Here is a 461373-nt window from a genome sequence, read left to right as displayed (position 1 = left end):
GCCGACCGGTCAAGCTGGTGCTCACCCGCGAGCAGATGTTCGATACCGCCGGTTACCGCCCCCGCACTGAGCAGGAGGTCACCTTGTTGGCCGATGCCGACGGGGCAATCTGCAGCACCGCACACCACACGGTCACCGAAACCTCCCTGGTCGCGGATTTCTGTGAACCGGCCGGATTGTCGAGCAGGCTTCTCTATCACTCGCCACGGCTGGAGGTCTCCCACCGCGTTGAGCGCGTCAACGTCCCTACACCCTCGTTCATGCGCGCACCCGGTGAGGCAAGTGGATTGTTCGCCTTGGAGGTGGCCATGGACGAATTGGCCGAACAGGTGGGGGTGGACCCGCTGGAACTGCGGATCCGCAATCACACCGAGATCGACGAAAGCAGCGGCAGACCGTGGTTGGACAAGCACCTGCTGGACTGCTACCGGTCGGCGGCGGATCGGTTCGGCTGGGCGAACCGGCCGCCCGGGGTTCGTAGCCTTCGCCGAAGTCACGTTCAGGTGGGCTGGGGAATGGCCACCGCAACATTTCCCGCCCGCCGGATGACGGCGGGGTGCCGGGTCACCACCGGAGCCGACGGATGCGTGCGGTTCGCTTCGGCCACGCACGAGATCGGCACCGGGGTGCGCACCGTGATGACCCAACTCGCCGCCGACATCACCGGGCTGCCGTTGTCGGCGGTAATCTTCGACTCCGGCGACTCGTCCTACCCTGCGACGCCGCGCAGCGGCGCATCGCAGACCACCGCCACCGTCGGCGCCGCAGTCGCCGAGGCCGCGACCCAATGGCGGCGCCGCCTGAGCGAAGTCGCCCCGAGCGCAGCACCGGCGGTCCATTCGCTGGTGGGGCTGTCTCCAGAACAGATTGCAGCACTGACCTTTTCGGTGACGACATCGGCAAAAATCGACGACGACGTCAGCATCCGATCGTTCGGGGCGCATTTTTGCGAGGTCGAGGTCGACGAGTACCTCGGCCGTGCCGCCGTCACCCGATGGACGGCCGCCTTCGCCTGCGGACCGGTACTCAACCCGAAGTTGGCCCGCAGCCAACTGATGGGCGGCATCACCTTCGGTATCGGAATGGCTCTGCTCGAACAGATATCGGAGGATCGCGCCTCGTTGCGGCGCGGCGGTGAGTACTACCTTCCCACGCACGCCGACCGGCCAGACTTCGACATCGAATTCACCGAGAAGCCTGTCGACTATTTCCCCGGGCCGACCCTGCGCGGTATCGGTGAGATCGGTATTGCGGGCGCGCCCGCCGCGATCGCGAACGCGATTCATCACGCCACCGGCAAGCGGTTGCGCAAGCTGCCTATCACCGTCGAAGACCTGATGATGCCCGTCGGACCCCGCCGATGACCGAGACCACCCTGAGCGTGCGGGTCAACACCGTGCCGTACACGCTGGTGATCGACGTCCGAACCACCTTGCTGGACCTGCTGCGAGATTGGTTGCACCTGACCGGAACCAAGAAGGGTTGCGACCATGGGCTCTGCGGTGCCTGCACGGTGACGGTCGACGGGGAACGGGTGCTGAGCTGTCTGGTGCTGGCAGCCTCGATCGACGGCGCCGAGATCGTCACGATCGAGGGGATAACGCCCGAGTCCGGACTGCACCCTCTGCAGCGGGCGTTCCTCGACCACGACGGTCTGCAATGTGGCTTCTGCACACCCGGTCAGATCTGTTCGGCGCGCGCCATGCTCGATGAACACGCCCGAGGGGACCTCTCGGCGGTGTCTTTCGATGAGCACCGCGGCGCCCTTGTCGACGGGCCAATCTCGCTCACAGACAAAGAGATCCGAGAGCGGATGGCCGGCAACATCTGCCGCTGCGGCGCCTACGCCAACATTGTGGCAGCAATCGTGGCCGTGGCCGAGGACCGACGTCGGTGAAGGCTTTCGAGTTCTACCGCGCATCCTCGGTCGAGGATGCGCTGCGTTGCGCGGCTCAGCAGGGTGCGCAGTATCTTGCCGGGGGCACCAACCTCGTCGACCTGATGAAGTGCAATGTCGAGCAGCCGAGCGTGGTGGTCGACATAACCCGACTCGACTTGTCGGAGATCGAACCGACACCCACGGGCGGAGTGATGATCGGTGCCCTGGCCACCAACACCGCCGTCGCCAACCACCCCCTGATCCGCCGGAATTATCCGCTGCTGTCGCAGGCCATCCTGAGCGGCGCGACGAACCAGATACGGAATCGCGCCACGGCGGCGGGCAACCTGATGCAACGGACCCGGTGTCGCTATTTCATGGACCCCGCCCTCGGCGCGTGCAACAAACGCCGCCCGGGCAGCGGATGCGCGGCGCTGGCCGAGCACCACCGCGAGCACGCGGTCTTCGGCGCGAGCCGGTCCTGCGTGGCGGTCCACCCCTCCGACATGGCGGTGGCCCTGACGAGTCTGGACGCAACCGTCCACCTTCGAGGCAACGGCGGTGCGCGGACGCTCGGCATCGACGAGTTCTTCCGCCTGCCCGGCGACCGGCCGGACATCGACAACGCGGTGCGCGCCGGCGAGCTCATCACCGGTATCGAACTGCCCGCGTCGAGCGCATCCCGCAGCGGTTGGTATCTCAAGGTTCGCGACCGTCACAGCTACGCGTTCGCCCTGGTCTCGGTGGCGGCCGCGGTCGAGATCCGCGACGGTGCGATCGCCGGCGCGGCGATTGCGCTTGGTGCGGTTGCTGCGACGCCGTGGCGGGTGCCCGCGGCCGAGGACCTGTTGCGCGGCAATCCGCCGGGCAGGTCGGTCTTCGAGGCGGCCGCCAGCGCAGCACTCGCCGGGGCACAGCCGCTGCCGCACAACGGCTTCAAGGTGGATCTCGGTGTGCACGGCGTGGTCCGAGCGCTGACCCTAGCGGTCGAGGGGCCGTAGCGGGGGTGCATCACATCCGAGCCTGATGTGGAAAGGGCCCGGACCGGATGAGCGGCACTGGCGCGAGCCAGGGTTGTGCCATCGGGGCGGCTCAGTTCGGCGCTGAGAAAGGCTTTGCGGCCGTCGACGGAGTCGACGCGTGCTGTGGATTGCAGTGAGGTGTCGGTCAGGACGTAGCCGGTGTAGTCGACGGTGAGATAGGCTTGCTAACTGTTCCAGAAATCGTGGTTCTGTTCTTTGGTTTGACGGTGACGCGCTGGCGTACGGCGCGGGTCGCCGGCGGGCCGCGCCGCGCGAGGACTCCGGCTATCGCTCGGGCCGCGAATGTCACGAACGCTTAAAATGGGGCAGCTAAGCAGCCTGCATCACCGGGCCGCTTTGGTCAAATAGCGAAACCTTGCAGCGCACTGGCTATTTCGTCGATCGATCCCTGCGCACCTGTCGCCACATCAAGCATGAGCCGCTCCGCGGCGTCGACGTCATACGTTGGCGACAACTCGAGACCGTTGATCGTGAGGAACGTCCACGCCGCAGCCCACGCTGTCCGCTTATTACCGTCGACAAGGGCATGATTTCGAGCCAAAGAGTGCAATAGCGCCGCCGCCTTGGTGGGCAGCGACGGATAAGCATCAAGTCCGAACACCGTCGCGCTGGGCCGTGCCACCGCAGCATCGAGCAGGCCGTAGTCAGCCACCTCGGGCACATCGCCGAGCGCCGCCGCCGCGGCGCACAAGACGTCGTCTCGGTCCAGGAAGACCGTCACTCGTCACGCAGCCTGCGGTTCAACTCCGCCGAACGCTGCGCAACGAGCTTGGCCGCCGCCGCGACCTGTTCCTTGTGCCGGTCAGCCCGCTGCAGCGCTGCGTCGTGAACGTAGTCCTTCAACGACTGGTCCGACTGCTGGGCAGCGACGCGCAGAGCTTCCATCTCGGTCTCGTCAAAGGGGACATTCAAGGCGGGCATAAAACCATGGTACCGGATTTGGTACCTAGCAAGGTACCTTTATCGCTATGGCATCAACCGCCGACAGGCCACCGGGAGCGACGAGCACCTTGCTCATCGGGATGGCTGCGACCTTCACGAGTGGCTGGGCATAGGGGAGTAGCAGCCGGCGACGCGGTAGTGGAGCGATTCGCTGTCGCCGGACAGGAGCTCGCGAATCCTCTCAAGTCGCTGGTCTTGTGTGAGCACCCGGACCGTCTTGGGCCCGCGGGTTGGAACCCCAGAAAGTGCTATGTCGTTGATTCACCTGAGGTGGCGCCAGGAAGCGAATTGCCTTATTGGCGTGGCAATCTCGGGGTCTGGGACTGGGTGGAGCTCGTCGTCGATCACCGCTCGAGGTAGGCAGGACATTGACGTGACGCGTGGGGTTTAGCTGCAGTTCCTCCGGCCTCGCAGGATTCCTGGCGGGCTATTCCGGCGAATCATTGGCCAACAGGGTTTCGAGGGCTGCCAGCAGGTTGGCGGCATCGGCGCCGGGAAGGGTGTCTAGACGACGCTGCAGCGAGGGTCGAATCTCACGAGCGATCCGTTCGACAGCCGCGGCTCCGGTGGGCGTCAGCGTCAGGATGATCTTGCGGGAATCGACAGGGTCGGTGACGCGCGAGACCAGTCCAGCCTTCGCGAGGCCAGTGATCGTCCTGCTGGTTGCGGCTGGATGCGAGTGGAGGTGTCGTGACAAGTCGCCCGGCGAGAGCTTTCCTGAAGCAATTGCTCGAAGGGCAATGAAATCTCCGAGATCGAGCGTCGCGACTTCCTGCACCCGACGAGCGTCGTCCGCGATCGACCGACTTAGGCGGTGTAGGAGATCGACCAGTCGCAGGGCTTGCGCGTCCGGATCCACGGTACAAATATAACAGACGTAAATAGTTAACATATGTTATATGAATGAGGGAGTGGCGTCATATGCCCACGATCGATGTCCACGCCCATCTCATACCGGGTGCGCTGAGTCGGGAGGCCGTGGCCCGCATCGTCGCGCGCGAAGGGTTCAACAAGGTGACACCTCCAATGGAGTGGTCGCCTGAGATTGCCATTGAGTTCATGGACCGGTACGACATCCGGATGCAGCTCTTGTCAGCACTGGGCGAGATGACCGCGCCTGCCGCCACTGCGATGAATGACGTCGGGGCAAAGGTGGTGACAGTGCATCCGGGGCGTTTTGGGCTACTCGCCTCACTGCCGATGGCTGAACCCGAAGCTGCATTACGTGAGGTCCATCGAGCGTTCGACGAACTGGGCGCAGACGGAATCGTTCTGGTCACGAACTATGAAGGTGCATATTTCGGCGATCCCCGCTTTGAGCCGGTGTTTGCGGAGCTGGATCGACGCACCGCCTCCGTGTTTGTGCACCCGGTTGCGCCTCCCGGATTTCCTGAGCTATGCCTCGGTCGTCCCGGGCCATTGATCGAGTTCCCCATGGATACCGCCCGGACTGTAGTTGACGCGGTCTTCGCGGGACTTTTCCTGCGTCATCCCGGAATCCGGATGATCCTTGCTCATGCGGGGGGTGTGCTGCCCTCGCTCGCGGACCGCATCGTGAACCTGGGCGTCCAGCCGTGGGTGGCAAATCCGCTCGGTCTCACGTCGGGGCAACTTCGCGACCAGCTGTCGTCGCTCTACTTCGATACGGCCCTCGCCACCACTGCGGCAACGATGGTGCCGGTCGTCGAACTCGCTGGCGTTGACCATATTGTTTTCGGCACCGACTTCCCGCCGGGCGGAGACGATGTTGCCGGGAAATACCTTGCCACTCTGTTAAGCGGACGGCCGCTGTCCGCGCAGGATATCGAGACCCTCGACGAAACAGTCGAGCGACTGTTTCCCCGCGCAGCCGCGCGGGTCGTCGCATAGCGCCAGCGTGGCTACGCCACAAGCACTCGGGGAACTAGCTGTTCAACGCGTTGCCACGGACGGACCGGCTGATTCATCCAATGAGGACGGCGACGTTAGTGGTAACCCGCCATATTCGACCCTGTCGTATTCCTCGCACGTGAATCGCGAATGTTCCGAGGTTGGCAGGGGAGAGGTCGCGACCGTTCGGAATGTAGGTTCATCGAAATACGTTGTGTCACAGCCAATACAGCACACCGAATTCCGGGCGCCGTCGTGCGTATCAACGGCACCGGCCGCCCGGAATCCCACCACGGGCTGCGCGGGGCGAGTTCTTTCTATGTGTTAGAAGTCGTCTTCGTCATCGGCATCCTGCTCATCGCCGAACGAGCCCAAAGCATGCGGTTGTCCGGTTTCGCCGCCGTCGAATGCACTGCTGAGCCCCTGCATCACGAGTGCTCCGCCCGCGACGCCGGCGGCCGCAGCGGCCGCGGTCTTGAGGAATCCGCCGCCCGCGGTCGGCTGCCGCTGCGTGAGAGGTGACCCGGCGGCGACGGCCGCCCGTCCAAACGGCGGCGCGTCGGGCTGCGGCGCGGCCTTGCCCCGCCCAAACAAATTCGACATGAAGCCGCCTGATGGCGCGCTGGCGGAAGGTTCTTCTAGCCGCTTCAGCTGTTGGGTCAGCTCGGCGATTCTCGCCTGGGCAGCGTTGAGAGCGTCCTCCTGAACGAGCACGGCCTGGCTCAACAGATACAACGCGTCGGGCTGAGTGGCGATCTGTCGCTGGATGAGATCTGCTGCCTCGGGATCAGTAACAATCGGCTGAGCCTCGCGGATGCGCCCGGCAAGGCCCATGATGAGCTGCTGTTCGGTGAGTTCCATTGCGTTCATCGCTCCAAGCTGTCAATGATGATCGAACCTCGATCGAGCACGTGTGGCGAGATCGTCGGCACGCCCCTACGATTTTGGCTGCGCCGACTCACACCTCGCCATCCGCCGTACGACCGGATTTGTCCCGCCGACTAGGGGAATGGCTGGAGCTGAAGCGGGTGAAACAGTCACCATGCAGTCGCAGATACCCCTACTGGTTCGTGCGATCCAGCCACCTGGCGGGTTCCACTCCGCCATCCTTGACGAAATCCTTGAGCCATGACCGAACCATCTGAACAACCAACGGAATCCACGACCGGCAGAGCCGGCACCGGGACCGGGTCCAACGCTCGACCCAACAGGATCTATCGGATCGCCGCGGGCGTCTGGATCGTGGTCGGTGGCGTGATCATCACGGGTGCGGTCTTCGCCTTCGGATTGCTGATTGGCTCGCTATCAAGCGAGGGCGGGGATGCCCCTGGCTACTGGACGGACGCAGATGCCGGACACAGTGACTCAAGCCAGTACGACGAAGAGGGCTGGTACGGAGATGACCAGGACTGGGGCAATTCCTCGTTCGGCCCCGGGGGCGAGCTGCCGACTGCGCCAGGTGCCTCGCAGACCAACCCACCCGCGGTGACACCACGCTAGCCGTAAAACGCGGCGTGCGTGTCGAAGCGTTGTGATACGCAATCCTCTTGGGCGAACAGCGTACTTTATTGGTAACGCAGCATATTCGATTGCTGCATATTCGCGCGGGTGGGCAGCTACGCATCTCATACCACCGTCTCACCGGTGATACACTTGCTCGCATGGACACGGTGACGGTGCGCGATCTTCGGAACAACGGGGGAGAAGTCCTGCGTCGCGTCGAGCACGGCGAACGCATCGTCGTTACTCGCGACGGCGCGCCGGTGGCTGAGCTCCGCCCGCTGCCCCGACCTAGCGCCGGCCCGGCCGAACTCATTCGTCGCCGCAAGAATCTTCCGCAGGTGAGCCCAGATGCGCTCCGGCGCGACATCGACAATCTGATCGACCCGTCGCTGTGACAGAAGCTCCGAGCCAGGGGATGCTGGACACCTCGACGGTGATCCTCCTCGGCCAGATATCCGACCCCTCCGAGCTTCCCGATGAATCGGCGATTAGCGCAATAACGCTCGCCGAGCTTTCCGTCGGTCCGCACGTAGCGCGCGACGATACCGAGCGCAGCGCCCGTCAGCAGCACCTGCAGCAGGCCGAGGCGGACTTCGATGTTCTTCCGTTCGATGGTGATTGCGCACGGGCATTTGGCGCCGTCGCGGCGGCACTGCGCGCATCGGGGCGTAAGCCCGCGGCACGCGCGTATGACGCGCTCATCGCAGCGAGCGCGATCGCGCATGCGTTGCCGCTCTACACATGCAACCCATCCGACTTCGCAGGAATCCCGCGACTTGAGCTCCGGTCGGTCACCCATCCTCATCACCAGTAGAGGCGACGCTAGTCGACGGAGAGTGCGACGACGGCTGACTGTGCGGCCGAAACAAGCAAAGCCATAACAAAACTCGACAATATCCTGCTGTATCTCATGATCTTCGCCCTGTGCACTCTGATTGAACGGGAAACTGCCGTCGGCCTGTGGTTAGTCGCCCGTCGGCGGCCACTCGACCTGACAGCCACGCGGTGATGCCGTTTTCAGGAGACACGGCGTGTTCTCGGGCTGTTGACGGGTCAGCCGAGCGGGCGCTCGAGCCGGACGGTCTTCGTATTGCGCGCCGAGTGTTCGCTCAGCGTGACGACGGCACTCGAAAACCTTCCTGCCGTCGACGTATCCCACAACACCTTCATCGTGTTGACGGGTACGTTCCGCCGTGAGAAGTGAGCGGGAATGGGCGGTGGTGGTGATCGTGCACCGCTTGCCGGGCTCACCGACGGAAGCGTGACCAACCGTGTGATCCTCATCGCCCGCCCCCGCGATATCGAAGTTGGCCCAATCCACTAAACCTGTTGGCGTCGAGGCGCTTTGGACAACCCGACCTAATGCGGTGGGTGAGGGACGCTCGAAGCGTCCCTGATTCATCCAATGAAAATGGCGACGTTTAATGGCAACCCGCCATATTCAGTTTCGTCGCATTCCTTCAGACACTGATTTTAGGATGGGTGTCACGGCATTGAAGCTGAATCAACGACCGGTCTGGCCGTCGATCTGCTCGCGAATGATGTCAGCGTGTCCGGCGTGGCGCGCAGTTTCCTTGATCGCCGTGAGCAGCACCCAACGGAGGTCGCGCGACTTGCCGTTGTGAATTACAAGTGCATCAGCGTCGCCGATCCCGGCGATAATGGCGTTGCTAGACGTACATGCGGCGCGGTAGTCCGACCGTAGCTCCCGCAACGACGTCGCCGGATCCACGTGCATCGTTCGGCTCCCGCGGGATGCTTTGGCTCCGCCAACAATCTCCTCAAACCACAACGACTCGACGAAAGTGAGGTGCTGGACCAGCCCGGCGAGGTTGGTACCAGAACCAACCGTGCTTCTGCGGGCGTCCTCATCGCCGAGCCCAGCGAGCTTCTTCAGGACGCTTCCGCGCAGCTCCTCGAGTGCAGCAAGGAGCTGTGTAACCTCGGGACTCATCTTTGGAGCGTAACCACCGCGTCGTGATTCAGCACTGAATACGAACGCTGCATATTCGATCGCTGCATATTCTCCCAGCTGGTCTGGCCGGGCCGTCTGCGGCGGTCGATGCTCGATCGAACTAGCTCCGCCCGAGGCGGGCACGATCATGGATACCGTCCTGCGTCTATCCACGCCGATGTCCATCCTGTGGGGGCGTGAGGTTCACGCCCCCGCGCTGGACTAAGTAGTGTTGTCCGTCGCAATGATCGGAGGTTGCGGCACGCTCCTGACGTTCAACGATCCCTCGGCGATCCCGTGATGAAAGCTCGCTGCGCGTGGGTTAGGTGGCACCGTGAAATCCTCGCTCGGCGGCGCAGTGCTCACCATCAAAGTGTCGAGGTGATCTAGGTCCGGCCACGCAAAGACAATTGGCTTCCAACTCGTGACGGGAAATCCCTTACGCATGAAATAGAGGCCGTGGGGGCGGTAGATCCGCCTGACAGGCGGTGTCTCGAAACTTATCAGGAACTCGATGCCAGCGATTTGAACGTACCCGCCGAGAATTTCGCTGCCCATATTCGCGAGGCGCAGGCGCGCGGAATTGGTGATGATCGGTTGGTCGTTGTCGCGATCAAGCAGCATGTACATGCCCCAAGTGGGAGGCCAGTCGGCTCCACGCCACAGGATCTCGGCCAATTGTTCGGTCGTCACCCCTAGTCGAAACCGGTATGCAAGCGAGCCGTCGATTTCCATCGTTCCTGACTCGATGGCACCCCATATGACTTTGAGGAGCCATAGGGTCCGCTGGCCATAACGAACCCGCGCGAGAATTCGCTCCTGCGGTCATTGCCGAGGTACTTGAAAATGTCGAGCTGGTCCTTCACAAGGTACCGGAAGAACTCAGCGGCCATCTTGTCCAACGGCCAGAGTGCGCTGTTGTGTCGGTGGCACAGCATCCGCGTCGAAAGACCCTGCCGACCAACAGTCTTCGACCGTTGAGCCTTGCCCTGCCAGGACGCGCCTTCGACGATGACGACCTTGCCGTTGTGAGAAATGGCTTCGAGCACATCATCGGTGATGAAGTGCTCACGGGTGAGCTTGTCGTCGCAGTCGTTGCTTCTGCGTGCGTAACAGCCGGGGTTGGCGTACCCGGTCCGCGGTCCGGTCAGTAGGGGCGCGGGGCGTGTCGCCAGCCAACGCTGCCCCTTTCCGAGATGACATTTCCGCGACTGACGGCCGGATCCGCAAGGGGGCCAGGCCATGATTCATCTGATGCAATATGCAGTGCTTTACTTGACATAATGTGGCTTATCGGCTCAAGCTCGATGGAGCAGCGTGAGCACGGCCCGCGCGAGTTCTTATGTCCGTTGTCCGATCCGGAACTAGTTGAGAGTAATCCGGGAAAACCTCAGAGCTATCCGACTTCTCATCCTCCGTTCCAGAACTATCTGACAGTGCCACCCCGCCCAGGTCACTGCACATGCGCGTGCGCATTTTCGGCCGGCGCTGAGCCTGAATCCGCGACTACCTGACGGCGGCGGATCGCGCCCAAATGCTCAATTCGTCACCGTGACGTAACCCCCGTTGCCGGACCCACGACTACCCGGCAACGCCGGACCGGGGCGATCGACGGTCCGCCGATGTCAGGTAGGACGCCCGCGCCCTCGAACCCTGTGCGGCAGCCCTCTGGCTCAATTCGTCACTGTGACGTTACTGTGGCGAATTGAGCCCCCGTCCTTTGTTGTACCGGTTCGCGGATGACGTGCCCGGTCGACGAGTCGAGGTGTCGCAGCGGCGTCCACTGATGACCCGGCGTGGCCGCCCCGGAGTCAGGCGCTGCAGTTCGGATCGTCGAGGCATCGCCGCGTCTGTCCTGTATCGTGTGCTAGTAATGAAGTCGCATTAATTTGTCACGATGAGCTGATGGGTTGGAAATGGGCACAGACAAGGTGAAAGCGCGTCCAGAGGCGCCCAATGTGGTCATGATCGTGTTGGACGACCTCGGCTATGCGCAGTTCGGCTGCTACGGATCGAACATCCGAACCCCGGCCATTGATCGTCTGGCCCGTAACGGACTCAGGTACAGCCGATTTCATGTCACCGGGCTGTGTTCGCCGTCGCGAGCCGCATTGCTCACTGGCCGGAACCACCACTCGGTGGGGATGGGCTTCCTGGCCGACATCCCGACGGTCCACCCGGGCTACACCGGGAAGATCCCGGATTCGGCGCAGACGCTGCCACGCCTGCTGCGGGATTCCGGTTGGAGCACGATGGCCGTCGGCAAATGGCATCTCGCGCCTCGCGGTGAACGGACGAGCGCCGGTCCGTTCACGCGCTGGCCGTTGGGACTCGGGTTCGAGCGCTATTACGGCTTTCTGCTCGGCGACGCCAATCACTGGGACCCGCAACTGGTTCGGGACAACACCTACCTCGATGGACCTGAGGTACGCCCGGATGGCTACCACCTGACCGAGGACCTCACCGACGAGGCGATCAGGATGGTGGTCAGCCAGCAGCAGTCAGCACCCGGCAAGCCGTTCTTTCTCTACTTCGCCACGGGGGCCATGCACTCACCGCACCATGTACACAAGGACTGGGCCGACGCGTACGCGGGACAGTTCGACATCGGTTGGGACGCGTGGCGCGACGAGGTATTCGCCCGGCAGCTCGCCGAGGGTGTGGTGCCCGCAGGCACGACACTCACCCCGCGGCCCGATTGGGTCCCGGCCTGGGCCACCCTCACCGCGGACGAACGCGCGGTGTACGCGCGGATGCACGAGGTATATGCCGGCTTTCTCAGTCATACCGACAGCCAGATCGATCGCTTGACCCGCACCCTCGAAGAACTCGGCGTCATGGACAACACGCTCATCCTCGTCATGTCTGACAATGGGGCCAGCGCAGAAGGGGGCGTTTCGGGAACCAGCAACGAACATCGGTTCACCCATCGGGTGCCAGAGTCCCTGGCCGACAACCTCGACCTACTACCGGACTGGGGTGGCACGGCGGGTTATCCGCACTATGCCTGGGGCTGGGCCTGGGCTGGCAATACCCCGTTCCGGCTGTGGAAACGCTATGCCTGGCTGGGCGGTACGCGCGTTCCGCTGATCGTGCACTGGCCGTGTGGTATCGACGACGGCGGCGCCGTGCGCTCACAATTTGGCCACGCTATCGACGTCATGCCAACGGTTCTGCAGGCCTGCGGAATTGAGCTGCAATCGGCCCCTTCCGAAACCTCAGACAGCGCCGTGCACGGGGCGAGTCTGTTGCCCACTTTCCGCGACGCGGCGGCGCCCGCCCCCCGATCCACCCAGTACTTCGAAGTCGTGGGGTCCCGGTCGATCATCGATGATGGCTGGAAGGCCACAACCGATCACGTGGGCCAAGGTGTGATGGACGAGGAGGCACTGCTGGACGGCAGCCGGGACTTCGCCCTCGACCGGTGGTCGTTGTTTCGCGCCGACGATTTCTCCGAGGCTCACGACGTGTCGGCGGATCACCCCGACGTGGTGGCGCGATTGACCGCCGTGTGGGCAGCCGAGGCCGCCTGCTATGACGTGCTCCCCCTGACTGATTCGTTGGTGGCACGAGCGGCGGACATGGTGTGGCCCGAATTTCCGCCCGGGCAGCGCGTGGTGTTGCGGCCCTCCGGGGGGCCGGTCGTCGACGAGGCGCTCCCCTTGCTGTACAGCCGGTTGTCTGCTGACGTCGAGGTCTTGCCTGAGGGTGCCAACGGTGTGCTGTTCGCGATCGGCAACTGGACCGGAGGGTTGGCGGCGTTCGTGATCGAGTCCAGACTCCACATTGCCATCGCCGCGCCGGGCGGCAGTATCCGGGTACGAGCCGATCGGCTGCTGATGGAGGGCCGCCACAGCGCAGGATGTCGCATACACCGCCTCGACGGCGAGACCCGGGTCGAGGCGGTGATCGACAACACCGTCGTCGGCTCTGCGGTGGCCCCGGTGACCCTGCCCCACGTCTGGCAGCACGGCGGGACATCGTTGCGCTTGGGTCGAGATCGCGGGCTGCCGGTCTGTGACAGTTATCAACCACCGTTCGCATGGAACGGCACAGTGCACTCGGTGACCGTCGAATCCGATCTGGACTCGCTGCCGAGTCAGGAACTACTCAGGGCCGCGCTCAAGTCCGACTAAAGTGAGCTTTCACGGGCCCAGCGCCTCAAGGGTTTCCGCCGACGCCGGCGCGCGGATGATCGCCGTCAAAGAATCGATGAGGTCCGATACGAACAAGGCAGTCGGGGGCGGGTCGGCAGCGGTTGCCCGCTGCCGCTGGTGGTCGGCCACCGAATTCAGGCAACTTATATAGACGAGACGAATCCGCTGCGCGGATACGGCCTGCGGAAGTTGCGAAAGCTGCTGCCAGAGAAGCTGATTGAGCCGTTGACCGTGCTCGGTCAACAAGGGGTCGGCCAGAATCCACGCATGTCCGCCCGGTTCGCCGTATCCGCGGAACAGCAGCTGAGCCACCAGCTCGACGTGTCGCTCCCCACGCTCGATGCTGCTCACCTGAGGGAGCACCAAGGCCTCGAGGAGGCGCCTGAGTTCGACCGGCTGGTTCTCCGGCATCGCCTCGAGAATCCGTCCACGGTCTCCGTCGATGCGTTCAAGGCGATGTTCAAGGATGGCCTTGATCAGGTCCTCCTTGGATCCGAAGTAGTAGTTCACCACCGCGGCGTTGCTCTGTCCGGCGGCGAGTCTGATTTCGTTGAGGCTGACGGCAGCGATTCCGCGATCGGCGAACATCGTCTCCGCGATCGTCATGAGCTTGATGCGCGTCGCTTCTCCGCTGCTGTTCCGGCCGCGTTTGCGGTCCGTTTCCCGAATGCGGTTCGACTCCGAGGGCATCGCTTGATCGTACGCAGTTCCCACCGTCAGCATATAATGAAGTCTCATTATTAAGGTGGCGGGCAACGAGAGAACTTGGGTGCGATATGTGGGTGGAACTGGCGTCCTTGGCACTGGTCGTCGCCGTGTCGCCGGCCTCGGTGGTTCCCGCGATCCTGATGCTGCACACGCCCCGTCCGCTGGCTGCGGGCTGGGCGTTCGCGACGGGGTGGACGCTGTCATTGATGCTTGCCACCGGGGTGTTCGTCGGAATCTCCGGGAAGATGAGTGGTGCCGGCGGTCCCCCGCCGCAATGGATGCGACCCGCGACGTTGATATTGGCGGCGCTGTTGATCCTTGTCGGCGTCGTCACCTGGATGCGTCAGGGGCGGCGAGAACGTGCGCCGGCATGGCTACGGGCGCTGGGCTCTGTCACTCCGGGGCGGGCGCTGGCAGCCGCACCGGTTCTCGTGTCGCTGAATCCCAAAGTGCTAGCCGCCTGCGCCGCAGCAGGTGTCAGTGTCGCGGCCGGCGCGCAGACGAGCCTGAGCCAGTGGGCAGATGTCACCGGTTTCGCCTTGGCCGCGAGTATGACAGTGATACTGCCGGTGCTGAGCTATGCCCTCTGGCGCGAGCGCATGAACGAACCCCTGCGACGGCTCAAGGTCGTACTGGAGCGGCACGATGCCGCGATCCTCGCGGTGATTCTCGTTGCCGTAGGTCTGACGTTGTTGCTGCAAGTAGCGTGATGACGCTGCTCCACGTGAAGGAGAAAGCCTGTGCCTGTACCGAAGTCAGACCGCGCGAGCCGCCGGTTAATCGTTCTACAGAAGCTCATGCTGTTGGCGACAGCGAAACCAGGCAGCGCGCTCGATGTGGGCAGAACACGCAAGATCACCCAATCGATGGAGTCGTTCCAGCGGCGGGCGCGCGGAGTTCAGGAGACCACCGCCACGGTGGCTGGGGTGCCGGTTCGGTGGTTCCGCCCCGCCCGGGCGGAATCGGGGTTGATCTTCCACGTGCACGGCGGGGCGTTTGTCGCCGGTAGTTCGCTGGCGGCCCGTGCCCACAGCCGGATGGCCCGGTGCCTCGGCGCGGAACTGGTGAGTGTCGATTACCGACTTGCGCCGGAGCATCCGTTTCCCGCGGGACTGGATGACGTGTGGGCGGTCTACTCGGAGGTGGCGCGTGACCGGCCTACCGTCATTATCGGGGAGTCCGCCGGAGGCGGACTGGCGATGTCGCTGGTACGACGAGTGATCGACCGAGGCGGTGACGCGCCGAAAGGTCTAGTGGCAATGTTTCCGTGGGCTGACCTGACCAATAGCTCCGACAGCTTCGTGCGGAATGAACACCTGGATATGCTGTCCCGCAAAGGTCTTTCGCGTAGCGCTATGGCCTATGCCGGTGGCCAAGATTTGCGAGATCCGCTGGTGTCGCCGCTCTACGGCTCCTTTGTCGACTTTCCCCGCACATTGATCGTCGTCGGCACCCACGACTGTTTGCTCGACGACTCCCGTTACGTCTCGACACGCATGTGCGCCGCCGGGGTAGACGCCACACTCGTCGAGATAGCCGGCGGGTTCCACGGTTTCATCCTGATGCCTGCGCCTGAATCCAAGGAGGCTCGGCGGCAGATCTCATCCTTCGTCGGTGCAGCCCTCCACGATCGATGAAGGCTACGAGCGCCGTGTGACAGTGCTGGACGGACCTCGATTCGGACGTCCGGAACCATCTGAAAGCGTCGGATTTCTCGTGACGACCGCCGCGCTACACAGGGCCATACGTCATGTGACGTTATATGCTTGGTGCGGCAACGATGCTCCACACTCGCCGATTACCCTCTCCGTCATAGGTTTTGACGACCAAGTGGAAATGTAACCCTTCCGCCGGCGCGGCAGTTCGGTCAAGAACCCTTACGTGCTGTGGCCAGGGCGATGACGCCGCCTTCGGCGAAGCGCAGCAGCGCGTGGTGGCGTTCGTCGATATCGTCAGTGTGCAAACGGCCGGCGGTGAGGCTGTCTAGGCGCAGGTTGTTGGAGTATGTGTGCATGGTGGCCGCGACCAGGTGCAGGTAGGCGTCGTGGATGGCGGCATCGTCGGCGGCCGGAAACAGAGCCCGCAAGGCGGCGATGAAGTCGGCGGCGATGGCGTTGAAATCCTCGGCGACCAAGCGCTGGATGGGGTGTCCGGAGTTGGCAAGTTGAGCGATGAACCGGAAGTAGTTGTCCCACCCCGGATCTCCAGCTCGTTGGCGCATCGGTTCGGTGAACGCGTCGATCAGTGCACGCAGGCGCCGCACTCCGCTCCCGCGGACCGGTAACGCTGCCAGACGGGTGCGGCGATCGTCATTGAGCGGTTGGATGCGGCGCAGCAAGACCGCGCGGAACAGGCCTTCCTTGCCGCCGAATTGGTCACTGACCGCAGCCAAGCGGGTGCTGGCATGGTCGGTGATATCGCGGACGCTGACGCCGAAGTAGCCGCGGGCGGCAAAGAGTTCTTCGGCGCTGTCAAGCAGCCGGTCCCGCAAATTCTCCCGGTTGACTTCGCGCGCAGTACGTGGCCGCTGGTCGGCTGATGCGGGGCTGGTCATGACTCGATGACGGTGTGTTCGATGCGCCCGATGCCGTCGATGGCCAGCTCCACGGAGTCGCCCAGGTTCAGCCAGCGCCCGGTCTCCATGCCGCTGCCGCCGGAAAGTGTTCCGGTGCCGAAGAGTTCACCGGCGCGCAAGTGTTCGCTTCGGGAGGCGTGAGCGAGAACCTCGCCCAGACCGTGTTGCATGCCGGCGCTGGTCACCGTCGACACGACCGAACCGTTGATCGACACCGTGCCGCGAAGCGCGTCGATGCGAGGAAGGATCTCGTCGGCGGTGACGGCGACCTCCGACAGTGAACTGGCGAAGTGCTTGGCCTTCTGCGGGCCGAATCCGCTGTCCATTTCGGCGCGCTGTACGTCGCGGGCGCTCCAATCGTTGAGTACGACGAACGCCCCGATCGCGTCGAGCGCCTCGGCGGGGGTTGCGTTGAACAGCCCGCGCGCGAGCACGAATCCGATCTCCAACTCGTAATCCAGAGCCTGGCTGTACGACGGTGCGGCGATCGGAGTACCTGACGGGACGAACGTCATCGCGTTGGACATGTAGTACATGGGCTGGGCGTAGAACAGTGGCTTGGGTTTGAGAAGCGGGAACGTGCGCCGTGTAAGGGTTTCGACGGTTTTGACGAGTCGATACTGCCCGGGATGGAATCGCCGGACCAGACCACGGCTGGCGTTGAGCACGTGCTGCTCGTAGAGCATGAAGTCGCGGAACGATAGCGGCTGAAAAGGCAACAACATCGCACTGTGCTGCAGGTGCTCGTCGGCTCGGGCGAGTTCCCAGTCCCTGTCGAAGACCCGACCCCCCAACGGGGTGTCGTCAGCGGTCGCCTGCCAGGAACCGTTGGCGTCCTGGCTTTGCAGCTCCACGCCATCGGCGGTGCGTACACGTCTGAGCTTCACCGAGAATCGATCCTCACGCCGGAACGGAACACTCGTTCCACCGTACCGCAAACCGATGCTACTGTCGGAACAATCGTTCCGCGTTGGTGAGGGGTCACGGGTGCAGGAAGTTGCCGACAACGTGTTCTGCGTCGAGGGCACCGCGGTCAACTGGGTCGTCCGCGCAGGACACACCGCCGGTCACCGCACCACCAACGCACTCTGACCCACCGCGGAAGGGACATCGCATGGCAGAGGCCACCCTGCTGCAGAAGCTCGCCGTCACGATGTGTGCGGTCACCCGCACCACGGATCTGGCTGCCCGCTGGACCGGGGCGGCGCCGTTTCTGCCCGCCCTGTTCGTGCTGCGCTACGCCAACATGGGTGGGCTCGACCACACCCTGTTCGCCGCGCAGATCCGCGGGGCGCGGTCCTTCCGCGACGACCGCTGGTGCAGTTACTGGAACCGCATCGCCGATGCCCACGCCCGGCGAGCCACCGACCTGTTACGTAGACTGGCCGGCACCGACTCCCCCGCCGTGCCCGACCTCACCGACCCGAGCGCCGCGACCACTGCCGAGAACCTCGACGGGCTGACCGCGTGGATAGCCCCCGCCGCGGTGCTGTTCGCCGATCACGGGCCACAACCGGACCCACGCGCGCTCGCCGCGGTCGTCGACGACCACTCCCCCACCGGTGATCGTGAACGAATCACGCTGGCCTTTAAGGCGATCGATGCATGGGTGAAGGCGATCACGTACTACCAGGTCAGCGCCTTTCCCGGACACGACCCTCATCGGATGCGGGCGTACTGGCGTTCACGGCACCTCTTCGACGCGTTGATCGGGGCGATGGTGCCCACGCTTGGCCTCGGCGTCGAACACGTCGATATCCCCGTCGGCGGCGGGGACACCGTCCGCGGCTACCTCGTCGTGCCGCCCGGAGTCGGACCGCACCCGGTGGTGTTGACCACCAATGGTCTGGAAGGCACCGTCCAGGAGTTGGCGATCCCTCAACTTCGCTACCGTGATTCGGGCATGGCGATGTTCCTGATGGAGATGCCCGGCAGCTACGCTTACACCGACCCGATGCGCCCGGCATCGGAGGCGGCCTACCACCGGGTGATCGATCATCTCGCCATCGACGCGCGCCTCGACGGCGACCGCATCGCCATGGTGGGGGTCAGCTTCGGCGGGTACTGGACCGCACGCCTGGCTGCCACCAATGACCGGCTCGCCTGTGCGATCGCGTGCGGGGCCCCCACACACCGGTCCTTTCACGGCGGCGCGCTGGGCACGCCGCAGATCATCCTGCACGCCCTGGCCAAGACCGTTGGTGCGGCCCACCCCATCGACCTGGTCGGCAAGCTCAGAGCGCTGTCCATCCGAGATCTCTACCTCGACATCACTATTCCGCTGCTGGTGATCAACGGAGATCACGACACCCTGATGAGCACCCAGGACAGCAGCGATCTCGCCCGCGCCGCCGCGAACGCCACCCTGCTGCTGTATCCCGACGACGATCACTGCGCGATGGGCCACTACCGCCAATGGCTGGACTACTCCCAGCATTGGCTGCTGGAGCAACTCGCGGTCACCGCGAACTAGCACAGCACGCGACACCGAGGAACGGCGTCGGCCCACGGGGTGACCGTCATGGCCGCCACCAGGCTGCCTAGCTCGACAGTCGTGGAGACCGAAGTGGTTGGTCGTCGGATCTGGGCCGGCTGCTGACGGCCGCCGGCCGCTCACCCATGCGGGCTTCGCACCTGCACTTCATGGTCAGCCCACCCCACCTGCGCACGCTGGTCACGCACATCTCCGCCCCAGCCACTGACTCCGAGCCGACGCAAGATTTCTTTCACCAGTAATGCCCTCAGCGGCAAAAAGCTCATCCGCCCGGCCGGCCGATGAGCAGCTGGCGACCGGCCGGAGCGGCGGTCAGGTTACCCCGCGCCGCGGGCAGCAGGGCGGTGACGTCGGCGCCGACCAACGGCGCCAATCCGGCACTCATGGTCGCGGTGAGATGAGAACCGTCCCGGTACACCAGCGTGTCACCGATGATCGCCGGGCACACGCTGTCGTTGCACAGATAGTCGGCGTAGTCCAGATAGGTGACCGATCGACCGGCCGCCAGCTCACGCTCGGTCGCGCGGATGTTTTGATCGAGCGCGACGGTGCGCGGTAATGCGCAGCGCAGCGCGTCGTCGACGAAACGCCCGAGGCAGATCGCCGGCGTGACGCCGATCGACGGCGTATCCGCGAACACGCCAACGCGCGACGCCCTGGGTAACTGATCGAGGAGGGTGGTCAGTGCGCTCCCCCAATCCCTTGCCGGGGCATCCGATCGGCTCAGGTAGTTGCGCGGGTAGCCGGCAAGCAGGATCAGGTCGGGTTTCGACTCGACGAGCTTGTCGATCACCGCGCTGCGCCAGGCAGCACATGCCGCATAGTGCGCAATGCGGATCGGTACGGCCGGGCACGCACTCTTGGTATGGCTGTCGAGCCGTATCACCCCACGCTCGGCCAGCGCCGACAGCGCCGGATACCACTGCGTGGCATGGGAATCCCCGAACAATGCCACCAGAGGTGCCCCCGGGTTGGTCCCGGTCAGACAGCCGGTGGCGTCGGTGGACCATTGCGACTGATGGCAGCCGTTGGCGTAGACGACGGGCTGGTCGCTCTCGGCCGCCTCGAGGGCAGGGCTGAGGTTGTCCGGGACGTACGGCGTGCCTGCGGGTTTTAGGGTCAACGGCGTATGTGCCACGGGTTTGGCGGTACTCAGTGGCCGGTTGAGGGTCACCACGGCCGTCGCCGCGACCACGACGATGGCGGCCATCCCGGCCGCGGCCACTGCGAAGGTTCGGCGCGGACGCGCGGCGGTCAGCCACGCCGCTCGCTGACCCGGTCGTTCTACATACCGATAGAGCAGCCAGGCCAGCGGAACGCATGCCGTCGCGGCAATGACCCGCAGCCAAAGCGGCAGGGTTTCCATATATCCCGTCGCGGCGACGGGCAGCATCAGGACAGGCCAGTGCACCAGGTACAGCGAGTAGGAGATGTCACCGAGCCAGGTGACGGGGCGAAGACTCAGGATGACGGCGGGCCCGCGGGCGACGGGTCCGGCTGCGATCAGCAGCGCCGCCCCGATGACGGGGACGGCCACCGCGTACCCCGGGTACTCGGTGACCGTGGAGAACAGGACTCCACCGGCGGTAATGGCGCCCAACCCGACCCATCCCGCCAACGGGGCGATCGAAGACGGCAGAACACGGCCACGCCGGAGCAGACCAAGGGCCACGAGGGCGCCGAGCCCGAACTCCCACATGCGGGCGGGCAACAGGAAGAATGCATTCGCCTGGCTGAATCCGGTCAGCCACACACACAGCAGGAACGAAGCCCCGGTCAAACCGGCGAGCGTGAACCCGAATCGCCACCGCAACGCGAACCGCCCGAACACAAACGCCAGCAGCACGGGCCACACCAGGTAGAACTGCTCCTCCACGCCGAGCGACCAGTAATGCAGAAACAGCGAAGGTGTCTTTTCCGCGAGGTAGTCGGTCGCGTTGTACGCGAACAACAGGTTGGGAACGTAGAGCGCGGCCGCGACGGCGTCTTTGACGACATAACCGAACTGCACGGGCGAAACCACGATCGTCGCCGCAATCAACGTGGCGACGATCACGAGGAACGCCGCGGGCAGCAGGCGCCGTGCCCGCCGCGCGTAGAACCCGGCGTAACCGATACGGCCGCCATTCTGCAGACTCTCCAGCAAGTGGGTGCTGATAAGGAAGCCTGAGATCACAAAGAACACGTCGACGCCGACGTAACCACCGCCAAAACCGGGGATCCCCGCATGGAACAGGACGACCAGCGCCACAGCTACTGCGCGCATTCCCTGAATGTCGAGGCGCTTGGATCGCCCGCCCTGCTGGGGCGAAAGGGTCGGCAACGTCACGCGTTATTGCTTCCGCAAAGGCGTGATAGGCATGGGCGAAGAATAAGCGACCACCGAGCCGACCGTCGAATGGGGCGGCGAACTCGCATTACACGGCGGTGAGCACTTCATGGCTGCTGCGCCCGCACCGCGTCCGGACCATTCGCCTCATGTTTGCTATCTCATCGCCCAATGTTCTGGGCTTGTGTCCTTTCATTTCGTCACTGTGGTGAATGCAGCGCGAATCGGCGAAAGTACGGGAATCCATGGCTAACGAAGAGCGAGAGTTCACGGGCGATGGGCAGGGCCCTGTCCGGCTCGACGGGTCCCCTGTCGACTGAGATCGCCCAAGCTCGGTACGAGACGGTTGGGGATCGATCGCCGCAGTTTGCTCAGCCAGCACTCGCGTCGTTCGGCCGTCGATTGGAGCGGCTGGCCAGCCTCGGGATCAGGTCCAGTGACTCCTCGAGGTTGCTTTCGGCGGGGCCCGTCAATCCCTCCTGAAGTTCCCACTCATAGCCGCGGATCGCCAACAGATAAGCGTCAGGGATCTGCCCGAAACACTGCAGTGTGGTAGCCAGGATCGCCCGCACCGAAATCGCATGGGAGGTAAAGCTGAGATCCAGTTCGGGCTCGGGCCGGCTGAGTGTGAATGATTCGACCGCTGGATCTTTGGTGGCGTCGATGAACAGCACCCGCGCATATCGACTGATCAAATCCGCGTCTTCGAAGCCGAGCTGATAGGTGCGGCGCAGGTGCGCGGGTAGTGCAGGAATGCACTGTTCGAGCCTGTCGACAAAGGCCCAGCCCAGTCCGTCGTCCTGTCGTCCCACGTTTCCGATGCCGTAGATCAACGAGGTCGAATTGGCGAAGATATCGCCCGACAAGCAAGGCGGCTCAGCGTTGACGTTCATCCAGCACGTGGCCCTTCGCGTCCACCACCGTGACCGTCAACGGCATCTGACCCAGCGCGTGGGTGGCGCAGCTCAGGCACGGATCATAGGCCCGGATCCCCACCTCGATAGCGTTCATCATGCCCTCCGTTATCTCCGGCTGGCCGTCGAGATAGTCCTCGGCCACGCTGCGCACCGTCAGGTTGATCACCTGGTTGTTCTGTGTGGTGGCGACGATCAGGTTGGCGAAGGTGACGCTCCCTTCGCGATCGGCACGGTAGTGGTGCAGTAGGGTGCCCCGAGGTGCTTCCACGACACCGACCCCCTCCCCGACCCAGGCATCTGCACCCGGCGCGACCACTAGCTGGTCCTTCTGCAGATCTGGGTCGTTCAAAAGGTCCCTGACCACTTCGGCTGCGTGGATGATCTCGATGGTTCGCGCCCAATTCGTATGCAGCGTCATGTTGTTGGCGCGTCCGCGGGTGTAGGCGTGGAACTTGTCCAGCGCCTCCGCGGCAATCGGGGTCGACAAGGATCGTGTGACGTTGAGCCGCGCCAGCGGACCTACCCGCACCGACCCGGCATCGCGGCCGAGGTCGGTGAGGTAGGGGAACTTCATGTAGCTCCACTTTTCCACCCCCTCGGAGATGTGTTCGAGATAGTCGCGGTAATCAAATTCACGTACGAGCTTCTTCTGCTCGTCGACCACCTTGAGCCTGCCGTCGTAATAGTCGACGTTCCCGTCGTCATCCACCAGGCACATGTTCAGCGCAGACACCGTTGCGAAGCCGTCCACCTCGACACGGTGCTGCTCGTGGAAGTCGTAGAACATCTGCAGGCCCAGCTGGGCGTCCTCGATGACCTCGTCGACAGACGACAGTCCGTCCTCGCCCCGCAGGAATCGATCCACGTCGGAGGCGGAGAGGTTCTTGTTCACGCCGCCGGGCACTGCGGAGATACCGTGCATGCGCTTACCGAAAACGGCCTCGATGACTTCCTGGCCCCATTTGCGTAGCCGGACAACACGTTTCATCAGATCAGGATTGGCCTCGATCAGCCCAATGAAATTGCGTTGCTCGGGTGCGGCATCCATGCCGAACAACATCTCCGGCACGACCAGATAGAAGTAGGCCGTGACATGCGACTGCAGCATCTGCGCGTAGTGACCAAGGCGGCGCATCTTGACTGCGGTGGAGGTGAGACGAGTCCCGGACGCCGGGCCCACTCCGATCATGTCGTCGAGCACCTTGGCCCCGGCCAGATGATGGCTGACACAGCAGATACCGCAGATTCGCTGCATGAGGACCGGCGCCTCCCAGTAAGGGTGACCCTGGATGAACCTCTCGTAGCCGCGGAACTCGACCACGTGCAGCTTGGCATCGGTGACGTGGTGGTGGTCATCGAGTTCGATGACCACCTTCCCATGTCCCTCGATGCGGGTGATCGGATCGATCACGATCGTCTTCGCCATGCGCGCTGTCCCCTGATCAGTCGAACTGGTTCAGTGTCTTGGGCAGATTCACCGGGCGCCCGTTGATCAGATCCTCGAGCACGTCGAGGATCGCGTCGGCACTCGGCGGGCAACCAGGCAGGAAATAGTCCATGTGCACGACCTCGTGGCACGGGTACACGTTATTTGTGAGGACCGGGATCCGCCGGTCGAAGGGCACCACCGGACGTGAGCCGGGCGGCCTCGTCAGAGAGTCCGTGTAGGCCTCGGCAAGACAATCCTTGAGCCCGACCAGGTTACGCAGGGACGGTACGCCACCCCAGATCGCGCAGGCGCCGACCGAGATCAGCACATCGCAGTTTTCCCTGAAGTGCCGCAGCGTCTCGATGTTCTCCTCGTTGGCGACCCCACCTTCGATGAATCCGATCGCGCACCGCTCCGGAATGCGCTTGATATCGGTGAACGACGATCGCAATATCGTGATCTTGTCCAACAGGGTGATCATCCGCTCGTCGATGTCGAGCAACGACAAGCTGCATCCCCAGCAGCCGCAGAGGCTGATCATCGAGATCTTGATCTTGGCCGCGCGCGTGGCGGCGAGTTCAGGGTCAAGCGGTGTGGCTGGAAGTTCGTGCGAAGCAAACTCATTGGTGTCCGATGTGGTCACTCTCACCCCTCCGCGACGGTTCCAGCGCCTGGTCTCTCACCGATTCGAGGTCGTAGCTCCGCTCGCCGATGGGCTGGTCATAGCCCACACCTTTCTGGAGGATCGTTCCGACCGGACAGATGTCGACAGCCTCTCGGATCTGCTCGGCGGGCATGGCGTTGGCCAGTTCGATGTCGATCTCGATACGAGCATCTCCCCCACGGCCACTGATGCTGAAGATCTTTTTGCCAGTGTCGAGATCCCGAACGAACTCCACGCATCGTTGGCAGAAAATGCAGCGGTCGCGCTCCAGCCAGATCCTCTCCGAGGCATGGTCGGCGACCCGCTCGGGGAACTGGTACGGAAAGCGCGAGACCACCATGTCCACCTCGTAGCCCACCGCCTGCAGTGTGCATCGACCGGATTTCTCACAGCTGGGACAGTTGTGATTGCCCTCGGAGAACAACATCTCCACCAAAGCCTTGCGGACGTCGGCGAGTTCGGGGTCGTTGACCTCAACGCGCATCCCCTCGCTGACCTTGACCGCACAGGCCGCCGTGACCGTGCCGTTGACCCTGACCGAACACACCCGGCACGTCCCCAGTGCGGGGTGTTCGGGCAGGTAGCACAACGTCGGGATGTAGACGCCCGCCTCCGCGGCCACGTCGACGAGTGTCCTGCCTTTCTCGGTGGTCACGGCATCACCGTCGATCTCGATCCGGATGGTCACGTTGACTCTTGCGGTGCGAGTTCGGCAACGGCCCGCGCATAGCCGGAAAGCTCGGCCACCACGTCGAAGGACGGCAGTACACCGTCGTTGGGCTCACGAAGTCCGGCCCGGTAGATCTCCGGGAACTTGTTCAGCGTTGTCAGGATCGGATTGGATGAGGTGACGCCCAATCCGCATCGGCTGGTACGCGAAACGATCTCACCCCAGGCAACCATGTCGTCGAGATCGGACGGCATCGCCTCCCCGGCGGCCACCAAGCCAACCTTCTGACGTAGCAGCACGTTACCGGCCCGGCACGGCACGCAGATGCCACAGGATTCGTCGACGAAAAACTGCGTGAAGTCCGCGACGACGTCGATCAGGTCACGGTCGTGGTTGAACACCATGAACGAGCCGTTGCAGGACAGATCGTCGTAGGCCAGCCTGCGGTCGCCGTCGGCCGCCACCGAGAGCATCTCGCCAGACGGTCCACTGATTTGGACCGCCCGGGCGTCGTCTGCGCCGATCATGTCGAGTACCTCAAGCAACCTCACTCCCCACTCCACCTCGTATATCCCTGGCGCGGCGCAGTCACCGGAGACGCTGAGCAGCCGAGTACCCGATGACCCTGGCACGCCCATCGACGTGAACCATCCGGCGCCCTCCTGCATGACTCGGCTCGCCGCGGCGAATGTTTCGACATTGTTCACCACCGTCGGCTGGCCCAGGAAACCGTGCTCGACCGGGAAGGGCGGCTTGAGCCGCGGCGTACCCCGCCTTCCCTCGCAGGATTCGATCAGCGCGGTTTCGTCACCACAGATGTAGGCGCCGGCGCCGAGCTGGATGCGGATGTCGAAGCCGCCGCCGAGTACCCCGTCGTCGCGTAACTCGGCCAATTGCCTGGCGAGGTAGGCCTGCAGATACACGTATTCGCCGCGAAGGTAAAAGATGCCGCGACGGGCGCCGACGGCGTGGGCCGCGATCGCCATACCCGCGAACACCTGCTTGGGTGACTTCGTCAGCAAAGCCCGGTCCTTGAACGTCCCCGGTTCGCCCTCATCTGCGTTGCAGATGATGTACTTCTCGGCGCCGGCGGCCGCGCGGCACAACTTCCACTTATTGCCTGTAGGGAATCCCGCACCACCCAGTCCCCGCAGCCCGGATTCCGAGATGGTCGCGATCACGGCTTCCGGCGTCATGCCGAGGCAGCGGTCCAGTAGCGCTCGGTAATCGGTGTCGAGACCGAAGAACACCGGCCCCGTCGTATGCACGGCGCTGGGGACCAGCGCTTCGACATACGCCACCTCGTCGCACGACAGGCCGGCCGGATTCGCGATGTTCGCCGCGGACTCACCGTTTTGCATGCGCTCGATGACCTTGGCGACAGTGGCAGGTGTCAGATCGGTGAATACGACATCGTCGACCAGCATCGCCGGTTCATGGTCGCTCAATCCGATGCACGCGGTTTCGAACAATCCGAAATCAGCCGAGCCTGGCGCGCCGAACCGTGTTCCGGTCGTGTCTTCCAAGGCGGCATACACCTCGCGGTAGCCGCGCGTCTTGGCGATGACGTTGTTGCTCAGATAGATGCGATGGCGGCCCGCCGGTGTGGTGTGGAAGAAATGGTAAAACGTCACCGTCTCCAGAACGTCTCCGACTGTCAGCCCGAGCCATTCGGCTATCCGGGCAGCGGCTTCAGCAGAAACGTAGCCGTCCTCGCGGTGTACATCCCAGAGGATGTCGATGAGCCTGGTGCGGTCTCGCGCGTACCGGTCGAGAATCGTCGCGATATCGGTCGTCATGCGCCGCCCTACTCGAGCAGTAAGCCAGGCGGCAAAGTTACCATGGCTGAACTGCTCTTGCGTTGTCGAATAGTCGTTTTCGCTGCCAATCGCGGCGACATAGTGATCTCCTCGTCGGATCTTCGGTCTGGTCAGGGCATCGACTTCAACTCCACGCAACCCAGATTCTGACGACGATCGCGGTCGTGCACCAGAGGACAAGGGCCTCGGTTCTCCGAGATCAACGTCCGGAGTGTCGAAATCCATGCTGGCCCCACCGAAGCGCGCACCGATCCCGTCGCTGCGACCCATTCCAGTGACCTTCGGCCCTGTCATCGCCCGAGCCGGAGTGAGAGGTTGGCATTTGCGACGTGGCGTGACGTGCCACGAGAGGGGCAGGTTATGGGTACATCGGAGTACGTCCGCTTCTTTGAGGAAATCGGCATCGGCGACGTCCCGCTGGTCGGCGGCAAGAACGCCTCGCTGGGCGAGATGTTCCAGAAGCTGTCCAGCCGCGGCGTCCGTGTCCCACACGGCTTCGCCATCACGGCTGCGGCTTACCGCTACATGCTGGACCAAGCCGGCGCGTGGGAACGCCTACACGCCGAACTCGACGGTCTGGACCCCGCCGACGTCGAGGCGCTGGCGCGAAAAGCCAAGCGCGCCCGCGAGATCGTATACGGCGCAGGACTTCCCGAGGATCTGGCCGCCCAGATTCGGGATGGCTACCGTGCACTTCAGCAGGAGTACGGCGAAGAGGTCAGTCTCGCCGTCCGCAGTTCGGCGACCGCCGAGGACCTGCCGACCGCCAGCTTCGCCGGCCAGCAGGACTCCTATCTCAACATCAAAGGTGAAGCGAGTCTGCTCGACACCTGCCGCCGCTGTTTCGCCAGCTTGTTCACCGATCGCGCCATTCACTACCGAGTCGACCAGGGCTTTGACCACTTCAAGGTCTCGCTGTCGATCGGCGTGATGAAGATGGTGCGCTCCGACATCTCTTCGTCGGGGGTGATGTTCTCCATCGATACCGAGTCGGGCTTTCGCGACGCCGTCTTCATCACCGGCGCCTACGGTCTCGGTGAGAACGTGGTCCAGGGCGCGGTCGACCCCGACGAATTCTACGTCCACAAGCCGACCTACCTCGCCGGCCACCGCGCCGTATTGCGCCGCCTCCTTGGCGACAAAGCGGTGAAGATGATCCTCGTCGACGGGGAGACGAAGAACACCACGCGCAACATCCCGACGCCCAGGGCCGACCGTACCCGGTTCTGCCTCACCGATGCCGACGTCCTGGAGCTCGCCGGCTACGCGTGCACGATCGAAGCGCACTACGGGCGGCCCATGGACATGGAGTGGGCCAAGGACGGTATCGACGGAAAGCTCTACATCGTGCAGGCCCGTCCCGAGACGGTTGCCTCCCAGCACAGCGTGACGGCCCTGGAGGCTTACGTACTGGATGGGAGAGGCGAGATACTCGTCGAGGGTCGCTCAGTCGGCGAGAGAATCGCCTCGGGTCCGGTCCGTCGAATCGAGAACCTCACGCAGCTGAACGAATTCAAGCCGGGCGAGGTGCTGGTTGCAGACACCACAACGCCGGACTGGGAGCCGGTGATGAAGACCGCCGCTGCGATCGTCACCAACCGCGGTGGCCGCACCTGCCACGCGTCGATAATCGCCAGGGAACTCGGCATCCCCGCCGTGGTGGGCACCGGGAACGCGACCACCCGCTTACCTGACGGTCAGGTGGTGACGGTGTCCTGCGCCGAGGGCGACTCGGGTCGTGTGTACCAGGGCGAACTGCCCTTCCATGTGGACGGCACCGAGGTGGCGGACCTGGCACGCCCGCGAACCCAGATCATGATCAACCTCGGCAACCCCGACCTCGCCTTCAAGACCTCGTTCCTGCCGAACGACGGTGTCGGTCTCGCTCGGATGGAGTTCGTCATCAGCGAGTACATCCGGGTTCACCCCCTTGCCCTGCTGCACCCCGAAAAAGTCGACGATCCCGAGGCGCGTCGGACGATAGATCAGCTCACGCAGGGCTACCCAGACCGCGGCGCCTTCTTCGTGGAACGCCTTTCCGAAGGAATCGGCACCATCGCCGCCGCCTTCTGGCCCAAGCCGGTCGTGGTGCGGATGTCGGACTTCAAGACCAATGAGTACGCCAGCCTCTTGGGCGGCGCAGGTTTCGAGCCGTCCGAAAGCAACCCGATGCTCGGGTTCCGGGGCGCCTCCCGTTACGCACACCCCGCCTACGCCGAGGGCTTCGCGCTCGAGTGCCGCGCGATGCGACGGGTGCGCGAAGAGATGGGCTTGACGAACGTGATCCTGATGCTTCCGTTCGTGCGTCGCGTCGCCGAGGCGGACCTAGTCCTGGCCACAATGGCCGACCTCGGGCTGCGGCGTGGTGAGAACGGGCTCAAGGTGTACGCGATGTGCGAGATCCCGAACAATGTGATCCTCATCGACGAATTCGCCAAGCGCTTCGACGGCTTCTCCATCGGCTCCAACGACCTGACTCAGCTCACCCTCGGCGTCGATCGGGACAGTGAGATCGTGGCCTTCGACTACGACGAACGCGACGAGGGCGTCAAGGAGATGATTCGCCTGGCTGTTGAAGGCTGTCGACGCAACGGGATTCACTCGGGCCTGTGTGGGCAGGCACCCTCGGACTACCCGGACATGGCCGAGTTCCTGGTCCGGATCGGTATCGAGTCGATGAGTCTGAATCCCGACACGGTGGTGAAGACCACCCGCCAGGTCCTGCAGTTGGAGGCACAACCCGTGCCGGTTCGATGACACCGCCGGTCACCATCGACCCGCGCTACCACGGCGCGGTGTTGCTCAACCTCGACAGTGCACTGACCAGCGACGCACCGCTCTTCGAGGCGGCCGTCGACCTGGCCAGGAGACTACGCGGCATCGGCGTCGCCACCGCGGCCCATTCGTCGAGCCCGAACTGTCAGCACGCCTTGAAGGACGCCGGGGTGGATGTCCTGTTCGACGTGTGCATCGACGGAATCGGCGGCTCGCGCGGGACTGCCGTGCTGGCCGATGCGGCGCAGCGACTGGGTGTGCGGCCGCAACGGTGCGTTGTCGTCGAGGACACCTGCGCCGGGGTGACGGCGGGCCGCGAAGGCGGGTTCGCGGTCGTCATCGGCGTCGATCGCGCCGGACAAGGGGACTTGTTGCGTTGCGGTGCCGACGCCGTCGTCGCCGACTTGGCGGAAGTCGCCGTCCGGAGCGGCGACAGGCTCATCTCCACACTGCCGAATGCGCTGACGTCCTACGGTCAGCTGATCGGGATCACCAGTGCCCGAGAGTCGATGGTGTTCCTCGACTACGACGGGACATTGGCGCCCATCGTGTCCGATCCCGATGCGGCCGCGCTTGTCGACGGCGCAGCCGAGGCACTGGGACTCGTTGCGGCAGTGTGCCCCGTTGCCATCCTCAGCGGCCGGGACCTTGCGGACGTTCGCTCCCGGGTCGGCACACCCGGCATCTGGTACGCCGGCAGCCACGGCTTCGAGCTGACCGGACCGGACGGCACGTACCACTGCAACGAAGCGGCAGCGACGTCGGTCCCCCTGCTGGAGCACGCCGCAGCCGAATTGACCATTACCCTGGCGAAGATCGCGGGTGTTCGCGTCGAGCACAAGCGCTTTGCCGTCGCGGTGCACTACCGCGAGGTCGCACCGGAACACGTCGATGAGATCGTGGCACTGACCCACCACATCGGCCATCGTGACGGCCTGCGGGTGACCAGCGGACGCAAGATCGTCGAGTTACGGCCGGATATCGACTGGGACAAGGGCACCACGCTGGCCTGGATCCGTGATCGCATCGACCCGGCCGTTGCCCTGCTGCCGATCTACATCGGCGACGACCTGACCGACGAAGACGCCTTTGACGCGGTGCACTTCGACGGAGTCGGGATCGTCGTCAGACATGACGAAGACGGAGATCGTAAGACTGCCGCACGTTTCAGCCTGCAGAGTCCCGAGGAGGTACGTGAGTTCTTGGAGCGTGGATCAAAATGGTTGGCCTACAAGCACCAGGCCTCGGGCACGTCGTGGGAGTACACCTTCGACGGATACGATCCGCAGACCGAGAAACTTCGGGAAGCGTTGTGCACGCTGGGAAACGGCTACTTCGCCACCCGGGGCGCCGCGCCGGAGTCGACGGCGGGCCAGGTGCACTACCCCGGCACCTACGCTGCCGGCGTGTACAACCGCCTCGTCGATGACGTCTCCGGCACCGAGATCGACAACGAAAGCCTGGTGAACCTGCCCAACTGGCTTGCGCTGACGTTCCGGTGCGACGGTGGCAGCTGGTTCGACCTCGACGAGGTCACGATCCTGTCCTACCAACAGACACTCGACCTTCGCGGCGCCGTGCTGACCCGGGATGTCCGGTTCCGCGATGATGCCGGCCGGACGACCACGCTCAAGCAACAACGCTTCGTCGCCATGCACCTACCTCACGTCGGCGCGCTGCAGACCACGATCCTGGCCGAGGACTGGTCGGGAAGCGTCGAGATACGCTCCGCACTGGACGGCGGCGTGACGAACTCACTGGTCGAACGGTACCGAGATCTGGCCAACCAACACCTCGGCCCGGCAGACAACCGCGAGATCTCTCATGATTCGGTGCTGCACTGCACCGAGACGACGCAATCTCGGATCCCCATCGCGATGGCGGCGCGAACCTCCGTGTGGCGCGACGGCGAACCCGTCCCTGCCTCCTATCGGCTCTTCGACGAGGCTGCCAGGATTGGTCACGACATCACGGTCCGGTTGTCGGTCGGAGAAGCCGTCACGGTCGAGAAGATCGTGACCGTCTACACGGGCCGGGATGTCGCCACATCCGAGCCTGCCGTCGACGCCCAACGCCTGCTCGCTCGACTCGGCCGGTTCGCCGAGATTCTGGACGGGCATCTGACCGACTGGGCGCATCTATGGGAGCGGCTCTCCATCGAATTCGAGGACTTTACCGACGAATTGCGGATCCTACGGTTACATATTCTGCACTTGTTGCAGACGGTTTCGCTCAACACGTCCGACCTGGATGCCGGGGTGCCGGCCCGCGGATTGCATGGTGAGGCATACCGCGGTCACATCTTCTGGGACGAACTGTTCATCTTCCCGGTGCTGAATCTTCGGCTGCCGATGATCACCCGCTCGCTGCTCAGCTATCGGTACCGGCGGCTGCCGGAAGCCCGGCATGCCGCCGCGGCCGCCGGCTACGCGGGTGCGATGTTCCCATGGCAGTCCGGCAGTGACGGACGCGAGGAGAGTCAACGGCTACATCTCAACCCGCGCAGCGGCCGCTGGAATCCCGACGCAAGCGCCCGTGCGCACCACATCGGCATCGCCGTCGCCTACAGTGCCTGGAAGTTCTACCAGGTCACCGGAGACCTGGCCTACCTGATCGATTACGGCGCAGAGTTGTTGGCCGAGGTGGCACGTTTCTTCGTCAGCCTGGCGACCTACGACGACGAGCTTGCCCGATACGCCATCCGCGGCGTCATCGGGCCCGACGAGTTCCACTCGGGTTATCCCGATGCGCCGTACGACGGTATCGACAACAACGCCTACACCAACGTGATGGCGGTGTGGGTGATCATGCGGGCCATCGATGCACTGGACCTGTTGCCGCTGCCGAACAGGCTGGACCTGCTGGAAAAGCTCGGACTCAACAGTGCCGAACTGGCGCACTGGGCCGACGTCAGCCGCCGGATGTTCGTCCCGTTCCACGACGGCGTCATCAGTCAGTTCCAGGGATACGGCGAGCTCGCGGAACTGGATTGGGACCGTCTCCGTCGGCAGTACGGCAACATCCAACGACTGGACCGTATCCTGGAGGCGGAGCACGACGACGTCAACCGCTACAAGGCATCGAAGCAGGCCGACGCGCTGATGCTGCTCTACCTCCTGTCGGCGACGGAGCTACGGGAGCTCCTCGCACGGCTCGGCTATCGTCTTTCGCCCGAACAGGTTCCGGAGATGGTGGACTACTACCTGGCCCGCACCTCGCACGGTTCGACCCTCAGCGGTGTCGTGCATACCTGGGTGCTGGCCAGGGCCAATCGCGACCGCGCCATGGAGTTCTTCACCGAGGCGCTGAAGTCCGATGTGTCCGACATCCAGGGTGGAACCACATCCGAGGGTATTCATCTGGCCGCTATGGCCGGAACCGTCGACCTCATGCAGCGGTGCTTCACCGGGCTGGAGACCCGATCCGACCGTCTGATTCTCTCGCCGCACTGGCCGAAATCACTTGGTGTGCTTGCTATACCGATCCACTACCGTGGACTGCACCTGCATCTGCGAGTCAGCGGAAAGGGCGTCATCATCAGTGTGGATCCACGCGACGCCGCCGGGATCGACGTGGAATGCCACGGCCGTGTCGTTCGCCTGATGCCCGGAACTACCGTTCGGTTTCCCGGCTGATGACTGATTCCCATGACGTCACGCCGCTCGCGGACCTCAGCCAGGGGCATTCCTTTGGCGGCCCGGTGCGCCAACATCGGCCCGTCTACGTCGATCTGTTGCCACCCTGCAATGCGGGCTGCCCGGCCGGGGAGAACATTCAGGCCTGGCTGGCGCACGCCACCGCGGGCCGACACGAAGCCGCATGGCGACAGCTCGTCGCCGACAATCCATTCGCCGCAATCCATGGACGGGTGTGCTATCACCCTTGCGAAACCGTATGCAACCGAACAAATCTCGACAGCGCTGTGTCGATTCATTCGGTGGAACGGTTCCTCGGTGACCTCGCTCGGGAACGCGGCTGGCGTTTCGATCCACCGCCGAGCCGCAGCGGCAAGCGAGTCCTGGTGATCGGTGCGGGACCGAGTGGACTGTCCGCCGCCTATCATCTGGCGCGACTCGGCCACGAGGTCGAGGTCCGCGATGCGGGCGCCACGCCCGGTGGCATGATGCGCTACGGCATTCCGAATTATCGACTTCCCCGCGATGTGCTGGATGCCGAGCTTGACCGGATCGCCGCAATGGGCGTTCAGCTGACCAGCAATCATCGAGTCGATGACCTGGCGGCCGAGCGAGACGAAGGCGGGTTTGACGCGGTGTTCGTCGCGGTCGGCGCACACCTGGCCAAACGTGTCGACATACCGGCCGGCGACGCGGCCGCCGTGCTGGACGCGGTGTCGTTTCTGCACAGCGTCGCCGCGGGTGACAAGCCGGCGATCGGGCGACATGTCGCCGTCTACGGCGGCGGAAACACCGCGATGGACGCGGCCCGGGTGGCGCGGCGCCTCGGTGCCGACGACGCCGTCATCGTCTACCGTCGCACCCGTGAGCAGATGCCTGCGCACGAGCAGGAATCTCAGGACGCCGAACGCGAGGGTGTGCGGATCAACTGGCTTCGGACCATCACCGCCTTCGAAGGCCCCGAATTGCAGGTCGAAGTCATGGAACTCGACGAGTCGGGTTACCCACAACCGACCGGACGCTTCGAGACGCTGGCTGCCGACACCCTGATCATGGCCCTTGGTCAGGAAACAGAATCGGCGTTCATGCGGACGCTGCAGGGAGTCGAGTTCGATGCAGACGGCAGCGTGCGAGTCTCGGAATCACTGATGACCGGCTGTCCCGGCGTGTTCGCCGGCGGCGATATGGTGCCCAGCGAACGAACCGTGACCGTGGCTGTCGGGCACGGGAAGAAGGCGGCGCACCGGATCGACGCGTGGCTGCATCACGCGCCGCCCGTCCGCCTGGCGAAACACCCTACGGCGACGTACGATTCGCTGCATCTGTGGTACTTCGGCGACGCCGCACAGCGCCGGCAACCCGAACTCGAACCGGCGGAGCGCGTCGCAAGTTTCGAGGAGGTCGTCGGCGGCTTGTCCGGCGACGAGGCGGTCTACGAAGCAGGGCGTTGCCTGTCATGCGGTAACTGCTTCGAATGCGATGGCTGCCTGGGCGCGTGCCCGGAGAACGCTGTCATCAAACTCGGGGTCGGGCACCGCTACCAGTTCGACTACGCCATGTGCACGGGCTGCGGTATCTGCGCCGACCAGTGCCCCGTCCACGCCATCGACATGTTTCCGGAGCCGACATGACACGAACGACGGTGGACGGCAACGAGGCTGCCGTTTCGGTCGCCTACCGGCTCAACGAGGTGTGCTGCATCTACCCGATCACCCCGTCGTCGCCGATGGCCGAGTTGGCCGATGTCTGGTCCAGCGCTGGCCGGCCCAACGTGTGGGGCACCGTCCCGACCGTGGTCGAGATGCAGAGCGAGGGCGGGGCGGCAGGTGCTTTGCACGGCGCCCTGCAAAGCGGCGCGTTGGCTACGACCTTCACTTCGTCGCAGGGCCTGCTGCTGATGATCCCGAACATGTACAAGATCGCCGGCGAACTGACTTCGGCCGTCATCAACGTCGCAGCCAGATCTGTTGCTGCGCAGGCGCTGTCGATCTTCGGCGATCACTCCGACGTGATGGCGGCGCGGCAGACGGGGTTCGCGATGCTTGCCTCCGCCTCGGTTCAGGAAGCACAAGACCTGGCGCTTATCGCGCAGGCGGCCACCTTGGCGACCCGGGTACCGTTCGTGCACTTCTTCGACGGGTTCCGAACCTCGCACGAAATCAACACAATTGACACGCTCACCGATGACGACCTGCGTGCGCTGGTACCCGAGGAGTTGGTGCGTGCGCATCGCGGACGCGCACTGTCGCCAGAGCGGCCGTTCATCCGTGGGACCGCACAGAACCCTGACGTGTACTTCCAGGCGCGGGAGACGGTGAACCCCTTCTACGCCAGGGTGCCCGGCGTCGTCGCGGAGTTGATGGCGCGGCTGGGCGAGCGCACCGGCCGCACGATGGACATCGTCGACTACGCCGGACATCCAGAGGCGGACCGGGTGCTGGTGCTGATGGGCTCGGGTGCCGAGACTGTGGTGCAAACGGTCGCCGCGCTCGTCGACCGGGGCGAGCGAGTCGGCGTCTTGCAGATACGGCTCTACCGGCCGTTTCCCACCGCGGCGCTGCTGACTGCGCTGCCGGCCACGGTACGCACGGTCGGCGTCTTGGACCGCACCAAGGAACCCGGTTCGATCGGCGAGCCGCTCTATCTGGACGTGGTCGCTGCGCTCGCGGAGTCCGTCGCCGACGGGGCACGCGCGGTCATGCCGCGAGTCAGCGGTGGGCGCTATGGGCTGTCCTCGAAGGAGTTCACCCCCGCCATGGTCGCCGGCGTGTTCGCCGAACTGGCCCGCGACGCGCCGCGGCGGCGATTCACCATCGGCATCGACGACGATGTGTCGGGCACCAGCATCGACTACGACCCGTCCTTCGACATCGAGTCACCGAATACGTTCCGGACGGTCTTCTTCGGGCTCGGTTCGGACGGTACCGTCAGCGCCAACAAGAACACGATCAAGATCATGGGGTCGGAGGAAGGACTCTATGCCCAGGCGTACTTCGTCTATGACTCAAAGAAATCGGGTTCGCAGACCGAGTCGCATCTGCGTTTCGGCCCAGATCCCATCCGTGCGCCTTATCTCGTCAACGGCGCCAATTTCGTCGGTTGCCATCAGTTCCGGTTCCTCGACAAGGTCGACGTACTCGCTCGGGCCGCTCCCGACGCGACGCTGCTTCTGAATTGCCGACTTACCCCGGCGAAGGTGTGGGACGCGCTGCCCCGGCGAGTTCAGGAGCAGATCCTGGAGAAGCGGATCATCCTCTACACCGTGGACGCCGACCGGATCGCGCGCGAGTCCGGACTGCCCGGCCGGATCAACATCGTGCTGCAGACCTGCTTCTTCGCGATCTCAGATGTACTGCCGCGCGAACGGGCTGTCGCCCGGATCAAGGAATCGGTGGAGAAGATGTACGGCAACCGTGGCGCCGACGTGCTGGCCAAGGAATTGGCCGCGGTGGACGGCGCCGTGGCGGGGTTGCAGCGGATCGAAGTGCCGGCCGACAATCCCGGGGCCACTTCCGGCCACTCTTCGGTACCGACCGTGCCCGAGTCGGCACCGGAGTTCGTCCGTACCGTGACCGCGGAGATGATGGCAGGACGCGGAAACCTGCTGCCGGTCAGCGCACTTCCGGTGGACGGCACCTACCCGAGCGGTACGACTGCTTACGAGAAGCGCAACATCTCCGGGTCGGTCGCGGTATGGGATTCCGAGAGCTGCATCCAGTGCGGCAACTGCAGCTTCGTCTGCCCGCACAGCGTGATTCGTTCCAAGTTCTACGATGAATCCCAACTTGCCGGGGCACCAGCAGAATTCGCCTCCGCGCAGCTGGACGCCGTCGGCCTGCCGAACGCCCGATACTCGTTGCAGGTATACGTGGAAGACTGCACCGGATGCGGCCTGTGTGTCGAGGCCTGCCCAGTCGTCATACCCGGCGCAGGTGTGACCAAGGCGATCAATCTTGCTCCTGCTGAGCCGCGGTTGGTCACCGAGCGCGAGAACATCGGTTTCTTCGAGACACTGCCGACCAATGACAGGTCCCGAGTGGATTTCGGCACCGTACGTGGCACCCAGTTTCTGCAGCCGCTGTTCGAGTTCTCCGGCGCCTGCGCTGGTTGCGGTGAAACGCCGTACCTCAAGCTCCTCTCGCAGCTGTTCGGCGACCGGCTGATGATCGCCAATGCGACGGGTTGCTCGTCGATCTACGGCGGTAACCTGCCCACCACTCCGTGGGCCACCAATGCCGACGGGCGAGGCCCGGCCTGGTCGAATTCACTGTTCGAGGACAATGCTGAGTTCGGGCTCGGCCTGCGGTTGGCCAACGACGGGCACGTCACGCTGGCTCGGCGACGCCTCGCCGAGTTGCGCGACACGTTGGGTAGCGGACTTGTCGACGACATTCTGTCGGCGCCGCAGCTGCGCGAATCGGAGTTGGCGGCCCAGCGTCAGCGGGTCGCCGAGCTCAGGACCCGTCTCGACGGGCTCGATCCCACCTTGACCGCTGACCTGCTCAGCGTGGTGGACAACCTGGTCCGGCGCAGCGTGTGGATCGTCGGAGGTGACGGCTGGGCGTACGACATCGGCTCCGGCGGCCTCGACCATGTCCTTGCCACCGGGCGTAACGTCAACGTACTGGTGCTCGACACCGAGGTCTATTCCAACACCGGCGGCCAGATGTCCAAGTCGACCCCGCTGGGCGCAGTCGCGAAGTTCGCCGCCGCCGGGAAGACGGTGCCGAAGAAAGACCTTGCGCTCCAGGCCATCGCCTACGGAAACGTCTACGTCGCAAAGGTTGCCATGGGTGCCGATTCACAGCAGACGCTGCAGGCGTTCCGTGAGGCGGAGGCCTACGACGGGCCATCGCTGATAATCGGATACAGCCAGTGCATTGCGCACGGCATCGACATGCGTCTGGGGATGGACCAGCAGTACCGGGCCGTCGCCAGCGGACACTGGCCGCTTCTTCGGTATGACCCGGCACTGCGGGCCGCGGGGAAGAACCCGTTCCTGCTCGATTCGCACCGACCGCGGATTCCACTGTCCGACTATGTCTACCGCGAGCTGCGGTACCGCACCCTGGCGAGCTCGGATCCGGTCGAAGCCGAGCGGCTGCTCGGACTTGCCGAACAGGCGATCGAACAACGCTGGAATACATACGAGGAGATGGCTTCCCGCGGTCCCGAACACTTCCACCCTGACGCCCGGAGGGAGCCCTGATGGACCTGTCGACTCGCTACCTCGGCCTGGACTTGCGCAATCCGCTGGTCGCATCCGCGTCCCCGCTGTCGAAGACAGTCGACGGAGTCCGGCGTCTCGCCGACGCGGGTGTAGGCGCGGTGGTGCTGTATTCGCTGTTCGAAGAGCAATTGAACCGCACAGCCGAGCGCAACGCGCGGCTGGCCGAGGCGGGGTCCGACAGCTTCGCCGAAGCGCTGTCCTACTTTCCGGCTGGAGCCGCCGAGGACCACGGCCCACGCCAGTACCTGAGCCTGCTCGAACGTACGGCACAGGCAGTGTCGGTTCCGGTGATCGGCAGCCTCAACGCGTGTACGCCAGGCAGCTGGGCACGCTACGCGCGCTCGATGCAGGACTGCGGCGCCGCCGCAATCGAATTGAACATCTACTATCTGCCAGGTGATTCGCACATCGACGGCCGCGGCGTCGAGCAGCGCCACGTCGACATTCTCGCGGGCGTCAAGGACGTGGTGGGCGTGCCGGTGGCGGTGAAGCTCAGCCCCTACTTCAGCGCGACCGCTGAGATGGCCCGGCGCCTGGACCTGGCCGGTGCCGACGGGCTGGTGCTGTTCAACCGATTCCTGCAACCTGACATCGACCCCGAGACCTTGGCGGTGGTGTCTGGGATGTCGTTGTCTACCGCAACGGAAGCTCGCCTGCCTCTGACTTGGATCACGTTGCTGCACGGTCGGATTGGCGCTTCGCTGGGCGCAACTACAGGTGTCGAGAGCTCGACGGAGCTGATCAAGTACCTGCTTGCCGGCGCCGACGTGGTGATGACCGCATCAGCATTGCTGCGCCACGGCCCGGAATATGCGGCCAAACTGCTCGAGGGGTTGCGTGATTGGATGACACGCAAGGGATACAGTGCTGTCGGCGATTTTCGTGGGCTGCTCGCCGTCCCCATCGGCGTCGACGAGGCCAGTCGTGAACGCGGGGACTACGTCAGCGCGCTGCGGAGGGCCAACAGCAGTGACTTCGAGCCGTGGTGATGTGTCAGTCGCCGCAGGCAAGGACCTCGTCGAAGCCCTGGACCAGGCATTCGTGGAAGACGTCGAAATCGGGGATCGCGCCGGTATCGACGTCGATGCCGAGTGCACAGGTGTCGACGTAGGTCAGCAGTGTGACATTGACCGCCGAGCCGATAGTTGGACCGAACGCATACTGCCGTAGCACGCTGGCCCCACCGAGGAACACCGGAACCGGGATACCCGGAACATCGCTGGCCAGGAAGTCGACGTGGCGCAGGATCGAGCCGATGTACCAGCGGGGCATCAGGTTGAGCACGCCCGCGATCCACTCGGTGTAGGGCAAGGACCTCTCACCTCGAATTCTGGCGGTCTGCTCTTTGATGGCGCTGATTCGCTCTGCCGGGTCGACGGTGCCGACCGGTACGTCGAACCGCATCAACGTGATCCGGTTGCCGCCCATCTCGTCACCCTCGGCGCGCAGGTTGATGGGCATGGTCAGGTGGAGGTCGCCGACTACGACACCGTGCCTTTCGTGGTACAGCCGCAACCCGCCGGCCAGGCCTGCCACAAAGGCGTCGTTCAACGCCCCGCCGCACCTGTGCGCCGCGCGCCGCAACCGAGTCTTCGGCACGTCATAGACGCCGAGACGACGGGCCAGGGTCCGGTTCTTCATCAGCGGGGACCCGGTGCGGTTCACCGGCCGGACGGTCCGGTAGATCGAAGCCGTTGTGGCCGTTATTGACTCGATGGTCCCCAGCGGCTGCCGGATGCTGTTGACGAAGAGTTTCGGGGCCGAGGTGATTGTTCTCGACAGCGCAGTCGCAACCAGTCCCGCGTCGTAGCCCAGCACATCGCGGTATCCGCGCAACCAGGGCTGCGGGGCCACCGCCGGCGGAGCGAGTAACCGGTCGCGCTGTTCCGGCAGCTCCGAGAGGTCGAATAAGGTCATGGCGATCTGTACCCCTCCGACACCGTCGGTGAGGCTGTGGTGGAACTTGCACAGCATCGCCGCTCCCCCGTCGTCGAGGCCGTCGATCAGCGTGACGCTCCACAACGGACGAGCCCGGTCGAAATCCTCCATCGCGGCCAGGCGGGCCATCTCGAGCACCCCGTCGAGGTCACCAGGACTGGGTGCTGATGCTCGCCGGATATGGAAGCGCAGATCGAAATCCGGGGCGTTCTCCCACCGCGGCGGGGCGGGAGCGAGCGACTCCACCACTCGTTGCCGGAACATCGGCAGTTTGCGGGTGATGCGGTCGAACCGCTCGCACACGTCATCCCAGTCGGGCGTCTTGTCCAGTGTCAACACCGTCACAACAGTGGAACGAAGTCGTGGATCGCTCTCCATTGCCCAGGTGAACGCGTCGCTATTGCGCATGAATTCAGCCATATGTGCTCCCACGCCCAGCTTATGGTCAGCGACACCGCACGTCAGCTGACTTGGCGCGACTGAGGACTTTGTGCCTTCGTGTCCGGATCGAACGCGATCCGCGGCACCGCCGCGGTCGGGCTTATGGTGCGTGGGTCGCGATGACGAGGATGCAAACGAGGCACACAACCCCGACTACGACGACTCGTAGACCGCTACGGCCGCGTCGGTGTCGAGGTTGACCCGGACATCCGGATGCCGCTGAAGGATGCTGGCCGGGCATTGCTCGGTGACCGGGCCGCGCACAGCCGCGGCCACGGCATCGGCCTTGTGGCTGCCGGAGGCGACGAGTTCGATGCGGCCGGCACGCATGATCGTCGCGAGGCCCTGGGTCAGACATTCAACGGGAACGGCGTTTGTGGAGGGAAAGAACCGTGCGTTGGCTCGGCGGGTGGACTCGGTGAGTGTCGCGCGATGCGTGGTGGCGGAGAACGGCGTGCCCGGCTCGTTGAAGCCGATGTGTCCGTTTTCTCCGATGCCCAAGATCTGCAGATCCACCCCCGCAACGGCAATGGCCGCTTCGTAGGCCTCGGCGGCCTCATCGGGATCCGCGGCGCCACCGTCGGGAACGTGCAGCGACGTCGGGTGCAGGCCCAGCGGTCGGATGAGGACACGTTCGAGGACTGCCCGATACGACTGCGGATGGCCAGGTGGCAGACCGATGTACTCATCGAGGGCGAACCAGCGCACCCCAGACGCGTCGAGGCCGTCGTCGGTATACCGTGCCAGGGCACGGTATACCGGCTCGGGCGACGACCCGGTGGCCACGCCGATCACCGCGTCCGGTTTGTCGCGAATCAGCGCCGCGATGCGCGCCGCAACCTGTTGCCCCGCCGCCTCGGTACCGGAGCAGATCTCGATGTCCAGTGTCACGCCGCCTTCGACCGCTTGGCCAGCACCCGCGCGATGTCGGGATTGGAATCGACGTAGCGCGACAACAGTTCGCGCGCCACGCTCACCGAATCGACCAGTGGGTGCAGTGCGAACGCTTTGAGGGCGTCGGTACTCGATCCGGTCAACGCTGCGCTGATCGTCTGCCGCTCGACGGCTTTCACCTGCTGCATCAAACCGAGCTGATGCAGATCGGGCTGGGTCTCCAACGTCAGCGGATGCACACCGTTGGCGTCCACCATCGTCGATACCTCGACCACCGCATCGGCGGGCAATCCTTGGATCGTGCCACGGTTGCGCACGTTGAGGATCATCGTGCGGCGCTCGTTGCGGCTGATTGCCGCCATCACCCCGAGAGCCACACCGGCGTAGCCCAGATGCGCCGGGTCGGTCTCGCGATCCCGTTCGACAGCCGGGGCTCCCTGGACACCGCCCTTGGCCTCGGCCATATAGCTGGCGCCACGCTCATCGACCGCGGCGGTCCACAACTTGGCCGCATGCTCAGGCTGCGCGGCGGCTTCGGTGAAGAACCGGCCCTGGGTCTCCAGGAGGAAATCGCCACGGGTCTGCGGGGATTCGAGGATGTGCCGGACGGCGTCACGGTGAAAGTAGTAGTAGTAGAGATACTCGTTGGGAATGACTTGTAGCGCGCGGATCCAATCGAGCCCGAAGACCTGCGCCTCCTCCAACCGGTTCAGCCTCTGCTCGTCGGCGAGCAGGTCCGGCAGCACGTCGCGGCCGTCGACGAGCACCCGGCGCATCCAGCCGAGGTGGTTGAGACCGACGTAGTCCATGTCTATGCGGGTGTGGTCGTAGCCCAGCGCTGCGGCGACCCTGCGGCCCAAACCGGACGGGGTATCGCAGATGCCGAGGGCCCGGTCCCCCAGCACGCTCTGCAGTGCCTCGGTGATGATGCCGGCCGGATTGGTGAAGTTCAGGAAGTAGGCGTCAGGGGCCACCCTGCGGATCGTGTGGGCGATATCAAGCATCACCGGCACGGTGCGCAACGCATAGGCGATACCGCCGGGGCCTGTCGTCTCTTGCCCAATCACGTTGAGGTCCAACGCAACATGTTCGTCACAGCAGCGTTGCTCGACGCCACCGACGCGGATGGCGGCGAAGACGAAGTCCGCACCTTCCAGCGCGGGCTCCAGTTGGGTGTAGGTCCGCACGGTCGGCACGTCGGTGAACCCGACGGCGAGTTGCTCGAGGATGGTGGTGATCGTGGCCAGCCGACCCTGGTCGACGTCGTAGAGGGCGACCTCGGTAACCCGCGGCGACCCCTCGTCGCGGATCAGGGCTTGCCACACATACGGGGTGCGGAATCCGCCTCCACCGAGGATCGTGAGTTTCATGCAACGATGACCTTTCTGCCGGTCTCCCGGCGGTGAACAAGTTCGTCTTGGGGCGTGCCCGCCGTCGTGATGAGCACATCGACGTCGTCGAGCGAGCACAGGCGCAGGGCGCCCGAGCCCGGAAATTTCAGTTCGCTGGCCAGCAGGACGATCGCCTGGGAGGCGGCGATGAGGGCTTGTTTGATCGGCGCCTCGACAGCCATGTTGTCCAACACCCGGCCACCGCGAACGCCGGTGCAGCTCAAGAACATCATGTCGGCGCTGAGCTGGCCGATGACCTGCTCGGCCAGTGGGCCGACGAGTGACTGCTGATTGCGTCGCAGCACGCCACCGAGAAGTACGAGTTCGACGGCGTCGTCGTCGCGAACTTCGTCGAGGACTGCCAGGTTCGACGTGATGATGGTGACGGGGCGTCCCCGCAATTCCCGAGCAACCAGCTGGGTCGTCGACCCGATGTCGAGCACCACGACGTCCCCGTCGGCAACCAACCGAGCGGCCTCGGCCGCCATCTTCTGGCGCAGCTCGAGATCGCCCCGGCTGTCAGAGGTGAAGGGGTCCTCCACAGCGCCCGAGTCGGTGATGGTGGCCCGGCTCCCCTGCGTCAGCATGGCTCCGCCATAGAGCCGCTCGAGCCGTCCCCCCTTGGCCAGGATGTCCAGATCGCGACGGATGGTGGACTCGCTGACCCCCAAGGACTCGGCGAGCTGGACCACGGACTGGCCACCACCGGCCAGCGCGGCGAGGATGCGCTCATGGCGTCGGGCAAGGAACATGTCCGGAATCGTACCCACTGAATGACAGACTTTGCGCGACTTTGAACGATTTTCGACAAATTTCAGCGAAATTACCCGCGAGAGACATCCAAGCAACATAATCGTCACGCAAGACAGCCACGCTAAGCGCGCAAACAACGTCAAACTCAGTCAAAACTGTGGAGGTGCCCACGAGTGACCGATCGTGAAATCGACGTGCTGATCGCGGGTCAGGTGTACAGCGACCTGGTTTTCACCGGGGTTCAGGCACCGGCCCCCGGAGCCGAGGTGTACGCCCACGGCTTCGCGATCTCGCCCGGCGGGGCCGCCAACCGCGCGGTCGCGGCCGCCCGACTCGGCGCACACACCGCACTGGTCACCGAGTTGGGTGATGACCCCATCGGCTGCATCATCGCGCGCACCCTGCGCGATGAGCCGAATATGGATCTGCGCTTCGCCGTTCAGCACCAGGGATATCAGAACCCCATCTCGGTGGCGATCACCGACGGGCACGACCGATCGTTCGTGACCTACGAACAGCAGCCCCCGCACCTTCCGTCCTGGCCGGACTCCACGCCGGTCCGCGTCGCCCATGTCGGTCTGGGCCGCGGTCCCGTCCACACCGAGGCCACTCGGCTGCGCGCACGGGGCACCACACTGGTGAGCGGCGTCGGCTGGGACCCGTCGGGCCAGTGGTCGGAGGCCATGCTCGAGCAACTCGACAATGTGGACGTCCTCATCGTCAACGAGATCGAGGCGCTCGGCTACACCCGCACGCAGACCGCCGATGCGGCATTGGACATCCTTGCCGAGCGCGTCGATCTGGCGGTCATCACGCTGGGGCCGGGCGGGGCGATGGCGGCGCAGGGACCGAGCCGGCTGCGCGTACCCGCCATCGCAGTCCGCGCGGTGGACCCCACCGGGGCCGGAGATGCCTTCACCGCCGCGTTCATGGCCGCCACCGCATGGGACTGGGAAATCCCCCAGCGGCTGCGGCTGGCCAGCATCAGCGCCACCTGTTCGGTGCGCGGCGCCGGTGGCGCCCGCAGCGCGCCCCGTCCCGCCGATATCGCCGATCTGCTCGACGAGCACCGCCATGACCCGCAGTGGGAACCGGTCCGGCATTGGGCCGAACAACACCGCCAGTCCGCCATCCCTGCAACCCGAGGAGCCCTGACCTCATGACAAGAACCCGACTTTTTCGATTCGGCGGCGCCCTGGCCGCGACCATCACCCTGCTGACAGCGACCGCGTGTGCCCCGGGCCCCTCCGGTGGCGGTGCACCGGCCGCGCCCACCAGCCCGGTGTCCAAAGACATCTCGTCGGCCGGCCCCGTTACCTTGACCGTGTGGGACCAGAACACCGATGGCGGCATCTCCAAGGCGCAGGAGGAGCTCAACGCCGAGTTTCACCAGAAGTACCCCAACGTCACGATCAACCGGACCGTCGAGTCGTTCAGTGATCTCAAGACGACCCTGAAGCTGGCACTCTCCAGTAACACTCCCCCGGACGTCGTCCAGGCCAACCAGGGCTACCCCGACATGGGCGCGTTTGTCTCCGCAGGGATGCTGCGCCCGATGAACGACTACGCCAAGCTCTACGGCTGGGACGGCTACTACCCCCACGGCCTGCTCAAGCAGAACAGCTTCAGCAGCGACGGCAAGACCTGGCAGGGCGACACGCTGTTCGGCGTCTCGCAGACCGGCGAGGTCGTGGGCATCTACTACAACCGCAAGAAGCTGGCGTCGCTCGGGCTGTCCGCGCCCACCACACTGGGCGAGCTGGATTCGGCGATGGGCGCCGCGAAAGCCAAGGGGATGCTGCCGATGTCGTTCGGCAATCTCGACAAATCGCCCGGCATCCACCTGTTCGGAGTCGTCCAGGCTGCACTGGCGGGCGCACCGGCGGTCAAGAATCTCGTGAGCGGCCAGAGCGGTGCATGGACCGATCCGGCCTCGCTGAAGGCCGCCCAGCAGATCGCCGAATGGTCCACCAAGGGCTATCTGACTCCGGGCACCAACGGGGTCTCCCGCGACGACGCCGTTGCCGCATTCGGAAAGGGCGGCGCGCTGTTCACCCTCACCGGGACCTGGATGCAGCAGCCCCTGCACGACGCCCTGGGTGACGACGTCGGCTTCACCACGCTGACCTCCACGGACGGCAAGCCGGCCACCACCGGCGGGCAGGGACTGGCCTGGGCCATCACATCGAAGTCCGCCCATCCCGATGTCGCCGCGGCTTATATCGATTTCATCACCAACGCCAAAGCCGCACAGCTGCTCCTGGATTCCGGCAACCTGCCGACGGTACTGCCGTCGGGCTACGAGCCCAAGGCGGGCACGTTGGCCGGCGATATCGCGACGCAATACCGGGATGTCCAGGCGGCCGACGGCGTGGTCCCCTATCTCGACTACACCACGCCGACCTTCTATGACACCCTCACCGCGGGAATGCAGGAACTCCTTGGTGGGCAGTCTGATCCGCAGCAGTTCGTGGATGCCCTGCAAACCGACTACGCCGCCTTCCTCAAGAACCAGAAATGACCGTGACGCTGCGCCCACCACGACGAACGACCACGTCGGACAGTCCCGGCGCCGACCCCGGTGACCGGCTCAGCCGGTCACCGCGGCCGCGGCGTCGTCGGGCTCGCGGAGCGCTACGCGGCTATCTCTATGTGCTGCCGGCATTCGTGGTCTTCGCGGCATTCCTCGGCGCCCCGCTGGTTCAGACCGTCCAGTACTCGTTCTACAACTGGAATGGCATCGGCACGGCCACCGTCGCCGGAATCTCCAACTACCTCAACGTGTTCGAAGACAAGCAGTTGCGAGGATCATTCCTGCACGCCGGGGTCCTGATGGTGTTCTACGCGGTGGTACCCGTCACCATCGCATTGTTGCTCAGCGCGGTGATCTCACGGGCGCACGCGATGAAGTCGATGTCATTCTTCCGCACGGTGCTGTTCCTGCCGCAGGTGATCACCACCGTCGTCATCGGCACGATCTGGATCTCCGTCTACTCGCAGAACGGCCTGCTCAACCAGACACTGCGCGCCATCGGACTGGGATCGCTGGCGCGGGTGTGGCTGGGCGACCACACCTTCGCCCTGATCGCCATCGGGCTGATCGGCACATGGCTCAACATCGGATTGTGCCTGGTGCTGTTCTTGTCCGGGATCGGCAACATCGCGCCGGAACTGTTCGAAGCCGCCCGCCTCGACGGCGCGGGGCGGGTCCGGGAGTTCTTCGCCATCACGCTGCCGTCGCTGCGCGGCCAGATCGCGGTGGCGCTGACCCTGACCGTGGTGTCGGCGTTGAAAACCTTTGACCTGGTTTACATCACCACCCGCGGCGGCCCCGGAACCGCCACCACCGTCCCGGCCTTCGAGGCCTACAACCGGGCCTTCAACACCGGGCAGGTGGGTTTGGCCTCCGCCATCGCGGTGGTGCTGACCGTGGCGATCGTCGCACTGACCTTCCTGATCAGCCGGATCACCCCGAGGGAGGCCGAATGAACCTGAGCCGGACCGAGAAGACGGTCAACCAGATCATTCTCGTGCTTTTCGCCGTGTTCGCCGTTGTCCCGTTGCTCGGTGTCGTGCTGTCCTCGATCACCCCCGCCAAGCAGAACTCGGGTGGCTTCAACATCCCGACGAGTATCGACCTGCACAACTACGGTGCGGCGTGGAATCGCGGGAACTTCAGTAGCTACCTACTGTCCAGCGTCGTGGTGACCGCCGCCGTTGTGCTGCTCACCGTGACGCTGGCGACGTTGGCCGGCTACGCGTTCGCCCGGATGCGGTTTCCCGGCTCCTCGATCCTGTTCTACACCTTGCTCCTCGGCCTCACCCTGCCGGCCGAAGCCTTCATCATCCCGCTGTATTTCAACCTGCGCACCATCGGACTCACCGACACCTATTGGGCACTGATCCTGCCGCAAACCGCCCAGTCCCTGGGATTCGCAGTGTTCTGGATGCGCAACCAGTTTCGTGCCTTCCCCGGCGAGATCATCGAGGCCGCCCGGTTGGACGGATCGAGTGACTTCCGGCTGCTCTGGCGCATTGTCGTGCCGCCGAGCCTGGCGCCGATGATGACCATGGCCGTCATCGTCACGATGTGGACATGGAATGAGTTCCTGCTGCCGCTGGTCCTCGTCGTCTCTGACAGCCGACGTACCGCCCCTCTTGGCTTGGCACTGTTCCAGGGGCAACACCTCACCGACTATTCGCTGCTGGCCGCCGCCGGCGTGATGGTCGCCCTACCGATCGCAGTGCTCTTCTTCGCACTGCAGAAGCGATTCATCAACGGAATGGTCGGTGGCATCTCGTCCCGTTGACACCGGCTCCCCGTCCGCGCACCCCTCGATCACAGGAGTACATCCCATGGCCGCCATTCGATTCGACAAGGCCCAGCGCTGGTACCCGAAAGCTCCCGCGCCGGCAGTGGCCGGCATCGACCTGGAGATCGCCGACGGTGAGTTCATGGTGCTCGTCGGACCTTCGGGTTGTGGCAAGTCGACCACTCTGCGCATGCTGGCGGGCCTGGAGGAAGTGACCGCCGGCTCGATACATCTGGGCGGACGCGATGTCACCACGGCCGCCCCCAAGGACCGGGACATCGCCATGGTGTTCCAGAACTACGCGCTGTACCCGCACATGACCGTCGCCGGGAACATGGGATTCTGTCTCAAGAACGCGGGCCTGCCCAAACACGAGCGCGAACGTCGGATCGCCGAGGCCGCCAAGACCCTCGGCCTCACCGACTATCTCGACCGCAAACCCAAGGCGCTCTCGGGTGGGCAGCGCCAACGGGTCGCGATGGGCCGTGCGATCGTCCGCAATCCCCAGGTGTTCTGCATGGATGAGCCGCTGTCCAACCTCGACGCGAAGATGCGCGTGCAGACCCGCACCGATATCGCCAAGCTGCAGCGTGACCTCGGTGTCACCACCGTCTACGTGACCCATGACCAGACCGAGGCCATGACCATGGGTGACCGCGTCGCGGTCATGAAAGACGGTGAACTGCAACAGGTCGGCGCCCCGATGGAGCTCTACGCCCGGCCGGTCAACGTGTTCGTCGCGGGATTCATCGGATCACCGGCGATGAAGTTCCTCGATGGCGATCTCGACGAGGCAGGAATCACCGCGGCGGGACACACCATGGCCGTGGAACGCAACGGGGCCATCAACGGGCCGGTCATCGTCGGTGTCCGGCCCGAAGGATGGCGCCTGACGCAGGCGGGTAACGGTATCCCCGTCACCGTCGCGATGGTCGAGATCCTGGGGGCGGATGCCTACCTGTACGGCACCGCCAGCCCCGTCGGCGCCGACGTCATCGTCCGAACCAGCGGTCGCGACCAGATCCGGATGGGCGATACCGTGCACGTCACCGCGGATCCCCACGCCATCCACCTCTTCGACAAGGCCACCGGCGCTCGGGTCGGTTAGGTGTGGGCGGCCACGACGTTGCTGACCAGTGCTACACGTGATCCGACGGCTGTGGTCAGTCGCAGGCCAACACGATGCTGCCGAGGTGGCCGAGGGCAATCGTGATGGTGTCCCCCGTAGCAATCGGGACAGCAGAGGTCAGTCCCCCGGAGAAGATGACTTCGCCCCGGCGCAAACCGCTTTCGCCGTCCATGTGCAGACGTCGCACCAACCATGCGACCGCAGCGGCGGGATGGCCCATGACTGCTGCGCCTGCGGCCGTGTCGATGACCTCGCCGTTCTTCGTCAAGACGGCGCCGATGAGATCGAGTGCCACTCCTCGCGGCGAGTGTGGTGGTCCCACGACATAACGTCCGGCAGAGACATTGTCTGCGGCGAGATCTGCGGCGGTGAAACGGTAGTCCTGGTATCGGGAGTCGAGTACTTCGATACCTGCCGCCACCGCTGCGGTGGCGGCAAGGACGTCAGCGGAGGTGACACAGGGGCCGGCGAGATCCTCACCGAGGGTGAAGACGATCTCGGGCTCGGCACGCGGCGCTATCAGGGAGCGGGTCGGAACGGGTTGCCCCAGGTTGAGCCCGTCAGCGGCATCGAGAAATCCGTAGAGCGGTGTGTCTACACCGACCTGTCGTTGCTTGGCCCGTGAAGTCAGTGCCAGCTTCCATCCCGCGACGGGTCGTCCGCGCCGACGATGGCGTTGAACGCGATACCCGAGCTCAAGGTCAAGATCGATGGGTGGGTGGCCGTCGCTGAACGAGGCAATGGCACAACGGGTGCGGCGCGCGGTGTCCAGTCTTGCGGCGATCTCATCCATGTTTTCTGCTTCGTTGAGTGGCATGTTCAACCCAGTCGAGGGATGTAGGCCAGCCCATGCGCGCCCGGTTCACCGCGCTTGGCGATGGTCAGGCTGTTGAGCACCTCCCAGGTCTGCAGGTCGACGATGTCGACCGTCGACGACGTCACCGCTGCCACGTAGCCGAGGTGTCCATCCGGCGAGGCGGTGATCGTCAAAGGGAACTTGCCGGTCAGTTCCACACGCGCGACGCGCTGCCGAGTCGCAGTCGAGAAGGCGCTGAGTCGCCCCCGGGCGTGACGCCCCAGTGCGGAGGACTCGTCCGCCGACATGCGTAATTCACCGACCAGCAGAATGCTGGCGCTGGTCAAGCACACCGGAAAGACGATGTTCTCGGTGGATAGCACATCGAGCACCGATCCGTTGGTGGTGTCGATGACACGTATGCCGGTGAGCGGAGAAGACTCGGCGGTACAGGATGTGAATGAGCCGTAGGGCGCGGCGACATAGAGTTCACTGCCGTCTGCAGAGACGGCCAGGCCCTCGCTGCCCGGCACCTCGACCGTGCTGAATGTGCCTGCCTGCAAGTCGACGAACGACACGAATGGAGCTTCCTTGTTGCTGGCGTAGCCCTTCTCGCCGGCGGAATCGATCACGAACCAATGCGGGCCAGGTGCGCCGGTATCGATGCGGCCCAGCGCCTTTCGGGTCGAGGTGTCGATCACCACGACACCACCAGGCCGGTCCGGACTCCCCTCGACACTCACATACAGGCGTCCCCGAACCGGATCGAGAGCCAATCCGTGCGGCCCGTGTTCGGGAGCGAGGTCGACGACGTCGACAACGCGTCGAGCGTCGGGATCGATTACCGTCAGTTGGGTACCCCGGCCCGCGTTGGCATGGTAGTAGCCCGAGACATAGGTGTTGGTGCACCACAACAGTCGCTGTGTCGGGTCGAAACACAATTCGTGGGGCTCGGGCGGCACCTCCACTTCTGCCAGCATGGTGTCGGAGACGGCATCGAAGAACGTCACCGTGGGTCCGCTCTGGCTGACCACGGCCAAGACGTCGCCGGCGCGGTCGTCGCGATCAGAGTTCGAGATCATGATGCTCCTGTGTGAAATGAGTGATAACTGCTGCGATATCCAGGCTGAGCCACCAATCCTTAACGCACAATGCAATAGTTGTTATCTGATCCTTATCGCAAAAGTTAATGATTCAAGGAGGGACGACCCACCGATGGATCTCAATCTGCTGCGCGTTCTCGACACACTCCTGCAGGAGAGCAGCGTGACCGCGGCAGCAGAGAGATTGGGGACCTCCCCGCCGGCCGTGAGCCGATCACTGTCGCGGCTGCGCCGGATCACCGGCGACCAGCTGCTGGTGCGTGCCGGCCAAGCCTTGGTGCCCACCCCACGCGCTCTGGCCATTCGCGACACACTGCATACGCTGCTCGGCCAGGCCGATCAGCTGTTACGTCCAGGAGGAGAATTCGACCCCACCACCATCAGCGAGACGTTCACCGTCCAGGTATCCGACCTGTTTCTCACCAGCGTGGCGGACCCGCTCCTGGAGACTCTGCAACGAGAAGCACCCGGCGTCAACGTCATCTTCTTGCCAGAGACGTTGGAAGGAACCACCGCCCTACGCCGCGGTGACGTCGATGTCGAACTCGGAGTCCTCTCACACCTGGATCCCGAGACGCGCCACCAAACCCTCGCAGAGACAACGCTGCTGGGAGTGGCCAGGGCTACCAACCCGCTGTTCGACGGCCCCATTGGCGCCGCGCGGTTCGCCGGCGCCGCTCATATCGGCATCTCTCGCCTTGGCAAACGACGCGGCCCCATAGACGACGCGCTGACCCGCCTAGGACTACACCGTCGGGTGGCCGTCGTTGTCCCCAGCCACACCAGCGCAATGCTGCTCGCACGATCCACAGACCTGGTCGCCCTGACGGCACCCGTATGGTCCGACACCATCGTTGCCGAACTGGGGCTCGCCACGTTCCCGATCCCACTCGACCTGCTGCCCATGACCATCGGCGTGGCCTGGCACCCCCGCAACGACATCGATCCCGCACACCGGTGGTTCCGCACGCAACTGTCACGAGCCTTCATCCAGGCGCAACAAACAAGCCCCGAGGAGGAGCAGCGCGAACCCGCCCACGCCCAAGGTGTCGGCGTCGCGACCCGCAACGGCTAGGTCGCCGGCATCAGAGTGCGTCCCAGCCCGACCTTCGTCGAGGCTCCCCCGGGCGTCACAGTGACGAATTCAGGGGGGTCGCCGGGCCGGTTCGTTCTCTGGATATACCTGCATGAGTACTCTGTTTCTGCGGACTCCGGCTGTGTCACACTGTCCGGATGATTTCTCCCGACCCGCGGACCGAGGACTCGCTGCCTGCAAAGGCGGTGGATCAGGACGCGGACGAAGCCGCCGACGTGGTGATCGCGGCGGCTTCCGGTGAGCGGCAGATCAGTGCCACCGAACTCGCCAGGATGTTGCTCTCGGTCAGTCATACCGTGGCCGACGAGGACGAACTCCTCAGCCTGCTGCAGAACCTCGCTCAGATCGCGCAGAAGGCGATCACCGGAGCCGACAGCACGGGCGTCACGATCGATCTGGCCGGACGGACCTACACCGCGGTGCACACCGACGAGCGCACGCTGCGCGTCGATACCGAACAGTACGACGCCGGAGACGGGCCCTGCCTGCAGGCTGCCCGCCTCGGTGAGATCGTGCTCGTGGATTCCGAAGAAGCGGTGTCCACCTGGCCGGAGTTCGCGGCCGCGGCACGTGCCGAAGGCATCCTCAGCTTTCTGGCGGCACCTTTGGTCACCGTCGACCAGTCGCTCGGGTCGTTGAATCTCTACGGTCGAGCGCGTTCGGCGTTCGACAGTTTCGATGCCGAGATCCTGGAGCTGCTCACCACGGCGGTCTCGCGAGCGATAGGTGATTTCGCCCGGTTCCGTTCGGTGCGTGACGTCGCAGTCGGACTGCAGCGCGCACTGGAGACGCGTGCGCCCATCGAACAGGCCAAAGGCATGTTGATGGCCATTCACGGCATTGATGCCGGTGAGGCTTTCGATCGGCTCCGTCGTGAAAGCCAGAACTCGAATGTCCCGCTGCGTACCGTAGCCGCCGATCTGGTCCAGCGTTTCACCGCGTTGCCCGGATCGGCGACTGACGGAAAAGCCGGCTGAGCGTCACATACTCCCCCGTGTTGCTTCGTGGCGACGAAATGCCCTGGGGTGCAGACATCTTCATTCGCGGATCAGCGCCGGTCCCGGTGGTCTGTGGTTCCGCCCTCTGATTCCCAGCGTTCTTGAGCGCTGAGAGCCTGTGCGCGCCGATCCCGTTCGCGCGCGCTGCCGATGGGCGGGCTCGTCTCCTGCGGGGTCATCGTGACGCTCCCCTCTCTTCCGGGGGCAGGTCCTGGTCTCGTCATCGGTCTTGATGCTCCTTGCGCGCACCGCTGGATTTCTCGGGTGTGTGGACGGCCGGATCAACGCTATCCGCGCGCTCCCATTGCTGATTGAGCTTCTCGCGTGAGTCCACCGCTTCGCTCCGGTGCGTTTCGGCCTGCTGTTGCAGACCGGCGGCTTGTGCGGCCTTGACATCGGATTCGGCCTGAGCCGCGCGGGCGCGGGCGGCGGTCTCGTCCGCCCATGCTTCGCGCTGCCGCACGTCGCGCGCCTCGTCCTTCGCTGACTCACGAATCTCTTCGGCGGCGATATGACGATGGGCGTTGCGTCTGTCGCGCGCCACCCAGGCAATGGCGACGATGAGAAGGATCGCCACGCACACCACGAGGACGATCAAGAGGATGCTGGGGGTGGCCATATCGGCTCCTTAGGTTGGTCAATCGGTGAATCAGGTCGTGGCGGAGCCGCCCGCACCCGCCGCGAGCCAATGGATGCCATTGCGCGAGTGGTTATTTGAGCGTCGAACTCCTCGACTACGCGGGTGTACCCGTGCGTCTGCTCGCCCCGGTGTCGGGTCTAGTAGTAGTGGCGACGGCCGCCGACCGCATGCCCCATCCGCCCCATGAGCATCAGCAGTAGGCCGACGACCAGCAGGATGACCCCGATCACCAAAACGATGTGGGCGAAAGCGAAGGTGGGAACAAGGCTGGGCAGCAGCAGGCCCAGGACGATGAGGATGATGCCGAGAACGATCATGGTGTTTACCTGGTTTCGATGTGAACAGACGGAGAGCGGCGGAAGACCTTCTTCGCGTTGCTCGTGGCAGCTTCGACCTTGTGGGCGATCCTTTTACCGACCCTCATTGCGGACTCCTTGCCTGTCGTTGTCCGTCGCCCGCGACTGAGCGACGGTGGCCACGGTGGACGTCCTGCCAGAGGCGTCGACCTCGGTGGCGCTCCCCTGGTGCCGACCGGCGGGCCTGCGCCCGAACAGGGTCGGTCGCCTCCGGGTGACAATTGGTCCGGTGGCATCCGCATCCGCGTCGTTCTGGTCATGTGCGAGGCGTTGGTCGCGTTCCTGATTCAAGAACGCCGTCTCACGACGGGATGTCTCGAGTTTGTGCCGAGCGTCGCGCCCGCGAGTCGCGGTGTGCCGCGTGCCGGCCAACAACACGCTCAACCCCAACATGGCGATCGCGCCGACCATCATCCCGAACAGGAAGAGCGTGCCGGTCGACCCGGTGACGTGGTAGCCGAGCGCATTGAAGTGGTCGGGTAGGGGGTGGTCCGGCCCTGAATTCGTCAGTACGCCGGTGAAACCCACGATCACCGCGGCGAGCAGAACGACCAATCCAACGATGACGATCATGGCAACGCCTCTATCCGCACTAGAAGTCCAGTCAACGCTTCATGGGAGACGTTGTCAACGTCGTATGTCTACAACGTAGACTCAGCTGTACTGATCGAATATTCCCTGTTCAGCACCCATCTACCCGTGAGGTCTGTGGTCCCAGCGTGCCTGTGAGTCAGATATCGGAGGGGGCGTGTCATCCATGATGCAAACACCGATGGGTCCGCCCGGTCCGGGCCGGTCCGAGGACGGCGCGGGTGGGCCGATCACCCGCGTCGCAGTTCTGGCCAAGGCCCTGGAGATCATCGACCGGGAAGGTGTCGACGCGCTGTCGATGCGCCGACTCGGTGAGGCGGTCGGGCGCGACCCGATGGCGCTCTACCGCCACGTCCCGAACAAGGCTGCCGTACTGGACGGGGTCGTCGAGCTGGTCTTCGAGCAGCTATCGCTGGACACGTCGGCATCGGATTGGGTTGCGGCACTTCGCCGTCTCGGCCACGACTTTCGCGATCTGGCGCACCGCCATCCCCACGTGGTGCCCCTGCTGGTGACGCGCCCACTTGCGACACCATTGGGGATGCGGCCACCGGGGATTTTGCGTCACCTCGAAGAGGTCCTGGCGTTGTTGACCGCGGCAGGGTTCACCGGAGCCGACGCTTTGCACATCTACCGGGCGTTGTTCGGCTTCCTCTACGGCCATGTACTGACCGAATTGCAGGAGATCGTGGAACGGCCCGAGGAAACCGATCACGTCCTGCGGCTCGGGCTGCACCGGCTGCCGATCGGCGAGTTCCCCAACATCCGTGACCTCGCGCCCGCGTGGGCCTCCTACGACGGACTGGCCGAACTGAACCGCGGACTCGACATTCTGCTCAGCGGACTGGCCAGCCGGCTCGCGTGACGCGCTACCGTGGCGGTTCCGCAGCGGACTGACGGGTGGCCAGCACCGAGCCGACGAGGACCAGTGCCAGGCCGGCGACGTTGAACACCGTCAGTGGCTCGGCAAGGACGATCACACCGGCGGCCAGGGCCACAGCGGGATTCACATAGGTGAACACCACTGCGCGGGTCGGTCCCACTTCACGAATCAACGCGAAGAACACGACGAAGGCCAGTGCGGTGCACACCACGGCGAGCAGGGCGGTGGCCACCAGCACACGCGTGCCGGGGACTTCGGTGGGCCACGACAGGGCCGCGGGCACGGCATACACCAGTGCCGCGAGTGCAAGGCAACTTGCGGTCAGTGGAAGCGCTGGGACATCGGCGAGATAGCGGGCGGCGATGAGCGGGGCAATGGCATAGCAGGTGGCCACCAGCAGTACCTGGGCGACCGGCCAGGCACCCCCGCCGGAAAGACCGGGGCCTGCCAGCACCGCCACACCGGTGAGCCCGACTGCCAGGCCGGTTGACCGGATGGCGCTGAGGCGGTGGGTGCCACCACTGAACCGGTCCAGCACCGCCGCGATGATCGGCGACGCCGCGATGAGCAGGCCGGTCGTGGAGCTGCTGAGGTGTCGTTCGGCATTCGACAACAACAACCACGCGGCGATGATCTCGAAGAACGCGAAAGCCAGCACTGGTTTCCCATGGGCAAGCACACAGCGAATGTTGGCCCGCGACAGCGCCAGTGGCAGCAGCACGACGGCGCCGATCAAGGTGCGGGCCAACACGAGTACGGGAACCGAAAGCCCCTCGAGTGCAATCTTGATCAGCAGGTAGGGAATCCCCCAGATCACGCTCATGGCAGCGAACAGCAGCCAACCACGTGCACTCACGGTTTGCCCGCGTCACGAGAACCATCCGCAGTCACTCGGTCACTACATCACGCCGCACCGAATCGGTCAGTGCCGGTGATGCCATGAACGTCGCGGTGTGTGGCGCGTTGGCGCGCTTCGGCGTGGGCGGGTCGCTATAGTCGACCCACCTGAAGTGCACCGCCATGTCACTCCGGCCGGGGGTGGCAGATGAGAGAGAACAGAAAAGGGCAGGTGCACTTCCGCCGCTCGTCGAAGTAAGAAGCGCTTCGAGGACGGCCGAGCCCCACGGCTCTGAATCTATTAACGCCCGGTGACACGGGCGTGGCGATCCCTCCGATGAAGGCACACCGCACCTTGCCGGTGGGCCGAAAAGGACTGCCGTGAGCCGATTCACCGAAACCATGTTCCACAACGCCCGCACCAGCCCACACGGGATGGTGACCGGGGAACCGGACGCACCCGTGCGGCACAGCTGGGCCGACGTGCATGAGCGGGCCTGTCGGGTCGCCGGCGGCCTCGCCGCGGCGGGTATCGGGCACGCCGACGCCGTGGCGGTACTGGCGGGCGCTCCGGTCGAGATCGCTCCCACCGCGCAAGCGGTGTGGATGCGCGGCGCCAGCCTGACCATGCTGCACCAGCCCACGCCGCGCACCGATCTGCTGCGCTGGGCCGAGGAGACCATCGGTGTGATCGACATGATCTCGGCGAAAGCAGTCATCGTCTCCGATCCGTTCATGGCGGCCGCGCCGGTCCTGGCGGAGCGCGGTCTGACGGTGCTGACCGTCGAGGCGCTGCTGGCGCATGCCCCGACCGGGCCCACCGCGACGGGTGAGGACGATATTGCGCTGATGCAGCTGACTTCGGGCTCGACGGGGTCCCCCAAGGCCGTTCAGATCAGCCACGCCAATATCGTCGCCAATGCCGAGGCGATGATGATCGGCTGCCGGTTCGATCTCGACACCGACGTCATCGTCAGTTGGCTGCCGTGTTTCCACGACATGGGCATGACGGGCTACCTGACCGTGCCGATGTACGTCGGTGCCGAATTGGTCAAGGTCACGCCGGTGGACTTCCTGCGCGACACGTTGCTGTGGGCCAGGCTCATCGACAAGTACAAGGGCACGATGACGGCGGCCCCGAACTTCGCCTACAAGGTGTTCGCCAAGCGGCTGCGCGGGCAGGCCACTCCCGGTGATTTCGACCTGTCCTCGTTGCGCTGGGCCCTCTCGGGTGCCGAACAGGTCGATCCGTTCGACGTCGAGGACCTCTGCGATGCGGGGGCTCCGTTCGGATTGCGGCCGGAGGCGATCATTCCCGCCTACGGAATGGCCGAGACAACGGTGGCGGTGTCATTCTCGCCGTGCGGTGGCGGCATGCTCGTCGATGAGGTCGACGCGGATCTGTTGACCCTGCTGCACCGAGCAGTTCCCGCCACACACGGGCGCACCCGACGACTGGTCAACCTGGGCCGGCCGCTGAGTGGCCTGGAACTGCGCGTCGTCGATGAGGACGGCGGTGTGCTCGGGCCTCGCGGAGTCGGGGTCATCGAGGTGCGCGGCGGGCCGGTGACCAAGGGTTACCTCACCGAAGCGGGTTTCCTGGCGGCACAGGACGCCCGGGGCTGGTACGACACCGGCGATCTGGGTTACCTCACCGAGTGCGGCGACGTCGTGGTGTGCGGCCGGCTCAAGGACGTCATCATCATGGCCGGGCGCAACATCTACCCCACCGATATCGAACGTGCCGCCTGTCGGGTGCCGGGGGTTCGGCCGGGATGTTCGGTTGCCGTGCGCCTCGACGCCGGGCTGTCCCGTGAGACATTCGCGGTCGCAGTGGAATCCACGAAACATGACCAGCCGGACGACGTACGCCGTATCGAGCGTCTGGTGGCGCACGAGGTGGTCGCAGAGGTGGATGTCCGGCCGCGCAACGTGGTGGTGCTCGAGCCCGGCACGATCCCGAAGACTCCGTCGGGCAAGTTGCGGCGTGCTCATGCGTTGAGCCTCGTGAGCTGAGCCGCCGGTCTATACCGGTCCGCTCGGCGGAGGCGCCAACACCTCGATGACCCCGTCCCGCTCGCGAACATCGAAGTGCGGGAGAGGCTTCGGTGCCGTCGGCAAGGCATGGATGAGCACCTGCCCGGCCGGCGAGAACGAGGTCAGATGGCATGGGCAGCGCAACTGATCGGCGGGCCGGTCGAACCACAGTTTGCAACCCTGATGCGTGCACACCCCGGACACGGCTTCCACCCGGCCTTGTGTCCGCCGCACGAATCCACTGACCGAGCCCAGGTCGAACGGGTACACGGCACCGTCGGCGACGTCGGCACTCGCCGCGACCTGCCGCCACTGCCCGTCGGTGGGAACCACCTCGCCCCCATCGGGGTTGGGCGGCGCGTCGGGCTGGAGCAGCAACCGGTCCACCGACACCGCGGCGACCGCGGCCGTCGCCGCAGCGGTGGTGCCGACGATGACTTGCCGACGGGTCGCTGCGTGAGCTTTCGCGGCGTTGGTTCCCGCGACCGGCACGGATCCCGACATCTCGGCTGCCAACTTCGCCTTCAGACCGTCGAGGAACTCCGGGCGTGGGGCGTCTGCGCCCGGCCGGCCGGCGCTCAATTCGATCGCGGTGCGGATCTGGTCGGCTTCGAAATCGTCGGGGTTGAACGGTCTCGGACGACGTCCGGCGAGTAGATCGTCGATGTACTTGCGGGTACCTCGCCGGTTCATCGGGCCCCTCCCTCGTTGAGTTGAGCCGCCAACCGCAGCGCGCGGTGTTGCAACACCTTGGCATTGGCCAGGCTGATCCCCATCTCGGTGGCCACCTCTCGCACGGCGCGGCCGTGCAGGAATCGCAACTCCAGGACCTTCCGGTACGTGTCCGGCAGCGCCTCGAGCACCGCGGCCACCCGTTGCGGGGCCGTGCTGATCGCCGCTTCGCTCTCCGGCGGCGCTGCCACGTCTTCGATGGAGGTGATCTCCCGGCCCAAGGTGGCTCGCCAGTGCGCGGCCAGGACGGTCCGGGCGGTGGTGCGCAGGTATGCGCGCACCTCGGCGATGCTGGCCGTCAGCCGCAGCGGTCGCATGACAGCCAGAAACACCTCCGAGGTGAGGTCCTCGGCGTCGGCCTGGTTGCCCACCTTGGCGAAGATGGTGCGGTAGACCCACGTGGCATTGTCTTCGTAGAGGGCTTCCCAATTCGGGTAGCACGACTCGGATACCAGCCGCAGGTTCGGTTGCTGCCGCCCACGCTCAGGTCGCGTCACCGAGGGTCTCCACCCGCATCGCTTCCACCTTCCGTCATGCCCGGTCGGTGAGACCGCGCATAGATAGATAGGGGTCCGGGTTACACGGGCCCGGTGTAACCGCGTGGTCTATCTACCGGTGACCGCTCCGCACCGCGGAAATCCGTCAGCCCGGAGGTACCGACCCATGTTTACACCCCGACGCCATATCGGCGTCATGATCACCGCGATCACGCTGGCCGGGTGTGCCGCCCCGGCGGCGCCCTCAGATCCCACCGTCGACTTCGCCCCCAACGGCGGGACGTCGGTGGGTATGCCCGGCATGCCGGGCATGAGCGCCGCGGCCCCACTACCGCAGGCCGGCACGGCGACGTCGGCCCCGCCCGTGGCCGGCACCAAGGTCACCATCACCAATTTCGCGTTCACACCCGCCACCCTGAAGGTCATGCCGGGTGAGACGGTGGTCTGGACGAACCAGGACGAGGAGCCGCATACCGTTGTTGCCCAAGACAACTCGTTTCATTCTCCCGGTCTGGACGCCAACGGGACCTACACGTTCACGTTCACCAACGCCGGCACGTTCGACTACATCTGCAGCATCCACCCGTTCATGCACGGCACCGTGGTGGTGGCACCGTGACCGACGTTGATCCACGCAATATGACCCGCCGCCAGCTGATGAGGCACAGTGCCTGGTTCGGTGCGGCCGTCGGCCTGGCCGTCGTCGGTGGCGAAGTGCTCTCCCACGTGGCCGGCGCCCCCGCGGATGCCAAGGCCACCCGGCCCGGCCTGCGGTTCGCGCAGATCAGCGACAGTCACCTCGGCTTCAACGGGACGGCCAACCCCGATGTCGTCGGTTCGTTTGGCCGTGCGATCACCCAGATCAACAACCTGGGCTACACCCCCGATTTCGTCATCCACACCGGAGACCTCACGCATCTGGCCACACCGGCGCAGTTCGATCAGGTGAAGCAGATGATGACGGGGATCGACACCCCGCACATCTTCACCGTGCCCGGGGAACACGATTCGGTCGACGACGCCGGCCAGAAGTACCGGGCCGCGTTCGGTGCTGGCGGCCGGGGCGACGGCTGGTACAGCTTCGACATCGCGGGCGTACACGTGCTGGGTCTGGTGAACACGCTCAATCTCAAGAAGCTCGGCCATCTCGGGACCGATCAACTGGAGTTCATCGAGAAAGACCTTGCGCCGCTGTCCTCGGACACCCCGATCATCGTGTTCAGCCATATCCCGCTGTTCGCGATGTACCCCGACTGGGGTTGGGGCACCGATGATTCCGCGCAAGCGCTGAGCTATATGAGCCGCTTCGCCTCGGTGACGTGCCTGAACGGTCATGTGCACCAGCTGTTTTCCAAGACCGAAGGCAACGTGACCTTCTACAGCGGTACCACCACCGCCTATCCGCTACCCCACCCCGGCGATGGCCCCGCGCCCAAGCCACTCACCCTGCCGGCCGGTCGACTCCAGGATGCGCTGGGTATCCGCGAAGTCACCTACACCCCGGGCGACCGGGCGCTGGCACTCAAAGAGGAGAAGCTGCTGTGAAGGGACCCCGGCTCATCGATCTCGGTCTGGTGGCGGCCATGGCCGCCAGTGCGATCGCGCATGCCCGGCTGTACCTGCACGGCTACCGGTTCATACCCGTCGTCGGTCCCGGCTTCCTGGTGTTGACCGCGGTTCTCGGCGCCCTGGCGATCCTCATCCTGGCAGGCGGGCCGGCCTGGACGCGGGTCGTGGCGGCGATGGTGTCGGCGGGAGCGCTCGTGGCATTCGTGCTGTCCCGGACCATCGGCTTCTTCGGCTTCGCCGAACACGGCTGGGAGCCCCAGCCGTATGCGGTGGTCAGCGTTGTTGCGGAAGTCGTGGTGATGGCACTCGGTTTCATGACGCTGAGGCGGCCGGTGCGCGGTCTTTCCCCGTCGCTTCGCTCGCCCCGGTAGCCTCTCCCGTCGCTTCGCTCGCCCCGGTAACCTGCCCCCATGGCAGACCCGCCTCCCTTCAGCCCGACGATCGGTCTCCTCACCGTCAGCAGGGTCTGGGAGGCCGCACTGACCGAAGCACTGAAGCCGCTCGGACTCACCACCCGCAAGTACGGACTCCTGGGCCACATCCGGGGGATGCCGGGCATCTCGTTCAGCGAGCTCGCCCGGCGCTCACGGATTACCGTGCAGAGCGCACATACCGCGGTCGCAGCCTTCGTCGAAGCGGGGTTGGTCGACGACGGCACGGCGCATGCGGGTGCCGCCTCGACGCTGCACACGACCGCAGCGGGTGACGCACTGTTGGCCCGGGCCGCCGAGGTGGTGGCCCGGCTCGACACGGACTTCGCCACGCAGCACCCCGGGCTGACCGACGCGTTGCGGGCGTACGTGGCGGGACTGTTCCCACCGTCTCCATAACCTTCAGCTAAGCTGAAGGTTATGGAATCCGTCTTGCTGTCCGCGCACGTCGTGGCGGGTATCTTGTTCGTGGGCCCGATCGCCGTGTCCACCAGCTTGTTTCCCCGCTACGCAGCCGTCGTTGGCGACCCCGAGCGCGGCAGTCTCGAGGTGGCCGGGGCGCTCTACCGCATCACCCGCGTCTATGGCGCACTGGCTCTCGCGGTGCCGATCCTCGGATTCATCCTCGCCGTCGTGCAAGGTCGCGCCACCGAAGTATGGATCATCGTCGCGATGGTGCTGACGGTCATCGCGGGTGGACTGCTGGCTGTGCAGATTGCACCGCGCCAACGAGAAGCGCTGGACTCCCCCGTCGACGGCGTCGCCCTGCGCCAACTCGGCATGCTGGCCGGTATCTTCAATCTGCTGTGGACGGTGGTCGTCGTCCTGATGATCGTGCGCCCCGGATCGCACCTCGCATGAGCTTTCGGCACTTCCTGCATCGGCCGCCATCTGTCACCGCGGTGGACGCGGTCCGGCTGGTCGCCGAGGGCGCACTCGTGGTCGACGTCAGGCGGTATTTCGAATGGAACCGCGTCCACATTCCCGATGCGGTGCACATTCCACTGGAAGCCCTGTCGGACCGATGCCTCGAACTGCCCGAGGACCGGTTGATCATCGCGTTCTGCACTGGCGGGCTTCGGTCTGCGGGTGCGGCGAACCTGTTGGTGGAGAACGGTTTCGACGCGGTGAACATGAGCGGTGGCCTGGTGCACTGGCGTGCCGCAGGTGGTGCACTGACCCCTGGCCGATAGATATGAGGTCGCTTAGAGAAAGCGGCCGGCCCGGGAAATCTGCGGCATCGTGGAGGACATGATCGAGATATTGACCGCCGGAGCGGCGAAAGTCCTTGTGGGAGTGGGCACGTTCATGGGTGCAGACATGGTGCCGCTCAATGATCCGAGCAATCCACCTACCCATGTCGCGGCCTCCGAGACCGCCGGCCCCGGTGGCGCCGTGGTGCTACCACCCCACGTGCCGGCCGAACTCGGGCCGCGGCCCGCAGTCGGCAGCACCAACCAGCACGTGCCGACCATCGTGATCCCACGGGAGCAGGCGACCGGTGGCGCGAATCCGCATATCCCGTACGGGACCAATCCACTCGTCCCGTACGGCACCTGGACCCCGTAGGGTTGCTGAGGTCAGAGGCCCATGTTCTTCGCGATGATCATCTTCATGACCTCGCTGGTGCCGCCATAGATACGGCTGACACGGTTGTCGGCGTACAGGCGGGCGATCGGATATTCGTTGATATACCCGTAGCCGCCGTGCAGCTGCAGGCAACGATCGATGACGCGGGCTGCGACGTCGGTGCAGAACAATTTGGCGGAGGCTGCGTCGGCCGGGGTCAGTTCATCGAGATCGTGCGCCTCCATCGCCCGGTCGACCACCGCCTCGAGGGCGTCGACGTCCGCCTGGCAGGCCGCCAGTTCGAACTTGGTGTTCTGGAACGCGGCGACCGGCTTGCCGAAGACGGTGCGGTCTTTGGTGTACTGGGTGGCGAACCGCACCGCGGCCTTGGCCTGAGCGTAGGCGCCGACGGCGATGCCGAGGCGTTCGCGCGGCAGGTTCTGGCCCAGGTAGGAGAAGCCCATGTCGACCTCGCCGAGCACGTCTTCGGCGGGGACGATCACGTCGGTGAAGTTGAGTTCGGCCGTATCGGACACCCGAAGACCGAGCTTGTCGAGCTTGCGTCCGACCTGATAGCCGGCGGACTTGGTGTCCACGACGAGCAGGGTGATGCCGAAGCGGCGGTCGTCCTCGCGCGGCGGCGCGGTGCGCGCGCAGACGATCACGCGGTCGGCATGGACGCCACCGGTGATGAACGTCTTCGACCCGTTCAGTACATAGTGGGTGCCGTCATCAGAAGGTTTTGCGGTGGTGCGCATTCCGGCCAGGTCTGATCCGGTACCGGGTTCGGTCATCGCGATGGCGAACATGGTCTCGCCGCTCAGCATGCCCGGGTACCAGCGCTGCTTCTGCTCTTCGGTCGCCAGGGCCTTCAGGTAGGGCAGGCAGAGGCCGATGTGCACACTGGAGCCGCCGAAGGACACCCCGGCGCGGGCACATTCCTCGGTGATGATGGCCTGGAACTTGTACGAGTCGAGCCCGGCACCGCCGTACTCGGCCGGGATCTCGATACCGAAGATCCCCAGCTCGCCGAGCTTGTAGTAGAAGTCGCGTGGCGCGATGCCCTCTTCGAACCATTTGTCGTAGACCGGCGTGACCTCGGACTCGATGAACGCCCGGATCATGGCGCGGAAGTCCTCGTGTTCAGAGCTGAAAACGGTCCTGCGCATCGGTATCTCCTCGGGGTGTGACGCCCAGTAGCGAACAGTGTTAGCTTATGTGAGCCACTATAAGCTAACATTGTTAGCTTAGGCAAGTTTCCGGGAAGCGAGGTGCGCCATGGGCCGGCCCCGCGTGCCCCTGCTCAGCCGCGATCGCATCCGCGACGCCGCTCTGGAGATGATCGATCTGGACGGCCTGGACGGCTTGTCGATGCGAAAGCTGGCCACTGTCCTCGGGGTGCAGGCCGCGTCGCTGTACAAGCACTACCCCACCAAGGACGACGTACTCGACGACGTCGCCAGCCGAGTGGTCGGCGAGGTTCGGACCAGCGCATTCGACGAGGGCGCCGACTGGGCCGTGGGGCTGGCGGACTGGGCGCGTTCCTACCGGGCCGCCCTGGCCGCGCACCCCAATCTGGTGCCCTATCTCGCCGGCGGTATCGGCCAACGCGACGCAAGCCTCCGGATCGCCGACGTCGTACATGGTGGATTGGTGCGTGCCGGCTGGCCTCCGCGGGATGCGACCCTGATCGGTGCGGCGACCCGTTCACTGGTACTGGGCTCCACGGTCGGCTCGTTCTCCCGCGGATTCGCCGACGATGTGCAGGTTTACCGCGATCGCTACCCGCATATGAACCAGGCCCACCTGCTGCGCGGCAAGGCCGATGAAATCGACACGGCCAGCTTCGAATTGGCGCTCACGTCCTTCATCGATGGCCTCGGAGCGCGCTTCGAGGCCATCGGGGAGCGCAGGCGCCGGCGGCGCATGGCACCATGGGCGCCATGACGACGTTGACCGGTCACAGCGCCAGTGAGCATGGGAAGGTGTTGGCCGATCCGTCGGCCTACGCCGATGACGAAAGGCTGCACGCCAATCTGGCCTGGTTGCGCGCCAACGAGCCGGTGGCGTGGGTGGACAACCCGCCCTACCGTCCGTTCTGGGCGATCACCAAGCACACCGACATCATGGCGATCGAGCGCGACAACACTCTGTTCGTCAGCGGGCCCCGGCCGCTGCTGATGCCGGCGGGCAGTGACGACGCGCTCAGGGCCCAGCAGGAGGCGGGCATCGGACTGCGCACCCTGGTGCACATGGACGACCCGCACCACCGCGACATCCGCAAGATCGGTGCGGATTGGTTCCGGCCGAAAGCCATGCGCGACCTGAAGATTCGCGTCGACGAGCTCGCCAAACGGTACGTCGACCTGATGCGCGACAACGGGCCGGAATGCGATTTCGTCACCGAGGTCGCGGTCAACTACCCGCTGTATGTGATCCTGTCCTTGCTCGGACTTCCCGAAGCGGACTTTCCGCGCATGCTCAAACTCACGCAGGAACTGTTCGGCGGCGACGATGCCGAGCACAAGCGCGGCGCCGGCGGAAGTGAAGACATCCTCGCGGTGCTCATGGATTTCTTCACCTACTTCGCGGCACTGACCGCCTCGCGGCGGGAGAACCCCACCGGCGATCTGGCCTCGGCCATCGCCAACGGCACCATCGACGGCCAGCCGCTGTCGGACATGGACACCGTCTCGTATTACGTGATCGTGGCCAGCGCCGGCCACGACACCACCAAGGACGCCATCTCCGGCGGCCTGCGCGCGTTGATCGACCATCCCGCCGAACTGGCCCGGCTGAAGGCAGACCCCGGCCTCCTGCCTACCGCGATCGAGGAGATGATCCGCTGGACCACCCCGGTGAAGGAGTTCATGCGGACCGCCACGGCCGACACCGAGGTCCGCGGCGTCCCGATCGCCGCCGGCGAATCGGTATACCTGGCCTACGCGTCGGGCAATCGCGATGAGGAGGTCTTCGCCGACCCGTTCCGGTTCGACATCGGTCGCGAACCGAACAAGCACGTGTCCTTCGGCTACGGAGTGCACTACTGTCTGGGCGCTGCGCTGGCCCGGATGGAGATGACCAGCTTGTTCGGCGAGCTACTCCCCCGGCTGGAGTCGATCGAGTTGGCCGGCGCGCCCGAGCTGTCGGCCACCACCTTCGTCGGTGGCCTCAAGCACCTGCCCATCCGGTACTCGTTGCGCTGAGCGCGCGGTCAGCGCCGATCCTCGGAAGACCGGCCGGTGAACTTGCCGAGCCGGGACACCCCGGGGATGTTGGACAACATCCGGAAGACCTCGTTACCCGTGGTGACCAGGGCCTCCAACTGCGGAAGTAGACGATCGAGGGTCCGGAACATCGGATCGGCCATCGCCAGATAGCGCTCGGTGCGGTCGATCGTGGTGTTCAGCCGCTCGGTCGCGACGGCCAGATTCTCGATGAGATCGGGAAGTTGTGCGGCCAGCTGGACCGAAGCGGGCGGGATGCGCATCGCCCCGCCGGCCACCGCTTGCGCCGCCTCGACCGCGGATTGCGCGGAGTCGACCGCAGCCTGTGCCGCGGCCCGCAGATCGCCCGGTGTCGGTATCTTCTGACTGCTCATGGGCCAACTGTGCCGCAGGTCGGGCGCACTGTCAGCGGTATCACCCCTTATCGCCCGGCGCTGCTCACGCCGAGTCGCTAAGCTGGCGCCTTTCCCAGCCGTGCGCACCGAGGCGAGCAAAGGAGCGAGGATGGCCGACACCGTCACACCCAAGCCCGGTCACATCCGCCTGACCTCGCACAGTGGCGGTTCCGGTGCGCTGCCGATCCGCTGGGGCGCACCCACCGCCGCGCTACGCGGACCCGTCGTGGGCACCACCAGCACCCGAGCACACCGCAATGTCGTCGGTACACACAGCGGCTCCTACAGCGTCTACCGTGCCCTGGCCGTGGCCGCCGGTGCACTCTCGCGGGCCCATCGCGCCGACCTGACCAACACGTCGCCCACCGATGCGATCGGCCCGTATCCGCAGTGGGGTGACCCGGACAAGATCGTCAGCCTCGACCCGTGGGGCGCCACCGTGGCTGATGCCTTCGCGACCGAGCTGGCCGCGGGCGTCGACATCCGGCCGACCATCGCCGTGACCAAGGCGCACGTGATCCTGCCGGAGATCGCGGAGGCCATCGCCAAGGGCAGGTTGCGCCCGGACGGCCGGTACCTCCTGGACGGCGGAGCGGCCTTGGTGACCAAGGCGGCCCTGGAACCGGTGTGGTACCTGCCGGGCGTGGCAGCACGATTCGGGTGCAGCGAAACCGATCTGCGGCGAGTGCTCTTCGAGGAGACCGGCGGGATGTATCCCGAGTTGGTCACCCGCAGCGATCTCGAGGTCTTCCTGCCGCCCATCGGCGGGCAGACGGTGTACATCTTCGGCGCTGCACGGGATCTGGCCGATCCCTCGGTGGAACTGACCGCCCGGGTGCACGATGAGTGCAACGGTTCCGATGTGTTCGGTTCCGATATCTGCACCTGTCGGCCCTATCTCACGCATGCGATCGAGGAGTGCATCCTGGGCGCACAGCGCGGGGGCGTCGGACTGGTCGCCTATTCGCGCAAGGAGGGCCGCGCACTCGGCGAGGTCACCAAGTTCCTCGTCTACAACGCACGCAAACGTCAGGAGGGCGGTGACACCGCCGACCAGTACTTCGCCCGCACCGAATGCGTTGCCGGCGTGCAGGACATGCGCTTTCAGGAACTGATGCCCGATGTGCTGCACTGGTTGGGTGTCCGCAAGATCCACCGTCTGGTGTCCATGAGCAATATGAAGTACGACGCGATCACCGGCTCCGGTATCGAGGTCGGCGAACGCGTCAACATCCCCGACGAACTGGTGCCCGCGGACGCCAGGGTGGAGATCGACGCGAAGATGGCGGCCGGGTACTTCACCCCGGGCGAGGTTCCCGATGCCGACGCGCTGAAGAACGTCAAGGGCCGGGGCCTCGAGGCGTGAGCGAGGCTTGCGAGCGAACCATCGTGAGTAGCACCGATCCCGTTGCCGAACTGCGCACCACCGCGGCGATCCGGGCTCGAGCGCGTTTCCTGCTGGAGCGCGCACGTGCCGGCGACTCGGCGTGGTTCGGCGTCGACGACGATGCGTTGCCCGCCACCGCCACCGAGGTCGCAGCGGTGACCCGCAGCCGTTACCCCGAACTGGATGTGCCCTTCCACAGCCGGTGGCGCCATTTCGAGGCCGGCGGAGTGGACCGCCGCGCCGATCTGGATGTGCGCGCGATGATCGATCTGACGGTGGTCAGTGTGCTGCTCGATGCCGGAGCCGGACCGCGGTGGCGCTATGCCGAAGATGCCAGCGGGCTGTCGTTCGCCCGGTCCGAGGGCTTGGGTGTGGCCAGCTGGCACGCGTTCACCGACGGCCTGTTCTCCACGGACCCCGAGCAGCCGTTGCGCGTCGACGCCGCCGGACTGCGTGCGGTGACACCCGAATTGCTCGCGGATGCCTTCCAGGTCACCAGCGCCAACCCGCTGGTCGGGCTCGAGGGCAGGGCCCAGCTGCTGCGTCGGCTCGGTGACACACTGGCCGCCGATCCGGCGGTGTTCGGCCCCGAGGGCCGTCCGGGCGGCATGTTCGATGTACTCGTCGGTCCGGATGATGTGGTGTCCGCACACGCCATCTTGTCCCAGTTGTTGTCGTCCCTCTCGGGTATCTGGTTGACCGGCAACGTGATCGGCGGGCAGCCACTCGGCGACGTGTGGCCGCACCCCGCGGTGCCCGGTACCGGACCCAGTGCCGGGTGGATGCCGTTTCACAAGTTGTCGCAATGGCTGACCTACTCGCTGTTGGAGCCGTTCGGATGGGCCGGCGTCACCGTCACCGGGATCGACGAGCTGACCGGTCTGCCCGAATATCGCAACGGCGGTCTGCTGCTGGACACCGGAGTGCTCCGACTGCGTGATCCGGATGCGGCGCAACGTGAATGGGTGGTCGATGACGAACTGGTGGTGGAATGGCGTGCGCTGACCGTCGCCCTGCTGGACGAACTGGCGCCGCTGGTGCGCACGGAACTGGGTGCGGATGTTCCGCTGGCCTGCGTGCTGGAAGGCGGTACCTGGCAAGCGGGTCGCGCCACCGCGGGTCGGCTACGAAACGGCCTGCCACCACTGACCATCACCAGCGACGGGACGGTGTTCTGAAGAGATGACCAATGTACACGTGGTCGACCACCCCCTGGTGCAGCACAAGCTGACGCTGCTGCGGAGAAAAGACGCGTCCACCAACAGCTTCCGCACTCTGTTGCACGAGATCTCGATGCTCATGACCTACGACGTGCTGCGTGACATCCCGACTCAGGAGGTCGACGTCGAGACACCACTGGAGATGACGACCGGGCGGGTCATCGACGGTAAGAAGCTGGTGTTCGTGTCGATCCTGCGTGCAGGCAGCGGCATTCTGGACGGCATGCTGGAGGTGGTGCCCGGCGCCCGCGTGGGTCACATCGGTCTGTACCGCGATCCGAAAACGCATATCGCCGTCGAGTATTACTTCAAGATGCCCAGCGACCTCCACGAACGCGACGTGGTGTTGGTCGATCCGATGCTGGCCACCGGCAACTCAGCAGTGGCGGCGGTGGAGCGACTCAAGGAGCACTCCCCCAAGTCCATCAAGTTCGTCTGCCTGCTCACCTGCCCGGAGGGCATCGCCGCCCTGCACGAAGCGCATCCCGATGTGCAGATCTTCACCGCCGCCGTCGACCGCGCACTCGATGAGCACGGCTACATCGTGCCGGGCATCGGTGATGCCGGGGACCGCATCTTCGGCACCAAGTGAGCGCCGGCGGAAGCATGACCACCCGGCTGATGTGCCTCGGCGACAGCAACACCACCGGTGACTACGGGGTGAGCTACGTGGGGATGCTGGCACGACGTCTGGCGGGCGCCGATGTCACGGTGACCGGATCGGGAGTGAACGGTGAGGTGTCCTACGGGCTGGTGCAACGCCTCGATCCGGTGATCGACCAACAGCCCACGGCGATCACGGTGCTGATCGGTACCAATGACGCCTGGGGAACCCTGAGCGACGCCAACGCCCGTCAGGTCGTGAAGCGGTGTGAGTTGCCGTATGCGCCCAGCGCGCCGCGCTTTCGGGAGCATCTCGCGTCGATCGTGGCGCGTCTGCAGTCGGCCACCGATGCGCGCATCGCGGTGCTCTCACCACCTGTCCTCGCCCAGCAACTGGACTCCGCCGCGGCCCGCACCGGCCGTGAGTTCGCCGAGATCGTGGCGGACACCGCCCGAGAGTACGGTGTCGCGTATCTCCCGTTGTTCGAGCGCCAGTGTGAGCAGCTGCGGAACAGCGACGCCGACCCGGTGCCGCTGCGGACAGGCGAGCGTGAGTGGTATTCAGCTGTGCTGCAGCATGTTCTGCTGCGCCGATCCTACGACCGCATCTCCGAACGGCGTGGTCTGCTGCTGACCACCGACCACGTGCACCAGAACAGCCGCGGCGCCGGGATGATCGCCGACCTCATCGAACAGTTCGTCAAGGACGGGGTCACAGACCGCTAGCTTGGCGGGTCGGCGTGGCGCGGCGTTCAGGCACCCGTTCCAGCCCGAGATGGGGTTTGCTGGGCTCACCGTGAGTGCAAAGGTGTCCCAGCGTATTCCGCTCTGACAGGGTCGACGCTCATGATCGAACTCACCGACGTCACCAAGGTCTACGGCCGCGGTGAGCAGCGCACGGTGGTGCTGGATCGGATCAACTTCCGTGTGGACGCCGGCGAGATCCTCGCCGTGGTGGGTCCCAGCGGGGCCGGTAAAAGCACCCTGGCGCAATGTATCAACCTGCTGACATCGCCGACTTCGGGTGCGGTGGTGGTCAACGGCGAAGATCTCACCACCCTGTCGGATCGTAAGCTGCGCGTCGCCCGCCGCCGGATCGGTACCGTCTTCCAGTCCTCGGGCCTCTTGGAACGGCGCACCGCAGCGGAGAACGTCGCCCTGCCCTTGGAGTATCTCGGGGTCACCGCGGCCGAGGCGCAGAAGCGCGTCGCCGAACTACTCGACCGGGTGGGCCTGTCGCAGCGCGCTCAGCACTATCCGTTCCAGCTGTCCGGCGGTCAGCGTCAACGGGTGGGCATCGCGCGCGCCCTGGCGCTACGACCCTCGGTGCTGCTCTCCGATGAGGCCACCGCCGGCCTGGACCCCACCACCACGACGTCAGTGGTCGAGCTGCTGCGGGAACTGCGCGACGACCTGAATCTGTCGATCGTGTTCATCACCCACGAGATGGACACAGTGCTCAAGATCGCCGATTCGGTGGCCCGGCTGGACCACGGCACCATCGCCGAATCAGGTCGGTTGATCGATCTGCTCACCGACCCGGAATCTGCGTTGGGAGCCGAACTTCGGCCACACCGCGTCGACGCCACACCGGCTGCCGGACAACAGGTGTGGCACGTCGTGTACGACGCACCCGATGTGCCCGCGGACTGGATCGCGCGTGCCTCGGGCGAACTGGGCGTGCCGGTGGCGGTGCTCGGCGCGTCGGTCCAGGTGGTCGCCGGCGTCACCATCGGCGGCGCCACGCTCGGCATCCCGGCCGACCTCGGCGCGCGGGTACCCGGCGTGCTGGCCCGTTTTGGACTGGCGGTCAGCACCGATGCCGGTACCGATCGCGAGCTGGAGGTGGTGGCGTGACCGAGACCCTGCTGGCCACTACCAAAGTCCCGTTCGACGAGCTGCCCGGCCTGCTCTTCCCCGCCCTGCTGGACACCCTCATCATGGTCGGGATCGTGATGTCGATCGTGGTGCTGGTCGGAGTCCCGCTGGGCGCGCTGATCCACAATCTGGCGCCGGGCGGATTGTTCGAGAACCCGGCGCTGCACACCACGTTGAGCTGGGTCATCAGTATCGGACGGTCACTGCCGTTCCTCATCCTGATGGCGGCCATCATGCCGTTCACGCGCTTTGTCACCGGGACGAACATCGGCATCGCCGCCGCGGTGGTGCCGATGTCGCTTGCCGGTATCGCCTTTTTCACCAGGATCGTGGAGAACTCGCTTCGTTCGGTGCCGCCCGCCGTGGTGCAGGTCGCAAGAGCCTCGGGCGGGTCCCGGCTGCAGATCATCCGCACCGCGCAGCTCAGCGAGGCGGTACCGTCCATCATCGGCGGACTCACCATCAACGTGATCGCGATGATCGAATACTCGGCCATCGCCGGCACCATCGGTGCGGGCGGAATCGGCTATGTCGCAGTCACATACGGCTATCAGCGCTTCGACCAGGGCGTGATGCTGGCCACCATCGTCGTCCTCGTACTCAACGTCGCGCTGGTTCAGCTGACCGGCGACGCACTGGTCCGTTTCACCACCCCACACCGGCGGGCGCACAGCGCTGCGCCCCTGCGCCGAAAGGTCCCCGTATGACCACCACTCCCACCTCCGACACCGCGCCGGACCAGGACGACCACGGATTCGAGCTCAAACGCGACTCGAAGTGGGTCTGGATCGCGCTCACCCTGGCGATCGTCATCGTCGGCGCCGTCATCGTGCGCTATGCGTTCTTCAACGAGACGAAGTCCGCCAACGAGATTCCCGGTGCGACCCTGGTGGTCGCCACCAACGAGGGCAACGCGGCTGAGCAGGCGCTGATCGAATACATCGGTAAGGAGGTCGCGCCACGGCACGGGATCAAGGTCGCGTTCCGTGGACTGTCCGACAGCAACACCATCAACCGGGCGGTCAACGACGGCGAGGTGGCGGGCACCGTGTATCAGCACAAGCTCTGGCTGGGTCAGGTGCTCGAAGCCAATCCCGACTTCCGTGAAACCGCGGCCACCCCGGTGTTCCGGTGGGGTTTCGGCATCTGGTCGGACAAGTACTCCGACGTGTCCCAGCTGCCCGACGGAGCCAACGTCTCGCTGTACTCCGATCCGGCCAACGAAGCCCAGGGCCTGTGGCTGCTGGAACGGGCCGGGCTGATCACGCTGAAACCCGGTGTGGACAAATGGCAGGCGACGCAGAAGGACATCGAGGGCAACCCGAAGCACCTGACGTTCACCCTCCTCGACTTCGCCGCACAGTCTCGCTCGCTGCCCGACCTGGACGCCGCGGTCGGCTACACCGAGTACTACCTGGCCGCGAAGGTGCCGCTCACACAGCAGATCTTCGCTCCCCCGGCGCCGGACGAATTCGCCGGACAGCTCACCATCGGTACCGAGTGGGCTGACACCGAGAACATCAAGAAGCTGGTCGAAACGTTCAAAGATCCGGCGGTGCAACAGTTCCTGGCCACCGATCCGAGCGTCAAGAACATCCTGCTGCCGCTGTAGGCGCACCGAACCAGGCCGACAACCGGTCTGCGAGGCCCTGCTGGTCGTCACCAGACCACACGATGTGGCCGTCCGGTCGGAGCAGCACGGCTGCGGTGTCCAACTGCGGGCAACCGGCACTGACGTGGTCGACGCGGTCAGCCCATCCGGCCACCGACAGTCGGCCGGTCTGGTCCACCAGCAGTCCGCGACCGGCGTGCATCAAGGCGTACAGGCGGGAGTGGCCCACCGGCATATCGCGCAGCCGGCGACCCCAGCGACCGTCCCCGACGTCGTACCGGATGCCGATGGCGGTGATCTTCTCGACAAGGTGGCGATTCACCTGGTCGAAGTCCATCAGCTCCGAGATCAGCCGGCGCACCGCCCGCGGCCCGGGTGCGGTGGCCATCAGCTCCATCTGGGCGCGAGAGTTGTTCAGCACATCGTCGGCCACCGGGTGCCGTTCGTCGTGGTAACTGTCGAGCAACCCGGCCGGCGCCCACCCGTTGATCTCTGCGGCGAGCTTCCAGCCCAGGTTGAAGGCATCCTGCAGGCCGAGGTTGAGGCCCTGACCGCCGGCCGGCGGGTGGATGTGGGCGGCATCGCCGGCGAGGAAGACACGCGCCGACCGGTAACGTTCGGCCAGCCGGGTGGCGTCACCGAAGCGCGACAGCCAACGAGGTGAATTCGCACCGAAATCGGTTCCGGCGGTGACCCGTAACTGCTGGCGGAACTCGTCGAGCGTGGGCGGGACGGCGCGGTCGTCGGTCAGACCGTCGGCGGGCACCACCACCCGGTAGAAACCGTCTCCCAGCGGGCCGGCGCCGAAACGCTTCTGGGTCTGCCGGATCCGGTCGACCGTGGCGACGATGCTCTCCGGGTCGGTCGACAGCCGCATCTCGCCCAACAGTGTTTCGGCGGTGGCAGGGTCGCCGGGAAAATCGATCCCTGTCAGCGTGCGCACCGTGCTGCGACCGCCGTCGCATCCGATCAGGAACCGGGCGCGCAGTTGCTCACCACCGGTCAGATCGACCGTCACCCCGTCGGGATCCTGGCACAGGCCGACGAGTTCGGTACCTCGGCGCAAGTCCGCGCCGAGGTGCAGCGCGTGCGCGGTCAGCAGCCGTTCGACGAGCGGCTGCGGTATGCCCAGGGTGTAGGGGTGCGCGGTGTCCAACCCGCTGGGTGCCGGCTTGTCCATGGCGGCGAAGAAGCCGCCCACCGGGTGTGTGCGCCCGTGCTCCAGAAAGGGCTCCAGCATGCCCCGTTGATCCAGGATCTCGCTGCTGCGCACGTGCAGACCCAAGGCACGCACCACCGAGGTGGGTTCGGTCGCCTTGTCCAGCATGAGAACCTGCACACCGTGTCGGCGCAGCTCGGCGGCCAACATCAGTCCGGTCGGCCCGGCACCGGCGATGATCACGTCAAACATCCAATCCCCCAATCCAATCGGTCTGCTCACAGCCTTGGATGGACGATTGTGCGGCATATCCCGGGCCTTGCGGCAAGCCCCGGGGTGAGCTATATCTTGAAAGGGGCGGGGGAAATCTTCTTGCGGAAGTAGACGCGGCGATAGCCGTCCTCGGTTCGGCGCCCCGTTTCCTGATAGCCCCGCCGGGGGTAGTACGTCAGGTTCTCCGACATGGCCTCATTGGTATAGAGCCGCACCTCGGTGAGCCCGAGTTCGCGCGCATCCGACTCGGCCCGCTCGAGCAACCGGGCACCGTGACCACGGCCCCGCGCGGTGGGGTCCACAACGAATCATTCAGTGGCGCAGTGAAATCCGCATTCATCGGCGCGGGGCGGCGGCCCATCCGGTCGACGTACGGGGCGAACGCCACCGCGATCAGGCGGTGTACCGCGGCATGATCGGCGCCGGTGGCCCGGCGGAGGCGTGCTGCGTCCACCGGGCCAGCCTACGACGCCGCGGTGCGACTAGCGGCCGCGAGTCGGTTGCGAGGCCACCGATGCCGACGACGACGGCACGGTCGACGGCCGCTCGATGATCGTCGAATTCTCCCCGCCGACCCGGTAACTGGCGCCGCGATGCTCCTGCGGCAGCCGGTCTCCCCTGCCGAGCAGCTTGTGGCGCAGGGTTCCCGGCGCGTATTCGGCCTGATACGCGCCGCGCGCGGTGAGCTCGGGGATCACGTGATCGACGATGTCGGCGAACGACCCCGGCGTGATCGCGTAGGCGAAGTTGAAACCGTCCACGTCGGTCTCATCGACCCACTCCTGCAACGAATCCGCCACGTGCGCACCGGATCCCACGAACCGTGGGCCCAGTCCGCCGATCTTGCCCCATTCGGCGATATCTTTGATCTGCCATTCCCGGCCGTCGGGATCGGCGGACTGGAACGCCGCCACCGCCGACAGGATGGCGTTCGAGTCGACGTTGCCCACCGGCTCGTCGAATCCGTAACGTGCCAGGTCGACCCCCATCCAGCCGGACATGAAGACACATGCGCCCTCCGGGTCGCCGTAGGAGAGGTACTCGGCGTGTTTGGCGTGTGCCTCCTCGTCGGTGGCCGCGGTGACCACGGTCGACAGGTTGAAGATCTTCACCGCGTACGGATCGCGGCCGGCGATCTCGAGCTCGCGTCGGATGGTCGTCACGGTCTCGCGCAGGATGGCCTTCGTCGGCGCCGCGGTGAAGATGGCCTCGGCGTTCTCGGCGGCGAACCGGACCCCGCGTGGTGACGAGCCGGCCTGATAGATGACCGGCGTGCGCTGCGGCGAGGGTTCCGAGAGGTGCACACCGGGAACACTGAAATGTGTTCCCTCATGGCCGATATGGTGCACCTTGCTCGGATCGGTGAACACGCCGCGGTCCTTGTCTCGGACGACGGCGTCGTCCTCCCACGATCCCTCCCACAACTTGTAGAGCACCTCGAGGTATTCGTCGGCGTGATCGTAACGGGCATCGTGCGCGGGCTGATCGGTCTGTCCCATGTTGCGGGCGGCCGCAGGCAGGTAGCCGGTGACGACATTCCAGCCGATACGGCCCTTGGTGAGGTGATCCAGTGTCGACAGCCGGCGGGCGAACGGGTACGGATGCTCGAAGCCGGTGCCGGTGGTGATACCGAAGCCCAGGTCTCGGGTCACCAGGGCCATGGCCGACACCAGCAGCAGAGGGTCGTTCACCGGGATCTGCGCGGCCTGACGGATGGCCGCCTCGTCGCTGGCACCGTAGATGTCATAGGTGCCCAGCACGTCGGCGATGAACAATCCGTCGAACCTTCCGCGCTCCAGCAGCTTGGCGAGTTCGGTCCAGTATTCGAGGTCCTTGTACCGCGCGGACTGGTCGTCGGGATGTTTCCACAGGCCAGGCGACTGGTGGGCGACACAGTTCATGTCGAAGGCGTTGAAGCGGATTACGCGGGTCACCCGAGCAGCGTTCCCGGCGCCGGCGGCCGCGTCACCGGTTGCGTTCAGCGTGCGTTAATGGCCACGATCGCCGATCCCCTACGCTGGGCGCATGGCACGCCGCAAAGACGCCACACGTCGGCCCTGGCTGTTGCCGGTGGGCGCAGTGCTCGCGGTATCGGCGTGCAGTGGGCCCACCGTCATCAACACCGGCGAACCCCACACCCCCATCGCCACGTCGGCGCCGCGGCCCACTCTGCCCTCGTACACCACCAACGCCCACCTGGCCACCGCCGATGAGTTCTATGCCACCTCCGGCGACCAACAGGCGTACTACTTCACCACCCCCAGCGGCCGGTGGCGCTGCGCGATCATCCCGCACGCCCAGGCCGGCTGCCAGGCAGCCGGCGCCGCGACCCTACCGATCACCGGCGCCCCGACGGCGGTGACCCGCGCCGACGGCAGCCAGGTCACGCCGAAGGCGCTGGTGATCGACCGCGATGACGATGCGCAATTCGTTGCCGCAGAGGATGATCCGTTCGTGCTGCAACCGGGCCCGGCGGCCACGCTGCCCTTCGGGACGGTCCTGGCCGCGGCCGGCTTCCGCTGCAACGTGCAGGAAGCCAGCGGTGTGTCGTGCGGCAGCGAGGCCAGCGGTAAGGGTTTCACGTTCTCGACGGACGGCTACGCAGCGATCTACACAGATGTCCCTCAATAGGGCGGTCCGGTTCGTCTCGGGCCTGGTCTTCGCTCACCTGCTGACCTCCGCCGAGGTCGTGATCGTCCTGCTGTCCCTGGGCCACCAGAATTCCGGTGATGCACAGTCGTTGGTTCCGAAGGCCAACCTGATGCCCCTGCTGGCCGTGGTGGTGCTCGGCACGGTCCTGGCGGCCGCGGGCGGCTACCGGATCATCGCACCGGCGCTGCGTTGGTTCGACGCCGGCCTTGACCCCGATCCGGATCAGCGTCGTGCGGCGATCAACATCATCCGGAACCAATCCGTGCTGCTGATGTTGATCTGGTTGCTCAGCGGCGTCGTCTTCGTCATCGTCAACGGAGTCACCGGTTGGTTGCCGATCCTGCTGATCGAGGTGTCGGTGCTGTTTGGCGGCATCTCCACCGCGAGCAGCAGTCTGCTGTTCACCCAACGCGTCACGAGGCCCGTGGTAGCCGCGGCGACAAGGGATTTCGAGAGCCGCGCCACCGCTCCCGGCGTCCAGGCGCGGCTGGTGTTGATGTGGACGCTGAGCACCGCCCTACCGAGCGCGACCATTGCGATCATGGTGGTCTGTCGGGCCAACGGATGGCTGATCCCCGACACCGCCTCGGTGGATGTCCCGGTGGTGCTGCTGTCGATGGTGTCGGTGTTCCTCGGGCTGCGCACCCTGATGCTGGTTTCCCTCTCCATTTCCGATCCGCTCCGCGAGATCATCGATGCGATGGCCGAGGTGGAGCAGGGCCACATCGGCATGCAGGTCGCCGTCTACGAGCAGTCCGAGATCGGGCGGCTGCAGCGTGGTTTCAACCGCATGATGACAGGGCTGCAGGAACGTGACCGGTTGCGCGACCTGTTCGGCCGCCACGTCGGACCCGATGTGGCGCGTCTGGCCGTCGAAATGACGGGCCATGCAGGCGTGGTGGGCGATGACGTGCTCTCCGGCGATGTCCGCGAGGTGGCCGTGCTGTTCGTCGACGTGACGGGCTCCACGACGCTGGCGATGACCCGCACCCCGGCCGAGGTCGCTGCTGTCTTCAATGATTTCTTCCAGATCGTGGTGGCGGCCGTCGACGCCCATCACGGACTGATCAACAAGTTTCAGGGTGATGCCGCGCTGGCTGTCTTCGGCGCGCCGATCGCCTCGGAGACGGCGGCCACCTCGGCGCTGGCGGCCGCCCGCACACTGGCCGCCGCTCTCGGACGCCAGGAACTCGACTACGGCATCGGGGTCTCGGCGGGGCCCGCTTTCGCCGGCAATATCGGGGCGGAGAACCGTTACGAGTACACCGTCATCGGCGATCCGGTGAACGAGGCCGCGCGACTGGCGGATGCGGCGAAGACCACCCCGGGGCGCATCGTGTGCTCGGGTGCGGCCGTCGACCGCGCCGACGGAGCGGAACGCCCCAAGTGGTGCGCGCATCGTGAGGAAGTTCTGCGCGGGCGGTCCGAACCGACGAAGTTGTTCGTGCCACGATGGCGTGATGAGTGAGATTGCGCCCTTCCACATCTCGGTGACCGACGACGACTTGGCCGATCTCACGCGAAGGCTGTCCGGTACCCGCTGGCCCGAGGCGGAATGCGTCGAGGACTGGAGCCAGGGCATGCCGCTGGACTACACCCGCGAGCTGGCCCGGTACTGGGCACAGGACTACGACTGGCGGGCGCGCGAAGCCGCGCTGAACGGCTTCTCGCAGTTCACCACTGCGGTTGACGGCTTGGACATCCACTTCATCCATCAACGCTCACCGCATGAGGATGCGCTGCCGTTGCTGATCACGCACGGTTGGCCCGGCTCCGTTGTCGAGTTCGCGAAGGTGATCGGTCCGCTCACCGATCCCACCGCGCACGGCGGCCGGCCCGAGGATGCGTTTCACGTGGTGTGCCCGTCCCTGCCCGGGTATGGCTTCTCCGGTAAGCCGGCGTCCACCGGCTGGGGGGTGCAGCGCATCGCGCGGGCGTGGGACACGTTGATGGGCCGGCTTGGCTATACGCGCTACGGAGCGCAGGGCGGGGACTGGGGTGCGGCCGTGACGACGCAGATCGGCCGCAATGCCGGTGGCCGGATCCGTTCCGGCGGCGACATCAGTGGATGCGCGGCCATCCACACCAATATGCCGATCGGCCGGCCGCCCGCGGCCAGCCTGGAATCCCCCACCGCCGAGGACATCGAGGCGTTCGCGGCCATGAAAGACCACCGCAAGTGGGGTACCGGCTATTCCAAGCAACAGTCCACCCGGCCCCAGACGCTGGGCTACGGATTGGTGGATTCGCCTGTGGCGCAGCTGGCCTGGATCGTGGAGAAGTTCTGGGCGTGGTCCGACTGTGACGGCCACCCGGAGAACGTACTGACGCGCGACGAACTGCTCGACAACGTGATGCTGTACTGGATCACGCGCACGGGCGCGTCAGCGGCGCGGCTGTACTGGGAAAGCTTCACCAGTTTCGGCGCGGGTGAACGGGTCGAGCTTCCCACGGGTGTCGCAGCGTTCCCGAAGGAGATTCTGCGCACCCCGCGCAGCTGGTGCGAGAACGCCTACAACATCACGCACTGGACGAACATGCCGCGCGGCGGGCATTTCGCCGCGTTCGAACAACCTGAGTTGTTCGTCGACGATGTCAGGACGTTCTTCTCGACGGTGCGCTGATCCGGCGGGCACTCCCGGAGCTGACGAGGCGGTACCCGCCGTAGAGCACCGCAGCGACCACGAAGTTGACGAAGTAGGCGATATCGGCGCCGTGCCAGGCCACCGCGACCGGACCCTGGATCAACGTGGTGTTCATGAACGGGATCGCCGCGGCGTAGGACGCGACGAACACCAACAGTGCGGCGATCCCGTCGGCGCGGCGGGTGGGCTCTGAGGTGACGTCCACGGCGGGATCGAGCCGGCCCCTGGTCCGCAGCACCCAGTCGATGGCCACCAGCGCGACGAATGCCGGGATCCAGTAACCGACGAGCAGTAGGACGTCCTGGAAGCGGGTGGCGGTATCGGCGCCGTGCAGCCACAGGATCAGGAGAAAAGCCACCGCACTGACCAGGGCCGCCGAGAAGGGCCGGCGGACCCGCACCCCCATGGTCTGTAAGGCCAGTGAGCCGCTGTAGTCGTTCATCACGCCCGACCCGATCGAGGCCAGCGCGATGACCAGCAGGGCCACCGCGCCCAGGATCCCGCCGCCCATCACGTCGCGCACTCCGGCCGCGGTGTGATCCCCGATCACCCCGGCGGCCGCGATCCCGATGGCTTGGACGAAGACGTAAGCGAGCACCATTCCGCCAAAGGTGTAGCCGAAGACCTTCACACCTGACGACCGAGCGGGTAGGTAACGGCTGAAATCGGCGGCATAACTGGCCCATGAGATGGACAGGCTCAGGGCGATGGTCACCTCCAGTACGAACGCCCCGACCAGGTCGGGGCCGGCCACGGTGGCGGGCGTGATCACGGCGTCGGTGGGGTGGCCGCTGACCAGCTTCACCGCGAACACGACGAACGTCACGAACAACACCACCGTGAGCACGGCCTGCAGTCGGTGGATCAGCTCATAGCCGAAGAACCCGACCGCACCCTGCACGGCGAGCACGATCAGCACCGCCGCCCAGAACGGGATGCCCAGCAGCACCGACAGCGCCTCGCCGCCGAACAACCCGACAAGTGCGTCCCAGGCTATCGAGGACAGCCACTGCAGCGCGGCGGGCAGCACGACACTCGGCCCGAATGCGAGCCGCGCCGCCGGCAACTGTGCGGTGCCGGTGCGCGGGCCCCAGGTCGACAGATAGCCGACCGCCAACCCGCCGAGCACCGTGCCGATGACCATGGCGGCCAGGCCCAGCCAGAATCCCAGCCCCAGCGTGATGGCCAGCGTTCCGGTGAATACGCCAGTCATGTTGACCTGAGGAGCGAACCACACGGTGAACAGCCGCGCGGGCGTGCCGTAGCGCTGCGCCGCGGTGACCGGGGCGATGCCGTGCGTCTCGACCGACAGATCGCCGGCTCCTCGGGGCGTACGCCCCGAGAACGGTTCTGCATTGAGTCCCCGGAACGTGCCCACTGCCCCACCAGTCATGCGACCATTCGATCACGATCGACTCGATCGGCGTCGTCCTGACCGCCGATGGCGGGACACGCACCGTCGGCGCACCGGATTCTGCCTATATTTCCGATCTTTCCTATGGATTCCATTGTCAAAATGTAAATTCGTTGCGGAATCGCTTGCGAAGGTCCTTCCGATGGGCAATGGTTAAACGCGCACGCCCACAATGTCGAGGAGGTCTGGTTCTGACCGGCACAAACACCACCGCCGCCGATCACACGACGGGCGAGGACGGGACCACCATCAAGACGGCGGCCCCGGTCATCGAGATCGACCACGTGACGAAACGCTTCGATGACTACGTCGCAGTGGCGGAAGCGGACTTCACCATCGCCTCCGGTGAGTTCTTCTCCATGCTCGGCCCGTCGGGCTGCGGTAAGACCACCACGCTGCGCATGATCGCGGGCTTCGAGACACCGACCTCCGGGGCGATCCGCCTCGAGGGTGTCGACGTCTCCCGGGTTCCCCCGCACAAGCGCAACGTGAACACTGTCTTCCAGCACTACGCGCTGTTCCCGCACATGACGGTGTGGGACAACGTCGCGTACGGACCGCGCAGCGCCAAGAAGGACAAAACCGAAGTCAAGCGTGCCGTCGATGAGATCCTCGAGATCGTCCGACTCACGGATTTCGCCAAACGCAAGCCCGGCCAGCTCTCCGGCGGCCAGCAGCAGCGGGTGGCTTTGGCGCGCGCCCTGGTCAACTACCCCAGCGCCCTGCTGCTCGACGAACCCCTTGGCGCGCTGGATCTCAAACTGCGCCATGCCATGCAGTTCGAACTCAAGCGCATCCAGCGCGAGGTCGGGATCACGTTCATCTACGTGACCCACGACCAGGAGGAGGCGCTGACGATGAGCGATCGCATCGCGGTCATGAATGTCGGCAACGTCGAGCAGATCGGCACACCCACCGATATCTACGACCGGCCGGCCACGGTGTTCGTCGCCGGCTTCATCGGGCAGGCCAACCTGTGGGCCGGCAAGCAGACCGGGCGAGCCAACCGAGATTACGTGGAGATCGAGGTGCTGGGCTCGACGCTGAAATCCCGGCCGGGCGATACCGCCATCGAGGCCGGCGGGCAGGCGACCCTGATGATCCGCCCGGAGCGTGTCCGGGTGAGCGTGGAAGCACCCACCGGAGACGTGGTCGCGGTGCGCACGACGGTGCGCGACCTGACCTTCCAGGGTCCGGTGGTGCGGTTGTCGTTGGTGGCGCCCGACGAGTCCATCGTGGTTGCCCACGTCGGCGCGGAACAGGATCTGCCGCTGCTGCGCCCCGGTGACGAGGTGTACGTCAACTGGACCCCGGATGCCTCCCTCGTGCTGCCCGCCGCCGATATCCCCACCACCGAGGACCTCGAGGAGATGCTCGACGACTCCTAGCTGTCGCCGGCTCCTCCCCAACCACAACGGTTCAAGAATTCACGAAAGGTCCCGCATGTCCAACGAGATCGATCCCCGCCTGCTCACCCGCCTGGCATCCAACCGGACCAGCCGGCGGCGCTTCATCGGCGGCGGTGCTGCGGCGGCCGCAGCGGCGATCCTGGGTCCCTCCTTCCTGGCGGCCTGCGGGTCGAACGGCGGGAGCTCGTCGTCGAGCAGCAGCACGCAGGACAGTGGCCCCGCATCGGGCACTCTGCGGATCTCGAACTGGCCGCTGTATATGGCCGACGGATTCGTCGCCGCCTTCCAGAAGGCCAGCGGTATCACCGTCGACTACAAGGAAGACTTCAACGACAACGAGCAGTGGTTCGCCAAGGTCAAGGAGCCGCTGTCGCGTAAACAGGACATCGGCGCCGACCTGGTGGTGCCCACCCAGTTCATGGCCGCCCGGATCAAGGGACTCGGTTGGCTCAATGAGATCAGCGAGGCCGGTGTGCCCAATCGCAAGAACCTGCGGCCCGATCTGCTGAACTCGTCGGTCGATCCCGGACGCAAGTACACCGCCCCGTACATGACCGGCATGGTCGGTCTGGCCTACAACAGGGCGGCCACCGGCCGTGATATCACCAAGATCGACGATCTCTGGGATCCCGCGTTCAAGGGCAAAGTCAGCCTGTTCTCCGATGTCCAGGATGGGCTGGGCATGATCATGCAGTCCCAAGGTAATTCACCGGAGAATCCCACCACCGAGTCCATCACCAAAGCCGTCGACCTGGTGCGTGAGCAGAAGGACAAGGGCCAGATCCGCCGGTTCACCGGCAACGACTATTCCGATGACCTTGCCGCCGGCAATGTCGCGATCGCCCAGGCGTATTCGGGTGACGTGGTGCAGTTGCAGGCAGACAATCCCGACCTGAAGTTCGTCGTGCCCGAGTCCGGTGGCGACTGGTTCATCGACACCCAGGTGATCCCCTACACCACCCAGAACCAAAAAGCCGCCGAGGCCTGGATCAACTACGTGTACGACCGTCCGAACTATGCCAAGTTGGTCGCCCACACCCAGTACGTGCCGGTGCTGTCCGATATGGCAGAAGAGTTGGACAAGATCGATCCGAAGTTGTCCAAGAACCCGTTGATCAACCCGACTCCCGAGACCATCGGCCGGCTGAAGAACTGGGCTGCCTTGACCGACGAGCAGACCCAGCAGTTCAACAACCTGTACGCCGCGGTCACCGGCGGCTGATCGCATGGCAGGAGTCGCCTCCAGCAGCAGGCAGCGCAGCAAGATCGCGCCCTACCTGATGATCTTGCCCGCGCTGGCCTATCTCACGATTTTCTTTGTGGTGCCGCTGTTTTCACTGGCCCGCACGTCGCTGTCCACCGCGGGCGGGTCGGTGTACCTGCCGACCCTGACCTTCGACTGGAACGTCGGCAACTTCACCACGGCGTTCCACCAATATCAGGATCAGATCCTGCGGTCGTTCGGCTACGCGGCCGTGGCGACGGTGGCGTGCCTGCTGTTGGCTTTCCCGCTGGCCTACATGATCGCGTTCAAGGCGGGCAGGTTCAAGAATCTGATCCTGGGCCTGGTGATCCTGCCGTTCTTCGTGACGTTCCTCATCCGCACCCTGGCGTGGAAGACCATCCTGGCCGATGACGGCTGGGTGGTCAGCGTCCTCAACACCATCGGCCTGATCCCCAGCGAGGGACGGCTGCTGTCGACCGGCTGGGCGGTGATCGGCGGCCTGATCTACAACTGGATCATCTTCATGATCCTGCCGCTGTACGTCAGTCTGGAGAAGATCGATCCGCGTCTGTTGGAGGCTTCCCGCGATCTGTACTCGTCGAGTCCGCGCACTTTCGGCAAGGTCATCCTGCCGCTGTCGCTGCCCGGCGTGCTCGCCGGCAGCATGCTGGTGTTCATCCCGGCGGTGGGTGATTTCATCAACGCGGACTACCTGGGCAGTACCCAGACGACGATGATCGGCAATGTCATCCAGAAACAGTTCCTGGTGGTCAAGGACTACCCCGTCGCCGCGGCGCTGAGCCTGGGACTGATGGTCCTGATCGTCATCGGCGTGTTGCTCTACACCCGCGCGCTGGGTACCGAGGACCTGGTATGACCGCCACCGTGGAGCAGTCTGTGGTGAAAAAGGTTCGGGCCAGGCCCAAATGGGGTGATCTGGTCCTGCGGGTCGTGGGCGGCCTGGTACTGCTGTACCTCTTCCTGCCGATCTTCGTGATCGTCCTCTTCTCGTTCAACCACCCGGCGGGCAAGTTCAACTACAGCTGGCAGGGCTTCACCCTGGACAACTGGCTGCACCCGTTCAAGTACCCCGCACTGGTGGACGCACTCAAGCTCAGTCTCAATGTCGCGCTGGTGTCCACGCTGATCGCGCTGGTGCTCGGCACTCTGCTGGCGATCGCCTTGGTGCGTCAACGCTTCCGCGGCAGCAAGGCCGTCGACACCTTCATGGTGCTGCCGCTCACCGCTCCCGAAGTGGTGATGGGTGCCTCGTTGCTGACCCTGTTTCTGGATCTGCACTGGGCGGCGGGCTACACCACCATCGTGATCGCGCATGTCGCGTTCGAGGTGAGCTTCATCGCGATGACGGTGCGGGCCCGGGTGCGCGGTTTCGACTGGACGCTGGAAGATGCTTCGATGGATCTGGGCGCCAGTCCGACCCGCACCTTCTTCCGCGTGACCCTGCCCCTCATCGTGCCGGGCATCATCGCGGCGGGCATGTTGTCCTTCGCGCTGTCCCTGGACGATTTCATCATCACCTACTTCGTCAGCGGATCCACCGTCACCTACCCGCTGTATGTGAATGCGGCGGTGAAAGCGGCTGTGCCACCCCAGATCAACGTGCTGGCCACGGCGATCCTGGTGATCAGCCTGATCCTGCTCGGAGTCGGAACGCTGTACCGACGCAAGCGCGTCGACATCTAGTCGAGCCGAACACGCACCTTGACCCGGCCCTTGTCGTCGCGGGTGGCGACGGCATGGCCGGTGCGGTCGGCGCCACGGAAGTTCAGCAAGGTGATGGGCCCGCCGTCGCCGAGGAAGTTGCGCCACCAACTCTTGGCATCGGGCGCCATGACGGCGATGGTGACCTGGTCACCGGTCAGTCGGTAGTTGACCGGCGTCTGGAAGATCCGCCCGGACTTGCGGCCGGTGTAGCGGATTTCAACCAGGCTGCGACCGATCAGTTCACCGATGGCGGGGACCGCGGTGAGAGCCACGGCCAGTTTGTTGACCGCACGCGTCACTGGGTGGGCGAAGATTCCGTTCGACATGTACCGAGGCTAGCCTCCGGCGGCGCACCGTGCGTCTCGCTGCGGGCCGCCCCGATCCCGGCACTCACCACCGCGACGATGCCGACGACGGCGAGCGGTGCCGAGTTCCAGTTGAAGTTGCCTGCGGTCGTCGCAAGCGCGGGCCCCAAGGCCCCACGATTGGTGACTGGAGACCCTGGTCTCAAGGGCTGGGTAGTCGTAGCGTGGATGGAGCGGTCACGATGCTGTGCCGCTTCGAGTTCAGTGGTGTCGGCACCAGGGGCAGCACGGTTCGGAGCCGGTGTTGAACACCGGGCTTCTCCACGACATCGATGCGTACTGGCGGGCGGTGAATCATCTCTCGGTGGGCCAACCGTACTTATATGACAATCCGCTGCTCAGGCGCCCGTTGATGTCGTCGGACGTGAAACAACCGGTGGTCGTGGACCACCGGCTGGCGAGCGGCCACAATACGCCGCTGTGCCCGCCAGAATCTGCCCGAGAACGAATTGCAGGCGATCGAAATGTCCATCAAGACCACGCATTCACCGTCCAACCCGCAAGGCGCAGGCGGCGACGAGCTCAAGACGCTACCTCTCGCTGAGGTCGAGAAGGCGCTGCACAGCTCGGTGGACGGGCTGAGCCAGACCGAGGCGCACGACCGACTATCGCACTACGGGCCCAACGAGATCGCCGAGCACAGACCCAACCCCGTGTTGAAGTTCCTCTCCTATTTCTGGGGTCCTATTCCGTGGATGATCGAGGTGGCCGTCATCCTGTCCGGGGTGGTCGGGCACTGGCCGGACTTCTTCATCATCCTGGTGTTGCTGATCGCCAACGCGGTGGTCGGCTTCTGGGAGGAATACCAGGCGGGCAACGCGATTGACGCGCTGAAGGCCAGGTTGGCGATCACCGCCCGCGTGCGCCGCGATGGCACCTGGCTCACCGCACCGGCGCGGGAACTGGTGCCCGGCGATGTGATCCGGCTGCGCCTGGGCGACATCGTCCCGGCCGACGCACGGCTGCTGGACGGCGATGCCGTCGAGATAGATCAGTCCGCGCTGACCGGCGAGTCACTGCCGGTCAGCGCGCAAGCCGGTGCAGCCGTGTTCTCCGGCTCCGTCATCCGCCGCGGCGAGATCGGCGCTTTGGTGTATGCCACCGGAACTCGCACCTATTTCGGTAAGACCGCCGAGCTGGTCCAAGATGCGCACACCGTCAGCCACTTCCAGCGCGCAGTCCTCAAGATCGGCAACTACCTGATCCTTCTTGCGGTCGCCCTCGTCGCGGTGATCGTGTCCGCCTCCTTGATGCGCGGCAACGCCGTGCTCACCACCCTGCAGTTCGCGCTGGTGCTGACCGTGGCGGCCATTCCGGTAGCGATGCCCACGGTGCTGTCGGTGACGATGGCTGTCGGGGCTCGACTGCTCGCCAAGAAGCAGGCGATCGTCAGCAAGCTGGTCGCCATCGAGGAACTCGCCGGTGTGGACGTGCTGTGCGCCGACAAGACGGGCACCCTGACCCAGAACGCGCTCACCCTGGGCGTACCGTTCAGCGTCGACGGCGTCCGCGCCGAGGACGTGATCCTCGCTGCCGCGCTGGCGTCGCGCGCCGACAACAACGACCCGATCGACCTGGCCGTCCTCGGTGCCCTTCCTGACGATTGCTCTCTGACCGGCTACCAGGTGACTCACTTTCAGCCGTTCGACCCAGTGCACAAGCGCACCGAAGCCAGTGTGCGCGATGCGGAGGATTCGACGTTCACCGTCAGCAAGGGCGCCCCGCAAGTGATCCTGGCGCTGTGCGCCGTTGGAGCACAGGTTGGCTCCGAGATCGAGACCGCAGTCAATGGCTTTGCTGCTCAGGGCTTCCGGGCACTGGGTGTGGCTCGGTCCGATGCCGGCGGCCCGTGGCGGTTCTTGGGTGTGCTGCCGCTGTTCGACCCTCCGCGCCCCGACGCTGCAGCTACCGTCGCCGCGGCACGCCAGATGGGCGTCGCCATCAAGATGGTGACCGGGGATGCGTTGGCTATCGCCAAGGAGACCGCGACGAAGGTGGGGCTCGGTGCCCACATCCTCGATGCCGCCGGCCTGGGAGATGTGCACAAGTCCGAATCGCCCGCCGTGATCGAATCGATCGAAACCGCTGACGGCTTCGCTCAGGTGTTCCCCGAGCACAAATTCCACATCGTCGATGTCCTGCAGAAATGCGGCCACATCGTCGGCATGACCGGCGACGGCGTGAACGACGCCCCCGCGCTGAAAGAAGCCGACTGCGGCATCGCGGTGTCCGGGGCTACCGATGCGGCCCGTGCGGCCGCCGACATCGTGCTGCTGACCCCGGGTTTGTCGGTGATCATCGACGCGATCCAGGAGAGCCGCAGGATCTTTCAACGGATGAACAGCTATGCGATGTACCGCATCGCCGAGACGCTGAGAGTGCTGCTGTTCATGACCGTTGCGATTCTCGTCTTCAATTTCTACCCGGTCACCGCGATCATGATCGTGATGCTTGCGCTGCTCAATGACGGCGCGATCCTGTCCATCGCCTACGACAACGTCCGCTACCGCAACGAGCCCGAAGCCTGGAACATGCGCACAGTCCTCGGCATCGCAACCGTCCTGGGGATCGTCGGCCCGATCGCAGCGTTCGGCCTGTTCTATCTGGGCGACCGCATCTTCCATCTCGGTCACCCCCGGTTGCAGACGATGATGTACCTACTGCTGTCGGTCGCCGGACACCTGACCATCTTCCTGACCCGTACCCGCGGCCCGTTCTGGTCGATCCGCCCCGCCCGCGTGCTATTGATCGCGGTCCTGGGCACCCAGGGAGTCGCCACCCTCATTGCCGTCTACGGGCTGTACATGACACCGCTGGGCTGGGGTTGGGCATTGTTCGTCTGGGGCTATGCCCTGGTGTGGGCATTGCTCACCGACCAGGTCAAACTGTTCGCTTACTGGATTCTCGATGGCGGCCGTACCCGAAAGAGCCCGACCCCCCAGCGCAGTTCAGGCGTCGCCAGATTGACGGCCGGCGCCGGGGACAGGCTGCGGCGATGACCCGACCGGCGCCCACAGCCGGCCACCCCGTGGGCTATTGGGGCGTGGTAGCGATCGGCCTCGGCGGGATGGTCGGCGGCGGGATCTTCGCGGTGCTCGGGCTGTCGGTGCAGATCACCAAGGGCGCGGCTCCGGTGGCCTTCGCTCTGGCCGGGGTGGTGGCGCTACTGACAGCGCGGTCGTATGCCCTGTTGTCGAGGAGGTATCCCAGCCGTGGTGGCACGGTGACCTTCGTGAACCGCGCGTTCGGCACCGGTGTGTTCTCCGGCGGGATCAACGTGCTGCTGTGGCTGAGCTATATCGTCATGCTCGCCCTGTACTCACATGCGTTCGGCAGCTACGCAGCGAGTTTCACACCCGAGCGATTCCACGGTGCCCTCGAGCACGTGTTTCTGACCGCAGCCATCGTGGCGATCACGGTGGTCAACATTGCCGGCGCCGCCACGGTGGCTCGTGCCGAGCGGGTCGTCGTCGCCATCAAGATCGCCATCCTGGTGTTGTTCGTGGTGGTCGGGCTGGCGGGCGTCTCGACGGCCCGGCTGGAACCGGCACAGTGGAGTTCACCCGTGTCCGTCGTGGCGGGCGGCATGATCATCTTCCTGGCCTACGAAGGGTTCGAACTGATCGCCAATGCCGCCGAGGACGTCCCCGATCCGGGCCGGACGCTCACCCGGGCCTACTACACCTCGGTGATTTTCGTGATCGGGCTCTATGTGCTCGTTGCCGTCGTCGCGGTCGGCTCGGTGCCCATCGCAGACCTGGTGAATGCCCGCGACTATGCACTCGCCGAGGCCGCCCGCCCGGAACTTGGGGCCTTGGGGTTCACGATGATCGGGATCGCCGCGATGCTGTCAACGGCCTCGGCTATCAACGCCACCCTCTACGGGACGGCCCGCATGACCTACGTCATTGCGACCTCACGCGAACTGCCTGCCCGTCTGGAACGCCCGATCTGGAATCAGCCGTTGGAGGGACTGCTGATCACTGCCGTCACGACCGCAGTGATCGCCAATGTGCTCGATCTGCAGAGTATTTCCACGATGGGCAGCGCCGGATTTCTTATCATTTTCGCCGCCGTGAATATCGCTGCGGCGCGCACCGCTCGCGCACACGGCGCCGCCCCATGGATCTCGCTGGTGGCGGCTGCCGCGTGCGTGGGGGCACTGGCCGCGTTGGTGGCCAACAGCAGGGTCGGACCCTGTCTGGTGCTGGCCGCGATGGTGGCATTGTCCTTCGCGATCGAAGCAGTATTCCAGCGCACCAGCGGCTCTGGCGCGCGTACCTGACAACCTCACCGGCGCCCCGGTGCGCCGGCCGACAATGAAACTGGGAGGCGCTGGTGTCGACACAATGGACGAGTCTGGCCGGGGCGTGCCGCGTGCAACCGGGCTCCGTCGTGGATCTACCCCGGGACTTCGATCCGGGCCGCCACGACGACAAGCTCCGAGACGACCATGGCGCAGCGGCTCTGGCCGACGCGAAAGCCGCCCTGCTGGATTTGCAGGACCGCTTCTTCGCCTCCGCCGAGCGGGCGCTGCTGATCGTCTTGCAGGCCATCGACGCCGCCGGCAAAGACGGCACCATCAAACATGTGATGAGCGGTCTGAACCCCGAAGGGGTCGACGTGTACAGCTTCAAAGCGCCGTCGGTGACCGAGCGGGCACACGATTACCTATGGCGTCATCAACAGGTGCTGCCGGAGCTGGGGCGCATGGCCGTATTCAACCGATCCCACTACGAGAACGTGTTGATCACCCGCGTGCACCCGGAGACACTGTGGCCGCGCACGCCGGCGCTGAACCATCCCGACGTCTGGACACGGCGATATCGCGATATCAACGGTTGGGAGCGTTACCTGACCGACAACGGAACCGTGATCGTGAAGCTGTTCCTCAATGTCTCCAAGCAGGAACAGGAACGCCGCTTCCTGGCCCGTATCGACGAACCTGAGAAGAACTGGAAATTCTCGGTGGACGATCTCCGGGAGCGCGCGTTCTGGGACGACTACCAGCACGCGTTCCAGGACATGCTGACCCACACCAGCACCGAATGGGCACCCTGGTATGTCATTCCCGCGGACCACAAGTGGTTCAGCCACCTATCGACCTCAGCGGTGCTGCTGGAGACACTGCGGAGTCTGAATCCGCACTATCCGACAGTCGACGCAACAACCAAAGCTGAACTGGCACAGGCGAAAATGCAAATCCTCCACGCCGACACCGTTCCCCCGGAGCAGACGTAGAGCGCGTTTTCTGCGACACAAGCGACCATGCCTCTTATCGCCATACGGATGAGCTATTCGTACTGACCTGTATGAATAGAGTCATCGCGTCCCGCTACAGATAAGCGGTCCGAAAGTTGCGCCACCGGCATCGGACGCCATGACGGTCAGGTGACCTGAGCACCGGACAGTCGGTGGCGGCGAGGACCTCCGTGCGTCTCGCTGCGGACGCCGGTGCGGGCCGCCCCGATCCCGGCACCCACCACCGCGACGATGCCGACGACGGCGAGCGGTGCCGGCACCTGACGCAGGACGAGAAGCCCCATCAGCATCGCGAAGCCCGGCTCCAGACTCATCAGAGTCCCGAACGCTGCGGCGGTGAGCCGGCGGAGCGCCAGCAATTCCAGCGCGAACGGGATGATGGGCAGCAGGATCGCCAGCCCCGCCCCGATCAACAGAATCTCCGGCGTCAGACGGCCGAACACCGCGGGCCCGGCCACCACCGTCGCGACGAGGCCGGCGACGGGCATCGATACGGCCAGGCCGGCGATCCCGGCGACCTCATCCCCCACCCGTTGGGTCAGCAGGATGTACATCCCCCAGCACACCGCCGACCCCAACGCGTAGAGCACCCCGACGGGGTCGACGGATCCGGCCCACGGTTCGGTCAGCAGCAGCACGCCCACCGTCGCCAACCCCGGCCACAGCAGCCGATAGCGGCCGGAACCCTTGGCCACCGCAACACCGAGGGGCCCGAGGAATTCCAGCGCACTGGCGGTGCCCAACGGGATCCGCGCCACCGCCATCATGAACAGCAGGGTGATTCCGGCAGTCACCACACCGAGCACCACACATGTGCGGAACGCCGACCGGGTGAACGCCGCACGGCGCGGACGCACGAGCGCCAGCATCAGCAGGCCGGCCCAGGCCAACCGCAGCCACGCGGTGCCCGCGGCGCCGATATCGTCGATCAGCTGTACCGCGATCGCGGCGCCGAGCTGCACCGCGCACATCGCGGCGATCGCCATGAATGCACCGTTGCGTGCGGTCGCGGAAGTCACCTCTGCATTGAACGGCAGCCAGAACGTTCATGTCCACGTGATTTTGACTGACATATTGTTCGCATTCATCAAACAATCTGGCGTCGGTTGTGACCCTCATCCCAAAGGCGGGTCGGGCGGCGGTGACCGGTTTACCCGCCGCGTCAGCGCGGGAAGGCACGTGAAAGTCGACGGCGTCGTCGAATGCACGTCGTCGCATACACACTGCCCCCGATCCAGGAGCGCGTCGTCACATGACCGATAACACCGAGTTCGATTCCGCCACCGGCTTCGCCGTCACGGCGGCCTGGGTGGCCGGGGCGGTCGTCATCGCTTACGGGCTGAGTTTTGCGTTGTCCCGCTTACTCGTCCGGCTGGGCAGGCGCAGCCGCCTGATCCGCGACGTCGGTCAGCTGACCCGCAACGCGGTGCGCGCGGCCCTGGTGGTGATCGCGGCCTCCGTGGCGGTGCGCCGCACCTCAGACGCGCAGGCGAGCTGGCGTGGCGAGGTGGACCACGCACTGCTGATCGCGCTCATCGCCACCTTCACCTGGGTGTTGGCGAGTTTGGTGACGGTGGCCGAGCGGCAGGTCATCGAACGATTCGCCGGGGGTGACGAGGGGCTGACGGACGCTGATCGGCACCGTCGCAAGATCCGTACCCAGGTGACTGTCCTGCGGCGCCTCGTCATCGCGATCGTCGTCGTGCTGGGTTCGGCCGCCGCCCTGATGACGTTCCCGTCCTTCAGCGATATCGGCAAGACGCTGTTCGCCTCTGCTGGAGTGCTTTCCGTGGTCGCCGGCCTGGCGGCGCAGACCTCGCTGGGCGCGGCGTTCGCGGGGATCCAGATCGCCTTCTCCAATGCCATCCGGGTGGGCGATGTCGTGGTGCTGGAGGACGAATGGGGTCGCATCGAGGAGATCACCCTGACCTACGTGGTGATCCATCTCTGGGATGAACGCCGTCTGGTGCTCCCGTCCACGTACTTCACCACCAAGCCTTTTCAGAACTGGACCCGCAACGCCACCGAACTGCTCGGCACCGCCGAAGTCGATGTCGATTTCACCGTCGGCTTCGAGACGATGCGGGCCGAACTCGACCGGCTCTTGCGGGAGAACCCGCTCTGGGACGGCCGCGTCGGTGTCCTGCAGGTGACCGATGCCGTCGACGGGCGGGTACGGGTGCGCATGCTGGTGAGCGCGGCCAACGCCGGTGCGTTGTTCGATCTGCGATGTGATGTGCGCGAAGGCATGGTCAAGTGGCTGCAGACCAATCCCGGTGCGCTGCCGCGCGGCCGCATCGACGGCGTCGGCGACGATCAGGTGCGCAGCCAGGCCGTGGTTGCCGGCCCGACGCAGCAGGCCGATTCCGCACTGTTCAGCGGCAGCCCGCAGGCCGAACGCAGGGGTAGAGCATTCGATGATTCCGAGCGCACGGATGACTCGAGCTTGGTCCGCGGCCGCTCCCCTGCGTAGATTCAGGTGATGAGCAGCGGTGACCACGTGTCGCAACCATGGCAGTCCCAAGCGCCCAAGTCCGCGGTGCCCGGCAATCTCGGTCCCCGGTTCTTCGCTCGGGTGATCGACGGCGTCATTGTCAACGCCGCAAGCCTCTTTGCGGTCGTGTCCCTTGATTCCTTCTCGAATATTCTTGTCACCGGCCTGTTTTCAGGCCTGCTGACGTTCATCTACTTCGTGGCGTTCGAAGTGTCCGTCGGATGGACACCGGGCAAGAAGCTGTTGGGGCTGCACGTGCGGGGACCCCACGGCCGTCCGCACCCAGATCTGAAACAGTCGGCGATCCGCAACTCGTTCACACTCCTGGCGGCCGTGCCCTACGTCGGCGGCCTGCTCGCCTTCGTCGCCTACGTGGTGATCGCCGTGTCGATCAGGAACAGCCCGTGGCGACAGGGCACCCATGACGACCTGGCCGGTGGGACGCAGGTCGTCAAGGGTTGAGCGTCGGGAGTCGAACCCCGTCAGCCGGCCATGAACTCGCTGTACGCCGAGGCCATTTCGGGTGAGAGGGCCGTCGTGTTGCAGGCGCGTTGCTTGTCGCCGATCGGCGCCAAGATGCTCCTCAATTCCAGGTACTCCTGCGGGTTGGCAGTGAAGTATGTCCGGATGCTCGCCGACGCGACATCCCGCGGCTGGGTGTAGATGACGGACACGGCCTGCTTCGCGCCCGGGTGGGCGCCCAGGTAATCCTGGGCCGCACCGGTGGTCTGTTGCACGGTGGCGTCGATCGACTGCCGGCTGCAGTCCACCGGATCAGCGGAGGCGATCGGAGCCAGCACGACGGCGCTGAGCGCACCGCCCGCCGCCAGCACGGAGAGAGCGATTCGATTGCAGAACTTCAGTTTCATGATGAGCGGAGATTCCTTCGAGTCGTCAATTGTTCGGGACCCGACCCGATTTCCACCATACGGAAACTCCTAAACACCGCGAACCGCGTCGTCGAGCGTGCATTTCGGCCGTTACAGCAAACTCCGGTGAGTTCGGTCTCAGTTTTGCGTTCCGTGGCGCGACGGTGCGCAGGATGGCCGATCTTCCTTATGTTCGAGGCCTTTTCCTTAGCCGATCGTGATGTCCGGTGTGACCCGATCGTCGTGCGACGTATATCAACGGGTGCGCTCGGGGAACGGGTCGTTGGCGAAATCGATCTGTGCGGCCGGGTTGGCCACCGCCGTCACCATTCCGGTCCCGAAGGCGCCTGCACTGTCGAACAACGTCGAGGCGCCCACCGAGATCCCGTCGGCAGCCCAGTGCGAGTCGGCCTGCACCCCGATCCACTCGTCACCGGGTAGCCGGGACAGTGCCACGGTCAGATCCCCGTTGATGTAGCCGACGCCCGCTGTGCCGAGATTGGTGACCAGGCTGGTTCCTTCGGCGGCCATGGCCGCCCGCACGAACGGCGAGTTCGCGTCGCCCTCGACCACATCGATGGTGCGGTTGACGAACCGCTTACGTGAGGTGTTCTGATGATCGGCGATGGCGCCCGTCCAGCCGGCGTCATCGCTGCCGATCCCGATACCGCGGGCGTCATCGCGATCGACGGGACCGGTGAAAGTCATCGGTGCCACCCATTCCCGGCCACGCGGTGGTTCCGAGAGCCGGTATTGCACCAACGTGGCGCGGACCACCGTCACCCCGTCCTGGACCAGCTCGCACTCGGCATTGCGCACCCGGCGCCCGTCGCGCACCAGCGCGAGTTTGGCCGTGGTCGGCACACCACGGGCGGCCTTGAAAAGATCGACCGTCAGCCGGGCCGGCAGGAATTCGGGACGTCCGAACGCGGTTTCCAGCGTGCGCGCCACCAGGCCGACGAGCGCCGGACCGTTGAGGTGGTCCGGGCCCCAGTGGCTCTGCGCGTACGCGGTGGGCAGGAAGGTGTCCTGCTCGGTCTGGACGAAATGAAACGGACGTGCCATTGCCGCATCGTCGCACAGGGCCGTTTCCGCGTAGGAGCGCCGTGCCGGTTCCGGGCAGGAGCGCAGCCCGTCACAGGGGTGTCACGATGCCGTGGTCGTAGGCGTACACGATGGCCGCGGCGCGATCGCGCAGGCCCAGCTTGTCGAAGATCCGGCCGATATGGCTCTTGACGGTCACCCCGGAAATGAACAGCTCATCGGCGATCTCGCCGTTGGACCGTCCTTTGCCGATCAAGGTCAGCACATCGAACTCACGCCCGGTGGGCTCCGTGGCGACCTGCTTCGGTGGATCTGGGAGGAGTCACGGCAGAACGCGATCCGCACCGGCGTGATCCGGGCCTTTGGAGCCACCGGCGCCGTGGTGACCACCGCCGGGTTGGTCTTCGGTGTCACACCATGCTGGCCCTGCTGGCCAGCACCGTCACCAGTGTTGCGCAGATCGGTCTCACCGTCGGTATGGGGCTGTTGATCGACACGCTCATCGTGCGGACCTTCGTGCTGCCGTCGATGGTGGTGTTGCTGGGCCGGTGGTTCTGGTGGCCGTCAGTCCCCCTCGAGCACCGAATCGGCCGGCGTGCCCCAGTGGTCGAGGTAGACCGCGTCGCGCAGGATGGTCTCGCAGTGGCAGTTCGGATGCCGTCGGGAACTTCTTCTGGGTGAACAGCGCGGACTCATCCCATGGTTGCCGCGCTGGCCGCCGTGATCAGGGCGACGGCCTCATTGCGGCTCAACGACGCCAGCATTGGCGCGGCCGCCTTCATCTGCTCGCCGACCAGCACGGTGGGGCCGTCGGGGAGGCCGGCGAAGGCCTCCGCCACGACGTCGGCGGCGGGCGTGGCATCCGGGGGTGCGGTATTGGCGTCGGGCAGTATTCCTCGACTGTGTTCGAGGCTGCGCAATGCCGGGGTGTCGGTCTTGCCGAGGATCAGGCCGACCACGTCGACGCCCTTGCCGTGCAGTTCGGCCCACAGCGCTTCGGCGAACACCATGTCGAAGGCTTTGCTCGCGCCGTAGGCGACCATGTTCGGCCCGCCGGCGAAGCCGGCACCGGATCCGAAGAGCACGATGCCACCGCGGCCGCGGGCCACCATCGGTGCGGCGAAGTGATGGCATAGGCGAAGTGGTGCCAGGCAGTTGCGTTGCACCATCGATTCGGCGGCCGCGACGGGCTGGTCGAGGAAAGGCCGGAAGTTCGGATCGGCGCCCGCGCAGTACACCAGGAAGCCGATCTCCAAGTCGGCGGTGGCAGCGGCGATCGCCGCGGTGGCCCCATCGTCACTGAGATCGACTGCCAACGTGCGGGTTCGGGCGCCGGTCCGGGCCTCGATCCCTTCGGCGACCTGTTCGAGGATGTGCTGCCTGCGCGCCACCAGCACCACGTTGACGCCCCGCTCGGCCAGCCCTTCGGCGAACAATGCGCCGACCCCGTCGGATGCGCCGGCCACCACCGCCCACGGTCCGTACTTGTCGGCGAACTTCATGAACCGATCACCGCGATCCGCACGGAGGTGAATCGACGCCGCGCAATACGCCAGCCATCGCCCGTGCGGACGAGTTCATCATCGTAGAACCCGATGGCGCTCACCCCGGAAGCGTTGTCGGCGGCCAGGATCAGTGCGTCGAGGTACGTCCGGGCGATGGCGGTGTCGCCGGTGACCGTGATGGCCATATTGCTCAGCCGGTGCATGGTATGGCCGGCGCCAGCATGCGCGAGCACCATGAATTCGGTGACGGCGTCGACTCCGTTCCAGGCGCCGATCTCGCCATAGTCCAGTGCGCAGTCCGCGGTGAAGACGGTGCGGAACAGCGGCCAGTCGCGGCGGTCGATACCGGTGGCGTACCGAATCAGGACCTCGGTTATCTGGGCATGATCGGTCACTGCACATCTCCGTTCGGGTGTACCAGGATTCGGGGTGGGCCCTCCGAGCGGCGGGCGAGATCCAGGGCGTGCGGAATCTCGTCGAGGCCGATGATCTTCCCGACAGCGGGCAGCGGATCGAGCCGTCCCCCGGCGATGGCGTCAAGCGTGCCGTACCAGTCCTGCGGCATGGGTCCACCGCCGAACTGAATGGTGACACCCTGGCGGGTGGCGTTGGTGATGCTGAGGGTGTCGCCGGTGTACCAGCCCCCGGCACAGTAGATGCGGGTGCACATCTCCACCGATTCCACGATGTGTTGGATCAGCCCGCCGGCGCCGACGCACTCGAAAACGATTGCCGGACCCGGCAGATGGCGCTCAGCTCGAAGCTGCCGGAAGACCTCGAACGGCGACTGCACGACAGGGTCGACGGTGACGTGTGCACCGAAAGCCTCGGCGAGGGCACGGCGATCGGCTTGAAAGTCGGATACCACGATGGGTTCGATACCCCTGGCATGTAAGGCCGCCACTGCGGACAGGCCGACGGCGCCCGCCCCGAGGACGATGGCGATCTCGCCGGGTTGTATCGCCGCCGAGCGCACGTAGAACTCGCCGACGGCGAACGCGTCGGTCAAGGCGGCGGCGTCGTCGGACACGTCGCCGGGCACCGGTTTCGCGAGCATCTCGTTGACGATCAGTTTCTCGGCGAAGCTGCCCTGCGCGTCGGGATGCTGACCGATGATGTGGGCCCCGTCGGCGCCGCGGGGTTCTTCCCCGTCGCTCCGCTTGTTCCGGGCGACCAGCCTGATCGGAATCGACGTGACGCGGGTGCCGACCGGGAACTGGTCGGTGCAGCCCGGTCCGTGCCCGATGACCTCACCGACGAATTCATGACCGAGCACGATATCGCGCTCGGCATCGTACAGAGTCCGGCCGGTGGGGTCGTCAGCGAGCGCCGGGTGATCCATGAAGTGCACGTCGGAGGCACAGATCGCGGTACTGAGGGTGCGAAGCAGCAGCTCGCCCGGGCCGGGAACCGGATCCGGTGTGTCACCGACGGTGAGTTCACCGTGACGCAGTAGCACCGCACGCATGGCAACCTCTTGTCAGTCTCGATTATTCGAGACATACTCTCGAATATATGACCACACGCTAAACGTGCCGGAAGTGAGGAGTCAAGACATTCGTGGATCCAGCTCAGCCCCGACCGGTCGGGCGCTCGACGTGATCGAACTGCTGGCCAGGCCAGGCAATGAGACGCTGCGGTTCTCCGATATCGTCCGCGAACTCGAACTGACCCAAGCCACCGCCCACGCGATCCTCAAGACGTTGTGGGATCGGGGCTGGGTCAGCCGAGATCCCGTCGACAAGACGTTCGCACTGGGACCCGCTCTAGCGCTGGTGGCGGCCCGGCTGGACGCGGCCCGCCCCGTCGTAGTGGCTGCGCGACTCGCAATACAGCGGATATCGTCCGATAGTGGTTATCCAGCAACAGTATTAGAGCGGGTAGGCGACGATTTGGTCGTCACGGCCTTCGAAGGGGGCACGGCCAGTGCGCCCGGTGACCGCATCCCTTACGCACCACCGTTCGGGGTGGCGTTCGCGGCGTGGGACACCCCACAAGGTCGGCAGGACTGGATCGCGCGGGCGGCATCTTCGAATACCGAACTGGCCCAGCGACTGGAGCAGGTGCTGGCCCACACGCGTGAGCGCGGATTCGATATCGACTGGACGACCCCGGCGCTGGCGCAGGCCGCACAACTGATGGGCACCGCCACCGATCTGCCCGACTCAGTGCGGCAGCTGATGGAGCGATTGCTGGTCGAGTTCACCGCGATCGGCCTGCTGGAGAGCAGCGAGACCCGGCCGGTGGCCACCATCGCCGCTCCGGTGTTCGACCAGCACGGCCGCGTCGCGTTGATCGTGGCCGCACATCCGTTGCGCACCTTGCCGATCGGCGAGATCAACGAGATCGGCGCGCGGCTGATGGCCGAGGCCGCGAAACTGTAGTGACGACACTGCGGATCAGCGGAGTTCCCAGACGCGACCTTCCACCCAACCATGATTCGCGGGCGCCGACGCAGAATGGGTGAATGGATCCCCGCCGACTGCAGCTGCTGCTGACCCTGTCACGGCTCGGCTCGATGCGGGCGGTCGCCGATGCTCATCACCTCACGACATCGACGGTCTCCCAGCAGCTGGCCGCACTTGCCCGAGAAGCCAAGGTGACGCTGATCGAACCGGACGGCCGCCGGGTACGCCTCACCCCTGCCGGCCGCCGGCTCGCCGATCACGCCGTGACCATCCTGGCCGCCCTCGACTCGGCCCGACTCGACCTGGATCCGCACGCCGAACCCGCCGGGACGCTTCGAGTCGGCGGCTTCGCGACCGGCATCCGAGTGTCGCTGCTACCGGTCGTGCCCGAGCTCACCGCGCGGTATCCCGGTATCGACGTCGTGGTGAGCGAGTACGAACCGGTCGAGGCGTTCCGGCTGCTCGTCGATGACGATCTGGACCTCGCCCTGACCTACGACTACAACCTGGCGCCTGCGGCGCTGAGCCCTGTCCTGGAAGCCGTCCCGCTGTGGAAGATCCCATGGGGACTCGGGGTACCGCAACAGGGCGCACCCGAGGTCGGTGGGCAGGCAGATATCTCCGCGTATGCCGGCCAGCCGTGGATTGTGAACTCGCGCAACAGCGCCGACGAGGTGGCATTGCGGACCCTGGCTGCACTGGCGGGCTTCACCCCGCGCATCTCACACCAGATCGACAGTCTGGACCTCGTCGAGGATCTCATCGTCGGCGGCTACGGCGTGGGCCTGCTTCCGCTGGGCCGGCCCACCATGGCGGGCGTCACGGTGCTGGATCTCGCCGATCCCAGCGTCGTCCTGACCACCTACGCGGTCACCCGACGCGGGCGGGCGGACTGGCCCCCGCTGCGGGCAGTACTGGAGCGGCTGCGACCACCGTCGGGGCCACTGCCCACACGTGACTGGCTGCGCCCGTTTCCGGGCTCGTACCCAGGCTGACGTTCGCAGCGTATTCTCAGCAACATGGGCACGCTGACCCGGTGGATCACCGCGAGCGCCTTCGCCGGCGCCGTGGGTGCGTCGCTGCTTGCGCCGGCCGCGACACATCAACCGGACGTGATGGCGACCTGCCCCAACCAAGGGATTCTGGTCGGCAAGCAACAGGTGGGCGCGTACACCGACAATTGCGATCTGGTCGTGACCCCGCCACCTGCCATCGGTGCGGCACCGAGCGCGGGCGCGATCATCGCCTGCCGCGGTATCACGGGCTGCTTGTCGGATTTCGTCAACAACCCCGGCTGGGTGAAGGTGCCCCAGGTCGACACGCGGCCGCGGCAGAGCCCGTAACAGCCCCCCCTGGAATCCCCACGGATTCAAGGGGTTTCGCGGGTGTGCGCAGCTAGACGAAGATGTCCAGGATGAGCACCACGGCGAGGCCGCTGACCGACAGCACCGTCTCCATGATCGACCAGGTCTTGATGGTCTGCCCGACGCTGAGCCGGAAGTACTGATTGACCAGCCAGAACCCCGCGTCGTTGACATGGGAGAAGAACAGCGAGCCGGCGCCGACTGCCAGCACCACCAGCGAGACCTGGCCGGTGCTCATCCCCTCCACCAAGCCGAGGATCAGCGATGAAGCGGTGATGGTGGCGACCGTGGCCGAGCCGGTGGCCAGCCGGATGAGCACCGCGAGCACCCAGGCCAGCACCAGTACCGAGATGTGCACACCTTCGGCCCACCGCGCGAGCATGGTGCCGATACCGCTGTCCACCAGAACCTGTTTGAAGCCACCACCGGCGGCGACGATCAAAATGATGCCGGCGATCGGCGGCAGACCCGATTCGATGCACTTGGTGAGCGTGGCCCGGTCCATGCCCGCCCCCCGGCCCAGGGTGAACATGCCCACGATCACCGCGAGCAGAAGCGCGACGAGCGGGGTGCCCAGCGCATCGAAGATGGCTCGGAACCATTGCTTTTCGTTGTCGATGAAGATATCGGCAAGGGCCTTGCCGAGCATCAGCGCGACCGGCAGCAGCACCGAGAACAGCGTGATCCCGAATGACGGTCGCTTGTCCTGTGTCCTGGTCTCGTCGGCATCGAAGGTGTCGGGGGCATCCACCACCACCCACTTGCCGGCGAGCTTGCCGAACAACGGCCCGGCCAGGATGATCGTCGGGATCGCCACCAGCACCCCGAGACCCAACGTCACACCGAGATCGGCGTTGAGCAGGCCGACCGCCGTCAGCGGTCCGGGATGCGGGGGCACGAACCCGTGCATGGCCGACAGGCCCGCCAGCGCCGGGATACCGATGGTGATCAGGGACTGCTGCGACCGGCGGGACACGAGATAGATGACCGGCATCAGCAGGACGAGACCGATCTCGAAGAACATCGGGAGGCCGATGATGGCGCCGACCAATGCCATCGCCCACGGCAGCATGCGCGGCGAGGCTGCACCGACGATCGTGTCCACGATTTCGTCGGCGCCGCCGGAATCGGCGAGCAGTTTGGCGAACATCGCGCCGAGTGCGATGAGGATGCCCACGCTGGCGGCCGTCGATCCGAACCCGTCGGTGAACGACTTGAGCACCTTGGTCAGGTTCTCCCCCGCGACCAGGCCGACGGTGAGGCCACCGAAGATGAGCGCCAGGAACGGGTGCAGTTTCACCACGGTGATCAGGACGACGATGACGGCGATGCCGGCCAGGAACGACAGAATCAGCTGCGGGGCTGAGGCCACCGGCTCGACGAGTTTGGGCGCGTCGGCCAACAGGGTGACGGCGGCGTTCATCGGTGTTCCCCTCCGGTGAGTGAGATGTAGGTGTCGACGATGGCGTCGATGCTCTGACCGACGTCGATGACGACGCCCGCCTCGTCCTCCTCGAGTGGTTCGAGGGTGTCGAACTGAGATGCCAGCAGCGAGGCCGGCATGAAGTGGCCGGGCCTGCTGGCCTGGCGCGCCCCGATGATCTCGGGTGTCCCGCTCAGGTGCAGGAACTGGATACCGGGGCAGTGTGCACGCAGCTGGTCGCGGTAGCGCCGTTTGAGCGCCGAGCAGCTCATCACGCCACCGTCACCACAACGCTCCCCCAGCCAGTCGCCCAGGGTCGCCAGCCACGGCTTGCGATCCTCGTCGTCGAGCGGGTGGCCGGCCTTCATCTTCTCGATGTTGGCGGGCGGATGGAAGTCATCGGCGTCCGCGAACGGGACGCGCAGCCGCTGTGCCAGCGCGGCGCCGACGGTGGACTTCCCGCTCCCCGAGACGCCCATCACGACGATCGGTGACGGCATCGCTACACCTCCCTGACTGTGGTTGACCTCACACAGGATGACTCAAACGTCATACTATTGCAAGAGGATCACAAATACGTCTGCTTTAAGTCCAATCCAAGCCCGCTATGACACGATGTACGCGTGGGTCCGTCGTCAAACGTCAGCGCACTGCACGACAACGTGCTGACCGCCCTGGGCGCCGCCGTGGTGTCCGGCAGATACCCACCCGGCGAGGTGATCACCCTGGAAGGGGTCAGCGCCGAACACGGGGTGTCACGCAGCGTTGCCCGCGAGGCGATCCGGGTACTCGAGTCGATGGGCCTGGTGTCCTCGCGCCGCCGCGTCGGTATCACCATTCAGCCCGCAGCCAACTGGAATGTGTTCGACCCCAGCGTGATTCGGTGGCGTCTGGAATCCGGGGACCGGGCCGCCCAGCTGATCTCGCTGTCGGAGTTACGTCGCGGATTCGAGCCGGCCGCTGCCGCACTGGCCGCCCGGCGGGCGAATCCACACCATTGCCGGATCATGGCCGCCGCGGTGTCCGACATGGTGATGCACGGCCGCTCCGGTGACCTGGACGCATATCTGCAGGCCGACAAGATCTTTCACCAAACGCTGCTGGATGCCAGCGGTAACGAGATGTTCCGTGCGCTCAATGCGGTGGTCGCCGAGGTACTGACCGGACGCACTCACCACGGGATGATGCCGGAACTGCCCAACCCCGCCGCCATCGAACTGCACGACGAGGTGGCCCGGGCGATACGGCTGCGCGACGAATCGGGTGCCGAACGGGCCATGCGGGCCATCATCGACGAGGCCGCCAGAGCGGTGGCCGAGGACGCCTGATGGTGGGCCGTCACGCTCAGGGCTGGGACGTGTCCTGCCCGCCGGATCCGTCGCGTGCGGCTTCCCGGAGCTGACCGTGCCGGATGAGGTTGGTGGTGGCCTCGTCCCATCGCAGTGTCTGTTCCCGGGTGTATAGGGGTCCGGGGATGTGCCGTTCGATATGTCTGCGGAACACGCTGGCCGCAACGCGCACCAGCACCGGGTTCAGCACGGACCACACCGGATCGAGGTCGGGCCTGGCCAGACCGCGCGCGATGAAGGTCTCGCCCTGCGTTTCGCTGATCTTGACCAGACCGTCGAAGATCGCCGCACCGGTCGCTCCGCCTTCGGTCAGCACACGAGCGACGTAGTCCATCACGTCCGGATGCTCGATGAACAGCTGCGCGGTGCCGCCGCGATAGACGTCAGGGGTGTTCCCCACCTCTGGCGAGGCTGGACTGTCATCGAGAATCTGGCCGCACACCCGCAGCACGTGCTCGTCGATCGCCTCGATCAAAGCCGCTTTGCTGCCGAAGTAGTGCTGGATGAGACCCACGCTCACCTCGGCCGCGTCGGCGATGGTCCGCAGGGACGTGCCCGACACGCCGCGCTCGGCAAAGCAGACCATCGCGATATCGCGTATCCGCTGCGGGTTCGTCGCTTCGGCCGGTGCGGAAGAACCGCCTCCCGCCGCGTCGCTCATGGACGAAACCATACCGGGGCGGTGCTCGCACGCGGCCGACCCCATGATGCTTGACTGTCTCGGTGAGACAGCCCAGGGTTGCCCGTCGCCTGTTCGACCGGCTGGAGCCGGTACACGCCGTCACCTACTTCGCCCCGGAATCCCGCGCCGCACTCGGCGAACTCGGCTACCGCGGATTCTGGTCGGGCTATTTCGCGGCCCGGTCGGCGCCGCTGGGGCCGGTGCCACCCGAGGTGGTCGCGGCGCTGTTCTACAACTTCTCCCTGCGTCAGGTGCACAAGGCGCTGCCCGCGGCGTGGGAGATCGCCACCCCGGCCGCTGTACTGGCCGCCCGCCAGGATGCGGCGGTGGCCACGTTGCGGCGCTACGGGATGACCGACGATGAGACGGTGCGGACCGCAGCCGATCTGGCCGAGATCGCCGCCCGCTCGGCCCCGATGCACGGGCGAGCGCTGTTCGCCGCCAATGCGGCGCTACCGTGGCCCGAGGAGCCGGTGGCCAAGCTGTGGCACGCCACCACCTTGCTGCGGGAGCAGCGCGGCGACGGCCATGTCGCCGTGCTCGCCGCGCACGGTATCGGCGGGCGCGAATCCAACGTGCTGCACGCCGTGGCCGGCCGGGTGCCACGCGAGATGATCGCCCCCAGCCGTGACTACGACGAGGACGATTGGCAGGAACAGTTGGACGGGCTGGCCGCGCGCGGACTGGTCGACGCCGGCGGGTCGTTGACCTCGGCCGGTGCCGACCTCAAGGCGCAGATCGAGGACAGCACCGACCGGCTGGCGCTGCGCGCCTTCGACGCCCTCGACGACCGGCAGTTGGGCACCCTGTTCGCGGCGCTGACACCCCTGACCCGCCTGGTGGTGGCCGGCGGTGATGTCCCCGCCGCCACGCCGATGGGCCTGAACCGAGACGAGCTCGACGACGACGCCCTGTAGTCGGCCTAGCGCGGGGCGTACATGATGAGCCCGACCCCGGCCAGACAGACCAGCGCCCCGGCGACATCCCACCGGTCCGGCCGGAAGCCGTCGGCCACCATGCCCCACAGCAGCGAGCCGGCCACGAACACTCCGCCGTAGGCGGCCAGTACCCGGCCGAAATGCGCATCGGGCTGGAACGCCGCAACGAATCCGTAAGCGCCCAAGGCGATCACACCGGCACCCACCAGCCACGCTGCGCGGTGCTCGCGCACGCCCTGCCACACCAGCCACGCTCCGCCGATCTCGAGTACCGCCGCAAGCACGAACAAGGCCACCGATTTCAGCGCGAGCATGAGACCAGCTTGCCCTCCTCAGAGGTTGCGGTTCCACTCCACCCAGCCGACGCCGTGGCGGCCGTCACGGGCGGTGACAGTCACCCAGGCCCGCGGGAATTGGCTGATCCGCCCGTCGGGCGAGGTGAGCAGAACGGGCGCATGGCCCTGCACATCGACACTGACCTCGATATCGCCGGGACTCAGGCTGATGGTCGTCGATACCGGTAATCCGTTGTCGCCGAACGTCTTCTCCGTGGTCACCGACTGCAATTCGACGAGTTGGCCGCCCTTCTGGACGTAACCGATACCGACGGGAGGGAGACCGGGAATCCTGATGTCGACGCCGTGCAGATGAGTGCCGTCATCCAGGTGAAGGGCGCTCCACACCCAGTCCATGCTCCACCAGTCCCGCACACCCCACGAGTGGTCACGCTGGCCGGGGACGGCCGCGAGCGCGTACGTCGTGCCGGCCACTGTGGTGGTGCCGGTGACCGTGCACGGAATCTCGTAACGCGGCGTGATCCGGTATTGGTACGGCGTTCCCGCGGTGGCGAATTCCAGATCCAGCGCCACATCCACGGTCCGGCCCGTCGCACCGCGCAGCAGTCCGGCGGGATCGTCGTAGGCCTGGCCGTGTCCCCGTACGGTGACGCGGTAGGAGCGCAGCGGGTCGGTCGCCGCCAGCGACAGCTCGAGGTCATCGGTGCGGATGTGCGCGGAATCGGCGGGCAGGGCGACCTCGAAGTCGTTGATCGCCACCGTCGGCAAGCCCGGTCCGCACACCAGAGCGTTGACCCATGCCTTCTGCTGGTTGGGGTACAGACCCAGCCGCACCCAGCCGCCGATGCCCTGGGCGGCGTCGGCGAAATCGAAGTACCAGCTCTCATTCCACAACGGCTCATCGCCCGCCGGGTGCGGGGCCTCATCCGCTACCTCCGGGGCGAGGGGTGCCGGCACCGCAGCGTCCGGCAGCACCGCGAGGGCATCGGTGTCCAGCACGTGTTCGCAGTGCCGTTGCAGCATCGTCATGAACATCAGGTCACCGCGTTCGGTCCGCTCGACGAGCATCGAGGACACGATGGCCATCATCACCCCGAAAAAGCTCTGCCTGCGCACCCCGTCGCGCACGGCGTCCAGGGACAGCCCGTCCCCCACGGCGCCCTGATAGGCCGCCAGCAGCTCGTCGTAGTGAGACCGGCGTACCTCGGGCTCGAGGGCGCAGCCGAGGAAGTAGGCGACGTCGGTCAGGGCCGGACCCCAGGTCACGGTCTGCCAGTCCACCACCGTCAGCGGCCGGTCGGCGTCGGCCGTCCCGAACAGCATGTTGTCCAGGCGGTAGTCGCCGTGCACCAATCCCTTTGCGGCCCCGGCTTCCTGAGCCAGGTAGGCGTCGAATGCCCCGACCAGGCGCTCGCACACCTCGCGGTGTCGTGGCTCGATCCGATCGGCGTAGCGTTCGGAGAACGCGGCGTACAGGGCGGCGATCAGCGCCTGGTTGATCGGCGCGTCCCGGTTCAGCCAGGCCGCACCGGCCAGATCGGGGTTGCCGAGCAGCGGGCCGTGCACCAGTCCCAGCTGATGCAACGCCAGCGCCGCCTGCTGCGGTGTGGCGCCGCGGATCTCGTCCCCGACGATCGCGGGCGTGGCATCTGCGAGCAGGAGGTCGAAGGCGCCGGTCTCCGGGTCGTAGGCATGATGCAGGCACGGGGCGAACGGGCTCGCCGTTCCCCCGTCGCCCAGGGCCGGTGCGATCTCGGCGTAGAACCGCACCTCGCGTTCGTAGAGCCCCATGGCGAGGCCGGTCGTCCGGCTGTTCGGATCGGCGGCGGCCACCTTGAGGACGACGCTGGCGGGGCCGCTGTCGCCGTCTGCGTAGCGCAGCGTGACCCGGTAGCACTCACTCATCTGACCTGTGCCGATGCGCTCGACATCGTGCCCCTCGACCCGACCGGCGCCGAGCGTCGCGGTGAGCCAGTCGTCGGTCAGGTCGGTGGGGCGCTCGATGAGTTCACGGTGCACGCCAGTGAACTTAGCAGTGGCGCCGATCACATGTGACAGGTGTCAAGTTTTTCCTCCCGGGGGACGTCCAGGGCCGGATTACGGTCGAAGAAGCCGAACGGTTTCAACCAGAACGACACCACGTCGACGGGCATGACCGGCCAGTCCTCGGGCCGGGTGATGTGGTGCAGACCGAAGACGTACCAGAGCACCACATCGGTGTCCAGGATGGGGCGGTCTGCCTTGGTCCACTCCCCCAGACCGGTGTCGGAGACCGACTGGTTGACGAATTCGCCTGCCGGCCAGCGCTCATCGGCTCGGTTCGGGGTGACCCAGAGGGTGTGCCCGATGACGTTGGCACGTTGCAGGACCGGGGCGGCGGGATCGAACATCGCCGGCAGCGCCCCGGTGGGTACCAGCTTGTACGACGGATGGGTGCCCAGGCCGTTGACGACGTTGGTGTTGATCACCTTCCAGGTGCGCTGGGTGGCGAAGTTGAGGTCCTGTTTGCCCTCGCTCTCGGTGCGCAGCGGGACGTTTCGGGTCACCACCGACAGACCGTGCGGGTTCTCCTCCGAGATCGGTTCGGCAAAGGATTCCGACATGTAGACGGTGTTGTCCGGGCCGTCGATATCGAGGTCCAGGCGAGCCACCAGGAAGTGCTGATGAAACGGTGCGTAGGTGCGCTCGTCGACCAGGGTGCCGTTGGGATTCGGAGCGCCCGGCGGTAGCGGTGTGGTGACCATGATGCCCGTGGCCCGGACCTCGCACTCGATGTTGCCGTCCTGATACAGCCGCCAGTAGACCAGGTACTCGTAGTTGGCGACGGTGACATGGAAGCTCAACGTGAGTCTGCGCATCCGGCGCACCTCGGCGCCGGCGTCGTGATCCACATGCTTCCACAGCACCGCATTGTCTTCCTCGTGGATGCAGATGGCGTTGGCGATGGTGTAGGGCTCGCCTTTGCTGTTGTGCAGCACCGCACCCAGGTAACGGATCTCCCCCAGGCAGTCGCATCCCAGGGTCAGCGAGGTCGTCATGAAACCCAGGCCCCACTCGCCGATGTCGAAGGCGGTCCGACGGTAGTGGTCCACCGAGGCGTCCCGATACGGCACCACCATCTCGGCAAACGACATCCGGTGCGCGACGGAACGGATCCGGTCGCCGTCTCGATAGGTCAGCGCGTGCAGCGTCATCCCTTCCCGGTAGTTGAAACCGACTCGCAGTGACCAGTTCTGCCACGTCAACAGGTGACCTTCCAGGGTGAACGACGGCCCTTCGGGCTGGATGATATGAAGCGGTGTGAGCGGATCACGCTGGGACACAGCCGATATCCGATCCGGGATGTGGCGGGGAACGTACTCGCCCATCACCACCGGGGGTTCGGCTCCCTCGGCGAACGGACCCGAGTCCTCCACGCGGAGTACCTCCATGGTGTTCAGGTCGACCACACAGTGCAGACCGCTGACGAGGTGGGCGTACGGGTTCGCCCCTGGTGCGTCCCGACGCCACGTGTCCGACCAGCCCAGACGCCGGTCCCGGAACTCGGGCGGTGCGACGGCATCCCCGTAGGTCCAGGTATCCATGAACACGCTGTCCAGGTCGGTGATGCCGCGGCGCGCCAGCGCCGCGATCACCTCGGGGTGCGCGCGCAGCACCTGGTCGCATTCGACGAACTCGTCGACGGTGAAGTTGGCCTGCACGCCGGGAACATGGTCGAAGGACTCCACCGTCTGAGCCTGCAGCGATACCAGCGCCTTGTAGGTCGCGTTGTGCGCACGATCCAGGCAGACCGCCAGCGCCCGGCGGGGCGGGGCCGCGCCCCCGCCGGCGAAGGCGCGCAACTCGTCCTTGGTCGGCTCGGCGAGTTCGATGGAGGCGAAGCGCCATCCGGGGGCGAGCACTCCGTGCCGGGCACCGAGGATCGCGGCGACAGCGGTGAATTCGTCGGCATCGAGAGGATCAAGAGGGTGCGCCATCGCTCTACGCAAGCACACCGTGCGGTGGTGCGCAGGCCATTGGGAACGCGCGCGGGAAAGTGAGCCGTCAACCCACGGCCAGCGTGAAGCCTTCCCAGGCTCGGCGACGCGCGGCCGCCGGGTCGTACTCCAGGTGGGTGTTGCGGTCGAATACCAGCACCGCACGCATGTCCTGGTCATAGCGTGGCCAACCCTCGCCGGGGTTACCGGTCCTGCCGAAGGTGCCCCAACGCGTCTGTACCTCCCGGCTGACCCGGCGAGCCGAGGAACCGTCGGCGGCCGCCGTGAGCAATCCGCCGAGGCGGGTGCGGTAGACACCGAATACCGCCAGCAGTTCGGTCGCGTGGGTGGCGCCCATCCCCGACCAGTGCAGGATCCGTGGCGCATAGTCGTAGCGGTAGACGTAGGTGGGCCGGTGGCGGCTGTGCGCCTCCGCCATATCCCAACTGGCGGTGCCGAACGCGAAGTCACCACCCAGCCGGATACACGCGGCTCGGGCGGGATAGTCCGGATAGGCGGCGATGACGCGATCGCGGGTTTCGGTCCCGGTGGTCGAGAGCAGCATCTCGATGCTCTGCTCGGTGGTCGGCAGCAGCTGCATGAAACGGGTGAACAGCCTGCCTTCCTCGGCATTACTGCCGACGATCAGCGGGATCCGGTGGGCGCGGCCGCTGCGCATCGCGACGACCGGGTCCTCCGGCAACAGCTCGGTACCGGAGGTGGGACCGACCGGGAACGCGCCGGGCATCTCCTTGCCCGCGCGGGCGATCAGGGTGTCCAGCGCGGCCAGCAGATCAGCCGGTCGCGCGGACATCGCCGCGCGCGCCCCATCCTTGCCGGACGCGCCGAGTAGACCGGCGAACTGCGCGGCGAACATGGCGGCCTGATCCGGGTTGCGCACCATACCGCTGGCAGCACTCTGCGAAATCGCTTGTGCGAAAAGACCTTCTGCCTCGGGTACCGCCATCAGGGTGGCGACGGCATGCGCGCCGGCGCTCTCCCCGAAGATCGTCACGTTGTCCGGGTCACCGCCGAACACCGCGATGTTCTCCCGCACCCAGCGCAGTGCCATGATCAGGTCGCGCAGGTAGAGGTTGTCGTCGATCTCGTGCTCGGGTGTGGACAACGCGGACAGATCGAAACAACCCAGCGCGCCCAGGCGGTAGTTGGCCGAGACGTATACACAGCCACCTCTGGCCAGGGCGACGCCGTCGTAGATCGGTGTCGCCGAGCTGCCCATCAGATAGCCGCCGCCGTGGATGAAGAACATCACCGGAAGGGGCCCGTCATCCGGCGGGTCCTGCGGAGCCACCACATTGAGCGTCAGACAGTCCTCGCTCATCGGCTGATATTTGCCGACACCGAGCAGTGTGTACATCCGCTGCTGTGGGGCGCAGTTGGTGAATCCGTGGCAGTAACGCACCCCCGGCCAGGGCGTCGCGGGGCGGGGCGCACGGTATCGAAGGGCACCGACCGGCGGTTTCGCATACGGGATCGAGCGCCAGCGGTGTACCCCGTCGCGGGTGAAACCCTCGATCGTCCCGGTGCTGATCTTCACGCGGACGGTGTGTTCGTGCATGGCCTGACGGTAGCGAACCGCTACCCTTGCCGCATGCGGATGGCAGTGGTGCTCATGGCGTCCGCGCTGGTGGCAGGGTGTTCGCAGGATATGAAGGGCGCCGCCGTGCCTGCGCCGCCACCCCTGACCGCGATCACGCCGGGCACATCCCGGCCCGCACCCAGCCCCACCGCGCCGACCTCCGCGTCACCGCGACCGCCGGCGCCCGGTGCACCGATCGCCGAGGTGATGCGGTGGGTGAACGCCGGCAAGGCGGTACCCGCGGAGAAGTTCGGTTCGGTCAGCCGCGACGGCACCACCACCGACATACAGGGGGCCGCATTCAGCACCGACACCGTCAGCTGCATCAGCAGCGCGCGGTACAACGACGGTGCGCTGGCCTGTCTGGTCAAACTCACCAATCCGCCGCCCAAGCCGCCCGACGCTTTCATCATGTGGAAGGGCAACTGGGTGGACTTCGACGGGACGAGCGTCAACATCGGCTCGCTGCACGGCGACCCCGGGCCGTTCGTGGATGGCAATGGCCGTGGCCTGTCATCCGGCGAGACCCTGGCGTTCGGTGACTTCGCCTGCCGGGCAGACGGTGACGCGGTGATCTGCGTCAACCATGCCCATCAGACGGCGACCCGGATGCGGCCCGCCGGGGTGGACGGGTTCGGCTGCCTCGCCCCGGTCCAGGCACCACCCGATATCGGGATCAGGCTGTCCTGCTGAGGCCGCCGAGATCGACGAAATGCCAGGGCCCCCTCGCACAAAGCCGCCCAAATGTGCATTTGGGCGGCTTTGTGCCGGGTGATTTGTGCCGGGTATCAGCCGAACCGGGTGGTACCGGTGACCAGGTGCCCGGTGACCTCGCTCCCGTTGATCCTGGAGGTGAGGGTGTTGCCCGACAGTTTGACGGTCTGGTCGGCCTGCTGCAATTTGCGCTTGTTGCGGACCTGGGCCTGGAACTGTGCAGCGTTGAGCTGCTGCAGCTCGGCCTGCTCGAAGTCGCGGCCACTGATGCCGCCGTTGAACTGCACGCCGGTCACCGAGCCGTCGGGCCGAATGATCCAGGAGGCCCGTGCACCGTCGAGTGCGGCGGTGTACATGCCTGCCGGGGCCGAGACCGGAGCGGCGGTGAAGTCGTAGGTGACGCCGTTCATGGTGAGCGCCCCGGTGACATCGGAGCCGGTGAAACTGGCGGCCAGGGTGTCGCGGAACTTCGAGGTGATGTCGATGCTGCCGGCGGATTGATTGCCGAAGAACCAGGCTTCGTCGTCGGTGCCGTTGCAGGCGTAGGCGGTGACGGAGTCACCGTCGACCGAGATACCGATCGCCATCTTCTTGCCGTCCTTCTCGGCGTCGGCCATATAGCGCGCCGACTGGGGGAAGGGAGTGGCGGTGCTGGTGGACGGGGCGGCAGTGGCCGATGGGGACCCCGCCTGGGTGGAGGTGCCACCGGAGCAGGCCACGGTGCCCAGGGCGAGCATCGCGGCGGCGCCGGCGAGGAGGGTGCGGGTGAACTTTCTCATGCCCACCAGCATGGTCGGCGCCGGCCGGGAGTACATGGAGATTGTGTGGAGATTGCATGGAGAACCCACGCCGTCTCAGCAACCCAGGAAGTCCGTCAGTTCAGACAGGAAGACCTGCCACGCGGGTTCGGCTTCGGTGAGTAGGTGATTGTTGCTCTGCAACGCCACCAGCCGGGAGCTCGGGATCAGGGCGGCCAACTCCTCGCCGTAACGCATGGGAACACGGTGGTCGTCGGCGGAGTGCATGATCAGCGTGGGGCACGCCACGTCGCGGGCCAGGTCGCGAACGTCGATGCGGCCGAACTCGTCGAGGAAGCGCACCGCGTTCTCCGGTGAGGTGGTGCGACGCTGCAGATGGTCGAAGGCCTCCCAGTCGGCGCGGGCGCCGTCGGGCAGGAATTGGGCTGCGAAGACCTGTCGGAAGGCCGGGTCGTCGCGACCCCAGCCCACTCGGGCCAGATCCAAATCCAGTGCGGCGGCGCGTCTTTCATCATCGCTCATCGCGCGGACGGCGCGGCCGCGAGCGTACGCCCCGCACAGGATCAGGTGGGTGACCTGGTCCGGATGCCGGGCGGCGTAGGCCACCGCCACCGCACCGCCCTGCGACACGCCCAGCAGCGGAAAACGTTCCAGCCCAAGCGCTTCCACCACAGTCTCCAGGTCGGCGACCCAGTCATCGAAGGTGAAGTCGACAGCCTCCCAGTCCGATAGTCCACAACCACGCTCGTCGTAGCGGATGAAGGTGTGCCGGGCCGCGAGGTCGCGAACCCAGTGCCGCCACACCGGGCTTTCGATGTCGTAGCCCAGGTGGGTCATCCAGTTGGCGGCCCGCACCAGCGGCGGGCCCTCCCCGGCCACGGCGTACGCCAGCCGCACGCCGTCGGCGGCGCGGCAGAACGCGATGTGTTGGCGCGGAGGCGGTGTGCTGACCGGGGCTGCGAGTGTCTCGGGGACGGTGAGGGTGCCGACGAACTGGTAGCCGCGGCCGCGGACGGTACGGATATAGCGCTGGGATTCGCCGTCGTCGCCGAGTGCCCGGCGAGCCGCTTTGATCCGGCTGGTCAGCGCCGCTTCTCCGACGAACCGGCCGCCCCAGACCGTGTCGAACAGTTCTTCTTTGGTGAGGAACCTGTCGTGGTTGCTCACCAGCTGGGTCATCACATCGAAGACCTGCGGCTCGACCCGCACCACCTCGCCGTCACGGCGCAACTCGTAACGCTGGGTGTCCAGCACGAACTCATCGAATCGCCACACGCCGGCAGGGCCATCAGGTGCGGGGGCGGACACCGCGCCATCGTAGCTGTGAGACTGCTGCGAGGGTGTCCCCGCGGAGCCGGGGTCTCAGCGCCAGCCGTCGGCGGCCTTGGCGGCCTGGATCAGTACCTCGCACAGGTCCCGGAGTTCGGACCCGTCTGCGCCCTCTTGCAAGGCGGTGGCGATGTCCTCGGCCGCGCACCGCACCTGGTAGACCCGGTCAGACAGGTCGGCGGCCTCGTCGGCGGTCAGCACCACGGCGTCTGGTGCGAACGAGGTGCCCTTGACCTGTGCCCGCTGCTCGTAGGCACGCTGCCGGCAGGACTGGCGGCAGTACTGGCGGCGGCGCCCCATCCCGGCGTCGGCGACCTCACGGCCGCACCACCGGCACGGCTGCGCACGGGTGCGGCGACGCGGCTGGCTGGATGCCGGAGAAGGCGCTGCTGCGGTCACGAATCCCGACTGTAGACCCGTGGGCCGGTGGATCCGGGAATTGGCACGGCGGGCAGGAGCGAAGCGACCCGGGAATTGGCACGGCGGGCAGGAGCGAAGCGACCCGGGAATTGGCACGGCGGGCAGGAGCGAAGCGACCCGGGGAACAAGCACGGCGGGCTGGTAACACAGACACGAGACAGGCAACTTTGAGCGTCGGCACGCTATCCTCTTTGGCTGAGTCAGGAACTTCGCGGGCACCGTCTGCGTTGAAACTGCGGACGAAATACAGCCGGCAAGAGGAGTGTTGACGATGGCCGATCGCGTTCTGAGAGGCAGCCGCCTCGGAGCTGTGAGCTACGAGACCGACCGCAACCATGATCTGGCGCCGCGTCAGGTGGCGCGCTACCGCACCGACAACGGCGAGGAATTCGATGTGCCGTTCGCCGACGACGCGGAGATTCCTGGCACCTGGACGTGCCGTAACGGGCTGGAAGGCACCCTCATCGAAGGTGACGTTCCGGAGCCCAAGAAGGTGAAGCCGCCCCGCACGCATTGGGACATGCTGTTGGAGCGTCGCTCCGTCGAAGAGCTCGACGAACTTCTCAAGGAGCGTCTGGAGATCATCAAGACCCGCCGCCGCGGGTCCTGACCTGCGGTGTGGCGTGCACATCCGGTACGGATGGGCACGCCACTTCCGAGGTGGTCAGCGGGCGATGCCACGGGCCCGATCGAGTCGGCCCCGGATCCCCCACTCGGCGACCTTGGACATCGCCTCGCGGATGTTCGACCCGCTCATCTTCGAAACGCCGAGTTCACGTTCGGTGAACGTGATGGGCACCTCCACGACGGTGAACCCGGCATTGATGGCCCGCCAGGTCAGATCGATCTGGAAGCAGTAGCCCTTCGAGTCGACCGCGCCGAGATCGATCTTCTCCAGCACCTCGCGCCGGTAGGCGCGGTAGCCAGCGGTGATGTCGTTGATATCGACCCCGAGCAGCACACGCGAATACGTGTTGGCGGTCCGCGACAACGCAAGCCGGCGCCACGGCCAGTTGCGCACCGTTCCGCCCGGCACGTAGCGCGAGCCGATCACCAGATCCGCACCGGCGTCGACCGCCTCGAGCAGCCGGCTCAGCTCTTCGGGGGCATGGCTGCCGTCGGCGTCCATCTCCACCAGCACCGTGTACTCGCGGCCCAGTCCCCAGGCGAACCCGGCGAGGTACGCGGCACCGAGGCCGTCTTTGCTGATCCGGTGCATGACGTGCACGCGGTCGGGGTCGGCCAGGGCGAGTTCGTCGGCCAGCTGGCCGGTACCGTCCGGGCTTCCGTCATCGACGATCAGCACATGTACGTCGGGCCGGGCGGCGTGCACGCGGCCCACGATGAGCGGGAGGTTCTCCCGCTCGTTATAGGTCGGAATGATCACCAGCGTGCGCCGGCTCGGCGACGCCGGGTTGCCCGGTCGCTCCGCTCCTGTCCCAGGAGTGGTCATGTGCTTCCTGTGTCCTTACTGCCCGGATCGGGCTCGTCTGCGTTGCCCCCGTCGGGCTGCAAATCTGTTTCACCGGATCCTGCGGCCCGGCGCCTTGGCACGAAGCTCCCATTGTGCAGCATGGCCGCGATCACAGCGGCAACGCCGATCGCCAGAAGCGCGATCTGGACGGCCGGGGCCCACCGCGTCGCGAAGGTGAGATTGGATTTGAGCCGCACCGCGGCGTCGAGATAACCCGGTTCGAAGAACTCGGTGCTGGCCAGTTCGCGGCCGTCCGGGGCGATGATCGCGCTGATCCCGACGGTGCCGGCCACCACCACGTAGCGATCGTGTTCGACGGCGCGCAGCCGGGCGAAGGCCAGCTGCTGGGCACTCATAGCGGCGTTGAACGTCGCGTTGTTGGCGGGAACGGCGAGCAGTTGGGCACCGTTGAGCACGGATTCGCGGGCGGCGCGGTCGAAGATCACTTCCCAGCAGGTGGTGATGCCGATCGGGATGCCCGCGGCCGTCACCACACCGTTGCCCGCACCGGGGACGAAGTAGCCGGCGCGATCGGCGTAGGACGAGATGTGCCGGAAGAGACTGCGCCAGGGCAGATATTCGCCGAAGGGTTGGACGATCTTCTTGTCGTGGCGTTCTCCAGGCCCGGTGAGCCCATCCCAGACCAGCACCGTATTGGTCGCGACGGGGGTTTCCGGCGTGAAGCCGGGGGCGCGCAGGACGGTGCCGACCAGGATCGGCGCATGGATGGCCCGGGCTGCCTCGGAGATCTCCGCGCCGGCGTCGGCATTGATCAGCGGGTCGATATCCGACGAGTTCTCCGGCCAGATCACGACCATGGGCTGCGGCGCGCGGCCGGCCTGGACATCCTCGGCCAGTCGCAGGGTCTCGTTGACGTGGTTGTCCAGCACCGCCCGCCGCTGGGCGTTGAAATCGAGCCCGAGACGCGGGACGTTGCCCTGGATCGCCGCGACGGTCACCGACGGGTGCTCACCGGAACCGGCGCCGGCCTTGTGGACGCCGGGCCACACCAGCGCAGTGCCCAGGAGTACGACGGACAGGCACACTCCGGGCAACACGACCTCGGGACGGGCGGCGTCGGAGGACGCCGCGGCATGATCGGGGTGACTGCGCCGCCACCACAGCACGATCTCCAGTGCGATCGCGGTGAGACTGAACCCGACCAGCGCCACGGCGGCCGACACCAGCGGTGCGCCGCCGACCTGCGCCAGCGGCAGCAGCGGCCCACCGGCCTGACCGAAGCCGACGACACCCCACGGAAAACCACCGAACGGCACCACGGATTTGAGCCACTCCCCGACCGCCCACTCGGCGGCGAACCACACCGGCCAGCCGGGTAGCTCGCGCACCACCACTGCCAGCAGCCCGAACAGTGCGGGGAACAGCGCCTGCAGCAACGCCAGCGCCAGCCACGGCAGGGTGCCGACCAGATTGCCGATCCATGGCAGCAGCGGGACGTAGAACGCCAGACCGAACACCAGCCCGTAGCCGAACCCGCCGGCGCGGGTGGTCTGAGTCCGGGTCAGCACCCAGCCCAGCAGCGCGAGCGACAGAAATGCGCAGTACCACCAGCCCCACGGCGGGAAACTCGCACACATCAGCAGGCCGGCCACCAGCGACACCGCAAACCTGGGCAGCCGCGGCAGCGTGATCTGGCGCAACCGAGCGCCGAGCCGGGCCAGCCGTCCAGGGCCGCTGCGTTCCGGCTGGGTTTCTGGCTCGGTTTCGGCTGCCGTCTCGGCTTCGGTTTCCGGTTCCGTCTCGACTTCGGGCTCGGTGTCAGCCATACAGGACCACACCCCGATGCACGGTCCGCAGGCAGCGCGGCGACCGTTCCGGTGTCAGCCTCGGCAACGCGGGCACCCGGGATCGCGGATCGGTGGACCACCGCTGCACGACCTCGGTGGCCGGGATGCTCACCTCCAGATCGCCGGCATCCCAGACCGCGTAGGACGCGGGCGCACCCGGCACCAGCGTGCCGGTGACTCCGTCGCGCACACCCGACGCCCGCCACGCACCGCGTGTTGCCGCGGAGAACGCCGCGCGCGCGGACACCGCGCTGCCCGGGGTGCGATGTTCGGAGGCGGCGCGCACGGATTGCCACGGGTCAAGCCCGGTGACCGGACTGTCGGAGCCGAAGGCGAGTGGCACGCCTTGGGATGCTAACAGCGCGAAGGGGTTGAGTTTGCCGGCTCGGTCAACCCCGAGGCGTTGGGCGTACATGCCGTCCGGCCCGCCCCAGAGGGCGTCGAAGTTGGGTTGCATGCTCGCGATGACGCCCACCGCACCCAGCCGCTCGGCCTGCTCAGGATCGACCATCTCCAGGTGTTCCAGTCGGTGCCCGCAACGGGCGACGGCAGGCCCCCCGAACCGGTCGGCCACGACCTGCAGGGCATTGACCACCGTGGTGACGGCGGCGTCGCCGATCACGTGGAATCCGGCCGTGACCCCGGCTTCGGTGCACGCCATCAGGTGGGCAGTGACCGCCGCGGCGTCCAGGTAGCTGTTGCCGCAGGTGTGCGGGGCATCCGCGTAGGGCTCGTGCAGCCAGGCGGTTCGCGACCCGAGGGCACCGTCGACGAACAGGTCGCCGGCCAGCCCGCGCGCGCCGGTGCGTTCGACCAGGGCTCGGGCCGCTTCGGCGCTTTCCACCGCCTCACCCCAATAGCCGATGACCTCGACACCGTGATCGAGGGACCGCAGCGCATCCCAGTCGTCGAGTCCGCCGATATCCGGGCCGGCGCATTCGTGCACGGCGGCGATGCCCAGGGCGGCGGCGGCATCCAGTGCGGCATGCTGGGCACCTTTGCGCTGCTCGGGTGACAGCAGGTCCCGGGCGGCGGCCCGCGCGGCGTGGTGCGCGGCGGCGGTCAGCGGCAGCTGCGGGTGATACCCGGGTACGGCCGTCAGTTCGGCGACCGTGCTGCGCAGACCCGTCGATGCCACAGCGGAGTGCACGTCGACCCGGCTCAGATAGGCGGGCCGCCCACCCAGCACGGCGTCGAGATCGGCGGTGGTCGGCGGTGCTGCGTCGGGCCAGGCCGTCTCATCCCAGCCGTGTCCCCAGACGATGCCGTGGGGATGGGCGGCTGCATACTCGGCGACCAGGCGCAGACAGTCCGCGCCCGACCGCGCGGTGCGCAGATCCAACCCGGTCAGCGCCAACCCAGTAGCTGTCGCGTGAACATGACTGTCCACGAACGCCGGAGCGACGAAGGCACCCGCGAGATCGACCACCTCGGCGAGTGGAAACTCGCTGCGGGCGGCGTCATCGGAGCCCAGCCATACGACCAGGCCGTCGCGCACCGCCATGGCGGTGGCATCGGGGGCGACCGGGCTGTGCACGCGCCCGTTGAGTAGCAGAGTGGTCACGAGGGTGACAGGGTACTCAGTCGACGCGGCGGTCCAGCGGGGTCGGGGTGATCACCTCGTCGACCACGTCGATGACCTCGCCGTCGACGTAATCACCGTGTGCAGTGGTCGCGGTGGTGCTGCTGTAGACCATGACCGGCACCGCGCGGCTGAGCTGGCGATTGATCAGGCGGTTGGCCAGCGGTCGGGCGGCGACCCTGGTCGGCGGGAGCAGTAGCAGCGCCCCCACCAGCGAGCTGGCCAGACCGGGGATGGCCACCAGCACCGTGCCGAGCGCGATCAGCACGCTGTCGGTGGCCAGCGAGGGGTCGTTCGCGCCGGGGCGAACGAAGCGGGAATCAGAACGGCTTCGCAGTGCCCCCTGCAGGCGAGCGAGCTGACGGGTCAGCTGCGCACCGGCCAGCGCCAGCCCCAGTCCGAACGCGGCCAGCAGGGCCAGCACTGTCCACCCGAACCCGATGGTCGACACCAAGCCCACGACGACCGCCAGTTCGACGAGGACGTAGACGAGGAACAGTCGCATTGCCATATCCGGTCAACGCACGAGAGCGCGAACTGGTTCCTAAGCCTCGACGGCCTGAACCTCGATCGCGGCATGCACCTTGTCGACACCGCCGCGCAGGACGGCCTGCGGGATCCACCACCACGCGTGCCACCAGTAGCGCCTGGTGACCATGTCGAACACCCGACGGGTCTCGGTCTTCGGCAGATTGCGGGCGACGGCCTCGACCGGTTCACCTTTGACCTTGCCCAGCACGCCGCACTTCTGGATGGTGACCCGCGGGGTGTTGTTGATCCGCTTGGTCTTCCAGGAACCGTCGTCGGTGGCGATCAGCAACTTGCCCTCGTGGGGCACGCCCCAGACGGTCGTGGGCTTGGGACGGCCGTCCTTGGTGAACGTGGTGAGGAGCAGGTACTTCTCGCGGTGGACGTCGTCGAAGGTCGGGGCCATGTGCTCATTCTGCGCCCTGCGCGCGGACGAGCCATGCGGTCAGAAGATCACCGTCTCGTTGTCATGGCGCAGGATGCGGTCCTGGCAATGCCACAGCACCGCGCGGGACAGCACGGCCCGCTCGACGTCGGCGCCGAGGCGCACCAGATCCTCGACGGCGTGGGTGTGGTCCACGCGCACCACGTCCTGTTCGATGATCGGGCCCTCGTCGAGGTCGGCCGTGACGTAGTGCGCGGTCGCACCGATCAGCTTCACCCCGCGTTCCCGGGCGCGACGGTAGGTGTTGGCGCCGATGAACGCCGGCAGGAACGAATGATGGATGTTGATCAGCGGGCACCCGATCTGGTCTAGGAACTCCGGCGTGACGATCTGCATGTAGCGCGCGAGTATCACCAGATCCACGTTGCCCCGCAGCAGTTCCAGCTGCCGCTGCTCGGCTTCGGCGCGGGTGTCGCGGGTGGCCGGGATGTAGACGAAGGGCACGTTGAACGCCCGCACCTGCTCGGCCAATTCGGGATGATTGGCGATCACCATCACCACCGTCATATCGAGCTCACCCCTGCGGTTGCGCCACAGCAGATCGAGCAGGCAGTGATCGGCGGTGGAGGCGAAGATGGCGACCCGTTTGGGCTTGGCGGCCTCGGTGAACCGGTAGTCGATATCGAACCGGGCGGCGAGCTCGGCGAATTCCCGATCCAGTTCAGGGCTCGCGGCGGTGAGTCCGGGCAGATGAAACACCGTGCGCTGCAGGAACGTTCCACCCTCAGGCTGGGTGGAGTGCTGGTCCAGCGAGATGATGTTGGCGCCCGCACGGGTCAGGAAGGTCGATACCGCGGCGACGATGCCGGCCCGGTCGGGACAGGTCAGCACCAACCTGCCGATATCTGCGTGCCGCGCGGCGCCTCGACTAGACGGCTGCACGGAGTTCGAGGCCGACATTGTTCTTCATGCCGCCGCGCAGCTTGGAGAACAGGTTGAACGTCTTTCCGAGCAGTCCGTACCGCGCCCCGATCGCGTCGTAGACCTTGCCGATCTCGGACTGGTCCAGGATGGCGGCGGTCGCCTCGACCGCCTCACTCTTGGCGTTGCCGCGGCGATCACAGATCGCGACCGTGACCCGCGGGGTGTTGCGGATCCGCTTGACCTTCCAGGACTTGCCCTGGGTGATGACCAACAGCCGGTCCCCATCCGGTGCCGCCCAGATGGCCGTCGGTTTGGCCCGGCCGTCCTTCGTGAAGGTGGTCAGCAGGATGTATTCGGCCTTGGCGACATCGGCGAAGGTGAGAGCCATGACTGTGAATCTAGTGGGCACCCGGGAGCACCGGGAAACTCAGCCTTCCAGATCGCCTTCGGTCTCCAACAGCACCTGCCGCAACCCGTCGAGAGTGTCCGCTTCCGGCTGCGCCCACATCCCCCGGCCGGCCGCCTCCAGCAACCGCTCCGCCATCCCGTGCAGGGCCCACGGATTGGACTCGGACATGAACTTGCGGTTCTCCGGGTCCAGCACGTAGGAGGCGCTCAACTGCTCGTACATCCAGTCCGACATCACGTGGGCGGTCGCGTCGTAGCCGAACAGATAGTCGACGGTGGCGGCCATCTCGAAGGCACCCTTGTAGCCGTGGCGACGCATCGCGTTGATCCAGCGCGGGTTCACCACGCGGGCCCGGAACACCCGGGTGGTCTCCTCGCTGAGGGTGCGGGTGCGCACGGCGTCGGGCCGGGTGTTGTCGCCGATATAGGCCGCCGGGTCCGCACCTGTGAGCGCCCGCACCGTCGCGATCATGCCGCCGTGGTACTGGAAATAGTCGTCCGAGTCGGCGATGTCGTGCTCACGGGTGTCGGTGTTCTTGGCCGCCACCGCGATCCGCCGATAAGCCTTGTTCATATCGTCGGCGGCAGGTGCGCCGTCCAGGTCCCGGCCGTAGGCGAAACCACCCCAGGCGGTGTAGACCTGTGCCAGATCGTTGTCGTCGCGCCAGTTGCGGCTGTCGATGAGTTGCAGCAGCCCGGCCCCGTAGGTGCCCGGTTTGGACCCGAAAATTCTTGTGGTGGCCCGGCGTTCGTCACGATGTTCGGCGATGTCGGCCTGGCTGTGCGCCCGGACGTAGTTGTCCTCGGGCGCCTCATCCAGGCCGGCGACCAGCCGAACCGCGTCGTCGAGCATGGTGACCACGTGCGGGAAGGCATCCCGGAAGAAGCCGGAGATGCGGACGGTGACGTCGATCCGGGGACGGCCCAGCTCGGCGAGCGTGATCGCCTCCAGGCTCACCACCCGCCGCGAGGCGTCATCCCACACCGGCCGGACACCCAGCAGCGCAAGCACTTCGGCGATATCGTCGCCAGCCGTGCGCATCGCCGACGTACCCCACACCGACAGGCCGACCGAGGCCGGCCACCGTCCGTGATCGGTGCGATAGCGCTCCAGCAGGGACTCCGCCATGGCCACCCCGGTGTCCCACGCAAGCCGGGACGGCACCGCCTTGGGGTCCACGGAGTAGAAGTTGCGCCCGGTGGGCAAGACGTTGACCAGCCCGCGCAGCGGCGACCCGGACGGGCCGGCCGGGATGTAGTGCCCGTCGAGTGCCCGCAGCACCGCGTCGATCTCACCGTCGGTGCCACGCAGCCGGGGCACCACTTCGTCGGCGGCGAACCGCAGGATGGCGGCCACCGTCGGATCCTCGGTCAGCCCGTCGACCGCCGCACGGTCCCAGCCACCGGCCTGGAGCGCCGCGACGAGTGCACGCGCGCGGGCCTCGGCGGCGTCCACGCTCGCCTTGTCGGCAGTGCCGTCCTCGGCCAGCCCGAGCGCCTGCCGCAGCCCCGGCACGGTCTGCTCTCCGCCGAACAGCTGGCGGGCGCGCAGGATGGCCAGGACCAGATCGAGTTCGGCCTCCCCCACCGGCGCCTGGCCGAGGATGTGCAGACCGTCGCGGATCTGGACATCCTTGATCTCGCAGAGCCACCCGTCGACGTGCAGCAGCATGTCGTCGAAGGAGTCCTCGTCCGGACGGTCTTCCAGGCCCAGATCGTGGTCCATCTTGGCCGCGCGCATCAGGGTCCAGATCTGCTGACGGATGGCCGGCAGCTTGGCCGGGTCCAGCGCGGACACATTGGAGTGCTCGTCGAGTAACTGCTCAAGACGCGCGATATCGCCATACGTTTCAGCGCGTGCCATCGGCGGGATCAGGTGGTCGACCAGCGTGGCGTGGGCGCGCCGCTTCGCCTGGGTGCCCTCGCCCGGATCGTTGACCAGGAACGGATAGATCAGCGGCAGGTCACCGAGCGCGGCATCGGGTCCGCACCCCGCCGACAGCCCGAGGGTCTTGCCGGGCAGCCATTCCAGGTTGCCGTGCTTACCCAGGTGCACGACGGCATCCGCGTTGAAGGAGTTGCCGAAGCCGTCATCCACCCAGCGATAGGCCGCCAGGTAGTGGTGACTGGGCGGCAGATCGGGGTCGTGATAGATCGCCACCGGGTTCTCGCCGAACCCGCGCGGCGGCTGCACCAGCAGCACGGTATTGCCCGACTGCATTGCGGCGATGACGATCTCACCGTCCGGATCGCGACTGCGGTCGACGAACAGCTCACCCGGCGGTGGGCCCCAGTGCTTCACGATCGCTTCGGCGAAATCTTGCGGCAGAGTGGCGAACCAGGCCCGGTAGTCCTTGGCCGAGACGCGGATCGGGTTGGCCTCCAGGGCATCCAGGGTCAACCAGTCGGGGTCCTGGCCACCGCGTTCGATGAGTGCGTGCACCAACGCGTCACCATCCCCGGCATCGACACCGGGCACCTCGCCGATGTCGTAGCCTGCCTGGCGCATGGCGCGCAGCAGCGCGACGGCGCTGGCCGGCGTGTCCAGCCCGACGGCGTTGCCGATGCGGGCGTGCTTGGTCGGATATGCCGAAAACACCAGGGCGACCCGCTTGTCGGCGGGCGCGATGTGACGCAGTCTCGCGTGCCGGACGGCCAGGCCGGCGACACGTGCACAGCGTTCCTGGTCTGCGGCATAGGTGATCAGGCCCTCGTCGTCGATCTCCTTGAAGGAGAACGGGACGGTGATGATGCGGCCGTCGAACTCCGGGACCGCGACCTGGGTGGCGACGTCCAGCGGGGACATACCGTCGTCGTTGTCCGCCCACCGGGCCCGTGAACTGGTCAGGCACAGTCCCTGCAGGATCGGAATATCAAGGGCCGCAAGATGCGCGACGTTCCAGCTGTCGTCGGAACCACCGGCGGTGGCCATGGCCGGTGTGGCGCCACCGGCCGCCAGCACGGTGGTGACGAGCGCATCGGCGGTGCCGAGCAACTGCAGGAGTTCGGGTTCGGCGGTGCGCAGCGACGCGCAGTAGACCGGCAGCGCCCTGCCTCCGGCCGCGTCGATGGCATCACACAGGGCCTCGACATAGCCGGTGTTGCCGGCCAGATGCTGCGCGCGGTAGTACAGCACTGCCACGGTCGGGCCGACTGCGGCACCGTCCCGTTCCAGCACACCCCAAGTGGGAATGCTGACCGGCGGTTCGAAACCGATACCCGTCATCAGCAGGGTGTCGGACAGGAACGCGTGCAGACCGCGCAGGTTCTCGGTGCCGCCCTGGGCCAGATAGATGTGCGCCTGCAGCGCCACCCCCGCGGGCACAGTGGAATGCCGCATCAATTCGGCGTCGGGCGACTGCTCCCCCGACAGCACGATGGTCGGGACACCGCTGCCGATGATGGCGTCGATACCCTGCTGCCAGCTGCGGTATCCGCCGAGAATGCGCACGATCGCGACGTCGACACCGTCGAGCAGGGTGGCGAGCTCGGCGTCGAGCTCATCCTCAAGCAGCCGCGACGGGTTGGCCCACCGATACTCCGCGCCCGAGGCGCGGGCGGTGATCAGGTCGGTATCGGACGTGGACAGCAGCAGGACAGACGGCACCGTCTATTCGTACCGCACGACCTGCGCTGCCCGGTCGGCGCCGTCAGCGCTCCGAGCGGCTCCAGCGGCCGTACCACGAATCCTGATACGGCGTCGCGAGGGCACCGAACACGAGGGCCACACCGATTCCGATGGCGATGAGTGAAACCATTGGTCACTCCTTTCTTCTGGCTGAAATCTACTTCCCGGGACCGCAGGTACCGGCTTTCTGTGCCGGAGGAGACAGCCGCCGCCGGACGTGAGCCACCTCACAGCGATACCCGTGGGATGCCTGTTGACCTGGCACTTGCCGGCACCGTTCGGCTTTCTGATCGGCCCTGGCCAAACCATTTACGGGATGCGCGCCGACTGGCGCAATGGACGGATGAGTCCTCGCCATTCGATCAACGTCACGAAACTCGGTGCGAATATCGGCGCCCGAATCGACGGGGTGCGCCTGTCCGCCGATCTGGACGGTCCCACCGTCGGGGCCATCAACGACGCCCTGCTCACGCACAAGGTCATCTTCTTCGGGAACCAGGAGCATCTCGACGACGCCGGCCAGCTCGCGTTCGCCGGCCTGCTGGGCACCCCGACCGGGGCCCATCCCACGGTGACCTCCCGGGGCGCGCACATCCTGCCCATCGATTCGCGCTACGACAAGGCCAACAGCTGGCATACCGATGTCACCTTCGTCGACCGGATTCCCAAGGCGTCGCTACTGCGCGCGGTGACCCTGCCCGACTACGGCGGCACCACCGTCTGGGCCAACACCCAGGCGGCCTACGAGCAGCTGCCGCCTCCGCTGCGGGCGCTGGTGGACAACCTGTGGGCGGTACACACCAATCAGTACGACTACGCCTCGGATGCCGCCGCCGACCTGGAGAAACTGTCCGACCACACCCGTGAGTACCGCGAAGAGTTCGTATCCGAGTACTTCGAGACCGAACACCCGGTGGTGCGGGTGCACCCGGAGACGGGACGGCGAGTGCTGTTGCTCGGACACTTCATCACACGCTTCATCGGCTTGAGGACCACCGAATCGGCAACCGTGTTCAACCTGCTGCAGGCCCGAGTCATCAAGCTGGAGAACACCGTTCGGTGGACCTGGTCGCCCGGTGACCTGGCGATCTGGGACAACCGAGCCACCCAGCACTACGCGGTGGCCGACTACGACGACCAGTTCCGCTACCTGAGCCGGGTGACGCTGGCCGGTGATATCCCGGTCGATGTCCGCGGGCAGCCCAGCCGGGCGGTGGCCGGTGACGCGTCGCGGTACTCGGAGGTGGTCAGCCCGGTACGGCTGGCCAGTTGAGTGGCTAGAGCCGGCCCATCTCCCGCGCCAGCAGCGCGTCTTCCAGGAATTCGTAGCGTGTGCATTCGTGGTGCTCGTGCGGTTCCACCGCGGCATGGATTTTTGCTCCCGCGGCATGTGCCGCATCGGCGAGCCTGCGCACATCCGGGTGCGGCAGATGGAGAGGTAGGTGACTGGTCAAGCTGGTCATGTCGATCACTTCCCGTGCTTCTTCGCCCACATCGCGGGCATGGTCCAAAACTACGAGCGCGGCAGTATTGACGATTGCGTAGACCGGTACTCGAGTTGTGGCCGCATACCGGTGCCGGTACGCAGGTCGTACGGTAGAGACGTGGCCCGGGTCCGTGACGACGATGCGTGCCCCGGCGCCCTCCAGGTACACCGGGCCGCCGATGGTGCACTGATCAGGATTCGCCTGGCCGGTGGCGCGATCACCCCGGCGCAACTCGCCGCGCTCGCGCACACCGCCGAGCAATTCGGCTCACCGGCAATGGAACTCACCTCGCGCGGCAATATCCAGATCAGGGCGATCACGGATACCGCCGCGGTGGCCTCGGCGATTGCCGGTGCCGGGCTGCTGCCGTCGCCCACGCATGAGCGGGTACGCAACATCGTCGCCTCCCCGCTGTCCGGGCGCAGCGGCGGCCTTCTCGACGTCCGGCCGCTGGTGACCGAACTCGACGCCGAGCTGTGCGCCTACCCCGAACTGGCCGGCCTGCCCGGACGGTTTCAGTTCGCCCTCGACGACGGCACCGGCGACGTATCCGGACTGCGGCCTGATGTCGGGGTGCACGCGGTCGACGCGGACACCTTCGCCGTGATCCTGGCCGGCCGGGACAGCGGCGTGCGCATCCCGGTCGGCGCGGCGGTACCGACCCTGATCTCGGTCGCGCAGCGCTTCGTCCAGGTCAAAGGTACCGCGTGGCGCGTCGCCGAACTCGCCGACGCGACCGTCCTGCTCGACTGCGCACGGCCGGGACCGCACTACCCGGCCATCCCCCACCCGCCGGTGGGCTGGATCACCCAGCGTGACGGGTTGGTCAGCCTCGGCGCCGCCGTGCCGCTGGGAGTGCTGCAGGCCCGGGTGGCCGAATTCCTGGCCGCCGTCGAGGCACCACTGATCATCACGCCGTGGCGCTCGGTGGTCATCAGCGATCTCGACGAAGGTGTCGCCGACACGGCGCTGAGGGTGCTCGCCCCCCTGGGGCTGGTGTTCGACGAGTCGTCCCCCTGGCTGAGCCTGAGTGCCTGCACGGGACGGCCCGGATGTGACAAATCTCTCTCTGATGTGCGTGCTGACGCACAGGCTGCGCTGAACGACGGCGCGCCGGGGGTTCACCGTCATTTCGTTGGCTGCCCACGGGCCTGCGGCAGTCCCTCGGGGGCAGAGGTACTGATCGCCACCGGACACGGCTACCAGGGCCGTCACCCGTAGGGTGATCTCGTGCTCGATTACGTCCGCGACGCCGCGGAGATCTACCGGCAATCGTTCGCGACCATCCGCGCCGAGGCCGACCTGACCCGCTTCCCCGATGACGTGTCGCGCGTCGTCGTCCGCCTCATCCACACCTGCGGACAGGTGGACCTCGGCGAGCACGTCGCCTTCAGCGACGACGTCGTCGCCCGGGCGCATACCGCGCTGGCCGCGGGCGCACCGATACTCTGCGACTCGTCCATGGTGGCCGCGGGTATCACCCGGTCCCGGCTGCCCGCCGACAACGAGGTGGTGTCGCTGGTCGCCGATCCGCGGGCACCCGAGTTGGCGGCCACGCTGGGCAGCACCCGCTCGGCCGCCGCGGTCGACCTGTGGGCCGACCGGCTCGACGGCGCGGTGCTGGCGATCGGCAATGCGCCGACCGCGCTGTTCCGGCTGCTCGAGCTGATCGACGAGGGCGCACCGGTGCCCGCCGCGGTGCTGGGTGGTCCGGTCGGCTTCGTCGGTTCGGCGCAGTCCAAGGACGAACTGATCGCCCGCCCGCGCGGGATGTCCTATCTGGTGGTGACCGGCCGGCGGGGCGGCAGCGCGATGGCGGCCGCCGCGGTGAATGCGATTGCGAGTGAACACGAATGACGACCAAAGGCACCCTCTACGGCGTCGGTCTGGGCCCCGGCGACCCCGAACTGGTCACGGTCAAGGCGGCCCGGCTGATCGGGTCGGCCGACGTGGTGGCGTATCACAGCGCCCGGCACGGCCGCAGCATCGCCCGCCGGATCGCCGAGCCGTATCTGCGCGACGGCCAGCTCGAGGAGCACCTGGTGTACCCGGTGACCACCGAGACCACCGAACACCCCGGCGGTTATGCCGGGGCGATGGAGGACTTCTACGCCGAGGCCGCCGAGCGGATCGCCACCCATCTGGATGCCGGGCGTGATGTCGCGCTGCTCGCCGAGGGCGATCCGCTGTTCTACAGCTCGTATATGCACATGCACACCCGGCTGACCGAGCGCTTCGACGCCGTCATCGTGCCGGGTGTGACGTCGGTGAGTGCGGCGTCGGCCGCCACCGGTACGCCACTGGTCCAGGGCGACGAGGTGCTGACCATCCTGCCCGGCACGCTCCCGGCCGCCGAGCTGACGCGACGGCTGGCCGATACCGACGCCGCCGTCATCATGAAGCTGGGAAAGTCCTATCCCGAGGTGCGCGAAGCGCTTTCGGCCACCAAACGGCTGGACCGCGCCTTCTATGTGGAACGTGCGAGCACTGACCAGCAGCGCGTACTGAACGCCGGCGAGGTCGACGAGGCATCGGTCCCCTATTTCTCCATCGTGATGGTGCCCGGCGAGGCGGCCCATCCGCGGAACGGTCGGTCCCCCGTCGCTTCGCTCGCCCCGGGTCATTCCCCCGTCGCTTCGCTCGCCCCGAAAAAAGGCAGCGTCGCGGTGGTCGGGCTGGGCCCCGGCGATCTGGACTGGATCACTCCGCAAACCCGCCGTGAGCTGGCCCGGGCCACCGATCTCATCGGCTATTTCCCCTATCTGGATCGGGTCGGCGTCCGTACCGGCCAGACCCGGCATCCCAGCGACAACACCGATGAACCGGCCCGCGCCCGGCTGGCCTGCGAGCTGGCTCAGCAGGGCAAGGCGGTGGTGGTGGTGTCCTCCGGCGACCCCGGTGTCTTCGCCATGGCCACCGCCGTCTTGGAAGAGGCCAAGGCGTGGCCGGACGTGCCGGTACGGGTGATCCCGGCAATGACTGCGGCGCAGGCGGTGGCCAGCCGGGTCGGCGCCCCGCTCGGGCATGACTACGCCGTCATCTCGCTGTCCGACCGGCTCAAGCCGTGGGACATCATCGCCAAGCGGGTCAGTGCGGCGGCCGCGGCCGATATGGCCATCGCGGTCTACAACCCGGCGTCCAAGACCCGGACCTGGCAGGTCGGTGCGATGAAAGAGCTGCTGCTTGCCCATCGCGACCCTGCCACCCCGGTCGTCATCGGCCGGGATGTCGCCGGTCCGCGCGAACAGGTGCGGGTGGTGACCCTGGGTGAGCTGAACCCCGCTGAAGTGGATATGCGCTGCATGTTGATCATCGGGTCCTCGCAAACACAGTGGCACGGAGACCGGGTGTTCACGCCCCGCTACTACCCGCGCTGACGCTTGTCAAAGATCGTTGACATGCGTCAGTAGCCGGTTTACTGTCCGCTCGTGATCCCGCGCAATCCCGATGACGTGACGGCGGACTGGCTCAGTGGTGTCCTCGGCACCGAGGTCCGCACCCTCGAGCTCAACCCGATCGGGACAGGCCAGACCGGAGCGACCTACCGACTGTCGGTCGGTTACACCGATGAGGTGGGGTTGCCCGCCAGCTTCGCGATCAAGCTGCCCTCCCAGGACGACGGGGTGCGGGATCGCGTCGCGATCGGCTACCGCTCCGAACACGCCTTCTACCGCGACGTCGCCGACCTGGTGTCGATACCCGTCCCGCACAGCTACTACTGCGAAATCGAAGACGAGGGTGCGGAATTCGCCCTGCTGCTCGCCGACTTGGCGCCCGCGGAGCAGGGTGACCAGATCGCCGGTTGCTCGTCCGGCGACGCCCTGCTGGCGGTGCGGGCGCTGGCCGGGCTGCACGCGCCGAGCTGGTGTGATCCGAAGTGGACGGACTTCCCCGGTATCGCCATGCCCCGACCCGATGAGGACATGGCCTTCGGGATGGGTGAGGTGGCCAAGATGGCCAGCGCAATCACCTTGGAAAAGCTCGGCGCCCGGATGACCGCGGCCGACCGCGACACGATGGAGGCCGCGCTGTCGGTGGTGACGCCGTGGCTGCTGGCCGAACCCGACCGGTTCGCGCTGCTGCACGGCGACTACCGGCTGGACAACATGCTCTTCGATCCAGGCCACACCGAGATCACCATCGTGGACTGGCAGACGCTGGGGTCCGGGCTTCCTGCTCGAGACCTGTCCTACTTCACCGCGACCAGCCTGGATCCGGATATCCGCGCGCAGGCGGAGGACCAGCTGGTCGACGCCTACCACGGGCAGCTCCTGGCCCTGGGCGTCACCGGCTACAGTCGCGAAACCTGTTGGCGCGACTATCGTCTGGGTATGTTGCAGGCTCCGCTGATCATCGCCTTCGGCACCGCGTTCGCCAGCTCCACCGACCGCGGCGACGAGATGATGCTCGCCATGGCCACGCGGTCCTGCGCAGCGATCCGCGAGCTCGACACGCTGGCGCTCATTTAGGTGACAGCCCGGACAGCCACGCCACCGCCGACGCCACCGTGCTCACCGTGCGGACACCGGGCGGCAACGCCGGGCGGTCCACCATGACGATGGGGACATCTGCCGTCTCGGCGGCCTTGATCTTGGCCTCGGTCATCGCGCCGCCGCTGTTCTTGGTGACCAGCGCATCGATCTTGAATTCGCGCAGCAATGCCAGCTCGGCCTCGTACTCGTAGGGGCCGCGGGACAGCAGCAGCTGGTGGTTGACCGGCAGCGTGCCCGGGTCCGGTGCGGTGACCGCGCGGATCAGGAACCAGGCGTCGACATCACGGAATGCTGCTGTGCCGGACCGCCCGGTGGTCAGGAATATCCGCGAAAACCCCTGAGCAGCAACGATCTTGGCCGCCTCGGTATCGGATCTCACCACGACGGCACGCCCGGCCGGCCACGCGGGGCGCGCCAGCACCAGATGCGGCAGCCCGGTCTCGGCGCAGGCCGCGGCGGCGTGGGCGGTGATGATCGCGGCGAACGGATGGGTGGCGTCGACCACCGCGGTTATCCCGTGCTCCCGCAGCCAGCCGGTCAAGCCGGCCACCCCGCCGAAGCCGCCGATCCGCACCTGCCCGACCGGCAGTGCCGGGTCCGGCACCCGCCCGGCCAGTGAACTGATCACCTCCACGTCCGGATGCAGGGCCGCGGCCAGCGCCCGGGCTTCACCGGTACCCCCCAGCAGCAGGACGCGCACTAGTGCCTGCTCCCGCGCCGGCGGCCCGACGAATACAGGTAGCTGTCGGTGAAACCCTCGGCCGCCAGAACATCGCCGACGAAGATGACCGCGGTCTTGGTGATATCCGCCTCTTTCATCTGGTCGGCCACGTCGCCGAGGGTGCCGCGCAGCACCTGTTGTGTCGGCCAGCTGGCAAAAGCCACCACAGCGCAGGGTGTTTCGTTCGTGTAGCCGCCCGCGGTCAAGTCCTCGACGATCGAATCGATCTGCGCCGCGGCCAGATGCAGCACCAGCGTCGCACCGGGCATCGACAATGCCGTCAGGTTCTCCTTCTCGGGCATCGCCGTCGACAACGTGGCCACCCGGGTCAAGGTGACCGTCTGCGCGACACCCGGGACCGTCAGTTCCCGCCCGAGGGCCGCCGCGGCCGCGGCGAAAGCCGGAACCCCCGGCACGATCTCGTAGTGCACGCCCTGGTCGTCGAGATGCCGGCACTGCTCGGCCAGCGCGCTGTAGATCGACGGATCCCCCGAATGCAGTCGCGCGACATCCAATCCGGCCCGGTCGGCCGCCACGAGCTCGTCGATGATCTGGGCCAGGGTCAGTGGGCCGGTGTCGATGATCTTCGCCTCGGGCGGACACAGCGAGAGAAGGTCTCTGGGCATGATCGAGCCGGCGTACAGGCAGACCTGGCAGCGCTGCAGCAGATTCTGGCCCCGCACGGTGATGAGGTCCGCGGCCCCCGGCCCGGCGCCGATGAAATACACCGTCACGGCTTGCTCACCGACCACTGGGTGACCGGGTACGCCGGGCGGAACCCGGTAAATCCACCCACGGGTTCGCCGCGGTAGTGCTGGAATCGGTGCAACTGCCCACCTATCGTCGAATACCTCTGGATGACAACGGCTTCTGATTCTGCCGTGACCACATTGGCCACCAGCCGGCCGCCGGAGACCAGGTGCGCCAAACAGCCGTCGAGCAGCCCCGGTGTGGTGATCCCGCCGCCCACGAAGATCGCCGACGGCGCCGGTGCGCCCGCGAAATCCTCGGGTGCCGCGCCGCGGACGTCGACGGCGACGCCGAAGGCACGCGCGTTGGCGGCTATGCGGTCGCGGCGCTGCGGGTCTCGTTCGAAGGCCACCGCCCGCAGGCCCGGCGCACTGCGGCACCATTCGACCGCGATACTGCCCGACCCGGATCCGACGTCCCACAACAGTTCCCCGGGTCGCGGACCGAGCGCGGCCAGGGTGACCGCCCGGATGCCCTGTTTGGTGATCTGTCCGTCGTGCGCGAACTCCGCATCGGGCAGCGTGTGGAACCGTCGGTCGTCGGGCAGGTAGCGCACGCCGATCACATTGAGGTCATCGACGACGCCGTCGAAGTGCTCGGCGGCCACCGTGTGGTGCACCCGTTCCCCCGGGCCGCCGAGCTGTTCGAGCACGGTGAATTCCGATGCGCCGCGCCCGGTTTCGGTGAGCACCTGAGCCAGCGTGGCGGGCGTGCCACCATCGCGGCTGAGCACCACCGCCTGCCCGCCCCGGCGCACCGCGGTGCGGGGATCTGCCGTCACGAGGCTGATCACCTCGGTGTCCTGAACCGACCAGCCCAGCCGGGAACACGCGAGCGTCACCGACGACACATGTGGCAGCACCCGGACCGCGGCAGCACCGAACACCCGGATCAGGGTGGCGCCGATCCCGTGCAGCATCGGGTCCCCCGAGGCCACCACGTGCACGGTGTCGAGCCCGTCGAACAGGGTCGGCAGCGCGGGCAGCATCGGCGAAGGCCACGCCCGCCGGGGCGCGGTGATGCTGTCGTCGAGCAGCTCGAGCTGCCGGGGTGCACCGTAAATTACGGCAGCCAAACGTAATTCATGTACAGAGCGGGGTGCCAGCCCGTGCATCCCGTCGGCGCCGATGCCCACCACCACGATCATCGCGGCATCTTCCGCCAGATCGACTGCGGCACCAACCGTGTCGCGACGATGAGCGGCCGGATCGCCCACGGCACCCACACCGCCGGTTTGCCGCGGGCCAGCGCCCGGGCGGCCGCCTCAGCCACCTGCTCGGGCGTGCTGGACAACGGTGCAGGCTGCATGCCTTCGGTCATGTGGCCGATGACGAAGCCCGGCCGCACGATCAGCACGCGCACTCCGGTGCCGTGCAACGCATCGGACAGCCCGCAGGCGAAACCGTCCAGACCGGCCTTGGCCGAACCGTAGACGTAGTTGGCGCGGCGCACCCGGGCGCCGGCGATCGAGGAGAACACCACCAACTGCCCGCGGCCGCGGGCCCGCATCCCCGCCGCAAGCACCGTCAGCAGGCTGACCTGGGCCACGTAATCGGTGTGCACGACGGCCACGGCATGCGCCGGGTCGGTTTCGGCGCGCTCCTGGTCGCCGAGAATCCCGAAGGCCAGCACCGCCGTCCCGATGGGACCGACCTCCGACTCGATCGCGGCCACCACCGCCGGATGCGCGGCGATGTCATCGGCGTCGAACTCGCGGACGTGCACACCGACGGCGCCCGCGCCCTGCAGCGCGGTGATCTGTTCGGTGAGCGCATCGGCGCGCCGGGCCGCGAGCACCACGGTGTTCCCAGGTGCCAGCCTGGTGGCCAATTCGAGGCCGATCTCGCTTCGCCCACCGAAAATCACCACGGGGCCGGGTGTGTCCTCCATGGCTGCGATTATGGCCTGCGCTAGCGTGGACCCCGATGGCTACACCTGGTCGCAAGACCACCACCCGGCTGACCAACGATGCCTTGGCATTCCTGACCGAGCGGCATCTGGCCATGCTGACCACCCTGCGCAGCGACAACTCGCCGCACGTGGTGGCCGTCGGCTTCACGTTCGACCCCAAGACCCACATCGCCCGGGTGATCACCACCGGCGGGTCGCAGAAGGCGGTCAACGCCGCCGAGCGCGGGGTCGCGGTGCTCAGCCAGGTTGACGGGGCACGTTGGCTCTCGCTGGAAGGTGCCGCCACCGTCAGCTCGGAACCTGACGATGTGCGCGACGCCGAACTGCGGTATGCCCAGCGTTACCGCACCCCGCGGGTCAACCCGCGCCGAGTGGTCATCGAGGTCCGCGTCCAGCGTGTGCTGGGTTCCTCGAGCCTGCTGGATCGCGGAGAGTCGACCTAGACCTTCGGTCAGTTTCGCGCGCCGATGCGGCCGACGGGCGTGTCGTGGCTCAAACCGGCACCACGATCAGGTCGTGTGGACGGTTGTTGACCGACTCGGCCCCGTCCTCGGTGACGATCACGATGTCCTCGATCCGGGCCCCCCACTGGCCCGGAAAATAGATCCCCGGCTCCACCGAGAAGGCCATGCCCGGTTCCAGCGTCAAGTCGTTGCCGGCGACGATGTAGGGCTCCTCGTGCACCGACAGCCCGATCCCGTGCCCGGTGCGGTGCACGAACACCTCGGCCAGGCCCTGGGCTGCCAGCACATCGCGCGCCACCGCGTCCACGGCCCCCGCGCTCATTCCCGGACGCACCGCCGCCACGGCGTCGGCCTGGGCCTGCTGCAGCACGGCGTATTGCCGCGCCACCTCGGGGCGGGGTTCGCCGATGCTGTAGGTGCGGGTGGAATCGGAGTTGTAGCCCGGCTCGTACGGGCCACCGATGTCGACGACGACGATATCCCCGGCGCGCAGCACCCGATCCGAGCATTCGTGGTGGGGGTCCGCACCGTTGGGCCCGGAGCCGACGATGATGAACGCCACCTCGGAATGTCCTTCGGCGACAATCGCTTCGGCGATATCGGCGGAAACCTCGGCCTCGGTGCGGCCGGGCACCAGGAACTCCGGCACGCGTGCGTGCACCCGGTCGATGGCCGCGCCGGCCTTGCGCAACGCATCGATCTCGGCGGGGTCCTTGATCATCCGTAGCCGGCGCAGCACGTCGGTGGCCAGCACCGGCACGGTGCCGAGAAGATCCGCCAGCGGGAGCAGATGCAGAGCCGGCATCGAGTCGGTGACGGCGACCGCACTTCCGGTCAACGCGTCGGCCACCAGCTGGTACGGGTTCTCCCCGTCCACCCAATCACGCACCGTCACACCGAGATCCGGCACAGCGGACTCTTTCAGCGCGGCCAGTTCCAGGCGCGGCACGACGACGGTCGGCGCCGACCCGTCGGCCGGCAGCACCAACGCGGTCAGCCGCTCGAAGGTCTGCGCCCGTGATCCCACCAGATAGCGCAGGTCGTATCCCGGTGTGATGACCAGTCCGGCCAGCCCGGCCTCGGCGGCGCTGGCCGCGGCCACCCGAAGCCGTTGTGCGTATACGTCGGTACTGAAGCGGCCCGTCATGGTGGCCAGGTTATAGGGGTGTCCGATAGGTGGCGACTTCGACCAGGTTTCCTTCCGGGTCCCGGCAGTAGTGCGAGGACATCGGACCCAACGCACCGGTCTTGGTCACCGGACCCTCGGTGATCTCGATCCCGCAGGCCCGCAGGTGGTCGCCGACCTCGTCGGCGCCGGCGTCGACGATGAAGCAAAGATCCTGCGATCCGGGCACATCGGCCGCCGCGGTGACCCAGTTCGGTGCACCGGTGGGACGCACGTTGAGCTTCTGTCGGCCGAAGGCGAGGGCGATCCGTCCGGGAGCGAACTCCTCCCGGCGCATCCCGAGCACGCCGACGTACCACTCGATGGTGGTTTCGGGGTCACGGCAGTTCAGCACGACGTGGTCGATGCGATCGACGGTGAAGGTCATACCTCGCGATACTGTCAGGCCATGCTGAGGGACATCCGTGAACTGGCTGACCAGCGCGACATCTACGCCGAGGCCGGTCATGAGTGAGCCGGTGCTGCTCCTCGACGGGGCCAGCATGTGGTTCCGGTCGTACTTCGGTGTGCCGTCCTCGATCACGGCCCCCGACGGACGGCCGGTCAATGCGCTGCGCGGTTTCCTGGACAACATCGCCGCCCTGGTCACCACCCACCGGCCCGGACGGTTGGTGGTGTGCCTCGACCTGGACTGGCGGCCGCAGTGGCGGGTGGACCTCATCCCGACCTACAAGGCGCACCGGGTTGCGGTCGAAGAACCGGCCGGACAGCCGGATATCGAGGAGGTGCCCGACGATCTGACCCCGCAGGTCGACATGATCATGGCGATGCTGGACGCCTTCGGGATCGCCACCGCGGGCGCGCCGAGTTACGAGGCCGACGATGTGCTGGGCACGCTCGCCGCGCGGGAGCAGGGCGACCCGGTGATCGTGGTCAGCGGTGACCGGGATCTGCTCCAACTCGTCGGCGACGGGCCGCCGAGCGTCCGCGTCTTCTATATCGGCCGGGGTCTGGCCAAGGCCACGCTGTTCGGCCCCGCCGAGGTGGCCGATACGTACGGCGTGCCGATCGAGCGGGCCGGACCGGCCTACGCCGAGCTGGCCCTGCTGCGTGGTGACGCCTCCGACGGGCTACCCGGCGTCGCGGGTATCGGCGAGAAGACCGCCGCCACCCTGCTGGGCCAATACGGTTCGCTGGAAGCGATCGTCGCGGCCGCCGCGGACCCGTCGTCGAAACTGCCTGGTGCTCAGCGCAAGAAACTGCTCGCCGCCACGGAGTACATCACCGCAGCCGAGCCGGTGGTGCGCGTCGCCACCGATGCCGCCGTGACGATGTCGACAGCGACCGACACCTTGCCGCTGGTGGCCGCGGACCCGGGCCGAGTGGCCGAGCTGGCCGGGGAATTGGGTGTGACGTCCTCGATCGCCCGGCTGCAGAAGGCGCTCGACAGACTGTGAACACAGAACGGCCCCGAAAACTCGAGGTTTTCGGGGCCGTTCGGAACAGCGGAGCTACTTGGGTCGACCGACCTCGTAGGTGCCCTTGTCGTCCTGGAAGGTCACGGTCACCTGACGTTTGGTGCCGTCGATGCTGACCACGCACTCGAAGCTGTCACCCTTTTTCACCGTCGGGCTGTTGCCGTCGTTGCAGGTGACATCCTTGACGTTCTTGGCGCCGTAACCGTTGGCCTCGTCGGTGAGAATCTGCTGCACACCGGTCTGCGCCGCGCCGACGTCGAGCTTGGTGGTGACGAACCAGCCCGGCTTCCAGAAGCCGAGCACGAGCACCACGGCCACGATGACCGCGGCGAGCAGGCCGACGACACCGCCGATCACGGCGAGCGACTTCTTCGAGCCCTCCTCGGCCGGGCCGGGCGCGCCGTACGGCGAATACTGCTGGTCGCACTGGCCCGGCTGGCCGTACGGCTGAGGCTGCCCGTACTGCTGGGCCGACGGGTCGTACGGCTGGGGCTGCCCGTACTGCTGCGGGTATCCCTGCGGTGCGTATGCGGTGGGCTGCTGGCCGTACTGATCCGGCTGCGGCGCGTACTGCTGCGGGTTGTACGGCGGCGGCGCGGGCGGCTGGTACTGCGGGTACTGCGGCGTCTGATATGCCGGCGGCTGCCAGGCCGGTGCCTCCGTGGTGGGCTGTTCGGGCGTGGACGGCGGCTGCCAAGCGGTCTGCTCACTCGGCGGCTGCGCTCCGCCGGACTGCGGCGGCTGACCCGGCCACGGCTGCGTCGGGTCAGGTCCCTGCGGTCCGCTCATGTCTCTCCTTGGTTGAGGTCCGTTGGCAACACAGTACCGTTGTTGGCTGCTGAGCAGGCGTAACCGCCAGCCAGCGCGGCCCGCCCGATTCTGGCCGGAGCCGGCTCGGAGCTAGGCAGAATCCACGGCCACCACGCCGCGTCGGATATCGGCAATGGCACGTTTGGCGGTGGTGCGCAGCGCCGCGTCGGGCGCCGCGTTGCGCACCTGGTCGAGCAGGTCGAGAACCTGACGGCACCAGCGCACGAAATCGCCTGCCGACAACGGCGAGCCATTGCCGTTCACATCCGAGGCCAGCAACGCGGCGGTCAGGTTGCCGGTGGTGGCCCACCGGTGGATCGCGGCGACGAACCCGAAGTCGGTTTCGCGGCTGGGCGCGATACGGTGCCGGGTCTCATCGGCGCGCAGGTCCGAGGACACCCGCCGGGTGGCGGTCAGCGCCCGGCGCAGGGCGGCCGTCGGCAGGTCGACGCCGTGCGACGGCGGCCCGTCACCCCGGGATTCGAAGAGCACCGCCGAGAGCACGCCGGCGAGTTCGGCGGCGTCCAGACCCGACCACGTTCCGCTGCGCAGACATTCGGCGACCAGGAGATCGCTCTCGCTGTAGATCCGGGCCAGCAGCCGGCCGTCCTCGGTGACGGTGGTGTCCTCGTCCCGTCCTTTGATGAAGCCGCGCTCGGTGAGCAGGACCAAGATGCGGTCGAAGGTGCGGGCCAGCGAGTTCGTTGCGGCCGAGACCTTCTGCCGCAGCGCGTCGTTGTCCCGCTCGATGCGCAGATAGCGCTCGGCGACCCGGACCCGCTCCTCACGGTCGGGGGCCGAGTGCATGGGGTGGCGGCGCAGTTGGTCGCGCAGTCCGGCCAATTCGGGATCGACATCCCGCTCACCGGGAGGTGTTCTTTTTCCGGACGGCACCCGCAGCCCGGCAGCGGCCGAACGCAGCGCCGACGCGAGGTCCCGACGGACCCTGGGCTGCCGGTGTTCGACGAACTTGGGCAGGCTCATCGAGCCCAGCGGCTCCGAGGCACCCGAGTAGTCCGATGACGAGATCCGGCCGGCCCAGCGATGTTCGGTGAGGACGAGCGGCCTCGGGTCGTCGCGCTCGCGCGCGGGTTCGAGCACCACGGCAAGCCCGCCGCGGCGGCCCTGGCTGATGGTGATGATGTCACCGCGGCGCAAGTCGGCCAGCGCTTCGTCCGCGGCGCGCCGCCGCTGCAGCCGCGAGGCCCGCGTCTGCGCCCGCTCCCGCGCGGAGATGTCCGCACGCAACCGTGCGTACTCGAGGATGGGTGGGTTGTCCCCACCGCCGAGCTCCTTGGCGATCTCTTCCATCATCTTCTCGCCCCGGCTGATCCCGCGCACCAACCCGACCACCGAACGGTCGGCCTGGTACTGCGCGAAGGACCGTTCCAGCAGCTTGCGGGCCTGATTCGGGCCCAGCTGGCCCACCAGGTTGATCGTCATGTTGTAGGACGGCGCGAACGAGCTCTTCAACGGGAAGGTTCTGGTGGAGGCCAGCCCGGCCACCTCGGCGGGTTCGGCCGCGCTGTCGCGGGGATCCCACAGCACCACCGCGTGGCCCTCGACATCGATCCCGCGGCGCCCCGCCCGGCCGGTCAGCTGGGTGTACTCCCCCGGTGTCAGTGGCGCGTGCTGTTCGCCGTTGTACTTGACCAGCCGTTCCAGCACCACGGTGCGGGCCGGCATGTTGATCCCCAGAGCCAGTGTCTCCGTGGCGAATACCGCCTTCACCAGACCCGCGGTGAACAGCTCCTCCACGGTGTGCCGGAACACCGGCAGCATGCCGGCGTGGTGGGCGGCCAGTCCGCGCAGCAGTCCCTCACGCCACTCGTGATAGCCCAGCACCACCAGATCCGACTCCGCGAGATCCACGCAACGTCGGTCGATGACCTCGGCGATGCGGGCGCGCTGTTCGTCATCGGTCAGGCGCAGCGACGAGCGCAGGCACTGTTTCACCGCGGCGTCACAGCCCGCCCGGGAGAACACGAAAGTGATTGCGGGCAGCAACCCTTCGGCATCGAGGGTGCTGATCACCTCGGGTCGGGTAGGCATCCGGTTGAGGCTGGTCCGGTTCTGCTGGCGGCCACGACCGCGGGGCTGCCAGTCAGCCTGCCGGTCCGCTTCGCGGCGATGTGCGATGTGCCGCAGCAGTTCGGGTGCCACGAGGGTGTGATCGGTGCCCTCGAACAGGTCGAACAACCGCTTGCCGACCATCATGTGCTGGGACAGGGGCACCGGGCGGTGCTCGTCGACGACGACCGTGGTGTCACCGCGCACCGTCTTGATCCAGCCGCCGAACTCCTCGGCGTTGCTCACCGTCGCCGACAGACTGACCAACCGGACCTCTTCCGGCAGATGCAGGATGACCTCTTCCCACACCGCGCCGCGCATCCGGTCGGCCAGGAAGTGCACCTCGTCCATCACGACGTGGGAAAGTCCGCGCAGTGCCGGGGAATCGGCGTAGAGCATGTTGCGCAGCACTTCGGTGGTCATCACCACCACCGGTGCGTCGCTGTTGATCGACTGATCTCCGGTCAGCAGCCCAATCTTGTCGGCCCCGTAGCGGTGCACCAGATCGGCGTGCTTCTGATTGCTCAGCGCCTTGATCGGCGTGGTGTAGAAGCACTTGTGGCCCGATGCGAGTGCGAGGTGCACCGCGAACTCACCCACCACGGTCTTGCCGGCGCCGGTCGGCGCACACACCAGCACCCCGTGCCCGGCCTCCAGCGCGGTACAGGCCTTGATCTGGAAACCGTCCAGCGGGAACGGCAACTGCGCGGTGAACGCCGTCAGTTCAGGTGGCACGGTCAGCTCAGGTGGCGTCGTCATCGACCTGCACGGGCGAGCGAAGCGTCGGGGACTGCGATGTGCCCGAGGATACGGCCGTCGGCGGTTCGATCGGCTCGGCCGTGCCGATCGGTGCGGCCTGGTCGTCAGGCACATCCTCCAGGGCGCTGCGCTTGGCCTTTCGGCTGTCGTGCAGACGGGCGATCTGGATGGAGAACTCCAGCAGCAACGACAGGGCGCAGGACAGTGCCAGCATCGAGAAGGGGTCGGAGCCGGGGGTGGCGAACGCCGCGAAGACGAACACCCCGAAGATCAGCCCCCGCCGCCACGCCTTGAGCCGCTCATAAGTGAGCACCCCGATCATGTTCAGCATGATGATCAGCAGCGGGAACTCGAAGCTGATGCCGAAGACCAGCAGCAGGTTGATCAGGAAGCTGAAGTACTGGTCACCGGACAGCGCCGTCACCTGAACGTCGCTGCCGACGGTCAGCAGGAAACTCAGCGCCTTGGCCAAGACCACATAGGCCAGCACCGACCCGGTGATGAACAACGCGGCGCCGAACCCCACGAACAACATCGCGAAGCGGCGTTCCTTCTTGTACAGACCCGGGGTGATGAATGCCCACATCTGGTACAGCCAGACCGGGCAGGCCAATACGACGCCGGCGGTCAGCGCGACCTTGAGTCGGAGCATGAACTGGTCGAACGGTGCCGTTGCCAGCAGTCGGCAGGCGCCGTCGGCCGAGATGGACGCCCGTGCCGACGGCGGCAGTGCGCAATAAGGTCCGCGCAGCCACTCACCGAGGCTGTGGAAGCCGAAGAAACCGTCGGTGTACCAGAAGAACCCCACCGTGGTGGTGAGCACGACCGCGGCCATCGCGATGAGCAGACGGTTGCGCAGTTCGGCCAGGTGGTCGACGAGCGACATCGTGCCGTCGGGATTGACCCGGGCACGGCGCTTCCGCGGATCGAGCTTCTTGAAGATTCCGGACATGGGTCAGGACACGCCTGCGCACCGCGGCATCAGGCCGCGAGAGACGGGCGCGATGGTGTCAGGCCGGCCGTTTATCGGAGGTCTGCTCGGGCGCGGGAGTATCGACACGCTCCGAGGTGATCGGCTTGGCCGGCTCGGTCGAGTCGGTGTGTGACTCGGCCTGCATCTCCTTGATCTCCGACTTGAAGATCCGCATCGACTTGCCCAGCGAACGCGCTGCGTCCGGGAGCTTCTTGGCGCCGAACAGCAGGACGAACACCGCGATGACGATCAACCAATGCCAGGGTTGAAGACCGCCCATTCAGTCACCTCCAAAAGATTGAACCCGAGTCTACCCGTCTTCGTAGGCATGCAGTGCGGCCACGGCCGACTCCCGTACCCGCGCCGCCAGTGCCGCCGGTTCCAGTACCCGCACCGCCGAGCCGAAGCCCAGCACGAACCGCGACATCCACGCGTCGGAGGCGTAGGTCATGGCGGCCTCGAACGCGCCGCCGGGCAGTTCCCGCACCACCCGCAACGGGTAGTAGTCGAACATCCAGGACGCCGAGCGGTCGATGAGCAGTGTCGCCGACGGCAGGGCCGGATCGGCGTCGAACAGTGAGGTGTCGGGTTCGGCCGCCACCGCGGGTTCGGGCGGGTTGGACGGCTCGTCGAGCACCTGAGCGCTGACGATCCGGTCGAACCGGAACAGCCGCACCCCCTCGGCGGCCCGGCACCAGGCCTCCAGATAACTGTTGTCGCCCACCAGCACCACCCGGATCGGGTCCACGGTGCGGGTGGACACCGCATCGTGGGAGGCCGAGTGGTATTCGAGGGAGAGTGCCTTGGCGGTGCGGGTCGCGGCCCGCACCGCGGCGGCCGACGCGCTCTCGGCCGGCGTGGGGTCGTCGACCGCGAGTGTCGAGCCGGCCGCCGATTCGATCTTGGCGATCGCGCTGCGCGCGGCCTCGGGGTCCACCATCCCAGGCACGTCGAGCAGTGCGCGCAGGGCGACCAGGATGCCGGTGGCCTCCGGTGAGGTGAGCCGCAGCGCCCGGTCCATACCGGCAGAGAAGATCACCTCGATGTTGTCCCCATCGAAGTCGAGGTCGATGAGATCACCCGGGCCGCCGCCCGGCAGCCCACACATCCACAGCTGGTTGAGGTCGGCGAGCAGCTGTTTGCGGGTGACGCCGAGCTCGGCCGCCGCCTCCTCATGGCTGATCTGGGGATGCGCCTGGAAATACGGGACCATGTTGAGCAGCCGGACCAGCCGCTCGGAAACCTGAGTCATGCGCGATCCGCCTTCGGCTCCTCGCTGGGTGTCACCGCGATCCACCCCCGGCCTGCGCCCGCAACCGGCTCACCACATCCTCGCGCAACGCCGCCGGTTCCAGTGCCACCGCGTCCACGCCGTAACTGGCGATCTCCCGGGCCAGCCGATCGGACATGCCGATGTCGACGGTGATCACCTCACCGGGACGGCCGCCGAAGCTGTGCGGCTCGGTGTCGGTGGCCTGGCGGCGCAGCGCCGTGGCCCGGCCGTCGGCGATCCAGACGCGCGCCCGCTCGCCGGTGGGGATCTCGGCGACCACCCGGGCCACCACCTCGCGCAGGTTGACGTCGACCGGCTTGTGTACGGCCCCCGCGGGTCCGACCTGGGTGGGCACATGGGCGATCCGGGACAGCCGGAAGGTCCGGGTGTCGTCGCGGTCGCGGTCGTGCCCCACCAGATACCACCGACCCCGGTGCGTCACCACCCCCCACGGCTCGACGGTGCGGGTGCGGAACGGCTCGCTGCGCGCCGGCCGATGGTCGAACTGCACCGCATGCCCGGAATCGATGGCGGACAACAGGACCCGCAGGACTTCCTCGGATCCGCGCAACCCGGGCAGGTTGGCCGAGGAGGTGATCGCCACGTCGGCGTCGGCGTCGACGTCCACTCCCGCGGCCCGAAGTTTGAGCACCGCGCTCTGTGTCGCGGTGACCAATTCCGGTGACTGCCACAGCTGGGTGGCGACCGCCACCGCGGCGGCCTCGTCGGCGGTCAGCTGCACCGGCGGCAGCGCGTAGGCCTCACGGTTGATGCGGTAGCCCTCGGTCGGATCGAACGCGGACACCCGGCCGGTCTCCAACGGGATACCCAGGTCGCGCAGTTCGTTCTTGTCCCGCTCGAACATCCGGGAGAACGCTTCGTCACTGGCACTGTCGGCGTAGCCGGCGACCGAGTTGCGGATCTTCTCCGCGGTGAGGTAGCTGCGGGTGGCCAGCAGCGCGATGACCAGATTCATCAATCGCTCGACCTTGGATGTCGCCACCGCAGAATCCTAAGCTGTGCCGACCCCCGAGCCCGGCACCGGCGGGGTCACATGCTCGCGATCAGGCGCTTGACCCGCTCGTCGACCGAGCGGAACGGGTCCTTGCACAGCACGGTGCGCTGCGCCTGGTCGTTGAGCTTGAGGTGCACCCAGTCCACCGTGAAGTCCCGCCCGGCTTCCTGTGCGGCACTGATGAATTCGCCGCGCAGCTTGGCCCGGGTGGTCTGCGGGGGCGTGTTCACCGCAGCCTCGATCTCCTCGTCGGTGGTGATCCGGGTGGCCAGGCCCTTGCGCTGGAGCAGATCGAACACGCCGCGGCCACGCTTGATGTCGTGATACGCCAGATCCAGCTGGGCGATCTTCGGGTCGGACAGCTCCATGTCGTAGCGGTCCTGATAGCGCTGGAACAGCTTGCGCTTGATCACCCAGTCGATCTCGGTGTCGACCTTGGCGAAATCCTGGCTCTCCACCGCGTCGAGCTGGCGGCCCCACAGGTCCACGACCTGCTCGATCTGCGGGTTGGATTCGCGGGTCTGCAGGTATTCCATGGCACGGCCGTAGTACTCGCGCTGAATGTCCAGGGCACTGGCCTGGCGGCCACCGGCGAGACGCACCGGCCTGCGCCCGGTCAGATCGTGGCTGACCTCGCGGATGGCCCGGATCGGGTTGTCCAGCGAGAAATCCCGGAACGCCACCCCGGCCTCGATCATCTCCAGCACCAGGGATGCAGTGCCCACCTTGAGCATGGTGGTGGTCTCGCTCATGTTCGAGTCGCCGACGATGACGTGCAGGCGGCGGTACTTCTCGGCGTCGGCGTGAGGTTCGTCGCGGGTGTTGATGATGGGGCGGGACCGCGTCGTCGCGCTCGAGACGCCCTCCCAGATGTGCTCTGCGCGCTGACTCAGGCAGAAGGTGGCCGCTTTCGGTGTCTGCAGCACCTTGCCGGCGCCGCAGATCAGCTGACGGGTCACCAGGAAGGGCAAGAGCACATCGGAGATGCGGGAGAACTCGCCCGCGCGCACGATGAGGTAGTTCTCGTGGCAGCCGTAGGAGTTGCCCGCGGAATCGGTGTTGTTCTTGAACAGGTAGATGTCGCCGCCGATACCTTCGTCGGCCAGCCGCTGTTCGGCGTCGATCAGCAGGTCCTCCAGCACCCGCTCGCCCGCACGGTCGTGAGTGACCAGCTGGGCCAGGTTGTCGCACTCGGCCGTGGCGTACTCGGGATGTGACCCCACATCGAGGTACAACCTGGCTCCGTTGCGGAGAAAGACGTTGGAGCTGCGCCCCCACGACACCACCCGCCGGAAGAGATAGCGGGCAACCTCATCCGGGCTGAGCCGACGGTGACCGTGGAAAGTGCAGGTCACGCCGAATTCGGTCTCGATACCCATGATCCGTCGCTGCACACAATCGAGCTTACGGGTTGGGTCTCGGTATCGGTGGGCAAGGCGGCGCAGCGGGCAGCGTGTCAACCTACCCGGATGTTCCTGCGACCGGGATCACCGCGACGGTGATGTTGTCCTGGCCGCCGGACTGCAAGGCATGGTCGGTGAGCGCGCGGGCCACAGCCAGTACATCGACACCGGTGCAGAACTCGCGGATGTCACCAGCGTCGGGCAGGTAGTTCCACAATCCGTCGCTGCACACCACCAGCACCCCCGGACCGGCCGCGGTGACGGTCCGCACGGCGGTCTCGGCCCACGGCGTCGGTTCCGCGTCCGCCCCCAACCACCGGGTCAGGGTGTGGGCACCGCGCAGCACTGCCTCGGATTGCGCCGCGGCGCCCGCGCTGATCAGTTCCTGCGCGAGGGAATCGTCGACGGTCAACTGCTGCGCAACCGCCGGCGGATCGGGCAGCCAGTAGGACCGACTGTCCCCGACGTTGCCGATGGTCACCGCAGCGGTGCCCCCCGCGGCGGGGATCACGATGACGGCGGTGAACGTGCACGATCCCGCGAGGCCGGTCCGCGGTTCGGGCTGCGCCGCCGCCCGGGCCGCAGCCGCCAGCCCGGCGAACATGGCCGCCGTCGGGTCACCTGAACTCGCCAGCACATCCAGGATCGACGCCAACCCGGCCTGCGCGGCGGCCGCGGACGCCACCTGCGGATTGATCGAGCTGGACACCCCGTCGCACACCACGACGGCGATGGCATGCGACGGCCCTTCGAGACCGTCCGGGACGGCCGTGAGAATGCCTGCGGCTGCGGCATCCTCGTTACGGGCGTGGGTGATGCCGCGGTCGGTGACCACCGCGATACCGCCGATGGCGGCCTCGTCTCGGTCCGATTCGGTCCGCGGAATGGCGACGGTGGTCAAGGTGGCCATTGCGGCGCCGCAGCTTTCGCCGCTACTCGGGAGTGCTTGCCGACGGAAGCAGAGCCTCCAGCGCCGAGCCGGTGATCCGCCGGAAAGCGCGGCGCGGACGCTTGGCGTCCAGGATCGCCACCTCCAGGGACGACGGTCCGAGTATCCGCTTCTCGTCGCCGCCGGCGTGCAGTGCATCGACGGCGATCTTGACGGCGTCGGCCAGAGTGGCGTTCTCCGTGAAGGACTCGTTGAGTGCGGCCGAGATCGGCTCGGTGGTCCCGCCCATCACCACGAAATGCGGTTCGTCGGCGATGGATCCGTCGTAGGTGATGCGGTACAGCTCGGGCGCCTTGTTCTCCCCGAAATGTGCGACCTCCGCGACGCAAAGCTCCACCTCATAGGGTTTGGCCTGCTCGGTGAAGATGGTGCCCAGCGTTTGGGCGTACACGTTGGCCAGCTGCCGACCGGTCACATCGCGCCGGTCGTAGGCGTAACCGCGGGTGTCGGCGAACTGGATACCGCCACGGCGCAGATTGTCGAACTCGTTGAACCGGCCCACCGCGGCGAATCCGACGCGGTCATACAGTTCGCTGACCTTCTGCAGTGAGCGCGACGGGTTCTCGGCCACGAAGAGCACACCACCGTCATAGGCCAGCGTCACGACGCTGCGGCCTCGCGAAATACCTTTGCGCGCAAGCTCGGAACGCTCACGCATCGCCTGCTCGGGCGAGATGAAATAGGGAAAGCTCATCAGGCGTCGCCTCCCGCGCGGGTCCGCTGCGCGATGACCTCACGGGCCAGCGCGGCGATCCGGTCCTCGGCGACCTCCTCGGCGCCCTCGGCACCGATGAGCACCGCGGTCGGATAGATCCCGCGCACCAGATCCGGTCCGCCGGTGGCGGAGTCGTCGTCGGCGGCGTCGTAGAGCGCCTCGATGGCCACCTTCAACGCCGAATCAGCATCGGTCACTTGCGAATACAGCTTCTTCACCGAGGATTTGGCGAACAGTGACCCCGACCCCACGGACTGGTAGCCCTCCTCCTCGAGGTTCCAGCCACCGGCCGCGTCGAAGGACACGATGCGGCCGGCGTTGACGGGATCCGGATCGTCGACGTCGAAACCGACCAGCAACGGCAGCGCGACGAAACCCTGAAGTGCCGCACCGAGATTGCCGCGCACCATGATGGCCAGGCGGTTGACCTTGCCACGGAACGTCAGCGGCACGCCTTCGAGTTTCTCGTAGTGCTCCAGCTCCACGGCGTACAGGCGCGCGAACTCGACGGCGATGGCCGCGGTGCCGGCGATACCGGTGGCGGTGTAATCGTCGGCGATATGCACCTTCTCCACATCACGGCTGGCGATCATGTTGCCCTGAGTGGCCCGCCGGTCGCCCGCGATGAGCACCCCACCGGGGTACTTGAGCGCCACGATGGTGGTGCCGTGCGGCAGGTCCCCGCCGTGCCCCGACACCCGGTCACCGGCCATCGGCAGCAGCTGCGGAGCCTGCCGGCTCAGGAACTCGCTGAACGATGACAGGTTGAGGTGGGTGGACGAGAGGTCGAGACGGTCGGTGGAGAATGATCTGTCGAATCGGGCCGTCACTGGCCGCCCTTTTGGACATACGCACGCACGAAGTCCTCAGCGTTCTCTTCCAGCACGTCGTCGATCTCGTCGAGCAGGTCGTCGGTCTCTTCGGTCAGCTTCTCGCGACGCTCTTGGCCGGCGGCCGTCGTACCGGTGACTTCGTCGTCGTCACCACCACCACCGCCACGCTTGGTCTGTTCCTGAGCCATCGCCGCCTCCTGATTGCACGATCGGTTCTTTCACCCTACCGGTCGGCACGCGTCCTGCCCGGTATAGCAAGTACTTACGTCGTGAGCTGTTCCACCAATTCGGCGGCACTGTCCACCGAATCCAGCAGTGCGCCCACGTGGGCCTTGCTGCCCCGCAGCGGCTCCAGGGTCGGAATCCGGACGAGCGAATCGCCGCCCAGATCGAAGATCACCGAGTCCCAGCTGGCGGCGGCGATGTCGGCACCGAACCGGCGCAGGCATTCACCGCGGAAGTAGGCGCGGGTGTCGGTCGGCGGATTGTCCACCGCGTCGAGCACCTGCTGCTCGGTGACCAGGCGTTTCATCGACCCGCGAGCCACCAGCCGGTTGTACAGGCCCTTGTCGAGGCGCACATCCGAATACTGCAGATCGACCAGGTGCAGCCGCGGGGCCGACCAAGTCAGGTTCTCCCGGTGCCGGAAGCCCTCCAGCAGACGCAGCTTGGCCGGCCAGTCCAGGATCTCCGCGCATTCCATCGGATCGCGTTCCAGCAGATCCAGCACCTCGGCCCAGGTCTGCACGACGTGGTCGGCGCGCGGATCGGGATCGCGGCGCTCCAGCAGCTTGGCCACCCGGTCCAGGTAGATGCGTTGCAGCGCAAGAGCGGTCAGCTCACGGCCGTCGGCCAGCGCGATGGTGGCGCGCAACGACGGGTCCCGGCTGACGACGTGCACGGCGTGTACCGGGCGGGCCAGCGCCAGATCGGAGAGGTCGGCACCGGATTCGATGAGGTCGAGCACCAGCGAGGTGGTGCCCACCTTCAGGTAGGTGGACGTCTCGGCGAGGTTGGCGTCACCGATGATGACGTGCAGGCGCCGGTACTTGTCGGCGTCGGCGTGCGGCTCGTCGCGGGTGTTGATGATGCCGCGCTTGAGGGTGGTCTCCAGGCCGACCTCGACCTCGATGTAGTCGGCGCGCTGGGACAGCTGGAAGCCCGGCTCGTCACCCGAGGGGCCGATCCCGACGCGCCCCGACCCGGTGACGACCTGCCGGGACACGAAAAACGGTGTGAGTCCGGTGATCACCGCGGAGAACGGGGTCTGCCGGCTCATCAGATAGTTCTCGTGCGACCCGTAGGACGCACCCTTGTTGTCGATGTTGTTCTTGTAGAGCTGCAATTTCACGGCCCCGGGCACGCTGGCGACGTGCCGGGCCGCGGCTTCCATCACCCGTTCGCCGGCCTTGTCCCAGATCACGGCGTCCATCGGGTCGGTGCACTCGGGCGCCGAGTACTCCGGATGCGCGTGGTCGACGTAGAGCCGGGCGCCGTTGGTGAGGATCATGTTCGCCGCACCCACCTCGTCGGCGTCGATGATCGGTGGCGGGCCCGAGGCCCGGGACAGATCGAAGCCGCGCGCATCGCGCAGCGGGGACTCCACCTCGTAGTCCCATCGGGTGCGCTTGGCCCGCTGGAGACCGGCGGCTGCGGCGTAGGCGAGCACCGCCTGTGTGGACGTGAGAATCGGATTCGCGGTGGGGTCCGACGGCGACGAGATGCCGTATTCCACCTCGGTTCCGATGATCCGTTGCATAAGGTGCAACCCTAGGCTCACCGCCGCGGCGGCGCGTCGAGGGGTGCCCCCGCGCTCCGGCAGATCCAGCATTGTGAGCGGTTGGCCGCGGTGATAATTTAAAGGCCATAAGGAGTTCGGGTTCGTTCCCATCGAAGGGTGCACCGATGAGCACTGCCGCGCAACGTGCCGACCAACTCGCCCTTGTCGCCCGCCTCAAATCGGCGTATCCCGAATTGCCCGACGCACCGACCCCGGACCTGCTCGACCACGCCCGCTTCGTGGCGTACATGAAACCGGTCCACGATGTCGGCGGCGAACCGGACGCCCCGATGAAATACGAGAACAAGGACTACGAGTACTGGGAGCACATGACGTATGTCATGTGCGAAGTGCTTGCCTGGCGGGGTATCTGGTTGTCCGAGGAACGCCGCCGGATCGGCAATGTCGACGTGCAGCGCGCGGTGTATCTCGGGTTCCCCTATTACGGCCGCTGGCTGCTGTCGGTGGCCCGGGTGCTCGTGGAGAAGCACCACATCGGCCTGACCGAGCTGACCGAACGCATGGCCGAGGTGGCGCAGCGCTATGCCGGCGGACTGGACGGCAAGACGCTCGAAGCCCGGCCCAGGTTCGAGGGCGACGGATCGCACGTCCCACGCAACAGCCATATCGTGCACGCCCAGGGCAAAGGCGATCCGCAGGTCTACGCGGGCAAGGCCGGCGAAGCGAAGTTCGCGGTGGGCGATCCCGTCGTCGTACGGGAACTTCCGGTGCTCTTCTACACCCGCACGCCGGAATACGTCCGGGGCGCCCGCGGTGTCATCGATGCGGTCGCCTACGAGAGTCCCGCCGCCGAGGACGAGACCTGGGACATCCCGGATGCCAAGCCGGAGTGGTTCTACGTGGTCAAGTTCGCCATGTCCGAGTTGTGGGACGACTTCAACGGGCCGGCCGCCGACAGCCTGCGGACTGAGATCCCCGAGCGCTGGCTGCAGGCCGCCGGCTGATCGCTCGTCCCCTCGCACCGAACGGATCAACATGACAGACCACCATCATGATCACGATCACGACCGCACGGTGAAGCCTATGGTCGACGAGGTCACCGACTTCGAGGTGCTCGAGATAGCCCTGCGCGAACTGTGCATCGAGAAGGGCATCTTCACCGCCGAGGAACACCGCCGATTCACCGAGTTCGCCGAACAGATCGGCCCCACCCCGGCCGCCCGACTGGTGGCCAGGGCCTGGCTCGACCCGGACTTCAAGGCGTTGGCACTGCGCGAGCCGATGACGGCGAGCAAGGAGGTCGGCGTCGACTGGCTGGAACCCACCGGTTTCGGTACGCCCAGCGATTTCACGGCGTTTCAGATCCTCGAGGACACCGCGACCGTGCACCACGTGATCGTGTGCGCGCTGTGCTCCTGCTACCCGCGGCCGATCCTCGGCAATTCCCCGGAGTGGTACCGCACCCCCAATTACCGGCGGCGATTGGTGCGCTGGCCGCGTCAGGTGCTCTCCGAGTTCGGCCTCTACCTGGGCGACGACATCGAGGTGCGGGTTCAGGATTCCAACCAGAAACATCGCTTCATGGTGATGCCGATGCGCCCGGCCGGCACCGACGGCTGGACCGAGGATCAGCTGACCGAGATCATCACCCGCGACTGCCTGATCGGTGTGGCGCTGCCGAAGCCCGGGGTGACGACCAACGTCGTCACGGCGACCCGCGCGGCCATGCATCCGACTGGAAACTGATCGGAGCACGGTGCGCACCCCGTCTGATCCCCTGCACAGCGACACCCTCAACGCCATCGTCGAGGGCCGTCAGGTGTGGCCCGCCATGGCGGCCAAATACGGCGTCGAGAACCCGGTACCACCGTGGAAGACCAGCCTGGACGGCCTGTGCGACGCCTTGGACCAGGCGTCGTGCGACACCGCGGTCCCGAGTTTCCGCGAACGCCGCGACGAGGAGGACGCGCTGTCGGCGACGGTGTACGCCGACCTGCCCTACCCGGAGAATCAGCTCGTTGCGCTGGCGCATTCACTGCTCGCTCGCGGAATCATCACCGAATCCGAACTGCGCCAACGACTCTCGACTGTCCGGGCCCGACTTGAAGGCTGAGCGATGGCGCGCCCCAAATCCGCGCGGCTGAACAAGGAGATGGTCGTCGACGCGGCGATCGAGCTGATCGGCGGTGGTGGCCTGGAAGCGTTCAGCATGCCCAAGGTGGCCGCCGCCCTCCACGTCAGCGCGCCGTCGCTCTATCACTATTTCGCCGACCGGGACGCCCTGCTGGCCGCCGTCGCCCGGGCGGTCGCCACGCCCGAGCCCCCCGGCGCCTTGCCGCCGGACGCGGACTGGACCGATTACCTGGTGGCCCAGGCGGTCGCGTTGCGTCACCGCATCGTCGCGCACCCACACTGCGCCCCGCTACTGGCCCGATTCATGCCGCGCGAGCACATGTTCGACGAGTACGAGCACATCTGCCGGTTTCTCGCCGACTCGGGCGTGCCCGCGCACCTGCACGTCCGGATCGTCGACGGGGTGACCGCGTTGACCATCGGCGCGGCGATCCTCAACGAGAACGCCGCCGACTACGCCGACAGCGGGCCCGGCCCGTCTCCCGGCGTCGGCTACCCGGCCCTGCGGGCGGCGCTGACCGCCGCCGAAGGCCGCAGCGGTGATGAGATGTTCGAAAGCTACGTGCGTACCTATCTGGCCGGCATCGTGCGGGCGGCGGAATGACGGAGGCGGGTTTGGACCTGGTCGAGGCGCACAGCTGGTTTCTGCGACGTGGGCTGCCCACCGTGCTGCGCCCCGGCGTGCTGGCCCGTCATCTCTGGCAACGCAGCGCCCCGGCGGTCGCGGTGCTGGCGGTGTTCCAGGCCAACTCGATGGCCGTCGTCGCCCTCACGCACAAGCACACCATCACCATCGACGGCCAGCCCAGCCGCAACGAGTGGTTCATCCTGGTGCTGCTGGTCCTGGTGCTGCCGGTCGCCGCGACGGTGGGGTGGCGGGTGTCGCGGATCGCCACCCTGCGCGGGCGCACCGTCGCCGCGGTGGTGTCGCTGCTGGTATGTGTGGTCGGCAGCATCCTCGGCGGGCTCTCCCCCTATATCGTGCCCAACCTGCTGGTCACGGCGGCCGTCCTCGCGGTGATCCTGGCGCTGACGGCCACCGGGATCGGGTCCATCCTCGGGTTGGCGCTGAGCGCGATGATGCACAACCTCGCGCAGATCGGCGGTCTGCTGGCCCGGGCGCTCCCGGTGATCCTGTTGACGGTGCTGGTGTTCTTCAACACCTACGTGTGGCTGATGGCGGCCTATGTCCCGCGTCCCCGGATGTGGTTGGCGCTGGGGTTCCTCGGCACGATCGCGGTCGCGTTCATCACCACGGCGACCGTCGAGCGGGTGCGGCCCATCCTGCTGTCCCCGGCCCGCCCGCCGAAGGTCGACGGCGCGCTGCTCGGCACGCCGTTCCACGGCCTGCCCGCCCCGGAACAACGGGTGCACCTGTCGCGGCTGGAGCGGATCAATGTGGTGTTCGTCCTGGTGATGTCCCAGGTGCTGCAGGTGCTGGCGGTGTCGGTGGTCACCGTGGTCGTCTTCGGAGTGCTCGGACTGATCCTGCTGACCCCGAAACTGCTGTCGGAGTGGACGCGTAACGGCGCCGCCGACGGCGTGATCCTCGGGATGACGCTGCCCATCCCGCAGGCCCTGATCCAGACGAGCATGTTCCTGGGCGCCCTGACGTTCATGTACATCGCGGCCCGCGCCGCCGGTGACTCCGATTACCGCACCCAGTTCCTGGATCCCCTGATCGACGACCTCACCCTCACGCTGGACGCGCGCGACCGCTATCGCCTGCGAACCCGTCCGCCCAAGGACAGGTAGACATGAAGTGCCATGAAACTTCTGATCGTCGAGGACGAAGCCCGGTTGCGGTCCACCCTGAGTGCCGGCTTGCGCGCCGAGGGTGGCACGGTGACCGAAGCCGCCGACGGAGTACAGGGGCTGCGGCTGGCCTCGGAGCAGCAGTTCGACGTCATCGTGCTGGACATCATGTTGCCCGGTCTCAGTGGTTACGAGGTGCTGCGCCGGCTGCGCACCCGGGAGGTGTGGACACCCGTCTTGATGCTCACCGCCAAGGACGGTGACTACGACCAGACGGACGCCTTCGAACTCGGTGCCGACGACTATCTGACCAAGCCGTTCTCGTTCATCGTGCTGGTCGCGCGACTGCGGGCGCTGATGCGCCGCAGCGCGACGCAGCGACCGGCGTTGATCACCGCGGGTGATCTGACACTGGACCCGATCCATCGGTCGGTGTCACGGGGACAGACGCCGATCGCGCTCACCCCCAGGGAGTACGGCCTGCTCGAATATCTGATGCGCCACAAGGACGTCGCCGTGGCCAAGGCCGAGTTGCTGCACAACGTGTGGGACACCCACTACGACGGACCGGACAACGTGGTCGAGGTGTATGTCGGCTACCTGCGCCGCAAGATCGACACCCCGTTCGGCACGAACACCATCGAGACGGTCCGCGGGGTCGGCTACCGCGTCGTCGGCGGCAACTGAACCCGCACCCGGGCACCGCCGCCGGGGCGTTCCTCGATCCAGACCCGCCCGCGGTGGGCGGCAACGATTTCGGCCACGATCGCCAGGCCGAGGCCGGAACCGCCGGCACTGCGCGAGCGGTCCCCGTCCAGCCGGACGAACCGGTCGAACACGCGTAGCCGATCGGGCTCGGGCACGCCGGGACCGTCGTCGCCGACCGTGAGCACCGCACCGCCGCCGGTCGCCGGGGCGCCGACGGTGATCTCGATCATCGACGCCGCGTGCCGGGCGGCATTGTCGAGCAGATTGCGCAGCACCCGGGCCAGCGCCTCGGCATCGCCGGTCACCCTGGTCGGTGCCACCTCACAACGGACCTCGAACGAGGTGGTGCGGCGCAGGGTCCGGGCGGCCTCGATGGCCAGATCGTCGAGGTCGACATCGCCGAACCTCGCGGCCGGCCCACGCTCGTCCGCCCGCGCCAGCAGCAGCAGGTCGTCGATGAGGCCGGCCATCCGGTGCGCCTCGGGCAGCAGCGTGTGGTCGGCGAGTTCCGAATTGAGCAGGTCGGGGTGCGCCTGGGCGACCTCGAGCGCCGAGATGATGGTGGCCAGGGGGCTGCGCAGTTCGTGTGAGGCGTCGCCGACGAACCGCTGCTGGGCCGCGTGCCCGGCCTCGATCCGGGCCAGCATCTCGTTCATCGTGAGCGCGAGCGCGGCGATCTCGTCTCTGCTGTCGGGCACCGGGACCCGGCCGGACAGATCGGAGGTGGTGATGGCGGCGACCCGGGAGCGGATATCGTCGACCGAGCGCATGGACCGGCGGACCAATAGGTAGGTCGCCGCCGCCGATGCCGCGATCACCACCGGCGTGGCGACCGCCAGGGCGGTCACCACGGTGCCCACCGTCGAGAGCACCAGTGGGCTGCCCTCACCGACGACGACGGTATAACGCGCCCCATCGGGTCCGACAACGGTCTGCGCACTGAATCGGATCTCTCCGAACGGTGAATCATGTTCGGGCATACCGATCCGCGGGCCCGCATCGATTGCGCCGACCGGGATCAACGGTGTGCCCGGCGCGCCCGGTGAGCGGTGCAGCACCGTCCCATCGGCGCCGATGACCTGCACGGCCAGTACCCGGGTGTCGGTGGCGAGCAGTTCGGCATCCAGCGCCGCCGGGCCGCGGGCGGCGATCACCGCGGCGGCCCGGGCAACGCGGGCCGCGGCGGCATTGTCGACCTCGCTCAGCATCGAGCGGTAGAGCACCCCCGCGAGCACCATCCCCGTGACGCCGAGGGCCACGAACACCACGCTGGCCGCGACGAATGCCGAACGGGCCGAGATCCCCCACTTCCCGGGGCGCGCAAGGCCACGTCGCATCGCTTTACTGTGCCTCATCAGGGTGATCGCGGACGCGTGGTCACCGTTTGTCGGCGCGGACCACGGCATCGCGTCCGTCGCGCTTTGCCCGGTACATGGCCAGATCGGCTCGTCGGATGGCCGCGGCGAGCTCCTCGTCGAGCCCGATCTGCGCCACACCCATGCTCACCGTGGCGGTGAGTGCCTCGCCGGCATGGACGAACTCTGTTCCGGCGAAGGCGGTTCGGATCCGTTCGGAGATCACGGCAGCCTCGGCACCGTCGATGTCAACCAGCAGCGCGCAGAACTCTTCGCCGCCGATCCGGCCAATCAGGTCGGTCTCGCGCAGGTTGTCGCGGACCACCGCGGCGAATCCGACGAGTAGACGATCACCGCCGGCATGCCCGTAGAGGTCGTTGACCGATTTGAACTCGTCCAGATCCATCACGATCACCGAACACGGCCGGGAGCCGCGCTGGTATTCGTCCACGGCTTGGCGCGCGCTCTGCAGGAAGCCGGACCGGTTGAGGGTTCGGGTGAGGCCGTCGTGGGTGGCCGCCGCTGCCAGTTGATTGCCCAGCCGCTCGCGCCCGATCAGCAGCAGACAGACATTGATCGCGATGGCCATCACGAAAAGACCCACCAACGGCATCGCCGTATCGGCGGTGTTCTTCATCAACTCGAATGGCGCGCCGTGCAGTTGAGCGCTGATCGATCGCCAGATCACCGGCAACACGGACACGATGGCCAGGGTGGCCAGCACTCGGCGCGTCATCAGGCGTTCGGCCCGATCGGCGCGCAGTGAGTCGACGGCGATGAGCACGAGATAACCGACGATCGACAGCGATGTCAGATGGATGCGAAGCACGATGTCGGTGGGTAGCGGCGGCACCACAAGGCAGGCGAAGGTCACCAGTACCGGTACCGAGGTGGCTGCCGCCCAAGGCACCGGCCGCCCAGCGAACGCCTGCCCGCCTGCCCAGATGAGGGCCCAGACCAGAACCAGGAAGCCGTTCGCCACGGCCTCGGACAGCGCGTACGGAAGAACACCCTGAGTGCTGAGCAGACCGGCGCCCAAACCGCCTGCGAGGTTGGCACACCCCCAGAGCACCATCGAGGTGTCGCGCCGCCCGGCACACCCCGCCCACACCTCGAGGACTCCGAACAACACCGCTGTGGTGGCGACGACCATCCACATGGTGCGGACGTCGGGAATCATCGGCTCGTGGAGCATCGGAAACAGACTATTTGCTTCCACGTTTATTTCCCAGGCGCCCCGATCGCGTGGGTTTGCCACGCCTGGCGGGGCCGCTCACCGTTGCGCTGTCGACGGCTGCTGCCCACAGCGTCCCGCTCACCACCATGAGCGCGCCGAGCGCGCCGAGCGCCGTGACCGGATCACCGGCCACCCCGACCCCGATGACCACCACCCACAGCGGTTCGGTGCCGAGCAGCAGGCTCATCCGTGCCGGTGTGCTGTAGCGCACCGCCCACATCTGGGCTCCGAACGCGAAAACGGTGCAGGCCAACGCAAGATAGGCGGTCAGTGCCCAACCCCGGCCCGACATCTGCGGCACCGCGGAGAACTGTCCGAGCGCAGCGGCGGGCAGGGCCGTCAGGACCGCCACCGTGGTCAGCTGCACCAGCGTCACCGACGTCGGATCGAGCCGGCGCGGTTTCGACGTTCGCGACATCACGGTGACGTGCACGGCGCGCAGCGCCGCCGCGCCCACGATCAGGACGTCGCCGGCACCCGGTAGCGCGAAACCGCCGCCCGACTGGGTCAGCGCGACGCAGCCGAGGACCACCATTGCTGCCGGCGCGTAGAACAACGGCGCGACGGCGCCCCGGCCGCCCAACAGCGGGGTGATGACCACCGTCAGCGCCATGATCAGGCCGGCATTCGACGCCGATGTCATTGTCACCCCGTATGTTTCACCCACACAGATGGCCGCCAGGATGACGCCGAACAGCGATCCCGCAATCACGTCGTCGCGGCCGATCCGGGCGACCCGCCGCCCCAACACCAGCATCAGGCCCCAGACCGCCATCCCGAACCGCAGCGCCAGGAACGCGAAGACACCGTCCGCGTGGACGACCTCCTTGGCGGCGAGGTAGCTCGATCCCCACACCAGGGCCACGGCAAGCAAGGCGAGGTCGACACGGTGGCGAGGCACGGGACCCACCTTGCTCCCGCATCAACCATTCAGTCCAGCTACTTCTTCTTACCTATAGCAGTAGACTTACTACATGGATGCGCTGCGGTTGCGGATGCTGCGCGAACTTGCCGATCACGGCACGGTCGCCGCGGTGGCCGATGTCCTGTCCATGACGCCTTCCGCGGTATCCCAACAACTCAAGACCCTGCAACGGGAGGCCGGTGTCACGCTGCTGGAGCCGGACGGCCGGCGGGTGCGACTTACCGACGCCGGGCAGGTGCTGGTCGGTCATGCCGAACGCGTGCTTGCCGCACTGGACCTGGCGCAGGCGGATATGGACAGCTACCGCACCACCGCCCGCGGGCAGGTGACGGTGTCCTTCTTCCCCTCCGGTGCGGCAATGTTGTTGGCACCGCTGATCGTCAACACCGGGGGCCGCGGCATCGAGGTGATCGGTCGCGATATCGATGTGCCGGCGGCGCGTGCACCGCAGCAACTCGCCGATTTCGACGTGGTCGTGGTGCACCGCGACGAGCGGGACGGCAGCGCTTGGGGGCCGAGGTTCACCTCCACGGTGCTGCTGCGCGAACCGCTGGACGTGCTGCTGCCACCGCAACATCCGTTGGCAGGCACCGACCGGCTGCGTCTTTCCGAGCTCGCCGATCAGGACTGGATCGGCGTGGAAGGGGGCCTCATGGTCGATGACGTGTTCAAGTCGATCGCCACGCTCACCGGGGTGCCGGTGCGGATCACCCAGCGGGTCAACGACTTCCGCGTGGTCGAGGAATTGGTGGCGGCCGGGTTGGGTATCGCGCTGATGCCGCGGTACGTCACACTGGCCCGTGACCTGGTGCGCCGGCCGATCGGTGACATCCGGCTGGCCCGGCGCGTCGAAGCGGTGACTCGCGTGGGCGCCGACGCCCGGCCGGCCATCGCGCTGGTGCTCGAGGAGCTCCGCGCGATCGCCGCCGGGGTGGCCGGTCAGTCGATCAGTGAGTAACTGTTCGCAAGGTCGTCTTGGAGCACACTCGCGGGCCGCGTGGTGGTGTCCACGACGATCGACGACGACGGCACGTGCGTCTCGTAGCGCCAACCGGGCGGCACGGACAACCTCTCGGCGAGGCCGGCGAGATCGTCCAGGCCGAGTGTCGGATCGACGGTCTGGCTGTAGGTCTGCATGATCCACCGCCTGCCGTCCGGATCGACCAGCTGGTACACCGGCCGGCCCGCGTCGAAGGTGAAGACGGCCTTGCGGTCCACCTTGTTCTCGGTGTAGGCCGCCGGGTTCATCGACGCGAGTTGCACCGTGGCCTGACGGTTCATCTCGAGGCCACCGAACGTCTTGCGCTGCATCGATTCCCTGTCGGCTTTGCCGATACCGCTCATCAGCCAGTACCGGGGCCCGTTCAGGATCGCCGCGACCGCCCCGGCCTCCGCGGCAATCGCCGTGGCGTCGAGCTGATCCCACAGCTCACCGGGACAGTCGTTGAGCGGGAAGGTGTTGTAGACCGTCGCTTCCGGACCGGACTCCGTCAGGTGGACCAACAGCACCTCGCCGTAGCGCAGACCGAACACCCCGTCGCTCACCGAGACTTCGTCGGACACGTCGCGGCCCCTAGAGGTACTGCCCAAGGTTCGACTCGGTGTCAATGGCCCTGCTGGCCGACGAACTCTTGCCGGTGACGAGGGTGCGGATGTAGACGATCCGCTCCCCCTTCTTGCCCGAGATCCTGGCCCAGTCATCGGGATTGGTGGTGTTGGGCAGGTCCTCGTTCTCGGCGAACTCGTCGACGATCGAGTCCAGCAGGTGCTGGATCCGCAGACCCCGAGAGCCCGTCTCGAGCACCGACTTGATCGCGTACTTCTTTGCCCGGTCCACGACGTTCTGGATCATCGCCCCGGAGTTGAAGTCCTTGAAGTACATGACTTCCTTGTCACCGTTGGCATAGGTGACCTCCAGGAACCGGTTGTCGTCGATCTCGGCGTACATCCGGTCGACGATCTTCTCGATCATCGTCTTGATGGTGAGCGCACGATCACCGGAGAACTCGGCGAGGTCGTCGGCGTGCACCGGCAGATTCTCGGTCAGGTACTTGCTGAAGATGTCCTGTGCCGCTTCGGCATCCGGGCGCTCGATCTTGATCTTCACATCCAGGCGGCCGGGCCGAAGGATGGCCGGATCGATCATGTCCTCCCGGTTGGAGGCACCGATGACGATGACGTTCTCCAGGCCTTCGACACCGTCGATCTCGCTGAGCAGCTGCGGGACGACGGTGGTCTCCACATCGGAGCTCACCCCGGTGCCACGGGTGCGGAAGATGGAGTCCATCTCGTCGAAGAACACGATCACCGGCGTGCCTTCGGAGGCCTTCTCACGGGCCCGCTGGAAGATCAGCCGGATGTGCCGCTCGGTCTCGCCGACGAACTTGTTCAGCAGCTCGGGGCCTTTGATGTTGAGGAAGTAGGACTTCGCCTCGCGGGAATCCTCCCCGCGCAGTTCGGCCATCTTCTTGGCCAGCGAGTTGGCGACCGCCTTGGCGATGAGGGTCTTACCGCACCCGGGCGGGCCGTACAGCAGCACACCCTTGGGCGGGCGCAGCGAGTACTCGCGGTAGAGATCCTTGTGCAGGAAGGGCAGCTCCACGGCGTCGCGGATCTGCTCGATCTGCCTGGTCAGGCCACCGATATCGCTGTAGGCCACATCGGGGACCTCTTCCAGGACCAAGTCCTCGACCTCGGCCTTGGGGATACGTTCGAAGGCATAGCCGGCCTTGGTGTCGACCAGCAGCGAGTCACCGGGCCGCAGCTTGCGGGGCTTGTCGTCCTCGTCGAGTTGCACCTCGACACCCTCGGGCAGGAACTCCGCGGAAACCAGCGGCTCGGCCAGCCAGACGATGCGTTCCTCGTCGGCGTGGCCGACGACAAGCGCCCGGTGGCCGTCGGACAGGATCTCGCGCAGGGTGCTGATCTCACCGACGGCCTCGAAGGCGCCGGCCTCGACCACGGTGAGCGCCTCGTTGAGGCGCACGGTCTGCCCCTGCTTGAGCGTGCTGGTCTCGATATTGGGCGAGCAGGTGAGCCGCATCTTGCGACCGGAGGTGAACACGTCGACGGTGTCGTCGTCATGGGTGGCCAACAACACGCCGTAACCGCTGGGCGGCTGCCCGAGCCGGTCGACCTCCTCACGCAGGGCCAGCAGCTGCTGCCGGGCCTCCTTGAGGGTGTCCATCAGCTTGGCGTTGCGGGTCGCCAGGGAATCGATACGCGCCTCGAGCTGGTGCACGTCACGCGCGGTTCGCAGGCCGCTCGACGCTCCTACGGCATTTTCCAACTGCTCGCGCAGCGCGGCCGCTTCTCGGCGCAGGCGCTCTAGTTCGGCAGCATCGTCGCTGGAGATGGATGTGCTCAGATCGTCGCTGAAATCCTCTGAACGCTCTGACTCACTCATGTTGCGCTCCCTCCCGCACCGAATGTTGGTGCAGTAACAACTTCAAAGCTACCGGCGATTCAGCCTTTGTGTGCGGTCTAGGAATTCGACACACCAGCAACCCTTGTTAACCTCATTATCGAGTTGGCCCAATCGAAAGGACCACTGTGTTCCTGAAACCCCTCGTGACCGGTCTTGCCGCCGCTGCTGTCATCGCCGGTGCGGCCGCGGGCGGTGTGACGACCCTTGCATCCGGAGCGGCGCCCGCCGTCACCCCGGTGGTGTGGGACATCCCGATGCCGCAGACGCCGGCACCGCAGCTGGAGGCGCCTCTGGTGCAGACGCTGAACGGCCTGGCCGGCCCCGGTTCATTCGCCGGCAAAGCCGCCTACATCCAGGGCGGCCTGGGGCGTTTCGAGACGATCGCCGCCGATCGTGCCTATCGCAACGCCGCGGCGAAGGGTCAGTTCCCGCTGACCTTCGCCCTCACGGACATCGACGAGGGTGAGGGCTTCGCGACCGCGAACGTCACCGCCACCGCGGCGACCGGCTCGTCCGCCTCGCAGCCGGTGACGTTCGTCGCAGGGCCGAGCCCCACCGGCTGGCAGATCTCCAAGGACTCCGCCCTGGCGCTGCTGTCGGCCGTCTGACCCCTAGTCATTCGGTGTACCGCCACCCGGTAGCAGTGCTGAGTGCCGCCATCTCGATGGCGGCACTCGGGCTGTCCGGGTGCAGTGCCGATCCCGTGCCACCGGCCCCGACGGCCACGGTCAGTTCCGTCGCCGCCCCACCCGGTGAAGCGGCGCTGCCCGCCCCCGAAGCGCTCACCGACGTCCTCTCCCGGCTCGCCGATACTTCGGTTCCCGGCGAGCAGAAGGTCGCCCTGGTGCAGTACGCCACGCCCGATGACGCTGCCGCACTGGACAACTTCGGCCGGGCACTCTCGGACAACCGGCTGTTGCCGCTGACCTTCACCGCCACCGATCTGGCCTGGGCGCCCGACGCACCGGGTGACGTGGTGGCCACCATGACCGTCAGCTCGGCGGCGTCACCCAACCCGCAGCCGCGGCCGTTCGTCTACCCGATGCGGTTCACCCCGACACCCAACGGCTGGCAGATGAGCCGGGACACGGCCAATCAGCTCTTGGAGATGGGCACGAAAACCCCGTTGCCTACCCCGACACCCCCGCCGACACCCATGCCGGCGCCCCCGCCGCGCTGAGGTGCGCTGACTATTCGTCGGCTTCCTGAGCCCGCTTCTCCACCTCCGCAGCCACCTGCGCCTGCCGTTTGCGGCGCAGCGGCGTCGGTGTCACGGTGCCCGGTGCCAGCTTTCGGGCGCTGATCAGGAACGCGGTGTGCCCGCGCATGTTGTGTTGCGGGCGGACCGCCAGGCCCACCACGTCCCAGCCCCGCTGGAGCGACTCCCAGGACCGGGGCTCGGTCCAGCACTGCTGTTCGCGCAGCGCCTCCACGGTGCGGGAGAGCTGCGTCACCGTGGCGACATAGACGATGAGCACCCCACCGGCGATCAGGGCCTCGGATACCGTGCCGAGCACCTCCCACGGCGCCAGCATGTCCAGCACCACCCGGTCCACTTCGCCCGTGCCCGGAATACGGCTGTGGTCGTTGAGATCCGCGATCCGCAGGTCCCAGTTCGCGGGGCGCTCCCCGAAGAATGTCTCGACATTGCGAATCGCGTGCACAGCGTGGTCGTCGCGTACCTCGTAGGAGATGACCTGGCCGTGCGGGCCGACGGCGCGCAGCAGTGAGCAGGTCAGGGCGCCCGAACCGGCGCCGGCCTCCAGCACCCGCGCGCCGGGAAAGATATCGCCCTCGTGCACGATCTGGGCGGCGTCCTTGGGATAGATCACCTGCGCACCGCGCGGCATCGACAGCACGTAGTCGATGAGAAGCGGACGCAGCGCCAGGAAGGCGTCACCGTTGGCGGACTTCACCACGCTGCCCTCGGGCTGCCCGATCACGTCGTCGTGGGCCAGGGCGCCCCGGTGGGTGTGGAACTCCGCGCCGGGCGCGAGCACCATCGTGTAATGCCGCCCCTTGGGGTCGGTGAGCTGAACACGATCGCCGACGACGAACGGACCGGTAATAGACACGGAGTATCAGACTGCCAGACGCGCCGTCCCGGCTGCCAACCGTTGTCGGTGGGCGAACCTAGGCTGAGGCCATGAGCGTGCCACTGACGTTGCGGCGCCCGGCGCTGTCACCGTCGCGTGCCGGGGATTTCAAGCAGTGCCCGTTGCTGTACCGCTTCCGCGCCATCGACCGCCTGCCCGAGCCCATGTCGGTCGCCCAGGTTCGGGGGTCGGTGGTGCACGCCGCGCTGGAACAGCTCTACGGTCTGCCCGCCGCCGACCGGGTCGCCGACACCGCGCTGGCACTGGTGGGGCCCGCCTGGGATCGGATGCTGTCCGAGTCGCCGGAACTCGCCGAGCTGGATCCGGCACTACGCGACGGTCTGCTGGCCGACGCCCGCAAGCTGCTCTCGGGTTACTACCGGCTGGAGGATCCGACTCGGTTCGACCCGCAGAGCTGCGAACAGCGGGTCGAGGTGGAACTGAGCGACGGCACGCTGCTGCGCGGTTTCGTCGATCGCATCGATGTCGCATCCACCGGTGAGCTGCGAGTGGTCGACTACAAGACCGGCCGGGTGCCCTTCGCCGAGGCCAAGGCGCTGTTCCAGATGAAGTTCTACGCGCTGGCGCTGCTGCGCTCGCGTGGCGTGCTGCCCGCCCGGCTGCGGCTGATCTACCTTGCCGACGGCCAGATCCTCGACTACACCCCCGAAATGGACGAGCTGGCGGGTTTCGAACGGACGCTGATGGCGATCTGGCGGGCCATCCAATCCGCGGGGGCGACGGGCGATTTCCGCGCGCAGCCGTCGCGACTGTGTGACTGGTGCAGCCATCAGGCGCTGTGCCCGGAATTCGGTGGCACGCCTCCGCCGTATCCAGGTTGGCCCACGTCCACCGGGCCGGCGGAGACCCCTGCATGATCGACTGCCACTACCGCCGGACGGGTTCGGACGGCGACCTCGCGGTGTTCGAATCCACCCCGGGCACGGCGAGCAACTGGGATTCGGCGATTCAGCACGGGTCACCACCGCTGGCGCTGATGACCAAGGCCATCGAAGACCTGTGCGCCGATCGCCCCGAACTGCGGGTCGGCAGGCTGGTGCTGGACATCCTGGGTGCCATCCCGGTGGCGCCGGTCAAGGTGCGCGCCCGCGTGGTGCGCCCGGGCGCACGCATCGCCAAGGTCGACGCCGAGATGCTCGCCACCCGACCGGACGGGACGGATCGGGCGGTAGCCACCGTCAGCGCCTGGCTGCTGTGCACCAGCGATACCCGAGATGCGGTGACCGACCGGTATCCGCCCCTGGTGGAGGGCGAGGCGACGGACAGCCCGCACGGCTGGGCCGGTGCACCGGGGTACCTGGAGACGGTCAGTTGGCGTACCCAGCGCACCGCCCCCGGCGAGGCGGCAGTGTCCTGGATGAGCCCCCTCGTGCCGCTCGTCGATACCGAGCCGTTGACCGATCTACAGCGGCTGGCGATGGTGGTCGACTCGGCCAACGGAGTGGGCGCGGCGCTGGACCCGACCGAGTTCGTGTTCATGAACACCGACACCGCCGTGCATCTGCACCGCGCACCGGTGGGTTCGGATTTCGCGTTGCGCTCGCGCGGATCGATCGGTCCCGACGGTATCGGGGTGACCAACGCCGAGATCTTCGACCGGCACGGCTTCATCGGCACCTCGGCCCAGACCCTGCTGGTGCAGCGACGCTAGCCGGACGGTGCCAAATATTGCATTGCATCTATATAGACGCAATGCAATACTCGAATCATGGATGTGTTCGAGGCCGTCGCCGAACCCAGTCGGCGCACCCTGCTCGACGCGCTGCGCGCCGGTGAGCGCACCGCGGGCGAGCTCGTCGCGGCCCTCCCGAACCTGACCCAGCCCACGGTGTCGCGTCACCTGCGCGTCCTGCGTGAGGTGGGCCTGGTCGAGGTCCGCGCCGACGCCCAGCGCCGGGTCTATGCGCTGCGGGCCGACGGATTGGTCGAGATGGACCGGTGGATCGAGCAGTACCGCCAGTTCTGGACCGGTCATCTGGACGCCCTTGAACGCCACCTGGATCAAGGACGCGCGAAATGACCTGCCACGAAGGCGAACTCACCGTGCACGGCGAGCGGGCCACCCTGCGCTTCGAACGCCGGCTGGCCCACCCCGTCGCGGCCGTGTGGGCCGCGATCACCGATCCGGTGCAGCGCGGCCAATGGCTGGGCGACACCACCATCGCCGACGGGGTCATCGAGATGACCCCGAACGGCCCGCGCTATCCCCCCGAGCGCACCAGGGTGTCGGGTCGGATTCTGGTCTGGGACCCGCCGCACGTCTTCGAGCACGAATGGCGGCAGCCGATCCTGGGCGCCCACGGCGGCGTGGTCCGCTACGAGTTGCACCCGGAGGGGGCCGGCACGCTGCTGCGGTTCAGTCATCGCGGGTTGTCGGTGCCCGGCGCCAAGGGTTTTCACCCCGGCACCCACGCCTTTCTCGACCGGTTGTGCGCTCACCTGGCCGGACAACCACTGCCCGACTGGCAGCAGCGCTATCGCGAAGTCGCCGACACCATCAACAGCTAGGAGAGGTCATGTCCGCCAACATCTTCCCGCAGGTGGCGATCGCCTGCCATTCCGGCTTCGGACACACCGCCACCCTGGCCCACGCCGTCGCCGACGGGGTCCGGCGGGGCGGCGGCCGGGTCAGTCTCCTGCACGTCGACGCGTTGACGCCGGCCGACTGGGACACCCTCGACGGCGCCGACGCCCTCATCTTCGGCACGCCCACCTACATGGGTAACGTCTCGGCCGGATTCCAGGCCTTCGCCGAGCAGACCGGCCGGCGCTGCATGGAAGGCCTGTGGCGAGACAAGATCGCGGCGGGGTTCACCAATTCCGGCGCGAAGAGCGGTGACAAGGTGGCCGCCCTCATCTCGTTGTCGGTGTTTGCAGCCCAACACCATATGCATTGGGTCAGTTTGGGTTTGATCCCGGGTTGGAACGGCGCCGGCGGCAGCGAACACGACCTGAACCGGCTCGGTTTCTGGCTCGGCGCGGGCGCACAGACCGATGTCGACGCGAATGCCGATCAGGTGCACCCGGCCGATGTGCGCACCTGCGAACACCTCGGACACCGGGTCACGGTGGTCACCGCGCAGCTGCTCGCCGGCCGGGCGGCTACTGCAGCGGCGTGAGCTCCTGCAGCATCGTCGGCACCAGCTCGCTGACCGTGGGATGGATGTGCATGGTGCGCGAGATCGCGGTGTAGGGCAGCTTCGCGGTCATCACGTCGAGAACCAGGTGCACCACCTCGTCCCCGCCCACGCCGAGGATGGCGACCCCCAGGATCTCCTTGGTGTCGGCGTCGACGACGACCTTCATGAAGCCCTGGGTCTCGCCCTTCTCGACGGCACGACCCACCCGGGTCATCGGACGCTTACCCACCAGCGCCTTGCGCCCGGAACGGCGCACCTGCTCGACGGTCAGCCCGGCGCGTCCCAGCGGTGGATCGATGAACAGGCCGTAGGTGGTGATGCGATCGCTGACCCGGCGCGGATCGTTGTCGAGCAGGTTGGCGGCGACGATCTCGTAGTCGTTCCAGGAGGTGTGGGTGAACGCGCCCTTGCCGTTGCAATCCCCCATCGCCCAGATGTGCTCGGCGGTGGTGCGCAGCTGATCGTCGACGACGACATAGCCCCGGGCGTCAGTCTCGACGCCGGCGTGCTCGAGGCCGAGGTCGTCGGTGTTGGGCCTGCGCCCGACCGCGACCAGCACGTGGCTGCCGATGACGGGTTCGGTCCCGGCGTTCGGGCTCACCGCAATTCCGGTGTCCCGCTTCTCGAATCGGATATCGGTGGCATCGGTGTGTACCGCGATCCCTTCGGCCTCCAGGATCCCGCGAATGGCCGCCGAGACGTCTTCGTCTTCCCGGGAGGCCAGTCGCGGCCCGCGTTCGACGACCGTCACCTCCGCCCCGAAGCGGCGGTACATCTGCGCGAACTCCAGCCCGATATAGCTGCCCCCGATGACGACCAGGTGCGCGGGCACGGTGTCGAGCGCCAGGATGGAGACATTGGTCAGATAGTCGATGCCGTCGAGGCCGGGCAGGTCCGGCACCGACGCGCGGCCACCGACATTGAGGTAGAACCGGTCGGCGCGCAACAACCGTCCGTCGACGTCGATGGTATGGGGATCGACGAATCGGCCGTGCCCCCGGATCAGGCTGGCGCCGGCCATCCCTTCCAGCCAGCTCTCGACGCCCGCCCGGTCGTCGAGCATGATCTTGTCCTTGCGGGCCTTCACTTTCGCCATGTCGACGCTGACGTCACCGGTGCCGATCCCGTATTCGGCGGCGCGGCGCGCCGAGTGCGCGGCGTGTGCGCTGGCCACCAGCGTCTTGGTGGGGATGCACCCGTTGTTGACGCAGGTGCCGCCGACCAGCTTCCGTTCGATCACGGCGACCCGCTGTCCGGCGTCGGTCAGCCGGGCCGCCAGGGGCGGGCCCGCCTGACCTGCCCCGATGATGATGGCATCGAAAGACTCTGTGTTGCTTGACATCTCGTTGTCCCGGCGTTACAGCAGCGACGCGGCGGCGGCGACGGCGAAGCCCCCGATCACGGCCACCACGTCCTCGGTCAGGGCGATCGGCAGGTCACGGCCGCCGATGCGAGCCACCAACCGGGTGCGGGCCTCGGCTCCGCCGAGCGTGCCGAGCACGGCGCCGATGATGCCTGCGCCGACACCGGAGACGATGGTGCCGGTCTTGGCGTGGTAGATCGCGCCGGTCACCAGGACCGCCGCGGCGAATCCACCGGTGAGCAAGCGGGCGCCGAACTGTGGCGGCACTTTTCGGCTCGGCGTGGCCGGCAGCTGATCGGTGACCAGCTCGACGACGAGCAGGATGGTCAGCACCGTCAGGGTGATCGGGTGGGTCAGCCAATGCGCCCAGGTGCCGTCGAGTGAGATCCAGCCCAGCGCGCCGGCCCAGGCCACCACCGCGGGTGGAGTGAGTGCCCGGAGCCCGGCGACGACACCGATCAACAATGCGAGTAGCAGAACCACCACCACCGTCATACCCGGGACGCTAACACGCTCGGTGTCGGTGTGGCCGGGCGAATCAGAATCGGCAGAACCGGATATCAGAAGCCAGGATCGCCTTGGCGCCGATGGCCGCCAGCCGGTCCATGATCGAGTTGACCTCGCGCCGCGGCACCAGCGCCCGGACCGCGACCCAGTCCGGGTCGGCCAGTGGTGCGATGGTCGGTGACTCCAGTCCCGGCGTCACCGCGGTGGCTTGGTCCAGCACGGCGCGCGGGCAGTCGTAGTCCAGCATCAGGTACTGCTGTCCGAACACCACGCCCTGCACGCGGGCGGCCAGCTGATCGCGTGCCGGATCCGGTTCGGTATCGGCGCGTTCGATCAGGATCGCCTCGGAATCACACAGCGACGCGCCGAAAGCGACCAGATTGTGCAGGCCCAGGGTGCGCCCGGAACCGACGATATCGGCGATGACGTCGGCCACTCCGAGTTGGATGGAGATCTCGACCGCACCGTCGAGGCGAATGACCGTGGCCTCGATCCCCTTGTCGGCGAGGTCTTTACGGACCAGGTTCGGGTAGGCGGTGGCGATCCGCTTGCCCGCCAGCTCCTCGACCGCCCAGTCGCGCCCCTTGGGCGCGGCGTAGCGGAAGGTCGACGAGCCGAAGCCGAGCGCCAGCCGTTCGCGCACCGGCGCGTCCGACTCGGCGGCCAGATCCCGGCCGGTGATACCGAGATCGAGCTGTCCCGACCCGACGTAGATGGCGATGTCCTTGGGCCGCAGGAAGAAGAACTCGACGTTGTTCGCCGGGTCGACGACGGTGAGGTCCTTGGGATCGGTACGGCGCCGGTAGCCCGCCTCCGACAGGATCTCGGCGGCCGCTTCACTGAGTGCACCCTTGTTGGGGACGGCGACGCGAAGCGTATCCGTCGTCGATGCGCCGTGTGCGCGAAGAGTGGTCATCAGAGGTTCCGGTACACGTCGTCGAGCGTGAGACCGCGGGACAGCATCAGCACCTGGGTCCAGTACAGCAGCTGGCTGATCTCCTCGGCGAGCGCCGCATCGCTCTCGTGCTCGGCGGCCAGCCAGACCTCACCGGCTTCTTCGAGGATCTTCTTGCCGAGTCCGTGCACGCCGGCGTCCAGCGCGGCCACGGTCCCGCTGCCCGCGGGACGGGTCTGCGCTTTCTCACTGAGCTCGGCGAACAGGCCGTCGAAGGTCTTCACGACCTGCGATTCTTTCATGCGTGCGCCACCCGATTTGCAGGGGTGGCCATGATGGGCACCGTGAAACAGATCATCGTGATGCGCACCGATCTGAACATGCGCAAGGGCAAGATGGTCGCTCAGGGCGCCCACGCGGCGGTTGCCGCGGTGGTGGAGAACCTCGACGACCCGCGGGTCGTCGAGTGGCTGAACAGCCACTTCACCAAGATCTGCGTCGGAGTCGGCAGCGCGGAAGAGCTCTCCGAGGTGATGGCCAGGGCCCGGGCGGCGGGGCTGATCACCCGCGGCATCGTCGACTCCGGCCGCACCGAGTTCGGCGGGGTGCCCACCCCCACCTGCGCGGCCATCGGACCGGATACCGCCGACCGCCTGGACCCGGTCACCGGCGGTCTGCGGTTGTTGTGAGGCTTCGCTAGCCCTTCGCCCCGTGCAACACCTCGCCGTGCATATCCTCCAGGGACACGCCCTTGGTCTCCCGGACCCACCGGAAGACGAACAAGAACGACAGCACCGCGCACAGGCCGTAGAACCCGTAGGCCACGCCCAGGTGGTCGCTGAGCTTCGGGAACGAGACGGTGATCAACCAGTTCGCCGCCCACTGGCCGGCAGCGGCCAAGCCGAGTGCCGCCGCGCGGATGCGGTTGGGGAACATCTCACCGAGCAGCACCCACACGACCGGACCCCATGACATGCCGAAGGCGATGACGAACACGTTGGCGGCGATCAGCGCCACCGGTCCGGCCACATCGCCCAGGTACGGCTTGCCCGACGCGTCCAGCGACGCGGTGCCGAAGATGACCGACATCGTGATCAACGAGACCGCCATGCCCGTCGAACCGATCAACAGCAGCGGTTTGCGTCCGATCTTGTCGACCAGTGCGATCGCGATGAGGGTGGTGACGATGTTGACCACCGAGGTGATCACCGTGATGACGAACGAGTCGGCTTCGGAGAACCCGACGGCCTCCCAGAGCACATTGGAGTAGTAGAAGATCACGTTGATGCCGACGAACTGCTGGAAGATCGACAGGCCCAGACCCACCCACACGATGCCGTAGAGGCCGAGGAAGCCGCCGCCCGGCTTGCGCAGGTCGCGCCAGGACGGCTTGTCCTCGCGTTCCAGCGTCTCCTTGATCCGGTCGATGGTGATCTCGAGGTTCTTCTCGCCCAGCAGCATGCTCAAGACCTTGCGGGCTTCCGGAATCTTATGGCTGGCAACGAGATAACGCGGCGACTCCGGAATGGTGAACGTCAGCAGCCCGTAGACGACGGCAGGCACCATCATGACCAGGAACATCCAGCGCCAGGCATCCAGGCCGAGCCACAGGGTCTCGTTGGCGCCACCGGCGATCTGTGCCAGCACGTAGTCGATGGCCAGCGACAGGAAGATGCCGGACACGATGGCGAGCTGCTGCAGCGAGCCGAGTCGGCCTCGAATCCGTGGCGGCGACGTCTCGGCGATGTAGGCGGGCGCGATGACGGAGGCGATGCCGACGGCGATACCGCCGATGACGCGGAAGACGACCAGGACCCAGACGCTCGGCGCCAGCCCGGTGCCGATGGCGCTGATGAAGAACAGCACCGCGGCGATCTTCATCACCGTGATCCGTCCGATGCGGTCGGCGATCCGGCCGGCGGTCATGGCGCCGACGGCGGCGCCGAGCAGCGCCGAGGCGACCGCGTTGCCCAGCGTGAGGCCCTCGATGTTGAAGTCCTGCGAGATGGACGCCACGGCGCCGTTGATGACGGCGCTGTCGTAGCCGAACAGCAGACCGCCCAGGGCCGCCACCGAGGCGATGCGTACGGCGCTGGTACCCGACGTGAACTTCTCGTCACCGAAGACGGACGGGCCGTCTCCCCCTACCGGACCATGAGACATGAGAAGTCCTTCCCCGCGGCATTGCGTGATGGGTGCAACTCTCACCATCGCACAGACCGGACCGGCGTCAGGCCACTTCGGTCGCGAGTCCTGAGTGAATATCGCGCAGGGTGGCCACATCGACGTCGACGAGCGACGAGACCAGATGCCGGCGCGGGCTGGTCGGCACCGCAATGTCGTTGGGCACCACCAACACCGGACAGCCCGCAGCTTCGGCGGCAGCCGTTCCGGTGATCGAGTCCTCGACGGCCAGGCAGTGCTCGGCCGGCAGACCGAGCAGGTGCGCGGCCCGCCGGTAGGGGTCGGGTGCGGGTTTGCCACGCGGCACCTCGTCGGCGCAGACAGTCACCGAAAAGTAGTGCCTGCCAATGCTGTCCAGCGCCTTCTCGGTGAGGTGACGACGGGTGTTGGTGACCAGGGCCATCGGGATCCCGTCCGCGTGGAGCGCATCCAGGAGTTCGCGGGCACCGTCGCACCAGGGCAGCCCACCCTCGAACAGCTCGCCCACATACGCGTGCAGCCAGTCGATGGACATCGTGATCGCCGCCGGATCGGGCTCCAGGCCCAGATCCCGGTAGGTGTGCAGCATCACCGATTCGGCCGAGCCGCCGACGGTCGCCTCGCGGGACTCCTCGGTCATCACCCCGCCCATCCGGCCGTACAACGCGTGCATGCCGACATCCCACAGCTTCTCGCTGTCGACCAGGGTGCCGTCCATATCGAACAGGACGGCGCTCAGCACCGCACGCATTCAGTCCTCCGGGTTGTAGCCGAGGTTGGGGGCCAGCCAGCGTTCGGCTTCGGCCAGCGTCCAGCCCTTACGCTTCGCATAGTCGGCGACCTGATCCTGGGCCAGCCGGCCGACGACGAAGTACTGCGACTGCGGGTGGGAGAAGTACCAGCCGCTGACCGCCGCTCCGGGCCACATCGCCATCGACTCGGTCAGCTCGATCCCGGTGCGCTCCTTGACATCCATCAGCTCCCAGAGCGTCGCCTTCTCGGTGTGCTCCGGGCAGGCCGGGTAGCCCGGCGCCGGACGGATGCCCCGGTACTTCTCGGCGATGAGGTCCTCGTTGTCCAGCTGCTCGTCGGGCTGAAATCCCCAGAACTCCTTGCGGACCCGCTGATGCATCCGTTCGGCGAACGCCTCGGCCAACCGGTCGGCGAGCGACTCCAACAGGATGGCGTTGTAGTCGTCGTGGGCCGTCTTGAACTCCTCGATCTTCGCCGCGCTGCCCAGACCGGTGGTGACGGCGAACGCGCCGATGTAGTCCGCCAGACCGGTGTCCTTGGGGGCGACGAAGTCGCCGAGGCTGCGGTTCGGGATGCCGTCGCGGTGCTCGCCCTGCTGGCGCAGGTTGTGCAGAGTGGTCAGCACCTCGGTGCGGGTCTCGTCGGTGTAGACCTCGATATCGTCGCCGACGGCGTTGGCGCAGAAGAAGCCGATCACCCCGTTGGCCGTCAGCCACTTCTCCTTGATCAGGGTGTCGAGCATCTCCTGGGCGTCGTCGTAGAGCTTGCGGGCCGTCTCACCCGAGACCGGGTTGTTGAGGATGTCGGGGAAGCGGCCCTTCATCTCCCAGGCGTTGAAGAACGGCTGCCAGTCGATGTACTCGCGCAGTTCGGCGAGGTCGTAGTCGAGAAATTCTCGTACTCCCAGACCCTGGGCGGGCACCGGCGGCGTGTAGCCGTCCCACTCGATCGGCGTCCGGTTGGCGCGGGCTTTCTCCAGCGTCAGCATCGGCCGCTCGTTCTTCTGGGCGTGCCGTTCCCGCAGGGACGCGTAGTCCTTCTCGGTGGCTTCCAGCAGCGCCGGACGCTGCTTGTCGTCCAACAACGCGGCCGCGACCGGTACCGAGCGGGAGGCGTCCTTGACCCAGACCACCGGGCCGCTGCGGCGGGGGGCCACCTTCACCGCGGTGTGCGCGCGCGACGTCGTCGCGCCACCGATCAGCAGCGGGATCGACAGCCCCTCGCGTTCCATCTCGACGGCGAAGTTGACCATCTCGTCCAGCGACGGGGTGATCAGCCCGGACAGCCCGATGATGTCGGCGTCGTGCTCCTTGGCCGCCGCCAGGATCTTCTCCGCCGGCACCATCACTCCGAGGTCGATCACCTCGAAGTTGTTGCACTGCAGAACGACCCCGACGATGTTCTTGCCGATGTCGTGCACGTCGCCCTTGACGGTCGCCATGATGATGGTGCCGTTGGTGTCCTTGGCGGCCGCATCACCGGGTTGCTTCTCCGCCTCGATGTAGGGCAGCAGGTAGGCCACGGCCTTCTTCATCACCCGGGCCGACTTCACCACCTGCGGCAGGAACATCTTGCCCGCCCCGAACAGGTCGCCGACGACGTTCATCCCGTCCATCAGCGGGCCCTCGATGACCTCGATGGGCCGCCCGCCGGCCACGGCGATCTCGGCCCGCAACTCCTCGGTGTCGGCGTCGACGTGCGCGTCGATACCCTTGACCAGGGCGTGCGTGATGCGCTCGCGGACCGGAAGACTGCGCCACTCGGCGGCTTTTGGATCTTCGGTCTTCTCCGAGGAGTTGAACCGCTCGGCGATCTCCAGGAGCCGCTCGGCGGCATCCTCGCGACGGTTCAGCACCACGTCCTCGATGCGGTCCCGCAGCTCGGGGTCGATCGAGTCATACGGCACCAGCGCGCCGGCGTTCACGATGCCCATGTCCAGGCCGGCCTTGATGGCGTGGAACAGGAACACCGCGTGGATCGCCTCGCGGACGGGATTGTTGCCGCGGAACGAGAACGACACGTTCGAGATGCCGCCGGAGATGTGCACCCCGGGCAGGTTCTCCTTGATCCAGGCGCAGGCTTCGATGAAGTCGATCCCGTAGGTGGCGTGCTCCTCGATACCGGTGGCCAGCGCGAAGCAGTTCGGGTCGAAGATGATGTCCTCGGCCGGGAAGCCGACCTCTTCGGTCAGGATCCGGTAGGCCCGCCCGCAGATCTCCTTGCGGCGCTCCAGGTTGTCGGCCTGGCCCTGCTCGTCGAAGGCCATCACGACCACGGCGGCGCCGTACTTGCGGCACAGCCGCGCCTCGCGGATGAACTTCTCCTCGCCCTCCTTCATGGAGATCGAGTTGACGATCGGCTTGCCCTGCACGTTCTTCAGGCCCGCTTCGATGACCTCGAACTTCGAGGAGTCGATCATCACCGGGACGCGGCTGATGTCCGGCTCGGCCGCGATCAGCTTGGTGAACCGGTCCATCGCGGCGACGCCGTCGATCATGCCCTCGTCCATGTTGATGTCGATGACCTGTGCACCGACCTCGACCTGCTGCAGGGCCACCGACAGGGCGGTGTCGTAGTCCTGCGCCTTGATCAGATTGCGGAATCGGGCGGAGCCGGTGATGTTGGTGCGCTCACCGATGTTGACGAACAGCGAGTCGGAGGTGATGTTGAGCGGCTCCAGGCCCGAGAGCCGGGTGGCGACCTCGATCTCCGGCACCGTCCGCGGGGGCTTGCCCTCGACGGCCTTGGCGATCTCGGCGATGTGCGGCGGCGCCGTCCCGCAGCAGCCCCCAACCAGGTTGACCAGGCCGGCCTCGGCGAACTCCTCGATGTAGCCGGCCTGAGCCGCCGGGGACTCGTCATACTCGCCGAAGGCGTTGGGCAGACCGGCGTTCGGGTAGCAGGAGACGAAGGTGTCCGCGATCCGCGCGACCTCCGCGATGTAGGGCCGCATCTCCGGCGCGCCGAGCGCGCAGTTGAGTCCCACCGCAAGCGGCTTGGCGTGCCTGATCGCGTTCCAGAACGCCTCGGTGACCTGACCAGACAGCGTCCGCCCGGAGGCATCGGTGATGGTGCCCGAGATGATCAGCGGCCAGCGGCGTCCGCGCTGCTCGAACAGCGTCTCGACGGCGAACACCGCCGCCTTGGCGTTCAGCGAGTCGAAAATCGTCTCGATGATGAGCAGGTCGGCGCCACCGTCGACCAGGCCGTTGACGGCGTCGAGGTAGGCGGCGACCAGCTGGTCATAGGAGACGTTGCGGGCACCGGGGTCATTGACGTCCGGCGAGATCGACGCGGTCCGCGTCGTCGGGCCGAGGGCGCCGGCGACGTAGCGGGGCTTGGCCGGGGTGCTGAATTCGTCGGCGGCCTTACGGGCCAGGGCGGCGCCGGCATAGTTGAGCTCGTAGGCCAGCTCGTGCATGTCGTAATCGGCCAGCGAGACGGCGTTCGCGTTGAACGTGTTGGTCTCGAGGATGTCGGCGCCCGCCTCGAGGTACTCGCGATGGATCCCCTCGATGATCTGTGGCTGCGTCAGGGTGAGCAGGTCGTTGTTGCCCTGAAGAGCGGTGGGCCACTCGATGAACCGCTCGCCGCGGTAGCCGGCCTCATCCGGGCGGTCCCGCTGGATCGCCGTGCCCATCGCGCCGTCGATGACCATGATCCGCTCGCGCAGCGCAGCCGTCAGCGCGTCGGTGCAGTCCGGGCGGATGTTCGGCGTAAAGGTGTTCGCGTCAGCGCTCACGTGAAGTCCTTCCGTAACGGAAGGCGTCCTTGACTCTGCCGAGCGTGGCGGCTACCAGGGGAACCTGGCCCCCCGGATAACCGTTGCAACGCCTCTCGACCAGAAAAGTCTACGTCGTCACCTGATCGACGTCTGGACGCCCAGCCCGACGTCGACTCGCTCGGCAATCGCGGCTCCGTGCAGCGACAGCGCGCGGATCTTGTCGGCAGTATCGTCGCCACTTGCTTAACCAGACTGCAACCGAACGTATTTCGCGTCGGCGCCGGCCCCGCGATCGTCGACCTCATCGGGGTCGAGGTCCGTTGCCTGCAACCGGGTACCCATGGCGCCGTCATCCACCACGACACGCTGCGCGAGCTCCTCGACCAGGTCGGTGTCATGGGAGTGTTCAACACGGGCAGTCACATCGACAGAGTAGTCGGTCCACCCGAACTCAACGGCGGGGCGATGCCGCTCATGCACACCTGGCAGGGCTTACGCTGATGGTGTGACCCCGTCGGATGGCCTGCCCGATCTGCGCAACACCATCATCGTCGCGGCCTTCGAGGGCTGGAACGATGCGGGCGATGCCGCCAGCGATGCCCTGGAACACCTGGACGCGATGTGGGAAGCCGAGACGATCGTCGAGATCGATGACGAGGCCTATTACGACTACCAGGTCAATCGCCCGGTGATCCGTCAGGTCGACGGCGTCACCCGCGAACTGGTGTGGCCGTCGATGCGGATCTCACACTGCCGCCCGCCCGGCAGCGACCGCGATATCGTGCTGATGCACGGCGTGGAGCCGAACATGCGGTGGCGCACCTTCTGCGCCGAGCTGCTGGCGATCGCCGACAAACTCAACGTCGACACCGTCGTGATCCTGGGAGCTCTGCTCGCCGACACGCCGCACACCCGCCCCGTGCCGGTGTCCGGTGCCGCGTACTCGTCCGATTCGGCGAAGTTCTTCGGCCTGGAGGAGACCCGGTACGAGGGCCCCACCGGTATCGCCGGGGTGTTCCAGGACGCGTGTGTGCAGGCCGGGATCCCGGCGGTCACGTTCTGGGCCGCCGTGCCGCACTACGTCTCGCAGCCGCCCAATCCGAAGGCCACCGTGGCGCTGCTGCGCCGAGTGGAGGACGTTCTCGACATCGAGGTGCCGCTGGGCGATCTGATCACCCAGTCCGAGGAGTGGGAGCAGGCGGTCACGGAGATGACGGCCGAGGACGAAGAGATCGCCGAGTACGTCCAGTCCCTTGAGGAACGCGGGGACGCCGAGGTGGATATGAACGAGGCGCTCGGAAAGATCGACGGGGACGCCCTGGCGGCGGAGTTCGAGCGCTACCTGCGCAGACGCGGCCGGTAGCGGCCGACAGACCAGCCCGGGCCGTCAGTCTTTCTGCAGCGCCTCGGTGCGGGCGCTGAGCGACCGGCCCAGTGCGGCGACCTCGGCGTCCAGCTTGGGCAGCAACTGCGGGGTGAGCGCCCCGATCCGCTGTTCGACCACCGCGGTGGTGACGAACGGCCGGATCCAGCGGAACACCCCGACCCAGTCCGGGCAGTAGATGCGCTTACGGCGGCCCTCGATACCTTTCACGAACGCCTCGCCGCAGGCTTCCACGGTGGTGGTCCGATTCAGCGGGGTGGGCAGCTTGGACAGCATCTCCCGGAACGCCGACAGGTCCGCCTTGGCGTCCTGCACCAGTGGGGTGTCGATCCAGCTCATGTGGGCCGAGCCGACGTCCACGCCGAGGTGCGCGACCTCCAGACGCAGGGTGTTGGCGAAGTACTCGGCGCCGGCTTTGGACGCGTGGTAGGCCGACAGCCCCGGTGACGACGTGAACGCCGCCAGCGAGGACACCACCAGGACGTAGCCGCGTCGATCGATCACCGCAGGCAACGTGGCCCGGACGGTGTTGAACACCCCGACCACGTTGACCTCGACGACCCGCTTGAAGGCCTCCGGATCGACCTGGAGCACCGATCCGAAGCTCGCGATGCCCGCATTGGCCAGCACGATGTCGATCCCGCCGAACTTCGCCACCGCGGCATCGGCGGCCTGTTGCATGGCGGGCAGGTCCCGCACGTCGGCCAGGGCGGTGAGGACGTGGGTGTCGCCGCCGAGTTCGGCGGCCAACTCGGCCAGTGGGGCCTCATCGAGGTCGGTGAGCACCAGGCGGGCACCCTTGGCCCGTAACCGGCGGGCCACCTCGGCGCCGATACCGCGGGCACCTCCGGTGATGAACACGACTTTGCCGCTCAACGAACTCATGCGACCAACCTACCCCGTACCGCCGGTAACGGATCCTAGAGGTCGACACCCAGCAGGGCGTCCGCGATTCCGGCCACCAGACGCGGCGCCTCGGTGTCTGCGCCCCCGTAGGTCAGCGCATCGGTAACCCAACCATCCAGTGCAGCAAGCGCTTTGGGGGTATCGAGATCATCGGCCAGGTACTGGCGCACCCGGGCGAGCAGATCGGTGGCATCGGGTCCGGCCGGCAGTGCGGCCGCCTCCCGCCAGCGAGCCAGCCGGGCGTTGGCCTCGTCCAGGACGTCAGTGCTCCAGAACCGGTCCGCACGGTAGTGCCCGGCCAGCAGTCCCAGCCGCACGGCAGCCGGATCGACCCCGTCGGCGCGCAACCGCGAGACCAGCACCAGATTGCCGCGGCTCTTGCTCATCTTGTGGCCGTCCCAGCCGATCATCCCGGTGTGCACGTAGTGCCGGGCGAATCTGCGCTCCCCCGTGACGGATTCGGCGTGCGCGGCGGAGAACTCATGGTGCGGGAAGATCAGGTCCGATCCGCCGCCCTGGATGTCGATCCCACTGCCGATGCGATTCAGCGCGATGGCCGCACACTCGATATGCCAACCGGGCCGCCCCGGCCCGAACGAGGCGGGCCAACTCGGCTCGTCGGGACGCTGCGCGCGCCACAGCAACGCGTCGAGCGGATCGGCCTTGCCCGCGCGGCCGGGATCCCCGCCGCGTTCGGCGAAGAACCGCAGCATGGTGTCCCGGTCGTAGCCGGATTCGTATCCGAACTGCGCGGTGGCGTCGGCGCGGAAGTAGACGTCGCGGTACTGCGGATCGTCGACGAGGTACGCCGCGCCGGAGGCCAGGAGCTTCTCTACCAGTTCGACGACCTCGCCGACGGTGTCGGTGGCGGCGACGTAGTCGCGCGGCGGCAGCACCCGCAGCGCGGTCATGTCCTCGCGGAACAGCTGTGTCTCCCGGTCGCCGAGTTCACGCCAGCCGATACCGTCCCGGGCGGCGCGCTCGAACAGCGGGTCGTCGACATCGGTGATGTTCTGCACGTAGTGCACGCCATGACCGGCATCCAGCCACAGCCGGTGGATGAGGTCGAAGGTCAGATAGGTGGCCGCATGGCCCAGATGGGTTGCGTCGTACGGGGTGATACCGCAGACGTACATGGTGGCGGTCTCCCCCGGTGACACCGGCCGCACCTGATCGTCGGCGGTGTCATAGAGCCGCAGCGGAACGCCCGACCCGGGCAACTTGGGAACGGTCGGCGCCGGCCACGACTGCATGGCGTCGACTCTAAGGTGTGCGGTCAGCGTGCTCTCCCGTCGGCCCGTACTCAACGAATACCGACAATATCGGCGGGCATTCCATTCCCGGATCAGGTCGCGGACCTGATGGTGTCCAGCAGTACCCCGGCCACCTCGGACCGGCACATCAGCAGATCGGGCAGGTACGGGTCGCGGCGGTTGTACACCAAGGGTGCACCGCCCAGCCGTGTCGCGTGCAGCCCGGCAGCCTGCACCACCCCGGCCGGGGCCGCCGAGTCCCATTCCCACTGACCTCCGGCGTGGATGTAGGCGTCCACGTCGCCGCGCACCACCGCCATCGCCTTCGCACCGGCCGAACCGATCCGCACCAGTTCGACATCGAGGTGGTCGCGTATCCACCACAGCACCGCCGGCGGGCGGTAGGCACTCGCGGTGATCCGGATCGGCCCGTCCGCGCGCGGGGGCGGCGGCGTCACCGTGTCGGTGCGGTAGACCTCGCCCACGGCGGGCAGTGCCACCGCCGCGTCGGTGATGGACCCCTGGGCCTCGGTGTCCGATGTCGCCGCCGGAGCGGTTCTGTCGCGCTGCCACAGCGCGATGTGCACCGCCCAGTCGGCGTGCCCCGGCATCGAGAACTCGCGGGTGCCGTCCACCGGGTCGACGATCCACACCCGGTCGGCATGCACCCGGGCCGGATTGTCGGCGGCCTCTTCGGAGAGCACCGCGTCGTCGGGGCGCAGTTCGCGCAGTCGCTTGAGGATCAGCGTGTTGGCCCGCCGGTCCCCCGCGTCGCCGAGATCGTACGGATCGTAGAAACCGATCTCCTCACGCACCGCGAGCAGCAGCCGGCCGGCTTCCGCGGCGACCATGGCGGCCACCTCGGCGTCGCTCTGTGCGGCAGGATTCACCGGCTCAGTATGTCGTGCCACCCAAACGGACACCGACGCCACCGTCCGCCTAGAACGCCGGCCACGGGATCGGCCGGTGCCGATCCGGCGTTGGCATCACCGGATCATCCAGTAAGGCAACGATTCTGGCGCGCAGCGCGGCCACTTCACGACGGGTGATGTGCTCACCGAGTTGTGCACCCAGGTCCTCGCTCACCTGTTCGCCCAACCGCGCGAGCACACCCAGGGTGGCGTCGTCCACCGGCTTGCCCGCCCAGCCCCACAGCACGGTGCGAAGCTTGTCGTCGGAATGCAGACTGACCCCGTGGTCGACCCCGTAGACGCCGCCGTCCACGCCGGTCAGGATGTGCCCACCCTTGCGGTCGGCATTGTTGATCACCACATCGAAAACCGCCATCCGGCGCAACCGCTCGTCATCGGCATGCACCAGGGTCACCTCGTCACCGGTGTGGTCGTAGGCCTGCAGAATCGGCAGGTAGCCCTGGGGAAGCCGGCCCGCCGGGACCAGGTCGACCAGGTCGGGACCATCGCTGTGGGCGGGTTCGTCAGCCTCGGACAGCGCGTCTCCGGGTTGATCAACCCAGCGCTGCACCATCCCCGGACCGGCCGGACCGTCACGAATAATGGTGTAGGGCACCACATTCCAACCAAGCGCCGCGGACACCAGGTAAGCGCCGAACTCTCGGCCGGCCAGGGTGCCGTCCGGAAAGTCCCAGAGCGGGGCCTCCCCGGCGACCGGCTTGTACACGCAGTGCGCCAAATCGTCGTCGAGCCGGGCCTCGCACAGGAACGTCGCGTTGCTGGCCGACCGGATCCGTCCGATGACGGTCAGTTCCCCCTGCGCGAGAACCCGGTGCGCGCGTTCGTCCTCAGGTGTCGGGGTCATCGTCGGCTCCGCCGAACGCGCCACGCCGGTAGCCGTTGGTCCGTACGCAGATGTGTCCCTCGGGGTCCAGCGGCTCATCGCACAGCGGACACGGCGGGCGTCCCGCAGAGATCACCCGGTTGGACCGATTGGCGAATTCCCTGGCCGACTCCGGCGTGAGGAACACTCGCACGGCGTCGGGCCCTTCCTCGGCATCGTCGAGGACCACCGAGGCGTCGAACTCCGTCTCGGACACCGCGAGCAGCTCGACCACCACGGTCTGCGCCTCGGAGTCCCAACCCAAACCCATGGTGCCCACCCGGAACTCGACATCGACGGGCGTGACCAGCGGATTGAGATCGTCCACCACGCCGGTGTCCGGCGGGATCGGGGTGCCGAACCGGCGGTTGATCTCGACCAGCAGGGCCGATATCCGCTCGGCGAGCACCGCCACCTGCTGCTTTTCCAACATCACCGAGATCACCCGCTTGTCGTGCACCGCCTGCAGGTAGAACGTCCGGTTTCCGGGATGCCCGACGGTCCCGGCGACGAAGCGGTCGGGTGTGCGGAAGACGTGAATTGCGCGAGGCATGGCACCTTTCAAAATACCGGTATCGGCCCGGCCTCAGTCGGTGGAGCCGCCGATGACGGCGTCCGTGGCGGGGACGGCGGCCGGCTTGGCGGTCAGCGCCGCGGTCAGTCCGCTGCCCGTGTGGTTCACGTGCAACACGAACGGGCGGCTGTCGGTGTAGCGGATCACGCTCATCGAGGCCGGGTCGGCGGTGATGCGTTGAAAGCTGTCCAGATGGGTGCCCAGGGCATCGGCCAGCACCGCCTTGATCACGTCGCCGTGCGTGCAGGCCACCCACAGCACATCGCCGTCATGCTCGGCGGCCAGCCGGCGGTCGTGCTCACGCACCGCGGCGACCGCCCTGGCCTGTACCTGGGCCAGGCCTTCGCCGTCCGGGAACACCGCCGCGCTGGGCTGCTGCTGCACCACCGACCACAGCGGTTCCTTGAACAGGTCGCCGATCTTGCGGCCTGTCCAGGTGCCGTAGTCGACCTCGGATATCCGCTCGTCCACGGTCGGCTCCAGATCCAGCGCGGCCGCCAGCGGCGCCACCGTGCTGGCGCACCGCAGCAGCGGGGAGCGCACGATCGCCTTGACCGGCAGGGCGCCGATCCGGTCGACCACCCCGGTGGCCTGCTCCCGGCCCAGGTCGTCGAGGTCGACGCCCTCGGAGCGGCCGGCCAGGGTGTGCGCGGTGTTGGAGGTGGAGCGTCCGTGCCGCAGCAGGATGACGGTCATGCGGCGATCACACCGGTGCCCAACAGGATCAGCACCGTCACGCCCACGATGACCCGGTACCCGACGAACCAGTACATGCTGTGCCGGACCAGGAATCTGAGGAACCACGCGATCGCGGCGTAGCCGATCACGAAGGCGATCACGGTGCCGACCAGCAGCTGGAGCCCCGTCGCGCTCTGCCCCGCGCCCTCGGGATGGAACGCATCGGGCAGCGAGAACAACCCCGAGGCCAGCACCGCGGGAATGGCGAGCAGGAACCCGAATCGCGCGGCGGCTTCGCGCTTCTGCCCCAGGAACAGCCCTGCGCTGATGGTGACGCCGGACCGGGATACCCCGGGAATCAGGGCCAGCGCCTGGGAGGTGCCCACGATCAGGCTGTCCTTCCAGGTGAACTGCCGGATATCGCGGGTCTGCTTGCCGAAGTGTTCGGCGGCGGCGATCACCGCGGAGAACACCACCAGGGCGGTCGCGATGATCCAGAGGTTGCGGATGTCATCGCGAATGTAGTGCTTGAACACCAGGCCGGCGATCCCGATCGGGATGGTGCCCAGGATCACCCACCAGCCCAGCCAGTAGTCGGGGGTGCGTTTGGCGGCGTCGAACAGACCACCGAACCAGGCCGTGAGGATGCGGCCGATATCGCGGGCGAAGTAGATGAGGACCGCGATCTCGGTACCGATCTGGATGACGGCGGTGAACGAGGCGCCGGCGTCCTTTCCGAAGAAGGCCTCGGAGACGATGGCGAGATGCCCGGAGGACGACACGGGCAGGAACTCGGTCAGACCCTGGACTATCGACAACACGACCACCTGCAGCCACGACACGTCAGTCACGCGGACGACCGTACCGTGGGAGTGCTGTCAGCGTGCTGTGCGTACGACGGGCCCCGCCGCCGCCACCGCGTCGCGCACGGCGGCGGTCAGGCTCCGCTCGTCCGAGAGGTCGATATCGGTGAGGCTGCGGACGGCGGTCGCGACGACGTCCTCCTGCTGCGGGACGGGGCCGCTCAATCTGGGCCGGTAGACCTCGACCACCAGCGACTGACGATCCTGCACATGGAAGGAAAAGCTGCGACCACCTGCGAGCATGCCGAAACCGCTTGCGTGCACGCCGGTCGAGATGTCCTCGATGGCAAACTCATCGTCAATCAGGAAGTCCGGCACGAGAGCCATAGCGGCACCATACCGCCCTATCGGTGACCGCGTCCGGCCTTGCGGATGTTTGCCCGAAAATTGAAAACGAAACAACCGCTGCCACGTAATGAGGAGTCGAACGGGCCGTTGCATACGAAATCCGCTGTCGTTTCTTCCATCAGTGCCGCATTCGCCCTGGTTGTCGCACTTACCGCCGGGTGCTCGAAGAGCCCCATGGATTCGCCACCACCGACGATCACACCGGCCTCCGCGGCGGTCTCGCCGCCGGTGAGCGGTACTCCGGACGGGGTCGTGCGGCCACTGGACACCCCGGGTCTGGCCGCCGTGTTCGATGCCCGAACCGCGTCGCTGACGGTGCTCGGCCCGGCCGACCGGCTGACGGTGTTCGGGGCGATGCCCCGCACCGTGGCGCTTCCTGCTCCGGCGCAGGCGTTGACCGGTGACGGCGCCGGTCATGTCTATCTCGCCGCCAAGGGTGGGTATCAGGACGTGGACGTCGCCACCGGCGCGGTGTCCCGTGTGGACATCGCCGGCCAGGCCGATACCGAGTTCACCGCCATCACCCGGCGCGCCGACGGGCGCGTGGTCCTGGGCAGCGCCGACGGCGCGCTGATGACCCTGGGCTCGGGGAACTCCGCCGATTCCGTCAGCGCGAACCTGAAGATCTTCGCCCGTGTCGACGGGTTGGTGGCGCAGGGGAATTCGGTGGTGGTGCTGGATCGCGGCCAGACCTCGGTGACCGAGGTGGACGACGACGGCACCAAGGCCGAGCAGGCGTTACGCGCCGGGGAGGGGGCCACCACCATCGCCGCCGACCCGGCCGGACGCGTGCTGGTCGCCGATACCCGAGGCGGCGCGCTGATGGTCTACGGGACCGAGCCGCTGATCCTGCGCCAGGCCTACCCGGTGCACAACGCCCCGTACGGCCTGGCCGGATCCGGCACACTGACGTGGGTGTCACAGACTGCCACCAACACCGTCGTTGGTTACGATCTGGCCACCGGAATACCTGTGGAGAAGGTGCGCTATCGAACCGTCCAGCAACCCGACCATCTGGCCTACGACGACGCGTCCGGCACCCTGTATGTGGTGTCCGGATCGGGAGCCGGTGTCCAGGTGATCGAGAGAGCTGCCACCCGATGAGCGGCGTCCAACGGGGACGGATGCCCCTGGGCTGGGCCGGTGAGCTGTCCGACGACTACGAATGGGTGCCGCTGCGGCTGCCCCCGGACGTGACCCGGCTGTCGGCCTCGATCCGGTTGTCGATCGAGGCCGAATACCGCGGCTGGGAGCTGACCCGCGTCCGGCTCTACACCGACGGCAGCAGGCGGGTGCTGCTGCGCCGCAAGAAAACCGCACTCGGGGATCAGCCGGCGCTGTGATCTACACCTTGTTGCGCCGGATGTTCTTTCTCGTCGATCCGGAACGTATCCACACCTTCGTGTTCGCCGCCCTGCGGGCGGCCACCTACTTCGGCGTGAGCCGCCACGCGCTGTCCCGCCGGCTCACCCCGAGTGACCCGATCCTGGCCAGCACGGTGCTCGGGGTGCATTTCCCCGGTCCGCTGGGCCTGGCCGCCGGGTTCGACAAGGATGGCCACGGACTGCGGGTGTGGGGCCCGCTGGGCTTCGGCTACGCCGAGGTCGGCACGGTGACGGCCCAGGCCCAGCCGGGCAATCCGCGGCCCCGACTGTTCCGCCTGCCCGAGGACCGGGCGCTGCTCAACAGGATGGGGTTCAACAACGACGGGGCCGCGCGGCTGGCTCTTCAGCTGGCCCGACACACCCCCGATGTACCGATCGCGGTGAACATCGGCAAGACCAAGGTGACCCCGCCCGAGCGCGCGGTCGAGGACTACGCCGAGAGCGCTCGCCTGGTGGGCCCGCTGGCGGCGTACCTGGTGGTCAACGTCAGCTCCCCGAACACGCCGGGTCTGCGCGATCTGCAGGCGGTGTCGGCCCTGCGTCCGATCCTGGCCGCGGTCCGGGCCGCCACCTCGACACCGGTGCTGGTCAAGATCGCCCCCGACCTGTCCGATTCCGATATCGACGAGATCGCGGATCTGGCAGTCGAATTGGGTTTGGCGGGCATCGTGGCCACCAACACCACGATCTCCCGGGACGGGCTGCGCACACCCGGTGTGGCCGAACTGGGCGCGGGCGGCGTCTCGGGAGCGCCGGTCAAGGAGCGGTCCCTGGAGGTGCTGCGTCGGCTGCACGCCCGGGTGGGTGACCGCCTGGTGCTGATCAGCGTCGGCGGCATCGAGACCGCCGACGACGCCTGGGAGCGCATCGTGTCCGGGGCCTCGCTGTTGCAGGGCTACACCGGGTTCATCTACGGCGGCGGGCTGTGGGCCAAGCACCTCCACGACGGGATCGCCGAGCGCCTGCGCGCCGGCGGGTTCGCGTCCCTGTCCGATGCGGTGGGCTCGGCGACCCGGTAGCGGCTAGTTCTGCTCGTAGGTGCCGTAGATGACGGCGCGGGCGATGGCCTTGCCGAACAGGTTGAAGCCGAGGTAGGCCGGGGTGGCCCCGTCGGGCAGCTCGAGGCTCTCGACCGGCAGCGCGTGCACGGCGATGTAGTACCGGTGCGGGCCGTGCCCGGCCGGCGGGGCCGCGCCGATGAAGCGCTTGAGGCCGGCGTCGTTGGCCAGCGTGACGGCGCCACCGGGCAGCGGGTCGCCGTTACCGGCATCCGCGGGCAGCGAGGTGACGCTCGCCGGCAGGTCGGCGACCGCCCAGTGCCAGAACCCGGAAGCGGTGGGCGCGTCGGGGTCATAGACCGTCACGGCGAAGCTGCGGGTCTCCTCGGGGAAACCGGACCAGCTCAGCTGCGGCGACACATCCGCACCGCCGGCGCCCATGATTCCGCTGACCTGCTCATTGTTCAGCGGCCGGCCGTCGGTCACCGACTCGGAGGTCAGGGTGAACGTCGGGAGCTTCGGCAGGTTGTCATACGGCGAATTGCTCATCACGGCCTTTCAGCAGTTGGTCAGGCTTCAGCAGTGGGTAAGAAACTGGTGCAGGACTCTCGCCCCGAACTGTAGTGCGTCCACGGGTACCCGTTCATCGACACCATGGAACAGCGCGGCGAAATCCAGATCGGGCGGCAGCCGCAGCGGCGCGAAGCCGAAACAGCGAATACCCAAGCGGGAGAAAGCTTTCGCGTCGGTCCCTCCGGACATCATGTAGGGCACGGTGCGGGCACCCGGGTCGGCCGCCAACAGCGCGGCGTTCATCGCGTCGACCAGGTCGCCGTCGAAGGTGGTCTCCACCGAGGGCAGGTCGCGTTCCCAGGTCCGGGTGACGTTCGGGCCGATCAGCTCGTCGATCTCCCGCTCGAAGGCCTCCTTGCGGCCGGGCAGGACCCGGCAGTCCACCATGGCCTCGGCCGTGGCGGGGATGACGTTGGCCTTGTAGCCGGCCTTGAGCATGGTCGGGTTGGCCGTGTCGCGCAGGGTGGCACCGACGATGCGGGCGATCCCGCCGAGCTTGGCGATGGTGCCGTCCAGATCCGGGGAGTCCAGATCGAACTCGTAACCGGTCTCCTCGGACACCGCGGTGAGGAACTCCGCCACCGACGGCGCGAGCACGATCGGGAACTGGTGCTTGCCGAGCCGGGCCACGGCTTCGGCGATGGTGGTGACGGCGTTGTCGTCGTGCACCATCGAGCCGTGCCCGGCGCGCCCGCGGGCTTCCAGACGCATCCAGGACAGCCCCTTCTCGGCTGTCTCGATGAGGTAGAGCCGCTTCTCGCCGCCGTCCCGGGTGGGCACCGTCAGGGAGAACCCGCCGACCTCGCCGATCGCCTCGGTGATGCCCTCGAACAGATCGGGCCGGTGGTCGACCAGCCACTGGCAGCCGTAGGTGCCGCCGTGCTCCTCGTCGGAGACGAACGCGAACACCAGATCCCGGGGCGGGACGATGCCCTCGCGCTTGAGATGCCGGGCGACGGCCAGCGTCATCCCGACCATGTCCTTCATGTCGACCGCGCCACGGCCCCACACGTAACCGTTCTCGACGGCCCCGGAGAACGGGTGCACGCTCCAGTCGGCCGGTTCGGCGGGCACCACGTCGAGATGGCCGTGGATCAGCAGCGCCCCGCGGCTGCGGTCGCGGCCGGGCAGCCGGGCGAACACGTTCCCGCGCCCCGGTGCGCCCGCTTCGATGTACTCGGTCTCGTAGCCCACTTCCTCGAGTTGGGCGGCCACCCAGTGCGCGCACTCGGCCTCGCCCTTGGTGGTGTCCGGATCACCGGTATTGGAGGTGTCGAACCTGATGAGGCTGCTGACGAGATCGACCACTTCGTCTTCGGGTCTTGTCACGTCCCCTTTCCTACCACCTGACGCGGCACTCGGTTTGGGCCAACGCGGGGGCATCCGTTAGCCTTAAGCGCCCCACACGATGAGGTGGGCTGGTCCGAGTGGCGGAATGGCAGACGCGCTAGCTTGAGGTGCTAGTGCCCTATTAACGGGCGTGGGGGTTCAAGTCCCCCCTCGGACACCCAAGATCGATTCGAGCGGCGAAGCCGCTCTCCCACAGAGAAGTACCTGACCGGCATCATTGCCGGCCAGGTACCGCCCGGTCTGTTAGTTATCCGACGTCTCCACGGTGCACGTTCACGCACGCCCGCTTCTTGCCCCAGATGGTGCGCACGGTGAAGCACACCTTCTTCGGCCGGCCGAATACTGTTGTCTTCTCCACGGTGCCCTCGGTGCCTTCGGGCACGGCCGGCACATCCATCTCCTCGATCTGCCGGCAGGCGGTGACGACGTCGCCTTGATGCCAACTCATCGGTATATCTCCCCTTCCCCGATCCGCCCTCGCGGTCCGGGCATAGATCACTGTTACGTCGAAGTAACAATCACGGCGCGGGATTTATTCGCCTGCTGAGGTGTCTATTGGGTTGGGGCCGTTCAGTACACGTCGCGGACATAGCGCTTGTCGGCGACCAGCTCACGTTTGTAGTCGTGGGCCTGCTCGTCGGACAGTCCGCCGTGCCGTTTGATGATGGTCGTCAGTGCCGTGTCGACATCCTTGGCCATGTGTGCGGCGTCACCGCACACGTAGAAATGGGCGCCGTCCTCCATCCACCGCCACAGTTCGGCACCGGCGTCGAGCATCTTGTGCTGCACATAGATCCGCGCGGCCTGGTCCCGGGAGAACGCCAGGTCCAGGTGGTTGAGCAGACCGTCGGCGACCATATGTTCCAGATCGTCACGGTAGTAGAAGTTTTCGGAGCGGTGCTGATCTCCGAAGAACAACCAGTTACGGCCGGTGTGACCGAGCGCACGCCGCTCCTGCAGGAAGCCCCGGAACGGCGCGATCCCGGTACCCGGGCCCACCATGATCATCGGCGTCTGCGACTCCGCGGGCGGCCGGAAGTTGGGCGAACGCTGGATGAAGACGCGCGCGGCGTGCGCGCGGTCGGCCAGATAGGTCGACGCGACACCGTGCCGTGACGTTCCGCGCGCACTCTGGTATCGCACGACGGACACCGTCAGCTGCACCTCGGTGGGGCTGACCAGGGGGCTCGAACAGATCGAGTACTGCCGCGGGGTGAGTCGCACCAGGGCATCGAGCCACTCGTCGGCCTCGGCCTCGACCCTGAACTCCTCGACGATGTCGAGCCCGTTGCACCCGCCGAGCCACCTGTCGAGTTCCTCCTTGGGCCCGCGCAGCCGCCGGGCTGCCTTGGGCAGGCGGTCGGCGACGAAGCGCAGCAGGTTGGGGGTGATGCGACAGATGTCGTAGGACGATGTCAGCGCGCTGCGCAGGTCGGTGTCGGTGCCGTCGACCTCCACGATCTCACTGCCGGTCAGCCCGGTGCAGGCGAGCCAGGACGCCACCGCTTCATCCGAATTGGTGACGAACACGCCCAGGGAGTCGCCCGCGGCGTAGCTCGTACCGTGTTCGGCGACATGCTCGGAGATGTCGAAGCCGAACTGGCGCACCTCTTTTCGTGCCGACTCCGGGGTGAGCCGGATATTGCGGCTCAACGGCGCGAGCAGCGGTGCGTTCCGGCTGAGCGGGGCCGGCACGGTGTCGGATGTGGTCGTGGTCAGCACGGGGTTGCTCGGCGCCGGTGGCGTATCCGTCCCGACGATGCCGGCGACCTGCTCGGCCCAGGCCTTCATCGGGGCGTCGTCGTACGCCTCACATTCGACGCAGTCGAGCACCCGGGTGGCGCCGAGTGCGGCCAGCCGGGCATCCAGCGTCTTGGCGTGCCCGCAGAAGTTGTCGTAGGCCCGGTCCCCGATACCCAGCACGGCGTAGCGCAACCCCGGCAGTGCGGGGGCGTCGGCCGATTCCAAACGCTGCCAGAAGTCGGCCCCGTTGTCCGGTGGGCCACCGTCACCGAAGGTACTTGTCACGATCAGGACTTCGCCGGCCGTCGCCAGTTCGTCGAGCGTGACATCGTTCATCGTCACCAGCCGTGCACCGGTGAGTCGGCCGGCCACCTGTGCCGCGAACTCCTCGGCGGTGCCGGTCTGCGATGCCCACATCACCAGCGGGCCCGGTGCCACGGCCTCCAGCACAGCGGTATCGCTCACCGCTGCGCCGGTTCGGGAGTACATGCCGGCGAGCAGACCGTCGATCCACAATCGTGCCGCGGGGCGCACGGGTGCTGCGCCCGGCAATACCGGCGTCCCGGTGGAGCCGGCGCTCAGACCGCTGAGAAAGCCTGCGACGTAGACCTTTTCGTCGTCGGTGAGGCCCACGGCGACACCGTGCAGTCCCAGTGCCTCTGCCAGCGGGTGGCTCGGCGCGGTGGGCAGCACCGGCGCGACAGGGCGCAGCGCCACCGCGCACACCTTGAGTTCGGGCTGCAGCGAGTCGGCGTCCACCGCGTCGTTGGTGAGAGCGTTGATGGTCAGATGTTCGCCGTGCTCGTCGTTCCAGTGGAACGGCACCCACACGCTGCCCGGCTGCACCCGGTCGGTGATCAGCGGCGGCAATACCGCCCGCCCGCGACGTGAGGTCAACTCCACCTGGCAGCGCTCGGTGATGCCCTGCGCGGCCGCGTCATCGGGGTGGATCTCCACGAAGGGCGAGCCGTTGAGCTTGTTCAGTTTGGCGACCCGGCCGGTCTTGGTCATGGTGTGCCACTGGTGTTGCAGACGTCCGGTGTTGAGCACCATGGGGTAGTCGTCGTCGGGCAACTCACGGGCGTCCATATGCGGCCGCGCGAAGAACACCGCCTTGCGCGACGGCGTCGCGAAGGCCAGCCGGGGCCGGTTCCCGGCGTCGTCGACGAACAGTGTCTGGGACACACCGTCGTTCACATACCGGATGGGATGGCGGTCCTCGGCGTCCTCCGGCGGGCACGGCCACTGCAGCGGGGTCTCGCGCAGCCGCTCGTAGCTGGCACCGCGCAGGTCGTAACCGGTACGCGGATTGGCGAACCGGCGGATCTCGTCGAAGATGTCCGAGCTGGACTTGTAGTCAAAATCGTCGCCGAAACCGAGGGCTCCGGCCACCGCGCAGATCAGTTCCCAGTCCGGGCGGGCGTCGCCCAGTGGCGGCACCGACTGCTGTAACAGGGTCAGGTTGCGCTCGGAGTTGATCATCACGGCATCGGACTCGGCCCACAGCGCAGCCGGCAGCACGATATCGGCGTACCTGTTGGTGGCGGTGTCGTGATACGGGTCCTGGGTGATCACGAGTTCGGCCGTCTCCAGGCCGGTGATCACCGTGCTGCGGTTGGGCACCGAGGCGATGGGATTGGTGCAGATGATCCAGCAGGCCTTGATATCCCCCGCGGCGGCCTGCTCGAACATCGCGACCGTACCCGGTCCGACGTCGGTGCGGATGGTGCCGGGCTCCAGTCCCCATTGCTCCTCGCAGAACGCGCGGTCCTCGGCCGACAGCACGGAGCGCTGGCCCGGCAGACCCGGTCCCATATAGCCCATTTCGCGACCGCCCATGGCATTGGGCTGACCGGTGAGCGACATGGGGCCGCTGCCGGGGCGGCAGATGGCACCGGTGGCCAGGTGCAGATTGCAGATCGCGTTGGTGTTCCAGGTGCCGTGGGTGCTCTGGTTCAGGCCCATGGTCCAGCAGGTCATCCACTCGCCGGCCTCGGCGATCATGGTTGCGGCCGTGCGGATGTCGGCCTCCGGGATACCGGTGATCGCGGCGACCCGGGCGGGCGGATAGTCGGCGAGGAACGCCGGCATGTCCGCCCAGCCCTGGGTGTGTTCGGCGATGAACTGATGATCGATATCGCCGTTGTCGACGAGTAGGTGCAGTAACCCGTTGAGCAGCGCGAGATCCGTGCCCGGATTGATCTGCAGGTACAGGTCGGCCTTGTCGGCGGTGGCGGTGCGCCGGGGGTCGACCACGATGAGCTTGGCGCCGGCCTTGATCCGGTCGGCCATCCGCAGGAACAGGATGGGATGGCAGTCGGCCATGTTCGCGCCGATGACGAAGAACAGGTCGGCGTGGTCGAAGTCGGTGTAGGAACCGGGCGGGCCGTCGGCTCCCAGGGACTGTTTGTAGCCGGTGCCCGCACTGGCCATGCACAGGCGCGAATTCGACTCGATGTGCACGGTGCGCAGATAGCCCTTGGCGAGTTTGGTGGCCAGGTACTGGGCTTCGATCGACATCTGGCCCGAGACGTAGAGCGCCACCGCGTCGGGGCCGTGCTCGTCGATGATGGCGCGCAGCCGCCGGCCGGCTTCGGCGACGGCCTCGTCGACGGGGGTGGAGACGGCCTCGGCGCCGCGTTCGGCGCGCACCAGCGCCGCGGTCAGCCGGCCGTCCGTGGCGGCCATCAACTCGGCGTGGGTGGCCCCCTTGGTGCACAGCCTGCCGAAGTTGGTCGGATGCAGTTTGTCGCCGTTGACCTGGGCGATCACCGGGAGGCCGCTGACCGGGTCGGCCTTGGTGGTGACTTCGATGCCGCAGCCGACCCCGCAATACGAGCACGCGGTCCGCGTTTTCACCGACATGTGCACATCGTCTGCTGCCAGTGTTCCGGTTCCTTTGAGGCGACGTTAGCGCGACGAAAACTCGGCCTCACAGGCGACCCCACCCCTCGGTGAGCCCACTGTGAGGCCGAGTTTGCGCAGCTCAGATCTCTATACGCCGACCTGTCCCATCCGTGTGCCCTTGCGTAGGTAGAAGAACCATGTCACGACGAGAAGGGCGATGAAGAAGACGACGTAGAACTGAAGCGCCGGCTGAATGTTGCCGAATGCGCTCTTCGACCAAGCGTAGGCCAGCGGCACGATGAAGCCACCGAACGCGCCGACCGAGGAAATGATGCCGAGCGCGCCTGCCGCCTGACGGCGCATGTGAACCATCGTCGCCGGATCGCCGCCGGCATCCTCACCTTTGATCCGGAAGATCTTCGAGATCATCCGGTAGGTGGAGCCGTTTCCGATACCGGTGGCGACGAACAAGAACATGAACGCCGCGAAGAACACCGGCAAGTTCTTGGCTTGTACCGACCACAGCGCGACGGCCGCGCCGACCGCGAGCATGACGAAGCTCAGTGCCGTGATGCGTGCGCCGCCGATGCGATCGGACAGTTTGCCGCCGAGTGGTCGGGCGATCGACCCGATAGCCGCACCGAGGAAGGCCCACGTCAACGCGATATCCCCGCGACCGAACACGGCCTTGAGCAGCGTCGGGAAAGCCGCGGAGTAACCGATGAACGATCCGAACGTACCGATGTAGAGCAGTGACATGATCCAGGTATCGGTGTGCCGCAACGACTGCCACACCGGTTTGACGTCGGCTTTGGCCTCGGCGAGGTTGTTCATGAACAGGAAGGCGCAGATCGCCGCCGCCACGGCGAACGGGACGTAGAACAGGCCGGCATACGACAGGGTGACGCCGGCTCCGATCGTCACGACGAGTGGGATGATCTTCTGCGCCACAGCCACACCGATGTTGCCACCGGCGGCATTCAGGCCCAACGCCCAACCCTTCTCCTTCTCCGGATAGAAGAATGAGATGTTGGCCATCGAGGACGCGAAGTTGCCGCCGCCGAATCCAGCTGTCGCGGCGATAAGCAACAGAACGCCGAAGTTGATGGTGGGGTCGGACACCGCCCACGCGAGCCCCAGGCATGGAATCAGCAGCAGGAGCGCCGAGACCACAGTCCAGTTACGGCCGCCGAAGACCGGCACCGCGAAGGTGTACGGCAGCCGCAACAACGCTCCCACGCCACTTGGCACCGCCACCAGCCACAGTGCCTGGGTGGTGGTCAGCGCGAAGCCAGATGCGGCGGGAGCGCCACCGGCCCCCGCCGTCATCTGCACCACGACGATGCTCCACAACAACCAGACCGAGAATCCGATGTGTTCGGCGAAGATGGAGAAGATCAGGTTCTTGCGGGCGATGGGTTTGCCTGTGGTGGACCAGAATTCGGGATCTTCGGGACGCCAGTCGTGAATCCAGTGTTTACCTTGGTGCGCTGCGGGCGGCGCGAGGGTCTCGAGCGCCGAGTTTTCGGTGACGGTCACGACATATCTCCTGTTTGTCATTGTGAGCTGAGGCCGATATCCAGCCCGGGTGCGGTGGCCTATTCCGGTGTGATGCTCACAACCTAAGAAGCGCGTGTTACGCCCACTGCCGCTGGGCGTAAAACAAACGGAACAAAGATCTCATTGCCGCCGGTCGCGGACTGTCAGCAGCACTATTCACTGCCGACGCACGACGGTAATGACCTCGTAACAATGACACCCTAGCTTCGCAGCAATACCTCAATCGGACCGGACTGACCTCGTCGCTTGCGAGGTTTGAGCGCATTCTTTGTGGCACAACCATTGTCGATGCTAGCGGTGGATGGATCGGACTTATGAGCGATGGCAGTACACCACGATTCCTGCAGGGCGCCTTCGCTTTCGAAGGAGCCGGACTTGACAAACCGGAACTGATCGACGACTCGCTGCGGTACGTGGTGCCCGCCGGCGCCATCGCCCAGCCGGTGTACTTCCGGGGCGGCAACTCGACCGACGAACTGATCACGGTGGTGCTGTTCCGCGACGGCGCCCCGATGAGGTATTTCCCCATCGCCGCCAAAGGCGCGACCCATGTGGCGTTGCGGGTGGTGGAGGACCTGCTCGGGGATACGGTGCTGGAGCTCTGTGTCGCGGCACCGGCCGGTATCTCCGGGACGGTTGTGGTGGACCTGGGCCTGGTGGAGATCCCGTGAAACGCCGGCTGGTCGTCGTGGGCAATGGCATGGCCGGCGTCCGCGCGATCGAGGAGATCCTCGCCCGTGGCGGTGGTGACATCTTTAACATCACCGTGTTCGGGGATGAGCCCTACGGCAACTACAACCGTATCCTGCTTTCCAATGTGCTTGCCGGCAGCGATGACTCGGCGGAGATCTACCTCAACGCGCTGGACTGGTACACCGAGAACGCCATCGATCTGCGGGCCGGGGTGCGGGTGGTGCGACTGGATACCTACGCCCGGCTGGTGCATGCCGACGACGGGTCGACGATCCGCTATGACGACCTGATCCTGGCCACCGGCAGCCGCTCATTCTTCCCGCCGATGAAGGGGCTGTGGGCCGACGACAAGAACCTGGCCGACGGTGTGTTCGGATTCCGCACGCTGGACGACTGCATGGGGATGATCAACGAGGCGGCCAACCGGACGAAGGCCGTGGTGATCGGCGGTGGTCTGCTCGGTCTGGAAGCCGCGCGCGGACTGCAGAACCGCGGGGTGGCCGTGGACGTCGTACACGCCGGACCGACGCTGATGAATGCGCAACTCGATGATGCGGCCGGTGCCATCCTGCGCCGATCGGTCGAAGGTATCGGCATCACCGTGCACACCGACAAGCGCACCACCGAAGTCCTGGTCGACGAAGACCGCAAGCTGTCCGGGATCGTGTTCTCCGATGGCAGCGTCATCGACTGCGACATGCTGGTGATCGCCGCGGGTATCCGGCCCAACGTCGGCCTGGCCCAACGCGCGGGATTGACCGTGGAGCGGGCCATCGTGGTCGATGACCATATGCGCTCCGTCGACGACGACCATGTCTACGTCGTGGGCGAATGCGCCCAGCACCGCGGTCAGGTGTACGGGTTGGTGGCACCGCTCTGGGAGCAGGCCACCGTGCTGGCCGACCACCTGACCGGCACCGACACCAGTGCGGCGTACCGAGGTTCACGCACCGCGACCAAGCTCAAGGTCGCCGGCGTCGACGTCGCGTCGATGGGTATCAAGGCACCCGAACTGCCCGATGACGAGTTCGTGCAGTATTCCGAACCCCGGCACGGGGTCTACAAGACCATCGTGATCCGGGACGGCAAGCTCGTCGGCGCGACCCTGGTCGGCGATGTGTCCAAGGTGTCGTTCCTGACGCAGGCCTTCGACAGCGGACTGCCGCTGCCCGAGGAACGCGTGTCGCTGATGTTCGATATCGGGACTCCCGAGGTGGCCGTGGGGGTTTCGGAGCTGGCCGACGATGCGCAGGTATGCAACTGCAACGGGGTCTCCAAGGGCACGCTGGTGTCCTGCGTCCGGGCCGGCGAGACGTCGCTGTCGGGTGTGATGGCCAAGACCAAGGCGGGCAAAGGCTGCGGCTCCTGCAAGGAACTGGTCGGCCAGATCGTCGAGTGGGCGGCCGGCGGCGCGGTCACCGAGGATCCGTCGGCGTCCTGGTATGTGCCGGGCGTTCCGTACGACAAGGCATCGTTGATGACGCTGGTGCGTGAGCTCCAGTTGCATTCGGTGTCTTCGGTGTTCGCCGCCCTGGCACCTGACGGGCGTGTCGACGCCGGTTCGAAGATGGCGCTGGCCTCGCTGTTGGAGATGATGTGGGCCGACGAGTTCGTGGATGAGCGCGATGCACGTTTCATCAATGACCGGGTGCACGCCAATATTCAGCGCGACGGCACGTTCTCGGTGGTGCCGCAGATGAAGGGCGGCGTCACCAACTCCGATCAGCTGCGCAAGATCGCCGACGTCGCCGACAAGTACGCGATACCCATGATCAAGTGCACCGGTGGGCAGCGTATCGACCTGCTGGGCGTCCGCAAGGAGGATCTGCCCGCGGTATGGGCCGATCTGGACATGCCCTCGGGGTACGCGTACGGCAAGAGCTTCCGGACCGTGAAAACCTGTGTGGGCAGCGACTTCTGCCGCTACGGTGTCGGCGACTCCACGGCACTGGGCATCGCGCTGGAGGAGCGCTACCAGGGGTTGGCCAGCCCGGCGAAGATGAAGTTGGCCGTCACGGGATGCCCGCGCAACTGCGCCGAGGCCCTGTGCAAGGACCTGGGCGTGGTGGCGGTCGACGGCGGCCGGTGGGAGATCTACGTGGGCGGGGCGGCCGGTGCGCATATCCGCAAGGGCGATCTGTTGGCCACCGTCGACGACGCGGCAACGGTGATGACGCTGGCCGGGCGTTTCCTGCAGTTCTACCGGGAGGACGCGAACTGGCTGGAACGCACGTACGCCTGGGTGCCACGGGTGGGCATCGACCACATCCGTGCGGTGGTGGTCGACGATGCGCTCGGGTTGGCCGAAGGACTGGACGCGCGTATGCAGAAATCCGTTGACGCATATCGGGATCCGTGGCTGGATGGCCGGAAGCCGGTGAGCGAGGGCCAATTCCGGAGTTCGCTTCCGCTGCTGCCGCTCCCCCAGGTTCCGGTGCGATGAGCATTCTCGGGCCGGTGTCGCAGATACCACCCGGAGAGGGGCGGACGTTCGCTGTCGAGGACGCCCAGATCGCGGTGTTCCGGCTGCGGGACGGGTCGTTGCGGGCACTGGATGCGGTCTGCCCGCACAAGGGCGGACCGCTGGCCGATGGGCTGGCCGATGACAGCGTGGTGGTGTGTCCGCTGCACGGTGCGACCTTCGATCTGTGTACCGGGCAGGACGTGGCCGGCGGTGATCCGGTGCGCAGCTACCCGGTGGCCGAGGTGGACGGGCAGATTCAGATCACGACGTGAACCGTTTCGCAAGGGCGAAATACGTTGTTGTGGATAAGTTTTGGCCTTGTGGATAACTTCTGATCCTGGCGGCGCAGCCACGTAGAATTCGAACATGCTTTCGGGTGCGGTGGTGGATCGTGAGGCGGTGCTGGCGGCTGTCGACGCCTACGCCGTCGCGTGTGAGTCGCTGACCGCGGTGGGATTCACCGGGTTCGATACCGCGGAGTTGTTGGAGTTGCAGTCCCGGCGTGAGCACCTCGCCCGGATCAGCGCCGGTGTCGATCACCGGATCCTGGCCGCGTTGCAGGGCCGGGCCACCGCCAAGGAGATCGGCGGGAAATCCTGGGTCGACATCTTGGCGCTGCGATTGGGGATCGGTCAGTCGGCGGCCAAGGCGCGGGTCAGAGACGCCGAGGACCTCGGACCGCGCCACATCGTCGGCGGGCAGACGCTGGAGCCGGTGCTGCCGGGGTGTGCGGCCGCCCTGGCCGGCGGGGCCATCACCCTCGGTCACATCGAGGTGATCCGCGAGGTGCTGCGCAAAGCACAGCGCTACACCAGCGCGCCGCAACGCGCCGCCCTCGAGCAGCAACTGGTCGCGCTCGCGGCCGCCAACCCACCTGAGACGGTCAAAGCGGCCGGGGGTGAGTTGTTGTATCTGCTCAACCAGGACGGCCCCGGCCCCGACTATCCCGTCCATCAACCCGGACTGCGCCTCGGGCCCCAGGACGCCGACGGCAATTACCGAGTCTCGGGCCACCTCGACGCCGAAACCGCCGCCTACTGGAAGACCATCGAATCCGGCTGGGCGGCACCGGGGGTCAACAACCCCGCCGATACGACCCCGATCGCCAACCCCGTCCCCAACCCCCTGGACCCCGGCACCCCCGACGACCCCGAGGCGTCACAGCGCCTGGCCGAGGCCGCCGCCCGCGATACCCGCACCGCGGCGCGGCGCAGCCATGACGCCTTCAAAGCCTTGTGTCGCGAGATGCTGATGTCGAAGAAACTCGGCCGCCACGGCGGGCTGCCGGTCACCGTCGTCATCAGTACCACCCTGGCGGAGCTGGAAAGCCGTGCCGGGGTGGCCAGCACCAGTAGCGGGGTGAAGATCGCGATCCCGGACCTGATGCGCCTGGCCGCCCACGCCCATCACTACTTTCTGCTGTTCGCCCGCCACACCGCCCAACCGCTCTACCTGGGGCGCACGAAACGTCTGGCCTCCCCCGCACAGCGGCTGGTGGCGATCGCCCGCGACCGCGGCTGCACCCGGCCCGGCTGTATGGCCCCCGCCGACCACTGCCAGGCCAACCACACCCAAGACTGGTCAGCCGGTGGACACACCGACGCCGACACCCTCGTGCTGGGCTGCGGACCCGACAACCGGCTGGCCTACACCAGCGGCTGGAGCACCCACATCAACCCCACCACCGGCCGCGCCGAGTGGACGCCACCTCCACTACTGGACACCGGCCAAGACCACACCAACCACCACTTCCACCCCGAAGAACTCCTCAGGAAGGACGACGGCGACGACCCGTGACAGACACCGTCACGTGCGGAACAGGCGTGCCGCTCAGCCGTTTCGGCGCCACCAACGGGGCTTGCGCGGTTCAGATGTCGCCGGTGCTGCGGTGGCCGGCGGGTGCGGCTTCACCGGTTCGGCCTCGACCGCCGGTTCAGGCTCGGGCTCATCGCCATCGGCCGACGTCGTCGACCCGGCAGCCCGAGACATGGCGGCGGCCAACGACTCCGCGGCCGCCTCCAACTCGGCACCGAGATCAGATTCCTGAGCTTCGCTTTCCGCGTCAGCCGAATCACCCTGCAGGTCGGCTGCGGCCTCGGCCTCCTCGACCGCAGGGTCCGCTGCCGTCTGCTCGTCGACGTCCTCAGCCGAATCACCCTCGGCCAGTTCAGCCTCGGACTCAGAGTCAGGCTCAGCTTCGCCACCGGCGGGTTTCGTCAACCTGGCGGCCACCAGCGACGTCGCGGCGGCCAACGACTCCGCGGCCGCCTCCAACTCGGCACCGAGATCAGATTGCGCAGCGTCATCGTCCGACTCGGCGACCTCGGCAGGCTCCGGCTCCTCGGCCACCTCCAGGGTGTCCGCATCCACGGGCTCTTCGGCCTCGTCGGCGGCTTCCGCCTCCTCGACGATGTCCGCGTCCTCGGTATCGCCCACCGCGGCGGCATCCTCGGCTTCCGCAGCACCCGCGACAGTCGCGGCCGCCACCACACCGGTGGTCGCTCCGACCGCCGCCAGTTCCTTGGCCACGATGTCGTCGACCGGCGACTCGTCATCCTGTTTGCCGCGCAGCGATGCAGGATCCTCCCGGCCCTTGGGCGCGACCATGACGTAGACGACCGCCGCGACGAAGACGAACGTCGAGGTGAAGGTGTTCACCCGAATGCCGTCGACGGGCATGGAGGCCGGATCGCTACGCATCAGCTCGACCCAGAACCTGCCCACGCAGTATCCGGCCACATACAGTGCGAACAGCCGTCCGTGACCCATGTTGAAGCGTTTGTCGATCCACAGCAGCAGCGCGAAGATCAGCAGGTTCCACAACAGCTCGTACAGGAACGTCGGATGGACCACCGCCACCAGCTGTCCGTCGGACACACCGTTCAAGGTGTTCAACGCACCGCTGGCGTCGCGGCGCTCGTAGATCTCCAGACCCCACGGCAGCGTCGTCTCGCGACCGTAGAGCTCCTGGTTGAAGTAGTTGCCGAGCCGCCCGATCGCCTGCGCCAGGATGATGCCGGGCGCCACCGCATCGCCGAACGCGGGCAACGGGATCCCGCGCATGCGGCAGGCGATCCAGGCACCGACCGCACCGAGGGCCACCGCACCCCAGATACCGAGACCGCCGTCCCAGATCCGGAACGCCGCACCGAGCCCGGCACCGCCGTCACCGAAGTAGGTCTTCCAGTCGGTCATGACGTGATACAGCCGGCCACCGACCAGGCCGAACGGCACCGCCAGCAGCGCGACGTCGTAGATGACGCCCTGCTCACCACCGCGCGCCACCCACCGGCGGTCGCCGATGATCAGCGCGGCGACGATCCCGGCGATGATGCACAGCGCATACGCGCGAATCGGCACCGGGCCCAGATGCCACACGCCCTGGGCCGGAGTCGGAAAGTACGCGAGAACCGTCTCTGTCATGCGGGAATCCTCTGCCGCACGCCCTCGGCGAGCTCGGCGGTTAAGGCCCGCACCGCGGGAATACCGTCGTCGAGCGCGGACACCAGCGCCGATCCGACGATCACGCCGTCGGCGTAGGCGCCGATCTCGGCGGCCTGGGCACGCGAGCGCACACCCAACCCGACGCCGACGGGGATATCGGAGATCTCCCGAATCCGCTGCACCAACTCGGGAGCGGCGTTGGACACCGCATCGCGCGCGCCGGTCACACCCATGGTCGACGCGGCGTAGACGAACCCGCGCGAGGCTTCGATGGTCGCGGCCAGCCGCTCCGGGGTGGACGAGGGTGCCACCAGGAAGATGCGATCCAGATCGTGTTTCTCGGACGCCGCCACCCAGTCCCCCGCCTCATCCGGAATCAGATCCGGCGTGATCAAACCCAACCCACCGGCCGATGCGAGGTCGCGGGCAAAAGCGTCCACACCCCAACGCAACACCGGATTCCAATACGTCATCACCACGGCACGCCCACCGGCACCGCTGATGGCCTCGACGGCCCGCAAGGCATCACGCACCCGGACGCCACCGGCCAGCGCGACCTCGGTCGCCTTGGCGATCGTCGGCCCGTCCATCCCCGGATCGGAGTACGCCACACCGACTTCGACGATGTCACAACCCGATTCGACGAGTGCAGTCATCGCCGAGATCGAGGTGTCCACATCGGGATAGCCGGTCGGGAGGTATCCGATCAGTGCGGAACGCCCCTCGGCACGGCACGTGTCGAACAGATGCCCCAATCGGCTCACGAATCACCGTCCATTAGCCCGAACCATGTGGCGGCGGTCTCGACATCCTTGTCACCGCGTCCCGACAGATTCACCACGATCACCGAGGACGGGCCCAGTTCCACGCCCAGTTTCAGCGCACCGGCCACCGCGTGCGCCGACTCGATGGCGGGAATGATGCCCTCGGTACGGCACAGCAGCGCGAACGCGTCCATCGCCTCGGTATCGGTGATCGGCCGGTACTCGGCACGGCCCACATCCTTGAGCAACGCGTGCTCCGGCCCCACCCCGGGATAGTCCAAACCCGCAGAGATCGAATGCGATTCGATGGTCTGGCCGTCCTCGTCCTGCAACAGGTAGGAGAACGAGCCCTGGAAGGCGCCCGGCGTTCCACCGGTGAAGGTCGCGGCATGCCGCCCGGTCTCCACCCCGTCACCGGCGGCTTCGAAACCGATCAGCCGGACGTCCGGATCGTCGATGAACGCATGGAAGACGCCGATCGCGTTGGACCCGCCGCCCACACACGCCGTCACCGCGTCGGGTAGCCGGCCGGCCTGTTCGAGGATCTGGGCGCGCGCCTCCAACCCGATGATCCGCTGGAAATCGCGCACCATCAGGGGGAACGGGTGCGGCCCCGCCGCGGTACCGAAGGCGTAGTAGGTGTCGTCGGCGTGGGCGACCCAGTCGCGGAACGTCTCGTTGATCGCGTCCTTGAGTGTCTTCGAACCGGACTCCACCGCAACGACCTTCGCACCCAGCAGCCGCATCCGGGCCACGTTGAGGGCCTGGCGCGCGGTGTCGACCGCACCCATGTAGATGACGCACTCCAGACCCATCAGTGCGCACGCCGTCGCCGTGGCGACCCCGTGCTGACCGGCGCCGGTCTCGGCGATGACGCGGGTCTTACCCATCTGCTTGGCCAGCAGCGCCTGCCCGAGCACATTGTTGATCTTGTGCGACCCGGTGTGGTTGAGGTCCTCACGCTTGAGGAACAGCCGGGCGCCGCCGGCGTGCTCACCGAGGCGGGCCGCCTCGTACAGCGGCGAGGGACGGCCGGTGTAATGCCGCTGCAGCCGGTCGAGTTCGTCGAGGAAGGACTGATCGCGGCGCACCTTGTCGTAGGCGGCGGTGACTTCCTCGATGACGGCCATCAGCGCCTCGGGCACCAGGCGTCCGCCATAGGCGCCGAAATGGCCTTTGGCGTCGGGGTCATGACGTGTGGTTTCGGCCACCGCCGCGCTCATGCGGGGCAGTTGCGGGCCGGCGATATCGGCCATCTACCGGGCAGGTTTGGGGCAGGACGGATGGGCACCCGCGGTGACCAGGTCTGCGACGGCGCTGCGCGGGTCACCGCTGGTGACCAGGCCTTCGCCGACCAGCACCGCGTCGGCACCGGCACCGGCGTAGGCCAGCAGGTCGGCGGTGCCGCGCACCCCGGACTCGGCCACCCGGATGACACTGCTGGGCAGGCCGGGGGCGATCCGGGCGAAGCAGTCGCGGTCGACCTCGAGGGTCTTGAGGTCGCGGGCGTTGACCCCGATCAGGGTCGCACCGGCCTGCAGGGCACGGTCGGCCTCTTCCTCGGTGTGTACCTCGACCAGGGCGGTCATTCCCAGCGACTCGGTGCGGTCCAGCATCGACTCAAGCGCCTGCTGTTCCAGCGCCGCGACGATGAGCAACAGCATGTCGGCGCCGTGGGCGCGAGCCTCGTGAATCTGATACGGCCCGACGATGAAGTCCTTGCGCAGCACCGGAATCGACACCGCGGCGCGCACCGCGTCCAAGTCGTCGAGCGAGCCGCGGAAGCGGCGCTCTTCGGTCAGCACGCTGATGACGCGGGCGCCGCCTGCCTCGTAGGCACCGGCCAGCTGCGCCGGGTCGGCGATGGATGCCAGCTCACCGCGCGACGGGCTGGCCCGCTTCACCTCGGCGATCACCGCGATACCCGGTGCGCGCAGCGCCGCCATCACATCCAGCGGCGGCTGCGCATCCTTGGCGCGTTGTTTGATGTCCGCGAACGGAACCGCAGCTTCACGAGCGGCAACGTCGGCGCGAACTCCTTCGATGATGGAGTCGAGCACGTTCCCCGAACTCATGAGCCACCGTCCATTTCCGTCAGCCGGGACGCACCCGGATTCGTCTGCCTAGAGGCTAGTCGCCGATGCTGCACGGCCCGTCACCGACCCTTCGAGTCAGAACCGGCGTCCGGATCCGTGGGATCGGACCCCTCGTCCAGGGCGTCCCAGATCATCCGTTCCGACATCCCGTCCTCGGCGCTGTCACCGGTCACCGCCTCCCGGCGGACGGCGGGCGCGACGTACTTGGTGCCGGTGCCACGCGCGGTCGCCGCGGACCGGATGAGCAGGACGGCCGCGGCCAGGGTGAGCACCGCGGCGCCCACGGTGATGCCGGCGCCCAGATACTGCCGCGCGGAACCGACGAGCGCCGCGACGGGCACCTGCGCGAGGTCAGCGCCGCGTACCGCGATATCGCGGACCACCCACAGGCTGATCCCCAGGTAAGCCATCGCCGCGCTCGAGACGGCCACCAACACCGCCAGCAGTCGCAAGGCCCAGCCTCGCACCGCCAACGCGGCGACGGCCGCCGCGAGCAGCACCAGCGCCAGCGGTATCAGCGCGGTCGACCACTGCCCGCCCGTCAACGTCGACGTCTTGGGTTGCCCCAGACCGTCGAACGACGACACCTGCACCCACGTCAGCCGCGAGGCCCCCCACAGCGCCAGCGCGGCCAGTGCCAGTAGTGCCTGGGCGACCCGAATCATCGGACCGGCGGTCCGGAGCGAAGCGACCCGGGACTCGGTACGGCCAGCGTCTCGGCGGCCGCGACGGCGGCCAGCACCGCCTTGGCCTTGTTGGCGGACTCGTTGTATTCGTACGGCCCGTTCGAGTCGGCCACCACGCCGCCGCCGGCCTGCACATAAGCGGTGCCGTCGCGCATCAGCGCGGTGCGGATGGCGATGGCGAAGTCGGCGTTGCCGGCGAAGTCCAGGTAGCCCAGCACACCGCCGTACAGGCCGCGTCGGGTCAACTCGACCTCTTCGATGAGCTCCATGGCCCGCACCTTCGGGGCACCGGACAGCGTCCCGGCCGGGAAACAGGCGGTCACCGCATCCAGCGCGGTACTGCCCGGGGCCAGCTGCCCCGTCACCGTCGACACCAGGTGCATGACGTGGCTGTAGCGCTCGATATGGCTGTAGTCCTCGACCCGCACGGTGCCCGGTTCGCACACCCGGCCCAGATCGTTGCGGCCCAGGTCGACGAGCATGAGGTGCTCGGCGCGCTCCTTGTCGTCGGCGAGCAACTCCTTTTCCAGCAGGACGTCTTCCTCTTCGGTGTCCCCGCGCCAGCGGGTACCCGCGATCGGATGGGTGGTGGCCTTGCCGTCCTGCACCGTCACCAGGGCCTCGGGACTGGAGCCGACGATCGAGAAGTCCAGTCCTCCTTCGGCATTCGGAGCATTGAACAGGTACATGTACGGGCTGGGGTTGGTCACCCGCAGCATCCGGTACACATCGATGGGATCGGCACTGGTCGTCATCTCGAAGCGCTGTGAGGGCACCACCTGGAACGCCTCACCGGCCTTGATCTCCTCGACCAGCCCGTCGACGATGGCGGTGTACTCGGCGACGGTGCGCTGCGCCCGGTGCTGCGGTGCGGGCCGGGCGAAGGTGGCCACCGACGAGGGCAGCGGTTCGCCCAGCGCGGCCGTCATGATGTCCAGACGTCGCACCGCATCGTCGTAGGCCCAGTCGACCCGTTCGTCGGTGCCGTTCCAGTTCACCGCGTTGGCGATCAGGGTGATGGTGCCCTCGTGGTGATCGACGGCGGCGATATCGGTGGCCAGCAGCAGCAGCATGTCGGGCAGGTGCAGATCATCGACCGTCAGCTCCGGCAGCCGTTCCAGCCTGCGCACCATGTCGTAGGCGAAGAAGCCGACCAGTCCCGAGGACAGCGGGGGCAGACCGGGGACCGCGGCGGTGGCCAGCACGTCGAGCGTGGTGCGCAGGGCCTGCAGCGGATCCCCGCCGGACGGGGCGCCCTGCGGGGGTGCACCCAGCCAGACCGCCTCACCGTCGCGCACCGTCAGCGCCGACGGCGCGCCCGCACCGATGAACGACCAGCGCGACCAGGATCGGCCGTTCTCGGCGGATTCCAGCAGGAACGTGCCGGGTCGGTTGGCGGCCAGTTTCCGGTACGCCGACAGCGGGGTCTCGCTGTCGGCGAGGACCTTACGGGTCACCGGGACCACCCGGTGCTCGGCCGCCAGCGCCCGGAAGTCCTCACGTGAGGTGGTCGAAGCGAGCGTTTCGGCATGTACGTGCACGGGCCAATCCTCCCAGACGGCAGTAACGGCCTCGGCGTGCACATCCCCCCGTCGCTTCCCTCGCCCAGTAGCGTGTGCAGCCATGACTGCCATGAAGACGGGTGACACCGTCGCGGAGTTCACACTTCCCGATCAGACGGGTACGCCGCGCAGCTTGACGGGTTTGCTGGCCGACGGTCCGGTGGTGCTGTTCTTCTACCCGGCGGCCATGACACCGGGGTGCACCAAGGAGGCCTGTCACTTCCGCGATCTGGCCGGTGAGTTCGCCGCCGTCGGCGCGTCCCGGGTGGGGATCAGCACCGACGCGGTGGACAAGCAGGCCCGCTTTGCCGACCAGCAGAACTTCGACTACCCCCTGCTGTCGGACACCGAGGGTGTGGTCGCCGGACGGTTCGGGGTGAAACGTGGTCTGCTCGGCAAGCTGATGCCCGTCAAGCGGACCACGTTCGTCATCGACACCGATCGCACCGTCCTCGCGGTGATCTCCAGCGAGTTCAGCATGGACACCCATGCCGACAAAGCCCTCGAGGTGCTCAGGGCACGGTGAGCCCGTAGGTCGCCGTGAACAGTGCGAACAACTCGGCCGCGGTCATCTCGGCACCGCTGGCGTCGGTCCGTGCCTGGACGTGGCGGGCGAACTCCTGCTGCTGCCAGCGCGGCAGATCCAGCCCGTACTCGGTGGACAGCAGATAGGCGATACCACCTTTTCCGGACTGTGAGTTGACCCGGATGACCGCTTCATAGGTGCGGCCGATATCGGCCGGGTCGATCGGCAGATACGGCACCCGCCAATCGATCTCACGCTCGGAGCGCCCTTCGGCGATCGCCCGGTCCCGGTGCTCGGCGAAGCCTTTCTTGATGGCGTCCTGATGGGTACCTGAGAACGCCGTGTGCACCAGCGCACCGGCGTACGGATGCCGGTCGTGGATCGGCATCCGGGTGCAGTGTGCGACGGTGCGGGCGATCTCGTCGATATCGGAGAAGTCGATCTTCGGGTCGACACCTTGGGCGTACAGATTCAGCGCCAAGGTGGCGATGTCGACGTTGCCGGTCCGTTCGCCGTTGCCGAACACACAGCCCTCCACGCGCTGCGCCCCGGCCAACACCGCCAGTTCGGCGCAGGCGACACCGGTGCCCCGGTCGTTGTGGGGATGCACCGACAGGATGACGCTGTCACGGCGGGCCAGGTTGCGGTGCATGTACTCGATCTGGTCGGCGTACACGTTCGGGGTGGCGACCTCGACGGTGGCCGGCAGATTGAGGATGACGGGTCGGGCGGGGCAGGCTTGCCACAGTGCCGTCATCGCATCGCAGATATCGAGTACGTAGTCGGGCTCGGTGAGGTTGAACACCTCGGGCGAGAATTCGAACCGGACGTTCGGGCGGTCGCCGGCCAACTCCAGCACGTCCTGTCCACCGGCCAGGATCAGGTCTCGGAGCTCATCGCGATCCTTACCGAGCACGGTGTCCCGCCATACCGGTGCGGTGGCGGTGTACATGTGGATGACGACATCGCCGGCGAGGCCGTCGATCGATGCCACCGTCCGCTCGATCAGATCGCGCCGGGCGGGGGTGAACACCACGATCGTCACGTCGTCGGGGGCGATGCCCGACTCGGCGATGAGCCGGACGAAGTCGTAGTCGGTCTGCGAGGCGGACGGATAGCCGACCTCGATCTCCTTGTAGCCCATGCTCACCAGCAACTCGAAGAACCGTCTCTTGCGGGCCGGGTCCATCGGTTCGGCGAGCGCCTGGTTGCCGTCGCGCAGGTCCACCGGTACCCACAGCGGCGATTCGGTGAGCCGCGCGTCGGGCCAATGCCGCTGCCGCAGAGGCACGTCCACGCGATCGTAGACATCTTGGTAGCGATGCCAGGGCATCGGCGACGGTTGTTGACGATTCCAGATCATGAGTGTTCCTGTTCGGTCGAAGGGATCCGACCGGCGCACCACAGCCCCACGGCAGGGGGCCGGTCGGTCAGGCCCTGCCGAGGCGGCTAAGGAGAAGCTGGCGCGTCATGATGGTTAAACTGTACACAACTCCTCAGACAAGTAGAGAGGTTGTGATGGTCACCCAGGTTCAGCGGCATCCCTTGGCCGCCCAGGCCGCACAGCTGTTGCTGACCCGGATCCGCGATGGTGAATGGCCACTCGGCCACCGGCTACCGGGCGAGACGACCCTGGCCGCGCAGCTCGGGGTCGGCCGGTCCACCCTGCGCGAAGCCATCCGCGAACTGGCCGGCAAGGGGGTACTGGAAAGCCGCCAGGGCGCGGGTGTGTTCGTCACCGCCCTGGATGCCGGCGAGGATTGGGACGCCGTGCTGCGGCGTTCCACCATCGCCGCGGTCATCGAAGCCCGCATCGCCATCGAGGCCGAAGCCGCAGCACTTGCCGCGACCCGGCGCACGCCGGCCGACCTGAGGGAGATCCGCCGGGCCCTGGCCGCCCGCGGCGTGCCGGACCAATCGGTATCCGATCACGTGGACGCCGATATGGCGTTCCACCGCGCCGTCATCTCCGCGGCCCACAACGAGGTGCTGATCCAGCTCTTCGACGCGTTCCTGCCGAGATTGCGCACGGCCATGATCGACATGCTCAAGATCGCACCGGTGTCATCCGAAGCGGCGGACCACGCCTGCCATCAGGAACTCGCCGAGGCCATCGCCACCCGCTCCCCCGAGGCCGCCGCGGCCGCCAGCCGAACTCACCTGACCGCACTGATGGAGTCCTTCACATGACCCCCGTCCTGGAGATCACCGATGTCACCTTCCGCCGCGAGGGCAAACAGATCATCGACGGCATCTCGCTGACGGTGCAGGCCGGTGAACACTGGGCACTGCTGGGCCCCAACGGCGCGGGCAAGAGCACGCTGCTGGGTTTCTGTGCGGCCGTGACGTTTCCGACCACCGGAACGGTCCGGGTGCTCGGCGCCCAGATGGGCCAGACCGACCTGTCCGTGCTGCGGCGCAATATCGGGCATGTGAACCCACGGCACCGACTGCAGTATCCGCTGACGGTGCGCGAGGTGGTGCTCACCGGGATCACCGCCACCGTCGACACCGCGGCGCGGTGGACGCCCACCGTCGAGCAGGTGGCCCGCGCCGAGGAGTTGATCACCACCGTCGGGCTGTCGGCTCGGGCGGACTCGGTGTGGCCCACCCTGTCTCAAGGCGAACGGGGACGCACCTTGATCGCGCGCGCCCTGATCTCCGATCCCCGCCTGCTGCTGCTGGACGAACCGACCACCGGACTGGACGTGGCCGCCCGCGAACAGTTACTGGAAACCCTTGACACGCTCGATGATTCGCATCCGGACATGGCCTCGATCCTGGTGACCCATCACCTCGAGGAGTTGCCGACGTCCACCACCCACGCCCTGCTGATCGGCCAGGGCCGCACGGTGGCCGCCGGACCGGCCCGCGACACCGTCACCACCGAACACGTCACCGCGGCATTCGAGCACCCGGTCACCGTGGGCTTCCAGGACGGTCGCTGGACCGCGCGCGCCAAGGCGAGCTCGCGGGTGCACTGACCGACTTCACGCGTCGCGGCGGCGCCGGCGCGCCTCGCGGTGCCGGGTCACGGGCGTCGTGTCCAGCACCCGGTTCACCATGACGGCCAGAAAACGGGCGGGTTGCAGCGCCGGCGGAACCGTGTCGTGGCGGATCACGACGTTCGGCAACGCCGCCAGCGCCTCCTCGACGGCCGCCGTCTCGACATCGACGATCTCGAAAAGTGCGTCCGGTTCCGCCTTTTCGAGGCTGTCGACCTCGTCCCCGGTGGTGTCCGCGGCGGGCGCGTCGTAGTCGATCATGATGAGTGCGACGGCGTGGTACGCATCATCCTCGGTGCCGAGTTTGGCCAACAGATCGATCAGCCATTCCGCCTTGTCCGGCTCGCTGGTCAGGATGGTCGACCGCAGACCGTAGACGAATCCGAGCGCGGCCAGTGGATGACGCAACCGCAGATTCTTGGCGTCGCCGTAACTCTCCTCCACGCGGTTGGCGGCGTTCTTCCCGAAACTGGAGTCCATCCGCTTGGTGCTGATCAGCAGTTCGGGCCCGGTGTCCCAGTCGGACATCACGATGTCGACCTGCTTCATGTAGTGCTTGCCGAGGACACTGGCACTCGAGCCGGCCACACCTTTCATCGAGCGCTGCAGCCGGTGCTCGATGAGCTGGCGTTCCTTGATCGGAAGCGCCTCCAGCAGATTGGCGATGGCACTGGGCATGATGCGCGGCTCGACGGCCCGCGGCCACACGGCATTGGTGTCGAAACCGGCGCGGCGCAGCTCATAGGACAGCCAGACATCGAGCGCCAGTGCGGGCACCCCGGTGGTGGACGGCGCATCCAGATGCAGCGGCACCCCGAGCAGCCGGCGCAGCACCCTGAAGTCGGGCTCGTACACCACGGTGTCCTCGCTGCGCCGCCAGGGACTGGTGTGCTCCCCGTGGGGCGCCGCATCGGCGACGATTCTGTCGAAGATGGCCCACGCGGTGGCTTTCGTGGACGGTTCAGCGGGCACGCCGCGACCTTACCGCGCGCCTGGTGGCCAGCGAATCACGCGCTGCGCGAATCGAATCCATATCACCGAGCCCCAGCGCACCGTCGATGGTCGCCACCGCGTCGAGCAACCTGCCCTTGGCCAGCAGACCCGCCACCGCGCGCCGTGCCGCGCGGAGCTGCCCGGCACGGGCGGCGATCAACTCGGCGGACGGCACCAGCCAGCGGTCCGCCTCGCGCGGCTCGAGCTTGAGAATGCCGCCACCGTAGGAACGCCCCACGATCTCCGCGTGCAGCACCGTCGCCGAATTCAAGGAGGCCAGGGGCAGCAGGTCCTGCCCCAGCGCGGTCAGCTCGTCACGCAGATAGACACCGTGCACCGAGTTGAGGTGATGGGCCGCCGCCCGGTTGGTGACCAGGCGCGGAGTGTCGGCGTTCATACAGGTGAGCAGCAGGTGTGCCGGCGCCAGCAGCGGGACGACGAACCAGGGGTTGCGCACCCGGCACTTGTAGGCCAGGTGCACACCGGCGGCGTGACCGGCCTCGATGTACCGCTGCGCCGCCGCCGACGTGGCGCCGCCGGGCCGGAACAGGTGGATCGACTTGCCGTCCTCCCCCAGCCGGCGCAGTTGGGCGCCGGTGAGGGTGAGACCGCGCAGGTGCGCACTGCCGGGCGGCGAGAGCGGGAGCAGGTCGCCGGGGCGCAGCCCGAGCTCACGTACCCGGTCCGGCGACAGCGCGAAATAGCCGTTGTTGCCGGTGACCATGCCGAGCGTGGTGTCTCCCCACTGGTCCAGTGTCGTGAGACTGCCGGTGTCGTGCAGCGTGTGCAGCTGCTCCACCGGGGCGGCACCCACCAGGCCGCTGACCCACTTGTCGGCGGGATCGCGGGGTGACCAATGCCGTTGCGCCAGTTCCGATGTCAGGGATTTTGCGTTGCGGGCCCGGTGAATGACGGCGTGTCCCGAGGGTCCGCCGTCGAAACCGTCGGCCAGCAGCAGCACCACATCCGCCTCGGCCTCGGGAAACACCTGCTCGTCGAACATCACCAGTTCGACCGTGGCGAACCGGTCGAACAGGAACTTGCGCACCGGCGCCGCGTAGTTGACGCTGAGCAGCTCGGCGGGCAGGACCAGGGCCAGCCGCCCGCCGGGCCGCAGGAACAGCGCCGCGTGCACGGTGAATGCCGCCCAGCTCGACGCCAGGCCGGACAGGCTGACACCCGCGGCCAGGGCGGCCCGCCGCGACTGGGCGCGGGCCTGGCCCCGGAAGTCCTGATAGCGGATATAGGGCGGGTTGCCGATGACCGCGGTGTAGGACGGCTGCGGGTCGACGGCGAAGAAGTCGGCCGTGCGGATGCGTGCCGTGCCGCCGGCTGCGGTCACCCGCTTACGGGCCGCGCGGGCACTGGCCGGATGGATCTCCACGCCGTCGAGCAGCGGGGCGGCCGCACCGAGATCGGTGAGGCGTCGGGCCGCGGCGACGAGGAACGCCGCCTCGCCTGCCGACGGCTCGAAGACACGGTCCGCGGAGTCGCGGACCGCCCACTGGGCCAGGTAGTGGGTGATCTCCGGCGGGGTGAAGAAGGCACCGCGCGCTTTGCGGGCCCCGGCGGAATCGATCACGCTGGCCATTCTGTCCGACCACACCGACAAGTCGGCGCAGACCACGCCGTCGCGGCGGGGCCGTCGCCCAGGAATCGCTTCGATTGGCTAAGCTTTCGGCATGAGCAAGTCAGCAGTGGCGGCAGCACTGGCCGCAGGCGCGATCATCGGCTCGTCCCTGGGCTTCGGGCTGGCCACGGCCGGCGCCGAGCCGGTAGATCCCGGCGGACCCGCCTTGGAAGCGCCCGCCAACGCGCCGCGCAAACCCGCCGAATTCTGGCAGGGTCACCCGATGGTCTGGTGGGACTGGGGTTCCGGCGGGCACTGGGGTGTCTGGACCAACGGGCAGTTCCTGCCCTTCACCTGATCGGTCCGCCGGTGGCCCAGCCAGGGCCGGCGGCGTAGCCGAGTACTCGGGTGTTCGAACGGATGCTAACTCTGCGGCGGCAGCAGCAGATCCGCGTCGAAGCAGGTGTGATCGCCGGTGTGGCAGGCGCCACCCACCTGGTCGACCTCCAGCAGCACGGTGTCACCGTCGCAGTCCAGGCGCACCGAGTGCACGTGCTGGGTGTGGCCCGAGGTGGCGCCTTTGATCCACTGTTCGCCCCGTGAGCGCGAGAAGTAGGTGGCCTCACGGGTTTCCAGGGTGCGGGCCAGCGCGGCGTCGTCCATCCAGGCGACCATCAGCACGTCACCGGTGCCGTGCTCCTGAACGACCGCGGCGAACAGCCCGTCGGCGTTGCGTTTGAGCCGGGCGGCGATATCGGGATCGAGCTCGCTCATCGGACCACACCCAGACTTGTCCTCTTCGCTTCGCTCATCGGACGGTGATCCCCTCGGCTGCCATCGCCGCCTTCACCTGACCGATCGTCAGCTCCCGGAAATGGAACACGCTGGCCGCCAGCACGGCGTCGGCACCGGCGGCCACTGCGGGGGCGAAGTGATCCACCGCTCCGGCGCCACCGCTGGCGATCACCGGCACCGTGACCGCGGCGCGGACCGCACGCAGCATCGCCAAGTCGAAACCGGCCTTGGTGCCGTCGGCGTCCATCGAATTCAGCAGGATCTCCCCCACCCCGAGTTCAGCTCCGCGCCTGGCCCATTCGACGGCATCGATGCCGGTGCCGCGCCGGCCACCGTGGGTGGTGACCTCCCAGCCCGACGGCGTCGGCGCCGAGCCGTCCGGCACCGTGCGGGCATCGACGCTGAGCACGATGCACTGCGACCCGAACTGGCGCGCCAGCTCGGCCAGCAGCTCCGGGCGGGCGATGGCCGCGGTGTTCACCGATACCTTGTCCGCACCGGCGCGCAGCAGGGTGTCCACATCCTCGACCGACCGGACTCCACCACCCACGGTGAGCGGGATGAACACCTGCTCCGCGGTGCGACGCACCACCTCCAGCATGGTGGACCGCCCCGAGGAGGACGCGGTGACGTCCAGGAAGGTCAGCTCGTCGGCGCCTTCGGCATCGTAGGCGGCCGCAAGTTCGACGGGATCGCCCGCATCCCTGAGGTTCTCGAAGTTGACCCCCTTGACCACCCGGCCGGCGTCGACGTCCAGGCAGGGAATGACACGGGTGGCGACATCACTGGTCACAGGTAATCCTCCGGGTTGCCCGCCGAGGCGACGATCTCCAGCATGCGGGCGTGCACACCGGGTGCGGCGGCCAGCGCCGATTTCGACTCGGCCGTCCAGGGCGCGCCGGCCAGGTCGGTGACGACACCGCCGGCAGCCCGCACCAGTGCCACACCCGCCGCGTGGTCCCAGATGTGGTGGCCGAAACTGATCGCCGCACTGAGGATTCCGGCGGCGACATAGGCCAGGTCCACCCCGGTGGCGCCGTGCATGCGAACCCGCGAACACTCACGGCTCAGGTTGGCCAGCACCTCGGCCCGGTACCGGCCGGGGAACCGGCCACGAGAATCGATGTTGAAGGTCTGGATCCCGACGATCGAATCGGCCAGCGTCGGCGCGTCGAGCGGGGGCAGCACCACGCCGGCGTCGCGCACCGGTCCGCCGGCCAGCGCGGTGTAACGCTGTCCCATGAACGGCAGCCAGGTCAGCCCGGCGACCGGCACACCGTTGTGCAGCAGTCCCAACAGGATGGCCGCCATGGGAGAGCCGGCCGCATAGTTGAACGTGCCGTCGATCGGGTCGAGTACCCACACCAGTTCGGAATCGATCGGTTCGCCACCGAACTCCTCGCCGTGCACCCCGATGCCGGTCTGCTCCTGCAGCGCCGCGACGACCTGGCGTTCGATCGCGAGGTCGACCTCGGTCGCGAAATCGTTGCCCTGTTTGCGAACAGCCGAGTCAGCTCGGTGGCCCGCGACGAACTGAACCGATGCCGCATCGAGGATCGCGGTCGCGGTGGCGACCAGCGCGGTCAGCCGGTTGGCATCCATGACCGTTATCCGCTGACCGCGGCTAGCGCCTCGGGCAGCGTGAAACGTCCCGCGTACAAGGCTTTTCCGACGATGGCGCCCTCGACCCCACGACCCGTCAGGGTGGCGATGGCCGTCAGATCCTCGATGCTCGACACGCCACCGGAGGCGATCACCGGGACGCCGCTGCGGTCGGCCACCTCGCCGAGCAGTTCCAGATTGGGTCCGGCCAGCGTGCCGTCCTTGGTCACATCGGTGACGACATAGCGTGAGCAGCCTTCGCGCTCAAGCCGTTCCAGCACCTCCCACAGGTCACCGCCGTCCGTCTCCCAGCCGCGTCCGCGCAGGCGGTAGGTGCCGCCTTCCAGTTGCACATCCAGTCCGACGGCCACCTTGTCGCCGTACTCGGCGATCGCCGCGGCGCACCAGGTGGGATTCTCCAGCGCGGCGGTGCCGATATTGACCCGAGCGCAGCCGGTGGCCAGGGCGGCCTTCAACGATTCGTCATCCCGGATACCGCCGGACAGCTCCACGGCGACATCGAGCTTGCCGACCACCTCGGCGAGCAGTTCACGGTTGGAGCCACGGCCGAAGGCGGCGTCCAGGTCCACCAGGTGGATCCACTCGGCACCGTCGCGCTGCCAGGCCAGCGCCGCGTCCAGCGCCGACCCGTAGTCGGTTTCGCTGCCGGCCTTGCCCTGCACCAGGCGCACCGCTTTGCCCCCGACCACGTCGACGGCCGGCAAAAGAATCAAACTCACAGTCCCTCAACCCAATTCGTCAGCAGCGCCGCACCCGCGTCACCGCTCTTCTCCGGATGAAATTGTGTCGCCGACAACGGGCCGTCCTCGACGGCCGCGATGAACGGCACATGGTGTGTCGCCCACGTGACCAGCGCCTCGGGCCGGCCCTGCCACTCCTGTGCGGCGTACGAATGCACGAAGTAGAAGCGGGTGCCGGCGTCCAGGCCCCGGAACAAGGTACTGCCCGCGGGTGCGTCGACCACATTCCAGCCCATGTGCGGCACCACGGGGGCATCGATGCGGGTGACCGAACCGGGCCACTGCCCGCATCCGGCGGACTCCACCCCGAACTCGACGCCACGGGCGAACAGGATCTGCATGCCCACACAGACCCCGAGCACCGGACGCCCCGCGGCCAGCCGCTTTTCGATGATCTGGTCGCCGCCGATACCGCGCAGCCCCACCATGCAGGCCTCGTATGCGCCGACCCCCGGCACCAGCAGACCGTCGGCCTCATAGGCCGCGGACGCATCCGAGGTCACCTCGACATCGGCACCGGTGCGCTGCACCGCGCGCTGCGCCGAACGCAGGTTGCCGGACCCGTAGTCCAGCACCACCACCTTTTTCTCGTTCACTCCCCGTCGCTCCGCTCGCCCATCGCCGTCACAGAGTGCCCTTGGTGGACGGCACCCCGCTGACGCGGGGGTCGTATTCGACGGCCTGGCGCAACGCCCGGGCGACCGCCTTGTACTCGGCCTCGGTGATGTGGTGCGGGTCGCGGCCGTAGAGGGTGCGCACGTGCAGGGCGATGCGGGCGTTGAAGGCCAGCGACTCGAACACGTGCCGGTTGATCACCGTGTGATACGGCGTGCTGGACCCGGCGATGGTGAATTCGACCATGTAATCGGGTTCGCCGGTGTGCACGAAGTACGGCCGGCCGGACACGTCGACTGCGGCGTGCGCCAGCGTCTCGTCCATCGGGATGTAGGCGTCCCCGAAGCGGCGGATGCCCTTCTTGTCACCGAGCGCCTGGCCGAGTGCCTGGCCGAGCACGATCGCGGTGTCCTCGACGGTGTGGTGGCCTTCGATCTCGACATCGCCCTTGGCGTGCACCGTCAGGTCGAAGCTGGCATGGCTGCCCAGCGCGGTCAACATATGGTCGAAGAACGGCACTCCGGTGTCGATGTCGACCTGCCCGGTGCCGTCGAGATCGATCTCGACGGTGATATCGGACTCCTTGGTCTTACGTTCGACCTTCGCGCGGCGGCTCATGAGGCTCCTTGTGGGGCTTCGGTTAACAGGGCTGTGCCGGACTCGGCGAGGTCGGCGCTCACATCGAGCAGGACGTCGTTCTCCTCGGCGAGGCCGATGGTGGCGCGCAGGTATCCGGGGAGGCCGACATCGCGGATGAGCACCCCGGCGTCCAGATAGCGCTGCCACGCCGCGGGCGCATCGGCGAACTCGCCGTAGAGCACGAAGTTGGCGTCGCTGGGGATCACCCGGAAGCCCATCTCGGACAGGCCTTTCGACACCCGGTCGCGTTCGGCGATGAGCAGTGCGACGCTGCCCAGGGTGTCCTCGGCGTGGCGCAGCGCGGCGCGGGCGGCGGCCTGGGTCAGCGAGGACAGGTGATACGGCAACCGGACCAGCAGCAGCGCCTCGATGACGGCGGGATCGGCGACCAGGTAGCCCAGCCGGCCGCCGGCGAAGGCGAACGCCTTGCTCATGGTGCGGGTGACGATGAGTTTGGCCGGGTACTGCGCGATCAACCCGATGGCACTGGGCTGGCTGGAGAACTCGCCGTACGCCTCGTCGACGATGACCACACCGGGGGCGACGTCGAGCAACTGGCGCAGTTCGTCGACCGTGATGCTCTGGCCCGACGGATTGTTCGGGCTGGCCAGGAACACCACGTCCGGACGGTATTCCTTGACCGCGGCGACCGCGACGGCGGTGTCGAGCCCGAAGTCGTCGGCACGGGCCGCCTGATGCCAGGTGGTCTGGGTGCCGTCGGAGATGATCGGGTGCATCGAGTAGGACGGGACGAATCCCAGTGCGCTGCGACCCGGACCGCCGAAAGCCTGCAGCAGCTGCTGCAGGATCTCGTTGGAACCATTTGCCGCCCACACGTTCTCGACGCCGACCCGGACCCCGGTCTGACCGGTCAGATAGGCCGCCAGTTCGGTCCGCAGGCCGACGGCATCGCGGTCGGGATAGCGGTGCAGATCCGACGCGGCGTCGCGTACCGAGGCCGCGACGTCGTCGATGAGTGCCTGGCTCGGCGGATGCGGGTTCTCATTGGTGTTGAGCCGCACCGGCACGTGCAACTGGGGTGCCCCGTACGGGGACTTGCCGCGCAGATTCTCCCGCAGCGGCAGGTCGTCCAGGGAGATACCGGATGTGCTCACTTCTCGAACCTCCGCCGCACAGCTTCGCCGTGCGCGGGCAGATTCTCCGCCTGCGACAGCGTGATCACATGACCTGACACATCTTTGAGCGCCGCCTCGTCGTACTCCACGACGTGGATCCCGCGCAGGAAGGTCTGCACCGACAGCCCGCTGGAATGCCGGGCGCAACCCGCGGTGGGCAGCACGTGATTGGAGCCGGCGCAGTAGTCCCCCAGGCTCACCGGAGACCATGCGCCGACGAAGATCGCTCCGGCCGAACGGATCCGGCCGGCCACCGCGGACGCGTCGACGGTCTGGATCTCCAGGTGCTCGGCGGCGTAGGCGTTGACCACCGTGACACCGGCATCGATATCGTCGACCAGCACGATCGCCGACTGCTTGCCGGTGAGGGCGGCAGTCACCCGTTCGCGGTGCACGGTCGTGCCGAGTTGATCGGCAACCTCAATATCCGCGGCGTCGGCCAGCGCCACGCTGTCGGTGACCAGCACGCTGGCGGCCATCTCGTCGTGTTCGGCCTGGCTGATCAGATCGGCGGCGATGTGCACCGGGTCGGCGGTGTGGTCGGCCAGGATGGCGATCTCGGTGGGGCCCGCCTCGGCGTCGATACCGACCTGTGAACGGCAGAGCCGCTTGGCGGCGGTGACGTAGATATTGCCCGGGCCGGTGATCATGTCCACCGGAGGGTGATCGGCGTCCCCGTATGCCAGCAGGGCGACGGCTTGGGCGCCGCCGACGGCCCAGACCTCGTCCACGCCGAGCAGGGCGGCGGCGGCCAGGATGGTCGGATGCGGCAGGCCGCCGAAGTCCGCCTGGGGCGGGCTGGCGATCACCAGCGAGTCCACCCCTGCGGCCTGTGCGGGCACCACGTTCATCACCACGCTGGACGGGTAGACGGCGTTGCCGCCCGGAACGTAGAGGCCGACGCGCTCCACCGGGACCCAGCGTTCGGTGACGGTGGCGCCCGGCGCGAGCGTGGTGGTGGTGTCGGTGCGGCGTTGGTCGGCGTGCACGGCCCGGGTGCGTTCGATGGCCACCTCGAGGGCGGCGCGGACATCGGCGGGCAACGTCGACAGCGCCGCGGCAATCTCCCCGACGGGCACCCGGACGGTCTCGGGGCGCACCCCGTCGAAGGAGGCCCCGTACTCCAGGGCCGCGACGGCACCGCGCTCGGCGACGTCGGAGACGATGGGCCGCACCTTGGGCAACACCGCATCGACATCGACACCACCGCGGGGCAGGACGGTCCGCAGCCGGGCCGCCGATAGCTCGGCGCCCCGCAGATCGATGCGGGCCATGAAGGGTTGCGGTGCACTCACGGGTCTATTGTCCCAGAGCAGGCCAAATCGAATTCGGGGAGCCGACATGTCCGCTGCGCAGTCTCGCGAGGAACATCCCAACAACGCACCGGGTGTGCCGATGCTGGTGCCGCCCGCGCTGGAGAACTTCCAGATCCGCTACATCAATCCGGTGATCGCACCGCTGGCGAAGCGGCTGCCGGGGTTCACCATCGTCAAGCATCGGGGCCGCAAATCCGGCACCCCGTACGAGACGACCGTCACCAGCTTCCGCAAGGGCAACACGCTGGCCATCGGCCTCATCCACGGCAAGACCAACTGGGTGAAGAACGTGCTCGCGGCCGGTGAAGCCGATGTGCACCTGTTCAGCGGTGACATCCACATCACCAACCCGCGGGTGCTCCCCGCGGGCACCGACGACCCGTCGCTGCCACGGATGGCCCGCATGGTCGCCCGCCGATCAGGTGTGTTCGTCGCTGATATCAACTGATATCAGCTGATATCGACTTGACCCCGGCTGCGAGACTGGAGCCATGACCTGGCAGGTATGGCTGGCGTTCCTGGGCGCCGCGATCGCGATCAGTCTGTCCCCCGGAGCGGGTGCGGTGCAGTCGATGGCGACCGGGATGACGCACGGCCTGCGTCGCGGCTACTGGAGCATCTTCGGCCTGGAGATCGGGCTGATGCTGCAGTTGGCGCTGGTGGCCGCGGGCCTGGGTGCGGTGGTCACGAGCTCGGTCATCGCGTTCACCGTGATCAAGTGGATCGGCGTCGGCTATCTGGCCTACCTCGCGATCAAGCAGTGGCGTACCGCCACCACCGACCTGCGCGAGCAGGTCGGAAAGTCGTTCGATGGCGGCCGCCTGGCCCTGACGGTCCGAGGCTTCCTGGTCAACGCCACCAACCCGAAGGGGCTGGTGTTCTTCCTTGCGGTGCTGCCGCAGTTCGTCGTGCCCACCGCCGCGTTGCTGCCGCAGTATCTGGCCATCGGGGCGACCATGATCATCGTCGACATCGTGGTGATGGGCCTCTATACCGGCCTGGCAGTGCGGTTGGTCGACTGGCTGCACACCCCGCGCCAACAGACGATCCTGAACCGGGTGTTCTCCGGGCTGTTCGCCACCGCGGCGGTGGTGCTGTCGTTCGTGCGCCGGGGTGTGACGGCCTAGAGCCCGGCGGGGACCGCCTTGCGCATTCTTGATCGATCTTTCTAGATCGCCGGTAGCATATCGACCATGCCCCGCCCCGACCGCAGCCGAGCCGCCCTGCTGGATACCGCGGCCGTGTTGTTCCGCAGGCAGGGATACTCGGCCACCGGCATCAACCAGATCCTGGAGGTGGCCGAGGTCCGGGCCGGTTCGCTGTATCACCACTTCCCCGACGGCAAGGCCGAACTGGCGGCCGCCGTGGTCGACAAGGCCGGCGGAGAGATCAGCGCCCTGCTGCGCACATTGCTGGCGACCGACGAACCGGCCGCCGACATCGTGGACCGCTGGATGGACGTGATGGCCGCCAATCTCAGCACCGATGCGCGCGACGGCTGCCCCATCGAACCGCTCGCCACCGAATCGGTGACGGCCAGCCCGGTCGTGCGGACGGCTTCGGCGAGGGCGTTCGGCAGCTGGATCACCGCGGTGGCCGACCGCCTGCGCGCCGACGGCTGGCCCTCGGCGCAGGCCGAGCAGACCGCGCGCACGATCATCGCGCTGATCGAGGGCGCCCTGCTGCTGTCCCGGGTGGCCGGCGAGCCCAGCGCGCTGCACGCCGCCAAGGCGGCGGCACGGGCACTGCTGGACCGCGACTAGGTCGTGCTCAGGTATCCAGGCCGATATCGAGCACCCGCACCGAGTGGGTGAGCGCCCCGACGGCCAGATAGTCCACCCCGGTGGCCGCGTAGGCGGTCGCCGACTCCAGTGACAAACCGCCCGAGGATTCGAGTTTCGTTGCCGGCGAACGACTGTCGCGGCGCTGCACGGCGATCTGGGTCTGCCACACCGGGAAGTTGTCCAGCAGCACCAACTCCACGTCGGCGCCCAACACATCGTCGAGCTGCTCCAGCGAGTCGACCTCGACCTCACACGGCAGATCGGGCGCGGCGGCCCGGACCGCGTGCAGCGCGGCCAGCACCGATCCGGCGGCGGCGACGTGATTGTCCTTGATGAGCGCGGCGTCACCGAGGCCCATCCGGTGGTTGACTCCCCCGCCGACCCGCACCGCGTACTTCTGCAGCGCACGTAGGCCGGGCAACGTCTTGCGGGTGTCGCGGATCCTGGCGCGGGTGCCCTCGACCGCGTCCACCCACCGCGCGGTGGCGGTCGCGATGCCGGAGAGATGGCAGACCAGGTTGAGCATGGTCCGTTCGGCGGTCAGCAGCCCCCGGGTGGGCGCGCTCAGGGTCAGCAGGGCCTGCCCGGCGGCCAGCCGGGTGCCGTCCTCGACGCGGTCCAGCACGGTGTAACCGTCGGGCCCCAGCACCTCGTCGAGCACCAGGAGCGCAAGATCGACCCCCGCGACGACGCCCGGCTCCCGGGTGGCCATCGACGCCACCGTGGTGGCGTCGGCGGCGACGGTCGCCGCCGTGGTGACATCGGCGCCGTAGCGCAGATCCTCGTCCAGACCACGGGCGATGACGGCCCGGGCTTCGGCGAGTTCGTCGGCCGATGGTTTCACCGCACACCTGCCGGTGTACTCACCGTGGGAAGTCCGGCGGCATCGACCCGGACGGTGACGCTCTTCGCCTGTGCCGCATCGGTTTCCGGATAGTCGGCGCGGTGGTGACAGCCCCGCGATTCGGCGCGTTCGGCGGCGGCCGCGGCCACCGCCCGTGCGGTCATGGTCAAGGCGACATCCTCGAAATCCGTGCGGTTGTCGACGGTGTGCGGCCGCGCGGTGGCCAGAATGCCGAGGAGCCGTTGCAGGCCGTCGGCATCGCGGACCACGGAGGCGTCCGTGCTCATCGCGCGCTGCAACTCGGCGCGGTCCAGCGCGGGCGCGCGGAAGGACTGCGAGACGCGCGCCAGTACCGGACCTGCACTGCCGGCGTGCGCGGCGGCGGCGGCGCCGGCACGCCCACCCACGACGAGCCCTTCCAGCAGGCTGTTGGACGCAAGCCGATTGGCGCCGTGCATTCCGGTGCGCGCCACCTCGCCGGCGGCGAACAGACCCGGCAGATCGGTACGGCCGTACACATCGGTGACGACGCCGCCGCAGCTGTAGTGGGCGCCGGGCACCACCGGGATGGGCTGACGGGCCGGGTCGACACCCGCGGCCAGGCAGGCCGCGGTGACCGTCGGAAACCTCTGTGCCACATCGGAAACCCGGGTGGCATCCAGGTACACGCAGGGGTCGCCGGTCGCCCGCAGCCGGGCATCGATGGCGGCCGCCACCACATCGCGTGGCGCCAGGTCACCCATCGGATGGACACCGGCGGTCACCGACTCGCCCCGACTGTCCACCAGGATCGCGCCCTCGCCACGGATCGCTTCGGTGATCAGCGGCCGGCGCCCGCCGGCCTGTCCGGGACCGGAGCCCGAATACAACATCGTCGGGTGGAACTGGATGAACTCCAGGTCGGCAACCGCCAGACCCGCCTGCAGGGCCAGCGCCACACCGTCGCCGGTGGAGCCGTCCGGGTTGGTGGTCGCCGCATAGAGGTGACCCAATCCGCCGGTGGCCAGGATGACCGACGGCGCATGCACGACGCCCGGCCCCTCGGCACTGTGCACCAGCACCCCGGTCACCTGATCGCCGTCGTGGCAGATCTGCAGTGCCACATGATTGCGCCGGATGTCCAGATGGGTGGCCGCGTGGTCGAGGGTGCGCTGCACCTCGGCCCCGGTGGCGTCACCACCGGCGTGGATGATCCGCCGGCGGGTGTGACCGCCTTCGCGGGTCAGTGCCCAACGGCCGGGCCGGGTCTCGTCGAAGTGCGCGCCCGCATCGACCAGATCCGCGACCGCGGTATAGCCGTCGGCCACGATGGAACGGACCGCGTCGACATCACAGAGCCCGCCACCGGCCGCCAGCGTGTCGGCGACATGGGCCTCGACGGAGTCCTCACCGTCGGGCAGCACCACCGCGATCCCGCCTTGGGCGTAGAACGTGGCGGTCTCGGCCACCTTGCTGAGCACGACGACCTTGCGACCGGCCCGCACCGCGGCGAGTGCGGCGGCCAGTCCGGCCACCCCGGTCCCGATGACGACGACATCGGCCCGCTGTTGCCAGTACCCGACTCCCCCGCAGCTGCTGTACCCCCGAGTCGCTGCGCTCCTGCCCCCAGGGACCGAGACCGCGGTCATTCTCCGCCGCCGGGCTGCCCGATCTCGATCATGCGCTGCACGCTGCGCTGCGCCAGCTTCGCCGTCTCGAGATCGACATGCACCTCGTCGGCGCCCTCGACCAGGCAACGCAGCAGCGCCGCGGGGGTGATCATCTTCATATAGGTGCACGAGGCCCGGTCGTTGACCGCGAGGAAGTCGACATCCGGTGCGGCCCTGCGCAGCTGGTGCAGCATGCCGACCTCGGTGGCGACCAGCACCTGGCGCGCCTTGGTCTCGCGAGCAGCGTCGAGCATGCCTCCGGTGGACAGGATCTTGACCCGCTCCTCGGGCACCGCGCCCTCACCGGCCAGGTACAACGCCGAGGTGGCACAACCGCATTCGGGGTGCACGAACAGCTCGGCGTCGGGGTGGCTGCGGGCCTGGTCGGCCAGTTCGTCACCGTTGATGCCGGCGTGCACATGGCATTCGCCGGCCCAGATGTGCAGGTTCTGGCGCCCGGTGACGCGGCGCACGTGCGCGCCGAGGAACTGGTCGGGGCAGAACAGCACGGTGCGATCCTCGGGTATGGAGGCCACCACCTCGACCGCGTTGGACGAGGTGCAGCAGATATCGGTGAGCGCCTTCACCGCAGCGGTGGTGTTGACGTACGAGACCACCACCGCATCCGGGAACTCGTCCTTCCAGGCGCGCAGCTCGTCGGCGGTGATCGAGTCCGCCAGCGAGCAGCCGGCCCGCTGGTCCGGAATCAACACCGACTTCTGCGGGGACAGGATCTTGGCGGTCTCGGCCATGAAGTGCACGCCGCAGAACACGATGGTGTCCTCGGGAGCCTCGGCCGCGATCCGGGACAGGGCCAGGGAGTCGCCGACGTGGTCGGCCACATCCTGGATCTCGGGTAGCTGGTAGTTGTGGGCCAGCACCGTCGCATTGCGCAGATCGGCAAGCCGGCGGATCTCGGCGGCCCACTGGCCGTCGCCCACGACGCCGGTGTAACCACCGGGCCCGTCCGCGATGCGCGAGGCGAGCACGCTGCCGTACGCCCCTGTGCGTGCCCCAGTGCGATCCAGGACCGTCATGGCAGTCTCCTTTTTGCCAACCGAGGTTTTCGACTTACAATCGAAAACATGTCACATAGTAGCACCGGCCACGAAGTACTTGCCGTCGTGTTCCAGGTGCGCCAGCTTTCCACCAAGAAACCGCAGCTCAGCGTGCTTTTATGGGAACGCGCCATGGATCCGCAACGAGGCGCATGGTCACTCCCGGGCGGACGGCTGCGACACGACGAAGACATGACGAGTTCAGTTCGACGTCAACTGGCCGAGAAGGTCGACCTGCGCGAACTCACCCATCTGGAGCAGTTGGCAGTGTTCTCCGATCCGCAACGGGTGCCCGGGGAACGCACCATCGCGTCGACCTTCCTGGGCCTGGTGCCCTCCCCCGCCACCCCGGAGCTACCGCCCGATACCCGCTGGCACCCGGTCTCCGCCCTGCCGCCGATGGCCTTCGACCACGGGCCCATGGTCACCAATGCGCACGCCCGGTTGAACGCCAAACTCAGCTATACCAATATCGGCTTCGCTTTGGCACCAAAGGAATTCGCGCTGTCTACGCTGCGCGACATCTACAGCGCCGCACTCGGGCACCCGGTGGACGCCACCAACCTGCAGCGGGTACTCGAGCGCCGCAACGTCATCACCAGGACCGGCACCACGGCACGTTCGGGCCGCAGCGGAGGACGTCCGGCGGCACTGTACCGCTTCACCGAGGCCCGGTACCGGGTCACCGACGAATTCGCGGCATTGCGGCCACCAGGGTGAGTCGGACTGGCTTCTTAGACGCTTCTTAAGCAAGAATGCCCGAATGGACTTTGGCAGCTCTGCCGCCGTATCGGACGCCGACTGGATCGGCGCCGCCCCGCACGAGGCGCTGGACCGCTCCGCCCGTCCGCAGTTACCCAAAGACGACCCCTTCTACGTCGCCCCCGCCGGCTTCCAACACGCCGCCCCAGGCACCGTGTTGCGCAGCCGCGAGGTCGAGCTGGCCTTCCTGGGACTGATCCCCCAGCAGGTCCGCGCCGTGCAGCTGCTCTACCGGACCACCGATATGAACGGCAATCCCGAGGCCGCCGCCACCACCGTGGTGATCCCCGCCGAGCGCGGCCCCGAACGCGTCTGCCCGGTGGTGTCTTACCAGTGCGCCATCGATGCGATCTCCTCGCGGTGTTTTCCCTCGTACGCGCTGCGCCGCCACGCCGTGGCACCCGGCGCGGTGCCGCAGTTCGAGATGCTGCTGGTCGCCGCGGCGATTGCCGAGGGCTGGGCGGTCTCCGTTCCCGACCACGAGGGTGTCAACGGCAGCTGGGGCACGCCGTACGAACCCGGCTACCGCATCCTCGACGGGCTGCGTGCGGCCATCAGCTCCGAGCAGCTGAGCCTCGCACCGGAAGCCCCCATCGGGTTGTGGGGCTACTCCGGGGGCGGTCTGGCCAGCGCCTGGGCCGCCGAGATGAGCGGAAGCTACGCACCCGAACTCAACATCGTCGGCGCGGTGCTCGGCTCGCCGGTCGGCGACCTGGGCCGGACCTTCCGCAAGCTCAACGGCACCTTCGCCTCGGCCCTGCCCGCGCTCGTCGTCGCCGCCCTGGCCGACGTGTACCCCGGCCTGCAGAGGGTCATCGCCGAGCACGCCAGCGAGAAAGGCCGCGCCCTGCTCGACCGGCTGCATCACATGACCACCGTCGAAGCCATCGTGCGGCTGTGGCGTACCGATATGGGCGACATGCTGGACCAGCCGCTCGAGCAGATCTTGTCCACGCCCGAGGTGCAGTATGTCTTCGACGACATCAAGCTCGGCGTCGCCGTGCCCACCCCGCCGGTGCTGATCATCCAGGCCGTGCACGACGAGATCATCTCGGTCGAGGGCATCGACGAACTCGCCGACACCTACGCCTCCGGCGGCGCGAAGGTCACCTATCACCGCGACATGTTCTGCGAGCACCTGCTGCTGCATCCGATGTCGGCGCCCATGGCGCTGCGCTGGCTGTCCGACCGCTTCGCCGGCCGCCCCCTCGGCGAGCACCTGCTGCGCACCAAGTGGCCCACGCTGTTCAACCCGTCGACCTACCGGGGCATGGCGCGGCTGGCGGTCATTACCGCGAAGGTACTGACCGGGCGACCGGTGCACCGGCTCCCGCTGTCGGTGCTCGACCGCTGACCGGTCAGGGCCGGCCGCGCTGCACCTCGGCCGGCGACGGCAGCTTCCAGTGCCGCCCCTGCTCGAGATCGAAGGACATCGGTTTGTAGCGCAGCAGACCGCTACCCGGGTACGGCGTGTACTCACCGAACCACACCTCACCGTCGACGGCGTACAGGTCGACCCGGACGAAATCCCAGTCCGCACCGAGCACGCCGGCGATCTCCATCATCTTGTCCAGCTCCACCGGCCGCTGTTCGTCGGCCACCGGCTGAATCCGCCAGCGCACCGGCAGCCGGCGCCAATCGGCATCCAGGAAGGTCGCGGTCTGCCGGGTCCCGAACCGACCACGGTTGACCTGGATCAGCTCGATCCGGCCCTCGAAGACGAAGAACTTGTAGTCCACCGGCGGGTGCCCGTCGGGAGTGGGGATGCGTTCCTCGAGCAGGAAGAGCGGACGGGCTTCGCTGTAACCCCACTCGCCCAGTTCCAGCGGTGTCTCCTCGAACCACTGCGCCGTCCGGGCCAGCAGGCCGTCCAGGCCGGTGCCGGGATCGGGCCCGAACAGTGCCTGACCGCTACTGTGATTGGGTTTGAGTACCCACGGCGGCAGCGTCGTCAGGTCGGGGGCGTCCCGCAGATCGGTACCCGACCAGTAGGTGGCCGGAATGCGCAGATCCGCACCCGGGTAGGCCTGCCGGGCCATCTCCTTCATCCACATCTTGTCGCAGGCCTTGACGATTCGGTCCCGCCGGTCGTGGAAGATCCGCCAATTCACCTTCTCGTTGAAGGTTTCCGGCTCGGTGAAGTCGCCGGGCCGGCGAATCATCATCAGATAGAGAGCGTGCCGCATCAGGCGAATGGGCACCATCGCGATCAGCCGCCGGCGCGCCGCCCGCAGCCACGGTGGCGTCGCCTTGTACTCCAGCAGTGGCATCGGGTCACGCCTGGCTGGTGAGGTAGCCGCCGCGGCGGAAGAACTTGTCCCCGCTGTGCTCGGTACCGTCCGAGGAACGCACCCGGGTGATGACCAGGCCGCGGTTCCCCCCGAGGTAGGCCTCGGGTCCGGCGACCACCGCGCCGCCGTCCTCCTGGACGATCACCCGGCCCGGGGTGCCGCCGTAGCGGACCTCGGAGAGCTTCGCTTCCAGGACCTCGATGCGCTCGCCGCGATAGAACGTATAGGCCGGCGGATAGGGCTCCGACAGCGCCCGGACCAGCCGCTCCAGGACCTCGGCCGGCCAGTTCCAATCGAGCAGGCTGTCCCGCTCGGAACGCTTGTGGAAGTACGTCCGCTCCGCCTTGTTCTGCGGGCGCCATTGCGGGGTACCGGATTGCAGCGCGTCCAGCGCTTCTTTGAGGGCACCCGGGATGAGCGCGATCCCGCGTTCCACCAGTTCGGTTCCGGTGTCCTTCGGCCCGATCGGCAAGGCGTGCTGCACCAGGATGTCGCCGGTGTCCAGATTCTCGTCCATCCGGTGGATGGTCAGCCCGATCTGCGATTCACCGCTGATCAGCGACCACAGCACCGGTGAGAATCCGGTGCCCTTGGGCAGCAGCGAATCGTGCAGGTTCAGCGTGCCGTGGGGCGGGAGTTCGTACAGTTCCGGCGGCATCCAGGTGTACCAGCTGTTGACCACGATGACGTCGGGTTCGGCCTGCGTGACCAGCGCGATGGTCTCGTGGTCCACCCGCTCGGTGAGGTGGACGGGGATGCCCAAGCTCTGCGCCAGTTCCTCGACCGAGTCGGAGAAGATGCCCTTGTAGGAGTCGTCGCTGGCCGGGTGGGTGACCGCGAGCGCGACCTCGTGTCCCAGATCGACCAACGCTTGAAGTGTCTTCACTCCCCAGGTCTGGAATCCGAAGGACACGATGCGCATGACAAAACCTCACTCAAGATAATTTTCGCGGCGGCTGATTTGCTGGGAAACAGCAATGAGCCAGTCGAATGTATCTATGGAGGCGCGATTTGTGGGGGCTACGTTTGCGAGATCTGCAGCCACCGGCCGTAAGTGTTGTTACGGGGCCTGTGTGGGGGTGACCGACACGGGAATCGGCGGGTACACCCCGGCGTACTCCACCGGCGGCCACGCCCCCAGGTCGTCGCGCGGGGTCGACAACGCGAACAGGGTGTAGACCAGTGCCCCCACCGCCGCCGGCAACAGGATGGTCGCGGCGATCTGCAGCGGACCATGGCCGAAGAACACGGCGGGCGCCTCGGTCACGTAGTGGATCCGGTGCTCCGGGGTCACCGGCGCCGCGGCGATATCGATCACGCCGTAACGCCAGCGCACCAGCACCGCGCCGACCCCGGCGGCCACACCGGCCGCGAGGGCCGCGCCGCCGGTGAGCGCCGCCAGCAGCACCGGCCCGCGGTGCGCGCGCCACTGCCAGACCAGCACCGACGCCACCACGGTGAGCACGGTCAGGATGCCGACGAACAGGAACTCGCCCAGGAAGAAGTTGTCGGATTCGTTGCCCAGATACGCCGTCACCCGGTTGCCGCTCTTGGTCAGCGCCACCACGCCGCCGATCGGGGGTGCCAGCCACGCCCACAGGGCACCGGCCGGTACCCCGGCCAGTGCGATACCCGCGCCGACCCGGATCGCGGCGGCAGCGCGCGAAATCTTGGGCGCATCACCAGTCATCGGCGGGTGTCCAGGTCCTTGGAGTCGACCTGCCCGTGCCGCGAACACTTCGCCCACCACCCGTCGGGGCGCACCTGCACGATCATCCTGCGCCCGCATTCGGCGCAGAACCGCGGCGGCTCCAGCCCGAGCTGCGCCGTCGTCGGGCTGACACTGCCCGCCGGACCGCCGGTGTAGACGTTGAAATTGCCGGCACCCACGGGCGCGGGCAGGGCGGGCGAATCGCTGATCATCACCACCCGTTCTACAGGGTGGCGTTGAGGGCTTTGATCGGCATCTGCAGATCTTCGAGCAATTCGAGATCGGATTCGGCCGGGCGGCCCAGCGTGGTGAGATAGTTGCCGACGATCACGGCGTTGATACCGCCGAGGATGCCCTGCTTGGCGCCCAGGTCACCGAGGGTGATCTCGCGGCCACCGGCGAACCGCAGCATGGTGCGCGGCAGCGCCAGCCGGAACGCGGCGACGGCCCGCAACGCGTCGGCCGCCGGCAGCACCTCCAGATCGCCGAACGGGGTGCCGGGTCGCGGGTTCAGGAAGTTCAACGGCACTTCGTGCGGGTTGAGCTCGGCCAGGTTGGCGGCGAACTCGGCGCGCTGCTCCAACGTCTCGCCCATACCGAGGATGCCGCCGCAGCACACCTCCATGCCGGCCTCGCGCACCATCTCCAGCGTGCCCCAGCGCTCTTCCCAGGAGTGGGTGGTGACGACATTGGGGAAGTACGACTGCGCAGTCTCCAGGTTGTGGTTGTACCGATGCACACCCATGTCCTTGAGACGATCCACCTGCTCCTGGGTCAACATGCCCAGCGAGCAGGCGATCTGGATGTCGACCTCGTTACGGATGGCTTCGATACCCGCGGCCACCTGGGCCAGCAGACGCTCGTCCGGGCCGCGCACCGCGGCCACGATGCAGAACTCGGTGGCGCCGGTCTTGGCGGTCTGCTTGGCCGCCTCCACCAGGCTCGGGATGTCCAGCCACGCGCTGCGCACCGGCGAGGCGAAAAGGCCCGACTGTGAACAGAAGTGACAGTCCTCGGGGCAACCGCCGGTCTTGAGGCTGATGATGCCCTCGACCTCGACCTCGGGTCCGCACCACTTCATGCGCACCTCGTGCGCAAGCGCCAGAAGCTCGTCGAGCTGATCGTCGGGCAGCTGGAGCACCTGCAGCGTCTGGTCCTGATCGAGGCCCACGCCGCGTTCGAGTACCTGCTCGCGTGCCTGAACCAGAATGTCGCTCACCGAATTGCCTCCATCAGCCTCTTGAACACCGTTCAGGTTAGAGTAACGGCGTGCAGCTGCACAAACGTGACGTAATCGATGCCGCGACGGCGATCCTGGACAACTTCGGGATGGCCGACCTCACCATGCGCAGGCTCGCGCGCGAGCTCGCCGTCAGCCCGGGCGCGCTGTACTGGCACTTCGCCAACAAGCAGGAGTTGCTCGGGGCGGTTGCCGACCGCATTCTGCAACCCGCCCTGGAGCCGCACGTCCCACCCGGCTGGCGCGACCAGATCGCCGACGGCTGCCACCGGCTGCGGGATGCCCTGCTGTCGCACACCGACGGCGCCGAGTTGGTGTCGGCCAGCTTCGCTGCGGGCCAATCCGCGGCGATGACCGAGATCGTCACCCGGCTCGCAGCGGCGGCCGCGGATGCCGGAGTCGCGGGCTCGGACGCAGAACTGGCCGCCCGCACCGTCGTCTACTACGTCCTCGGCTTCACCGCCGACGAACAGTCCCGGCTGCAGTGGGATGCCGCGGGGGCCACGTTGCCCGACGGCCAGTCCGTACTCACCGCCGAACCGTCACGCCGCTTCGCCTTCGGTCTCACCGTGCTGATCGAAGGCCTTGCCGCGCATGGCGATTCAGAGCTATTGGCTACCGCTCGCGACGACCTCACGCAACGCCGCCTCGGCTGAGCTCTCCCCCGTCACCGACACCGAGCCGCCGCGCGTCCACGCCCACAGCGCCAGATCCTGCGCGGGCGCGGTCACCGTCACCTCGGGCTGTCCCGCCGAAGCCCGCACCGCGCGTGGCTGGTTCGTCCCCGCCGGCACGCCTACCTGGGGCGTATCGCGGCGTTGAACGCGATCGTGTCGGGACGGCTCACCGAGCCGCAGCCCTAGCCGTCAGCCGATCGGGTACTCACTCCTGGCGTCCCCGTCCCAGCGTCTGAGACGCACCAATGCCCCGTCGACATCCGCGCCCGCCGCCGGCATCGCGCGGTCCAGTTGCGCGGCGTCGACGCGCCTGGCCAGCGTGACATGTGGCGTCCAATGACCCGGCGCCGCGTGTGCGAACGCACCGGAAGGCATGTACGGCAGGCAGATCCGGTAGATATCGGCATGCAGCTCGAGCAGCTCCACGCACGGCACGACCAGCCGCGCCAGGGTGAACGGTCCACGCCCGAACAGCACCGGGGCACCGATCCGGCAGGACAGCGGCAGCGCCGCTGCCGCTGTCGACAACTCGGAGTCGACGTCTCCGGTGATCCCGGCCGACACCGTCATCGTCACATGCGGGCGGTTACTCGCCCCGCGATGCCCGGCCTGGCTGCGGATCCCGTTCTCGGCCAGGGCCTCCCAGATACCGCGGATCGCAGCGTCGGTCTCGGGATCCAGCAGCAACTCGACCGAATGGGCCATCGCTAGACCAGACTCGCAAGCCAGTCCGCATCGAACGCCGCCGCGCTGATCTTCTCGAAATCGCCGGCGGTGGCGGCCCCCGCGGGTAGCTCGGCGCGCACCGGCGCGAGAGCCGCCAGCGCTTCCCGATTCCCCGATTCGGCGACGCCGGGGTCGTGCGGCCACGAGCCGATCACCAGGCCCGCACACGGAACATCATGAGCGGCAAGCGATTCCAGGGTGAGTGCGGTGTGGTTGAGGGTGCCCAGACCCGGCGCGACGACAAGCAGCACCGGGGCGCCCAGATCGACGGCCAACTCGCGTAGCGTCACACCGTCGGCGCCGAGGTCGACTAACAACCCACCCGCGCCCTCGACGAGGGTGAGCCGCCCGGGCCGATCCGCGGCCCGCACCGACGCCACCAGCTGGGCCCGGGTCGGCAAGTCCATACCCGCCCGGCGCGCCGCGGCGACCGGGGCCAGCGGCTCGGGATAACGCCACCCGCCGTGCAACTGCGTGACCCCGGACAGCCGGCGCACCTCGCCGAGGTCATCGTCCCCCTCGATCGTGCCGGTCTGTACCGGCTTGCACACCGCGACGTCGATGACGGCCAGCCGGGCGGCTGCCGCGAGTGCGGCGGTGGTCACCGTCTTGCCGACACCGGTATCGGTGCCGGTCACCAGCAGCACGCTCACCGGGTTCTCATCGAGCCGAAGCCAGGACCTCGGTGAGCACGGCGCGCGCGAGGTCCATCTCGTCATCGGTGAGCGAGGCCCGGGCGGTCAGCCGCAGCCGGGACGTGCCCGCGGGCACCGACGGGGGGCGGAAACAGCCCACCCGTACGCCGCGGTCCAGGCAGGCCGCCGCAGCCGCCACCGCCACGTCGGGTTCGCCGAGGATGACCGACACCACCGCGGAGGTGGGCTCCTCGGGCACCTCGCAGATCCGGGTGAGTTCGGCGGCGCGGCGCAGCACCGTGGCGGCGCGATACGGCTCGGCGATGAGCACCCGCAGGGCGGCCAGCGCCGCGCCCACCGCTGCCGGCGCCAGCCCGGTATCGAAGATGAACGGACGAGCCGCGTCGATCAGGTGCCCGCGCACCGCCTCCGGTCCGAGGACCACCCCGCCCTGCGCACCGAGAGCCTTGGACAGCGTCGTCGTCATGACCACATCGGGGGCACCGGCCAGGCCCGTCTCGTACAGCAGACCCTGTCCGCCGGTACCGCGCACACCGATGCCGTGCGCCTCGTCGACCAGCAGCAACGCGCCATGCCTGCGGCAGACGTCATGCAGTTCACGGAGCGGGGCCAGCGCGCCGTCGGTGGAGAACACCGACTCGGTGACCACCACGGCGCGGTCCTCCGCGCGGTCGGCGAGGGCCCGCTCCACGGCGGCGACATCGCAGTGCGGGGCGACCGTCACCCGGGCCCGCGACAGCCGGCAGGCGTCCACGAGCGAGGCGTGGGACAGCGCATCGGAGACGATCAGCGACCCGGGGCCGGACAGCGCCACCAGCGCGCCGAGGTTGGCGGTGTAGCCGGACGAGAACACCAGCGCCGATTCCGCGCCGGTGAACCGGGCCAGCTCCGCCTCGAACTCCTCGTGCAGTTCGGTGTTGCCGGTGACCAGACGCGATCCGCCCGCACCGGCACCCCAGGTGCGCAGGGCCTCGACCCCACCGTCGAGGACGGCGGGGTGCTGCGACAGCCCGAGGTAGTCGTTGGAGGCCAGGTCCAGTTCGGCGCCGACCGGCTGTCGCACCCGCAACACCCGCCGCAGACCGGCCTCGCGGCGCTGCTGTTCCACGTCGGCCAACCAGGCCAGCGGTGAGAGTCCGGTGCGTGTCACGGGCGGTATCCCTTCAAGACTTGAACACCGTCGGCGAGGCCGACAATTGAAACACCGTCGGCGAGGCCGACAATTGAACACCGTTCAGGTTAATGCATGCGCGACGGCCACCATCGCCGAACCGATCTGGGCGACCTCGGCGGGCGTGCAGATGAACGGTGGCATGGCGTAGACGAGCCGGCCGAACGGACGCAGCCACACCCCATGGCGTAGCGCCGTCTCGGTCGCCACCGCCATGTCGACGGGGTCGACCATCTCGATGACGCCGATCGCACCGAGCACCCGGACATCGGCGACCCCGGCCAGCTCCCGTGCCGGCTCCAGACCGCTGCGCAATCCGGTCTCGATCTCCGCCACCCGGGCCTGCCAGTCACCGCCCAGCAGCAGCTCGACCGAGGCCACCGAGACCGCACAGGCCAGGGCGTTGGCCATGAACGTCGGACCGTGCATCAACGCGCCCGGTTCACCGGAGCTGATGGTCCGCGCCAGCGCCGATGTGCACAGGGTGGCGGCCAGTGTGACGTATCCCCCGGTCAGCGCTTTACCGACACACATGATGTCGGGTGTGACGCCGACGTGGTCGGCGGCGAACAAGGCGCCGGTCCGCCCGAAACCGGTGGCGATCTCATCGAAGATCAGCAGCACACCGTGCCGATCGCACGCCGCACGCAAGTCGGTCAGGTACCGCGGGTCGTGAAAGCGCATGCCGCCGGCGCCCTGCACCACCGGCTCGACGATCACCGCCGCCAGTTCATCGGCGTGTTCGGCCAGTTGCGCCTCGAAGGCGGCGCTGTAGGCGACGTCGTATTCGGTGGGCACCCGCGGGGCGAAGACCTGCGGTGTGAGCACATCGGTCCACAGGTCGTGCATGCCGCCCTCCGGGTCGCACACGCTCATGGGTGTGAAGGTGTCGCCGTGATAGCCGCCCCGCCACGTCATCAGCCGGTGTTTGGCGGGCCGGCCCAGACTGCGCCAGTACTGCAGCGCCATCTTGGCGGCCACCTCCACCGCGACCGACCCGGAATCGCTGAAGAACACCGTCTCCAGCCCGGCCGGGGTGATGTCGACCAGCAGCTGAGCCAGCCGGGCCGCGGGCTCGTGGGTCAACCCGCCGAACATCACGTGGTTCATCGTGGCCAGCTGGTCCGTGATGGCCGCATCGAGCACCGGGTGGCCGTGCCCGTGCACCGCCGTCCACCAGGAACTCATCGCGTCCAGCGCCTGGACGGGCTTCCCGTCGTGTACCAGCGTCAGCCAGGCGCCCTTGGCGGCCAGGGCGACCACCGGTGCCGGCGCCCCGGCGCCGATGGTGCTGTAGGGGTGCCACACATGTGCGGTATCGATTGCGCTGATCTCGGACGGTGTCAACGCGGGCATGAGATCCGACACTATCGCTTTGCTCAGCGACTGTGACTCGGCGCCCGCGACCTGAGCTCTGCAGGGTTCTTAGGTAGATTAAGTCACCGACCATGAAGACCCCCGCCATCCACCGGCCTGATTCCGTTTCCCATGTCGGTTCCACATCCGGTGCTCCCAAACGCGCCGAAATGGGCACCCGCACATCGGGTTTCTATCGGCACGACCTGGACGGGCTGCGTGGGGTCGCCATCGCCCTGGTCGCCGTGTTCCATGTCTGGTTCGGCCGTGTTTCCGGTGGTGTCGACGTTTTCCTGGCTCTGTCGGGGTTCTTCTTCGGCGGCCGCCTGCTGCGTACCGCCCTGCGCCCGGGTGCCTCGTTGCGGCCGGCGCCCGAAGTCATCCGACTGGTGCGGCGACTGCTCCCGGCCCTGGTCGTGGTGCTCGCGGCGGCCGCAGTGCTCACCATCCTGGTGCAGCCCGAGACGCGCTGGGAGACGTTTGCCGACCAGAGCCTGGCGAGCCTGGGCTACTACCAGAACTGGGAGCTGGCCGACTCGGCGTCGAACTACCTTCGGGCCGGCGAGGCCGTCAGCCCGCTGCAGCACATCTGGTCGATGTCGGTCCAGGGCCAGTTCTACCTCACGTTCCTGGTGCTGGTTTTCGGGTTCGCGTATCTGTTCCGCAACCGCATGGGCCGGCACCTGAGAACGGCGTTCATCGTGCTCATCGGGGCACTCACCATCGCGTCGTTCGTGTACGCGATCATCGCGCACAACGCCGATCAGGCCACGGCGTACTACAACAGCTTCGCCCGCGGTTGGGAGATGACCGCAGGTGTGCTGGCCGGCGCGCTGGTGCCGCGGGTGCGCTGGCCGATGTGGCTGCGCACCGCGATCGCCACCCTCGCGCTGGCCGCGATCGTGGGCTGCGGCGCTCTCATCGACGGGGTGCGCGAGTTCCCCGGTCCGTGGGCGCTGGTCCCCGTCGGCGCCACCGTGCTGTTCATCCTCTCGGCGGCCAACCGCGGCGACGCACCGCTGCCCGCACCCAACCGGCTGCTGTCCACCAAGCCCTTCGTCTCGCTGGGCTCGATGGCGTACGCGCTGTATCTGTGGCATTGGCCACTGTTGATCTTCTGGCTGGCCTACAGCGGAGGGTCACATGCCGGTCTGCTCGACGGGTCCGTCGTGCTGCTGATCTCCGGCGTGCTGGCCTGGCTGACGACGCGGTATGTGGAGACACCCCTGCGCTACCGCGCTCCCGCGGCGCGCACGGCCCCGGTGATCGCCCTGTCCTGGCGGACCCGGCTGCGCCGGCCGACCATCGCGCTGGGCTCGGTGGTGACCCTGCTCGGGGTAACGCTGACGGCGACGTCGTTCACCTGGCGCGAGCACGTCACCGTGCAGCGGGCCAACGGTAAGGAGCTTTCCGGGCTCTCGTCGCGCGACTATCCCGGCGCGCGGGCGCTGATCAACAACGCCAAAGTGCCCAAGTTGCCGATGCGCCCCACCGTGCTGGAAGCCAAGAACGACCTGCCCGAAACCACCGATGACGGCTGTATCAGCGATTTCGACAGTGTCGACATTCTCAACTGCACCTACGGCGACAAGGATGCGTCGCGGACCATCGCCCTGGCGGGGGGCTCACATGCCGAACATTGGATCACCGCGCTCGATCTGCTCGGCCGGATCCACCACTTCAAGATCGTCACCTATCTCAAGATGGGTTGCCCGTTGACCACAGAGGAGCATCCTCTTGTCATGGGCGACAACCGGGCGTACCCGAACTGCCGGGAGTGGAACGAGAAGGTGATGCCCAAGCTGCTCGCCGACCATCCCGACTATGTGTTCACCACCTCGACGCGACCGTGGAACATCAAGGACGGTGACGTGATGCCGGGCTTTTATATCGGCATCTGGAAGGCCTTCGCCGACGCCGGGATCAACGTGCTCGCGATGCGCGACACACCGTGGCTGGTGCGTGACGGAAAGCCCTATTTCGCCGCGGATTGCCTCGCCGACGGCGGCGATTCCATCTCGTGCGGCATGAAGCGCTCTGAGGTACTGTCCGACCACAACCCGACCCTCGATTTCGTCCAGGAGTTTCCGAACCTCAAACCACTCGACATGAGTGACGCGGTGTGCCGACCAGACATCTGCCGAGTTGTGGAGGGAAATGTGTTGATGTACCACGACTCTCACCACATATCGACGACCTATATGCGCACCATGACCAACGAGCTGGGGCGTCAGATGGCCGCCGCGACCGGTTGGTGGTGACATGGTCAACGCAGTGTGGCCGGGAACCGCCTACCCCCTCGGAGCAACGTACGACGGTGCGGGCACCAACTTCTCGCTGTTCTCCGAAGTCGCCGAGAAGGTGGAACTCTGCCTGATCGCCAAGGACGGCAGCGAGGAACGCATCACGCTCGACGAGGTCGACGGATACGTGTGGCACGCGTATCTGCCCACCGTCACCCCGGGCCAGCGATACGGATTCCGGGTGCACGGGCCGTGGGACCCGGCGTCCGGGCACCGCTGCGATCCGAGCAAGCTGCTGCTCGACCCCTACGGCAAGTCATTTCACGGCGACTTCGATTTCAGCCAGGCGTTGTTCTCCTATGACCTGGACGCCGAGGACCCGGAGATCCCCGGGCACCCGCCGGGAGTCGACTCGCTGGGCCACACCATGACCAGCGTGGTGATCAACCCGTTCTTCAACTGGGGATCCGACCGCGCACCCCACACGCCCTACCACGAGACCGTCATCTACGAGGCCCACGTGAAGGGCATGACCGAGTTGCATCCGGGCATCCCCGAGGAGCAGCGCGGCACCTACGCCGGCCTGGCCCACCCGGTGATCATCGACCACCTCAAATCGCTGAACGTCACCGCCATCGAGCTCATGCCCGTGCACCAGTTCCTGCACGATCACCGGCTGCTCGACCTCGGACTGCGAAACTACTGGGGTTACAACACTTTCGGTTTCCTGGCGCCGCACTACCAGTACGCCGCCAACCAACACGCCGGCGGCGCCGTGGCCGAGTTCAAGGCGATGGTGCGGTCATTCCACGACGCCGGCATCGAGGTCATCCTCGATGTCGTCTACAACCACACCGCCGAAGGCAACCACCTCGGTCCGACCATCAATTTCCGCGGTATCGACAACGCGGCGTACTACCGCCTGCTCGACGGACAGCCGCAGTTCTACAAGGATTTCACGGGTACCGGGAACAGCCTCAACGCCCGGCACCCGCACACCCTGCAGCTCATCATGGATTCCCTGCGGTACTGGGTGCTGGACATGCACGTGGACGGCTTCCGGTTCGATCTGGCGTCCACGCTGGCCCGCGAGTTCTACGACGTCGACCGATTGAGCGCGTTCTTCGACCTGGTCCAGCAGGACCCGGTGATCAGTCAGGTCAAGCTGATCGCCGAACCATGGGATATCGGCGAGGGCGGCTACCAGGTCGGGAACTTCCCAGGTTTGTGGACCGAGTGGAACGGGAAATACCGGGACACTGTGCGCGATTACTGGCGGGGCGAGCCCGCAACCCTCGGTGAGTTCGCCTCTCGGCTGACCGGTTCCTCGGATCTCTACGAGGCGACCGGCCGCCGCCCGAGTGCGAGTATCAACTTCGTCACGTGTCATGACGGCTTCACGCTGAACGACCTGGTGTCCTACAACGAGAAGCACAACGACGCCAACGGCGAGGACAACCGCGACGGCGAGAGCCACAACCGGTCGTGGAACTGCGGTGTGGAAGGTCCCACCGACGACCCCGAGATCCTCGACCTGCGGCACCGGCAGATGCGCAACATCCTGGGCACCCTGATGTTGTCCCAGGGCACGCCGATGATCAGTCACGGCGATGAGATCGGCCGCACCCAGGGCGGTAACAACAACGCGTACTGCCAGGACTCCGAGATCGCCTGGATCGACTGGTCGATGTGTGAGACCAACGCCGACCTGCTCAACTTCACCCGCAAGGTGGTCGCACTGCGTAAGAACCACCCGGTGTTCCGCCGGCGCCGATTCTTCGACGGGACGCCGATCCGCACCGCCGAGCAGGAGCGCGATATCGCCTGGCTGACGCCGGCCGGTACCGAGATGACGCCGGAGGACTGGGGTTCGGGCTTCGGCAAGAGCATCGCGGTGTTCCTCAACGGCGACGCCATCCCCGAACCGAACTCCCGCGGCGAACGCGTCACCGACGACTCATTCCTGTTGTGCTTCAACGCCCACGACGAGGAGCTCGACTTCGTGCTGCCCGCCGAGGGATATGCCGAACAGTGGACCACCGCGCTGGACACCGCCGATCCCGGCGGTCACAACGATCTCGTCGCGGCGGCGGGTGAGAAGATCTCGCTCCGGCCGCGGTCCCTACTGGTACTGCAGAAGACGAGCTGAGCGGGCCCGTGGCAGCCGTCCTTTCGACGTATCGCCTTCAGCTGCGCGGCGATTCGTTCACCTTCGCCGACGCCGAGAACCTGCTGGACTACCTGGCCGAGCTCGGGGTGTCACACCTGTACCTGTCCCCCATCCTGACCGCCAACGCCGGTTCGACGCACGGCTATGATGTCACCGACCCGACCACGGTGTCGGCTGAGCTGGGCGGAGCCGAAGGCCTGCAACGACTTTCGGCGGCGGCCCGGGCGCGTGGGCTCGGCCTCGTCGTCGATATCGTGCCCAACCACGTCGGGGTGGAGTCGCCGCGGGACAATCCGTGGTGGTGGGATGTACTGACGCACGGCCGGAAGTCGGCGTTCGCATCCTACTTCGACATCGACTGGGACCTGGCCGATGGCCGCGTCGTGCTGCCAGTGCTGGGCTCCGATGACGATGTCGACGGCCTGCAGATCGACGGCGGGCTACTGCGACTGGGCGACCGGGTGTGGCCGATCGCGCCGGGCACCGCCGAGGGCAGCCCCGCCGAAGTGTATGCGCGGCAGCACTACAAGCTGATCGGCTGGCGCAACAACCTCTGCGGCTACCGACGGTTCTTCTCGATCACCTCACTGGCCGGGTTGCGGCAGGAAGATGCGCAGGTGTTCGCCGCCTCGCATGCCGAGGTGCGGCGCTGGTTCGCCGATGAGCTGGTCGACGGGCTGCGCATCGACCATCCGGACGGCCTCACCGACCCGGCCGGCTATCTGGTGCGGCTGCGCGAGCTGGTCGGCCCACGGGCGTGGATCGTCATCGAGAAGATCCTCGCGCCCGACGAACCCCTGGACACCGCGCTGCCGGTCGACGGGGGCACCGGGTACGACGCCCTGCGCGAGGTGGGTGGGGTGTTCATCGATCCCACGGGCGAACCGGCACTGACCGCGCTGTACGCGGCCGACAACGCCGCACAGACCCGACTGCTCAAGACGTCGGCGGCCACCACCACCCTGGCCAGCGAACTGGCCCGGCTGCGCCGGGTGATCGTCGCCGAGGTGGGCAGCGATCACCCGCTGCTGGCCGAGGCGATCACCGCGCTGCTCACCCACATCGGGGTGTACCGGTTCGACTATCCGAGCCTAGCCGCGGTCGGTCCGGTCGCGATCGCCGAAACCGCCGCCACCCGAACCGAACTCGCGGAGCCGCTGCAGATCATCGCCGCAGCCCTGGCGGCAGGCGCCGAGGCGGACAAACGGATCCAGCAGCTGTGTGGCGCCGTCACCGCAAAAGCCGTCGAGGACTGCCTGTTCTACCGGGACGCCCGCTTGGTATCGCTGAACGAGGTCGGTGGTGAGCCCGAGGACTTCGGAGTGAGCGCAGCCGAATTCCATCTGCGGTCCGCCACCCGGGCCCGGCTGTGGCCGCGTGCCATGGTCACCACCTCCACGCACGACACCAAGCGCAGCGAGGACGTCAGGGCCCGCATCGGGGTGCTGTCCCAGGCGGCCGAGGTGTGGTCCGAGCGGATCCGGCGGTGGTCGCACGTGGTGCTCGCACCCGATGAGCAGACCGCGGCATTCCTGTGGCAGAACATCTTCGGGGTGTGGCCGGCCGACGGAGACGTCACCGACGCGCTGCGCACCCGGCTGCACGCCTACGCCGAGAAGGCGATCCGCGAGGCAGGCACGCACACCACGTGGAACGACCCCGACGACGAGTTCGAATCGGCGGTGCACGCCTGGCTGGACTCGATCATCGACGGCCCCGTCGCCACCGAGTTGACCGCGCTGGTCGGGCAGCTGGGCCCACACGGAATCAGCGACGCGATCGGTCAGAAGCTGCTGGCCCTGACGGTGCCCGGTATCCCCGATGTCTACCAGGGCACCGAACTGCCCGATGACAGCCTCGTCGACCCGGACAACCGGCGCCCCGTCGATTACGAAGCCCGCCGGGCCGCACTGGCCGATGGGAGCGATCCCAAGATCCGGGTGGTGCACGCCGCGTTGCGGCTGCGCCGCGACAAACCGGACACCTTCCTGGCCGGTGGCCACCATCCGCTCCAGGCGCAGGGAACGGCCGCCGATCACGTGGTGGCCTACCTGCGCGGTGACGATGTCCTGGTGGCGGTGACCAGGTGGACCCTCCGGCTGGGCGAAACCGGTTGGGGTGAGACCACTCTCACGCTTCCGCCGGGGACCTGGACCGACCGGATCGGTGGCCGGACGTTCACCGGCACGGTGCCGGCGGCCGAACTGTTCGGCGAACTGCCGGTGTCACTGCTGGAGCGGGCCGCATGACCGCCTTCGCCGTGTGGGCGCCACGCCCCGAACTGGTCCGCCTCGATGTCGACGGGGTAGTGCACCCGATGACCCGCGGTGCGGACGGCTGGTGGCGTGCGGACGTGCCGGCCCGGCCCACAAGCCGGTACGGTTTCGTCCTCGACGACGACGAGACGGTGCTGCCGGATCCGCGTTCGGCACGCCAACCCGACGGCGTGCATGCGCCGTCGGCCCTGTGGGAACCGCAGGCCGCTCCGGCCCCGTGGGCCGGACGGTCCGTCGAAGGTGCCGTGATCTACGAACTGCATCTGGGCACGTTCACCCCCGCGGGCACGTTCGACGCGGCCATCGAGAAGCTGGACCATCTGGTCCGGCTCGGCGTCGACTTCGTCGAGGTGATGCCGGTCAACGCTTTCGGCGGCACGCACGGCTGGGGTTACGACGGTGTGCTGTGGTACGCCGTGCACGAACCCTACGGCGGGCCGGATGGACTGCTGCGCTTCGTGGATGCCTGCCACGCCCGCGGCCTCGGCGTGCTGATCGACGCCGTGTTCAACCATCTCGGACCCTCCGGCAACTACCTGCCGCGGTTCGGGCCCTACCTGTCGACGGGCAGCAACCCGTGGGGCGAATCGATCAACATCGCCGACGCCGACGCCGACGAGGTGCGCCGCTACATCCTGGACTGCGCGCTGCGCTGGATGCGTGTCTTCGGTGCGGACGGCCTGCGGCTGGACGCGGTGCACGCACTGGTGGACACCACCGCGATCCACATCCTGGAAGAGCTGGCCGGCGAAACCGAGGCGCTGGCAACAGAACTGGGCCGCCCGCTGTCGCTGATCGCCGAGAGCGACCGCAACGATCCGCGGCTGATCACCCCCCGCGACCGGGGCGGGCTCGGGATGACCGCGCAGTGGGACGACGATATCCACCACGCCATCCACACCGCGGTCTCGGGTGAACGGCAAGGCTACTACCGCGATTTCGGCTCCCTGCAGACCCTGGCCCAGACCCTGACGCACGGCTACTTCCACGCCGGCACCTACTCGTCGTTCCGGCATCGTCGGCACGGCCGGCCGCTGGATATCACCGCGATCCCTGCCACCCGGCTGCTGGCCTACACCCTCACCCATGACCAGGTGGGCAACCGGGCCGTCGGGGACCGGCCGTCGCAGAATCTGACCTTCGGCCAGCTCGCGGTGAAAGCCGCTCTGGCACTTGGCTCGCCCTACACGGCGATGCTGTTCATGGGTGAGGAATGGGGATCGTCGAGCCCGTTCCAGTTCTTCAGCTCACACCCGGAGCCCGAGTTGGGCCGGGCCACCGCCGAGGGCCGCAAGGCCGAGTTCGCCGCGCACGGGTGGGATGCCGACGAGATCCCCGACCCCCAGGACCCGGCCACCTTCGAGCGGTCCAAGCTGAACTGGGACGAGCTGACCACCGGCGAGCACGCCCGCCTGCTGGAGCTCTACCGCGGCCTGATCGCCTTGCGGCACCACGAACCCGACTTCGCCGACCCGTGGCTGACCCATCTGCGCGTCGACTACGACGAGGATGCCCGCTGGATCGTCATGTACCGCGGCGCGCTGGCGGTGGCCTGCAACCTCGGCACCGACGCGGTGACGGTTCCGGTGGCCGGGACCACGGTGCTGGCATCCGACACCCCCGCCCCGGACGGCTCCGGCACCCGCCTGCCGGGACAGTCGTTCGCGGTGCTGCGCAGCACCGACTAGGTCAGGTAGCGGTAGGTCGGCGAACCGGGCTCCAGACGCTCGATGTGGCAGTCTGATTCGCGCATTCGCAGCAGCAGGCCGTCGAGATCGGTGGCCGACCCCATCTCGATGCCCACCAGCGCCTCGCCCGTCTCCCGGTTGTTGCGCTTGACGTACTCGAACAACGTGATGTCGTCGTTGGGGCCGAGGACGCCGTCGAGGAAGTTGCGCAGCGCACCGGGTTCCTGCGGGAAGTCGACCAGGAAGTAGTGCTTCAGGCCCAGATGCACCAGCGAACGCTCCAGGACCTCGCCATAACGGGACACGTCGTTGTTGCCGCCGGAGATGATGCACACCACCGTCGACCCCGGCTCGATGCCCGACTCAAGCAGCGCCGCGACCGACAGGGCCCCCGCCGGCTCGGCGATGATGCCCTCGTTCTGATAGAGATCCAGCATCGCGGTACACACCGCGCCCTCGTCCACCGAGGTGATCGACACCATGTCCCCCGCCGCGGCCAACGCGGCATAGGTATGGGTACCGGCGCGCGCCACGGCCGCACCGTCGACGAACTGGTCCACATGCTCGAGCGTCACCGGTTCACCCGCCGCCAGCGCCGCCATCATCGAGGCCGCGCCGGCGGGTTCCACACCGAGCACCGCCGAATTGGTGGTGCGCTCGGACAGGTAGGTGGTGATCCCGGAGATGCAGCCGCCACCGCCGACCGGCACGATGACCAGGTCGGGTTCGGCGGGCAGCTGTTCCAGGATCTCCGCGGCGATGGTGCCCTGCCCGGCGATGGTGCGCGGGTCGTCATACGGCGGGACGAGGGTGGCACCGGTGCGGGCCACATCGTCGATCGCGGCCGCCGCGGCCAGGTCGTAGGTCTTGCCGCCGACGATCAAGTCGATGTACTCGCCGCCGTGGTAGCGGATCCGGTCGCGCTTCTGTTTGGGCGTCTTGGCCGGCACGTACACCCGGCCGTGTACGCCCATGGACCGGCAGGCCAGGGCGAACCCCTGGGCATGATTACCGGCCGAGGAACACACCACGCCGGCCGCCAGTTCCTCCGGCGAGAGTTGCATCAGCAGGTTGTAGGCACCGCGCAGCTTGTAGGACCGCACGGCCTGCAGATCCTCGCGCTTGAGGTACACCTGCGCGCCGGTGATGGCCGACAGCCGATCACTGAATTGCAGTGGGCTCTTGGTGACCACTCCGGAAATTCGCTGAGCCGCGTCATCGATGTCCGCCGCTGACACGGTCAGCGGCGTTCGACGGGAATCCTGGCTCAGTTCGGCAGACACCGCTTCATGGTGCCACTGCAGCTCGGACAGCGGAAATCACCCATCGGGACCGGTTTGCGCAGGCTCGCGCCAGGACGGTAGGCGACACGAGGCCCCGATCCAAGGTTTCGGTTGTCCGAACTCTGGGTTGCGAGCTATCGTTGCCTTATGGCCGCACCACCCGAAGTACGTATCGCCGGGGTGCCCTGGCCCACGTACAAGCTGATCGCACTGCTGCTGGGCGTGCTGGCACTGGTGGTCGTCGGCGCGGTCTCGGCGAGCGCGGCTGCCGCAGTGCTGACCGCGGCGGCCGTCGCCGCGTTCACCTGGATCCTGCTCGGCGCCGTTACGCACTGATCACCAGGATCAGCCGCCACACTGATCCGATGGAACCGACACCGCAGACGCCGGCCGAAGCGTTCGTCAAGCGGGCGGAGCGTATCGCCTCGGGCGCCGAACATCATGTGCCGTCGTGGCTGCGCCCCGGTGAGCCGGAGAGCCGGCTGCCCGTGCTCGTGGCAATCCTGCTGGCCGTCGCGCTGCAGCGCGCCGTGCCCGACCGCTACACCGTGGTGCCGCGGTGGCCGCTGCTGGCCATGGAACTGATGCTGGTGGTCCTCCTGGTGGCGATCAACCCGCTGCGGCTGTCCCGGCGCACCACCGCCGCCCGCTGGGGCAGTCTTGCCCTGACCGCCGCCATCACCGTCGACAACACCGCGTCCGCCGTGATGCTGGACTACTGGATCCTGCGGGGCGACGTGAGCAACGACGCGGCCGTCCTGCTGGGCAGTGGCGGAGCCATCTTCGTCACCAACATCCTGGCCTTCGCGTTGTGGTACTGGGAACTCGACCGCGGTGGGCCGTTCGCCCGGCACGCCGTCGAGCAGCCCTACCCGGATTTCCTGTTCCCGCAGATGACGGATCCCGACAAGGCCAAACCCGACTGGCGCCCGACCTTCGTCGACTATATGTACGTCAGCTTCACCAACGTGGTGGCCTTCTCCCCCACCGACACCATGCCGCTGGCGCGCTGGGCCAAGTTGATGATGACCGTGCAGGCCTCGGTCGCGATGTCCACCATCGCCCTGGTCATCGCCCGCGCGGTCAACGTGCTGAAGTGAATTCGCGCGAACCGATGCCGAGGATCGATTTCACCTCGATCGCCAGATAGGACGTCCCGATCACCGCTCCGAGCACGATGACCACGGTGCCGGCGATGAGTCCGGTCGAGATGCTGCCCACCGGATCGACCATGAGAAACCACGCCACGGCACCGACGGTGACCCCGGCCAGGACGAGTACCGGGTAAGCGCGCCGGCCGGAACCCAGCACGCGGCCCGGCTCCCCCGCCCGCGCCGCGGCGAACAGCCGGGCCGCCCCCGTCCTGCGTGCCACCGCGGTCCACGACACGAAGGCGCCGTAGGCCACCACGGCGGCATTGAAATCGATGTTCATGATCAGCAGGACGCTCAGATGAAAGATCGTCGCGATGGCCAGGGTGATGCGAAACGCGCGCCACCACGGCACCGCAAGCAGGATCGAGAACTCGAAGATCACCGTCACCCAGTCGAGAAGTTCCCACGCGACACGCGAATCGTGGCCGGCGACCCAGTCCGCCAACCCGACCTGCCGGCCGACGGTCAGGTATTTGATCACGAAATAGCCCCGCGCCGCTTCGCTCGACCAGGACAGCCACCCCGTCAGGAGTTTGGTGGCGGCGGCCACGAACCAGGCCCACCCGACCAGGATCGCCAGTAGCCGTAGCGGCCATTGCCGTTGCGGCAGAGGCTCTCTACGACACCGCAGGGCATCGAGGGAAAAACGATCTCCCCAATGGGCGAAGGCCAGCACCAGCGGGACGATGACCACCAAGATGTTGTGGTCGATATTGCCCATGCAGTAGATCAAGCCATACGTGAGGGAGAGCATCAGCCACGTGAAGATCGAGGCGAACTTCGTCCACAGACCCAGCCCCAGCAGGATCAGCGCCACCGTACGGAGCACTTCCAGGGCGAGAAGCGCGGTGGGTGAGGGAAATCCGGAAAGGAGACGCAGTGGGCCGGGCGGTGCGTGGAACAGGAAGTCCGGCTGCCGGCCCAGCCAGGTGATATCGGGTGCGGTGAACAACGCGCACAGGGCATAGACGATGCGATAGATGCCCAGGTCTGCCGAGGTGAACGGACCGGTCTCGACCCATCGATCGAATCTCTCGGCGATTCTCATGCCGAGGGCCCGAACACGATCCGCGTCGTGTGCAGCGGTTGATATTCGGTTTTCGAGGCGTCGGCCGCTTTATAGGTTGCCTTGCGCCACACGATATCCGCGCCGACCGCCGGTTCGCCGGGGAACAGGTCGGCAATTCTCGACCGGAACCAGTTCACCGCGTTCGGATCCTTTCGCAGCGAATCATCCTCGAACGCGGAGAAGACGACCATGAGGCGCACCTTCGGTCCGGGCGGCATGAGATTCTGCACCGGAACCTCTTGGGTGTGCCCGTCCGCGAACAGGACCCGCAGTGTCGGTTCTTTGCCGGTCGGCTCCCCGGTTTCGAGCGGACACCCCGGGCATTTCGCCGGAAAGCCGGGCAAAGCCAACGCGGGATATATCTCCCCCCGCCAGAGGGCAAACAGGACGTACTGCAGCACCACAACCCACAGCACGGTGACAACGAAGATGATGCGCACGGTGCGTACGGACATTGCAGCTCCCCCCGTGCCGATAGGCGCATGCCGCCCCTGACTCCCCAGTCAGTGACACCAGCTATCGCGAGTGAACTTAGCAGCCCACCGACACCACGGCAATATGTGCATATTGCTTGCGGCAGCAAATATTACGGCGCCTAATTTTTCGCACCGCAAAGACCGGCTCCCCACGGGGGCCGTCGTCAGCCGCCCAGGCAGCCCGGGCCGAGCAGGGCCTTCAGATCGCCCATCAAGGCCGAGGACGGGGTCACCCGCAGCGACTGGTCCAGCTCCAGGGTGGTGATGCGTTCCCCACTGATCAAACGCAGATGAACCTGTGCCACACCGGGATGGCGGGCCAGCACCTGCTTGAGCGCAGTGACCTTGTCCACCGTGCACTGCCGGGTGGGCAAGCTGAGCGCCAGCGGCCGATCGGCCTGCGCATTCGAGAAGTCCGGCACCACAAGGTCATTGGCGATCAGCGAGATCCGGTCATCGCGAATGGCCACCTTGGCTCCGACCAGCACCACGGCGTCGTCAGCGATATCGGCACCGAACGCCGAATAGGTCTGCGGGAAGAACAGCACCTCGATACCGCCGGTGAGATCCTCCAATTGCGCCGAGGCCCAGGGCAATCCGTTCTTGTTCACCCGTCGGTTGACCGAAGCCAGGATGCCACCGATGCGCACCTGGGTGTCGTTGGCGATATCGCCTTCCAGGATCGCCGGGATCTGGGTGTCGACCTGGGCACTCAGCAGATGCGCCACCCCGTCGAGCGGATGACCGGACACGTAGAGACCCAGCATCTCCCGTTCCAGGGCGAGCTTGTGTTTGTCCTCCCACTCGCCGTCGGGCACCGGGATGGCGAACACCGACTCGATGCCGGTGTCGGCGTCGCCGCCGCCGAACAGATCGAACTGGCCGATGGCCTCGGCCTTCTTGGTGCCCAGCACCGAGTCCACGGCGTCGGCATGTACCAGGAACAGGCCCTTGCGCGGATGGCCGAGCGAGTCGAACGCCCCCGCCTTGATCAGGGATTCCGTCACCTTCTTGTTGCACGCGGTGATGTCGATCTTGTTCAGGTAGTCGGAGAAGTCGGTGTACTTCCCCTTCTCCTTGCGCCCGTTGATGATCGACTGCACCACGTTGCCACCGACGTTGCGCACACCACCGAGGCCGTAGCGGATGTCCTGGCCGACCGAGGCGAAGTTGTGCACCGATTCGTTGACATCCGGTGGTAGCACCGTGATCCCGAGACGGCGGCAATCCGACAGGTATACCGCGGCCTTGTCCTTGTCATCGCCTACGGAGGTCAGCAGGCCCGCCATGTACTCGGCCTGGAAATTCGCCTTCAGGTAGGCCGTCCAGAACGACACCAGCCCGTAGCCCGCGGCGTGCGACTTGTTGAACGCGTAGCCGGCGAAGGGAAGGATGGTGTCCCACAACGCCTTCACCGCGGCCTCGGAGAAGCCGTTGGCCGTCATCCCCTCCTTGAAGCCCTTGTACTCGGCCTCGAGCACCTCAAGCTTCTTCTTGCCCATGGCCTTACGCAGCGCGTCGGCCTTGCCCATGGTGTACGAGGCCACCTTCTGGGCGATGAACATGATCTGCTCCTGGTAGACGATCAGGCCGTAGGTCTCGGCCAGGATCTCCTTGAGCGGTTCCTCCAATTCGGGGTGGATGGGTTTGATCGGCTGACGGCCGTTCTTACGGTCGGCGTAGTCGTTGTGCGCATTCATGCCCATCGGGCCGGGCCGGTAGAGCGCCAGCACGGCGACGATATCGTTGAACCCGGTGGGCTGCATCCGGCGCAGCAGGTCCCGCATGGGTCCGCCGTCGAGCTGGAACACACCCAGAGTGTCTCCGCGGGAAAGCAATTCGTAGGTGGCCGGATCATCGAGCGGAAGGTGATCCATGTCCAGATCGATCCCGCGGTTGGCCTTGATGTTCTCCAGGGCATCACCGATGACGGTGAGGTTGCGCAGCCCCAGGAAGTCCATCTTCAGCAGGCCGATGGCCTCACACGAGGGGTAGTCCCAGCCGGTGATGATCGCGCCGTCCTGCGCCCGCTTCCACATCGGGATGGCGTCGACGAGCGGCTCGGAACTCATGACGACGGCACAGGCGTGCACGCCGGCGTTGCGGACCAGCCCTTCCAGTCCGCGCGCCGTCTCGTAGATGGTGCGGACGTCCGGATCGGTGTCGATCAGGGCGCGGACCTCGGCGGCCTCTTTGTAGCGCTCGTGGGTGGGATCGGTGATCCCGGCCACGGAGATGTCCTTGGCCATGATCGGCGGGGGTAGCGCCTTGGTGATCCGGTCGGCGATCGCGAAACCGGGCTGGCCGTAGTGCACACGAGCCGAGTCCTTCAGCGCCGCTTTCGTTTTGATGGTGCCGAAGGTGATGACCTGGGCCACCCGGTCGCTGCCCCACCGCTCCGAGGCGTAGCGCACCATCTCACCGCGGCGACGGTCGTCGAAGTCGATATCGATATCGGGGGCCGACGGGCGTTCCGGGTTCAGGAAGCGCTCGAACAGCAGACCGTGCGGTATCGGGTCGATATTGGTGATGCCCATGGCGTAGGCCACCAGCGACCCGGCCGCCGAACCACGGCCCGGCCCGACCCGGATGTTGACCGACTGGGCGTAGCTGATGAGGTCGGCCACGATCAGGAAGTAGGACGGGAAGCCCTTGTCGCAGATGACCTTGATCTCGTAGTCGGCCCGCTCGAGGTACTCCGGCGGCACGCCGTCGGGGAACCTGCGGTTCAGACCGGCCAGGACCTCGTGGCGCAGCCAGCTGGCCTGGTCGTGACCTTCCGGCACCGGGAACACCGGCATGCGGTCGCGGGGGGTCCACACATCGGCGTAGGGCTGCACCCGCTCGGCGATGAGCAAGGTGGAATCACAGGCCCCCGGAACCTGCGGGTCCCATAACGCCCGCATATCGGCGGCAGATTTCAGGTAGTAACCGTCGCCGTCGAACTTGAATCGGGCCGGATCCGAGAGCGTCTTGCCGGTCTGGATGCACAGCAGGGCCTCGTGGTTGTGAGAGGCCTCGCGCGTCACGTAGTGGCAGTCGTTGGTGGCCAGCGGCGGGATACCCAGCTTGCGGCCGATCTCGAGCAGCCCTTCGCGGACCCGGCGCTCGATCTCGATGCCGTGGTCCATCAACTCCAGGAAGAAGTTGTCCTTGCCGAAGATGTCCTGCCACTTGGCCGCCGCCTCGACCGCCTCTTTCTGGTGTCCGAGCCGCAGCCGGGTCTGCACCTCGCCGGACGGGCACCCCGTCGTCGCGATGATGCCCTCGGCATTCTCGGCGATCAGTTCGGCGTCCATCCGCGACCACTTGCCGAGCTGCCCCTCGAAGGAGGCCAACGACGACAGCTTGAACAGGTTGCGCAGCCCGGTCGCATTCTCGGCGACCATCGTCATATGGGTGTAGGAACCGCTACCCGAGACGTCGTCACCCTTCTGTCCCGGGTCGCCCCAGGTGATGCGCTTGGTGTTGAACCGGGACCCGGGAGCGATGTACGCCTCGATGCCGATGATCGGCTTGATACCCGCATCGGTGGCCTTGTTGTAGAACTCACTGGCACCGAACATGTTTCCGTGGTCGGTCATCCCGATCGCGGGCATCTCGAGGCGCTGCGCCTCGGCGATCATCGGTTTGACCTTCGCCGCACCGTCGAGCATCGAGTATTCGGTGTGGTTGTGCAGGTGCACGAAGGATGAGCTCATAGGGACGCCAGTCTATTGGTGCCGACCGACACTTCTCGGCGTGTCGGCTTCCGTGTCTTCGCGGGTGTCGGTTCACCCGATTCCCGGGCCCCGGCTCGGCCCACAGGCACGGAACTCGCGGACCGCGGGTCCGCTGTATCGTATGACTCCGTGATCGAGCTCAGTAATGTCGCCAAGACTTTCGGCGGTGGCGTTCCCGCCCTGCGCGACGTGAGCTTTTCAGTCCCCACCGGGTCCGTGTGCGCGTTGCTGGGCCACAATGGCGCCGGCAAGACGACCACCGTCAAGATCCTCTCCACCTTGCTCAAGCCGAGTTCGGGCCGGGCCATCGTCGCGGGCTACGACGTGGCCACCGAGCCCACCCAGGTGCGCCGCAGCATCGGTGTCACCGGTCAGGACGCCGCCCTCGATCCGCGGCTGACCGGGCGGGAGAACCTGATCTTGTTCGGGCGTCTGCGCGGCCTGCGCCGCGCCGAGGCCCGCGCCCGGGCCGAAGAGCTCATCACCCAGTTCGACATGGGCCATGCGGCCGACCGTCAGGTCAGCGGATACTCCGGAGGTATGCGGCGGCGCATCGACATCGCCGTGTCACTCGTGATCCTGCCCAAGGTGCTCTTTCTCGACGAGCCGACCACCGGCCTCGACCCCCGGAGCCGGCGCGATGTGTGGAATCTGGTGGCCTCGATGAAGGCGCAGGACATCACCGTCCTGCTGACCACCCAGTACCTCGAAGAGGCCGATATCCTCAGCGACTCCATCGTCATCCTCAACGCCGGACAGATCGTCGCCAGCGGCACCTCCGACGAGCTCAAGCGCCAGACCGGTTCCAGCTACTGCGAGATGACCCCGCTCAATCCCGACGACCTGTCGCGGATCGCCACGGCACTCGCCGACTTCGACGAGGTCGAGGTCGACACCGATGCGACCACGGTGGCGGTCCCGGCGCCCAAGGGTGTGGCCACGCTGACCGAGGTGTTCCGGCGGATGGACGAGATCGGCGTCGAGCTCATCGACATCTCCCTGCGCCGGCCCTCCCTCGACGAGGTGTTCCTGCACCTCACCTCCCCGGTCACCTCGAAGTGACGCCGTTCGCACTCCTGACGGCCCGCATCCTCGGGAAGAGCCGGATGGATCTCGTCTTCGCCGTTCTGGTGCCGATGTCCGGGCTGATCGGCCTGACATTTCTGCTCCGTGATGTCATCGCCACCGGCCAGATGAGCTACGCGCAGTACATCCTGCCCGCGGTGGTCGTGCAGGCGATGCTGTTCGGTGCGCTCACCACCACCGACCGGGCCGCCTCGGAGAAGGCCAGCGGACTCAGCTCCCGCATGCGCACGCTGCCCATCTCGCCCTATGCGCCGTTGTTGGCCCGGATGGCCTACTGCCTCATCCGCGGGGTGCTGGCGCTGACCGCCGCGCTCCTGGGCGCATATCTGTTCGGGTTTCGGCTGAACAGCGGATTCGGTTACGCCGCAGCCTTTGTGTTGATGTCGTTGACGCTGACCCTGGCGCTGTCCCTGGGCGCGGACGCGACCGGCAGCAAGGCCGGCCGCACCGAGGTGGCCAGCCAGCTGTTGCTGGTCCCGCAGTTGCTCTTGGTGATGCTGTCGACCGGGCTCGCACCGGTCGACGCCTTCCCGTCGTGGCTGCAGACTTTCGTGCGGTACCAGCCGATCTCGCAGATCACCGAGACCCTGCGCGGCTTCACCAGCGGTCACGTCACGACCGGCAATCTCGCCACCAGCCTGGCCTGGTGCATCGGCCTCCTGGTCGTCTTCGGGCCCATCGCCGTGCGACTTCAGGGGCGAACATCATGACTTCCGATTCAGCGCACCGGCATTCCCTGCTCACGGAGAGTTGGGTCTTCGCCGGTCGGCTCTTCATCCAGTGGCGCCGCTACCCGATGGTGCCGCTGCAGGCGCTGCTGTTCCCCACCCTGCTGCTCATCATCTACGGGGCACTGGTCGGCAAGTCGATGGTCCGCCTCACCGGCAACAGCGGGCTGGACGTCCTGATCCCGGTGTGCACGCTGGCCGGTGCGATGTCCGGCGCCATCGGCGCCGGACTGGTGGTGCCCTACGACCGGGACAGCGGTCTGCTGACCCGGCTGTGGATCATGCCGGTGCACCGGACGGCGCCGTTGACCGGCGCGCTGCTGGCCGAGGCGGTGCGCACGTTCGCCGGATCGGCGGTCGTGGTGGCCACCGGATACGTGATGGGCTTCCGGTTCTCCGGCGGCTGGCTGGGATTGATCGCCTACCTGTTGGTCCCGGTCATCGTCGTGGTCGTCTTCGCCACCATCGTCATCACGCTGGCCCTGCGGCCGCAGGGCCGGGTCATCCTCACCTGGACGCAGACACTGTGCACGGGCCTGGCCTTCGCGACGATCATTCCGCTCGACCGGCTTCCGGCACTGCTGCGCCCCCTGGCGCAGTATCAGCCGGTGGCGCCGGCGGCCGCGGCGATGCGCGCGCTGTCCTCCGGCGGCAACGTATGGCAGCCGATGCTGTTCACCGTGCTGTGGGCCGTGGTGATCGGGGCACTGTTCGTGCCTGCCACCGTGCGCGGTTACAAAGCCGCGGTCGAGGGCGGCAAAGTCAACGGCTGAGCTGAACCGCCGTCAGGGCGTCACCTCGAAGGTGGCCGGCATCTCGAACTCCGAGCGTTTCAGCCACGCCGAGACGAAGCCGTACTGGAACGCCAGGCCGACCACCGCGTTGGCCGCGAGCTCGCCGAACGGCCGCCGCAATTCCGCGCGCAGCGTCGTCCACGCCTCAGCCGCCGAGTGCTGCGGCGCCGGATGCTCGCCCTGCTGCCCGCGTTCGTTGTGGTGCACCCAACGCAGGTAGGCGTTGCTGTGTCCGTAGCGCTTCCACTGGCTGCCCAGATCCCGCATCGCGGCGCGGGGTTCCCACTCCATCAGCACCCTGGTGTCGGTCGCTATCGTGCCCAGCGGCTGTTCCTGGATCCGCCAGCAGATATCGAGGTCGCCACCGCCGCGCATCGCCCTGAACCCGCCCACCTTCGTGAACGCGATCCTGTCGATACCGAGATTGGCGGTCGGGTAGTAGTCGGGTTTGGGCGGCACCATCCCGATGGTCGCTTTCATCGCACCGCCACCGCGAGGAAGCATGAACGGCTGCATTTTGGCCGCCATGCGGGCGGCCAGCGTAGGCCCGGATACGGTGCGCACGTTGGTGCACGACAACACGACTCCCGGCCGGCTCTGGAGGTCGCGGTGCGCATCGAGCAGACCGGGCAGCGGCCGGCAGCGCCCGTCGATGAACAGCAGGATGTCGGCGACCGATCTGCTCGCGGCGAGCTGCCGTGCGTAGTACGGGCCGCGACTGTCGGTCACCGTCACGACGTGGGCACCCAGCGACCGCGCCACCGCCTCGGTGTCATCGGTCGAGGCGTCGTTGACGACGGTGACCCGATCACCTTCGGTGAGCTGGTCGAGCAGCGGCCGAAGCAGCTTGGGTAGATGGTCGGCCATATCCCGGACCGGGATGATCACCTCGATGGTCTGCCCCGACATGGATCAGCCGTTCAACCCGCCGCGGCCGAGCGAGTACACCTGCCACCCGGCGCTGGACCAGTACTCGCGGTCGATCGCGTTCCGCGTGTCGAGCAGGCGCGGTTCTTTGACCACCGACCGGAACGAGACGGGATCGATATTGCAGTACTCGTCCCACTCGGTTGCCAGCACGATCAGATCCGCGTGACGGCAAGCGTCCTCGGCGCTGTCGAAGTAGCCCAGCGTCGGGAACCGCGCCTTGGCGTTCGCGATGGCCTTCGGGTCGTGGACGCGCACGTCGGCGCCCTTGAGGTGCATCGCGGCCGCCACGTTCAGCGCCGGCGAATCGCGGACGTCATCGCTGTTCGGCTTGAACGCGGCACCCAGCACGGCGATGCTCTTACCGAGGAACTCCCCACCGACGACCGCGCGCGCCACCGAGACGGCCTTCTCGCGGCGGCGCAGGTTGATCTTGTCGACCTCGTGCAGGAATCGCAGCGCGTCCGAGGCGCCGAGCTCACCGGCCCGGGCGCTGAATGCGCGAATGTCCTTGGGCAGGCATCCGCCGCCGAAGCCCAACCCCGCGTTGAGGAATCGTTTACCGATCCGGTCGTCGTACCCGAGCGCGCGACTGAGCATCACCACATCGGCGTCGACGATCTCGCACACCTCGGCCATCGCGTTGATGAACGAGATCTTGGTGGCGAGAAAGGCATTGGCGGCCACCTTCACCAGTTCCGAGGTCGGAAGATCCGCGGTCAGGTGCGGTGTGCCCGCTTCGATGATGGAGGCGTACACCTCCTGCAGGGTCTTCTCCGCATATTCGGACGTGACACCGAAGACCAGGCGATCCGGCGCCAGGGTGTCCTCGATCGCCTTCCCTTCCCGGAGGAACTCCGGGTTCCACGCGACTTCGAGGCGGTGGGCCGACGACGCATCGGCCACCTCGGCAGCAAGGCGCTGGGCCGTGCCCACCGGGACGGTCGACTTGCCGATGATCAGGCCATCGCAGTCGGCGCTGGCGGCGACGGATCGGAAAGCGCTGTCGACGTAGGCGATATTGGCCGCATCGGAGCCTGCCAGCTGAGGAGTTCCGACGCAGACGAAGTGCACCGAAGCGCCCGAGACCGCTTCCTGCACCGATTGGCTGAACCGCAGCCGGCCGGTGCCGAGCACCTCTGTGAGCAGCTCGTCGAATCCGGGTTCGTAGAACGGCGACGTGCCGGTCGCCAGCGCGGCAATCTTCGACGCATCGGTGTCGTAGGCGACGACCTCATGTCCGATTTGCGCCATGCACGCGGCGTGAACGGCGCCCAGGTAGCCCGTCCCAATCACGCTCATTCTCATTTGCTGAACTCCAGGCTCTAGAAGGGGCCATCGGTCGACTATTTCGCAGCACGCGCAGCGCGCTGGTTCGACGCTCAGTACATCACACGACGGCACCGCACACCGCGTGCGGATATCTCCCGATGCGGAGGTAATTACCGCAAATGTGATATCAGCCACATTACGCACCCCCACCAACAGGTAGTGCCGCAGCGGCCTCCGCGCGGCAAAGCCGCACGCGTTGGCTGGATGGCGATCAGACCCCCGCTGAGCCAAGAACGTCCTGGTAGAACCAACTTTTGGTTGCTAGGGTCCGCGGGTCGTCAGTGAGATTGATCACCAGGGGTGGGCAATGACGCACCGAACGTCCAGACACCAGTGAGGAGCACCGCATGCCCGGAATCGGTCAGCGAATCGATCAACTGAAATGGAATCTGTGGGGTGCGCGGCACTTCCGCACCTCACAGGACTACTGGGAGATGCGTTATCGCCACGGCGGAAATTCGGGCGCGGGGTCATACGACCGGCTCGCCCGTTTCAAGGCGACATTCCTGAACGATTTCGTAGCCGTCAACCACATTTCGACGGTGATCGAGTTCGGGTCCGGAGACGGCTCACAGCTGGCCCTGGCGACGTATCCCGATTACGTCGGTGTCGATGTGTCCGAGACGGCACTGGCGGCCACCGGACGCAGGTTCGCCGACAAACCGTCGATCCGCTTCCTGCACACCAGTGAGGTCACCGACCGGCACCGGGCCGAATTGTCGTTGTCCCTGGACGTCATCTACCACTTGGTCGAAGACGCCGTTTTCGACACCTACATGTCTCGGCTTTTCAGTGCAGCAACACGATTCGTCGTGGTGTACGCCAGCGACGAAGACCGGGCCTGGTCGTCACCCCATGTTCGGCACCGCAACTTCACCCAGTGGGTCAAGGAACATCAGCCCGATTTCGACTTCGTCGAACGGGTGCAGAATCCCTATCCGTACTCCGAGGACGATCCGGACAACACGAGCTTCTGCGACTTCTTCGTGTTCACCCGGTCGGTGTAGGCGACCGACCGGTCAGCCCCGGGTGAGCCGGTACACCTCGGTGTCGCCCATGGCGGCGCTGGTCCCCAGGAAGTGGACGACGTAGCCGCGATCGGCGAATTCCTTCAGGAGGGTCTTGCGCTTGCCGAGCGTATTGCCGTACGTATCGCCGAGCATCACTTTGCTGACGTAGTAGAGCTCTCGTGTCGCGGCACCGGACAAGTCCGGGAAGCGGGCGAGCAGCTGGTCCTGGCTCGCCGCGTAGATCTGCGCCGACGCCGCCACCGGCCAGAGGGTGGCCGGAACGACCCCGCGCCGGTCCGAGTCGAGGACGATCGCGGCATTGGCGCCGGGCACCAGACGCTCGCCACGGTTCTGCTGATACACGAACGCTGCGGTGGCGATCGTCACGCCGACGAGCTGAAAGACGAACAACGCGGAGATCGTGCGGATGACGGCGTCGGACCGCTGCGCAGCGACCGCCACGCCGACGGCCAGGAACGGGGTGAGGAAGTCCAGATAGAGGGGACGCATGGTGTGCTGCGGGTCGACGAAGGTCAGGAACAAGGCGACCATCGTGAGCCAGGAACCGACGAACACGAGTAGCGCAACCGACTCGCCGCTGAGTGCGATGCCGTGGTGGTCGTGCCGGTTTCGCCACCACCACCGCGCGACCATGACCAGGATCGGGATCACCACCGCGGCCGTCGTCAACCATCCGGCGACCGACACCGCATCGGCCTGATAGGTGGGATCCAGCGGCAGGAACGTCTCGACGAGGGCGGCGACCGATGCGGCAGCGCGCAGCGGCAGGGCGCCCCAGGTGAACGGCTGGGCCTGCGCACCACCTCGGTGCACCGACTCGATGAAGCCCGGGGCGGCGGCCATGAACGCGGCCCCGGCCGCCGCATAGGACGCGACGAGCGCTGCCAGTTCCCCGTACCTGCGACCGGTGACCAGCGTGGTGCCGATCGCCAGGAACACCATCCCGGCGGGCACCACGAACAAGAACTGCGTCAGAACGCCCGCCGCCACGACCGGCGCCATCGCAACCAGATAGCCAAATCGATTGTGCTGCAACCACAGTACCGTCAGAAACAACAGCAGCGCGGTGAACAATCCGAGCAGCGCGTACTGACGGACGGCCACGTCCGCCGCACGGGTCGACATGGTCAGCGCCCATGTCGGCACCACAGCGAAGATCACCGGCGCCGGCACCGACAGCACGCGGCAGGTGGCGATGATGAGGACGGCAGTCACCCCGATGAACACCAGGTTCAGCGTCAGCGCGTTGGGAAGCGAGACACCGAACGCACTGAACCAAAGGTGCAACGCCCAGAAGTAGAGCGGCGGATGGATGTCGAAATTGGCCATGTCCGAACGGATCTGGTCAAAGCAACCCGGATATCGGAGTCGCCAGTAGTCCTGCCACACCCCGGCCGGCCCCCATTGCTGGGTGGGAGTGCCACCGGCATAGCGACCCTGATTGCACGTGACGCCGAGCATGGTGATGCCGTCGTCGTGGGACAGGAAACTCGAGTGCAGGCCGCGGATGACCAGGAGCGCACCGATTCCGACCCCCAGAGTGACGAAAACACCACGGTGCGTGGAGATCTGGAGAAATCGGAAATGTAATTCCGTCCCCAGAGCACGGCGGCGCCGATCCACAGAAGCGAGAATGTCACCGTCCCCGTCCCCTCATGCAGACGGCAATCACAGCGCTCCGCTACGAGATATGACAGCTCGTCGGCGACCAACGGCACCACAATCTCATGCGTTCCGCACCTCTGCAAGCGAAACTGCCGAACCTGTGAATTACCAGTATTACTGGATACGCCAGGCCCTGGTCACCATCGAGGCATTGGCGGTGGCCTGGCCGAAGTCGGTGTCGGCATCGTCCCCGTCGAAGTCGTCGAGCCAATCGCCATCGCGACTGCCCGGACCTCCCGCACCCGCGTACGCGGGCACCGGTACGGCGGCCCGCCGCTTCAACGAAACCTTCTTGGTGGGCGGCGCCGACGGCCACCAGTTCTTGTCACCCAACAGGACCGCGATCGCGGGCACGGTGATGGTGCGGACCAGGAAGGTGTCGAGCAACAGGCCGATACCGATAATGAAACCGGTCTGCACGATGGCCGCGATACTGCTGACGGTCAGCGCCAGCATGGATGCCGCGAAGATCAGGCCTGCCGAGGTGATGACACCGCCGGTGGCACCGACCGTGCGGATGACGGCCGCCCGGATTCCTCGGTGCGCCTCCTCCCGGATCCGGGAGATCAACAACAGGTTGTAGTCGGCACCCACCGCCACCAGCACCAGGAACGTCACGCCCGGGGTGTTCCAGAAAATCGGCTGTTTCAAGATGAATTGGAAGACGATGACGGTGATGCCCAGAGCCGACATGTACGACAACACCACGGTGACGACCAGGTAGAGCGGCGCCAGGATGGCCCGCAGCAGTACCACCAGAATGAAGAACACCACGATCAGCGTCACCAGGACGATGTAGCGGATATCGGAGTTGTAGTAGTTGCGGATATCGTTCTGGCCCCGGGTGAACCCGACCATCGTGACTTTCGCATCGGCCAAAGTCGTGTTGGGGCGGGCACTTTCGGCCGCCCCGATGATGTCCTCGATCTGGTCCATGGCCTTTGTGCCGAACGGGTCGAGCGCGGTCTGCACCAGGTAGCGCGCCGTGTGGCCGTCCGGTGAGATGAACAGCTTCGCCGCCTTCTCGAACTCCGGCCGGGTGAGGATCTGCGGCGGAATGTAGAAGCCCGACATCGACGGGTCCGCCGCGTCACGCTTCATCGCCAGCAGGAAGTCCGACGCCTGCCCCAGACCGCCACCCATCTGCCGGGTCTGATCCACCAGCACCTTCACGCCCTGGGCCAGCTTGTCGCTGGACTCGGCGAGCAGGTTCGCGCCCTTGACCAGTGTCTCCAGCTGGGCCTTCAGCGCCTCCGGATCGCTCGCCTTCAACTCGTCGGCCGCGGTGAGCGCCGTGTTCAGACTGGAGTCGATACCGGCCAACTGATCGTGTAGGGAGGCTTCGTCGGTGGTCTCGAGCTGCCTCGCCGCGAGCCTGAGCTGGTCCATGGTGCCGTCTTGGTATGCGTTGAGCAGGCTGGTCAGGTCGGTGCGCACGGCGCGGCAGGCCGGGTCGATCGAGCACCACGGCACCGAGTTGAGCACCTGCAAGGTCGGCTGCAGCCAGACCACGTTGGTGATGACGCCCTCCATGCCGACACCGAGCGTCTTGCCGAGGTTGTGCAGCCCGTCCACCACCTGGGCGCTGGCGCTGGCCCGCTTGATCGTCCCGGTGCCGCCATAGTTCTTGTCGATCTCGACCAGCGCATTCAACAGCGTGGTCAGCGGACCCGCCGACTGCAGCACCTGGTCCCTGAGTTTGGCGAGTGCGTCGGCGAGCTGACGCGAGCCATCGGTCAGGGCGGTCAGGTTGCCGTCGTTCTGCGAGATGAGATTGGTGGCCTCTTCCATCTTCTCGCCGACCTCACCGGCCTGATGGGTGGCCCGCGCCTCGGTCAGCATCTCGCCGTTGGGCCGGGTGATGCCGCGGACCGCCGCGATATTCGGCAGCTGAGCCACCCGCGCAGCCATCTGTTCCATATCGGCCAGCGCGCGTGGTGACCGCAGATCCTGTGTATCGGAGTGGATCACGATGAACTGCTGCATCGAGTTGCTGACCGGGAAGTGCGCGTTCATCGTCTCGTAGGCGTCGTTGCTCGCCGACTTCACCGGCAGGTTCTTGCGATCGTCGAAGTTGAAGTTGACCAGCAGCGCGCAGCTGGCCAACGCCACCAGCACCGTGAGGCTGCAGATCAGGTTGAGCCATGGGCGCCGCACGATGTTCACGCCGGACAGCCGCCAGAACCGGCCGGTGATGTCCTTGCGCGGGTTGACCCAGCCCCGCCGGCCCGCCAGCACGATGAACGCCGGCAGCAAGGTCACCGACGCCAGGAACCCGACGAAGATCGTCACCGCGAGCGCCGGCCCGATCGTGGAGAAGACGGCCAGCTGGGTGAACATCAGGGACATGAAGGTGAGCGCGACCGTGCCCGCCGAGCCGGCGATCACCTCCCCGATGGACACCAGCGCGGCGACCACCGCCTTGTCCGACTCCATTCCCCCGCGCAGATACTCCTGATATCGACTGAACAGGAAGACGGCGTAGTCGATACCCGCGCCGATCATCATGCCGGTGATGAGCATGATGGTCTGCGGCCCCAGGCCGAGGCCGATCAAACCCAGCCCGGCGACCACCTGCTGCGCGGTGGCCAACGAGATGCCGATGGTCAGCAGCGGGATGACCATCGCGACGATGTTGCGGTAGACGATGATCAGGATGAGCAGCACCGTGATGACGGTGGACAGCTCGATGATGTGCTGGTCGCGGATCGCGATCCCGGTGACGTCCTGCATGGTCGCCGCGGCACCGACGACACTCGGTGTCAGCGTGGTGCCCGCCGTGGTGTCGTTGACGATCTTCATGGCGTCCCGGTACGCCTGCTGCCCCTTGCCGGTACCCATGGTGCCGTTCAGGCTGACCGGCAGGTTCCACGCCTTGCCGTCTTTACTGGTCATCGCCGGCTTCAGCTCGGGGATGTGGACGAAATCCTGGGTGCCGATCACGATGTCGGTCTTCGCCCGCAGTCTTTCGACCAGCTGGCGGTAGGTGGCCTCGTCCTCGGCGGACAACCCGTTTTCGTCGACGAGCACAACGGCCACCATGTTGCTCGCGCCGGCCTCGTTGAACGCGTCCTTCATCTGTTTGCCGGCGACCAGCACAGGGGCATCCTTGGGCCAGAAATCCGGCGGATGCTGAGCGGCAACGGTCGCCAGCGGGGGTAGCGCAGCGAACAAGGCGCCGGCGATGACCACCCACGTGGCGATCACGAGCAGCGGGTGACTGACGATCAGTCGGCCACTGGCCGCCAAAAAGGCGTGCGCGCTCACCTTGGGACGTTTGAACATTGCGGACCAGGCTACAGGTTTACGCAGCTGAGTCGGCGACGCCGGTGCGAAACCGAGCGCCGCCCAGCAATCTTCTCAGGTTGTTTATACATTGCCCTCCGAAGCAAGCGACCGACGCGCTGACCGCGCACGGAGTACAGCATCGACGCTGAACACCGCCAGCGCGACCCAGATGAGTGCAAATCCGAGCCAGCGCGCGGGCGGCATCGCCTCGTGTCCGACCAGCACACCCCACGACATTTGCATGACGGGCGTCAGGTAGAACAGCAGTCCCATCGTCACCATCGGCAGGCGTTGGGCGGCAGCAGCGAACAACAACAATGGGATTGCTGTGAGGGCACCGGAGCACATCAACAGCGCGACGTGCGTCGCTCCGTGCCCGAGGAAGGTACCCGTACCGGCCGACTGAAGCATCAGCAGATAACCCACAGCAAACGGTGCGGCCAGCCCCGCCTCCACACCGACGCTGATCCTGGGATCGGCGTCGACCGTCTTCTTCACCGCACCGTACAACGCGAAGGACAGCGCCAGCCCCAACCCGATATAGGGCAGGGACCCGATCTCGACGGTGAGCACCACGACCGCCACCACCGTGATCGCCAGCGCCACCAGCTGGGCGCGGTTGAGCCGTTCCCGGAAGATCAGCACCCCGAGCGCCACCGTCACCAACGGGTTGATGAAATACCCCAGGGCTGCGTCGACGACGTGACCGTTGTTCACCGCGTACACGTAGATGGCCCAGTTCGCGGCGATCAGCGCCGACGCGCAGGTCAGTAACAACCAGGTGCGTCGAGACATCGTGCGCAACTCGCCGAGCCGCCCGACCAGCACGATCACCACGGCCAGCAGGATGAGGCTCCACACGATGCGATGCGCGAGGATCTCGGCCGCGCCCGCGGGCTTGAGCAGCGGGAAGAAGGCGGGGAACAGACCCCACATTCCGTAGGCCCCCGCGCCGAAAAGCAATCCGGATCGCATTCCCGGGTCGCTTCGCTCCTGCCCTCCGGATCGCCTCCCGGCCACCTCAGTGCTCGTGACGCAACACGTCCAGCGCGTGCTGCAGATCAGCCGGATAAGGGCTGGTGATCTCTATCCACCTGCCGTCGGCGGGATGGGCGAAGGCCAGCGACCGCGCGTGTAACCACTGACGCTCCAGGCCCAGTTTCTTGGCCAGCTTCGGGTCGGCCCCATAGGTCAGGTCGCCGCAGCACGGATGGTGCAGCGCCGAGAAATGCACCCGGATCTGGTGCGTGCGGCCGGTCTCCAGGTGCACATCCAGCAGGCTCGCCGCGACATGAGCCTCCACCGTGTCGTAATGGGTGACGCTGTGCCGTCCCTGCTCGGTGACCGCGAACTTCCAGTCGTGGCCGCGGTGCCTGCCGATCGGCGCGTCGATGGTCCCGCTGGACGGATCGGGATGCCCCTGGACCAGGGCGTGGTAGCGCTTGTCCACGGTGCGTTCTTTGAAAGCACGTTTGAGCAGGGTGTACGCCCGTTCCGAGATGGCCACCACCATGACGCCGGAGGTACCGGCGTCCAGCCGGTGCACGATGCCCTGGCGTTCGTGCACACCCGAGGTGGTGATGCGGTAACCCGCCGCCGCCAGCCCACCGAGCACTGTCGGACCGGTCCAGCCGACGGACGCGTGGGCGGCCACCCCCGCGGGCTTGTCGACGGCGACGATGTCGGCGTCGGAGTACAGAATGGTCATGCCCTCGATATCGACGGGCGTGTTCTCGATCGGCGCGGGCGCATCCGGGATGCGCACCTCCAACCAGGCGCCGGCGGTCAGTTTGTCCGACTTCCCCGCGGCGAGGCCATCGAGTTCGACACCGCCCTCTTCGGCGATCGCGGCGGCCGCCGTGCGGGACAGCCCGAGCAGCCGCGCCAGTCCGGCGTCGACCCGCATTCCCGCCAAGCCCTCGGGCACCGGCATCGATCTGGTCGTCACTCCGGCGAGTCCGCGTCGTCGCCCGCAACGGGCGCCGACTCCTTCGCCGGTTCCTCCGTCCGGCGCCGGCCGTCGGGATCGGATGCGCCGTCCGGCTGGCGCCGGCCGTCGGTATCGAAGTCGAAGCCGAACAACGACAGCACCACGAGCAGGATCGCCCCGCCCACCACCGCGGGATCGGCGACATTGAACACCGGCCACCACCCGATGGACAGGAAATCCACGACGTGTCCGCGCAGCGGACCGGGCGAGCGGAAGAACCGGTCCATCAGATTGCCCAGCGCCCCGCCGAGAATCATTCCCAGGCCCAGAGCCCACCACGGCGAGACCAGCCGGCGGCCCATCCAGACGATGCCGATCACCACACCCGTCGCGACGAGGGTCAGCACCCAGGTGTAGCCGGTGGCCATGGAGAACGCCGCACCGGAGTTGCGCACCAGGGTCCACGTCACGGTGTCCCCGATGATGGACACCGGCTGTCCCGGCGTCAGCAGGTGCACGGCGAGCACCTTGCTGACGATGTCGAGTGCCAGCACCACGCCGGCGACCACGAACAGCAGACGCAGGCGCCGCCGAGGGCGCGGTCCGGCGGGGTCGTCGGCGCCGGACCCGCCGTCTGGGGCCACCGGTGCAGCCGCTTTTTCGTCAGTCACGTGTCCATCATCCCAAACGGCGCCGCGGAGGCGGGGAACGCGCCCGTCCAATGCGGCCCGGCCGCCTATTCGGCGCCCTGTTGCAGGCTCGTCAGGTAGGGCTGCCAGTCCAGGCTGTCGATCGGGTCGGCCCGGGTGATCTCGTCATCGTCCTCGGCGAAGGTGCGGGCGACGCCGGAGCCGCTGGCCCGCGTCTCGAACCGGACCGTCATCACACCGTGGCCCGCCCCCTGCAACCAGCCGTGCCCGTACCGGCGGTGCGACACATCGTCGCCGATCCGCCAGGGGGTCGGCGCCGCGGCGACGGTGGCCGGGGTTGCCGGGTGTTCGGCGACCTCGTCACGAACCTGGTCGAGGTCCGGGAACAACGATTCCTGCTGCACCAGGGACAGCCCGGAAAAGCCCACCCCGACCAGCCGAATGGGACCGACCTCCACCGGATCGAGGAGCAGCCGGCGGGCGGTCGAGATCAGGGTGGCCGCGTCGGTGGTGGCGTACGGCAGCGTCGCCGAGCGGGTCAAGGTGCTCATATCGGACTTCTTGAGCTTCACGGTGACGGTGCGCGCACCCCTGCCGTCCTTGGTCAGCCGCCGATGCGCGTGTTCACCGATCGGCACCGTCGCATCGCGCAACTGCTCCAGCGTCCGCAGGTCCTCGGCGAACGTCGACTCGGCGCTGATCTGTTTGGCCTCGGCCCGTTCGGCGACGGGGCGATCGTCGATCCCGCGGGCCAGCCGGTGCAGCGCCGGCCCGACCGTACCGCCCAGGATGTCGGCGACCTCCCCATCGCTGAGCGCGGCCAACGCACCGATGGTCTCGATGCCGAGCCGGTTGAGCCGCTCCTCGGCGACCGGGCCGATACCCCACAGCCGGCGCACCGGCAGGCCGTCCAGCAGGAGCCGCTCGGCACTGCGGTCGACGACCCGGATGCCGTCCGGCTTGGCCAGACCGGAGGCGATCTTGGCGACCTGCTTACCCGAGCCCGCCCCGACCGAGGCAATCAGCCCGGTCTGGTCCAACACCTTGGCGCGCAGGGCTTCGCAGAATCGTTCGACCTCGCTCGCGGCCGCGCCGACCAGTTCGGCCGGCTCGCCGAATGCCTCGTCGAAGGACAGCTGTTCCAGCACCGGCACCACCGACCGCACGGTGTCGAACACCCGGCCGCTGGCCACTCCGTACACCGCACCACGCGGCGGCAGCACCACCGCCGGGGCGCCGACCAGCCGGCGTGCCTGGTGCATCGGCATCGCCGAGCGCGCGCCGAAGACCCGGGCCTCATAACTCGCGCCGGCCACCACACCGCGCCCACCCAGACCGCCGACCAGTACCGGGCGCCCACGCAGAGTGGGCCGGGTCAGCTGCTCGACGGACGCGAAGAACGCGTCCATGTCCAGATGCAGGACCCAGCGCTCCACAGTTGTCGATGCTAGGTGCAGCCTCCGACGTCGTTACGCTGACAACCCATGAACGACGTGCCCATCCGCGACGAGACGATTCGCCTCGGGCAGTTCCTCAAACTCGCCGGGCTGATCGACACCGGCGCCGACGCCAAGTCGGTCATCGCCGACGGGCTCGTCACCGTCAACGACGAGGTCGACACCCGCCGCGGCAGGCAACTGCGGCCCGGCGATGTGGTGAGTATCGCCGGGCACCGCGCCCGCGTGGCCCGGCCCTGAACGGCGCGGTGCTGATCAGGCCTTGATCAGGCCTTCATCAGGCCTTGGTGAGGGCGACCGTGACGCCGTCGCCGATCTCGGTACCGTCCACCGGCGCACCGAACTCGAAGCTGGTGGCCAGGATCTCCCCGGCGATCAGATCGCGATGGGTGGCCGCCCAGTCGGCGAACTGTTCCGGCACGGCCATCACCACCATGATCCGGTCGGATACCTCCAGGCCGGTGGACTTGCGCAGCTCCTGCAGCTCCCGGATCCGGTCCTTGGCCCAGCCCTCGGCCTCCAACTCGGGGGTGACGGTGCCGTCGAGCACCACCAGTCCCGCGCCGTCGGGCAGCGCCGCGGTCCATTCCGGTTCGGCGGCCACCAGTTTGGCGGTGTACTCGCCTTCCAGCAGTGTGGTGGGGCCGGCGCTGAGCGTGCCGTCGGCGTTGACCACGCCCTGGCCTGCCTTGACGGCCTTGATGGCGGCCTGCACATCCTTGCCGATCCGCGGTCCGGCCACCCGGGCGTTGACCGCGAGCTCGAACCGGCCGTAGGCGTCGATATCGTCGGTGAGCTCGACCGCCTTCACGTTCAGCTCATCGGCGATCAGATCTTTGAAGGGCTCCAGAACAGACGGATTCTCCACTGCCACAGTCAGTTTCGTCAGCGGCAGCCGCACCCGCAACTTCTTGGCCTTACGCAGCGAGGATCCCGTCGAACACACCTCACGGACCTGATCCATGGCGGCCACCAGTTCCGGGTCGGCGGGTAGCAGACCTTCCTCGGGCCAGTCGGTCAGGTGCACCGACCGCTCCCCCGTCAGGCCCCGCCAGATGACCTCGGAGACCAGCGGCAGCAGCGGCGCCGCCAGCCGCCCCGTCACTTCGAGGACGGTGTGCAGAGTGTCGATCGCGGCGGGGTCTTCCGCCCAGAACCTCTGACGTGACCGCCGCACATACCAGTTCGTCAGCGCCTCGGTGAACTGGCGCAGCTGTTCGCACGCACCCGAGATATCGCAGCCATCCAACGACGCGGTGAGGTCATCACGCAGCGCAGCCAGCTTGGCCAGGATGTAGCGGTCCAGCACATGGGTGGAATCGGTGCGCCAGGTGCCGCGGTGCGGTGCGTACAACGTCAGGAACGAGTAGGCGTTCCAGAACGGCAGCTGCACCTGACGCACCCCTTCCCGGATGCCCTGTTCGGTGACGATCAGGTTGCCGCCGCGCAGGATCGGCGAGGCCATCAGGAACCAGCGCATGGCGTCGGAGCCGTCGCGGTCGAACACCTCGGACACGTCCGGGTAGTTGCGCAGCGACTTGCTCATCTTCTGGCCGTCATTGCCCAACACGATGCCGTGTGCCACACAGGTTTTGAACGCCGGCTTGTCGAACAGCGCGGTGGCCAGCACGTGCATCGTGTAGAACCAGCCGCGGGTCTGGCCGATGTACTCGACGATGAAATCGCCGGGGAAGTGCGCGTCCGTGCCTCCCCCGGTACCGCCCTCGAACCAGTCCTTGTTCTCGAACGGGTAGTGCACCTGGGCGTACGGCATCGATCCGGAGTCGAACCACACGTCGAAGACATCCTCGATGCGGCGCATCGTCGAGCGGCCGGTCGGATCGTCGGGGTTGGGCCGGGTCAGCTCATCGATGAAGGGCCGGTGCAGATTGTCCGGGCGCACGCCGAAGTCGCGCTCCAGCTCGTCCAGGCTGCCGTACACATCGACACGCGGATACGCCGGATCGTCGGACTTCCACACCGGAATCGGGCTGCCCCAGTACCGGTTCCGTGAGACCGACCAGTCCCTGGCGTTCGAGAGCCACTTGCCGAACTGGCCGTCCTTGACGTGTTCGGGATACCAGGTGATCTGCTGGTTGAGCTCGACCATGCGGTCGCGGAACTCCGTCACCTTGATGAACCAGGACGACACCGCCCGGTAGATCAGCGGATTGCGGCAGCGCCAGCAGTGCGGGTAGGAGTGGTCGTAGGTCTCCTGGCGCAGCAGCACCGCGCCGTTGACCGCTGCCGCGCCGGTGCCGTTCTTGAGGTCGCGGATGATCTGCGCGTTGGCCTCGAAGACGTGCAGGCCCGCGTAGTCGGGCACCGTCGTGTCGAATCGGCCTTTGGAATCCACCGGGGTGACGGCGACGATATCGGCGGTGTCGGCGGTGGCCTTGTCGTCCTCACCGTAGGCGGGCGCCATGTGCACCAGGCCGGTGCCGTCCTCGGTGCTGACGAAGTCCGCTCCGAGCACCTGGAACGAATTGACCGCATCCGGAAAGTACGGGAACGGCGGCGCGTAACGCAGGCCCAGCAGCTGTTCACCGGTGTAGGTCGCCACCACCACCGGCTCCTCGCCGAGTTCGCGCGCGTAGGCGCCCAGCCGCGCCTCGGCCAGCACGTACCGGTGTCCGTCGGGTCCCTCGACGACGACGTAGGTGACCTCGGGGTTGACGGCGACGGCCTGGTTGGACGGCAGCGTCCACGGTGTCGTGGTCCAGATCAGCAGGTAGCACCCGCCCAGATCGGGGCCGGCGCTGTCGTCGATCCGGAACCCGACCGTCAGCGCGGGGTCCTGCCTGCTCTGGTAGACGTCATCGTCCATCCGCAGCTCGTGGTTGGACAGCGGGGTCTCGTCGTTCCAGCAGTACGGCAACACCCGGTTGCCCTCATAGGCCAGGCCCTTGTCCCACAGCTGTTTGAAGGCCCAGATCACCGACTCCATGAAGCCGGGATCGAGGGTCTTGTAATCGTTGTCGAAGTCGACCCAGCGGGCCTGGCGGGTGACGTAGGCCCGCCACTCGTCGGTGTACTTGAGCACCGAGGCGCGGCAGGCGTCGTTGAAGGCGCCGATACCCATGGCCTCGATCTGCGCCTTGTCGGCGATGCCGAGTTGGCGCTGCACCTCGAGCTCGGCGGGCAGACCGTGGGTGTCCCAGCCGAAGCGGCGTTCCACCTTGTACCCGCGCATGGTCCGGTAGCGCGGGACGATGTCCTTGACGTAGCCGGTGAGCAGGTGGCCGTAATGCGGCAGGCCGTTGGCGAACGGCGGGCCGTCATAGAAGACGTACTCGGGGGCATCGGCGCGCCCGTCCAGACTGGCGCGGAACGTGCCGTCGGCAGCCCAGTACGCCAGCACATCGGTTTCCAGTGCCGGGAAGTTCGGCGATCCGCCCGTGAGCTTCGGGTAGGTGGCCACGTTGGCGGACATATGGGGTCGTCTCCTGTGCCAGGTATGTCAGGCACGGGGACGAACGTCGCGCCGGTGCGCGAGCGCCGCGGTACCACCCCGCTTGCACACCACACACATGTGCCGCTCATTCGCGGGCGATGACGGGCCCACCCGTTCGGTTCTACCGAGCCGCAACCGGCTTTTCTTCCGAAGGCTCCCCGGTGATGGCCGGATCTATGCCGATGGGAGGAGTTTACGTCAGGCGGCGTCGACCGCCGCCGGCACGGCCTCCGAGGCGATCTCGATGAGCGCCAGCGGGAACTGCTCGGTGAGCTCGACGATGGTGTACTCCTCGAACCGGCGGGTGTCGTACCACCAGTCCAGGTTGAGCACGTCGCCGCTGCGGTACGCCCGCAGCTTCAGCGCGTGGCCGAGGCCGGGGATGACCTCACACGCCGGTGCCGGATCGGCGTAACTGAACGCCACCTCGGCCTCGGGGTGTGCGCCGTGACGGGCGGCCGCGCCCGCGATCGCGGCCCGGACCTCGGTCAGCATCCCGGTCGCGTCGACCTCGGAAGGCGACGCGCAGCTCAGGCCGAGGGCGTGCACGGTGGTCTCGGCCGTCGACTGACGCACGAGGTCGACGGCAACCACGCCGCTGCCGATCGTGCGGTGGACGGTGCGGGCCAGCGCGGCCAGCAGGATCTGCTCGGCCGGCACGCGCAGGTGCCGGCTGGCACCTGCGAGCTCTTCGCTGAGCACCTCCGACAACGGCACCTGCACCCGCTGCAGATCATCGGGCTTCGGCGCGTCGTCGACGTCGTAGTCGGTGAGCATGACGGTGGCACCCAGATCGGCGGCAACGTCATCGAGTGCAAGCCCGATGCCGGAGGGAGAAAATTCGCCGGTTTCGACTCTGTTCCGGAATAGCGGAGCAACCATGGGCACCACATTACGGCCTGTGTCCCAGAATTGGGACACAACTCCCTAAAGTGTGACGCCAGTGTCAATTAAGGAATTCATGTCCGCTGTTTGGTTGCTGGCGCCCAATAGCGGGATGCCGTTATTGTAGGTGGGTGCCACGTACCGATGAGAACGGTCGACAACTCAAAGCGCTGCTCGATTACCTGCTCGACGGTGATGTCGAGGCCAAGGACATCTACGACGCCCTCGGTATCTCCAGCAGCACGTACTACCGGCGGATCAAAGAGGCCAGCTACCCCGACGCCGAGGAACTTCGCCGCGTCGCCGATCGCTTCACCTTGAGTTATCCCGACCTTCAGGTGCGTTTCGGGCTCATGAGCCGCCAAGAGGTGTGGAATTACATCGAGTCGACGCCGTTCACCGTCACCGCGGTGAAGGAAGCGGTGCGCGAGGAGGTCGGCACCCGGCAGCAGACCCGCCCGCCACGACTGTCCCAACTCACGCCGCGTAGCGACGCGCCCCCGCTCTAACCAGTAGTATTTGCTGACAATAATTCAGCTCGAAGGCGACAAAGATGCAACTGACCATCCTCATCGCGATCACCTTGGCGTGTATCGCGTGGAGCTTGTGGATCCGTCGCGTCACCTGGTCGTGCCGCTGGGAAGTTGCCGCGACCCTCAACATCGCGTTACAGGGCCTGGCGGTTCTGCTGATGTCGCCGCTGGCCTCGGAAACCCTGGGCAAACTGCTGCACACGATGACCGGTATGTGGAACCTCGAGGACTACATCGGCCACGACTGCTACATCGTCGCGGCGTCGGCCATCGTCTACAACGCCGTCGGCAGGTTGCAGGACGACCACGCCATGCAAAGCTCCTTCAAGCAGTACATCGAGCGTCCGGCCACGCTGTGCATCCCGCTGATGCTGGCCGCCTTCTCCCTGAGCAACGGCGCCACGGTGTACCGCGCCGACTTCTTCGAGGTGCCCACCGACTTCTGGCTCAGCCTGTACTGGCTGATGGTCTGCGGCATGCTGATCTACCTGCTCGGCTATGGGGTGCGCGCCCTGCTGGTGCTGCGCAAAGACCCCAAGTCACGGGCCATCGCCAATGTCTATCTGGTCGCCTCGGGGAGCGGCATCCTGGCCTGTGCCATCCGGATCGTCACCGCCTACGTCGTGCCCTTGCAGATCTGGGATGGCGGCACGCTGGTCTGGATCTTCGCCTGTGGGTGCGCGGCGGGCTTCGCCCTGACCTCGGCGCACTCCTGGCGGGTCAAGACGAAGTGGTTCAGCAGAGCCAGTCGCTGACCGCCCGATCGGCCGACCCGGCGGACGCCGGTACCGAATAGACTTCCCGCTCATGAGAATCGTTGTGGCAGTCCACGGCACGCGCGGCGACGTCGAACCCTGCGCCGCGGTGGCGCGCGAACTGCGCAACCGGGGGCACGAGGTCAGGATCGCCGTGCCGCCCAATCTCATCGGCTTCGTGGAGTCGGTCGGCCTGGGACCCGCCGTCGCCTATGGTGTCGACTCCCAGAAACAGGTGGAAAGCGACGCGTTCCAGAACTATTGGAAGCTGAAGAACCCGGTGGCCGCCATCAAGGAGGGCATCGCCTACTACACCGACGGGTGGGCGGATATGAACGCCACCCTCACCGAGCTGGCCGCCGATGCCGACCTCATCCTGACCGGGACCACCTATCAGGAGGTGGCCGCCAACGTCGCCGAGCGCTACGACATCCCGATGGCGGCCCTGCACTACTTCCCGGCCCGGCCCAACAGCCACCTGCTGGCGGTACCGCTACCGTCGTGGGCCATCAAACCCAGCTTCGCGGTTGGCGAGTGGGCCCTGTGGCGCCTCGGCAAGTCCGCCGAGGACGCCCAGCGCCGCACCCTGGGCTTGCCGGCCACCAACATCCGCTCGGCGCGGCGCATCGTCGAGGCGGGGGCGTTGGAGATCCAGGCCTACGACCCGACCTTCTTCCCCGGCCTGGCGCAGGAGTGGGGCGGCACGCGTCCCCTGGTCGGCGCGATCACCCTGGGGCTGGAGACGGCCATCGACGAGGAGGTGACCTCCTGGATCAACGCCGGCACCCCGCCGATCTACTTCGGCTTCGGCAGCATGCCGGTGGAGTCCCCCGCCGACGCGGTCGCCATGATCACCCAGGTCTGCGCCGAACTGGGTGAACGCGCGCTGATCAGCGCCGGCGTCTGGGAGCTCGACGAGATCGCGGCGGCCGAGCACGTCAAGCTGGTCGGCGCGGTGAACCACTCCGCGGTGTTCCCGGCCTGCCGGGCCGTCGTGCACCACGGTGGCGCCGGAACCACCGCCGCGGGCGCCCGAGCCGGTGTGCCCACCCTGGTGTTGTGGGTGTCCGCCGATCAGCCGGTGTGGGCGAGGGCCGTGCGCAAGCTGAAAATCGGGACCTCGCAACGGTTCACCTCGATGAACAAGAAGTCGCTCACCGCCGCGCTGCGGACCGTGCTGGATCCGGCCGTCGCCCGGCGGGCCCGCGAGTTCGCCGCCGGTCTGGCCACGCCGGCGCAGAGCGTGGCCTCGGCAGCCGACCTGATCGAGCACGCGGCACGCCCCGTCCGGACCGGCTAGAACGTCGCCGCGAGCCCGAAATCGTCCAAGGCGCCGGCCAGCGCGTGCCGGATCGCGGCGCGCGAGTTGTCGCCGCCCACGGTCCAGCCGCCCGCCGCGACGAAGACCCGTCCGTGCAGCCGGCCCGACACCAGCCCCAGATACCCGTTCATCTGATTGAGGTCGCGTGAGGTGATCCGCGGTTCCAGCAGCCGCAGCGAGACGTAGTCCGCGTCGGTGCCGTCGGGCCGGTTCACCGCGGGGTCGAGCTCCCCCATGTTCGAGCAGCCGATCGGGCTGTTCACCGACACCACCATGGCTTCCAGGCGGCGTACCAACGCCTTCGGCGTGAGCGGCGTCAGCGGCAGCGGCCCCATCAACCGGGCCGACATCTCGGCAGATTCCGACAGCGCCTGTTTCATGGCCGCGCGGACACCCGCGAGGTCGGCGGTGACCACGGCCGGATCGGCGGTCATATGCGTGGCGATGAGCGCATTGGCGCGGGTGTCCCCCGGCTGCCGCTCACTGACCGGCCAGGAGAGTTTGACCAGCCCGTCGGCGGCCACCCGGCCGCGCCGGGCGCCGAGCCGCGCCGCGAGCCCGGCGAACAGCGAGTTACTGGTTCCACCAAGGGCTTTCGCGGTTCGATCCCAGTCATCGATATCGATGAAAGCCGTGACGTTCGGCGCCACCACCGGGCGGTCGTCACCGTCGCGCGGTGGCTGCGCCGCGGTCCGGAACGACGTCGCCAGATCCGCGCGCTCGCTGCGTGCGACCGCGACGGTGGCCGCGATCGCGCGTCCCATCGACGGCACCGCCCGCAACACCTGCACGCCGTCCTCACGCAGCGCCCTGCCGCGCGGCCGCGACCCCGGCGGTGGATAGCCGAGATCCAGGACGACCCCGTTGACGGCGTCGGCGACGGCCATCGAGAAGCCCTGACCGTCGGCCACCGAGTGCGACGCCGTCAAGCTCAGCGCGGCGCCGCCGTCGGTCAGGGGTTGGACCCCGAGACGCCACCCCGGCCCGCTCGCCGGGTCGATCGGCAGGGCCACGTGCTCGTCGGCGAAGTCCCACACCTGCTCGCGGGACCGGGGCTCGGCGTAGGTGTCGATCCCGGGCGGCTCCGGCTCGGCCACCCACCGATGCCTGCCGATCGGCAGCGGCGAGCACTCGATGCGCCGGCCCAGCAGCGTGCCCACCAGGTTGCGGTGAAAACGCCGCACGCCGGCCATGTCGATCGGCCGCCGGTAGATCCAGATGTACTGCATGATGGGTCCGCGGCCGAGGGCCCGGAGTCCGTGGAACGACGTCTGATCGATGTAGGCGAGGGTGTTGTCTGTCCCTGTCACGAAACCCGACGGTCTCAGGCCGACTGCACTTTGTCGTCCAGCCGGTCGAACTGGCGATTGCGGTACAACTCCGCCGACGACGACCGGCGCACCTTACCGCTGGTGGTCAGCGGGATCGAACCGCTCGGCACGAAGACCAGATCGGCGGCGCTGATCCCGTGTGTCTCCGACACCGCGGTCGCCACATCGCGCTTGATCAACGCCAGCTCGTCCTCGGCGATCTGTTCGCGCTTCTTGATCTCGATCACCGCGACCAGCTGCTCGGTGCGGTCCTCCTCGACCGAGAAGGCGGCCACCCGGCCCCCGGTGATCTCGCTGATGGTGGACTCGATGTCGTCCGGGTAGTGGTTGCGGCCGCGCACGATCAGCAGATCCTTGATCCGGCCGATGATGAACAGCTCGCCCTCGGAAATGACCCCGAGGTCGCCGGTGCGCAGCCACGGACCTGCGGGCGTACCCGCGGTCGGGCCGACGATCTCGGCTTTGAAGACCCGCTCAGTCTGCTCCGGCTTGCGCCAGTAGCCGAGGCAGTTGTTCTCGCCGTAGGTCCAGATCTCACCGATGATCCCGGCCGGGCATTCGACACCGGTCTCCGGATCGACGATGCGCACCAGCGGTGAGGTCTCCGTGCCGTAGCTGACCAGCGCGGTGCCGTCCTCCAACGCGCAGCGCTCGGCGTGCCCGGCGGCCAGCTTGTCGGCGTCGAACGCGGCGACACTGGGCGGGCTGCCGGCCTCGCGGGTGGCGACGTAGAGGGTGGCCTCGGCCAGTCCGTAGGACGGCTTGAGCACCTCGGGATGGAAGTTGAACTTGGCGAACCGCTGCGCGAAGCGGCGCAGCGTGGCCTCGTGCACCCGCTCGGCACCGCTGACCAGCGCTGCGACGCCGCCGAGGTCGAGCCCGGCCATATCCTCATCGGTGGTGCGGCCGGCGGCCAGCTCGAAGGCGAAGTTGGGGCCGGCGGTCAGCACATTCGGGTAGCTCGCCATCATCTGGACCCAGCGGGCGGGCTTGGCCGCGAACGCCATCGGGGTGGTGAACACGGTGTGCCAGCCGCCCAGGATGGGATAGCCGATCCCAAAGAGCAGGCCCATGTCGTGGTAGAAGGGCAGCCAGATGGCCACCGTGGTGTTCGGCGGTGCCACATTGCCGTGCGCGGCGAACTCGTCGTGCACGAACTGCTCGAAGTTCGCCGACACGTTGGCGTTGGTGACCATCACGCCGGCCGGGGTGCGGGTGGACCCGGAGGTGTACTGGAGGTACGCCGTCTCCGGGAACTCCTCCCGGGACTTGAGGTTCTTGCGCCGCTCGTCCAGGTCCAGCTTGTCGACCTCGATGATCACCGGTGCCGGGCGGTCCTCGCTCGCGACCGCGTATTCGGTCAGCGATTCGGTGACGGCCGACGTGGTGAGCAGCAGGGCCGGGGCCGAGTCCGCGATGACGGCGGCGATGCGCTCGTCGTGCCGGCCCACCTTGGGTGCCGACAGCGGGACCCCGATCAGACCGGCCTGCAGCGTGGCCAGGAACGCGACGACGTACTCCAGCCCCTGCGGCGCGACGATGACGGCGCGTTCGCCGATCTCGGCGATCTGGCGAAGTTCCCAGGCCAGGCTGTGCACCCGCCGGTGCAGCTGGGCCCAGGTGAGGCTGATGGCGACACCGTCGGGATCGATCTCGTAGTTCAGATAGGTGTATGCCAGGTCATCGGGCTGCAGACTGGCGCGTTCGCGCAGCACACCGACGAGAGAACTCTGTGTCATGGGCATAAACCTCTATCAGTCATCACGCTCTGTCAGTCAGCACGGCCGGCGTGCTATCGAATCTCGCCGGTGAGTTCGAATTCGGCCAGGGTGTCGGCGACCAGCTCCCGAAGGAGCGCCTTGGAGTTTTCGGCACCGGGCTTGTACGCCTCGACGCCGATGTTGATTTTGCCACCTACCAGCACGGAAACCACAACCAACTGGCCGCCGCTGAGTTCCAGGAAGTGTCGGGTGAGTCCCTGATCGACGCCGCGGAACACGGTGAAATCCGCCGGGGTGCCATCCACCGAGGCCAGGGCCTCGGGCATGACACCGATATTCGAGCAGGTGACGGGCAGGTCGTTGGCACCCACGATGCTGTCGGCCAACAGCCGGACGGCCTTGCGCGGCAGCAAAGGCACCAGCGGTAGCACGTCCAGGAGCGGATTGGGCGTCTCCTCGTTGGTCTTGAGCGCCTCGCGGACGACAGCCCGCACCGCGGTCAGATCCTTGGTCACCGGGGTCGGGTCGACCTTGACGTTGGTCAGCGACATCGCGTTGGCGCGATAATCCTTGTCACCGCGGTCGGCCTTGGCGATCATCAACGTCACACTGCCGTCGGGGCCGCGGCGATCCAACCGTTCGCCCAACCGGGCAGCGAAACCGGCCAGCAGCGCGTAAGTGTTACCGCCCAGGGCGTGGGCCCGCTCCTCCCAGAGCGCGGGGTCGATCCAGACCGACGTCCACGGCACCAGGACGGGCTCGTCGGGACCGGTGGGCTTCTTCCGCGGCGCGGGTGTGCTCCCGCCCGCATGCGCGGGGGCGTTCTCGGCGCCTTCGCGGACGAGCCTGACCAGTTTGGCCGCCGCCCGCGCCGCCTGCGGCAGCTCGCGCACGGTATCCCACAGGTCCGCCGCGATGGCGCGCCCGGTGCGGCGGGAATACGGTGCGGGATAACCGATGTCGATCTTGTTGTCGATCACGGCCGCCCACACCGCCAGTGCGGCGCCGACGCCGTCACCCAGGCAGTGCGTGCCCACCACGCAGACCGCCGTCGAGCCGTCGTCCAGCGGCTGGACGGCGATATGCCAACCCGGGCCCTCCTCGGCGTCGACGTGGATCTGGGACCGGAAATCGATCCAGTCGTTGAGGTCCTCGCGCGGGATCGGTGTCTCGTTGACCTCCAGCGGGGACGCCGGTCCCGGTGTGGCCACCCACCGGTACCGGCCGAACGGCAGCGGCGAACGCTCGATGCGCCGGCCCGCCATGCCGTAACCGAAATTGCGGTGGAAGCGCCGCACGCCCGCCATGTCGATGGGGCGCTCGTAGACCCAGACACACTGGATCGTCTGCATCCGGCCGGTGGCGTTCAACGACCGGACCATGCCTTCGTCGAACAGGGCCAGGCGGTTGTCCATCTGCACTCCTGGGATCTGCCGTTACTCGACCGGGCCGGACAGGCCGAATTCCGCGAGCGTGCTGATGATCACATCACGCAACCACGGCTTGGAGTTCTCCGCGCCGGGTTTGTAGGCGACGACGCTGAGCGCGATCGTGCCGTTGAGGCGCAGGGCCACCACGGTGAGCAGGCCACCACGCTTTTCCAGCGAGTGCCGGGTGATGGTGCGGTCCACGCCGCGGAAGAACATGTATTCGGCCGGGGTGCCGTCGGCCAGGGCGACGTCGGGGGGCAGCTCGCCCATGTTCGAGCATGACACCGGCATATCCGCGGAGAACCCGAACACCACATCGGCCACCGCGTGCACGGCGCGTTTGGGCACCCACGGGACCAGCGGCAGCAGCTGCAACGTCTCGTCCGGCACCTCGCGGGCCGCGGTGATGCCCGCCTTCAGTGCCGCACGGGCGTGGGACAGGTCGGTGGTCACCTTGGTCGGGTCGACGACGATATCGGCCAGTTTCACCGCGTTGGCGCGGGTGTCGCCGAACTGCCGGTCGGCCTGCGGCACATTGAGCGTCACCAGACCGTCCTCGACGCGATGCCGGCCCAGCCGTTCGGACAACTTGGCGGCGAAGCCGGCCACCAGCGAATAACTGTTTCCACCAAGACTTTCCGCGCGCGCGTCCCACTCCGCCGTCGGGATGAACACCGAAAGCGCAGGCACCTTCACCAGGTGATCGGGACCCGTCGGCTTCGCCACCCGCACCGCGCCGGACCGGGAGATCTCGTGGCGGCGAGCGTAGGCGAGTTTGGCGGCCGCGACCAGGGTGCGGCCCAGTTCGGGCAGTCCGCGCACCGTGACGCGCAGATCCTCGACGACGGCCTGTCGCCGGGTACGGGCGTGGGGCGGGTTCCAGCCGTGATGCAGCCGGGCCTGGTGCGCCGCCTCCAGCAGTGCGAGCACCCCGGCACTGCCGTCACCGGTGCAGTGCGAGGCCGTCAGCGATACCGCGGTGGAACCGTCGGTCATCGGCAGCACACCGATATGCCAACTCGGACCGTGCTCGGGATCCAGCGGCATCGCCGTCCGTTCGTCGACCCAGTCGCTGAGTTCGGAACGCGGACGTGGTTCGGCGATCTCCAGCTCCTGCTGCGGTCCGTGCACCGTCACCCAGCGGTGCCGCCCGAACGGCAGCGGGGAGGGCTCGATGCGCCGGCCCATCAGCCCATAACCCATGCCGTCGAAGAACTTACGCAGGCCGTCGTAGTCGATGGGATGCTCGTAGATCCAGTTGGCCTGGACCACCGACTCCGCGCCGGTGGCGCGCAGAGCCAGGAACATCACCTGATCGGTGAACGAGAGCACATCGTCTTGTCGTGCGGCATCCGGGTTGCTCGTGGCGTCCGGCGTTGTGGTGGCACGCGTCATCGCACCGTCACCTCCATGAAGAAATGCGGTCAGGCGGTCTTGAGGTCGAGATCGGCCGCATCGGTGTCGGTGAAGGACTCCACCGGAACCAGTCCGTCGATCACCCGCAGGTAGACCTCGCGCATCGACTCGACGTAGCGCAGCACCGACTCCCGGGCGATCGAGTTGTTCGGGAAGGCGACCGTCACCGTCGTCTCCTTCTCCCCCCGGTTCACCCACATGCCGACCTGGTACGCGGACCGGGGATCACTGTAGATCCGGCCGCCCAGGCTCTGGAAGTGCTCGATGACGCCCGGCAGCAGCATGCCGACATCGATGAACGACAACATCGGGGTACCGGGATCCGGCGGACGAACCCCCTCGACCCCTTCTTCGAAAGCCAGTTCCAGGACGCGTTCGAACGGGACGTGCGCCAGATCCATCCCGCCGTCGAACGATGCCTGTGCCGCCAGCGCGGTATCCCCGAACGAGGTGATGTCCACCGGGACCGCGATCGGCACCAGGCCGGTGAACCAGCCCGTGGTCATGAAGTCGAGCTGGGTGCGCCGCGTGGTGGTCGGAGTGATCACCGAGTAGGTGTCCTCACCGGTCAGGGCCGCATGCGCCAGGGCGCCGCAGGCGAACACGCCGCCGCTGAACCGCGCACCGGCCGCGGTGCACGCCTTCTCGAACTTGTCGGTCTGGTCCTGATCGAGCAGCTGCAGGGTGATGACGTCACCGGAGTGCGTCACCGACGCGTCGCCCAGCGGCAGCGAGAACCCGGGCAGCGTGCCGCCGTTGAGTTCGAGGAAGTCGATCCACCCGCGCACCTCGTCGGAATCGGTGGTCAGATCGGCGGTGTACTGGCGCTGCGCGATGCAGTACTCCGCGTAGCTGCCCGCCTCGGGAAGCTGCAACGGCGCCTCGCCGCGCACCAGCGCGTCGTACATCATGTGGATCTCGACGAACGCCAACCCGATGAACATCGCATCGGTGTGCACGTGGTCGACGCTGATGTAGATGGTGAAATGGTCGGCCCGCTGGATGACACCGAAGTGGAAGCAGTCCCACTGCCAGGGGTCCGGGGTCGACATCACGTGGTCGCGCCATTCCGCGGCCGCCATCTCGCCGTGCTCGGTGGCCACGAACTTGATATCGCGCGGGTTGGTCACGGTATGCCGGATGATCTCGCCGGTCTCTCCAGCGGAGCCGGCGAACTCGAACCAACTGTGGAACGTGTCATGCCTGCGCAGATAGGCGTTGATCACATGCGTCATCGCGCGCACATCGCACTGCCCGGGCACATCCCAGCCCGGGATGATGAGCCGGGCCATATCGGTGCCCTCGGCCAGATGCTTGCGATAGGCGAGCAGATGCTGTTCCTGCTGATAGCTGGTGGGCACATCGCTGACCGGTGCCTCGCGCACCTTTGCCAGCGACGCCCGCGACGGATGCCAAGAGATCACCACACCTGGTTCACCGATCCACTCTTGTATCGGCTTCATCGCAACCACTTATTGGTCTCCTACCTGGACGACGTCGTCGGACGGGGTGCGCATCGACGCGCTCTCCGTCCTCACGACGGGACCGATACTGGCGAGTCGGGCGCCAAAGCGCCGATGAGACGCTCCGTCAGCGCCCGAACGGTGCTGATATCTGCTGAACCAATACGAATACCTGTTTCCGCCTCGATGCGGGTGCGTACCTCGAGAGTCCCCAGGGAATCGAGACCATATTCAGTCAGCGGGCGGTCGGGATCCACCGCACGCCGCAGAATCAAACTGACCTGCTCGGCGACCATCTTGCGCATCCTGGCCGGCCACTCTTCGCGCGGCAGATCGTGCAGCTCTGCCAGGAACGCACTGCTGGTACCGCCGCTTCGCGGCCCGGTGGACCGGAACGCCTCGGCGAACCGCGTGTTCTGTGCGAACGCGGTGATCCACGACGTCCCCGACAACGAAGCGTAGCCGGTGTAGGCCCGGTCGTGCCGCAGCAGCCGGTCAAAGGCGTACGCACCTTCGTCGGGCCCGATGGCGGCCTCGCCGCTCTCGGATGCCAGGCCGGTGCCGGCGCCGATCTCCGCCCACGGCCCCCACGCGATGGCCGTGGCGGGCAGGCCCTCGCTGCGCCGCCAGTGCGCGAAAGCGTCCAGCCAGCTGTTGGCCGCCGCGTACGCGCCCTGACCGGGCGATCCGACCAGTGCCGCAGCCGACGAGAACATGCAGAACCAGTCGAGTTGCTGCTTGGCCGTCGCGGTGTGCAGATTCCAGGCGCCGTACACCTTGGGTGCCCAGTCGCGTTCGACGAGCTCGTCGGAGATGTTCAGCAGAGCGGCGTCCTCGACGACCGCCGCGCCGTGCAGCACCCCGCGCAGCGGCAGGCCGGTGGCGCAGGCCGCCACCACCAGACGGTCGGCGGTCTCCGGCTCGGCGATGTCACCGAGTGACACCTCCACCTCGGTACCGCCGCGCCGGATCTGGTCGATGACCTCCTGGGCGTGCTGCGACGGCGCGGACCGGCCGTTGAGCACGATCCTGCCCGCTCCCGCGGCACCCAGCTTCTCGGCCAGGAACAGGCCGAGACCGCCCAGACCGCCGGTCACGATGTAGGCGCCGTCGCCGCGCAGGACCTGGGCCTCCTCCGGCGGGACCACCGCCTGGATCTGCCCGCCGTGGGGCATGTCGAGCACGAGCTTGCCGGTGTGCTCGGCCGCACCCATGACGCGGATCGCGGTGGCGCCGTCCTCCAGCGGGTAGTGCGTGGTCTCCGGCAGCGGCAGGACACCGTCGGCGATCTGCTGGTAGCAGACCTCGAGCAGGCGATGCACCGTGTCCGGGTTGGTCAGCGACAGCAACGCGAGGTCGACGGCGTAGAACGACAGGTTGCGCCGGAACGGGAAGAGACCCAACCGGGTGTCGCCGTAGATATCGCGCTTGCCGATCTCGACGAACCGGCCGCCGAACGACAGCAGTTCCAGCCCGGCCCGCTGAGCCGCGCCGGTCAGCGAGTTCAGCACGATGTCCACGCCGTAGCCATCGGTGTCGCGGCGGATCTGTGCGGCGAATTCCGTGCTGCGCGAGTCGTAGACATGCTCGATTCCCATGCCGCGCAACAGTTCCCGACGCGCTTCGCTGCCCGCGGTGGCATAGATCTCCGCACCGGCGGCGCGCGCGATGGCGATGGCGGCCTGGCCGACACCACCGGTGCCCGAGTGGATCAGCACCTTGTCACCGGCGGCGATCCGGGCCAGGTCGTGCAGGCCGTACCAAGCGGTGGCGTGTGCACTCGGCACCGCCGCGGCCCGATTCGTCGGCAGGCCGGGCGGCAGAGTCACGGCCAGGTTGGCGTCGCAGGTGACAAAGGTCGCCCACGTGCCGACGGCGGAGACGCCACCGACCCGGTCGCCCACCTTGTGACCGACCACGCCCGGGCCGACCGCGGTGACGACACCGGCGAAGTCACCGCCGAGCTTGGGCTGGCGGCCCTCGAAGCTCGGGTACCGACCGAAGGCGATCAGCACGTCGGCGAAGTTCAGGTTCGACGCCGTCACCGCGACCTCGATCTGACCGGGCCCGGGAGCGACGCGCTCGAAGGCGGCCAACTCGAGGGTCTCGATATCGCCGGGGGTCCGGATCTGCAGACGGAGTCCGTCGCGGGCCGGGTTCACCACCGTGGTGCGACGCTCCTCGGGACGCAGCGGCCCCGACACCAGACGGGCCACGAACCACTTTCCGCCGCGCCACGCCGTCTCGTCCTCATCCGAGCCCGACACCAGCTGCGCCGCCACCGGGGTGGCATCGGTGTAGTCGTCGACGTCGATCTGGGTGACCCGCAGCTGCGGGTGTTCGGTACCGATCACCCGCACCAGGCCACGCAGCCCGGCCTCGTCCAGGTTGGCGGAGTCGTCGGGCAGCACCGTCTGCGCGTTGCGCGTGACGACGTGCAGGCGCGGCGCCTGACCGGGCACCTCGGGCAGCTCCCTGGCGATGTGCACCAGGTGCCGGACGGTGTCCCCGCCGCGTATCCCGGACTGCTGATCGGTGACGCCACGCCGCGGCGGGGTCACCACCAGCACATCGCCGAAGACGTTGGAGGCCAGCAGTTCACGCAGCCGCACGGCCTGGGCGTCATGGTCGGAATGCTGCGGCCACACCATCGTGGTGACGTCCACACCGTGCGCCTTGATGGCGTCCGCCAGTTTGGTGGCCAGCAGGTCCGCCGCATCCGAGGTGCTGATCAGCAGCCAGCTGCCCGGATTCGCGTATTCCACCTCGGGCAGCTCCTGCTGGCCCCACTCGATGGTCAGCAAGCGGTCGTTGAAGGTGCGCTCCAGCCGGCCGGTGTCCGACACACCGCTACCCAGCCGCAGTCCGGTGACCGCGAGCAGGACGTTGCCGTCTTCGTCCAGCAGATCCAGATCCACCTCGACCGTCGCGGCCGTGACACTGGTCAGCCGGGCATGGCAGTAGTGCACATTGCGCGTCGAACCGTAGCTGCGGAGCTTGGCGACACCCATCGGCAGCAGCAGCGAACCGAAGGCGTCACCGAAGATCGCGGGATGGGCGCCGACCGCCTGGAAGCAGGCGTCGAGCAGCGCGGGATGCACGCCGTAGGCGGCCTGCTGGGACCGGATCGACCCGGGCAGCGACACCTCCGCGAGCACCGAGTCGTCCGGCCCGCTCTCACCGTCGTTGACATTGACCGCCACCAGACCCGCGAACGCAGGTCCGTACTGGATACCGCGCTGGCTGTACCAGACCCGCAGCTCGGCCCCGTCCAGACGCTTCGGGTGAGCGGCCAGCAGCGCGTCGATGTCACGGCCGGCAGGCACCTCGGCGTCACCGGCGCGCAGCGCGGCGGCCGCCCGCTGCACCTTCTCACCCTGGTGGTAGGTCTCGACCTGGAAGTCGGCCGCGCCCGGCGCGGAGACGGTGGAAGCCGCCGACACCACTGTGTGGTCTTCCAGCAGCAGCATCTCGTCGAAGCTGATGTCGTGCACCTCGGCGCCGTCGCCGAGCACCGTCGCGGCGGCCGCCAGGGCCATCTCGCAGTAGGCGGCACCCGGGAGTGCGGCGACGTTGTGCACCTGGTGGTCGCCCAACCACGGCTGGGTGTCGGTGCCCACATCGGACTGCCAGGCGTGCCGCTCCGGCTCTTCCGGCAGCCGCACATGGGCGCCCAGCAGGGGGTGCACCGACAGCGTGGCACCGCCCGGGGGCAGCTCGTTCGGATCGCGCACCAGCATCAGCGGACGCCGGGTCCACGTCGGCAGCGGAGCATCGACGAGGCGACCGGTCGGGTACAGCACCGAGAAGTCGACCTCGGCCCCGGCGTTGTGCAGATCGGCCACCACGCCCAGCAGCCCGTGCGGGAGCTCCTGTTGACGGCGGACGCTGGCCAGCGCCGCAAAGGTGATGTCCAGCGAGCGGGCCGTCTGGTCGACCGCGTGGGTCAGCAGCGGATGCGGGGACAGCTCGTTGAACACCCGGTAGCCGTCCTCCAGCGCGGCCTGCACCGCCGCGGCGAAGCGCACGGTGTGGCGCAGGTTGTCCACCCAGTAGTCGGCATCCCAGTCCACCAGGTCGCGCGGGTCGTACATGGTCGCCGAGTAGTACGGGACGCTCGGGTCGCCCGGGTCCAGGTCCGCGAGGGCATCGGCGAGGTCGTCGAGGATCGGGTCCACCTGCGGGGTGTGCGAGGCGACGTCCACGGCCACCTCACGTGCCATGATCTCGCGGCGTTCCCACTCGGCCACCAGCTCGAGGACGGACTCCTTGGCACCGCCGACGACGGTCGACGTCGGCGAGGCCACCACGGCCAGGACGACATCGTTGACACCGCGGGCCTGCAGTTCGGAGAGCACCTGCTTGGCGGGCAGTTCCACCGAAGCCATCGCTCCGGTGCCGGCCACCCGGCTCATCAGCTGCGAGCGGCGGCAGATGACCTTGACGGCGTCTTCGAGGGACAGCACGTCGGCCGCGACCGCGGCGGCGATCTCACCCATCGAGTGCCCGATCACCGCACCGGGGGTCACCCCGTAAGCCTTCAGGGTGGCCACCAGGGCGACCTGTACCGCGAAGACGGTGGGCTGGACCTTGCCGATCCCGGTGACGGTCTCGGGCACGGACATCGCCTCGGTGACTGAGAAGCCGGACTCCTCGGCGATCAAGGGCTCCAAAGCGGCGATGGTGGCCGCGAACACCGGTTCGGTGGCCAGCAGGCCGGCGCCCATGCCGGCCCACTGCGAACCCTGTCCGGAGAACACCCAGACCGGGCCGCGGTCATCGGCCCCGACGGCGGCCTCGTAGGGCGCTCCGCCGTCGGCGACCTCGCGCAGCGCGGTGATCAGCGACTCGGTGGAATCGGCCACCACCGTCGTGCGCACCGACCGGTGCGAGCGGCGACGGGCCAGGGTGTAGCCCAGATCGTGCAGATCCACATCCGGGTGGGCGGCGACCCAGTCGGCGAGCCGGCCCGCGGTGCGCCGCAGTTCGTCGGCCGAGGTGGACGACAGCGCGAACAGAAGGGAACCCGGTTCGCCGTCGGCGGCGGGTACGTCAGCGGCCTGCGGCGCCTGCTCCAGCACGGCGTGCGCGTTGGATCCGGAGATCCCGTACGCCGACACCGCCGCCCGGCGCGGACGGTCGCCCTTATCCGGGAACGGGGTGGTCTCGGTGGGGACGAAGAATTCGGTGCCGAGGCGTTCCATCTCCTCGGGCATCCGGGTGAAGTGCAGGTTCGGCGGAATGACGCCGTGCTGCAGCGCCAGCACGCTCTTGATCACACTCACCACGCCCGACGCGGACTGGCTGTGGCCGAAGTTCGTCTTCAACGAGCCGATCGCGATGGGTCCGGTACCGCCGTAGACGTCGGCCAGGCTCTTGAACTCGATCGGGTCGCCCACCGGCGTCCCGGTGCCGTGGGCCTCGACGAAGCCGACGGTGCCCGGGTCGATCGCGCCGGAGTCCAGGGCCGCCCGGTAGACGGCCGTCTGGGATTCGTTGGAGGGCGTCAGGATGTTGACGGTGTGACCGTCCTGGTTGGCGGCGGTGCCCCGGACGACGGCCAGGATGCGGTCGCCGTCGCGTTCGGCGTCCGACAGCCGCTTCAGCAGCAGGACGGCGCTCGCTTCGGCGAAGACGAAACCGTCGGCGTTCTCGTCGAAGGCCCGGCACCGTCCGGTTCCGGACAGCATGCCCTGCGCGGACGCCGAGGCGTACTTGCGCGGGTCGAGGATGATGTGGGCGCCGCCGGCCAGCACCAGGTCGCTCTCGCCGATGTGCAGACTGCGCGTGGCCATGTGCAGTGCCAGCAGACCCGAGGAGCATGCCGAGTCGACGGTGAACGCCGGGCCGCGCAACCCCATGTGGTAGGCCACCCGGCCGGACGCCATGGAGTAGTTGTTGTGGGTGAAGCCGTACGGCCCCTCGATGGCGTGCGCATCGGCGGCGATCAGTTGGTAGTCATTGGTCGTCAGACCCATGAACACACCGGTCAGCGAGCCGTCCAGGGTCGCGGGATCGATACCGGCGTGCTCCACCGCCTCCCATGCGGTTTCCAGCAGGAGGCGATGCTGCGGATCGGCTGCGGTCGCCTCCCGGTCGCCGATGCCGAAGAAGTCGGCATCGAAGCCCGCGACATCGTCGAGGAACGCGCCCCACTTGGAGACCGAGCGCCCGGGGACCCCGACCTCGGGGTCGTAGTGCTCTTCGGCATCCCAGCGTTCGAGCGGAACAGTGGTGACGTAATCGTCGCCGCGCAGCAGCGCCTGCCACATCTGCTCGGGTGAGTCGATTCCGCCAGGCAACCGAACCGCCATACCGATGACGGCGACAGCTGTGACAGGTGTCTCAACCACGTGGTTACAACCTCTTTCGGACGGTAATTCTCAAAGACGAGCGAGCAACAGATACGGCTCTTGGACCCATGTGTGCCTCATGTGCGCCGCACTGCGCTGCCCAGATCCTTTCTCCGCCCCAGTGCCGAATCGTGTCGGTGAGTCGGTAGCGTAGCCGTCTCCGTTGACGATGACGTTAAAAACCGAGCAAATCCTCCAAGGACTCTACAGTTTCAAACGCCGCGACGCGCAGGCTACACGAGCAATATCAAGATCGCCTAGCTACTTCCGGATACGCCCGTCACCTGCGCGGAGACGCAGAAATTGACGTTTCAGTAAATGTGGCGCACGTCACTTAGTACGGATCGACATTAGCCACGACATACTATAGCTAATAATGGCGGCTAACGTAAATTATTTGCCGCAACATGGCGAGCCGACCACGAACGAGTGTTCACCCACCGCGAAACGCCACCGCAGATGGCACCTAGCAGCAGAAACACGAGTAACATCCGCCCCAGGCGCGCGCCACGCCACGGACCGTGCCGGCCCGGCGGTTATCTCGGTCACGGCGGATGGCAACTCACCAGTAGGTAACGAATATCGAAGGGTGACGACACCCAGGAAACCTCGTGAGGTCCGGAAGTGACGTCGGCCACCGACGCCTTGGCGCACACGCGCCACCAGGTGACCCACAGGGCCCCAGCAATACTCGGCCGCGATCTTACTGAACAGTTACTTTCACGCCCAGGCAAAATTTGGAGCGGCCGCGCAGACCGTCTAGCCGACCGCCGAGGCGGGGCAGGCGAAAGGCGTGCCGAACTGCGGAATCGCGGCAAAACCCCGGTTGCGTGCCTGCGCGGCCGCCCGCCGGATCAACGCAGCGGTGGCCACGAATCCGGCCTGATCGGCGACCAGCATCGGCGTCAGCAGGCGGTTGTGGACGTACCCGATGGCGAGCCCGGAAGTGGGATCGGCCCAGCCCAGCGAGCCGCCCAGACCGACATGGCCGAATCCGGGAAGCACTCCGGGAATAGGCAGGCCGTGGTAGCCCAGATGAAAGGACATCGGCATGAGCATGGCGCCGTCGGGATGCAGGCTGGGCGGCCCGGTGAGGCCCTTCACCAACGCGGGCGACAGAAACCGCGTCCCGTCGAGCTCACCGCCGTTGGCGATGGCTCCGTACACACGGGCGAGCGCACGTGCGGTGACCACCCCGTTGGCCGACGCCATCTCACTGTCCAACAGTGGCATGTCCCCCTGCACCATCGACCGCATCCCCGGGAAGTACATGGCACCGAAGCCACCGGACAGGGGCAGGGCGGCGATATGCGGCGCGACCGCGTTGAAGATCGGGTTCTCCCACACACCCTGGGGCCCGATGATCCGCGCCGGCTGCGTCGGCGCCGCGGCGGGCGGACGGCCCAGATACACCCCGTCGACACCCAGCGGGGCGGCCAGCTCGGAGCGGAACAGCTCACGCAGGCCGCTGCCGGTGACCCCGCGGGCCAAACCGGCCAGCAGCCAGCCGTAGGTGAGCGCGTGATAGGCCGGTCGCCCGTGGAACAGGCCCGGCCGCGCGGCCGCGACGCGCGCCTCCATCAGCTCGTGGTCGAGCAGTTCGGCACTGGTGACGGAGCCCAGCTGTGACAGCCCGGCCCGGTGCCGCATGACATCGCGGACGGTGATCGCGGCTTTACCGTTGGCCGCGAACTCCGGCCAGTATTCGGCGACGGGCGCGTCGTAGTCCATGAGACCGCGATCGACGAGCCGGTGGATGACGGTCGAGGCCAGACCCTTGGTGGCCGAGAACACCATCGCACCGGTGTCGGCCGTCCAGGCGTGGTGACCCCGGCGGTCGGACCAGCCGGTCCACACATCGACGACCGGAACCCCGTCCAGGTAGACCGACAGTGCGCCACCACCGAAGTGGCGGTGTCCGAACAATTGGCCGAAGGCCCGCACCACGCAGGCGAAGCTGGGGTCGGCGGCCCCGTGCACCCGGTCCGACAGCACGGCGCCGTCGACATCGCGCAGGGGCGCCACACTGCGCCCACCGTCTGTTGCATCCGTCACAGCTAACTAATTTACTCGCATGCATAGCTAACTATCGAGAGGTGTTACCTATCCGTGAGGTCGTGCACATTCCGCACCCGCCCACGGTTTCCGGCCAGTCCCGGCCGGGCCCGGGTCGCCCCGTCGCGACATCCCGGATAGCGCGAAATGAATTGGGGCACAACATCTTTGATTTCCCAAAGCGAACACCCGTGGCCGCACCGACGGTCGGCCAGTCCCCCGGGCCGCCCGACGGCGAACGCCGGTGACGGGCGAACTCACCGTGCGGATTCGGCCTTGTTCACGATTGCCCGCATTCGGATCCGGGCGTCCGCGATTTGCTCGCGCGCAGTGATGATCGGGCGCTCGATCGAGGTCTGCTCCGCTAGCTGAGCAGCCACATAGGTCTCGACCGATTCGACGGAGGAGTCCGAATCCAGCGGCACCGAGATACCGCCTGCCCGCACGGTGCGCACCGGCTTCTCCGTGGTCCAGTTCGAGATCGCCACCGGGACGGCGCCCTCGGTGGCCCCGATGATCAGCGCGTGCGCGCGGTCACTGGCGACGATGGCGGACTGGCGATGCAGCGCACGCACCTGATGCTCCCACTCGGCGTGGCTCTGGTCCTCGAACAGCACGGGTTCGGTACCCGGGTGCAGCGTCTGGGCCAGCCGCATCGTGTGCTCGCGATCGCGGCGCACCTGGCTGTACACCTGGAGCGTGAGATCGTGACGATCCGCCAAGCGGTGCAACTGCACGATCTTGTCGCTGGTCAGCTCCCCCCGGTCCCACCGGGTGGTGACGGCGAGGAGTTTGCGCTGCGCCGGGGCGGGCCCGAGCCCGCCGAGTCGCGGATCGGTACCCTCTCCGAACGCCCAGTCCGGCAGCACGTCGCCGACCCCGAAGGACCGTCGGGTGGCCGAGTCCCGCCACGCCACCATGGCCATCGCGCGGCGCGAAACTCGTTCCAGCATCGGGACGGCCACCACATCGCTGACCCGCCGAGTACCGGCTTTCGCCTGCTCGCCCACCGAGGACATCCGCACCCCGGCACCGACCTGCAGCGCGGTGCCACCGCGGACGCGCGGTGCCAGCGCCATCAACAGATTGCCGGCCGCCAGCATGCGCTTACCGAACTTGGGATAGACGATCTCGCCGGCCGGCAGCACGATGATGGTGCGTTTGGCGAAGACCCGGGTCGAGGCACCCTTGAGCCAGTCGATCGTCCGGTCGTAGAGGATCTCGTCACCGCGCAGGCCCAGTGCGCTCAGATATCCCTCGTCATTCGACTCCCCGGGTTCGCGCCGCCCCACGTGGACGTGCAGCTCGACCCCGTCCATTTCCTGAAAACTGCGTAGCAGACCACGCCGCAGGATGGAATCTCCGATGTTGTCGTTCTGTCCCCAGGTGGAAAGGAAGATTTGGGTCAACGCCTGGAACCTCCGAGGGATAACGACCGTGGACAGCTGCGGGTCACCATATTGCCGTGGACGTCAAACATTTGCATGCGCTTAGCCAAAGAAAGCAATCGTTGCTGGCGTCTGCAGTTCTGGCGGTGTGGGGACGTGGATCTCGGCGGCTCTGGGTTTGCTGTCCCTGCACCTGATGGCTCATTTGCCGGAACAGGCAGAAGTTCGTTACCACCGGCGCTCGAATCCTATACCCGCAGTAGCCGATGGCGCCGACCGAGAAGCCTTGGCCGCGAACCCGAATCAGGCCCGCGGCCCGTCGGCGGCGTCCAGGATCTCCTGCGCCGCCAGCGTCGGGGTCAGCTCGCCGTCGCGCACCCGACGTTCGATCTCGGCACGCGATCGGCGGACCGCCGGGTGTGACAGCACGCGGTCCAGGACGGCATCGCGCACCATCGCCCAGGTCCAGTCGACCTGCTGAGCGCGGCGACGGGCCTCGAACTCCCCCGCCTGCCTGAGCGCGCTGCCGTGTGCCTCCACGGTGTCCCACAGCTGCGCCAGGCCGTCCCCGGTCAGCGCACTCATGGTGAGAACCGGCGGGCGCCAGAGCGTTTCGCGCGGATAGATGAGGCGAAGAGCGGCGGTCAGTTCGCGCGCGGCCGCGGCGGCTTCCACGGCGTGCTTACCGTCCGCCTTGTTCACCACCACCACGTCGGCGAGCTCCAGGACGCCCTTCTTGATGCCCTGCAGCTGATCGCCGGTGCGCGCCAGCGTGAGGAAGACGAAGGTGTCGACCATATTGGCCACCGTCACCTCGGACTGGCCCACCCCGACCGTCTCGACCAGGATCACGTCGAACCCGGCCGCTTCCAGCAGCACGATGGTCTCCCGGGTGGCCCGGGCCACCCCGCCCAGCGTGCCCGAGGTCGGCGAGGGCCGGATGTAGGCGTCGGGGTGCACGGCCAGCCGGGCCATTCGCGTCTTGTCCCCGAGAATCGACCCGCCGGTGCGGGTGGACGACGGGTCGACGGCCAGCACGGCGACGCGGTGCCCACGCTCGATGAGGTGCATGCCCAGCGCCTCGATGGTGGTCGACTTCCCCACCCCGGGTACACCGGTGATACCCACGTGCAACGCCTTACCGGCGTCGGGCATCAGCTCCAGCAGCAGCTGCTGGGCCTGTTCGCGGTGATCGGCGCGGGTCGATTCGACCAGGGTGATCGCCCGCGCGAGGGCGGCGCGATCGCCCCCGCGGATGGCCGCTGCGAGTGCTTCGGTGTCGGCTACCACTAGCTCAGCTGGTAACCCAACCGCTCGGCGAGCTTGCCGAGCAGCCCGATCGCCGCCTCGGCGATGACGGTGCCGGGCGGGAAGATCGCCGTCGCGCCCGCGGCGTACAGCTCGTCGAAGTCCCCGGGCGGGATGACCCCACCGACCACGATCATGATGTCGGGCCGGCCCACCGCGGCCAGCGCGTCGCGCAGCGCGGGCACCAATGTCAGGTGCCCGGCCGCCAGCGACGACACCCCGACGACGTGCACGTCGTTGTCGGCGGCCTGCTGGGCCACCTCCTCCGGGGTGGAGAACAACGAGCCGACGTCCACGTCGAAGCCGATATCGGCGAACGCGGTGGCGATCACCTTCTGGCCGCGGTCGTGACCGTCCTGGCCCATCTTGGCCACCAGGATGCGCGGCCGGCGGCCGTCGGCCTCGGCGAACTTCTCGACCAATTCCGTTGCACTGGTCACGTTCCCGCTGCCCCCCACTTCATCGCGGTAGACGCCGGAGATGGTGCGGATCTCGGCCCGGTGCCGGCCGTACACCTGCTCCAGCGCATCGGAGATCTCGCCGAGAGTCGCCTGCGCCCGGGCTGCGTTGATGGCCAGGGCCAGCAGGTTGTTGCCCAGCCCGTCCTCGCCGGCGATACCCGAAGCGCCTGCGGCACGGGTCAGTTCGGCCAGTGCGGCCTGGGTGGCGACCTCGTCTCTTTCCGCGCGGAGTTGCTCCAATTTGGCCAGCTGCTCGGCCCGCACCCGACTGTTCTCGACCTTGAGGACCTCGATCTCCTGGTCCTCGGCGACCTGGTACTTGTTCACACCGATCAGGGGCTGTGCACCGGAGTCGATCCGGGCCTGGGTGCGGGCGGCCGCCTCTTCGATGCGCAGCTTCGGGATGCCCTCGCCGATCGCCTGCGCCATCCCGCCGTGCTCGGCCACCTCGGCGATGTGTGCGCGCGCCTTCTCGGCCAGCTGATGGGTGAGCCACTCGACGTAGTACGAACCACCCCACGGGTCGATCGGACGGGTGGTGCCAGACTCCTGCTGCAGCACCAGCTGGGTGTTGCGGGCGATCCGGGCCGAGAAGTCGGTCGGCAGTGCCAGCGCCTCGTCGAGGGCGTTGGTGTGCAGCGACTGGGTGTGCCCCTGGGTCGCGGCCATCGCCTCGATACAGGTGCGGGCGACATTGTTGAACGGATCCTGGGCGGTCAGCGACCAGCCCGAGGTCTGCGAATGAGTGCGCAGGGAAAGCGATTTCGAGCTCTTGGGGTCGAACTGCGAGACCAGCTCGCTCCACAGCAGCCGGCCCGCGCGCAGCTTGGCGACCTCCATGAAGAAGTTCATCCCGATACCCCAGAAGAAGGACAGCCGGGGTGCGAACTTGTCGATGTCCAGGCCGGCGTCCAGACCCGCCTTGAGGTACTCGACACCGTCGGCCAGCGTGTAGGCCAGCTCCAGATCGGCCGTGGCCCCGGCCTCCTGGATGTGATAGCCCGAGATCGAGATGCTGTTGAACTTCGGCATCTTGGCGCTGGTGTAACCGAAGATGTCGGAGATGATCCGCATGGACGGCGTGGGTGGATAGATGTAGGTGTTGCGGACCATGAACTCTTTGAGGATGTCGTTCTGGATGGTCCCGGCCAGCTTCTCCGGCGGCACCCCCTGCTCCTCGGCCGCCACCACGTACAGCGCCAGGATCGGCAGCACCGCACCGTTCATCGTCATCGACACCGAGACCGCACCCAGGTCGATCCCGTCGAAGAGCTGGCGCATGTCCAGGATCGAGTCGATCGCCACCCCGGCCATCCCGACGTCGCCGGCCACCCGGGGATGGTCGGAGTCGTACCCGCGGTGGGTGGCCAGGTCGAAGGCCACCGACAGGCCCTTCTGGCCGGCGGCCAGGTTGCGGCGATAGAACGCGTTGGATTCGGCGGCGGTGGAGAACCCGGCGTACTGCCGGACGGTCCACGGCTGGTTGACGTACATCGTGGGGTAGGGCCCCCGGATGAACGGCGGTTCGCCCGGGAAGCTGTCCAGCGGGTAGCCGGCGGCGGTCGCCGTGGCCCGGTCTTCGGCGGTGTACACCGGCTTGACCTCGATACCCTCCGGGGTCGCCCAGACGAGCTGCTCAGCGGTGTAACCATGTGCCGCGGCCGCCGCGGCGGTGAGATCGGCGACGGCTTCCGCGGTGGGTGCGGCCGGGGCGCCGTCACCGTGCAGGGGTACGTCGGCGAAGGTCGGGATTCCGGTGGCAGCCGGAGCCGCTCCGGCGGCGACATTGGATACAGTCACGGCTAGGCCCCCAATCGGGTGAGCAGGTTCGAAAGGGCTTCGACCGCATCGATTTTCGCGGTCAGATAGTCGTCCGGCTTGGCGGCCGCCTCCGCGACCGCCTTCTCCGGTCCGGCGAGGTAGATCCGGGTCAGACCGGCCGCGCGTGCGGCCGCCACCACGTCGGAGGCATCGGTGCCGTACCGGGCATCGGTACCGCAGAGCACGGCGGTGGTGAGTCCGGCCGCCGCAGCAGCCACTCCGGCGGCGTCGACGGTGCCGGGGTTGACCGCCTCGATGCCGCCCGAGGCCAGCAGGTTGGCGGCGAAGGTGGTGCGGATGTTGTGCTCGGCGAGCGGGCCCAGCGGGAGTAGCAGCACCTGTGGGCGAGCGCCGTGCGCACGCAGATAGGCATCCGAGCGATCGCGCAGCGCCTCGAAGCCGGCGGCGTAGCGCACCACCGAATCGTCCTGATCATGTTCGGGCAGAGGAGCTTCCGCGAGATTCGGGAACTCGTTGACGCCGGTGAGCGCCTTGCGGCGGTGCGCGATGTCGGCGGCCCTGCGGTCCCGGATGTCGGCGATCTGACCGACCAGGTGATCCCGGGCCGAGACGAATCCGCCCCGGCTCTCGATGTCCTGGAAATGCGCCCAGGCCTGTTCGGCCAGGCTCGCGGTGAGGTCTTCGACGAACCATGAACCACCGGCGGGATCGAGCACCCGGCCCAGGTGTGACTCCTCCAGCAGCAGCAGCTGGGTGTTGCGCGCCATCCGGCGGGAGAAGCTGGTCTTGGTGCCGGCGAGTCCACCGGGGATCGCGGAGTCGAACGTCTGCACCAGCACGGTGTCCGCACCCCCGACACCGGCCGCGAACGCGGCGACCGTGGTGCGCAGCATGTTCGTCCACGGGTCGCGCTGGGACATCATCGGTGACGAGGTGACCGCGTGAATGGTGGCATCACCGGCGTCGGCCGCCCCGACCACCTCGGCGACCCGGGCCCACAGGGTCCGCGCGGCCCGCAGTTTCGCAATCGTCAGGAACTGGTCGTCGTCCGCGGCGAACCGGAAGCTGATCTGCGCGACGGCCTCGGTCGCCGGCATCCCGGCCTCGGTGAGGGCGCGCAGGTAGGCCACACCGGCCGCGATGGCGCCGGCCAGCTCCCAGGACGCGCTGGCGCCCAGGTTGTGCAGGGCCGGTCCGTCGACGGTGATCGCCCGGACCCCGCCCCGATACTCGGCGGCCTTACCCGCCGTGGCGATGACCTCGTCGAGGGGGGCCGACGGGGCACCCGTCAACGCTGCCGTCAGCGGGTCGGCGCCGAAGTCGATCGACAACCTGGCGCGCTGCTCGTCGTCGAAACCCGAGACGAGGGCCAGCACCGCGTCGCCGGCGGCGGCGTACTCGGTGCCGGCGTCCAGAATCACCGGCACCAGGTCCAGGAACACGCCTTCGAGCAGGCGATCCAGTTCGGCGGCACCGACCCGCAGCACCAGCGCGCTCACCCCGTCGGCGAGCGCACTCAGTACCGCACCGTTGCCTTCGGCCGCGGTGGGCTGCCCGGGCAGCGGGAACACCTCGGCGACCTTCCAGCCGGCCCGCACATCGCGCAGCGCGTCGCCGCCCCGGGTGAACGGCCACTGACCCGGCAGCGGGGACTCGGCACGGCCGTCCAGGCTGGTGTAGAGGGGACGAACCGGGAATCCCTCGTAGGTGGGTGAGTCGAGCAGACGTTCGGGCTCGGCGGGCAGCTCCGCAGGATCCTTGCGGCTGCTCTTCGCCAGCACACCGGCCACTCCGGAGCGCCAGCGCGCGCGATCCGATTCAATGACGCTCGAGGACACTCGCGGCTCCTGGGGTTATCGCGGGTTGGGGTGAAGCTCGGGGCAGCCTGTCTGACCTAGTGAGACTAGCCAGCTGTGACCGGCCGCTTTCACCTGAGGCTAAATGATCGGTATCACGGCAGGGTACGGCGGGCAAAGGCTACTGATCAGTAGCGTCATCGGCGGCACCGTGCGGCGCCCCGTAGGCTTGGCAGACGTGAAACCCGCAGGCAGCCCGTTCCGTACGGTCTGGGCCGCAGTGACGTCGGCGGCGACGCAGCTACCCCGTCGGCGGGTGCTGGTCATCGCGGCCGCGATTGTGATTCTCGTCGCACTGGCGGTGCTGGTTCCGCTGCCGACTGCCGTTCAGCTCCGTGACTGGGCGACCGCGGCCGGTCCGTGGTTCCCGTTGGCGTTCTTCGCCGCACATGTGGTGGTGACGGTGTTCCCCTTTCCGCGCACCGCCTTCACGCTCGCGGCCGGCCTGCTCTTCGGCCCGTGGCTGGGCGTGGCCATCGCGGTGGTGGCGAGCACGCTGAGCGCGGTGCTGGCCGTGGTGCTCGTCCGCGCGGTGGGGTGGCAGCTGAACCGGTTGGTCGCGCATCCCCGGGTGGCCACCCTGGATGCCAGGTTGCGCGAACGCGGCTGGGTGTCGGTGCTGTCGATGCGGATGATCCCGGCCGTGCCGTTCTCGGTGCTCAACTACGCGGCCGGCGTCTCCGCCGTGCGACTGGCGCCGTACACGCTGGCCACGATCGTCGGGCTGGCGCCGGGAACCGCCGCGATCGTGATCCTCGGCGACGCCTTGACCGGGAACATCAGCCCGCTGCTGTTCCTGGTGTCACTGTGTACCGCCAGCCTCGGTATCGGCGGGCTGGTTTACGAGATCCGGGCGCATCGGCACCACCACCGATCACAGGATCCCGACGGCCATCCGGCCGAGGCGCAGCAGAACTAGGCGGCGCGGTCGAAGGCGGTCGACACGGACCGCAGCGGCACGACCGCGGCCGTGCGGCTACGCGCGGTGCGCGTGTGCAGGGCGATGAACGAACCCGAACGGACGACTCCCAGGGGGCCCGGACCCGCGAACCGCGAGATCCCCGAGGCCTGCAGCACGAAGTTCGCCTTCGCCTGGCGGTAGCCGATCCGTACGCCGAGCACGCTCACCACCAGCAGACCACCCACGCCGGGTAGCGCCAGCGCGGCGAGTGCGGCGATGGACACCGGCACGAGCAGCTTGCTGACGGCACGCTCCAGGACCGAGGCCATCGAGCCGGCCGAACTGGCGCCGTGCAGCGACACCGGGGTGGCCGGAGCCAGGTCCTGGCTGAGCCCGGCCGAGACGGTACCGGCGAAGGTGGGCGGCGGTGTGACGGGTCCGGCGGGGGCCGCGACCGTGGTATCGACGGGCGCCGGTGCCAGCAGGGCGGGCAGCAGGTCGATGGGCGAGACGGCGGCGGGTGCGGTGACCGCGGGCAGCCGGACGCCGCCGGCGACGGTGGTGGTGGTGACCGGGTCCGTCGGGGCCGGGAAGCCGAGCAGCGTCGTGAGATCGCTGGGGATCTCGGTGATGGTGGTAACCGAATTCCCCAATGAGGTCAGCACGGACTGCACCGTCTTCAACACATCGCCGACCGGGTCCGTGGACTTGGGGAGCGCGGCGAGCAGCGCCGGCAGCGCATCGACGGCGTCCTTGACCGAGTTGGCCGCGGAGTGCACGGATCCGGATACCGACTCCGCGATCGGGATCACCGGCAGCGGCTTCAGTTTGGGGACGGTCAGAGCCGCCGCCGTGGATTCCTCGGTCGTCGGGGTGGCCGGCGTGGTGGTCGACGACGGTGTGGTCGTCGACGACGGCGTGGTGGACGACGACGGTGTGGTCGTCGACGACGCCGTGGTGTCGGTGGCGGCTGGTGTGGTGGCCGCGGTCGGTTCCGGCGCGGTTGTGTCCGGCGTGGCAGTGTCCGGTTCGGCCGCCGCGGTCGGTGCCGTCGAGGGTGCCGTTGACGGTGTCGCCGTGCTCACCGTCGAGCCGGCCGTACCGGATTCGCTGGACTGCTGTGGCGAGCGCGGCTTGGGGAAGATGGTGACCTTCGGACCCGGCTGCTTACCGCCCGCCCCGCCCAGGGCGCCAGTGAAGTCGCGGACCGTGGTCCGCACCCTGTCCTGCAGGACGCCGGCAATACCGCCGACCGGCCGCGGGCTCTTCGTGGTCGAGTTCGTCGAACTCGCACCGGCGCCGGTCTGCGAGGCACCGGTGCTCGTGCCGGTCTGCGAGGCCGTTCCGCCGCCTTCACTGCCGGTATCGGCGATCGCCACCGCCGCACCGTTGAGGAAAAGAGTGGCCGACAACGCACACACGCCCACAACACCGCGCATACGCGTCATGACATGCCACCCCTGTTTCGCCGGTCGCCGAATACCGGCCACTATCTGCTTGACCCTAAACAGCAATCATAAGATATGTCACCGCGGGCAAATTATCGATGCGTTCAGCAAAATCTCGGTGAACCCACATAGATCGGTCACCCCTCCGTGACCGGGCCGGGACCGGCCCCGCGAGCCCCTGCTCCGACCACCGAACCGCCCGGCATGGCCTTTGCCCGGTCACCCAGCCGATCCGGGCGCGCCGCTACGCGCGGTGTGACCCGCCCGGGAACTGGCCGGGAAACTGCTGAGTGGGACCGTCGACCGCGGCGGCCGGCGGGGTGGGCGGCAACGACGCCGGAGGTGGATTGCTGCCCAGCGGCGGGGTGCTCGAGCGGGCCTCGGCCTCAGCCTTCGCGACGGCCCGGGCGATCTCCGGATCGGTCTGGGTGTCGAACCAGTCGGCCACCTCGGCCGCATCGTCCTCGTCCGACTTGGCCGGGCGGTCGTCCACCGGCGACGGCGTGTAGCGGAACACGCCATCCTCGCCCGGGGCGCCCAGCAGTTTGGTGAATCCCTGCAGCGCCGCACCGAAGTCGCTGGGCACCAGCCACACCTTGTTCGCTTCGCCCTTGGCCATCTGCGGCAGGGTCTGCAGGTACTGGTAGGCCAGCATCTCCGGGGTGGGACGGCCGTTCTTGATCGCCGCGAACGTCTTCTCGATGGCCTTGGCCTGGCCCTGCGCCTGTAGGTAGGCCGCGGCACGCTCACCTTGGGCCCGCAGCATCCGGGACTGCCGATCCGCCTCGGCCGCCAGGATCGCCGCCTGTTTGGCACCTTCGGCCGACAGGATCTGAGCCTGCTTCTGGCCCTCGGCCGCCTTGATCGCCGATTCCCGGCTGCCTTCGGCCATCAGGATCATGGCGCGCTTCTCGCGGTCGGCGCGCATCTGCTTCTCCATCGACTCCTGGATCGACGGCGGCGGATCGATGCTGCGCAGTTCGACGCGGGCGACCCGCAGACCCCAGCGGCCGGTGGCCTCGTCGAGCACGCCGCGCAGCTGTCCGTTGATGGAGTCGCGCGAGGTCAGGGTCTGCTCCAGCGTCATACCGCCGACCACGTTGCGCAGGGTGGTGGTGGTTAGCTGCTCGACACCGACGATGTAGTTGCTGATCTGGTAGACCGCGGCCTGCGGGTTGGTCACCTGGAAGTACACGACGGTGTCGATGTTGACCGTGAGGTTGTCCTCGGTGATCACCGGCTGCGGCGGGAAGGACACCACCCGTTCACGCAGGTCCACCCTGGCCCGGATCTTGTCGACGAACGGCAGCAGCAGGGTCAGCTGACCGGACACCGTCTTGCTGTACCGGCCCAGTCTCTCGATCACCGCGGCCTCGGCCTGCGGTATCAGCGCCACCGATTTGGCCACCACGACGATGGCGAACAGCACCAGCACGGCCAACAACACGAGGCCGGCAACAGCACCCTCCATGGCAGATCCCTTCCCGAGCTCAGATGGACTTGTAGACGACGGCGGTCGCGCCGTCGATGTGCATGACGGTGACGTGCTCGCCGGGTTCGAAGACATCGTTGTCGTTCAGCGGCCTGGCCGTCCAGACCTCGCCGTCGAGTTTGATCTGGCCCTCATGACGAGCCACCGTGTCGAGCACGAGTGCGCTCTTACCTTCAAGCGCCTTCACCGGCTCCGGCAGCCCGGTCCCCGCGGTGAACCGGCGCCGAAGCGCGGGTCGCACCAGCACGACCAGCAGCACCGACACCACCAGGAAGACCGCACCATCGGCCCAGATCGGCCAGTCGAAGAGATAGCTGGTACCCGTCGCGGCCAGCGCGCCGCCGCTGAGCATGAGCAAGAAGAAGTCACCCGTCAACGCTTCCGCGCCGGCAAGGGCCAGTGCCGCGACCAGCCAGATCAATGCGGGCATACCCCGAAGCCTAGCGTTTTCCGACCCGGGCGCGGGCAATCCGGCCGTATGCCCGACGGGCAATTACACTGCGAGCATCATGTGGTGTCCGAGTGCTTCGCTGTCCGTCTGGGTGAACTCCTGGCTTGCCGGGGTCGCCGCGCCCGATGACGTCTTGGATGCGTTATCCCAGTGGGCGCCAAAGCATTCGGTGACCGCATACGACTCGGTCGCCGCCGGCTCCACCGGCCTGCCCTGGCCGGACCTGTTCCATTCCGGCACCATGTCGCTGCTGCAGACAATGCGCACCGCGGCCGGCCCGCCGGCCGGAAGCCCGACGCTGACGCTGGTGCTGCCGGTCCCCGGTGATGTCCGCGGGCTGCCCGCGGGCACCCAGTTCCAGCGCGACGCCATCACCGTCGGGGAGGCGATCATCATCGGCCGCGATCCGGCCAACGGGGTCGGACTGGTGCCCGAGTTCGACTACGAGGACCTCGACGATCCGGACTTCGAACCCGATCCGATTTCCCTTGCCTGGACGGTGTACTCGGTGCCCGCGGCCGCCCCGAGTGACCACGCCGACCTGGGTGAGGCCGAGTACTCCCTGCGGTCGGCGGTGCGCTCGGCCGCCGATGCGCTCGGTGCGCTGCGCGCCGGAGCGACCGCAGCCGATGTGGACGACCCCAGGGGCATGGTGGAACAACTGCTCGAGGCCACCCGTCTGCACCGCGCACCCGGACACGCCCCCGAACGTGCACTGCGCGTGCTGGAGAACGCCGCGCATGTCGACGCCATCATCACCGTCAGCTCCGGGCTGATGCCCATCGGGCTGCAGACGTCCTCGGAGATGCAGATCGCCAGTGACACCCTGCGGCCGCTGGCCTCGGTGGTGCGCACGGCACGGCTGGCAGCCGTACGCACGATCCTGGACTCGGCCTGGCAGGGCTGAGACTCAGAGATCCCGCGGGCAGGTCAGCGCACACGGTATCCCGTTGACGCTGAATCCGTGGCCCGGCGCAGGATCCGGGCCCACGACGCGCACCGGCTCGCGGCCGTCGCGCAGCTCGGCCATCAGCTCGACGGCCAGCCGGGCATACCGGGGATCGGCGTTGGGGGTGGCCGCCCTGGTCAGTTCGACGCCCAGCTCGTCGGTCACCTCGCGCAGCTCGGAGTCCAGATCCCACACCACCTCGATATGGTCGGCGACGAAGCCGATCGGGCATACCGTGACCGCGGTGACCCCACGCTGAGCCAGCGCTCGGACATGGTCGGTGACATCGGGTTCCAGCCACGGCACCTGCGGCGGCCCGGACCGCGACTGCCACACCAGGTCGTAGTCGGCGACGCCTGCCGCGGCCGCCACCAGGCTCGCCGCGTAGGCGACCTGACGGCTGTAGAGCAGCGGGCCGTAGCGTTCGTCGGCGGCGATCGGAATCGAGTGCGCGGTGAAGACCAGCCGCGATCCCGGCGACGCGGAAGCCAGTGCCGCCCGGACATATTCGGCGTACATCTCGATGAACAGCGGGTGGTCGAAGTACTGCCGCAGCTTCACCAGTTCCGGCGCGCGCTCCCCTGCCGCGGCACGACCCCGGGCGATGTCCTCGACATACTGCCGGCAGCTGGAGTAGCCGCCCCAGGCCGAGGTGGTGAACACCGCGGCCCGGCTCACCCCGTCATCGCGCATAGCCGCGACGGTGTCCTCGACGTACGGCTCCCAGTTGCGGTTGCCGAAATACACCGGCAGGCCCGGTAATTGGAGCCGCAGTTGTTCGATCAGCGCGCGGTTGATGCCGTTGATCGGCGACACTCCCCCGAAATGCAGGTAGTGCTCGGCGACCGACGCCAGCCGTTCACGCGGGATGCCGCGCCCTCGGGTGACGTTCTCCAGGAACGGCATGACCTGCTCCGGTCCTTCGGGTCCGCCGAAGGAGAGCAGCAGCAGCGCGTCAAACAAGGGAGCAGTCCATTCTGTTCTTACAGCAACTGGGTGCTGGCGCCGCCGTCGGCGTAGATGATGCTGCCGGTGGTGGCGGGCAGCCAGTCCGACAGCAGCGCGACGACCGTCTTGGCCACCGGCGTCGGATCCTTCATGTTCCAGCCGATCGGCGCGCGCTGATCCCAGCCCTCTTCGAGCAGCCGCATCTGGTCGCCGGCCTCGGCGCCCAGCGCGCCGCCGACGATGGCGGCCATCGCCAGGGTCCGGATCGGTCCGGCCGCAACGAGATTGGACCGCACCCCGAACGGACCGGCCTCCCGTGCGACAAAGCGGTTGACCGATTCGAGTGCACTCTTGGCGACCGTCATCCAGTTGTAGGCCGGCATGGCGCGGGTCGGGTCGAAGTCCATACCGACGATGGAACCGCCGGAATTGAGGACCGGCAGGGTGGCCTTGGCCAGCGACGCGTACGAGTAGGCCGAGATGTGGATGCCCTTGGCGACATCCTCGTAGGGGGCATCGAAGAACGGGTTGATGCCCATGCCGGTCTGCGGCATGAAGCCGATCGAGTGCACCACACCGTCGAGCTTGTTGCCCTCGCCGATGACCTCGGTGATCCGCCCGGCCAGCGAGTCCAGGTGCTCTTGGTTCTGCACGTCCAGCTCCAGCAGCGGCGCCGGGTTCGGCAACCGGTCCGCGATGCGCTGGATCAGCTTCAGCCGGTCGAACCCGGTCAGCACCAGTTCGGCGCCGGCCTCCTGGGCGACCTTGGCGATGTGGAACGCGATCGAGCTGTCGGTGATGATCCCCGTGACGAGGATCCGCTTGCCTTCGAGAATGCCTGACATGTGAAAGTCCTTACTGTTCGCGCGAATTCGAGAAGTTGAAGGGGTCTTCTAGTGGCCCATGCCCATGCCGCCGTCGACGGGGATCACCGCACCGGCGATGTAGCCCGCATCCTCCGACGCCAGGAAGCTGACCGCACCGGCGACCTCTTCGGCGGTGCCGACCCGCTTGGCCGGGATGAATTCCAGGGCACCGGCCTGGATCCGCTCGTCCAGCGCCCGGGTCATCTCGGTGTCGATGTAGCCGGGGGCGACCACGTTCGCGGTGACACCGGCCTTGGCGAGCTCACGCGAGATGGATCGGGCCATCCCGATCAGGCCGGCCTTGGCGGCCGCGTAGTTGGCCTGATTGCCGATACCCCACATGCCCGAGACCGATCCGATGAAGATGATCCGGCCGAAGCGTTTGCGCTGCATGCTGCGCGAGGCCCGCTGGGCCACCCGGAACGCCCCGGTGAGATTCGCGTTGATGACGTTCTCGAAGCGCTCCTCGGTCATCCGCATGAGGAAGGCATCCTGAGAAATGCCGGCATTGGACACCAGCACCTCGACCGGACCCTGGTGCTCCTCGACCTCTTTGAAGGCACGGTCGACGGCGTCGCTGTCGGTGACATCGCACACCACGCCGAACAACCCCTCCGGTGCACCGGATCCACGGTGGGTGACGGCGACCTTGTGACCGTCCTCGGCGAGCCGCTGGGCGATGGCCAGGCCGATACCCCGGTTTCCTCCGGTGACCAGCACGGAACGGGACACGAAAGCCGGACGGTGGGTGGCGGCTTCTGACATCACGGCGTCACTCATGGCGACAAACCTATCGTCCTGCCGGTTGTTCCTAGAAATCGCGGTGATCGCACTCAGCCGGGCAACCTGCGGTTGATCAACAGCGCCGCCAGCGCGGACAGCGCCAGCACCAGCGCACCGAGGCGCAACCAGCCCATGCTGGCCTCACCCTTGATGGTCTCGTAGCCGATCTGCTGCTGCAGCGAGGTGAACACCGCCTTGAGCTGTTCCAGGCTGGACGCGGTGAACGCCTCTCCCCCGGACAGGTCGGCGATCTTCTTGAGCATCTCGTCGTCCACCGGTACCGGCTGGCGCTGGTCGTTGATCTCGACGTAGCCGTACGGCGTGCCGAACGACACCGTCGAGATCGGCACACCCTGGTCCTTGGCCGTGCGCGCCGCGGTGTAGGCGCCCTTCGGGTTGTCCGGGTTGGACGGCACCGTCTCCTTGCCGTCGGACATCAGCACGATGCGCGCCGGCGGCGGCTCGTCACCGCCGCCGATGACGGCCCCGACGGTGGCGATGGCCTGCAGCGCGGTGAAGATGCCCTCACCGGTGGCGGTGCGGTCGGCCAGCTGCAGTTTGTCGATGCCGTTCTTGGTGGCGTCCCGGTTGGTGGTCGGCGAGACCAGCACGGTGGCGGTACCGGCGTAGGCGATCAACCCGAGGTTGATACCGGGTGTCAGCTGATCGGCGAACTGCTTGGCCGCCTCCTGTGCGGCGACCAGCCGGCTGGGGGCCACATCGGTGGCGCGCATCGACTGCGAGACGTCGATCACCAGCATCACCACGGCGCGGTTGCGCGGGATCCGCACGTCGTGGGTGGGCCCGGCCATCGCGACGGTGAACAGCAGCAACGACGCCACCAGCAGCAGCGCGGGCAGATGACGCCAGCGGGTGGGCTGCTTGGGCGCCACCTTCTCCAGCAGTTCCATGTTGGCGAAGCGCAGGATGCGCTTCTTGCGGGCCTTCTGCACCACGATGTACAGCCCGACCAGGCCCGCGATCACCAGCAGGAACAGGAAGAACCACTTGTGTTCGAAACCTGTCAGCGACATCGGTCCGAGCAGCGGTAAATTCATGTGCGGCTTGCCATTTCCTTCTATCTAGCTATCTAGCGCGGGCGCTCATCGCGCAGCCAGTGCGCCGCGGCGTCGATTGGCGACGAACCGGACCACATCGGCGATCCAGTCCCGGTCGGTGCGCAGGGTCAGCAGCGGAGCGTCACAACGGCGCAGGGTGCGGGCCACCTCGGCGCGATGTGCGGCCGCCGCCGCGGCGAAGTCGTCGCGCAGCTTGGCATCGATGGTGAATTCGCGGGTCACCCCGGTTTCGGTGTCCTGCAGGATCACATCGCCGATATCGGGCAGCTCGACGTCGCGGGGATCGATGATCTCGATCCCCAGCACCTCGTGCCGGCCGGCGATGGCCCGCAGTGGCCGCATCCAGTCGATGGGTCCGAGGAAATCGCTGATGATGACCGCCATCCCGCGCCGGCGTTCCGGACGGCGCAACGCGTCGATGGTGGCGGCCAGGTCACCGCGCACCCCGGGCGGCGCCTGCGGTGTGGTCGCGATGGCCCGCAGCAGTTCCTGTTCGTGCAGCCGACCGGACAGGGCCGGGACGCGCCGCAACGTGTCACCGTTGGAGATCAGCGCGCCGAGCCGGTTGCCGCCGCCACTGTTGAGGAAGGCGATCGCGGCGGCGGCGGCCACCGCGAGATCGCGCTTCTCGCAGCCCGCGGTGCCGAAGTCCAGGCTGGCCGAGACGTCGACCACCAGCCAGGTCTCCAGCTCGCGGTCGGCGATCATCTGCCGGACGTGCGGATGGGTGGTGCGGGCGGTCACCGACCAGTCCATCCGGCGCACGTCGTCACCGGGCTGGTACATCCGTGACTCACCGGCTTCCGAGCCGGGGCCGGGGATCAACCCGAGATGGTCCCCGTGCAGCACCCCGTCGAGCTTGCGGCGCACCGTGAGCTCGAGTTTGCGCAGCGCGGCCGAGAGCTGCGGGTCACGGATCTCGCCGCGTCGCAGCGACGGCAGATCGACGTTGTGGCCGGGCGAGTCGGTCACCGACCGCTGGCCGCCGCCGCGGCAGGAATTCCGGGAGGTGCCGAATGCCCTTGCTGCGGAAGGGCATTCACCTGAGGCAGGCCAACCGTCTGCAGGATGCGGTTGATCACCGTCTCTGAGGAGACCTCGTCGGCCAGCGCGTCGTAGGTGAGGACCAGGCGGTGGCGCAGCACGTCGGGGATGACCTCGACGACATCCTGCGGGACGACGTAGTCACGCCCGCGCACCAACGCCAGGGCCCGGGACGCCGAGATGATCCCCAGCGAGGCGCGCGGTGAGGCGCCGTAGGCGATCCACGCCTTGGCATCCGGCATACCGAACTTCTCCGGCTCGCGGGTGGCGGTGACGACGCGGACCACGTAGTCGACCAGCGCGTGGTGCACGAAGTTGTTGGCCGCCACCTCCTGCAGGCGCAGCAGGTCCCCGGTGTTGAGGATCTGCTTGGGCTCCGGGGGTTTCACACCCATCCGGTAGATGATCTCGCGCTCTTCCTCCGGCGACGGGTAGTCGACGTTGAGCTTGAACAGGAAGCGGTCGCGCTGCGCCTCGGGCAGCTGGTAGACACCCTCCTGCTCGATCGGGTTCTGGGTGGCCATCACCAGGAACGGGCTGGGCAGCGGGAAGGTCTTGCCGCCGACCGAGATCTTGCGCTCGGCCATGACCTCGAGCAGGGCCGACTGCACCTTGGCCGGCGCGCGGTTGATCTCGTCGGCGAGCAGGAAGTTGACCACGACCGGACCGAGCTCGATATCGAACTCTTCCTTGCCCTGGCGGTAGATCCGGGTACCGACGATATCGGTGGGCACCAGGTCGGGGGTGAACTGGATACGGGCGAAGGTTCCGCCGACCACCTTGGCGAACGTCTCGACGGCCAGCGTCTTGGCGACACCGGGCACACCTTCGAGCAGCACGTGACCCTTGGCCAGCAGCCCGACCAGCATCCGCTCGACCAGCTGGTCCTGGCCGACGATGATGCGCTTGACCTCGAAGATGGCGCGCTCGAGCGTGTGCACCTCGTTCTGCAGCCCCGGATTGTTCGAGGCGTTCGCGGAAGCCTGCGGGGCCGTTTGGGCTGGCGCTCCGGGCGGGTAGCCCTGCGTCGGGGCCGGGCCTGGGTAGCCTCCGGCGCCCTGCGGCGGCCCACTCGGTGACGTCATCTAGCTTCCTCCCACAGTCGTTGTCATGCTGGTTAACCCTGGACTACCAGGGCGGCCGCCGGTGTGGCGACACGCCCGCCGTCAACTATTCCAGGCACTTCCTGATCCGTCGACGCCCCGGGTGCCCTGCTCAGGCTGTCCTCAGGTTGGGTGGGCCGCGATCAGGATTCGATGATGCGCACCAGGTGCGGTGACATACCGGCCATCCGGACCGGGCTGACGGTCACCCTGCCGGCGCTGCCAGAGGCTTCGAGCATCTTGCCGCCGCCCAGGTAGATCGTCACATGCTGGCTGCCGCCGGGCCCGTAGAAGATCAGGTCGCCGCGCTTGGCCTGCGACGGTGCGATGGGCCGGCCGAAGTTGTACTGGTCGCCGGAGTACTTGGGGATCTGCACCCCGACCCCGGCGAACGCGTACCGGGTGAATCCCGAGCAGTCGAACCCCATCTTGCCGGCGTCGTAGTCGACCCCCGGGCCGGGACCGGTCAGGGTGCCGCCACCCCAGGAGTACGGCACGCCCATCTGGGAGCCACCGCGGCGGATGACGTATTCGATGGCGGCGGGGCCGCGCACCCGGCCGCCCGGCAGGGTCGCCGCGGACTTGGGTGCCAGCCCGATCGTCTGGAGGAACTGCTGGCCCAGATTGGAGGTGGTCTCCAGCGCGATCTTGCTGACCTGGAAGCCGGCGTTGGCCATGGCCACCGGGTCACCGGGGGCGCCGGAACTGACGATCTTGGGCAGGGTGGGATCCCATCCGCCGTCGTCGGGTGCGGCCGTCGCAGACGCCCCGGAGAGCACGGTGCCGACCGCCAGCGCCGTCCCGGCGAGTACCGAGGCGACGGCCAGCTTGAGTCGAATTGCTTTGGAGCGCTTGAAGAACACAGAGATCCCTAGATCAGTATTCGATGTAGCGGATGACGTACGGGGTCATACCGCCGGTTCGCACCGGGGAGACCTTGACGGTGGAGCCGGTGTAGGGGGCTTCGAGCATCTGCCCGTTGCCGAGGTAGAGGGCGACGTGCTGGCTGCCACCGGGGCCGTAGAAGATGACATCGCCGCGCCGCATCTCCGCCGACGGGATCTTGCGGCCCATGTCGTACTGCGACCCCGAGTAGTGCGGCAGCTTGATGCCCACCCCGGCGAAGGCGTAGAGGATCAGGCCGGAACAGTCGAATCCGGTGGTGCCGGCCCCGGAGTCGATACCGCGGCTCGGCCCGGCGGCGTTCCCGCCACCCCACGAGTAGGGCACGCCCATCTGGGACGTGGCCCGTTTGATCACGTATTCGGAGGCCTGGCGTCCGTACACCCGCGGGATGGCGCCGTTGTTGGTGTAGCCGCTGGGCGTCGGGATCAGCCCCAGCTTCTGCAGGAACGTGCGGCCCATGTTCGCGGTCATCTGGGCCGAGGAGTTCATGATGCCGAGAACCGCGTTGATGATCTGGATCGGATCACCACTGACGAACGCGCTGGGGATCATCGGCAGCGTGGTGTCCCACTGGCTGGTATCCGCGACGGTGGGGGTCTTGCCCGGTGCCCGGTCCCAGTCCGGCGAGGAACCGGCCGACGGCGCCGGCGGGCCCGAGGCGACCGCGGACGGCACGGCGGATACCGCCTGCGGCCGTGCCGCAGCCAGCTTCGCTTGCGCCGCAGCGCGTTCGGCGGTCAGCTTGTCCAATTCCTGCTGCTGGGTGCCGAAGGTCTGCTTGGCCTGGGTCAGGCTCGCGACCGCGGCGTCCTGGCTGGATTGCGCGTCGGCCGCGGCCTTGTCGGCGGCGTCCTTGGCCAGCCTGGCGGCCGACTCGCGGTTGATCTGCTCGGTGCGGGCCCGCTGCAGATCCGCCATCACCTGCTCGGAGCTGACGGCCAGCGCCTGGCCGGCCGCGGCGGTGCGCAGCGCCTCCGCCGGGTCGGCGGCGGTCAGGTAGGACGCGGATGGCCCGTTCACGTAGGTCGCCGCGGCGAATGTGTCGAACCGCTTCTGGGCGTCGGCGATTCGCGCGTCGGCGTCGGTGACACCGCGACGGCTCTCGTCGAGCCTCTGCTGGGCGAGGGTGACGTTGTCACGCGCGTTCGCGACGTCGACGAGGGCCTTGTTGACGCTCTCCTGTTGGGTCTGCACGGCCGCGCCGAGATCCTGCAACTTCTGGTCGGCGTCGGCCACCGCAGCGACCAGCGCGGCGGTCCCTTCCGGGCTGCTCGGCTCGGCGCCGGCGATGGCCCCGTGGGGCATCGTTCCGGCCAGCAGCACGCCCAGGGTAAGGGGAATCGCGCACGCTCGCCCGCACAGTCGGGAGGCGCCAGGGGTGCGTCTCATTGGACTCAAGTCTCCTAGGGCTCGACGCGAACGTCACGGCACATCACGCAGTGCTTGCACTCGCTTCTGCAGTCACCTCAGTAGTCACATTCGACACTTGGACCACAGTTGCAACAACAGCACTGTTTGCACCGTACGTCACAGCTCACGCTAAAGAAACTTTAGTAACAAATTACATGAATGTAATTGAATGCGCCGTGACCGAACGGTGATATTCGAATTCACCGAGGTCAAAGACGCCATTACTGCGACGTACCGGCGACCTTCTCGTCAGCAACGCTGCGACGGCTACGAACTTGCAGGACACGGACGCCAACCGCCGCCACAGCTACGCCCAGCACCAGCGCGATGGTAAACGGCGTCCAGGGAAAGTCCGGTGTCGACAACTGCGTCACGAAATTCTTTGAAGATTGGACGGCATCCCCGGTTTTCGCCAGATCCTGACCGGCTTCCAAGGTGACCCGGTCATAAACCGGACTGTAGGTACCGGCGAAGCCGGGACTGATCGCGAGCACGGTCGATCCCGGGTAGGCCTTACCCACCTGGGTGGCGATATCGCGCAGCGGCGTATCGATCGGCGGACTGGTCGGCAGCACCACCAGCTTGAGGTCGATACCCTGCGCCTTGGCGTCGGCCACCACCTGTGCCAGGGCCGCGGGATCCGCCGACGCGGGTGCGCTCACCCCATCCTCGCGCACATCGGTCAGCACCTGCGTCATGCACTGGTCGACCGGGGTCGCCAAGCCGAGACCGACGGTGGAACAGACATCGGGTGGGATGTAGGCAGGCACGAGCGGTGATGTCACGTGCCAGACGGTACGCGAAATTCACCCAACCGACTGGCAGCACGCGCGCGAGAAGACAAGACTGGGAGGGCCCCTGGGTCGATTACCAGGACAAGCGTACTGTTAGGATTATCGGCGCCGTCGACACAGCCCGTCGCGGCGAGACTAGCCGGGAGTTGATGTGAGTAACGAAAATACGGCCAATTCGTCGGCCAATTCATCTTTGAACTCTTTCGGGGCCCGCGACACCCTCACCGTGGGCGACAACAGTTACGAGATCTACCGCCTGGACGCGGTACCCGGGACCGAGAAGCTGCCCTACAGCCTCAAGGTCCTGGCCGAGAACCTGCTGCGCACCGAAGACGGTGCCAACATCACCAAGGAACACATCGAGGCCATCGCGAACTGGGATCCGTCGGCCGAGCCCAGCATCGAGATCCAGTTCACCCCCGCCCGCGTGCTGATGCAGGACTTCACCGGGGTGCCCTGCATCGTCGACCTGGCCACCATGCGTGAGGCCGTCGCGACCCTCGGCGGCGACCCGAACAAGGTCAACCCACTCTCCCCCGCCGAGATGGTCATCGACCATTCCGTCATCCTCGATGTGTTCGGCAACGCCGGCGCCTTCGAGCGCAACGTCGAGCTCGAATACGAACGCAACGGCGAGCGCTACCAGTTCCTGCGCTGGGGCCAGGGCGCGTTCGACGACTTCAAGGTCGTCCCCCCGGGCACCGGCATCGTGCACCAGGTCAACATCGAATACCTGGCGCGCGTGACCATGGTCCGTGACGGGGTGGCCTACCCCGACACCTGTGTGGGCACCGACAGCCACACCACGATGGAGAACGGCCTGGGCGTGCTGGGCTGGGGCGTCGGCGGTATCGAGGCCGAGGCGGCCATGCTGGGCCAGCCCGTCTCGATGCTCATCCCGCGCGTCGTCGGCTTCAAGCTGACCGGTGAGATCAAGCCCGGCGTGACCGCCACTGACGTGGTGCTGACCGCCACCGACATGCTGCGCAAGCACGGCGTGGTCGGCAAGTTTGTCGAGTTCTACGGCAAGGGTGTGGCCGAGGTGCCACTGGCCAACCGCGCCACCCTGGGCAATATGAGCCCCGAATTCGGTTCCACCGCAGCGATTTTCCCGATCGACGAAGAGACGATCAACTACCTGCGGCTGACCGGGCGCACCGAGGAGCAGCTGGCCCTGGTGGAGGCCTACGCCAAGACGCAGGGCATGTGGCACGACCCCGATCACGAGCCGGCCTTCTCCGAATACATCGAGTTGGACCTGTCGACCGTGGTGCCGTCCATCTCCGGCCCCAAGCGCCCGCAGGACCGTATCGAACTGACCGACGCCAAGAACGCCTTCCGCAAGGACATCCACAACTACGTCGAGGAGAACCACCCGACTCCGGAGACCAAACTGGACGAGGCGGTCGAGGAGTCCTTCCCGGCCAGCGATTCCGTATCACTGTCCTTCGCCGACGACGGGGCGGTCGACGCGCGCCCGTCGGCGGCCAACGGCGCCGCGGGCCGCCCGTCCAAGCCGGTCACCGTGCGCTCCGAGGAGCGCGGCGAGTTCGTGCTCGATCACGGCGCGGTCGTGGTCGCGGGCATCACCTCCTGCACCAACACCTCCAACCCGACGGTCATGCTCGGTGCCGCGTTGCTGGCCAAGAAGGCCGTCGAGAAGGGGCTGACCTCCAAGCCGTGGGTCAAGACCAACATGGCGCCCGGTTCGCAGGTCGTCACCGACTACTACAACAAGGCCGGCCTGTGGCCGTACCTGGAGAAGCTGGGCTACTACCTGGGCGGCTACGGCTGCACCACGTGCATCGGCAACACCGGGCCGCTGCCCGACGAGATCTCGGCGGCCATCAACGACAACGACCTGTCGGTGACGGCGGTGCTCTCGGGCAACCGCAACTTCGAGGGCCGCATCTCCCCCGACGTGAAGATGAACTACCTGGCCTCACCGCCGCTGGTGATCGCCTACGGCATCGCGGGCACCATGGACTTCGACTTCGAGACCGATCCGCTCGGGCAGGACACCGAGGGCAACGACGTCTTCCTCAAGGACATTTGGCCCACGGCCGCCGAGATCCAGGAGACCATCGCCAGCTCGATCAACCGGGAGATGTTCACCGACTCCTACGCCGACGTGTTCAAGGGCGACGAGCGCTGGCGCGCACTGCCGACGCCGGAGGGCAGCACCTTCGAGTGGGTCGACAGCTCCACCTACGTGCGCAAGGCGCCGTACTTCGACGGCATGCCCGCCGAGCCGGTGCCGGTCAAGGACATCACCGGTGCGAGAGTTCTTGCCCTGCTGGGCGATTCGGTGACCACCGACCACATCAGCCCGGCCGGTGCGATCAAGCCGGGCACCCCGGCCGCGCAGTACCTGGACGCGCACGGTGTGGACCGCAAGGACTACAACTCGCTGGGGTCGCGCCGCGGCAACCACGAGGTGATGATCCGCGGCACCTTCGCCAACATCCGGCTCAAGAACCAGCTGCTCGATGACGTCTCCGGTGGCTACACCCGCGACTTCACCCAGCCGGGCGGTCCGCAGGCGTTCATCTACGACGCCTCGGTGAACTACCAGGCGGCCGGCATCCCGCTGGTGGTGCTGGGCGGCAAGGAGTACGGATCGGGTTCCTCGCGGGACTGGGCGGCCAAGGGCACCACGCTGCTGGGTGTGCGCGCCGTGATCACCGAGTCCTTCGAGCGCATCCACCGGTCGAACCTGATCGGCATGGGCGTCATCCCGCTGCAGTTCCCGGCGGGTGAGTCGGCGGCGAGCCTGAAGCTGGACGGCACCGAGACCTTCGACATCACGGGTGTCACCGCGCTCAACGAGGGCAAGACCCCGAAGACCGTCAAGGTCACGGCCACCAAGGAAACCGGGGAGACGGTCGAGTTCGAGGCGGTGGTCCGCATCGACACCCCCGGTGAGGCCGACTACTACCGCAACGGCGGCATCCTGCAGTACGTGCTGCGCAACATGCTCAAGTCGAACTAGGTAGCGGCACACCATGCCGCGGGTCACCGACGACCATCTGACGGCACGCCGGCGCCAGATACTCGACGGTGCCCGCAGGTGCTTCGCGGAATACGGGTACGAGAAGGCGACCGTGCGGCGGCTCGAACACACCATCGGGCTGTCGCGCGGCGCCATCTTCCACCACTTCCGCGACAAGGACACCTTGTTCTTCGAGCTGGCCCGCGAGGACGCCGAGCGGATGGCCGAGGTGGCCTCCCGTGAGGGCCTCATCCAGGTGATGCGTGAGTTGATCGCCGCGCCGGATCAGTTCGATTGGCTGGCCACCCGGTTGGAGATCGCCCGCAAGTTGCGCAACGACCCGGCGTTCCATGCCGGCTGGGCGGAACGGTCGGCGGAGTTGTCCGCCGCGACCTCGGAGCGGTTGCGGCGGCAGAAGAAGGCGGGCCGGCTGCGCGATGACGTGCCGGGTTCGGTGCTGCAGAACTACCTGGATCTGGTGCTCGACGGGCTGGTGGCCCGGCTGGCATCCGGTGACACCACCGAAAACCTCAGCGCGGTACTGGACCTCGTCGAGGAGTCGGTGCGCCAGCGCGGCTGATCCGGTCAGCTCATGGCGCGCCGGTGGTTCGGCCCGCCACGACTGCGCATGGTGGTGCCGGACTCCCGCAACATGCTGTGCACAGACCCGTACGAGCGGCCGGTGATCGCCACCAGTGAGCGGATACTCGCACCCCGCTCGTAGGCCGTGCGCAGGTCGTCGAGCACCTGGTCTCGGGACTTATTGCTGTCGTTCATCGGATGACTCCCCACTTCTGCGAATGCATCCCGCGGGTACACAGCCTAGGAACCGGTGAAACCAGATGTGTGAATTTCGGGCAAAGTGCCGCGATATCAGGCGAGTTCGATGAGGTCTCGGTACTCGGCGGACCAGAAGTCCTCGGTACCGTCGGGCAGCAGCACCACCCGCTGGGGATCCAGTGCCTCGGCGGCACCCGGGTCGTGGGTCACCAGCACCACCGCGCCCTGGTAGCTGCGCAGCGCGTCGAGCACCTGCTCACGGGAGGCGGGATCGAGGTTGTTGGTGGGCTCGTCGAGCAGCAGCACATTGGCGGTGGAGGCGACCAGCCCGGCCAGTGCCAGCCGGGTCTTCTCGCCACCGGACAACGTGCCCGCCGGTTGCTCGAGCTGCGGCCCGGTGAACATGAAGGCGCCCAACAGACCTCGCAGATCCTGGTCCCCGGTGTCCGGGGCGGCATGCCGGATGTTCTCCCAGACCGTCGCCTCGTTGTCCAGGGTGTCGTGCTCCTGGGCGAAGTAGCCGATCTTGAGACCGTGCCCCGGTTCCAGGGCGCCGGCGTCGGCGGACTCCGTGCCCGCCAGCAAACGCAACAGCGTCGTCTTCCCGGCGCCGTTGAGGCCCAGCACCACGACCCGGGAACCACGATCGATGGCCAGGTCGACACCGGTGAAGATCTCCAGCGAACCGTAGGTCTTGGTCAACCCCTTGGCTACCAGCGGTGTCTTACCGCACGGCGCGGGTGTGGGGAACTTGATGCGGGCCACCTTGTCGGCCACCCGCTCGGCATCGAGCTCGGCGATCATCCGCTCGGCGCGGCGCAACATATTCTGCGCGGCAACGGCTTTGGTGGCCTTGGCGCCCATCTTCGCGGCCTGGGCTCGCAAGGCGCCGGCCTTCTTCTCGGCATTGGCGCGTTCGCGGCGGCGACGTTGCTCATCGGTCGAGCGGGCATCAAGATACTTCTGCCAGCCCATGTTGTAGACATCGGCCTCACCGCGTACGGCGTCCAGGAACCACACCCGGTTCACCACATCGGCGAGCAGGTCCACATCGTGGCTGATCACCACCAGGCCGCCGGTGTGGTTCTGCAGGAAGGTGCGCAACCAGCCGATCGAGTCGGCGTCGAGGTGGTTGGTGGGCTCGTCGAGCAGCAGCGTGGTCGCCGAACCCGAACCGGTATCGGAAGCGGCGAACAGGATGCGGGCCAGCTCCACCCGGCGGCGCTGACCACCGGAGAGCGTGCGCAACGGTTGGGTCAGCACCCGGTCGGGCAGCCCGAGACTGGCGCAGATGCGGCCGGCCTCACTCTCGGCGGCGTATCCGCCGAGCGCGGCGAAGCGCTCCTCGAGCTGACCGTAGCGGCGCACCGCCTTGTCGCGGGCGTCGTCATCGGCCACCTCGGCCATCAACGTCTGTTGCTTCTCCAGATCCGACAGCAGGGCGTCCAGGCCGCGGGCCGAGAGCACCCGGTCGCGGGCCAGCACGTCCAGATCGCCCTCCCGCGGATCCTGCGGGAGGTAGCCGATCTCACCGGTGGATTCGATCTTGCCCGCGTACGGCTCGCCCTCGCCGGCCAGGATGCGCATGGTGGTGGTCTTGCCCGCACCGTTGCGCCCGACCAGACCGATCCGGTCGCCGGGTTGGATGCGCAGGGCGGCGCCCTCGATGGACAGCAGTGTGCGCGCCCCGGCGCGGACCTCCAGGTCCGTTGCGGTGATCACGCTGCTGCCTCCTCGTACTTGTCTTACTTGTCGTCGGTGAACGCGGCCGGCCGCTTTTCGGCGCGCGCAGTGACCGCTTCCTCGAAGTTGGCGGTGAGCAGGCGCACGTAGAGTTGGCCCAGCCCTTCGGCCTGCATATGCCCCTCGAGGCTGCCGGCGTCCAGTCCACTCCACAGCGTTCGCTTGGTCAACTCGGTTCCGGGCCGGGAAAACGCCGCGATGCGCTGGGCGATGCCGTAGCAGTATGCCAGCAACTCGTCCTCGGCCACCACTTGCGAGACCAGGCCGATCCGCTCGGCCTCGGCGGCGTCGACGTCACGCCCGGTGAGCATGATCTCGAAGGCGCGCGACGCACCGATGGCCCGCGGTAACAGGTAGGACAACCCGAGCTCGCTGGCGGTCAGTCCGTTGTTGATCCCGGCGGCCCGGAAGTAGGCCCCGGACGCGGCGACCCGGATATCGCAGGCCAGGGCCAGGCACAGGCCTCCGCCGATCGCGGCGCCGTTGACGGCGGCGATCACCGGCTGGTGCAGCCGCCGCAGCGCCAGGATGACCTCGTCGAGGACCTCCATGGACCGCAGCGCGAACGTCGGCCGGGTCAGACCCTGCACATGCGGCACCGAGCCGGCCGATTTGTGGTCCGCACCGGAGGAGAAGCCTCGTCCGGCGCCGGTGAGCACCACCACCCGGACATCGTTGTCGTGGTGGAGTTCCTCCAGGACGGCGCGCAGCGGCACCATCAGGTCGAAGGCCATCGAGTTCATCCGCTCGGGCCGGTTCAGGGTGACCACGGCCACCCCGGGCTGCGGTCGGTCGACGAGGACGAAATCGGTGGGCTCGGTCACACGTGCACGCTAGCGCGTGCCCGACTCACGCCTGGCGGCTGATCGCCTCGTCGATGTCGAACTCCTTGATCTTGGTGATCAACTCGTCGAGTTGGGCCGGGCCCAGCGCACCGGACTGCCGGAACACCTGGTGGCCCTTCTTGAACGCCATCAGCGTCGGGATCGCCTGGATCTCGGCGGCCTGGGCCAGTTCGGGCTCGGCTTCGGTGTCGACCTTGGCGTGCACCACATCGGGATGTTTGTCGGCGGAGGCGCCGTACGTCGGAGCGAAGGCGCGGCACGGACCACACCACGACGCCCAGAAGTCGACGATGACGATCTCGTTGTCGTCGAGGATGCCCTTGAATTCGGCTGCGGTGATGTCTCGTGTACCCACGTTTGTCCTAACGTCTTCCTGAGTCCGGTTGTTCCGTTCTCGTCTTCTGACGACCATCTTTGCCGCCCGGTGCGCGGCGTGCTAGTGCAACCGGGCCAGTGCGCTCTCGGCGTCGTATCCGGCGAATTCGCCAAGGGTGTTGTCACGCAACCGGTTCACCCACCCGGGATCGGCCAGCAGGGCGCGCCCGATGGCGATCACGTCGAACTCGCCGGCGTCGAACAGTTCGCGCAGGCGGTCCACCGGGGCCGGTTCGATGCGGGCCCTGCTCGTCGATCCGGGGGTGAATTCGGTGGCCAGCCCGACGGATCCGACGCCGATCACGGGCAGGCCGGTGAGTTTCCTGGTCCAGCCGGCCAGGGTCGGTGACTCGCCTTCGAACGCCGGAAGGTAGTGCCGGCGGGTGGACGGATGCAGGACGTCGACGCCGGCGTCGACCAGTGGGGTCAGGATCCGCTCCAGCTCGGCAGGGCTGTCGGCCAGGCTGGCGCGGTAGGCGTTGGCCTTCCACTGCGAGAACCGCAGGATGATCGGGAAGTCCGGACCGACGGCGTCCCGCACCGCGGCGATCACCTCGGCCGGGAACCGGGTGCGGTCCGCTCCGTAGGCGTCCGTGCGGATATTCGTCTTGTCCCAGAGGAATTCGTCGAGCAGGTAGCCGTGCGCACCGTGCAGTTCCACCGCGTCGAAGCCCACCGCGCGTGCGCTGCGTGCGGCGGCGGCGTAGGCCTGCCGGATGGCGTCGAGCCCGTCGTCGTCCAGCGCGACACCCCTGGCCTGCCCCACGCTGTTGAGGCCGGACGGGCTGACCGGGACGACACCGTCGCTGTCCTCGCGCTCGGCGCCCTGGTGCCACAGCTGGGCGGCGATCGCCGCGCCCTGCGCACGCACGGCGCCGGTGACCGCCTGCCAGCCGGCCAGGCTGTCCGCGCCGTCGAGGGTGGGGATGCTCGACGGGTAGCCCGCCGTCGGGTGCGGAATGCGCACACCCTCGGTGATGATCAGCCCCACCCCGCCGGCCGCCCGACGTGCGTAGTAGTCGGCCACATCGGCGCCGGGGACGCCGCCGGGCGAGGCCCGGCGGGTCATCGGCGCCATGGCGAAACGGTTGCGCAACGTCAGGTTCTGGATGCGCAGCGGACTGAAGAGGTCGGCCATGCCGTGATCCAACAGCACCGGCGGGCGGCAGATTCCGGGTCCCTGAGATCAGTCGTGGGCCAGCGACCGGTCGATCAAGGCACCGACGGCCGGCCCCAAGGCCTGGGAGTACTCCTTCGTCAGATGACTCGCGTCGTAGAACACCATGGTGTTGCCGACCACCGGAGGGCAGCGGTCACCGGAGCAGAACAAGTCGACGGTGTTCGCGTAGTCTCCCCCGTTGCCGCGGACCATCGAGGATTCGGCCTCGATACCGGCGTTGTTGGTGGCACGCCACGGGACCTCGCATGCCCTCGCGTCCTCCAGGTGCGCCGACAGGCAGTTGGTTGCCACCGACGCGAGCTTCGGCTCCGGCCCCAGGACCAGCACCTTCGAGCCGTAACTGCGGAGCTCGTGCACCAGGTCGCCCAATCCGTCGATCCAGGCCGGGTTGAACGGGTCGAATCCGGGTTTACCCCAGACCGCGGTGCCGTGCGCGCCGTAGCTTCGCACCGCGGACACGACCACCAGTTGCGGAGGGTCGGCGCGCATCCGGGCCATGATTCCGGCCCGCCACTGCGCACAGCGTTGCAGTCCCTCCGACATCTCGTTGAGGTGGTCGGTCAGCGGGAGGTCGACAATCGGGCACGAGGCCTTCGCCATCAGCAGCATCCGCCAGTTCCGGTCATCGACCGCTCGCCGGAATGCCGGGTTCCACATCGCGGCGTGGGAGTCGCCGATCAAGGCGATCGTCGTCTCCGACGACCGGTTTCCACTGAGGCACTCGGGCTGGCTGCCGTCGAACGGCAACGAGCGCAGGCACCCGTTGGCAAGGATCGACTTGACCTCGGCGGCCGTGCCGGTGAGCGGGGGACTCAAATTCGACGGCACGGCGGTCATCCCCACCGAGGCGGTGACCTGCGCGTTCACCTGGGCGAACACCTCGCGCACCGCGGTGTCGTACTCCTGCAACGGCAGGCCGGGTGGCGTCGGCTCCGCACCGATGACCAGCGGCCGCGCGGCCGGTCCGGGACCGACCGGCGCGGGTGTCCCCACCAAGGTGATCGCGCCCGCAGCCACCGCGGCGGCGGTGACCGCGGCGCCCAGGACGAGGCTGTGACGCGGAGAGCCGCGGAAGCGCGCGGAGAATCGCAGCGGATTCTCGACGAACTTCCATGTCAGCACGGCCAGGACCGCCGAGAAGGCCATCGCGGCCAGTCTCATGACCAGACCCACCGGGTGCCCGAGCAGCGCCGGGATCAGCACCAGCACCGGCCAGTGCCACAGATACCACGAATACGAGATGCGGCCGATCGATCGCATCGGCGCCAGCCCCAGCAGGCGTCCACAGCCCCCCTCGGCATTCGCGCACCCGGCGCCGATGACCAGGGCCGTGCCCAGGGTGGGAAGGAGCGCCAGCACGCCGGGGTAGTCGGAGGAGCCTTTCACCCAGACGCAGGCTAACAGCAGTGTCCCCAGTCCGGCCCAGCCGATCACCGTGGCCGGCACGCGCCCGAGCCGCTGCCAGTGCACCACGGTCAGCGCCACCAGTCCGCCGGTGGCCAATTGCCAGGCGCGGGTGGGCAGGGACAGATAGGCGGCCGGCGGCATGATGTAGGTCAGCACCAGCGACAGCGCGAATGACACCACCGCGACCAGGGCGAGCACCGTGACGTACGGGCCCGGTGCGGGTGTGGACGCGTCGCGGCCACCGCGTCGTCGTACCCGTCGGATGAACCAGGCCGTCGCGATGATCAGTACCGGCCAGACCAGGTAGAACTGCTCCTCCACGCCCAGCGACCAGTAGTGCTGAAACGGTGTCGGGGTGGTCAGACTGTCTTTGCCGAAGTAGTTGACCCCCGAGAAGATGAACCAGTAGTTGCTGACATAGAGCGCGCTGGTGATGGCATCGACGGCGACGGTCTTCACCTGCAGGGGCGACAGGATGAACGCCGACGCGGCGATGGTGACGACGCCCACCAGGGCGGAGGCCGGCAGTAGTCGGCGAGCGCGGGCGCCCCAGAACCGGCGCAGGCTGACCTTGCCCGACGTGCCGACCTCGCGCCACAGCATCCCGGAGATCAGGAATCCCGAGATGACGAAGAAGACGTCGACCCCGACGAAGCCGCCCCGGAATCCGGGTATGCCCGCGTGGAACAGGACGACGGCCAGCACGGCAACGGCGCGCAGTCCCTCGATATCGGGACGGAAACCACGCGGCACCGTGGTACCGATCTGCGGGGACAGGCGTGGCGCTGCCGTGTCCCGAGCAGGTGCGGCCACCGACCGGGCGAAGTCCTTCGGTTCGACGACCACCCGGGTTCCTCTCCGGCCGATCCTGCTCCGACCGCCTTCGGGCCGGAACCGCTACCGGGCAGGCCGGGGCGTGGTCGGATGCTAATCCGAGCCGGCGTGCCGCGGCATGACAAAAGTGGCAAAGAATTGGTTTGTTGTATCTTCAGCGGACAGCGCGCGTCATCCGATCGGCTGACAAATTGACGCCACCGACAATGCGCGCGCCGAGACGACACCGCCACCGCCACCGACCGATGACCTGAAAACGGCGAATCGTGGTGTCGTTCAATGTCTTTGTTTCCACAACGTGAACTACTGCCTCGCCGGCCCCTCGAGTGCCATTGGCCGGCGCCTGCCGCCCGGATCGCGGTCTCCACCCCGTCCGCTTCGCTCACCACGCGGCGCGAAGCGGTGCGCTACGCGATCATCGAGCGCCAGCAAACACCGGTTCGGATCCGATGGCGGACCTGTAGGGACCGGGACCCGTCAGACGGTGAAGCCGAGCGCCCGCAGTTGTTCACGGCCGTCGTCGGTGATCTTGTCCGGGCCCCACGGCGGGTTCCACACCCAGTTCAGCTTGATCTCGTTGACCAGTCCGGCACCGACCAGTGCGGTGCGGGTCTGATCCTCGATCACGTCGGTGAGCGGACAGGCCGCCGAGGTCAGCGTCATGTCGATGAGCGCGACCTTGCCGGTCTCCCCCTCTTCCAGGTTCAGCCCGTAGACCAGGCCGAGGTCCACGACGTTGATACCCAGCTCGGGGTCGACCACATCGCGCATGGCCTCCTCGACGTCGGCCAGCAACAGCTCTTCGCTCTGGGCTTCACTCATCGTTTGTCCTCCACCTCGTCGAATGCCAGAGCTTCAACCCCTGGCCTGGCCTCCGCCAGCGCCGCCTTGAACGCCATCCAGCCCAGCAGGGCGCATTTCACCCGGGCCGGGTACTTGGAGACGCCCGCGAACGCGATGCCGTCGCCGAGCACATCCTCGTCGCCCTCGATATTGCCGCGGGACGAGATCATCTCGGTGAACGCGGCGACCGTCTTGAGGGCGTCGCCGACGGTCTGGCCGATCACCTGGTCGGTGAGCACCGACGTCGCGGCCTGGCTGATCGAGCAGCCCTGGCCGTCGTAGGAGATGTCCTCGACGGTCTCGCCGTCCGGCGACAGCGCCACCCGCAGGGTCACCTCGTCACCGCACGTCGGGTTGACGTGGTGGACCTGCGCGCCGAACGGCTCACGCAGCCCACGATGGTGCGGGTGCTTGTAGTGGTCCAGGATGACTTCCTGGTACATCTGTTCCATTCTCATCTGCTGCCCCGGGTCGCTTCGCTCCAGCCCGCCGTCATGAAAAGAATTCCACCGCCCGTTTGACGCCCGCCACCAGCCGATCGACCTCGTCGTGGGTGTTGTACACCGCGAAGGAGGCCCGCGCGGTGGCGGCGATGCCGAACCGCCGGTGCAGCGGCCAGGCGCAGTGATGCCCGACGCGGACGGCCACACCCTCGTCGTCGAGCACCTGCCCGACATCGTGGGCATGCACACCGTCGACGACAAAGCTCACCGGTGAACCCCGGTGTTCCAGGGTGCCCGGCCCGATGATGCGCACCCCCGCGATGGTGGCCAGACCCTCGAGCGCCGCGGCGACCAGTTCGTTCTCGTGTGCGGCCACCGCGGGCATCCCCAGCACACCGAGATACCGTGCGGCGGCGGCCAATCCGACGACCTGCGAGGTCATCGGCGTGCCGGCTTCGAACCGCTGCGGGGCCGGGGCGTAGGTGGTGGCCGCCATCGTGACGGTCTCGATCATGGAACCGCCGGTGAGAAACGGGGGCATGGCGCCGAGCAGCTCGCGTCGGCCGTAGAGCACACCGATACCGGTGGGGCCCAGCATCTTGTGCCCGGAGAACGCCGCGTAGTCGACACCCAGCGCGTGGAAGTCCACCGGCTGGTGCGGCACGGACTGGCAGGCGTCCAGCACGGTCAGCGCACCGACGGCCCTGGCCCGCGAGACCAGCTCGGCAACCGGGGCCACCGCGCCCGTCACGTTCGAATGATGGCTGAAGGCCACCACTTTCACGCGCTCGTCGAGTTCCAGCGAGTCCAGGTCGATACGTCCGTCATCGGTGACCCCGTACCAGCGCAGCGTTGCCCCGGTGCGCTGGGCCAGCTCCTGCCACGGGATCAGGTTGGCGTGGTGTTCCAGCTCGGTGGTGACGATGACATCGCCCGGACCGACCGCGTTCTCGAACCGGCGGTCACCCAGCGCGTAGGACACCAGGTTGATCGACTCGGTGGCGTTCTTGGTGAACACCAGCTCGTCGTCGTCGGCGCCGACGAACGCCGCGATATCGGCGCGGCCCTGCTCGTAGGCGTCGGTCGACTCCTCCATCAGCTGATGCGCACCGCGATGCACCGCACCGTTGGAGGTGGTCAGGAACTCCCGTTCGGCGTCGAGCACCTGCAACGGTTTCTGCGAGGTGGCGCCGGAATCCAGATAGGCCAACTGGTTTCCGCCGCGCATCACCCGGCTCAGGATCGGAAAGTCAGATCTGATCCTGGTCACATCCAGATCGACTGACGCGGTCATCGCTAAGCTCCGGCGTGTGCCTGATCGGAGGCCGCAGTGAAGCGCTCGTAACCGTTCTCTTCGAGCTCATCGGCCAGTTCCGGACCGCCCGAGGTGACGATGCGCCCGTCGAAGAACACGTGCACGAACTGCGGCTGGATATAGCGCAGGATGCGGGTGTAGTGCGTGATCAGCAGCACGCCGCCGTGCTCGGTCTCCTTGTAGCGGTTCACGCCCTCGCTGACGATGCGCAGCGCGTCGACGTCCAGGCCGGAATCGGTTTCGTCGAGGATGGCGATCTTGGGCTTGAGCAGGCCGAGCTGCAGGATCTCGTGGCGCTTCTTCTCGCCGCCGGAGAAACCTTCGTTGACGCTGCGCTCGCCGAACGCGGGATCGATGTCGAGGTCGGTCATCGCGGCCTTGACCTCTTTGACCCAGTGCCGCAGCTTGGGCGCCTCACCGCGCACGGCGGTGGCCGCGGTGCGCAGGAAGTTCGACATCGACACGCCGGGCACCTCGACCGGGTACTGCATGGCCAGGAACAGTCCGGCCCGCGCACGCTCGTCGATGGACATCTCCAGCACATCCTGGCCGTCGAGGGTGATCGACCCCGACGTGACGGTGTACTTGGGGTGGCCGGCGATGGCGTAGGACAGCGTCGACTTGCCGGATCCGTTGGGGCCCATCACCGCATGTGTCTCGCCAGAACTCACGGTGAGGTCGACACCCTTGAGGATCGGGATGTCCGTCCCGTCCTCCTTGGAGACGACGCTGACGTGCAGGTCCTTGATTTCCAGTGTGGTCATGAGTGGATATGTCCTTCGGTCAGTTCAAGTTCGTGTTCGATGGCGGCGGTGAGACGGTCGCGGACGGCGGGCACCGAGATCTTGCCGATGAGTTCGCCGAAGAAGCCGCGCACCACCAGCCGGCGGGCCTGGTCCTCCGGGATACCGCGGGCGCGCAGGTAGAACAGCTGCTCGTCGTCGAAACGTCCGGTGGCACTGGCGTGTCCGGCGCCGACGATCTCGCCGGTCTCGATCTCCAGGTTGGGCACCGAGTCGGCGCGGGCGCCGTCGGTGAGCACCAGATTGCGGTTCACCTCGTAGGTGTCGGTACCGGTGGCCTCGGCGCGGATCAGCACATCGCCGATCCAGACGGTGTGGGTGTCGGGCCGGTCGGAGGACGGATCCCCCTGCAGCGCACCCTTGTACGTCACGTGCGAACGACAGTTGGGCTGGGAGTGGTCGACCAGCAGCCGGGACTCCAGGTGCTGGCCGTCGTCGGCGAAGTACAGGCCCAGCAGTTCGGCGTCGCCGCCGGGGCCGCGGTACTGCACCCGTCCGGTCAGCCGAGCCACCTCGGCGCCGAGGGTGACGGCGAAATGCCGGAACACTGCGTCCTTGCCGAGGGAGGCGTGATGCATGCTGACGTGCACGGCGTCGTCGGCCCAGTCGGCGATGGACACCACCTTGAGGTGGGCGGCGTCACCGAGCACGAATTCGACGTTGTCGGCGTAGGTTCCGCTGCCGCGATGATCGATGACCACCACCGCTTCGCCGAGTTCTTCCACCCGGATCTGCAGATGGCCGTATGCGGTGGCGCCCTCGCCGGGCCCCGTCACCGTGATCTCGATCGGCTCGTCGACGTGCGTATTGCGCCCGACCGTCACGACGGTGGCGTTACCGAAACCCGAGAACGCCTGTGCGGCAACGCGGTCAGCGGGCACGCCGCCCTGGCCGAGCCGCTCGTCGCCGCGCTGCACCGTCTCGACGGTGACGCCGGGACGTTCGGACACCTCGATCAGCGCACTGCCGGTGGCCTTGCCGTCCACCCCGGCGGTGCCGTTGTGCAGGCCGCGCAGCCGCTTGAGCGGGGTGAACCGCCAGATCTCGTCACGACCGGCGGGCACCTCGAAGGCGTCGACATCGAACGAGGTGAACGCCTGTCCCTTGTTGGCGTCGGCCAAAGCGATCATGGGCTCGGTCATCCCACCGCGCCTTCCATCTGCAGCTCGATGAGCCGGTTCAATTCCAGGGCGTACTCCATCGGCAGTTCCTTGGCGATGGGCTCGACGAAGCCGCGCACCACCATGGCCATCGCCTCGTCCTCGGTCATGCCGCGGCTCATCAGGTAGAACAGCTGATCCTCGCTGACCTTCGACACGGTGGCCTCGTGACCCATCGTGACATCGTCCTCGCGGATGTCGACATACGGATACGTGTCGGAGCGGCTGATCGAATCAACCAGCAGCGCATCGCATTTCACCGATGAGCGCGACCCGTGCGCGCCTTTGTTGACCTGGACCAGGCCCCGGTAGGACGCGCGGCCACCGCCGCGGGCGACCGACTTGGACACGATGTTGGACGACGTGTTGGGCGCGAGGTGCAGCATCTTGGCGCCGGTGTCCTGGTGCTGTCCCGGGCCGGCGAACGCCACCGAGAGCACTTCGCCCTTGGCGTGCTCACCGGTCATCCACACGGCCGGGTACTTCATGGTGACCTTGGAGCCGATGTTGCCGTCGACCCACTCCATGGTGGCGCCGGCCTCGGCCCGGGCCCGCTTGGTGACCAGGTTGTAGACGTTGTTCGACCAGTTCTGGATGGTGGTGTAGCGGCAGCGGCCACCCGGCTTGACGATGATCTCGACGACGGCGCTGTGCAGCGAGTCGCTCTTGTAGATCGGCGCCGTGCAGCCCTCGACGTAGTGCACGTAGGCGTCCTCGTCGACGATGATCAGCGTCCGCTCGAACTGGCCCATGTTCTCGGTGTTGATCCGGAAGTAGGCCTGCAGCGGGATGTCGACGTGCACGCCCTTGGGCACGTAGATGAACGACCCACCGGACCACACCGCGGTGTTGAGCGCGGAGAACTTGTTGTCCCCGGCCGGGATCACGGTGCCGAAGTACTGCTTGAACAGCTCCGGGTGCTGCTTGAGCGCGGTGTCGGTGTCCAGGAAGATGACGCCCTGGGCCTCCAGATCCTCGCGGATCGAGTGGTAGACCACCTCGGACTCGTACTGCGCGGCGACACCGGAGACCAGGCGCTGCTTCTCCGCTTCGGGGATGCCGAGCCTGTCGTAGGTGTTCTTGATGTCGGCGGGCAGGTCATCCCAGGTCGCGGCCTGCTTCTCGCTGGAGCGCACGAAGTACTTGATGTTGTCGAAGAAGATGCCCTCGAGGTCGGAGCCCCAGTTCGGCATGGGCTTCTTCTCGAAGGTGCGCAGCGCCTTCAGCCGCATCTCGAGCATCCACTCGGGCTCGCTCTTCTTGGCCGAGATGTCGCGGACGACAGCCTCGGACAGTCCGCGCTGGGCGCTGGCGCCGGCGGCGTCGGAGTCCGACCAGCCGTAGCCGTATGTACCCAGGGAGGCAATCGTCTCCTCCTGAGTCAGCTGTTCCGGGGTGAGGGTCATCGCGACACTCCTTGTGTGGTGGTGGATTCGGCGCGGGCTGCGGGCCGAACTGGTGCGGGCTTGTCAGGCCCCAACGGAACGTGGGTGGTACAGGCGCAGTCACCGTTGACGATGGTGGCCAGCCGCTGAACATGGGTGCCGAGGATCTCGGCGAACGCCTGCCGCTCGGCATCGCAGAGTTCGGGGAACTCCTCGGCGACATGTGAGACCGGGCAGTGATGCTGGCATATCTGCACACCCGACAGCGGCCCGGCCACCGGTGTGGTGGTGGTCCGGTAACCCGCCTTGGTGAGCGCGGAGGCCACCCGGTCGGCAGTGGCGGCCACGTCGGCGGCGGCCGGGGCGTTGACCACGTCGGCCAGGATGCCGTCGATGCGCCGGCGGGCGAAGGTCTGCACCGCCTCGTCACCGCCGATCTCGCGCAGCTGCCGCATGGCGGCCGCGGCCAGGTCGTCGTAGGAGTGCGCCAGCTTGGCCCGGCCGGCAGCGGTGATGCGGTACCGCTTGGCGGGGCGGCCGCGACCGGTGTGCTGCCAGGCCTCTGCGGCACTGGCCTGCGCGTCCCCCGCGTCGATCAGGGCGTCGAGATGACGACGGACACCGGCAGCCGAGATACCCAGCCGTTCGCCGATATCGCCCGCGGTGACCGGACCTTCGAGCAGCAACTGCACGATGGCCGAACGGGTGTGACCTTCTGACAGACTTGCCGACCCGGTGGGCGCAGGCGCAGCCGCAACGGCGCCGCCGACCTCCGGGTTTAATTTCACAACACTATTGTGACGGAATTCGACCTGCGGTTCCAGCAAGGGCACCCTAACTGTGCAAAGGCGCACCGGGCCACCGTCTACGCTGCTGGGATGACCGCGCTCGGGTCCTTCAGCTCGGCGGTCGCCCGATGGCATGCCGACGAGAGAACGGTCGGTTCCCCGCTCAACGACGCCGAGGTCGCCTCGCTACGTCGTACCAGGGTATTCGGCGCGACCGGCACCGTACTCATGGCGATCGGCGCCCTCGGTGCCGGTGCCCGCCCCGTCGTACAGGACCCGACGTTCGGGGTGCGTCTGCTCAATCTGCCCTCCCGCATCCAGACCGTCTCCTTGACCATGACCACCACCGGCGCGGTGATGATGACGCTGGCCTGGCTCATGCTCGGACGCTTCGCGCTGGGACCGCACCGGATGTCGCGCAGCCAGCTGGACCGCACCCTGCTGCTGTGGGCCCTGCCGCTACTCATCGCCCCACCGATGTACAGCCGGGATGTCTACTCCTACCTCGCGCAGAGCCAGATCGCCCGCCTCGGGCTGGACCCGTACAAGGTCGGCCCCGCCCCGGGCCTCGGGCTGGACCACGTCTTCACCCTGTCGGTGCCCACCATCTGGCGCGAGACCCCGGCGCCCTACGGTCCGCTGTTCTTGTGGATCGGGCGCGGAATCTCGACCGTGACCGGCGAGAACATCGTCGCCGCGGTGCTGTGCCACCGGGTGGTGGTGCTGCTCGGCGTCGGCTTGATCGTCTGGGCCACCCCCCGGCTGGCACGGCGCTGCGGTGTCACCGAGGTCGGCGCCCTGTGGCTGGGACCGTGCAACCCGCTGCTGTTCATGCACCTGGTCGCCGGTATCCACAACGAAGCACCGATGCTGGGGCTGATGCTCGCCGGCACCGAATTCGCCCTGCGCGGTATCGACGGGGTGCGCGACGGCAGCTGGCGGTTGGCACCGCGACCCCTGGCCATGCTGGTCTTCGGCACCGTCCTCATCGCGTTGTCCTCCCAGGTGAAGCTGCCCTCACTGCTGGCCATCGGCTTCGTCGCGATGGCGCTGGCGTGGCGGTGGGGCGGCACCGTCAAGGCCTTCCTGGCCGCCGGCTTCTCCCTCGGCGCCCTCTCGCTGCTCGTGATGGCCGTGATCGGCTGGGCCAGTGGCCTGGGCTTCGGCTGGTTGTCCACCTTGGGTACCGCCAACGTGGTGCGGTCGTGGATGTCGCCGCCGACGCTGATCGCCCTGGGTACCGGACAGGTCGGCATCCTGCTCGGACTGGGTGACCACACCACCGCGGTGCTGGGACTCACCCGTGGTATCGGTGTGATCATCATCGGAATCCTGGTGACGTGGCTCCTGCTCGCCGTGTTCCGCGGGCGGCTGCATCCCGTGGGCGGGCTCGGTGTGGCGCTCGGCGCCACCGTGCTGCTCTTCCCGGTGGTGCAGCCGTGGTACCTGCTGTGGGCCATCATCCCGCTGGCCACCTGGGCCACCCGGCCGGGATTCCGCGGATCCACCATCGCGATCACGTTGGTGGTGGGCATCTTCGGGCCGACGGCCAACGGGGATCGCTTCGCCCTGTTCCAGATCGTGGACGCCGTCCTGGCCAGCACCGTCATCGTGGTGCTGCTCATCGCGCTGACCTGGCGGCGTCTGCCGTGGCGGGTAATGCCCGACGACGGAGTCCTCAGGGCGGACGCTTACGCTGAATCCCCGTGACCACCGGATTACCCGTGCCCGTGCGCCTGCGCGGGGTGACCAAACGGTTTGGGTCGACGACCGCGGTTTCCGGGCTCGACCTCGACGTCCAGCGCGCAGAGGTGCTGGCACTGCTGGGACCCAACGGCGCGGGAAAGACCACGACCGTGGAAATGTGCGAGGGTTTCCTGCGGCCCGACGAGGGCAGCATCGAGATCCTCGGCCTGGACCCGGCCGCCGAGAACAGCCGGGTGCGCGAACGCATCGGGGTGATGTTGCAGGGCGGCGGCGGCTATCCGGCCGCGCGGGCCGGTGAGATGCTCAACCTGGTCGCCTCCTACGCCGCCAATCCGCTGGACCCGCGGTGGCTGATGGACACCCTCGGACTCACCGAGGCCGCCCGCACCACTTACCGCAGGCTCTCCGGCGGCCAGCAACAGCGCCTCGCGCTGGCCTGCGCCGTGGTCGGCCGCCCCGAGCTGGTCTTCCTCGACGAGCCGACGGCCGGGATGGACGCGCACGCCCGGATCGTGGTGTGGGAGTTGATCGACGCACTGCGCCGCGACGGGGTGACCGTGGTGCTGACCACCCATCATCTGTCCGAGGCCGAGGAGCTGGCCGACAGGTTGGTCATCATCGATCACGGCACCACGGTGGCCGCGGGCACCCCCGCCGAGCTGACCCGCAACGGCGCCGAGAACCAGCTGAGGTTCAGCGCGCCGCCGAAACTGGATCTGTCGCTACTGGTGGCGGCGCTGCCCGAGACGTACCGCAGCTCCGAGACCGCGCCCGGCGAGTATCTGGTGGAGGGCCACATCGATCCGCAGGTGCTGGCCACCGTGACCGCGTGGTGCGCCCGGGTCGACGTACTGACCACCGATATGCGCGTCGAACAACGCAGCCTGGAGGACGTGTTCCTCGATCTGACCGGCCGGGAGCTGAGGTCATGACCGATAACCGGTTCGCCGCGGGCACCTTCACACCGGACCCGCGTCCAGCGGGTGTGCGCCAGATGCTGACCGCGCAGTACGGGCTGGAGCTGAAGTTGCTGTTGCGCAACGGCGAACAGCTCCTGCTGACCATGTTCATCCCCATCACGCTGCTGATCGGGCTGACCCTGATGCCGCTGGGCTCGTTCGGCCCGGACCGGGCGGGGACGTTCGCGCCCGCCATCATGGCGCTGGCCGTCATCTCGACCGCGTTCACCGGCCAGGCCATCGCGGTGGCCTTCGACCGCCGTTACGGCGCATTGAAACGCCTTGGGGCGACGGCCCTTCCGGTGTGGGGCATCATCGCGGGCAAATCGCTGGCGGTCGTGACGGTGGTGTTCCTGCAGTCGATCCTGTTGGGCGCCATCGGTGTGGCACTGGGCTGGCGCCCGGCGGTGCTGGGGCTGCTGCTCGGCGCCGTCGTCATCGCGCTGGGCACCGCGTCCTTCGCCGCGCTGGGCCTGCTGCTGGGCGGGACGTGCAAGGCCGAGATCGTGCTGGCCGTCGGCAACCTGATGTGGTTCGTCTTCGCCGGACTCGGCGCGCTGACCCTGGAGGGCGGGCTGGTACCACCCGCGGTGGCCTGGATCGCCCGCCTCACCCCCTCGGGTGCGCTCACCGAGGCGCTGACCCAGGCGATGACCCTGTCGGTCGACTGGTTCGGCGTGATCGTGCTGGCCGTCTGGGGTGGCGTGGCCGCCCTGTGCGCGCTGCGCTGGTTCCGCTTCACCTGAGCCGCGCCGGGCCCTGACGTGACCACTGTCGCCGGCGTCGACGCCTACCGCGGCGGCTGGGTCGGCGTGACGTTGCGCGACGGCGCTTTCGCCGGCATCGCCGTCGCCGGGCGACTTGCCGACCTGGTCCGCGATATCGGCGATGCCGCGGCGATCGGGGTGGACATTCCGCTGGGGTTGACGGCCGCCGGGACGCGCGGCACCGATGCCGCCGCCCGGGTCCTGCTCGGTCGCCGGCGTTCCACCGTGTTCGAGATCGCCCCCCGGCCGTGCTGGGAGCAGCCGGACCACGCCGCGGCCAGCGCCCTGAGCCGGCAGTTGATGGGCAAGGGCATGAGCATCCAGTCCTGGGGGTTGCGGGCCAAACTGCTCGACGCCAACACGGTGTACGACGACGACGTCGCACCACTGTGGGAGGTGCACCCGGAGCTGTCCTTCCAGCAGATGGGCTTGGGATTCGAGGACGGGACCAAGAAGTCATGGCGTGGGCAGCGGGCGCGGCTGCGGGTGCTGGCCGCCAACGGAATCGAGCTGCCGGAGGATCTCGGGGCGGCGGCGCAGGTGCCGGCCGACGACGTGCTGGACGCCGCGGCGGCATCGTGGAGTGCCGCCCGGATCGCCGCGGGCCGGGCGTACAGCGTGCCCGACCCGCCCCAGGTCGACGAGCGTGGCCGGCGGATCGCGATCTGGTGCTGACCAGCCCCTACTACGGCGTGTAGTTAGCGCTGCTCTACGATCAGGGCCGTGGCACTCCGACGGTGGTTTCTCAGAGTCGTCGACCTGCTGCCCCTACCCGATCTGCGTGCGCAGCGGCTGATCGCCTTCCTGGTGATCCTCACCCAGGGCGGCATCTCGGTCACCGGGGCGATCGTCCGGGTCACCGCGTCGGGGCTGGGCTGTCCCACCTGGCCGCAGTGTTTCCCCGGCAGCTTCGTCCCGGTGCCGCACGCCGAGGTCGCGGTGGTGCACCAGGCGGTCGAGTTCACCAACCGGATGTTCACCTTCGGTGTGGTGGCGACTGCGGTGCTGGCGGTACTGGCCGTCACCCGGGCCCGGCGCCGCCGTGAGGTGTTGGTGTACGCCTGGCTGATGCCGGCCTCGACCGTCGCGCAGGCCGTGATGGGCGGGATCACCGTGCTCACCGGCCTGCTCTGGTGGACCGTGGCGATCCACCTGCTGGCCTCGATGGTCATGGTGTGGCTGGCGGTGCTGCTCTACGTCAAGATCGGCGAGCCCGATACCGGGGTGGTCACCGAGCAGGTCGTGCAGCCGTTGCGGCAGCTGACCTTTCTGTCCGCCGTCGTGCTGTCCCTGGTCCTGGTGACGGGCACGCTGGTGACCGGCGCCGGCCCGCACGCCGGGGACAAGAGCCTGGACCGGGTGGTGCCCCGCCTGGAGGTGGAGATCACCACCCTGGTGCATGTGCATTCGTCGCTGCTGGTGACCTACCTGGCGCTGCTGATCGGGCTGGGGTTCGGCCTGCTGGCGGTGCGAGCGCCGCGAGCGGTACGCATCCGGTGGGTTGTGCTGGTGGTGCTGGTCGCCGTCCAAGGCATGATCGGCGCCGTGCAGTTCTACACGGGCGTGCCCGCGGCGCTGGTCGCCGTGCACGTGGCGTTCGCGGCGGCGTGCACCGCGGCCACCGCGGCGCTATGGGCTTCCATGCGACATACCACGATGCGACAGGGGCCCGAGACCCAGCCGCTCCAGGGCTGATTCGACCCCCAGCGCGAAATCCCGTTCGGCCCGCGCCTTCTCCCCGGCGGTCAACTGCCGGAACCCCAGCGACGGCTCCACCAGTTCCAGTTCCAGCAGCCGCGGATCGTCGGCGCCGAGCACGTCGACGCGGGCGTAGAGCAGATCCGCGCGCCGCATCCCGAATCGGCGTACCACCGACATCACGGCGTCGTGCCCGAGGTCCCACAAGGCATCGTCGGGGTCGGCCGGGGACAGCGTCTCCGCCGCGAAGGTGCCGGTCTCCTCGAACACCGGCGCACCGCCGGGCGGCGGCAGCAGCGGGCCCTTGGTGAACGCGTGCGACGGTTCACCGTTCAGAAACACCAGCGCCGTCTCCCCCGCGGTGACCCGCGGGTCGTAGGGCTGAACCAGCACGGCCCGGCCCTGCGCCTGCAGCGCCGCCGCGTGCGCCCGTGCCGCCGGCACGTCGGCGAACCGCTGGGCTCCGGCCGAGCCGGCGCCGACCGCGGGTTTCACCACCACCTCACCGGCGGGTACGGCCACCGGGTCGTGCACACCGAAGTAGCGGGTGGGCACGATCGGCACACCGTCGGCGTGCAGGTCCAACAGATAGTGCTTGTCGGTGCTCCACGCCACCAACTCGGGCGGGTTGAGCAGATGCCGCACCCGCCGGGTCCAGGTCAGGAATTCGTCGAGGCGGTCGGCGTAATCCCATGTGGCGCGCAGGATCACGAGATCGGCCTGCAGCGTGGCCGGGTCGTCCCAGGATTTCCACTGCACGTGCAGACCCCGGTTACGCAGGGCCGCGACCAGCCCGTCGTCGTCGCTGTCGCCTTCCGGCAGGGCCGGGCAGCTCGCGAACACGAGGCGCGGATGGAACACGTCGGGGCGGGCCAGCTTCACCAGAGGATGATAGGCGTCATGCATGCCATCGAAGTCGCCCAGACCGGAGGGCCCGAGGTCCTCACCTATGTCGAGAAGCCCGAGCCGATCGCGGGGCCGGGTCAGGTCGTGATCAAGGCCGAGGCCATCGGTGTCAACTTCATCGACACCTACTTCCGGTCCGGGCTCTACAAGCGGGATGTCCCGTTCGTGATGGGAACCGAGGTGTGCGGCACGGTGGCGGCCATCGGTGACGATGTCGCGGCACTGGCCGTCGGCGACCGCGTGGTGACCGCCGACGCCGACGGCGCCTACGCCGAATTCTGCGTCGCCCAGAGCGACCGGGTGGCCTATGTGCCCGACGGCGTGGCGCCCGAGGCGGTGGCCTCGGCCCTGCTGAAAGGGATGACAGCGCACTACCTGATCAAGTCCGTCTACCCGGTACAGCCCAACGACACCATCCTGGTACACGCCGGCGCGGGCGGGGTGGGCCTGATCCTCACCCAGTGGGCGACCAGTATCGGCACCCGGGTGATCACCACGGCATCCACTCCGGAGAAGGCCGCGCTGTCCAGGCAGGCCGGCGCGGTGGAGGTGCTCGACTACCCCGACGACCCGACCGAGTTCGGCACCGCGATCCGCGATCTCACCAATGGGGCGGGCGTCGCCGCGGTATACGACGGGGTGGGAGCCACCACCTTCGACGCCAGCCTGGCCAGCCTCGCGGTACGCGGTACCCTGGCGCTGTTCGGCGCCGCCAGCGGTCCGGTGCCGCCGGTGGATCCGCAGCGGCTCAACGCGGCCGGATCGGTGTTCCTGACCCGGCCCAAACTGGGCGACTTCACCCGCACACCCGATGAGTTCTCTTGGCGAGCAGGTGAACTGCTCAGCGCCATCGCCGACGGGTCGATCGCCGTGACGGTCAGCGAGCGTTATCCGCTGGCCGAAGCCGCCCGTGCCCATCTCGACCTGCAGGGCCGCAAGACGGTCGGGTCGATCGTGTTGGTGCCCTGAATCGATCGGTTCACCCCCGCGCCGCGGTCCGTTCACCCGTGGGTGATACCAACCTCACGTGATCGACACCCTCGATATCGCGCTGCGGATCGCCGCAGGGGCCGGCCTCGGCGCGGCCATCGGCCTGGAACGGCAGTGGCGTTCGAAGATGGCGGGCCTGCGGACCAATGCGCTCGTCAGCCTGGGTTCGGCGCTGTTCGTCCTGATGGGCGCCTACGCGTTCGGAGCCGGTGATCCGACCCGAGTGGCCGCGCAGGTGGCCTCCGGAATCGGGTTCCTCGGCGCCGGCGTGATCATCAAACAGGGTGCGAGCATTTCCGGGCTGAACACCGCCGCGACCTTGTGGGCATCGGCGGCGGTGGGCACGCTGGTCGGCGCAGGGATGTACGGCGCGGCCGGAATCGGGACCGCAGCGGTCATCGCCGCCAACGTCCTGTTGCGTCCGGTCAGCCGGGCCCTGGACCGACACCGCGCACTGGGCACCGAACCCGGCCCCACCGAGTACCGCTTCGAGGTGCGCTGTCTGGTCGAGGCCGAAGGAGAGGTACGCGCCCTGGTGGTCGGGGCGATCACCCAACCGCACTTCACCATTCAGTCCATCTCCGCGGTCGACGTCGACTCCGAGACGGGCGGTGGCGAGGTGCGGATCACCGCCATCGTGGTCGCCGAGGAACGCGATGACCATGCCATCGAGAGCGCGCTGGCCAATGTCATCACCGCACGGCCCGTCACCGCCGTGCGCTGGTCGGCCGAGGATCTCAGCGGCGTCGACTGACCGGGTCAGACCGGCTGCGCGGCCGGGAACGTCCAGGACCCGTCCAGGATCTCGGCCCGCGGACGGTACAGGCGCACGATGTAGTTCCAGCCCTCGGTGATCGGCAGCAGATTGGCCGCGCCCGCACCGCCGAACTGGACGGTCGTCGCGCCGTCTGCATCCGGCACGGCCGTGATGTTGTTCACCGAATACGCGTTCTGCGGGTTCGGCTCGAAATAGCCGTCCTTGTTGTACACCGTGATGGACCAGAAACCATCCACCGGAACGTCTTTCACCACCAGCCGGTGCACCGTCTCGCCGTCGTTGGCCGGCGGCACCACGGTGAGGTACAGCGCGTCGCGCTCCGGGTTGCCGCCCCAGGCGAATGCCGAACCGATCAGGTGACGCACCGGATCGACCTCGTCCGCGGCGCCGAAGGTGCGGGCCGAGTCGGTCAATGTCGTCGACAGCGTGAGCAGCGCATCACGCACCGTCTTCTGGCTGACGGGATCCCAATCCGGGATCTCGAAGCTGCCCGGCTCCGGCTGGGTCACCTCGATGGCGTCCTGCAGGGCGTGCACGGCGGTGAGGTCGGCCGGATCGTTCGGGTCGATCAGGGTGCGGACGGCAGCCAGCACATATCGGGTGCCGACGATGTCGCGGGACAAGATCACCGTGGCCGGCGCGTAGGCCACTTCGACGGTGTAATGGTCCTCGTTGATGATCTGCACCGACATGAACCGACCGGCGCTGTCGGGCAGGGTGAGCGTGACGTCTCCCGCGTCCAGGTCGAAGATGCCCGCCGAGTACAGGGTGTCGCGATTCTGCCGGATGACCACCTGGTGGTCCATCGGCGTCAGCTCGCGGAAATGCAGGAGCCCGCCGAACCCGCCGCTCTTGGCGATACCGGAGAAGTAGATATCCGATTCGGCACGCGCGAAATTGTCCGGGCTGACCTGTCGGCTCATACCGACAAATCTAGCCGCCCAGCACCCTCGGCAGAGCCAAGGCGGAGTCGATGGCCAGCGCGCAGAACACCACGGCGAGATAGTTGTTCGACTGCAGGAACAACCGCAGCGGCTTCACCGGTTCCCCGCGCTTCACACCCGCGTAGAGCTGGTGCGCCATCACCAGGAACCAGACCCCGGCCAGCAGTGCCACCGCCGCGTACAACCAGCCGGTGGCCAGGGTCAGCGCCAGCGTGGTGAGCACCGTCGCCCAGGTGTAGATCACGATCTGGCGGGTGACCTGTTGCTCGGTGGCCACCGCGGGCAGCATCGGCACCCCGGCGGCCTTGTAGTCGTCCTTGTACCGCATGGCCAGCGCCCAGGTGTGCGGGGGCGTCCAGAAGAAGATGATCAAGAACATCACCAGGGCGGGCCATTGCACGGTCCCGGTGACCGCCGACCAACCGATCATCACCGGCATACATCCGGCCGCGCCGCCCCACACCACGTTCTGGGAGGTGCGCCGTTTGAGAAGCAGCGTGTAGACGAACACATAGAACGCGATCGTCACCAATCCGAGCACGCCCGAGAGCAGGTTGGTGGTCCACCACAGCCAGGCGAACGAGCCGGCTGAGAGCACCAGCCCGAAGATCAGCGCATGCCGGGTGGGCACCGACGCACGGGCCAGCGGCCGCAGCGCCGTGCGCTTCATGACCTTGTCGATATCGGCGTCGGCAACACAGTTCAGGGTGTTGGCACCGGCCGCGGCCATCATGCCGCCGATCAAGGTGTTCAGGATCAGCAACGGGTCGACCGTGCCACGGTCGGCCAACAGCATGGCCGGAATAGCCGTGACCAGCAACAGCTCGATCACGCGCGGTTTGGTCAGCGCCAGATATGCCAGAAACGTCGTACGGATCCGACTGGGCGCTTCGCTAGCTGACCGGCGCTCGCGAATGCTCACGCAAATAACTCCTCGGGCAGCGTCACGCGGGCTTGTACTACAGACGATGGTAGACCGCGGGTCTGTGAGCCCGACACCGCAGGGTCAATTCGGGTGAACAGACAAGTAAACGTGCGCCAACCGGTCTGCCACGGACGAGTCCGCCCCACTAGGGTGTTTTAGAGGAAAGAAGAGCTGATCTCGCAGACGCTAGGAGCACGCGTAGTGACCACCACCGAGGAGATTTCCGCCCTCACCCGCCCCAACCACCCGGACGACTGGACGGACCTCGACTCGGTCGCCGTCGACACCGTGCGCGTTCTGGCGGCTGACGCGGTGCAGAAGGTCGGCAACGGCCATCCTGGCACCGCGATGAGCCTGGCCCCGCTGGCCTACACCCTGTTCCAGCGCCAGCTCCGGCACGACCCCAGCGATGTGCACTGGTTGGGCCGCGACCGGTTCATCCTGTCGTGCGGGCACTCCAGCCTGACGCTGTATCTGCAGCTGTACTTGGGCGGCTTCGGCCTGGAACTGGAGGACATCGAGGCGCTGCGCACCTGGAAGTCCAAGACCCCCGGACACCCGGAGTTCCGCCACACCAAGGGTGTGGAGATCACCACCGGCCCGCTGGGCCAGGGGCTGGCCAGCTCGGTCGGCATGGCGATGGCCGCCCGCTACGAACGCGGCCTGTTCGACCCCGACGCCGCGCCGGGCACCAGCCCGTTCGACCACTTCATCTATGTGATCGCCTCCGACGGCGATATCGAAGAAGGCGTCACCAGCGAGGCCTCCTCGTTGGCGGGCACCCAACAGTTGGGGAACCTGATCGTCTTCTACGACAAGAACCACATCTCCATCGAGCACGACACCGATATCGCGCTCAGCGAGGACGTCGCGGCCCGCTACCGCGCGTACGGGTGGCATGTCCAGGAGGTCGAGGGCGGCGAGAACGTCACCGGCATCGAGGCCGCCATCGAGGAGGCCAAGAAGGTCACCGACAAGCCGTCGTTCATCTCGGTGCGCACCATCATCGGCTACCCCGCCCCCACCAAGATGAACACCGGTGGCGTGCACGGTTCGGCACTCGGCGCCGACGAGGTGGCCGCCACCAAGAAGGTGCTGGGCTTCGACCCGGACAAGTCCTTCGAGGTGCGCCCGGAGGTCATCGAGCACACCCGCAAGCTGGTCGACCGCGGCCGGGAAGCCCACGAGAAGTGGCAGGTCGGTTTCGACGCCTGGGCGCAGCGTGAGCCCGAGCGCAAGAAGCTGCTGGACCGGCTGCTGGCCAACGAACTGCCCGAGGGCTGGGACGCCGACCTGACCTACTGGGAGCCCGGCTCCAAGGCCGTCGCCACCCGTGCCGCGTTCGGCAAGGTGCTCAACGACGTCGCCCCCAAGCTTCCCGAATTATGGGGCGGCTCAGCCGATCTCGCAGGTTCCAACAACACCACGATCAACGGGGTGAAATCGTTCGGGCCGCCGTCGATCTCGACGTCGGACTACACCGCGGACCCCTACGGCCGGGTACTGCACTTCGGTATCCGTGAGCACGCGATGGGCTCGATCCTCTCCGGCATCGTGCTGCACGGGCCGACCCGCGCCTTCGGCGGCACGTTCCTGCAGTTCTCGGACTACATGCGGCCCGCGGTGCGGCTGGCGTCCCTGATGGATATCGACACCATCTACATCTGGACCCACGACTCGATCGGTCTCGGTGAGGACGGCCCCACCCATCAGCCGATCGAGCACCTGGCCGCCCTGCGCGCCATCCCGAATCTGTCGGTGGTGCGCCCCGGCGACCCGAACGAGACCGCCTACGCGTGGCGCAGCATCATCGCCCGCGGCAACGGCAGCGGGCCGGTGGGTTTCATCCTGACCCGACAGGGCATCCCAGTGTTGGAAGGCACCGACTCCGACGGTGTGGCCAGGGGTGGCTACGTGTTGGGCGGTGGCAACCCCGCCGACGATGCCGACGTGCTCCTGATCGCGACGGGTTCGGAGTTGCAGCTCGCGGTGGAGGCGCAGAAACAGTTGGCGGCCAAGGACATCGTCGCCTACGTGGTGTCGATGCCGTGCGTGGAATGGTTCGAGTCGCAGCCCAAGGAGTACCGCGATTCGGTGCTCCCGCCGGACGTGTCGGCACGTGTCGCGGTGGAGGCGGGGATCGCCCAGCCGTGGCACAAACTGGTCGGCGACACCGGCGAGATCATCTCGATCGAACACTACGGCGAGTCCGCAGACGACAAGACGCTGTTCCGCGAGTTCGGCTTCACCGCAGAGGCCGTCGTCGCCGCCGCGGAACGCTCGTTAGCCAACTGACCGCACCGCGGTCGAAGACAACTAGACCAGTACAGAAAAGGCAAACCATGACTCAGAACCCGAACCTCGCGGCGCTGAGCGCCGCTGGCGTCTCCGTATGGCTCGACGACCTGTCCCGCGAGCGACTGCAGACCGGCAACCTGCAGCAGCTGATCGACACCCGCAGCGTGGTGGGTGTCACCACCAACCCGTCGATCTTCCAGGCCGCGCTGTCCAAGGGCACCGCCTACGACGCGCAGGTCAAAGAGCTCGCCGAGCGGGGCGCCGATGTGGATGCCACCATCCGCACCGTCACCACCGACGACGTGCGCAACGCCTGCGACGTGCTGGCCAAGGCCTACGAGGCCTCCGGCGGCGTCGACGGCCGTGTCTCGATCGAGGTCGACCCGCGGCTCGCGCACGACACCGACAAGACGATCCTGCAGGCCATCGAACTGTGGAAGATCGTCGACCGGCCCAACCTGCTGATCAAGATCCCCGCGACGTTGGCCGGCCTGCCCGCCATCACCGCGGTGATCGCCGAGGGCATCTCGGTCAACGTCACCTTGATCTTCTCGGTGGAACGCCACCGGGCGGTCATCGACGCGTATCTGGCCGGCCTGGAGGCCGCCGCCGAAGCGGGCCATGATCTGTCCAAGATCCACTCGGTGGCCTCGTTCTTCGTGTCGCGGGTGGACACCGAGATCGACGCCCGGCTGGAGAAGATCGGCACCGAGGCGGCGCTGGCACTGCGCGGACAGGCCGGGGTGGCCAACGCCCGGTTGGCGTACGCCGCCTACGAAGAGGTGTTCGGTGGCGAGCGGTTCGCCACGCTCAAGGAATCCGGTGCGCGGGTGCAGCGTCCGCTGTGGGCGTCCACCGGCGTGAAGAACCCGGATTACTCCGACACCCTCTACGTCACCGAGCTGGTGGCCGCCAACACCGTCAACACCATGCCGGAGAAGACCCTTGAGGCCGTCGCCGATCACGGCGTCGTCACCGGGGACACCATCTCGGGCACCGCCGCGGCGGCGCAGGAGGTCTTCGACAAGCTCTCGGCCATCGGCATCGATCTGCCCGACGTGTTCAAGGTGCTCGAGGACGAGGGCGTCGACAAGTTCGAGAAGGCCTGGGGCGAGTTGCTCGAGGCCACCCAGGGACAGCTGGACGCTGCGAAGAAATGACGATGGCCACCGACACAGGTGCCGCATGGCGTAACCCGTTGCGGGACAAGCGCGACAAGCGCATGCCCCGCATCGCGGGGCCGTGTGCGGTGGTGATCTTCGGCGTCACGGGCGACCTGGCCCGCAAGAAGCTGATGCCGGCCATCTACGACCTGGCCAACCGCGGCCTGCTGCCGCCCAGTTTCGCGCTGGTCGGGTTCGCCCGGCGCGACTGGGCGGACGAGGATTTCGGCAAGATCGTCTACGACGCGGTCAAACAACACGCCCGCACCCCGTTCCGTCAGGAGGTGTGGGACCGCCTCGCCGAAGGCTTCCGGTTCGTCCAGGGCACCTTCGACGACGAGGCCTCCTTCGAGCGCCTGAAGGACACCCTGCACCAACTCGACATCGACCGCGGTACCAGCGGTAATCACGCCTTCTACCTGTCGATCCCACCGAAGGCGTTCCCCCAGGTCTGCGAGCAGCTGTCGAAGTCCGGACTGGCCGACAAACCGGAGGGCAGCTGGAGCCGGGTCGTCATCGAGAAGCCGTTCGGGCATGACCTCAAGAGCGCCGAGGAACTCAACGGCGTGGTCAACAGCGTGTTCCCGGAGTCGTCGGTGTTCCGCATCGACCACTACCTGGGCAAGGAGACCGTCCAGAACATCCTGGCGCTGCGCTTCGCGAACGAGTTGTTCGAACCGGTGTGGAATTCGCACTACGTCGACAGCGTGCAGATCACCATGGCCGAGGACATCGGCCTCGGTGGGCGCGGCGGGTACTACGACGGTGTCGGCGCGGCCCGTGACGTGATCCAGAACCACCTGCTGCAGTTGCTGGCGCTGACGGCGCTGGAGGAGCCGGTGAGCTTCTCCCCCGCCGAACTCCAGGCCGAGAAGATCAAGGTGCTCTCGGCGACCAAGCTGGTGGAACCGCTGGAGGAGACCACCTCCCGGGGGCAGTACGCCGCAGGTTGGCAGGGTGGCCAGAAGGTGGTCGGCCTGCTCGACGAGGAGGGTTTCTCGAAGACCTCGACCACCGAGACGTTTGCGGCCATCACGCTGGAGGTCGATACCCGGCGCTGGGCCGGCGTGCCCTTCTATCTGCGCACCGGAAAGCGGTTGGGCCGCAGGGTCACCGAGATCGCGCTGGTGTTCAAACGGGCACCGCACCTGCCGTTCGACAACACCATGACCGATGAGCTGGGCCAGAACGCGCTGGTGATCCGGGTCCAGCCCGACGAGGGCATCACCCTGCGGTTCGGGTCCAAGGTTCCCGGCCACCTGATGGAGGTCCGCGATGTCAGCATGGACTTCTCCTACGGTTCGGCCTTCGCCGAGGAGTCCCCGGAGGCCTACGAACGGCTGATCCTGGACGTGCTGCTGGGTGAGCCGTCGCTGTTCCCGGTGAATGCCGAGGTCGAATTGGCCTGGAAGATATTGGATCCCGCGCTGGAGTACTGGGCCACCCACGGCAAACCGGATCCGTACGAGTCCGGCACGTGGGGCCCCGATTCGGCGTTCGAGATGTTGCGCCGGACCGGGCGCGAATGGAGGCGTCCCTAGCGTGATACTGGATCTGCCGGACACCGATACCGGTGCCATCAACAAGAAGATCGTCGAACTGCGCGAAGAGGGTGGCGCGATCACCCTCGGCCGGGTGCTGACGCTGGTGGTCGCGCCCGACAGCGAGTCGCTGCTGGAGGAGTCGATCGAGGCGGCCAACGCCGCCAGCCGCGAACATCCCTGCCGCGTCATCGTCGTCATCCCCGGCGACCGGCTGACGACCGAGGCCCGGCTGGACGCGCAGCTGCGGGTGGGCCGCGACGCCGGCGCCAACGAGGTTGTCGTGCTGCACCTTTCGGGCCCGCTCGCCAATCACGCCAGCAGCGTGGTGATACCGTTCCTGTTGCCCGACACCCCCGTGGTGACCTGGTGGCCGGACCTGGCGCCGGCCAAACCGGCCGAGGATCCGCTGGGCAAACTGGCGATCCGCCGGATCACCGACGCCACCAACGGCGCCGATCCGCTGGCGTGCATCAAGAGCAGGCTGGCCGGATACTCCCCGGGTGACACCGATCTGGCGTGGAGCCGGATCACCTACTGGCGGGCGCTGTTGGCCGCCACGCTGGATCAGGCGCCGTACGAGCCCATCACCTCGGTGCTGGTGTCGGGGCTGAAGGACGAACCCGCCCTGGACATCCTGGCCGGCTGGCTGGCCGGCCGGCTGGACTGCCCGGTATCGCGCGCGGTCGGCGAGCTGAAGGTCGAACTGACCCGGGCGAGCGAGACCATCGTGCTGAGCCGCCCGCAGGAGGGCGTCACCGCGACGCTGACCCGCACCGGGCGGCCGGACGCACAGATCCCGTTGGCCCGCAGGGAGACCCGCGACTGCCTGGCCGAGGACATGCGCCGGCTGGATGCCGACGATATCTACTTCGAAGCACTGCAGGGAATCGACAAGGTGGACTATGTCTGAGCGCGTGATCGAGACCTACCTCGACCCAGACGAGTTGGCCGCGGCGGCCGGCGCCCGGCTGGTGGGCGCCATCACCTCGGCGATCGCCAACCGCGGCGAGGCCTCGATCGTGCTGACCGGTGGGACCGTCGGGATCAAGCTGCTGCGCCACGTCGTCGGGTTCGGCACCGATATCGACTGGTCCAAGGTGACGCTGTACTGGGGTGACGAACGCTTCGTGCCGGCCGCCGACGAGGACCGGAACTTCAAGCAGGCCCGGGAGGCGTTGCTGGAGAGCATCGACATCCCGTCGGCCAACGTGCACGCGATCGCGGCCAGCGACGGCGAGTTCGGCGATGCCATCGAGGATGCGGCGGCCGCCTATGAAGCCCTGCTGCCCGCGGAATTCGACGTGCACCTGTTGGGCATGGGCGGTGAGGGACATATCAACTCGCTGTTCCCCCACACCGACGCGGTGCGCGAGACCACCCGTCTCGTAGTCGCGGTGACCGACTCCCCCAAGCCCCCACCCCGGCGGATCACCTTGACGCTGCCCGCCGTCGCCCGGGCCCGTGAGGTGTGGCTGGTGGTCGCGGGTACCGAGAAGGCCGACGCCGTGGCCGCCGCTCTCGGCGGCGCGGCTGCCGTGGACGTCCCGGCCGCCGGCGCCCTCGGCACGGAGAAGACCGTGTGGCTGCTCGACGCGGCGGCCGCTGCCAAGCTCTGAGCCGCGGGCCCGGCCCTTCGGGCCTACCCGGAGTTGCGCAGCGCGGTGGCCAGCCCGCTCATGGTGAGCAGGATGCCGCGCTGCACCAGCTCCTCGGTATCGCCGGCACGGTGGCGCCGCAGGAGTTCCACCTGCAGGTGATTCAGCGGCTCCAGGTAGGGGAACCTGTTGAACACCGAGCGGGCCAGCGCGGCGTTGTCGGCCAGCAGGTCGTCCTGGCCGGTGATGAGCCGGTGCATCCTGATGGTCCGGTCGTGCTCGGCGAGGATCTTGTCGAACACCCGCGCCCGCAGCTCCTCGTCGCCGACGAGCTCCGAATACCGCGCCGCCAGGCCCATATCCGACTTGGCCAGCACCTGTGCCATGTTCGACAGCACGGTCCGGAAGAACGGCCACCGCTCGTAGAGGTCCTGTAGCACCTCGAGTCGGGCGGCTTCGTCCTGCGGGCCGTTGGCCGAGATGAACTCCTCGAACGCCGTGCCGGTGCCGTACCAGCCGGGCAGCATGACCCTGGACTGGCTCCAGGCCAGCACCCACGGGATGGCGCGCAGGTCGGAGATGGCCGTGGTGGGCTTGCGTGAGGTGGGCCTGCTGCCGATGTTGAGCGCCCCGATTTCGCTGACCGGTGTGGAGGCTTTGAAGTACTCGACGAAACCCGGTGTCTCGTGCACCAATTCGGAGTACGCGCGCTGAGCGCGGGCAGCCAGGTCGTCGAGTACCGCATAGGCGTCTTCGGCCAGACCGCCCAACCCTTCGGTGTCGAGCAGCGTCGACTCGAGGGTCGCCGCCAGCAGCGTCTCCAGGTTGCGGTGTGCGATGCGGGGCTCGGCGTACTTGGCGGCGATGATCTCGCCCTGCTCGGTGAGCCGCAACGAACCCTTCACCGCCCCGGGCGGCTGGGCCAGGATCGCGTCGTAGCTGGGTCCACCACCGCGGCCGACGGTACCGCCGCGACCATGGAAGAGCCGCAACCGGATTCCGGTCTTACTGGCCGATTCGACCAGATCGAGTTCGGCCCGGTACAGCGCCCAGTTGGCCGCCAGATAGCCGCCGTCCTTGTTCGAGTCCGAGTAGCCGAGCATGATCTCCTGATGCTCGTCGCGCGCGGTCACCATGGCGCGGTATACCGGCAGAGCGAGCACCGACTCCAGGATGGCCGCCCCGCGCTGCAGGTCGTCGATGGTCTCGAACAGCGGCACGACACCGACCGGGGCGTACGGCTGATCACCGGAAACATCAAGCAGCCCAGCCTCTTTGAGCAGGACCGCGGCCTCCAGCATATCGGAGACGGACTGGCACATGGAGATGATGTAGTTGGGGACCGCCTGCGGCCCGAACACCTTGACCGCCCGTGCCGCGGCCGCGACGATCCCGAGTTCCTTGCGTGCCAGCTCGGACAGTTCGGCGCCCTCGCCGATCAGTGGCCGCCGAGTGGCGATCTCGGCGGCCAGCAACGCCACCCGCTCCTCCTCCGGCAGCGAGGCGTAATCGGGATGCACGCCCGCCCACGCCAGCAGTTCGGCGACGACCTCCTCGTGCACCTCGGAGTTCTGCCGCATGTCCAGCCCGGACAGGTGAAAACCGAAGACCCGCACGGCTTCCCGCAACCGGCCCAATCGATCATCGGCCAGCACTGCGCTTCCGTTGGCCCGCAGCGACGCGTCGACGATATCCAGATCGGCCAGCAGTTCGGCCGGGGTCACATACGGTTCCAGACCCAGATCGAGCACCGCCTCCGGCTGTTCGTCCAGGATGGCCGCCGCGGTCGCGGTGAGACGGGCGTGAATGACCCGCAGCGCCCGGCGGTACGGCTCGTCCGCGCGGGCCGGTTCGGTGCACATCGAGATCAGCCCCAGCAGGCCGTCGGTGACGTGCACCAGCCGCGCCGACATGGACAGTTCCTGTTCCAGCGCGGTGAGCTCGTCGAAATAGTGCGCGATCGCGGTGTAGGCGGCCCGCCCGGTCGCCAGCCGCACGATATCGGCGTTGACATTCGGGTTGCCGTCCCGGTCGCCGCCGATCCACGAGCCCGGCCGCAGGATGGGGTCGGCCGGCAGCTCGGCCCCGGGGAACAGGGTTTCCAGCGCGGTCCGCACCTCGGCGTTGACCTGCGGGATGACCTCGAAGAACGCCGACTGGTAGTAGCGCAGCCCCGTCTCGATCTCATCGGAGATCTTCAGCCGTGACAGGCGGATCAGCGCGGTCTGCCAGAGCGTGAGGATATGCCTGCGCAGTTCGGTCTCGATATCGCGGCCGTCCGCGGTGGCGGTGTGCCCCTGCGCCCGCAGCCGCATCAGCTCGGTGATCCGGTGCTGGGTGTCGAACACCGTCCTGCGCCGCGTCTCGGTGGGGTGTGCGGTGATCACCGGGGAGACCAGCGCACCGCGCAGCGCCTCGGCGACGTGCTCGGCATCCAGGCCGGCGGCGTCCAGTTTGAGGTAGGTGGCGGCCAGACTGCTGTCCTGCGGTGGCTCACCCGCCGCGACGTGCACGGCCCGGCGCCGTTCGCGGTGGATGTCCTCGGCGACATTGGCCAGCAGGGCGAAATGGGTGAAGGCCCGGATGACGGGAATCGCCAGGTGGATGTCGACACCGGCGAACAGGTCGGCCAGGTCGGCCCGGTCGAGTTCGGAGCGGCGCACCTGGAACGCGCCGACCCGGGCACGCTCCACCAGGTCGAACACCACATCGCCGTGCTGCTCGCGGACGGTGTCACCGAGGATCGCGCCCAACAGCCGGATGTCTTCGCGCATCGGTTCGGTGGCCTCACGGCCCACGTGGGTCCGCCGCACCGATCCGATCGGTTCCAGCACCGTTTCCACGCGTCCGTTGTCAGCCATGTGCTCAATTATCGACGGCAGCCTGTGCCTGTGCAGGGCGAGACTGGCGGTACCGCTGTTCTACGCTGACCCGGTGCTGATGAACGTGATGTCCTTCGCCGCCGCGGCGGTGATCGTGGTGCTGTTGCCGGGCCCGGACACCCTGGTCGTGGTCCGCGGCATGGTGCGCGGGGGCACCAGGGGCGGGGTGCTCACGGCACTGGGCGTGCTGTGCGGCCTGACGGTGTGGGTTGCCGCGGCGGCGTTCGGGCTGGCGGCGCTGCTGCGGGCCAGCGAGGTCGGTTACGAAGCGCTCAAGATCGCCGGCGCCTGCTATCTGGTGTGGCTGGGCGTGCAGTCGTTGCGCTCGCTGCGGCGGACCACCGCGGAGCGTGCGGGCCCGCCGACCGGACCGGACACCACCGGGCTCGGCCTGCTGCGACCCGGATTCCTGTCCGGATTTCTCACCGACATCCTCAACCCGAAGGTCGGGGTGTTCTTCGTGAGCTTCCTGCCCGGCTTCGTACCGGCGGGCTACCCGGTCGGCTGGACGACGCTCGCCCTCGGCGGCCTCTTCATCGTGCTGACCGCCTGCTACTGCGCGGGCTTGGTGGTTGCGTCGGGCACCATCGCGAGCTGGATGCAGACCCCGCGGATACGCCGCCGGCTGGACACCCTGACCGGATTGGTCCTGGTGGGCTTCGGCGTGCGCCTGGCCACGGAAAGCTAGACGAGCGAGCTAGACGAGCGAGCTAGACGACGAGGGAGCCAGCCGTCAGACGTTGTACTTGATGCGCAGCGCCATCCCGATGATGGACACCACCCAGATACCGACGATGAAATAGGTCAGCCGGTCGAGGTTCTTCTCCACCACCGTCGAGCCGGAGAGGCTCGACTGCACGCCGCCACCGAACAGGGTCGACAGGCCGCCACCCTTGGCGCGATGCAGGAGCACCAACAGCACCACCAGAACGCTGGTGACGACGAGGGTGATCTGCAGAGCGAGTTCCATGGCGGTCAGCCTACCGGGCCCGAAATCACGGCAGGGGCCCGCCCGCCGCAATCGCGGACAGCGTGGCGAACTGCTCGCCGTCCAGCGACGCACCACCGACCAGCGCACCGTCCACATCGGGCTGGCCGACGATCTCACCGACGTTCTTGGCGTTGACCGAACCGCCGTAGAGCACCCGCACCCCGGCGGCGATCTCCGGTGATGCCAGCGCCACCAGCTCGTCGCGGATGGCCTTGCACACTTCCTGCGCGTCGGCGGCACTGGCGACCCGCCCGGTGCCGATCGCCCACACGGGCTCGTAGGCGATCACCACCTGGCTGATCTGCTCGGCCGACAGCCCCGCCAGCGAGCCCCGCAACGAGTTCACGTTGAACTCGACGTGGTTGCCCGCCTCGCGCACATCGAGCTGTTCCCCGATACAGACGATCGGGGTGAGCCCGTGCTTGAGTGCGGCCTTGGCCTTGGCGGCCACCACCTCGTCGGACTCGGCATGGTAGGTGCGCCGCTCCGAATGCCCGACGACGGCGAAGGTGACCCCCAGCTTGGCCAGGAACGCACCGCTGATCTCACCGGTGTAGGCACCGGAATCGTGCTGGGACACGTCCTGGGCACCGTAGGTGAGCCGCAGCTTGTCCCCGTCGACCAGGGTCTGCACACTGCGCAGATCCGTGAACGGCGGGATGACGGTCACATCCACCTTGTCGAAATACTTGTCCGGCAAGGCGAAGGCGATCTTCTGCACCAGCGCGATGGCCTCGAAATGATTGAGGTTCATCTTCCAGTTGCCGGCGATCAGCGGCTTACGTGCCATATTTCTACGACTCCAGTACTTCTATTTCAGGATATCGATGCCGGGCAGGGTTTTGCCCTCGAGGTATTCCAGCGACGCGCCGCCGCCGGTCGAGATGTGCGAGAAACCGTCCTCGGGCAGGCCGAGCTGACGCACCGCGGCCGCCGAGTCGCCGCCGCCGACGACGCTGAACGCGCCCTTGGCGGTGGCACCGATGATCGCCTCGGCGACCCCCTTGGTGCCCGCGGCGAACTCCGGGAACTCGAACACACCCATCGGGCCGTTCCAGAACACCGTCTTGGCGTTCGACAGCAGCGCCGTGAACCGCTTCACCGACTCCGGGCCGATGTCCAGGCCCATCTTGCCTTCCGGGATCTGGTCGGCCGCCACCGTCTCGTGCGGCGAGTCCGCGGCGAACCCGTCGGCCACCTCGATGTCCACCGGCAGGTGGATCACATCACCGTATTTTTCGAGCAGGTCCCTACAGGTATCCAACATCTCGACCTGGCACAGCGAGTTGCCCACCGAAAGCCCCTGCGCGGCAAGGAAGGTGTAGCACATGCCGCCACCGATGACGATGCTGTCGGCCTTGGTGGCGAGGTTCTCGATGACCGCGAGCTTGTCGGACACCTTGGAACCACCGAGCACCACCGCATAGGGCCGCTCGCCTGCGCTGGTCAGCTGCTGCAGCACCTTGACCTCGGTGGCCACCAGCGTGCCCGCGTAATGCGGCAGCAAGGTCGCGACGTCGTACACGGAGGCCTGCTTGCGGTGCACCACACCGAAACCGTCGGAGACGAACGCCCCCGGCGTGCCGTCGGCACCCTCGACCAGGCCGGCCAGGGCCTTGGCCAGCGCGAGCCGCTCGGCGTCGTCCTTGCTGGTCTCCCGCGCGTCGAAGCGGATGTTCTCCAGCAGCAGCACGTCACCGTCGGTCAAACCTTCGGCACGCGCCAGGGCGTCAGAACCGACCACATCGCCGGCGAGCTGGACGTGGCGGCCCAGCCGCTCCCCCAGCGCCGCGGCCACCGGGGCCAGCGAGAACTTCGCCTCCGGCGCACCCTTCGGGCGACCCAGGTGCGCGGTCACGACCACCTTGGCGCCGGCGTCGGCCAGTGCCTTCAGCGTCGGCACCGAGGCGATGATGCGCCCCGGATCGGTGATGACCCCGTTGTCGTCGAGGGGGACGTTCAGGTCGGAGCGCACCAGGACGCCCCGACCTTCGACACCCTCTTTGAGCAGATCAGAAAGCGTGGCAACCACTGTGTCTCTATCCCGTCGCTTCGCTCGCCCCGATTACAGCGACTTACCGACCAGCGCCACCAGATCCACGAGGCGGTTGGAGTAGCCCCACTCGTTGTCGTACCAGGAGACGACCTTGGCCTGGTTGTCGATGACCTTGGTCAGACCCGAGTCGAACAGCGAGCTGTGCGGATCGGTGACGATGTCACTGGAGACGATCGGTGCGTCGTAGTACTTGAGGATGCCCTTGAGCTTGCCCTCGGCGGCGGCCTTCATGGCGGCGTTGATCTCGTCGGCGGTGGCCGACTTCTTCAGCTCGGCGGTGAGGTCGGTGACTGAACCCGTGGGGATCGGCACCCGCAGCGCGTACCCGTCCAGCTTGCCCTTGAGCTCCGGGAGCACCAGGCCGATGGCCTTGGCGGCACCGGTCGAGGTCGGCACGATGTTGATCGCGGCGGCACGGGCGCGGCGCAGATCGCTGTGCGGGCCGTCCTGCAGGTTCTGATCCTGGGTGTACGCGTGGATGGTGGTCATCAGGCCCTTGACGATGCCGAACTCGTCGTTGAGGACCTTGGCCAGTGGGCCGAGGCAGTTCGTGGTGCACGAGGCGTTGGAGATGATGTTCTGGCTGCCGTCGTACTTGTCGTCGTTGACGCCCAGCACGATGGTGATGTCCTCATCGGTGGCCGGCGCGGAGATGATGACCTTCTTGGCGCCCGCATCCAGGTGGCCCTGGGCCTTGTCGCGCTTGGTGAAGATGCCGGTCGACTCCACGACGATGTCGACGCCCAGGTCGCCCCAGGGCAGGGCCGCCGGGCCCTCCTTGACCTCGAGGGCCTTGATCTTGGTGTCGCCGACGACGATGGTGTCCTCACCCTCGAGGGTGACGTCGTAGGGCAGTCGGCCCAGGATCGAGTCGAACTTGAGCAGATGCGCCAGGGTGGCGTTCGAGGTCAGGTCGTTGACCGCGATGATCTCGATGTCGGTGTTCTTGCCCGCAGTCTTCTGCGCGTCCAGTGCGCGGAAGAAATTGCGCCCGATGCGGCCGAAGCCGTTGACGCCTACCCGAATGGTCACAGTGTCTCTCCTAGATCGTCGAGGGAAATCGCGGTGAACTGCTCGCACGTCAGCCTAGTAGTGCTGCTTCGCCCGCGTGCGGGCTGGTCAGGACACGGCCGGGACTGGTCCCGATAATGCCCTACATGGCACTCGTCGCGGCGGTCATCGTCGTTCTCACCCTGGTGGCGATGACGACCGGACGCACCCCGGCGGTGCTGGCGCTCATCTGCGCGCTGGTCGCCGCGGGCCTGCTCGGGATCGCCACTCCCGCTGAGCTGTTCGCCGGACTGAGCAACGCCGGTGTCATCACCGTGGCCGCGATGCTGGTGATCGCCAAGGGTGTGCTGCACACCGGGGTGGTGTCACGGGTGACGTATCGACTGCTCGACGGCGTCCGCTCGGCCGGTCAGGCGCTGCGCCGGCTCATTCCCCCGGTCGGGTTCGTCTCCGCCCTGATCAACACCACGCCGATCGTCGCGATGCTCATCCCGGCCGCCGCCGAGCTGCAGCAGCGGTCCGGAGTCCCTGCCCGCGGGGTACTGCTGCCGATCGCACACGCCACCACGCTGGCAGGTTCGGCCACGCTGATCGGCACCAGTTCGAACCTGCTGATCGCCGCACTGGCCGAGCCCGCGGGCGTGCACCTGTCGATGTTCTCGTTCGTGCCGATCGCGGTACCGGTGGCGCTGGTGGGTTGGGTGGTCCTGCTGGTGACCGCACCGCTGATGCTGCGCGGCGAGGCGCCCGCCGAGACACCGGACCTGTCCTGGCGCGCCGAGATCCCGCTGGCCGCCGGCGCCAACGCCGTCGGCCGCACCGCCGCGGCGCTGGGGATCCACACCACGGCGGAGTACGCACTTCTCGGTATCCGGCGCCAGGGGCAGCGCATCGACGGCGATGCCGTCCTGGAGACCGACGACATCATGCTCTACCGGGCCACCGAGGCCGGGGTTCGGATGCTGTGGGGCAGCCCGCGTTTCCACCAGTCACCGCAACCGCTGTACCTGGTCGCGGTGGCCACCAACGAAGAGCACAAGACGGTGCGCGACCTCGAGGAGGACGTCGACGAGGTCGGTGAGGGCACCGCCATCGTGGTGATCGCCGCCCAGACCGACGAGCGGCTCAGCCGGGCCCCCGCGCGGCCGGGCGGACTGTGCCTGGTGACCGCGGCATCGGTGCGCACCCTGGACCGTCATCCACTGGTGGCGCTGTGGCAGAAGGCCACCGACAAAGCACCGCAGACCGGCAAGACATGGATCGCCCTGGCGATCCTGGTCGCGGTGATCGTGAGCGGTTCCTTCGGGTTGGCGCCCATCGAGATCGCCGCTGTCGCGGGCGCGGCGATGATGGTGCTCACCGGGGTGCTCACCCCGCACTCCGCGGTGCGTGCGCTCAACTGGAACATCCTGGCCATCATCGCCGGCTCCATCGGGCTGGGCACGATCGTGGTGAGAAGCGGTCTGGGCGACCATATTTCGTCGGCGATCATCGCCCTGTCGGGATCCAATACGGCGCTGGTGGTGCTGGTGCTCGCGCTGGGCACCACGTGTGTGACGAATATCGTCACCAATGCCGCCGCCGCGGCGATCCTGACCCCCGTCGTGCTGACGATCGCGGCCAGTACGGGCCTGGACCCCGCGCTGTTGCTGATCCTGGTCGGCACCTGTATCTCGTTCACGTTCCTGAACCCGTTCAGCCATCAGTCGAATCTGATGGTGATGCGCCCGGGCGGGTATACGACGGCGACGTTCGTGCGGTTCGGCATCCCGCTGACGGTGGCGTCGCTGGCCGCCGCATTCGGCGTCGGGTGGTTGCTGTTGACCTGAGGGGTCAGGCGTCCGGCTCGTGCAGGGCGAGCTGGTTGATGTCGCGCGGGTCCCGGCCCCGGCCGGTGAGGTCGGCGATCAATCCGGCATCGGACAGGTCCATCCGCTCGGAGTGCTTCCAATCGTGATGGGCCACTTCGTTCAACCGCTGGGTGATCTCGTGGTCGGTCACCTCGATCGCCAGCTCGCGACGGTGGTCGAAGCTGCCCGGTGAGAAGTTGATCGAGCCGACGACCGCCCGCTCGTGGTCGGCGAGAATCATCTTGGCGTGCAGTTTCATGTGTTTGAGCCGGTGGATCTTGATGCCGACATCGTCGAGGATGCGCATACCGCTGACCCCCTCGACGAGCTTGCCGTCCTTGAGATGATGTGCCGCGCGCGCCATGACGTGCACCTTCACCCCGCGGTGCGCGGCCCGGACGAGACGCTCGATGATCACCGGGTCCTGGTAGCGCTCGTTCTGCAGGAACAGGGTGTGCTTGGCCTGGTCGATGAAGTCGGCGATCCGATGCCTGCCGTTAGACGGGCACCAGATCAGGTGGGCGCCGGTGCCGGGATCGAAATCCTCGCGTGCCCAGTCGGCTTCGAAGCAGTCGATGATCTCGGCGACCTCGTAGGCGCTGGGCGTGACGACGGCGTAGTCGCGGGTGAGGGTGAAGTTCTCCTCGGTCCAGTTCAGCGACTCGACGAAGGCGTGCTCATCGTCGACGACCATCGATTTCTCGTGCGTCAGGTCGAAGGCGGGGTTGCTCTCGCGTACCTCGATCCCGAACTGCTGCAACATCTCCCGAGCGGCGTCGTTGTCGGTTTCGCCGTCGCGCCGTTCGGGATTGAGCATCACCTTCACGTCCACACCGCGCCGGTGCGCGGCCACCACCGCCTCCAACAGCGGCCGGTGGCTGAAGGCGAACATCTTGATGCGCACCGACTTGGTGGCCGCGTGGATCGCGTCGAGCACCGGCTTCGCGGAGTCGTCGGGCAGGATGATCAGCGAACGCGTCACGGTGTGTCGTCCTTGAATTGGATGCGGTGCAAGTCGGCGTATCTGCCACCGGCGGTGAGCAGGTCATTGTGCGTGCCCTCTTCGACCACACGGCCCTCTTCCAGCACGACGATCTTGTCCGCATCGCGAATGGTGCTGAGCCGGTGAGCGATCGTGATCACCGTACGATCCTTCATCAAACGCTGCAGCGCCGACATCACCAGGTGCTCGGACTCGGTGTCCAGCGCCGCGGTCGGTTCGTCGAGGATGAGGATCGGACTGTCGCGGATCAGCGCGCGGGCGATGCCGATGCGCTGACGCTGTCCGCCGGACAGGGTCAGTCCCCGATCCCCCACCGCACTGTCATAGCCCTGCGGCATCTCGGAGATGAATTCGTGGGCATTGGCCAGTTTGGCCATCTCGACGATCTCGTCGTGATCGGCGTCGGGCCGGCCGAAGGCGATGTTGTCGCGGATCGTCCCGCGGAACAACACCGTGTCCTGCAGCACGTAGGCGATCTGGCGGCGCAGTTCGTGCAGTTTGTAGTCACGCAGGTCCACCCCGTCGATCCGGACGGTGCCCACGCTCGGGTCGTAGAACCGGGGAATCAGGCTGACCAGACTGGACTTCCCGCTGCCGGTGTGTCCGACGACGCCCACCAGTTGGCCCGGCGCCACCTCGAAAGTGACATCACGCAGCACCGGGGTTTCGGCGTTGTAGCTGAACGCCACCCGCTCGAAGGCGATGGCGCCCTTGATATGGGACGGTTCGACGGCGTCCGGCTTCTCCTCCACCGTGGTCTCGGCGGTCAGCAGTTCATTGACCCGGTCGACCCCGACCGAGGCCATCGCGATGGTGTTGGTGAGCTTCGCGAGGTCCTGAACCGGTTTGAAGAACGACACCAGATAGGAGATGAAGACGGTCAGGGTGCCCGCCGTCATCGCCCCGGCGAGGATGAGTGCCGAGCCGCGCCACAACACCAGTGCGGTGCAGGCGGACACGACGACGGCGACGATCGGTGACACCACCGATTTCACCCGCCGGGCGTTCAGGGCCGCGTCCACCGCCTGTTGGCCGGCCAGGGCGAGCTGGCGCTCCTGGAGGTCCTCCCGGTCGAACGCCTTGACCACGCGGATGGACTGCAGGCCTTCCTCGGCGACCGCGACGATATCGGATTCGCGGCGGCGCACCTCGTGGGTGGCCGCCTTCACGGCCTTGCGAATCCGGGAGACGAACAGCAGCAGCAGTGGCGCCACCGCGAGCGCGACGAGGGTGAAATCCCACTGCAGCCACAGCATCACGACCAGCATGCCGAGGATGGTCAGCAGATCGGTCGCGATACCGAGCGTGGAGGCCGACGCGAAATCCTGGATGGTGTCGACGTCATCGGTGAGCGTGCTCAGGATCGGCCCGACGCGGTGGGTGTCGAAGTAGTTCAGCGACAGCTGCTGCAGATGGTGGTAAGCCCGGGTACGCAGATCGTTGCCGATGCGCTGGCCGACGGTCTCGGTCAGGTAGTTCGCGGCGTAGGTGGCCAGGGCGGCGATGACCGCGATGACGATGACCATGATGGCGGCCAGGCCGGCGATGTGCATCCGGCCCTCGCCACCGAGCAGGGGCTGCAGCAGCCCGTGCAGCCAGCCCGGCAGCGGGTGGTCGCCGACCACACTGTCGAGCACCACCTTCAGCGGCCAGGGCGCGGCCAGACCCATCACGATCTGAATCAGCAGCACACCGAAGATGCCGGCGACCAGCCACCGGTAGGGGCGGATCAGCTCAAGGATCAGTCTCATCGCGACCGTCGCCTCTTCATGGTGTGGACGTCCAGTTTGTCGCCACACAGTACAACGCCGACACCGTCGCGGCGGACCACGAAACCCGCCACGCGGCGGCGGCGATCGTGACCGTCATTGCTGTCTGCGGCCTGTGTATTCGCGCATAATCCGCTGTCCGCGAGGTGTCGTCCCTTGACATCTGGATGCCGCGACAGCGCCATTGCCACGAATGTCAGCACGGGCCACAAAGTGCTGCTCGCGACGCCCCCTGAGGGTCGCTCACGATTTTCCGCCATAGCGCATCTTCGTGTATTTTCCGGTGATCGCTGTCCGGATTTCTGAGAAGATTCTGGCGGTGCCATCGCGCCATCAATATCAGATTGCCTGACACCACATTTACCTCCGATCCCGCAAATCTCTTTCCGGCCACGCGAATGGTCCTGAACTGGTTTTCACGCATAGCTCTTGAAATCGAAAAGAATACTGCGGACCGGTTCTGATATTCGCCAGGACGACGCCGAACCACCAATTGCCGAGACCGTCCGTGGTACCTGAAGTAGTTCGCTGGCCCGTGGCGACAATGGATGCCGATAAGACGCGAAAACCCGGAGTTACAGTCCACTCGGTCCACTCGGCCAGCCTTGTTCGCCCAACATCGGGGGTCGGTCATGTCCCACCAGCACAGCCGCGTCGTTTCCAGGTTCCATGCAGTTTCGGTTCCGTTGCTCGCGACCGCCGTCCTGGGCGCGTCGGTGAGTCTGCACCCCGCGCCGCAGCCGACCGCGCCGCGGCTGGCAGCTGCGGCGGTCGAGCTCTCCGCCACCATCGACTCGTCCTCGACCACGACGGGTATCGCCGAATCCGATCTGTACTTCATGTCCAAGGACCAACTGAGCACCGCGATGCAGCAGCTCCAATCGCTGGGGGTCACCCAGATCCGGGTGTACCTGCCCTGGCGTCAGATGGAGCCCGCGAAAGGCAGTTACAACTGGTCGGCGGCCGACCAGCTGCTCAACACGGCCGCGTCCTACGGCATCGCCGTCGACGCATCCGTCACGAGCACACCACCGTGGGCCACCACCAACGGTGGTCTCATCCCCAACGGCGCGCCCACCTCGGACGCCGACTACGCCACCTTCGTCAAAGCGCTGGCCAGCCGCTACGGCGCCACCGCCAACAACGGGAACGCCAAGATCTCGGCCTACGAGGTCTGGAACGAGCCGAACTGGTTCGCCGGGTGGTCGCCGAAGCCCGACGCCGCGGCCTACACCGCGCTACTGAAAGCCGCCTACACCGCCATCAAGTCCGTCGATCCGACCGCGACGGTGCTGGGCGGCGTTCTGGGAGCGGGCGTCACGATCGGGTCGCTGACCGAGAACCCGGTGACGTTCCTCAAGCAGATGTACGCCGCCGGCGCCGCTGGGTTCTTCGATGCCCTGGCGTTTCACCCGTACGCCGACAGCCTGTTCTCCGCCGGCGCATCGGTCGCGAACTCGCCGCTGCAGGAACTGGAAGCTCTGCGCAAACTGATGAACGCCAACGGCGATGCGCTCAAGTTGATCTGGGCGACCGAATACGGGGCACCGGTGACCACCAGCAGCACGGCCACCTCCGGCAGCGCCGCCAGCCAGACCAATCAGGCCACGCTGATCCAGGATTTCCTGACCACCTGGTCCACCCTGTCCGGCGTGGGTCCGTCATTCCTGTTCTCGCTCATCGACTCCTCGTACTCCGGCGGGAACTACGGAGTCTTCGGCAGCAACTGGACACCGCGGGCCGCCGTCGCGACCATCAAGTCCTGGATCGCCGCGCACCCGATCACCGCCCCCGTCCTCACCGCGCCCGGCCGGACCGTCACCACGTTGGCCGGCGCCCTGCACCACGCCATCGCGGCGCTGGCCGCCCGCATCAAGAAGATGCTCACACCGCATTCCGCAGCCACCAAACCCAAGACGGCCACGGTCAAGGCGGCGACCGCCACGGCCGTCACCTCGGCCCCGGCGTCACCCGCGACTTCGGCGACACCCGCGACATCGACGAAAAATGCTGTCTCCCAGGACTCCTCGACGAAGACGACCAAGTCCACGAAGACCACCACCGCGAAGCCGAGCACCAAGCACGTCCGCGGCAAGCACGCCGCGGTGAAAGCGTCGAGCTAGCCGCTAGGCGTCGTCGAGCAGGTCCGGCGTCACCGCCGACTCCGTATCGGGGATACCGTCCTGCTTGGCCTTGCGGTCGGCCATCGAGAGCAGCCGCCGGATCCGGCCCGCAACCGCATCCTTGGTCATCGGCGGCTCGGCCAGCCGGCCCAGTTCCTCCAGCGATGCCTGCCGATGCTCGACCCGCAACCGGCCGGCCTGCGCCAGATGATCGGGCACCGTGTCGCCCAGGATGTGCAGGGCACGCTCGACCCTGGCGGCCGCGGCGACCGCCGCGCGCGCCGAGCGACGCAGGTTGGCATCGTCGAAATTGGCCAGCCGGTTGGCGGTGGCGCGGACTTCGCGCCGCATCCGGCGCTCCTCCCACGTCAACCGGGTGTCCTGGGCGCCCATCCGGGTCAGCAGGGCCCCGATCGCCTCGCCGTCGCGGACCACCACCCGGTCGCTCCCGCGGACCTCGCGGGCCTTCGCGCTGACCCCGAGCCGCCGTGCCGCACCGACGAGCGCCAGCGCAGCCTCCGGACCCGGGCAGCTGACCTCCAGCGCCGAGGACCGGCCCGGCTCGGTGAGCGAACCGTGCGCCAGAAACGCACCGCGCCAGGCGGCTTCGGCGTCGTTGACGCTGCCGCCGACCACCTGGGCGGGCAGTCCGCGCACCGGTCTGCCCCGGAGGTCGAGCAGTCCGGTCTGCCTGGCCAGGGCTTCGCCGTCCTTGGCGACCCGCACCACGTAGCGGGTGCTCTTGCGGATCCCGCTGGCCGACAACACATGCACCACCGCGTTGTAGCCGTACAGGTCGTAGATGTCCTTGCGCAGCCGGCGCGCGATGATGCCCAGATCCACCTCGGCTTCGACCACCACCCGGCCGGCCACGATGTGCAGTCCACCGGCGAAGCGCAGCAGCGAGGAGACCTCGGCCCGGCGTGCACTCACCGAATTCACGACCAGCCGGCTCAGTTCGTCCTTCACCTCAGCGGTCATCGCCACGAATCGTCACCCCTCGATACATTCACCGTCGATTGCCCCTCTGCTCCCCCGACCGGCCGGGCCGGGTGGGGAGCGGTGGAATCGCTGTCATCAGGACGTGATGCCCTGCCGCGCAGCCGGACCCGCTCCAATGCGGCGGCCAGCATCGATGGGTCATGTAACTGTGTACCAGGCCGGGACACGTCGGCAAACTCCACGTCCGCACCGAGCAGGGCGGCCGTGCGCACCAACTGCTCGCGCTCCCGGTCACTGGGCACCCTCGCCGCGTCGACGATGATCTCGTCCACGGTGAACCCGGGCGCATGCTGGGCCAGCACATGGATGTGCCGCTCAGCCGAGAATCCGGCCGTCTCCCCCGGTTCGGCCGCCAGGTTGAGCACCAGGGCCCGCCGGGCGGTGGTGGCCTGCAAGGCGGCGGCCAGCTGCGGTACCAGGACGTGCGGGATCACACTCGTGAACCACGACCCGGGGCCGAGCACGACGAGGTCGGCGGCCATGATCGCGTCCACCGCCTGATGCGTGGCCGGCGGGTCACCGGGCAACAGCCGCACCCGGCGCACCTTGCCCACCGTGGTGGCGACGGCCACCTGGCCCCTGATCACCCGGAACATCCGCGGATCGGTCTCCAGTCCGGCGACATCGGCCTCGATCTGCAGGGCGATCGGGCACATCGGCAGGACCCGGCCCTTGAGGCCGAGGATCTTGCCGAGTTCGTCCAGGGCGGTCACCGGATCGGTGAGCACCTCGTTGAGGCCCGCCAGCATCAGATTGCCGATCGGATGACCTGCCAGCGCACCGCTGCCACCGAACCGGTGCTGCAGGATGGTCGCCCACAGCCGGCCGTGCGGGCTGTCAGAAGCCAACGCCGCCAACGCCATTCGCAGATCACCGGGGGGCACGACATCCAGTTCGCTGCGCAGCCGGCCCGAGGATCCACCGTCGTCGGCGACGGTGACCACCGCGGTGACGTGCGGGGTCAGCCGACGGGCCGCGGACAGGGTGGCATACAGACCGTGCCCGCCACCGAGAGCCACCACACGGGCTGTCATTCGCGCCCCAGATCGCGGTGCAGCACCCGCACCGTCAACTGCTCACCGCCCTGCAGCCGGCCGGCCAGGGCCTCGGCGATCGCCACGCTTCGGTGCTTGCCGCCGGTGCAGCCGATGGCCACCGTCATATAGCGCTTTCCCTCCCGGCGATAACCGTCGATCACCACTCCCAGCAGCCGATGGTAGGTGTCCAGGAACTCCGCGGCGCCTTCTTGGCCCAGCACGTAGTCCCGTACCGCCGGGTGCTGGCCGGTGTGGGGGCGCAATTCGTCCACCCAGTGCGGGTTCGGGATGAACCGGACGTCCATCACGGTATCGGCATCCATGGGCAGGCCGTACTTGTAGCCGAACGACTCCACGGTGATGCTGGTGTGCGCGACGGTCTCCTCACCGAAGGCGCGTTCGATGCTCTCCCGCAGGGCCGGCACCGCCAGTGTCGAGGTGTCGATCACCAGGTCGGCGACCGCCCGTACCGACGCCAGCATCGTCCGCTCGGCGGTGATGCCCTCGGCCAGGGTCTGGTTTCCCTGAAGCGGGTGACTGCGCCGGTTCTGTTCGTAGCGGCGCACCAGCGTCTCATCGGAGGCATCCATGAACAACACCCGCGGTGCGATACCCCGGGTGCCCAGTTCGGTACGCACCGAGTCCAGGTCGCCGGTGAATCCCTTCGACCGGACATCCATCACGACGGCCAGCCGGGTGATCCGCGATCCGGCGTCCAGCCCCAGATCGACCATTCTGGCGATCAGTTCCGGCGGCAGGTTGTCGGCCACATACCAACCGAGATCCTCGAGCACCTTGGCGGTGGTACCGCGTCCCGCACCGGAGAGCCCGGTGACGAGGACGACCTCGATACCAGATTCGTCACTCATATATTGCTCAGTCACCCCGATGCCTGTTGATCTTGGTCGGTTCGATCATTGTCGAAAACTGCCGCTGGCGTGTCGGAATCGGCTGCTCCCGACCCCGCGGCACCCTCGCCGAGGGCGTCGAGTACGGCGCGCGCGGTGGCCAGCCCGATTCCGGGCACCGCGGTGATGTCCTCGATGCTGGCCGCCGACAGCCGCGACACGGACCCGAAGTGGGTGACCAGTGCTTTGCGCCGGTGCTCACCCAGACCGGGCACCGAGTCCAGTGCCGACGCCGTCATCCGCTTGGACCGTTTGCTGCGGTGGAACGTGATGGCGAACCTGTGGGCCTCATCACGGATGCGCTGCAACAGATACAGCCCTTCGCTGCTGCGCGGGAAGATCACCGGGTCGTCCTGGAACGGCACCCACACCTCTTCGAGCCGTTTGGCCAGCCCGATCACGGCGACATCGGTGATGCCGAGCTCGTCGAGCACGGTGGCGGCGGCGTTGACCTGGGGTGCGCCACCGTCGACGACGTAGAGGTTGGGCGGGTAGGCGAATTTGCGCGACTTGCCCTCGGCCACCATCGGCCGGTCGGCGTCGGCGACGTGCCGGGCGAACCGGCGCCGGGTCACCTCGGCGATGGAGGCCACATCATCGGAACGGCCCCCGCCCGCCGCCTCCCGGATCGCATAGTGCCGGTAATCCGATTTGCGCGGCAGCCCGTCCTCGAACACCACCAGCGAGGCCACCACATCGGTGCCCTGGACGTGGCTGATATCCACGCACTCGATGCGTAGCGGCGCGTCGGACAGCTCCAGCGCATCCTGAATGCTCTGCAGGGCTTCCGATCTCGCGTTGAAGTCGCCGGCACGTTTGAGCTTGTGTTGGGTCAGCGCCTCTCTCGCATTGCGGCCCACGGTCTCCGCGAGCGCCAACTTGGCACCGCGCACCGGGACCCGCAGCGCCACCCGTGATCCACGCAGACCCGAGAGCCAGTCGGCGAGTTCGTCGGCGTTGTCCGGAAGCACCGGCACCAGAACCTGTTTGGGCACCGGGTTGGTGGTCTCGTCCTGATTGCCGGTGCCGTCGGCGCTGAGCTCGGCCTGATCGCCGTAGAACTGGGTGAGGAACTGCTCGACGAGGTATCCCTCACCGGACTGCCCGGGTTCACCTGTCTTCTCGACCACCCAGCCGCGCTGGCCGCGGACCCGGCCACCACGCACATGGAACACCTGCACCGCCGCTTCCAGGTCGTCGGCGGCGAAGGCCACCACGTCGGCGTCGGTACCGTCACCGAACACCACCGTCTGCTTCTCCAGCGCGCGTTTGAGCGCACCGATGTCATCGCGCAGCCGTGCCGCCCGCTCGAAATCGAGATCCTCTGCCGCGGCGGTCATCTGCCGCTCCATATCGCGCACCAGCCGGTCGGTCTTACCGGACAGGAAATCGCAGAAGTCCAGCACGATCTGCCGGTGCTGTTCGGCGCTCACCCGACCGACGCACGGCGCCGAGCATTTGTCGATGTAGCCCAGCAGGCACGGCCGGTCGATCTGGTTGTGCCGCTTGAACACTCCCGACGAACACGTTCGGGCCGGAAAAACCCGGGTGAGCAGATCCACGGTCTCGCGGATGGCCCACGCATGTGAGTACGGGCCGAAGTAACGCACGCCCTTGCGACGCGGGCCGCGGTAGACGAACAGCCGCGGATACTCCTCGTTGAGGGTGACCGCCAGCACCGGGTAGGACTTGTCGTCCCGGTAGCGGATGTTGAACCGCGGGTCGAACTCCTTGATCCAGTTGTATTCCAGCTGCAGCGCTTCGACCTCGGTGGACACCACGGTCCACTCGACGCTGCCCGCCGTCATCACCATCTGCCGGGTGCGTGGCGCCAGCCCGGCGATATCGGCGAAATACGAGTTCAGCCGGCTGCGCAGGCTCTTGGCCTTGCCGACGTAGATCACCCGGCCGTGCGGATCCCGGAATCGGTAGACCCCGGGTTCCACCGGAATGGAACCCGGCGCAGGCCGGTACGTCGCTGGATCGGGCACGGGTCCAGGTTAGAGCGTGTCGATGTAGCCGCAGAATGCTGCGGCCTTGGCTTCGTAGTTGCGGTAGGTGTCGTAGCTGGCCGCGCCGGGTGACAGCAGCACGACGTCGATATCGGCAAGCCCGGCGGCCGTGCCGACGGCCGCCTGCAGGCTGTCCACCCGGTGCGTGCGATCGGCATGCTCCTGCGCGAACCGGGTCCCGATCAGCGCGCCGTTGGACGGCCCCTGGATCAGCGTCACCCGGCGCGCGCCGCTGCACAGGTAGTCATCGAGACCCTGGTAGTCGAGCCCGCGGTCCATCCCGCCGACGATCAGGGCCACCGCCGCCCCGGCCGGCATGGCGCGCAGTGCGGCGACCACGCTTTCACCGGTGGTCGCCAGCGTGTCGTCCACCCACCGGGTCCCGCCGGTGGTGCGCACCGTCTGCAGCCGGTGCGGAAGACCGGCGAAGGTGCCCGCGGCGTGATCGATCTCGGCGTCGGTGACCGGTCGCCCGAGCACCTCGGCGGCGGCCAGTGCGGCCAGTGCCGCGTTGGCGACATTGTGTTCATAGGACATCACGCCGCCGGACCGCGGAACCCGCACCTCGCTGGGGTGCACCAACCGCACCGGCGGCAGGTCGGTGATCCCGACCCGGTCCAGCGCCGCCACCACCTCCGGTGTGGTGATCAGCACCCGGGCCCCGTGCTCGAAGATGCACGCCTTGGCGGCGTAATAGCTCGGGATGTCGCCGTGAAAGTCCAGATGGTCCTGGTACAGGTTGGTGATCACCGCCACCGCGGGCGACGTGCGCAGCAGCGCGCACTGCTGGCTGGACAGTTCGGCGACCACCCACTGCGCGTCGTGCGGTGCCCGGTCCGGCGCCGTCAGATCCGACAGCGGGGTGCCGATATTGCCCGCCGCCACGGCCGGCACCCCGAGTCCGGCGAGCAGATGCGCCAGGAACGCCGCCGTGGTGCTCTTACCCTTGGTCCCGGTGACGCCGATGGTGCGCGCACCGTGCGCGGCCAGGTACCAGTCGGCCGCACTCGATACCGGCGGACCGGTGCGCCGCAGCTCTTCGAACAACGGATTCCGCCAGGGCACACCGGGGCTGACGAACACGATATCGGTCTCGCTCAGCAGCGGTACGGACTCCGCACCGTAGTGCACGGACAACCCGGCGACACCGGTGTCGACCGGCTCACCGGCGCGGTCGTCCACCGCGACGATGCGGGCGGCCCCGTGCGCGGCGGCGGTGCGGGCCATGGACAGGCCTTCTTTGCCGAGCCCCCAGATACCGACGACGCGACCCGTCAGATCAGTCATCGAGCAGCTTCGCATAGCGCGCCGGCACATGGTGTTCGACGGGCGTCGGGTCCGCCTCGACGGCCGCAACGGTCTCCAATTCGGTGCGGCGCGCGGCGAATCGGTCGACAAGGGTCAACCCGCCCCAGCTGTCGTCGTCGAGCACGGCCAGCATCGATTCGGCGGCCTCGTAGTACTCCCCCACGCATTCGAACGGCTTGTGCACGCCGAGACCGAGGATATCGGCGAACCCGTCGTACTGGGCGGCGTCGTCGAACAGGTCGGCGCCGAAGATCTCCTCCAGACGGGCCCGCCCCAGCCGGGGTGCCAGCAGCACGAAGACGAACTGACATTTCGGGCAGTGCCCGCACCACGAGGTGGCCCGGCGCGCCGGATCCAGGGCGAACAGCCGGTTGCAACTGGTGAAGACATCGAAATACTCGGTGCAGGTGGCGAACCGGTCGGCGATCTCGGACTCGGAGAGCCCACGCAGCAGCGAGAAGTACCTGTCCGGGTTCAGCCCGTAATGCGACAGCGTGTCCCGCAGCAGCGTCTCGTAGGCGATGCTCTTGGACCACTGGTGGTTGATATCGCGGCCCAGCCACTCGATGTTGCCCACGTTGGAGGACCGTTCATTGGACAGCACCACCGGCCCGAAACCGTTGGCGTCGGCCACGATCAGACCGATCACACTGTTGATGGCCGTGACGGGGACGTGGCCGTTGTGGGCGCCGTTGGCGTTGGCCTCGATCAGCGCACGGTCGATTCGGCGCCGGACGTGCACGCTGTCCAGCCCGCTGACCTCGATACAGCGGTCGATGGGGTCATACCTGTTGACGCTGAACAGGACCGGCTTCACCCCATGGCGGCGGAACGCCTCGATACTGACCACCGAGTCCTTGCCGCCGCCTACCGGTACCAGCGGCGTGCCCCCCGGATCCCAGGCGTCCGCCACGTCCTCGGCGGCCGCGGTGCCTTCAGCGTCCGGTCCGATGATCTCCGGGCTCAGCGCTCCCGGCAACTCGTTGCGATAGGCGAATTCACCCAGCCCGCCCTCGACCAGGTTCCGAAGATACTGCTTCTCGAATTCGCTTGTTGGAAAAGCGATTTCGATCCTGGGTGGGGCGGCGGCCTTGTAGTAACTCAGCGAGCAGGTCAAGGCGAGCAGCCCGGTCAGCTTCGGATGCGGTGCCGCGCCCGCCAGACCGGCGCCGAAGTCGATCACCTCGGTGAAGCGGACCGGATCCGGGCCGCGCAGGGTGTAGTGCAGATTCAGCACGCCGCCGGCACCGACGTCGTAGCCCTCGATCACCAGGGCGTCGAAGGATTCCGGGCGGAATGTGCTCACCATCGAAGCTCCCCGATCGAGGCGACAGGGTGGGTCTCGTATCGCGGGGACACCCACCACGCCCGCGTCACCGCGGCCAGCTCCAGCGACGCGTCGGTGAGTGTCGTCGACGTGTCGAGCAGTCCGGCGGCGCGCAGCCGGCCCAGCCGGGCGGCGCCGAGACCCACGCGGCCGCCGGGCGTATCGCACACCAGCGCGCCCAGCAGCGGCACTGCGACGTGGCCGGAATCGGTGGGTACCGCGTCGGCGTGACCGGAACCGGCGAGCTCACGCTCGGTGCGCAGCTGCGCGGCGCGGCTGGTGGTGCGGGCGGCCATCTGTCGCCAGGAGGGCATGGGGGGTGGCATCGAGCACCGCGCCAGGTGCACGGGCTCGGTGCGGACCGGGACGATGGGCGTGCCACTGACGACGAAGTGGGCATCCACGACCGCGACGGTGACGGCGGCGGTCAGCGGACCGTGCCTGCGCTGCAGTTCGTCGGTGAAATCGGTGAGGGCACGCCGCAAGTGCGCGACGGCGGGCATTTCGATACCGAAGAAATCCGCGGGTTCGGCGAGCCAGTGCCAGACGGCTTCGGTGTCGGGCGGGCGGCCGGGCACCACCGGAAGGGTGACCGTGGGGTGGGTTCCCGGACCCGTGATGAGCGCAGCTGCCGAGACGAGCGGGGTGGCGCTTTCGGATAGGCCGTCAGCCGAGGTTGATACGAACTCCAGAGTAGTCATCGACATGCCGATACTACCGCAGCGATCAGCGGCGATACTGGACGGCGTGAGGCGCGACGGCGGGACAGGCACACGCATGGGTGAGGCACGGGTGGCCCGGTTGACCGAGACCGATTGGCGCGCCTTCGCGGGTGTGCGCCTGCGCGCGCTCACCGACTCGCTGGGCTCCGACGATCCCCAGTTCCGTCAGGAATCGACGTTCACCGCCGCCCAGTGGCGGCGGCGCCTGCGCGCGCACGCCCAGTTCGCCGTGGTGGTGGACCACCACCCGGTCGGTCTCATCGGCGCCCAGCGGCAGGGCTCCGAGGCGGTCTACCTCTACTCGCTGTGGCTGGACCCGGCGGCGCGCGGCCAGGGCCTGGGCCGGACCCTGGTCGCCGAAGCGGTGCGCTGGGCCCGCACCCAGCGGGTGCGCCACGTCACGCTGCGGGTGAACGTCGACAATGCCCGGGCGCGCGCCGTCTACGACAGTCTGGGCTTCGTCGTGAGCGGTGCCGGGGAGCTCGACGAGGTCACGATGTCGCTGGACGTGAGCTGAGATCGGGCCGGTAACGCTCCAGTAGTGTCCGCAGCCGATCCATCGCGTCCACGGCACGTTCCTTGTCCACCGCCTGGATCGCCATCAACGGGGTGTACTCATCGTCGGCCAGATCCACCCGGGCCCACCTGGCCCCGGACGGGAACGAGACTCCCGCCACATCACTCCACGGAATCAGCTTGTATCCGAGCAGGTTTCGCACCGAGATCCCCGATGCCCCGGCACGCAGCCGGGGCCGTGCGAACAACAGCACCACACCAGCGAGCAGGATGCCGAGCACGCCCATCGCGATCTGGTCGGAGGTGCGGAACAGCACTCCGCTGGAGCCGATCTTGAGCAGGAAGCCCACCGTGATGTGCGCCGCGGCGATCAGGAATGCCGCCAGGTAGACGAAATACGGGGTCAGGTGCGGTGTGACGACCAGGTCCCAGGCCCCATCCGCCTCCGGCTGCTCGCTGGCGGCGGTCATGACCGAATATCGCGCAACACCAAGGCGGTCGACAGCGCGGCGGCCACGGCCTGTGCACCCTTGTCCTCACTGGAATTCGGCAGACCGGCCCGGTCCAGTGCCTGCGCCTCGGTGTTGGTGGTGAGCACGCCGTTGGCCACCGGGGTCGACTCGTCCAGCGACACCCGGGTCAGGCCCTGGGTGACCGCGTCACACACATAGTCGAAATGCGGTGTCTCGCCACGGATCACCACGCCGAGGGCGACCACGGCGTCGTACTTGGCGGCGAGCGCCTGTGCCACCACCGGGATCTCGATCGCGCCGAGCACCCGCACGATCGTGGGATCCACGGCGCCCAACTGCGCGGCGGCGCGCACCGCGCCGTCCAGCAACGCATCGCAGATGGTGGTGTGCCAGGTGCTGGCCACGATGGCCAGCGAGACGTCCGAGGCGTCGATATCGGGCAGATCGGGGACGCCGTGACCGCTCACAGGGCGCCGCCGAATTCGCCGGGGGGCGACACTTCGTCGTAGTCCTCCAGGCCCACCAGGTCGTGGCCCATCCGGTCGCGTTTGGTCATCAGGTAGCGGATGTTCTCCGCGTTGGCGCGCACCGGTAGCGGCACCCGCTCGATGATGTGCAGGCCGTAGCCGTCCAGACCCACCCGCTTGGCCGGGTTGTTGGTGAGCAGCCGCATGGAGCGCACCCCGAGGTCGACGAGGATCTGCGCACCGATGCCGTAGTCGCGGGAATCGGCGGGCAGGCCGAGTTCCAGGTTGGCGTCCACGGTGTCGGCACCGGCATCCTGCAGCTGGTAGGCCTGCAGCTTGTGCAGCAGGCCGATACCGCGGCCCTCGTGGCCCCGCATGTAGAGCACGATGCCGCGGCCCTCCCGGGCCACCGTCGCCATGGCGGCGTCCAGCTGCGGGCCGCAATCGCAGCGCCGGGAGCCGAACACGTCCCCGGTCAGGCACTCCGAGTGCACCCGGACCAGCACATCGTGGCCGTCGGATTCCGGTCCGGCGATATCGCCCAGCACCAGCGCGACGTGTTCCACGTCTTCATAGATGCTGCTGTACCCGACGGCCCGGAACTCGCCGTGCCGGGTCGGGATGCGAGCCTCGGCGATCCGCTCGATGTGCTTCTCGTGCTTACGGCGCCACTCGATGAGGTCGGCGATGGAGATCAAAGCCAGGTTGTGCTCGTCGGCGAAGACCCGCAGCTCGTCGGTCTGGGCCATAGCGCCCTCGTCCTTCTGGCTGACGATCTCGCAGATCGCGCCGGCGGGCTGCAGACCGGCCAGCCGGGCCAGGTCGACCGCGGCCTCGGTGTGACCGGGGCGGCGCAGCACGCCACCGTCCTTGGCCCGCAGCGGCACCACGTGGCCGGGTTTGGTGAAGTCGTCGGCGACGGCGGCCGGGTCCGCCAGCGCGCGCATGGTGGTGGCCCGGTCGGAGGCCGAGATACCGGTGCCCACGCCCAGCTTGGCGTCCACGGTCACGGTGTAGGCCGTGCCGTGCTTGTCCTGGTTGACCGCGTACATCGGCAGCAGGCCGAGGCGGTCACAGACGGCGCCGTCCAGCGGCACACACAGGTAACCCGAGGTGTAGCGCACCATGAACGCCACCAGCTCCGGGGTGGCCTTCTCGGCGGCGAAGATCAGATCGCCCTCGTTTTCGCGGTCCTCGTCGTCGATGACCACGACGGCCTTGCCCGCCGCGATGTCGGCCACTGCCCGCTCGATCGAATCGAGCCTCGTCATCTGGTGCCACCTTCTCGCGTTCGCATTTCCACCTCAGTATGAACCACCGCCCTAGGACGTTTAATGCCCGCCGGTGCACTGGGTGCGCCGGCGGGCATCAACGTGTCGTGTACGGCTACACGCTGCGCTGATCCATGGTGAACGTGCGCGGACCGCTGGAGGACGGCGTGCTGGTGACCGCACCGTTGGCCCCGACGACGTAGTAGCCGTCGTATGCCGTGATGGTGAAGGTCTGACCGTTCTTGGTGTTGTTGGTGGTAATGGTCGACCCGTTGTAACTCACGGTGCCATTCGTCGGCTGCGTGACGACATAGGTCAGCGAATCGCCGTCGTCATCGCTTCCGGAAACACTGGTCCACGAGGTATATGTGCCGAGCAGGTTGCTGCCGTACCACCGGACGCCGCCACCCATCGTGGGTGCACTGTTGACCGCATAGATCGACACCGACACCGAGTACGTGGTGCTGCCACCGAACGCGTCGTTGACCGTCGCCGAGAAGGAGTCCGCGACAGCAGTGCCCGAGGCACCGATCTTCGCCGCACCGTGGTAGTACGAGTACGACTTGTCGATCGTGTAGGAGAACGTGCCGTTGGAGTTGATCACCACGGTGCCGCCATTGGTCGTCGAGAACGACCCCGACGTGTAGGTGACCGCGTCGCTGTCGGAGTCGGTCGCCGTCAGCGTGCCCGTGGTGGTCTGCTTCAAGGTGCCGAGCCCCAGCACCCGGTTGTCATCGAGGCCCGTGCTGGTGATGGTCGTGGTGCTGCCCGCCGGGTTGGCGTTGGACACCGTCGGCGCGACGCTCACCGTCGCGATGGTCACCGATTTACCCGAGGCGTCGGTGGCCGTGATGGTGAACGAGTCGTCCGGGGTCTGGGTGTGACCGGTCACCGTGCGGGTGTAGGTGAACGTGCCGTCGGCGTTCTTGACCACCGACCCCTTCGCACCCTGGCTGCCGACCGTGAACGTCAGCAGCGACGAGTCGTTGGCCGGAACGTTCAGCGTCACCTGGGTCACACCGGTCGAGGTATTGGTCACCGTGGCGGGCGAGGGCGTGCTGAGCCCGCTGAGGCTGACGGTCGCCGTCGACGTGCCGCCGTGGCCGTCATCGACGAGCACCTGGAACGTATCCGTCGTCTTACCCGCCGTCGGGACGTAGGTGAACGAGCTGCCGTTGATCTGGACGATGCCGCCGTTGCTGCCCTTCACCGACCCGTTGGTCGCACCGACCAGCGAGTAGGTCAGCGAGTCGCTGTCGTCATCGGAACCGCTGATGGTGCCACGCACCACCCCCAGTGCGTCGGTGTTCTTGCCGCCCACCGACACACTCGAATCCGGCGTGCTGTTGAGCTTCTCGATCGGGATGGAGAAGCTCAACGTGTTCGAGCCGCCGAACTGATCGCTCGCTGCGATCGTGAACGTGTCACCGGGGGCACCCGGCACCGCCGCGTTGTGCCAGTAGGAATCCTCGCCACCGAAGATCGTGTTCTTGAGCTTCTTCGGTGAGGTGTAGGTGAACGTGCCATCCGAGGAGACGGTCACCGACCCACCGTTGGCGGTGCCGTACGTGCCCCCCGCGAAGGTGACGGCGTCCCCGTCGGCATCGGTCGCGTTGATGGTGCCCGTGGTGGTCTGCTGCCGGTTGATACCGATATCCACCGTGTTCAACGACGACGTGCTGACCGTCACGCCGTTGGCCGTCGGCGCACTGTTCGGAATCGACGGTGCCACATTGACGGTCGCGATCGTCACCGTCTTACCGTCGGCGGTGGTGCCGACGATGGTGAACGAGTCCGCCGGGGTGACGGTATGACCCAGCCCCGCGGTGCGGGTGTAGGTGTAGGTGCCGTCGGCATTGCGGACGACGGTGCCCTTGGTGCCCTGGCTTCCGACACTGAAGGTCAGCAGGCTGGCATCGGCCCCCGGCACGTTCAGCGTGACGTTCTGCACACCGGAGGACGGGTTGGTGAGGGTGACCGGGGACGGGGTGGACAGGCCACTGAGGCTGACCGTCGCGGTCGACGTGCCGCCGTGCCCGTCGGCGACGAGCACCTGGAACGTATCGGTCGTCTTACCCGCCGTCGGAATGTAGGTGTACGAGCTGCCCGACACCGTGATGATGCCGCCGTTGCTGCCCTTCACCGACCCGTTGGTCGCACCGACCAGGGTGTAGGTCAGCGAGTCGTCATCGTCATCGGAACCGTTCAGCGTGCCGCGCACGACGCCCAGGGCATCGGTCGAGTTGTTCTTGGTCGGCACGCTCGCCGACGGGGCGCTGTTGAGCTGCTCGATGGGGATCGAGATGGTAAGGGTGCTGTGGGCGCCGAAGCTGTCGGTGACGGTGACGTTGAAGGTGTCGTTGAGCGCGTTACCCGTCGCCCCGTCAGCCGACGCACCGTGGTAATAGCCGTAGGTCTTGCCGATCGTGTAGGTGAAGGTGCCGTCGTCCCGGAACGTCACCGTGCCACCGTTACTCGTGCCGATCAACTGGCTGCCCAACACCCCACCCAGGACCGAGACGGCATCGCCATCGGCGTCGGCGGGGGTCACCTTGCCGTTGCTCGACTGCCAGTACACGCCGAGCACGTTGGTCACCGAGGAGCTGGTGATGGTGGTGGTGCCCGCGGTGGGTGCGGCGTTGCTGATGATCGGGGTGACCGTGACGGTCCCGACCTTGATCTGCAGACCGTAGGCCGTGCCCATCACGTCGAAGGTGTCATCGGTGCCACCGACATGTCCGACTGCGGTACGCGTGTAGGTGTAACTGGTGCCGTTGAAGGTGACGGTGCCGTAGTCGGCGCCGCTGGCGGTGTAGTTGGTGAACAGCGCGTTGTTCGAGGCCGAGCCCAGGCTCACCGAGCCGGTGGTGACACCCGCGGTGGTGTTGGTCTTGGTGATGTTCACGTTGTCCAGTGACGGGGTGGGAGCGATGATCGCGCCCAGGCCCACCAGAACATCGGTGGTGCCACCGTGACCGTCACTGACCGTGACGCTGAACGAGTCGTAATAGCCCAGCGATCCACCGAGTTTCGGGATGTAGGTGTAGCTGCCGTCGGAATCGACATGGGCGATGCCGCCCGCGCCGGTGTACGAGGTGGAGGTGTCGGCACCCGTCGCGCCCGTGATCGAGTAAGTGAATGAGTCGCCGTCGACATCGACAACTCCGGTGATCTTTCCGCGGACGATGCCGTTGCTGTCGGCGATGATGTTGGACGCCACCCCACCGAACGGCGCGTGGTTCACCACGGTCGCCAGGTGAACCTGGAAGGTCGTGGTGTCGAAGGAGAGCACGTTGCCATCCGACGCCGTGAGCGTGACCAGATCGGTCAACCCGGACGACAGACGCGGGGTGTACGGCGTGTAGGTGAACGTGTAGGTGCCGTCGGCGGCCGGTGTCGTATCGACGTGTACCGAGCCGAGAAGTCCGGCACCGGTGAAGGTCAGCGAGTCACCGTTGGGATCATGCGCCTTGAACGTGCCGGTCAGCACTCCGGTGTCGGTGTTGGAGTTGGTGATGGTCGGGGTGCTGTCGAACACCGGGGCCAGATTCGTGGTCGGGATGGTGACCGTGACCAGCACATCGGTGGTCCCGCCGTGCAGATCGTCGACGGTGATGGTGAAGGAATCGGTCTTGGCGGCATCCGAGGCGCCCACCACGCTGGCGGCGGCACGGGCGTCCGCGCTCGCGAAGTAGGTGTAGTCACCGGTCAGTGCGCTGACGACGACGGTGCCCTTGCTGGTGGTGATCGCTATCGGCGAGTAGGAGTGCACGATGTCGTCGTCGGAATCGACGTTGATCTTGCCGGTCACCGTGCCGAGAACCGTGCTGCTGCCGGTGTTCTCATAGCTCGCGACGGGGACCTGGTTCACATCGTTGGCCAGGTTGACCGTGAAGGTTTTCGACGCCGAGAGCAGACCCGGATCCCAGGCCGTGATGGTCACCAGGTCGGTGAGGTTCAGGCCGGCTGCGGCGTGCGGGAGGTACGGCGTGTAGGTGAACGTGTACCAACCGTTTTCGTCCGGCGTCTCGGCGACGTCGACGGTGCCCAGCACCCCGAGCCCCGTGAAGCTGAGCGCGTCCCCGTCGGGGTCGTGCGCCTGGAACGTGCCGGTCAGCACACCGGTGGTGTGGTTGGTGTTGGTGATGCTCGGCGCGGTGTCGAAGACCGGGGCCTGGTTGCCGAGGATCGGGCTGCCGTCGTAGTGGAAACTCACTTCGTACTCGACGTCGTTACCGTCGGGCGCGATCGGATGTGCCAGGGCGCCGAGGCCGTCGTTGATGGTCACCTTGAACGTGACGTCCGCGCCGTTGACCAGACCGCTCGGTGACGGCACATAGGTGAACGTGCCGTCCAGACCCATCACGATGAGTCCCTCGCTGGGCTGCTGGTTGACACCGACCGTGTAGATCAGCGGATCGCCGTCGGGATCGGTGCTGGTGAGCTTGTACGTGCCCGGCAGCGGACCGGCGGAGATGATCGGGGTGCCGGGCAGGTGGTTGGTGGCCAGCCGCTCGTAGCGCGTGTAGGCCGCGGCCAGGAACAGGTAGACCGGCACGGTCAACGGCGTCGGTGCGCCGTTGAACAGGGTCGCCTGCAGCAGGGTTTGCAGCGTGACCACGTAACCGGCGGCGACCTGCGACGGGGCCAGGATCGGGTTGTCCGGGTAGGCCGGGAAGAACTTGTCAACGGCCTTCGCGAACTGCTCGATGAAGGCGGCGAACGGCCGGAAGGCCGGGATATCCGGTGGCGCCGGCACGAGGTCGGCCAGCGACGAGGCGGCCACCGCACCCGAGACCGGCGTGGCGGCGGCGCTGAACAACGAGGTCTTGGCGGCCGAGGTGCCGGAGCCGGATTCGACCTCGGCCACCACCGGCGCGGCCACCCCCGGTGTGGTGTCCGACTTGGGAACTGTGGGCGTCTCGACGACGGGGGTCGTGACGACCGGTGTCTCGACGGTGGAGGTTTCCGTCGTGCTGGTCCCCGTGCCCGTCGTTCCTGTGGTTGCGGGGACCTCAGGGGTTTCGCCTGTGCTGGGGGTCGAGGTGCCCGTGCTGGGGGTCGAGGTGCCGGTCGAGGACGTCGAGGAGCTGGAGGTGCTCGACGAGGAGGTCGAGGTCCCCGACGTCGAGGTGTGCGCGCCGCCGGAACTGCTCACCGTGGTCGTCGGCCCACCGTTGGTGGACGTCGTGGTCGAGGAGCCGGTCGACCCGCTGGTGGTCGTCTCCTCTTTGGTGGTGCCGGTGGTGGTCGAGCCGGTGGTCGTGCTGCCACCCGTGCTGCCACCGGTGGTGCCCGTACTTCCGGTGGTCTCCTCCGTCGTGGAACCGGTGCCGGTACTGGTCGTCGAACCTGTGCCGGTGGTGCCGGTCGTCGAGCCGGTGCCGGTCGACGCGCCGGTCGTGCCCGACGGGGAATCCCCGCTGGGGGCCTTGGCGTCGCCGGTGTCCGCGGAGGCGATCGCGGGAGCGGCGGCTGCGACGGAAAGTCCGAGAAATGCAGCGACTGCGAACTCGCTAGCACGCTTCCTCGTCTTCGCTGAACGCTTGCGATGTGTCGCCACCCGTGTTCCTTCCGGCCGCCCACCGTGATGTCGCCTCGACAGCGGCATACCCAGCGGGTTCTTAATTGACTGCCGGGAAAGTTAACACGAGCGTCAATACAAAGTCAGCTTTTCCTGAGAAAAATATGTGTGGCGTCGCGGCACCCCGTCCTGCAACACGTTCTTGTTGCTGAAGTGACGACTGTGTGTAAACCAGCAATGAGACGTGCGCACCGCTATCGGGCCGACATCAGCCTTTCGACGTACTTCGCGATGACGTCGACTTCGAGATTCACCGGGGTGCCCACGGCCGCTCTGCCGAGCGTGGTCAATGCCAACGTGGTGGGGATGAGCGACACCTCGAACCAGTCCCCCGTCGCTTCGCTCGCCCCGGTCCCCAGACCCGACACCGTCAACGAGATTCCGTCGACCGTGATGGAGCCCTTCTCCACCACATACCGGGACAGTTCGGACGGCAGTGCGATACGCACCACCTCCCAGTGCTCGGACGGCGATCGTGAGATCACCCGGCCGGTGCCGTCGACATGGCCCTGCACGATATGGCCGCCGAGGCGGCTGTTGACGGCGGCGGCGCGCTCCAGGTTCACGTGACTTCCGACACCGATGGCGCCCAGGCTCGACCGGTTCAGGGTCTCGGCCATCACATCGGCGGTGAACGCACCGTCGGGCCGCACCTCCACCACGGTCAGGCACACCCCGTTGACGGCGATCGAGTCACCGTGACCAGCATCGGAGGTGACGACCGGCCCCTTGATGACCAGACGAGCCGAATCGGTGAGATTGTCGATATCGATGATCTCGCCGAGTTCCTCGACGATTCCGGTGAACATGGGTACCAGGTTAGTGGGGTGCGATCGGTGTAGAACCGGGCCGTCCCGGCCGCACCTATACGATGCTGGGTATGCAGACGCGCCAACGCCGTGCCAGCCATTTCCGTTTCCTGATCCCCTTCCTGGCCGTAGTCCTGGCCGCGCTGGGACTCGTCGGGTGCTCGTCCTCACCGAAGGCCAACAACGCGCCACTCCCCGACGCCACGACGCTGCTGAAGCAGTCCGCCGACACCACCCGCGCCCAGACGAGTGCGCACGTGGTGCTGACGACGACCGGGGACATCAAGTCACTCCCGATCACCATCCTCACCGGTGACATGACCCTCAAGCCCGCGGTCGCCGCGCAGGGCAAGGCCGACATCATGTTCCTCGGCCAGAAGCTGTCCGACGTCAAGTTCGTGGTCTCCGACGGCAACCTGTACGGGGCCATCACCGCCGGTGGCGCGATGGAGAACTTCGGGCCCGCCGCCGACATCTACGACATCTCGACGATCCTGAGCCCGGAGAACGGGCTGGCCAACATCCTGAGCACCTTTGCCGATGCCAAGGCCGAGGGCCGTGAGTCGGTCAACGGCGCCGACGCCGTGAAGATCACCGGGACCGTGCCCGCGGACGCCATGAACAAGATCGCACCGGCACTGAAGGTCACCGGACCGATCCCCGGCACCGCCTGGATCCGCGAGGACGGCGACCACCAGCTGCAGCAGGTCAAGTTCGACATCGCCGAGGGCAAGAGCATTCAGATGACGCTGTCGGACTGGGGTAAGACCGTCACCGTCGACAAACCCGCCGCCTGATGCCGGCCCGCACCAACCGCAGCCTCGCGATCGGCGCGGGCGGCTTGGCGGTTCTGCTCGGAGCGCTCGACACCTACGTCGTCATCGCGGTGATCCGCGACATCATGGCGGCCCCACCCGCGGGTATCGGCATCCCGCTGAACCAGATCCAGCAGGTCACCCCGATCATCACCGGGTACCTGTTGGGCTATATCGCCGCGATGCCGCTGCTGGGCCGGGCCTCGGACCGGTTCGGCCGCAAGCTGCTGCTACAGGCCAGTCTGATCGGCTTCGCCGTCGGGTCGGTGGTCACCGCGCTGTCCACCGACCTGACCATGCTGGTCATCGGCCGTGTCATCCAGGGCACCGCCAGCGGCGCACTGTTGCCGGTGACCCTCGCCCTGGCCGCCGATCTGTGGTCGGCCCGTAACCGGGCCACCGTGCTCGGCGGGATCGGCGCCGCCCAGGAACTGGGCAGCGTGCTCGGTCCGCTCTACGGTCTGGCCGTGGTGTGGGCGCTGAGCACGTGGCGCGATGTGTTCTGGATCAACGTGCCCCTGGTCCTCATCGCGATGGTGCTGATCCATTTCAGCCTGCCGGCGCGGGACCGCAGCAAAGAGCCCGAGAAGATCGACGTGGTCGGCGGCGTGCTGCTGGCCGTCGCGCTGGGCCTCGCCGTCGTCGGTATGTACAACCAGTCCCCCGACGGCAAGCAGGTGCTGCCCAGCTACGGGCCGCCCGTCCTGATCGCCGCCCTGGCGGTGGCCGTCGGCTTCTTCGTCTGGGAGAAGTTCGCCAAGACCCGGCTGATCGAACCGGCGGGAGTGCACTTCCGCCCGTTCCTGGCCGCCCTCGGTGCCTCGTTGTGCGCCGGCGCCGCCCTGATGGTCACCCTCGTTAACGTCGAACTGTTCGGCCAGGGCGTGCTGGGCAAGAGCCAGGACGAAGCGGTGTTCCTGCTGCTGTGGTTCCTCGGCGCCCTGCCCATCGGCGCCCTGATCGGCGGCTGGGTGGCCACCCGGATCGGCGACCGCTCGGTGGGGTTCGTGGGTCTGGTCATCGCCGCGTTCGCCTATTGGCTGGTGTCACACTGGGACACCAATGTGCTGTCCGCACATCATGATCTGGGCTTCGTCGCGCTCCCGACATTCGGCACCGATCTCGCATTGGCCGGCCTCGGACTCGGTCTGGTGATCGGTCCGCTGACCTCGGCAACCCTGCGAGTGGTGCCCGCCGCCGAACACGGGATCGCTTCGGCTGCAGTGGTTGTCGCCCGGATGATCGGCATGCTCATCGGCATCGCCGCGCTGAGCGCCTGGGGCCTCTACAAGTTCAACCAGTACCTGCAGGAGCGACTGGCCGCGTTGCCGGCGCCGAAAGCCGATACGCCCGGCGGCATCCTCATCGCGCAGGGCGCGCGCCTGGGACAGGCGACCAGAGAGGCGTACACCATGCAGTACGCCAGCATCTTCCTGATCACCGCGGTCGTGTGTGTGGTGGGTGCGGCGTTCGCACTTTTCGTCAGTGGCCGCAACGAGCATGCCGATCAGGTCGAAACCGGTTCGGAATCAAGCGAACCGGTGGCCGACGCGCCGCGGCACGCCAAGTAGGTCAGCAGCGCTCGACGCCGCGCCGCATGGCCTTGGGCTTGTGGCGCGGCGGCGCTGCCGGCGTGGTGGCACGGAGCGCGCCCGAAACGAATGACCGCACGCTGCGCTGGGCCCATGGGGCGATACCGAGCCAGTCCTGCAGGGCAGTCATGGTCTCCGTCCTTGTTCACACTCTGCGCGTCTCGGCGATGACAGTGCTTTGCCAAAATTGTACCGGCGTGCCGATTTTCACGGGGGCCGCGACCCGGCAACTGTGCCGTCACTCACACGGCGAACGTCAGGAACCCCGGGGAACCAGGCTCAGTCGTACGTCGGGACCGATCGTGTCGACGCCGTCGAACCGCCAGCGCTGGGCCCCCGCGATGCTGAGCACGCCGACATCGTCGACGGCGGTGATCGGTCCACCCAGCAGGATCGGCGCCACATAGGCCAGGATCCGGTCGATCACCCCGGCCCGCAGGAACGCCCCCGCCAGCGTCGGTCCGCCCTCCACCAGCACCGCGGTCCGGTCCGATAATGCCCGCATGACCTCGTGGGGATCACGGGTCCGGATCACCATGGTGTGCGAATCATCGTTGAGCACATTGGCTTCCGGTGAGATCTCACGCTCGCCGACCACCACACGCAGCGGCTGGTTCTCGGCCAGGGTGCCGTCGGGCAGCCGTGCGGTGAGGGTCGGATCGTCGATGTACACGGTGCCGGTGCCCACCACGATGGCGTCCACCGCCGCGCGGTGCCGGTGCACATCCAGTCGCGCGGCCGCACTGGTGATCCATTGGCTGCTGCCGTCGGCGGCCGCACTGCGCCCGTCCACGCTCGTCGCGAATTTCCATGTCACGTGCGGCATTCCGGTGCGTTGCTTGTGCAGCCACTCACGCAGCGGGCCGGCGGCGACCTCGGCCTCGTGCACACCGCCGACGACCTCGACACCGGCCGCACCGAGGCGCTGGGCACCACCGGCCGCCTCGGGGTTGGGATCGCCGACCGAGTACACCACCCGGGCCACACCGGAGGCCAGCAGAGCGTCCACGCACGGCGGGGTTCGCCCGTGGTGGTTGCACGGCTCGAGGGTGACCACCGCGGTACCGCCGCGGGCGCGCTCCCCCGCTCCCCGCAGCGCCACCACCTCCGCGTGCGCACCGCCTGGCGGTTCGGTGGCACCGATACCGGCCACCTGCCCGTCTGCGTCCAGGATCACCGCGCCCACTGGAGGATTCGGGTACGTGTTCCCCTTCACCTGCTCGGAGCACTCGATGGCCTGGCGCATGACGGCCCCGAACGTCATAGGGTCAGATGACCCGACGCCGCTGCCGCCTGGGCGCGCAACCGCCGCACCGCCTCCGCGGGATCGTCGGCGTTGTACACCGCCGAACCGGCCACGAAACAGTCCACACCCGCCTCGGCGGCGGCCTCGATGGTGTCGGCGTTGATCCCGCCGTCGATCTCCACCACGATCCGCAGCTCCCCGGCATCCACGAGACGGCGCACGATGCCGACCTTGGTCAGTACCTCGGGGATGAAGCTCTGTCCACCGAAGCCCGGTTCCACCGACATGACCAGCAGCGTGTCGAAATCGCGCAGGATCTCCAGGTAGGGGTCGATCGGGGTGCCCGGCTTCACGCTCAGTCCGGCCTTCGCACCCGCCGCGCGGATATCGCGGGCCACCGCGACCGGATTGTCGGTCGCCTCGGCGTGGAAGGTGACGTTATAGGCACCCGCCTCGGCGTAGGGCGGGGCCCAGCGCTCGGGGTTGTCGATCATCAGATGGCAGTCCATCGGGATATCGGTCACCTTGAGCAGGCTCTCCACCACGGGAAGGCCCAGCGTCAGGTTCGGGACGAAATGGTTGTCCATCACGTCGACGTGCAGCCAGTCCGCACCGGCCACCGCGGCGACTTCGTCGGCCAGCCGGGCGAAATCGGCGGACAGAATGGACGGCGCGATGAGCGGGGCTGGGGCGAGCGACGCGACGGGAGATGGGCCTGCCATGCCGGTTAGCGTACTGGTCAGGATTCGTTCACCCGCAACGCAGCCGCGAACATCGCGTCGGTGCCGTGCCGGTGCGGCCACAGCTGTACGTACGGCCCGTCGCCCAGGCGGTCCACCCCTTCGAACAGTTCGCGGGTGTCCAGCGCCTGCACGGGCCGGCGGCGCAGTGCGTCGGCGACCACGCCCACCGTTTCGGCCAGGTGCGGTGAGCAGGTGGCGTACAGCACCACCCCGCCCGGACGGGTCAAGGTGATCGCCGCGGCCAGCAGTTCCTTCTGCAGCTTGCCCAACGCGGGCACATCCCCGGGTTGACGGCGCCACCTCGCCTCGGGCCGGCGCCGCAGCGCGCCCAGCCCGGTGCATGGTGCATCCACCAGCACGCGGTCGAAGCTGCCGGGTTCCAGCCCGGATTCGCGGCCGTCGACGCGCAGCACGCGCACGCCCAGGCCGACGGTGTTGTGCTCGACCAGCTCGGCGCGGTGCGGCGTGGGTTCGACCGCCGTCACCGTGGCATGGTCGCCCGCGAGCGCCGCGAGCAGTGCCGTCTTACCGCCGGGCCCGGAACACAGATCCAGCCAGCGACCGCCGTCCTCGCCCTCCAGCGGGGCCAGGGTCAGCGCGCGGGCCACCAGCTGTGAGCCCTCGTCCTGAACCTGGGCGGCGCGGTCGCGCAGCGCCGTCAGCTCACCCGGGTCGCCGCCGGTCAGATACACCGCGTACGGCGAGTACCGGCCCACGGTGCCGCCCACCTGAGCCGCCAACTCGGCGGCGGTGAGCATCCCGGGCCGGGCCGCCAGGTGCACGACGGGTCGCGCATCGTCACTGGCCAGCAACTCGTCCAATTCCCCGGCGTCGGCGCCGAGCGCATCGACGAACGCCTGGGCCACCCAGCGGGGATGGGCGTGCACCAGGGCGGCGTGGCCCACCGGATCCGACGCCGCCGGCGGGGCGATCTCGGCCAACCAGGACTGCTCATCGCGTTCGGAGATGGTGCGCAGCACACCGTTGACGAAACCGGCTCGCGCCGTGTCGAATTCGATGCCGGCCTGATCGACGGTGGTGTCCAGCGCAGCATGCGCGTCAACCCGGGTGCGCAGCAGCTGATAGGTACCCAGGCGCAGCAGATCCAGCAGCACCGGGTCGATCTGGTCGACCGGCCGACCGGCCGCGGCGACGATCACGGCGTCGAGCAGGCCGCGGGTCCGGCACGTGCCGTAGGTGAGTTCGGTGGCGAACGCCGCGTCACGGCCGGTGAGCCCGCGCTCGCGCAGCAGGGCCGGCAGGGCGAGGTTGGCGTACGCGTCGCGTTCGCTGACCGCGCGCAGCACATCGAAGGCGGCCCGCCGGGCCGCGTCCAGCGGCTTGCGCGGCGGACCCTTGCGTTGCTTGGGCTTGTTCTGGTCGTGGTACCGGCTCATTGTGCGCGCGTCTCCTCGTCGAGCCGAGCACCGCGTGCCCAGTCAGCAGCCTTCATCGGTTTCTTTCCGGGCGGCTGAATCCAGCTGAGCCGCAATGCATGTGATCCGCTGCCAACCCACACATCGCGGCGGCCCACCTCGAACTGTCCGGGGGCGAGGGGCTCACCCTGTCGGTCCTGGTCCACGGTCACCGGCCCGACCTTGAGCCGGGTGTCCCCGATCGTGGTCCAGGCGCCCGGGTTGGGTGTCACGGCCCGGATCCGGCGGTCCACGGCGTGGGCCGGTAGCTCCCAGCGCACCCGGGCCTCTTCGACGGTGATCTTGGGCGCCACGGTGATTCCGTCAGCCGGCTGCGGCTTGGGCACCAGCGTGGCGTCGGCGATCCCGTCCATGGTGGCTTCCAGCAGGCCAGCGCCGGAGACGGCGAGACGGTCGAGCAGGTCGCCCGCCGTATCGGTCGGCCGGATGGTCTCGGTCACCACCCCGTACACCGGTCCGGAATCCAGCGCCGGTTCGATCAGGAACGTGGTGGCCCCGGTCACCGTGTCACCGGCGGCGATCGCGGCCTGTACCGGCGCGGCGCCGCGCCAGGCCGGAAGCAGCGAGAAGTGCAGATTGATCCAGCCGTGGGTGGGCACCGCGAGCAGTTCGTCGCGCAGCAGGGCACCGTAGGCCACGACCGCACACGCCTCCGGCGCGAATTCGGCCAGCTCCGATACGAATTCACCGGTGTTGGGCTTGGCCGGTTTCAGGACGGGGATACCGTGTTCGGCCGCCAGCTGCGCCACCGGCGACGGTGCCGGGGTACCGCGCCGCCCGGCCGCCGCATCCGGGCGGGTCAGCACGGCGACCACCTCATGACGAGGTGAGTCGATGAGCTTCCGCAGCGACGGTAGCGCGGGTTCCGGAGTACCGGCGAAGACGAGACGCACCGAGACAGTCTAGGGCCCGCTAGCGCGGCGCCTGATAGAACTCCCGCTCGCTCACCCCGGCCAGCGGCGCGACGAACATCCACGGCATGGTGGCGATCAGCCGATTCACGGTGGCCACCGCATCGTTGTAGTACTGCCGGGCGAAGGCCAGCTTGTTCTCGGTGTCGGTGAGATTGCGCTGCAGATCCAGGAAATTGCTCGACGAGTTGAGCTGCGGGTAACTCTGCCCGAGCGCGAGCACCTGACCGACCGCGTCGTCCAGGTGCCGCTCGGCGGCGCTGCGCTGGGTCACCGAGGTTCCGGTGGTGGCCGCGGTCAGTTCGGCGCGCGCATCCGTCACGTGGTCGAGGATCGCCTTCTCATGGGCGGCGAACGACCCGACGGTGTGCACCAGGCTGGGGATCAGGGCGGCCCGCCGGGTCAGCTCGACATCGATACCGGACAGCGCCTCGGCCACCCGGATATCCGCACCGCGCAGCTTGTTGTAACCCGTCACGAATCCGATCAGCACCGCCACCGCGAGCAGCAGCACCAAGATCAGCAGGAATCTCACCATGTTTTCCTCACCACGAGCCTCCTCCACCGCCACCGCCGCCGCCACCCCCGCTGGAGCTGCTGCTACTGCTGCCACTCGAGGAGGACGATGACTGCGATGCGGTGTACGCACCGATCGACGACGACAACGCCGATTCGAAACTGTCGAAATTCGGTCCAGATGAGCCGGAGAACGATGCCGAGTCACGCGTCGAATTCGACGACGAGTGATACCAATCCGGCTGCGGGGCAACCGCTCCCGTCGCCGTCTGATACTTCTGCGCCCACAGCGCCGCGACTCCGGCGGCCACCGCGAACGGCACGTAGGCGGTGTAGAGATCCTTGCGGGCCGCAAAGTCGAAACGGGTCTCGGCCGAGTCCGTGGCCAGCAGGCGGTGAAAGCCACCGGCCTGCGACCACAGTTGACGCCCGGCCTCGGTGCGCCGGGTGCCGACACCGGCGGACCACGAACGCACCGACAGCAGGAAGAACACCACGAACGGCAACGCCCACAGCGTGATCGGGAAACCCCACCGGAAGAAACCACACACCATCAGGATCGCCGCGACCGCGTTGGCCGCGCGTACCCACAGTTCCTTCCGGCGTGCGACCACCAGACCGTCCTCGGTCGCCCATTCGCGGACGGCTTCGGCCATATCGGTCTTGGCCTTGCTGAGCTTCTTACCCGCCGTCGCCGTCTTCTTGGCCTCGAACTCGGTGCCCTGCCCGATGACTTTGAGCGCCGAACCGACCGCCACGCTGACCTGGTCCACGTCGGCCCAATCGGCGGGCTTGGCGATACCGGTCACGTTCCACTGCTTCTCGTTGACCTGGCGCAGATCCACCAGCTTGCGCTCGGCCAGATAGAACAGCGTCGCCGTCAGACCGTCTTTCGGGACGGCCTCGGTGCGGATGTACTCGCACTGCACCGGCCCCAGGCCGGGCGGGGGCGCGTACTGCAGCGGAAATCCCGGCGCGGGCTCCACCGTGGTGCGGTGGGCCCACACCGCGGCCGCACCGGCGAGCACCGACAACCCGATCAGCACGACCACGCGGACCGGCGACTGCCCGAGCACCCGGTCGTACTGGTAGGGCCACAGCAGTTGGGTGCGCGCCGGGGTGGGCATGTCGATACCGGCACGCAGGGTGACCGGGGTGCGGGGCTGCAATCCGGTGGCCCGCAGCGTCACCGTGTCACCGCGCACCGTCAGATCGGTGCACTCGCGGCCGGCACCGAAGCCCACCGAGCACTGGGCACCGACGACATTCGCCGGCAGCGTCACCGTGATGTTCACCCGGTGGATGATGTTGTTCCAGGACGGCGCGATCACGTTCCAGTAAAAGGCGGTCTCGGCCAGGGCTCGGCCGGTCGTCGACGCGAAACGCTTGTCCGCGCCCACCTTTCCCGGGTCCAGAACCCCGTCGATGTGGTAGCGGATCTCGAAAACATGCCTGCCCCAGTCCAGGGTGACGTCCGGCGAGCCGATCTTGGCCACCCGGAACCGCTCGCCGTCCTCCCACAGCATCCGGTACGGCGCGGGCTCGCCGTCCATCAGGATCGACTCGATCTGCGGCACCTGGCGCACCCGGGGGCTGTTGGGGTTGGCGACGTCCCAGTAGCGGAAGATGCCGTGCCGGCCACTGGGGAACTCGCCGGTGATGGTCTCCACCGCATCGAGCCGGCCGGCGGCGTCCACCGTGTAGGAGGCGGTGTAGTCGGCGATCTCCACCGGGTCGTCGACGGTGGTCGCGGAGCCCGCGCCGCCGCTGAAGATCACCGGCCACAGGAAGCCAAACGTGATGAGCACCAACAGGATCGACCATCGGAACAGTCGCCCCATACCCACCTCCTGTGCATTGGCTGTGCCCTACCTTATGTGGCGTGCGCCGTTTTGCCCATACAGCCGGCCCGACCGGCGCAGCCGGGTACCGGCCGAGTCAGTGGTGGAATACCAGAAACGGTGCGCCGCCGAAAGGCTGCTGGAGCTGGGCCGCATGGTCGGCGGCCGGCCCCGGCGTCGCGACGATCTCCGCGTGCCCGACGTGCTGGGTCACGTCCACTTCCGCGTCGGCCGCAGGTGCGACGCCGATCATCACCGCTGCGGCGGTCATGACGAGTACTCCGATGTACGTGATCTTCATGATGTTCCTTTGTTCGAGTGGTGTGGTTGCGGGTCTGGGGTGAGCGGTACTCAGAACGCCTGATCGACGAATCCGCCGGAGGTATCCACCTCGTCCTGGTTGTCCACCTGGTAGGTGGGCACGGTGGAGGTGGTCGGGTTGGTGCCGTATGTCGTACCGGGATCGACTCCCACGCCGCCGGCGGGTGCGAGCGCGATCGCCACGGCCGCGGCCACGGGTGCCAGCATTGCCATCGTTGCCTTCTTACTGCGAATCATCTCTGGTTCCTCCTATATCGGTTGTGCGGTAGCGATATTCACGATTCGCCGATATCGAGGGCCGCAGTAGTGGTCCGGTCCCTGTCGGTTCACAACCTCTGGTTGTGACTGACCGCGCCGATGCGAGCTCATCCATCCGCGGTGTCGCGCCTTGTGCTTTCATCGAGTGCATGGCTTTGAGTTCGCGCATGCCAAACCTCGCCGAATTCGAGGTTCTGGTGGCCATCGCCGAAACGGGCAGCCTCGGCGCGGCGGCCCGCAAGATCGGGTTGACCCAGCAGGCCGTGTCGGCCCGGCTGGCGTCGATGGAGGCGCAGACCGGTGTGAAGCTCGCGGTCCGCACACCGCGTGGTTCACAGCTGACGCCACCCGGTGTGGTCGTGGCCGAATGGGCCCGTCAACTGCTCGACGTCGCCGCGCACGTGGATGCCGGATTGGCTTCGCTGCGCGCGGAGTCCCGTAGCCGTATCAAGATCTCAGCCAGCCAGACGGTCGCCGAGCAGTTGCTGCCGCGCTGGCTGGTGTCACTGCGCGCCGCGGCGGTACGAAGCGGGGCACCCGCTCCCGAGGTGACGTTGACCGCCACCAACAGCGATCACGCCATCGCCGATGTCACCGGGGGCGCGGCCGACGTCGGGTTCGTCGAGAGTCCCGCCGTGCCCTCCGGAGTGCGCACCCGGGTGGTCGCCCGCGATGAGCTGGTGGTCGTGGTCGCCGCCGGCCACACATGGGCTCGGCGGACCCGGGCGATCACCCCGACCGAGCTGGCGCAGACCCCGCTGATCTGCCGTGAGGCGGGATCGGGCACCCGGGACTCGCTCATCGCGGCCTTTCAGCGGGCCGGCTACGACCCCACCGACCAGGTGACTCCCCTGATGGAGCTGTCCTCGGCGGCTGCCGTTCGCGCGGCGGTACTGGCCAGCCAGGTACCCGCGGTGATGAGCCGGCTCACGGTGGCCGACGATCTCGCCTTCGGACGGCTACGTGAGGTGTCCATCCCCGAGCTGGATCTGCGCCGGGACCTTCGGGCCATCTGGATCGGTGGACGCACGCCCCCGGCCGGTGCGGTTCGCGATCTCCTCGGCCATATCGGCACCATGCAGACCTGAGTCCGGTCGTCCCACAAACGTCATTTGTGGGTCCACAAGGCCGGCGCCGGTACCGCCGGCCGCTGCGCGATCCGAGGATGAAGACGTGGTGCTCGACGGCACCACGCGACCAGCACGGCAGTGCAGTCGCCGACTTCGCATCGAAGGAGCCACAATCATGCATCCGACGCACTTCCGGTGGACGGTCATCGGAGCCGGACCGGCCGGGATCGCCACGGTTGGCCGCCTGATCGACAGCGGTATTGCACCTGACGAAATCGCCTGGGTGGACCCGGAATTCGCCGTCGGCGATTTCGGGGTCAAATGGTCCGTCGTCTCGAGCAACACCCGGGTGAGTGGCTTCACGCACTTCTTGGAAGCCAGCTCGGCATTCCAGTTCCGGCAGGGCCCCGATTTCGCGATCCGGGGATTCGATCCGCGACAGACGTGTTCGCTCGGCGCCGTCGCCGAGCCGCTGCAGTGGATCACCGGCCGGCTGGCCGAGCGGGTCGTCACCGTCAAGGCCACCGCCACCCGCCTGGAGTTACATCAGCGGCGCTGGGCGGTGCACACCGAGGGGTCGGTCCTCACCTCGGACAATGTGGTGCTGGCCATCGGGTCCGACGCGCGCAGCCTGGATTACCCAGGCGTCCGGGAGATTCCGCTCGAGGTGGCCGTGGACGTGCACAAGCTGGGCGCAGAGCCGCTCGAGGGTGCGACGGTCGCGGTGTTCGGCTCATCGCATTCGACCATGCTGGTGTTGCCCAATCTGTTGCGCCAACCGGTGGCCAAGATCGTCAACTTCTACCAGCATCCCCTCCGGTACGCCGTCGAGTTCGGCGACTGGACACTGTTCGACGACACCGGGTTGAAAGGCCATGCGGCCCAATGGGCCCGGGAGAATCTCGACGGGCAGCTGCCCGAGCGACTGGAGCGTTGCCACGTCGGCGACCCGCGGTTCGACGAGTTGTTGGGCCGCTGCGATCAGGTGGTCTACACCGTGGGGTTCGAGCCTCGGCGGATCGACGCGCCGCAGTGGGGACCGCTGCAACACAACGCGTCCAACGGCATCATCGCGCCGGGACTGTTCGGTATCGGTATCGCCTTTCCGGGTTACCGGGTGGACCCCACCGGATTCGGTGAACACCGGGTCGGTCTGGAGAAGTTCATCGAACAACTCGACGCGTGCCTGCCCATCTGGTTGCGCTACGGCGCCTGACGGTGACCAGCACGCATGCGGCAGTAGGCCGTCCTCCGGTGATCACCCGATGTGCAGCGGGTCGATCTGCACCCGCACCGGCTGCTGATCGTGGCGGGCAGACATCGTGTTGATCGCCTTGCGCAGGGCGGCAGCGAGTTCCAGTCCGGTGTCACGGGGCACCCGCACCAGCATCCGGCTGATCGGACTGTCCACCGCGACACCGGGCGGGCGGCGGGCCCCCGGCGGCAGATCCACCGGTCCGAGCGGTTCGGCGCCGGCGGGCAGCGTGGTGGCGTCCAGCAGCGCGGCGACGGCGTCGGGGGTCCCGTCGAGCACCGCGAGATGCACGGCCGGCGGCAGCCCCACCTCGGTGCGCGCCTCGAGCTCGGTTTCGGCATGGCCCAAGGGATCCCAGCGGATCAGTGATTGCACGGTCGGAATCACCGACTCGGCGATGACGGCCACCATGCCGCCGTCGGCGCGGCTGCGCACCAGGGCGGACGCGGCCATCCAGCGGCGCAGGGCGTCCTCGGCCGCGCGCAGATCCTGGCGGCCCAGCAGCGCCCAGCCGTCCAGCAACAGCGCGGCCCCGTAGCCACCCGGGGCGATGGGCTCGGCGCCCGGTGTGGCGACGACGACGGCGGGGCCCTCGCGCACCGTGGACAGCACCGCATCGCCGCCGGAGGTGATGACCACCGACCCGGGCAGCGCGCGGCCCAGTTCCTCGGCGGTACGGCGGGCCCCGACCACGACGGCGCGCACCGCATCCGACCCGCAACTGACGCACCGCAGCGACAGTTCGGTGCGGGCACACCAGCGGCACACCGCACCGTGGGCGTCGCGGTCGGGCAGTGACATCGGCCCGGTGCAGTGCCGGCAGCGGGCCACGGTGCGGCACCGGGCGCAGGCCAGTGCCGGGATGTACCCGCGGCGCGGCACCTGCACCAGCACCGGATGGCCGGCCGCCAGCGCCGTGCGGGCCGCCCGCAGCGCCATCGACGGGACCCGCGCGGTGCGCGCCGCGGGATCGCGCTCCTGGTCGAATGCACTGTCGTCGACCGCGACCACCCGCGGTGCCCGGGCCCGCACCACCGTCCGGGTGGCCACCAGGTCATGGGCCCAGCGGCTGCGTACCAGGGCGTGCGCCTCGGCCGTTCTGGCATAGCCGCCGAGCAGCGCCGCGCAGCGCAGTTGATGTGCGCGCAGCATGGCCACCTCACGGGCGTGCGGGTACGGGGCCCGCGGTTCGGACAGGGTGTCGTCCCCGTCGTCCCAGATCGCCACCAGGCCGAGGTCGGCGACCGGGGCGAACACCGCACTGCGGGTGCCGATCACCAGCCGGGCCTGACCGCGCAGCACCGAAAGCCAGCGGCGGTACCGTTGCGACGGGCCGAGCCCCGCGGACAGCGCGACCACCTCGGGTTCGGCCAGCAGTTCGAGGGCAGCGGTGTGCACCGCGTCGACATCGCGCTGATCCGGTACCACGATGAGCGCACCGCGCCCGCCCTGCACCGCCGCCGCGGCCGCCTCGGCGAGCCGCTGCGCCCACTTCTCCCCCGGCAGCGCCTGCCACACCGCACGCGCGGCGCGGCCCTCCCGGATCGCGGCCAGGAACTGTCCGCCGCGCCCGTACGCCTCCCAGGCGGATTCGTCGATGACCCGCTCGGCCAGCGGCGGCAGCTCGGCGGTGACCTGCTTCTCGGCCCGGGCGTGCCGCGGCGGCACGGCCAGCCGCAGCACATCGGCCCGGGTGCCGGCGTAGCGGGCGGCCACCGCGTCGACCAGCCGCCGCACCTCAGGGGTCAGCACCGGTTCGGCCGAGACCACCCGGTCCAGCCAACCGAGCTTCCCGGAATGGTCGGTGTCCGAGCGTCTTTCGAGAACAAAAGCGTCCACCAGCCGACCATGGAAACGCACCCGGACCCGGACCCCGGGCTGGGCGTCATCGGACTGGTCGGCGGGCACCAGATAGTCGAACTCGCGATCCAGGTGCGGTACCGACAGCATCGGCAGCACCCGGGCGATCGGTTCGTGCTCGGCGGGTATCACCGCTCGCGGCCGAAGAAGAAGCCGGCGGTGATCAACAACAGCGACGCGCAGTAGGCCCACCAGATCGGCACCGCCAGTTGTTCGGACCCCAGCACGAACTTGCTGATCCCGATCATCCCGTCGGACACCGCGAAGCACACCGCACCCAGCGCCGTCCACGGCGTCGGCAGCCGGGCCAGCAGCGCGGCACACACCATCGCGCCCAGCACACCGATATAGACCACCACGGGTGCCGCCATCCCCTGCGCGAGCAGACTCGGCCAGAACCACACCAGCAGTGCCACGCATGCGACGAGCACCGCCCCGGCGGCCGCCAGGCGCACCGGACTGCGCCGCGCCAAGGGGTACAACGCGGTCAGGAAGCACAGGTGAGCCAGCAGGAAGGCCGCCAGGCCCAGCACGAACGACGGCGGCCACCACGGCAGTGCCAACAGGAAGTCCCCGGCCGCGGAGAAGCCCAGCGCCGGCACCAGCCAGCGCCGCTCCCGGGTGACCGGATGCCACAGTGCCGCCGCCGCGAGCAGCACGGCCGCACCGGCCTTGACCGCGGGTTGTAGCGCGAACTGTCCGGTCAGTTCGGCGCCCGCGGGGACCCGGGCCGCCACCGTCACGAGAAAGACGCCGTAGCCCGCACCCGCGACCAGCGCCAGCACCCACAGCAGCCGGGTCGCGCGCGCTGCGTACGGTGTTGCCATGCCTGAATCCGGTACCGAAAGACCCGCCCTGGACGCCATTCTGGAAAAGGTACTGGAAGCGGTGCCGTTCCAATTGACGATGGACGGTGGTCCGGAGGCGGCCCGGGAACGGTTCCGGGCGCTGCCGCGCCGCCCGGTGCACCCGGACCTGCGGACCGAGGACCGCATCATCGCGGACGTGCCGGTCCGGATCTACTGGCCTGACACCACCGGGGCAACAGAGTCCGGGTCCCGCCCGCCGGTGTCGATCCCCGAGTCGCTCCGCTCCCGCCCGCCGGTGACCCTCTTCTTCCACGGCGGCGGCTGGGTGATCGGCGACCTGGACAGCTACGACGGCACCGCACGCGAACACGCCGTCGCCGCCGGTGCGGTGGTGGTGTCGGTGGACTACCGGCTGGCCCCCGAGCATCCGTATCCGGCCGCCGTCGACGATGTCTGGGCGGTGACGCAATGGGTGGCCGCCCACGCCGGTGAGCTCGGGGCCGATCCGGAACGCCTTGCCGTGGCCGGTGATTCGGCCGGCGGCAACCTGGCGGCCGTGGTGGCGCTGCTGGCCCGCGACGCCGGCATCCCGTTGCGGTTGCAGCTGCTGTGGTACCCGGCCACCACCTGGGACACCTCACTCCCCTCGTTCAGCGAGAACGCCGACGCCCCGATCCTGGGCCGGGGGGATATCGGCGGGTTCTCCCTGCTGTACGCCGGCGACACCGACCTGCGCAACCCACCGGCCACGCTGGTCCCGGCCCGCGCCGAATCCCTGGCCGGGGTGGCACCCGCCTATATCGCGGTCGCGGGCTACGACCCGCTGCGCGACGACGGTGTGCGCTACGGCGAACTGCTGGAGTCCGCGGGTGTGCCCGCCGAGGTCCACCACGCCCAGACCCTGGTGCACGGTTACCTCGGCTATCACGGGGTGGTGCCGGCCGCGACCGACGCCGTCGACCGCGGGTTGGCCGCGCTGCGGGCCGCGTTAGCCTGACGTATGACGTCCACGACGAGGCCCGATGTCGATCCGAACCTGAAGGCCCTGCTCGATGCCGTGCCCCTGGAGTTCACCCAGGAGGACGGGGTGGAGCTGGCCCGCGAACGGCTGCGCGCGGTGAAACCGCCGTCGGCACTGCTACCGCAGCTGCGGATCGAGGAACGCACCGTCGGATACGGGGAGCTCACCGATATCCCGGTGCGGATCTACTGGCCGCCGGTGGAGCAGCACGACGATCTGCCGGTGGTCGTGTACTACCACGGCGGCGGCTGGGCGATCGGTGACCTGGACACCCACGACCACGTGGCCAGGGCCCATGCGGTCGGCGCCGAGGCCATCGTCGTCTCGGTCGACTACCGGCTGGCACCGGAACATCCGTTCCCGGCGGGTGTCGAAGATGCCTGGGCGGCACTGCGGTGGGTGGGCGAGCACGCCGCCGAACTCGGCGGTGACCCGGCCCGCATCGCGGTGGCCGGCGACTCCGCGGGTGGCAACTTCTCGGCCGTGATGGCGCTGCGGGCCCGCGACGCCGGCGGGCCACCGCTGGTGTTCCAGCTGCTGTGGTACCCGGTCGCCGTGGGTGACCGCAGCGCCCCGTCCTTCCTCGAGAACGCCGACGCCTACATCCTCAACCAGGCGGTCAGCGACGCGTTCCTGAGTTGGTATCTGCCGGGGGTCGATCTCGACGATCCGGCCGCGCTGCCCACCGACGTGGCGCCGGCCAACGCCGCATCGCTGGCCGACCTGCCACCGGCGTTCATCGGCACCGCCGGGCATGACCCGCTGCGCGACGACGGCGGCAGATACGCCGAACTGCTCACCGCCGCTGGGGTTTCCGTGCAGCACAGCAATGAACCGACGATGGTGCACGGGTACGTCAGCCTGGCGTTGGCCTCTCCCGCGGCGACCGAGGCCACCGAGCGCGGGCTCACCGCCCTGCGGGCGGCGCTGCACGGGTAGGCGGATCACGAACACGCGCGGTTGCGCTGTGCTCAATTGTCCAGTCGACTCCGGTGGCGCCTACGCCGAATACCTCGCCGTCGTCGACGCGGCCATACAGGGCGACGAGGTGTTGCCCACACTGATCGACGACGGTCAGCTCGCGGTCGTTCGTCGTCCCGGCGAGCGCGGCACCTCCGACCTGCATCCCGAACGCGGCATCACGATCCGCGACGTGTGGGTGCCCGACTACACCCACGCAACCGACAAGCTCGACGGCCTCCGCGTGCTGGCCGAGCAGGGTCAGATCACGCTGCGGGTGGTGCAGACCTTGCCCGCCGCGAATGCCGCCGCGGTGCACCGTGCACTCGAAAAGGGTGGCTTCCGTAGCCGACTCGTCCTCATCTTCGACTAGACCACTCTCACGTGAGAAAGGGGCACCATCATGAGACCCAGCCGGCGGTGTATCCACTGCTGGGGTGAAGATTAAGGCTGAGTCCGAGGAGAAGTCATGCGCGCTGCAGTCCTGACCGCTTACAACGCCCCGCTGCAGATCAGCGAGATCCCCGATCCGGCACCCGGTCCCGGTGAAGTCCTGGTGCGGGTCGCGGCAAGCGGGGTGAACCCGCTCGACACCAAGATCCGCCGAGGCGCGGCGGCGCACGCGAAGATGGCTCCACCGGCCGTTCTCGGCATCGATATGGCCGGGACGGTGGAGGCGGTAGGGGCAGAGGTCGATCACTTCGGCGTCGGCGATCAGGTATTCGGCATGACCGGCGGAGTCGGCGGCGTGGCGGGCTCACTGGCCGAGCTGGCCACGGTCGACGCGCGGTTGATCGCCCATAAGCCCACAGCGCTGTCGATGGAGCAGGCCGCGGCGATTCCGCTGGGCTTCATCACCTCCTGGGAAGGGCTCGTCGACCGTGCCGGTGTCGCTGCGGGCCACCAGGTGCTGATTCACGGCGGCGCCGGCGGGGTGGGGTACCTCGCGGTGCAGCTCGCCCTCGCCCGCGGCGCGCAGGTGTTCGCTACCGGGGGGCCCGCCAGCCAGGAGGTGATCCGCCGGGTCGGCGCGACTCCCATCGACTACACGGCAAGTACCGTCGACGACTACGTCGACGAACACACCGGCGGGGAGGGCTTCGACATCGTCGTCGACAACGTCGGCGGCGCCACCCTCGACGCCTCCTTCACCGCGGTCAAGCGCTACACCGGACACGTCGTCAGCGCATTGGGTTGGGGCACACACAGTCTGGCACCCCTATCCTTCCGCGGAGCCACCTACTCCGGCGTGTTCACCTTGCTTCCACTACTGACCGGTGAGGGTCGCGAACACCACGGGCACATCGTGGCCCAAGCCGCCGCACTGGCCGACGCGCGACGATTGGTCCCTCGGCTACATTCGGCGACCTTCGCACTAGGCGAGGTCAACGATGCCTATCAGGTCGTCGAGAACGGCTCTGCCACAGGCAAAGTGGTGGTGCAGCCGCACGCCTAGCCATCTTGCGGCGTACCACGCCTACCAGCCGGCAGGTACCTCGCACGGCCGCCAACGGCGCAATCATCGACGAGACATCCGCCCGAACTCGCCCGCCAACCAGAAAAGAGGCATTGCAGATGGACTGGAACCGAAGCGACACCGCCGTGGTGTTCATCGACCCGCAGAACGACGTGTTGAGCCCCACCGGGATCAACTGGGCGGCCACCGGCGCCAGCGTCACCGAGAACAACACCGTCGCGCACATGCTCGCCATCTTCCAAGCCGCGCAGGCCGCGTCGTTCGGGATGTTCATCTCACCGCACTACTTCTATCCCACCGATCACCGCTGGCTTTTCAACGGCTCACTGGAGGCCGACGAACTACGCACCGGCACCTTCGACCGGCCGGGACCCCTGAACTTGGACGGGCTCCCCGGCTCTGGAGCGGACTGGCTCGAGGAGTTCAAGCCCTATATCAACGACCCGGCCACGGTCGTCGTCAGCCCGCACAAGGTATTCGGTTCGCAGACCAACGACCTGGTGCTGCAGTTGCGGAAACGCCGAATCAACAAAGTTCTGCTGGGCGGCATGCTCGCGAATATGTGCGTCGAATCGCACCTGCGCGATCTGCTCGAACAAGGCTTCGAGGTTTACGTCATTCGCGATGCCGTCGCCGGCCCGCGCCACCCCGAGTGGGGGGATGGCTATCAGGCAGCTCTGATCAACTACGCCTTTCTCGCCCATGGGGTGGTCTGGACCGACGATGTCGTCGCTGCCATGCGGGCCGCGATCTAACCGAGTGCGCCGGGCGGCTATGGGACCGGGTCACTCCGTGGCGGCCGGTTGATCCATCGATACCGTCGCTGAGTGGTGTTCGTGGTGGATCCGATTGTTGACGATGTGCTCGACCAGAATGGGCACGAACGTCTGGATGCGGGCCTCGTCGAACTGGACGGCGGCATCTTGGCACCATTGCAGGATCTGGGCGTCACGCGCGGGGTCGTTACGGCCCTCGTGTTCGGCCAGTTTCTTCGCCACCTCGTGGACCGAGCGTGCATGTACTCCGCCCGCCGGCGCGATATCCGCGGTCCGTCGCGGGATTTCGGCCAGCGACCGCTGCGCCTGACCCTCGTCGGTGTCGGGATCGATGATGCGCAAAGTCAGGTGGTGACCATCCTCGCCGATCAGAATCACCGTGGGTGGCTCGCTGCTGACGAACTCCAACAACTCCACCGGGTGCGCGCCGTCGAGCGTGAGACTCGGCGGCGCGATCCATCCGTCGCGGCGGTAACCCACCATGGCGATGTGCGGCATGACGTCGCTCACCGCGGCCATCAGGGCGGGAAGCTCGTCTGCCAATCGTTTCGATGTCGGCCACCACGCGCCGTCGATGTGTTCGGACGGAGCTCGTCTTCCCGTCAGCCGTAACCGGGGCAGTGTGTCATTCATGCGCAAAAGCATGAATGAGGAGGATTACCGAGTCTATGGTCCAAAGTCCCTAAGGCGGCCGTTCTCCCACGCGCTTTCCTGAACTACAGGTGAACGGCAAACCACTTGTCCCTGAACATTATTCGCCGATAGGGGGCCCGCTGCCCGGGTACCCGGGATCAGCAAAGCGCATGGCTCGAGTACGTGACGCAGAACACCCGACGTCGGGACTTTGGACCCTAGGTGTGCCCGGCAGGCTCGGTCGATGATTACGGCGTGGCCGCTGCCGACATCCATCGAATGTTGATCGAATCAGCGATGCCCACCTATGACGTCGTGATCGCCGAACACACGGTGGTAGAGGCGGATCCGGGAACCACCTTCACCGCCGTTCGGAAGTTGGACCTGCTCACCGTGCGCACGCCCGTGCTCACACTGTCGTTCTGGATTCGCGGGCTGCCCGCCCGATGGCAGGGGCGCAGCCCTGCACCGTTGCCCCGCTTGGTACTTGAGGACATGGCGCTACCGGGATGGCTGGTGCTCGGCGTGCAGCCGGACCGCGAGTTCGCCTTCGGTGCGGTGGGAAGATTCTGGCAACCCGTCATCGAATGGCATCCGGTTACCCCGGAGGAGTTCCGCAGCTTCGCCGAATCGGGTTGGGGGAAGATCGCGGCGAACCTGTCGGTGCGCCCGTACGGCGAGTCGGCCTCGTTGTTGAGTTACGAGTGCCGCACGTCCACCACCGACCCCGGCTCACGCCGCCGCTTCCTGCGGTACTGGTGGTTCATCCGCCCATTCGTGGCCCACATCCTGCGAGCCACGCTGCAACAGATCAAGGATGACGCCGAAGCATGCCCACCACCGAACCCCGCACCCATATCAGGCAGCCGATAGTGGCCATCACGGTCGGCGATGACCCCGTGCCGCAGACGCAGAGCGACGCCGAGTACGCCCGGCAGCAGTTGCTTGAGATCCGCGACGACGTGGACGCCCTGTTGCGACGGTTACCCGAGGCCGAGTCGACATGGTCGCACTGGCTCGCGGACGTGGCGCCGCAGTACCAGTCCAGTGCCCGAAACATGGTGCAGTACTGGGCGATACGGCAATGCGATCTGCGCGAGCTGCAGGCCCGGCTGTCGTCGTTCGGACTGTCGTCGCTGGGCCGTAGCGAACCACATGTCGAGGCCACCCTGCACTTGGTCAGGGCGGCGATCTGCGCCACGCTCGACGACGTGTGGCATCAGCCGATCATGGGTGGGGTGCCGATCAACCAGGGCCCGGAACTGTTGCAGCAGCGAACGCGGGAGTTGCTCGGACCCGACCCAGCCGATCGCACCACCCGGATCATGGTCACGCTGCCGTCGGCGGCGGCGACCGACGCCCGCCTGGTGCGCAGCTTGGTCGAGCAGGGCATGAATGTGGCACGTATCAACTGCGCGCACGACGATGCGACGGCGTGGCGCGCCATGGCGCAGCACGTCGCTCAGGCGGCCGCGAGCACCGGCCGGACATGCATGATCGCCATGGACCTGGGTGGCCCCAAGTTGCGGACCGGCCCGCTTGAGCCGGGACCGCGGGTGGTGAAGCTGAAGCCCGCCAAGAACGCCCTCGGTCAGATCGTCGGCGTAGCGAGGGCATGGTTGACCGCAGCCGAATCCCCCACCGCACCACCGGAGCCGGGCATGGTGTCACTACCGGTGAGCGAACAGTGGCTCACCCGCCGCCACGACGGGGACATCGTGCACCTGAGGGACACCCGCGGCGCCAAGCGCCGGATGGTGCTCAGCGCCGTGGGCCAATCGGCAAGCGCACCTGAGGGATTCGTCGCCACCGTCGAGCGGACCACCTACCTCGGCGCCGCAACGATGCTGCAGGTCGAGGGTGACCAGGATGCCACGCCGCTGGGTGATATTCCCCCGATCGAGCAGAGCCTGGTCCTGCATCGCGGTGACATCCTCGAACTGACCAAGGATTGCTCGCCCGCGCCTGTCCTGGACGGCGGGATTCCCCGGATCGGCTGCACACTGCCCGAACTGTTCGACCGCGCGTGCGTCGGACAGACGGTGCACCTCGACGACGGCCGGATACGGGGCAGGATCGTCGACACCGGGCCTGAAGTACTGCGTCTGCAGATCGAGCACGCCGCCGACGGCGGATCGCGTCTGCGCGCCGGTAAGGGGGTGAACGTACCCGGCATCGAACTCGCAATCCCGGCACTGACCGACAAGGACATCGCGGACCTGGCGGCCGTGGTGGAGCTGGCCGATCTGGTCGAGATGTCCTTCGCGCGTGAACCTTCCGATATCGCACAGCTACTCGATGAGCTGGCACGCCTCGGCGGCCGATCACTGGGGGTGGTGCTCAAGGTCGAGACCCGCCAGGCGTTCGAGCACCTACCGCAACTGCTGCTCACCCTCATGCGGCACCCGCGCGTCGGGGTGATGATCGCGCGGGGCGATCTGGCCGTGGAGTGTGGCTATGAACGCCTCGCCGAATTGCAGGAGGAGATTCTGTGGTTGTGCGAAGCGGCGCACCTGCCCGTGATCTGGGCGACCCAGGTCCTCGAACAACTCGCCAGAACCGGCAATCCGTCCCGAGCCGAGATCAGCGACGCCGCGATGAGCGAACGCGCGGAGTGCGTGATGTTGAACAAGGGACCGCACATCGAGGACGCCGTCGGTGTCCTCGACGACATCCTGAAACGCATGGCGGACCATCACTACAAGAAGACAGCCCTATTGCCGTCCCTGCACTCGTGGCAGCCCGAGCCATCACCTACGTGACGGCTCGGGCGGGTGACCGCTAGACGGAAGCCTGCAGCTCCTCGACCTTGTTGAGCTGCTCCCACGGCAGCTCGATATCGGTGCGGCCGAAGTGGCCGTACGCGGCGGTCGGCGCGTAGATGGGACGCAGCAGATCCAGGTCGCGGACGATGGCACCGGGACGTAGGTCGAACACCGCGGTGATGGCCTTCTCGATCCGGGCCGGGTCGACGGTCTCGGATCCGAACGTCTCGACGAACAGGCCGACCGGGGCCGCCTTGCCGATCGCATAGGCGACCTGCACCTCGACGCGCTCGGCAAGGCCGGCCGCGACGACGTTCTTGGCCACCCAGCGCATCGCGTACGCGGCCGAGCGGTCCACCTTCGACGGATCCTTGCCCGAGAACGCGCCGCCGCCGTGGCGGGCCCAGCCGCCATAGGTGTCGACGATGATCTTGCGGCCGGTCAGACCGGCGTCGCCCATCGGGCCGCCGAGCACGAACTTGCCCGTCGGGTTGACCAGCAGCCGGAAATCGGAGGTGTCCAGCGTGTCGTGGTCGAGGTCGGCCAGGACCGTGTTGACGACCTTTTCCCGGATATCGGGGGCCAGGGTGTTGTCCAGGTCGATACCGGCGGCGTGCTGGGTGGACAGCACGACGGTGTCCAGTCGCACCGGGGTGGTGCCGTCGTACTGCACGGTGACCTGGGTCTTGCCGTCGGGGCGCAGGTAGTCCAGCACTCCGCTCTTGCGGACCTCGGTGAGCCGACGGGCCAACCGGTGTGCCAGCGCGATGGGCAGCGGCATGAGCTCCGGGGTGTCCTTGATGGCGTAGCCGAACATCAGGCCCTGATCGCCGGCACCCTGCAGGTCCAACGGATCGCCGGCACCCTCGACGCGGGTCTCGTGTGCGGTGTCGACGCCCTGGGCGATATCGGGCGACTGGCGGCCGATACCGATGTTGACGCCGGCGGTCGCGCCGTCGAAGCCCTTCTCCGAAGAGTCGTAGCCGATCTCCAGGATGCGTTCGCGCACGATGTTGTTGATATCGGCGAACGCCTCTTTGGCCGAGGTGGTCACCTCACCGATGACATGCACCTGGCCGGTGGTGACGGCCGTCTCGACCGCCACGCGCGACTTGGGATCGACGGCCAGCAACGCGTCGAGGATCGAATCGCTGATGGCGTCACAGATCTTGTCGGGGTGTCCTTCGGTGACCGACTCGCTGGTAAACAGCCGACCTGCGCTCACAGTGTCATCCTCCAAGTAGTTAGGTAGTCGAATCGTATACACGCTCACTGGCAGCCAACCCGCACCCCCCGGGCCGACGCAAGCCTTACCCGCAGGTTGATGCCAGCGGGATCACTCCGTCTTCAGGAACGCACCGATCGCGTCCACGATACGGCTGGCCATCAAAGTCTTCGACCCGTGCGGCAGGGCCGACTCGGTGCCGTCGGCGGCCAGCAGCCAGCCGGTGTTGTCGTCCACCTCGAAGGCCTTACCGTCGCCGACGGCGTTGACCACGAGCAGATCGCAGCCCTTGCGCTTCAGTTTGGTGCGGGCATGGAACAGCACATCACCGTTGGCATCGCCGGTCTCGGCCGCGAACCCGACGATGGCCCGCATATTCGGCAGTTGACCTTCGGTGCGGGCCGCCACCGCGCCGGCCAGGACGTCATCGTTGCGCACCAGGTCGATGGAGCTGGGCTCGCCGGCGCCGCCCTTCTTGATCTTGGCGGTCGCCACCTGCGCCGGCCGGAAATCCGCGACGGCCGCTGCCATCACCAGGACGCCGGCGTCCGGGGCGTGTTTGGACACCGCGTCACGCAACTGACTGGCTGAGCCGATGTGAACCACGTGCACACTGGCCGGATCGATGAGACCCGTGGTGTTCCCGGCGATGAGGGTGACGTCGGCGCCCCGCTGGGCCAGCACCCGGGCCATCGCGTAGCCCTGTTTCCCGGAGCTGCGGTTGCCGATGAACCGGACCGGGTCCAGCGGCTCACGGGTGCCGCCGGCAGTCACCAGTGCCTTGACCCCCGCCAGGTCATAGGGCAGGGCATCGGCGCGCTCCAGGAGCAGGCCGGCCAGGGTGGTGATCTCTTCGGCCTCGGGCAGCCGGCCCGGACCGGTGTCGGCGCCGGTGAGCCGGCCGGAGGCGGGCTCGAGCACGACGTTGCCCCGCCTGCGCAGCGTGGCCACGTTGTCCACGGTGGCGGGGTGATACCACATCTCGGTGTGCATGGCCGGGGCGAACAACACCGGACAGCGCGCGGTCAGCAGGGTCGCGGTGAGCAGGTCATCCGCGCGGCCGGCGACCGCGCGGGCCAGCAGGTCGGCGGTGGCCGGGGCCACCACCACCAGATCGGCCTCCTGGCCGATGCGGACGTGCGGTACCTCGTCGACGTTCTCGAAGACGCCGGTGTGCACCGGGTTGCCCGACAATGCCTCGAAGGTGGCGGCACCGACGAATTTGAGAGCCGACTGGGTGGGGACGACGCGAACGGAATGCCCGGCCTCGGTCAGCTGGCGGACGACCGTGCACGCCTTATAGGCGGCGATACCGCCGGCGACGCCGACGACGATGCGCTTGCGGTCGGTCATGTCTCGCGCCGCCGCCGTGAGTTACTCGCCGCCCTCGGTGTGCTCGAGCAGGTCGCCGTGGATCTCACGCATGGCGATCGACAGCGGCTTCTCCTGCAGACCCGGCTCCACCAGCGGGCCGACGTACTCCAGGATGCCGTCGCCGAGCTGGTTGTAGTAGTCGTTGATCTGGCGGGCCCGCTTGGCTGCGTAGATCACCAGGGCGTACTTGCTCGACGCGCGGTCGAGCAGCTCATCGATGGGCGGGTTGGTGATGCCCAGCGGCGTGTCATAGGCATTGGCGGCGTCGATGTTCTCGACAGGCGTGCTCACGAAGGTTCTCCCGGAGTGTTTTCAGGACTGAGTCCTGAGATTTAAGTGCTAGAGAAGATGCAGTTGGTGTCTGTGTGACGACCTGGGAACGTGTCTGGGCACGGTCCGGTTAGTGGGCCACCAGCAAGGATACCAATTCCGCGCAGGCCGACTCCAATTGACTGTTGACGACCACCACATCGAAGTCCTTCTGGGCGGCCAGTTCGGCTCGTGCCGTGGCCAACCGCCTGGCCTGCACCTCGGGACTCTCGGTGCCCCGGCCGATCAGCCGTTCCTCCAGCGCCTCCCAGCTGGGCGGCGCGAGGAACACGGTGGTGACCTCGGGCATCGCGGCCTTCACGGCACGGGCACCGGCCAGATCGACCTCGATCAGCACCGGCACACCAGCCTTGGTGGCCTCACGCACGGGTGCTGCGGGTGTCCCCGAGCGGTGCAATCCGCCGTGGATTTCGGCCCACTCAAGCAGCTCGCCGTCGTCTATCAGATTCTGGAACTGCTCGGTCGTGACAAAGCGGTAGTCAACACCGTCGACCTCACCGGGTCGCGGCGCGCGTGTCGTGACCGACACACTGAAATACAGGTCGGGAATCCGGTCGCGCAGACAGCGCACCACCGTGGACTTCCCGACGGCGGATGGGCCGGACAGCACCACGACAGCGGCGCTGCCCGACCCCCCACCATTCTTCATTTGTTCGTCAGGTCCGTGTTCAGGAGAAGTCGAACTTCTCCAGAAGGGCCTTGCGCTGACGATCGCCGAGGCCGCGCAGGCGGCGCGTCGGGGCGATCTCCAGCTCGGTCATGATCTCCTGAGCCTTGACCTTGCCCACCTTCGGCAAAGCCTCCAGCAACGCGGAGACCTTCATCTTGCCCAAGACCTCATCGGTCTCGGCGTCGGTAAGCACCTGCTTGAGGTTGGTGCCGCCGCGCTTGAGCCGGTCTTTCAACTCGGCTCGCGCTCGACGTGCGGCAGCAGCCTTCTCCAACGCTGCCGCGCGCTGTTCGTCGGTCAACTGGGGAAGGGCCACGGGGTTCCTCCGTCTCTCGCCATCTGTTGTTTCATCACGGCTGGATTACGTAACCAGCCAGCGACGACGACCGTACCCACGCATCCTGACGAAAGCTAACCCCACCCCCGGCTGATGGGGCCAAAAGACCAGCGTGTAGGGCGCGCGCGGGCTGATCCCGACGTTCGCCGCAGCTGCCTCCCGCAACGGTGCGACCACCGTCACTGCAGGCGATCTACCTGCATATCCAGGGCTTATTGCGTTACGGGTGGGCCTTTTCCTGTTCACCGGGGTCGGGCGACGCCGTCGCCGGTCCAGCGTTTCTGGCGGTCAGATAAGAAATTCTTGCTGGTCACGGCGTGTCGGCGTGTCGGAGCGGTCCGACGGGATTCCGGCCGCCGTGACCGTGCCGCGATCGGCCGGTGCCCGAACCGTTACCGGCGGTCCGCGGGCGCCGCGTCAGGCCAAGTAGCGCAGATGGGCCACGCTGTCGCGCAGCCGCTCCGCGCTCGCCCGCACCGCCGCCACGTCCGGGCCCGCACGCAGGACCTCACGCGACACCGCAGGCAGCACCCTGGCACCCAGCCTGCCGAGATCCTCCGGACGGCCGCCCTGAGCCCCCAGCCCGGGCGCCAGCACCGGGCCGTCGAGCCCGGTCAGGTCGGGCAGCTCGGTCAGCGTTGCGCCGATCACCACCCCGACCGAACCGGTGCCTGTCACCCGATTCTCGGTACCGGCGGCGTCGACGATGGACTGCGCGACGGTGCGCCCGGCCACGGTCGCGCGCTGCACGCCGGCCCCCTCCGGGTTGGAGGTCGCGGCGAGCACGAACACGCCCCTGCCATGGGCCGCGGCGGTGTCCAGCAGGGGACGCAGCGACTCGAACCCGAGATACGGCGACGCCGTCACCGCGTCCGCCGCCAGCGGCGAGTCGCCGGCCCAGGCCTGCGCATAGGCGGCCATGGTGGAGCCGATGTCACCGCGTTTGGCATCGGCGAGCACCAGCACTCCCGCGGCCTGCAGTCCGGCGATGGTGTCCTCCAGCACCGAGAACCCCGCCGCGCCGTAGGCCTCGAAGAACGCGACCTGCGGTTTGACGATGGCGAATCCCGCGAACGCCTCGACACAGATGTCACTGAACGCCCGGATGCCGCTCACGTTCACGGGTAACCCCCACGCGGTGAGCAGTTCGGGATGCGGATCGATGCCCGGGCACAGTGGGCCCCGCGCCGCGACGGCCTCGGCCAGCCGCACCCCGAAGGGGCTCATTTCTCGGCCAGCTGGCTGTGCAGCTCCTGCAGCGACCGCACCCCGATATCACCGCGGATGCCGGCCTCGATGCCCTGCACGGCGGCCGAGGCGCCCTGCACCGTCGTGACGCACGGGATGTTCACCGACACCGCCGCCGACCGGATCTCGTAGCCGTCGATACGCGGTCCCGAATTGCCGTAGGGGGTGTTGATCACCATGTCCACCTGGCCGGCGCGGATCGCGTCGACCGCGGACAGGGCGGGACGCCCCTCCCCCGGCTCCTCGAAGTTCTTGCGGACCACTTCGCAGGGAATCCCGTTGCGGCGCAACATCTCCGCGGTGCCCTCGGTGGCCAGCACCCGGAAGCCGAGATCGGCCAGTCGCTTGACCGGGAACACCAGCGAGCGCTTGTCCCGGTTGGCCACCGACACGAACACCGTGCCGGTGGCGGGCAGCGAACCGTAGGCGGCGGTCTGGCTCTTGGCGAACGCGGTGCCGAAATCGCGGTCGATACCCATCACCTCGCCGGTGGACTTCATCTCCGGCCCGAGCAGGGAGTCCACCTGCGAACCGTCGGCTTTGCGGAACCGGTGGAACGGCAGCACGGCCTCCTTCACCGCGATCGGCGCGTGCGGGGACACGGTGGCACCGTCACCGGTGGCGGCCAGCACCCCCTCCTCCCGCAGCTGGGCGATGGTGGCACCGAGCATGATCCGTGCGCACGCCTTGGCCAGCGGAACGGCGGTGGCCTTGGAGACGAAGGGAACGGTACGGCTCGCTCTCGGGTTGGCCTCCAGGACGTAGAGCACATCGTCCTTGAGGGCGTACTGCACGTTGAGCAGCCCGACGACGCCGATCCCGTGCGCGATCGCCTCGGTGGCGCGGCGTACCGACTCGATGTCCTGGCGGCCCAGCGTCACCGGGGGCAGCGCGCACGCCGAGTCACCGGAGTGGATACCGGCCTCTTCGATGTGCTCCATCACGCCACCGATGTAGACCTCGGCGCCGTCGCACAGGGCGTCGACGTCGATCTCGATGGCGTCCTCCAGGAACCGGTCCACCAGCACCGGGTGCTCGGGCGACAGCTCGGTGGCCCGGGCGATGTAACCCTGCAGGGTCTCCTCGTCGTAGACGATCTCCATCCCGCGGCCGCCGAGGACGTAGGACGGTCGTACCAGCACCGGGTAGCCGATATCGGCGGCGATCCGGCGGGCCTGGTCGAAGCTGGTGGCGGTGCCGAAGCGCGGTGCGGGCAGCCCGGCCTTGGTGAGCACCTCACCGAATTCGCCGCGGTCCTCGGCCAGGTCGATGGCCTTGGGGCTGGTGCCCACGATCGGCACCCCGGCGCGCTCCAGCCGTTCGGCCAGCCCCAACGGGGTCTGCCCGCCCAGCTGCACGATCACGCCGACCACACCGGGACCGCCTGCGCCGGAGGCCTGTTCGGCGTAGTAGACCTCGAGGACGTCCTCGAAGGTCAACGGTTCGAAGTACAGCCGGTCGGCGGTGTCGTAGTCGGTGGACACCGTCTCGGGGTTGCAGTTGACCATGACGGTCTCGAAACCGGCCGCACTGAGCGTGGTGGCGGCATGCACGCAGCTGTAGTCGAATTCGATGCCCTGGCCGATCCGGTTGGGCCCGGAGCCCAGGATCAGCACCTTGGGCTTCTCCGTCTGCGGGGCCACCTCGGTCTCGGCCGCGGGGTCCAGCTCATAACTGCTGTAGTGGTACGGCGTACGGGCCTCGAACTCCGCGGCACAGGTGTCGACGGTCTTGTACACCGGGTGGATGCCCAGGCGTTCGCGCAGCGAGCGCACCCCGGTCTCGCCGGCCAGTTCCGGCCGCAGCGCGGCGATCTGGCCGTCGGACAGGCCGCTGTGCTTGGCCCGGCGCAGCAGCGTCTCATCCAGCACGGGCGCATCGACCAATTCGGCGCGCAACGCCACCAGGGTGGCGATCTGGTCGACGAACCAGGGGTCCACCCCGGAGGCCTCGGCGACCTGCTCGACGCTGCCACCCAGGCGCAGCGCCTGTTCGATGACGTAGATCCGGCCGTCGGTCGCGACCCGCAGATCGGTCAGAAGTTCGTCCAGGGTGGCGTCGCGGTCGGGCGCGGTCCAGAAGCCGGCGCGCTTGGTCTCCAGCGACCGCATCACCTTACCGAGCGCCTCGATGAAGTTGCGGCCCAGCGACATCGCCTCGCCCACCGATTTCATCGTGGTGGTCAGCGTCTGGTCGGCGCCCGGGAACTTCTCGAACGCGAACCGCGGGGCCTTCACCACGACGTAGTCCAGGGTCGGCTCGAAACAGGCCGGGGTTTCCTTGGTGATGTCGTTGACGATCTCGTCCAGGGTGTAGCCGATGGCCAGCTTGGCGGCGATCTTGGCGATCGGGAATCCGGTGGCCTTCGACGCCAGCGCGCTCGACCGCGACACCCGGGGGTTCATCTCGATGACGATGAGCCGGCCGTCCTTCGGGTTGATCGCGAACTGGATGTTACAGCCGCCGGTATCCACGCCGACCTCGCGCAGGATCGCGATTCCCAGGTCACGCATGACCTGGTATTCGCGGTCGGTCAGCGTCATCGCCGGGGCGACGGTCACCGAGTCACCGGTGTGCACGCCCATCGGGTCGAAGTTCTCGATCGAGCACACCACCACCACGTTGTCGTGGTGGTCGCGCATCAGCTCGAGCTCGAATTCCTTCCAGCCGTAGATGGATTCCTCGATGAGCACGTTCGCACTCGGCGAGGCGGCCAGGCCGTCGCCGGCCATCCGCTCGACGTCCTCGGCCGAATACGCCATACCGGAGCCCAGCCCACCCATGGTGAAGGACGGCCGCACGACGACGGGCAGACCCAGTTCGGCGACGGTCTCGCGGACCTCGTCCATGGTGAAACACACTTTGGACTTCGCCGACTCCCCGCCCACCTTGGCGACGATGTCCTTGAACTTCTGCCGGTCCTCGCCACGCTGGATGGCGTCGAAGTCGGCACCGATCATCTCGACGCCGTACTTCTCCAGGATGCCCTCGTTGTACAGCGCCACGGCGGTGTTCAGCGCGGTCTGCCCACCCAGGGTGGCCAACACGGCGTCGATCTTGTTACCGCGCTCGGCCTGCTGGGCGAAGATCTTCTCCACGAACGCCGCCGTGATGGGCTCGACATACGTGTGATCCGCGTACTCCGGGTCGGTCATGATGGTGGCCGGGTTGGAGTTGATCAGGCTGACCTGCAGGCCTTCGGCGCGCAGCACGCGGCAGGCCTGGGTGCCCGAATAGTCGAATTCACAGGCCTGGCCGATGACGATCGGGCCGGACCCGATCACCAGGACGTGGTTGAGGTCGGAACGGCGTGGCATTACTTCTCCCCCGAAGCCATCAAGTCGATGAACTGGTCGAACAGGTATTCCGCGTCATGCGGCCCGGCGGCGGCCTCCGGGTGGTACTGCACCGAGAACGCCCGGCCGTCAACGAGTTTGATGCCTTCGACGACACCGTCGTTGGCGCAGGTGTGGCTGACGATGCCGCGGCCGAACGGCGTGTCGAACTCCTCGCCCGCTTCGCCCTCCAGCGCGAACCCGTGATTCTGGGCGGTGACCGCGACCCGGCCGGTCGCGTGATCCAGCACCGGGATGTTGATGCCGCGGTGACCGAAGGTCATCTTGTAGGTGGAGCGGCCCAGCGCCCGGCCCAGGATCTGGTTGCCGAAACAGATGCCGAACAACGGGATACCGGCGCCGAGCACAGCCCGGGTGACCTCGACGATGTGATCGGCGGTGGCCGGGTCGCCGGGCCCGTTGGACAGGAACACCCCGTCCGGGCGCAGGTCGGCGATCTCGTCGAAGCTGACCGCAGACGGCAGCACGTGGCTGCGCACTCCGCGGCGGGCGAAGTTGCGCGGGGTGTTGGTCTTGATACCCAGGTCGATGGCGGCGACCGTGAAGCGGTGCTGCCCGACGGGTTCGACCGTATAACGGGTTTGGGTGCTGACCTCGCCGGCCAGATCGGCGCCGAGCATGGAGGGCTGGCTGCGCACCCGCTCCACCAGCGTGTCGGTATCGGCCAAGGCGTCACCGGAGAACACGCCCGCCTTCATCGAACCGGCGGTGCGCAGATGCCGGACCACCGCGCGGGTGTCGATACCGGCGATGCCGACGATGCCCTGGCGCACCAGTTCCTCGTCGAGGGTGCCGGTGGCGCGCCAGTTGGAGGCCCGCGGCGAGGGGTCGCGCACGGCGTACCCGGCCACCCAGATCTTGTCGCCGCGGCTCTCGCCGTCCTCGCCGTTCCAGCCGGTGTTGCCGATCTGGGGGGCGGTGGCCACCACGATCTGTCGGTGATAGCTCGGGTCGGTCAGCGTCTCCTGATAACCGGACATCCCGGTGGAGAACACCGCCTCGCCGAGCGTCTCACCGATCGCGCCGAACGGCGTGCCGGTGAACACCCGGCCGTCCTCCAGTACCAGCAGAGCTTTGCTCACGCTGCGTCCTCCTTGACCCATTTCAGGTTCTCGTTGCGGTCGTCGGCCCGGAAGCCGGTGTCGATCTCGGTACCCGACGGCAGTCGCCAGCGGATCGCCAGGATCCCGTCGTGGGTGAGCGCCTTGCCCGTGATGGCCCGCTCCGTGCGGATGGCCACGATGGACTCGTCGGGGATCCAGATGGGCCCGGTGCCGCTGCGCTGCACCATGATTCCCTCGGGATAGCGGGTCAGCGCACCCTTGGCACGGAAGCCGAGCATGCCTGCCGCGATCCGGTCGTTCCAGTCCGGCACCAGGGTGCTGCCGACGTAGAGCCCCTTGGTGGGCCCGATCAGCGCGGGTCCCACGGTGTCCGGCAGCGACGGCAGCACCCCGATCAGGTCGGCCTGGCGCTGGGCGCGGTGCAGCCAGCCGCGCAGCATCTGCCGGATCAGGAAACCGATCAGCACCGCGAGCAGCGCGGCCATGATCAGTGACGCCATCAAGGTGGGAGTGTTCAAGAGACAGCCCCGTCCCGCGCGGTGATCTTGCCGCGCAGCAGGGTCAGCGTCACCGTGGCGGGCAGCGTCATCGACTCGTACGGCGTGTTGTCCGAGCGGCTGGCCAGCGCGGGTCCGCTGACCGTCCACGTGGCGTCGGGGTCGACGACCGTGAGGTTGGCGGGCTCGCCGACCTCCAGCGGGCGGCCCTGATCGGGCAGGCCGACGATCGCCGCGGGCGCCTCGCTCATCACCCGGGCGACATCGCGCCAGGTCAGCAGGCCCGGCTCGACCATGGTCTGCGCCACGACCGACAGCGCGGTCTGCAGCCCGAGCATGCCCGGGCGGGCGTGCGAGAACTCACAGCACTTCTCGTGTTCGGCATGCGGTGCGTGGTCGGTGGCCACACAGTCGATGACGCCGTCGGCCAGCGCCTGCCGCAGTGCGGCCACATCGCTGGCCTCGCGCAGCGGCGGGTTCACCCGGTTACGGCCGTCATAGTCGGCCAGCACCCCGTCATCGAGCAGCAGGTGATGCGGGGTCACCTCGGCGGTGATCGAGATACCTTGCTGTTTGGCCCATTTCAGCAGTTCGACGGTGCCCGCGGTGGATGCGTGGCAGATGTGCACCCGGGCGCCGGCGTCGCGGGCCAGGATGGCGTCGCGGGCGACGATCGCCTCCTCGGCCGAGCGCGGCCAGCCCGCCAGGCCCAGCTTCGCGGCGTGGGGACCTTCATGGGCGACCGCACCCACCGTCAGCCGCGGCTCCTCGGCGTGCTGGGCGATCAGCACGCCCAGACCGCTGGCGTATTCCAGGGCCCGGCGCATCACCAGCGGATCATCCACGCAGATGCCGTCGTCGGAGAACATCCGCACCTGCCCGGCACCGGCGGCCATCAGGCCCATCTCGGTGAGCTGTTTGCCCGCCAGCCCGACGGTGATCGCGCCGACGGGGTGCACGTCGACCAGGCCGACCTGCTGGCCGCGGTGCCACACGTGGTCGGTGACCACCGCGCTGTCGGCGACCGGATCGGTGTTGGCCATCGCGAAGACTGCGGTGTAGCCGCCCAGTGCGGCTGCGGCCGAACCGGTTTCGATGTCCTCGGCGTATTCGCGACCCGGTTCACGCAGATGGGTGTGCAGGTCCACGAAACCGGGCAGCAGGATCTGTCCGGCGGCGTCGACGATCTCGGCGCCGTCGGCCGTCAAGCCTGCGCCGATCTTCGCGATCTGTCCGCCGGCGACCAGCACGTCGACGGGCTCACCCTCGCCGTAGAGCCGCACACCCTTGATCAGAACCGTCATGAAACCACCCCCGCCTTGTCGGATTCTGCCCCCACCAGCAGGTGGAACAGCACCGCCATCCGGACATGCACACCGTTGGAAACCTGTTGCAGCACCGCCGATTGCGGGGCGTCGGCCACCGAGTGTGCGATCTCCATACCGCGCAGCATCGGGCCGGGGTGCAGCACCACGACGTCCTCGGACAGTCGGGCCAGCCGCTTCTCCGACAGCCCGTAACGCACCGAGTACTCCCGGGCGGACGGGAAGAACCCACCGTTCATCCGTTCGGCCTGCACCCGCAGCATCAGCACCGCGTCGGCGGCGGGCAGTTCGGCGTCCAGTTCGTGGGAGATGCTGACCGGCCAGCCCGTCACGCCCACCGGAAGCAGCGTCGGCGGGGCGACCAGGACCACCTCGGCACCGAGGGTGGCCAGCAGTTCGACATTGGACCGGGCCACCCGGCTGTGCAGGATGTCACCGACGATCACCACGCGCTTGCCCTCGATGGAACCGAGCCGCTGCCGGATGGTGAGCGCGTCCAACAACGCCTGGGTGGGGTGCTGGTGGGTGCCGTCGCCGGCATTGATGACGCTCGGACCGGTCCCGGAATTTCCCCCGAGTCGCTGCGCTCCTGCCCCCGAGGAACCGTCCTCCCGAGTCCACTCCGCGAGCTGTTGTGCCGCACCGGAAGCCGGATGCCGGATGATCAACGCGTCGGCGCCCGCGGCGCGCAGGGTCAGCGCAGTGTCGCGCAGCGACTCACCTTTGGACACCGAGGAACCCGAGGCGCTGACGTTGATGACATCGGCACTCATCCACTTACCGGCCACCTCGAACGAGACCCGGGTGCGGGTGGAGTTCTCGTAGAACATGGTGATGACGGTGCGTCCGCGCAACGTCGGCAGCTTCTTCACCTCACGGCCCAGCAGCGCCTCCCGGAACCGGTCGGCGTCGTCGAGGATGGCGGTCGCCTCGTCCCGGGACAGATCGGCAGCCGAAAGCAGATGTCTCACCAGAATCGTCCGTTCTTCGCGCGGGCGCTCATCACCGTAGGGGCCCCCCTTGCGGGGCGATCTTGACGCCGTCGTAGCCGTCGTTCTCCTGCAGGCGAACCTTGACGTTCTCGCTGCGGGAGGTCGGGACGTTCTTTCCGACGTAGTCGGCCCGGATGGGCAGTTCCCGATGGCCACGGTCGACCAGCACGGCCAGCTGGACCGCCCGGGGACGGCCGATATCGCGCAGCGCGTCCAACGCAGAACGCACCGAGCGCCCGGAGTAGAGCACGTCGTCGACCAGGATCACCAGGGCGCCGTCGATACCGCCGACCGGGATGGAGGTGACCTCCAGCGGGCGCGGCGGTTTGGAGTTCAGGTCGTCCCGATAGAGCGTGATGTCCAGCGCGCCGTGAGCCAGTTCCACGCCGGCGAACTCGTTGACCTTCTCGGCGATCCGGCGGGCCAGGATGACCCCGCGGGTGGGGATGCCGAGCAGGATGACGCGCGGGGCGTCCGCCGCGTCGAGCGCGGTCTTCTCGATGATCTGGTGCGCGATGCGGGATATGGTCCGGCTCACATCAGCGGCGGACATCAATTCCCGGTCTGCGTGTGCGGCATCAGGATTGCCCACAGTGAACCTGGACCTCCTTCTCCGCCTCTCGGGACGGATCGTTAAAGGACGTCGAACTGCCGGAGAGCTTAGCAGGCCGCGTCGTCGACCAGCGCCGCGCCTTTCGTCTCCGGCAACAGCACCGTGGAGGTGATGCTGACCACCACGAAGGCCGCCATCAGCGCCCCCACCGACCAGGGACCGTAGGCGCTGACCAGCAGCCCGGCGATCAGCGGCGGCACCGCGCCACCGACGATGCCGGCCAGGTTGAAGGCCAGCCCGGCACCCGTGTAGCGGTACCGTGTGGCGAAGATCTCGGGCAGGAACGAGGCGATGGGACCGTAGGACGTCCCGAAGATGGCGAACATGCCGCCGATCGCCAGCGCGAACAGCCACGGTGAGCCGGTGTCGATCATCGGCATCACCAGGAATGCCCACGGCAGCGCGACGAGGAAGCCGGCCAGGATGATCCGTCGGCGGCCGTACCGGTCGCACAGCACTGCCGAGATGGCGGTGAAGGCCATCAACGCCACCCCGGCCAGCACCCCGACGGTGAGGACCAGACTGCGCGGATGCCCGATCTTGGTGGCGGCGTAGTTCAGCAGATAGGTGCCGCCCAGGAAACTCATGGTGAAGATGCCGACCATGCAGCCCGCCGCCAGCAGCACCTGTGTGCTCTGGGTCCGCAGCAGCTCTTTCAGCGGCGCCTGCACAACGCCGCCTCGTTGTTTCTCTTTCTCGGCGGCGAACACCGGGGTCTCGTCGATGCTCAGCCGGACATAGAGCGCGACGATCACCAGGAGCCCGCTGAACAGGAACGGCACCCGCCAGCCCCACTCCAGGAACACCGGGCTCTTCTCGCCGATGGTGACGTTGGCGAGCAGGAACACCAGATTGCTCACCGCCAGCCCGGCGCCCGCGCCGAGCTGGGTGAACATGCCGTACTTGCCACGCTGGTCGGCCGGGGCGTATTCCGCGGACAGCAGCGCCGATCCGGCCCATTCCCCGCCGACGGCGAAACCCTGGCACAGCCGCAGCGTGAGCAGGATGATCGGGGCCAGCACACCGATGGAGGCCGCCGCGGGTACCAGCCCGACGGCGAAGGTGGAGATCCCCATGATCAGCAGGGTGGCGATCAGGGTCTTCTTGCGGCCCAGCCGATCCCCGAAGTGCCCGAACACCGCCGCACCCACCGGGCGGGAGAGGAACGCCGCGGCGAAGGTGGCCAGCGACGAGACGGTGCCCATCGTCGGGCTGAGGTTGGGGAAGAAGATCTTCGGGAACACCAGCGCCGCGGCGGTGCCGTAGAGGTAGAAATCGTAGAACTCGATGGCGGTCCCGACGAAGCTGGCGAAGGCCACTTTCTTCATCGGGGCGGCCACCGGCTCCTGGTGTGCAGTCGTCACCCGGGCAGTATGCCCTCCTGCGTAGGCTCGGGTGATGGCCGATACCGAGTACACCGTGGGCGACTATCTGCTGGACCGGCTGGCCGAGCTCGGAGTGACCGAGGTGTTCGGTGTGCCAGGCGATTTCAACCTTGAGTTCCTCGACCACGTGCTCGCGCACGACACCGTGCGCTGGGTGGGCGGGGCCAATGAGCTCAACGCCGGCTACACCGCCGACGGGTACGGGCGACTGCGCGGAATCTCGGCGCTGGTCACCACCTTCGGTGTCGGTGAGCTGTCGGCGGCCAACGCCGTCGCCGGCAGCTACGCCGAACACGTTCCGGTGGTGCACATCGTGGGTGCACCGTCCAAGGACGCGCAGGGGGCCCGCCGCGTGGTGCATCACTCGCTCGGCGACGGCGATTTCGAGCACTTCTTGCGGATGGCTCGCGAGATCACTTGCGCCCAGGCCAATCTCATTCCGGCCACGGCCACCCGGGAGATCGACCGGGTACTGCTGGAGGTCCGCGAACACAAGCGCCCCGGGTATCTGCTGCTGGCCACCGATGTGGCCCGCTTCCCCGTCGACCCGCCGTCGGCACCGCTGGCGCATTACGGCAACGGCACCAGCCCGCGGGCCCTGGCGCTGTTCACCGAGGCGGCGCGCCGGCTCATCGGCACCCATCAGGTGACGGTGCTGGCCGATCTGCTGGTGCACCGGCTCAATGCGGTTGACGCGCTCGACGGCCTGCTGGCCGCCGACACCGTGCCGTACGCGACGCTGATGTGGGGCAAGAGCCTGCTCGACGAGAGCTCCCCCAGCTATCTGGGCATCTACGCCGGAGCGGCCAGCGCCGAACCGGTGCGCCGCGCCGTCGAGGACGCGCCCGTGCTGGTGACCGCCGGCGTGCAGTTCACCGATATGGTCAGCGGCTTCTTCTCCCAGCAGATCGATCCGGCCCGCACCATCGACGTGGGCGCGGTGCAGTCGACGGTCGCCGGGCAGGTGTACGCCCCGATCGATATCGGCGCCGCGTTGAAGGCCCTGACGGGCATCCTCACCGATCGGGGTATCACTTCGCCGGCGGTGCCGGCCGCCGTCGTACCGGCACCCACCGCGGCCCCGCCGCCAGACACCGCGCTCACGCAGAAGGTGCTGTGGGACAAGGTGTCCGAGGCCCTGACCCCGGGCAACGTGGTGCTGGCAGACCAGGGCACCTCGTTCTACGGAATGGCCGGGCACCGGCTGCCGGCCGGGGTGACGTTCATCGGACAGCCGTTGTGGGGATCGATCGGCTACACCCTGCCGGCCGCGCTCGGAGCGGCGCTGGCGCACCCCGAGCGCCGGATCGTGCTGCTCATCGGCGACGGGGCGGCCCAGCTGACGGTGCAGGAGATCGGGGTGATGGCCCGCGAGGGCATCGCGCCGGTGATCATCGTCGTCAACAACGACGGCTACACCGTGGAGCGGGCCATTCACGGCCCGCAGGCGTACTACAACGACATCGTGGGCTGGCGCTGGCAGGAGTTACCCACCGCGCTCGGTGTACCCGACGCGCTGGCGGTGCGCGCCCACACCGTGGGCGAGTTGGAGGCCGCCCTGACGGCGGCCGCGCAGCACCGGGACCGGATGGCCGTCATCGAAGTGGTGTTGGATCGCGATGACGTGCCGCCACTGCTGGCCGAACTGGCCCGGGCCGCGGCGGCCGCCAACGCCGCCGACTGATCACCGGTTGGTGCGATCGGACAGTGGTGTCCTGGCCGACATCGGGACGGCGATCCGGCTCTCCGCCGCAGCGAGTTTGGCATCGGCCAGCCGGTAGAAAGAATCCAGATTGTCCAGCTCCACGTCCAGGTAGTCGCAGATCACCTCTGGGGCCACCCCTGCCTCACGCAAACGCAAACCCAGTGAGTACGGCGCTGACAGGGTGCGCAGGGCACGCTCCCGGGGGCTCATATGACCGGTCATGCCTCCACTGTGTGGGCGGCGCGCCGCACAGTGATAAGTATCCGGCTACTCGAATCGCCCGCACAGCAAACCCACCGTGTCCGCCCAGTATCGTGACGCGGATGAATCTCGACGCGAACGGCGCCTCCATCACCGAGGCGATCGAGGCCGGGCTGCTGGCCGGTGCGGTCACCCTGGTGTGGCATGCCGGCGAGGTGGTCCAGGTCAACGAATTGGGCCATCGTGACATCGCGGCCGGGCTACCCATGCAACGCGACACGGTGTTCCGGATCGCGTCGATGACCAAACCGGTGACGGTGGCCGCGGCGATGACCTTGGTGGAAGAGGGCCGTTTCACCCTTCGCGACGAGATCGCGCGCTGGGTGCCCGAGCTCGCCGGGGTGCGGGTGCTGGCTCAACCGAACGGGCCGGTGGACGCCACGGTGCCGCTGCGCCGGCCGATCACGTTCGAGGACCTGATGACCCACCGGTCCGGGCTGGCCTACCCGTTCTCGGTGACGGGCCCGCTGGCGCGGTCGTATGCGCGGCTGTCGTATCGGCAGAACGAGGACCGGTGGCTGGCCGAGCTGGCGCAGCTGCCGCTGGCGCACCAGCCCGGCGAACGGGTCACCTACAGTCACGGCACCGACGTGCTGGGTATCGCGCTGGGACGGATCGCGGGCAAACCGCTGCACGAGCTGCTCGCCGAGCGGATCTTCACACCATTGGGCATGGCGGACACCGGTTTTGCGCTCACGCTGGTGCAGCGGCGCCGGCTGGCGACCATGTACGCCGTCGGCGAGGAGGATCGGCTGCGCGACGATGTGATGGGTCCGCCCCCGCTGACCCCGCCGGACTTCTGCGCCGGCGGTGCCGGACTGATGTCGACCGCCGATGACTATCTGCAATTCGCCCGGATGCTGCTGGGCGACGGCGCCGTCGACGGTGTGCGGGTGCTCTCGCCGGAGTCGGTGCGGCTGATGCGCACGGACCGGTTGACCGATGAGCAGAAACAGCAGAACTTCCTCGGCGGCCCGTTCTGGATCGGCCGCGGTTTCGGTCTGAGCATGTCCGTGGTGACCGACCCGGACCAGTCCCGGCAGTTCTTCGGGCCGGGCGGGCTGGGCACCTTCGGCTGGCCGGGCGCCTACGGAACCTGGTGGCAGGCCGACCCGGCGAACGATGTCGTCCTGCTGTATCTGATCCAGAACTTCCCCGACCTGAGCGCCGACGTCGCAGCCGTGCGCGGCAACACCTCGATGGCGAAACTTCAGTCGGCACAACCGAAGTTCGTGCGCCGGACGTACCAGGGACTCGGTCTGTAGCCGCCCATGCCCACCGTGTTGATCAGTGGCGCCGGGATCGCCGGTCCTGCGCTCGCGCATTGGTTGACGGGCGCCGGCTACCGCGTCGTGGTGGTGGAGGTCGTGCCCGAGGTCCGTTCCGGCGGGCAGACCGTCGACCTGCGCGGCGCCGGTCACGATGTCGCCGAGCGGATGGGATTGCTCGAGGCGGTATCGGCGAAGGCGCTGGAGCAGCGCGGGGCCGCCTGGGTCCGCACCGACGGCTCCCGCCGCGCCGAGATGCCGGTGACGGCGTTTCACGGCAACGGCCTGGTCTCCAAGCTGGAGATTCTGCGCGGGGATCTGGTGGACGTGCTCTACCAGGCCACCAGGGCGCGCACCGACTACCGGTTCGGCACCCGCATCACCGATATCGACGACACCACTGCCACACTCAGTGACGGCAGCACCGTCACCGCGGATCTGATCGTCGGTGCCGACGGACCGCATTCGGCCGTGCGCCGACTGGTATTCGGCCCCGAAGACCGGTTCACCACGCCGCTCGGTGGCTACAACGCATGGTTCAGCGCCCCGGACACGGTGGGGCTCGACGGCTGGTACCTGCTGTACCAGGAGCCCGGCCTGAACGCCTCGATGCGGCCCTCCCACGATCCCGCGGTGGCCAAGGCCGGGCTGGCCTTCCGGTCCGGTCCGCTCGACTACGACCGCCGCGATACCGAAGCCCAGATCGAGCTGCTGCGAGGCCATTTCGCGGAGGCGCGATGGCATTGTCCGCAACTGCTGGCAGCCGCGGCCGAGGCCGATGACTTCCACTTCGACGCGTTCCTGCAGGTTCACATGGACTCGTTCACCCGGGGGCGCGTCGCACTGCTCGGTGATGCCGGGTACTGCGCCTCACCCCTGTCCGGGATGGGTACCAGCCTGGCCCTGGTCGGTGCGTATGTGCTGGCCGGCGAGCTGGGTCCGGCGGATTCCTTTGCCGCTGAGACACTTCCGGCGGCATTGGCACGCTACGAGACGGTGATGCGTCCGTATATCGACCGCTGCCAGACGCTGGCCAACGGTATCGACGGCTACCTGCCGAAATCGAGCAGCGATATCGCGGTGACCGCCGCGGTGATGAAGTGGATGCAACGCTGGCCGCTGCGGCCCATCGCCGAGCGGAAGTGGTTCACCACCGCCGATTCGATTGCGCTGCCGGAATACTGAGTTCCCTCAGAACGGCGGTGGTTTCGCGTGCTGTTCGAGGGTGTGTTGGTTGAGGCGGCGTTCGGCGTTGATCCGGGCAGCGTGGGTGTAGGCGCGGGTGCGGCGGCGGCGGGGCATGGCCAGCCCCCGACCCCCAACGCCGCTGCCGCTGCCGGTGGCGGCTGGTGTCGGTGGTGGCGCCGGGGTGTGAATGGATTTGTCGGGGAACAGGATCCGGGTCAGCGGCACCGTGGTGTAGGTATGCCCGCTGGGGTTGGTCCAGGTGTGTGTCCCGTCGGGATGCTGGACGGCGCTCCAGCCGCCGAAGGTTTTGAGTAGGTGATGGGTACGGCACAGCGCGGCGAGATTTCCGGGGTGGGTGGCCCCACCCGGCCACGGCACGCTGTGGTCGAGGTCGCAGTACTGGGCGCCACGGTGACAGCCGGGGAAAGTACAGGTCAGGTCGCGGGTGCGGACCCAGGCCGCCAGCTTCGCCGAGGGCCGGTACCGCGGCTCAGCGGTGAGGTCGTTGGTGTCGGCGAGGGTGGTGACCCGGGCGCCGGTGGCGACGAGTTCAGCGACCAGCGGGGCGGGCACGACACCGCCCCCGGGGATGACCCCCGGGGTGCCGGTCACCGCGGCCGGGCCGCGCAGGGCCTGCAGGCCGTCGCCGTGCACGCCGGGATCCCGTGGGGTGTCGGCTGCCGCGCCGGGGACCGTGTCGGTGAGTACGTAGACCGTCACCGCGGCCGAGCGGGGATCCACCCCGGCGGCCGGGCAGCCGGGCTCCCCACACAGACACGTGAGCCGCTCGGCATTCGGGTCGACGGCCAGTAATCCCATGGCGTCGGCGCGGCGCTGCCCGACCGTCCGCGGATCGGCCTCGCACACTGTGGCGGCGAGGGCGGTGAGCCGGGCCCGCAGCACCGCGGCGTCGGTGGCCAGCAGCCGCCCCCACACCGCGACGGTGCCGGCGGGATCCTCCTGCGCCCCGAACTCGATACACCGGGACCGGGCCGCGGTGCGGGCGCAGTGCACCGCGACCGGATCGAATTTCTCGATCCACACATCGATGGCGGTCTCGGTGTTCTTCTGCGAGAGCACCCCCAACGTCGGGGCGACCCCGGCCAGGGCGGCGTCGATCAACGCCAACGCCTCGGTATCGGTGACCAGCCGGGTCCGCCAGGTGATCGCGGCCGCGGTTTTGGCCGAGATCTCCCCGTGCTCGAGCAGGGCCCCCACTTTCGGGAGCCGATCCCGCAACGCGAGGGCGATGCGCATCTGCCCCGCCGCGGCCTCCCGGGACAACCCGCAGGCCGCCGATATTTCAGCGGCGGCGTACTCCCACCCATCCAACGCCGCAGACGCCCGCGCCTCGTCTTCGTCCTTGCAGTGCCAGTCGACCAGAGCGGCGATGATCGCCCACCGCTGCGCCGCAGCGACCGCCTCAGCCCGGGTCGCGGCGCGCAACGCCTCGATCAGCGCCGCATCCCCCACGCCACCCAAGTCGAACATATGTTCACACTACAACGACCCACCGACACGGCACGGAAGTTATCCACAGGCTTGAAGTTATCCACAACCCCACGCCCGCAACACCATTCGCCGCACCGGGCAGCGACTCGGCGCTCACATCGACCGCGACAGCACCCGGCCGAATTGCAGCAGCCGCTCCATCTGTGCCAGCCCGCCGTTTCCGACCGACTTGGTATAGCGGAACGACTCGCAGTACAGATCGCTCTCGGTCGCCGACGTCTGGCGGGCCCGGGTAACCAGCTGGGTGTACATCCGCAGCCGGACCTCCGAGAGCCTGCGGGTCCCGTCGTCGAGCACGTCGAACTGGGTGCTCAGGATGTGGTCGGTGATCGTCGACAACAGGATGGTCCGCACGGAGGACGCCAGCTGCCGGCGATCGTCGTGGTACTCGTCATCGGCGCGCCACATGATCAGCCGGCGGCCGTCGGTGGCGACCACTTCCTGCCACAGGGCGCTGCCCCAGGACTCCTCGCTCTCGCCGCGCGACATGATGAACGACGCGATACCGGGGAATTCGACGACCGACCTCAGCTGCTCCAGGGCGAGCTCGGGGTCTCGCAAATACACCGTCGCAGCGTCCTGCACGCTCATATAGGGCGCCCAGTCCTGAGGTGCATTCATCGCGTCTAGTGCTCCTGGGACCCGCGCAGTGCCGCGGCTGCGGCCCGGATCTGCGGTGTCACCAGCATCACCTGGCCGAGCACCCCGTTGACGAATCCGGGTGAGTCGTCGGTGGACAGCTCCTTGGCCAGCTCGACGGCCTCATCCACGGCGACCGGCTCCGGCACATCCTGCGCATGCAACAGCTCCCACACCGCCACCCGCAGGATGGCGCGGTCCACGGCGGGTAGCCGATCCAGCGTCCAGCCCTGCAGGTGGGCCGAGATGAGTTCGTCGACGTGCTCGGCGTTGTCGGTGACGCCCCGCGCCACCGTGACCGTGTACGGGTTCAGCGGATTCATATCGGCCTGCGAGTGGGACAGGGCGTTGCGCCCGTCGGCCACCTCGGCGGCCGTCAGGTGGCGGGCCTCGGCTTCGAAGAGCAGGTCGACGGCGCGCTTGCGGGCCTGATGCCGACCGCGGTCGCCCTTGCGGTCAGACATTCCCGTCGCTCCGCTCGCCCAGGACACCCGTTCCCAGGACGTCAGGCATTGACCCTTCCCAGGTAGCTGCCGTCACGCGAATCGACCTTCAGCTTGTCGCCGGTGTTGATGAACAGCGGAACCTGGAGTTCGGCGCCGGTCTCGACGGTGGCGGGCTTGGTGCCGGCGCTGGACCGGTCACCCTGCAGACCGGGCTCGGTGTGGGTGACGACCAGTTCGACGGTGACCGGCAGTTCCAGGTACAGCGGTACGCCCTCGTGGAAGGCGATCTGCACCACCATGCCCTCGAGCAGGAAGCCGGCCAGCCGGCCGACCAGCGCCTCGGGCAGCGGGTGCTGCTCGTAGTCTTCCGAGTCCATGAAGACGAAGTCGGCACCGTCGCGGTAGAGGTAGGTGGCATCGCGGCGGTCGACGGTCGCGGTCTCAACCTTCACCCCGGCGTTGAACGTCTTGTCGACGACCTTGCCGGTCAGCACGTTCTTGAGCTTGGTACGCACGAAGGCCGGGCCCTTACCTGGCTTGACGTGCTGGAACTCGGTGATCTGCCACAACTGGCCCTCGAGGTTGAGGACGAGTCCATTCTTGAAGTCGGCGGTTGATGCCACGGTCTGTACAGCTCCTAGATCAGTTAACGACGACCAGTTCCTTGGGGAACCGGGTGAGCAACTCGGGTGTGGGTGCGTCCTGGCTGCCCACGACCAGGGTGTCCTCGATGCGGACACCGCCCCGGCCGGGCAGGTAGACGCCGGGCTCCACGGTCACCGCAGCGCCAGCAAGCAGTGTACCGACGGATGACGCGCTGATTCCCGGCGCTTCGTGGATCTGCAGCCCGACCCCGTGTCCGAGCCCGTGCCCGAAGTTCTCCGCGTACCCGGCATCGGCGATGACCTGCCGCGATGCCGTGTCGACATCCTTGAGTGCGGCGCCGGGCACCAGTGCCTCGCGGCCGGCCCGTTGGGCGGTGGCGACCAGGTCGTAGATCTCGCGCTGCCAGGTGGCCAGGGGGGCCAGCACGAACGTGCGGGTCATATCCGAGTGGTAACCGGCCACCAGCGCGCCGAAGTCGATCTTCACGAAGTCACCCGATGCCAGCACCGTATCGGTCGGGCGGTGGTGCGGGATCGCCGAATTCGCCCCCGCGGCCACGATCGTCTCGAAGGACGCCCCGTCGGCGCCGTGGTCGAGCATCAGCGACTCCAGCTCACGGCCCACCTCCTTCTCGGTGCGCCCGGCGCGCAGCCCGCCGTCCTCGACGAGCTCGCGCAGCGCGGCGTCGGCAGCCTCGCACGCAAGCCGCAGCATCGCGATCTCCCCCGCGTCCTTGATCTCGCGCAACCGTTCCACCATGCCGGCCGCCCGGACGAACTCGATGCCCTCGGCGGCCCGTTCCAGCAGACCGAACCCGTCGACGGTCACCACATGGCTTTCGAACCCGAGCCGGCGGATACCGGTGGCGGCGGCGCGGCCGGCCAGATGCGGTCCGCAGGCGCGTTCGATCACCAATTCCGCATCGGGAGCCTGCGCCGCGGCCTGCGTGACGTAGCGGCCATCGGTGGCCAGCAGCGGCGTGTCGTCGTCGGCACGGATCAGCAGCGCGGCGTTGGAACCGGTGAAACCCGACAGATAGCGCACGTTGACCAGGTCTGTTACCAGTATCGCGTCCAGCTTCGCGATGGCCAGCCGCTGCCTCAACCGATCCCTGCGCTGCGAAATCGTCACGACCGCTGACGGTACTCGCTACGCTGTGCCCTCATGAGTAAGTGGTTGCTGCGTGGACTCGTGTTCGCGGCGTTGGTGGTTGTCCTGCGATTGATCCAGGGTGCGCTGGTCGACGCCTTCCCGACGCACGCCGGTCTGATCAGCCCCGCGCTCGGTTTGTTCCTGGCGGTCCCCGCTCTGGTCTGGGCATATTTCGACGGCCGCGCCGACGCGAACGCGCAGTCCGACCCGGACCGCCGCGCCGATCTGGCGATGGTCTGGTTGCTGGCCGGTCTGGTGGCCGGCCTGCTGGGCGACCTGGTCACCTGGTTCATCGGGCTGATCTACCCGGCGGTCTACACGGGCAATCTGATCAGTGAGTTGACCTCGTTCGCCGCGTTCACCGCCCTGCTGGTCTTCCTGGCCGGTGTCGTCGCAGTGACCATCGGCCGGTGGAACGTCGACCGCAAGGCGCCGCCGTACGAGCGCCGCCGCGAAGGTGATGACCGCGCGGACACCGACGTGTTCGCCGCGGTGGCACCCGCGCCCGCAGAGGCGGGCGAAGAGCCCACCACCGCCATCGAGAAGAACTAGCTTCCGACCACCGAGTACGCCGCGACCAGCAGGCTGGGATCGGGTCCTTCCAGACGTCCCGGCTTGGCCAGGCCGTCGAGCACGACGAACCGCAGGATGCCGGACCGGTTCTTCTTGTCCCCCGCCATGTACTCCAGCAGTTGAGGCAGCGCGTCGGGGTCGTAGCTCACCGGGAGCCCGAGGGCGGTGAGCACCCGGCGATGACGGTCGGCGGTGTCGTCGTCGAGACGCCCCGCGAGCCGGCCGAGTTCGGCGGCGAAGATCAGTCCCACCGACACCGCGGCACCGTGACGCCACTTGTAGCGCTCACGGCGTTCGATGGCGTGCGCCAAGGTGTGTCCGTAGTTGAGGATCTCGCGTAGCGCCGATTCCTTCTCGTCGGCGGCGACCACCTCGGCCTTGACCGCGATCGCGCGCCGGATCAACTCGGGCAGCACGGATCCGGACGGATCGATCGCGGCTTCGGGGTCGGCCTCGATGAGGTCCAGGATCACCGGGTCGGCGATGAACCCGGCCTTCACGATCTCCGCCATACCGGCGACGATCTCGTTGCGGGGCAACGTCTGCAGGGTCGCCAGATCCACCAACACCGCCAGCGGCTGGTGGAAGGCGCCGACGAGGTTCTTGCCCGCGTCGGTGTTGATACCGGTCTTGCCACCGACGGCCGCGTCGACCATGCCGAGCAGAGTGGTGGGCACGTGCACGATGTCCACCCCACGCAGCCAGGTGGCCGCCGCGAAGCCCGCGACATCGGTGGCCGCCCCGCCGCCGAGGCTCACCAGGGCGTCCTTGCGGCCCACCCCGATGCGGCCGAGCACCTCCCAGATATAGCCGACGACGGGCAGTTCCTTACCGGCTTCGGCATCCGGGATCTCGACGCGGTGCGCATCGATTCCCTTGTCTTCCAAGTGCTTACGAATCGCTTCGGCGGTCTGGGTGAGCGTGGGCTGGTGCAATATCGCCACCTTGTGCCGACCCGCCAGCACCCGGCCCAGATCCTCGAGCAGGCCGGTGCCGATGATCACCGGATACGGCCGGTCCACGAGAACATCCACGGTCACCGGGTCTGTCACGGATTCACTCATTGCGCGCCTCTGCTCGTTTGGCCAGCGCCGCGGGGGTGGGCGGCGCATCTGTGGTGGGTGCCGGGTTGAGGATGGTGGGCCGCCGCCACGCGGGGCGACGGCGCCGGCGTGAACGGTGATTCTGGCCGCAGCCGTCCAGCCTGGTGACGATGTGGCGGACCACGGCACCGGGGTTGCGCCGATTGGTGTTGACCCGCATGGTGGCCACCTCGCGATACAGCGGGACCCGCTCAGCGATCAGCGTGCGGTACCGCTCCCCCGGATCATCACCGGCCAGCAGCGGTCGCCCGCTGCCGCTGGTGCGGCGAATGCCTTCTGCCGCACTGATTTCCAGATAGATGACGGTGTGCCCGGCCAGCGCTTCGCGGACCGCCGGGGTGGTGATGGCGCCACCGCCGAGCGAGACCACACCCTCGTGTTCGGCCAGTGCCGCACGCACCACGTCGGCTTCGATCCGGCGGAACTCCTGCTCGCCCTCGGTGAAGATCTCGGCGATGCTGCGGCCCGTGGTCTCCACGATCTTGGCATCGGTGTCCAGCAGCGGCACCTGCAGTGCCTTGGCCAGCCGCCGCCCGATGGTGGACTTGCCGGAACCCGGCATCCCCACCAACACAGCCTTGGGCGCCATGGGTTACCCCGCCTGTGGGGCTGTGTCGTTCCCCGCGTCGGCGTTCCCCGCGTCGCCACGCTCCTGCCCGCCGGAGCGTTCGCGGACCGCCGCCAGGTAGCTCTCGATATTGGCCTTCGTCTCGCCCAGCGAGTCGCCGCCGAACTTCTCCAGCGCGGCCCGGGCCAGCACCAGCGCGACCATGGTCTCCACCACGACACCCGCGGCGGGCACCGCGCACACATCGGAGCGCTGGTGGATGGCCACCGCCTCCTGGCCGGTGGCCATATCGACGGTGGCCAGCGCGCGCGGCACCGTCGAGATCGGTTTCATCGCGGCGCGCACCCGCAGTGGCTGACCGTTGGTCATGCCACCCTCCAGACCGCCCGCGCGGTTGGTGGACCGCAGCACGCCGTCGGGACCGGGGTACATCTCGTCATGGGCGACACTGCCGCGCCGGCGGGCGGTCTCGAAACCGTCGCCGATCTCGACGCCCTTGATGGCCTGGATACCCATCACCGCGGCAGCCAACTGGCTGTCGAGGCGGTTGTCGCCGCTGGTGAACGAACCCAGCCCGATCGGCAGACCGGTGACCACCACCTCGACCACACCGCCGAGGGTGTCGCCGTCCTTCTTGGCCGCCTCGATCTCGGCGATCATCAGCGCTTCGGACTGCTCGTCGAAGGCGCGGACCGGGCTCGCGTCGATCCGATCCAGATCCTGCGGCAACGGCGAGGGGCCGTCGTACGGCTTGGCGGCGCCGATGGCGATGACATGGGAGATGACCTCGACACCGAGGGCCTGGCGCAGGAACGCGCGGGCCACGGTGCCCGCCGCCACCCGGGCGGCGGTCTCGCGGGCGCTGGCCCGTTCCAGCACCGGGCGGGCGTCGTCGAAGCCGTACTTGAGCATGCCCGCGTAATCCGCGTGGCCAGGGCGGGGGCGGGTCAGCGGGGCGTTGCGCGCCGCGTCACCGTCCAACCGGTCCGCGTCGACGGGGTCGGCGGCCATCACCGTCTCCCATTTTGGCCATTCGGTGTTGCCGATCTCGATGGCGATGGGACCGCCGAGCGTGACCCCGTGTCGGACCCCGGCGAGCACCGTCACCTGGTCCTTCTCGAACTTCATCCGCGCGCCGCGGCCGTAGCCGAGGCGGCGGCGCTGCAGTTGGGTCCCGATATCGTCGGAGGTGACGGACAGTCCCGCAACCATGCCTTCAACCATCGCGACCAGGGCACGGCCATGGGATTCACCAGCGGTAGTCCAACGCAACACGGGTGTCATTCTCCCATGCGGGTATCCGCGCGACCCAATCCGTCAACCCGGCCGGCACAGGCGCGCCTCCAGGGCTACACCCACACCAGGGCGACCGATGCTGCGGACGCCGCGCACATCGACGGCCCGTGCGGCACCGGATCACGCCGGCCCGTGGCCAGAGCGGTCAGCGCCACGAGTCCGGTCAGCATCGGGGCCCCCGCGGCGGCCAGCATCCACACGTCGGGACCGAAGGCCCCCGTCAACCCGCCCAACCCGATCGCCAGCTTGACGTCGCCGGCGCCCAGGCCGGCCGGCGCGGCGAAGTGCACCAGCAGGTACACCGCCGTCAGCGCCGCCGCACCGGCGAGTGCGGGCCAGCCCCGGCCCACCATGGCCGCGCCACCCAGCACCACGACGGCGCCGGGCAGGGTCAGCACATTGGGCAACCGGCGCTGCCGGATATCGAAGGCGCTCAAGGCGATCAGCCACCCCGCCACCAGCGCCGCCACCTCTCGAGGCTAAAGGCCGGCCAGCGCCTGCCTCATCACCTCTTTCGGGGCCGGTTGCCCGGTGAACTGCTCCACCTGGGCGAAGGCCTGGTTCAACAGCATGTGCAGCCCGCTGATCACCCGCCCGCCTGCTGCCGACACCGCGCCGGCCAGCGGGGTGGGCCACGGATCGTAGATCGCGTCCAGCAGCACGGGCACCCCCGCGACGCTGGGCGCGTAGGCGCCGGCGACCTCTGCCGGCAGCGTGTTGACCACCACATCCGCCCTGATCGGGGTGCCCAGTTCGACCCAGTGCACGGTCACACCGAGGGGTTCGGAGAGCGCCACCAGCGGCGCCGCCTTGTCCGCGTTGCGGGCGACGACGGCGATATCGCGGACCCCGAGGGAGGCCAGACCCACCACCGCGGCCGGGGCCGTGCCACCGGAGCCCAGCACCGCCGCACGCGCGCCCGGCAGGGCATATCCCCCGTCGCTTCGCTCGCCCGCCCCGTCGAGCGCGCCGATCACCCCGTCGATATCGGTGTTGTCGGCCCGCCACCCCGAGGGTGTGCGCACCAGGGTGTTGGCCGAGCCGACGAGCGCGGCGCGCGCGGTGTGTTCGGCGGCGAACCGCAGCGCCGCGAACTTTCCGGGCATGGTGACCGACAGCCCGACCCACTCCGGGCCCAGACCGGCGACCAGGGCGGGCAGCTGCTCGGCGGTGCACTCGATGCGCTCGTAGGTCCAGTCGGTCAGCCCCAGCGCACGGTAGGCCGCCAGGTGCAGATCGGGCGAACGCGAATGTGAGATGGGCGAGCCGAGAACCGCTGCTTTTCGGCCGGCCCGGCTACCGTGCACTGTCGAGGACACCGTTGTGCTTGGCCAGCTCGATATTCGCCAGGTGCTGCTCGTAGTCGCGGGTGAACAGCGTGGTGCCCTGCATATCGATGGTCACGAAGTACAGCCAGTCCCCCGGTGCCGGGTTCTCGGCCGCGGCCAGGGCGGGTTGTCCCGGTGAGCAGATCGGGGTGGCCGGAAGCCCCTCGGAGGCATAGGTGTTCCACGGTGTGACGCGTTCGCGATCGGCGTCGGTGGTGGCCACCTCCTGGCGGTCCAGCGAGTAGTTCACGGTGGAGTCGAACTCCAGCTTGCGGTGTTCGGCCAGCCGGTTGTAGATCACCCGGGCCACCTTGGCGAAGTCCTGCGGTTTGGCCTCGCGCTGCACCAGCGACGCGACCACCAGGATCTGGTACGGCGTCAGATGGGTGGCGGCCGCGGCGTCGAGCAGGCCGTCGGCCTCGTACTGCGCGGTACTCGCCTTGATCAGGCTGGTGAGGATGTCCTGCGGCGTTCCGGAGGGGTTGACGTTCCAACTGCCCGGCGCGATCAGTCCCTCCAGCCGGCGGTGGTCCGGGCCCATCGCCGTCACCGGCGCGGTGGCCCAATCCGGCACCGCCAGCGCCGCCAGATTCCCGGTGGCGGCGACGTTCTTGAGATCCGCGGCCGGCACACACTTGTGGTCACCGTCGATATCCACGCAGGAGGCTTTCGAGATCAGCGTGAAGATGCCGTCGGTGACCGCATTGGTCTTCACATCGGCGACATCGTCGAGCTGCCGGCCCTCGGGGATCACCAGCTGACCCACCCGGTTCTTCGGGTCCGCCAGCCGGGTGACCGCCCCGGACGCCGGAATCTCGGTGCGCAGCTTGTAGAAGCCGGGCTGAATCGCCGCGATGGCCTGATTACCCGACGCGGCCTCGACGAACGCCTTGGCCGAGGACACCACGTTCTGCTGCTGCAGCGTCTGGCCAATCGCCGTGGTCGAGTCCCCGCTGTGCACCTCGACGACGACGTCGGCGGTACCGTCACCCGCGAAATCGCTGCTCGAGCCGAACATGCCGTGCCACATCCGTGAGCCCAGGAACACCACGACGAGCACGACGGCGACGAGCACCACCACCGCCATACCGCTGTAGAACCGCCGACGCCGCTGCATGCGGCGCGCGCGGGCCCGCGAGGCGCGGCTCATCCGCCGTCGCGGCGGTCCCACCGCGACGGGCTCGTGACGGTCGGTACCCCAGTCGTCAGTCATCGGCAACCCCTAGTCCGGACCGGCGCTGGTCCAACCAGGTCTGCAGAATTGCTACTGCGGCAACCTGATCGACCATGGTCCGCTGGTTCTTGGCTCGGATACCTGCATCCCGAAGTGAACGTTGTGCGCTCACCGTAGTCAGTCGCTCGTCGACGAGGCGCACCGGTGTCGGGGCGATTCGTGCGGCGATGGTGTCGGCCAGCTCGACGGCGTCGTGGGCCGAGGAGCCGGCCCGGTCGGCGAGCGTACGCGGCAGTCCGACCACGACCTCGACGGCCTCGTGTTCGGTGGCGAGTTTGACCAGCCGGCGCAGGTGACGTCCGTCGCGTTCGCGGCGGACGGTCTCCAGCGGGGTGGCCAGGATGCCGTCGGGATCGCAGACGGCGACACCGATGCGGACGGTGCCGACATCGATACCGAGCCGGCGACCGCGGCCGGGATCATCGGGACCCGGCCGGTCCGGCAGACGCTCGGTACCTTCTCCCACCCGGCTCAGCTCCGGGCGATCTCTGCGCGTAGCGCGGCCAATGCCGCGTCGATACCCGCCGCCCCCTTGCCGGAACCCTGTGCCAGATCGGCCTTGCCGCCCCCACGGCCGTTGACCGCCGCACTCAACTGCTTCACCAGGTCGTTGGCACTCAACCCGAGGTCCTGAGCACCCGCGTTGACCGCCACCACGAACGGCACCGAGTCGTCCTCGCCCTCGGCAATCAATGCAACGACACCGGGCTCGGTGCCCAGCTTGCCCTTGATATCGCCGACCAGGCTGCGCAGGTCACCGGCGGAGATCCCGCCGGCCATCCGCTGGGCCACCAAGCGCACCTTGCCGACGGTCTCGGCGCCCGCGGCGGCGTTCACCGCGGCCGCCCTGGCATTGGCCAGCCGGACCCGGTCCAATTCCTTCTCGGCCACCCTGAGCCGCTCCACCAGATTGGCGACGCGGGCCGGCACCTCCTCCGAGGGCACCTTCAGCGAGGACGCCAGCCCGGCCATCAGGGCGCGTTCCTTGGACAGGTGCCGGAACGATTCCAGCCCGACATAGGCCTCGACGCGGCGCACACCCGACCCGACAGAGGATTCGCCGAGCAGCGTGACCGGACCGATCTGGGCGGAGCTGCGCACATGGGTGCCGCCGCACAGTTCCAGCGAGAACGGTCCACCGATCTCGACCACCCGCACCTCGTCGGGATAGTTCTCGCCGAACAACGCCATCGCGCCCATGGCCTTGGCCTGCTCGAGTCCGGTGTTGAAGGTGTTCACCGCGAAGTCGGCCTGCACCGCCTCATTGGCCACCGTCTCGATCTCGGTGCGCTGGTCCTCGGAGAGCGCACCCTGCCAGTTGAAGTCGAACCGCAGGTAGCCCGGCCGGTTCAGCGAGCCGGCCTGAACGGCGTTGGGCCCCAGGATCTGCCGCAGTGCGGCATGCACCATATGCGTGCCCGAGTGGCCCTGGGTGGCGCCGTGGCGCCACTGCGGGTCGACCTCGGCGGTGACGGTGTCGCCCTCGACGAACTCGCCGGACTCCACCGTGACCCGGTGCGCCCACAGGGTCTTGGCGATCTTCTGCACATCGGTGACGGCCGCTTTCGCGGTGCTCGAGGAGCCGGTTCCGCTGATGGCGCCCTCGTCGGCGATCTGCCCGCCGGATTCGGCGTAGAACGGGGTGCGGTCCAGGATCAGCTCGACCCGATGGCCCCGCGCGCTCTCGTGATCCACCACGGGAACCCGCTTGCCCTCCACAAAGATGCCGAGAATCTTTGCCTGCGAGGACAATTCGTCGAATCCGGTGAACTCGGTGGGACCGGCGTCCACCAGCTCGCGGTAGGCGGACAGATCGGCATGGGCCTGTTTGCGGGAAGCGGCGTCGGCCTTGGCGCGTTGGCGCTGCTGTGCCATCAGGCCGCGGAAACCCTCTTCGTCGACGGTCAGGCCGGCCTCGGCGGCCATCTCGAGGGTGAGGTCGATCGGGAAGCCGTAGGTGTCGTGCAGGGTGAAGGCGTCATCACCGGACAGCGTGGACTTCCCGGCGGCCCGGGTGGCCGCCGCGGCGTCGTCGAACAGCCGGGACCCGGCAGCCAGGGTGCGGTTGAACGCCGTCTCCTCGGCCACCGCGATGCGGTTGATGCGCTCGAAATCGGTCACCAGTTCCGGGTAGGACGGCCCCATCTCGTCGCGCACCGTGGCCATCAGCTCGGCCATGATCGGCCGTTCCACGCCGAGCAGTTTGGCCGCCCGGATGATGCGGCGCAGCAGCCGGCGCAGGACGTAGCCGCGGCCCTCGTTACCGGGCGTGACCCCGTCGCCGATGATGATCGCCGCGGTGCGGCTGTGGTCGCCGATGATCCGGTAGCGCACATCGTCATCGTGGTTGCCCTGCCCGTAGCCGCGGGGCGCGATACCGGCGACGACGTCGATGACGGGACGGACCAGATCGGTCTCGTAGACGTTGTCCACGTTCTGCAGCAGGCAGGCGATGCGCTCGATACCCATACCGGTGTCGATGTTCTTGCGCGGCAGCGGCCCGAGGATCTCGAAGTTGTCCTTCGAGGTGCCCTCACCCCGCTCGTTCTGCATGAACACGAGATTCCAGATCTCGATATAGCGGTCCTCGTTGGCCTCGGGACCGCCGTCGATGCCGTACTCGGGCCCACGGTCGTAGTAGATCTCCGAACAGGGGCCGCACGGCCCGGGGATGCCCATCGACCAGTAGTTGTCGGCCATCCCGCGGCGCTGGATACGCTCGGCCGGCAGGCCGGCGACCTCCTGCCACAGGCCGATCGCCTCGTCGTCATCGAGATAAACTGTCGCCCAAAGCTTTTCGGGGTCGAACCCGTAGCCGCCTTCGGACACCGGGTTGGTCAGCAGCGACCAGGCCAACTCGATGGCACCCTTCTTGAAGTAGGCGCCGAACGAGAAGTTGCCCGCCATCTGGAAGAAGGTGTTGTGCCGGGTGGTGATACCGACTTCTTCGATATCGGGGGTCCGGATGCATTTCTGCACGCTGGTGGCGGTCTCGTACGGCGGGGTGCGGGCACCCAGGAAGTACGGGACGAACTGGACCATGCCGGCGTTGACGAACAGCAGGTTGGGGTCATCGAGGATCACCGAGGCGCTGGGCACCTCGGTATGTCCCGCCTTCACGAAATGATCGAGGAAACGTTTCCTGATCTCGTGTGTTTGCACGTGCTGCTGTCCTTCATTCGCTGGGCCGGTGGTCGACCGCATAACACTACCGGGAACCGTGTTGACCGCCTGCGCGGTGCGCAGCCAATGACTATTGTGCGTGGCGCAGCGCGGGAGGACAGTGGTGGGTGACCGGTGGCGCCGCCGGGGCGCTGCCCCGAACCAAGAGGGGGTGGACCGTGTTCGCACGTTCTACCACGGTGATGGCGCGCCTGGACAAGATCGACGCCGGCATCGCTCACGTCCGAGACGAGGTCATGACCGCATTGCCGGAACTGCCCGGCTGGGTCGGATTGTCTCTGATGGTCGACCGCGAGTCCGGCCGGTGCATCGTCACCACCGCCTGGGAATCCGAGGAGGCGATGCGCTCCAGTTTCGAGGAGACGGCGCAGATGCGGAACCGGGTTGCCAACGAGTTCGGCGGCACCGCGTGGACGGAGAACTGGGAGATCGCCGTCCTGCACCGCACGCACAGTTCCGACAGCCGGCGGGCATGTGTGCGGGCCACCTGGGTGTCGGTGCCGTTGGATCTGATCGACGCCGGGATCGACTATTTCCGCGGTGCGGTCCTGCCGCAGGTGGAGCATCTGCCCGGGTTCTGTAGTGCCAGCCTGATGATCGACCGGGCCACCGGGCGCGGGGTCTCCTCGGTGTCGTTCAGCAGCCACGACGCCATGGTGGACAACCGCGACCAGGCCACCGCGCTGAAGATGGCGTCGATGCGCGCGGCCGGGGCGTCCGAGGTCGACGAGGCCGAGTTCGAACTGGCCGTCGCCCACCTGAGGGTGCCCGAACTGGTCTGACCGGCCCGTCAGCGGGTGCGCCGCACGATGGCGCGCAACTTGTCCAGCCGGGTGGTGATCTCACGCTCGGCGCCGTGCGTGGTGGGCCTGTAGTAGTCGGTTCCCACCAGTTCATCCGGTGGATACTGTTGGGCCGCAACACCACCCGGCGCGTCATGGGCGTACTTGTAGCCGACCGCATTGCCCAGCTTCGACGCCCCGGAGTAGTGCCCGTCACGCAGGTGCGGCGGCACCAGGCCGGCCTTGCCCGCCCGGATATCGCCCATCGCCTGCCCGAGCGCGGTGGTGACGGCGTTCGATTTCGGTGCGGTGGCCAGGTGCACGGTGGCGTGTGCGAGCGTCAGCTGAGCCTCGGGCAGCCCGATCAGCGCCACGGTCTGCGCCGCGGCCACCGCGGTCGGTAGGGCGGTCGGATCGGCCATCCCGATGTCCTCGCTGGCCAGGATCATCAGCCGGCGTGCGATGAACCGCGGATCCTCCCCGGCCGTCAGCATCCGGGCCAGGTAGTGCAGGGCGGCATCCACATCGGAGCCGCGCACCGATTTGATGAAGGCGCTGATGACGTCGTAGTGCTGGTCCCCGTCGCGGTCGTAGCGCACCGCGGCCTGGTCCAGCGACTGCTCGACCACCGCGACGGTGATCTGTTCCCCCGCCTCGGAGGCGACCTCGAGGGCGGTCAGCGCCCGGCGCGCGTCGCCGGCCGACAGCTTCACCAGCAGTTCCACCGCTTCGTCGTCGATCCCGACCGTGCCGCCCAGGCCGCGCGGGTCGGCGACGGCCCGGCGGATCACGGTGCGGATGTCCGCCGCGCCCAGCGGCTGCAACTGCAGGATCAGCGACCGGCTCAACAACGGCGCGACGACGGAGAACGACGGATTCTCGGTGGTGGCAGCGACCAGCAGCACCACCCGGTTCTCGACGGCCGCCAGCAGCGCGTCCTGCTGGGTCTTGGAGAACCGGTGCACCTCGTCGATGAACAACACCGTCTGTTCGCCCCTGATGAGGGCGTGGCGTGCCTTGTCGATGACGGCGCGGACCTCTTTGACGCCGGCCGACAGCGCCGAGAGCGCCTCGAACCGGCGGCCGGTGGCACCGGAGATCAGGGACGCCAGCGTGGTCTTGCCGGTGCCGGGCGGCCCGTACAGGATGACCGACGCGGCACCGGAGCCCTCGACCAGGCGGCGCAGCGGTGAACCCGGTTTGAGCAGGTGCTGCTGGCCGACGACATCGTCGAGAGTGGCGGGACGCATCCGCACCGCGAGCGGGCTGGCGGCCGACGGCGCGTCGATGCCGGCCGAGGACGACTGCTCCCCACCCGGTACGTCGAACAGGCTGTCAGACACGCCTTCTGCTTACCACGCCGCACCGACCGCAGCTCAGGGCTGCACCGTGACGAAGTCGATGAGTTCCTCCACCCGGCCGATCAGTGCAGGTTCCAGGTCGTTCCAGTCCCGCACCCGGCCGCGGATGCGCTGCCAGGCCCCGGCGATATCGGCCTGCGTCGCGTGCGGCCAGCCCAGCGCCTCGCAGATCCCGTGCTTCCAGTCGGTGCCCCGGGGGATCACCGGCCACTGCTTCATGCCCAGTCGTTCGGGTTTGACGGCCTGCCAGATGTCGATGAACGGATGCCCCACCACCAGGCAGTGCTCACCATGGGGCCCACGACGCACCGCGTCGGCGATCCGCGATTCCTTGGAACCCGCCACCAGGTGGTCCACCAGGACCCCGAGCTTGCGGCGAGGCCCGGGCCGGAACTCCGCAACGATCCCGGCCAGATCGTCCACCCCACCCAGATACTCGACGACCACACCCTCGATCCGCAGGTCCGCGCCCCACACCTGCTCGACGAGCTCGGCATCGTGGCGGCCCTCGACGTAGATCCGGCTGGCCAGCGCCACCTTGGCTTTGGCCCCGGACACCGCGACCGAGCCGGATGCCGTGCGCACCGGGGCCTTGACCACCTTCGGCACCGTCAGGATGACGGGTTTGCCCTCGACCAGGAATCCCGGGCCCATCGGAAAGGACCGGACCCGGCCGTTGCGGTCCTCCAGCTCCACCCGGTTGTTCCCGACCCGCACCACCGCGCCGACGAACCCACTGGTCGGTTCCTCGACCACCAGGCCCTTGTCCGCGGGATGTTCCACCGAGCGAACCCGCTTCGGGGTGTGCGGGTTTCGGGCCAGGATGTCGGAACCGTAACGATCACTCACCCGCGCGATGCTAGGAACGGCGGGCGCCGCAGCGCCGTTGCGACATGCCCGCGTCACCGGACCGTGACCAGTGAGGCGAACCACACTTGACTTGAAGCGGTTCAAGTTCGGCAGAGTGCAGGCATGCCCATCGACCTGTCCGTCACCGTCCTCGCCGACCTGACCATCCAACAGGTGGCCCGGCGCACCGGGTTGAGTGAGTCGGCGCTGCGCTACTACGAGCGCATCGGGCTGCTCGACCCGGTCCCCCGCGACCCGAGCAGTGGCCACCGCCGGTACCCGCCGGAGCTGGTCACGGCGGTCGAATCACTGGCCTGCCTGCGCGGCACCGGGATGTCGGTGCGGGATATGCGGACCTACGTCGACAACATGCGCGGCGGCCCCGACTCGGCGGCCGACCAGCAGCGGCTGTTCGCCGCACACGCACAGCGCCTGGGCGACGAGATCAGCCGACTGCAGGTGCGCCGGCGCTATGTCGCGGCCAAGGCCGATATGTGGGCGGCCCGCCAACGCGGTGACGACGACGCCGAACAACGCCTGATCCCGGAGATCATCACGCTGGGCAACCGGCTACTTGAGGAAGAGGCGACACACCATGACTGAACCCACGGCCCTGACCCTGGTCACCGGCGGATCGGGATTCCTTGCCGGACACACCATTGCGCAACTGCTCGCGGCCGGACACCGGGTGCGCACCACGGCGCGATCGGCCGGCCGCGAAGCCGAGGTCCGCGACACCCTGACCAGGGCGGGCGCGGACACCACCGAGCTGAGCTTCGTCGCGGCCGACCTCACCGAGGACACCGGCTGGGCCGAGGCGGTGGCCGGTGCCAGCCATGTGCTGCATATGGCGTCGCCCTTTCCCCCGCAGCAGCCCGACGATCCCGACGACCTCATCGTGCCGGCCCGCGAAGGAACCCTGCGGGTGCTGCGCGCCGCGACAGCGGGCGGTGTCCGGCGGGTGGTGCTGACCTCATCCTTCGCCGCCGTCGGGTACAGCCCCCGACCTGCGGGGTGGGTCTACGACGAGTCCGACTGGACCGACCCGTCCGATGACAACGACCCGTACGTGCTGTCGAAGACCCTCGCCGAACGGGCCGCGTGGGACTTCGTCGCGGCCACGCCGGGGGCACCCGAGCTGACGGTGATCAATCCGGTGGGCGTGTTCGGGCCGGTTCTCGGGCCGAAGCTGTCCAGTTCGGTCGGCATCATCGCCATGCTGCTGAGCGGTCGACCGGCACCGCTGCCGCGGGCGTCCTTCGCCGTGGTCGACGTCCGCGACGTGGCCGATCTGCACCTGCGGGCCATGACCAGCCCGGTGGCGGCCGGACAGCGCTACCTGGCCAGTGCCGGTGCCGCGGTGACGCTGCCCGAGATCGCCGCGACGCTGCGCTCCCGGCTGGGTGGCCGCGCGGCGCAGGTGCCCGAATTCGTCGTCGACGATGACGAATTCCGTGCCGTCGCCGCCACCCGCCCGGAGCTGGCGATCTTCGCCGGTCTGCTCGGCGAGCCGAAACAGGTGTCGCACGCCAAGGCCACCGAAATGCTGGGCTGGCAGCCACGTTCGGCGGCCGATGCGGTCACCGCGACTGCCCAGAGTCTGCTCGAGCTCAGCGGGTCGACGCGCTGAGCTCGGCCGGCTTGGCCGAGGTCGACTCGTCGACCACGGTATGGATGAACCGCATCTTCTCCAGCACCGCCGGGGGCAGCACGAACGGATAGAGATCGTCCTTGCCCATCGACCGATTCTCCATGTTCAGCGCCCAGGCCAGCGGCAGCCACATCTCGATGATGGTGTCGAAGCCACTGGGGCCCAACATCTTACGATCGAAGGTGGCGCTGGCCGGAGCGAACCCGAAGGCCGCAGAGGTGTCCAGGGTGTCGCGGATGTGCAGATAGTGAGCGAAGGTCTCGGCCCAGTCCTCGGCCGGGTGCATGGTGGCATAGGAGGACACGTAGGTCTCCTCCCAGCCCTGCGGCGCTCCGTTGGTGTAATGCCGGTTCAGCGCTGCCTGATAGTCGGCATCGGGATCGCCGAACAGCGCCTCGAACCGCGCCCGGTAGTCGGGCGACGGTCCCACCAACCGGTAGAAGTAGTAGTGCCCGATCTCGTGGCGGAAGTGCCCGAGCAGGGTGCGGTACGGCTCGGACATCTCGATACGCAACTGCTCGCGGTGCACATCGTCGCCCTCGGCCAGATCCAGGGTGATGACGCCGTTGACGTGACCGGTGAGCACCTTCTCCTGCTCGCTGGAGAGCAGATCGAACGCCAGGCCGTACTGCGGGTCGGCATCGCGCCCGACCACCGGCAGGTGCAACTCGTACAGTTCGACGAACAGTCGGCGTTTGGCCCGTTCCGCGCCCGCGAACGCCGCCAACGCCTTGTCGTCGCCGTCACTGGGCCGGGTCCGGGTGAGCATGCACGAGGCACAGAGCTGCGGCGGCCCCGCCGTTCGGACCAACCAGTTACATTCGGCCACATGGAGATTGGCGCACAGCTGATACTCGGTGCTGGCCACCGCGCCGGCGTGCCCGCTGTGTTCGGCGGACGCGATCACCAGCAGCGCCTTGTCCTCGAGCGAAAATCCCAGCGCGGCACCGCAGGACAAACAGACCGAGTTTTCGAAAGCCAGGTGCTGACCACAGTTCGGGCACGTGAAATCCCGCATGAACCCTCCCCTAGTACGGCGCGACGTCGACCGCGACGTCTATCACGCTACTCTCCGAGTCGGTGTAGATGATGCCGCGCAACGGGGGAACATCGGCGTAATCGCGGCCGAAGCCGACGACGACGTAGCGTTCGTCGATCAATTGGTTGTTCGTGGGATCGAAGGCGACCCACCGATCCCCCGGTGTCCACACCGAGGCCCAGGCATGGGTGGCGTCGACCCCGACCATCCGCTCCTTGCCCGGCGGCGGGTCGGTGGCCAGATAGCCCGAGACGTAGCTCGCCGCCAACCCGTTGGCGCGCAGGCAGGCGATGGCCAACCGGGCGAAATCCTGGCACACGCCCTCGCGCTCGGCGAGCACCTCGGCGACACCGGTGGACACCGTGGTGGACCCGGGCAGGTAGGTGAAATCGTGGTAGATCCGCGAAGTGAGCTCCCGCACCACCTCGATGAGCGGCCGCTCCGGCGTGAAACTCGGTGCCGCATAAGCACGTATCTCGTCGGTGATCTCCGGCGGCACCAGATCCATGGCGAATTCGCAGGCCAACCCGACCGGGCGCGCCTGCTCCCACGGCAGCTGTAGGGCGGCATCGGTGTAATAGTCCGGCGGTGGCGCGTCGACCTCGACGACCGCGCGGCTGGTCACCGTCAACGTGCGATGGCGTTCGGTGACGTGGAAGTAGGAGCTGATATTGCCGTAGGCGTCCCGGCTGGTGGAGCTGTCGGCGGGATCCGGGTCGATGAGCAGTTCGTGGGCCAGGCAGCGCTGCCGTGACGAACTGCGCGGGATGAGGAAACCCCGGCCGTAGGAACTGGTCACCACGTCGGAGTACCGATAGGTGGTGCGGTGGGTGATCTCGTAGCCCCTGGAGCTCACGGTAATTCCCGCCTCTCGTCGGGTCCCCACAGCGGTTGCATACCGCCGGGCAGGGACAGATGCGACGCGGTGATCAGGTTGGACAGATCACGCAGGCTGGCGTGTATCCCGTCGAGCAGTTCGGCCAGTTCGGCGCGGGTGCCGTCAGCCGCGACCACCTCCAGGTCCAGGGGGTCGATACGACGCAACCGGGTGGCGATCTCCTCGACCAGCCGTTCCGGTCGCGAGGCACCCGAGGCGGACGGCAACCGTTTCAGGCCGGCGCGCAACCGCTCGAACTGATAGGCCAACGACCGCGGGTTCTCGTCGTCGAAGAGCACCAGTTCGGTCAGGGCGGCCAGGCTGACCTGGCCCAGCATCCGGCGCCGGTAGATCACCGACGATTCGCAGGCCACCAGCGTGGATTCGGTGACCGTCTGCTCGGCGTCCCGGCTGCGCACCTCGGTGAGGGTGGCCCGCAGCAACGCGGTGAGGCCCAGGCCGCGCTCGATGCGCTTACCGATGTCCATCATCGTCCAGCCGATGTCCTGCACCATCGACTCGGCTGCCATCCCGGAGAGCGCCAGCATGCCGGCCAGGGTCTTGCTGTGCGCGGCGGCCAGGTAGGCGTCACCCTCGGTCTGCGATTCGGGCGGGGTGGCCGCCCGGTGTCCCACGGCCCGCTCCACCGAGGCCAGCACCATCCAGGTGTCGTTGGACATCTGGTCGCGCACACCGCGGGCCGCCAGGCCCAGCCGTTCCACCGCCTGCGCCAGCGACCCGGAGCGCCGCCGGTCGGCGGTCACCGCCCACAGCGTGCTCGGCGCGATGGCGATCATCTCGTGATCGTCACTGCCCGCGCCGATATCGGTTCCGGTGATGGCACCGATCGCGGACAGCAACACCGGCACACACTGGCTGCCGTCCATGTCCTGGCGGTAGCGGTATTCGTGATACCGCTCGCGCGTGACCGTCAGCAGACGCGCCATGTTCTCCGCGCGCTCGGCGTAGCGACCCATCCAGAACAGATCCGACAGCACGCGCGGCGAACTCACCGCACGGGTCGGGCTCGGTGTCATCACCGGCAGCTCGATCGACGGCGCCGGCACCGCCCTGACCCGGTCCGGGGTGCGCACCCAGATGTCCTTGGCGGCCACGGTGTTCATCGTGTACGCCGAACTTCCCTGCGCCGGAAGGAATCCCAGTCCGCCGATCATCGGTGCGTAGCCGCCGCGCTGGGCCACGGTGAACAGCCGCATACCCACACTGGCCGCCGACAGCCCACCCTTGTAGTAATCGGTGGGCGCGGAGGAGAACTCGGGCAGTTCCTGTGCCACCCATCGCCACGGTGTGGCGGCGATCCGGTCAGCGAGCTCGTCGCGACGAGCCGGCGGCAGGGTCGGGCCGACGATGGTGCGACCGCCGTCGACCGGTTTGATCAGCAACGTGGCCAGGTTCGCCCGGATATGTGAGAGCTCGTTGGCATAGCCGGCCCAATACACCCCACCGCTGTGCAACTGGGGCACCTCGCCGACCAGCAGTTCGGCCAGCTCGGGCAGAAAGCGAAGCAGCGCAGGGCTTTCCAGGATACCGCTGCCCAGCGTGTTGACCACCGTCACGGCCCCGCGGCGCAGCACCTCGACGAGGCCGACCACCCCCAGGCGCGAGTCGGCACGCAGGTCGAGTGGGTCGACGTACTCGGCGTCGACCCGGCGCAACACCACGTCGACCCGTTTGAGGGTGCCCAGTGAACGCATCCACAACCGGCCGTCGCGCACCACCAGGTCGGCACTCTCGACCAGCGGGAAACCGAGCACGGTGGCCAGGTACGCCTGGTCGAAGGCGGTCTCGGAATGCGCACCCGGACTGAGCACCACCACGACCGGTTCTTCGGCGGTCTCGGGAGCCGCGTCGATCAGTGCCAGTCGCAACGCCTGCGCCCAGGGCGATGCGGGGCGCGGACCGACCCGCTCGTAGAGATCGGGAACGGCGTGCGCGATGACGCGCCGCCCGGCCATCGCGTATCCGGCGCCCGAGGGCGCCTGGGTCCAGTCGGCGTTCACCCGGAAGCTGCCGTCGGCGGCGCGGCTGACATCACAGCCGTGCAGGAACAACTGGTGGCGGCCCGGCACCTCGATACCGTGTGCCGCACGCACATAGCCGGGGTGGGCGAACAGCAACTGGGGCGGCAGCACGCCGCTGGTGATGGACCGGCGTTCGCCGTACAGATCGGTCAGTACGGCGTCCAGCAGCCGGGAGCGCTGCACCAGGCCAGCCTCCAGCACGTTCCAGTCCGCGGCCGACACCAACAGGGGCAGCGCGTCCAGGTGCCACGGCACCGAGACGCCGTCACTCGCCGGCGAGGACGGATCCACGTGCACGTAGGTGATGCCGTCGTCGTCGACCAGCCCGCGGACGATACCGCGCAGCTGATCCAGACCGTCGCGACCGCGCTCACCGACGCACTCGGCCAGTTCGCGCCAGGTGGACCGAACGCCGCCCGCGGGGTCGACGAACTCGTCGTATCCGCTGCCCGCCATGCCCCGGACATCGAACAACGCCTGCTGGGCGCGGGCAGCGCGGTACCCCACCAGCACATCGTCGGTCGAAGCCGAGGTGGTGCCGGACACACCGATATTCGGCTCCGGTGAGCCGTTTGCGCGAAGGACCATTACCGCAGAACGGTACGCACCCGGCGCAAGTCAAGAATCCCCGGCGCACCCATATCGGTGGACTGGCGCGCCTGCTTCTCCCGGAGATCGGACAGATCCAGCCGGCCCGGAGTGAATCCGGCCACCTCGAACCGGCGTCCGCGGCGCGATTCGGCCTCGACGGCGTTCACCGGCGGGCTGTCGTAGGCGCGGCCGCCGGGATGGGCCACGTGGTAGGTGCAGCCACCCTTCGACGAACCGGTGAGGGTGTCGATGAGCTCGAAACGCAGCGGCCCGTCGACGGTGATGGTCGGGTGCAGCGCGCTGGGCGGCTGCCAGGCGCGGAAGCGCACACCCCCGACCTGGACGTCGGCCTTGTCGGTGGCCAGCAACGGGATCGGCTGGTCGTTCACCGTGACGATGTACCGGTGCCGGTCCGCGCCGATCAGGCGCACCTGCACGCGCTCCACCGACGAGTCGACATAGCGTGCGGTGCCCCCGGCGGTGGACTCCTCGCCCAGCACGTTCCACGGCTCGATGGCGCCCCGCAGTTCGATCTCGACGCCGTCGAACACCGCGGTGCCGATCCGCGGGAAGCGGAACTCGGTGAACGGGTCCAACCAGCTGGTGTCGAAGTCGACCCCGTGCGCACGCAGATCACCGGCGACATCGGCGATGTCTTGAATCAGGAAGTGCGGCAACAGGTATCGGCCGTGCAGATTCTCCCCGTGCCGGATCAGCGGGGCGCGCAGCGGCTCATCCCAGAACCACGCCACCAACGAGCGCACCAGCAGCGACTGCACCATGGCCATCTGGTGGTGCGGTGGCATCTCGAACCCGCGCAGCTCCAGCAGGCCGAGCCGGCCACGCGGGCTGTCGGGGCTGTAGAGCTTGTCGATGCAGAACTCGGCCCGGTGCGTGTTGCCGGTGATATCGGTGAGCAGATGCCGCAGCGCGCGGTCGGTCACCCACGGTTTGGCGGCACCGATCTCGGCCAGCCGGGCGATCTCGGCGAACGCGATCTCCAATTCGTACAGGGATTCCGAGCGGCCCTCGTCGACCCGCGGCGCCTGCGAGGTGGTGCCGATGAAGCGCCCCGCGAACAGGTAGGACAACGAGGGGTGGCGCTGCCAGTAGGTCAACAGCGACACCAGCAGATCGGGACGGCGCAGCAGCGGCGAGTCCGCCGGGGTGATGCCGCCCAGGGTGATGTGGTTGCCACCGCCGGTGCCGCCGTGGGTGCCGTCCACGTCGAACGACTCGGTGGACAGGCGCGCCAGCCGGGCTTCCTCGTACAACGTCTCCAGCTGCGCTCGCTGGTCGGCGAAGCTGGCCGTGGGCGCCACGTTGACCTCGATGACACCCGGGTCCGGGGTGATCGTCATGGACGTCAGCCGGCCGTCGTGGGGTGGCCCGTACCCCTCGATGACCACGGGGCACGCGATCGCCGCCGCCGCGGCCTCCACCCGTGACACCAGGTCGAGGAAGTCCTCCAGGGTGTCGGTGGGCGGCAGGAAGACGTAGAGGAAACCGTCCCGGATCTCGGCCACCAGTGCGGTGGGAGGTGCATCCTCGGTCGGCTCGACGGATGCCTCGGCCTGCTGGGCCGGGCCCCGTAGCAGGGTGCCGTCCTGAGTCAGCGGGTCGGCCTCGAAGGTCCGTCGCGGCGCATGCCAGCTGATGGCGTTCAGCGGCAGGCGCAGACCGGCGGGTGAATCACCCTCGAGCAGGACGATGCGGCCGCGCCGCAGCTGCCAGTCCGCACTGGCCCAGCCCGAGTCGTCGTCGCGGCGGTGCAGCGGCAACACGTGCGCGGCGGGTTCGACGACGGATTCGTCGAGGCGGGCCAGCAACGCGGCGCGGGACGCCGCATCGTCGGCACTGAGGTCGTCGGCCGCGTCGACCGGGTCACCGGCGGGCAGCCGCACCGCGCCGGCCAACCGGCTCAGCGCGTCCTCGAAGGCCGGCCGGACCTGGCTGGCGGGCAGCGTCAGCCCGTCGGCGACCGCGCCCAGCAGTGCGGCGTCGGCCCCGTCGGGGGCCGGCTCGGGATTGGTCTGGCCCCAGGGGTCGGCGAGCAGCGACGGGTCGCTCCACAGCGGCGCACCGTCGACCCGCCAGAACAACCCGATCTGCCAGCGCGGCAACGGTTCTCCCGGATACCACTTGCCCTGGCTGCGTTGCACCAGACCCTGCGGTGCCCACACCTTCTTCAGCCGGGCAGCCAGCGCCGAGGCCCGCTGGCGTTTGTGCGGGCCGTCGGCCTCGGTGGTCCATTCCGGATCGGTCTGGTTGTCGATGGAGACGAAGGTCGGTTCGCCGCCCACGGTCAGGCGGACATCGCCCGCCGACAGCCGGGCGTCCACCTTCTCGCCCAGATCGATGATCGAGGCCCAGGCGGCCGGGGTGTAGGGCAGCGTGACGCGCGGATCCTCGTGCACCCGGGTGACGACGTTGGAGAATTCCAGCGTGGTCTCGCACTTTCCGGTCGAGCCGGTGATCGGCGCGGCGGACTCCGGGTGCGGGGTGGCCGACAGCGGGATGTGACCTTCGCCGGCGAACAGACCCGAGGTGGGATCCAGGCCGATCCACCCGGCGCCGGGCACGTACACCTCGGTCCAGGCATGCAGATCGGTGAAGTCTGCGGCCGGGCCGGACGGACCGTCGAGCGCCTCGACATCGGAGGTCAGCTGGACCAGGTAGCCGGAGACGAACCGCGCGGCGTAGCCCAACTGGCGCAGGATCGACACCAGCAGCCACGCCGAATCGCGGCAGGAACCGATCGCGGTGCGCAGCGTGTGGTCCGGGGTCTGCACACCCGGCTCCATCCGGACGCTGTAGCCGACGTCGGCGTTCACGGCGCGGTTGAGCGCCACCAGAAAATCGATGGTGCGCGTGCCGTCGGGGACGTGGAAGTTCTTCACCCAGGCTTCGACCAGCTCACCGGGGCCGGTGCCGGCGCCGGCCTCGTCGACCGGGCGCAAATAGGGCTTGAGATCCTCGGCCAGCGCCCGCGGGTAGGTGAACGGGACCGTTTCGGCCCATTCCTCGATGAAGAAGTCGAAGGGGTTGATCACCTTCAGGTCGGCGATCAGGCCGACGGTGATGGTGAGGCTGCTGGCCCGGTTCGGGAACACCAGCCTGGCCAGGAAGTTGCCGAACGCGTCCTGCTGCCAGTTGATGAAGTGGTCGGCCGGCTCGACCTGTAACGAGTAGGCCTCGATCGGGGTGCGGGAGTGCGGGGCGGGGCGCAGCCGCACCACATGCGGATACAACTCCACGAGTCTGTCGAACGTGTAGCTGGTGCGGTGCTCCAGCGCCACCTTGATTCCCATGACGGGAATCCCACCACACCACAGAGGCCCGCGCAGCACGGTTACGCGTCGTGCAGCCTCCGGTGTGCTGCCAGCACCACGACGCCGGCCGCCACGATGCCGATCAGATTGACCATCAGCTGCAAGACCGAGTACGCCGCGATGTCCCAATCGCCGACGGTGGCAGCAACCACCGCGAAGCCCGCGGCGGGCACCGTGGTGACCGAGATGAAAACCCCTACCAGGGCAGCCGATTTGGCTGACACCAGCGACAGCATTCCGGCAGCTCCCGCCAGCAGCGCCACCACGAAGGAGAACGGGCCCACCTGGAAGATGAAGTCGACCTGCTCGAGGTTCCGGGTGCTGGTCAGTGCCACCCAGCCGAGCGCCTCGAAACCGAGGGTGGCGACACCCGTCAGGACCATCGCCAGCGGAAAGCCGATCAACAGCGCCGCGGCCGCCCGCCGCGCCAGGGCTGCGCGGCGCCGCACCAGCGCCACCGCCAACGCGGCCAGCGGACCGAATTCCGGACCCACCACCATGGCGCCGACGACCGTGACGGCCGAATCTGTCAGCACACCCACCGCGGCCAGCAAGCGGGCGATGCACAGAAAAGCGAGGAAGGTCACCGACAGACTGGACTCTTCGCGGGTGCGCGCCAGCAACTCGTCCCACAACACCGCGTCGGCCCCGTCGCCCTCGGCCTCGTCGTCGGCCCTGAACCCGGCCTTGGACAGCACCGTGCCGAGGGCCTCCAGGGTGATGGCGCCGTCGTCGGTCAAGCCGAGCGCCTTGAGCCGGCCGACCATCCTGTCGGCCGACTCCCGCGCCACGTCGACGGCGACGAGGTCGCCGGCCGGTTCGACGGCGGCACCGCGGTGCACGACGACATGCGCGACGCCCGGCGTGTGCCGGCAGAGTTCAAGCACCGACTCGGTCAGTTCCGCCGGCGCGATCACCCGTATCTGCAGCACGCCTGAAGGCTATCCGGCGCCCACCGGCGCTACTCCACGTCGGCGCTCAGACCCAAGTCCGTCAGCGCCTGCCGCACCGATTCCACGAGTGCCGCTTTGGTATTCGCGGCGCCGGGCTCCCACGCCACCACGGACAGGCACACCTTGCCCGCCACGTTGCCCGAGGCGAGCATCATGCGGCCACCCATCCGGTCCAGATCGGCCTCGGTCAGACCGGGCTCGGCCAACCGCGAGGTGAAGAAGTCCGCCTCCGAGCCGTCCGGACGGTTGACCTCCTTGGGCAGGTCGGCCATGTTCGACACCCCGATGGGCTTACCGACCTTGAGCGCCACCATCTCCAGGCGGCGCAGCAGGAATTTCGGGGTGTAGGGCACCAGCGGCAGGGGCGCCAGCAACAACTCCCGCTTCCCGGCCAACTCGGTGAGTTCGGTCTTGATCCCGCGCCGCACCTCCCCGAGATCGGAGGTGACCGCGGCGGCGCCGGTGTGGACGGTGATCGAGTTGAGGGCGTTTCCCCGGGTGTCCCCCTCGACCCGCTCGCTGACCGGCAACGACAACATCGCCTGCCCGTCGGCGCCGACGCGCCCCATCAGCACCCCGACCCGGATACCCAGACCGGTCAGCAGCACGTTGCTGGTTCCGCCAAGCGCTTTGGCCCGCTCGTCCCAGGTGGTCTGGTCGACCGCCGCCGCCACCATGGGCAGCCCGACCGGGCGGTCCGACCGCCGGGTCCGGACCGTCGGCGCCGAACGCGCCGAGGCCGACAGCTCACCCGACTGCTCGCGGGCCAGCCGTGCGGCCCCGGCCAGGGCGCCGGGAACCTCCCGGAGCGCGCGACACGCGGTGCGCAGGTCGGCCCCGAACGCCTGCCGCCGCGTCCGCGCGCCGGGCGCCGGATAGTTCAGGTTCCGGCTGGTGCCCGAGACCGCGCCGACGATCGAGGCGATCAGCGCACCGGCGTCGGCCACGGTGTGCGACACCACCAGCGTGACGACCGCGCCGCCCCCGATCAGCGGTTGCACCCCGAGATGCCAGGGCGGCCCGTGTTCGGGGTCGACGGGCACGTTCACCCGTTCCTCGACGTAGTCCCAGACCTCGTCGCGGCTGCGCTCGACGGTTGCGATGTCGAGGCTCTCCGGGTTGTCCGACCGGACCCAATGATGCCTGCCGAACGGGACCACCGACCGCTCCAGCCGGCGGCCCAGCAAACCGTCGTGCAGGTTGGCGTGGAAGGTCCGCAGGCCTGCCAGGTCGACACCGCGGTCGTAGATCCAGACGTATTGGATGACCGGCGCGCGCCCCAGCGCCCGCAGGGCGAGATACGAGCCCTGGTCCATATAGGCCAGCGTGTTGTCAGGCGGCAGCGTCATAGCGGTGCGGGGGCCCTTTCTCGCCGTGGCTGATCGATCGGCACGCGGCTGGGCCCCCCTGGCTCACGTGATCTCGAATTCCGCGAGGAGCATATGACATCCCGGTGGATGGCGTGAGCGTTTGCTATGTGCGGCTTGTGCCCCTTCTGGCCAGCCGCATACCGAGTTCGCCCGGCGGCACCGGGTGGCCCTGCGTGCACCGGACCTCCACTCCCGCGTCGGACCCGCAGTCCAGGTGGGTGAGCCGCAGGCCGCTGTCCTTGAGGTGTTTTCGACCCCACTCGAACATCGCCCACACCACGGGCATCAGGTCGGTGCCCGCCTCGGTGAGCACGTATTCGTCCCGGCTGCGCTGCCCCGGTTCCCGGTAGGGCTGCTTGGTCAGCAGCCCGGCGTCGACCAGTTCGGACAGCCGCGCCGACGCGGCGGCCTTGGTGATCCCGACCCGGCGGGCGAAATCGTCGAACCGGGTCGTGCCGTAGAAGGCCTCGCGCATGATCAACATCGCCGACTTGGTGCCGATCAGCCCCATCGCCTTCTCGATGGGGCAATGCCCCACCGCCGACCAGGCATCGCGGTCTGCGAGCACTCCCTGCAGAACTGTCATGCACATCACCCTACCGCTGGGTTGATGTAGATATACCCAGGTGTTACATCTGAGTATAGAAAGCAATACTCAGTGGCGAGGAGAGCGCACATGTCCGGATATTCAGGTCGCGACGCGGTCATCGTCGGTGCGGTACGCACCCCGGTCGGCAAGGGCAAGGCCAACGGCGCGCTGCACGGCGTGCTGCCCGCCGATCTGCTCGCCCACAGCCTGCGCGAGCTGATCGTCCGCACCGGCGTCGACCCGGTCGAGGTCGACGACGTCATCGCGGGCGCCGTCACCCAGGTGGGTGACCAGTCCGTGAACATCGCCCGCAACGCACTGCTCGGCGCGGGCTTCCCCGAGACCGTGCCCGGCACCACTGTGGATCGTCAGTGCGGCAGCAGCCAGCAGGCCATCAGCTTCGCCGCCCAAGGTGTGCTGGCCGGCGCCTACGACATCGTCATCGCCGCGGGTGTGGAGTCCATGTCGCGGGTGCCGATGGGCTCGTCGGTGCTGCCCGGTAGTGACCCGTTCGGTCTCGACATGGCCGCCAGGTATCCCGAAGGCCTTGTCCCACAGGGCATCAGCGCGGAGCTGATCGCCGCGAAGTGGAAACTGTCCCGCACGCAGCTGGACGAGTTCTCGGCGAGCAGCCACGAGAAGGCCGCAGCCGCCACCAAGGCCGGCCTGTTCGACAACGAGCTGGCTCCCTTCGCCGGACTGAGCACCGACGAGATCGTGCGGCCCGGCACCACCGTGGAGACCCTCGCCGGCTTGCGGCCCGCCTTCTACAACGAGGCTTACGCAGCCCGCTTCCCCCAGATCACGTGGGAGATCACCCCGGGCAACTCGTCCCCGCTGTCCGACGGCAGCGCCGCGGTGATGATCACCAGTGGCGAGACCGCGAAACGGCTGGGACTGCGACCGCTGGCACGCATCCACACCACCACGGTGGTCGGATCAGATCCGCTCTACATGCTGACCGGTGTCATCCCGGCCACCGAGAAGGTGCTGCGCAAGGCGGGGCTCGCATTGTCGGACATCGACCTCTTCGAGGTGAACGAGGCCTTCGCGCCGGTGGTGCTCAGCTGGGCCGCCGAGGTGGGAGCCGACCTGAACAAGGTCAACGTCCACGGTGGCGCCATCGCCATCGGGCACCCGCTGGGTGCCAGTGGCGCACGGATCATGACAACCCTGGTCAACGCCCTGGAGCAACGTGGCGCACGCTACGGCCTGCAGACCATGTGTGAGGGCGGCGGGATGGCCAACGCCACCATCATCGAACGGCTCTAGTGTTCGAGTGTCCTAATGTTCGATGACAGCCGACAGCCCGAATTCCGCGAAGGCCGCGACCACCGCGTCCGACAGTGCCGCAACGGAATTCGGGCCGTCGACGGTCCACGACCGGATGTTCAAACTCATCCTGCCGTGCAGGAACGCCACCGCCAGCCAGAGCAGGCCACCGCGGCTGGCGAAATCCGCTGCGGTGACACCGGGTTCGACCAGCCTGGCGTCGAAAATGGTCCGCGTGGCTGCCGTCGGGACGGTTCACCGCATCCGGTAACTCGCCTAGGTTCGAACAGCCGATCGGCCCACCCACCTTAAGCACCATCTTCTCCAACCGGCGCACCAGGAATTGCGGGACGAACGGCGTCAACGGCAACGGCGCCATCAGTGTGTCCCGGTTCTCGGCCATCGTCACCAGCGCCTGCTTCATCTCGCGGCGCAGCGTGCTCAGATCGTCCAGGACGGTGGCCGGATCGGCCAGCACGGTGATCGTGTTCAGGGCGTTACCGGTGGTGTCCCCTTCGGAGCGCTCACTGACCGGGAACGACAACCATCGCCTGCCCGGCCGCGTCCACCCGCCCGATGATCCGCCCGAGCCGCGCCGCGACCGCAGCGAACAGCACATTGCGGGTACCACCGAGCGCCGAGGCCACCGCGTCGAATTCGGCGAGGTCGACATTGACCGCCAGCGTCGGCACGGTGACCGAGTCCGCGACGTGGGGGCGCACCGGCTGAGCCGCCTTCGCCGAATCGGCCAGCTCGTCCTTCTGTTCGCGGGCTATCCGCGCCGCGCCGATCACCGCCGACGGGACTCGGCGCAGCGTGCTCAGCGTCGTGCCGAAATCCTGACGCAGCGCGGTGGGCAACGAGCGCGACCGCGGCGGCGGATAACCGAGATCGCGCGCGGTGCCGTCGAGTGCCTCCGCAATCGACATGATGATCCCGCCGGCATCGGACACGGTGTGTGACACCGCAAGCGACACCGCATCGCCACCACCGGTCAGTGGTTGCACCGCGAGATGCCATGCGGGTCCCGTCTCCGGGTCCACCGGTTTTTCGGCCCGCGCGCTCACCCATTCCCAGATGGACTCACGGGTGCGTTCGACGGCCATCACCTCGATATCGCCGGGAGGCGGCGCCGCCACCCAGCGGTGCCTGCCGAACGGCAGCGGGGACCGCTCCAACCGGCGACCGAGGATCGTCTGCCCGAGATTGCGGCAGAGCCGGCGCAACCCGTCGAGATCGACACCGCGCTCGTAGATCCAGGTGAACTGAATGACCGGGCCGCGACCCAGTGCGCGCAGGCCCACGTAGGACGCCTGGTCGATATAGGCCACCGTGTTGTCGGCGCGCCGTGGCGCACGATCAGAGAAAACGCGTTCTGACAGAGTCTCCAAAATCCCCCCATGGGAAGTGGTGAGTCGAGCCCGGTAGTCAGCGACCCAGCAGGACATTCCGGGAGTCGGCCGCCAACTACTTCGTCGGCGTCGTATGCAGCACTGTTACTGCCACCCTAAGGGAAAACTGGGAATGCGCGAACGGAAACGGCAAACGTGACGATTGCCGGTTTCGAGCCCCGAACTTTGATTTCGGGGTGATGCGGTGACCGTCGCAATCACGTTCGCGACCATCGCCCCTGCTCGGGCGTGGAGTCAGACCCGCTGCAGCTCGAACAGCGGGATGACCCGGCTGGTGTTGGCCTGATACTCGGCGAACGCGGGCGCCGCAGCGGCGATCTTCGGATACATCTCGTCACGCTCGGGTAGCGGCAGCTCGCGCACCGCCACGTCATACGCGTCGGTGCCGACCTCGATCCTGGCGTGCGGATCGGCCCGCAGGTTGTGCACCCACGCGGGATCCTTCGGCGCTCCCGCATACGAACCCACGATGTACATCCGGCCGTCGATGGTCAGGTAGGCCAGCGGCGTCACCCGGGGATGGCCGGTCCTGGCGCCGATGCTGTGCAGCAGCAACAGGTTGCCACCCTCGAACGCGGCCACCTTGCCGGCGTTCGCGCGGAATTCTTCGATGATGTTGCGGTTGAACTCGCCGAGGGCCGCGGGGTCGGCGACGAGCTTTTCCTTGTCGATGTCACTCATGTGTGGAGTCAGCCGTCTTGGGCTTGGCATCTATTCCCGACTCCTTGCGCTGGGCCGCGGTGATCGGGGCCGGCGCATCGGTCAACGGGTCCACGCCGCCGCCGGACTTCGGGAACGCAATGACCTCGCGGATGGAGTCCACCCCGGCCAGCAGCGCGGTGATGCGGTCCCAGCCGAACGCGATGCCGCCGTGCGGCGGCGCGCCGAAAGTGAAGGCGTCCAACAGGAATCCGAACTTGTCCTGGGCCTCGGCGTGATCGATGCCCATCATCGCGAACACTCGCTCCTGGACGTCGCGGCGGTGGATACGGATCGAGCCGCCACCGATCTCGTTGCCGTTGCACACGATGTCGTAGGCGTCGGCCAGCGCGGTACCGGGATCGGTGTCGAAGGTGTCCACCGACTGGGCCTGCGGTGCGGTGAAGGCGTGGTGCACCGCCGTCCAGGCACCGGAACCGACCGCCACGTCACCGGAGGCGGTGGCATCGTCGGCGGGCTCGAACAGCGGCCAGTCCACCACCCAGGTGAACGCCCACGCCGTCGGGTCGATCAGGTCCAGCCGCTTGGCGATCTCGATCCGGGTGGCACCGAGCAGGGCGCGTCCCGCCTTGGGGGTGCCGGCGGCGAAGAAGACGCAGTCCCCCGGCTTCGCCCCGACGTGCGCGGCCAGTCCCGTACGCTCGGCATCGGTCAGGTTCTTGGCCACCGGGCCGCTCAGCGTGCCGTCCTCGCCGATCAGCACATAGGCCAGGCCCTTGTGGCCACGCTGCTTGGCGAACTCCTGCCAGCCGTCCAGCGTGCGCCGCGGCTGCGACGCCCCGCCCGGCATGACCACCGCACCCACGTAGGGCGCCTGGAACACCCGGAACGGCGTCTCCTTGAAATAGTCGGTGCACTCGACGAGTTCGACGGCGAACCGCAGGTCGGGCTTGTCGGAGCCGAAGCGGCGCATCGCCTCGTCGTAGCCGATCCGCGGCAGCGGCAACGGCAGGTCGTAGCCGATCAGCGCCCAGATCGCCTTGAGCACCTGCTCGGAGACCGCGATCACATCGTCGGCCTCGACGAAGCTGAGCTCCATGTCCAGCTGGGTGAACTCCGGCTGACGGTCGGCGCGGAAATCCTCATCGCGGTAACACCGGGCGATCTGGTAGTAACGCTCCATCCCGGCGACCATGAGCAACTGCTTGAACAGCTGCGGGCTCTGCGGCAGCGCGTAGAACGAGCCGGGCTGCAGCCGGGCCGGCACCAGGAAATCGCGCGCCCCCTCCGGCGTCGACCGGGTCAGCGTCGGGGTCTCGATCTCGACGAAATCGTGCTCGGCCAGCACATTGCGGGCTGCGGCATTGACCTTGGAGCGCAACCGGATTGCGTTGCCGGGGCCCTCCCGGCGCAGGTCCAGGTACCGGTACTTCAGCCGGGCTTCCTCACCGGCCGTCTCGTCCAGCTGGAACGGCAGCGGTGCACTTTCGCCGAGCACGGTCAGCGAGGTGGTGTTGACCTCGATCTCACCGGTGGGGATCTCGGTGTTGGCATTACCTTCGGGCCGCACCTCGACGGTGCCGGTCACCGCGACGCAGTATTCGGCGCGCAGCCGGTGCGCCTGCTCCAGCACCGCCGCATCGCGGAAGACCACCTGGGACACCCCGGACGCGTCACGCAGGTCGATGAAGATGACGCCGCCGTGGTCGCGTCGGCGCGCCACCCAGCCCGCCAGCGTCACCGTCTGACCGGCATCGGTGGACCGCAACGAACCGGCGGCATGGCTGCGCAGCACTAAAACTCCTCATGAAGACGGGTGGGACGACTGAGCCAGTCTAGAGAGTGCGATCGGCTCGTCCCGACACCGCTACACGATGAGCATTCCCCGGACCACCCCGGATAGGGTCGACGGGTGCCGAAAATGTATCCGTGCGAACCCGTGGATCTGGACTTCATCTCCGAGGCACCGTTCCGTTTCGTCAGCACCGTCGACCTCGCCATCACACCGGAGCAGGTGTTCGAGGTGCTCTCCGACGCCGAATCCTGGCCGCACTGGGCCTCCGTGATCACCAAGGTGACCTGGACCAGCCCGCAGCCGTACGGCGTCGGCACCACCCGCACCGTCCACATGCGTGGCGGCATCATCGGCGATGAGGAGTTCCTGTCCTGGGAACCGCACAGCCATATGGCTTTCCGGTTCAATCAGGCCTCGACCAACAGCATCGCGGCGTTCGCCGAGGACTACTGGGTGGTGCCCACCGAAGGCGGCTGCAACCTGACCTGGGTGATGGCGATGAAGCCCAACGGCACCGCTGCCCGTCTCGGCATGACCGCGGGCCGCCCGGTGATGGGTTGGCTGTTCCAGCGATTCCTGCACAACCTGCGCCGGTACACCGACCGGCGTTACGCCTGCTAGTACACGCCGGCCCAGGCCGCACGCCGGCGTTCGTCGGGGTCCTCCACCGTCACGTCCCGTGCGCTGCCGATCAGCCGGGTGGCCCGGCGCTGCGCGTCGTAGAACGGCCACTCGTCCAGCCCGCCCCTGGCGAACTCCAGCCACGAACGCTGCATCCGCCGGCCGACCGCGGGCTGCACCCGCCGGCCCAGTGGATGCAGCTTACGGCCCAGATAAGAGCCGTAGCTGTGCTGAATGTGCACGATCTCGCTGCCGTGCGTGGCGCCCAGGCCCAGGGCACGCAACGTCCAGGTGGTGTGGTCGAACCGGTACATGTGCACCGGCGCATGGGCACTGTAGGCGTCGGCGAACGCCCAGGTCGGGGCGCCGAACATGGCATCGGACCCGAAATCCACCAGTGCCCGGCGGCGCGGATAGGCCGGGTACGCGCCGAGCACCCGATTGCGTGCCTGCGGCGCCCTGCGCGCGAAGAATCCGTCGATCGACTCCAGCGTGGTCGGCAGCATCGGGGGTTTGCCCCACGCGAACATCGACGCCTCATGACTGTTGGTACCGATGATCAGCGGGATGGCGTGCACCGCGCCGGCCCGGGCCGCCTCGATGGGATGCCGTGGCAGCAGGTCGACACCGTGGGTGAGCCCGAAGGCCAGCGTCGGCGTGTCGGCGGCGCTGGCCGCCTGCACCACACCGGCGGCGCGGCGCAACCGGCGCTGCGGCAGCTGTTTGAGATGGTCGACGTCGGCGCCGAGCTCCTCGAGAAAGGTCTGCGCCTGCCGCGCCCTGGTCTGCCGGTCGGCGATCAGCGGCAGCGCGGGACTCTGCGCGATCGCCCTGGTGAACAATCCCTCGGCGGCCGGACTGGCCAGCAGCGCCAATACCGATGTGGCACCGGCAGATTCGCCGAATACGGTGACACGCTGCGGGTCACCGCCGAACGCCGCGATATTGTCGCGCACCCACTGCAGCGCAGCGATCTGGTCACGCAGACACAGGTTGTCGTCGAAGCCGTCGCCCAGGTCGCCCAGCTCGAAGCCACCGAACACCCCGAGCCGGTAGGTGACGTTGACCACCACCACATCGCCGTTACGGGCCAGCCTGGACCCATTGTACAACTGCAGCTGCCCGGCACCGTAGACGAACGCGCCACCGGGGATCCACACCATCACCGGCAACGAGCCCGACACGTCCGGCGACCACACGGTCACCGTGAGACAGGCCTCATCCCGCATCTTGGGGTCGTCCCGGCCACCCCCCACGAAGGACCGGCCCTGCGGCGGCAGCGGACCGTGCTCGAGAGCATCGCGCACCCCCGACCACGGCTGCAGGGGCGCCGGCCCCCGGAAACGCAGCTCCCCCAACGGCTGTTCGGCGTAGCCGACACCGCGCCACACCCCGACACTGCCTTCGGTGCTGCCGCGCAGCTTGCCGTGCGAGGTCGCCACGATCGTCGGAAGTTCAGCGACGAGAGACACACCGCAATCGTAGTGTGGGAAGCTGAGCCCAGCCGGTTGCCGACGATGCAGATGGAGTTGGTGGGGGAAATGACCTTCAACGAAGGCATGCAGATCGACACGAGCACCACCTCCAGCAGCGGTGGCGGCCGCGGTCCGGGCCGCGGCATCGCGATCGGCGGCGGCCTGGGCGGTCTGCTGATCGTGGTGGTGGCGATGTTCCTGGGAGTCGACCCCAACAGTGTGCTCGGGCAGAACGAGGTCACCCAGAACCAGCAGGCGGTCACCCCGGGGTTCGACGTGTCCCAGTGCAAGACCGGCGCCGACGCGAACGACATCCTGGGCTGCCGCATCATCGCGACCGGTAACTCGGTGGACGGGGTCTGGTCACAACTGCTGAAGGGCTACACCCGGCCCCACGTCCGGTTGTTCACCGGCAATGTGGACACCGGTTGCGGGCCGGCCACCACCGATGTCGGCCCGTTCTACTGCCCGGCGGACAAGACGGCCTATTTCGACACCGACTTCTTCCAGGTGCTGGTCGACCAATTCGGCTCCAGCGGCGGCCCGCTGGCCCAGGAGTATGTGGTGGCCCACGAATTCGGCCACCACGTGCAGGATCTACTCGGCAACCTGGGCCGCGCCCAGCAGGGGCCGGGCGGCGCCGAGGGCAACGGGGTGCGTACCGAGCTGCAGGCCGACTGCTACGCCGGCATCTGGGCGCACTACGCGTCGGTCACCAAGCAGGAGAGCACCGGCGTTCCGTTCCTGGAGCCGTTGAGCGACAAGGATATTGCCGACGCATTGTCGGCGGCGTCATCCGTCGGCGACGACCGCATCCAGAAGGCGTCGACGGGCCGGATCAACCCCGAACAGTGGACGCACGGATCCTCGGCCGAACGCCAGAAGTGGTTCACCACCGGCTACCAGACCGGCGATCCGAAGAAGTGCGACACCTTCGCCGCCCGCGACCTGGGATGAGCACCGATCCGGTCACACCGGACACCAAAGACTGGACCTGGGTGCTGGACCGCCGGTGTCCGGACTGCGGATTCGACCCGGCTCGGGTGGCCCACACCGATGTCGCCGAGCGCATCGCCACCGATGCCACCCACTGGGTCGACCGGCTGACCCGCTCCGGTGTGCGGCAGCGCCCGGCGCCCGGTGTGTGGTCGATCCTGGAATACGGCTGCCACATCCGCGATGTGCACCGCATCTTCGCCCACCGGGTGCGGTTGATGCTCACCGAGGACGTACCCCGATTCCCGAACTGGGATCAGGATGCCACCGCGCTGGCCGACGACTACGGCGCCCAGGATCCCGCGGTCGTCGCGCTCGAGCTGTTCGATGCGGCCACCACGGTGTCGGACACCTATCGCTCCGTCCCCGACGACGCCTGGTCCCGGCGCGGGTTACGCAGCAACGGAAGCGAATTCACCATCGCCACCATCGCCCTCTATCACCTGCACGACATTGTGCACCACGCCTGGGACGTCACCGGCGAACTGTTCTGATCGCCGCCGGCGTCAATGGCCGCCCTCGGTGCGGCGGATCTGGTCGGAGGTGTCCGCGGCGTTGAGCGCCGCGCCGCGAAACGCCTCGGTCTGCGGCACGGACAGGTGCAGCTCGCTGAGCTGAGCGACCTCGATGGTCCCGCTGGACAGCTGGAAGTCCAGGCAATGCCCGCCCCGGCGCTGGTCGGCGGTCAGGAAATGCAGGTGGTACCCGGCCACCGAGATACCCTGCTCGAACTCGGGCATCCGGAACCCGGCCAGCGTGCCGGAGACATCGGTGAACCGCGCTTTCGCCTGGCTCGAGGTGGCCTCCACCAGCGGCGGGTAGGGGTGGTGCTGGGCGGCCACGGTGCGGGTTTGCAGTGCCGCGAAGTCGCCGCGGATCCGGACCGCGCACATCACGTTGGCGCTGCCGACCAGATCGTCGATCCGCGTGGTGACCTCGGCCCAGTTCGCTGGCTCGGTGAGCGAGACGGTGTGGCCGGGTACGAAACGGGTGACGGCGGCAAAGGGCGTGCGCTCGTCGGGCGCGGCCGACACCGCGGTGCCGTCGGCGCGCAGGTGATGGCACGTCCCGTCGAGGACGATCATCTCACCGTCGAGCCCGTTGAACGTGCCGAGGCCGAAATCGCCGTGGCTCAACAGTTCTGCGACCGTGACTTCGCCGTCGTAGACGCCCGCGAGCAGGGCGTCCATCGTCGAGGTCTGGTACAGCTGCCCGGCATGGGCCGCCGGCGAGTGGGCGCGGCGGTGCTCGACCACCGACCGGGCCCAGTCCCAGAAACCGGATCGGGCGTCGGTCATTCGAAGACGTCGTCGTGCAGGTGGGCGGCCAGTTCGATATTGCGGCTGTAGTCGACGGGCACGTCTATCAGCGTAGGTCCGTCCTGGTTCAGGGCGTCGGCGAGCACGGCGGTGAACTCCTCAAGCGTGTGCACGCGGTAACCCCGAGCTCCGAATGCCTTGGCATAGGCCACGATATCGTAATCGGCCAGCTGAACCCCCGACCTGCGCCCGTACTTCAGCACCTCCTGGAAGCCCACCATGTCGTAGGAGTTGTCGCGCATCACCACGTGGGTGAACCTCAGGTCGAGGCGCTTTGCGGTCTCCAGCTCCTGGGCCGAGAACAGGAAGCCGCCGTCCCCGGAGATCGAGACCACCTGGGTACCGGGCCGCACCAGGCTGGCGGCCATGGCCCAGGGCAGGCCGACGCCGAGAGTCTGCTGACCGTTGGAGAACAGCAGGTGCCGCGGTTGGTAGACGCGGAAGTGCCGGGCCATATGGATGTAGACCGAGCCGATATCGCATGCCACGGTGGCGTCGTCGTCCAGTCCGTCGCGCAGCGCGAGGACGAGCCTGGCGGGATCGATCCCCGCCGGGGTCGCCGGTGTCGCGCGGGCGGCCTCGTCGGCTGCCCCGAGATCGGCGCGGTGGCCGGCCAACTCGGCGGTGAACTCCTCCGACGGCGCCACCCCGGACAGCTGCGGTACCAGGCGGCCCAAGGTGGCGGCTACCGATCCGCGCAACTCGGCGACGGGTTGGTAGTGCTCGTCGATCTCGGCGCCGACCGTGTCGATGTGGATGATCGCGCGGCCGGGATCGGAGTTCCACAGTGCCGGGTCGTACTCGACGGCGTCGTAGCCGATGGCGAGGACGAGATCGGCATGCGCGAGCAGAACGTCCCCCGGCTGATTGCGGAACAGGCCGACCCGTCCGAAGTAGTGCTCCTCGAGGTCCCGCGACATCACCCCGGCCGCCTGGAAGGTCTCGACGACGGGAAGCCCGGTGGCCGAGATCAGGGCGCGCACCGCCGCACAACTGCCGGGGTCGGCCGCGCGGATACCCACCAGCACCACCGGACGCCGAGCCCTGCGAATGAGTTCGGCCGCAGCGCCCGTCGCGCCGTCGGGTGCGCTGCCCAGCTCCGGTATCGGGCGGGCTCCGGCGAGCGTGGACGCCGTCACGGCCGCGAGCACGTCCGACGGAAGTACCACCGCGGCCGCCCCGTAAGGCTCGGTCGTGGCGGCGCGGAATGCGGTGACGACCGCCTCGGCGACATCGTCGGGATCATCGACCTCGCCGGTGTACTTGGTCACGGTACGCAGCATGGCGGCGGCGTTCATCGACTGATGGGTGCGCTTGAGCCGGGCGCCGCGGCTGACGGCACCGCACAGCGCCACCACCGGATCCTGCTCGGTGTTCGCGGTCAGCAGTCCGGTCGCGAGGTTCGCGGTGCCTGGACCGGAGGTCACCAGCACCACTCCGGGGCGTCCGGTGAGCCGGCCGATCGCACCGGCCATGAAGACCGCGTTCTGCTCGTGCCGGCACACCACCACCTCGGGTCCGCCGTCCAGCAGGGCATCGAACACGGCGTCGATCTTGGCGCCCGGGACGCCGAAGACGTACTGGACACCGTGGTCGGTCAGGACGTCGACCACCCGGTCGGCGCTGCGCTTGGCAGATCGGGTCATGGTGGCAGTCTTCAAGCCGACACCGCCGTTTGCCATCAGTCGGGTGACTGATCACAGGGTCACCGCAAGATCGGAGCTACAACCGCGACTGATGCGTGATGTCGGTATCGGTGGTGCGCAGTGGGCGGATCAGCGCGTCCTGGGTGAAGGAGGCCAGCAGCTCCCCCTCCTCGGTGTGCACGGTGCCGCGCACATAGGACATCCCGGCGCCGACCTGGGTGCTCTCGTGGCCGTACAACAACCAGCCCTTCCACTCCACAGGTTCGTGGAAGCTGACCGAGACGGTCATCGGCGCGGTGGACACCGTCAGGTGCGCCTGGGCCGTGCCGATCCCCTCATGTGCTCGCATGGTCGTCGAAATCCCCAGGTGTCCGGTGAAATAGGCGATGAGTGCCTTGGCCAGGTCGGCCCGCTGCGGAACCGGATCGTAGCGCAGCCAGGCGTGCAGCTCCGGCGGTCCGACCTCGTCGGGGCTGTTGACGTCGACGATATCGACCAGCCGCAGTTCCCGGCCGGTCATCGGCATATGCCCGACGTGGGAGTCGGCCGGGGCCGCCACGTCCGGTTTGGGCAGGTGGTGCCGGATGACGTCGCCGGACGGCACGTCCAGCAGCACGGTGACGGTGATACACCGTTTTCCGTGCTGCGAGGCGGAGATCACCGCCGTCGCCGTCGAGCGCCCTTCCGCCACCACGTCGATATCGAGTTCCACCGGCGGACCGACCAGCACCACCCGGGCGAACACCGCGTGCACCGAGCGCACCGACTTGTCGGGAAAGCGTGCGGCCGCCGCGACGATCGCCTGTGCCAACACCTGGGTGCCCTCCACGACCTGGCGGTCGTCGGCGCCGACCAGACCGGTCTGGGCCAGGAAGCGGTTCGGCCCGTCGGCGGCCGGCTCGAAGAGGTCGAGCAGACCTTCCAGGGTCCACTGCACCTCTTCGGTCGCCCGCTCCGTGGTGGTGTCCGAGTTCGTCATGTGTCCTTCCCGGCAGCGGCAGGCCCGCATACTCGCTCTGCAAAAACGGTAACGTCATTCTCGCTGCTCGCACAATACGGTTCGCGAAGTCGATGCTGGCCATCCTCGGCACCGTCGCGCACACGGTTCGGCAAAGGTGCCCACGCTGGTGTCTCCCACCACATTGAAGTGGTAACTTCATTACCACTATAGGATAACTAGACTTCCAGGAGCGGACGTGCCCTCACGCATCCTCGACCCGGTGTTCCACGCCGGCTGATGACGAACCCCGAACAGCTGCTGTTCGCCTCGACGGCGCGGGCATTCCTGGACAAAGAGGCGTCCCTCGGCACGGTCCGCGATCTGCATGCGCGAGCCGTCTCCTTCGAACCCGGCTGGTGGCGGCGAGCCGCGGAGCTCGGCTGGACCAGCCTGCTGGTACCCGAAGAGCTCGGTGGCGGAAGTGTGTCCGGCGCCGGGGTGGCCGACCTCGCCCTGGTCGCCGAACAAGCCGGACACACCGTCGCACCCGGGCCGCTGCACCCGGTCAGCGTGGTGCTCAGCGGTCTGGTCGAGGCGCCGGACGGTCATACCGACCTCATCGAGGCGCTGGTGTCCGGGGAGACGGTCGCCTCCTGGGCCGTCTATGAGCCGGGCCGCCCGTTCGAACCGGCATCCGCGCGCACCACGGCGAGCCGCACCGGGAGCGGGTACCGCATCGACGGCGTCAAGGATCGCGTCGAGGCCGGGACGCAGGCCGACGCGTTCCTGGTCGTCGCCGAATCCGACGGTGCGCCGCGCCAATTCCTGGTTCCCGCCGACGCACCCGGGGTGAGCGTCACGGCGCAGAAATCCGTCGACCTGGTGAAGACTTATGCCAGAGTGCAATTCGACGGCGTCGACATCGAGGCATCCGCGGCGCTCGGCAGCGCCGAGCAGACCGGCGCGGTGATCGAACGGCAGCGCCAGGTGGCCCTGATACTGCAGTGCGCCGAGATCGTCGGCATCCTGGATGCCGTTCTGGCGATGACCCATCAGTGGTTGTTGGACCGGCACAGTTTCGGTCGGCCGCTGGCGTCCTACCAGGCGCTCAAACACCGCTTCGCCGATATGAAGCTGTGGTTCGAAGCGTGCCGGGCCACCACCGCGGGCGCGGTGGAAGCCGTCGGCACGCGCTCACCGGAGGCACCGATGTTGGTGAGTGTCGCGAAAGCCTATGTCGCCGAACGCGCGCCGATGATGCTGCAGGACTGCGTGCAACTGCACGGCGGCATCGGGGTGACCTGGGAACACGACCTGCATCTGTATCTGCGGCGCGCGGCGCTGAACCGGGCCATGTACGGCTCCCCCGAAGACCATCACCGCGCCGTGTTCGAACTCAGCCGCACACAGCCCGAGGAGGCGTTCGCATGACCGACACGGCGATCTCGACGGGCACCGACGAGTCGGTGGCGGACTTCACCATGCGCGCCAGGGCATGGCTGGCCGAGAACATGCCGCGTATCGATCCCGACAACCCGCCGTTCTCCGTACGCGCCGAGGAGAAATCCTGGGAACGCGCCCGGCACCTGCAGAAGCGGCTCTATCAGGGCGGTTTCGCCGGCATCTGCTTCCCGCGCGCGTACGGCGGCCTCGGCCTGGACCAGGCCTATCAGAAGGCGTTCAACGCCGAGTGCCGCTGCTACGAGATGCCGCTGATCCTGAACACCCCCTCGTTCACCATCTGCGGCGCCACCATTCTCGACATGGGCAGCGAGGAGCAGAAGCGCGCGCGCATCTCGGCCGCCATCCGCGGTGACGAGGTGCTGTGCCAGCTGCTCTCCGAGCCCAGCGGCGGATCCGATCTGGCCGGGGTCCTCACCCGGGCCGACCGTGTCGGCGACAAGTGGATCATCAACGGCGCCAAGACCTGGAGCACCAGCGCCTTCGCCGCCGACTACGGCCTGATGCTGGCCCGCACCGACTGGACGGTACCCAAGCACGAGGGCCTCACCATGTTCCTGGTCCCACTGAATGCAGCGGGTATCACGATGCGCCGGATCACCGAGGTCAACGGCAACGAGGAGTTCTGCGAGGAGTTCTTCGACGGTCTGGAGCTCGGCGACGACGCCGTGGTGGGTGCGGTCAACGACGGCTGGACCGTGGCCACGCGCCAGCTGCATCACGAGCGCCGGGCGGTCGGCGGCGGATCCGAGTTCGCCAGTGGCACCGGCGCCGAGAACGCCAACGAGATGCCGCCCGACCATGTGGGCCTGGCGGCGGCCACCGGACAGCTCGACGACCCGTTGGTGCAGAACCTCGCGGGCCGGGCACTGGTCCGACGCACCGTGAAAAGCCAACTGATCGATCATGTTTCGGCGTCCATCGCCAACGGCTCGCTACCCCCGAACGCGGGCACGCTGATCCGGTTGTTCCACGCGGAGACCACCGAACTCGAGATCGACACCGCGCTGGCGATCTCCGGGACGGCCGGTGTCGTGGATGAGGGATCGGGCCTGCTCGATATCGGGGTGCGCTACTTGTCCCGGCAGACCGGCTCACTGGGCGGGGGCAGTTCGGAGATGGCGCGCAACGTCATCGGTGAACGGGTGCTCGGCTTCCCGCGCGAGGCCGCCGCCGACCGCGGGATGCCGTTCAATCAGGTCAAACGCGGGCGCACCTAGAACAGGGTGGGGTGCGCCGGTGCCGCGACTTCGGAGGAAACGGCACCGGCGCTCGCCATGGGCGCTCGCCCAGTCAACCCGTACCGGGCCACCAACGGTGCAACCCGGGTACGAAGCATGTCGCGATAGTCCTGCGGAAGGTACGCGCCGCGACGGTAGAGCTGGCGGTAATCGGACACCAGCTCCGGGTGGCTGCGTTGCAGCCATTGCATGAACCAGCCTCGTGTCGAGCCGCGCAGATGCAGGCCGAAGACCGTCACCCCGGTGGCGCCGGCTTCGGCGATCCGGCGCAGCAGATCGTCGAGTTGCTCGGGTGAATCGGTCAGCCGCGGCAACACCGGTGCCACCATCACATGACAGTCCAGCCCGGCCTCGCGCACCGCGGAGATCAAGCCCAGGCGCGCCTGCGGCGACGGGGTGCCCGGCTCGACTGCCCGGTGCAACTCGGGATCCCCGATGGCCAGCGAGAGGGACACGTTGACCGAAACCAGTTGGGCGGCTTCGGCGATCAACGGCAGATCACGGCGCAGCAGGGTGCCTTTGGTCAGGATCGAGAACGGGGCGCCGGAGGCGGCGAGCGCTCGCAGGATGCCCGGCATCAGGGCGTACCGGCCCTCGGCCCGTTGATACGGATCGGTGTTGGTGCCCAGTGCCACCGTCTCCCGGGTCCAGGACGGCCGGGCCAGCTCACGTTGCAGCACGGCGACCACATTGGTCTTGACGACGACCTGGGTGTCGAAGTCGGTTCCGGAGTCGAACTCCAGGTATTCGTGGGTGGGCCGGGCGAAGCAGTACCGGCAGGCGTGCGAGCAACCCCGGTAGCCGTTGACGGTGTACCGGAAGGGAAGCATGGAGGCACCGGGCACCTTGTTCAGCGCCGACTTGCACAACACCTCGTGGAAGGTGATGCCGTCGAACTGCGGCGTGCACACGCTGCGAACCAGACCCATCCGCTGCAGCCCGGGCAGGGCGCCGTCATCGACGCGTACGCTCTGCCCGTCCCACCGCATGCGGTACATCGAACAATTGTTCGATGGCGATTGTCAAGGGCGCGCCTCGAACACCAGGTTGAACGGTGTCTCGGCGGCGCGACGGAACCGGGTGAATCCGCCGTCGCGGACCATCACCTCGGCCAGCCGGCGCTCCCCCGCCTGGGCGCCCAGCGCCGGGCCCCGCTGCGCCAGCGAGACGGGCACACAGATCAGCGTGGACGCGCCGTAGAACACCCGGCCGACGGGATTCAGGTTGTCCGACAAGACATCCCCCGCGAACGGTTCGACCAGCAGACAGTGGCCGTCGGGCTTGAGCGACCGCCGTGCGTGACGGGCAACGCCGGACGGGTCGGCCATATCGTGCAGGCAGTCGAAGAACGCGATCAGGTCGAACTCCCCGCCGCCGTAGGCGGTCGCATCGGCCACCTCGAAGGTC

At 67.5% G+C, this 461373-nt stretch carries 423 protein-coding genes, 1 tRNA gene and 4 pseudogenes (2 of these 428 only partly in view); 163 read left to right on the top strand and 265 right to left on the bottom strand.

From position 1 onward, the window contains the following. The 3 genes in view from FHU31_RS16045 to FHU31_RS16035 are tightly spaced (each overlapping or abutting the next) and all read left to right on the top strand, a layout consistent with a single transcriptional unit that may run on beyond the window. On the top strand, window positions 1–1364 hold the 3' portion of the coding sequence (locus tag FHU31_RS16045; RefSeq protein ID WP_167159828.1) for a xanthine dehydrogenase family protein molybdopterin-binding subunit. The gene continues 802 nt to the left of window position 1, outside the view; only the last 1364 of its 2166 coding nucleotides appear in the window; its start codon lies beyond the left edge, outside the window; its stop codon occupies window positions 1362–1364. Then, window positions 1361–1897 carry a (2Fe-2S)-binding protein gene (locus FHU31_RS16040; protein WP_167159826.1) on the top strand — a complete coding sequence of 179 codons (537 nt, stop codon included), beginning with the start codon at window positions 1361–1363 and terminating at the stop codon, window positions 1895–1897. Before FHU31_RS16045 ends, FHU31_RS16040 begins: the two co-directional genes overlap by 4 nt. After that, window positions 1894–2880: an FAD binding domain-containing protein gene (locus FHU31_RS16035; RefSeq protein WP_167159824.1), complete on the top strand. Its 987-nt coding sequence runs from the start codon at window positions 1894–1896 to the stop codon at window positions 2878–2880. The genes FHU31_RS16040 and FHU31_RS16035 overlap by 4 nt, the downstream gene beginning before the upstream one ends. A 382-nt stretch (window positions 2881–3262) precedes the next feature. Here the strand turns inward: FHU31_RS16035 and FHU31_RS16030 are convergent, their stop codons facing one another. The 3 genes from FHU31_RS16030 to FHU31_RS16020 all read right to left on the bottom strand — a co-directional run bounded on the left by FHU31_RS16030 (window position 3263) and on the right by FHU31_RS16020 (window position 4723). Then, window positions 3263–3643: a type II toxin-antitoxin system death-on-curing family toxin gene (locus FHU31_RS16030; protein WP_167159822.1), complete on the bottom strand. Its 381-nt coding sequence runs from the start codon at window positions 3641–3643 to the stop codon at window positions 3263–3265. Continuing rightward, window positions 3640–3843: an antitoxin Phd gene (locus FHU31_RS16025; RefSeq protein WP_167159820.1), complete on the bottom strand. Its 204-nt coding sequence runs from the start codon at window positions 3841–3843 to the stop codon at window positions 3640–3642. The genes FHU31_RS16030 and FHU31_RS16025 overlap by 4 nt, the downstream gene beginning before the upstream one ends. A gap of 448 nt (window positions 3844–4291) precedes the next feature. After that, window positions 4292–4723, bottom strand: coding sequence for a MarR family winged helix-turn-helix transcriptional regulator (locus tag FHU31_RS16020; protein ID WP_167159818.1), 432 nt, complete (start codon window positions 4721–4723; stop codon window positions 4292–4294). 62 nt (window positions 4724–4785) lie between these two features. Between FHU31_RS16020 and FHU31_RS16015 the strand changes: the two genes are divergently transcribed. After that, entirely contained in the window at window positions 4786–5733 is a 948-nt protein-coding gene (locus tag FHU31_RS16015; RefSeq protein WP_167159816.1) for an amidohydrolase family protein, read from the top strand. 324 nt (window positions 5734–6057) lie between these two features. Here FHU31_RS16015 and FHU31_RS16010 read toward each other — a convergent pair whose 3' ends face one another. Next, window positions 6058–6594, bottom strand: coding sequence for a DUF2076 domain-containing protein (locus FHU31_RS16010; RefSeq protein ID WP_167159814.1), 537 nt, complete (start codon window positions 6592–6594; stop codon window positions 6058–6060). A gap of 267 nt (window positions 6595–6861) precedes the next feature. Here FHU31_RS16010 and FHU31_RS16005 point away from each other — a divergent pair, with 267 nt between their 5' ends. The 3 genes from FHU31_RS16005 (at window position 6862) to FHU31_RS15995 (ending at window position 8050) form a co-directional block, all read left to right on the top strand. Then, window positions 6862–7233 (top strand): hypothetical protein, encoded by a 372-nt coding sequence (locus tag FHU31_RS16005; protein ID WP_167159812.1) that lies wholly within the window; start codon window positions 6862–6864, stop codon window positions 7231–7233. 161 nt (window positions 7234–7394) lie between these two features. Further along, window positions 7395–7631 carry a type II toxin-antitoxin system Phd/YefM family antitoxin gene (locus tag FHU31_RS16000; protein ID WP_208410251.1) on the top strand — a complete coding sequence of 79 codons (237 nt, stop codon included), beginning with the start codon at window positions 7395–7397 and terminating at the stop codon, window positions 7629–7631. Window positions 7632–7651: 20 nt separating this feature from the next. Continuing rightward, window positions 7652–8050 carry a type II toxin-antitoxin system VapC family toxin gene (locus FHU31_RS15995; RefSeq protein ID WP_167159810.1) on the top strand — a complete coding sequence of 133 codons (399 nt, stop codon included), beginning with the start codon at window positions 7652–7654 and terminating at the stop codon, window positions 8048–8050. 690 nt (window positions 8051–8740) lie between these two features. Here FHU31_RS15995 and FHU31_RS15990 read toward each other — a convergent pair. The 3 genes from FHU31_RS15990 to FHU31_RS15980 form a co-directional block, all read right to left on the bottom strand. Continuing rightward, window positions 8741–9190: a DinB family protein gene (locus FHU31_RS15990; protein WP_167159808.1), complete on the bottom strand. Its 450-nt coding sequence runs from the start codon at window positions 9188–9190 to the stop codon at window positions 8741–8743. Between the two features lie 222 nt (window positions 9191–9412). Continuing rightward, the gene (locus FHU31_RS15985) at window positions 9413–9925 is read right to left on the bottom strand and encodes a hypothetical protein (RefSeq protein WP_167159806.1); all 513 of its coding nucleotides are present in this window, start codon (window positions 9923–9925) and stop codon (window positions 9413–9415) included. Beyond that, entirely contained in the window at window positions 9886–10434 is a 549-nt protein-coding gene (locus tag FHU31_RS15980) for a hypothetical protein (protein ID WP_167159804.1), read from the bottom strand. The genes FHU31_RS15985 and FHU31_RS15980 overlap by 40 nt, the downstream gene beginning before the upstream one ends. A gap of 672 nt (window positions 10435–11106) precedes the next feature. Between FHU31_RS15980 and FHU31_RS15975 the strand changes: the two genes are divergently transcribed. Next, complete coding sequence (locus tag FHU31_RS15975) at window positions 11107–13326, top strand: arylsulfatase (protein WP_167159802.1); 2220 nt, start codon at window positions 11107–11109, stop codon at window positions 13324–13326. A 9-nt stretch (window positions 13327–13335) separates the two neighbouring features. On the opposite strand, the gene FHU31_RS15970 is transcribed toward FHU31_RS15975, so the two are convergent. Further along, window positions 13336–14037 carry a TetR/AcrR family transcriptional regulator gene (locus FHU31_RS15970; protein ID WP_167159800.1) on the bottom strand — a complete coding sequence of 234 codons (702 nt, stop codon included), beginning with the start codon at window positions 14035–14037 and terminating at the stop codon, window positions 13336–13338. Between the two features lie 107 nt (window positions 14038–14144). Between FHU31_RS15970 and FHU31_RS15965 the strand changes: the two genes are divergently transcribed. Continuing rightward, window positions 14145–14765: a GAP family protein gene (locus tag FHU31_RS15965; RefSeq protein WP_167159798.1), complete on the top strand. Its 621-nt coding sequence runs from the start codon at window positions 14145–14147 to the stop codon at window positions 14763–14765. Window positions 14766–14795: 30 nt separating this feature from the next. Beyond that, a complete protein-coding gene (locus FHU31_RS15960; protein ID WP_167159797.1) occupies window positions 14796–15692 on the top strand; it encodes an alpha/beta hydrolase in 897 nt (298 codons plus the stop codon). Window positions 15693–15922: 230 nt separating this feature from the next. Here the strand turns inward: FHU31_RS15960 and FHU31_RS15955 are convergent, their stop codons facing one another. Both FHU31_RS15955 and FHU31_RS15950 read right to left on the bottom strand, forming a co-directional pair. After that, complete coding sequence (locus FHU31_RS15955; protein WP_167159795.1) at window positions 15923–16609, bottom strand: TetR/AcrR family transcriptional regulator; 687 nt, start codon at window positions 16607–16609, stop codon at window positions 15923–15925. After that, a complete protein-coding gene (locus FHU31_RS15950) occupies window positions 16606–17517 on the bottom strand; it encodes a fumarylacetoacetate hydrolase family protein (protein ID WP_167159793.1) in 912 nt (303 codons plus the stop codon). The genes FHU31_RS15955 and FHU31_RS15950 overlap by 4 nt, the downstream gene beginning before the upstream one ends. Window positions 17518–17744: 227 nt before the next feature. On the opposite strand from FHU31_RS15950, the gene FHU31_RS15945 reads away from it, so the two are divergent. Beyond that, on the top strand, window positions 17745–19103 hold the full coding sequence (locus tag FHU31_RS15945; protein ID WP_167159791.1) for an alpha/beta hydrolase family protein: 1359 nt from the start codon (window positions 17745–17747) through the stop codon (window positions 19101–19103). Window positions 19104–19213: 110 nt separating this feature from the next. Next, window positions 19214–19315: pseudogene (locus FHU31_RS15940) on the top strand (hydroxyquinol 1,2-dioxygenase); the annotation flags it as partial. 71 nt (window positions 19316–19386) lie between these two features. Here FHU31_RS15940 and FHU31_RS15935 read toward each other — a convergent pair. The 6 genes from FHU31_RS15935 to FHU31_RS15910 form a co-directional block, all read right to left on the bottom strand. Then, the gene (locus tag FHU31_RS15935) at window positions 19387–21390 is read right to left on the bottom strand and encodes an SGNH hydrolase domain-containing protein (protein WP_167159789.1); all 2004 of its coding nucleotides are present in this window, start codon (window positions 21388–21390) and stop codon (window positions 19387–19389) included. Between the two features lie 434 nt (window positions 21391–21824). Then, on the bottom strand, window positions 21825–22346 hold the full coding sequence (locus tag FHU31_RS15930; protein ID WP_167159787.1) for a hydrogenase maturation protease: 522 nt from the start codon (window positions 22344–22346) through the stop codon (window positions 21825–21827). Continuing rightward, window positions 22330–23796, bottom strand: coding sequence for a Ni/Fe hydrogenase subunit alpha (locus FHU31_RS15925; RefSeq protein WP_167159785.1), 1467 nt, complete (start codon window positions 23794–23796; stop codon window positions 22330–22332). Before FHU31_RS15925 ends, FHU31_RS15930 begins: the two co-directional genes overlap by 17 nt. 16 nt (window positions 23797–23812) lie before the next feature. Further along, window positions 23813–24442 carry an NADH-quinone oxidoreductase subunit B family protein gene (locus FHU31_RS15920; protein WP_167159783.1) on the bottom strand — a complete coding sequence of 210 codons (630 nt, stop codon included), beginning with the start codon at window positions 24440–24442 and terminating at the stop codon, window positions 23813–23815. Further along, window positions 24420–25151, bottom strand: coding sequence for a 2Fe-2S iron-sulfur cluster-binding protein (locus FHU31_RS32055; RefSeq protein ID WP_167159781.1), 732 nt, complete (start codon window positions 25149–25151; stop codon window positions 24420–24422). The genes FHU31_RS15920 and FHU31_RS32055 overlap by 23 nt, the downstream gene beginning before the upstream one ends. Continuing rightward, window positions 25148–27445 carry an NAD(P)H-dependent oxidoreductase subunit E gene (locus FHU31_RS15910; protein ID WP_308206742.1) on the bottom strand — a complete coding sequence of 766 codons (2298 nt, stop codon included), beginning with the start codon at window positions 27443–27445 and terminating at the stop codon, window positions 25148–25150. Before FHU31_RS15910 ends, FHU31_RS32055 begins: the two co-directional genes overlap by 4 nt. Here FHU31_RS15910 and ppsA point away from each other — a divergent pair. The 5 genes from ppsA to FHU31_RS15885 are packed head-to-tail and all read left to right on the top strand — an operon-like array spanning window position 27350 to window position 39582. Next, window positions 27350–29710 carry a phosphoenolpyruvate synthase gene (ppsA, locus tag FHU31_RS15905; protein ID WP_337789391.1) on the top strand — a complete coding sequence of 787 codons (2361 nt, stop codon included), beginning with the start codon at window positions 27350–27352 and terminating at the stop codon, window positions 29708–29710. The genes FHU31_RS15910 and ppsA overlap by 96 nt on opposite strands. Then, a complete protein-coding gene (gene otsB / locus FHU31_RS15900; protein WP_167159777.1) occupies window positions 29707–33363 on the top strand; it encodes a trehalose-phosphatase in 3657 nt (1218 codons plus the stop codon). The genes ppsA and otsB overlap by 4 nt, the downstream gene beginning before the upstream one ends. Then, window positions 33363–34994, top strand: a complete 1632-nt coding sequence (locus FHU31_RS15895) for an NAD(P)-binding protein (RefSeq protein WP_167159775.1) — start codon at window positions 33363–33365, stop codon at window positions 34992–34994. Before otsB ends, FHU31_RS15895 begins: the two co-directional genes overlap by 1 nt. Beyond that, complete coding sequence (nifJ, locus tag FHU31_RS15890; protein WP_167159773.1) at window positions 34991–38572, top strand: pyruvate:ferredoxin (flavodoxin) oxidoreductase; 3582 nt, start codon at window positions 34991–34993, stop codon at window positions 38570–38572. Before FHU31_RS15895 ends, nifJ begins: the two co-directional genes overlap by 4 nt. Then, on the top strand, window positions 38572–39582 hold the full coding sequence (locus tag FHU31_RS15885; RefSeq protein ID WP_167159771.1) for a dihydroorotate dehydrogenase-like protein: 1011 nt from the start codon (window positions 38572–38574) through the stop codon (window positions 39580–39582). The genes nifJ and FHU31_RS15885 overlap by 1 nt, the downstream gene beginning before the upstream one ends. Window positions 39583–39586: 4 nt before the next feature. Here the strand turns inward: FHU31_RS15885 and FHU31_RS15880 are convergent, their stop codons facing one another. The 4 genes from FHU31_RS15880 to FHU31_RS15865 form a co-directional block, all read right to left on the bottom strand. Further along, window positions 39587–40951, bottom strand: coding sequence for a wax ester/triacylglycerol synthase domain-containing protein (locus tag FHU31_RS15880; RefSeq protein ID WP_167159769.1), 1365 nt, complete (start codon window positions 40949–40951; stop codon window positions 39587–39589). Window positions 40952–41125: 174 nt separating this feature from the next. Continuing rightward, window positions 41126–41863 (bottom strand): glucosamine-6-phosphate deaminase, encoded by a 738-nt coding sequence (locus FHU31_RS15875; protein WP_167159767.1) that lies wholly within the window; start codon window positions 41861–41863, stop codon window positions 41126–41128. Next, window positions 41860–43236 carry a 6-phospho-beta-glucosidase gene (locus FHU31_RS15870; RefSeq protein ID WP_167159765.1) on the bottom strand — a complete coding sequence of 459 codons (1377 nt, stop codon included), beginning with the start codon at window positions 43234–43236 and terminating at the stop codon, window positions 41860–41862. Before FHU31_RS15870 ends, FHU31_RS15875 begins: the two co-directional genes overlap by 4 nt. Further along, a complete protein-coding gene (locus tag FHU31_RS15865; RefSeq protein ID WP_234901475.1) occupies window positions 43233–44108 on the bottom strand; it encodes a DeoR/GlpR family DNA-binding transcription regulator in 876 nt (291 codons plus the stop codon). Before FHU31_RS15865 ends, FHU31_RS15870 begins: the two co-directional genes overlap by 4 nt. Before the next feature lie 75 nt (window positions 44109–44183). Between FHU31_RS15865 and FHU31_RS15860 the strand changes: the two genes are divergently transcribed. The 5 genes from FHU31_RS15860 to FHU31_RS15840 are packed head-to-tail and all read left to right on the top strand — an operon-like array spanning window position 44184 to window position 49431. Then, window positions 44184–45173 (top strand): carbohydrate kinase family protein, encoded by a 990-nt coding sequence (locus tag FHU31_RS15860; RefSeq protein ID WP_167159763.1) that lies wholly within the window; start codon window positions 44184–44186, stop codon window positions 45171–45173. Next, a complete protein-coding gene (locus tag FHU31_RS15855) occupies window positions 45170–46531 on the top strand; it encodes an extracellular solute-binding protein (RefSeq protein ID WP_167159761.1) in 1362 nt (453 codons plus the stop codon). Before FHU31_RS15860 ends, FHU31_RS15855 begins: the two co-directional genes overlap by 4 nt. After that, window positions 46528–47499: a carbohydrate ABC transporter permease gene (locus FHU31_RS15850; protein ID WP_167159759.1), complete on the top strand. Its 972-nt coding sequence runs from the start codon at window positions 46528–46530 to the stop codon at window positions 47497–47499. Before FHU31_RS15855 ends, FHU31_RS15850 begins: the two co-directional genes overlap by 4 nt. Then, on the top strand, window positions 47496–48320 hold the full coding sequence (locus tag FHU31_RS15845; RefSeq protein WP_167159757.1) for a carbohydrate ABC transporter permease: 825 nt from the start codon (window positions 47496–47498) through the stop codon (window positions 48318–48320). Before FHU31_RS15850 ends, FHU31_RS15845 begins: the two co-directional genes overlap by 4 nt. Window positions 48321–48366: 46 nt before the next feature. Then, a complete protein-coding gene (locus tag FHU31_RS15840; RefSeq protein ID WP_167159755.1) occupies window positions 48367–49431 on the top strand; it encodes an ABC transporter ATP-binding protein in 1065 nt (354 codons plus the stop codon). A gap of 55 nt (window positions 49432–49486) precedes the next feature. On the opposite strand, the gene FHU31_RS15835 is transcribed toward FHU31_RS15840, so the two are convergent. Both FHU31_RS15835 and FHU31_RS15830 read right to left on the bottom strand, forming a co-directional pair. After that, complete coding sequence (locus FHU31_RS15835; protein ID WP_167159752.1) at window positions 49487–50245, bottom strand: 2-keto-4-pentenoate hydratase; 759 nt, start codon at window positions 50243–50245, stop codon at window positions 49487–49489. Between the two features lie 26 nt (window positions 50246–50271). Beyond that, window positions 50272–51330 (bottom strand): YncE family protein, encoded by a 1059-nt coding sequence (locus FHU31_RS15830; RefSeq protein WP_167159750.1) that lies wholly within the window; start codon window positions 51328–51330, stop codon window positions 50272–50274. Between the two features lie 133 nt (window positions 51331–51463). Between FHU31_RS15830 and FHU31_RS15825 the strand changes: the two genes are divergently transcribed. Together FHU31_RS15825 and FHU31_RS15820 are read left to right on the top strand one after the other, a co-directional pair. Then, the gene (locus tag FHU31_RS15825; RefSeq protein WP_167159748.1) at window positions 51464–52426 is read left to right on the top strand and encodes a LysR family transcriptional regulator; all 963 of its coding nucleotides are present in this window, start codon (window positions 51464–51466) and stop codon (window positions 52424–52426) included. Between the two features lie 158 nt (window positions 52427–52584). Further along, a complete protein-coding gene (locus tag FHU31_RS15820) occupies window positions 52585–53424 on the top strand; it encodes a GAF and ANTAR domain-containing protein (RefSeq protein ID WP_167159746.1) in 840 nt (279 codons plus the stop codon). Window positions 53425–53665: 241 nt separating this feature from the next. On the opposite strand, the gene FHU31_RS15815 is transcribed toward FHU31_RS15820, so the two are convergent. The 3 genes from FHU31_RS15815 to FHU31_RS15805 form a co-directional block, all read right to left on the bottom strand. Further along, window positions 53666–54064 (bottom strand): hypothetical protein, encoded by a 399-nt coding sequence (locus tag FHU31_RS15815; protein ID WP_167159744.1) that lies wholly within the window; start codon window positions 54062–54064, stop codon window positions 53666–53668. Window positions 54065–54222: 158 nt separating this feature from the next. After that, on the bottom strand, window positions 54223–54402 hold the full coding sequence (locus FHU31_RS15810) for a DUF6131 family protein (RefSeq protein WP_036339683.1): 180 nt from the start codon (window positions 54400–54402) through the stop codon (window positions 54223–54225). 93 nt (window positions 54403–54495) lie between these two features. Further along, window positions 54496–55014, bottom strand: a complete 519-nt coding sequence (locus FHU31_RS15805) for a hypothetical protein (protein ID WP_167159742.1) — start codon at window positions 55012–55014, stop codon at window positions 54496–54498. A 184-nt stretch (window positions 55015–55198) separates the two neighbouring features. On the opposite strand from FHU31_RS15805, the gene FHU31_RS15800 reads away from it, so the two are divergent. Further along, window positions 55199–55897 (top strand): TetR/AcrR family transcriptional regulator, encoded by a 699-nt coding sequence (locus FHU31_RS15800; RefSeq protein WP_167159741.1) that lies wholly within the window; start codon window positions 55199–55201, stop codon window positions 55895–55897. 4 nt (window positions 55898–55901) lie between these two features. Here the strand turns inward: FHU31_RS15800 and FHU31_RS15795 are convergent, their stop codons facing one another. Beyond that, window positions 55902–56771 carry a DMT family transporter gene (locus FHU31_RS15795; protein WP_167159739.1) on the bottom strand — a complete coding sequence of 290 codons (870 nt, stop codon included), beginning with the start codon at window positions 56769–56771 and terminating at the stop codon, window positions 55902–55904. A 362-nt stretch (window positions 56772–57133) separates the two neighbouring features. On the opposite strand from FHU31_RS15795, the gene FHU31_RS15790 reads away from it, so the two are divergent. Next, window positions 57134–58768: a fatty acyl-AMP ligase gene (locus FHU31_RS15790; protein ID WP_167159737.1), complete on the top strand. Its 1635-nt coding sequence runs from the start codon at window positions 57134–57136 to the stop codon at window positions 58766–58768. 9 nt (window positions 58769–58777) lie between these two features. On the opposite strand, the gene FHU31_RS15785 is transcribed toward FHU31_RS15790, so the two are convergent. Both FHU31_RS15785 and FHU31_RS15780 read right to left on the bottom strand, forming a co-directional pair. After that, window positions 58778–59482, bottom strand: a complete 705-nt coding sequence (locus FHU31_RS15785; protein WP_167159735.1) for a Rieske (2Fe-2S) protein — start codon at window positions 59480–59482, stop codon at window positions 58778–58780. Further along, a complete protein-coding gene (locus FHU31_RS15780; RefSeq protein WP_167159733.1) occupies window positions 59479–60018 on the bottom strand; it encodes an RNA polymerase sigma factor in 540 nt (179 codons plus the stop codon). The genes FHU31_RS15785 and FHU31_RS15780 overlap by 4 nt, the downstream gene beginning before the upstream one ends. Before the next feature lie 166 nt (window positions 60019–60184). Here FHU31_RS15780 and FHU31_RS15775 point away from each other — a divergent pair, with 166 nt between their 5' ends. The 7 genes from FHU31_RS15775 to FHU31_RS15745 are packed head-to-tail and all read left to right on the top strand — an operon-like array spanning window position 60185 to window position 63587. Next, window positions 60185–60637 (top strand): cupredoxin domain-containing protein, encoded by a 453-nt coding sequence (locus tag FHU31_RS15775; RefSeq protein WP_409371232.1) that lies wholly within the window; start codon window positions 60185–60187, stop codon window positions 60635–60637. A gap of 20 nt (window positions 60638–60657) precedes the next feature. Then, on the top strand, window positions 60658–61563 hold the full coding sequence (locus FHU31_RS15770; protein WP_167161064.1) for a metallophosphoesterase family protein: 906 nt from the start codon (window positions 60658–60660) through the stop codon (window positions 61561–61563). Then, window positions 61560–61958 carry a hypothetical protein gene (locus tag FHU31_RS15765; RefSeq protein ID WP_263988066.1) on the top strand — a complete coding sequence of 133 codons (399 nt, stop codon included), beginning with the start codon at window positions 61560–61562 and terminating at the stop codon, window positions 61956–61958. The genes FHU31_RS15770 and FHU31_RS15765 overlap by 4 nt, the downstream gene beginning before the upstream one ends. A gap of 39 nt (window positions 61959–61997) precedes the next feature. Continuing rightward, on the top strand, window positions 61998–62417 hold the full coding sequence (locus tag FHU31_RS15760) for a MarR family winged helix-turn-helix transcriptional regulator (RefSeq protein ID WP_167159732.1): 420 nt from the start codon (window positions 61998–62000) through the stop codon (window positions 62415–62417). A 21-nt stretch (window positions 62418–62438) separates the two neighbouring features. Then, the gene (locus tag FHU31_RS15755; RefSeq protein ID WP_167159730.1) at window positions 62439–62879 is read left to right on the top strand and encodes a hypothetical protein; all 441 of its coding nucleotides are present in this window, start codon (window positions 62439–62441) and stop codon (window positions 62877–62879) included. Beyond that, entirely contained in the window at window positions 62876–63211 is a 336-nt protein-coding gene (locus tag FHU31_RS15750) for a rhodanese-like domain-containing protein (protein ID WP_167159728.1), read from the top strand. The genes FHU31_RS15755 and FHU31_RS15750 overlap by 4 nt, the downstream gene beginning before the upstream one ends. Before the next feature lie 58 nt (window positions 63212–63269). Then, the gene (locus tag FHU31_RS15745; protein WP_167159726.1) at window positions 63270–63587 is read left to right on the top strand and encodes a hypothetical protein; all 318 of its coding nucleotides are present in this window, start codon (window positions 63270–63272) and stop codon (window positions 63585–63587) included. An 11-nt stretch (window positions 63588–63598) separates the two neighbouring features. On the opposite strand, the gene FHU31_RS15740 is transcribed toward FHU31_RS15745, so the two are convergent. After that, entirely contained in the window at window positions 63599–64756 is a 1158-nt protein-coding gene (locus tag FHU31_RS15740; RefSeq protein WP_167159724.1) for an acyl-CoA dehydrogenase family protein, read from the bottom strand. 109 nt (window positions 64757–64865) lie between these two features. Here FHU31_RS15740 and FHU31_RS15735 point away from each other — a divergent pair, with 109 nt between their 5' ends. Both FHU31_RS15735 and FHU31_RS15730 read left to right on the top strand, forming a co-directional pair. Next, a complete protein-coding gene (locus FHU31_RS15735) occupies window positions 64866–65534 on the top strand; it encodes a TetR/AcrR family transcriptional regulator (RefSeq protein WP_090357584.1) in 669 nt (222 codons plus the stop codon). After that, window positions 65531–66793, top strand: coding sequence for a cytochrome P450 (locus FHU31_RS15730; protein WP_167159722.1), 1263 nt, complete (start codon window positions 65531–65533; stop codon window positions 66791–66793). Before FHU31_RS15735 ends, FHU31_RS15730 begins: the two co-directional genes overlap by 4 nt. A gap of 8 nt (window positions 66794–66801) precedes the next feature. Here the strand turns inward: FHU31_RS15730 and FHU31_RS15725 are convergent, their stop codons facing one another. Continuing rightward, window positions 66802–67188, bottom strand: a complete 387-nt coding sequence (locus tag FHU31_RS15725) for a hypothetical protein (RefSeq protein ID WP_167159720.1) — start codon at window positions 67186–67188, stop codon at window positions 66802–66804. Window positions 67189–67318: 130 nt separating this feature from the next. Between FHU31_RS15725 and FHU31_RS15720 the strand changes: the two genes are divergently transcribed. The 7 genes from FHU31_RS15720 to FHU31_RS15690 all read left to right on the top strand — a co-directional run bounded on the left by FHU31_RS15720 (window position 67319) and on the right by FHU31_RS15690 (window position 73909). Next, window positions 67319–68575 (top strand): GTP cyclohydrolase II, encoded by a 1257-nt coding sequence (locus tag FHU31_RS15720; protein WP_167159718.1) that lies wholly within the window; start codon window positions 67319–67321, stop codon window positions 68573–68575. Between the two features lie 20 nt (window positions 68576–68595). Then, window positions 68596–69774 carry a URC4/urg3 family protein gene (locus FHU31_RS15715; RefSeq protein ID WP_167161060.1) on the top strand — a complete coding sequence of 393 codons (1179 nt, stop codon included), beginning with the start codon at window positions 68596–68598 and terminating at the stop codon, window positions 69772–69774. 4 nt (window positions 69775–69778) lie between these two features. Next, on the top strand, window positions 69779–70408 hold the full coding sequence (gene upp / locus FHU31_RS15710; RefSeq protein WP_167159717.1) for a uracil phosphoribosyltransferase: 630 nt from the start codon (window positions 69779–69781) through the stop codon (window positions 70406–70408). Window positions 70409–70422: 14 nt separating this feature from the next. Then, the gene (locus FHU31_RS15705; RefSeq protein WP_167159715.1) at window positions 70423–71145 is read left to right on the top strand and encodes an SGNH/GDSL hydrolase family protein; all 723 of its coding nucleotides are present in this window, start codon (window positions 70423–70425) and stop codon (window positions 71143–71145) included. A 120-nt stretch (window positions 71146–71265) separates the two neighbouring features. Further along, complete coding sequence (locus FHU31_RS15700) at window positions 71266–72276, top strand: methionine ABC transporter ATP-binding protein (RefSeq protein ID WP_167159713.1); 1011 nt, start codon at window positions 71266–71268, stop codon at window positions 72274–72276. After that, complete coding sequence (locus tag FHU31_RS15695) at window positions 72273–73004, top strand: methionine ABC transporter permease (protein WP_167159711.1); 732 nt, start codon at window positions 72273–72275, stop codon at window positions 73002–73004. The genes FHU31_RS15700 and FHU31_RS15695 overlap by 4 nt, the downstream gene beginning before the upstream one ends. Beyond that, a complete protein-coding gene (locus FHU31_RS15690; RefSeq protein WP_167159708.1) occupies window positions 73001–73909 on the top strand; it encodes a MetQ/NlpA family ABC transporter substrate-binding protein in 909 nt (302 codons plus the stop codon). The genes FHU31_RS15695 and FHU31_RS15690 overlap by 4 nt, the downstream gene beginning before the upstream one ends. Here FHU31_RS15690 and rox read toward each other — a convergent pair. The 3 genes from rox to FHU31_RS15675 form a co-directional block, all read right to left on the bottom strand. Then, a complete protein-coding gene (gene rox, locus FHU31_RS15685) occupies window positions 73884–75320 on the bottom strand; it encodes a rifampin monooxygenase (RefSeq protein ID WP_167159706.1) in 1437 nt (478 codons plus the stop codon). The two genes, FHU31_RS15690 and rox, sit on opposite strands and share 26 nt — an antisense overlap. Before the next feature lie 89 nt (window positions 75321–75409). Continuing rightward, window positions 75410–75643, bottom strand: coding sequence for a GNAT family N-acetyltransferase (locus FHU31_RS15680; protein ID WP_263988068.1), 234 nt, complete (start codon window positions 75641–75643; stop codon window positions 75410–75412). 180 nt (window positions 75644–75823) lie between these two features. After that, complete coding sequence (locus tag FHU31_RS15675; RefSeq protein WP_167159705.1) at window positions 75824–77275, bottom strand: LLM class flavin-dependent oxidoreductase; 1452 nt, start codon at window positions 77273–77275, stop codon at window positions 75824–75826. A gap of 91 nt (window positions 77276–77366) precedes the next feature. Here FHU31_RS15675 and FHU31_RS15670 point away from each other — a divergent pair, with 91 nt between their 5' ends. From FHU31_RS15670 to FHU31_RS15660, 3 genes are read left to right on the top strand one after another with little or no spacing between them, the layout of a single operon-like run. After that, window positions 77367–77972, top strand: a complete 606-nt coding sequence (locus FHU31_RS15670; RefSeq protein WP_167159703.1) for a hypothetical protein — start codon at window positions 77367–77369, stop codon at window positions 77970–77972. Further along, a complete protein-coding gene (locus FHU31_RS15665) occupies window positions 77959–79461 on the top strand; it encodes an adenylate/guanylate cyclase domain-containing protein (RefSeq protein ID WP_167159701.1) in 1503 nt (500 codons plus the stop codon). Before FHU31_RS15670 ends, FHU31_RS15665 begins: the two co-directional genes overlap by 14 nt. Before the next feature lies 1 nt (window position 79462). Continuing rightward, entirely contained in the window at window positions 79463–80617 is a 1155-nt protein-coding gene (locus tag FHU31_RS15660) for an epoxide hydrolase family protein (protein ID WP_167161058.1), read from the top strand. On the opposite strand, the gene FHU31_RS15655 is transcribed toward FHU31_RS15660, so the two are convergent. After that, the gene (locus FHU31_RS15655; protein WP_167159699.1) at window positions 80589–82031 is read right to left on the bottom strand and encodes a purine-cytosine permease family protein; all 1443 of its coding nucleotides are present in this window, start codon (window positions 82029–82031) and stop codon (window positions 80589–80591) included. The genes FHU31_RS15660 and FHU31_RS15655 overlap by 29 nt on opposite strands. Window positions 82032–82201: 170 nt before the next feature. Between FHU31_RS15655 and FHU31_RS15650 the strand changes: the two genes are divergently transcribed. Genes FHU31_RS15650 through FHU31_RS15635 form a run of 4 tightly spaced genes read left to right on the top strand, consistent with a single transcriptional unit; the run spans window position 82202 to window position 86390 of the window. Continuing rightward, window positions 82202–83440 carry an ABC transporter ATP-binding protein gene (locus FHU31_RS15650; protein WP_208410247.1) on the top strand — a complete coding sequence of 413 codons (1239 nt, stop codon included), beginning with the start codon at window positions 82202–82204 and terminating at the stop codon, window positions 83438–83440. Window positions 83441–83495: 55 nt separating this feature from the next. Continuing rightward, window positions 83496–84683 (top strand): polyamine ABC transporter substrate-binding protein, encoded by a 1188-nt coding sequence (locus FHU31_RS15645; protein ID WP_167159697.1) that lies wholly within the window; start codon window positions 83496–83498, stop codon window positions 84681–84683. 4 nt (window positions 84684–84687) lie between these two features. Then, window positions 84688–85563 (top strand): ABC transporter permease, encoded by an 876-nt coding sequence (locus FHU31_RS15640; RefSeq protein ID WP_167159695.1) that lies wholly within the window; start codon window positions 84688–84690, stop codon window positions 85561–85563. Beyond that, complete coding sequence (locus FHU31_RS15635; RefSeq protein WP_167159693.1) at window positions 85560–86390, top strand: ABC transporter permease; 831 nt, start codon at window positions 85560–85562, stop codon at window positions 86388–86390. The genes FHU31_RS15640 and FHU31_RS15635 overlap by 4 nt, the downstream gene beginning before the upstream one ends. Here the strand turns inward: FHU31_RS15635 and FHU31_RS15630 are convergent. Next, window positions 86387–86737: a PNPOx family protein gene (locus tag FHU31_RS15630; RefSeq protein ID WP_167159691.1), complete on the bottom strand. Its 351-nt coding sequence runs from the start codon at window positions 86735–86737 to the stop codon at window positions 86387–86389. The two genes, FHU31_RS15635 and FHU31_RS15630, sit on opposite strands and share 4 nt — an antisense overlap. Window positions 86738–86963: 226 nt before the next feature. Between FHU31_RS15630 and FHU31_RS32190 the strand changes: the two genes are divergently transcribed. Genes FHU31_RS32190 through FHU31_RS15610 form a run of 4 tightly spaced genes read left to right on the top strand, consistent with a single transcriptional unit; the run spans window position 86964 to window position 92017 of the window. Beyond that, complete coding sequence (locus FHU31_RS32190) at window positions 86964–87320, top strand: phosphoketolase family protein (protein WP_420372083.1); 357 nt, start codon at window positions 86964–86966, stop codon at window positions 87318–87320. Beyond that, window positions 87241–89775, top strand: a complete 2535-nt coding sequence (locus FHU31_RS15620; RefSeq protein ID WP_167159687.1) for a plasma-membrane proton-efflux P-type ATPase — start codon at window positions 87241–87243, stop codon at window positions 89773–89775. Before FHU31_RS32190 ends, FHU31_RS15620 begins: the two co-directional genes overlap by 80 nt. Next, the gene (locus tag FHU31_RS15615; protein WP_167159685.1) at window positions 89772–91061 is read left to right on the top strand and encodes an APC family permease; all 1290 of its coding nucleotides are present in this window, start codon (window positions 89772–89774) and stop codon (window positions 91059–91061) included. The genes FHU31_RS15620 and FHU31_RS15615 overlap by 4 nt, the downstream gene beginning before the upstream one ends. 53 nt (window positions 91062–91114) lie before the next feature. After that, complete coding sequence (locus FHU31_RS15610) at window positions 91115–92017, top strand: PPK2 family polyphosphate kinase (RefSeq protein WP_167159683.1); 903 nt, start codon at window positions 91115–91117, stop codon at window positions 92015–92017. A gap of 146 nt (window positions 92018–92163) precedes the next feature. On the opposite strand, the gene FHU31_RS15605 is transcribed toward FHU31_RS15610, so the two are convergent. Continuing rightward, complete coding sequence (locus FHU31_RS15605; protein ID WP_167159681.1) at window positions 92164–93057, bottom strand: EamA family transporter; 894 nt, start codon at window positions 93055–93057, stop codon at window positions 92164–92166. Window positions 93058–93290: 233 nt separating this feature from the next. Here FHU31_RS15605 and FHU31_RS15600 point away from each other — a divergent pair, with 233 nt between their 5' ends. Together FHU31_RS15600 and FHU31_RS15595 are read left to right on the top strand one after the other, a co-directional pair. After that, window positions 93291–94511, top strand: a complete 1221-nt coding sequence (locus tag FHU31_RS15600) for a mechanosensitive ion channel family protein (protein WP_167159679.1) — start codon at window positions 93291–93293, stop codon at window positions 94509–94511. A gap of 9 nt (window positions 94512–94520) precedes the next feature. Beyond that, the gene (locus FHU31_RS15595) at window positions 94521–94994 is read left to right on the top strand and encodes an RDD family protein (protein WP_167159677.1); all 474 of its coding nucleotides are present in this window, start codon (window positions 94521–94523) and stop codon (window positions 94992–94994) included. A 20-nt stretch (window positions 94995–95014) separates the two neighbouring features. Here the strand turns inward: FHU31_RS15595 and FHU31_RS15590 are convergent, their stop codons facing one another. From FHU31_RS15590 to FHU31_RS15580, 3 genes and pseudogenes are all read right to left on the bottom strand, one after another. Beyond that, window positions 95015–95401 carry a hemophore-related protein gene (locus tag FHU31_RS15590; RefSeq protein WP_090357625.1) on the bottom strand — a complete coding sequence of 129 codons (387 nt, stop codon included), beginning with the start codon at window positions 95399–95401 and terminating at the stop codon, window positions 95015–95017. A 255-nt stretch (window positions 95402–95656) separates the two neighbouring features. After that, window positions 95657–96466: an acyl-CoA thioesterase domain-containing protein gene (locus FHU31_RS15585; protein ID WP_167159675.1), complete on the bottom strand. Its 810-nt coding sequence runs from the start codon at window positions 96464–96466 to the stop codon at window positions 95657–95659. A 70-nt stretch (window positions 96467–96536) separates the two neighbouring features. Continuing rightward, window positions 96537–96728, bottom strand: a pseudogene (locus FHU31_RS15580) (response regulator transcription factor); the annotation flags it as partial. Between the two features lie 54 nt (window positions 96729–96782). Here FHU31_RS15580 and FHU31_RS15575 point away from each other — a divergent pair. Then, window positions 96783–97126, top strand: a pseudogene (locus FHU31_RS15575) (MMPL family transporter); the annotation flags it as partial. 11 nt (window positions 97127–97137) lie between these two features. Here the strand turns inward: FHU31_RS15575 and FHU31_RS15570 are convergent. From FHU31_RS15570 to FHU31_RS15560, 3 genes are read right to left on the bottom strand one after another with little or no spacing between them, the layout of a single operon-like run. Next, entirely contained in the window at window positions 97138–97947 is an 810-nt protein-coding gene (locus tag FHU31_RS15570) for an SDR family NAD(P)-dependent oxidoreductase (RefSeq protein WP_167159673.1), read from the bottom strand. Then, entirely contained in the window at window positions 97944–98345 is a 402-nt protein-coding gene (locus tag FHU31_RS15565) for a nuclear transport factor 2 family protein (RefSeq protein ID WP_167159671.1), read from the bottom strand. The genes FHU31_RS15570 and FHU31_RS15565 overlap by 4 nt, the downstream gene beginning before the upstream one ends. After that, window positions 98342–99418 carry a zinc-binding dehydrogenase gene (locus FHU31_RS15560; RefSeq protein ID WP_208410246.1) on the bottom strand — a complete coding sequence of 359 codons (1077 nt, stop codon included), beginning with the start codon at window positions 99416–99418 and terminating at the stop codon, window positions 98342–98344. The genes FHU31_RS15565 and FHU31_RS15560 overlap by 4 nt, the downstream gene beginning before the upstream one ends. Window positions 99419–99491: 73 nt before the next feature. Between FHU31_RS15560 and FHU31_RS15555 the strand changes: the two genes are divergently transcribed. From FHU31_RS15555 to FHU31_RS15545, 3 genes are all read left to right on the top strand, one after another. Continuing rightward, window positions 99492–100334 (top strand): helix-turn-helix domain-containing protein, encoded by an 843-nt coding sequence (locus tag FHU31_RS15555; protein WP_263988069.1) that lies wholly within the window; start codon window positions 99492–99494, stop codon window positions 100332–100334. A gap of 83 nt (window positions 100335–100417) precedes the next feature. Next, window positions 100418–101353 carry a LysR family transcriptional regulator gene (locus FHU31_RS15550; RefSeq protein ID WP_167159667.1) on the top strand — a complete coding sequence of 312 codons (936 nt, stop codon included), beginning with the start codon at window positions 100418–100420 and terminating at the stop codon, window positions 101351–101353. A 24-nt stretch (window positions 101354–101377) separates the two neighbouring features. Then, window positions 101378–101701, top strand: coding sequence for a hypothetical protein (locus FHU31_RS15545; protein WP_167154313.1), 324 nt, complete (start codon window positions 101378–101380; stop codon window positions 101699–101701). Window positions 101702–101753: 52 nt separating this feature from the next. Here FHU31_RS15545 and FHU31_RS15540 read toward each other — a convergent pair whose 3' ends face one another. Next, window positions 101754–103145: a GntP family permease gene (locus FHU31_RS15540; RefSeq protein ID WP_167159666.1), complete on the bottom strand. Its 1392-nt coding sequence runs from the start codon at window positions 103143–103145 to the stop codon at window positions 101754–101756. Then, window positions 103142–103645: a gluconokinase gene (locus FHU31_RS15535; RefSeq protein WP_090357634.1), complete on the bottom strand. Its 504-nt coding sequence runs from the start codon at window positions 103643–103645 to the stop codon at window positions 103142–103144. The genes FHU31_RS15540 and FHU31_RS15535 overlap by 4 nt, the downstream gene beginning before the upstream one ends. Window positions 103646–103768: 123 nt before the next feature. Between FHU31_RS15535 and FHU31_RS15530 the strand changes: the two genes are divergently transcribed. Continuing rightward, window positions 103769–104473: a FadR/GntR family transcriptional regulator gene (locus FHU31_RS15530; protein ID WP_167159664.1), complete on the top strand. Its 705-nt coding sequence runs from the start codon at window positions 103769–103771 to the stop codon at window positions 104471–104473. Window positions 104474–104489: 16 nt separating this feature from the next. On the opposite strand, the gene FHU31_RS15525 is transcribed toward FHU31_RS15530, so the two are convergent. Then, the gene (locus FHU31_RS15525; protein WP_167159662.1) at window positions 104490–105155 is read right to left on the bottom strand and encodes a TetR/AcrR family transcriptional regulator; all 666 of its coding nucleotides are present in this window, start codon (window positions 105153–105155) and stop codon (window positions 104490–104492) included. 62 nt (window positions 105156–105217) lie between these two features. On the opposite strand from FHU31_RS15525, the gene FHU31_RS15520 reads away from it, so the two are divergent. Then, entirely contained in the window at window positions 105218–106093 is an 876-nt protein-coding gene (locus FHU31_RS15520; protein ID WP_167159660.1) for an SCO6745 family protein, read from the top strand. 5 nt (window positions 106094–106098) lie between these two features. Here the strand turns inward: FHU31_RS15520 and FHU31_RS15515 are convergent, their stop codons facing one another. The 4 genes from FHU31_RS15515 to FHU31_RS15500 form a co-directional block, all read right to left on the bottom strand. Continuing rightward, complete coding sequence (locus tag FHU31_RS15515) at window positions 106099–106428, bottom strand: YnfA family protein (RefSeq protein ID WP_167159658.1); 330 nt, start codon at window positions 106426–106428, stop codon at window positions 106099–106101. 18 nt (window positions 106429–106446) lie between these two features. After that, on the bottom strand, window positions 106447–108429 hold the full coding sequence (locus FHU31_RS15510; RefSeq protein WP_167159656.1) for a DUF7064 domain-containing protein: 1983 nt from the start codon (window positions 108427–108429) through the stop codon (window positions 106447–106449). 26 nt (window positions 108430–108455) lie between these two features. Beyond that, window positions 108456–110387: a primary-amine oxidase gene (locus tag FHU31_RS15505; RefSeq protein ID WP_167159654.1), complete on the bottom strand. Its 1932-nt coding sequence runs from the start codon at window positions 110385–110387 to the stop codon at window positions 108456–108458. Window positions 110388–110454: 67 nt separating this feature from the next. Next, complete coding sequence (locus tag FHU31_RS15500; RefSeq protein WP_167159651.1) at window positions 110455–111966, bottom strand: carboxylesterase/lipase family protein; 1512 nt, start codon at window positions 111964–111966, stop codon at window positions 110455–110457. A 33-nt stretch (window positions 111967–111999) separates the two neighbouring features. On the opposite strand from FHU31_RS15500, the gene FHU31_RS15495 reads away from it, so the two are divergent. Continuing rightward, window positions 112000–112680 carry a hypothetical protein gene (locus FHU31_RS15495; protein ID WP_208410244.1) on the top strand — a complete coding sequence of 227 codons (681 nt, stop codon included), beginning with the start codon at window positions 112000–112002 and terminating at the stop codon, window positions 112678–112680. Window positions 112681–112775: 95 nt separating this feature from the next. Here FHU31_RS15495 and FHU31_RS15490 read toward each other — a convergent pair whose 3' ends face one another. From FHU31_RS15490 to FHU31_RS15480, 3 genes are all read right to left on the bottom strand, one after another. After that, complete coding sequence (locus tag FHU31_RS15490) at window positions 112776–113480, bottom strand: hypothetical protein (RefSeq protein WP_208410243.1); 705 nt, start codon at window positions 113478–113480, stop codon at window positions 112776–112778. A 75-nt stretch (window positions 113481–113555) separates the two neighbouring features. Then, a complete protein-coding gene (locus tag FHU31_RS15485; RefSeq protein ID WP_167159649.1) occupies window positions 113556–114767 on the bottom strand; it encodes an alpha/beta hydrolase in 1212 nt (403 codons plus the stop codon). 54 nt (window positions 114768–114821) lie between these two features. Beyond that, window positions 114822–115187, bottom strand: a complete 366-nt coding sequence (locus tag FHU31_RS15480; RefSeq protein ID WP_090357649.1) for a transcriptional regulator — start codon at window positions 115185–115187, stop codon at window positions 114822–114824. Between the two features lie 292 nt (window positions 115188–115479). Here FHU31_RS15480 and FHU31_RS15475 point away from each other — a divergent pair, with 292 nt between their 5' ends. Next, a complete protein-coding gene (locus FHU31_RS15475; RefSeq protein WP_167159647.1) occupies window positions 115480–115818 on the top strand; it encodes an RNA polymerase-binding protein RbpA in 339 nt (112 codons plus the stop codon). A gap of 54 nt (window positions 115819–115872) precedes the next feature. On the opposite strand, the gene FHU31_RS15470 is transcribed toward FHU31_RS15475, so the two are convergent. The 8 genes from FHU31_RS15470 to cobN are packed head-to-tail and all read right to left on the bottom strand — an operon-like array spanning window position 115873 to window position 125924. Beyond that, on the bottom strand, window positions 115873–116661 hold the full coding sequence (locus tag FHU31_RS15470; protein WP_167159645.1) for a polyprenol monophosphomannose synthase: 789 nt from the start codon (window positions 116659–116661) through the stop codon (window positions 115873–115875). Then, a complete protein-coding gene (gene lnt / locus FHU31_RS15465; protein ID WP_167159643.1) occupies window positions 116658–118469 on the bottom strand; it encodes an apolipoprotein N-acyltransferase in 1812 nt (603 codons plus the stop codon). The genes FHU31_RS15470 and lnt overlap by 4 nt, the downstream gene beginning before the upstream one ends. After that, window positions 118462–120054 carry an amidohydrolase gene (locus FHU31_RS15460; RefSeq protein ID WP_167159641.1) on the bottom strand — a complete coding sequence of 531 codons (1593 nt, stop codon included), beginning with the start codon at window positions 120052–120054 and terminating at the stop codon, window positions 118462–118464. The genes lnt and FHU31_RS15460 overlap by 8 nt, the downstream gene beginning before the upstream one ends. 16 nt (window positions 120055–120070) lie before the next feature. Beyond that, window positions 120071–120583 (bottom strand): FxsA family protein, encoded by a 513-nt coding sequence (locus tag FHU31_RS15455; protein ID WP_167159639.1) that lies wholly within the window; start codon window positions 120581–120583, stop codon window positions 120071–120073. Window positions 120584–120616: 33 nt separating this feature from the next. After that, window positions 120617–121006 carry a PPOX class F420-dependent oxidoreductase gene (locus tag FHU31_RS15450; RefSeq protein ID WP_167159637.1) on the bottom strand — a complete coding sequence of 130 codons (390 nt, stop codon included), beginning with the start codon at window positions 121004–121006 and terminating at the stop codon, window positions 120617–120619. Window positions 121007–121045: 39 nt separating this feature from the next. Next, a complete protein-coding gene (purU, locus tag FHU31_RS15445; RefSeq protein WP_167159627.1) occupies window positions 121046–121945 on the bottom strand; it encodes a formyltetrahydrofolate deformylase in 900 nt (299 codons plus the stop codon). Beyond that, complete coding sequence (locus tag FHU31_RS15440) at window positions 121914–122297, bottom strand: PPOX class F420-dependent oxidoreductase (protein ID WP_167159626.1); 384 nt, start codon at window positions 122295–122297, stop codon at window positions 121914–121916. Before FHU31_RS15440 ends, purU begins: the two co-directional genes overlap by 32 nt. A gap of 39 nt (window positions 122298–122336) precedes the next feature. Continuing rightward, window positions 122337–125924 (bottom strand): cobaltochelatase subunit CobN, encoded by a 3588-nt coding sequence (cobN, locus tag FHU31_RS15435; RefSeq protein WP_167159625.1) that lies wholly within the window; start codon window positions 125922–125924, stop codon window positions 122337–122339. Between the two features lie 364 nt (window positions 125925–126288). On the opposite strand from cobN, the gene FHU31_RS15430 reads away from it, so the two are divergent. Next, complete coding sequence (locus FHU31_RS15430; protein ID WP_167159624.1) at window positions 126289–127218, top strand: TauD/TfdA dioxygenase family protein; 930 nt, start codon at window positions 126289–126291, stop codon at window positions 127216–127218. A 4-nt stretch (window positions 127219–127222) separates the two neighbouring features. On the opposite strand, the gene FHU31_RS15425 is transcribed toward FHU31_RS15430, so the two are convergent. After that, window positions 127223–127408 carry a hypothetical protein gene (locus FHU31_RS15425; RefSeq protein ID WP_167159622.1) on the bottom strand — a complete coding sequence of 62 codons (186 nt, stop codon included), beginning with the start codon at window positions 127406–127408 and terminating at the stop codon, window positions 127223–127225. Between the two features lie 141 nt (window positions 127409–127549). Here FHU31_RS15425 and cobG point away from each other — a divergent pair, with 141 nt between their 5' ends. From cobG to FHU31_RS15405, 4 genes are read left to right on the top strand one after another with little or no spacing between them, the layout of a single operon-like run. After that, window positions 127550–128653 (top strand): precorrin-3B synthase, encoded by a 1104-nt coding sequence (cobG, locus tag FHU31_RS15420; protein ID WP_167159619.1) that lies wholly within the window; start codon window positions 127550–127552, stop codon window positions 128651–128653. 9 nt (window positions 128654–128662) lie between these two features. Continuing rightward, window positions 128663–129289, top strand: coding sequence for a precorrin-8X methylmutase (locus tag FHU31_RS15415; RefSeq protein WP_090357674.1), 627 nt, complete (start codon window positions 128663–128665; stop codon window positions 129287–129289). Beyond that, window positions 129286–130809, top strand: a complete 1524-nt coding sequence (locus tag FHU31_RS15410; RefSeq protein ID WP_167159617.1) for a precorrin-2 C(20)-methyltransferase — start codon at window positions 129286–129288, stop codon at window positions 130807–130809. The genes FHU31_RS15415 and FHU31_RS15410 overlap by 4 nt, the downstream gene beginning before the upstream one ends. A 51-nt stretch (window positions 130810–130860) precedes the next feature. Further along, complete coding sequence (locus FHU31_RS15405; protein WP_167159615.1) at window positions 130861–131901, top strand: phosphotransferase family protein; 1041 nt, start codon at window positions 130861–130863, stop codon at window positions 131899–131901. Here the strand turns inward: FHU31_RS15405 and FHU31_RS15400 are convergent. From FHU31_RS15400 to FHU31_RS15385, 4 genes are read right to left on the bottom strand one after another with little or no spacing between them, the layout of a single operon-like run. After that, window positions 131894–132625 carry a cobalt-precorrin-6A reductase gene (locus FHU31_RS15400; protein ID WP_167159613.1) on the bottom strand — a complete coding sequence of 244 codons (732 nt, stop codon included), beginning with the start codon at window positions 132623–132625 and terminating at the stop codon, window positions 131894–131896. The two genes, FHU31_RS15405 and FHU31_RS15400, sit on opposite strands and share 8 nt — an antisense overlap. Next, on the bottom strand, window positions 132625–133380 hold the full coding sequence (cobM, locus tag FHU31_RS15395; protein WP_167159611.1) for a precorrin-4 C(11)-methyltransferase: 756 nt from the start codon (window positions 133378–133380) through the stop codon (window positions 132625–132627). The genes FHU31_RS15400 and cobM overlap by 1 nt, the downstream gene beginning before the upstream one ends. Continuing rightward, window positions 133377–134543 carry a precorrin-6y C5,15-methyltransferase (decarboxylating) subunit CbiE gene (gene cbiE, locus FHU31_RS15390; protein ID WP_167159609.1) on the bottom strand — a complete coding sequence of 389 codons (1167 nt, stop codon included), beginning with the start codon at window positions 134541–134543 and terminating at the stop codon, window positions 133377–133379. The genes cobM and cbiE overlap by 4 nt, the downstream gene beginning before the upstream one ends. Then, the gene (locus tag FHU31_RS15385; protein WP_167159607.1) at window positions 134540–135286 is read right to left on the bottom strand and encodes a decaprenylphospho-beta-D-erythro-pentofuranosid-2-ulose 2-reductase; all 747 of its coding nucleotides are present in this window, start codon (window positions 135284–135286) and stop codon (window positions 134540–134542) included. The genes cbiE and FHU31_RS15385 overlap by 4 nt, the downstream gene beginning before the upstream one ends. A 35-nt stretch (window positions 135287–135321) precedes the next feature. Between FHU31_RS15385 and FHU31_RS15380 the strand changes: the two genes are divergently transcribed. Continuing rightward, a complete protein-coding gene (locus FHU31_RS15380; RefSeq protein WP_167159605.1) occupies window positions 135322–135750 on the top strand; it encodes a F420-dependent biliverdin reductase in 429 nt (142 codons plus the stop codon). A 49-nt stretch (window positions 135751–135799) separates the two neighbouring features. Here FHU31_RS15380 and FHU31_RS15375 read toward each other — a convergent pair whose 3' ends face one another. Both FHU31_RS15375 and FHU31_RS15370 read right to left on the bottom strand, forming a co-directional pair. Next, the gene (locus FHU31_RS15375; RefSeq protein ID WP_167159603.1) at window positions 135800–136918 is read right to left on the bottom strand and encodes a M24 family metallopeptidase; all 1119 of its coding nucleotides are present in this window, start codon (window positions 136916–136918) and stop codon (window positions 135800–135802) included. 10 nt (window positions 136919–136928) lie between these two features. Then, window positions 136929–137324: a VOC family protein gene (locus tag FHU31_RS15370; protein WP_167159601.1), complete on the bottom strand. Its 396-nt coding sequence runs from the start codon at window positions 137322–137324 to the stop codon at window positions 136929–136931. A 79-nt stretch (window positions 137325–137403) separates the two neighbouring features. Between FHU31_RS15370 and FHU31_RS15365 the strand changes: the two genes are divergently transcribed. Beyond that, a complete protein-coding gene (locus FHU31_RS15365) occupies window positions 137404–138354 on the top strand; it encodes a 5'-3' exonuclease (RefSeq protein WP_167159599.1) in 951 nt (316 codons plus the stop codon). Between the two features lie 54 nt (window positions 138355–138408). On the opposite strand, the gene FHU31_RS15360 is transcribed toward FHU31_RS15365, so the two are convergent. The 12 genes from FHU31_RS15360 to dop form a co-directional block, all read right to left on the bottom strand. Further along, a complete protein-coding gene (locus FHU31_RS15360; RefSeq protein WP_167159597.1) occupies window positions 138409–139164 on the bottom strand; it encodes a DUF4333 domain-containing protein in 756 nt (251 codons plus the stop codon). Between the two features lie 111 nt (window positions 139165–139275). After that, on the bottom strand, window positions 139276–142014 hold the full coding sequence (locus FHU31_RS15355; protein WP_167159595.1) for a DEAD/DEAH box helicase: 2739 nt from the start codon (window positions 142012–142014) through the stop codon (window positions 139276–139278). Further along, on the bottom strand, window positions 141998–142966 hold the full coding sequence (gene tatC / locus FHU31_RS15350; RefSeq protein ID WP_167159594.1) for a twin-arginine translocase subunit TatC: 969 nt from the start codon (window positions 142964–142966) through the stop codon (window positions 141998–142000). Before tatC ends, FHU31_RS15355 begins: the two co-directional genes overlap by 17 nt. Before the next feature lie 58 nt (window positions 142967–143024). Continuing rightward, window positions 143025–143267: a Sec-independent protein translocase subunit TatA gene (gene tatA / locus FHU31_RS15345; protein WP_090357709.1), complete on the bottom strand. Its 243-nt coding sequence runs from the start codon at window positions 143265–143267 to the stop codon at window positions 143025–143027. A gap of 30 nt (window positions 143268–143297) precedes the next feature. Beyond that, window positions 143298–144239: a helix-turn-helix transcriptional regulator gene (locus tag FHU31_RS15340; RefSeq protein ID WP_167159592.1), complete on the bottom strand. Its 942-nt coding sequence runs from the start codon at window positions 144237–144239 to the stop codon at window positions 143298–143300. A 31-nt stretch (window positions 144240–144270) separates the two neighbouring features. After that, window positions 144271–145263 carry a helix-turn-helix transcriptional regulator gene (locus FHU31_RS15335; RefSeq protein WP_167159590.1) on the bottom strand — a complete coding sequence of 331 codons (993 nt, stop codon included), beginning with the start codon at window positions 145261–145263 and terminating at the stop codon, window positions 144271–144273. A gap of 47 nt (window positions 145264–145310) precedes the next feature. Beyond that, window positions 145311–146669: a Pup--protein ligase gene (gene pafA / locus FHU31_RS15330; RefSeq protein ID WP_263988070.1), complete on the bottom strand. Its 1359-nt coding sequence runs from the start codon at window positions 146667–146669 to the stop codon at window positions 145311–145313. A 67-nt stretch (window positions 146670–146736) separates the two neighbouring features. Further along, window positions 146737–147588 carry a PP2C family protein-serine/threonine phosphatase gene (locus tag FHU31_RS15325; RefSeq protein ID WP_167159588.1) on the bottom strand — a complete coding sequence of 284 codons (852 nt, stop codon included), beginning with the start codon at window positions 147586–147588 and terminating at the stop codon, window positions 146737–146739. Between the two features lie 22 nt (window positions 147589–147610). Next, complete coding sequence (prcA, locus tag FHU31_RS15320) at window positions 147611–148321, bottom strand: proteasome subunit alpha (protein WP_090357727.1); 711 nt, start codon at window positions 148319–148321, stop codon at window positions 147611–147613. After that, complete coding sequence (gene prcB, locus FHU31_RS15315; protein ID WP_208411021.1) at window positions 148321–149055, bottom strand: proteasome subunit beta; 735 nt, start codon at window positions 149053–149055, stop codon at window positions 148321–148323. The genes prcA and prcB overlap by 1 nt, the downstream gene beginning before the upstream one ends. A gap of 113 nt (window positions 149056–149168) precedes the next feature. Beyond that, window positions 149169–149363 carry a ubiquitin-like protein Pup gene (locus tag FHU31_RS15310; protein ID WP_090357729.1) on the bottom strand — a complete coding sequence of 65 codons (195 nt, stop codon included), beginning with the start codon at window positions 149361–149363 and terminating at the stop codon, window positions 149169–149171. Between the two features lie 74 nt (window positions 149364–149437). Continuing rightward, window positions 149438–150934 (bottom strand): depupylase/deamidase Dop, encoded by a 1497-nt coding sequence (gene dop / locus FHU31_RS15305; RefSeq protein ID WP_167159584.1) that lies wholly within the window; start codon window positions 150932–150934, stop codon window positions 149438–149440. A gap of 146 nt (window positions 150935–151080) precedes the next feature. Here dop and FHU31_RS15300 point away from each other — a divergent pair, with 146 nt between their 5' ends. The 6 genes from FHU31_RS15300 (at window position 151081) to FHU31_RS15275 (ending at window position 155491) form a co-directional block, all read left to right on the top strand. Then, the gene (locus FHU31_RS15300; RefSeq protein ID WP_167159582.1) at window positions 151081–151920 is read left to right on the top strand and encodes an SH3-like domain-containing protein; all 840 of its coding nucleotides are present in this window, start codon (window positions 151081–151083) and stop codon (window positions 151918–151920) included. Between the two features lie 31 nt (window positions 151921–151951). Next, entirely contained in the window at window positions 151952–152662 is a 711-nt protein-coding gene (gene scnC / locus FHU31_RS15295) for a thiocyanate hydrolase subunit gamma (RefSeq protein ID WP_167159580.1), read from the top strand. 85 nt (window positions 152663–152747) lie between these two features. Then, window positions 152748–153029, top strand: a complete 282-nt coding sequence (locus FHU31_RS15290) for a thiocyanate hydrolase (protein WP_234901466.1) — start codon at window positions 152748–152750, stop codon at window positions 153027–153029. 3 nt (window positions 153030–153032) lie between these two features. Further along, the gene (locus tag FHU31_RS15285) at window positions 153033–153653 is read left to right on the top strand and encodes a TetR family transcriptional regulator (protein ID WP_167159576.1); all 621 of its coding nucleotides are present in this window, start codon (window positions 153033–153035) and stop codon (window positions 153651–153653) included. Further along, window positions 153650–154804: a hypothetical protein gene (locus FHU31_RS15280; RefSeq protein WP_167159574.1), complete on the top strand. Its 1155-nt coding sequence runs from the start codon at window positions 153650–153652 to the stop codon at window positions 154802–154804. Before FHU31_RS15285 ends, FHU31_RS15280 begins: the two co-directional genes overlap by 4 nt. A gap of 12 nt (window positions 154805–154816) precedes the next feature. Continuing rightward, the gene (locus tag FHU31_RS15275; RefSeq protein ID WP_167159572.1) at window positions 154817–155491 is read left to right on the top strand and encodes a response regulator transcription factor; all 675 of its coding nucleotides are present in this window, start codon (window positions 154817–154819) and stop codon (window positions 155489–155491) included. Here FHU31_RS15275 and FHU31_RS15270 read toward each other — a convergent pair. From FHU31_RS15270 to FHU31_RS15260, 3 genes are read right to left on the bottom strand one after another with little or no spacing between them, the layout of a single operon-like run. Beyond that, the gene (locus FHU31_RS15270; protein WP_167159571.1) at window positions 155467–156849 is read right to left on the bottom strand and encodes a sensor histidine kinase; all 1383 of its coding nucleotides are present in this window, start codon (window positions 156847–156849) and stop codon (window positions 155467–155469) included. The two genes, FHU31_RS15275 and FHU31_RS15270, sit on opposite strands and share 25 nt — an antisense overlap. A 40-nt stretch (window positions 156850–156889) precedes the next feature. After that, window positions 156890–158062: a GGDEF domain-containing protein gene (locus FHU31_RS15265; RefSeq protein ID WP_167159569.1), complete on the bottom strand. Its 1173-nt coding sequence runs from the start codon at window positions 158060–158062 to the stop codon at window positions 156890–156892. Between the two features lie 10 nt (window positions 158063–158072). Further along, entirely contained in the window at window positions 158073–159005 is a 933-nt protein-coding gene (locus FHU31_RS15260) for a DMT family transporter (RefSeq protein ID WP_167159567.1), read from the bottom strand. A gap of 73 nt (window positions 159006–159078) precedes the next feature. Here FHU31_RS15260 and FHU31_RS15255 point away from each other — a divergent pair, with 73 nt between their 5' ends. Then, window positions 159079–159987, top strand: coding sequence for a LysR family transcriptional regulator (locus FHU31_RS15255; RefSeq protein ID WP_167159565.1), 909 nt, complete (start codon window positions 159079–159081; stop codon window positions 159985–159987). On the opposite strand, the gene FHU31_RS15250 is transcribed toward FHU31_RS15255, so the two are convergent. Together FHU31_RS15250 and arc are read right to left on the bottom strand one after the other, a co-directional pair. Next, complete coding sequence (locus tag FHU31_RS15250; RefSeq protein WP_263988071.1) at window positions 159969–160592, bottom strand: hypothetical protein; 624 nt, start codon at window positions 160590–160592, stop codon at window positions 159969–159971. The genes FHU31_RS15255 and FHU31_RS15250 overlap by 19 nt on opposite strands. 10 nt (window positions 160593–160602) lie before the next feature. Beyond that, window positions 160603–162435, bottom strand: coding sequence for a proteasome ATPase (gene arc, locus FHU31_RS15245; protein ID WP_167159563.1), 1833 nt, complete (start codon window positions 162433–162435; stop codon window positions 160603–160605). Window positions 162436–162581: 146 nt separating this feature from the next. On the opposite strand from arc, the gene FHU31_RS15240 reads away from it, so the two are divergent. Both FHU31_RS15240 and lppK read left to right on the top strand, forming a co-directional pair. Next, window positions 162582–163064, top strand: a complete 483-nt coding sequence (locus FHU31_RS15240) for an MTB12 family secreted protein (RefSeq protein ID WP_167159561.1) — start codon at window positions 162582–162584, stop codon at window positions 163062–163064. 14 nt (window positions 163065–163078) lie between these two features. Next, the gene (lppK, locus tag FHU31_RS15235) at window positions 163079–163636 is read left to right on the top strand and encodes a lipoprotein LppK (RefSeq protein ID WP_475450079.1); all 558 of its coding nucleotides are present in this window, start codon (window positions 163079–163081) and stop codon (window positions 163634–163636) included. A 10-nt stretch (window positions 163637–163646) separates the two neighbouring features. Here the strand turns inward: lppK and FHU31_RS15230 are convergent, their stop codons facing one another. Further along, a complete protein-coding gene (locus FHU31_RS15230; protein WP_167159559.1) occupies window positions 163647–164531 on the bottom strand; it encodes a tRNA (adenine-N1)-methyltransferase in 885 nt (294 codons plus the stop codon). A gap of 71 nt (window positions 164532–164602) precedes the next feature. Here FHU31_RS15230 and FHU31_RS15225 point away from each other — a divergent pair, with 71 nt between their 5' ends. Genes FHU31_RS15225 through FHU31_RS15205 form a run of 5 tightly spaced genes read left to right on the top strand, consistent with a single transcriptional unit; the run spans window position 164603 to window position 167692 of the window. Beyond that, window positions 164603–165430, top strand: coding sequence for a RecB family exonuclease (locus FHU31_RS15225; RefSeq protein WP_167159557.1), 828 nt, complete (start codon window positions 164603–164605; stop codon window positions 165428–165430). Then, window positions 165427–166224, top strand: a complete 798-nt coding sequence (locus FHU31_RS15220) for a thioesterase family protein (RefSeq protein WP_167159555.1) — start codon at window positions 165427–165429, stop codon at window positions 166222–166224. The genes FHU31_RS15225 and FHU31_RS15220 overlap by 4 nt, the downstream gene beginning before the upstream one ends. A 57-nt stretch (window positions 166225–166281) precedes the next feature. Further along, complete coding sequence (locus tag FHU31_RS15215) at window positions 166282–166593, top strand: ArsR/SmtB family transcription factor (protein WP_167159553.1); 312 nt, start codon at window positions 166282–166284, stop codon at window positions 166591–166593. Then, a complete protein-coding gene (locus FHU31_RS15210; RefSeq protein WP_167159551.1) occupies window positions 166590–167081 on the top strand; it encodes an SRPBCC family protein in 492 nt (163 codons plus the stop codon). Before FHU31_RS15215 ends, FHU31_RS15210 begins: the two co-directional genes overlap by 4 nt. A gap of 8 nt (window positions 167082–167089) precedes the next feature. After that, window positions 167090–167692, top strand: a complete 603-nt coding sequence (locus FHU31_RS15205) for a flavodoxin family protein (protein ID WP_167159549.1) — start codon at window positions 167090–167092, stop codon at window positions 167690–167692. Here FHU31_RS15205 and FHU31_RS15200 read toward each other — a convergent pair. The 4 genes from FHU31_RS15200 to FHU31_RS15185 are packed head-to-tail and all read right to left on the bottom strand — an operon-like array spanning window position 167676 to window position 170780. Then, window positions 167676–169055, bottom strand: a complete 1380-nt coding sequence (locus FHU31_RS15200; RefSeq protein WP_167159547.1) for an FAD-containing oxidoreductase — start codon at window positions 169053–169055, stop codon at window positions 167676–167678. The two genes, FHU31_RS15205 and FHU31_RS15200, sit on opposite strands and share 17 nt — an antisense overlap. Window positions 169056–169070: 15 nt before the next feature. Continuing rightward, window positions 169071–169571 carry a DUF4126 family protein gene (locus FHU31_RS15195; protein ID WP_167159545.1) on the bottom strand — a complete coding sequence of 167 codons (501 nt, stop codon included), beginning with the start codon at window positions 169569–169571 and terminating at the stop codon, window positions 169071–169073. Window positions 169572–169614: 43 nt separating this feature from the next. After that, window positions 169615–170499: an ATP phosphoribosyltransferase gene (gene hisG / locus FHU31_RS15190; protein WP_167159543.1), complete on the bottom strand. Its 885-nt coding sequence runs from the start codon at window positions 170497–170499 to the stop codon at window positions 169615–169617. Then, a complete protein-coding gene (locus tag FHU31_RS15185) occupies window positions 170499–170780 on the bottom strand; it encodes a phosphoribosyl-ATP diphosphatase (protein ID WP_090357793.1) in 282 nt (93 codons plus the stop codon). Before FHU31_RS15185 ends, hisG begins: the two co-directional genes overlap by 1 nt. A gap of 42 nt (window positions 170781–170822) precedes the next feature. On the opposite strand from FHU31_RS15185, the gene pth2 reads away from it, so the two are divergent. Further along, window positions 170823–171167 (top strand): aminoacyl-tRNA hydrolase, encoded by a 345-nt coding sequence (pth2, locus tag FHU31_RS15180; RefSeq protein ID WP_167159541.1) that lies wholly within the window; start codon window positions 170823–170825, stop codon window positions 171165–171167. Window positions 171168–171174: 7 nt separating this feature from the next. Here the strand turns inward: pth2 and FHU31_RS15175 are convergent, their stop codons facing one another. The 4 genes from FHU31_RS15175 to FHU31_RS15160 form a co-directional block, all read right to left on the bottom strand. Further along, the gene (locus FHU31_RS15175; protein WP_167159539.1) at window positions 171175–172641 is read right to left on the bottom strand and encodes a sugar porter family MFS transporter; all 1467 of its coding nucleotides are present in this window, start codon (window positions 172639–172641) and stop codon (window positions 171175–171177) included. A gap of 67 nt (window positions 172642–172708) precedes the next feature. Continuing rightward, a complete protein-coding gene (locus tag FHU31_RS15170) occupies window positions 172709–173380 on the bottom strand; it encodes an HAD family hydrolase (protein WP_090358215.1) in 672 nt (223 codons plus the stop codon). A 12-nt stretch (window positions 173381–173392) separates the two neighbouring features. After that, window positions 173393–177052, bottom strand: a complete 3660-nt coding sequence (gene metH / locus FHU31_RS15165; RefSeq protein WP_234901464.1) for a methionine synthase — start codon at window positions 177050–177052, stop codon at window positions 173393–173395. Between the two features lie 309 nt (window positions 177053–177361). After that, window positions 177362–177541 (bottom strand): hypothetical protein, encoded by a 180-nt coding sequence (locus FHU31_RS15160; RefSeq protein WP_167159535.1) that lies wholly within the window; start codon window positions 177539–177541, stop codon window positions 177362–177364. A gap of 82 nt (window positions 177542–177623) precedes the next feature. On the opposite strand from FHU31_RS15160, the gene FHU31_RS15155 reads away from it, so the two are divergent. Then, the gene (locus FHU31_RS15155; protein ID WP_090357800.1) at window positions 177624–178481 is read left to right on the top strand and encodes a PAC2 family protein; all 858 of its coding nucleotides are present in this window, start codon (window positions 177624–177626) and stop codon (window positions 178479–178481) included. Between the two features lie 24 nt (window positions 178482–178505). Here FHU31_RS15155 and FHU31_RS15150 read toward each other — a convergent pair whose 3' ends face one another. From FHU31_RS15150 to FHU31_RS15115, 8 genes are all read right to left on the bottom strand, one after another. Next, window positions 178506–179387 carry an SDR family oxidoreductase gene (locus tag FHU31_RS15150; protein WP_167159533.1) on the bottom strand — a complete coding sequence of 294 codons (882 nt, stop codon included), beginning with the start codon at window positions 179385–179387 and terminating at the stop codon, window positions 178506–178508. A 35-nt stretch (window positions 179388–179422) separates the two neighbouring features. Further along, complete coding sequence (gene mshC / locus FHU31_RS15145; RefSeq protein ID WP_167159531.1) at window positions 179423–180661, bottom strand: cysteine--1-D-myo-inosityl 2-amino-2-deoxy-alpha-D-glucopyranoside ligase; 1239 nt, start codon at window positions 180659–180661, stop codon at window positions 179423–179425. Window positions 180662–180753: 92 nt separating this feature from the next. Continuing rightward, window positions 180754–181512: a 3'(2'),5'-bisphosphate nucleotidase CysQ gene (locus FHU31_RS15140; RefSeq protein WP_208411015.1), complete on the bottom strand. Its 759-nt coding sequence runs from the start codon at window positions 181510–181512 to the stop codon at window positions 180754–180756. A gap of 88 nt (window positions 181513–181600) precedes the next feature. Further along, on the bottom strand, window positions 181601–182437 hold the full coding sequence (locus FHU31_RS15135; protein ID WP_167159527.1) for an Rv2133c family protein: 837 nt from the start codon (window positions 182435–182437) through the stop codon (window positions 181601–181603). Continuing rightward, complete coding sequence (locus FHU31_RS15130; RefSeq protein ID WP_167159525.1) at window positions 182421–183008, bottom strand: Rv2134c family protein; 588 nt, start codon at window positions 183006–183008, stop codon at window positions 182421–182423. The genes FHU31_RS15135 and FHU31_RS15130 overlap by 17 nt, the downstream gene beginning before the upstream one ends. A gap of 33 nt (window positions 183009–183041) precedes the next feature. Beyond that, on the bottom strand, window positions 183042–183725 hold the full coding sequence (locus FHU31_RS15125) for a histidine phosphatase family protein (protein WP_167159523.1): 684 nt from the start codon (window positions 183723–183725) through the stop codon (window positions 183042–183044). Next, entirely contained in the window at window positions 183722–184549 is an 828-nt protein-coding gene (locus tag FHU31_RS15120; RefSeq protein WP_167161050.1) for an undecaprenyl-diphosphate phosphatase, read from the bottom strand. Before FHU31_RS15120 ends, FHU31_RS15125 begins: the two co-directional genes overlap by 4 nt. Before the next feature lie 36 nt (window positions 184550–184585). Then, on the bottom strand, window positions 184586–184897 hold the full coding sequence (locus tag FHU31_RS15115; protein WP_167159521.1) for a hypothetical protein: 312 nt from the start codon (window positions 184895–184897) through the stop codon (window positions 184586–184588). 195 nt (window positions 184898–185092) lie between these two features. Between FHU31_RS15115 and FHU31_RS15110 the strand changes: the two genes are divergently transcribed. The 3 genes from FHU31_RS15110 to FHU31_RS15100 are packed head-to-tail and all read left to right on the top strand — an operon-like array spanning window position 185093 to window position 187322. Further along, window positions 185093–186022 (top strand): YncE family protein, encoded by a 930-nt coding sequence (locus FHU31_RS15110; RefSeq protein ID WP_167159519.1) that lies wholly within the window; start codon window positions 185093–185095, stop codon window positions 186020–186022. Then, window positions 186019–186261 carry a DUF5703 family protein gene (locus tag FHU31_RS15105; protein ID WP_167159517.1) on the top strand — a complete coding sequence of 81 codons (243 nt, stop codon included), beginning with the start codon at window positions 186019–186021 and terminating at the stop codon, window positions 186259–186261. Before FHU31_RS15110 ends, FHU31_RS15105 begins: the two co-directional genes overlap by 4 nt. After that, window positions 186261–187322 (top strand): quinone-dependent dihydroorotate dehydrogenase, encoded by a 1062-nt coding sequence (locus FHU31_RS15100; RefSeq protein WP_263988103.1) that lies wholly within the window; start codon window positions 186261–186263, stop codon window positions 187320–187322. Before FHU31_RS15105 ends, FHU31_RS15100 begins: the two co-directional genes overlap by 1 nt. A gap of 3 nt (window positions 187323–187325) precedes the next feature. Here the strand turns inward: FHU31_RS15100 and FHU31_RS15095 are convergent, their stop codons facing one another. Both FHU31_RS15095 and FHU31_RS15090 read right to left on the bottom strand, forming a co-directional pair. Continuing rightward, complete coding sequence (locus tag FHU31_RS15095; RefSeq protein WP_167159513.1) at window positions 187326–187850, bottom strand: YbhB/YbcL family Raf kinase inhibitor-like protein; 525 nt, start codon at window positions 187848–187850, stop codon at window positions 187326–187328. Window positions 187851–187877: 27 nt separating this feature from the next. Then, the gene (locus FHU31_RS15090; RefSeq protein ID WP_167159511.1) at window positions 187878–189257 is read right to left on the bottom strand and encodes a M20/M25/M40 family metallo-hydrolase; all 1380 of its coding nucleotides are present in this window, start codon (window positions 189255–189257) and stop codon (window positions 187878–187880) included. Between the two features lie 38 nt (window positions 189258–189295). Between FHU31_RS15090 and FHU31_RS15085 the strand changes: the two genes are divergently transcribed. Then, window positions 189296–189381 (top strand) — tRNA-Leu (locus FHU31_RS15085). A gap of 90 nt (window positions 189382–189471) precedes the next feature. Here FHU31_RS15085 and FHU31_RS15080 read toward each other — a convergent pair. The 3 genes from FHU31_RS15080 to FHU31_RS15070 all read right to left on the bottom strand — a co-directional run bounded on the left by FHU31_RS15080 (window position 189472) and on the right by FHU31_RS15070 (window position 195353). Continuing rightward, on the bottom strand, window positions 189472–189672 hold the full coding sequence (locus FHU31_RS15080) for a hypothetical protein (RefSeq protein WP_167159509.1): 201 nt from the start codon (window positions 189670–189672) through the stop codon (window positions 189472–189474). A 122-nt stretch (window positions 189673–189794) separates the two neighbouring features. Next, window positions 189795–193832 carry a bifunctional nitrate reductase/sulfite reductase flavoprotein subunit alpha gene (locus FHU31_RS15075; RefSeq protein WP_167159507.1) on the bottom strand — a complete coding sequence of 1346 codons (4038 nt, stop codon included), beginning with the start codon at window positions 193830–193832 and terminating at the stop codon, window positions 189795–189797. Between the two features lie 129 nt (window positions 193833–193961). Next, window positions 193962–195353: a NarK family nitrate/nitrite MFS transporter gene (locus FHU31_RS15070; RefSeq protein ID WP_263988073.1), complete on the bottom strand. Its 1392-nt coding sequence runs from the start codon at window positions 195351–195353 to the stop codon at window positions 193962–193964. 335 nt (window positions 195354–195688) lie between these two features. Here FHU31_RS15070 and FHU31_RS15065 point away from each other — a divergent pair, with 335 nt between their 5' ends. The 4 genes from FHU31_RS15065 (at window position 195689) to FHU31_RS15050 (ending at window position 200328) form a co-directional block, all read left to right on the top strand. Then, window positions 195689–196045 (top strand): molybdopterin oxidoreductase, encoded by a 357-nt coding sequence (locus tag FHU31_RS15065; RefSeq protein WP_167159503.1) that lies wholly within the window; start codon window positions 195689–195691, stop codon window positions 196043–196045. Next, window positions 196042–198510 carry a nitrite reductase large subunit NirB gene (gene nirB, locus FHU31_RS15060; protein ID WP_167159501.1) on the top strand — a complete coding sequence of 823 codons (2469 nt, stop codon included), beginning with the start codon at window positions 196042–196044 and terminating at the stop codon, window positions 198508–198510. Before FHU31_RS15065 ends, nirB begins: the two co-directional genes overlap by 4 nt. Further along, the gene (locus FHU31_RS15055; protein ID WP_167159499.1) at window positions 198507–198803 is read left to right on the top strand and encodes a Rieske (2Fe-2S) protein; all 297 of its coding nucleotides are present in this window, start codon (window positions 198507–198509) and stop codon (window positions 198801–198803) included. Before nirB ends, FHU31_RS15055 begins: the two co-directional genes overlap by 4 nt. 94 nt (window positions 198804–198897) lie before the next feature. Beyond that, window positions 198898–200328 (top strand): DUF222 domain-containing protein, encoded by a 1431-nt coding sequence (locus FHU31_RS15050; RefSeq protein ID WP_167159497.1) that lies wholly within the window; start codon window positions 198898–198900, stop codon window positions 200326–200328. 33 nt (window positions 200329–200361) lie between these two features. Here FHU31_RS15050 and lgt read toward each other — a convergent pair whose 3' ends face one another. From lgt to FHU31_RS15020, 6 genes are all read right to left on the bottom strand, one after another. After that, window positions 200362–201954 (bottom strand): prolipoprotein diacylglyceryl transferase, encoded by a 1593-nt coding sequence (lgt, locus tag FHU31_RS15045; protein ID WP_167159495.1) that lies wholly within the window; start codon window positions 201952–201954, stop codon window positions 200362–200364. Continuing rightward, window positions 201951–202739 carry a tryptophan synthase subunit alpha gene (gene trpA / locus FHU31_RS15040; protein ID WP_167159493.1) on the bottom strand — a complete coding sequence of 263 codons (789 nt, stop codon included), beginning with the start codon at window positions 202737–202739 and terminating at the stop codon, window positions 201951–201953. Before trpA ends, lgt begins: the two co-directional genes overlap by 4 nt. Further along, complete coding sequence (gene trpB / locus FHU31_RS15035; protein WP_167159491.1) at window positions 202736–203995, bottom strand: tryptophan synthase subunit beta; 1260 nt, start codon at window positions 203993–203995, stop codon at window positions 202736–202738. Before trpB ends, trpA begins: the two co-directional genes overlap by 4 nt. Further along, on the bottom strand, window positions 203996–204814 hold the full coding sequence (gene trpC, locus FHU31_RS15030) for an indole-3-glycerol phosphate synthase TrpC (protein WP_167159489.1): 819 nt from the start codon (window positions 204812–204814) through the stop codon (window positions 203996–203998). A gap of 80 nt (window positions 204815–204894) precedes the next feature. Next, on the bottom strand, window positions 204895–205500 hold the full coding sequence (locus FHU31_RS15025; protein WP_167159487.1) for a TIGR02234 family membrane protein: 606 nt from the start codon (window positions 205498–205500) through the stop codon (window positions 204895–204897). Beyond that, entirely contained in the window at window positions 205497–207155 is a 1659-nt protein-coding gene (locus tag FHU31_RS15020; protein ID WP_409371233.1) for an anthranilate synthase component I, read from the bottom strand. Before FHU31_RS15020 ends, FHU31_RS15025 begins: the two co-directional genes overlap by 4 nt. Between FHU31_RS15020 and FHU31_RS15015 the strand changes: the two genes are divergently transcribed. Continuing rightward, on the top strand, window positions 207154–207609 hold the full coding sequence (locus FHU31_RS15015; RefSeq protein WP_167161049.1) for a peroxiredoxin: 456 nt from the start codon (window positions 207154–207156) through the stop codon (window positions 207607–207609). The two genes, FHU31_RS15020 and FHU31_RS15015, sit on opposite strands and share 2 nt — an antisense overlap. Before the next feature lie 4 nt (window positions 207610–207613). Here FHU31_RS15015 and FHU31_RS15010 read toward each other — a convergent pair. Beyond that, window positions 207614–208942 (bottom strand): annotated as a pseudogene (locus FHU31_RS15010) (2-isopropylmalate synthase); the annotation flags it as partial. 185 nt (window positions 208943–209127) lie between these two features. Here FHU31_RS15010 and FHU31_RS15005 point away from each other — a divergent pair. Beyond that, a complete protein-coding gene (locus FHU31_RS15005; RefSeq protein ID WP_167159484.1) occupies window positions 209128–209799 on the top strand; it encodes a FadR/GntR family transcriptional regulator in 672 nt (223 codons plus the stop codon). Further along, window positions 209796–210593 (top strand): ABC transporter ATP-binding protein, encoded by a 798-nt coding sequence (locus FHU31_RS15000; RefSeq protein ID WP_167159482.1) that lies wholly within the window; start codon window positions 209796–209798, stop codon window positions 210591–210593. The genes FHU31_RS15005 and FHU31_RS15000 overlap by 4 nt, the downstream gene beginning before the upstream one ends. Before the next feature lie 6 nt (window positions 210594–210599). Here the strand turns inward: FHU31_RS15000 and FHU31_RS14995 are convergent, their stop codons facing one another. Both FHU31_RS14995 and FHU31_RS14990 read right to left on the bottom strand, forming a co-directional pair. Continuing rightward, window positions 210600–211586: a hypothetical protein gene (locus FHU31_RS14995; RefSeq protein ID WP_167159480.1), complete on the bottom strand. Its 987-nt coding sequence runs from the start codon at window positions 211584–211586 to the stop codon at window positions 210600–210602. Then, on the bottom strand, window positions 211576–213198 hold the full coding sequence (locus FHU31_RS14990; RefSeq protein WP_167159478.1) for an N-6 DNA methylase: 1623 nt from the start codon (window positions 213196–213198) through the stop codon (window positions 211576–211578). The genes FHU31_RS14995 and FHU31_RS14990 overlap by 11 nt, the downstream gene beginning before the upstream one ends. Before the next feature lie 91 nt (window positions 213199–213289). Here FHU31_RS14990 and FHU31_RS14985 point away from each other — a divergent pair, with 91 nt between their 5' ends. Further along, the gene (locus FHU31_RS14985; RefSeq protein WP_167159476.1) at window positions 213290–213535 is read left to right on the top strand and encodes a hypothetical protein; all 246 of its coding nucleotides are present in this window, start codon (window positions 213290–213292) and stop codon (window positions 213533–213535) included. Window positions 213536–213600: 65 nt separating this feature from the next. On the opposite strand, the gene hisI is transcribed toward FHU31_RS14985, so the two are convergent. From hisI to hisD, 8 genes are read right to left on the bottom strand one after another with little or no spacing between them, the layout of a single operon-like run. Next, window positions 213601–213951, bottom strand: a complete 351-nt coding sequence (hisI, locus tag FHU31_RS14980) for a phosphoribosyl-AMP cyclohydrolase (RefSeq protein WP_167159474.1) — start codon at window positions 213949–213951, stop codon at window positions 213601–213603. A gap of 34 nt (window positions 213952–213985) precedes the next feature. Continuing rightward, on the bottom strand, window positions 213986–214765 hold the full coding sequence (hisF, locus tag FHU31_RS14975) for an imidazole glycerol phosphate synthase subunit HisF (protein WP_167159472.1): 780 nt from the start codon (window positions 214763–214765) through the stop codon (window positions 213986–213988). After that, the gene (locus tag FHU31_RS14970) at window positions 214762–215574 is read right to left on the bottom strand and encodes an inositol monophosphatase family protein (protein ID WP_167159470.1); all 813 of its coding nucleotides are present in this window, start codon (window positions 215572–215574) and stop codon (window positions 214762–214764) included. The genes hisF and FHU31_RS14970 overlap by 4 nt, the downstream gene beginning before the upstream one ends. A gap of 5 nt (window positions 215575–215579) precedes the next feature. Beyond that, the gene (gene priA / locus FHU31_RS14965; protein ID WP_090357859.1) at window positions 215580–216314 is read right to left on the bottom strand and encodes a bifunctional 1-(5-phosphoribosyl)-5-((5-phosphoribosylamino)methylideneamino)imidazole-4-carboxamide isomerase/phosphoribosylanthranilate isomerase PriA; all 735 of its coding nucleotides are present in this window, start codon (window positions 216312–216314) and stop codon (window positions 215580–215582) included. Beyond that, complete coding sequence (hisH, locus tag FHU31_RS14960; protein ID WP_167159468.1) at window positions 216311–216931, bottom strand: imidazole glycerol phosphate synthase subunit HisH; 621 nt, start codon at window positions 216929–216931, stop codon at window positions 216311–216313. Before hisH ends, priA begins: the two co-directional genes overlap by 4 nt. Window positions 216932–216959: 28 nt before the next feature. Beyond that, window positions 216960–217568 (bottom strand): imidazoleglycerol-phosphate dehydratase HisB, encoded by a 609-nt coding sequence (gene hisB, locus FHU31_RS14955; protein WP_167159466.1) that lies wholly within the window; start codon window positions 217566–217568, stop codon window positions 216960–216962. Continuing rightward, window positions 217565–218704, bottom strand: a complete 1140-nt coding sequence (locus FHU31_RS14950; RefSeq protein WP_167159463.1) for a histidinol-phosphate transaminase — start codon at window positions 218702–218704, stop codon at window positions 217565–217567. Before FHU31_RS14950 ends, hisB begins: the two co-directional genes overlap by 4 nt. Next, a complete protein-coding gene (gene hisD, locus FHU31_RS14945; RefSeq protein ID WP_167161048.1) occupies window positions 218701–219999 on the bottom strand; it encodes a histidinol dehydrogenase in 1299 nt (432 codons plus the stop codon). Before hisD ends, FHU31_RS14950 begins: the two co-directional genes overlap by 4 nt. A gap of 67 nt (window positions 220000–220066) precedes the next feature. On the opposite strand from hisD, the gene FHU31_RS14940 reads away from it, so the two are divergent. The 3 genes from FHU31_RS14940 to FHU31_RS14930 all read left to right on the top strand — a co-directional run bounded on the left by FHU31_RS14940 (window position 220067) and on the right by FHU31_RS14930 (window position 221804). After that, entirely contained in the window at window positions 220067–220489 is a 423-nt protein-coding gene (locus FHU31_RS14940; protein ID WP_167159461.1) for a nitroreductase family deazaflavin-dependent oxidoreductase, read from the top strand. Window positions 220490–220532: 43 nt separating this feature from the next. After that, a complete protein-coding gene (locus tag FHU31_RS14935) occupies window positions 220533–221168 on the top strand; it encodes a LysE family transporter (RefSeq protein WP_167159459.1) in 636 nt (211 codons plus the stop codon). A gap of 66 nt (window positions 221169–221234) precedes the next feature. After that, entirely contained in the window at window positions 221235–221804 is a 570-nt protein-coding gene (locus FHU31_RS14930; protein WP_167159457.1) for a TetR/AcrR family transcriptional regulator, read from the top strand. A 7-nt stretch (window positions 221805–221811) separates the two neighbouring features. Here FHU31_RS14930 and nadC read toward each other — a convergent pair whose 3' ends face one another. Genes nadC through nadA form a run of 3 tightly spaced genes read right to left on the bottom strand, consistent with a single transcriptional unit; the run spans window position 221812 to window position 225355 of the window. Next, window positions 221812–222669: a carboxylating nicotinate-nucleotide diphosphorylase gene (gene nadC, locus FHU31_RS14925; RefSeq protein ID WP_167159455.1), complete on the bottom strand. Its 858-nt coding sequence runs from the start codon at window positions 222667–222669 to the stop codon at window positions 221812–221814. Then, on the bottom strand, window positions 222666–224297 hold the full coding sequence (locus FHU31_RS14920; RefSeq protein WP_167159453.1) for an L-aspartate oxidase: 1632 nt from the start codon (window positions 224295–224297) through the stop codon (window positions 222666–222668). The genes nadC and FHU31_RS14920 overlap by 4 nt, the downstream gene beginning before the upstream one ends. After that, window positions 224294–225355, bottom strand: a complete 1062-nt coding sequence (gene nadA, locus FHU31_RS14915) for a quinolinate synthase NadA (RefSeq protein WP_167159451.1) — start codon at window positions 225353–225355, stop codon at window positions 224294–224296. The genes FHU31_RS14920 and nadA overlap by 4 nt, the downstream gene beginning before the upstream one ends. A 48-nt stretch (window positions 225356–225403) precedes the next feature. On the opposite strand from nadA, the gene FHU31_RS14910 reads away from it, so the two are divergent. Then, window positions 225404–226096 carry an NUDIX hydrolase gene (locus FHU31_RS14910; protein WP_167159449.1) on the top strand — a complete coding sequence of 231 codons (693 nt, stop codon included), beginning with the start codon at window positions 225404–225406 and terminating at the stop codon, window positions 226094–226096. Window positions 226097–226139: 43 nt separating this feature from the next. Further along, window positions 226140–227492, top strand: coding sequence for a lipase family protein (locus tag FHU31_RS14905; RefSeq protein ID WP_167159447.1), 1353 nt, complete (start codon window positions 226140–226142; stop codon window positions 227490–227492). Between the two features lie 4 nt (window positions 227493–227496). Here the strand turns inward: FHU31_RS14905 and FHU31_RS14900 are convergent, their stop codons facing one another. From FHU31_RS14900 to bioB, 5 genes are all read right to left on the bottom strand, one after another. Further along, a complete protein-coding gene (locus tag FHU31_RS14900; RefSeq protein WP_167159445.1) occupies window positions 227497–228408 on the bottom strand; it encodes an ATP-grasp fold amidoligase family protein in 912 nt (303 codons plus the stop codon). A gap of 4 nt (window positions 228409–228412) precedes the next feature. Next, window positions 228413–229351 (bottom strand): methionyl-tRNA formyltransferase, encoded by a 939-nt coding sequence (locus FHU31_RS14895; RefSeq protein ID WP_167159443.1) that lies wholly within the window; start codon window positions 229349–229351, stop codon window positions 228413–228415. 138 nt (window positions 229352–229489) lie between these two features. Next, on the bottom strand, window positions 229490–230119 hold the full coding sequence (locus FHU31_RS14890) for a DUF2567 domain-containing protein (RefSeq protein ID WP_167159441.1): 630 nt from the start codon (window positions 230117–230119) through the stop codon (window positions 229490–229492). Beyond that, window positions 230116–230352: a biotin synthase auxiliary protein BsaP gene (gene bsaP / locus FHU31_RS14885; protein ID WP_167159439.1), complete on the bottom strand. Its 237-nt coding sequence runs from the start codon at window positions 230350–230352 to the stop codon at window positions 230116–230118. Before bsaP ends, FHU31_RS14890 begins: the two co-directional genes overlap by 4 nt. Window positions 230353–230363: 11 nt before the next feature. Continuing rightward, on the bottom strand, window positions 230364–231359 hold the full coding sequence (bioB, locus tag FHU31_RS14880; RefSeq protein WP_090357888.1) for a biotin synthase BioB: 996 nt from the start codon (window positions 231357–231359) through the stop codon (window positions 230364–230366). Between the two features lie 50 nt (window positions 231360–231409). Between bioB and FHU31_RS14875 the strand changes: the two genes are divergently transcribed. Then, a complete protein-coding gene (locus FHU31_RS14875) occupies window positions 231410–232036 on the top strand; it encodes a TetR family transcriptional regulator (protein WP_167159437.1) in 627 nt (208 codons plus the stop codon). Between the two features lie 210 nt (window positions 232037–232246). Here the strand turns inward: FHU31_RS14875 and FHU31_RS14870 are convergent, their stop codons facing one another. The 4 genes from FHU31_RS14870 to FHU31_RS14855 all read right to left on the bottom strand — a co-directional run bounded on the left by FHU31_RS14870 (window position 232247) and on the right by FHU31_RS14855 (window position 235966). Beyond that, complete coding sequence (locus FHU31_RS14870) at window positions 232247–232762, bottom strand: 2'-5' RNA ligase family protein (RefSeq protein ID WP_167159435.1); 516 nt, start codon at window positions 232760–232762, stop codon at window positions 232247–232249. 2 nt (window positions 232763–232764) lie between these two features. Further along, window positions 232765–233436 carry a dethiobiotin synthase gene (gene bioD / locus FHU31_RS14865; RefSeq protein WP_167159433.1) on the bottom strand — a complete coding sequence of 224 codons (672 nt, stop codon included), beginning with the start codon at window positions 233434–233436 and terminating at the stop codon, window positions 232765–232767. Window positions 233437–233443: 7 nt separating this feature from the next. Next, complete coding sequence (locus tag FHU31_RS14860; protein WP_167159431.1) at window positions 233444–234589, bottom strand: 8-amino-7-oxononanoate synthase; 1146 nt, start codon at window positions 234587–234589, stop codon at window positions 233444–233446. Between the two features lie 84 nt (window positions 234590–234673). Beyond that, window positions 234674–235966 (bottom strand): adenosylmethionine--8-amino-7-oxononanoate transaminase, encoded by a 1293-nt coding sequence (locus tag FHU31_RS14855; RefSeq protein WP_167159429.1) that lies wholly within the window; start codon window positions 235964–235966, stop codon window positions 234674–234676. Window positions 235967–236058: 92 nt separating this feature from the next. Between FHU31_RS14855 and FHU31_RS14850 the strand changes: the two genes are divergently transcribed. The 4 genes from FHU31_RS14850 to treZ are packed head-to-tail and all read left to right on the top strand — an operon-like array spanning window position 236059 to window position 244343. Next, window positions 236059–238227 (top strand): acetyltransferase SucT, encoded by a 2169-nt coding sequence (locus FHU31_RS14850; protein WP_167159427.1) that lies wholly within the window; start codon window positions 236059–236061, stop codon window positions 238225–238227. Between the two features lies 1 nt (window position 238228). Continuing rightward, window positions 238229–240358 (top strand): glycogen debranching protein GlgX, encoded by a 2130-nt coding sequence (gene glgX, locus FHU31_RS14845; RefSeq protein WP_167159425.1) that lies wholly within the window; start codon window positions 238229–238231, stop codon window positions 240356–240358. A gap of 8 nt (window positions 240359–240366) precedes the next feature. Continuing rightward, window positions 240367–242628, top strand: coding sequence for a malto-oligosyltrehalose synthase (treY, locus tag FHU31_RS14840; RefSeq protein WP_167159423.1), 2262 nt, complete (start codon window positions 240367–240369; stop codon window positions 242626–242628). Continuing rightward, window positions 242625–244343, top strand: coding sequence for a malto-oligosyltrehalose trehalohydrolase (gene treZ / locus FHU31_RS14835; protein WP_167159421.1), 1719 nt, complete (start codon window positions 242625–242627; stop codon window positions 244341–244343). Before treY ends, treZ begins: the two co-directional genes overlap by 4 nt. On the opposite strand, the gene ilvA is transcribed toward treZ, so the two are convergent. Continuing rightward, window positions 244340–245626 carry a threonine ammonia-lyase IlvA gene (gene ilvA / locus FHU31_RS14830; RefSeq protein ID WP_167159419.1) on the bottom strand — a complete coding sequence of 429 codons (1287 nt, stop codon included), beginning with the start codon at window positions 245624–245626 and terminating at the stop codon, window positions 244340–244342. The genes treZ and ilvA overlap by 4 nt on opposite strands. Window positions 245627–245773: 147 nt before the next feature. On the opposite strand from ilvA, the gene FHU31_RS14825 reads away from it, so the two are divergent. Together FHU31_RS14825 and FHU31_RS14820 are read left to right on the top strand one after the other, a co-directional pair. Further along, the gene (locus FHU31_RS14825; RefSeq protein ID WP_167159417.1) at window positions 245774–245962 is read left to right on the top strand and encodes a hypothetical protein; all 189 of its coding nucleotides are present in this window, start codon (window positions 245774–245776) and stop codon (window positions 245960–245962) included. A 29-nt stretch (window positions 245963–245991) separates the two neighbouring features. Continuing rightward, a complete protein-coding gene (locus FHU31_RS14820; RefSeq protein ID WP_234901197.1) occupies window positions 245992–246726 on the top strand; it encodes a hypothetical protein in 735 nt (244 codons plus the stop codon). Here the strand turns inward: FHU31_RS14820 and FHU31_RS14815 are convergent. The 3 genes from FHU31_RS14815 to dnaE form a co-directional block, all read right to left on the bottom strand. Next, on the bottom strand, window positions 246710–247828 hold the full coding sequence (locus FHU31_RS14815; RefSeq protein WP_167159415.1) for an HTTM domain-containing protein: 1119 nt from the start codon (window positions 247826–247828) through the stop codon (window positions 246710–246712). The genes FHU31_RS14820 and FHU31_RS14815 overlap by 17 nt on opposite strands. Further along, window positions 247825–248289, bottom strand: a complete 465-nt coding sequence (locus FHU31_RS14810) for a hypothetical protein (protein WP_263988075.1) — start codon at window positions 248287–248289, stop codon at window positions 247825–247827. The genes FHU31_RS14815 and FHU31_RS14810 overlap by 4 nt, the downstream gene beginning before the upstream one ends. A gap of 200 nt (window positions 248290–248489) precedes the next feature. Continuing rightward, window positions 248490–252026, bottom strand: a complete 3537-nt coding sequence (dnaE, locus tag FHU31_RS14805; RefSeq protein WP_167159411.1) for a DNA polymerase III subunit alpha — start codon at window positions 252024–252026, stop codon at window positions 248490–248492. A gap of 150 nt (window positions 252027–252176) precedes the next feature. On the opposite strand from dnaE, the gene FHU31_RS14800 reads away from it, so the two are divergent. The 3 genes from FHU31_RS14800 to FHU31_RS14790 are packed head-to-tail and all read left to right on the top strand — an operon-like array spanning window position 252177 to window position 254634. Next, window positions 252177–253109: an efflux ABC transporter ATPase subunit, DrrA-related gene (locus FHU31_RS14800; protein WP_167159409.1), complete on the top strand. Its 933-nt coding sequence runs from the start codon at window positions 252177–252179 to the stop codon at window positions 253107–253109. Then, window positions 253106–253843, top strand: coding sequence for an ABC transporter permease (locus FHU31_RS14795; protein WP_263988076.1), 738 nt, complete (start codon window positions 253106–253108; stop codon window positions 253841–253843). Before FHU31_RS14800 ends, FHU31_RS14795 begins: the two co-directional genes overlap by 4 nt. Continuing rightward, window positions 253840–254634 carry an ABC-2 transporter permease gene (locus FHU31_RS14790; protein ID WP_167159407.1) on the top strand — a complete coding sequence of 265 codons (795 nt, stop codon included), beginning with the start codon at window positions 253840–253842 and terminating at the stop codon, window positions 254632–254634. The genes FHU31_RS14795 and FHU31_RS14790 overlap by 4 nt, the downstream gene beginning before the upstream one ends. Window positions 254635–254646: 12 nt before the next feature. Here FHU31_RS14790 and FHU31_RS14785 read toward each other — a convergent pair whose 3' ends face one another. Then, on the bottom strand, window positions 254647–255564 hold the full coding sequence (locus FHU31_RS14785; RefSeq protein WP_167159405.1) for a glycosyltransferase family 2 protein: 918 nt from the start codon (window positions 255562–255564) through the stop codon (window positions 254647–254649). Window positions 255565–255567: 3 nt separating this feature from the next. Further along, window positions 255568–256890, bottom strand: coding sequence for a UDP-glucose dehydrogenase family protein (locus tag FHU31_RS14780; RefSeq protein ID WP_167159404.1), 1323 nt, complete (start codon window positions 256888–256890; stop codon window positions 255568–255570). A 371-nt stretch (window positions 256891–257261) separates the two neighbouring features. Here FHU31_RS14780 and FHU31_RS14775 point away from each other — a divergent pair, with 371 nt between their 5' ends. Further along, on the top strand, window positions 257262–257921 hold the full coding sequence (locus tag FHU31_RS14775) for a class I SAM-dependent methyltransferase (RefSeq protein ID WP_208410239.1): 660 nt from the start codon (window positions 257262–257264) through the stop codon (window positions 257919–257921). Between the two features lie 12 nt (window positions 257922–257933). Here FHU31_RS14775 and FHU31_RS14770 read toward each other — a convergent pair whose 3' ends face one another. The 6 genes from FHU31_RS14770 to FHU31_RS14745 form a co-directional block, all read right to left on the bottom strand. Further along, complete coding sequence (locus tag FHU31_RS14770; protein ID WP_167159402.1) at window positions 257934–259568, bottom strand: glycosyltransferase family protein; 1635 nt, start codon at window positions 259566–259568, stop codon at window positions 257934–257936. Window positions 259569–259724: 156 nt separating this feature from the next. Then, complete coding sequence (locus FHU31_RS14765) at window positions 259725–262895, bottom strand: MMPL/RND family transporter (protein ID WP_167159400.1); 3171 nt, start codon at window positions 262893–262895, stop codon at window positions 259725–259727. Between the two features lie 84 nt (window positions 262896–262979). Beyond that, a complete protein-coding gene (rarD, locus tag FHU31_RS14760; RefSeq protein ID WP_167159398.1) occupies window positions 262980–263873 on the bottom strand; it encodes an EamA family transporter RarD in 894 nt (297 codons plus the stop codon). A gap of 46 nt (window positions 263874–263919) precedes the next feature. Continuing rightward, a complete protein-coding gene (locus FHU31_RS14755) occupies window positions 263920–264846 on the bottom strand; it encodes an RluA family pseudouridine synthase (RefSeq protein ID WP_167159396.1) in 927 nt (308 codons plus the stop codon). Then, on the bottom strand, window positions 264843–265499 hold the full coding sequence (lspA, locus tag FHU31_RS14750) for a signal peptidase II (RefSeq protein WP_167159394.1): 657 nt from the start codon (window positions 265497–265499) through the stop codon (window positions 264843–264845). Before lspA ends, FHU31_RS14755 begins: the two co-directional genes overlap by 4 nt. 65 nt (window positions 265500–265564) lie before the next feature. After that, window positions 265565–266914, bottom strand: a complete 1350-nt coding sequence (locus tag FHU31_RS14745; protein WP_167159392.1) for a DNA polymerase IV — start codon at window positions 266912–266914, stop codon at window positions 265565–265567. A gap of 48 nt (window positions 266915–266962) precedes the next feature. On the opposite strand from FHU31_RS14745, the gene FHU31_RS14740 reads away from it, so the two are divergent. Continuing rightward, window positions 266963–267175, top strand: coding sequence for an RNA-binding S4 domain-containing protein (locus FHU31_RS14740; RefSeq protein ID WP_167159390.1), 213 nt, complete (start codon window positions 266963–266965; stop codon window positions 267173–267175). Between the two features lie 37 nt (window positions 267176–267212). Here the strand turns inward: FHU31_RS14740 and ileS are convergent, their stop codons facing one another. Continuing rightward, on the bottom strand, window positions 267213–270356 hold the full coding sequence (gene ileS / locus FHU31_RS14735; protein WP_409371245.1) for an isoleucine--tRNA ligase: 3144 nt from the start codon (window positions 270354–270356) through the stop codon (window positions 267213–267215). Between the two features lie 231 nt (window positions 270357–270587). After that, complete coding sequence (locus FHU31_RS14730; protein WP_167159386.1) at window positions 270588–271271, bottom strand: hypothetical protein; 684 nt, start codon at window positions 271269–271271, stop codon at window positions 270588–270590. A 134-nt stretch (window positions 271272–271405) separates the two neighbouring features. Here FHU31_RS14730 and FHU31_RS14725 point away from each other — a divergent pair, with 134 nt between their 5' ends. Genes FHU31_RS14725 through FHU31_RS14715 form a run of 3 tightly spaced genes read left to right on the top strand, consistent with a single transcriptional unit; the run spans window position 271406 to window position 273862 of the window. After that, a complete protein-coding gene (locus FHU31_RS14725) occupies window positions 271406–271783 on the top strand; it encodes an XRE family transcriptional regulator (protein WP_167159384.1) in 378 nt (125 codons plus the stop codon). 44 nt (window positions 271784–271827) lie between these two features. Beyond that, a complete protein-coding gene (locus tag FHU31_RS14720; protein ID WP_167159382.1) occupies window positions 271828–272562 on the top strand; it encodes a hypothetical protein in 735 nt (244 codons plus the stop codon). A 52-nt stretch (window positions 272563–272614) separates the two neighbouring features. Further along, window positions 272615–273862, top strand: coding sequence for a glycosyltransferase (locus tag FHU31_RS14715; protein ID WP_167159380.1), 1248 nt, complete (start codon window positions 272615–272617; stop codon window positions 273860–273862). Here the strand turns inward: FHU31_RS14715 and FHU31_RS14710 are convergent. The 11 genes from FHU31_RS14710 to mutA form a co-directional block, all read right to left on the bottom strand. Continuing rightward, complete coding sequence (locus FHU31_RS14710; protein WP_167159379.1) at window positions 273859–275193, bottom strand: condensation domain-containing protein; 1335 nt, start codon at window positions 275191–275193, stop codon at window positions 273859–273861. The genes FHU31_RS14715 and FHU31_RS14710 overlap by 4 nt on opposite strands. A gap of 14 nt (window positions 275194–275207) precedes the next feature. Further along, the gene (locus FHU31_RS14705; RefSeq protein WP_167159377.1) at window positions 275208–276959 is read right to left on the bottom strand and encodes an AMP-binding protein; all 1752 of its coding nucleotides are present in this window, start codon (window positions 276957–276959) and stop codon (window positions 275208–275210) included. A gap of 47 nt (window positions 276960–277006) precedes the next feature. Beyond that, entirely contained in the window at window positions 277007–278350 is a 1344-nt protein-coding gene (locus FHU31_RS14700) for a hypothetical protein (protein ID WP_167159375.1), read from the bottom strand. A gap of 21 nt (window positions 278351–278371) precedes the next feature. Next, on the bottom strand, window positions 278372–279760 hold the full coding sequence (locus tag FHU31_RS14695) for a hypothetical protein (RefSeq protein ID WP_167159373.1): 1389 nt from the start codon (window positions 279758–279760) through the stop codon (window positions 278372–278374). 29 nt (window positions 279761–279789) lie between these two features. After that, entirely contained in the window at window positions 279790–281253 is a 1464-nt protein-coding gene (locus tag FHU31_RS14690) for a condensation domain-containing protein (RefSeq protein WP_167159371.1), read from the bottom strand. Between the two features lie 62 nt (window positions 281254–281315). After that, the gene (gene pks2, locus FHU31_RS14685) at window positions 281316–287597 is read right to left on the bottom strand and encodes a sulfolipid-1 biosynthesis phthioceranic/hydroxyphthioceranic acid synthase (protein WP_167159369.1); all 6282 of its coding nucleotides are present in this window, start codon (window positions 287595–287597) and stop codon (window positions 281316–281318) included. 759 nt (window positions 287598–288356) lie between these two features. Continuing rightward, the gene (gene lipL, locus FHU31_RS14680) at window positions 288357–289652 is read right to left on the bottom strand and encodes an esterase/beta-lactamase LipL (protein ID WP_409371234.1); all 1296 of its coding nucleotides are present in this window, start codon (window positions 289650–289652) and stop codon (window positions 288357–288359) included. A gap of 257 nt (window positions 289653–289909) precedes the next feature. Next, complete coding sequence (locus tag FHU31_RS14675; RefSeq protein ID WP_167159367.1) at window positions 289910–291061, bottom strand: polysaccharide pyruvyl transferase family protein; 1152 nt, start codon at window positions 291059–291061, stop codon at window positions 289910–289912. Window positions 291062–291343: 282 nt separating this feature from the next. Further along, a complete protein-coding gene (gene meaB, locus FHU31_RS14670; protein ID WP_167159365.1) occupies window positions 291344–292330 on the bottom strand; it encodes a methylmalonyl Co-A mutase-associated GTPase MeaB in 987 nt (328 codons plus the stop codon). Continuing rightward, window positions 292330–294609 (bottom strand): methylmalonyl-CoA mutase, encoded by a 2280-nt coding sequence (scpA, locus tag FHU31_RS14665; RefSeq protein ID WP_167159363.1) that lies wholly within the window; start codon window positions 294607–294609, stop codon window positions 292330–292332. The genes meaB and scpA overlap by 1 nt, the downstream gene beginning before the upstream one ends. A gap of 2 nt (window positions 294610–294611) precedes the next feature. Beyond that, a complete protein-coding gene (gene mutA, locus FHU31_RS14660; RefSeq protein ID WP_263988077.1) occupies window positions 294612–296429 on the bottom strand; it encodes a methylmalonyl-CoA mutase small subunit in 1818 nt (605 codons plus the stop codon). A gap of 196 nt (window positions 296430–296625) precedes the next feature. On the opposite strand from mutA, the gene FHU31_RS14655 reads away from it, so the two are divergent. Continuing rightward, window positions 296626–297366 carry a TVP38/TMEM64 family protein gene (locus FHU31_RS14655; RefSeq protein ID WP_263988078.1) on the top strand — a complete coding sequence of 247 codons (741 nt, stop codon included), beginning with the start codon at window positions 296626–296628 and terminating at the stop codon, window positions 297364–297366. Here the strand turns inward: FHU31_RS14655 and FHU31_RS14650 are convergent. The 3 genes from FHU31_RS14650 to FHU31_RS14640 form a co-directional block, all read right to left on the bottom strand. Further along, window positions 297363–298796, bottom strand: a complete 1434-nt coding sequence (locus tag FHU31_RS14650; protein ID WP_167159359.1) for a hypothetical protein — start codon at window positions 298794–298796, stop codon at window positions 297363–297365. The two genes, FHU31_RS14655 and FHU31_RS14650, sit on opposite strands and share 4 nt — an antisense overlap. A gap of 244 nt (window positions 298797–299040) precedes the next feature. Further along, complete coding sequence (locus FHU31_RS14645; protein WP_090357974.1) at window positions 299041–300267, bottom strand: SPFH domain-containing protein; 1227 nt, start codon at window positions 300265–300267, stop codon at window positions 299041–299043. A 19-nt stretch (window positions 300268–300286) separates the two neighbouring features. Further along, on the bottom strand, window positions 300287–300718 hold the full coding sequence (locus FHU31_RS14640) for an NfeD family protein (RefSeq protein WP_167159358.1): 432 nt from the start codon (window positions 300716–300718) through the stop codon (window positions 300287–300289). Between the two features lie 79 nt (window positions 300719–300797). On the opposite strand from FHU31_RS14640, the gene FHU31_RS14635 reads away from it, so the two are divergent. Further along, a complete protein-coding gene (locus FHU31_RS14635) occupies window positions 300798–301646 on the top strand; it encodes an Rv1486c family protein (RefSeq protein ID WP_167159356.1) in 849 nt (282 codons plus the stop codon). A 3-nt stretch (window positions 301647–301649) separates the two neighbouring features. On the opposite strand, the gene FHU31_RS14630 is transcribed toward FHU31_RS14635, so the two are convergent. The 9 genes from FHU31_RS14630 to FHU31_RS14590 all read right to left on the bottom strand — a co-directional run bounded on the left by FHU31_RS14630 (window position 301650) and on the right by FHU31_RS14590 (window position 310612). Then, on the bottom strand, window positions 301650–302651 hold the full coding sequence (locus FHU31_RS14630; protein WP_167159354.1) for a ferrochelatase: 1002 nt from the start codon (window positions 302649–302651) through the stop codon (window positions 301650–301652). 20 nt (window positions 302652–302671) lie between these two features. Beyond that, window positions 302672–303481 (bottom strand): NADH-dependent enoyl-ACP reductase InhA, encoded by an 810-nt coding sequence (gene inhA / locus FHU31_RS14625; RefSeq protein ID WP_167159352.1) that lies wholly within the window; start codon window positions 303479–303481, stop codon window positions 302672–302674. A gap of 48 nt (window positions 303482–303529) precedes the next feature. Then, a complete protein-coding gene (gene fabG1 / locus FHU31_RS14620) occupies window positions 303530–304282 on the bottom strand; it encodes a 3-oxoacyl-ACP reductase FabG1 (RefSeq protein WP_167159350.1) in 753 nt (250 codons plus the stop codon). A 53-nt stretch (window positions 304283–304335) separates the two neighbouring features. Further along, on the bottom strand, window positions 304336–305343 hold the full coding sequence (locus FHU31_RS14615; RefSeq protein WP_167159348.1) for a VWA domain-containing protein: 1008 nt from the start codon (window positions 305341–305343) through the stop codon (window positions 304336–304338). A 45-nt stretch (window positions 305344–305388) separates the two neighbouring features. Beyond that, on the bottom strand, window positions 305389–306336 hold the full coding sequence (locus tag FHU31_RS14610) for a DUF58 domain-containing protein (RefSeq protein ID WP_167159346.1): 948 nt from the start codon (window positions 306334–306336) through the stop codon (window positions 305389–305391). Further along, window positions 306333–307493: a chaperone MoxR1 gene (gene moxR1, locus FHU31_RS14605; protein ID WP_167159344.1), complete on the bottom strand. Its 1161-nt coding sequence runs from the start codon at window positions 307491–307493 to the stop codon at window positions 306333–306335. The genes FHU31_RS14610 and moxR1 overlap by 4 nt, the downstream gene beginning before the upstream one ends. 161 nt (window positions 307494–307654) lie before the next feature. After that, entirely contained in the window at window positions 307655–308374 is a 720-nt protein-coding gene (ripB, locus tag FHU31_RS14600; RefSeq protein ID WP_409371235.1) for an NlpC/P60 family peptidoglycan endopeptidase RipB, read from the bottom strand. Window positions 308375–308387: 13 nt separating this feature from the next. Beyond that, window positions 308388–309806, bottom strand: coding sequence for an NlpC/P60 family peptidoglycan endopeptidase RipA (gene ripA, locus FHU31_RS14595; protein ID WP_167159343.1), 1419 nt, complete (start codon window positions 309804–309806; stop codon window positions 308388–308390). A 242-nt stretch (window positions 309807–310048) separates the two neighbouring features. After that, window positions 310049–310612, bottom strand: coding sequence for an Rv1476 family membrane protein (locus FHU31_RS14590; RefSeq protein ID WP_167159341.1), 564 nt, complete (start codon window positions 310610–310612; stop codon window positions 310049–310051). Window positions 310613–310772: 160 nt separating this feature from the next. Between FHU31_RS14590 and acnA the strand changes: the two genes are divergently transcribed. Together acnA and FHU31_RS14580 are read left to right on the top strand one after the other, a co-directional pair. Then, window positions 310773–313613 (top strand): aconitate hydratase AcnA, encoded by a 2841-nt coding sequence (gene acnA, locus FHU31_RS14585; protein ID WP_263988079.1) that lies wholly within the window; start codon window positions 310773–310775, stop codon window positions 313611–313613. Window positions 313614–313626: 13 nt separating this feature from the next. Continuing rightward, window positions 313627–314193, top strand: a complete 567-nt coding sequence (locus FHU31_RS14580) for a TetR/AcrR family transcriptional regulator (RefSeq protein ID WP_167159339.1) — start codon at window positions 313627–313629, stop codon at window positions 314191–314193. 5 nt (window positions 314194–314198) lie between these two features. Here FHU31_RS14580 and FHU31_RS14575 read toward each other — a convergent pair whose 3' ends face one another. The 13 genes from FHU31_RS14575 to FHU31_RS14515 all read right to left on the bottom strand — a co-directional run bounded on the left by FHU31_RS14575 (window position 314199) and on the right by FHU31_RS14515 (window position 327514). Further along, on the bottom strand, window positions 314199–314390 hold the full coding sequence (locus FHU31_RS14575) for a helix-turn-helix domain-containing protein (protein WP_167159337.1): 192 nt from the start codon (window positions 314388–314390) through the stop codon (window positions 314199–314201). Window positions 314391–314486: 96 nt separating this feature from the next. Then, on the bottom strand, window positions 314487–316115 hold the full coding sequence (locus FHU31_RS14570; RefSeq protein ID WP_167159335.1) for an ABC-F family ATP-binding cassette domain-containing protein: 1629 nt from the start codon (window positions 316113–316115) through the stop codon (window positions 314487–314489). Window positions 316116–316138: 23 nt separating this feature from the next. After that, entirely contained in the window at window positions 316139–316960 is an 822-nt protein-coding gene (locus FHU31_RS14565; protein ID WP_167159333.1) for an enoyl-CoA hydratase, read from the bottom strand. A gap of 25 nt (window positions 316961–316985) precedes the next feature. Further along, complete coding sequence (trxA, locus tag FHU31_RS14560; protein WP_167159332.1) at window positions 316986–317336, bottom strand: thioredoxin; 351 nt, start codon at window positions 317334–317336, stop codon at window positions 316986–316988. A gap of 81 nt (window positions 317337–317417) precedes the next feature. After that, window positions 317418–318494, bottom strand: a complete 1077-nt coding sequence (locus FHU31_RS14555) for an oxidoreductase (protein WP_167159330.1) — start codon at window positions 318492–318494, stop codon at window positions 317418–317420. A 48-nt stretch (window positions 318495–318542) separates the two neighbouring features. Then, complete coding sequence (locus FHU31_RS14550; protein ID WP_263988080.1) at window positions 318543–320789, bottom strand: acyltransferase family protein; 2247 nt, start codon at window positions 320787–320789, stop codon at window positions 318543–318545. 465 nt (window positions 320790–321254) lie between these two features. Next, complete coding sequence (locus FHU31_RS14545; RefSeq protein ID WP_167159328.1) at window positions 321255–321599, bottom strand: metal-sulfur cluster assembly factor; 345 nt, start codon at window positions 321597–321599, stop codon at window positions 321255–321257. Further along, complete coding sequence (gene sufU, locus FHU31_RS14540; RefSeq protein WP_167159326.1) at window positions 321596–322078, bottom strand: Fe-S cluster assembly sulfur transfer protein SufU; 483 nt, start codon at window positions 322076–322078, stop codon at window positions 321596–321598. The genes FHU31_RS14545 and sufU overlap by 4 nt, the downstream gene beginning before the upstream one ends. Before the next feature lie 34 nt (window positions 322079–322112). Continuing rightward, window positions 322113–323357, bottom strand: a complete 1245-nt coding sequence (locus FHU31_RS14535) for a cysteine desulfurase (protein ID WP_167159324.1) — start codon at window positions 323355–323357, stop codon at window positions 322113–322115. 2 nt (window positions 323358–323359) lie between these two features. Then, window positions 323360–324142 (bottom strand): Fe-S cluster assembly ATPase SufC, encoded by a 783-nt coding sequence (gene sufC, locus FHU31_RS14530; protein ID WP_090358014.1) that lies wholly within the window; start codon window positions 324140–324142, stop codon window positions 323360–323362. Continuing rightward, a complete protein-coding gene (gene sufD / locus FHU31_RS14525) occupies window positions 324139–325323 on the bottom strand; it encodes a Fe-S cluster assembly protein SufD (RefSeq protein WP_167159322.1) in 1185 nt (394 codons plus the stop codon). Before sufD ends, sufC begins: the two co-directional genes overlap by 4 nt. Continuing rightward, window positions 325320–326747 (bottom strand): Fe-S cluster assembly protein SufB, encoded by a 1428-nt coding sequence (gene sufB, locus FHU31_RS14520; RefSeq protein ID WP_090358018.1) that lies wholly within the window; start codon window positions 326745–326747, stop codon window positions 325320–325322. Before sufB ends, sufD begins: the two co-directional genes overlap by 4 nt. Beyond that, window positions 326744–327514 carry a helix-turn-helix transcriptional regulator gene (locus tag FHU31_RS14515; RefSeq protein WP_308206747.1) on the bottom strand — a complete coding sequence of 257 codons (771 nt, stop codon included), beginning with the start codon at window positions 327512–327514 and terminating at the stop codon, window positions 326744–326746. The genes sufB and FHU31_RS14515 overlap by 4 nt, the downstream gene beginning before the upstream one ends. 90 nt (window positions 327515–327604) lie before the next feature. Here FHU31_RS14515 and mptB point away from each other — a divergent pair, with 90 nt between their 5' ends. The 5 genes from mptB to FHU31_RS14490 are packed head-to-tail and all read left to right on the top strand — an operon-like array spanning window position 327605 to window position 332642. After that, window positions 327605–329224, top strand: coding sequence for a polyprenol phosphomannose-dependent alpha 1,6 mannosyltransferase MptB (gene mptB / locus FHU31_RS14510; protein ID WP_167159320.1), 1620 nt, complete (start codon window positions 327605–327607; stop codon window positions 329222–329224). Continuing rightward, on the top strand, window positions 329221–330153 hold the full coding sequence (locus tag FHU31_RS14505) for an ABC transporter ATP-binding protein (RefSeq protein WP_167159318.1): 933 nt from the start codon (window positions 329221–329223) through the stop codon (window positions 330151–330153). The genes mptB and FHU31_RS14505 overlap by 4 nt, the downstream gene beginning before the upstream one ends. Next, window positions 330150–330926, top strand: a complete 777-nt coding sequence (locus tag FHU31_RS14500) for an ABC transporter permease (RefSeq protein ID WP_167159316.1) — start codon at window positions 330150–330152, stop codon at window positions 330924–330926. The genes FHU31_RS14505 and FHU31_RS14500 overlap by 4 nt, the downstream gene beginning before the upstream one ends. Window positions 330927–330944: 18 nt before the next feature. Continuing rightward, on the top strand, window positions 330945–331622 hold the full coding sequence (locus tag FHU31_RS14495) for a DUF429 domain-containing protein (protein WP_167159315.1): 678 nt from the start codon (window positions 330945–330947) through the stop codon (window positions 331620–331622). A gap of 48 nt (window positions 331623–331670) precedes the next feature. Further along, window positions 331671–332642 carry a COX15/CtaA family protein gene (locus FHU31_RS14490; protein WP_167159313.1) on the top strand — a complete coding sequence of 324 codons (972 nt, stop codon included), beginning with the start codon at window positions 331671–331673 and terminating at the stop codon, window positions 332640–332642. Here FHU31_RS14490 and FHU31_RS14485 read toward each other — a convergent pair. Then, the gene (locus tag FHU31_RS14485) at window positions 332577–333527 is read right to left on the bottom strand and encodes an ATP-grasp domain-containing protein (RefSeq protein ID WP_167159311.1); all 951 of its coding nucleotides are present in this window, start codon (window positions 333525–333527) and stop codon (window positions 332577–332579) included. The genes FHU31_RS14490 and FHU31_RS14485 overlap by 66 nt on opposite strands. An 18-nt stretch (window positions 333528–333545) precedes the next feature. On the opposite strand from FHU31_RS14485, the gene FHU31_RS14480 reads away from it, so the two are divergent. After that, window positions 333546–334520 (top strand): quinone oxidoreductase family protein, encoded by a 975-nt coding sequence (locus tag FHU31_RS14480; RefSeq protein WP_167159309.1) that lies wholly within the window; start codon window positions 333546–333548, stop codon window positions 334518–334520. Between the two features lie 61 nt (window positions 334521–334581). Continuing rightward, window positions 334582–335295 (top strand): MgtC/SapB family protein, encoded by a 714-nt coding sequence (locus FHU31_RS14475; protein WP_167161038.1) that lies wholly within the window; start codon window positions 334582–334584, stop codon window positions 335293–335295. A 5-nt stretch (window positions 335296–335300) separates the two neighbouring features. Here the strand turns inward: FHU31_RS14475 and FHU31_RS14470 are convergent, their stop codons facing one another. After that, window positions 335301–336242 (bottom strand): DUF1254 domain-containing protein, encoded by a 942-nt coding sequence (locus FHU31_RS14470; RefSeq protein ID WP_167159307.1) that lies wholly within the window; start codon window positions 336240–336242, stop codon window positions 335301–335303. Window positions 336243–336252: 10 nt separating this feature from the next. Continuing rightward, entirely contained in the window at window positions 336253–337185 is a 933-nt protein-coding gene (locus FHU31_RS14465; RefSeq protein WP_167159305.1) for a heme o synthase, read from the bottom strand. 204 nt (window positions 337186–337389) lie between these two features. Here FHU31_RS14465 and tkt point away from each other — a divergent pair, with 204 nt between their 5' ends. The 5 genes from tkt to pgl are packed head-to-tail and all read left to right on the top strand — an operon-like array spanning window position 337390 to window position 343809. Then, the gene (gene tkt, locus FHU31_RS14460; protein ID WP_167159303.1) at window positions 337390–339483 is read left to right on the top strand and encodes a transketolase; all 2094 of its coding nucleotides are present in this window, start codon (window positions 337390–337392) and stop codon (window positions 339481–339483) included. Between the two features lie 47 nt (window positions 339484–339530). After that, complete coding sequence (tal, locus tag FHU31_RS14455) at window positions 339531–340646, top strand: transaldolase (protein ID WP_167159302.1); 1116 nt, start codon at window positions 339531–339533, stop codon at window positions 340644–340646. A 2-nt stretch (window positions 340647–340648) separates the two neighbouring features. Then, on the top strand, window positions 340649–342190 hold the full coding sequence (gene zwf / locus FHU31_RS14450; RefSeq protein ID WP_167159300.1) for a glucose-6-phosphate dehydrogenase: 1542 nt from the start codon (window positions 340649–340651) through the stop codon (window positions 342188–342190). Window position 342191: 1 nt separating this feature from the next. Then, entirely contained in the window at window positions 342192–343103 is a 912-nt protein-coding gene (gene opcA / locus FHU31_RS14445) for a glucose-6-phosphate dehydrogenase assembly protein OpcA (RefSeq protein WP_167159298.1), read from the top strand. Beyond that, window positions 343096–343809 (top strand): 6-phosphogluconolactonase, encoded by a 714-nt coding sequence (gene pgl, locus FHU31_RS14440; protein ID WP_167159296.1) that lies wholly within the window; start codon window positions 343096–343098, stop codon window positions 343807–343809. The genes opcA and pgl overlap by 8 nt, the downstream gene beginning before the upstream one ends. Before the next feature lie 23 nt (window positions 343810–343832). Here the strand turns inward: pgl and ppc are convergent, their stop codons facing one another. Beyond that, on the bottom strand, window positions 343833–346649 hold the full coding sequence (gene ppc / locus FHU31_RS14435; RefSeq protein WP_167159294.1) for a phosphoenolpyruvate carboxylase: 2817 nt from the start codon (window positions 346647–346649) through the stop codon (window positions 343833–343835). A gap of 79 nt (window positions 346650–346728) precedes the next feature. Between ppc and FHU31_RS14430 the strand changes: the two genes are divergently transcribed. Further along, window positions 346729–347358, top strand: coding sequence for a LysE family translocator (locus FHU31_RS14430; protein ID WP_234901450.1), 630 nt, complete (start codon window positions 346729–346731; stop codon window positions 347356–347358). A gap of 45 nt (window positions 347359–347403) precedes the next feature. Here FHU31_RS14430 and secG read toward each other — a convergent pair whose 3' ends face one another. From secG to gap, 4 genes are read right to left on the bottom strand one after another with little or no spacing between them, the layout of a single operon-like run. Beyond that, window positions 347404–347640 carry a preprotein translocase subunit SecG gene (gene secG, locus FHU31_RS14425; RefSeq protein ID WP_090358042.1) on the bottom strand — a complete coding sequence of 79 codons (237 nt, stop codon included), beginning with the start codon at window positions 347638–347640 and terminating at the stop codon, window positions 347404–347406. Between the two features lie 25 nt (window positions 347641–347665). Then, entirely contained in the window at window positions 347666–348451 is a 786-nt protein-coding gene (gene tpiA, locus FHU31_RS14420; RefSeq protein ID WP_167159290.1) for a triose-phosphate isomerase, read from the bottom strand. 21 nt (window positions 348452–348472) lie between these two features. Further along, entirely contained in the window at window positions 348473–349693 is a 1221-nt protein-coding gene (locus tag FHU31_RS14415) for a phosphoglycerate kinase (protein WP_167159288.1), read from the bottom strand. Between the two features lie 33 nt (window positions 349694–349726). Next, window positions 349727–350749, bottom strand: coding sequence for a type I glyceraldehyde-3-phosphate dehydrogenase (gene gap / locus FHU31_RS14410; RefSeq protein ID WP_167159286.1), 1023 nt, complete (start codon window positions 350747–350749; stop codon window positions 349727–349729). Window positions 350750–350874: 125 nt separating this feature from the next. Here gap and FHU31_RS14405 point away from each other — a divergent pair, with 125 nt between their 5' ends. Then, the gene (locus FHU31_RS14405) at window positions 350875–352557 is read left to right on the top strand and encodes an SLC13 family permease (protein WP_167159284.1); all 1683 of its coding nucleotides are present in this window, start codon (window positions 350875–350877) and stop codon (window positions 352555–352557) included. 4 nt (window positions 352558–352561) lie between these two features. On the opposite strand, the gene FHU31_RS14400 is transcribed toward FHU31_RS14405, so the two are convergent. Further along, entirely contained in the window at window positions 352562–353560 is a 999-nt protein-coding gene (locus FHU31_RS14400; RefSeq protein ID WP_167159282.1) for a phospholipase D-like domain-containing protein, read from the bottom strand. Beyond that, window positions 353557–355332 (bottom strand): ABC transporter ATP-binding protein, encoded by a 1776-nt coding sequence (locus FHU31_RS14395; protein ID WP_167159280.1) that lies wholly within the window; start codon window positions 355330–355332, stop codon window positions 353557–353559. The genes FHU31_RS14400 and FHU31_RS14395 overlap by 4 nt, the downstream gene beginning before the upstream one ends. A gap of 704 nt (window positions 355333–356036) precedes the next feature. Here FHU31_RS14395 and FHU31_RS14390 point away from each other — a divergent pair. Beyond that, window positions 356037–357473: a cellulase family glycosylhydrolase gene (locus FHU31_RS14390; RefSeq protein WP_167159278.1), complete on the top strand. Its 1437-nt coding sequence runs from the start codon at window positions 356037–356039 to the stop codon at window positions 357471–357473. 3 nt (window positions 357474–357476) lie between these two features. On the opposite strand, the gene whiA is transcribed toward FHU31_RS14390, so the two are convergent. Genes whiA through FHU31_RS14355 form a run of 7 tightly spaced genes read right to left on the bottom strand, consistent with a single transcriptional unit; the run spans window position 357477 to window position 365768 of the window. After that, window positions 357477–358454: a DNA-binding protein WhiA gene (whiA, locus tag FHU31_RS14385; protein ID WP_090358257.1), complete on the bottom strand. Its 978-nt coding sequence runs from the start codon at window positions 358452–358454 to the stop codon at window positions 357477–357479. After that, a complete protein-coding gene (yvcK, locus tag FHU31_RS14380; RefSeq protein WP_167159276.1) occupies window positions 358451–359509 on the bottom strand; it encodes a uridine diphosphate-N-acetylglucosamine-binding protein YvcK in 1059 nt (352 codons plus the stop codon). The genes whiA and yvcK overlap by 4 nt, the downstream gene beginning before the upstream one ends. After that, complete coding sequence (gene rapZ, locus FHU31_RS14375) at window positions 359506–360381, bottom strand: RNase adapter RapZ (protein WP_090358259.1); 876 nt, start codon at window positions 360379–360381, stop codon at window positions 359506–359508. Before rapZ ends, yvcK begins: the two co-directional genes overlap by 4 nt. An 11-nt stretch (window positions 360382–360392) precedes the next feature. Beyond that, complete coding sequence (gene uvrC / locus FHU31_RS14370) at window positions 360393–362411, bottom strand: excinuclease ABC subunit UvrC (RefSeq protein ID WP_167159274.1); 2019 nt, start codon at window positions 362409–362411, stop codon at window positions 360393–360395. A gap of 9 nt (window positions 362412–362420) precedes the next feature. Continuing rightward, the gene (locus tag FHU31_RS14365) at window positions 362421–363719 is read right to left on the bottom strand and encodes a Mur ligase family protein (protein ID WP_167159272.1); all 1299 of its coding nucleotides are present in this window, start codon (window positions 363717–363719) and stop codon (window positions 362421–362423) included. Continuing rightward, a complete protein-coding gene (locus FHU31_RS14360; protein WP_167159270.1) occupies window positions 363712–365049 on the bottom strand; it encodes a MurL-like N-terminal domain-containing in 1338 nt (445 codons plus the stop codon). Before FHU31_RS14360 ends, FHU31_RS14365 begins: the two co-directional genes overlap by 8 nt. After that, window positions 365043–365768 carry a hypothetical protein gene (locus FHU31_RS14355; protein WP_167159268.1) on the bottom strand — a complete coding sequence of 242 codons (726 nt, stop codon included), beginning with the start codon at window positions 365766–365768 and terminating at the stop codon, window positions 365043–365045. Before FHU31_RS14355 ends, FHU31_RS14360 begins: the two co-directional genes overlap by 7 nt. Before the next feature lie 76 nt (window positions 365769–365844). Here FHU31_RS14355 and FHU31_RS14350 point away from each other — a divergent pair, with 76 nt between their 5' ends. Beyond that, window positions 365845–366306 carry a GNAT family N-acetyltransferase gene (locus tag FHU31_RS14350; protein WP_090358067.1) on the top strand — a complete coding sequence of 154 codons (462 nt, stop codon included), beginning with the start codon at window positions 365845–365847 and terminating at the stop codon, window positions 366304–366306. Here the strand turns inward: FHU31_RS14350 and FHU31_RS14345 are convergent. The 4 genes from FHU31_RS14345 to FHU31_RS14330 all read right to left on the bottom strand — a co-directional run bounded on the left by FHU31_RS14345 (window position 366281) and on the right by FHU31_RS14330 (window position 373389). Continuing rightward, window positions 366281–366775: a PH domain-containing protein gene (locus FHU31_RS14345; RefSeq protein WP_167159266.1), complete on the bottom strand. Its 495-nt coding sequence runs from the start codon at window positions 366773–366775 to the stop codon at window positions 366281–366283. The genes FHU31_RS14350 and FHU31_RS14345 overlap by 26 nt on opposite strands. Beyond that, a complete protein-coding gene (gene ribH / locus FHU31_RS14340; RefSeq protein ID WP_167159264.1) occupies window positions 366772–367245 on the bottom strand; it encodes a 6,7-dimethyl-8-ribityllumazine synthase in 474 nt (157 codons plus the stop codon). The genes FHU31_RS14345 and ribH overlap by 4 nt, the downstream gene beginning before the upstream one ends. Further along, on the bottom strand, window positions 367242–368516 hold the full coding sequence (locus FHU31_RS14335; protein ID WP_167159262.1) for a bifunctional 3,4-dihydroxy-2-butanone-4-phosphate synthase/GTP cyclohydrolase II: 1275 nt from the start codon (window positions 368514–368516) through the stop codon (window positions 367242–367244). The genes ribH and FHU31_RS14335 overlap by 4 nt, the downstream gene beginning before the upstream one ends. A gap of 115 nt (window positions 368517–368631) precedes the next feature. Next, window positions 368632–373389 (bottom strand): Ig-like domain-containing protein, encoded by a 4758-nt coding sequence (locus FHU31_RS14330; protein WP_167159260.1) that lies wholly within the window; start codon window positions 373387–373389, stop codon window positions 368632–368634. On the opposite strand from FHU31_RS14330, the gene FHU31_RS32045 reads away from it, so the two are divergent. Beyond that, window positions 373319–374107 (top strand): hypothetical protein, encoded by a 789-nt coding sequence (locus FHU31_RS32045; RefSeq protein ID WP_167159258.1) that lies wholly within the window; start codon window positions 373319–373321, stop codon window positions 374105–374107. The two genes, FHU31_RS14330 and FHU31_RS32045, sit on opposite strands and share 71 nt — an antisense overlap. Window positions 374108–374294: 187 nt before the next feature. Here the strand turns inward: FHU31_RS32045 and FHU31_RS14320 are convergent, their stop codons facing one another. Next, window positions 374295–374909, bottom strand: a complete 615-nt coding sequence (locus FHU31_RS14320; protein ID WP_167159256.1) for a riboflavin synthase — start codon at window positions 374907–374909, stop codon at window positions 374295–374297. A gap of 71 nt (window positions 374910–374980) precedes the next feature. Between FHU31_RS14320 and FHU31_RS14315 the strand changes: the two genes are divergently transcribed. After that, a complete protein-coding gene (locus tag FHU31_RS14315) occupies window positions 374981–375706 on the top strand; it encodes an LppX_LprAFG lipoprotein (protein ID WP_167159254.1) in 726 nt (241 codons plus the stop codon). Next, on the top strand, window positions 375706–377295 hold the full coding sequence (locus FHU31_RS14310) for an MFS transporter (RefSeq protein WP_167159252.1): 1590 nt from the start codon (window positions 375706–375708) through the stop codon (window positions 377293–377295). The genes FHU31_RS14315 and FHU31_RS14310 overlap by 1 nt, the downstream gene beginning before the upstream one ends. Window position 377296: 1 nt before the next feature. On the opposite strand, the gene FHU31_RS14305 is transcribed toward FHU31_RS14310, so the two are convergent. From FHU31_RS14305 to FHU31_RS14265, 9 genes are all read right to left on the bottom strand, one after another. Further along, on the bottom strand, window positions 377297–377446 hold the full coding sequence (locus FHU31_RS14305) for a hypothetical protein (protein WP_167159250.1): 150 nt from the start codon (window positions 377444–377446) through the stop codon (window positions 377297–377299). A 126-nt stretch (window positions 377447–377572) separates the two neighbouring features. Beyond that, entirely contained in the window at window positions 377573–378580 is a 1008-nt protein-coding gene (gene ribD / locus FHU31_RS14300) for a bifunctional diaminohydroxyphosphoribosylaminopyrimidine deaminase/5-amino-6-(5-phosphoribosylamino)uracil reductase RibD (RefSeq protein WP_167159249.1), read from the bottom strand. Further along, on the bottom strand, window positions 378577–379284 hold the full coding sequence (rpe, locus tag FHU31_RS14295) for a ribulose-phosphate 3-epimerase (RefSeq protein ID WP_167159247.1): 708 nt from the start codon (window positions 379282–379284) through the stop codon (window positions 378577–378579). Before rpe ends, ribD begins: the two co-directional genes overlap by 4 nt. Window positions 379285–379301: 17 nt before the next feature. Then, entirely contained in the window at window positions 379302–380702 is a 1401-nt protein-coding gene (locus FHU31_RS14290; protein WP_167159245.1) for an RsmB/NOP family class I SAM-dependent RNA methyltransferase, read from the bottom strand. Continuing rightward, the gene (gene fmt / locus FHU31_RS14285) at window positions 380699–381634 is read right to left on the bottom strand and encodes a methionyl-tRNA formyltransferase (protein ID WP_167159243.1); all 936 of its coding nucleotides are present in this window, start codon (window positions 381632–381634) and stop codon (window positions 380699–380701) included. The genes FHU31_RS14290 and fmt overlap by 4 nt, the downstream gene beginning before the upstream one ends. A 19-nt stretch (window positions 381635–381653) precedes the next feature. Continuing rightward, on the bottom strand, window positions 381654–382190 hold the full coding sequence (locus FHU31_RS14280; protein WP_167159241.1) for a LemA family protein: 537 nt from the start codon (window positions 382188–382190) through the stop codon (window positions 381654–381656). Window positions 382191–382197: 7 nt separating this feature from the next. Then, window positions 382198–384009: a DUF2207 domain-containing protein gene (locus FHU31_RS14275; RefSeq protein WP_167159239.1), complete on the bottom strand. Its 1812-nt coding sequence runs from the start codon at window positions 384007–384009 to the stop codon at window positions 382198–382200. A gap of 97 nt (window positions 384010–384106) precedes the next feature. Continuing rightward, a complete protein-coding gene (locus FHU31_RS14270; protein WP_167154310.1) occupies window positions 384107–384310 on the bottom strand; it encodes a hypothetical protein in 204 nt (67 codons plus the stop codon). A 50-nt stretch (window positions 384311–384360) separates the two neighbouring features. Next, entirely contained in the window at window positions 384361–384543 is a 183-nt protein-coding gene (locus FHU31_RS14265) for a hypothetical protein (RefSeq protein WP_167159237.1), read from the bottom strand. A gap of 194 nt (window positions 384544–384737) precedes the next feature. Between FHU31_RS14265 and FHU31_RS14260 the strand changes: the two genes are divergently transcribed. Beyond that, window positions 384738–385676 (top strand): LysR family transcriptional regulator, encoded by a 939-nt coding sequence (locus FHU31_RS14260; RefSeq protein WP_167159235.1) that lies wholly within the window; start codon window positions 384738–384740, stop codon window positions 385674–385676. Window positions 385677–385833: 157 nt separating this feature from the next. Then, complete coding sequence (locus tag FHU31_RS14255; protein WP_167159233.1) at window positions 385834–386874, top strand: FAD-dependent oxidoreductase; 1041 nt, start codon at window positions 385834–385836, stop codon at window positions 386872–386874. A gap of 42 nt (window positions 386875–386916) precedes the next feature. Here the strand turns inward: FHU31_RS14255 and FHU31_RS14250 are convergent, their stop codons facing one another. Together FHU31_RS14250 and FHU31_RS14245 are read right to left on the bottom strand one after the other, a co-directional pair. After that, window positions 386917–388863 (bottom strand): primosomal protein N', encoded by a 1947-nt coding sequence (locus FHU31_RS14250; RefSeq protein WP_167161036.1) that lies wholly within the window; start codon window positions 388861–388863, stop codon window positions 386917–386919. 38 nt (window positions 388864–388901) lie between these two features. Further along, complete coding sequence (locus FHU31_RS14245) at window positions 388902–389600, bottom strand: lysoplasmalogenase (RefSeq protein WP_167159231.1); 699 nt, start codon at window positions 389598–389600, stop codon at window positions 388902–388904. Between FHU31_RS14245 and FHU31_RS14240 the strand changes: the two genes are divergently transcribed. The 5 genes from FHU31_RS14240 to FHU31_RS14220 all read left to right on the top strand — a co-directional run bounded on the left by FHU31_RS14240 (window position 389599) and on the right by FHU31_RS14220 (window position 393795). Beyond that, on the top strand, window positions 389599–390579 hold the full coding sequence (locus FHU31_RS14240) for an alpha/beta hydrolase (RefSeq protein WP_167159229.1): 981 nt from the start codon (window positions 389599–389601) through the stop codon (window positions 390577–390579). The two genes, FHU31_RS14245 and FHU31_RS14240, sit on opposite strands and share 2 nt — an antisense overlap. A gap of 3 nt (window positions 390580–390582) precedes the next feature. After that, a complete protein-coding gene (locus FHU31_RS14235; protein ID WP_167159227.1) occupies window positions 390583–391542 on the top strand; it encodes an alpha/beta hydrolase in 960 nt (319 codons plus the stop codon). Between the two features lie 28 nt (window positions 391543–391570). Then, complete coding sequence (locus FHU31_RS14230) at window positions 391571–391936, top strand: hypothetical protein (protein ID WP_208410231.1); 366 nt, start codon at window positions 391571–391573, stop codon at window positions 391934–391936. A gap of 96 nt (window positions 391937–392032) precedes the next feature. Continuing rightward, window positions 392033–393019 (top strand): zinc-dependent alcohol dehydrogenase family protein, encoded by a 987-nt coding sequence (locus FHU31_RS14225; RefSeq protein WP_167159225.1) that lies wholly within the window; start codon window positions 392033–392035, stop codon window positions 393017–393019. Between the two features lie 119 nt (window positions 393020–393138). Further along, a complete protein-coding gene (locus FHU31_RS14220; protein WP_167159222.1) occupies window positions 393139–393795 on the top strand; it encodes a cysteine hydrolase family protein in 657 nt (218 codons plus the stop codon). Between the two features lie 30 nt (window positions 393796–393825). Here the strand turns inward: FHU31_RS14220 and FHU31_RS14215 are convergent, their stop codons facing one another. Next, window positions 393826–394449: a DUF5994 family protein gene (locus FHU31_RS14215; protein ID WP_167159220.1), complete on the bottom strand. Its 624-nt coding sequence runs from the start codon at window positions 394447–394449 to the stop codon at window positions 393826–393828. Window positions 394450–394704: 255 nt separating this feature from the next. Between FHU31_RS14215 and FHU31_RS14210 the strand changes: the two genes are divergently transcribed. Both FHU31_RS14210 and FHU31_RS14205 read left to right on the top strand, forming a co-directional pair. Next, a complete protein-coding gene (locus FHU31_RS14210; RefSeq protein WP_167159218.1) occupies window positions 394705–395322 on the top strand; it encodes a hypothetical protein in 618 nt (205 codons plus the stop codon). Further along, window positions 395280–397211, top strand: a complete 1932-nt coding sequence (locus FHU31_RS14205) for a pyruvate kinase (RefSeq protein ID WP_167159215.1) — start codon at window positions 395280–395282, stop codon at window positions 397209–397211. The genes FHU31_RS14210 and FHU31_RS14205 overlap by 43 nt, the downstream gene beginning before the upstream one ends. Window positions 397212–397230: 19 nt before the next feature. On the opposite strand, the gene metK is transcribed toward FHU31_RS14205, so the two are convergent. The 13 genes from metK to FHU31_RS14140 all read right to left on the bottom strand — a co-directional run bounded on the left by metK (window position 397231) and on the right by FHU31_RS14140 (window position 411573). Further along, window positions 397231–398439, bottom strand: coding sequence for a methionine adenosyltransferase (gene metK, locus FHU31_RS14200; RefSeq protein ID WP_167159213.1), 1209 nt, complete (start codon window positions 398437–398439; stop codon window positions 397231–397233). 111 nt (window positions 398440–398550) lie between these two features. Next, the gene (coaBC, locus tag FHU31_RS14195; RefSeq protein WP_167159211.1) at window positions 398551–399792 is read right to left on the bottom strand and encodes a bifunctional phosphopantothenoylcysteine decarboxylase/phosphopantothenate--cysteine ligase CoaBC; all 1242 of its coding nucleotides are present in this window, start codon (window positions 399790–399792) and stop codon (window positions 398551–398553) included. A 21-nt stretch (window positions 399793–399813) separates the two neighbouring features. Then, the gene (gene rpoZ / locus FHU31_RS14190; protein ID WP_090358111.1) at window positions 399814–400104 is read right to left on the bottom strand and encodes a DNA-directed RNA polymerase subunit omega; all 291 of its coding nucleotides are present in this window, start codon (window positions 400102–400104) and stop codon (window positions 399814–399816) included. Between the two features lie 109 nt (window positions 400105–400213). Then, complete coding sequence (gene gmk / locus FHU31_RS14185; protein ID WP_167159209.1) at window positions 400214–400792, bottom strand: guanylate kinase; 579 nt, start codon at window positions 400790–400792, stop codon at window positions 400214–400216. A 19-nt stretch (window positions 400793–400811) separates the two neighbouring features. Continuing rightward, window positions 400812–401129 carry an integration host factor, actinobacterial type gene (gene mihF, locus FHU31_RS14180; RefSeq protein ID WP_011894593.1) on the bottom strand — a complete coding sequence of 106 codons (318 nt, stop codon included), beginning with the start codon at window positions 401127–401129 and terminating at the stop codon, window positions 400812–400814. Window positions 401130–401567: 438 nt separating this feature from the next. Further along, entirely contained in the window at window positions 401568–402377 is an 810-nt protein-coding gene (gene pyrF, locus FHU31_RS14175) for an orotidine-5'-phosphate decarboxylase (RefSeq protein WP_167159207.1), read from the bottom strand. Further along, window positions 402374–405715: a carbamoyl-phosphate synthase large subunit gene (carB, locus tag FHU31_RS14170; protein ID WP_167159205.1), complete on the bottom strand. Its 3342-nt coding sequence runs from the start codon at window positions 405713–405715 to the stop codon at window positions 402374–402376. The genes pyrF and carB overlap by 4 nt, the downstream gene beginning before the upstream one ends. Next, window positions 405715–406857, bottom strand: coding sequence for a glutamine-hydrolyzing carbamoyl-phosphate synthase small subunit (gene carA, locus FHU31_RS14165; RefSeq protein WP_167159203.1), 1143 nt, complete (start codon window positions 406855–406857; stop codon window positions 405715–405717). Before carA ends, carB begins: the two co-directional genes overlap by 1 nt. Then, complete coding sequence (locus tag FHU31_RS14160) at window positions 406833–407336, bottom strand: PH-like domain-containing protein (RefSeq protein ID WP_167159201.1); 504 nt, start codon at window positions 407334–407336, stop codon at window positions 406833–406835. The genes carA and FHU31_RS14160 overlap by 25 nt, the downstream gene beginning before the upstream one ends. Further along, window positions 407333–408619: a dihydroorotase gene (locus FHU31_RS14155; protein ID WP_167159199.1), complete on the bottom strand. Its 1287-nt coding sequence runs from the start codon at window positions 408617–408619 to the stop codon at window positions 407333–407335. Before FHU31_RS14155 ends, FHU31_RS14160 begins: the two co-directional genes overlap by 4 nt. Next, complete coding sequence (locus FHU31_RS14150; RefSeq protein ID WP_263988106.1) at window positions 408616–409617, bottom strand: aspartate carbamoyltransferase catalytic subunit; 1002 nt, start codon at window positions 409615–409617, stop codon at window positions 408616–408618. Before FHU31_RS14150 ends, FHU31_RS14155 begins: the two co-directional genes overlap by 4 nt. A 25-nt stretch (window positions 409618–409642) precedes the next feature. Beyond that, window positions 409643–410224, bottom strand: a complete 582-nt coding sequence (gene pyrR / locus FHU31_RS14145) for a bifunctional pyr operon transcriptional regulator/uracil phosphoribosyltransferase PyrR (protein WP_167159195.1) — start codon at window positions 410222–410224, stop codon at window positions 409643–409645. Window positions 410225–410292: 68 nt separating this feature from the next. After that, window positions 410293–411573 (bottom strand): MFS transporter, encoded by a 1281-nt coding sequence (locus FHU31_RS14140; protein ID WP_167161034.1) that lies wholly within the window; start codon window positions 411571–411573, stop codon window positions 410293–410295. A gap of 70 nt (window positions 411574–411643) precedes the next feature. Here FHU31_RS14140 and FHU31_RS14135 point away from each other — a divergent pair, with 70 nt between their 5' ends. Continuing rightward, window positions 411644–413314 carry an alpha-keto acid decarboxylase family protein gene (locus FHU31_RS14135; RefSeq protein ID WP_167159194.1) on the top strand — a complete coding sequence of 557 codons (1671 nt, stop codon included), beginning with the start codon at window positions 411644–411646 and terminating at the stop codon, window positions 413312–413314. Here the strand turns inward: FHU31_RS14135 and FHU31_RS14130 are convergent, their stop codons facing one another. After that, window positions 413315–413557 carry a hypothetical protein gene (locus FHU31_RS14130; RefSeq protein ID WP_167159192.1) on the bottom strand — a complete coding sequence of 81 codons (243 nt, stop codon included), beginning with the start codon at window positions 413555–413557 and terminating at the stop codon, window positions 413315–413317. Between the two features lie 101 nt (window positions 413558–413658). Here FHU31_RS14130 and FHU31_RS14125 point away from each other — a divergent pair, with 101 nt between their 5' ends. Together FHU31_RS14125 and FHU31_RS14120 are read left to right on the top strand one after the other, a co-directional pair. Continuing rightward, window positions 413659–414861 (top strand): serine hydrolase domain-containing protein, encoded by a 1203-nt coding sequence (locus FHU31_RS14125; protein WP_167159190.1) that lies wholly within the window; start codon window positions 413659–413661, stop codon window positions 414859–414861. A gap of 6 nt (window positions 414862–414867) precedes the next feature. Beyond that, a complete protein-coding gene (locus FHU31_RS14120) occupies window positions 414868–416049 on the top strand; it encodes an FAD-dependent monooxygenase (RefSeq protein ID WP_167159188.1) in 1182 nt (393 codons plus the stop codon). Between the two features lie 6 nt (window positions 416050–416055). Here the strand turns inward: FHU31_RS14120 and FHU31_RS14115 are convergent, their stop codons facing one another. The 5 genes from FHU31_RS14115 to FHU31_RS14095 form a co-directional block, all read right to left on the bottom strand. Beyond that, window positions 416056–417543, bottom strand: a complete 1488-nt coding sequence (locus FHU31_RS14115; protein ID WP_167159186.1) for an HNH endonuclease signature motif containing protein — start codon at window positions 417541–417543, stop codon at window positions 416056–416058. Window positions 417544–417657: 114 nt separating this feature from the next. Beyond that, entirely contained in the window at window positions 417658–418185 is a 528-nt protein-coding gene (locus tag FHU31_RS14110) for a hypothetical protein (protein WP_090364461.1), read from the bottom strand. A 5-nt stretch (window positions 418186–418190) separates the two neighbouring features. Next, a complete protein-coding gene (nusB, locus tag FHU31_RS14105; RefSeq protein ID WP_167159184.1) occupies window positions 418191–418667 on the bottom strand; it encodes a transcription antitermination factor NusB in 477 nt (158 codons plus the stop codon). Between the two features lie 41 nt (window positions 418668–418708). Beyond that, window positions 418709–419272, bottom strand: a complete 564-nt coding sequence (efp, locus tag FHU31_RS14100) for an elongation factor P (protein ID WP_090364458.1) — start codon at window positions 419270–419272, stop codon at window positions 418709–418711. Window positions 419273–419291: 19 nt separating this feature from the next. Further along, window positions 419292–420386 (bottom strand): M24 family metallopeptidase, encoded by a 1095-nt coding sequence (locus FHU31_RS14095; protein ID WP_167159182.1) that lies wholly within the window; start codon window positions 420384–420386, stop codon window positions 419292–419294. 33 nt (window positions 420387–420419) lie between these two features. On the opposite strand from FHU31_RS14095, the gene FHU31_RS14090 reads away from it, so the two are divergent. Beyond that, window positions 420420–420959, top strand: a complete 540-nt coding sequence (locus tag FHU31_RS14090) for a B-4DMT family transporter (protein ID WP_167159180.1) — start codon at window positions 420420–420422, stop codon at window positions 420957–420959. On the opposite strand, the gene aroB is transcribed toward FHU31_RS14090, so the two are convergent. From aroB to alaS, 8 genes are all read right to left on the bottom strand, one after another. After that, window positions 420956–422032: a 3-dehydroquinate synthase gene (aroB, locus tag FHU31_RS14085; RefSeq protein WP_167159178.1), complete on the bottom strand. Its 1077-nt coding sequence runs from the start codon at window positions 422030–422032 to the stop codon at window positions 420956–420958. The genes FHU31_RS14090 and aroB overlap by 4 nt on opposite strands. A 4-nt stretch (window positions 422033–422036) precedes the next feature. Next, window positions 422037–422672, bottom strand: a complete 636-nt coding sequence (locus tag FHU31_RS14080; RefSeq protein WP_090364453.1) for a shikimate kinase — start codon at window positions 422670–422672, stop codon at window positions 422037–422039. A gap of 3 nt (window positions 422673–422675) precedes the next feature. Continuing rightward, window positions 422676–423926, bottom strand: coding sequence for a chorismate synthase (aroC, locus tag FHU31_RS14075; RefSeq protein ID WP_167159177.1), 1251 nt, complete (start codon window positions 423924–423926; stop codon window positions 422676–422678). Between the two features lie 74 nt (window positions 423927–424000). Then, complete coding sequence (locus FHU31_RS14070) at window positions 424001–424417, bottom strand: prepilin peptidase (RefSeq protein WP_263988085.1); 417 nt, start codon at window positions 424415–424417, stop codon at window positions 424001–424003. 9 nt (window positions 424418–424426) lie between these two features. After that, window positions 424427–425266, bottom strand: coding sequence for a shikimate dehydrogenase (locus tag FHU31_RS14065; protein ID WP_167159175.1), 840 nt, complete (start codon window positions 425264–425266; stop codon window positions 424427–424429). Next, window positions 425244–426488: an endolytic transglycosylase MltG gene (gene mltG / locus FHU31_RS14060; protein ID WP_167159173.1), complete on the bottom strand. Its 1245-nt coding sequence runs from the start codon at window positions 426486–426488 to the stop codon at window positions 425244–425246. The genes FHU31_RS14065 and mltG overlap by 23 nt, the downstream gene beginning before the upstream one ends. After that, window positions 426481–426975, bottom strand: coding sequence for a Holliday junction resolvase RuvX (gene ruvX / locus FHU31_RS14055; protein WP_167159171.1), 495 nt, complete (start codon window positions 426973–426975; stop codon window positions 426481–426483). Before ruvX ends, mltG begins: the two co-directional genes overlap by 8 nt. A gap of 5 nt (window positions 426976–426980) precedes the next feature. Further along, window positions 426981–429671, bottom strand: coding sequence for an alanine--tRNA ligase (gene alaS, locus FHU31_RS14050; protein ID WP_167159169.1), 2691 nt, complete (start codon window positions 429669–429671; stop codon window positions 426981–426983). Between the two features lie 179 nt (window positions 429672–429850). Between alaS and FHU31_RS14045 the strand changes: the two genes are divergently transcribed. Next, window positions 429851–430474, top strand: coding sequence for an antibiotic biosynthesis monooxygenase (locus FHU31_RS14045; protein ID WP_167159167.1), 624 nt, complete (start codon window positions 429851–429853; stop codon window positions 430472–430474). An 8-nt stretch (window positions 430475–430482) separates the two neighbouring features. On the opposite strand, the gene FHU31_RS14040 is transcribed toward FHU31_RS14045, so the two are convergent. Beyond that, a complete protein-coding gene (locus FHU31_RS14040; protein ID WP_167159165.1) occupies window positions 430483–431817 on the bottom strand; it encodes a replication-associated recombination protein A in 1335 nt (444 codons plus the stop codon). A 33-nt stretch (window positions 431818–431850) separates the two neighbouring features. Further along, the gene (locus FHU31_RS14035) at window positions 431851–432684 is read right to left on the bottom strand and encodes a DUF3097 domain-containing protein (protein ID WP_167159163.1); all 834 of its coding nucleotides are present in this window, start codon (window positions 432682–432684) and stop codon (window positions 431851–431853) included. A gap of 123 nt (window positions 432685–432807) precedes the next feature. Here FHU31_RS14035 and FHU31_RS14030 point away from each other — a divergent pair, with 123 nt between their 5' ends. Beyond that, window positions 432808–433287, top strand: coding sequence for a MerR family transcriptional regulator (locus FHU31_RS14030; protein WP_167159161.1), 480 nt, complete (start codon window positions 432808–432810; stop codon window positions 433285–433287). Then, window positions 433280–434314 (top strand): SDR family oxidoreductase, encoded by a 1035-nt coding sequence (locus FHU31_RS14025; RefSeq protein ID WP_167159159.1) that lies wholly within the window; start codon window positions 433280–433282, stop codon window positions 434312–434314. Before FHU31_RS14030 ends, FHU31_RS14025 begins: the two co-directional genes overlap by 8 nt. Here FHU31_RS14025 and FHU31_RS14020 read toward each other — a convergent pair. From FHU31_RS14020 to FHU31_RS13990, 7 genes are all read right to left on the bottom strand, one after another. Beyond that, window positions 434295–435353, bottom strand: a complete 1059-nt coding sequence (locus tag FHU31_RS14020; protein WP_167159157.1) for a zinc-binding metallopeptidase family protein — start codon at window positions 435351–435353, stop codon at window positions 434295–434297. The two genes, FHU31_RS14025 and FHU31_RS14020, sit on opposite strands and share 20 nt — an antisense overlap. A 10-nt stretch (window positions 435354–435363) precedes the next feature. Continuing rightward, a complete protein-coding gene (locus FHU31_RS14015; RefSeq protein ID WP_263988086.1) occupies window positions 435364–436230 on the bottom strand; it encodes a transglutaminase family protein in 867 nt (288 codons plus the stop codon). Beyond that, the gene (locus FHU31_RS14010) at window positions 436227–438881 is read right to left on the bottom strand and encodes a circularly permuted type 2 ATP-grasp protein (RefSeq protein WP_167159153.1); all 2655 of its coding nucleotides are present in this window, start codon (window positions 438879–438881) and stop codon (window positions 436227–436229) included. Before FHU31_RS14010 ends, FHU31_RS14015 begins: the two co-directional genes overlap by 4 nt. Then, window positions 438881–442195, bottom strand: a complete 3315-nt coding sequence (locus FHU31_RS14005) for a transglutaminase family protein (protein ID WP_167159151.1) — start codon at window positions 442193–442195, stop codon at window positions 438881–438883. The genes FHU31_RS14010 and FHU31_RS14005 overlap by 1 nt, the downstream gene beginning before the upstream one ends. 41 nt (window positions 442196–442236) lie before the next feature. Continuing rightward, window positions 442237–443148, bottom strand: coding sequence for a DUF389 domain-containing protein (locus tag FHU31_RS14000; RefSeq protein ID WP_167159149.1), 912 nt, complete (start codon window positions 443146–443148; stop codon window positions 442237–442239). A 29-nt stretch (window positions 443149–443177) separates the two neighbouring features. Next, on the bottom strand, window positions 443178–444518 hold the full coding sequence (locus FHU31_RS13995) for a hypothetical protein (protein ID WP_167159147.1): 1341 nt from the start codon (window positions 444516–444518) through the stop codon (window positions 443178–443180). Between the two features lie 124 nt (window positions 444519–444642). Next, a complete protein-coding gene (locus tag FHU31_RS13990) occupies window positions 444643–445125 on the bottom strand; it encodes a winged helix-turn-helix transcriptional regulator (protein ID WP_167159145.1) in 483 nt (160 codons plus the stop codon). Window positions 445126–445215: 90 nt separating this feature from the next. Between FHU31_RS13990 and FHU31_RS13985 the strand changes: the two genes are divergently transcribed. Then, window positions 445216–446400: a thiolase family protein gene (locus tag FHU31_RS13985; protein WP_167159144.1), complete on the top strand. Its 1185-nt coding sequence runs from the start codon at window positions 445216–445218 to the stop codon at window positions 446398–446400. Here FHU31_RS13985 and FHU31_RS13980 read toward each other — a convergent pair. The 4 genes from FHU31_RS13980 to aspS form a co-directional block, all read right to left on the bottom strand. After that, window positions 446384–446944, bottom strand: coding sequence for a hypothetical protein (locus tag FHU31_RS13980; protein WP_167159142.1), 561 nt, complete (start codon window positions 446942–446944; stop codon window positions 446384–446386). The two genes, FHU31_RS13985 and FHU31_RS13980, sit on opposite strands and share 17 nt — an antisense overlap. Beyond that, complete coding sequence (locus FHU31_RS13975) at window positions 446925–447791, bottom strand: hypothetical protein (RefSeq protein ID WP_167159140.1); 867 nt, start codon at window positions 447789–447791, stop codon at window positions 446925–446927. The genes FHU31_RS13980 and FHU31_RS13975 overlap by 20 nt, the downstream gene beginning before the upstream one ends. Before the next feature lie 255 nt (window positions 447792–448046). After that, complete coding sequence (locus FHU31_RS13970; RefSeq protein ID WP_167159138.1) at window positions 448047–448493, bottom strand: nitroreductase/quinone reductase family protein; 447 nt, start codon at window positions 448491–448493, stop codon at window positions 448047–448049. Beyond that, entirely contained in the window at window positions 448486–450267 is a 1782-nt protein-coding gene (gene aspS, locus FHU31_RS13965; RefSeq protein WP_167159136.1) for an aspartate--tRNA ligase, read from the bottom strand. Before aspS ends, FHU31_RS13970 begins: the two co-directional genes overlap by 8 nt. A gap of 126 nt (window positions 450268–450393) precedes the next feature. On the opposite strand from aspS, the gene FHU31_RS13960 reads away from it, so the two are divergent. Next, window positions 450394–450888: an SRPBCC family protein gene (locus FHU31_RS13960; RefSeq protein WP_167161030.1), complete on the top strand. Its 495-nt coding sequence runs from the start codon at window positions 450394–450396 to the stop codon at window positions 450886–450888. On the opposite strand, the gene FHU31_RS13955 is transcribed toward FHU31_RS13960, so the two are convergent. Beyond that, on the bottom strand, window positions 450885–452360 hold the full coding sequence (locus FHU31_RS13955; protein WP_167159135.1) for a carboxylesterase/lipase family protein: 1476 nt from the start codon (window positions 452358–452360) through the stop codon (window positions 450885–450887). The two genes, FHU31_RS13960 and FHU31_RS13955, sit on opposite strands and share 4 nt — an antisense overlap. 69 nt (window positions 452361–452429) lie before the next feature. Between FHU31_RS13955 and ypfJ the strand changes: the two genes are divergently transcribed. After that, complete coding sequence (gene ypfJ, locus FHU31_RS13950; protein ID WP_167159133.1) at window positions 452430–453320, top strand: KPN_02809 family neutral zinc metallopeptidase; 891 nt, start codon at window positions 452430–452432, stop codon at window positions 453318–453320. Then, on the top strand, window positions 453317–453853 hold the full coding sequence (locus FHU31_RS13945) for a DinB family protein (RefSeq protein WP_167159131.1): 537 nt from the start codon (window positions 453317–453319) through the stop codon (window positions 453851–453853). Before ypfJ ends, FHU31_RS13945 begins: the two co-directional genes overlap by 4 nt. Window positions 453854–453865: 12 nt before the next feature. On the opposite strand, the gene budA is transcribed toward FHU31_RS13945, so the two are convergent. The 3 genes from budA to FHU31_RS13930 form a co-directional block, all read right to left on the bottom strand. After that, the gene (gene budA, locus FHU31_RS13940; RefSeq protein WP_167159129.1) at window positions 453866–454657 is read right to left on the bottom strand and encodes an acetolactate decarboxylase; all 792 of its coding nucleotides are present in this window, start codon (window positions 454655–454657) and stop codon (window positions 453866–453868) included. Further along, entirely contained in the window at window positions 454654–456324 is a 1671-nt protein-coding gene (gene alsS, locus FHU31_RS13935; RefSeq protein WP_167159127.1) for an acetolactate synthase AlsS, read from the bottom strand. The genes budA and alsS overlap by 4 nt, the downstream gene beginning before the upstream one ends. A 76-nt stretch (window positions 456325–456400) precedes the next feature. Continuing rightward, on the bottom strand, window positions 456401–457303 hold the full coding sequence (locus FHU31_RS13930; RefSeq protein WP_167159125.1) for an acyl-CoA thioesterase: 903 nt from the start codon (window positions 457301–457303) through the stop codon (window positions 456401–456403). A 258-nt stretch (window positions 457304–457561) separates the two neighbouring features. Here FHU31_RS13930 and FHU31_RS13925 point away from each other — a divergent pair, with 258 nt between their 5' ends. Together FHU31_RS13925 and FHU31_RS13920 are read left to right on the top strand one after the other, a co-directional pair. Continuing rightward, entirely contained in the window at window positions 457562–458695 is a 1134-nt protein-coding gene (locus FHU31_RS13925) for an acyl-CoA dehydrogenase family protein (RefSeq protein ID WP_167159124.1), read from the top strand. Beyond that, window positions 458692–459945: an acyl-CoA dehydrogenase family protein gene (locus FHU31_RS13920; RefSeq protein WP_167159122.1), complete on the top strand. Its 1254-nt coding sequence runs from the start codon at window positions 458692–458694 to the stop codon at window positions 459943–459945. Before FHU31_RS13925 ends, FHU31_RS13920 begins: the two co-directional genes overlap by 4 nt. On the opposite strand, the gene FHU31_RS13915 is transcribed toward FHU31_RS13920, so the two are convergent. Then, window positions 459942–460955: an Rv2578c family radical SAM protein gene (locus FHU31_RS13915; protein WP_167161028.1), complete on the bottom strand. Its 1014-nt coding sequence runs from the start codon at window positions 460953–460955 to the stop codon at window positions 459942–459944. The two genes, FHU31_RS13920 and FHU31_RS13915, sit on opposite strands and share 4 nt — an antisense overlap. Before the next feature lie 33 nt (window positions 460956–460988). Then, window positions 460989–461373: the final stretch of a class I SAM-dependent methyltransferase gene (locus FHU31_RS13910; RefSeq protein ID WP_167159120.1), read on the bottom strand. The gene runs 668 nt beyond the window's last position; 385 of the gene's 1053 nt are visible here — the last part of the coding sequence; its start codon lies off the right edge, out of view; the stop codon is at window positions 460989–460991.

Source organism: Mycolicibacterium fluoranthenivorans, from assembly GCF_011758805.1.
Taxonomy (GTDB): Bacteria; Actinomycetota; Actinomycetes; order Mycobacteriales; family Mycobacteriaceae; genus Mycobacterium; species Mycobacterium fluoranthenivorans.
Note: the sequence above shows the minus strand (reverse complement) of the source record. Positions and strands in the feature narration are given on the sequence as shown.

What these genes read in the sequence shown, in the direction of transcription:
- FHU31_RS15560 (WP_208410246.1), bottom strand. Translation starts at nt 99,418, where the DNA reads ATGCGTGCGGTGCTACTGCGTCACGGTGAACTCACCGTCGGTGACACA.
- FHU31_RS14320 (WP_167159256.1), bottom strand. Translation starts at nt 374,909, where the DNA reads ATGTTCACCGGAATCGTCGAGGAACTCGGCGAGATCATCGATATCGAC.
- trpC (WP_167159489.1), bottom strand. Translation starts at nt 204,814, where the DNA reads ATGAGTTCGGGGAACGTGCTCGACTCCATCATCGAAGGAGTTCGCGCC.
- FHU31_RS14740 (WP_167159390.1), top strand. Translation starts at nt 266,963, where the DNA reads ATGAACGACGTGCCCATCCGCGACGAGACGATTCGCCTCGGGCAGTTC.
- FHU31_RS15805 (WP_167159742.1), bottom strand. Translation starts at nt 55,014, where the DNA reads ATGATCGTCATCGTTGGATTGGTCGTTCTGCTCGCCGCGGTGATCGTG.
- FHU31_RS15150 (WP_167159533.1), bottom strand. Translation starts at nt 179,387, where the DNA reads ATGAGTTCGTTGAGCGGCAAAGTCGTGTTCATCACCGGAGGTGCCCGC.
- FHU31_RS15725 (WP_167159720.1), bottom strand. Translation starts at nt 67,188, where the DNA reads ATGAGCAGTCAGAAGATACCGACACCGGGCGATCTGCGGGCCGCGGCA.
- budA (WP_167159129.1), bottom strand. Translation starts at nt 454,657, where the DNA reads ATGACCGACGCCCGATCCGGTTTCTGGGACTGGGCCCGGTCGGTGGTC.
- FHU31_RS15925 (WP_167159785.1), bottom strand. Translation starts at nt 23,796, where the DNA reads ATGGCGAAGACGATCGTGATCGATCCGATCACCCGCATCGAGGGACAT.
- FHU31_RS14290 (WP_167159245.1), bottom strand. Translation starts at nt 380,702, where the DNA reads ATGAGCCGGTACCACGACCAGAACAAGCCCAAGCAACGCAAGGGTCCG.
- FHU31_RS15385 (WP_167159607.1), bottom strand. Translation starts at nt 135,286, where the DNA reads ATGGAGGACACACCCGGCCCCGTGGTGATTTTCGGTGGGCGAAGCGAG.
- FHU31_RS15025 (WP_167159487.1), bottom strand. Translation starts at nt 205,500, where the DNA reads ATGATTCGGGTCGCCCAGGCACTACTGGCACTGGCCGCGCTGGCGCTG.
- FHU31_RS15730 (WP_167159722.1), top strand. Translation starts at nt 65,531, where the DNA reads ATGACGACGTTGACCGGTCACAGCGCCAGTGAGCATGGGAAGGTGTTG.
- FHU31_RS15650 (WP_208410247.1), top strand. Translation starts at nt 82,202, where the DNA reads ATGGTTAAACGCGCACGCCCACAATGTCGAGGAGGTCTGGTTCTGACC.
- FHU31_RS15470 (WP_167159645.1), bottom strand. Translation starts at nt 116,661, where the DNA reads ATGACCACTCCTGGGACAGGAGCGGAGCGACCGGGCAACCCGGCGTCG.
- FHU31_RS15280 (WP_167159574.1), top strand. Translation starts at nt 153,650, where the DNA reads ATGACGGAGGCGGGTTTGGACCTGGTCGAGGCGCACAGCTGGTTTCTG.
- lnt (WP_167159643.1), bottom strand. Translation starts at nt 118,469, where the DNA reads ATGGCTGACACCGAGCCCGAAGTCGAGACGGAACCGGAAACCGAAGCC.
- FHU31_RS13995 (WP_167159147.1), bottom strand. Translation starts at nt 444,518, where the DNA reads ATGACGCTGCCGCCTGACAACACGCTGGCCTATATGGACCAGGGCTCG.
- FHU31_RS15115 (WP_167159521.1), bottom strand. Translation starts at nt 184,897, where the DNA reads ATGGCTCTCGTGCCGGACTTCCTGATTGACGATGAGTTTGCCATCGAG.
- FHU31_RS15640 (WP_167159695.1), top strand. Translation starts at nt 84,688, where the DNA reads ATGGCAGGAGTCGCCTCCAGCAGCAGGCAGCGCAGCAAGATCGCGCCC.
- FHU31_RS15110 (WP_167159519.1), top strand. Translation starts at nt 185,093, where the DNA reads ATGGATTCGCCACCACCGACGATCACACCGGCCTCCGCGGCGGTCTCG.
- tatA (WP_090357709.1), bottom strand. Translation starts at nt 143,267, where the DNA reads ATGGGCGGTCTTCAACCCTGGCATTGGTTGATCGTCATCGCGGTGTTC.
- FHU31_RS14305 (WP_167159250.1), bottom strand. Translation starts at nt 377,446, where the DNA reads ATGACTGCCCTGCAGGACTGGCTCGGTATCGCCCCATGGGCCCAGCGC.
- FHU31_RS14545 (WP_167159328.1), bottom strand. Translation starts at nt 321,599, where the DNA reads ATGAGTGAAGCCCAGAGCGAAGAGCTGTTGCTGGCCGACGTCGAGGAG.
- FHU31_RS14010 (WP_167159153.1), bottom strand. Translation starts at nt 438,881, where the DNA reads ATGGTCCTTCGCGCAAACGGCTCACCGGAGCCGAATATCGGTGTGTCC.
- FHU31_RS15975 (WP_167159802.1), top strand. Translation starts at nt 11,107, where the DNA reads ATGGGCACAGACAAGGTGAAAGCGCGTCCAGAGGCGCCCAATGTGGTC.
- FHU31_RS15895 (WP_167159775.1), top strand. Translation starts at nt 33,363, where the DNA reads ATGACTGATTCCCATGACGTCACGCCGCTCGCGGACCTCAGCCAGGGG.
- tatC (WP_167159594.1), bottom strand. Translation starts at nt 142,966, where the DNA reads ATGTCCGGAATCTTCAAGAAGCTCGATCCGCGGAAGCGCCGTGCCCGG.
- FHU31_RS14820 (WP_234901197.1), top strand. Translation starts at nt 245,992, where the DNA reads ATGGAACCGACACCGCAGACGCCGGCCGAAGCGTTCGTCAAGCGGGCG.
- FHU31_RS15225 (WP_167159557.1), top strand. Translation starts at nt 164,603, where the DNA reads ATGAGCGTGCCACTGACGTTGCGGCGCCCGGCGCTGTCACCGTCGCGT.
- FHU31_RS15000 (WP_167159482.1), top strand. Translation starts at nt 209,796, where the DNA reads ATGACCCCCGTCCTGGAGATCACCGATGTCACCTTCCGCCGCGAGGGC.
- moxR1 (WP_167159344.1), bottom strand. Translation starts at nt 307,493, where the DNA reads ATGACGTCACCGAGTGGGCCGCCGCAGGGCGCCGGAGGCTACCCAGGC.
- FHU31_RS15615 (WP_167159685.1), top strand. Translation starts at nt 89,772, where the DNA reads ATGACCCGACCGGCGCCCACAGCCGGCCACCCCGTGGGCTATTGGGGC.
- FHU31_RS14225 (WP_167159225.1), top strand. Translation starts at nt 392,033, where the DNA reads ATGCGCGCTGCAGTCCTGACCGCTTACAACGCCCCGCTGCAGATCAGC.
- prcA (WP_090357727.1), bottom strand. Translation starts at nt 148,321, where the DNA reads ATGAGCTTTCCCTATTTCATCTCGCCCGAGCAGGCGATGCGTGAGCGT.
- FHU31_RS15270 (WP_167159571.1), bottom strand. Translation starts at nt 156,849, where the DNA reads ATGCGACGTGGCCTTGCGCGCCCCGGGAAGTGGGGGATCTCGGCCCGT.
- yvcK (WP_167159276.1), bottom strand. Translation starts at nt 359,509, where the DNA reads ATGACAGCCCGTGTGGTGGCTCTCGGTGGCGGGCACGGTCTGTATGCC.
- inhA (WP_167159352.1), bottom strand. Translation starts at nt 303,481, where the DNA reads ATGTCAGGCATTCTCGAAGGCAAGCGGATCCTCGTCACGGGGATCATC.
- FHU31_RS15880 (WP_167159769.1), bottom strand. Translation starts at nt 40,951, where the DNA reads ATGGCTGAATTCATGCGCAATAGCGACGCGTTCACCTGGGCAATGGAG.
- FHU31_RS14870 (WP_167159435.1), bottom strand. Translation starts at nt 232,762, where the DNA reads ATGGCCCATTCGGTCGAGTTGCTGCTGGATCCCGAGACCGACGCTGCG.
- FHU31_RS15285 (WP_167159576.1), top strand. Translation starts at nt 153,033, where the DNA reads ATGGCGCGCCCCAAATCCGCGCGGCTGAACAAGGAGATGGTCGTCGAC.
- FHU31_RS14280 (WP_167159241.1), bottom strand. Translation starts at nt 382,190, where the DNA reads ATGGTGAGATTCCTGCTGATCTTGGTGCTGCTGCTCGCGGTGGCGGTG.
- FHU31_RS14130 (WP_167159192.1), bottom strand. Translation starts at nt 413,557, where the DNA reads ATGACCGGTCATATGAGCCCCCGGGAGCGTGCCCTGCGCACCCTGTCA.
- FHU31_RS14275 (WP_167159239.1), bottom strand. Translation starts at nt 384,009, where the DNA reads ATGGGGCGACTGTTCCGATGGTCGATCCTGTTGGTGCTCATCACGTTT.
- FHU31_RS14355 (WP_167159268.1), bottom strand. Translation starts at nt 365,768, where the DNA reads ATGACTACTCTGGAGTTCGTATCAACCTCGGCTGACGGCCTATCCGAA.
- FHU31_RS15630 (WP_167159691.1), bottom strand. Translation starts at nt 86,737, where the DNA reads ATGTCGAACGGAATCTTCGCCCACCCAGTGACGCGTGCGGTCAACAAA.
- FHU31_RS15365 (WP_167159599.1), top strand. Translation starts at nt 137,404, where the DNA reads ATGAGTGAGCCGGTGCTGCTCCTCGACGGGGCCAGCATGTGGTTCCGG.
- FHU31_RS15740 (WP_167159724.1), bottom strand. Translation starts at nt 64,756, where the DNA reads ATGCGCAGGACCGTTTTCAGCTCTGAACACGAGGACTTCCGCGCCATG.
- FHU31_RS14470 (WP_167159307.1), bottom strand. Translation starts at nt 336,242, where the DNA reads ATGAGCCGACAGGTCAGCCCGGACAATTTCGCGCGTGCCGAATCGGAT.
- FHU31_RS15215 (WP_167159553.1), top strand. Translation starts at nt 166,282, where the DNA reads ATGGATGTGTTCGAGGCCGTCGCCGAACCCAGTCGGCGCACCCTGCTC.
- FHU31_RS15850 (WP_167159759.1), top strand. Translation starts at nt 46,528, where the DNA reads ATGACCGTGACGCTGCGCCCACCACGACGAACGACCACGTCGGACAGT.
- FHU31_RS15700 (WP_167159713.1), top strand. Translation starts at nt 71,266, where the DNA reads ATGATCGAACTCACCGACGTCACCAAGGTCTACGGCCGCGGTGAGCAG.
- ypfJ (WP_167159133.1), top strand. Translation starts at nt 452,430, where the DNA reads ATGACCTTCAACGAAGGCATGCAGATCGACACGAGCACCACCTCCAGC.
- FHU31_RS15430 (WP_167159624.1), top strand. Translation starts at nt 126,289, where the DNA reads ATGAGTCCTCGCCATTCGATCAACGTCACGAAACTCGGTGCGAATATC.
- whiA (WP_090358257.1), bottom strand. Translation starts at nt 358,454, where the DNA reads ATGACCGCTGAGGTGAAGGACGAACTGAGCCGGCTGGTCGTGAATTCG.
- FHU31_RS15830 (WP_167159750.1), bottom strand. Translation starts at nt 51,330, where the DNA reads ATGATCTCGAACTCTGATCGCGACGACCGCGCCGGCGACGTCTTGGCC.
- FHU31_RS15220 (WP_167159555.1), top strand. Translation starts at nt 165,427, where the DNA reads ATGATCGACTGCCACTACCGCCGGACGGGTTCGGACGGCGACCTCGCG.
- FHU31_RS15050 (WP_167159497.1), top strand. Translation starts at nt 198,898, where the DNA reads ATGCTTTCGGGTGCGGTGGTGGATCGTGAGGCGGTGCTGGCGGCTGTC.
- mptB (WP_167159320.1), top strand. Translation starts at nt 327,605, where the DNA reads ATGACCGCGCTCGGGTCCTTCAGCTCGGCGGTCGCCCGATGGCATGCC.
- FHU31_RS15290 (WP_234901466.1), top strand. Translation starts at nt 152,748, where the DNA reads ATGGCGGCCAAATACGGCGTCGAGAACCCGGTACCACCGTGGAAGACC.
- FHU31_RS14205 (WP_167159215.1), top strand. Translation starts at nt 395,280, where the DNA reads ATGCCCACCACCGAACCCCGCACCCATATCAGGCAGCCGATAGTGGCC.
- FHU31_RS14430 (WP_234901450.1), top strand. Translation starts at nt 346,729, where the DNA reads ATGAACGTGATGTCCTTCGCCGCCGCGGCGGTGATCGTGGTGCTGTTG.
- FHU31_RS15810 (WP_036339683.1), bottom strand. Translation starts at nt 54,402, where the DNA reads ATGATCGTTCTCGGCATCATCCTCATCGTCCTGGGCCTGCTGCTGCCC.
- arc (WP_167159563.1), bottom strand. Translation starts at nt 162,435, where the DNA reads ATGAGTGAGTCAGAGCGTTCAGAGGATTTCAGCGACGATCTGAGCACA.
- FHU31_RS16010 (WP_167159814.1), bottom strand. Translation starts at nt 6,594, where the DNA reads ATGGAACTCACCGAACAGCAGCTCATCATGGGCCTTGCCGGGCGCATC.
- FHU31_RS14500 (WP_167159316.1), top strand. Translation starts at nt 330,150, where the DNA reads ATGACCGATAACCGGTTCGCCGCGGGCACCTTCACACCGGACCCGCGT.
- FHU31_RS14135 (WP_167159194.1), top strand. Translation starts at nt 411,644, where the DNA reads ATGGCCGATACCGAGTACACCGTGGGCGACTATCTGCTGGACCGGCTG.
- FHU31_RS15735 (WP_090357584.1), top strand. Translation starts at nt 64,866, where the DNA reads ATGGGCCGGCCCCGCGTGCCCCTGCTCAGCCGCGATCGCATCCGCGAC.
- FHU31_RS13930 (WP_167159125.1), bottom strand. Translation starts at nt 457,303, where the DNA reads ATGACGAACTCGGACACCACCACGGAGCGGGCGACCGAAGAGGTGCAG.
- FHU31_RS14020 (WP_167159157.1), bottom strand. Translation starts at nt 435,353, where the DNA reads ATGCGGGATTTCACGTGCCCGAACTGTGGTCAGCACCTGGCTTTCGAA.
- carB (WP_167159205.1), bottom strand. Translation starts at nt 405,715, where the DNA reads ATGCCACGCCGTTCCGACCTCAACCACGTCCTGGTGATCGGGTCCGGC.
- treZ (WP_167159421.1), top strand. Translation starts at nt 242,625, where the DNA reads ATGACCGCCTTCGCCGTGTGGGCGCCACGCCCCGAACTGGTCCGCCTC.
- alsS (WP_167159127.1), bottom strand. Translation starts at nt 456,324, where the DNA reads ATGACCCGATCTGCCAAGCGCAGCGCCGACCGGGTGGTCGACGTCCTG.
- FHU31_RS14715 (WP_167159380.1), top strand. Translation starts at nt 272,615, where the DNA reads ATGAGAATCGTTGTGGCAGTCCACGGCACGCGCGGCGACGTCGAACCC.
- FHU31_RS14155 (WP_167159199.1), bottom strand. Translation starts at nt 408,619, where the DNA reads ATGACGGTTCTGATCAAGGGTGTGCGGCTCTACGGCGAGGGTGAGCCC.
- FHU31_RS14640 (WP_167159358.1), bottom strand. Translation starts at nt 300,718, where the DNA reads ATGCCCGCATTGATCTGGCTGGTCGCGGCACTGGCCCTTGCCGGCGCG.
- FHU31_RS15840 (WP_167159755.1), top strand. Translation starts at nt 48,367, where the DNA reads ATGGCCGCCATTCGATTCGACAAGGCCCAGCGCTGGTACCCGAAAGCT.
- FHU31_RS14985 (WP_167159476.1), top strand. Translation starts at nt 213,290, where the DNA reads ATGAGCAAGTCAGCAGTGGCGGCAGCACTGGCCGCAGGCGCGATCATC.
- lgt (WP_167159495.1), bottom strand. Translation starts at nt 201,954, where the DNA reads ATGACAGAGACGGTTCTCGCGTACTTTCCGACTCCGGCCCAGGGCGTG.
- FHU31_RS15835 (WP_167159752.1), bottom strand. Translation starts at nt 50,245, where the DNA reads ATGGATGAGATCGCCGCAAGACTGGACACCGCGCGCCGCACCCGTTGT.
- FHU31_RS15065 (WP_167159503.1), top strand. Translation starts at nt 195,689, where the DNA reads ATGAGCGATGGCAGTACACCACGATTCCTGCAGGGCGCCTTCGCTTTC.
- FHU31_RS15205 (WP_167159549.1), top strand. Translation starts at nt 167,090, where the DNA reads ATGTCCGCCAACATCTTCCCGCAGGTGGCGATCGCCTGCCATTCCGGC.
- FHU31_RS14700 (WP_167159375.1), bottom strand. Translation starts at nt 278,350, where the DNA reads ATGGACAACCGCCTGGCCCTGTTCGACGAAGGCATGGTCCGGTCGTTG.
- FHU31_RS15535 (WP_090357634.1), bottom strand. Translation starts at nt 103,645, where the DNA reads ATGCCGTCACCGATCGTCGTGATGGGCGTCTCGGGGAGCGGGAAGTCC.
- FHU31_RS14855 (WP_167159429.1), bottom strand. Translation starts at nt 235,966, where the DNA reads ATGCCCGCGTTGACACCGTCCGAGATCAGCGCAATCGATACCGCACAT.
- FHU31_RS15450 (WP_167159637.1), bottom strand. Translation starts at nt 121,006, where the DNA reads ATGGCCCCGACCTTCGACGACGTCCACCGCGAGAAGTACCTGCTCCTC.
- FHU31_RS14270 (WP_167154310.1), bottom strand. Translation starts at nt 384,310, where the DNA reads ATGAAGATCACGTACATCGGAGTACTCGTCATGACCGCCGCAGCGGTG.
- FHU31_RS16000 (WP_208410251.1), top strand. Translation starts at nt 7,395, where the DNA reads ATGGACACGGTGACGGTGCGCGATCTTCGGAACAACGGGGGAGAAGTC.
- FHU31_RS15865 (WP_234901475.1), bottom strand. Translation starts at nt 44,108, where the DNA reads ATGTTGCTTGGATGTCTCTCGCGGGTAATTTCGCTGAAATTTGTCGAA.
- FHU31_RS15750 (WP_167159728.1), top strand. Translation starts at nt 62,876, where the DNA reads ATGAGCTTTCGGCACTTCCTGCATCGGCCGCCATCTGTCACCGCGGTG.
- FHU31_RS15935 (WP_167159789.1), bottom strand. Translation starts at nt 21,390, where the DNA reads ATGCGCGCAGTAGCTGTGGCGCTGGTCGTCCTGTTCCATGCGGGGATC.
- FHU31_RS14030 (WP_167159161.1), top strand. Translation starts at nt 432,808, where the DNA reads ATGCCCATCGACCTGTCCGTCACCGTCCTCGCCGACCTGACCATCCAA.
- FHU31_RS15200 (WP_167159547.1), bottom strand. Translation starts at nt 169,055, where the DNA reads ATGTCAAGCAACACAGAGTCTTTCGATGCCATCATCATCGGGGCAGGT.
- FHU31_RS15355 (WP_167159595.1), bottom strand. Translation starts at nt 142,014, where the DNA reads ATGACGACGCCACCTGAGCTGACCGTGCCACCTGAACTGACGGCGTTC.
- FHU31_RS15380 (WP_167159605.1), top strand. Translation starts at nt 135,322, where the DNA reads ATGGCTACACCTGGTCGCAAGACCACCACCCGGCTGACCAACGATGCC.
- carA (WP_167159203.1), bottom strand. Translation starts at nt 406,857, where the DNA reads ATGGGTCAAGGAGGACGCAGCGTGAGCAAAGCTCTGCTGGTACTGGAG.
- FHU31_RS15210 (WP_167159551.1), top strand. Translation starts at nt 166,590, where the DNA reads ATGACCTGCCACGAAGGCGAACTCACCGTGCACGGCGAGCGGGCCACC.
- FHU31_RS15340 (WP_167159592.1), bottom strand. Translation starts at nt 144,239, where the DNA reads ATGACTCAGGTTTCCGAGCGGCTGGTCCGGCTGCTCAACATGGTCCCG.
- FHU31_RS14140 (WP_167161034.1), bottom strand. Translation starts at nt 411,573, where the DNA reads ATGAAGAAAGTGGCCTTCGCCAGCTTCGTCGGGACCGCCATCGAGTTC.
- FHU31_RS15310 (WP_090357729.1), bottom strand. Translation starts at nt 149,363, where the DNA reads ATGGCTCAGGAACAGACCAAGCGTGGCGGTGGTGGTGGTGACGACGAC.
- FHU31_RS15760 (WP_167159732.1), top strand. Translation starts at nt 61,998, where the DNA reads ATGGCAGACCCGCCTCCCTTCAGCCCGACGATCGGTCTCCTCACCGTC.
- FHU31_RS15550 (WP_167159667.1), top strand. Translation starts at nt 100,418, where the DNA reads ATGGATCCCCGCCGACTGCAGCTGCTGCTGACCCTGTCACGGCTCGGC.
- secG (WP_090358042.1), bottom strand. Translation starts at nt 347,640, where the DNA reads ATGGAACTCGCTCTGCAGATCACCCTCGTCGTCACCAGCGTTCTGGTG.
- FHU31_RS15600 (WP_167159679.1), top strand. Translation starts at nt 93,291, where the DNA reads ATGACCGATAACACCGAGTTCGATTCCGCCACCGGCTTCGCCGTCACG.
- FHU31_RS15265 (WP_167159569.1), bottom strand. Translation starts at nt 158,062, where the DNA reads ATGCTCCACGAGCCGATGATTCCCGACGTCCGCACCATGTGGATGGTC.
- sufD (WP_167159322.1), bottom strand. Translation starts at nt 325,323, where the DNA reads ATGACCGAGCCCATGATCGCTTTGGCCGACGCCAACAAGGGACAGGCG.
- FHU31_RS14825 (WP_167159417.1), top strand. Translation starts at nt 245,774, where the DNA reads ATGGCCGCACCACCCGAAGTACGTATCGCCGGGGTGCCCTGGCCCACG.
- FHU31_RS15410 (WP_167159617.1), top strand. Translation starts at nt 129,286, where the DNA reads ATGACGACCAAAGGCACCCTCTACGGCGTCGGTCTGGGCCCCGGCGAC.
- FHU31_RS13915 (WP_167161028.1), bottom strand. Translation starts at nt 460,955, where the DNA reads ATGCGGTGGGACGGGCAGAGCGTACGCGTCGATGACGGCGCCCTGCCC.
- FHU31_RS15490 (WP_208410243.1), bottom strand. Translation starts at nt 113,480, where the DNA reads ATGAGAAAGTTCACCCGCACCCTCCTCGCCGGCGCCGCCGCGATGCTC.
- FHU31_RS14405 (WP_167159284.1), top strand. Translation starts at nt 350,875, where the DNA reads ATGGCACTCGTCGCGGCGGTCATCGTCGTTCTCACCCTGGTGGCGATG.
- FHU31_RS14235 (WP_167159227.1), top strand. Translation starts at nt 390,583, where the DNA reads ATGACGTCCACGACGAGGCCCGATGTCGATCCGAACCTGAAGGCCCTG.
- tal (WP_167159302.1), top strand. Translation starts at nt 339,531, where the DNA reads ATGACTCAGAACCCGAACCTCGCGGCGCTGAGCGCCGCTGGCGTCTCC.
- hisD (WP_167161048.1), bottom strand. Translation starts at nt 219,999, where the DNA reads ATGGCCCGCATCGATCTGCGGGGCGCCGAGCTATCGGCGGCCCGGCTG.
- FHU31_RS16025 (WP_167159820.1), bottom strand. Translation starts at nt 3,843, where the DNA reads ATGCCCGCCTTGAATGTCCCCTTTGACGAGACCGAGATGGAAGCTCTG.
- sufC (WP_090358014.1), bottom strand. Translation starts at nt 324,142, where the DNA reads ATGACCACACTGGAAATCAAGGACCTGCACGTCAGCGTCGTCTCCAAG.
- FHU31_RS14580 (WP_167159339.1), top strand. Translation starts at nt 313,627, where the DNA reads ATGCCGCGGGTCACCGACGACCATCTGACGGCACGCCGGCGCCAGATA.
- FHU31_RS14815 (WP_167159415.1), bottom strand. Translation starts at nt 247,828, where the DNA reads ATGAGAATCGCCGAGAGATTCGATCGATGGGTCGAGACCGGTCCGTTC.
- FHU31_RS15755 (WP_167159730.1), top strand. Translation starts at nt 62,439, where the DNA reads ATGGAATCCGTCTTGCTGTCCGCGCACGTCGTGGCGGGTATCTTGTTC.
- FHU31_RS14395 (WP_167159280.1), bottom strand. Translation starts at nt 355,332, where the DNA reads ATGAGACTGATCCTTGAGCTGATCCGCCCCTACCGGTGGCTGGTCGCC.
- FHU31_RS14720 (WP_167159382.1), top strand. Translation starts at nt 271,828, where the DNA reads ATGCAACTGACCATCCTCATCGCGATCACCTTGGCGTGTATCGCGTGG.
- FHU31_RS15105 (WP_167159517.1), top strand. Translation starts at nt 186,019, where the DNA reads ATGAGCGGCGTCCAACGGGGACGGATGCCCCTGGGCTGGGCCGGTGAG.
- FHU31_RS15495 (WP_208410244.1), top strand. Translation starts at nt 112,000, where the DNA reads ATGCGGATGGCAGTGGTGCTCATGGCGTCCGCGCTGGTGGCAGGGTGT.
- FHU31_RS15970 (WP_167159800.1), bottom strand. Translation starts at nt 14,037, where the DNA reads ATGCCCTCGGAGTCGAACCGCATTCGGGAAACGGACCGCAAACGCGGC.
- FHU31_RS14990 (WP_167159478.1), bottom strand. Translation starts at nt 213,198, where the DNA reads ATGGCCAGCGTGATCGATTCCGCCGGGGCCCGCAAAGCGCGCGGTGCC.
- FHU31_RS15655 (WP_167159699.1), bottom strand. Translation starts at nt 82,031, where the DNA reads ATGACTGGTGGGGCAGTGGGCACGTTCCGGGGACTCAATGCAGAACCG.
- FHU31_RS16005 (WP_167159812.1), top strand. Translation starts at nt 6,862, where the DNA reads ATGACCGAACCATCTGAACAACCAACGGAATCCACGACCGGCAGAGCC.
- FHU31_RS14895 (WP_167159443.1), bottom strand. Translation starts at nt 229,351, where the DNA reads ATGCGCATCGTGTCCTTCGGATTCCAGACCTGGGGAGTGAAGACACTT.
- FHU31_RS15800 (WP_167159741.1), top strand. Translation starts at nt 55,199, where the DNA reads ATGATGCAAACACCGATGGGTCCGCCCGGTCCGGGCCGGTCCGAGGAC.
- FHU31_RS14615 (WP_167159348.1), bottom strand. Translation starts at nt 305,343, where the DNA reads ATGAATTTACCGCTGCTCGGACCGATGTCGCTGACAGGTTTCGAACAC.
- dnaE (WP_167159411.1), bottom strand. Translation starts at nt 252,026, where the DNA reads ATGAGCTCATCCTTCGTGCACCTGCACAACCACACCGAATACTCGATG.
- FHU31_RS14090 (WP_167159180.1), top strand. Translation starts at nt 420,420, where the DNA reads ATGAGTAAGTGGTTGCTGCGTGGACTCGTGTTCGCGGCGTTGGTGGTT.
- FHU31_RS15175 (WP_167159539.1), bottom strand. Translation starts at nt 172,641, where the DNA reads ATGTCTCATGGTCCGGTAGGGGGAGACGGCCCGTCCGTCTTCGGTGAC.
- rapZ (WP_090358259.1), bottom strand. Translation starts at nt 360,381, where the DNA reads ATGAGTGACGAATCTGGTATCGAGGTCGTCCTCGTCACCGGGCTCTCC.
- FHU31_RS15130 (WP_167159525.1), bottom strand. Translation starts at nt 183,008, where the DNA reads ATGCCTCGCGCAATTCACGTCTTCCGCACACCCGACCGCTTCGTCGCC.
- FHU31_RS15720 (WP_167159718.1), top strand. Translation starts at nt 67,319, where the DNA reads ATGGCCGACACCGTCACACCCAAGCCCGGTCACATCCGCCTGACCTCG.
- FHU31_RS15590 (WP_090357625.1), bottom strand. Translation starts at nt 95,401, where the DNA reads ATGAAACTGAAGTTCTGCAATCGAATCGCTCTCTCCGTGCTGGCGGCG.
- FHU31_RS14005 (WP_167159151.1), bottom strand. Translation starts at nt 442,195, where the DNA reads ATGGGAATCAAGGTGGCGCTGGAGCACCGCACCAGCTACACGTTCGAC.
- FHU31_RS15185 (WP_090357793.1), bottom strand. Translation starts at nt 170,780, where the DNA reads ATGAAAGAATCGCAGGTCGTGAAGACCTTCGACGGCCTGTTCGCCGAG.
- FHU31_RS14650 (WP_167159359.1), bottom strand. Translation starts at nt 298,796, where the DNA reads ATGACGCGTATGCGCGGTGTTGTGGGCGTGTGTGCGTTGTCGGCCACT.
- FHU31_RS15980 (WP_167159804.1), bottom strand. Translation starts at nt 10,434, where the DNA reads ATGGCCTGGCCCCCTTGCGGATCCGGCCGTCAGTCGCGGAAATGTCAT.
- FHU31_RS14970 (WP_167159470.1), bottom strand. Translation starts at nt 215,574, where the DNA reads ATGGATGCCAACCGGCTGACCGCGCTGGTCGCCACCGCGACCGCGATC.
- FHU31_RS14910 (WP_167159449.1), top strand. Translation starts at nt 225,404, where the DNA reads ATGTCACATAGTAGCACCGGCCACGAAGTACTTGCCGTCGTGTTCCAG.
- FHU31_RS15690 (WP_167159708.1), top strand. Translation starts at nt 73,001, where the DNA reads ATGACCACCACTCCCACCTCCGACACCGCGCCGGACCAGGACGACCAC.
- FHU31_RS14730 (WP_167159386.1), bottom strand. Translation starts at nt 271,271, where the DNA reads ATGGTTGCTCCGCTATTCCGGAACAGAGTCGAAACCGGCGAATTTTCT.
- FHU31_RS15775 (WP_409371232.1), top strand. Translation starts at nt 60,185, where the DNA reads ATGTTTACACCCCGACGCCATATCGGCGTCATGATCACCGCGATCACG.
- FHU31_RS14790 (WP_167159407.1), top strand. Translation starts at nt 253,840, where the DNA reads ATGACTTCCGATTCAGCGCACCGGCATTCCCTGCTCACGGAGAGTTGG.
- FHU31_RS14260 (WP_167159235.1), top strand. Translation starts at nt 384,738, where the DNA reads ATGGCTTTGAGTTCGCGCATGCCAAACCTCGCCGAATTCGAGGTTCTG.
- scnC (WP_167159580.1), top strand. Translation starts at nt 151,952, where the DNA reads ATGACAGACCACCATCATGATCACGATCACGACCGCACGGTGAAGCCT.
- FHU31_RS15825 (WP_167159748.1), top strand. Translation starts at nt 51,464, where the DNA reads ATGGATCTCAATCTGCTGCGCGTTCTCGACACACTCCTGCAGGAGAGC.
- zwf (WP_167159300.1), top strand. Translation starts at nt 340,649, where the DNA reads ATGGCCACCGACACAGGTGCCGCATGGCGTAACCCGTTGCGGGACAAG.
- FHU31_RS15425 (WP_167159622.1), bottom strand. Translation starts at nt 127,408, where the DNA reads ATGACCAGCTTGACCAGTCACCTACCTCTCCATCTGCCGCACCCGGAT.
- FHU31_RS13985 (WP_167159144.1), top strand. Translation starts at nt 445,216, where the DNA reads ATGTCCGGATATTCAGGTCGCGACGCGGTCATCGTCGGTGCGGTACGC.
- FHU31_RS15785 (WP_167159735.1), bottom strand. Translation starts at nt 59,482, where the DNA reads ATGAACCGGCGAGGTACCCGCAAGTACATCGACGATCTACTCGCCGGA.
- pyrF (WP_167159207.1), bottom strand. Translation starts at nt 402,377, where the DNA reads ATGAGCCCCTTCGGGGTGCGGCTGGCCGAGGCCGTCGCGGCGCGGGGC.
- prcB (WP_208411021.1), bottom strand. Translation starts at nt 149,055, where the DNA reads ATGGCCGGTGACCGGGTGTCGGGGCACGGCGGGGACCTGCCGCACGGC.
- FHU31_RS15080 (WP_167159509.1), bottom strand. Translation starts at nt 189,672, where the DNA reads ATGAGTTGGCATCAAGGCGACGTCGTCACCGCCTGCCGGCAGATCGAG.
- FHU31_RS15440 (WP_167159626.1), bottom strand. Translation starts at nt 122,297, where the DNA reads ATGGCTCTCACCTTCGCCGATGTCGCCAAGGCCGAATACATCCTGCTG.
- FHU31_RS14930 (WP_167159457.1), top strand. Translation starts at nt 221,235, where the DNA reads ATGCCCCGCCCCGACCGCAGCCGAGCCGCCCTGCTGGATACCGCGGCC.
- FHU31_RS15745 (WP_167159726.1), top strand. Translation starts at nt 63,270, where the DNA reads ATGATCGAGATATTGACCGCCGGAGCGGCGAAAGTCCTTGTGGGAGTG.
- mltG (WP_167159173.1), bottom strand. Translation starts at nt 426,488, where the DNA reads ATGACTGACGACTGGGGTACCGACCGTCACGAGCCCGTCGCGGTGGGA.
- FHU31_RS15095 (WP_167159513.1), bottom strand. Translation starts at nt 187,850, where the DNA reads ATGAGCAATTCGCCGTATGACAACCTGCCGAAGCTCCCGACGTTCACC.
- FHU31_RS14310 (WP_167159252.1), top strand. Translation starts at nt 375,706, where the DNA reads ATGCCGGCCCGCACCAACCGCAGCCTCGCGATCGGCGCGGGCGGCTTG.
- FHU31_RS15945 (WP_167159791.1), top strand. Translation starts at nt 17,745, where the DNA reads ATGGCAGAGGCCACCCTGCTGCAGAAGCTCGCCGTCACGATGTGTGCG.
- FHU31_RS15090 (WP_167159511.1), bottom strand. Translation starts at nt 189,257, where the DNA reads ATGCCCCCGCGTTGGCCCAAACCGAGTGCCGCGTCAGGTGGTAGGAAA.
- FHU31_RS15325 (WP_167159588.1), bottom strand. Translation starts at nt 147,588, where the DNA reads ATGGCCACCTTGACCACCGTCGCCATTCCGCGGACCGAATCGGACCGA.
- FHU31_RS13990 (WP_167159145.1), bottom strand. Translation starts at nt 445,125, where the DNA reads ATGACAGTTCTGCAGGGAGTGCTCGCAGACCGCGATGCCTGGTCGGCG.
- FHU31_RS15075 (WP_167159507.1), bottom strand. Translation starts at nt 193,832, where the DNA reads ATGTCGGTGAAAACGCGGACCGCGTGCTCGTATTGCGGGGTCGGCTGC.
- glgX (WP_167159425.1), top strand. Translation starts at nt 238,229, where the DNA reads ATGGTCAACGCAGTGTGGCCGGGAACCGCCTACCCCCTCGGAGCAACG.
- ppc (WP_167159294.1), bottom strand. Translation starts at nt 346,649, where the DNA reads ATGGCTGACAACGGACGCGTGGAAACGGTGCTGGAACCGATCGGATCG.
- FHU31_RS15665 (WP_167159701.1), top strand. Translation starts at nt 77,959, where the DNA reads ATGTCCCTCAATAGGGCGGTCCGGTTCGTCTCGGGCCTGGTCTTCGCT.
- FHU31_RS14350 (WP_090358067.1), top strand. Translation starts at nt 365,845, where the DNA reads ATGGGTGAGGCACGGGTGGCCCGGTTGACCGAGACCGATTGGCGCGCC.
- sufB (WP_090358018.1), bottom strand. Translation starts at nt 326,747, where the DNA reads ATGACCCTCACCCCGGAACAGCTGACTCAGGAGGAGACGATTGCCTCC.
- FHU31_RS15820 (WP_167159746.1), top strand. Translation starts at nt 52,585, where the DNA reads ATGATTTCTCCCGACCCGCGGACCGAGGACTCGCTGCCTGCAAAGGCG.
- FHU31_RS15815 (WP_167159744.1), bottom strand. Translation starts at nt 54,064, where the DNA reads ATGGCCACCCCCAGCATCCTCTTGATCGTCCTCGTGGTGTGCGTGGCG.
- FHU31_RS14115 (WP_167159186.1), bottom strand. Translation starts at nt 417,543, where the DNA reads ATGTTCGACTTGGGTGGCGTGGGGGATGCGGCGCTGATCGAGGCGTTG.
- FHU31_RS15885 (WP_167159771.1), top strand. Translation starts at nt 38,572, where the DNA reads ATGGACCTGTCGACTCGCTACCTCGGCCTGGACTTGCGCAATCCGCTG.
- dop (WP_167159584.1), bottom strand. Translation starts at nt 150,934, where the DNA reads ATGCAACGGATCATCGGAACCGAGGTGGAATACGGCATCTCGTCGCCG.
- FHU31_RS15195 (WP_167159545.1), bottom strand. Translation starts at nt 169,571, where the DNA reads ATGACGGTGGTGGTGGTTCTGCTACTCGCATTGTTGATCGGTGTCGTC.
- FHU31_RS14555 (WP_167159330.1), bottom strand. Translation starts at nt 318,494, where the DNA reads ATGGCCGACCTCTTCAGTCCGCTGCGCATCCAGAACCTGACGTTGCGC.
- FHU31_RS14900 (WP_167159445.1), bottom strand. Translation starts at nt 228,408, where the DNA reads ATGCCACTGCTGGAGTACAAGGCGACGCCACCGTGGCTGCGGGCGGCG.
- FHU31_RS15585 (WP_167159675.1), bottom strand. Translation starts at nt 96,466, where the DNA reads ATGGCACGTCCGTTTCATTTCGTCCAGACCGAGCAGGACACCTTCCTG.
- FHU31_RS15770 (WP_167161064.1), top strand. Translation starts at nt 60,658, where the DNA reads ATGACCCGCCGCCAGCTGATGAGGCACAGTGCCTGGTTCGGTGCGGCC.
- FHU31_RS15930 (WP_167159787.1), bottom strand. Translation starts at nt 22,346, where the DNA reads ATGAACGTCAACGCTGAGCCGCCTTGCTTGTCGGGCGATATCTTCGCC.
- FHU31_RS13920 (WP_167159122.1), top strand. Translation starts at nt 458,692, where the DNA reads ATGACCGACACGGCGATCTCGACGGGCACCGACGAGTCGGTGGCGGAC.
- FHU31_RS15570 (WP_167159673.1), bottom strand. Translation starts at nt 97,947, where the DNA reads ATGAAGTTCGCCGACAAGTACGGACCGTGGGCGGTGGTGGCCGGCGCA.
- trpB (WP_167159491.1), bottom strand. Translation starts at nt 203,995, where the DNA reads ATGGCCGATATCGCCGGCCCGCAACTGCCCCGCATGAGCGCGGCGGTG.
- upp (WP_167159717.1), top strand. Translation starts at nt 69,779, where the DNA reads ATGACCAATGTACACGTGGTCGACCACCCCCTGGTGCAGCACAAGCTG.
- FHU31_RS15955 (WP_167159795.1), bottom strand. Translation starts at nt 16,609, where the DNA reads ATGACCAGCCCCGCATCAGCCGACCAGCGGCCACGTACTGCGCGCGAA.
- FHU31_RS14345 (WP_167159266.1), bottom strand. Translation starts at nt 366,775, where the DNA reads ATGACCGCCGCCAGCGAGCAGCCGGAGGCGGATGGGGCCTGGGACCTG.
- FHU31_RS15855 (WP_167159761.1), top strand. Translation starts at nt 45,170, where the DNA reads ATGACAAGAACCCGACTTTTTCGATTCGGCGGCGCCCTGGCCGCGACC.
- FHU31_RS14480 (WP_167159309.1), top strand. Translation starts at nt 333,546, where the DNA reads ATGCATGCCATCGAAGTCGCCCAGACCGGAGGGCCCGAGGTCCTCACC.
- FHU31_RS16015 (WP_167159816.1), top strand. Translation starts at nt 4,786, where the DNA reads ATGCCCACGATCGATGTCCACGCCCATCTCATACCGGGTGCGCTGAGT.
- metH (WP_234901464.1), bottom strand. Translation starts at nt 177,052, where the DNA reads ATGGTCATCGACGGCGCGATGGGCACGGCGATCCAGCGGGACCGCCCG.
- FHU31_RS14780 (WP_167159404.1), bottom strand. Translation starts at nt 256,890, where the DNA reads ATGAGAATGAGCGTGATTGGGACGGGCTACCTGGGCGCCGTTCACGCC.
- gmk (WP_167159209.1), bottom strand. Translation starts at nt 400,792, where the DNA reads ATGAAGAATGGTGGGGGGTCGGGCAGCGCCGCTGTCGTGGTGCTGTCC.
- FHU31_RS14125 (WP_167159190.1), top strand. Translation starts at nt 413,659, where the DNA reads ATGAATCTCGACGCGAACGGCGCCTCCATCACCGAGGCGATCGAGGCC.
- FHU31_RS14215 (WP_167159220.1), bottom strand. Translation starts at nt 394,449, where the DNA reads ATGAATGACACACTGCCCCGGTTACGGCTGACGGGAAGACGAGCTCCG.
- fabG1 (WP_167159350.1), bottom strand. Translation starts at nt 304,282, where the DNA reads ATGAGTGACGCCGTGATGTCAGAAGCCGCCACCCACCGTCCGGCTTTC.
- cbiE (WP_167159609.1), bottom strand. Translation starts at nt 134,543, where the DNA reads ATGATCGTGGTGGTGGGCATCGGCGCCGACGGGATGCACGGGCTGGCA.
- sufU (WP_167159326.1), bottom strand. Translation starts at nt 322,078, where the DNA reads ATGAGAATGGAACAGATGTACCAGGAAGTCATCCTGGACCACTACAAG.
- FHU31_RS15275 (WP_167159572.1), top strand. Translation starts at nt 154,817, where the DNA reads ATGAAACTTCTGATCGTCGAGGACGAAGCCCGGTTGCGGTCCACCCTG.
- FHU31_RS15500 (WP_167159651.1), bottom strand. Translation starts at nt 111,966, where the DNA reads ATGCACGAACACACCGTCCGCGTGAAGATCAGCACCGGGACGATCGAG.
- FHU31_RS15370 (WP_167159601.1), bottom strand. Translation starts at nt 137,324, where the DNA reads ATGACCTTCACCGTCGATCGCATCGACCACGTCGTGCTGAACTGCCGT.
- FHU31_RS14025 (WP_167159159.1), top strand. Translation starts at nt 433,280, where the DNA reads ATGACTGAACCCACGGCCCTGACCCTGGTCACCGGCGGATCGGGATTC.
- ripA (WP_167159343.1), bottom strand. Translation starts at nt 309,806, where the DNA reads ATGAGACGCACCCCTGGCGCCTCCCGACTGTGCGGGCGAGCGTGCGCG.
- hisI (WP_167159474.1), bottom strand. Translation starts at nt 213,951, where the DNA reads ATGAGCGAGCTCGATCCCGATATCGCCGCCCGGCTCAAACGCAACGCC.
- FHU31_RS15455 (WP_167159639.1), bottom strand. Translation starts at nt 120,583, where the DNA reads ATGGCAATGCGACTGTTCCTCGTCTACGTCCTCGTCGAACTGGCGGTC.
- FHU31_RS14775 (WP_208410239.1), top strand. Translation starts at nt 257,262, where the DNA reads ATGCCCGGAATCGGTCAGCGAATCGATCAACTGAAATGGAATCTGTGG.
- FHU31_RS15475 (WP_167159647.1), top strand. Translation starts at nt 115,480, where the DNA reads ATGGCCGATCGCGTTCTGAGAGGCAGCCGCCTCGGAGCTGTGAGCTAC.
- FHU31_RS14645 (WP_090357974.1), bottom strand. Translation starts at nt 300,267, where the DNA reads ATGGAGGGTGCTGTTGCCGGCCTCGTGTTGTTGGCCGTGCTGGTGCTG.
- FHU31_RS15005 (WP_167159484.1), top strand. Translation starts at nt 209,128, where the DNA reads ATGGTCACCCAGGTTCAGCGGCATCCCTTGGCCGCCCAGGCCGCACAG.
- bsaP (WP_167159439.1), bottom strand. Translation starts at nt 230,352, where the DNA reads ATGATCAGCGATTCGCCCGCCCTGCCCGCGCCCGTGGGTGCCGGCAAT.
- FHU31_RS14765 (WP_167159400.1), bottom strand. Translation starts at nt 262,895, where the DNA reads ATGTTCAAACGTCCCAAGGTGAGCGCGCACGCCTTTTTGGCGGCCAGT.
- FHU31_RS14705 (WP_167159377.1), bottom strand. Translation starts at nt 276,959, where the DNA reads ATGCCCATGACACAGAGTTCTCTCGTCGGTGTGCTGCGCGAACGCGCC.
- FHU31_RS16040 (WP_167159826.1), top strand. Translation starts at nt 1,361, where the DNA reads ATGACCGAGACCACCCTGAGCGTGCGGGTCAACACCGTGCCGTACACG.
- FHU31_RS13925 (WP_167159124.1), top strand. Translation starts at nt 457,562, where the DNA reads ATGACGAACCCCGAACAGCTGCTGTTCGCCTCGACGGCGCGGGCATTC.
- FHU31_RS15300 (WP_167159582.1), top strand. Translation starts at nt 151,081, where the DNA reads ATGAGCACTGCCGCGCAACGTGCCGACCAACTCGCCCTTGTCGCCCGC.
- FHU31_RS15990 (WP_167159808.1), bottom strand. Translation starts at nt 9,190, where the DNA reads ATGAGTCCCGAGGTTACACAGCTCCTTGCTGCACTCGAGGAGCTGCGC.
- FHU31_RS14250 (WP_167161036.1), bottom strand. Translation starts at nt 388,863, where the DNA reads ATGCTGTCGGTACCGCACCTGGATCGCGAGTTCGACTATCTGGTGCCC.
- FHU31_RS15525 (WP_167159662.1), bottom strand. Translation starts at nt 105,155, where the DNA reads ATGAGCGACGCGGCGGGAGGCGGTTCTTCCGCACCGGCCGAAGCGACG.
- ribD (WP_167159249.1), bottom strand. Translation starts at nt 378,580, where the DNA reads ATGACGTTCGGGGCCGTCATGCGCCAGGCCATCGAGTGCTCCGAGCAG.
- FHU31_RS14255 (WP_167159233.1), top strand. Translation starts at nt 385,834, where the DNA reads ATGCATCCGACGCACTTCCGGTGGACGGTCATCGGAGCCGGACCGGCC.
- FHU31_RS15845 (WP_167159757.1), top strand. Translation starts at nt 47,496, where the DNA reads ATGAACCTGAGCCGGACCGAGAAGACGGTCAACCAGATCATTCTCGTG.
- rpe (WP_167159247.1), bottom strand. Translation starts at nt 379,284, where the DNA reads ATGGCAGGCCCATCTCCCGTCGCGTCGCTCGCCCCAGCCCCGCTCATC.
- FHU31_RS14890 (WP_167159441.1), bottom strand. Translation starts at nt 230,119, where the DNA reads ATGACTGGTGATGCGCCCAAGATTTCGCGCGCTGCCGCCGCGATCCGG.
- FHU31_RS14535 (WP_167159324.1), bottom strand. Translation starts at nt 323,357, where the DNA reads ATGACCGCGTCAGTCGATCTGGATGTGACCAGGATCAGATCTGACTTT.
- FHU31_RS15505 (WP_167159654.1), bottom strand. Translation starts at nt 110,387, where the DNA reads ATGGCGCACCCTCTTGATCCTCTCGATGCCGACGAATTCACCGCTGTC.
- FHU31_RS15545 (WP_167154313.1), top strand. Translation starts at nt 101,378, where the DNA reads ATGGGCACGCTGACCCGGTGGATCACCGCGAGCGCCTTCGCCGGCGCC.
- FHU31_RS14575 (WP_167159337.1), bottom strand. Translation starts at nt 314,390, where the DNA reads ATGAACGACAGCAATAAGTCCCGAGACCAGGTGCTCGACGACCTGCGC.
- nadA (WP_167159451.1), bottom strand. Translation starts at nt 225,355, where the DNA reads ATGACGGTCCTGGATCGCACTGGGGCACGCACAGGGGCGTACGGCAGC.
- FHU31_RS15055 (WP_167159499.1), top strand. Translation starts at nt 198,507, where the DNA reads ATGAGCATTCTCGGGCCGGTGTCGCAGATACCACCCGGAGAGGGGCGG.
- FHU31_RS14635 (WP_167159356.1), top strand. Translation starts at nt 300,798, where the DNA reads ATGTGGTGTCCGAGTGCTTCGCTGTCCGTCTGGGTGAACTCCTGGCTT.
- FHU31_RS15375 (WP_167159603.1), bottom strand. Translation starts at nt 136,918, where the DNA reads ATGACGGGCCGCTTCAGTACCGACGTATACGCACAACGGCTTCGGGTG.
- mshC (WP_167159531.1), bottom strand. Translation starts at nt 180,661, where the DNA reads ATGCAGTCGTGGCCGGCGCCGACCGTTCCCAAGTTGCCCGGGTCGGGC.
- FHU31_RS13960 (WP_167161030.1), top strand. Translation starts at nt 450,394, where the DNA reads ATGTATCCGTGCGAACCCGTGGATCTGGACTTCATCTCCGAGGCACCG.
- FHU31_RS14220 (WP_167159222.1), top strand. Translation starts at nt 393,139, where the DNA reads ATGGACTGGAACCGAAGCGACACCGCCGTGGTGTTCATCGACCCGCAG.
- rarD (WP_167159398.1), bottom strand. Translation starts at nt 263,873, where the DNA reads ATGCGATCCGGATTGCTTTTCGGCGCGGGGGCCTACGGAATGTGGGGT.
- FHU31_RS15995 (WP_167159810.1), top strand. Translation starts at nt 7,652, where the DNA reads ATGCTGGACACCTCGACGGTGATCCTCCTCGGCCAGATATCCGACCCC.
- FHU31_RS14080 (WP_090364453.1), bottom strand. Translation starts at nt 422,672, where the DNA reads ATGGCGCCCAAGGCTGTGTTGGTGGGGATGCCGGGTTCCGGCAAGTCC.
- pgl (WP_167159296.1), top strand. Translation starts at nt 343,096, where the DNA reads ATGTCTGAGCGCGTGATCGAGACCTACCTCGACCCAGACGAGTTGGCC.
- FHU31_RS14360 (WP_167159270.1), bottom strand. Translation starts at nt 365,049, where the DNA reads ATGGTGAGCACATTCCGCCCGGAATCCTTCGACGCCCTGGTGATCGAG.
- FHU31_RS15125 (WP_167159523.1), bottom strand. Translation starts at nt 183,725, where the DNA reads ATGACCGTCATCCTGCTGCGGCACGGACGCTCCACCTCCAACACCGCG.
- FHU31_RS15540 (WP_167159666.1), bottom strand. Translation starts at nt 103,145, where the DNA reads ATGAACGCCGCCGTCACCCTGTTGGCCGACGCGCCCAAACTCGTCGAG.
- rox (WP_167159706.1), bottom strand. Translation starts at nt 75,320, where the DNA reads ATGTTTGACGTGATCATCGCCGGTGCCGGGCCGACCGGACTGATGTTG.
- FHU31_RS15670 (WP_167159703.1), top strand. Translation starts at nt 77,367, where the DNA reads ATGGCACGCCGCAAAGACGCCACACGTCGGCCCTGGCTGTTGCCGGTG.
- FHU31_RS14905 (WP_167159447.1), top strand. Translation starts at nt 226,140, where the DNA reads ATGGACTTTGGCAGCTCTGCCGCCGTATCGGACGCCGACTGGATCGGC.
- FHU31_RS15705 (WP_167159715.1), top strand. Translation starts at nt 70,423, where the DNA reads ATGACCACCCGGCTGATGTGCCTCGGCGACAGCAACACCACCGGTGAC.
- FHU31_RS14785 (WP_167159405.1), bottom strand. Translation starts at nt 255,564, where the DNA reads ATGTCGGGGCAGACCATCGAGGTGATCATCCCGGTCCGGGATATGGCC.
- FHU31_RS14695 (WP_167159373.1), bottom strand. Translation starts at nt 279,760, where the DNA reads ATGACGCGTGCCACCACAACGCCGGACGCCACGAGCAACCCGGATGCC.
- FHU31_RS15870 (WP_167159765.1), bottom strand. Translation starts at nt 43,236, where the DNA reads ATGAAACTCACGATCCTCGGTGGAGGCGGATTCCGCACCCCGTATGTG.
- FHU31_RS15515 (WP_167159658.1), bottom strand. Translation starts at nt 106,428, where the DNA reads ATGCTCGCGCTGAAATCGGTGGCCTTGTTCGTGCTTGCGGCGGTACTC.
- tpiA (WP_167159290.1), bottom strand. Translation starts at nt 348,451, where the DNA reads ATGGCACGTAAGCCGCTGATCGCCGGCAACTGGAAGATGAACCTCAAT.
- FHU31_RS15360 (WP_167159597.1), bottom strand. Translation starts at nt 139,164, where the DNA reads ATGAGCGGACCGCAGGGACCTGACCCGACGCAGCCGTGGCCGGGTCAG.
- nusB (WP_167159184.1), bottom strand. Translation starts at nt 418,667, where the DNA reads ATGTCTGACCGCAAGGGCGACCGCGGTCGGCATCAGGCCCGCAAGCGC.
- FHU31_RS15595 (WP_167159677.1), top strand. Translation starts at nt 94,521, where the DNA reads ATGAGCAGCGGTGACCACGTGTCGCAACCATGGCAGTCCCAAGCGCCC.
- FHU31_RS14110 (WP_090364461.1), bottom strand. Translation starts at nt 418,185, where the DNA reads ATGAATGCACCTCAGGACTGGGCGCCCTATATGAGCGTGCAGGACGCT.
- hisB (WP_167159466.1), bottom strand. Translation starts at nt 217,568, where the DNA reads ATGAGCCGCCGCGCGAAGGTCGAACGTAAGACCAAGGAGTCCGATATC.
- FHU31_RS14850 (WP_167159427.1), top strand. Translation starts at nt 236,059, where the DNA reads ATGAAGACCCCCGCCATCCACCGGCCTGATTCCGTTTCCCATGTCGGT.
- hisG (WP_167159543.1), bottom strand. Translation starts at nt 170,499, where the DNA reads ATGACCACTCTTCGCGCACACGGCGCATCGACGACGGATACGCTTCGC.
- FHU31_RS14335 (WP_167159262.1), bottom strand. Translation starts at nt 368,516, where the DNA reads ATGACGAGGCTCGATTCGATCGAGCGGGCAGTGGCCGACATCGCGGCG.
- FHU31_RS14245 (WP_167159231.1), bottom strand. Translation starts at nt 389,600, where the DNA reads ATGGCAACACCGTACGCAGCGCGCGCGACCCGGCTGCTGTGGGTGCTG.
- otsB (WP_167159777.1), top strand. Translation starts at nt 29,707, where the DNA reads ATGACACCGCCGGTCACCATCGACCCGCGCTACCACGGCGCGGTGTTG.
- FHU31_RS15015 (WP_167161049.1), top strand. Translation starts at nt 207,154, where the DNA reads ATGAAGACGGGTGACACCGTCGCGGAGTTCACACTTCCCGATCAGACG.
- FHU31_RS15135 (WP_167159527.1), bottom strand. Translation starts at nt 182,437, where the DNA reads ATGACCCCGACACCTGAGGACGAACGCGCGCACCGGGTTCTCGCGCAG.
- FHU31_RS15620 (WP_167159687.1), top strand. Translation starts at nt 87,241, where the DNA reads ATGTCCATCAAGACCACGCATTCACCGTCCAACCCGCAAGGCGCAGGC.
- FHU31_RS15020 (WP_409371233.1), bottom strand. Translation starts at nt 207,155, where the DNA reads ATGGCAGTCATGGCTGCACACGCTACTGGGCGAGGGAAGCGACGGGGG.
- FHU31_RS14240 (WP_167159229.1), top strand. Translation starts at nt 389,599, where the DNA reads ATGCCTGAATCCGGTACCGAAAGACCCGCCCTGGACGCCATTCTGGAA.
- FHU31_RS14920 (WP_167159453.1), bottom strand. Translation starts at nt 224,297, where the DNA reads ATGACCGCGGTCTCGGTCCCTGGGGGCAGGAGCGCAGCGACTCGGGGG.
- FHU31_RS14365 (WP_167159272.1), bottom strand. Translation starts at nt 363,719, where the DNA reads ATGACTGATCTGACGGGTCGCGTCGTCGGTATCTGGGGGCTCGGCAAA.
- FHU31_RS15635 (WP_167159693.1), top strand. Translation starts at nt 85,560, where the DNA reads ATGACCGCCACCGTGGAGCAGTCTGTGGTGAAAAAGGTTCGGGCCAGG.
- purU (WP_167159627.1), bottom strand. Translation starts at nt 121,945, where the DNA reads ATGTCGGCCTCGAACTCCGTGCAGCCGTCTAGTCGAGGCGCCGCGCGG.
- FHU31_RS13970 (WP_167159138.1), bottom strand. Translation starts at nt 448,493, where the DNA reads ATGAGTGACATCGACAAGGAAAAGCTCGTCGCCGACCCCGCGGCCCTC.
- FHU31_RS14315 (WP_167159254.1), top strand. Translation starts at nt 374,981, where the DNA reads ATGCAGACGCGCCAACGCCGTGCCAGCCATTTCCGTTTCCTGATCCCC.
- coaBC (WP_167159211.1), bottom strand. Translation starts at nt 399,792, where the DNA reads ATGACCGACCGCAAGCGCATCGTCGTCGGCGTCGCCGGCGGTATCGCC.
- FHU31_RS15140 (WP_208411015.1), bottom strand. Translation starts at nt 181,512, where the DNA reads ATGGTCGCCGCGGAAGCCGGCCGGCTGCTGCTCGCGGTGCGTGAGGAG.
- FHU31_RS15645 (WP_167159697.1), top strand. Translation starts at nt 83,496, where the DNA reads ATGTCCAACGAGATCGATCCCCGCCTGCTCACCCGCCTGGCATCCAAC.
- nifJ (WP_167159773.1), top strand. Translation starts at nt 34,991, where the DNA reads ATGACACGAACGACGGTGGACGGCAACGAGGCTGCCGTTTCGGTCGCC.
- FHU31_RS14940 (WP_167159461.1), top strand. Translation starts at nt 220,067, where the DNA reads ATGTCCGCTGCGCAGTCTCGCGAGGAACATCCCAACAACGCACCGGGT.
- FHU31_RS14265 (WP_167159237.1), bottom strand. Translation starts at nt 384,543, where the DNA reads ATGGCAATGCTGGCACCCGTGGCCGCGGCCGTGGCGATCGCGCTCGCA.
- FHU31_RS15985 (WP_167159806.1), bottom strand. Translation starts at nt 9,925, where the DNA reads ATGGAAATCGACGGCTCGCTTGCATACCGGTTTCGACTAGGGGTGACG.
- FHU31_RS14120 (WP_167159188.1), top strand. Translation starts at nt 414,868, where the DNA reads ATGCCCACCGTGTTGATCAGTGGCGCCGGGATCGCCGGTCCTGCGCTC.
- FHU31_RS14935 (WP_167159459.1), top strand. Translation starts at nt 220,533, where the DNA reads ATGACCTGGCAGGTATGGCTGGCGTTCCTGGGCGCCGCGATCGCGATC.
- FHU31_RS13945 (WP_167159131.1), top strand. Translation starts at nt 453,317, where the DNA reads ATGAGCACCGATCCGGTCACACCGGACACCAAAGACTGGACCTGGGTG.
- FHU31_RS15255 (WP_167159565.1), top strand. Translation starts at nt 159,079, where the DNA reads ATGGATGCGCTGCGGTTGCGGATGCTGCGCGAACTTGCCGATCACGGC.